Source organism: Pseudoxanthomonas sp. G3 (genome assembly GCF_057654715.1).
This window is the reverse complement of sequence record NZ_CM172805.1, coordinates 482600-943972: the sequence shown is the minus strand read 5'-3', so window position 1 is coordinate 943972 and position 461373 is coordinate 482600. Positions and strand designations below refer to the sequence as shown.

Here is a 461373-nt window from a genome sequence, read left to right as displayed (position 1 = left end):
TTCTTCTTCGGCGCGTACGGGACCGTCAGCGTTTCCACGGTCAGGAACACGTTGCGCTCATGCAGCACCTTGTTGTGCTTCAGGTTGTGCAGCAGCGCGTGCGGCACCACGCCCTTGTCGGCGGTCAGGAAGATCGCCGTGCCCGGCACGCGCACCGGCGGGGCCAGCATCAGGCCCGGCAGGAAGGTATCCAGGCGGATGCCTTCCTTCTGCACTTCGCCATGCAGCAACTCGCGGCCGCGGCGCCAGGTGCGCATCATGGTGAAGGCGGTGATGCCGATGAACAGCGGCACCCAGGCGCCGATGCCGGTGACCAGCTTGGCACCGTTGGCGAACAGGAACGCCAGGTCGATCACCAGGAACACGCCGCACAGCGGCAGCACCCAGTGGCGCGAATCCGGCCAGCGCGTGTACGCGACGATCGCCAGCAGCAGGGTGTCGATCAGCATCGTGCCGGTGACCGACAGACCGTACGCGGTGGCCAGCGCACCGGAGCTCTGGAAGCTCAGCACCAGCACGATCACCGCCAGGTACAGCATCATGTTGATCGACGGCACGTAGATCTGGCCGATCGTGTCCTTCGAGGTGTACTTGATGTGCAGGCGCGGCAGATAGCCCAGTTGGATCGCCTGGCGGGTCACCGAGAACGCGCCGGTGATGACGGCTTGCGAGGCCACCGCCGCGGCGGTCGTCGCCAGCACCAGCATCGGGATCTGCGCCCAGCCGGGAATCGACATGTAGAAGGGATTGGCGACCGCTTCCGGGTGCTTCAGCAGCACGGCACCTTGGCCGTAATAGTTCAGCACCAGCGCCGGCAGCACGAAGCCGAACCAGCCCCAGCGGATCGGTTGCTTGCCGAAGTGGCCCATGTCGGCATACAGCGCTTCGCCACCGGTCACCGTCAGCACCACCGCGCCCAGGATCAGCACGGCGTGCCAGTCGTGGGTGACGAAGAAGTGCCAGGCCCAATACGGGTTGAGCGCCGCCAGCACCGACGGGTTGTGGGCGATGTTGTAGGCGCCGAAACCGGCCAGCACGATGAACCAGACGATCATCACCGGCCCGAAGGCCTTGCCGACCTTGGCCGTGCCGAAGCGCTGGAACGCGAACAGGCCGGTCAGGATCACCAGGCTGATCGGCACGACCCATTGCTTGAACACGGGCGAGACCACTTCAAGGCCTTCGACGGCGCCAAGCACGGTGATGGGCGGCGTGATCATGCCGTCGCCGAAGAACAGCGCCGCGCCGAAGATGCCGAGGATGCCCACCGTGTAGCTCAGCCGCGAGCCCTTGGCCAGGCTGCGCTGCGCCAGCGCGGTCAGCGCCATGATGCCGCCCTCGCCATCGTTGTCGGCGCGCATGATGACGATGACGTACTTCAGCGTCACCACCAGCAGCAGCGACCAGAATCCCAGCGACAGCAGCCCGCGCACCGTGTCCGGATCCGGCGTCAGGCCGAAGTGCGGATGGAACATTTCCTTGATGGTGTACAGCGGGCTGGTGCCGATGTCGCCGAAGACCACGCCGACGGCACCGGCCACCAGGGCGAGCTTGCCGGCCTGCGAATGGCCGTGCTGTCCGGCGTCGTGGGAATGTGGGGGGGTGGACATGGCGGCCGGCAGGGTAGCGCTGCGAAAGTGAAGGGGTGCTCTAGAACCGCGGTCAGCGCAGGGCCGACTGCAGCGCCTTGCGGATGATGGCCGCGGCATCGTCGCCGGGTGCGGTGGCGTCGCGCGCCATGCGGGTCGCCTCGGCCGGCTTGTAGCCCAGTTGCTGCAGGGCGATGGTGGCCTCGGACTGCGGATCGGCCGGCAGCGCGCTGATACCGCCCACGCCGGTGCCCATCAGGTCGGCCGCGCGATCGCGCAGCTCCACCACCATGCGCTCGGCGGTTTTCTTGCCGATGCCGGGAATGCGGGTCAGCGCGGCGACGTCGCCGGCCTGCACCATGCGGGCGAACTCGTCGACGCTGGCGCCGGACAACACGGCCAGCGCGATCTTCGCGCCGATGCCGCTGACCTTCTGCACGTCGCGGAACAACCGGCGCTCGCCCTCGCGCAGGAAGCCGTACAACGACACGCTGTCTTCCTTCTGTGCGTAATGGGTGAACAGCAGCACCTCGCGACCCACGTCGGGCAGGTCGTAGTGCGTGCTCATCGGGGCTTCGAGCTCATAGCCCACGCCGCCCACATCGATCACCAGCCACGGGGGCGACTTGTACGCCAGGATGCCGCGCAGACGTCCGATCATGGTGTTGCCCTCCGGGCACGGGATTGGAAATTCGGAATTCGGGATTCGCCGAAAGCGGCGCCCACCCCGACGCTTCTGCGAATCCCGAATCCCGAACCACGACTCCCGGCTCTCATCATTTCCTGCTCCAGGCCAGCTGCGAACTCACGCCCAGCCGTTTGGCGGTGGCGCGTACGTGCGCGTGGGTGATGGCGACGGCCAGCGCGTCGGCGGCATCGGCCTGCAGCCTGCCGTGCAGGTTGAGCATGATGCCGACCATGTGCTGGATCTGGTTCTTCTCGGCGCTGCCGCGTCCGACGACGGCCAGCTTCACTTCCTTGGCTGCGTACTCGTGCACGGGCAGGTCGCGCAGCACCACCGCGCTGATCGCGGCGCCGCGCGCCTGCCCTAGCTTGAGGGCCGAATCGGGGTTGCGCGCCATGAACACCTTCTCGATGGCGACCTCGTCCGGCTGCCAGGTGGCGATGATGGCGGTCAACCCGTCCAGCAACACCCGCAGGCGCTGCGGGAAATCCTCCGCGCCCAGCAGCACCAGCGGCGCATGGTGGACATGGCTCACCTTGCCCGCCGCATCGACATCGATGATGCCGATGCCGGTGCGCTGGGAACCGGGGTCGATGCCGAGGATGCGGGTCATTGGAGCCGGGATTGGAGAGGCGGGATTCGGGATTCGAAACCGGCGAACGCAGGACGGGGTACCGAGTGAGCGGGAGAGCGCTGTTGCGAATCCCGAATCCCCAATCCCCTATCCCGGCCGTCAGGCATACGCATCCGCGCCCAGCTCGGCGTTGGAATAGACGTCCTGGACGTCGTCCAGGTCTTCCAGCATGTCCAGCAGCTTCTTCACCTGCAGCGCGGTCTCGCCCTGCACGCTGATGTCGTTGTCGGCGCGGAAGGTGATCTCGGCATGGCCCGGAGTCAGGCCCGCCGCCTCCATCGCGTCCTTCACGCCCTGGAAGGCGTCCGGTGCGGTGACCACGTCGATCGAGCCATCGTCGGGATAGACCACGATGTCGTCGGCGCCGGCCTCGATGGCGGCTTCGGTGATCTTCTCCTCGTCCGCGCCGGGCGCGTAGCTGAGTACGCCGAGGCGCTTGAACATGAAGGCCACCGAACCTTCGGTGCCCATGTTGCCGCCGCACTTGCTGAAGGCATGACGCACATCGGCCACGGTGCGCACGCGGTTGTCGGTCAGGCAGTCGACGATCACGGCCACGCCACCGGGCGCGTAGCCTTCGTAGCGGACTTCCTCGTAGACCACGCCCTCAAGCTCGCCGGTCGCCTTCTTGATGGCGCGCTCGATCACGTCCTTGGACATGTTCGCGGCCAGCCCCTTGTCCACCGCCACCCGCAGGCGCGGATTGTTGGCGGGATCGCCACCGCCGGCACGGGCCGCCACGCCGATCTCGCGGATGATCTTGGTGAAGATCTTGCCGCGCTTGGCGTCGGTGGCGTTCTTGCGGGCTTCGATGGACGGGCCTCTACCCATGGGGACTTCCGGAGTGCTCAGACAAGGGCGCGGATTATACGCGCCTGCATGCGGCCCCCGGTCAGCCGTCCCGGAAGCGGCCTTCGCGCAGGAAATGCGCGGCCTGCCGGGCCGCTTCGGCCGAGAACACCAGGCCGGTGTGGCTGGCCGGCACCACGCAGTGGGCGGCCAGTCCCGGCAACCGGGTTTCATCCAGCCCCACCGTGCCGTCGGAGGCGCCCTCGAACCGGGTGATCAGCCGGCCGATGCCGCGGGCCACGTTGCCCGCGACCATCCCGACCGGCACGTCGCCCTGCCAGGGTGCGCAGCCCGCCTGCAGCAGCGTGCCGCTACGGCCGAGCACCGGGGCGGTCCACGCGCGCCGGCCCAGGTCCCGCGCCGCGCCGCTGCCGCACAAGGGCGAACCGAGGCAGACCATCCGCTGCACCGGCAGACCGGGCGCACGGCGCAAGGCTTCGAGTCCGATCATGCCGCCCAGGCTGTGCCCCACCAGATGAGTGGGTGGCCCGCCCTGCAGGCGCTGGATCAGCGCGGCGATCGCCGGCTCGGGGCCGCCCAGGATGCTCGGATAGCCGAACACCTCCACCTCGAAGCCCTCATGCCGCAGGCGCCGCGCGAGCGGCGCCAACCAGGACTTCGCATTCCAGATGCCGTGTACCAGCACGACACGCGGCTTTGCTCCCGCTTCGACCTTCTCCATGCGTCCAGTCTGGCGTGGCCGCGGGCGGAACGCCACTGCGATCAGGACGACGCGGGCTTCTTCACCGTCACCCGTACGCCCGCCTGCAACAGCGCATTGGGCGACAGCACGACCTGGTCGCCGACGCCGAGGCCATCGAGCACTTCGACATCGCCGCCAAGGTCACGCCCCAGCAGCACCGGGCGGAATTCGAGCACCGAATCCGCGCCGACCCGCGCCACGCGCGCGCGTCCGGCCGGACCGGAAATCGCCGACAGCGGCACGATCACCGCCGGTGCCGTGCGTGGCACCTGCAGGCTGACCTGGCCGACCATGCCGGCCGGAATCCGGTTCTGCGGATTCGGCAGGCGCAGTTCCACCCGCATGCCGCCAGCCTCGTCGGAAATGCTCTGCGCGCTGCGCACGATCTCCGCGGCGAAGCGCTCGCCCGGCAGTTCGGGGAAGGTCACTTCCGCCTTCAGGCCCGGGCGCACCTGCAACGCCGCGCCCTGCGGCACGTCCACCAGGATCCGCAGCGGATCGAGCGCGTTGAGTTCGAACAGCGGCGCGGCGGTCGCGGCGTCTCCGACCACGCGGTCGCCGCGGTCCACGTTGCGCGCGGCGATCACGCCGGCGAACGGCGCGCGCACGCGCTGGAAGCCCTGGCGGTCGCGCGCACTGTCCAGCCGTGCCTGCGCGGCCGCCAGCGCGGCCTGCGCTGCATCGCGATTGGCACTGCGGTCGCTGTAGAGCTCGCGCGAGATCGCACCGGATTCGACCAGCGCGGCGGCGCGGTCGTAGTTCACCCGCGCCAACGCCAGTGCCGCGCGCAGGCGCACGACTTCGGCCTGCGCTTCGCGCACGGACTGGTCGGCTTCGGGGTTGGCGATCACCGCCAGCACTTGTCCTTCCGCGACGTGGTCGCCCAGATCCACGAGGCGCTCGCTGACGAAGCCGGTCGTACGCGGATAAAGCTGCGCGGTCTCGCCCGCCAGCGCGCGCGCCGGCAGGGTCATCGCGAAATCCGCGTCGGCGGCCCGGGCCTGCGCGGTCAGCACTTCCGGCACGGCCTGCGCGGTCGGCGCTTCGGCCGCCCCGCGGCTGCAGGCGGACAGCAGCACCAGCGCGACCGGCGCCAACGCGAGGGGGAGATGACGCAAGGCATGCATCGGCTTCATATCGCTACTCCTGCATCGGCGCCCGTGGCGCCGGCTTCGATTCGGGATTCGGAACGCCGCAGGCGGCGACCCAGCACCGCCAGGATGGACGGCACGATGATCAGCGTCGCCGGCGTGCCGAACAGCAGGCCGCCGATCACGGCGCGGCCCAGCGGCGCGTTCTGCTCGCCGCCCTCGCCCAGGCCCAGCGCCATCGGAATGATGCCGAGCACCATCGCGCTGGCCGTCATCAGCACCGGGCGCAGGCGCACGGCGGCGGCTTCGTACGCGGCCCGTTCGGGATCGTGGCCGTCGGCGATCAGGCCGCGGGCGAAGCTGGTGACCAGCACGCTGTTGGCGGTGGACACGCCGATCACCATCATCACGCCCATCAGCGCCGGCACGCTGAGCGGCGTGCCGGTGACCAGCAGGCCGACCGCGGCGCCGGCGATGGCGATCGGCAGCCCGGACATCGCGACCAGCGGCTGGATCCACGACTGGAAGTTCACTACCAGCACCAGGAACACCAGCACCGCCGACATCAGCAGGCCCGCGGCGAGTTCGCCATACGCGTTCTGCATCTCGCCGGCCTGGCCGACGATCTCGATGCGGTTGCCCGGCTTCAGGCGCGGCTCGAGGTCGGCGACGATGTCGCCCAGCGCCGCATGCACGGCGCCGAGGTCGGTGCCCTGCACGTTCGCCATCACGCTGACCGTGGGCGCCATCATGGTGCGTCCGATGCTGGCTGGCACGGTGCGCGGCGACACCTGCGCGATGTTGCGCAGGAGTACCGTCTGGCCGTCGTCGCCGATGCGCACCGGCGTGTTAAGCAGCGTCTCCAGCCCGGCCAGGTTCGCCGGCGGCGCCTGCACCTGCACGGTATACGAGGTGGCGTTGGCCTGGTCGACCCAGTACACCGGGCTGACCGTGCCGGCCGAGCCCAGCACCGCCAGCACCGCGCGGCTGGCGTCCTGCGCGCTGATGCCCAACTGCGCAGCACGCGTGCGGTCGATGGCGATGTAGTACTCCGGCAGGTCCAGCACCTGGCGCAGCATCACGTCGACCGCGCCCGGCACCTCGCGCAGGCGGGATTCCAGTTCGCGCGCCAGCGCCATGTTGCCGGCCGCATCGCGACCGTTGACGCGCACCTCCAGCGCACCGACGGCGGAGCCGGCCAACGTGCGGCTGGTCGCGTCCGGTGGGCGCTCGAACACCTTCACGTCGGGAAACTTCTGCGCCACGCGCTCACGGATCTTCGCCAGGTAGTCCGCGCTCGGCCCGTGCGGGCTGCGCAGCTGGAGCATCACTTCGGCCTCGAACGAACCGACCACCGCGCTGTCCACCCAGGCCAGGTTGACCGCATCAGGAATGCCGATCTGCTCGTAGACCGTCTGCAGTTCGCTCGCCGGGACGATCTCGCGGATTTCGCGCTGGATGTCGGCCAGGCGCTGGGCCGTTTCCTCGAGGCGCAGGCCGGTGGGCAGGCGAACCTGCAGACGGATCTGCCCCGCGTCCACGTGCGGAAAATATTCCCGTCCCAGCGAGAGCGCCGATACGGCGCCTGCACCGATCATCAGCAGCGCCACCGCCAGCAGCACGCCGCCGTGGTGGCCCAGCTTCACCAGCAGCGCGTGATGGCGGTCGCGCAGGCCGTCGAGCACATGCTCGACGCGATGGTTGACCGCCAGCAAGGCGCGCTCGGCCGCCCAGCGTGGCGCCTGTCGGCTGCGGATGTCGGCCGGCAGCAGCAGGTAGCACAGCACCGGGATCAGGGTGCGCGAGAGCAGAAACGAAGCGGCCATCGCGAAGATCACGGCCAATGCGAGCGGCGTGAACACCCACGCCGACAGGCCCGTCATCAACAGGATCGGCGTCAGCACGATGCAGATGGACACCGTGGAGACGAATTCCGGGAATACCACTTCCTTCGCGCTGGCGAGGATCGCGCTGCGCACATCCTTGCCCTCGGCGATGTGGCGATTGGTGTTCTCCACGTCCACCACCGCGTTGTCGACCAGGATGCCGATGGCCAGCGCCAGGCCGCCGAGCGTCATCACGTTGAAGGTGTAGCCCAGCAGGTGGAGCATCGCGACCGACGCCAGCAGCGCCAGCGGGATCGCCGACAGCACAATCAGGCTGGAGCGCCAGGAGCCGATGAACACGAGCACGACCAGCGCCACCAGCATGCCCACGAGGATGGCCTCGTGCCGGATCGAGCCGATCGCGTTGTCGACGAACACGGACTGGTCGAAGATCGGTTCGATCCGCATGCCCGGCGGCGCGGAGGCCTCGATCTCGGGCAGGCGCTCGCGCACCGAGCGCACGATCTCCACCGCCGAGGCGCCGCCCATCTTGATCAGCGCCACCGATACGGCGTTGGCGCCGTCCATGCGCGCGATGTTGGTCTGCAGGGCGCCGCCGTCGCGCACCGAGGCGACATCGCGCACGTAGATGACGTTGCCGCCGCGCGAGGCGATCGGCAGATCAAGAAAGCCCGCGGCATCGGCCGGGCTGGTTTCAAGCGCGATCTGCAGTTCGCGCGTGCCTTCGCGGATCGTGCCGGACGGCAAGGTGGGGCTGCCGCGCTCGAGCGCGCCGGTGACCTGCGCGGGCGTCAGTCCATAGGTCTGCAGCGCGCGCGGGTCCAGATCCACCATGATCTGCCGCGCGGCACCGCCGTACGGTAGGGTCATGCGGATGCCGGGGATGGACTGGATCTGCGAGCGCAGCTGCAGGCGCGCGTAGTCGAACAACTGCGCCTGGCTGAGCGCGTCCGACGACAGCACCAACTGCAGCACCGGCGTACTCGAGACGTTGTTGCGCACCACCAGCGGCGGCGACGTACCCGGCGGCATGCGCCGCAGGATCGTCTGCGAGACCGCGGTGATCTGCGCCAGCGCGCGCTCCAGGTTCACGCCCGGCTGGAAATCCACCCGCACGATGCCGATGCCGCTCAGGCTTTCCGAGCGGACCTCCTTGATGTCGTCGACGTTGTTGAGGACGGCGATCTCGGAGAACGACGTCAGCTTGGCCGCCATCTCCGCCGCGGGCAGGCCGCTGTACGTCCAGATGATGTTGACCGACGGGATGCCGACCTCCGGCAGGATGTCGGTGGGCATGCGGCGCGCGGACTGCACGCCGAACAACAGGATCAGGATGGCCACCACGCCGATGGTGTATCGGCGCGAGAGCGCGTATTCGACGATCCACATCGGGATGTTTTCCGTCTGCCTTGGGGGAGGAGATGCCACCGCATCGCGCGACGCGACGGCATGCGGTCACGTTACGCCCGCGCGCCGCTTGCCCGTTAGTGCATTGCTGCGTGAAACTTGCCCGATTCTGCAAATCACACCGACGCACCGATGCAGGCGCACGCTTCATCGCGCTAAAGTCACGCTTCGCCGCATGGACCCTCACGCCATGAACGACAACGGTTTCCCCGACAGCGTCGCGCACCTCCCGAACCACGCACCGCAGGCGGAGCTCGCCGACCGGATTGCCCGATTGGCGACCGAGGACGGCGTGCACGCCACCGCCATCCCGTCGCTGTTCCTGATGCGCTTCAGCGAGCCGCGACCGTGCAGCGCAGTGTTGTACGAACCGCGCCTGTGCATCGTGGCCCAGGGCCGCAAGATCGCCATCCTGGCCGGCGAGACCTACCACTACGACCCGCTGCATTACCTGGTGGTGTCGATGACGCTGCCCGCGCTCGGCCAGATCATCGAAGCCACGCCGGAGCACCCCTATCTCAGCCTGCGTCTGGACATCGACATGGACCAGTTGGGCGCGCTGATGCTGGAAACGCCGGCGGCGCGCGCGGCCCAGCCCGTGGATCGCGGCCTTTATTCGGCACGCGCCAGCGGCGCCTTGCTCGATGCGGTGTTGCGGCTGATGCGGCTGCTGGAGCAGCCCGAAGACGTGGCCGCCCTCGCCCCGCTGATCCAGCGCGAGATCTACTACCGTGCGCTCGTCGGCGACCTGGGCCACCGCCTGCGCGAACTGGTGACCGCCGGCAGTCGTTCCCATCGCATCGCCCGCGCGGTGCAGGCCCTGCGCGACCGCTTCCACGAGCCGCTGAGCATCGACGCGATGGCCGAGTCGCTGCACATGAGCGTGTCCTCGCTGCACCACCAGTTCAAGGCGGCCACCTCGATGTCGCCGCTGCAGTTCCAGAAGCACCTGCGCCTGCACGAGGCGCGCCGCCTGATGTTGGGCGAAGGCCTGGAAGCGAACGCCGCCGCGCGCCGCGTGGGCTACGAGAGCGCCTCGCAGTTCAGCCGCGAGTACAAGCGCCTGTTCGGCGCACCGCCGCGCTCGGAGATCGTGCAGTTGCGCGCGCAGCCGCCCGCGCGCCAGCAGGACGCCTGATCCGCCTCAGGCCGCGGCCGCGGCCTGGCGCTTCCATTCGCGTGGGGAAAGGCCGCTGTGCGCCTTGAAGGCGCGCGACAGCGCCGCCTCGCTGCCGTAACCGACTTCCGATGCCACCACCTTCAACGGCCTGCCGCGCCGCAGCCCCTGCTGCGCCAGCCCCACGCGCCACGCCTGCAGGTACTGGCCCGGCGTGCTGCCCAGCGCCTCGCGGAACTGGGTGGCGAACACGCTGCGCGACATGCCGGCCACGCGGGCCAGTTCCTCCAGCGTCCACTCCTTCGCCGGAGCCTCGTGCATCGCGACGATGGCGTTGCGCAGGCGCGGATGGGAAAGGCCGGCCAGCATGCCGCCCTTCACCTCGCCGGTCTCCATCAACTGGCGCAGCACCTGGATCATCACCACCTCGAACAGCCGGTTGACCAGGGCGGTGCGTCCGCAGCGCTGGGTGAAGGCCTCCTCGAACAGCAGCGGCAACACATCCTGCGCGCCATGCAGGCCATCTAGCGGCAGGCAGACCACGTCGGGCAGCGCGGCGCTGATCGGGTTCTGCGCGCCGCCTTCGAACACCACGTTCGCGCAGGCCATGTCGGCACCGCGTGCCTCATCGCTCACGAAGCGGTGCGTCATCGCACGCGGATAGAGCAACAGGCTGGGCCGGTCGATACGCAGGGAAGTATCGCCATGGAACACCTCCAGCGGTCCGCGCTGGATCAGGTGCAGTTGGCCAACGCCGGGCTCCGCCTCCAGGGTGTTAATGCCGCAGAGCGCGCCGGCGTGGAAGACCTCCGCCGACACCGAGAACCGCTCCAGCAGGACCGCAAGCCGGTCGACCATGACAGTACTCCAGATCAAGTTTTCAGGATTCTACATCACCATGAGTCCCGACAGACGGCACAAAGTACACCTCACCGGACGGCCACCCGCCCCGGACCACCCACCTTCCCAGGAGTACTGCCATGTCCATCGAAAAGATCCTCTACACCGCCACCGCCACCGCCACCGGCGGCCGCGAAGGCCAGGCCACCTCGTCCGACGGCGTGCTGGACGTCAAGCTGTCCACCCCGCGCGAGCTGGGCGGCGCCGGCGGCGACGGCACCAACCCGGAACAGCTGTTCGCGGCCGGCTATTCGGCCTGCTTCCTGGGCGCACTGAAGTTCGTCGCCGGCAAGCAGAAGGTCGCCCTGCCTGCCACCACCACCGTCACCGGCAAGGTCGGCATCGGCCAGATCCCCACCGGCTTCGGCATCCAGGCCGAACTGACCATCACCGCCCCGGGCGTTGCCCGCGAGCAGCTGCAGGCCCTGGTCGACGCCGCCCACATCGTCTGCCCGTACTCCAACGCCACGCGCGGCAACATCGACGTGACGCTGGTGATCGCCGACTGACCTCCCTTCCTGACCCACCACCCTTCGCAGGAACCCACACTATGAACGCCTTCACCCGCACGATCGCCGCCACGCTGCTGGCCGTCGCCACCCAGGCCAGCTTCGCCGGACAACCCGTACCCGCCACCGCCCCGGTCGCCGTCGAGCGCACAGCGAACTACATCAGCACCGCCGACGGCGTGCAGCTGTACTACAAGGACTGGGGCCCGAAGAACGGCCCGGTCGTCACCTTCAGCCACGGCTGGCCGCTGTCTTCGGACAGCTGGGAATCGCAGATGATCTTCCTGGCCTCCAAGGGCTACCGCGTCGTCGCCCACGACCGCCGCGGCCACGGTCGCTCCAGCCAGCCGTGGGACGGCAACGACATGGACCACTACGCCGACGACCTGGCCACCGTGATCAACACGCTGGACCTGAAGGACGTCACTTTGGTCGGCTTCTCCACCGGCGGCGGCGAAGTGGCGCGCTACATCGGCCGCCACGGCACCGGCCGGGTCAAGAAGGCCGCGCTGATCAGCGCCGTCCCGCCGCTGATGCTGAAGACCGCCGACAACCCAGGCGGCCTGCCGATCGAAGTCTTCGATGGCCTGCGCAATGGCTCGTTGGCCAACCGCTCGCAGCTGTATCTGGACATCGCCTCCGGCCCGTTCTACGGCTTCAACCGCCCCGGCGCGAAGGTGTCGCAGGGCCTGATCGACAGCTGGTGGGCGCAGGGCATGCAGGGTGGCCACAAGAACACCTACGACTCGATCGCCGCGTTCTCCGCCACCGACTTCCGCGCCGACCTGAAGAAGTTCGACATCCCCACCCTGGTGATCCACGGCGACGACGACCAGATCGTCCCCATCGACGCCTCCGGCAAGGCCTCCGCCGCGCTCATCAAGAACGCCAAGCTGATCGTCTACCCCGGCGCCCCGCACGGCCTGACGGACACCCACAAGGACCGCGTCAACCAGGACCTGCTCGACTTCCTGCAGAAGTAAGAGAAGCCCCGCAAACAGCAACGGCCGCTAACGCGGCCGTTTGCTTTTGATCGTTTCTATCCCGATGCGCCAGCGAGCCCGCCAGACCCGAAGGGCGGCGGACAAGGATGTCCGCCGTTTTCCGCCTCGCCAGGATGGCGAGTCGGAAAATCCCGATAGCAATGACGCGATGGGATTGCTTCGTCGAGGAATGGCCTTTCTTTTGGTGACTTTTCTTTGGCCAGACAAAGAAAAGTTACCCGCTAGACCGAAGGGCTAGCGGAGCTCCGCACCTCAACGCGAAAACGTCCGAACGCGCTGCGGCGTGCGACACGTCCGCTGCGCCGTCTTGTCGCGGGGCGCGGCGCGGCGCGGCGCGGCGCGGCGCGCAAGACTAGCGGGACACACCCGGCTCAACCATCGAAGGCAGCCCGATCCCCGGGTGCGGCCTTCGGCCTTACCAGGACTACGCCACTCAACGGCCGCGCACGCGGCCGTTTGCTTCTTATTCTTCAGATACCGCATTGCCGCCAGACCCAACGGGCGGCGGACAAGGATGTCCGCCGTTTTCCGCCTCGCCAGGAAGGCGAGTCGGAAAATCCCGATAGCACCCGAGTTATGGGATTGCTTCGTCGGGGAATGGCCTTTTTTTTGGTGACTTTTCTTTGGCCAGACAAAGAAAAGTTACCCGCTAGACCGAAGGGCTAGCGGAAGCTTCCCCATCAACCAACCGCAGAAGCATCCCGCCGCAGGATGAACTCATCATCCAGCGTCTTCCCCACGGGAAACTTGTACTCCCCCACCCGCACAAACCCCTGCCGCGCATAGAACCGCTGGGCACCGAAGTTCTCCGACCACACCCCGATCCACAGCGTCCGCGGCCCATCCCTCAACAACCACCGCTCCACCTCGGCGAACAGCTTCCCGCCCCACCCGCCATTCTGGTGCGACGCCAGCACGTACAACCGCTTCAGCTCGCCATCGCCCGCCCGCACTTCCGGATGCGGCAACCCGCACGGCCCGGCGGCGGCATGACCGACGGCCACGCCCTCGTCTTCCAGCAACCACACCGCGTAATCCGGGTGCGCGAGGATGATCCGCTGCTTGTCGACGGCGTACGCGTCGGTGAGGAATGCCGAAAGATCTTCGGCCGGATACAGATGCCCGAAGGTTTCCGTGAACGTACGCGACGCCAGGTCCGACAGGACCGCGGCGTCATCGACGGTGGCGCGACGGATCAGCACGCTTACGCGTCCTCTTCTTCCTCTTCCTCTTCGTCCGCCTCGTCTTCCTCGTCGGCGTCCTCGTCTTCTTCCTCTTCGTACTCTTCTTCGTCTTCTTCGTAATCGTCTTCGCCGAAGTCCTCACCGTCCCAGCGGCCCTGGCCGTCCGGCACGAACGTGACCGCCATTGCCGCCGGCGACGTGCCGACGCGCACCAGCCAGCCACCGAACACGCGCGCGCGTTCCGTCACCAGGCTCGCATCGGCACCTTCATTGCCCAGGCGTTCCCACTCCAGCGAAAAAGCAACTTCCGTCATCTCGGTTCTCTTGATGTTGAGCCCCCTTGAGTCAAGGGGGCGCGGCGTCAGCCGCGGGGTTGTGGCATGCAACGGCGTGGGGCCCGTCGTTTCGCCTTAGCGAAATGACGGGGGCTTGACCGCATTGCGGTCAAGTCCGCGGGCGAACCTGGATGTGCACTTCCGCCAGCTGCTCGTCCGGGATCGGCGACGGCGCACCGGTCATCAGGCACTGCGCGGTCGTGGTCTTCGGGAAGGGGATGACGTCGCGGATGGACTCCGTGCCGGCCATCAGCGCCGCGATGCGGTCGATGCCGAACGCGATGCCGCCATGCGGCGGCGCGCCGAAGCGCAGCGCATCCAGCAGGAAGCCGAACTTCGCTTCCGCTTCTTCCGCACCGATGCCGAGCAGCTCGAACACCGCGCTCTGCATTTCCGGACGATGGATACGGATGGAACCGCCGCCGATCTCATTGCCGTTCAGCACCATGTCGTAGCCGCGCGACACCGCCGTCTTCGCGTTCGCACGCAGATCCGCGATGTCGTCCACCGCGGGCGCGGTGAAGGGATGGTGGAGCGCGACATAGCGCTGCGCTTCCTCATCCCATTCGAACATCGGGAAGTCGGTGACCCACAACGGCTTCCAGCCCTCCTGGACCAGGCCGAAGTCCTTGCCGGCCTTCAGGCGCAGCGCGCCCATGAAGTCGCTGACCTTGTTGTAGCCGCCCGCACCGAAGAACACGATGTCGCCGTTGCCGGCACCGACGTGCTTCACCAGCGCCGCGAAGGTGTCTTCGGCGAAGAATTTCTGGATCGGTGAACTGACCGCGCCCGCTTCGTCGATCTTGATGTAGGCCAGGCCCTTGGCACCGTACTTGGCGGCATGGGCGGCATACTCGTCGATCTGCTTGCGGCTCAGCGATGCACCGCCGGGGATGCGCAGCGCGGCCACGCGACCGTCCGGGTCGCTGGCAGCAGCGGTGAACACCGCGAACTCGCTGGACTTTACCAGGTCGGCCACGTCCACCAGCTCCAGCGCGATGCGCAGGTCAGGCTTGTCCGAACCGTAGCGACGCATCGCCTCGGCCCAGGTCATGCGCGGGAACTGCGCGTCCAGCTGCACGTCCATCACTTCGGCGAAGATGTCGCGGATCATGCCTTCCACGGTGTCCTGCACGTCGCGCTCGCGCACGAACGCGAACTCCATGTCGAGCTGGGTGAATTCCAGCTGGCGGTCCGCGCGCAGCGCCTCGTCGCGGAAGCAGCGCGCGATCTGGTAGTAACGGTCGAAGCCGGCCACCATCAGGATCTGCTTGAACAGCTGCGGCGACTGCGGCAGTGCGTAGAACTCGCCCGGATGCATGCGCGCCGGCACCAGGAAGTCGCGCGCGCCCTCCGGCGTGGCCTTGGTCAGGATCGGCGTCTCGATGTCCTGAAAGCCGCGCGCGTCCAGCCAGCGGCGCAGCGCCTGCACCAGGCGGATACGGGTGCGCTGCTTGCGCTGCATGTCGGGGCTGCGCAGGTCCAGGTAGCGGTATTTCAGGCGGATGTCTTCGCCCGGGTTTTCGTGATGATGGAACGGCAGCGGCTCGGCCTTGTTGAGCACGGTGATCTTCGTCGCGATCACTTCCACCTTGCCGGTGCGGATCTTGGCATTCACGGCTTCGCGTGCGCGCACCACGCCTTCCACCTGCAGCACGTCCTCATACCCCAGCGACGCGGCCACCTTGAACACGTCGGCACTGGACGGGTCCACCGTCACCTGCACGATGCCCTCATGGTCGCGCAGGTCGATGAAACACACGCCACCGAGGTTGCGGGCGACATCGGTCCAGCCGCACAGGGTCACGGTCTGGCCGATCATGGCCTCGTCGACGAGGCCGCAGAAATGGGTACGCATGGGGGCTCCACTGGGGTTCGGACCGGGGCCGGGACGTTCCGCGGCCGGACAGGCCGGTCAAGCCGCGTAGTTTACCCGGTCCCCCGCCCGCCGGCCCCACCTCCGCCCCTGCACGGGCTTAACGGGCCCGGCGTATGCTGGCGCCTCCCTAGGAGGGTGCCACCATGAAGAAGCCGTTGTTGCAGTCCGTCCTCGTACTGTTGCTGGCCTTCGTGGCCGGCGGCGCCATCGCCCAGGTCAGTACGCGGGCCTACGCGCCGGAAAACCTGCGCCAGCTGTCCGTCCAAGACCAGACACGCGTCATCAGCCTGGAATATTCGGAGCAATCCCGCGGTCGCCGCATCCCCGACGACCAGCTCCGCTTCTACCTGGACCAAGTCAACCGCTCCAACTGGACCTTCAGCCGGATCAAGCAGGACATTGCCCAGTCGCTCGGTGGCAGCAACGGCGGCTGGAATCCCAACCCCCCGCCCACCGGCAACACCATCCTCTGCGAGAGCAAGAGCGGCGACGCCAGGCGCTGCACGCCGCCGTGGCGCGGGCAGTCGCGCCTGGTGCGGCAGCTCTCCAACAGCCGCTGCGAGGAAGGCGCCACCTGGAGCTCGCAGGACGGCTTGATCACCGTGTGGAAGGGCTGTCGCGGCGAATTCGCGCCGGGCCTGGCGGCCGGCGGCACGATCCGCTGCGAAAGCAACGATGGCCGCGGCCGCACCTGCCGCACGCCGTGGAGCGGCCATTCGCGGCTGACCCGGCAGCTGTCGAGCGCGGCCTGCGTCGAAGGCCGGAGCTGGCAGTCGCAGCAGGGCCAGGTCTACGTGGGCAACGGCTGCCGCGCCGAGTTCGGCCCGCGCGTGGGCAGCGGCGGCGGCTCCAGCGACTACTCCGTCACCTGCAGCAGCGAAGACAACCGCCGCAGGACCTGCGCCTACAACCCGCGCGAGGGGCGGCCGATCCTGCTGCAACAGATTTCCAATGCCAGCTGCCGCGAGGGTTACAGCTGGGGCTATACCGGCACGCAGGTGTGGGTGGACCGGGGTTGCCGCGGCCGCTTCGGACCGCGCTGACCCGTCGACCCAGACTCAGCCGTCGGCGCCCCAAGGTGCCGGCGGCGGTTCGACCGGCGCGGTCAGGTCGAATTCCACCCGGAACAGCCGGCCGTTCGGCCGGCTGAGTTCATAGACGAAGGTCTTTCCCGGCACCAGCTCCATCGCCCAGGTATTGGTCACCGAAGCCGCCAGGCCTTCGCGCTCGAACATCACGACCGAATCCGCATCCACCGGGAACGCCTGCCGTTGCGTCGTGCCCGCCTCCGCGGTGTCGCCGCCATACATCGTCACCGCATCCGGACTGCCGTCTTCATGGCGGTGATCGTGCTTCAGCCGCAGGCCCGTGTCGGTACGCCACAGCACCCAGGTACGCGAGCGATCTTCGCCCACGTGAAAGGGAATGCGTATCTCCCGCGTCGGATCGTCGCAACCCCGCACGTGCATGACCAACGGTTTGCCTTCGAAAGGATCAGGCGTGGTCGCTGCGGGCTGGTTGGCGGTAATGCGGCCGGCATAGGCCTTGCCGCAGTGCTCAGTCAGCGAGGCGAGGAACGCATCCGCCGGCGCGATGGCGGGCGACGAGGCGCACCCCACCAGACACAACGCGGCCAGCGCGACCAGACGATTCCTCATGGCATCCCCTTTTTGCTCAGAGGGATGCACCTTACACCGTGCTTGCTCAACGCGAGGGAGAACGCGCCGCCTGGGACTCCATCTTCGCGGGTGTCATCCAGGGCTTATCCCCTGAAGGTGCGACGGGTCGGGAAGAGGCCTCAGGCGGCGCCCTTTCATCCTCACGACTGTGGCGTCTTGGATGCTCTGCACGCCCACCGACATTCCGGGGCTCCTTCGACAGGGCGCTGGCGCCGGCAATCGTCCAGACATCCTCGGTTGCATCCCGACAGGCCGGGCAACTGTCATCGCGCTCCACCGTCTTTTCGTACCGCGGCCGAAGCAGCGGAATGCGTGCGACGATCCGACGAGGCTTCCCGACAACCGGCGCACGCCCGGCCCCTGACGCCACCGATGTAGTGCCCGCCAACGGAACGGACGTCTCCACCTTGGGGAAAACGTCGATGCATTCGACGCTCTCGCACATCTGGAAGCCCAGCCGCGAATAATCCCTGGTGATCGAAAAACGGTTCTGTTGGCCGGGAGCGGCCCCGAGATCGGGGTAACTGACCTGGTATCGTTCCTCGACCCCGTAGTAGCTGCCGCGCGCCAGCGTGATCGGGCGGAAGTATCGGACCAGTGCGCTGCAGGATGTCGCGCCCGCGGCAATGACGGATGCCGTGCAGCCGTCCACCTGCCGACTCGAGCCGTCGGGATAGCGCGCGCTCGCACGGATGTTGTAGATGCCGAAGCCTGTCATGCTCCAGCGATGATTCTCGGCACTGTTGCCGTTATCGCCCTGAACGGAATAGGCACTGCTGCCATCAGCGAGCCGAGTAAAGCTTACGGAGGTGTCCAGCCCGACATAGGACGGCGGTTGGGCGATCTGGTAACCGTTGCGCCAGCTCCCCAGCGGCTGAATCATCGACGGTTGATAGCTCTCGAACTGATACAGGAATGATGGAGTGAGTCCCAGCAAGGTCTCACCCAGCGTGCTTCCCTGCAGGGAACGGGAAAGGAAGACCGTCGGCACCACCGCCCTGCCAACGGTCCCCGATTGCAGCCGCCAGAAGTGGGTCTCGGTCTGGCCGTTATTGATCGTTAGACGGGTCCCGTTGTCGATCGCCGCGCCAAAGGGCGTGGAGCCCGTCGGCACGACCGGCTCTCCCTCTCCGCTGAGCGGCCTGCCCTGCTCAAGGGTGAGGCCTGTACCGGGGAACTCGAACCTGTGCAGCGGATGACCGCATGTCGCCAGCCGTTCGGCGAACCCCACTTCCGACTCGATACAGAGCCACGGAAGCGTGAATTGCAAACTGGAGAAGGACCAGGCGTTCGGCCTGACCCAACTGTCGAGATCGGTCGCCGAGAGCACGCGATATTCGGTGACCGGCACCGGAGGCGAAGACGGGGACGACATGTCCGTATCCAGCCAGTCGGACCGCACCGCCCATACGCTGATGCCCCCACTGCGCGCCACCCGCTGAAGGACGTGTCCTTGCGACGTCCGCTGGATGGAGGCGCTGACCGGTTCCGTTCGCTGGTACCGGTGAATAACGGAAGTGCGCGGCGTAAGGACGACCCGCCCCTCGCCGTCGAGGGTGATCGCATAGTTGGGACTTACGAGCGGACGGTCCTCGTGAAAATTGACCGATCCATCGGCGACCCGCTCGAGCAGGCGCGTGGTACCCGTGTAACCCGGATACTGCGTCACCGAAAGGCCGCCCAGCATCAGCATGCGCGAAGGCAGCTCCGAAAGATCCGTCACCCGCGAGCCTGCCGGCTGGTCGAACAGGGATCCGGACCATGTCGAATACGCGGGCAGGTACGGCCAAGCCTTGAATGCATTGCGATCCGCACTGAACGCATACCCGTCTTCATATCCGGCGGGCATCGGCAACTCGCCGGCGGCGATCTTGCGCAGCGCATAGGAAAGCGCGCTTAGCCCATCGTGCGCAACGGCGCGCGTCGTCTGATCCAGTTCGGCGTCTGTGCCCGGCCGCCTGCCCAGTGCGTATTCGATGTGCCGCATCAATGCCGTGCTCAGGGCGGAAACGCGAAGCCCGGTATGTTCCTGCAGATCGAGCCGGCCATCGCCGCCCGCCAGACCGGCCAGACGGGACGCGCTGCCCAGCAGGCTGGCTTGGCGGCCCCTTGTGGAGCGCACTTCGACAGACACCATGCGATCGGTGTCCATCAGGTAGAGAGTCGCCTCGAAGTACTGGCCCTGTACGGTGACCGGAAGCACCTCGTTGCCGACCCGTATTTCCACCGATTGCAACGCGTCGCCCGGAGCCAGCGGCATCACTTCGCCAGCCAGACGCAGCTGTGCCGGCGGTACCAGCGGATGCGACCCGTTCATTCGAAGCGCGCCGGCAGGCGGGGCCGCTTGGGCCGCAACCTGCAGGACCGGTATCGACCGCGTGGCAATGCCCGCAACGGCGGCCATCGCGCCCATGACGCACATGGCCAAAACGGCCATCCCTGCCTTCGACATCGCCCCCTCCTGTTGATCGACCCCGACACGCCAGACGCGTGTACCCCGGAGGGCCGTGCGAAGAGGCTACCGCGCAGGCGGTATCCGCGTCGAGCCGGGCCGTGTGGCCCGCGCCATCAGGATGCCGACGGCGTCGACGGCTTCGATTCCGTCTTCGCCGGCGTGCTTTCGGTTTTCGCCGGCGTGGCGTCAGCGGGCTTGGATTCGCTGGACGGCTTCGCGCCTTCGCCGCCGTCGGCCAGGTTGCGCTTCTTGTCGCCGTCCTTCTTGAAGTCGGTCTCGTACCAGCCGCTGCCGGCGAGGCGGAACGACGGCGCCGTCAGCTGCCGCTTCACCGCCTGCTTGCCGCAGGCCGGGCAGGAGTCGGGATCGGGGTCGGACAGCTTCTGCAGGCGGTCGAAACTGTGGCCGCACTGGGTGCATTCGAAGGCGTAGATGGGCATGGCAGTCGATCGGAGGTGGGACGAAAGAACGTGAGGCTTACTGGGGACGCAGTGCGGTCGAATCAAGCCTCGTCGTACAACGCGGACCAGGCTTCTTCCGCCCGGGCGAGTTGCTGCTGGAGTTCGTCGCGCTCGCGGCCCAGCCGGGCGGCGAGGTCGGTGTCCGCGTAGGTCTTCGGGTCGGCCAGGCGCGCGTCCACATCCGCCAGCTTTCCCTCGAGGTCGGCCACTTTCGCCTCGGCCGCGGCCAGCTTCACCGGATTGACCTTGCGCGCTGGTGCTGGCGTGGCCTTCGGCGGCGGTGCAGGCTCATTGCGCAGCGGCTTGCTGCCTTGTGCGGTCGAACGTGTCCGCAGCCAGGCCGCGTATTCGTCCAGATCGCCGGCGAACGGTTCGACCACGCCGTCGGCGACACGCCAGAACGTATCGCAGACCAGGCCGATCAGATGACGGTCGTGCGAGACCATGACGATGGCGCCGTCGAAGTCGCTGAGCGCTTCGGCCAGCGCTTCGCGCATCTCCAGGTCGAGGTGGTTGGTGGGTTCGTCGAGCAGCAGCACGTTGGGCTGCTGCCACGCGATCAGGGCCAACGCCAGGCGCGCGCGCTCGCCGCCGGAGAATCCGTCCACCGGCTCGAACGCGCGGTCGCCGGGGAAGTTCCACTTGCCGAGGAAATCGCGGAAGGACTGGTTGCTGCCGTCCGGCGACAGTTCGCGGAAATGATCCATCGGCGACTGGCCTTCATGCAGCGACTCCACCGTGTGCTGGGCGAAGTAGCCGATCCTCAGATCCGGATGCGCCATGCGGTCGCCAGCCAACGGCGGCAATTCGCCCACCAGCGTCTTCACCAGCGTGGTCTTGCCCGCGCCGTTGGGGCCGAGCAGGCCGATGCGCTGCCCTGCCTCCAGACCGAAGCCGACGTTGTGCAGGATCACCGCGTCCGGACCGTAGCCGGCCTCCACGTGGTTCAGGCGTATCAGCGAGAATGGCAGCCTCGCCGGTTCGGCGAACTCGATGCGGAACTCGCGCTCGGCGCGCACCGCCTCGGTGCCGGCCAGTTTGGCCAGGCGCTTCATGCGGCTCTGGGCCTGCGCCGCCTTCGAGGCCTTGGCCTTGAAGCGGTCGATGAAGCTCTGCAGGTGCGCTCGCTCGGCCTGTTCCTTCTCGTGCGCGATCTGCTGCTGACGCAGTTGTTCGGCGCGCTGTCGCTCGAAGTCGGTGTAGCCGCCGGTGTACAGCTTCGCGCCGCCGCCATGCAGGTGCAGCGTGTGGGTGGCGACGTTGTCGAGGAACTCGCGGTCGTGCGAGATCAGCAGCAGCGTGCCGGGATACTTCAGCAGCCACTGCTCCAGCCAGAGCACCGCGTCCATGTCGAGGTGGTTGGTGGGTTCGTCGAGCAGCAGCAGGTCGCTGGGCATCATCAGCGCTCGCGCCAGGTTCAGGCGCACGCGCCAGCCGCCGGAGAACGACGACACCGGGCGATGGTGCGTATCGGCCGGGAAGCCCAGGCCGTGCAGCAGCTTGCCGGCGCGCGCTTCGGCGTCGTAAGCGCCCATCTCGGCCATCTTCTGGTGCGCGTTGGCGACGGCTTCCCAGTCTTCGCGTGCGGAGGCGTCGGCTTCGGCCTTCAGCACGGCCGCCACCTCGGTGTCGCCGCCCAGGACGAACGACAGCGCCGGATCCGGCAGGGACGGGGTCTCCTGGGCCACGCTGGCGATGCGGACCTTGCCCGGCAGGTCGAGGTCGCCCTTGTCGGCTTCCAGCTCGCCCTGCACGGCGGCGAACAGGCTGGACTTGCCCGCGCCGTTGCGCCCCACGACGCCTACGCGATAGCCCGCGTGCAGGGTGAGGTCGACGTTGGACAGCAGCAGGCGCTCGCCGCGGCGGAGCGCGAAATTACGAAGGGAAATCAAGAAACAACCTACGGGGATTTGGGGGGAAGCGGCCGCGTAGTTTATCGGTAGCGGGCCGCATCACAGTTGTTAAGAATCCATTGACATCCATGTCATAGGGCGGTAACAAAGACATTGATGCACCGCACAAAAGTGATTTCAGCAGCAACTTTCCTGCCACCATCGACTTGCTGCGCCGTCCTTCCATCCCGTTGGAGCCACCATGACCCGCAAGCTTTCACCCCTCGCCTTCGCCGTCGCCCTGGCACTCGCCGCGCCCACCGCCCTCGCACAGGAATCGACTCCGTCCGAGGCGCAGACCCTCGACACCCTGATCGTGACCGGCACCCGCGTAGCCGACCGCACGGTGGCCGAGTCCACCGCGCCGATCGACATCATCACGCCCGACGTGCTGGAGTCCACGGGCACGGTGGAACTGGCGACCGCGCTGTCGCGGGCCGTGCCTTCGCTGAACTTCCCGCGCGCCGCGATCAACGACGGCACCGACGCGATGCGGCCGGCGCAGCTGCGCGGCCTGGCCCCTGACCACACGCTGGTGCTGGTGAACGGCAAGCGCTACCACCCCGGTGCCCTGGTCAACGTCAATGGCAGCCAGGGGCGCAGCTCCTCGCCGGTGGACCTCAACTCGATCCCGATCTCCGCCATCGAGCGCGTGGAAGTGCTGCGCGACGGTGCGTCCGCGCAGTACGGCTCCGATGCCATCGCGGGCGTGATCAACATCGTGTTGAAGGGCGCCGACAGCGGCGGCAGCGTCAGCGTGACCGGCGGCGGCTACAGCGCCGGCGACGGTCGCCAGTACCAAGCACTGGCCGATGCCGGCTTCAAGCTCGGCGAGAGCGGCAAGGTGCATTTCGCCGCGCAGGCCGGCCACCAGGACCAGACCGACCGCGCACGCCCCTTCCTAGGCACCGTGACGGCGACCAGCGCGCCCGCCGGCAAAGTGGTGCAGCGTTACGGTGATCCCGAAGTCGACAACGCCTCGTTCCTCTACAACGGCGAGGTCGCCGTCACCGACTATCTGACGTTCTATTCCTACGGTCTGTACACCAAGCGCGAAACGCTCTCCAACGGCTTCTTCCGCCCGGCGGGCGACTCGCGCAACATCCCGTCGATCTATCCGGACGGCTTCCTGCCGCAGATCTTCAACACGTCCACCGACGTCAGTTTCTCCAGCGGTATCAAGACCTTCACCGACGGCGGGACCAACATCGACATCAGCTATACCTATGGCAGCAACGAACTGGAGTTCGACATCCAGAACACGTTGAACCGCAGCCTGGGGCCGACCTCGCCGACCGCGTTCTACGCCGGCTCGCTGGAGCTCAAGCAGCACGTGCTGAATTTCGATTTCAACAAGCAACTGGACTGGGGCCTGGCCTACCCGATCACCCTGTCCTACGGCGCGGAGTGGCGTGGCGAGAAGTTCACCATCGGCGCAGGTGAGCCTGGGTCCTACATCAACGGCGGGGTGTTGATCGGCGGGGCACCCGCGCCGTCCGGCGCGCAGGTGTTCCCCGGCTTCCGGCCGAGCGACAGCGGCAGCTTCGACCGCAACAACATCTCGTTCTACGCCGGCCTGGAAGGCGACCTGACCGAGAAGCTGTCCGCCGGCGTAGCCGTACGCTACGAGGATTACAGCGACTTCGGCGACACCACCACCGGCAAGCTGACGGGACGCTACGCGTTCAATGACGCGGTGGCGCTGCGTGCGACCGCCTCGACCGGTTTCCATGCGCCCTCGCTACAGCAGCAGTACTACCAGACCACGTCGACCAACTTCATCGGCGGCCTGCCCTTCGACCTGGTGACGTTCCGCGTGACCAACCCGGCCGGCATCTCGCTAGGCGCCGAGCCGCTGAAGGCCGAGGAGTCCGAGAACCTCAGCCTGGGCCTGGTGCTCACGCCGATCGAGAACCTGTACGTGACCATCGATGGGTACCACATCAAGGTCAAGGACCGCATCACGCTGTCGGAGAACCTGACCAGCACGGCGGTGCGCACCTGGCTCAACGCGAACGGTTTCCCGGATGTCGCCGGCGGCCGTTACTTCACCAACGCGCTGGACACGACCACCAAGGGCGTCGACATCGTCGGCACCTACAAGTGGGCGTTGGCGAGCAGCACGCTCGACTTCACCACCGGCTACAACTACAACAAGACCGAGATCGACCGCGTGGCGCCGAATCCGGCCGCGCTGACGGCGATCGATCCCACCGCCTTGCGTTTCGGCCGCGTGGAGCTGGGCCGGTTCGAAGTAGGTGCGCCGCGCGACAAGTTCTTCCTCAACGGCATCTGGACCAAGGGCGGCTTCAGCGTCAGCACCACGGCCACCCGCTACGGCGAGTTCACCATCCTCAACGCCAACCCGGTTCTGGACCAGACCTTCGGTGCGAAGTGGCTGTTCGACCTGGCCTTCAGTTACAAGACCGGCGGTTGGGAGTTCACCGTCGGCGGCGACAACGTGCTGGACGAGTACCCGGACGAGAACATCTTCATCTCCCCGGCGTTGAACACCTCGACCACCGGCCAGCTGCCGTATCCGTCGCAGAGTCCGTTCGGCTTCAACGGCGCCTATGCATACGGGCGGATCAGCTACACCTGGTAGACCAGCGCTTCGTGCCTCATCGGAACGCCCCGCCCCGCGCGGGGCGTTTCGTTCGGGCGGGCGCGAAGGCGTGATGGAGCGGCGAAGCGCGTCACCGGTTTGCGGCCATGCGTGCGCATCGGCGACACTCGACCGATCACGCCGAGGAACTCCGCCATTCGATGCACCATGACGCCGACCTGATCAACATCATCGCGGTAGGGCTCGCCCTGGCTTTCGTGCTGGGCGCGCTCGCGCACAAGCTGCGCTTCTCCCCGCTGGTCGGTTACCTCATCGCAGGCATCTTCGTCGGCCCGTTCACCCCCGGCTTCGTGGCCGACCAGGCGCTGGCCAACCAGCTGTCGGAACTGGGCGTGATGCTGCTGATGTTCGGCGTGGGCCTGCACTTCTCGCTGGAAGATCTGCTGGAGGTCAAGGCGATCGCCATCCCCGGCGCCATCGCGCAGATCGTCGTCGCGACCGGCCTGGGCTGGGCGCTGGCCTGGGGCATGGGCTGGACACCGCTCAACGGTTTCGTGTTCGGCCTGGCCCTGTCGGTGGCCAGCACCGTGGTGCTGTTGCGCTCGATGGAAGAGCGTCGCCTGCTGGAGACGAAGCGCGGCCGGATCGCCGTGGGCTGGCTGATCGTCGAGGACCTGGTAATGGTGCTGGCGCTGGTGATGCTGCCGGTGCTGGCGTCCACCTTCGGTCCCGAGACAGGCGGTGAGGAAGCGACCTTCGGGCGTTTCGTGGTGGCGATCGCCTGGACCCTCTTCAAGCTCGGCGCCTTCGTCGCGTTCATGCTGCTGGTCGGGCGGCGGGTGATCCCGTGGACGCTGGAGAAAATCGCGGCCACCGGCTCGCGCGAACTGTTCACGCTGTCGGTGCTGGCGATCGCGCTGGGCGTGGCGTTCGGCTCCGCCACGCTGTTCGGCGTGTCGTTCGCGCTGGGCGCGTTCTTCGCCGGCATGCTGCTCAACGAATCGGAACTGAGCCACAAGGCCGCCAACGATTCGCTGCCGCTGCGCGATGCGTTCGCGGTGCTGTTCTTCGTCTCGGTGGGCATGCTGTTCAACCCCGCCATCCTCGTGGCGCATCCGTGGCAGGTGCTGGCCACGTTCGGCATCATCGTCGTCGGCAAGTCGCTGGCCGCGTTCTTCATCGTGCGCGCGTTCAAGCACCCTACCGGTACGGCACTCACCATCTCGGTCAGCCTGGCGCAGATCGGCGAGTTCTCCTTCATCCTCGCCGCGCTGGGCGTGTCGCTGAAGATCCTGCCGCCGGACGGCCGCGACCTGATCCTGGCCGGCTCGCTGCTGTCGATCATCGCCAACCCATTCCTGTTCTCCTGGCTGGACCGCTGGCAGAAGAAGCAGGAGGCGCTCGCACCCGTGGCTGCCCAACCGGAGGCGCCGCCGGGCCCCTCGCTGGACGTGACCGGTCACGCCATCATCATCGGCTACGGGCGGGTGGGCAGCGAACTGGCGCGCGTGCTGCGCGACCGCGGCGTGCCGCTGATCGTCATCGACGACAACGGCGACCACGTGGCCCGCGCGCACGATGCCGGGATCCCGGCGATCCGCGGCAGCGCGGCCGCAGACCGCGTCCTCGCCGAAGCGCATCCCGAGCGCGCGAAGATCGCCGTGCTGGCGATCCCCCAGCCGCTGGAAGCCGGCGAGGCGCTGGCGAAACTACGCGCGATCAATCCCTCTTTGACGCTGCTGGCCCGTGCGCACAGCGAGGGTGAAGTGAGGCACCTGCTCGAGCATGGCGCGGACGGTGCGGTGCTGGCCGAACGCGAACTGGCCTTCTCGCTGGCCGAGATGGTGATGGCCACCCCACCCTACCGCCCGCAGCGGACGGCCGGCTGAGCTTGCGGCTCACTCGCCCGGCGTGGCTTCGGTGACGGTCTCGGCCAGCACTTCGGCCAGCGGACGCGGTGCGCCATACAGATAGCCCTGCACGCGCTGCACGCCCAGCCGGCGCAGGCAGTATTCGGTGTCCTCGTTTTCGACGAACTCGGCGACCGTCACCGCACCGAAGGCCTTGGCCACCGCGACCGAGGCCTGCACCACCGCATAGTCCTTGCCGAGCTGCGCGACGTTGCGCACGAACGAGCCATCGATCTTGATGACGTCCACCGGCAGTTCGCGCAGGCGCGCGAAGCTCTGCATGCCGGTGCCGAAATCGTCGATGGCGATCCGGCACCCCAACGCGCGCAGGTCCGCCAGCAGGTGGCTGGCCGCGGCGGTGTTGGAGATGGCGGCGGTCTCGGTGACTTCGAAACAGAGGGCGCTCATCGGCAGCGGCGAACCGGCGAGCAGCGTGCGCAGTTCCACCTGGAAGCTCATCGACGCCAAGCTCTGGCCGGTGAGGTTGATCGCGATCTCCCGGCAGTGCGGCAGCGCGGCCGGCGACTTGCGCAACAGCCGGAACAGCGCGCGCACTACCGCCAGATCGAGCTCCGCGCCGCGGCCCGCGGCTTCCAGCGGCGCCATGAACCGCGCCGGGGACATGATCTCTCCTCGCTCGTCCAGCAGCCGGCAGAGCACCTCGCCGCTCAATGCATGCGGGTCGACACCGGGTGCGGGGGTGAGGTCGCGGATGGTCTGGAAGTAGAGCGCCACGCGCTCGTTGCGCAGGCTGGCCAGCGCCTCCGTGGCGTCATGCAGTTGCCGGCGGTGCGTTCGCCTGACTTGGGTATCGCCGGCGTCGTTGTAGCGCGGCCGCAGTTCGCCGTGGTGGCGCGCCTCGAAGGCCAGGTGCGAGGCCGTCACCACGGCCGCATCGATCACGCTGGCGCGGGTGCCGTTGAACGCGGCCACGCCCAGATACGGCAGCAGTCGGATCGGTTGGCCGCCGACGTCGATCTCCGCGTGCTCCACGCGCGCGACCACCCGCTCCCACAGGTCGGGATCGCCACCGGGCTTGGGCAGCAGGGCGAACTGGCCGGTACCGACGTAATAGGTTTCGACCAGGTCTTCCAATCGGCGCGCCGCCGCGTTCATCGCCTGCGCCTGCGTGTCCAGGCCGAAGCCCGCCACCAGCGTGTCGGTCTGGTCGAGCAGCAGATAGCCCAGCTCGGTACGCGACAACGGCTGGGTCACGCGCTCACGCAGCGCCTTGAGGTTCGGCAGGCCGGTGATCTGGTCGCGCAGGGTTTCCGCCGAGAGGCGTTCGGCCAGTTCGTGGCGGTCGCGGTGGGTCAGCCACAGGTACATCATCGCCAGCAGCAGGATGTTCACTTCCAGCGTGATGTGCAGCAGGTTGAAGAAACCCACCGCGCTGTTCGCGTATTCGGCCGTACCGGCCACCATGCCGACGAGCGACAGCAGCGTCAGCGACAGCGCCGCCATCGCCCAACGCGAAGAGAGGCGCAGCATGCCCCAGCCGAGCACCAGCAGCAGGGCGAAGCGGTAATCCATCAACACGAGATCCGGCGACGCCGCGCCGGTGTCGAAAGCGCGGCGCACCCGCACCGCGGCCCACACGCTGGCCGCCAGCCCGACGCCGAGCGCGACCGGCCACAGCCAGTGCGAGCCCGTATCCATCCGTGGGGCCGGGTAGCCTCGTTCACGCCACGCGACGACCAGCGGCAGGGTCACCACCGCCACCCCGAACTGCTTGGCGAAGAACATCTGGAAGACGGTGCTGACCGCCGCCGTCGACGTGGACACGGTGGCGATGCTGAACCCCACCAGCGCGAGCACCAGCGGATACAGCAGCAGGCCGAAGGCGGCGAAACGGAGCAGGTCGCGGCGCTGCACACGCTGGCCTTCCGCCCGCGGCCAGCCCATCCAGTGCGCGCTGAGCAGGCTCCAGCCGAAGGTGAAGAGGTAGCTCGCCGCTCCCCATGCCAGGACCACGCTGGGTTGCCAGGCATCGAAGTAAAGCTGGCGGACCGTCCATCCGGCGAACGTCAGCAGGAAGCACCCGGCCACCACGCGGCGGTCTCGCTCGAGCATAGCGATCGCCAGCAGCAGGCCGGCATGGAGGTGGATCAGCGAGGCATCGGCCAATTGGCCGAAGAAATCGATGCGGTAACTGACGGGCACTTGCTGCAGCACCAAACACAGGCCGCCGAGCAACACCACTTTCGTGCTGATGCCCGGGCCACGCGCGTGGCTGTCGGCGAGGTCGCCCATGCTTGCGGATCCCGTGTGTGCCTTCCCCCGGCGCCGTGCATCCTGACACGGAACACCACGCAGCGGCGAGTGCTGGGGCGCGACGCAGCACCTTCACGCATTACCCAACATAGGGGCGGACCGTTCGTCGGTCCGCCCATGACCGCGGCCTCAGCGCGGCGCGCGGTCGAACTGCAGGTGGCCGCCCGCGGCATGTACGCGCACCGTGTCACCGGTGCCGAATTCGCCGGACAGGATCTTCTGCGCCAGCGGATTCTCCAGCTGCGCCTGGATCGCGCGCTTCAGTGGCCGCGCGCCGTACACCGGGTCGAACCCGACATTGCCCAGCAGCGTCAGCGCCGAATCGTCGAGCTCGAGCACGATCTGGCGCTCGGCCAAACGCTTGGCCAGGTAGCGGGTCTGGATGCGGGCGATCTCGCGGATCTGCGCCTTGTCCAGCGGATGGAACACGACGATGTCGTCCAGCCGGTTGATGAACTCGGGACGGAAGTGCGCCTGCACCACGCCCATCACCGCGGCCTTCATTTGCGTGTAGCGCTCGGGCGTGTCCGCCGATCCATCACCCTCGGACATGTCCTGGATCAGGCTGGAACCGAGGTTGGACGTCATCACGATGACCGTGTTGCGGAAGTCCACCGTGCGGCCCTGGCCGTCGGTCAGGCGCCCGTCGTCCAGCACCTGCAGCAGGATGTTGAACACGTCCGGGTGCGCCTTCTCCACTTCGTCCAGCAGGATCACGCTGTACGGGCGACGACGCACGGCCTCGGTCAGGTAGCCGCCTTCCTCGTAGCCCACGTAGCCCGGGGGCGCGCCGACCAGCCGGCTGACCGCGTGCTTCTCCATGAACTCGCTCATGTCGATGCGCACCATCGCATCGCTGCTGTCGAATAGGAACTCCGCCAGCGCCTTGCACAGCTCGGTCTTGCCGACGCCGGTCGGGCCGAGGAACAGGAACGAGCCGCTCGGACGGTCCGGATCGGAAATGCCAGCACGCGAACGGCGCACCGCGTCGGACACGACCTTGATCGCCTCTTCCTGGCCGATCACGCGCCCGCGCAGCGACTGCTCCATCTGCAGCAGCTTCTCGCGCTCGCCTTCCAGCATCTTGCTGACCGGGATACCGGTCCAGCGGCTGACGACCTCGGCGATCTCCTCGTCGGTGACCTTGTCCTGCAGCAAGCGAAAGCCCTTCTGCTCGGCCTCCTGCGCAGCGGACAGCTGCTTCTCCAGCTCGGGCAACTGGCCGTACTGCAGCTCGCTCATGCGCGCGTAGTCCTGCTTGCGCTGCGCGGCTTCCAGCTCCAGCTTCACGCGCTCGATCTGCTCCTTGATCTTCGTCGCACCGGTCAGCGTGGCCTTCTCGGCCTTCCAGATCTCTTCCAGGTCGTTGAACTCGCGCTGCAGCGATTCGATCTCGGTCTCGAGATCGGCCAGGCGCTGCTTCGACTGCGCGTCCTTCTCCTTCTTCAGCGCCTCGCGCTGGATCTTGAGCTGGATCAACCGACGCTCCATCCGGTCCATCTCTTCCGGCTTGGAGTCGATCTCCATACGGATGCGGCTGGCGGCCTCATCCATCAGGTCGATGGCCTTGTCCGGCAACTGGCGGTCGGCGATATAGCGATGGCTCAGCGTCGCGGCGGCGACGATGGCGGGGTCGGTGATCTCCACGCCGTGGTGCACGGCGTACTTCTCCTTCAGCCCGCGCAGGATGGCGATGGTGTCCTCCACGCTGGGCTCGCCGACGAACACCTTCTGGAAGCGGCGCTCCAGCGCGGCGTCCTTCTCGACGTACTTGCGGTACTCGTCCAGCGTGGTCGCGCCGATACAGTGCAGTTCGCCGCGTGCCAGCGCGGGCTTGAGCATGTTGCCGGCGTCCATCGAACCCTCGGCCTTGCCGGCGCCGACCATGGTGTGCAACTCATCGATGAAGAGGATGATCTGGCCTTCGTTCTTGGCCAAGTCGTTGAGCACGCTCTTCAGGCGCTCCTCGAATTCGCCACGGAACTTCGCACCGGCGATCAGCGCGCCCATGTCCAGCGACAGCACGCGCTTGCCGCGCAGACCCTCGGGCACTTCGCCGTTGACGATGCGCTGGGCCAGGCCTTCGACGATGGCGGTCTTGCCCACGCCGGGCTCACCGATCAGCACCGGATTGTTCTTGGTACGGCGCTGCAGGACCTGGATGGTGCGGCGGATCTCTTCGTCGCGACCGATCACCGGATCCAGTTTGCCGGACTCGGCGCGCGCGGTCAGGTCGATGGTGTACTTCTCCAGCGCCTGACGCTGGTCTTCGGCGTTCTCGGATTGCACCTTCTCTCCTCCCCGCAGCCTTTCGATGGCAGCGCGCAGTTTCTGCTTGTCGGCCCCACTGGCTTTCAGTTCCTGCCCTGCAGCCCCGCTGTCGTCCAGCGCAGCCAGCAGGAACCACTCGCTGGCGATGTAGGTATCGCCGGCATCCTGCGCCAGCTTGTCGGTCACGTTGAGCAGGCGCGACAGATCGTTGCCGATCGACAGCTGGCCGGCCTGGCCGGTGACCTTCGGCAGCTTGTCCAGCGCCTCGCCCAGCCGCTCGCGCAGCACGGGCACGTTGACGCCGGCCTGCGCCAGCAACGGCCGCGTGCTGCCGCCCTGCTGCTCCAGCAGGGCGGTGAGCACGTGCACCGGTTCGATCATGGTGTGGTCGCGGCCCACGGCCAGCGACTGCGCGTCGGCCAGCGCCTGCTGGAAACGCGAGGTCAGTTTGTCCATCCGCATCGGGAGAACCTCTAGGAAGTCGGGGCCGGCGAACGCCAGCCGATGCTACCCAGATGCGGTTAAGCGCCGGTGTTTCAAGGCCCACTGAGACCCGGCTTCAACCGCCGGTCGGTCCCTCGGCCGGAGCAGACCCCTGCTTCTGCAGCGACAGCAGGCCCAGCAGCACCGCCAGCGCGGCGTAGGCGCCGGCAAACTGCCACAGGATCGTCGCGCGCAGGCCTTCGACGTCCCACGGCAGGTAGATGCCACCGCGCGGATCCACCGAATGGATGATGCCGAACAGCGTCAGCACCGCGCCGACGAGCAGCGCGACGACGGCACGGCCGTTGCGCCCGTCGATCATCGCCACCAGTGTGGTGGTCCAGATCATCGCGGTGATGATGAAGCCGTTGCCCAGGGTGACGATCGTGGCCAGGTCCGGCAGCCCGTGCCCGTCCACGCCTTCGTACAAGGCGGCGAAACGGTCTGGTGCGATCCACGCCGGGTTGCCGAACTTGATCGTCAGCAGGTACGCAACCGACGGCAGGAAGCCCAGCGCCACGGCGATGGCGTGCTTGCGCGGCGTTTCGGTGAAGGCTTGCACGGTGATGTCCAGGCCCACGTAGACGATGATCGGCGCCAGCACCGCGACCGGCAGCCACTGCACGAGCCCGGACACATAGCCGAGCACGCCGCCCAGGCCAATGAAGAGGCCGGTCAGCAGCGTATAGCCCTTGCGCGCGCCCATGTGCTTGTACGCGGGCTGGCCGATGTAGGGCGTGGTCTGCGCCACGCCGCCGCAGAAGCCGGCGACCAGCGTGGACACCGCTTCGGCCAGCAACACGTCGCGCGTGCGGTAGTCGTCGCCGGCCGCGCGCGCGCTTTCGCTGACGTTGATGCCACCCACCACCATCAGCAGGCCGAACGGCAACAGCAGCGGCAGGTAGGGCACGGTATAGGCCAGCCCCTCCAGCCAAGCCAGTGTGGGCAGCGGCAGGGTGAAGGCCAGCGGCACCGCGTCGGGCACTTTGAAGCCCGGTGCGCCCAGGCCGGCGAAACCGAGCCCGTAATACAGCGCCGTACCCACGATGAAGGCCAGCAGCACGCCGGGGATCTTCACCGGCAGCTTGCCCTTCGCCACCAGCACATACAGCAGCAGGCCGAAGGTGACGAACCCGACGATCGGCTGACGCAGCGTTTCGATCAGCGGCAGGAAGCCTAGCAGCGTCAGGGCGGCGCCGCCGATCGAGCCCAGCAGGCCAGCGCGCGGCACGGCACGCGTGACCGCATCGCCGAAGAACGACAGCACCAGCTTCAGCGCGCCCATCACCACCAGCGAGGCCATGCCGAGCTGCCAGGTGGCGGTGGCCGCCGCCTGTTCGTCCAGGCCCGCCTGCTTGAAGCCGACGAACGCCGGGCCCAGCACCAGCAGCGCCATGCCGATGCTGGTCGGCGCATCCAGGCCGAGCGGCATCGCGGTAACGTCGTCGCGCCCGGTCTTCGCCGCCAGCCGGTGCGCCATCCACGTATAGATCAGGTTGCCGACCAGCACGCCCAGCGCGGTGCCCGGGAACATGCGGGTGAACACCACCTCGGCCGGGAACTGGAAAATGCCGATCAGCGCGGCGGCGATGAAGCCGAGGATGGACAGGTTGTCCACCACGAGGCCGAAGAAACCGTTGAGGTCGCCGGGGACGAGCCACTTGCCGCTGCGGGTCTGGGAAGTCATGGGGAGAGGGCGAGGAATGAGTGGGGAGGAGTGAGGAGTGAGGAGTGAGCAAGGGCGAGGCATGGCGAGCGCGCGGCTTTCCGCTCACTCCTCACTCCTCTCCCCTCACTCCTGCGTCAAAAGGATACGTCGACCGCGTGCCGCGACCACAGCACCGATTGGTGGCCGGTGGCCTGCTTCCACGCCAGGCGGATCGCCTCGATGTCGGCTCGGCGCTGCGGGGTGTCCTCATGCAGCACCACCAGCACCTTGGTCTTCAGCCGATTGGGTTCCTTCGCGCCGCGGAACAGCCACTGGCCATAGGCATCGAAGACGGTCAGGCCGTCGGGGAAGCGCGCGGTCACTTCCTTGTCGAGGAAGGCACGCCAGGCCGCTTCGCTGATCGGCTCGGCCTGCGGACGGTCCGCGGGACCGGTCTCCTCACCCACGCCGAAATACAGTTCGCTGCGTACCCAGCCGGCCGCCTGCGCCGGTCGCGCGGCGTCGCCCTGAAGCGAAGCGGTGGTGGACGCCGGCGCATCCGCGGCGCCGAGGCTGGCGCAGCCGGACAGGGCCAGCGACGCGGCGAGGACAAGGCTTCTCAACAGCATGGGGAACTCCTGCGGGGGACGCGTACTGTCGATGGACATCATCGCGCATCGAAATAACCGCTGGGAATGACGACATGGTTTCCCGCCATGGCACGTAGCGGTCATCCGGCGGAACCGGCGGTGTAAGGTTTCGTCACCCCGGCGTCCACACAGACCGGGGATGACGACCCACACGACACCTCCTGTCCCGATGCCGACCGCACGACCCGTAGCCGCCCGCGTCCCTCCTGGTCTCTCCCCTCACGGGACCGGCGGCTGCGGCTGTCGTTGCCGCTGAGCGCATCCGTCGTCCGCACCTCTTCCCGTAAGCCAGCCCCCAGGAGTTCCCATGTCCCGCCTGACCGTAGCGCCGCTCGGCGCTGCCATCGCCTTTGCGCTCGCCCTGCCCGCTTTCGCCCAGCAGGCCCCGGCCGAGGGCGCCACCGATCTGGATGCGGTGATCGTCACCGGCACCCGCGCCACTGACCGCACCGCGCTGGAGTCCACCTCGCCCATCGACGTGCTGACCGCGGAGGACATCCGCAAGGCCGGCGTGCTCAACGGCGAACTCGGCAGCGCACTGCAGGCGCTGCTGCCCTCGCTGAACTTCCCGCGCCAGTCCAACTCCGGCGGCGCCGACCATATTCGCGCGGCGCAGCTGCGCGGCCTGAGCCCCAACCAGGTGCTGGTGCTGGTCAACGGCAAGCGCCGCCACACCAGCGCGCTGGTCAACACCGACAGCAAGATCGGCAAGGGCAACACGCCGGTGGATTTCAACGCCATTCCGGTCAGCGCGATCAAGCGCATCGAAGTGCTGCGCGACGGCGCCGGCGCCCAGTACGGTTCCGATGCCGTGGCCGGTGTCATCAACGTGATCCTCAACGACGCGCCGGAAGGCGGCGCCTTCGAAGCCAGTTACGGCGCGCACCACACCAAGGTGGAGCCGATCGACCAGACCGTCACCGACGGCCAGACCGGCTTCTTCAGCGCCCAGGTCGGCGACCGCATCGGCGACGGCGGCTTCTTCCGCGTCGGCCTGGAGTACAAGCAGCGCGAAGCGACCAACCGTGCCGGCTTTGACCAGATCCCGTTCTTCGAGGAGCAGACACCCGACAACCTGGCCTTGGCCGGCCAGCGCAACTACGTGCTGGGCGACGGCAGCTCGCGCGACCTCAACGCATGGCTCAACGCGGCCGTGCCGCTGGGCGAATCGGCCGAGCTGTACGCCTTCGGCACCTACCACCAGAGCGATACCGAAGGCGCCAACTACTTCCGCTACCCGGATGGCGTAGCCAACTGGAAGGAGGTCTACCCGAACGGCTACCGCCCGATCTCCGAAGGCGACAACCTGGACCTGGCCGGCGTGGCGGGCGTGCGCGGGCAATGGGGCAACTGGGATTACGACGCCAGCCTCAACCACGGCCGCAATGAATTCACCTACCGCCTGCGCAACTCGCTCAACGCCTCACTGGGCCCGACCAGCCCGACGCGCTTCAAGACCGGCGATTACGAGTCCGGCCAGACCCTGTTGAACGTCGACGTAAGCCGCGTGTTCGGCGCGCATACGTTCGCCACCGGCGTGGAACTCCGCCACGAGACTTTCGAGACCGGCGCCGGCGATCCTGCCTCGTACGCGGCCGGCCCCTACACCGACCGCCCGACCGGCTCGCAGGCCGGCGGCGGGCTGACGCCGCAGGACACCGCCGACCTCGACCGCGACGTGTCCAGCGTCTACGCCAGCCTCAGCAGCCAGTGGGGCGAGAAGTTCACCACCGACATCGCCGCGCGCTACGAGCACTACGACGACTTCGGCGGCGAGCTGACCGGCAAGCTGGCCGCCCGCTACGAATTCGCGCCCGCGTTCGCCCTGCGCGGCTCGGTGTCGAACAACTTCCGCGCGCCGTCGCTGAGCCAGATCGGCTTCGAATCCACATCCACCGGCTATGACGCGTCCGGCCAACTGACCCAGGGCCGCCTGCTGTCGGTCAACAACCCCATCGCCCGTGCGCTGGGCGCGCAGGACCTGGATCCGGAAAAGTCGCTGAACCTCAGTGTCGGCTTTACCAGCCGCATCGGTGAGCACTTCGATGTGTCGCTGGACGTGTTCCGCATCGACATCGACGACCGCGTGGCGCTTACCGAGCGCATCAGCGGCGACGCGCTGACCGACTTCGTGCTGGACAACTTTGGCGTGCCCGGCGTGCAGAGCGCCAACTTCTTCATCAACGCCGCCGACACCCGCACCGAAGGCGCCGAACTGGTGGCCAACTGGCGGCAGGCGCTGGGCGACGGCAACCTGCTGTTGACCGGCGCGTACAGCTACGCCAAGACCGAGCTGAAGAACATCGCGGCCACCCCGGCCGAACTGCTCGCCATCGATCCGAGCTATGTCCTGTTCGGCGTGGAAGAGAGCAATACGCTGACCGACGCCGCACCGCGCACGCGCGGCACCTTCACCGCCACCTGGGACACCACCCGATGGTCGCTGCTGGGTCGCGTGAGCCGCCACGGCAGCGCCAAGCGCGTGTTCAACTTCGGCGGCGGTTTCGAGCCCGAACAGACCTACGGTGCCGAGTGGCAGCTGGACGCGGAAGTCGAGTACCGCTTCTCGCCGAAGTGGAGCGTGGCCGTCGGCGGCCTGAACCTGACCGACGAGTACCCGGACCTGTCGAACGAGGACATCTACTACTTCGGCAACCTGCCCTACGACGTGCTGTCGCCCATCGGCAGCAACGGCGCGTACTACTACACCCGGGTGCGCTACACGTTCTGACACCCCTACGTCGCGCCGCTTCCGTAGCGGAGGCGGCCACCTACTGATCGGACGGGCGCCGCGTCACGGGAACGGACGGGCCACCGTCGCACGCGGCGGCTGGCTGGCCAGCTGCGCGCCGGCGCCCGGACGGTCAGACCGCGCAGCAAGAAACAGGCGGCCTGCAGGAAGAAGAACGCGTCGCCACGCGCCCGGATGGCGAACCACGCGGAAACCGCTTTGCGACTTGGCGCTGAGCGAAGACGTCGCAATGCGCGTGGACGGTGAACCACGGGGGCACCGCTTTCCAGCCCAGCATGAAGAACGCGTCGCCACGCGCCCGGGTGGCAAACCATGTGGAAACCGCTTTGCGACTTGGCGCTGAGCGAAGACGTCGCAATGCGCGTGGACGGTGAACCACGGGGGCACCGCTTTCCCGCCCAGCATGAAGAACGCGTCGCCACGCGCCTGGATGGCACCCCTGCGGAAACCGCCTTTGTGCTGGGCGAAGACATCGCAACGCGCGTGGACGGTAAACGACACGGTCGCGACTCACGTCGCTCCTACAGGAAGCGTGCCCGCTCTTCGTCCGTCGGCATGTGGCATGCGGTTGTCCCAAACCACGCGTATCGGTTGCGTGCCATCCAGCGGTAGAGCGGATTGCGCACGCAACGCGGCACCACCGCGATCACACCAGCGAGCCGCCACATGCCACCGAGGCCCGTCAGCACGCGACGGATCGCATCGCTATCCGCCCACGCACGCTCGCCCTCGACCAGCAGGAAGGACGCCGGATCGTCCGGATCCAGGCCATGTCCTGCGAGTAACGCACGACCGGCATCCGACTGCATCGCCGCGAAACGATAGCGACCCACGCGATCGTGCTTCAGCAGGAAGCGCACCCACCCGTTGCACAGCACGCAGATGCCATCGAAGACGATGACCGGCGCCTGCGGGCTGGATGGATCGTCTGTCGTCACGCAACGTCTCCGTCAAACAGGATGATGGCCCTCTCCCCGCATGCGGGGAGAGGGTGCCAACGGCGGGTGAGGGGCGAACGGAGCCTGCGCCCCATGTCGCCACCGCACGGGTGCAACGCGCGATGCATCGACGCGCGCTCCTTATGCCGGCAACGAGAAGCGCCCCTCATCCGCCCTCCGGGCACCTTCTCCCCGCGTGCGGGGAGAAGGATGGCCATTCACTCGTCGCGCACATCGAGCCACCCCCGGTAATGCACCAGTCGCCCGGCGAGCGGCAACGAAGCCCACACATCGAACGCGTAGCGCTCGCCGTCCGCAGACTCGCGCGCGCCAACGCCGGTGAACCAGCGCGACGGCAGCGACACGCCGAACACGCGGACCCACGCCACGCGCCAGGCGATCGCATCATCCGCGACGTCCAACCGGAAGCCGAACGTCGCCAGGCCCAGTTGTTCGCTCAGCACATCACCGTCGCGCCACAGTCGTGAGGGCATGGCGCGGCCGCCGATGAAACGGGTCCAGCCTTCCTGCTGCGGCGAGGCCTCGATCTCCACGCACAGCGGGCCCGATCCGGCCGGCGGCAGGTGCGTGGCGACGGCGAACAGCCGCGACAGCAGGCCCGGCCCGCGTTCGACATCGACTTCGCCCGCGTAACGGCGCCGGCCCTGCGCGACATGCAGCGCGCGCACCGGACCCGGCAGCGTGGCGAACGCCGGCCCCAGCAGCACGGCGAACAGCGGGCCTACGGCTGCATCCACGCCAGCGTGGCGATGCGGCCGCTGCGGCCGTCGCGGCGGTGGGAAAAGAAACGGTCGGGCTCGCTGATCGTGCAGAGATCGCCGCCATGGATGTCGTCTGCACGGATGCCATGCGCCACGAGGCGGCGGCGCGCGAGCGCGGGCAGGTCGGCCAGCCAGTGACCCGGACGCGTCGTCGCGAAGGCCGCGGCCGCGCCCGCATCCTGCGCGACGAAGGCATCGAAGACGTTCTCGCCGACTTCATAGCGCTGCGGCCCAGCGGCTGGGCCGATCCATGCGATCACGTCGGTCGCGAGCGTGCGCATCGCCGCCAGCGTCGCTTCCAGCATGCCCTTGGACAGGCCTGGCCAACCGGCATGCGCGGCGGCAATTTCGCTGCCGTCCTTCGCCGCGAATACCACCGGCAGGCAGTCCGCGGTGAGGATGGCCAGCACGACGCCGGGCACCGACGTCACCAGCGCATCGGCGACCGGTTCCGAGGCATCGGGATCGGCCGGCGCTTCCACGCGCAGCACGTCGATGCCATGCACCTGCTTCAGCCAGTGCGGCGCGGACGGCAGGCCGGCCAGCTCGGCCAGCTGCGCGCGGTTGCGCGCCACCACGGCCGGATCATCGCCATCGGCCGCGTACTTGTTGCCCAGGTTGAACGCGTCGAACGGCGCCTGCGACACGCCCGCGCCATGGCGCAGCGTGGTGAAGGCGTGCACGCCCACCGGTGCGGGCCAGCTGGCCGGCACGACAGGCGCACGGTTCACTTGCGCTGCGCCTGGGTATCCGCGCGCAGCGCCGCCAGCAGCGCGACCATGTCGGCCGGCACCGGCGCGGTGACCCGCACGGGCTCGCCGCTGACGGGGTGGGCGAATTCCAGCGTTTCCGCATGCAGGGCCTGTCGGCGGAAGCTGCGCAGCACCGCGACGAGGTCATCGCTGGCGCCCTTGGGCAGGCGCAGGGGGCCGCCGTACAGCGGGTCGCCGACGATCGGGTACTTGATGTGCGCCATGTGCACGCGGATCTGATGCGTGCGCCCCGTCTCCAGGCGGCACTCCAGCGCGGTGTGCGCACGGAAGCGTTCGCGCAGGCGGTAGTGCGTCACGGCGTCGCGCCCGTCCTCGCGCACCGCCATCTTCAGGCGATCACGCGGGTGGCGGTCGATCGGAGCGTCGGCGGTGCCGCCGGAGACCATCGCCCCGACCACCACGGCGAGGTACTGCCGGTGCACGTCGCGCGAAGCCAGCTGGGCCACCAGCGAGGTGTGCGCGGGCAATGTGCGCGCCACCACCATGACGCCGGAGGTGTCCTTGTCCAGGCGGTGCACGATGCCCGCGCGCGGCAGCGCCGACAGCGACGGGTCGCGGAACAGCAGCGCATTGACCAGCGTGCCGGTCGGATTGCCGGCGCCGGGGTGCACGACCAGACCGGCCGGCTTGTCCAGCACGAAGACGTGTTCGTCCTCGTACAGGATGTCCAGCGGGATGTCCTCCGGCTCGGCATGGGTCTGGGTGTCCAGGACCACGTCCAGGCTGGCGGTCTCGCCGCCGCGCACGGGGTCGCGGGGCCGGACCTGCTCGCCGTTGAGGCGCGCGTCGCCGGACTTGATCCATTCGGACAGGCGCGAGCGGGAGAACTCGGGAAAGAGCTCGGCGAGCACGGCGTCAAAGCGCCGGCCGGCCGCGTTGGCGGGCACGATGGCTTCGCGGGGGGTATCGGGGGAGTCGGTATCGGTCATGCGGAAGGCGTCCAGGGAGGCCTCGGCCTCGGTCCTATTGGCCGAATGTTCATGGCGAGGGCGGCGCCTAGGCTATCATCGACGGCCTGTTTCCCTGCCGCGGCCTGCCGCCAGCCCATGACCCAGCGTGCCCTTCCCCGCTCCGCCCGCCTCTCTGCGTCCGCCCGCCTCGCCCTGCTGGCGGTGGTGATTGCCTTCACCGGGACCGGCTGCGGCAAGATCTTCAAGAAGAAGGAAGCGCCCGAGAACCAGCCGGTCGAGGTCATGTACCAGGAGGCTCACCAGGCCATGCAGGTGAACAACTGGGACCGCGGCGTGACCCGCTTCCGCCAGTTGATCGCGCAGTACCCGTATGGCCCGTACACCGAGCAGGCGCTGATGGAAACGGCCTACGCCGAGTACAAGGCCGGCAAGCTCGACGACGCCGTCACCACCATCGACCGCTTCATCCGCACCTACCCGACCCACCGCAACATCCCCTACATGTACTACCTGCGCGGGTTGGCCAACTCCAACCGCGACACGGTGTTCCTGCAGAAGGTCTGGCGCCTGGACGCCAGCCGCCGCGACCTGGCCACGCCCATGCAGGGCTACAGCGACTTCAACAGCGTCGCCGAGCGCTACCCGAACAGCCGCTACGCGGCCGATGCGCGCAACCGCATGGTGGAACTGCGCAACCAGTTCGCCCTGCATGAGCTGGACACGGCGATCTACTACCTGCGCCGCGACGCGTGGGTCTCCGCCGCCAGCCGCGCCAAGTACCTGCTGGAAACCTACCCGCAGAGCGCTTACCAGAATGACGCCGTCGCCGTGCTGGCCGAGGCCTACACCCACCTGGGCAACGAGACGCTGGCCGCCGACGCCCGTCGCGTGCTGGAACTGAACGACCCGCAACACCCGTGGCTGACGGGCGATTTCCCGAAGTATCCCTGGATGATCCGTCGCCTGAACCCGTTCGCCGGCGAGAAGTCCAGCAACACCGTGGACCAGCGCAACAAGGACTGACCGCCTCGCGGCCGGTCACGAAAAAGGGCCGCAAGGCCCTTTTTCTTTGCGCGCGGACGCAATGCGCGCTACAGCGTGTAGCGGTTGGTGATCGGGTAGCGGCGCTCGCGGCCGAACGCGCGGCGCGAGACCTTCGGTCCCGGCGCGGCCTGGTGGCGCTTCCACTCGTTGATGCGCACCAGCCGCAGCATGCGGTCGACGGTGGCGGCATCGAAACCGGCGGCGACGATCTCGTCGCGCGACTGCTCCAGGTCCACGTAGCGGAACAGGATCGCGTCCAGAACGTCATACGGCGGCAGCGAATCCTGGTCCTTCTGGTTCTCGCGCAGTTCGGCCGACGGCGGGCGATCGATGACCGCCGGCGGAATCACCGGCGCACCGCCCACGGTGTTGCGCCAGCGTGCCAGCGCGAACACTTCGGTCTTGTACAGGTCCTTGATCGGCGCATAGCCGCCGCACATGTCGCCGTAGATGGTGGCGTAGCCCACCGCGTATTCGCTCTTGTTGCCGGTGGTCAGCAGCAGGCCGCCGAACTTGTTGCTCAGCGCCATCAGGATCACGCCGCGGCTGCGTGACTGCAGGTTCTCTTCCGTCGTGTCGGCCGGACGGTCGCCGAAGACCGGGCCCAGCGCGTCCAGGAAGCCCTTGAACGGTGCTTCGATCGAGATCGCTTCCAGCTTCACGCCCAGGGCGGCGCACTGCTCGGCGGCCAGGTCGTTGGACAGGCCTGCCGTGTAACGCGACGGCAGGCGCACGGCGGTGACGTTCTCCGCGCCCAGCGCGTCCACCGCCAACGCCAGCACCATCGCCGAATCGATGCCGCCGGACAGGCCCAGCCACACCTTCGAAAAACCGTTCTTGCCGCAGTAGTCGCGGATGCCGCGCACGATGGCGCGCCACGCCAGCGCATCGCGGCTCTCGTCGCCGTCGTCCATCCAGACCACCGGGCGGAACTTCCGCGTGGCCACGTCGAAGTCCACCACCAGCCACTGGTCGGTGAACGCCGCGGCCGCCGGATGCACGGTGGCATCGCCATCGGCGACCACCGAGGCACCGTCGAACACCACCGCGTCCTGCCCGCCCACCACGTTGAGGTAGGCCAGCGCCATGCCGGTCTCGCGCGTGCGCTCGGCGATCAGCGCATCGCGCTGGGCGTGCTTGTCACGGTCGAACGGTGAGGCGTTCGGCACCAGCGTCAGCACGGCGCCGGCTGCCGCGGTATCGGCGAGCGGCTCGGGGAACCACAGGTCTTCGCAGATCACCAGGCCCAGCGTCGCGCCCTTCACTTCAAACGTGCAGGCGCCCCCATCCGGATTCACGTCGAAGTAGCGGCGCTCGTCGAACACCGCGTAGTTGGGCAGCTCGCGCTTGCGGTAGGTCGCCTCGACGGCGCCATCGCGCAGCACGCTGGCCGCGTTGTAGACCACGCTGCCCGCACTCTGCGGCCACCCGACCACGGCAACGATGCCATGCGTGGTGGCGGCGATCTCGGTCAGCGCGGTTTCGCAATCGGCGAGGAAGCGCGGGCGCAGCAGCAGGTCTTCCGGCGGATAGCCGCTGACCGCCAACTCGGGGAACAGCACCACGTCGGCCCCGTATTCGTCGCGTGCTTCGGCGATCATGCGGCGGATGCTTTCGCTGTTCTGCGCCACTGCGCCGACCGGGAAATCGAACTGCGCCATCGCGATGCGGAGGGTCTGGGTCATGTCGGCCTGGGCTGGGAGCGAACCGGGGCATTATCCCAGACCGCGTGCACGCGGCGCGTGGACAAAAAAAGCCCCGCGGCGTCCGGGACGCGCGCGGGGCAGCGCAGGAAAGCGAATGCGCGAGGCGGGGAATCAGGGCGCCAGGCGGGCCGCGATGCGTTGCTGTTCGTCCTTCAGCGCCTGCGGGGTACGAGCACCGAATTCCTCGAGGTACTCGCCGATGCTGGCGAATTCGGCCTGCCAGCCGGCGCGTTCGAAGCCGAACAGCCGCTCGTGGGCTTCATCGCTCAGCGCCACGCCGTCGAGGTTCAGGTCCTCGGCACGCGGCAGGTAGCCGATCGGGGTTTCGACTGCGTCGGCGGTGCCTTCAACGCGCTGGATCATCCACTCCAGCACGCGCAGGTTCTCGCCGAAGCCGGGCCACAGGAATTTACCGTCGCCGCCCTTGCGGAACCAGTTCACGTGGAAGATCTTCGGCAGCTTCGCGCCAGCCTGGTCGAACGACAGCCAGTGCGCGAAGTAGTCGGCGAAGTTGTAGCCGCAGAACGGCTTCATCGCCATCGGGTCGCGGCGCATCACGCCGACCGCGCCGGTCGCGGCCGCGGTGGTTTCCGACCCCATCGCCGCGCCGACCAGCACGCCATGCGTCCAGTCGCGCGCTTCGAACACCAGCGGCACCAGCGAGGCGCGACGGCCGCCGAAGACGATGGCGCTGATCGGCACGCCCTGCGGGTCTTCGGCCTTGGCCGAGTAGCTCGGGCACTGACGCGCGGACACGGTGAAGCGCGAGTTGGGGTGCGCGGCCGGACCGTTGGCCGGATCGAACTTACGGCCCTGCCAGTCCAGCGCGGGCGTGCGCGTGTCCAGCCCTTCCCACCACGGTTCCTGGTCGTCGGTGACGGCAACGTTAGTGAAGATGGTGTGGTGGCTGATGGTGGCCAGCGCATTCGGATTGGAGCTGTCCGAGGTGCCCGGCGCCACGCCGAAGAAACCGGCTTCCGGATTGATCGCGTACAGGCGGCCGTCGGCGCCCGGGCGCATCCAGCAGATGTCGTCGCCGACCGTCCACACCTTCCAGCCGGCCTGGCGGTAGCCTTCCGGCGGGATCAGCATGGCCAGGTTGGTCTTGCCGCACGCCGACGGGAACGCGGCGGCGATGTAATGAGTCTCGCCCTGCGGGTTCTCGATGCCGACGATCAGCATGTGCTCGGCCAGCCAGCCTTCATGGCGCGCCTGGTGCGAGGCGATGCGCAGCGCATGGCACTTCTTGCCCAGCAGCGCGTTGCCGCCGTAACCGGAGCCGAAGCTCTTGATGGTCAGCTCGTCGGGGAAATGCATGATGAAGCGGCGGTCCGGGTCGAGTTCGCCGGTGGAATGCAGGCCCTTCACGAACGTGCCTTCGCGTTCGATGCGCGCCAGGGCCGCGGCGCCCATGCGGGTCATGATGCGCATGTTGGCGACCACGTACGGCGAATCGGTGATCTCCACGCCGCAGCGCGAGAGCGGCGAGTCGATCGGACCCATGCAGTAGGGGATCACGTACAGCGTGCGCCCGCGCATGCAGCCGGCGAACAGCGCATCCATCTTCGCGTGCGCCTCGGCCGGGGCCATCCAATGGTTGTTGGGGCCGGCGTCTTCCTGCTGAGCGGTGCAGACGAAGGTCAGGTGCTCCACGCGCGCCACGTCGTTCGGGCTGGACCGATGCAGCCAGCTGTGCGGGTGGGTTTCCGGGTTCAGCGGCAGCAGGGTGCCGTCGGCCAGCATCTGCTTGGTCAGCAGCGCGTTCTCCGCATCGCTGCCGTCGCACCAGTGGATGTGGTCGGGTTGGGTGAGCGCGGCGACCTCGGCAACCCAGGCGTTCAACGCATCCAGCGAACTGCCCGGAAATTCGTTGCGTTTGAAAACATCGACCGCTGCGTTCATGCCACACCCTCGAAAAGTGAGACCAAAATGATACCAATGTCTTGTCCTCCAGACGAGGAGAACGTCGACGGGCGGTCATCCGGGAGGGGAACAAGGATGATCCGTCTCACTAGCGCCAGAGAAAACCCGCCACACAAGGCCTAGGGCGCTGAGAACATAGCTTCGGGGGCCATCGATAGAGCACGGAGAGCGATCGATGCGGCTCCAAGGGCCGTCCAGATGGAGCTCAACGTGCCATCGACGAGGCTCAGAGGGCGATCGATGGAGCAAAAAGGGCCATCGATGGCTTTCCGAGCCCCATCGATGACATTCCGAGCCCGATCTCCGTCCCGGCGGCTACCCTTCCCGCGAGCGTCGATAGGGATTGAACAGTTGGAGCAGCCACGGCTTCTGCGCCAGCACCAAGCTGACGCCGACCCGGTCTTCCGCCGGGAGCGTGGCGTCGCGGGCGAGTAGCGCGTCGAACTCGCGCGCGACTTCCTCCAGCCGCTGACGCAGTTGCCTGACGCCGTCGATGCTCAGGCTGCCGCTGAGCAGCAGCAGCGCGTCCTGTTCGCCGTCGAAGGCGTCGGCGAAGTAGTCGGTCAGCAGCGTATGGCGGAAGTAGCGTTCCATCGGGCCATCCGCGCGCCAGCGGAAGTTGCGCGCCGTCAGCGCGCGGCCGCGGTTGCCCGGCATCAGCTCTATGATGCCCAGCCGGTCCAGCTTCACCAGCAGTCCGGTCCACTGCGCCGGCGTGAAACCGAAATGCCCCAGCACGTCCTCCTGACGCCAGCGGTTGAGGGTCAGGAACAGCGCCAGGAGCAACGTGGGCTCATCGACCAGCGCCTGTTCCTGCGCCTCGCTCAACAGCGCCATCGCCTTGCGCCCGCGCGAGGCCTCGGCACTGAGTTCGGCCAGGCCCACGTCGAGCACCTCGCAGATCTGCTCCAGTCGCTGCAGGCTCATCGCCCGGCGCGAGAACATGCGCTTCACCGCCGCCTCGCTCATGCGGATGCGGGCGGCGAGTTCGCGGTAGGTCATCGCCTGCGCGCGCAGGCAACGCTTCAAGGCATCGATCAGGTCGACCGAGACGGCCATCGGTAGCGCATTCCTATACCGGGTGTTGCGCGGGAGCTTACCTCGTCTATGCCGGTTGAACCGGCACGCCGGGCGCGGCAAGGCTGCGGTACCCCGGAGGTTCCCGCATGACCCGCCTGATCGCCCGCTCGCTGACCCTTGCCTTGGCCACCGCCCTGTCCGGCGGCCTGGCCCTTCCCGCCCAGGCCGCACCGCAATCCGACGGCGCCAGCCGGATGTCGCAGGCCAGCCTGGAGGCCTCCATCGAAGTGCCGGTGGCGGTGATCCACGCACTCGGCCATGGCGCCTCGGCCGTGGTCACCGGCGTGGCGGTGGTGGCCGGCAGCGTGGCGGTGACAGTGTCCGTCGCCGCGGCGGGCGCGGTGGCGGGCGCCTCGTTCGTGGTCTACCTGAGCGCGGAAGCGATCCGTCGCTTGGGCATCGCGGTGGGCACGGCGATCAGCGTCACCGTGATGGCCACGGGCTGGATCCTCAGCGCGGCCGGCGAAGCGCTGTGCTTCATCGCCAACGATGCCGCGCGCCCGCACATCCACAGCCATCGCTACGGCGGGTGATCGCGTGATGCGCGCGTTCGCCTCATTCCTCTTCGTCTTCGTCCTCGCGCTGCCAGGGATGGCACGCGCGGGCGATGCCTGCAAGCAGATGGAGATGCCGCCGCACAAGGTGGCCGAGGCGGCGCGCACCGCGCTGCTGGCGGCGCAACAGCTGGACGAGGTGGATGCGCCGGTCGCCCTGCTCGCCCGTGTCGGTACCGATCTCTCCAAGCAGGGCCTGGTCTACAGCCACGCGGGCTTCGCCGTGCGCGACCATGCGCACGGACGCTGGACGGTGGTGCACCTGCTCAACGAATGCGGCAGCGATCGCTCAGGCGTGTATGCGCAGGGGCTGGTGAACTTCTTCGCCGACGACCTGGTGAACCAGGACCTGCGCATCGTGTGGTTCACGCCCGAGGTCGCCGAGCGGCTCGCCACGCGCCTGCAACAGATGCCGCGCCACAGCCTGCACCACCCGCGCTACAACCTGATCGCCCGCCCGGGCAGCGAGGACTACCAGAACTCCACCGCCTGGATCGTGGAAGTGATGGCGGCCGCGTTGGCTGACCATGGCCTCTACGATCGCCGCAGCGCCTACGCCTACGCCCGCGGCGACGGCTTCGTGCCCGACACCGTGCACATCGCGTATTCCAAGCGCGTGTTGGGCGGCCTTTTCTCAGCGAACACCGACTTCACCGACCATTCCGTCGGCACCCGCCTCTCCGGCGACTATCCCGTCGTCACCGTGCGCGCGATCTTCCGCTGGCTGGAACGCAGCGGGCATGTGCGCGAGCAACGGGAATGGCGCGGTGGCATGCGGCAGCGGGCGATGGGGCCGGCGTGAGGACATCCCATGACTGACATGCTGGCGCTGTACGCGTTGTTCGCGATTCCTGCGCTGGTCGTCGGTGCGCTGCCTTGGGCCATCGTCTCCCGGCACGTGCGCTTGCAGGTCGGCGACGCACTGCAATTGCTCGCGCCCTACCTCGTCTGGGTCGGGCTGATCTTCGCCGACGGACGCGACAAGTCGCTCTCGAACCTGATCGAGCTGCCGATCCTGGGCGCGGCGACCGCCCTTGTCTTCACAGGTCGTGTCGCACTCAGCGTCATGCGGCCGCACTGCGCATCACGCGCACCCCTGCAGGCGTTGGCCTGCAGCTGCGTCGTGGCGACCGCGTTCTGGGGATTGTTCCCGGGGTTGCCTGAATAACCGCGCGCGGACGTCAGGTCGGGATCAACGTCGAGATGACGTGTTCGAGGTAGGTCTCGAATTCTTCCGAGGTCATGCGCGGCTGCTGCAGTTGCAGCGACAGCTGCAGGAAGCCCACGTAGGCCGCGTAGGTCAGGCGCGCGCGGTGCGTGGCGTCGGTGCGCTGCAGGCCCGCTTGGCGGAACATCGCCACCAGATACTCCAGGCGCCGCTGCGAGATGCGGTCGATCACGGGCTGCACGGACGGATGGTCCAGCGCTTTCAGCAGCTCGCTGTAGATGATGTGCGGCTTCACTTCGTGGCCGACCAGCTGGAACAGCGCGCGCAGGCGCTCGCGCGGATCGGCCACCTGTTCCAGGCTTCCGAAGATGCTTTCCTGCTCGACAGCTTCCCAGCGTTCCAGCGCGGCCTGCAGCAGCGCATCGCGCGACGGGAAGTGCCAATAGAAGCTGCCCTTGGTGACCCCCAGCCGGCGGGCCAGGGGCTCCACCGCGACCGACGACACCCCCTGCTCGGCGATCAGGTCGAGAGCGGCCTGCGCCCAGTCGTCGGCGCTCAGGCGCGCATTGCGGGAGGGCGACGACGGGCTGCTTTCGGGGTTGGGTGTGCTCATGGCCCGCATTTAACCATACGGCGCGGTGTGTAGCGGTATGTATGCCGCGCCGCACAACAAATAAAGACAAATCAATCGGTTGCAGGCGAAACGCCTTTCGCGAACCGATTGACTACTCTAAATGCGAGAGCCCATACTTGACCGTATGGTAAAGCGTACTTCTCCCGCCCACGACGACCCCACCGACATCTCCGTTGGTGCACCGGATCGCGTCTTCAGTGGACAGGACGATGTCGCGCTCGCCGTGCGCCGCTTCCCTTCGCCGCGCGCACTGCAGAGCCACCCCGCCCTGATCTATGCGCACGGCTTCGGCCAGACGCGTGGCGCGTGGAACCGCACCGGCCAGGCGATGGCCGCGCACGGATACGCCGGGCTCGCCTACGACGCGCGTGGGCATGGCGAATCGGACCGCAACGCGGCTGACGTGCCCTACACCGGAGAGCAGTTCGCCGACGATTTGATCGTGGTGGCCGGCGAACAACCGGAACCGCCGGTACTGGTCGGCGCCTCGATGGGCGGGCTGTTCGGGCTGATCGCCGAATCGCGCTGGCCCGGCCTGTTCCGCGCGATGGTGCTGGTGGATATCACCCCGCGCTGGGAACACGCCGGCCTGCAGCGCATCCTCGCCTTCATGACCGCGTTCCCCGACGGCTTCGATTCGCTCGAACACGCCGCCGACGCCATTGCCGCCTACCAGCCGCAACGGCGTACCCGCAAATCGCCCGACGACCTGCGCGAGCTGCTGCGCGAAGGTGCCGACGGCCGTTGGCGCTGGCACTGGGATCCGCGCCTGGTCGATGAACTGGCCCGCGACAGCGCGCAGCACCAGGACGCCATCGCCGAGGCGGCGCGCCGGGTGCAGTGCCCGGTGCTGCTGATCAGCGGCGGCCGCAGCGACCTGGTCTCCGAGAAGACCGTGGAAGAGTTCAAGACGCTGGTGCCGCATGCGCGCCACGTTCACCTGCCGCAGGCCACCCACATGGTGGCCGGCGACGACAACGACGCATTTACCGCCGTCGTGCTGGAATACCTGGCAAGCCTGTCGGCCTCGCCCGGTAATGCCGAATCCGATGTAACCGAATCCGTGTCCGGAGCAACCCCATGAGCATCGTCATCCCCTTCCTCGCCTTCCTGCTGGCGGGTGCGTTCGCCGCCTACCACCGGCTCCGGCTCGCCTATTGGGCGGCGATCACCGCCAGCCTGCTGGTCGCGTGCTGGCTGCTGGGCGCCAATCCCACCGCCACCGTCGTCGCCGCACTGGTCGTGGTGGCGATCGCGCTGCCGCTACTGATCCCGGCGATCCGCAAGCCGCTGATCACCGCACCGGCGCTGGGCTTCCTGCGCCGCGCGCTGCCGCCGCTGTCGCAGACCGAGCGCATCGCGCTGGAAACCGGCTCGGTGGGCTTCGAGGGCGACCTGTTCACCGGCGACCCGGACTGGAACAAGCTGCTCGCCTATCCGAAGCCGCAGCTCACCGCCGAAGAGCAGGCGTTCCTTGATGGTCCGGTGGAAGAGCTGTGCCGGATGACCAACGACTGGGAAATCACCCACATCCACGCCGACCTGCCGCCGGAACTGTGGGACTACATCAAGAAGAACAAGTTCTTCGGCATGATCATTCCCAAGCAGTACGGCGGCTTGGGCTTCTCGGCGCTGGCGCACCACAAGGTGATCCAGAAGATCGCCTCGGTCAGCAGCGTGGTCAGCTCCACCGTCGGCGTGCCCAACTCGCTGGGCCCGGGTGAGCTGCTCAACCATTACGGCACGCAGGAACAGAAGGACTACTACCTGCCGCGCCTGGCGATCGGCCAGGAAGTGCCCTGCTTCGGCCTGACCGGTCCGTTCGCCGGCTCCGACGCCACCTCGATCCCCGACTACGGCATCGTCTGCAAGGGCGAGTGGAACGGCGCCAACGTACTGGGCATCCGCCTGACCTTCGACAAGCGCTACATCACGCTGGCACCGGTCGCCACGATCATCGGCCTGGCGTTCCGCATGTACGACCCGGACGGCCTGATCGGCGACACCCGCGACATCGGCATCACCCTGGCGCTGCTGCCGCGCGACACGCCCGGCGTGGACGTCGGCCGCCGCCACTTCCCGCTCAACTCGCCATTCCAGAATGGCCCGATCCACGGCAAGGACGTGTTCATCCCGCTCAGCCAGCTGATCGGCGGCGTGGAGATGGCCGGCAAGGGCTGGAACATGCTCAACGAGTGCCTGGCCGTGGGCCGCTCCATCACCCTGCCCTCCACCGCGAGTGGTGGTGCCAAGGCGGGCGCGCGCGTCACCGGCGCGTACGCGCGCATCCGCAAGCAGTTCGGCCTGTCGGTCGGCCGCTTCGAGGGCGTGGAAGAGGCGCTGGCGCGCATCGGCGGCAAGGCCTACGCGATCAGCGCGCTGTCGCAGGCGACCGCCGCTGCCGTCGACCGCGGCGACGTGCCGTCGGTGCCGTCGGCCATCGCCAAGTACCACTGCACCAACATGGGCCGCGATGTTGCCAAGGACGTGATGGACATCGTCGGCGGCAAGGGCATCATCCTGGGCCCGCGCAACTTCGCCGGCCGCGCATGGCAGGCCTCGCCGATCGCCATCACGGTGGAAGGCGCGAACATCATGACGCGCAGCCTGCTGATCTTCGGCCAGGGCTCGATCCTGTGCCACCCGTACATCATCAAGGAAATGCGCGCGGCGCAGGATCCGGATACCAAGGCCGGCATCCAGCAGCTGGACGCGGTGCTGTATCCGCATATCGGCGGCGCGATCTCCAACGCGGTGCGCTCGTTCTGGTTCGGCATCACCGGCTCGAAGATCGGTGCGGCGCCGGGCGATGCGTACACGAAGAAGTTCTTCCGCAAGCTCGACCGCTACGCCGCCAACCTGGCGCTGCTGACCGACATCTCGCTGGGCGCGCTGGGCGGCAAGCTGAAGTTCAAGGAATCGCTGTCCGGCCGCCTGGGCGACGTGCTGAGCCACCTGTACATGATGAGCGCGGTGCTGAAGCGCCACCACGACGACGGCACGCCGGAAGCCGACAAGCCGCTGCTGGCGTGGGCCTTCCACAACAGCGCGTACGAGATCGAACTGGCGCTGTCGCAGGCACTGCGCAACTTCCCGATCAAGCCGCTGGGCTGGCTGCTGTGGCCGGTGGTGTTTCCGTTCGGCCGCCGCGCCGTGGCCCCGGGCGACCGCCTGAGCCACCGCGTCGCCATGCTGCTGATGGCGCCGAACGAAGCACGCGAACGCCTGGGCCAGGGCGTGTTCCTGACCCCGTGCGAGAACAACCCCGGCGGCCGCATCGACAGCTACCTGGCCGCGGCCGTCGCCGCCGAGCCGGTGGAGCGCAAGTTCCTGAAGGCGCTGAAGACCAAGGACATCGAGGCCCTGGACTACAGCGCGCAGCTGGACGAAGGCGTGCGCGAAGGCTGGATCACCGTCGAAGAACGCAAGCAGCTGGAAGAACTGCGTGCGATCACGCTGGACACGATCACCGTGGACGACTTCGACACCCACGAACTGCGCGCGGCCAGTTTCTACGACCTGCCGCAGCACAAGCGTCAGCCGCGCGAAGCGGCCTGACGCAGACCCCAGCAACGATCACGACGGCGGGCATGTCCCGCCGTCGTCGCGACAGGAGTTCCGATGAGCGCCGATGTCCTGAAGATCTACCGCAGCCTGAGCCGCAAGCCGTTCGGCCACTGGCTGTTCTCACGCCTGATCTGCTTCAAGGCGCCGTACTTCGGCAGCATCGGCCCGCGCATGACGCGGCTGGAACCGGGACGTGGCGAGGCGACGATCCGCCACCGGCGTTCGGTCACCAACCACCTGGGCACCGTGCACGCGATCGCGCTGTGCAACCTGGCCGAGTTCGTCGGCGGGCTGACCACCGACGTCAGCATCCCGCGCTCGATGCGCTGGATTCCCAAGGGCATGACGGTGGAATACCTGAAGAAGGCCGTCGGCACGATGCAGGCCGTCGCCACGCCGGCGTTCGAGCCCCGCGAATCCGAGGAAGGTTACGACCTGCCGATGGACGTGGTGGTCAGCGATGCCAAGGGTGAACCGGTGTTCCGTGCCCGCATCGGCATGTGGGTGTCGCCGAAGCCCGCGCGCGACACCCACTGAGTTCTGCGAGGCAGGTGTGGGAGCGACGTCAGTCGCGATCGCACTGCATCGGCCTGCATTGAGGCTGGCCATGCGCCTTGACGGCGCCATCGCGACTTACGTCGCTCCCACGTCGGTCCTGACGTCGCTCAGAGAAACCACACCGCCACCAGCGCCGCGATCGCCGGCAGGCCCTGCACGAAGAAGATGCGCTTGTTGACGCTCCACGCGCCGTACAGCGCGGCCACGACCACGCACAGCAGGAAGAAGATCACGACGTTCCCCTGCGCGGTGACCAGGCCCCACAGCAGGCCGGCAGCGAGGAAGCCGTTGTAGAGACCCTGGTTGGCCGCCAGCACGCGCGTGGTCTCTGCCTTCTCGGGCGTGTTGCGGAAGGTCTTCAGGCCCAGCGGCTTGGTCCACAGGAACATCTCCAGGACCAGGAAGTACGCGTGCAGCACTGCCACCAGCACCACCAGTACCGTCGCGATCGTTCCCATTCCCGCTTCCCCTGCCGTCGTATCGCGGCAGCATAGCGGCTGCGCGACCCGGCGTCTGCCGGCCCGCGTCAGGCCTTGGCGGCGGCCGGCGGCGTAGTGGCGACGGCGCGCTCGGAAGGCAGCTTCGATTCCTCGCGCAGCAACCGCCAGGCGCTGAAGGTCATGGCGCTCGCGACCAGCAGGCCGGCACCGAACACCACGTTCGACCCGAACGCGGACAGCAGTTTGTGCAGCCAGACGAAGCTGAGGTCGCCGCCGCGGTAGATCACGGTGTCGATGGCCGCGCCGGCCTTGTAGCGCCATTCGCGACCCACGCGTGTGTAGATGGTCTCGCGCGCCGGCTTGGCCAGCGAGAACTCGCTGGCGCGGGTGACCACCTGCACGATGGCGACCATCATCGGCAACGGCGACGCGGAAAGGATCGAGAACCCGAGGATGATCGCGCCGCCCGGGATCAGCAGCGCCGGCGCGATGCCGAAGCGGGACAGCAGCGTGCGGGTGAGCAGCAGTTGCACCACCAGCGTCAGCGAGTTGACCGCCAGGTCCAGCGTGGCGAAATAGTCTGCGCGGGCCTCGGCCGAGGTGAACATGGTGCGCGCGATGGCATTCTGTTCGTTGTAGAGCAGCGTGCCCACGCCGACCCCCATCACCACCATGACGGCAAGCCAGCGCAGCAGCGGCTCGCGCACGATCAGCTTCAGTCCCGCCAGCACCTCGCCCCCCATCGGGATCTCGCCGCTGGCCTGGCGCCGCTCGGCCTCGCGTGCCACGGCCCAGGTCCGCAGCCTGAAGATGCACAGCACGCAGACCGAGAACAGGAACGCCGACACCAGCATCATGTTGGGGATGCCCACGCGCACGACCAGCGCCTTGGTCAGCGCCGGGCCGAGGAACGCGCCCATCGTGCCGGCCGCGCCGATGTAGCCGTAGTACTTGCGCGCTTCGACATTGGTGAACACATCGGCCATGAAGCTCCAGAAAACGGCCACCGCGAACAGGTTGAACACCGTGATCCACAGGATGAAGGCCAGTCCGCGGCCGGCGATGCCACTGTCGAACATGGCGTAGAACATCAGCAGCGTGGCGATGAAGAAGCCGTAGATCACCGGCAGGAAGACCCGGCGCGGGAAGCGGCTCACCAGCCAGCCGTACACCGGTTGCAGCACCAGCATGATCAGGAACACGGCGCTGAAGATGAACTGCAGCGTGAACTCGCCCAGCGCGATGCCGCGGCCGGCGAAGAACGCGATCAGCGCAGGAGGAAACACCGCTTCGATGTCGCTGGACGCCGCCATCGCCTCGCGTACCGGCCGCAGCACGTAGTAGCCGCTGAGCAGGCAGAAGAAGTAGACGAAGGCCCACAGCAGCGGCGGCGACTCCGTGACCGCCGCGCGGAATCGGCCGAACCGGGAGATCGCTGGGGAAGACGGGTCCATGGGGCGCGGCCTGCGATCGCATCATCGGGACGCGGGCACCGCCCGCCTGTGGCGCGCAAGGTATCCGATGCACTGCAACATCGCCAGCGTTTCATGCTCGCCCGGCGACTGGAAACGCATGCAGGCCCTCTCTCCCGCCCACCGCTGCAATGGCCCGAGCATTTGCTCTATCCCCCGCCGCTAGGTTCGGCCGGACTTCGCTACAGGGCAGCATGTGTACGACTACATCATCGTGGGCGCCGGTTCCGCCGGCTGCGTCCTGGCCCACCGCCTGAGCGAAGACCCGGCCTGCCGCGTGCTGTTGCTGGAAGCCGGCCCGCGCGACTGGCACCCCTTCATCCATATGCCGGCCGGGCTTGCCAAGCTGGTCGGCCAGAAGGGCGTGAACTGGAACTACGACACCGCGCCGGAGCCGCACCTGGATAACCGCCGCCTGTGGTGGCCGCGCGGCAAGGTGCTCGGTGGCTCCAGTTCGATCAACGCGATGTGCTACATCCGCGGCGTGCCGCAGGACTACGACGACTGGGCCGCCGCCGGTGCCGAGGGCTGGGACTGGGACAGCGTGCTGCCGTACTTCCGTCGTTCGGAACGGAACAGCCGCGGCGGCGATGCCCTGCATGGCGCCGAGGGCCTGCTGTACGTCTCCGACCTGCGCTATACCAATCCGCTCTCGACGGCGTTCATCGAAGCCGGTGTGCAGGCGGGGCACGCGCGGAATGCGGACTTCAACGGGCCGGCGCAGGCGGGCTTCGGCCTCTACCAGGTCACGCAGAAGGACGGCGCGCGCTGTTCCTCCGCGGTGGCCTACCTGGACCCGGCGCGCGACCGGCAGAACCTGGACATCGTCACCGGTGCGCTGGTCCGCCGCGTGCTGCTGGAGAAGGGCCGCGCGATCGGCGTGGCGTACGCGCGCGGCGGCCACGAGGTGATCGTGCGCTGCGAGCGCGAGGTGCTGCTCAGCGGCGGCGCGATCAACTCGCCGCAGCTGCTGATGCTGTCGGGCATCGGCCCTGCAGACCATCTGGCCTCGCACGGCATCACCGCGCGCCACAGCCTGCCCGGCGTCGGCGCGAACCTGCAGGATCACCTGGACATCTGCACCCTGCAGCACAGTACACAGCGCATCACCTACGACCGCACCAGCGAACTCAAGACCGCGTTCGATTACTTCCTGCGCGGCCATCGCGGCCCGGGCAGCAGCAACATCGCCGAGGCCGGCGCCTTCGTCCGCTCGTCGCTGGCGCCGGACGAGCGCCCGGACATCCAGATGCATTTCGTCCCGGCGATGCTGGACGACCACGGCCGCAACCGTCTGCCGGGCGACGGCTACACGGCGCACGCCTGCTTCCTGCGCCCGCGCAGCCGCGGGCGCATCCGGTTGGCGAGCGCCGACCCGCGCGCGGACGCGCGCATCGAAGCGAATTACCTGAGCGACCCGGAAGGCTTCGACCTGAAGATGATGGTCGAATGCGCGAAGCTGTCGCGCGAACTGTTCGCGCAGCCGGCGTTCGACGCCTACCGCGGTGCGCCGATCCATCCGACGCGCAGCGACCTGTCCGACGCCGAGCTGGTGGCCTTCATCCGCGCCAAGGCCGAAACCGTGTACCACCCCGTCGGCACCTGCCGGATGGGCACCGACGGGAATGCGGTGGTGGATCCCTCGCTGCGCGTGCACGGGCTGGAAGGATTGCGAGTGATCGACGCCTCGGTGATGCCCACCCTGATCGGCGGCAACACCAACGCGCCGACCATCATGATCGCGGAAAAGGCGGCGGACATGATCCGCCACGCCTGACGCGCCGCACGCGGCCGCTCATTCCATCCACGGGTTTCGCATCGGGGCGATCTTCACCGGATCCTCGCCGGCCTCGATGCGCGCCAGCTGGTCGCGCAGCTGGCGCTCGACCTTCCGGTCCAACTTCACCCGCGTCTGCTCCAGCAGGCGACGATAGGCGCGTGACGCGGCGTCGCCCCGGCCCAGCCGCAGGTAGGCGTTGCCCAGCTCGACGCCCACGCCGACGTTCTGCGGGCGGATGGCGGCGACTTCTTCCAGCCGTCGGGCGACCAGGGCATAGTCCTGGCCGTTCTCCTCATACAGATACTCCATCACCTTCTGACCGATGCCCGATGCGCGCGTCTCCGGGCGCGTCAGGCGGCCATGCCAGACGCCGGCATAGCCCAGCTGGGCCACCTTCTCCATATCCTCGAACACCTCGGCCGGATCCCATTCGTACTGTGGCCAGGGCAACTCGTCGGCGACGGTGTAGACGAACCAGCCTTCCCATACGCCGGCCGTGTTGGTGTCGTCGAGGGTTTCGACGAAGCGGTGGTAGTCCAGGTGCGCGGCGCGCCACTGCCGCTCCATCACCCAGTAATCGGGATACACCCGCGCGCCGGAGCCGGCGATCACGCGGCGATGGAAGTCGCGGATCTCGCCGAAGCGCTGGCCCAGGTCCACGCCCTCGTTGCGGAACGCGCGATAGCCGCCCGCGGTGCCGCCGACCAGTTCGTTGTGGTATTCCCACAGGCGCGGCTCGCGGATCGTCATGCCGATGGTCATCACGAACAACGCAACGACCACGCCGGCCCAGGCGCGCGAGCGGCGCCTCCAGGCCTCTGCCACCGCACCGCCACCGAGCACCGCGGCACCCGCCAGCAGCGGCGTCGCATGACGCACGCCACCCCAGGCCTGCGGCGACACGACCAGCGCGGCGAAGTGGAGCGCGCACGCTGCCGCCAGCGCGGCGAGCATCCAGCGCGTGGCGGGCGCCAGCGGCGCACGCACCAGCAGCGCGAGCCCGAGCAGCGAGAGCGCGGCCAACGCGAGCGGGATCTTCGCCGCGAGGATCGCCGGCCACGTGAACCAGGGCATGCGGCCTTCGAACACGTGGCCCCAGATCAGGTGCAGGGCACCGCCGCGGCCTTCGATGCCGGTGCGGACCGTGTCGGCCAAGCCCCATAGATAAGCGCGTGGCAACAGATGGAGGTCATCCGCAGCACCGATCGCCACGCGAATCATCGGCTTGGTGACTTCCGCGACCTTGGCATCCATCGCCAGATTGAAGGCATCGCCGCCCGTGCCATCGGCGTGGAAGCGGAACCCGTACTGCGCCCACAACAGCGCAACCCCCAACAGGATCGCCGCTGCCAGCTGTGCGCATCGCCGCAGGACGTCGCGTCCGCCGCCCTTCCGGAAACCTGCAACAGCCGCCACTACGAGCACGCCACCGACGCCCACGAGCCCAGCCAATGCGGAGTGCTTCGCGCCCAATGCCAGGCCCACCGTGATGCCGAATACCGCGGCCCATCGCCACTGCCACGTCGCCGCCAGCACCCCTGCGGCCACGATGGCAAGCGAGAGCGTCAGCGCGAGCAGGCCGTCGGTCATCACGACCGGCAGGTGCGCACCGAGCGTGGGCTCCAGTGCCAGGAACGCGAGCGTACCGGCTGCCCACGCGACGCCGGCGGCACGCCACAGCAGCGCGCCCAGCGCGACCAGCAACAAGGCGTTCAAGCTCCACATCGCCGTCCGCGCGCGTTGCTGCGTACGCTCCGGATCGTTGTGTTCGAACATGGTCTGTTCGACCCACTCGCGCTCCTGCGCCTTCTCCCGCAGACTCGGCTCGGGACCGACCCGGAACGCTGCCGGCATCCAGGCGCCCACCCAGAGTTTCGCCAGCGGCGGATGCTCGGGATTGAGGTGCCGGTCGCCGCTCCGCACGTAGACCGTGCCGGCGACGATGTGCCACGGCTCATCGATGGTGAAGCTGTCCAGACGCGTGCCGTACCACGAACGCGCGACGGCCAGCGCCGCGAGCAGGACGAGCAGAGCGCCGGCCAGCCAACGCTGGATGGTCGGGGATGGGGCCGTGGGACGCATGGTAGGGCTCCCGGCATTCGGCACGACGACGAAAGAACGGCACACGACTCGATGACGCCCCGGCGTGGCCTGTCAGGCGATGCCCGGGACTTCACATCCAACGCCGACCCTCAGGGCGATCGGCCAGCTGACGGCGCATGCCAGGGCGGCCTCGAGGTAGTGCACGTTCACACCCGCGGACGCACGTCACCGAGGCTGAACACGAGAACATGGGCTGCCACACCCCCTGTTCATCGGCGTCATGCGTCACTCGCACGCTTACCAAGATCCGCAGCGCCCTGGCGGCGCAGAACTTGCACGTGCTTCATGCGACCGCATTCCTGAATGCGACGGCTTGTCGCGCACCGCGGCAGAGGCCCGTGCTGCAGGGAACTGCGACGCGCGCCACATACGGAATCAGAAGCAGGATGAACGACATGGGCACGAAACTTCTCCCTGTTTGTGCAATCGAAAAAACCGGCGTTATGATCCTCTCGACAGAGCTCACCCAGGCGTCACGCACCATGAAAGACAAGGCAGGCCGGCGGCCGCTGCGCTCCACCTTCCGGATCGGTCTGGTCGGCCTGATGCTGCCCCTGACGTTGTCTTCGACCGCACAGACGCCGTTGCGCTGGACTTCGCCCGCGCGCGACAGCGCATCGGCACCCACCACGGCGCCAACGGTGCCCCCCGCGCACTACGGCTCGCCCACCCAACCGCGTCCCTACCTCGCCTCGTTGTCGGACCGAAAGGTCCAGCCGTTGGCGGCGGGCTTCGATGTCGCCGCGTTCGAGACCATGGCCGAGCACCTGACGGTGGGCCAGCGCGTGCCCGGCCTGGCGATGGCGATCGTGCACAACGGCCGCGTGCTGAGCGCGCGCGGCTACGGCGTCACCGACGTCGCCGCGCCGCAGCCGGTCGATGCGCACACCGTGTTCCGCCTGGCCTCGCTGTCGAAGGCGTTTGCCAGCACACTCACCGGCCTGATGGTGCAGGACGGCTCGCTCCGCTGGGACAGCAAGGTCAGCCAGTACGTGCCGGGCTTCCAGCTCAGCGACGCCAACGCCACCGCGCACGTCACCGTGGCGGACGTGCTGAGCCACAGCGTCGGGCTGCAGGCGCACAACGCGTTTGATCGCGACATCGAAGCCAACGGCGAGTACTACGACGTCGCCCGCAAGCTGGCGTACGCGCCGCTGAAGTGCGCCCCAGGCGAGTGCTACGCCTACCAGAACGTGGCCTTCAGCGTGATCGGCGACGTGGTGTTCGCCGCCACCGGCACGTTCTACGACCAGGCGGTGGACCGCCGCATCTTCAAGCCGCTGGGCATGAACGACGCCAGCATGGGCCTGGCCGGCATCCAGGCCAGCACCCGTTGGGCGCGCCCGCACGTGCGCAGCCGTAACGGCTGGGTGTCCTCCACGCCGAAGCCGACCTATTACCGCCTCCCACCGGCGGCGGGCGTCAACGCCAGCGCCAGCGATCTGGCGCAGTGGTTGATCGCGCAGACGGGCCATCGCCCCGACGTGCTGCCGGCACCGCTGTTGGCCACGCTGCATGCGCCCGTGGTGACCACGCCCGGCGAGATGCGTGGCGGCTGGCGCCGTGAGCGCGTCCATTCGGCCAGCTACGCGCTGGGTTGGCGCGTATTCGATTACGCGGGCCACGAAGTCGTGTTCCATGCCGGCGCCGTGCAGGGCTATCGCGGCCTGGTCGCGCTGGTGCCAGGCCAGGACCTCGGCATCGCGCTGGTCTGGAACAGCGACAGCTCGCTGCCGTCGGGCCTGTTGCCGACCATCCTTGATCGCGCGATGGGCCTGCCCGGACAGCCGTGGGTGGAGACGCCGGCCGACTACGACCTGCTGCTGGCGGAGTCGCCCAGCACGACGCCGGCCGATGCGCCCAAGGACAGCGGCACGTCTTCCCAGCGCGGCACCGCGTCGCCCCATTGATCATGGCCGGTGGCCGCGACGCGGCCACCCGTGGGCTCAGGGCTGCGCGCCTTCTTCCATCGCCTTGAGCTTGGCGAGCCCTTTCTCGTAGTCCGCACCGATCATCCGGTCGAACAGCAGGCCCAGCCAGCGCTTGAACGGGTTCATGCCGTGCTCGGTGTCGAAGGCCCACGTCACCCGCGTGCCCTGCCCTTCCGGCGCCAGCAGATAGGTCGCATTCGCCTGGCTGCCATCGAAGTCGAGCGCGACCACGATGCGATGGTGCGGCTCGCTGGCAATGATCTCCTGGCTGCCGGACCCGACCGAGCGATTGCCGACCCAGCGCATGCGCGCGCCGACGCCGCGTGCCGGACCCTCGAAGGTGTACTTCGCCTGCGGGTCGTATTCCGCCCACGGCGACCAGGCATTGAAACGCTCGAACGAATCCAGGGTGGCGAACACCTGCTCCGGGCTGCGCGCGATGACGGTGCTGCGCTCGACATGCGTCGCCGACGGCAGCAGCAGGCCGCCCACGGTCAGGACCAAGCCGATGGCCACGATGATGGCCAACACCCATTTGATGAACTTCATGCCTGTCTCCCGGGAATGGCGGTGACCACAGCCTAGCCGGCCACCCATAAAAAAACTCTCCCCCCGCTGGGCACAGGGAGAGAGTCCATGGTGTTACGGCTAATCGGGGTTGGCTTAGATCAGCGGAGCCGGGGTGGCCGGCAGCGCGACCGGGGCCGCTTTCTTCTTGGACTTCTTGGCAGCCTTCTTGGCGGGCTTCTTGGCAGCCTTCTTCGCAGCCTTCTTGGCCGGCTTCTTGGCTACTTTCTTGGCGGCCTTCTTCGCGGTCTTCTTGGCAGCCTTCTTAGCAGGCTTCTTGGCGACCTTCTTGGCAGCCTTCTTCGCGGTCTTCTTGGCGGCCTTCTTCGCCGGCTTCTTGGCGACCTTCTTGGCGGCCTTCTTGGCGACCTTCTTCACCGCCTTCTTGGCCTTGGCGACCTTCTTGGCGACCTTCTTGGCGGCCTTCTTCACGGTCTTCTTGGCAGCCGACTTCTTGGTGGCCTTCTTGGCGGCCTTCTTGGCGGCCGGTTTCTTCTTCGCAGCTTTCTTCGTTGCCATGTGATGGCTCCTCGTCAGTGAACTATGGATTTTTACGTCTGGTTACAGCACATCTGCCCGAAGGCAGGCCCAGCTGCAAGAAACGCCGCGGGAGTCGGACCCGTCGGCAGCCGCCACCGCGACACGCGCGGCGAAGCGGATTCCCCAGGGGACCGGGCGTGCGAAACCCGGCTCCCTACAAATACGAAAACACCCGCGTCGCTTGGCGACGCGGGTGTCTTGGTTCGGATGCGTTGCGTTTTTCCGGGGGAAGCGAGGCCTGCGTCCACCCCGATACGGGTGACGATGGGCTGTGTTGTCTCTCGCGCTGTCGTGTTGATTCGACTCACTCGCTTCCGCAGCATGCTCTGCTTGGGGCGAAACCTAATCACGGTTTTTCAAGGTGTCAACACCTGACCGCAATTTTTTTTCGCCCCGCCGCCTGCTCGCACTGTCGCCGCTGGCGGCGATCGCAGTCCTCCCCGCATCACCCGTCGCGCCACACGCGACGCGCATGCAAAGCATCCATGAAAAAAACATCGGGAAAACGCGCATATTTTTTTCCGCTGCGGGTGGAGCGCGCGCGACGGAGGCGATGCGTGGCGCCGCCGGTGAGGCGCTGATCGGGCGGCGGAAGGGGTTGAACGCAGGGTAAAAAAACTTGTGCGAAGGCGTCCGGATTCCGTGTCGCACAAGCCCGATTGCGCCGATTTGCGCAAAAATTTTTCGCCTCGTTGGCGATCGCTTCGCCACGTCCGGCACAAGAAGTGCGCGCGTTCGGGCCTGCGATGGCGTCCCGCACCGACGTTCTCGACCACCGTGGCGGAGGCGTACCGCGCGTTCCGTTTTGCCGTTCGTCGGCCACGGCGCGATGCGTGCGTCGGGATTCCGGCGCGCAGTGCGCGGGTGTCGGAGGTTACCCATCGCGCCGTCGGCGATCCCGCGCACGGGGATGCGATGGCGGAAACGAAGCGGGGAGCCGGTGACGACGGATCCGCTCCGTCGCCACCGGCTCCCCGCAGGGAAACCGCCCGCCGGGCGGCTTCAGTGGTCTTCGTCTTCGATCAGCTCGGCGTAGTCGTCGGGCGAAAGCAGTTCGTTGAGCTGGTCCGGCTCCTCGGCTTCGATCACGAAGATCCAGCCGTCGCCATAGGCGTCCTCGTTGATGGTCTCGGGCTTGTCCGCCAGCGCGGCGTTGACCTCGACCACCTTGCCGGTCACCGGGCTGTAGACGTCAGACGCGGCTTTCACCGACTCAACCACGGCGCTGGCGTTGCCAGCCTCGATGCGGTCGCCGACGTTGGGCAGTTCGACGTACACGAGGTCGCCCAGCAGGCCCTGCGCGTGGTCGGAAATGCCGACGGTGACACGGCCACCGCCTTCCAGGCGGGCCCATTCGTGGGACTTGAGGAACTTCAGATCGCCAGGAATTTCACTCATGGGTTACTCCGGAGCATGCTGTGGGTCGGGGGAAGAGACGATAGTTTAGCGGAGGATGGCGCGGGTGAAGGAAGCGGTGCGCCCCTCACTCCAGTACACCCGGCTGCGCCTGGCCGTCGCGCACGAACGGGAACTTCACCACGCGCACCGGCACTTCGCGGCCGCGGATGTCGACGCGCACGTTGCCGGCGGCGCCCAGCGGAATGTCGCCCGCGGGGACGCGCGCGAAGGCGATCGCCTTGCCCAGCGTCGGCGAGAAGGTGCCCGACAGGATCTCGCCGTCGCCATGCGGGGTGAGCACCTTCTGGCCGTGGCGAAGCACGCCCTTCTCGTCCATCACCAGGCCGATCATCTGGCGCGGTGCGCCCGCGGCCTTCTGCGCTTCGAGCGTAGCGCGACCATTGAATGCGCGACCTTCGTCAAGGGCGACGGTCCAGGCGAGCGCGGCTTCGTAGGGGGAAACGCTTTCGTCCATGTCCTGGCCATAGAGGTTCATGCCGGCCTCCAGGCGCAGCGTGTCGCGCGCACCCAGGCCGGCCGGCTTCACGCCCGCCTCCAGCAAGGCGTTCCAGAACGCGACGGCCTGGTCCTGCGGCAGGACGATCTCGTAGCCGTCCTCGCCGGTGTAGCCGGTGCGCGCCACGAACAACGGCACGCCGGCCAGGCTGGTGGCCTCGGTCGCGGCGAAGCGCGTTAGCTTGCCGACCTTCGCGCGATCCTCTTCGCGCAGCAGCCCGTGCACGCGCTCTCGCGCGGTGGGGCCCTGCACGGCGACCATCGCGAAGTCGGGGCGCTCGGTGACGGCGACAGCGAACGGCGCGGCCTGCCGGCCGATCCACGCGAGATCCTTTTCCCGGGTGGCCGCGTTCACCACCAGGCGGAAGAAGTCTTCGGCCATGAAGTAGATGATCAGGTCGTCGATGACGCCGCCGGCTTCGTCCAGCATGGCGGTATAAAGCGCCTTGCCCGGCTTCTGAAGCTTGTCGACGGAATTGGCCACCAGGTGGCGCAGGAACTCGCGCGTCCGCGCGCCGCGCACGTCGACCACCGTCATGTGGCTCACGTCGAACATGCCGGCATCGCGGCGCACCTGGTGGTGCTCCTCGATCTGCGAGCCGTAGTGGATCGGCATGTCCCAGCCGCCGAAGTCGACCATCTTGGCGCCAAGCGCGCGATGGGTGTCGTTGAGGATGGTCTTCTGGGTCATGGCGGGTCCTGGGACAGGCAAAGAGGGCCATTATCCCAGAACGCACCAGCGGGGTGCGTCGACGTCAGAGACCTTCGTAGGCCGTGTTGATGCAGTCCACCGAGCCAGCATCCAGCGCGGTGAAGCGACCCGCGGGCAACTCGATCCGGCCCGCCCAGGCCACGTCGCGCAGCCATTCGCCATCGTCCGCGTGCTGGCGCACCAAGGCGGCCACGCGCGCATCGGGCTGGCGGTCGATCCGGCAGTTGCCGAACTGCAGGTAATAGTCCTGCCGACCCTGCGGATAGGGCCGGGCATCGGTGATCTGCCAGCGTGCGCGGTTGCCCTCGCGCCCGGCCATTTTCCCCGCCACCACGAAGCGTGGCACCGGGCTGGCATCAGGGTCGGTCGACGGCGCCGCGAGCACCGATACCGCGTAGTCGCATACGTGTTCGTACGCGGTGGAATCGGAGACGCAGCTGCCGCCCATGTCCTCCAGCGCGTCGGGATAGGGCGGCACGGTCAGGCCGACGAGTTGCTGCCCGCCGACCGGCGCGGCCGGCAACAGCATGCTCATCCACGCCGCCAGCGCCACGCCTTGTCCCATGTACTCAGGCCTCCTGGACCTTCAGGGTCATGCCATCCACGGCCACCACCCGCACGCGGGTACCGACCGGCAGGTCGGGGCCTTCCACCGTCCAGAACGCATCGTCGATCTTGACCCGGCCGCGACCGCCGGCGGTCGCCTGGTCGAGCACGGCCACCGTGCCGACCAATTGCTCGGCACGCCGGTTCAACAGCGGCTTGTCGCTCTGACGTCCCTTGCCGCGAAACCACTTGCGATAGACCGCCACGGAGATCAGCGCGAGCACGGAGAACAGCACGGCCTGCGCCAGCCAGCCCAGACCCGGCGCCACCAGCACCACGATGGCCATCGCCACCGCGGCAAAACCGAACCACAGCATGAAGGCGCCCGGCGCCATCGCCTCCGCGGCGAACAGCACCAGCGCCCCGATCGCCCAGAACGCGAACTTGAAGCTCATGTCAGCCTCCCGGAACGCGCGGCGGGCGCGCAGGTGCGGCCACCTGCTGCTTGGTCAGCGCTTCCTTGGCCAGTTCGGCGATGCCGGCGATGGAGCCGATCACGCCGCTGGCCTCCATCGGCATCAGCACGAACTTCTGGTTCGGCGCGGTGGCCAGTTCCTTGAAGGCCTCCACGTACTTCTGCGCGATGAAGTAGTTGATGGCCTGTACGTCGCCCTGGGCGATGGCATTGGACACCAGCTCGGTCGCCTTGGCTTCCGCTTCCGCGAGGCGCTCGCGGGCCTCGGCTTCGCGATACGCCGCCTCGCGCTTGCCCTCGGCTTCCAGGATCGCGCTCTGCTTCTCGCCTTCGGCGCGCAGGATGTCCGACGCGCGGGCGCCCTCGGCCTCGAGGATCGAGGCGCGCTTGTCGCGCTCGGCCTTCATCTGCCGCGCCATCGCATCGACCAGGTCGCGCGGCGGCTGGATGTCCTTGATCTCGATGCGGTTGACCTTCACGCCCCACGGACTCGTCGCATGGTCCACCACGCCAAGCAGCTTGGCGTTGATGGTCTCGCGCTGGCTGAGTGACTCGTCCAGGTCCATCGAGCCGATCACCGTGCGGATGTTGGTCTGCACCAGCGCGATCATGGCCTGGTCCAGGCTGGAGACTTCATAGGCGGCCTTGGCCGCGTCCAGCACCTGGAAGAACACCACGCCGTCCACCTTCACCACGGCGTTGTCCTTGGTGATCACGTCCTGCGACGGCACCTCGAACACCTGCTCCATCATGTTGACCTTGCGGCCGATGCTCTGCATGTACGGGATCAGGAAGTGCAGACCGGGGGACATGGTGTGGGTGTACTTGCCGAAATGCTCCACCGTGAACTCATAGCCCTGCGGTACCACGCGCACCCCCTTAAAGAAGGTGACCACGATGAACAGCAGCACCGCCGCAACCACCAGTGTCGAAAGACCGAACTCCATGCTGACCCCCTTCCCGTGATGTAGATCCGATTATAGGCACGCCCTGACCCGGCGACCGGCAGGAACTTTCCGGCCGTTGCGACGGTATTGCCCGCTGCGGCATCCCTACCTCCGACAGCCCGAAGAACCCACCCGCGTGAGCCGATCGCAGTTCGCCATCGACATCCCCGACAGCCTGGTCGCCCGCGCGCGGACCGGCTGCCGGGAGGCGTTCGGGCAGATCTACCGGCGCTTCGAACGTCCGGTGTTCACCCTCGCCCTGCGGATCTGCGGCGATCGGGAGGATGCAGGCGATGTGCTGCAGGACACCATGCTGAAACTCTTCCACCACCTGCCCGACTACCGTGGCGACTGCCCCTTCTGGGGTTGGCTGCGCCAGATCGCCGTCAACGAGGCGCTGCTGCGCCTGCGTCGGCAGAAGCGGTTGGTCGCCGAGATCTCGGTGGACGAAGACGACCTGCCGCAGGACCACGGCCTGCCGCCTGCCGCGGCCGCCGACGCGGCCTTGCTGCAGCGGGCCCTGGACGCGCTGCCCGCGGCGACCCGCAGCGTGTTGTGGCTGTACCACGCCGAGGGCTACACCCACGAGGAGATCGCCGCGCTGATGCAGCGCACGCCGAGCTTCTCCAAATCGCAGGTCTCCCGCGGCACCCGCCGGCTGCGGGTGCTGTTGAACATCGAGGACACCGTCCATGCCTGATTCCCGTGCCCGCGAACCCATGCCGCGCGACTGGAGCGATGCCTTCGGCGCGCTGCCGCTGGAAACCCCTCCCGATGGCGCATGGCAGCGTCTCGCTGCCGCGCTGCCGCCGGTGCAGGCACCCGCACGCCCGACGCGCTGGCACCGCCCTGCCCTGGCGCTGGCCGCCACCGCCTTCTTCGCCGCCGTGATCCCGCTCATGCAGTGGCGGAACGCCGAGGTCACCGCGCCACCACTGCAGCGTGCACCGGCCATCGCCACGACGTCACCGGCGCGTCCGGATGCGCCGGCGGGTCCGTCCGCAAGCGAACCCGTGATCGGCATTCCGACGGATATCGCCACGACCCCGTTGCTTGCCCCGGCATCAACGGTGCGCCCGGCCGTTGCGCGCGCCGCGCCTGTCCCGGTGGAGGCCGAGCCTGCGCGGCTGGACGCGCTCTACACCGAATCCGCCCGCCTCGAAGCCGTGCTCGCGCAGTTGCCCGACAGCCACACCGGCAACGTGGCTGCGCTCGCGGTCAGCGCCGACCTGCAGGACCAGGTCAGCCATATCGATCTCGCGCTTTCGCAACCCGCCTTGCCGGACGCCACCCGCACCGCGCTGTGGGAGCAGCGCGTGGACACGCTGCGCCAGCTCACGGGCGTGGAAGCCACCCAACGCTGGCAGGTCGCCCTGAACGACAACGCCGCCGACACCGCCATCTATTGATAAGCACACGCAACGAGGAGACTTACGATGCTCAAGTCCTTTCCCACGACACTGCTCGCCTTCGCATTGGTCGCACCCCTGCCGGCCTTCGCACAGCAGGAGGACGCCGCCAGGCAGAAGGAACTGGACGCCGCGCGCGCCGACCTGCAACGCGCCGCCAAGCGCGTGGCCGAACTCTCGAAGGATGCCGACCGCGTGGGCTCTCCCGTCGAGATCGATCATCTCATCGTCCGCCGCCCGCGCCTGGGCGTCCTGCTGTCGGGCGACGACGCGGCAGGCGTACGCATCACCGGGGTGACGCCGGATAGCGGCGCCGCCAAGGCCGGCCTGAAGGCGGGCGACCGCCTCCTGCGCGTGCAAGGCGAAACGGTCAACGGCAGTACCGGCGATGCGCGCGTGGCGCATGCGCGCAAGCTGCTCGCCGACCTCCAGGCGGAGACGCCCGTGCGGGTCACGTACCAGCGCGACGGCAAGACGCACGACGCCAGCGTCACGCCCACGCAAGTGTCGCCACGCGTCGCGTTCGCGAGCCAGGGGCCTGGCACGTTCTTCCTCCGTACCGGCGACGGCGGCATGCCATGGATCGACGGCGCGCCCATGCCGATGGGTGACATTGCCACTGTCATCGCGCCGGAAGTCCAACGCGAGCTGCGCCAGCTCGGCAGGCTGGGCGACTGCAAGGGCGAAGATTGCCGTCTGCCCGCGCTGGCCGAAGCCTTCCGCTGGAGCAACCTCAACCTGGCGACGGTGGATGCCTCGCTCGGTCGCTACTTCGGCACTGAAAACGGCGTGCTCGTCCTCTCCATCGGTGAAGAACTCGCGGGCCTGCAAGCCGGCGACGTGATCCGCAAGGTTGACGGCAAGCCGGTGACGACGCCGCGCGACGTCACCCAGGCGCTGCGCGACAAGCCCGAGGACGCCAAGGTCGCGGTCGAGTACCTGCGCGACCGGCAGACACGGACGAGCACCATCAGCGTGCCCAAGGCCGCCGCGTTCCGGTTCCCGTCGACCTCGCGCGTCGTGGTGAAGCCGCGCGTGGCCGAGGCGGCCGGCAAGGCGCCAACCGTCGTGGAGCGTCGGCGCGTGATGATCGTCGACCAGGACGGCAAGGTGCAGACCTTCGAAGACGACGACGGCGACGCACCGCTGCCGCCTCCGCCGCCGGCGCCGCCCGTGCCTCCTTCGGGCAAGGGCGGCACGCTGCTCTGACACGCATTATTAGAAGAGAAACCCGTGAATCCCCTGCCCCCGCTCCGCGGGGGTCTTTTTTTGGCGGGTGGCACGTCCCTGTGCCGGAGAGAACATCAGCGCGACAACCCGGGTGTGGCAGCCCGGTCCGCGGGCGCAGGTTCGACCCAGTCGGCAAACACCTTGGCGATGGCGGCGTCCGCCACGGTCCTGCCTTCCTGGATTTCGCCCGCCTGGGTGAACAGCGGAATGATCATCGCCATGCCGTCGACCTGGGTCTTCAGATGCACGCCCGGTGCTTTCGACAGGAAGCCGTTCCAGTGCGCGCGCACTTTGGCCCAGTAGCCGGCCGTCGCCTGCCAGTAGTCGCGCGCGGGCGTGAAGTCGACCTCGGTGGTCTTCAGGTAATCGTTGAAGCCGAACTCGCGCGCCAGCGCTACCTGCGTGCCGTCGGGCCTGCGCAGCACCTTGGTATTGAACTGCTCGTGGGTCCAGCCGTTCGGCGTCAACGTGTGGCGGTTCACCACGGAAAGCGCGTTGTAGTCGCTGCGCTTGGTGTATTCGCGGCGCGGCAACGGGCGCCAGCTCAGATCGCTGGTCCAGGTGGCGACGCCGTGGGTGTAGTCCCAGCGCCCGGTGCCGCAGTAGCGTGGCGCATCGCTGACTTCGTACACGCACTGCGTCCACGCGCCGTGCGTGGCATCGGCAGGAATCGCGCGCACGTGCCAGGTCTGGTCGGCGCTGAACTCGAAGCGCGTGGGCGCTTCGTACGTCCAGTCCTGCCGCCAGTGCTTGGTGACGTGCCCACTCTTGGCGTCGACCAGGATGTGCTGGAGGACGATCCGGGCCGGCGTGTCCTCGACCACGATGACGGTCTCGTCGCCGCCACTACGCATGGCCGCCTGGCGCTCGTAGCCGGACTGCAGCAGGACGGTTTCGTCGAAGGCGAAGTCGACGGTGTAATCGCCCTGCATCGCCAGGATCGACTGGCGATCGCGCGCAGGGTCGGCAAAGGCCTGTCCTGCGACCAGCAGCAAGGCGGTGGACAGCAAGTTGGCGACGGGTGTTTTCATGGCGGCTTCTCTCATATGGGTCTGATCAGCGGAACGACCTTGTCGCCCGCGTCGGTTAGGGTTTGTCTTTCCGCTCCCGGCGTCGGCGCGGTGTATCGGGCCGACGACGCGCAGCAGCAGTCGTGCAGTCCGCTTTCCAGCTCCGCGCCCTCCGCATGAGCGATGCGGCGGGCGGTGTTCACACCCAGCACCGACATCAGCGACAGGCTGGCCGCGAGCACAGGCAGCGCGGCGGGTTGGGGCACCGCATGCAGCTGCAGGGCGCACGCACGCCATTGCCCGCCGAGCAGGCGACCGGCGAGCCGTCGCCATAAGCGCTCGGCCAAGCCGGCGGCCTCGCCATCGGCGCCTTGCGGCAACGACGCGACCAGGCGATCCCAGGCGACGAAGTCGCTGTCCGGCAACAGGCACAGGCGCCAGCAGCAGCGACCCTGCGCATCGAAGAACAGCAGGCGTTCGTCCAGGCCATCGCTGCCCACGCCGGTGTGCGCCTCCACCCGCACCGCCTGCTGCCAGCCGGCGAGTTCGCTGCCGTGCTGCGTGCGGTACAGGCACAACACCGGACCCAGCGCCGCCAGTTGTGCGGCGCCCGGGAACGCATCCGCAGATGCGCCCGCGACCGAACCCGGAAGTGCCCGCAGCATCGGCATCGCGGTTACCAGCTCACCGCCAGACTCGCAGAGAGCGTGCGTCCCGGCGCGGTGTAGCGATCCAGCGTGGTGTTGCCGATGGCGACGAGCGCCATGTCCCCTGCGTCGATGTAGCGGCGATCGGCCAGGTTGAATACGCCGACATTGAACTTCGCGCCGGGCGCAAAATTCCAGTGCGCGTACAGGTCCAGCACGCCGTATCCCGCCTGGCGGTAGTAGTCCGGATCGGAGACGCGGCGCTTGCGGTCGACAAAGCGACCCGCCAGTTCCGCGCCCCAGACGTCGTGGTCGTACGCCAGGCCCAGCGTCGCGGTCAGCGGATCCACGCTGTCCAGCGGCATGTCGGTGCTGCGGTCCTTGCCGCGCGACCACGCCGCCGCGCCGCGCAGCGACCAACCCGACCACGCGTCGGACAACGCGCCGATATCCAGGCCGGCCTTCAGCTCCACGCCGTGGATCTGCGCTTCGGCGATGTTCTGCGACTGGTAGACCATCAACCCCGCATCGTTGTAGCCGATGAAGCGCATCGACTCGATGAAGTCGTCGTAGCGGTTGTAGTACCCCGACAGGCTTGCGTACGCCGCCTTGCCGGCGTACCGCACGCCGAACTCGACGCCGTCGCTGGTTTCGGGCTTCAGATCGGAATTCGCGATCGCCGTGTAGCCGAACTGCACGTTGGTGAAGCCGATATTGACGTCGTTGTAGGGCGGCGAACGGAAGCCGTGCGCGTATCCGCCGAACAGCGACCAGTTCGGCGCGAACGTCCACACCATGCCGAGCTTGGGCGACACGCTGGTCTCGCGGATGTCCGCCAACGCGACGCCGGGATTGTCGGCGTCGAAGATAGCGTCATGCTGCGGATCGAGCCGGTAGTGGTCCACGCGCAGGCCCGGCACCAGCCGGAAAGCGCCGTCGGCGAAGCTGATCTCGTCCTGCGCGTACAGCGCGGCGGTCGTGGTCTTGCTTATCGGAAAGTCGCGCACGGGGAACGCGTCGGGCGAAATCACCGGCGTGCTCACGCCGGTCAGCGGAAACGTGCGCTGGCCGTCGCGCTTCTGCCGCGTTTCGGTGCGCGCCACGTCCACGCCATAGATCAGGTCGTGCCGGACCGCGGTGCCGAACGCCTTGCGGAAGTCCGCCTGCAGACCGTACGTGCGCTGGTCGAAATTGAACTCGCGCTCGCGGATGTCGCGCAGCGTCGGCGCCGGCAGCGTGCGCTCCTCGCGCGTGTATTGGGTGGTCTCGCTGTCCTGGCGGTAGACCTGCCAGTCCAGGCTGTCGGCGAAACCGGCCGACAGGTCGTCCCACTCATGCGCGAAGGCGACGCGCGCACGCGTCTGGTGGTCGCGCGCGATCACGCGATCGTTCGTGGCGCGCGTCAGCGACTGGTACCCCTGCTGGGTCAGCAGGTCGGTGTCGGCGCTGTCCTCGTTACCTTCCACCGTCAGGCGGAACCGCTGCCCTTCGCTCGGTGCGAACACCAGTTTGGTCAGCAGGCTGCGGCCATCGCGCTCCTGAGGATTGGGCAAGGTGCGCGCGGCGCCGATGCCGGCGACGTCACCCTGGTTCTCGGTTTCCTGGCCCTGTCGATGACCCACGCTGACCAAGCCGCTCCAGCGCTCGCCACCGAACGCCGCGGTGGCGTTACCGAACAGGCCGTTCCAACTGCCGTCGTAGCCCAAGCGGAAACCGAAGTACGCATCCTTTCCATCGTCGAAATAGTCCGACGGGTCCTTGGTGATGAAGGCGACTACGCCACCGAGTGCGTCCGAGCCGTAGAGCGAACTGGACGGTCCGCGCACGATGTCGACCTGCTTGAGCGTGTCCAAGTCGACGAAGTTGCGGTTCGCGTTCGAGAAGCTGCCGATCGAGAACGCGTCCGACACCGGGATTCCGTCGGTCTGGATGCGCACGCGGTTGCCTTCCAGGCCGCGGATGCGGAAACCGCCCAGGCCGAAGCGGCCGAAGCTGGAGGTCACGGTCACGCCGGGCTCGTAGCGCACCAGGCCCTTGATGTCGCGGACCAGGCGGTCGTCCAGTTCCTCGCGGTCGATCACGCTGACCGTGTTCGGCACGTCGGCGACGGCACGCTCGCTGCGCGTGGCGGTGACCTGGATGCGCGCCAGTTCGTTCGCATCGGCGCTGGAAGAGGAGGACGAGGCCGCATCGGCGGCGGGAGCGGCGTGGGCATGGCCGGCAAGGGCCAACCACACGGCCGCGGTGAGCAGCGTGGGACGCATCATGGCGTACAGCATTCCTATGGGTGGTAAGAAGACCCGGAAGGCTGGCGGCCGGAAGTTCCTTGGCTGGCGCCCGGTGGAGAGAGAGTGGTTCGCCGCGGGGCACCGTGGCGACGCATCGTCGCGGGGACGGTGCGCGGGATTACTTGGTGAGGATCAGCTTGTCGTTGCTGGTGTGGCGCAGGCGGTACACGCGGTCGCCATGGCGGATCAGCACCTCGCGCTCTCCCTTCAGCAGGGCCGCGCTGTCCAGCACCTGCTCGGCGCGCGGTTCTGCATGCGGCAGGGAAAGGCGCTCGCGCAGCGCCAGCGTGTCGATCGTGGGCAATGCAGTGACGTTCGAGATCATCGGGAAGCTCCGGGGCGGAACGAGCTTTGATGATAATGATTCTTATTTGCGAGTCAAGGCCCGGTAAACACCCGGTTTTCAGTCGGCAGCGGCCGTGAGCCGGGCCCATATCGCCTCGTCGTAACGCGCAGCCAGATCCAGCGCGGTCAGGTTCTCCCGTAGCTGCTCGGGCCGGCTAGCGCCGAGGATCACGGTCGACACGTGCGGGTTCTGTAGGCACCACGCAATCGCCAACGGCGCCGGTTTCTCGCCCAGCTCGGCCGCGACGGCCGCGTAGCGGGTCGCACGCTCCTGCCGCTTCGCGCCGGCCGCGCCCAGGATCATCCGCCGCAAGTCCTCATGCCCGCTCCGTCCGAGCCGGGTGTCCTCGGCAATGTCCTTGCCGTATTTGCCGGTCAGCAGACCCGAGGCGAGCGGCGACCAGGTGGTCGTGCCCAGGCCCAGTTCGGCGTAGAGCGGCGCGTATTCCAGTTCCACCCGCTGGCGATGCAGCAGGTTGTACTGGGGCTGCTCCATGGTGGGCCCATGCAGGTGGTGCTTGCGCGCGATCGCGGCCGCCTCGCGGATGCGCGCGGCGGGCCATTCCGAGGTTCCCCAGTACAGCACCTTGCCCTGCCGGATCAGCGTATCCATCGCCCACACGGTTTCTTCGACTGGCGTGTCCGGATCGGGGCGATGGCAGAAGAAGAGGTCCAGATGCTCCACCTGCAGTCGGCGCAAGGCGTCGTGGCAGGCCACGGTGACGTGCTTGCGCGACAAGCCGCGCTGGGTCGGACGCGGATTGTCCACCGCACCGAAGCAGACCTTGCTGGACACGCAGTAGCTGTCCCGCGGCAACGCCAACGCGCGAAGCGCTGCGCCCATCACGCGCTCGGCCTCGCCATGGCCATAGACCTCGGCGTTGTCGAAGAAATTGACGCCGTGATCCCAGGCCAGGGCGATCAGTTCCCCCGCCTCGCGCGGCCCGACCTGCTGCCCGAACGTCAGCCACGCGCCAAAGGACAGCGCGGAAACCTGGAGTCCGGATGTGCCCAAGCGTCGGTACTGCATGGCTTGCTCCCATGGCGGCTCTGCGCATCGTAGCGCCCGGCCCGGTCGCCGGCGCGGCGGCAAATGAGAATGGCTCCGCCCCCGGCAAGACGAGCCCCGTACAATGCGCGCACTTTCCTCCTCCGGGGAGTAGCCCACCCGTCCAGACGGGGTCCGCGCGTCAACACACTTGGTCGACGACCATGGCGCACGGGACGAAGCGATTCGCTTCGCCGGGCAAGACCGAAGGCAGGCGTCGCGCTAACCCGGGCCGGGCAGTGCGTCGTTTGCCTTCGCGCTCGACGCGAATGCCTGGCCCCGGAGTCCTTGATGTTGTCCCTGCACGCCCTGCTGGTTTCCACCGGAACCGTCACCCTGGCCGAGATCGGCGACAAGACTCAGCTTCTCGCCCTGCTGCTGGCGGCACGCTATCGCAAGCCGTGGCCGATCGCGCTGGGCATCCTGGCCGCGACCCTCATCAACCACGCGATCTCCGCCTGGCTGGGCGCCGAGCTGACCGAATGGCTGTCGCCCGAGGCCCTGCGCTGGATCGTGGCGGCGAGCTTCCTGGCTGTGGCGCTGTGGACGCTCAAGCCCGACACCCTCGAGGACGAAGCCGACAACCTGCCGGCACATGGCGCCTTCCTGGCGACGACGGTGGCGTTCTTCCTGGCCGAAATCGGCGACAAGACACAGGTCGCCACGGTGCTGTTGGCGACCAAGTACGACCCGCTGTGGCAGGTCATCGCCGGGACCACGATCGGCATGCTGCTGGCCAACCTGCCCGTGGTTTGGCTGGGCCACCGCTTTGCCGACAAGCTGCCGCTGAAACTGGCCCGTGGGCTGGCATCCGCGGTGTTCCTTGCCTTGGCCCTGTGGGTGGGCTTCCGCGGCATCGGCTGAACGGCCTGGCCCGCCCCCGCCGGCTGCTAGACTGCCCGGTCAGAACAACATGCAAGGTCTGGGGGAGTACATGCTGGAAGTCTTGGGGCGGATCGGCTTCGGCCTGTTCGGCCTGGCGGTGCTGATCGGCATCGTCTGGCTGTTTTCCAACAATCGGAAGGCCATCGACTGGAAGCTGGTCGCCACGGGCGTCACCCTGCAGATCGCTTTCGCCGCGCTGGTGCTGCTCGTGCCGGGCGGTCGCGAGGTGTTCGACGCCCTCGGCCACGGCTTCGTGAAAATCCTGGAGTTCGTGAAGGCGGGCTCCGGCTTCATCTTCGGCAGCCTGATGGACACCGAGAAGTTCGGCTTCATCTTCGCCTTCCAGGTGCTGCCCACCATCATCTTCTTCGCCGCGCTGATGGGCGTGATGTACCACTTGGGCGTGATGCAGTTCATCGTGCGGATGATGGCCCTGGCCATCACCAAGGTGATGAAGGTGTCCGGTGCGGAGACCACCAGCGTTTGCGCCAGCGTCTTCATCGGCCAGACCGAAGCCCCGCTGACGGTGCGTCCGTACATCCCGAAGATGACCGAGTCCGAGCTCATCACCATGATGATCGGCGGCATGGCTCACATCGCCGGCGGCGTGCTGGCGGCCTACGTGGGCATGCTCGGCGGTGGCGATCCGGAGCAGCAGGCGTTCTACGCCAAGCACCTGCTGGCCGCGTCCATCATGGCGGCGCCCGCCACGCTGGTGGTCGCGAAGCTGCTGATCCCGGAAACCGGCACGCCGCTGACTCGCGGCACGGTGAAGATGGAAGTCGAGAAGACCTCCAGCAACATCATCGATGCCGCTGCGGCCGGCGCTGGCGACGGCCTGAAGCTCGCGCTGAACATCGGCGCGATGCTGCTGGCCTTCATCGCCCTGATCGCGCTGATCAACGCGCCGCTGACTTGGCTGGGCGAGGTCACCGGCCTGGCGTCCGCCATCGGCAAACCGACCGACCTGGCCACGATCTTCGGCTACCTGCTGGCACCCATCGCCTGGGTGATCGGCGTGCCGTGGCAGGACGCGACGACGGTGGGTTCGCTGATCGGCCAGAAGGTGGTCATCAACGAATTCGTCGCGTACCTGCAGCTGGCCGGCATCGTGAACGGCCAGACGCCCGGGGTGACGCTGACCGACGAGGGCCGCCTGATCGCGACCTATGCACTGTGCGGCTTCGCCAACTTCAGTTCGATCGCCATCCAGATCGGCGGCATCGGCGGCCTGGCGCCCGAGCGTCGCTCGGACCTGGCCCGGTTCGGCCTGCGCGCCGTGCTCGGCGGCACCATCGCCACGCTGATGACCGCCACCATCGCCGGGGTGCTGTCGCACTTCGGTTGATCGAGGACGCGGCCCACGGCCGTCCATCCCTATCTTTCTACGTTCCCCTCCCGTGACCGTGGCGCTGCCGCGGTCCGGACCGCAGGTATAGCACCATGATTACGTCCTCATCTTCTGCCGCCCGCGTCATCGTGCTGGGCTCCTTCAATGTCGACCACGTCTGGCGCTGCGACGCACTGCCGACGGCCGGTGCGACGATCACCGGCCGGTATGCCAGCGGTCCGGGCGGCAAAGGCTTCAATCAGGCCATCGCCGCCGTGCGGGCGGGCGCGGACACCACGTTCGTTTGTGCCTTGGGCGAGGATGCCGGGGGCGCGCTCGCGCGCGGCCTGGCGGCGTCGGATGGCTTGGACCTGCGCGCGCAGGCCAGCGATGAACCCACCGGGACCGCGGGCATCTACGTCGACGCGCATGGCCGCAACACCATCGTGATCGGCGCCGGCGCGAACGCCGCCCTGTCGGTGGACCATGTGGACGCCCAGTCCGACGTGACCGCTACGGCCGCCGTCCTGCTGGCGCAGCTCGAATCCCCGGCCGACACCGTACTCGCCGCCCTGCAGGGTGCGCGCCAGCGTGGCGCGACGACCCTGCTGAATCCCGCACCGGCCAACGCGGTCACCACGACCGAACTGCTGGCGCAGGCCGACATCATCACGCCCAACGAAACCGAGTTTGCCGCGCTGCTCGCCCGCCACCTGGGCGAACGCGTCGCGGCCGACGACGTCGCCACGCTCGACGGCGTGACGCTGCACCAGCACTGCCGCCAGTTGCTGCCGCACGGCACCGTGGTCGTGACGCTCGGCGCCACGGGCGTTTATGTGTCCCACCCGGAAGATGCACTGCGCGGCGACGCGCGACCGCACTACCGCGTGGCGGCCGAAACCGCGACCGTGGTGGACACCACCGGCGCCGGCGACGCCTTCAATGGCGCGCTGGCTGCGTCGCTCACGGACGCCTCGCAGGCGTCGTTCGCCGAGCATGTGCGCTTCGCCAACCGTTACGCCGCGTTGTCGACCGAGCGCGCCGGCGCCGCGCTCGCCATGCCTCTGCTGAGCGAAGTGCAGGCACGCTTCGGCGCCGAGGCGGGCTGAGCCGGCTGCTTAAAGTTTCCCGGGTTGACGTCACTGGAAACCCTAGCTACTGATAACCATTCTCATTTAGAATGATCGGGTCCGACACACCCGATCGTTCTCCATGACCTCTCCGCTCCGCCTGAGCCTGCTTTCGCTCGCCCTCTCGTCCGTCCTGAGCCCCCTCGCCGCGGCGCAGTCGAACGATGCCGTCCAGCTCGACCGCGTGACCGTATCGGCCAGCACCAGCCGCACGCCGGATTCCGCCGCTGCATTGCCGAACACCATCACCATCATCGATCGCCAGCAGTTGGATCAGCAGCTGGCGCTGACGCAGGACCTGTCCCAGGTCCTTGCCAACCTGATTCCCGCGTTCACGCCTTCCCGCCAGAAGCTGACCAACGCCGGCGAGAACCTGCGCGGACGCAAGCCGCTGTATCTGGTCGATGGCGTACCGCAGTCAACGCCCCTGCGCGAAGGTGGGCGCGACGGCCACACCATCGATCCGGCGATGATCGAGCGCATCGAGGTGATCCACGGCGCCAATGCGCTGCAGGGCCTGGGCGCTTCCGGCGGCATCATCAACATCATCACCAAGCGCGCGCCCCGCAAGGATGGCCAGACGTTCCACGACATCAGTGTCAGCGGAAGCGTTGCGGCCCCGCACGAGGACGATAGCGCGGGCTACAAGGCGTCCTACGTCTTCGGCACACGCCAAGGCGACGTCGACTTCGTAGGCGGTGCGTCCCTTGCCAGCGAGGGACTCTATTACGACGGCGATGGCCGGGCGATCGCGGTCAACGACGTGCAGGGCGACCTGATGGATGCGCGCAGCCAAAACCTGTTCGCCAAGGTCGGCTGGAATTTCGACGACCAGCGGCGGCTGCAGGTCAGCGCCAACCGCTACGAGCTGCAGGGCAACAACGATTACCGCACCGTGCCGGGCAACATCGCCACCGGCCAGTTGGCCACGTCCGCGCCCGGTGGCAGCGAAGGCGAAGGCGCCCGCAATCGCTCGACGTCGGTGGTGATGGATTACACCGATCGCGATCTTGCCGGCGGCTTCCTGCAGACGCAGCTGTACTGGGTGGATTTCAAGGCGCTCTACGGCGGCAGCTACTGGGGCGACTTCTGGGGCGACGGGCGCGATCCGGACTGGTACGACCAGTCGCAGAACGCATCCGAGAAACTGGGCGGCAAGTTCAGCTGGTCGCGCGGCGACCTGTTCGGGTTGAATCTGCGGGCCACCTTCGGGCTGGACTTGGCCCGCGACAGCACCTACCAGGAACTGGTTTACGCGCAGATCGACTGGGTGCCGGAAACGACCTACGAATCGGTCTCGCCCTTCGTGCAGGCGGAATGGCGGTTCGCCGATGCCTGGCTGTTGACGGGCGGGCTTCGCCATGAGCGCGGCGAACTGCAGGTGGACGACTACCTGACCATCCCCGACCAACGCACCGTGCCCGCCGGCGTGAAGGGGACGCGCTATCTGGTCACCGGCGGCACCAAGAAAACCACCGAGACGCTGCCGAACCTGGGCCTGGTGTGGGAGGCCACCGACGCGCTGAAGCTGTATGCGTCCTATGCCGAAGGCTACACCGTGGCCGATATCGGCCGCGTCCTGCGCGGCATCACCGCTGCCGGCCAGCGGGTGGACAGCCTGGTAGACCTGCAGCCGGTCATCGCCGACAACCAGGAGATCGGCCTGGACTACGACGACGGCCGCTGGCTGGTGCACTTGGCCTTGTATCGCTCCGACTCCGACCTGGGTTCGCGCCTGGCCTTCGATACGGCGACACAGACGTATGCGGTGGTCCGCGAGCGCACGGAGATCAAGGGCTTCGATGGCAGCCTGTCGTTCCGCTTCAGCGACGGCATGCGCGCGGGCCTGGCCTACGCGCGCAGCGAAGGGCGCTACGACAGCAATGCCGATGGCCGCGTCGACAGCGACCTGCCGGGCATCAATATCAGCCCAGACCGTATCACCGGGTTCTGGGAGGCATCGTTCACGCCCTCGGTGGACGTGCGCCTGCAGGCGAGCAAGGCGCTGGACCGCGAATTCGACCTGCGCGGCAACCCAGTGGCCGGCTTCGACGGCTACACCACGGTGGATCTGCTCACACGCGTCAAATTGCCCGTCGGCACGCTGAGCGTGGGCGTCGAGAACGTCTTCTCCGAGCAGTACGTCACCTACTACTCGCAGAGCACGCCACGCAACGACACCTACACCGCCGGACGCGGGCGGGTGCTGACGGTGGGCTGGTCGCACCGCTTCTGATCCACGCCGACAACGCCCCGCATGCTCCGCCGCCAGGCCATATCCACCCCGTCCGCATGGCGTATCCGCCCCGTGCTGAGGTGGCTGCACCTGTGGCTGGGACTGTCCGCGGGCCTGGTGTTCGCGGTCGTGTCGTTGACCGGCACGGTGTTGGCATTCCAATCCGAGCTGCTCCTGGCCGCGCATCCCGAGCTGGAGCGCGAACGGTTGCCGCCGCTCGCGCTTCAAGGACAGGCGTTGGCGCGGATCGTGGCAGGTGCGGAAGACGGCGGCATCCGTTCCGTTGACCTGCCCTCGCCGCGCCTGCCTGCCTGGCAGGCGTTCGCCGCCGATGGCGAACGCCATTACTTCAACCCCGCGACCGGGGAGCTCTTGCTGGTGCGCAACACCGGCAACGACGCAGTGCTGTGGCTGCGCGACCTGCACACGCACCTGCTTGCCGGTGATACCGGCGAGCAGGTGCTGGGCGCATTCGGCATCGTGGCGCTGTTCCTGCTGTTGTCCGGGCTTTACCTGTGGTGGCCGCGCTTGGCGGCAATGGCCGCAAGCCTGCGCTGGCACGCAGGACCGCCTGCCCGTCGCTGGCTCAGCTGGCATCGCAGCTTGGGGGTTCTTCTGCTGCCCCTGCTGCTGGTAGTGACCTTCACCGGCGTGGCGATGGTGTACAGCCAGCCGTTCCGGAGCGCGCTTCGCTGGACCTTCGCCGACGGGCCCGAGGTGGTGCCGCCATTGCCGATAGAACGGACGACCGCCCCCATCGATTGGCCCGCCGTGCTGCGGGTCGCGGCTGACGCGGTGCCGCATGGCAGCGAACTTCGTCGCATCAGCGTGCCAAGCGGCGACAACGCCCTGGTCTCGATCCGTTTCCGCGCGCCCGGCGAGTGGCATCCCAACGGCCGCAGCGTGGTCTGGCTGGATCCCTACCACGCACGCGCGGTGCAGGTCCACGACGCTACAGCGCAGGGTATCGGCGCGCGCATCAGCGAGACGATGTATCCGCTGCACGGCGGATTCGTGGGTGGACGCGCCTGGCAGTGGGCCATCGCCGCCGCGGGCCTGGTGCCGGCATTCCTCCTGTCGACCGGCTTCCTGTTCTGGCGCGCGCGGCGCCGCAGACGCTGACCCTGAGGGCCGGCGGTACAATGCCGGCATGCAGATAGGTCCCTACCGCATCGATCCACCGGTGATGTTGGCCCCCATGGCCGGCGTCACGGACAAGCCGTTCCGGCAGCTCTGCAAGCGCATGGGCGCCGGCCTGGCCGTCTCCGAAATGACGATCAGCGACCCGAGGTTCTGGAATACCGCCAAGTCGTTGCACCGCATGGACCACGCGGGCGAGCCCGCGCCGGTCAGCGTCCAGATCGCCGGCACCGAGCCGGAGCAATTGGCCCACGCCGCACGCTACAACGCCGACCACGGCGCGCAGATCATCGACATCAACATGGGCTGCCCGGCCAAGAAGGTCTGCAATGCGTGGGCGGGCTCGGCGCTGATGCGCGACGAAGCATTGGTGGGCCGCATCCTGGAGGCCGTGGTGAAGGCCGTCGACGTCCCCGTGACGCTGAAGATCCGTACCGGCTGGGACTGCGACCATCGCAATGGCCCGGTCGTCGCGCGTATCGCGGAGGAAAGCGGCATCGCATCGCTAGCCGTGCACGGCCGCACGCGCGACCAGCACTACACCGGCACGGCCGAGTACGAGACCATCGCAGCGATCAAGGCCGCGCTGCGCATTCCGGTTGTCGCCAACGGCGACATCGACTCGCCCGCCAAAGCCGAGCACGTGCTGGCGAAGACGGGCGCGGATGCCGTGATGATCGGTCGCGCCGCGCAGGGCCGGCCCTGGATCTTCCGCGAGGTCGCGCATTTCCTCGCCACCGGGGAGGTGCTGCCCCCGCCGTCGTTGGAAGACGTGCGCGACATCCTGCTCGGCCATCTGGAAGCGCTGCACGCGTTCTACGGTGAACCGCAGGGCGTGCGCATCGCCCGCAAGCACCTGGGCTGGTACGCGAAGGACCGGCCCGAGCACCTCGCCTTCCGCGCCGTCGTGAACCGCGCGGAGAGCGCCGACGAACAGCTGCGCCTGACCCGCGACTACTTCGACGCCCTCGTGGCCGGCGAACGCTTGCCGACGGCGGCATAACGCCCTTCCCGGGAGACCTCCATGACGGAATCCGACACCCCTTATCTGCACGGCTTCTCCTCGGTGGAACAGGCGCGCCTGGTCAAGCAGGCGCGGTTGCTGGAAAGCACGCTGTTCAATCACGTGGACTACACCGGCGTGCGCCGGCTGCTGGAAGTCGGCAGCGGCGTGGGCGCGCAGACCGAAATCCTGTTGCGCCGGTTCCCCGACCTGCACGTGACCTGCGTGGACCTCAACCAGGTGCAATTGGATGCCGCACGCGACAACCTGGCGAAGATGCCCTGGTGCAGCGACCGCTACATCCTGCAGCAGGCCGATGCGGGCCGGCTGCCCTACGGGGCGCGCGAGTTCGATGGCGCGTTCCTGTGCTGGATACTTGAACACGTGCCCAACCCGGCGCGCGTGTTGAGCGAAGTGCGGCGGGTGCTGTCGCCCGGTTCGCCGATCTACGTCACCGAGGTGATGAATTCCTCGTTCCTGCTGCACCCCTATTCGCCCAACACCTGGCGCTACTGGATGGCGTTCAACGACTTCCAGTACGACAGCGGCGGCGATCCGTTCATCGGCGCGAAGCTGGGCAACCTGCTGTTGGCAGGCGGTTTCCGCGACGTCGTCACCGAGATCAAGACCGTGCACTTCGACAACCGCGAACCGGCCCGCCGCAAGGACCTGATCGCCTTCTGGGAAGAGCTGCTGCTGTCGGCGGCCGATTCGCTGGTGCAGGCCGGGCGCGTCACCCAGGACGTGGTGGATGGCATGCGCCAGGAAATGCGCGACGTGCAGAACGATCCTGACGCCGTGTTTTTCTATGCCTTCGTGCAGGCACGCGCAACGGTTTACTGACGAAGGTAACCGCACGGTAAACATGACCCCAGTCACCGTGCGTTCCGGCACTGGGGCATGCGCGAACCAGCGGCGCACGATGGCCGCGCCGGTTCCCCCGCCGGCCTGCGGCCTCACCGCAGTCACTCGCGATACCAACCTCCCCCGGAGGACTCCATGAACGCACGAACCGCATCCCTGATCGCGGCTGTTCTGGCCATCGCTCCCCTCGCTGCCTACGCCGACGACACCGTCGCCCAGCTCTCGCGCGAGACCGGTCTTTCCGAACGCAACCTGCGGATGGTCCTGGGCGCCCGCACGCCTTACGTCGAGTACCGCACCCAGTTCGACCGGGTGACGTGGGACCTGAAGCGCGCGATCGGCAACGAAAACTATCGCCGCCTGATGAAGGGCGAAGAGATCGTGCTGGAACGCCGTGCCGCGCCCGACAGCGAAAAGCCAGCGGTGGCCGCCAAGGACCCTGAGGTCACCAAGAAGTCGGCCGGCGCCGGCTCGTAGTCAAGGCGCGGCGGGCGCTTCCGCATCGACGGCAGGCACCTGCAATGCCGTCGATGAGGGGTCGACGATCCGCCGCCACATAGCCGACATCAAGGCCTTCAGGCCTGCGTAGTCCGACACCGGCGGCGTCCAGTGCCGCTGGTAGGGAGGCATCGCCCGCCAGCCGCCTTCGCGAAGGGTCGCCACTTCGAAGGTGAAGGTGTAATCCGGTTCCAGCCCCATGCGCAGGTCCGACAACACCAGCCGGTCCTCGTGCACCTGTGCGCGCATGAAGCCGCGGTTGAACCAGGTCAACCGCGCGACCGCGGGAATGGCGCGCGCCTCCCTGAGCGCCTGCACGTTCGATGGGTAGCCACGGAACCGCATCGGACCTTCGTCGACGAGCACGGAGCGTTCGGCTTCGACGTAGCCCGAGGGGGTCATCGCGACCACCCGCCACAGCAGGGTGTTGAATGGCATCGGCACGGAGAAGTACGGTGCACCGCCAAGCCCCATCGAAGCCAGGCTGCGCTCGGCTTCGCGATCGACCTTCGCTTTCGCCAGTAACGACCAACCCAGATAGGCGCTGCTGAGCACCAGTCCTGCCACCAGAAAGCGCTGCGCGGTGACGCGTTCGCGCAACCACCACGCCGCCACGCACGCGACCAGCAGCCATACCGTGTACAGCGGGTCGATGATGAAGACACTGGACCACATCGTCGGTGGTGGGGTGAGTGGCCACCACAGCTGCGTGCCATAGACAGTGAAGGCGTCCAGCAGCGGATGCGTGATTAAGGCCAGTTGGATCGCCCAGAACCAGCGCGCGGGCGCGGCGGCGACGCGGCCGTGCCCGAAGCGCTTGAACAGCCACCACAGCAGCCAGCCGACCAGCGGCAGCACGAACAGCGAGTGGCTGAAGCTGCGATGCACCGTCATCAGCGTGACCGGGTCGTCCGAGAACAGTGCGATGGGCAGGCTGTCGAGGTCGGGCAACGTGCCAAGGGCAGCGCCGGCAAGCAGGGCGGCCCGGCGATGCGCAGCGGGGGCAATGGCGGCGGCGATGGCGCCACCGAGGACGATCTGACTGAGGGAATCCATGCGGCGATCGTAGCAGCCGCCAGCCGTCCTCACGCCGCGCGCGGCACGTCCTGCGGTACCAGGCGCAGGCGCGGCGCCACCTCGGCCAACACCTGGCCGGTATGCGACAGCAGGCACAGCGTGCCGTCGGCCTCTTCGCTGAGCGCGGTGAGGCTTTCCACCCAGTCGCCATCGTTGGCGTACAGCAGGCCGTCGCGCTGCAGCAGCGAGGCGCGATGGATATGGCCGCAGACGATGCCGTCCAGCCCGCGTCGCTGCGCATCGTCCAACCCCGCCTGCACGAAGCGGGCGATGTAGCGCTCGGCCGCGTCGCTTTGCCGCTTGAGGTATTCCGCCAACGACCAGTAGCGCAAGCCGAGCCGGCGACGCAGCTGATTGGTCAGCCGGTTGCCGGTGAGGATGCGGTAATAGAGCCAGTCGCCGAACTTCTCCTGTAGCCCACCGAAGTGGGTGATGCCGTCGTAATCGTCGCCGTGCGTGACGAGAAGCCGGCGACCATCCAGCGTGGTGTGGATCGCGCGGCGCCGGACCTGCATGGCGGGCAGCATCAGGCCGCAGAAGCGCCGGATCGGCCGGTCGTGGTTGCCTGGGACATAGACGAGCTCGGTGCCGTTGCGTGCCAGCGCATGCAGCGCTTCGATGACGCGATTGTGGGCCGCATCCCAGGACGCGCGCCGCTGCGCCATCCACCACAGGTCGACGATGTCGCCGACCAGGTACAGCCGCCTGCAGCGCAGGCCGCCGAGAAAATCCGCGAACTCGGCTGCATGGCAATGCTTGGAGCCCAGGTGCACGTCGGAGACGAAGACCGCGCGCCGCATCGGGGATGGCGCGGCCAGCGGACTCATGCCGCCGTCTCGAGCGGACGCCAGGCGTCACCGAGATACCGATCCCGCTTCTTCGGCCGGATGCGGTGCAGGTCCACTTCGATCAGGCCGTCGATCGAGTCGCTGAAGTCCGGGTCCACGCCGAAGGCGAGGAAGCGTGCACCGCCCGGCTCGCACAGTTCGGTGTACTGCTTGTAGAGCATCGGAATGGTCGCACCCAGCGTGTCGAGGTTGGTCTTCAGCACGCGGAAGGCGGTATCGGCCTCCAGCGCATCGAAACACGGTGGCGTGGCGGTATAGCGGAACGGATGGCGCGAGCGCGCCTCGCCGTTCGGATCGCCGTAATAGTGGGCGTAGTACGCCACGATCTGTTCGCGCGCACGCAGCGGCAGGGCAGCGCTCATCGACACCGCTCCGAACAGGTAGCGCACGCGCGGATGGCGGCGCAGGTAGGCCCCGATGCCCTGCCACAGGTAGTCGATGCTGCGGCTGCCCCAGTAGTCGGGCACCACGAAACTGCGGCCCAGCTCCATGCCGGCGGCGAGGCGCGGCAAGGCATCGTCCGTGTAGTCGAACAGCGAGGCGGTGTAGAGGCCCTTCAGCCCCTGCGCAGCCAGCACGGGCGCGCCGCGCGCGAGCCGGTAGGCGCCGGCGATCTTCTTCTGCGCGGCGTCCCACAACACGATATGTTCGTACCAGGTATCGAATGCATCCACGTCCAGGCGCTTGCCGGTGCCCTCGCCCACCGCTCGGAACGTCAGTTCGCGCAGTCGCCCGATCTCGCGCAGCAGCGGCGAACCGCCGGCCAACCGACCCACGCAGATCCGTTTACCGTCGGTGGTTTCACCGAGCACGTCGAGCGCATCGACGCAGGCCGCGAGTGCCTCCGGGGCGAGCGCATCGACCAGGGGTTCCTGCACCTCGACCGGGTGTTCCGCGCGCTTGGTGGCACGGCGGCCGAGCGCGTACAACGCCTCGCGCACCTGGTGGATGAGCGTGACGGTGTCGATGGCCGGATCCAGCCGCAACGGCTGGCCCACGTGCAGCTGCAGGCGACGCTGACTGCGACGAAACATCTCGCGCGCCAGCAAGGCCGTGCCCGCCGGCTTGAACAGTGCCGATGCGCCGTAGAAGAACGCGGAGTTGCGCGCCACCACGCGCACCGGCAGCACCGGCGCGCCAGTCGCGCGGGCGAAGCGCAGGAAGCCGCGGCGCCAGCGCGTATCGCGCACGCCGCGCGGGCCGAGGCGGGAGACTTCGCCCGCCGGGAACACGATCACGCACTGCTCGGCTTCCAGCGCCTGCTCCACCGCGCGCACGCTGTCGGCGCTGGGCTTGCCGCCCAGGATGCGCACGGGCAGCAACAGCGAGGCGATCGGGGTGATGCCGGCCAGCAGGTCGTTGGCGACGATGCGGACATCGCGCCGTACCCGGCCCACCATCTGCAGCAGCGCCAGCGCGTCCAGCGCACCGGAAGGATGGTTGGCCACGATCAGCAGCCGCCCCTGCGCCGGGATCCGGCGCGCGTCCTCGTCGGCGACGGCGGGCCGCAGGTTGAGGTGGTCGATGGCGGCGTCGATGAAGTCCAGGCCCTGCAGGTGGCCGTGGTCGGCCAGGAAGGCGTAGGCCTGGTCCAGCCGCGACCACCGGCCCAGCGTACGCAGTAACGGACCGGTCAGCCGCGCGCGGCGGCCGCGGAACCAGCGGGGATAACGTTCGGCGATCTGGCGTTCCAGCGGGTGCATGGGCAAGGGCTGGCGGCGGGGTTTCGCCGCGCAGCCTGCGCCTGGCCGGCGACAGCACGGTTTCCGTTTTCTGGCAGTCAGGTGACAGCGCGCCGCTTGATGCGTGCTTAACCCCCGGCAACCCTGAACGGCGCAGAATGCACGCACCGCCTTCGGCGTGTATCATTCGCGCCCATCTTTTCATCCGAATCAAAGGATATAAGCCTGATGTCCAGCTACCTGTTCACCTCCGAATCGGTCTCCGAAGGCCATCCGGACAAGATCGCCGACCAGATTTCCGATGCCGTACTGGACGCGATCCTGGCCCAGGACAAGCGCGCGCGCGTGGCCTGCGAGACGCTGGTGAAGACGGGCGCGGCCATCGTGGCCGGCGAAGTCACCACCACGGCGTGGGTCGACATCGAGTCGCTGGCGCGCAAGGTCATCAACGACATCGGCTACGACAATTCGGACGTCGGCTTCGACGGCCACACCTGCGCCATCATCAACATGCTTGGCAAGCAGTCGCCCGACATCAATCAGGGCGTGGACCGCAAGAAGCCGGAAGAACAGGGCGCGGGCGACCAGGGCCTGATGTTCGGCTATGCCTGCAACGAGGCCCCGGAATTCATGCCGGCCCCGCTGTACTACAGCCACCGTCTGGTGGAACAGCAGGCCAAGGTGCGCAAGAAGGGCAAGCTGAAGTGGCTGCGCCCCGACGCCAAGTCGCAGGTCACCCTGCGTTACGACGGCAACACCGTGCTGGGCCTGGATGCCGTGGTGCTGTCGACCCAGCACGACCCGGACATCAAGCAGAAGGACCTGATCGAGGCCGTGCGCGCCGAGATCCTGGTGCCGGTGCTGCCGAAGAAGTGGCTGGACGCGCTGCCGAAGAACAAGGTGCACATCAACCCGACCGGCAAGTTCGTCATCGGTGGCCCGGTGGGCGACTGCGGCCTGACCGGCCGCAAGATCATCGTCGACAGCTACGGCGGCATGGCCCGTCATGGCGGCGGCGCGTTCTCGGGCAAGGATCCGTCGAAGGTGGACCGTTCGGCCGCTTACGCCGCGCGCTACGTGGCCAAGAACATCGTGGCCGCCGGCCTGGCCGACAAGTGCGAAGTGCAGGTCTCCTACGCCATCGGCGTGGCCGAGCCGACCTCGATCTCGGTGACCACGTTCGGCACCGGCAAGGTCGGTGACGACGTGATCGAGAAGCTGATCCGCAAGCACTTCGACCTGCGCCCGTACGGCATCACCAAGATGCTGGACCTGGAGCACCCGATCTACCAGCCGACCGCCAGCTACGGCCACTTCGGCCGCAAGCCCCGCGAGATCAGCTACGTGGACGGCGCCGGCAAGAAGCAGACCGCGACCGCCTTCTCCTGGGAGAAGACCGACCGCGCCGAAGCCCTGCGCAAGGACGCCAAGCTGAAGTGACGGTTTGGCGCGCCTGCTTGGCAGGCGCCTGTGCCAAACCGTCACCCCTGCGAAGGCAGGGGTCCAGCGACTAGTGATGAAGAACGGGCCGCTCACGCGGCCCGTTTCCTTTCCGGTCGTAGAGCGGAGCTTGCTCCGCTGCTCTTTCCACCCGACCCCGATGGCGCCAGCCGAGCAAGCTCGGCTCTACGCAGGTCGGCGCAACGGCATGACAGGAATGCGTTAGCCTTCGCCCAGGTTCTCCCGTAGACGCAGGCCATGGAATCGCTCAAAAGCCACCAGCTCACCATGACCGTGCTGATGACGCCGGACATGGCCAACTTCTCGGGCAAGGTCCACGGCGGCGCCATCCTCAAGCTGCTCGACCAGGTGGCCTACGCCTGCGGCAGCCGCTACGCCGGCAAGTACGTGGTCACCCTGTCGGTGGACCAGGTGATGTTCCGCCAGGCGATCAATGTGGGCGAACTGGTGACCTTCCTGGCCTCGGTCAACCACACCGGCACGTCGTCGATGGAGATCGGCATCAAGGTGGTGGCCGAGGACATCCGCAAGCAGAGCGTGCGCCACGCCAACAGTTGCTTCTTCACGATGGTCGCGGTCGATGACGACGGCCGCACCACACCGGTCCCGCCGCTGGAGCCGGCCACGCCGGACGAAATCCGCCGCTTCGCTGCCGCGCGCCTGCGCCGCCAGTTGCGCGAGGAAATGGAACGGCGGCACGCCGAGCTGGGCAGCCGGGCAGCGGAAACGGCCTGATCGTCGCGACTGGCGGCACCCCTCGCCTGCCGGCTAGGATCGTGGCACACGTCAGGAAGACCGTATGTCACACGACAGCAACCGGCGTCCCATCGCCGCCCGCGCCAGCGGATGGGCGCGCTCGATCAGCGCCGCCCTGGCACGCTCGTCCGTCACCCCGAACCAGATCTCGGTGTTGAGCATCGCCTTCGCCGCCTTCGGCGCGTGGCTGCTGTGGGTTGCCACGCCACTCGCGCTGATCGCCGCGGCGGTGTGCATCCAACTGCGGCTGGTCTGCAACCTGCTGGACGGCATGGTCGCGATGGAAGGCGGCAAGAAGACGCCGACCGGGGCGCTGTATAACGAATTTCCTGACCGCGTGGCCGACTCGCTGCTGATCGTCGCCCTCGGCTACGCGTGCGGCGCGGCGTGGCTGGGATGGCTCGGTGCGCTGGCGGCTGCGCTCACGGCGTACGTGCGCCTGGCAGGCGGCAGCCTGGGCCTGCCCCAGGATTTCAGGGGACCCATGGCCAAGCAGCACCGCATGGCGGTACTGACCGCAGCCTGCCTGCTGGGCTCAGCGGAAGCGGCCTTCGCGCACACCGGGTGGACCTTGCGCATCGCGGCGTGGGTGATCGCGTTAGGCGCGTTGCTGACCTGCATCGCCCGCAGCCGTGCCATCGCGGCGGCGCTGCACGCACGGGACGGCGCATGATCAGCCGCCTGCTGGCCGCCGTCAGCAAAGCTCTGATCGGCGCGTACCCGCACTGGATCGGCAGCCAACCCGAACCCCGCCAGCGCATCTACTTCGCCAACCACGCCAGCCATCTCGATACCGTGGCCCTGTGGTCGGCGCTGCCACCCGCACTGCGTCGCACGACCCGGCCCGTGGCCGCGCGCGATTACTGGGGCGGCGGCGGACTCAAGGGCCTGATCGCGGGGCCCGGCCTCAACGTGGTGCTGATCGACCGACAGCGCGTGGACGCCGATGCCGATCCCCTGCAGCCGCTGTATGAAGCATTGGACACAGGTGCGTCGTTGATCCTGTTTCCGGAAGGCACGCGCAATCCCGACGCCACGCTGCTCCCGTTCAAATCCGGCCTGTACCACCTCGCCCAGCGCTATCCGCGGGTCGAATTGATCCCGGTCTATCTCGACAACGCCCGGCGCAGCATGCCCAAGGGCAGCCTGCTGCCGGTGCCGCTGATCTGCACGGTCCGCTTCGGCGCGCCATTGGCCTCGCAGCCGAGCGAAGACAAGGCCCACTTCCTGCAGCGCGCACGCGATGCCGTGCTGGCGCTCGCTCCCTGATCCGACGAAGGACCGCGACCATGGACTCCCTGCCCTTCAACGGCTTCATCCGCACCGCCATCGCGCAGGCGCCGGGCAAGTTCTGGTGGATGATCGGTGGCGTCATCGCGCTGCTGGTGCTGGCCTCGGCCATTGGCTGGGTGCTGGGCCGGCGCAAGCCGTCCGCGGTGGTAGACAACCTCAACGCGCGCATCAACGCCTGGTGGGTCATGGTCGGCGTGCTGCTAGTCTGCTTCCTGATCGGCAAAGTCGCCACCCTGGTGCTGTACGCGCTGCTATCGTTCTTCGCGCTGCGCGAGTTCCTTACCCTCACGCCGACACGGCGCGGCGATCATCTGGCGCTGTGCCTGTGCTTCTATGTCGCGATTCCGCTGCAGTACTGGCTGATCGGCGTGGACTGGTACGGCCTGTTCGTCATGTGCATTCCGGTTTACGGCTTCCTGCTGCTGCCCGCGATCACAGCACTACAGGGCGATACCGAGGATTTCCTGGAACGCAACACCAAGGTGCAGTGGGGCCTGATGCTCACCGTCTACTGCCTGAGCCATGCACCGGCGCTGATGTTGTTGAACATCCCCGGCTACGAAGGCCAGAACCTGATGCTGCTGTTCTACCTGCTGTTGGTGGTGCAGTTGAGCGACGTCCTCCAGTACGTGTTCGGCAAGCTGTTCGGCAAGCACCTGCTGGCGCCCAAGGTCAGCCCGTCCAAGACCGTCGAGGGCCTGGTCGGGGGCGGCCTGTCCGCGGCGCTCATCGGCGCGGCACTGTGGTGGGTGACGCCGTTCACGCCGGTGCAATCGGCGCTGCTGTCGCTACTGATCGTGCTGTGCGGCTTCCTGGGCGGGCTGGCGCTGTCGGCCACCAAGCGCAGCCTGGGCGCCAAGGACTGGGGGACGATGATCGAAGGCCATGGCGGCGCCCTGGACCGGTTGGATTCGGTGGTCTTCGCCGCGCCGGTGTTCTTCCACGTGGTGCGCTACAACTTCCAGTAGGGCCCGTCCGGCCGTAGCGCCCGCTGCGCCGGCTACAATAGACGGATGTCCCTGATGCAATTCCAGCGGGTCGACTTCAGCGTCGGCGGGCCGCTCCTCCTCGAACACGTCGACCTGTCCATCGAACCCGGCGAGCGCGTCTGCATCGTTGGCCGCAACGGCATGGGCAAGTCCACGCTGATGCGGCTGATGGCCGGCGAACTCAAACCCGATGACGGTGAGATCCGCGTGCAGAACGGCGTGATGGTCGCGCGCATGGCCCAGGAAGTGCCGCAGGACACGCAGGGCACGGTATTCGATGTGGTAGCCGAGGGCCTGGGCGACCTGGGTCAGTTGCTGGCGCGCTACCACCACGCGTTGCACGACGGCAACATGGACGCGATGGGCGATGCGCAGGCGCAGATCGAGGCCCGCAACGGCTGGGACCTGGACCGTCGCGTGCAGCAGGTGCTGGAACGGCTGGAACTGCCGGAAGAGACCGATTTTGCCGCGCTGTCCGGCGGCATGAAGCGCCGCGTGCTGCTGGCGCAGGCGCTGGTCCGCAACCCCGACATCCTGCTGCTGGACGAACCCACCAACCATCTCGACATCGAAGCGATCGCCTGGCTGGAAGGCTTCCTGAAGTCCTTCGGCGGCAGCATCGTGTTCGTCACCCACGACCGCAGCTTCCTGCGCTCGCTGGCCACGCGCATCCTCGAAATCGACCGCGGCCAACTGACCAGCTGGCCCGGGGATTACGACAACTACCTGCGCCGGCGCGAAGAACGCCTGCATGCCGAGGCGCAGGAGAACGCGCGCTTCGACAAGCTGCTGGCGCAGGAAGAGGTCTGGATCCGCCAGGGCATCAAGGCGCGCCGCACCCGCAACGAGGGCCGCGTCACGGCGCTAAAGGCGATGCGCCGCGAACGCGCGCAGCGCCGCGAGCTGTCCGGCAACGTCAAGATGGAAGCCGCGGCCGCGCAGGCCTCTGGCAAGAAGGTCATCGAAGCCACCCACGTCACCCAGGCCTACGACGGCCGCACGCTGCTGGACGACGTGTCGGCGACCATCATGCGCGGCGACCGCGTGGGCATCATCGGCCCCAACGGCGCCGGCAAGTCGACGCTACTGAAGATCCTGCTCGGCGAGCTTGCGCCGCAGCAAGGCGAAGTGAAGCTGGGCACCGGCCTGCAGATCGCCTACTTCGACCAGCACCGTAGCCAGCTGGACGAATCGCGCACCGCGCTGGAGAACGTCGCCGAAGGCAGCGACTTCGTCGAGATCAACGGCAGCCGCAAGCACATCATCGGCTACCTGCAGGATTTCCTGTTCTCGCCCGAACGCGCCCGTGCGCCGATCACCCGCCTCTCCGGCGGCGAGCGCAACCGCCTGCTGCTGGCCAAGCTGTTCGCGCAGCCGTCGAACCTGCTGGTGATGGACGAACCCACCAACGACCTGGACGTCGAGACGCTGGAACTGCTGGAAGAACTGCTGCTCGACTACAAGGGCACGCTGCTGCTGGTCAGCCACGACCGCGACTTCCTCGACAACGTGGTCACCAGCACGCTGGTCCTGGAAGGCGAAGGACGGCTGGGCGACTACATCGGTGGCTATTCGGACTGGCTTCGCCAGCGCCGTGCGCCGGCCGCGATCGCCACGGCATCCGCACCGGCCAAGCCCGCCCTGTCGAAGCAGCCCGAACCGGTGGCCGCCAAGCGCAAGCTGGGCTTCAAGGAAGCGCGCGAGCTGGAACAACTCCCGGCGCGCATCGAAGCGCTGGAAGCCGAGGTCGCCACGCGCACCGCCGCGATGAACGACCCGGCGTATTACCAACAGTCTCCGGCCGACCTGCAGCGTGCGAACGATGCGCTGGCTGCCAAGCAGGCTGAGCTGGACCATGCGTACCAGCGCTGGTCGGAGCTGGATGGTTGAGGCGGTGTGGGGCTGATGTGGGAGCGACGTAAGTCGCGATAGCACACCTGTAACGCCTCATCGCGACTTACGTCGCTCCCACACCACAGATTTCGCGCTCATCCAGTGTTCTGCACGCCCTGCGAGACACCATTGATGCTGGCGACCAACGCATGCAGCAGTGCGTCGTCCTCACGGTCGCTGGCGCGCCAGCGCTTGAGCAGATCGGCCTGCATCACGCTGATGGGGTCGATGTACGGGTTGCGCAGGCGGATCGACAGCGCGAGTCGCTGGTCGTGCTGCAGCAGCCACTCGTTGCCATTGAGCGCCAGCACCCAATGCACGGCGGCCGCATGTTCCTCCTGCACCTTCGGGAAGAATTCTTCGTGCAGGTCGCCCGCCATCTTCGAGTACATCTCGGCGATGCTCAGGTCGCCCTTCGCCAGCACCATCGAGACATCGTCGAGAAAGGTCTTGAAGAACGACCAGTCGCGCGCCATTTCGCGCAGCGCATCCTCGCCGTACGCGTCCGCAGCCGCCTGCAATCCGGTGCCCACGCCGTACCACCCGGGGATCACGGCGCGCGCCTGGCTCCACGCGAATACCCACGGGATCGCGCGAAGGTTGCCCAATGCCGCGTCCTGGCCCAGGCGCCGCGACGGACGCGAACCCAAGGTCATCCGTTCGATCACATCGATCGGCGTGGCGCTGCGGAAATAGTCCATGAAGCGCGGCGAGAGCACGAAGGCCCGATAGGCCTGCGTGCTCTCGCGCGCCACCAGCGCCATGATCTCGCGCCAGCCCGCCTCGCGCGGCTCTGGCGGGCGCGGCCGCAGGCTCGACAGCAGCACGGCGCCGACCGATTGCTCCAGCGAACGCAGTGCCAGCGCGCGGATGCCGTACTTGCGGTGGATCACTTCGCCCTGCTCGGTCACGCGCAGGCGCCCGTCGACGCTGCCACGCGGCGCCGCTTCCAGCGCCCGCGTGGTCTTGCCGCCGCCGCGGATGATCGAGCCGCCGCGACCATGGAAGAACGTCAGCTTGATGCCCAAGTCCTGCGCGGCATCCACCAGATCCACCTGCGCCCGCTGCAGGCCCCAGCGCGAGGCGGCGATCCCGCCGTCCTTGCCGCTGTCGGAATACCCCAGCATCACCATCTGCACGTTGCCCCGCGCGGCCAAGTGGGCGCGGTAGACCGGATCGGCCAGCAGGTCGCGCAGCACCTCGGTACCGTGGCCCAGGTCGTCGATGGTTTCGAACAGCGGCGCGATGTCGAGCGGCACCTGGCCGGCGTCGTCGACTAGGCCACCGCGGCGTGCCAGCGCCAGCACGGTCAGCACGTCGGCGCGGCTGTGCGCCATGCTGATGATGTAGGTGCCCAGTGCATCGGTGCCGTGGCGCAGGCGTGCATCGGCCAAGGCCTTGAACACCGCGTCCAGCCGCTCGTTGCCCTCCTGGTCCGACGCGGGCAGCAGGCTGTCGCCGCTCGCGTACGGTCCCAGCAGCGCGGCACGCTCGACGGCGTCGCGCTGTTCCCAGTCGCTGTCGCCCAACGCCGCAGCGACGGCGCGCCCATGCACACTGGACTCCTGGCGCACATCGAGCCGCGCGAGGTGGAAGCCGAACGTGCGCACGCGCCACGCCAGACGACGCACGGCGAACCAGCCCGCGTGGATGCCGCGGTTGGCCTCCAGGCTCTGCAGGAGGAGATCGACGTCCCGCGCGAGTTCCTCGGGCGAGGCGTAGCGCTCGGGGCGATCCTCGATCGTGGCCTGCAGGCGCGCGCGCATCAGGTCGTTGAGCAGGCGGTAAGGCATGTCGCCGTGGCGCGGCCGCGATTTCTTTGCGGCGTCGGGCATCAGGGCGCGATAGCGTTCGACCTGCGCGACGACGTCGTCCGAGACCCCGACGACCGACGTCGATTGGCTGAGCAGCGTGGTCAGCTGGCGCAGCTCCTTCAGGTAGCGCGTCAGGATGGACCGCCGCTGCGCATCCAGGGTGGCCGTGACGGTACGCGCATCGACGTTCGGATTGCCATCCATGTCGCCGCCGACCCAGGTGCCGAAGCGCAGCACGCGCGGGAGCCGTGCGGTGACCTCGGGCGCGGCCCCGTAGACCTCGGTGATCGCGCTTTCGAGCGTTTCGTACAGCACCGGGATGACCCGATACAGCACTTCGATCAGATAGAAACCGACATGTTCGCGCTCGTCTTCCACGCCCGGCCGCACCGGCGAGGAATCGGCCGTCTGCCAGGCCGACGTCAACGCCATCCGGAAGCGGGCGGTGTCGGTGGCCAGCTCGCCCGGCGTACGCGTGCCGTCCAGCCCGTTGATCAGGCTGGCGACCATCAGCTGCTCTTTTTCCAGCAGCGCGCGGCGCACGGCCTCGGTCGGGTGCGCGGTGAACACCGGTTCCACGTCGATGCGCGGCAGCCAGCCGGCGAGTTCATCGAGGGTGACGCCCTGCGCCTTGAGACGGGCGAGCGCATCGTGCAGGCCATCGGGTTGCGGCCGTTCGCTGCCGGCCCGCTGATAGTCGCGGCGGCGGCGGATGCGGTGCACGCGCTCGGCGATGTTCACCACCTGGAAGTAGGTGCTGAACGCGCGGATCAGCGACTCCGCCTGCGCCGGCGACTGCCCGTCGAGCAGCCCTGCCAGCGACTGCGGCGGCTCTCCCGCCTGTCGGCGCGCGATGGCGGTGGTCCGCACCCGCTCCACGTCGGCCAGGAAGGCCGGTGACACCTGTTCAGCCAGCATCTCGCCCACCAGGGCGCCCAGACGCCGGACGTCTTCACGCAACGGGACATCGGGCGGAGCGAACTCGAGGCTGCGAGGGCTGTTCATGCGTTTGGCGTGGTTCCCGTCGATCGTTTGGCCTGGATTGGTATTGTTCCGGCGGACCATTGGTCTGCTGCAGGGCAGCATTCCGAAGCCTACCCGATCAGGCCAGGGCGTGCGTCATCGTTTCATCCGGAACAAGCGATATAATGCTGGCCGCCGAGGGGCGCTGCGACCGTGATGTCTATCCAACAGGCAAGCACGGCCAGGCTCGGCAGGACTTTTGCAACGGCGCCCGGTCAAGCATGCGAGCACGCTCGCCACCTTTCCCGGAGCCACTACCGATGAACGCCGTACGCAAGTTTTCCACCGAGGGCGACTACAAGGTCGCCGACATTTCCTTGGCCGATTGGGGCCGCAAGGAACTGGACATCGCCGAGCACGAGATGCCGGGCCTGATGTCGATCCGTCGCAAGTACGCCGCCACCAAGCCGCTGAACGGCGTGCGCGTGACCGGCTCGCTGCACATGACGATCCAGACCGCCGTGCTGATCGAGACGCTGAAGGACATCGGCGCCGACGTGCGCTGGGCCTCGTGCAACATCTTCTCCACGCAGGACCACGCCGCCGCCGCGATCGCCGCCAGCGGCACGCCGGTGTTCGCCTGGAAGGGCGAGACGCTGGAAGAGTATTGGGACTGCACGCTGGACGCGCTGACCTTCACCCTGCCCAACGGCACCCTGACCGGCCCCGAGCTGGTGGTGGACGACGGCGGCGACGTCACCCTGCTGATCCACAAGGGCTATGAGCTCGAGAACGGCAGCGATTGGGTCAATACCGCCTCGGGCAACCATGAGGAGCAGGTGATCAAGGACCTGCTGAAGCGCGTCGCCAAGGAGCGCCCGGGCTACTGGACCCGCGTGGTCAAGGACTGGAAGGGCGTGTCCGAAGAGACCACCACCGGCGTGCACCGCCTCTACCAGATCGCCGAGCAGGGCAAGCTGCTGGTACCGGCGATCAATGTCAACGACTCGGTGACCAAGTCGAAGTTCGACAACCTGTACGGCTGCCGCGAGTCGCTGGCCGACGGCCTGAAGCGCGCGATGGACGTGATGCTGGCCGGCAAGGTCGCCGTGGTCTGCGGTTACGGTGACGTGGGCAAGGGCTCGGCGCACTCGCTTCGCGCTTACGGTGCCCGCGTCATCGTCACCGAGATCGATCCGATCTGCGCGCTGCAGGCGGCGATGGAAGGCTTCGAGGTCAACACCGTCGAAGACAGCCTAGGCCAGGCCGACATCTACGTCACCACGACCGGCAACAAGGACATCATCACCCTCGAGCACATGAAGGCGATGAAGGACCAGGCCATCGTCTGCAACATCGGCCACTTCGACAACGAGATCCAGGTGGACGCGCTGTACGCCTCGGACGCCAAGCGCATCAACATCAAGCCGCAGGTGGACAAGTTCGTGTTCCCGAACGGCAACGCGATCTTCCTGCTGGCCGAAGGCCGCCTGGTGAACCTGGGCTGCGCCACCGGCCACCCGAGCTTCGTCATGTCGAATTCCTTCGCCAACCAGACGCTGGCGCAGATCGACCTGTGGGCGAACAAGGACGTGTACGAGAAGACCGTCTACCGCCTGCCGAAGCAGCTGGACGAGGAAGTCGCGCGTTTGCACCTGGAGAAGATCGGCGTGAAGCTGACCACGCTCACGAAGGACCAGGCCGACTACCTCGGCGTGGCGGTCGAAGGCCCGTACAAGCCGGACCACTACCGCTACTGATCGCCGCGGTTCCGCTGCGATGAAAGAACGGGCGCCTCAGGGCGCCCGTTCTGCATTTCACGCAGCGAGTATCCGGCGCGCGCCTTCGTCCACAACCATTTCGATACCGCTGGGTGCTTGCCTCGCTCCGGCGATCATCGCAAGCTTGGCCGCCGTACGTTGCCCATGCCTGTACCCGGGCTGCGGCGCAATAACCCAGCACCGGGAGTGGACATGCAACGCGACCAGGGGAGCGACGGCGCCGCGCACCCCGCCGACAAGGCACTATCCTCGACGGAACCCCGGTTGGGCGAAAAGATCGGCTACGGCGTCGGCGATTTCGGCTTCAACCTGTACTGGGCGAACATCTCGGCGTTCCTGCTCATCTTCTACACCGACGTGATGGGCCTGGCCGCCGCGGCCGTCGGCACCATGATGCTGGTCACCAAGATCGTGGATGCCATCACCGACCCGCTGATGGGAGCGCTGGCCGATCGCACTCGCAGCCGGCTGGGCCGGTTCCGCCCCTATCTGCTGTATGGCGCGTTGCCGCTGGCGTTCACTGGGGTGCTGACGTGGACCGTGCCCGACCTGGGCGAAGGCGGGAAGCTGGTATGGGCCTATGCGACCTTCACGCTGATGATGCTGGCCTACACGGTGGTGAGCATTCCGTATTCCGCGCTGTCGGGCGTGATCACCGCTGACAGCCAGCACCGTACGCAGCTGATCAGTTTCCGCTTCATCGCCGCGTTCGCCGGCACCATGGCGGTGAACTGGCTGACGCTGGACCTGGTGCGCTGGCTGGGACGCGGCGATCCGGCGCTGGGCTGGCAGCTGACGCTCTCGCTGTACGGCGTGATCGCCACGGCAGCCTTCGTCACCGTGGCCCTGACCACGCGCGAACGCGTGTCTCCGCCGCCACAACAGGCCAGCAACGTCCGCCAGGATGTCGTCGACCTGCTGCACAACCGGCCGTGGATGGTGCTGTTCGCGCTGGCGCTGATCATCATGGTGACCATCGTGATGCGCGGTGGTTCATTGGCCTATTACCTGAAGTACCACCTGGGTCGGCCCGACCTGACCGGCCTGTTCCTGGGCACATACGCGCTCGCCCTTGCCGTGGGCGCGGGGCTGACCCCGCTGATGACGCGCTACGTGGACAAGCGGCGGCTCATGGCAGGACTGATGGCGGGCGTCGGCGTGGTGAGCTGCGCGATGTTCTTCATTCCGCCCGAATCCGTCTGGTGGATGTTCGCCCTCAACCTGCTGGTGGGACTGATGCTGGGACCGAAGTCGCCACTGGCCTTCTCCATGTACGCCGACTGCGCCGACTACACCGAGTGGAAGACGGGACGCCGCGCCACCGCGATGACGTTCGCGGCCGCGACGTTCTCGCAGAAGCTTGGCGGTGCGCTGGCATCGGCCACGATCGCATGGATCCTGGCCGGCATGGGCTACGTGGCGAACGCCGCGCAGTCGGATGCGTCCCGGCTCGGCATCGTGTTGCTGTTGACCGTGATTCCGGGCGCGGTGGCGCTGGTGGCGGCTTGGGTGATGCGGTTCTATCCGCTGGATGCGGCCACCCTGTCGCACATCCAGGTAGACCTTCGGTCGCGTCGGGAGGCCACGGCATGACAGAAGGCCTGTACCGGTTCGAGGACGAGGGCCGCCGCTTCGTCCTCACCAGCCCCAACGCCATGCCTGCGGCGTCGACGTTCCTGTGGAACCGGCGGATGCTGCTTCAGCTGAACTGCCGCGGCTTCGCCACCGCGCAGTTCATGCAGCCGGAACCGGCCAAGTACGCACACGCGCCGACGCTGGAAGCGAAAACTTTCATGCAACCGGAGCAGCCGTATTACGCGCACCATCCAGGCCGCTTCTTCTACGTGAAGGACGAAGACGATGGCGGCCTGTTCTCCGTGCCGCACGAGCCCGTGCGGCGCGCACCGGAGGCGTTCGCCTTCTCCGTCGGTCTCAACGACGTGGCATGGCGAGTGCAGTGCGCGGGCATCGACGTGGAAATGGGCGTGGTGCTGCCGGTCGATGACGTGGCCGAGTTGTGGACCGTGCGCGTGCGCAACCGGTCGGGCCGGCGACGACGACTGAGCCTGTATCCGTACTTCCCGGTCGGCTACATGTCGTGGATGAACCAGTCCGGACGCTATCGTCCCGACCTGGGGGCCATCGTCTGCGACAGCATCGCGCCGTACCAGAAGGTCGAGGACTACTTCCGCCAGCGCGACTTCAAGGACCGTACCGTGCTGCTGCACGCGCGCGCGCCGGACGCATGGGAAGCGAACCAGGCCGAGTTCGAGGGCGAAGGTGGGCTGCCTGCCCCGACCGGTATCGTCGGCAGCGAACGCCTGCGCGGCGGCGAGGCGGCGTACGAAATGCCGACGGCGGTGCTGCAGTACCGCGCGGTACTCGACGACGACGACGTGCAGGAGTACCGCTTCGTGTTCGCGCCCGCGCGCGATGACGACGAGATCCGCCAGTTGCGCGCACGGCATCTATCGCCGGACGGTTTCGCTGACGCCCGGGACGCCAGCGCCGCGTACCTCGAAACCGGCGCAGGTTGCCTGCGCATCGAAACGCCGGACCCCTGGCTGGACGCATTCGCCAACCACTGGCTGCCGCGGCAAGTGTTCTACCACGGCGACGTCAACCGCCTGACCACCGATCCGCAGACACGCAACTACTTGCAGGACCACATGGGCATGGGCTTCCTCCAGCCCACGATCGCGCGTGCCGCGTTCCTGCACGCGCTGTCGCAGCAGGAGCCGTCCGGCGCGATGCCCGACGGCATCCTGCTGGTCGAAGGCGCGGAGTTGAAATACATCAACCAGATTCCGCACACCGACCACTGCGTGTGGCTGCCGGTCTGCCTGCGGGCCTATCTGGATGAGACCGGCGACGATGCGCTGCTCGATGCGCAGGTGACCGACCGCGAAGGCCACGCCGCCCCGGTGGCCGAGCGCATCACGCGTGCCATGCGCTGGCTGCTGCAGGCCCGCGACGGGCGTGGCCTGAGCTACATCGCGCAGGGCGACTGGTGCGATCCGATGAACATGGTGGGCTGGCGTGGGCGCGGTGTGTCCGGTTGGCTGACCCTGGCCACGGCCTATGCACTGAAGCAGTGGGCGGCGATCTGCGAGCGCCGCGGCGATGGCGAGCTTGCCGATGAGTTCCGCCGGGGTGCGGAGGCCTGCAACGCGGCCATGAACGCACACCTGTGGGACGGTGACTGGTACGGCCGCGGCATCACCGACGATGGCGTCGCGTTCGGCGTCCGCACGGACGAGGAAGGCCGCATCTTCCTCAATCCGCAGAGCTGGGCGCTGCTCAGCGGCGCGGCGGACGCACCGCGGCGGACACGCATGCTGGACGCCATCGACACGGATCTGGTCTCGCCCTATGGCGTGACCATGTTCCACCCGCCTTACACACGGATGCGCGAGGATGTCGGACGGGTGACGCAGAAGTTTCCCGGCAGTGCCGAGAATGGCGCGGTCTACAACCACGCGGCGGCGTTCTACCTCTACAGCCTGTATCAGGTGGGCGACGCTGATCGCGCCTGGCAGGTGTTGCGCGCCATGCTGCCCATGCCCGAAGAGGCCGATTGCCTGCAACGCGGACAATTGCCCGTGTTCGTGCCCAACTACTACCGGGGTGCGTGGCGCCTGCATCCGCGCACGGCGGGCCGTTCCAGCCAGTTGTTCAATACCGGGACGGCCGCATGGTTGTATCGCTGCCTTGTGGAAGGCTTGTTTGGCCTGCGCGGCGAAGACGACGCGTTGCGCATCGCACCGCAATTGCCGTCGCACTGGCCGTCCGCGCGTGTGCAGCGGCGGTTCCGCGGCGCCACCTTCGATGTGCGCATCGCGCGCGTGGCAGGGCTTCCAGAGATCCGTGTCGCCCTGGACGGCCAATGGCAGGCGCAGGCGCTGATCCGAGGGTTCGAAGTGGGACGCAGCTACGACGTACAGGTGGACATTCCGGCATGAGCGGCCGCGTTGTCGTGGTGATGGGCGTGGCGGGGAGCGGCAAGACCACCCTGGCGCACGCCTTGGCCAATGCCTGGCAGGCGACGTTCCTGGACGCCGACGATTTCCACAGCCTGGCGGCGAAAGCCCGGATGGCAGGCGGCCATCCGCTCACCGATCGCATGCGGGCGCCGTGGGTGCGGCGCATCGCCCTGGACCTGCAGCGCCGCGAGGCGGCCGGGGAGCGCGTGGTGTTGGCGTTCTCCGGGCTTCGCCGCCGCCATCGCGACCAGTTGCGCGCCACCGGCGTGCCGCTGCAGTTTCTCTTCCTGCATGGCGACCGGACCGTGGTGGCCGCTCGCGTGCTCGCCCGACGTGATCACTACATGCCGGTGACCCTGGTGGACAGCCAGTTCGCCGCGTTGGAAGAACCCCGCGATGAGCCCGACGTCTTCCCGATCCGGATGGAAGACCCGCCTGCCGTGCAGCTGGAACGCGCACTGGCGATCACGGAGATTTTTCCGGAGCCGTAGTGCCACAGGACCCACGGACGGAAGTATTCACACGCATCCGGATGAAAAGATATAATCCCGGGCACCCGACTGGACGCTGCCATGCCCTCGATCAGCTTCGAGTTCTACCCACCCAAGACCGATGAGCAGCGCGCCCAGCTCGATCGCACGGCCGAGAAGCTGAAGGCGCACGCGCCGGAGTACGTGTCCTGCACGTTCGGCGCCGGCGGCTCCACGCTCAGCTACACCTCCGAGACGGTCCGCCACCTCAACCAGCACCACGGCTTCGACGCCGCACCGCACCTGTCCTGCGTGGGCGGCAGCCGCGAGGAAATCCGCGAACTGCTGCGGCTGTACCGCGCGCTGGGATGCAAGCGCATCGTCGCGCTGCGCGGCGATCTGCCCTCCGGCATGGGCCATCCGGGCGACCTGCGTTACGCCTCGGAACTGATCGAATTCATCCGCGCCGAACATGGCGACACCTTCCACATCGAAGTCGGTGCCTACCCGGAGACGCACCCGCAGGCCGAGGATGCGTTGACCGACCTGCGCCACTTCAAGGCCAAGGTGGACGCGGGCGCGAACGGCGCGATCACGCAATACTTCTACAATCCGGATGCGTATTTCCACTTCGTCGATGCCGCGCGCAAGCTCGGCGTGGAGATCCCGATCATCCCGGGCATCATGCCGATCTCCAATTTCGCCCAGCTGCGCCGCTTCTCCGAAGCCTGCGGCGCGGAGATCCCGCGCTGGATCGGCAAGCGCATGCAGGCGCTGGGTGACGACGCCGAAGCGATCCGCGATTTCGGCGCGGACGTGGTGGCGAACCTGTGCGAACGCCTGATCGCCGGTGGCGCGCCTTCGCTGCATTTCTACACGCTGAATCTCGCCAAGCCGACCCAGACCGTGCTTTCGCGCCTCGGCTGGGCGGACTGAGCCCGGGGTGCGCCATGCGCCCCACCCGCACGTGAACGAAGGTCGCACTCCGGCCACGTGCCCGGTGACCGGATGGCATGCGCGGATTACGCTGCGGGCATGCGCTTTCCGCTTCTCCTTCTCGCCAGCCTCTGCCTCTGGGCCGCATGCGATGCAGCCCCGGTGCGTGCCCAACAACAAGGCGTGCAACGCTGCACGGCCATGTCCGGCGACACCGTCTACACGGACAAGAACTGCGAAGACATCGGCGCGATGGATCGCCTGCCTTCCGGCAACAGCCCCGGGCCGTCGGCGAGCGGCGCGCTGTACCGCGGCGGCTGTTCACGCACGTTGAGCGATCTGGTGGCGCAAGTATCGATGGCGATCACGGCGGGCGACGTCAACCGGCTCGCCGGCGTCTACCACTGGAGTGGCGTGTCCGACGCCGCGGCCTTGCGCATCCTCAACCAACTCGATGCCGTCAGCCAGCGGCCGCTCGTGGACATCGTGCCCGTGCGCCCGGCACCCGCGCCGGTGCTCGACGCCGAAGGCGCCGTGATCGACGCGAACCAGGACGGCTACTACCCCACCACGGCATCGCATGCGCGTCCCGTCGGGCTGCGCGTGGTGCAGACGCTGAAGAACAGCGCCACGCCCTCCAACACGACGTTCGGGCTGCGACGCGCCTACAACTGTTTCTGGATCACCCTGTAACGAAGCGTCGGTGCGCTCACGCGCTCGTCGGGTTCTCACCCGACGCCTCGCGCGCAGGCGTGAAGCGCAGTGTCGCGACCACGCCTTTCGGCTCCCCCGGACGTACGCTGACCTGCCAGCCGTACAGCGCGCACAGGCGGCTGACGATGGACAGACCGATCCCGCCCCCCTGCGAATGACCCGCATGGGTGCCGCGATAGCCGCGCTCGAACAGGCGCGCGGCATCTTCCTTGCTCAGGCCGGGCCCGGAGTCCACGACTTCCACGGCATCCGGCAGCAGGCGGACGACAACCTCGCCCTCCTTCGTGTACTTCACCGCATTGCCGATCAGGTTGCCTAACGCCACGGACAGCGCCGCTTCGGGCGAATCCACCCGCGCACCCTCTTCGCCTTCCACGCGCAGCGCGAGCGGCTTGCCGCCGAGCGTGGCGCGGTGGGCGTCGAGCAGTTGGTCGACCACGCGGGCGACGTCCGTATTGCCATGGCCGCGCTCGTTGCGCGACAGCAGCAGCAGTGCGCTGATCAGGTCCGTGCACTGTTGCTCGGCGCGCTGGATGCGCTGGATGCGCGTGCGCGTCTTCTCGTCCATGTCCGGCCGCGACAGCATCAGCTCCACCGAGCCGCGGATGATGGCCAGCGGCGTGCGCAGCTCGTGGCTCACGTCGGCGTTGAACTCGCGGTCGCGCTGGACGACTTCGGTCAGGCGCTCGGAATAGTCGTCCAGTGCCTTGGCTAGCTCACCGACTTCATCCTGAGGAAAGTGCGGCGCCAAGGCGCGAGGATTGCTGCTGCCGCGATAAGCACGCAGACGCGACGCGAGTTCCGATACAGGGCTCATCACGCGGGAGGCCGACCACCAACCGATCACCAACGAGAACGCCGTGAATACGACGATCGAAGCGTAGACCGCTCGCTTGAACTGAACCTCAGCACGCGCCGTCTGCCCCATGTCATAGGCGAGGAAAAACCACACCTGCGGAGTCTTGCGCACCCCGAGCTTGAACGGATAGGGCTTGCCGTCTTCACCGATGTCGGTGATGTTGTGAATGCCGTCGGGCAATGCATACCACTCGGGCTTGTTGAGGCGGAGAATCTCGAACTTGTCGGGAAGGTAGTAATACGCCTTCACCTGCTCAAACGGTGCACCAATAACCTGACCGTTGCTTTGCGCGAAGCGACGCCACGACTCGTCGAGATTGCGGTTCATCACGTCTTCGACGAGCTGATTCTCGACGCGTTGCCGCGCGACGATGGTCGCATAGGCAAACAATACCGTCAGGCCAAAACCCAACAGCACGAACGAGAGGATGATGCGGGTGCGCAGCCGCCGCCGGAAGCGCCGGTGGCGGCGGGGTTTCGACGAATCAGCTGCTGGCATCGGGTGCGGCGATGCGGTATCCGATGCCATGGCGGGTCTGGATGTACGGTGCGTCGAACGGCTTGTCGACCACGGCGCGCAGGCCATGGATGTGCACGCGCAGGGAATCCGAATCAGGCAGCTCCTCGCCCCAGACGCGGGTTTCGAGTTCCTGGCGTGTCACCACCGCCGGCGAGGCTTCCATCAGGGCTTGCAGGATTTTCAGCGCCGTCGGATTGAGCTGCAGCAGCTTGCCCTGGCGGCGGACTTCCAGCGTGTCGAGGTTGTATTCCAGCTCACCGACTTCCAGTACGCGCGTCTGTACGCCCTTGCCGCGACGCGAGAGCGCGTTGAGGCGGACCTCGACCTCCTGCAACGCGAACGGCTTGATCAGGTAATCGTCCGCCCCGGAGTCGAAGCCGGCCAGCTTGTTGTCCAGCGAATCGCGTGCGGTCAGCATCAGTACCGGCGTCTGCTTGCGCGCTTCGTTGCGAAGCTTGCGGCAGACCTCCAGCCCGTCCATGCCCGGCAGGTTGAGGTCCAGGACGATGGCGTCGAACTCGTGCACCACCGCCAGGTGCAACCCGGTCACACCGTCGGCCGCGAAGTCGACGGTGTGGCCACGCTCCTCCAGGTAATCGCCGAGGTTGGCGGCGATATCGCTGTTGTCTTCGATGACGAGGATACGCATCAGGAGCCCTTAGTTATTGCCGCGAAGCGGGATCTTCTGCTGGCGCATCAAATCCTGCCCGGCCTCCGCCATGCGGCGGCGCTCCGCTACCGTGAGGCACTGGGTGGTGGGACGGTGCGAACCGACCTTCTTCTCGCGCGTGCAGACCAGCCGACTGTCCTCGCCTGCACGGGTCAGGATGCTGTTGACCAGTTCCTGGTCATTGAACACGCGGGCCTTTTCTTCATCGTTGAGGCCTTGGACACCGCTCGGCGCCTGCAGGGCGCCGGAAATGCGCGCCAGCGCATCCTTGACGTCGCCGCGCTCCTTGGGGGTGATCTCGGAATAGACCTTGCCGCCGTCGAGGTCCTTGAGGATGGCCGTGCGCTGCTCCTCGAACGAACCGCTGAGGTTCAACTTCGTGGGGCCGCCGTCGCTGCCGGAGTCGATCTTGGCGGATGCCGTCACAGCAGCCAACGCCAGCATGGAGCCGAGTACCACCTTGTACATTCAACACCTCGTTCGTCAGGAAGGAATGGCGTACCACGCCGACATGGGCCGGACCCGGACACCGCGATAATTCCGATTCTGTCATAGCACGCGGCGATGGCGGCGTGCAAAAAACAAAGGCCCAAGCGGGTGGAAGCCCGCTTGGGCCAAATAAAGCCCCGATTACCGTAATCCTGTGCTTTCCAGATGTATCACCGGGAGGAACGCAGAGCTGCGGTCCGGACAAGGCTACGCGGAAATCGATTAAACACCCGTTAAAGACGGCGTTAAATCCACGTGAAATCCAGGATTTCTGACCTCCGTCCTGGCACGACGCCTGTTCAGGCCTTGGCGGCCAGGTGTTCCACGATCTTGCCGGCCACGTCCACCCCGCACACGGCCTCGATCCCCTCCAGCCCAGGGGTGGAGTTGACCTCCAGGACCAGAGGCCCGCGGGCGGCCCGGATCAGGTCCACCCCCGCCACACCGAGGCCGAGCACCCGCGCCGCGCGAACCGCGACCGCGCGCTCCTCGTCGGTGGCCTCCATGCGGACGGCCGTGCCGCCCCGGTGCAGGTTGGATCGGAAGTCCCCTTCCGGCGCCTGCCGCCGCATCGAGGCAACCACCTCGTCGCCGACCACGAAACAGCGCAGATCCGCGCCCTCGGCTTCGGCGATGAACTCCTGGACCACGAAGCTGGCGTACAGGCCGCGCAGGGCCTCGACCACGCTCCGGGAGGCGGACGGCTTCTCGGTGAGCATGACGCCCGCGCCCTGTGCGCCTTCGTTCAACTTGATGACGTGCGGCGGCGGACCGAGCATCGAGAGCAGGTCGTGGGTGTCGTCGGGGTTGTCGCCGAATACGGTCACCGGCAGGTCGATGCCTTGCGCAGCGAGCAGTTGGTGGGCGCGCAGCTTGTCGCGCGCACGCAGGATGGCGTCGGACGGATTGGGGCTGTACGTGCCCATCAGTTCGAACTGCCGCAGCACCGCGGTGCCATAACGCGTGATGGACGCGCCGATGCGCGGGATCACCGCGTCGTAGTCGGCCAACGACCGGCCCTTGTAGTGGAGCTGGAACCCCGACGACGCGATGCGCATGTAGCAGCGCAGCGGATCGAGCACGCGCGCGGTGTGGCCGCGCTGGCGGGCCGCTTCGACGAGGCGGCGGGTCGAATACAGCTTGCTGTTGCGCGACAGGATGGCGAGCTTCATGGGCGCGGGATCACCGGGATCGCAGACAGCATCGCACGTCCGGAAGGCCGGACGATGACGTGAAGGAAGGGAGTGGAGCGGGTGATGGGAATCGAACCCACGCTAGCAGCTTGGGAAGCTGCAGTTCTACCATTGAACTACACCCGCGCGGATGGCCGCAGTCTATGCCGGCCTGGGCGGCAAGGCAATGCGGCGCCGGAGGCCGGCGCCGCATCGCACACGGGCATCAGAAATTGCCGCCCAGCGTCACGAATGCCGTGGTGTTGGTGCCGCCGCCCTGGTTGACCGTCGTGGTGACGCCCAGGTTGGCATCGAAGCCGAACAGCTTCGTGCGCGCGCCCATCAGCAGCGTGCCGTAACCGTCGTCGGTCTCCAGACCCGGCACGGCGTAAGGGTTGGTGCCGGGCAACGACAACGACTGCGCGAACACTTCCTCAGCCGGATCCTCGAACTCCTTGTCCACCGTCAGGCGCGCGTACGGCTGAAGGTGGTCGTTGATCGCATAGCTGAGCTCATAGCCCGCGCTGCCGATCAGCGAATCGAAATCCTGGTCCGGGTAGGCCAGCGCGCTGGAGTTGACGTTGCTCTCGCTGTAGCCGTCCATCTCGATCGTCTGGGATACCACGCTGATCACCGGACCGTGGCGGAACGCGCCCTCGCCCCATTGGTAACCCGCGCTCAGGCCCAGGCTCAGGTTGGTGCCATCGGGCGACCCGCTGTGGCGGCGGGTCACGTCGCCCAGCTGCACTTCGCGATCGACGTCGTAGGAGATCCAGCTGTAGCTGACCTGTGCGTTCGCCCACAGGCGGTCGCCGTACCAGCCCGCGAAGCCGCCCAGCGTGGCATCCGACTCGTCGAAGCTGCCGCTGCGCTGGCCGAAGTCGTACTGCGCACGGCCGTAGCCCGCGAAGGCACCGTAGACCAGCGAGCCCCGCGACCAGTCGACGCCGAAGGTGCCCATCGGCCCGGCACCGTCGTACAGGTCGCCATGGTCGTAGCGCAGGAAGTCGCCACGCAGGTCGCCCCACCAGCGCATGCCGTCCGCTTCCGGCTTGCCGGCGACGTGCGACGCCACGCGGTCGGCACGGGCGCGGCCATGCACGGACGCGGTATACGGCAGCAGCGCGATCTGGCGCGGGCCTTCCAGCATCGCCACCGCGTATTGCGACAGGATGCTGTGCGCCTTCGATGTCGGGTGCACACCGTCGGCGAAGGCGTACGTGTCGGGCGCATTCGGCGTGACGTACGAGGTCGGGTTGCAGGTCAGCGAGTTGGCGGTGATCTGAGGCTGGCACGCGGTGCCGGTGACGTTGGCGAAGCCGTAGTCGGCCGGACTGGCGACAATCTCGCGCAGCAGAGTGAAGGTATCCAGCGGGATGACCCGGAAGCCGGCCGCATCGATCGCATCAAACAGCGCGGTGTTGTAGGTCGCCGAGAGCTGCGTGCCTGCGGCAGCCGCGGCCGTGCCCTGGGCGCGGAAGCCCGGCGTCACGCCCAGGTCGGGGATCGTCGGCACCAGGATGTAGCGCGCGCCCGCCGTCTGCAAGGTGCCGATGATGCCCACCTGCGCCGTGACGGCGGCACCGATCGTCGTGGTCGGATTGGCGCCGCCACTGGTGATGGCGAACAGGTCGTTGGCGCCGCCCCACACGGTGTAGAGGGCGTTGGGATCGGCGCGGCCACCGGTCGAGGTCAGATAGGTGTTGACCTGGGTGGCGAGCGAGGGAATCGGACCCAGTGCGCCGGTGGTGTTGGTCCCCACGCGGGCGCCGCCGGCGGCATAGTTGGTGCCCACTTGGCCGTTGCCGTTCGGGTCAGCGCTGGTGCCGTAGTACTCGGCGAGATACTGCGACCAGACGAAGCCGGGATTGGTAGTGAACTGGCCGGTCACCGGCCTGACGGAGGCCGGCAACAACGGCCGGAAATAACCGGCGTCGGTCAGGCTGTCGCCGAAGAACACGGTCTGGGTGTAGGGGCCGTTCTGGGCCAGGGTGGGAACGGCCGCCATCGCCAGCGCGAGGGCCAGCAACGAACGGACGGGCGGAATGGAACGCTTCATGGACTCTCCCGGGGCATTGGATGATGGACTGCGTGCCGGCTCTGCCGTACGGCTGCGCATGGCGCGCATCCTTCCACCAAACGCGGCCGGGGCACACGCTGCAATGCGGCAATGGCGCCCGCCATCGGCGACAATGCGCAGATGGACATCCAGTTGAATGGGCAGCCGCACGTGCTGCCCGACCACAGCACCCTTCTCGCGCTGCTCGAACAGCAGGGCCTGGCCGAACGCCGCGTCGCCGTCGAGGTCAACGGCGAGATCGTTCCGCGCGGCCAGCATGCCCATGCGCAGCTCAAGGCCGGTGACCGCGTCGAGATCGTGCACGCGCTGGGCGGCGGCTGACCCGACCCGCGTAGCGACAACCCACGGCCGACATGGGCGATAATCGCGCCATGTCCAACACCGTCCCCCATGACCCGCTGGTGATCGCGGGCAAGTCCTACCGTTCCCGCCTGCTGACCGGCACCGGCAAGTTCAAGGATTTCGAGGAAACCCGCCTGGCCACCGAGGCCGCGGGCGCTGAGATCGTCACCGTCGCCATCCGGCGCACGAACCTGGGCCAGTCACCCAACGAGCCCAACCTGCTCGACGTGCTGCCGCCCGACCGCTACACCCTCCTGCCGAATACCGCTGGCTGCTACACCGCCGACGACGCCGTTCGCACTTGCCGGCTGGCCCGCGAACTGCTCGATGGCCACACGCTGGTGAAACTGGAAGTGCTGGGCGACCCGAAGACCCTGTATCCCGACGTGGTGCAGACGCTGACCGCGGCCGAGAAACTCGTGGCCGACGGCTTCCAGGTCATGGTCTACACCAGCGACGACCCGATCCTGGCCCGCCGTCTGGAAGAGATCGGCTGCGTGGCCGTGATGCCGCTCGCCGCGCCCATCGGCTCCGGCCTGGGCATCCAGAACAAGTACAACCTGCTGGAGATCATCGAGAACGCCAAGGTACCGGTGCTGGTCGACGCCGGCGTGGGCACCGCGTCCGATGCCGCCATTGCGATGGAGCTCGGTTGCGACGGCGTGCTGATGAACACCGCCATCGCCGGCGCGAAGCACCCGTTGCTGATGGCCAGCGCCATGAAGAAAGCCGTGGAAGCCGGTCGCGAGGCCTTCCTGGCCGGGCGTATCCCGCGCAAGCGCAACGCCTCGGCCTCCAGCCCGATCGACGGACTGATCGGCTGATGACGGACCCCTTCTCCAGTCCTGGCGCAAAGACACCGCCCAAGCCGTTCACCCTCACCGAAGGCCGACGCGAAGTCCGCAGCTTCGTGCTGCGGCAGGGGCGTTTCACCGAGGCCCAGCAGCGCGCCTTCGACACCCAGTGGCCGCGGTTCGGACTGGATTACACCGGCGCCCCGCGCGACTTCGATGCGGTGTTCGGCCGTCATGCGCCGCGCGTGCTGGAAATCGGCTTCGGCAATGGCGAGGCCCTGCGCTTCGCCGCAAATCACGACAAGGACCGCGATTACATCGGACTGGAAGTACATGCCCCCGGCGTGGGCCGCCTGTTGAACGCGCTGGCCGAGGACGGCAGCGACCACGTCCGCGTCTACCATCACGATGCGGTGGAAGTACTGCAGCACGAGGTGGCCGACGGCGCGCTGGACGAAGTACGCATCTACTTCCCCGACCCGTGGCACAAGAAGCGCCACAACAAGCGCCGGCTGGTACAGCCCGCATTCGCTGCGCTCATCGCGCGCAAGCTGCGCCCGGGCGGCCGCCTGCACTGCGCCACGGACTGGGAGGCCTATGCCGAGCACATGTGGGATGTGCTGGATGCGACCCCGGGTCTGGTGAACCGTGCCGGCCCGCGCGGCAGCGTGCCCCGCCCGGCGTGGCGCCCGCAGACCCATTTCGAGACCCGCGGCCAGAAGCTCGGCCACGGGGTGTGGGATCTTGTCTATGACCGGGATTAGGGATTCGGGATTGGGGATTCGCAGGAGCCCGAACTCCTGCCCCACGCGGCCACCGCGCGATACCCTGCATCCGCATGGACGCGTGGTTCCGTCGACTCGCCCATCCCGAATCCCGACTCTCGAATCCCGGCCCTGATGGAAAACGCGCTGACGCTGACCAACGACATGAAGCTCGTCCTCGGGCTGGTCGGCTTCACGATGGCGATGTTCCTGTTCGAGCGCATCCGCGCGGACCTGGTCGCCCTGGTCGTACTGGTGGTGCTGGGCATCACCGGCCTGATCGCGCCGGAGGAAATCTTCGGCGGCTTCTCCGGCAACGCGGTGATGAGCATCATCGCCACGATGATCCTCGGCGCAGGCCTGGACCGTACCGGCGCACTGAACCGGCTGGCGTCCTGGCTGTTGCGCCGCGGCCACGGCATCGAGCAGCGCCTGCTGCTGATGACCACGGCCATCGCCAGCCTCAATTCGTCCTTCATGCAGAACCCGTCGGTCATGGCGTTGTTCATGCCCGTAGCTTCGCGCCTGTCCGCCCGCACCGGCCTGTCGCTCCAGCGCCTGCTGCTACCGATCGCCGCGGCCATCGTCATGGGCGGCGCGTTCACGATGGTCGGCAATTCGCCGCTGATCCTGCTCAACGACCTGCTGGTCTCGGCCAACAACAACCTGCCCTCCGGCATGGCGACGCTCGAGCCGCTGCGGATGTTCGCGCCGTGGCCGATCGGGCTGGTGCTCGTCGCCGCCTCGCTGCTGTACTTCCGTTACTACGGCGACAAGAAGCTGCGGGACGAGACCGAAACCAACGTGACGCCGGCGCGCACGGAAAGCTACTTCGCCAATACGTATGGCATCGAAGGCGACGTGTTCGAGCTGGTGGTCACCGCCGAGAGCCCGCTGGTGGGTATGTCGCTGGGCGAAGCCGAGGCGCTACACGACGCGCCGTTGATGCTGGCGCTGCAGACCGGCAACGACACCCGCCTGGCACCGCCGGCCGACATGCGCATCTGGGTGGGCAGCGTGCTGGGCGTGATGGGCCCGCGGCAGGAAGTGGCAGACTTCGCGCAGAACCATTTCCTCCGCCTGTCCTCGCGCCTGCGCCACTTCGGCGACCTGTTCAATCCCAGCCGCGCCGGCATTTCCGAAGCGGTGGTGCCGCCGACCTCGCGCTTCATCGGCAAGACCGCGCGCGAGCTGCGCCTGCGCAAGCAGAACGGCATCAGCCTGCTGGCGATCAATCGCGACAAGAAGGTCATCCGCGACAACGTACGCGAGGAGAAGCTGCGCGCCGGCGACATGCTGGTGTTCCACAGTATCTGGCAGGACCTGGGCCTGGCAGCGGAGAGCCGCGACTTCGTCGTCGTTACCGACTACCCGAAGGGCGAGCAGCGCCCGCACAAGTTCAAGATCGCGATGACCATCTTCGCGATCACCATCATCATCGCGCTCACCTCCAAACTGCCGGTCGCGTTGACCCTAATGACCGGCGTGGCCGGCATGTTGCTGACCGGCGTGCTGCGCATGGACGAGGCCTACAGCGCGATCAACTGGAAGACGGTATTCCTGATGGCGGGACTGATCCCGCTCGGCTGGGCGATGGACAGCAGCGGCGCAGCGGCCTGGGTGGCCGGCCATACCGTGGAGCGATTGCCCGACGGCATCCCGATCTGGGTGCTGGAGATCGCCATCGCGCTGCTGACCACCGCGTTCTCGCTGGTCATCAGCCATGTGGGCGCCACCATCGTGATGGTGCCGATGGCGATCAACCTGGCACTGGCCGCCGGCGGCAATCCCACCGCGTTCGCGTTGATCGTGGCGCTGTCGGCGTCCAACAACCTGATGACCGCCTCGAACCCGGTGATCTCGATGGTGGTGGGCCCGGCCAACTACACCTCGCGCCAGCTGTGGCGCGTCGGCGGCCCGCTGTCGTTGATCTACACGGTGGTCGTCGTGCTCGCGGTCAATGTGCTGTTCTGGTGGAACGGTCGCGCCGGATGACCACTCCGTCGCTGACGCTCACGTTGCTTCCGTCGCGCTACGCGGTAGCCCAGCTGCCGGCCGATGCCGCCCTGCCCGCCTGGTGGCCGACGCTCGGCATGCGCCATGCCGGCTGGACCGATGACGAACTCTCGCTCGTCTGCGAAGAACATCATGTTCCCGAGGACCTGCGCTGCCAGCGCGGCTGGCGCATGTTCAAGCTGCAAGGCCCGTTCGACTTCGCGCTGACCGGCATCCTGAAAGCGGTGCTGGATCCGCTGGCCGTCGCCGGCGTGGGCATCTTCGCCCTCTCGACCTACGACACCGATTACGTGCTGGTGCAGGCCCACCAACTGGACGAGGCGCTCTCGTCCTTGCGTAGCGCCGGCCACCGCATCGCACCTTGATTCGGCGTGGCTAGCGGCGCTGCAGCAGCAGGCGCGCAAGGACCGCACCGAAGTGCAGCCAGATCGCACCGAATACGCCGAACCGGGTGAGGAAACCGCACTGCGCGGCCTCGAATTTCTGGAAGTAGCGCCAGAGGCCCCGGTGCTTGTGCCATTCCACGAACACCGGCCGCGATCGGCTCGACACCCCGCGGATGTGCAGCACGCGGATGTCGTTGGCGACGGCGACCAAGGCACCGGTCTGGCGCGCACGCCGGCACAGGTCCATGTCCTCGGCATGCAGGCGGTAGCCTTCGTCCAGGCCATCCAGCCGATCGAACAGCGTGCGCGGCAAGAGCATCAACGCGCCGGAGACCGCATCCACCGGTTGCAGCAGCAGTGTGTCGTCGGGCGGTACGCCAAGCCTGGAGGCGCGCGCGGGCGCACGCAGCATCTCGGCGAAAACGGGGTCGCGGCGTCGGGCCGCGACATCGCGCACGCCGTCCTCGTCGACCAGATCGACGCCGAGCAACGCGTCGCCGGTCACGTGGGCCGCGTGCGCACGCAACCGGGCGAGCGTATCGGCCTCCACCATCAGGTCCGGATTGACGAAGGCCAGCCAAGGCGCCCAGCTGTCTCGCGCGCCCTGGTTGCAACCGACAGCGAAGCCCGGGTTGTCGGGATTGGCGATGAAGCGCAGGCGCGCGTCCTGCAGCGCGTGCCGCTGCACGATCTCCATCGTGCCGTCGCTCGAGGCGTTGTCCACCACGCGGATCTCGTCCACGCCATGCGCCACGCGCAGGCGCATCAGACAGTCGTCGATCGTGCTTGCGCTGGCGTGGGTGACGACCACGACGGCGATGCCGCCCGGCTCAGCCAAAGAGGTCACGCTGGCGCTCCGGCAATCCGACATCGGCGTACAAGGCGGCCAGCCGCTCGCGCGGCTCGCGCAATGGATCGGCCATCAGGAAGGTCGCCAGTCGCGGCGTGAAAGCCGGCCAGCGCGCGTTCAACGCATCCATGTCGCCATCGGACGGCCCGCCCTCGCCACCACGCGCGACGAACGCCGTTTCGCACAGCACGTTGCGCCAGCCGAGGCCGGACAGGCGCAGCGAGAGATCCACCAGCGCCGCGTACCACGAGCCGTAGCTCGCGGCGTCTAGCCCGCCGACGCGCTTGCGCGCACTGCCACGCAGCGCGACCGCGTGAGCGACGGCGGCCGGCAGCTCCGGGTGCAGCGGCGGCATCGCCGCGCACGCCTGCGCGGTGCGCTCGACATCGGCGGGCGGATCGCTGACTTCGCCCAGCCGGGGCCAAGCGGTAGTCTCGCCGGCGTTGCACCAGGGCGTCGCGGTGGCGATGGCCGCATCACGGGCCAGGCAGGCCGCGAGTTGTTGCAACCATCCGGGCAAGGGCTGCGCATCCGGCGACAGCACGACCACATCGGCATCGCCGCAGGCCGCCAGCATCTGATCCATGTGCGCCACCTCTCCAAGCATGCGCGGGCGGCGCGTGTAGTCGGCCTGCAGGCGCGTGCGCGTCAGCCACCGCTCGATGATGGCCAGTCCGCGCGGACCGGCCTGCGCGTCGTCGGCCAGCCAGAGCCGCGCGCCGTCCGGCGTGCCGGCATCCAGCGCGCCCAGGCACGCATCGAGCGCGTCATCGTCGGTGCCGATCGGCAGCAGGACGATGGGGAGGGACGATGCGGCCGATGGCGTCACTTGGAGCGCGGCGTGTTCAGGGGTTCCAGCGCGCGGAAGCGCTTGCCGTACTCGTCGGTCAGGTCGTTCGCTTCCTGCGGGTTGCTGACGATGGTCGGGGTCAGCAGCACGATCACTTCGCTGCGCTCGGTGCCGGTGGTCTTCCTGCCGAACAGGCCGCCGATGATCGGCAGTCGGCTCAGGCCGGGGATGCCGGACGACCCCTGCGTTGCGGTATCGCTGATCAGGCCCGCCAGCATCACGGTGTTGCCGGCCTGCACGGCACCTTCGGTCTTGAAGCGGCGGGTATTGATGCGCACGTTGCCGTTGGCATCGGGTTCGCTGCCCGGCGAGCTCACTTCCTGCACGATGTCGAGGAACACCATGCCGTCCTTCGTCACCCGCGGGCGCACCTTCAGGATCACGCCGGTATCCAGGTACTGCACCTGGCTGTAGGTATTGTCGGTGCCCAGGCCCGGGTTGACCGTGACCGAGGAGATCGGGATGCGGCTGCCCACGTTGAGCGTAGCCTCGGCGTTGTTGCGCACGAAGATCGACGGCGTCTGGAGCAGGCGCACATCGGAGACTTCATCCAGCGCACTGATGACGGCGGCGGCGTCGTTCTTCACCAGCGTCCAGACCGCACCGGCCCCGCTCACGCCCCCGATGCTGCCGGCCAGCGTGCTCCAGCGGCTGGGGCCCCCGGCGCCGGGTTCGGCGAACGGGCCCAGCCCGTTGTCCGTCATCGCGCGTTCCAGGTACCAGTTCACGCCGTAACTGAGGTCGCCGGTCAGCGACACTTCGGCGATCTGCGCTTCGATGTGGACCTGCAGCGGCATCACGTCCAGCTTCTCGACCACTTCGCGGATCGATTGCCAGGCGCTGGCGCTGGCGCGTACCAGCAGCGTGTTGGTCTCTTCGACCGCCGCCACGCCCACGCGCGTGCCGTCGACTTCCAGGGTGACCGCGCCGTTGCCGTTGTCGCGCTGGTTGAGCGACAGCGAACCGCCGCCCAAGCCGCTGCTGCCGGAACTGTTCCCGCCGCTGCCACCGAAGTCGACCGAACCCCCGTTGCCGTTCATGCCGCCGTCGTTGATCTGCACCGGGTCGGTACCGGGCATCAGCGAGACGTTGCCGGTGCCCCCGGTCGAACGGCCATCGCTGGACGCATTGCCGCCGGACGCGCCGAAGACTTCGGCCAGACGCTGGGCGAGTTCGCGGGCCTTGATGTACTTCAGCTCGTAGGAGAACAGACGGCTGCCCTCGCCTGCGCCGTCGATGCGCTCCAGCCATTGCTGGATCTGGTCGAGGTAGGCGGGCTGCGGGGTGATCACCAGCACCGCGTTCGCGCCTTCCAGCGGCATGAAGCGGAACATCCCGGCACTGGGCGTCTTGCTGTCGTTGCCGAACACCTTTTCCAGGTCGGCGACCACGCGGGTGGCGCGGCCGGACTGCAGCGGGAACACGCCCACCGACATGCCGGACAGCCAGTCGACATCGAAGATCTCGACGGTGCGCAGGTAGTTCTCCAGTTCGCTGCGTGTCCCGGCCAGGGTGATCACGTTGCGTGTGCTGTCGACGTTGACGATGGCGTTGGGCCGGGCGTACGGCTCCAGCACCTTCTTCATCTCGCTGGCCGAGATGAAACGCAGCGGCACCACACGCGCCTCGTAGCCGCGCGCGTTGGCGGCCGGGCCCGTGCGCGGGGCCACGCTGCCGGCCAGGGCCTGGTCGGCGGGGATGATGTTGTAGCGGCCGCCGGTGTAGACCAGGCGCGCATTGTTCCAGCCCAGCACCATCTCCAGCAGGTTCAGCGCTTCAGCCGGCGACACCGGTTTGGGCGTGCCCAACGTCACCGTGCCCTGCACGCCCGGCGCGATGACGTAGTTCTGCCCCAGCATGTCGCCGAGGATGGCCTTCACCACCGCGTGCACGGATTCGCCCTCGAAATTGAAGGTGGCCGACCCGCTGCTGGCGCCGCCCAGCGACGGCAGCGGCGCACTGGCGGCGCTGCGGTTGATCATCTGCCCGTTACCGCGGCGGATCTGCGCCTGCGGACCGGCCGATGGCGGTTCCGCCTCCTGCAATGCCGAGGTCTGCGCCGTGCCGGGGGCTACGTCGCCCGCCGCCGTCGGCGCGGTGCGGCGAACGTCGGGCACGGGCGTGCTGGCGCAGCCGGCCAACAGGCCCAGGCAGAGGGAAAACAGGATCACGCGTGACGTCATGCCGGCACTCTACTGTGTCTTGCCGGGCGTTGCCGGCGGCGGATTGGGGTTGGCCTGCTGCTGACGCAGCTGCGCGCGGCGCTGTTCGATGCGCTGGCGGATCGCGTCCATCTGCTGCTCGGTCGTCGTGGCGGGCGCGCTGGGCGGCTGGGCCGTCGGACTCGCCACAGGTGCCGGAACGGGGCCGGCGGGCGGGGTAGAGGCCGGTGAGGGTACCGTCGGCATCACGGTCGCCCCCGCGTTCCCGCCGGTCGGTCGGGCCGCGGGCGGTACGCCCACCACCGCGGGTGCGGAGCCGCCCGCCGGCGGTGCCGCGATCGCCGTCGGTGGCTGGCCGCCGGCGCCGTTGAACACGCGCAGCTCCAACTCACGACGCCCTTCCGGACCCTCGAACACGGCGCGGCGCGGCGACAGTTCGGTGAGGTGCCAGCCCGGGAAGCCGTCCGGCGCGTCGCCCACCTTCACCCGCAGACCTTCGCCGCCTTGCGCGGGCTGGATGATCGCCAGTTTCAGCGCGGGGGTGATCAGCACGCTGCTCAGGACGAGATCGAAGGCCGGCGCCGCAGCTTCCTCGCCAGACAGGAAGAACGGCTTCGGCCGGCGGTCCTCGGAAAACAGCGGGCGCTCGCCGACTTCGGCGTATTGGGGCATGCCGCCCAGCCGCTCCGGCGGCGCGGGGGGCATCTTCGGCAGAGCCTGGACCAGCGAGGGGTCGGCGGGCAGCGGCGTGATGCGCCCGCCCAGGCCGAACACCGCCAGCCCCAGCACGAGCACCGACCAGCCGGCCACCGTAGCCAGGATCCACGTCCGCGCGGTCCAGGCGTCAGGGCGCATTAGTTGCCTCCTGCGGAGCCGCCGGGGCGGGCTTGAGATAGCCGTAGAGATCGAAGTTCACATCGAGCCCGCCGGCGCCGCTCTCGCTGGCCTGGAACGCGTAGCGCTGGGCCAGGATGTTGAGGTTCTCGACGAACAGCCGCGGACTGCCGGATTCGATCTGGTGCAACACGGAGGCGAGCTCCGGCGCGCCGCAGCGCAGGCGCACCTGCACCACGACGCGCGGGTACACCTCGCGTCCGGGCAGCGCCAGCGGCGACTGGTTGGCGATGGCGCAGCTGCGGTTGCCGGGGCTGGCCTGCTTGACGATGGCTTCCAGGCGCTGCACCAGGCCAGCGGTCGCCAGTTCCACCGTGGCCTCCGGCAGGAACCCCGGCCGCTGCGCTTGCTGCGCCAGGGCCGCGGCAAGTTCACGCTGCACCTGCGGCGCCTGCGCCAGTTGGGTACGGATACGCAGTTCGCGCTCGCGCAGCTCGCCGACGCGGGCGTTCACCTCCTGCATCGGCACCGTCCACCAGGGATGGACCAGTACGAAGTAGCCCAGCAGCAGCGCCGCCAGCAACAGCACGAGGGCCAGCGCGCGATCGCGGTCAGTCAAGGCCGGCACCATTCGGGCCTCCTGTCGCGCCGGCGTTGGCGGGTTCCTGCTTGCCCATCAGCTCTGCGGTCAGCGTGAAACGGTCCATGCGCGTGCGCGGATCCGGCTGCAGCGCGCCGCTCAGGGCGGGATTGCGCCACAGCTTCGAGCCCTGCAGCCGCGCGACCAGGCCGGAGGCTTCGGGGCTGAAGCCGATCAGCGTCAGCCGGTCGCCCTCGATCGAGAGCTTTTCCAGATAGGTGTTGTCAGGCAACCGCTGGGTCACGTCCGCCATGACCTCCAGCGCGGTGGGACGTCGCGCGCTCGTGGTGTTCAACGTGGTGATGCCTGCGACCAGGTCGACCAGCTGTTGCCGACTGGTCGCCACCCGGCGAGCCTCGTCGGCACGGCTTTCCACCTGGTCGGCGAAGGCGTCGGCAGCGGCGCGCCGGTTGTCCAGCACCAGCCACGCGCCCAGCACCAGGGCGACGAGCGCCACGGCGGCGAGCGCCAGATGCAGCCCGCGGTTCGGCGCCTGCCGGGCTGCGCGTGCGTTGTCCGGCAGCAGGTTCACGCCGACCGGCAGGCCCGCGGCGTCTTCGACATCGGCGCCGGCCAGCCCGGGCGCAAGCGCGCCCAGCTCGGCGAGTGCGGCTTCGAACGCCGGCTTGGGCACCACGGCGAGTTCGACATCCAGCTGCCCTTCCGCGCCCACGCCGACCACGCGCGCGTCGAAGCAGGCCTCCTGGGCGGTGAACGGCGTCTGCCGATCGAGTTCGAAGCGGACCACGTCGCGCAGGCGGTCCGCCGCGGCGGCAGGCAACGGCAGGCGGCGCCGGAGGGCCATGCCGCCCGGCACCAGCCACCAACGCGGCAACCCCGACAAGCGACTGCCCAGCACGGCGCCCAGTTCGACCGGCGTCACGGTCGAAGGCAGGCGCGCGAGTTCCCGACGCGTCGCGCCTTCCATCCAGCTCATGGCGATCTCGTCGCCCTGGCGCTGGAAGAACAGCCGCTCGCGGGTCAGGCCCAGCAGCACGCGCCAACGCGCGGGCAGGCAACTGGCCAGGGCCTGGCCCCACCAGGCCAGGAAGCTCTTCGGCCCCGGCCCCAGGCGTGCCCGGAACTGCTGCAAGGTGTCGCGTACGCCGCTCATTGTGGTGACGCTCCCTCCTCCCAGCGCAACAAGGTATAGGCCGATCCCGGTACGGGATTGGCGCCTGCGCGCACCACCGTCCTTAGTGACGCCTCGCGGCCATCGGTCAGCCGCGCACGGCTCTCGATACTATACGTGCCGCTGCCGGTGCCGACGAGTTGGGTGTCCCCGGTCACGCCCATGGCATTGCGTTGCGCCAGCCACGTGGCCGCATCCATGCCCATCGCCACCAGCACCGGCCCCTGCGCATATGTCGCATCCGGCTGGCCACGCCCCGAATACAGCGTGAGGAAGGGCGCCATCCGCGCGTATAACGCGGGCGTCATGCCCAGGACCTGTTCGACTTCGGCCACGGTTTCGAACGGAGCATCCTTCGCGCCATAGTCGCGGCCCTCCGAAGCGTAATCGTCATCCTCGGCGCCACCCGACGGCTGGCTGAGGTTGTCGGAATCGCGCCAGTCCACGATGGCACCGGCCAGCGCATCGCTGACGTCCGGCGCTTCGCCCAAGGCCTGCATGAGGCGCGACAGCAGGCCCGCGTCGGCTTGGTTGAGATCGACCTTGCCGGTTTCGTCGATGATGCGGACTTCGACCGCCTGGCCGTCGAAGCTCCACGCATACGGCCGGCCGTTGGGCTGCCAGTGTGTCTGCGGGTTGCGATCGGCCACGCGGACCAGGGCGTACTCCATGCCGGCGCGCGCCACTTCCTGCGCCACCGCGCCGCGACTTCCCACCTGCCCCTGCATCGCCTCCATCCGCGCCGTCAGGGCGAACGCACCGACCAGCGCGGTGAGCAAGGCCACCAGCCACAACACCAGCAGGAGCGCAGCGCCGCGTTGAGCCTTCATGGCAACACCGGATTCGAACCGCCCGGCAGCAGACCGCCACCTGCGCCGCCCTCGCTGCGCGCGAGCGTCACCACCAGGTCCGGCCAGCGTCCACCGCGGATGGCTTCCACTTCCACCCTCACCTGCAGCGGCAGCATCTCGGACGTTTCCCAACGGTCCTGCCAGGGACCCAGGCGGTTCTCTTCATCCAGCCCGCGGTAGCGGAAGCGGACCGCGCGCAGGCCGTCGGCGAGGCGCTCCGGACGCTGCATTTCCGCCCGCTGCTCGAGATCGTCCAGCGATGCATCGGGTTGCGCGACCGAGAACCCCACGAGCAGGCGACCGTCGCGATCGGCCACCACGTCGTGCAGGTACGGACCGCCGTGGCCGAGATAGTCCGGCAGGTCAGTCACGAAGCGCATGCGTTGTGGCGTGCCGATGAAACGCGCTTGGCGCAGCGTGCCGCGATCGGTGGCGAAGACGATGGGCTGCGCCGAGGTGAGTCGCGCGCGCAGGTAGCCATGCACAGCGCGCATGCGCTCGCTCGACTGCGCCATGTCTTCGCCGCGCGTCGCGACCGCTGTCGACGAGCGCAGCGTGGCGAAGGCCAACGCCAGGCCCGCCGCCATCAGCACCAGGGCAACGAGCACTTCGATCAGGGTGAAGCCTGCGGCCTGCCGTCGTGTCATGGAAGCGCCGTCTGGTTGATGTCGCGCGGCGCCAGGCGCAGCGTGTGCCATTCCAGCGATTGCCCACGCGCCGTGCCCCAGCGCATGACCAGGCGCACGTCGAGGAGTTGCGGCGCACTGGGATCGAGCTGCGCGCGTGCCGCCAGTGGATCGACGAACGGCGTCACGTCCAGGTGCCACTGGTAGCGGCCGCCTTCGAGCTCGCCATCGCGCTGGCCGGGCTGCAGCGGTTCGCCCGCACCCAGTTGCGCGAGCAGCGACTGCGCGTGCAGCGTGGCACGGCTGCTGTCGGCCGCGTGCCGCACCTGGCGCGCGGCGCCGGAGAGCGCGCCAAGGACCAACGTCAGCGCCAATGCCAACAGCGCGAACGCAACGAGGACTTCGAGCAGCGTGAAGCCGTGTTGGCGACGGCGGGAGAACCGACTCACGGCGCGGCCTCGACCGACTCGCGCGCGATCCGCACTTCACCGGTGAGCCAGGCCACGTCCACGCTCCATGCCGCACGTTCCGCGGCCAGCGTCACCCGTCCACCGGTCGCGCCACCGTCCGGGAAAAACAGGATGGCACCCTCACCCGCGCGCGCCTGCGCCTGCCGCGCCCCGGTGAAGCTCACCGACAGTCCGGGATGGATGCGACCCCGATGATCGCCCGCGGCTTCCCAGCGATGGCCGCGCGGATCGATGCGGAAACGCTGCGGCTCGCCGGTGGCGATCGCGCGTGCGCGGGTGTAGCGCAGCTGCGCGGCGATTTCCTTGGATTCGGCGCGCAGCCGGATGCCCTCCAGGCCGCCGGTGAATGCCATCGCCGCCAGCAGGGCCGCTGCCGCCATCAGCGCCAGCACCAGCAGCGTCTCCAACAGCGTGAAGCCCGTCAGCGAGGCACGCGTGGGGCGACGCGGCGGCGGGACGCGGGCGGCCATGGCGGCGGACGCGGACGCTTACTCGTTCTTGATGTCGGCGTTGACGCTGTCGCCGCCGGCCTTGCCATCGGCGCCCAGGCTGATCAGGTCGAAGCGCTGCGCTTCGCCGGGAATGCGGTATTCGATCGGATTCTTCCACGGATCCTGCAGCTCGCTTTCCTTCGCGTACGGGCCGAGCCAGCCGGTCGCGTTGCCCGGCTGGGTGACCAGGTCGGAAAGCTGCGCCGGGTAGCTGCCGGTGTCCAGCTGGTAGGTTTCGATCTTGCCGGAGAGCGTCTGCAGCTGCGACTGCGCCAGCTTCACCTTGCCGCTGTCCGCGCCGCCCATGACGCGGCTGCCGACGAGGACCAGGATGCCGCCGATCAGCACCAGAACGATGATGATCTCCAGCAGGCTGAAACCCTGCTGCGAGCGGGGGGAGCGGAAGACGGGATGGGGACGCGTGCGGGACATGGTCGCGGGCTCTCCGGTGTTCTCAGTTGATGGCGCCGGTCAGATCGTACAGGGGGACCAGCACGGCGATGATGACGACGCCCACCACCGCAGCCAGGATCAGGGTGATGGCGGGGACGAGGGCGGCCAGCATACGGTCCAGCACCTGAGCGGTTTCCTGCTCGAAGGTCTCGGCCGTCTTCAGCAACATGCTGTCCAGGGCGCCCGATTCCTCGCCTACCTGGATCATCTGCAGGGCCAGGCGGGGGAACCGCTTGCCCTTGCCCAGCGAGGACGACAGGCCATGCCCGTTCTTCACATCGTCGGCCGCGGCATCGACGTCCGCCGCCAGTGCGCGGTTACCCAGCACGTTGCGGGCGATGCCCAGCGCCGTCAGCAGCGGCACGCCGTTCTTCAGCAGCGTGCCGAGCGTGCGCGCCAGGCGGGCCGTCTCCAGGCGCGCCAGCAGCGGACCCGCCAGCGGACGCCCCAGCAGCCACGCATCGAGGCGGCCTCGGAATGCGGGGTCGCGGCGTCGACGGTCCAACCACAACACCGCCAGCGCCGGCACGGCGAGCAGCACGAACCAGAAATCGCGAACGAAACTGCCGATCCACAGCACGCCGCGGGTGAACCACGGTAGCGTCACGTCCAGGCTTTCGTACATCACCGCGAACTGCGGCACCACATAGCCGAGTAGGAACAGCAGCGCCAGGCCCACGACCACCAGCAGGATCGCGGGGTAGACCAGCGCATTGATAACGCGCCCCTTCAATGCCCGGCTGCGCTCCAGGTAATCGCCCAGGCGCTGCAGCGTATCGTGCAGGCTGCCGCCAGCTTCGCCGGCGCGCACCATGTTGACGTACAGCCGGGAAAAGAGACCGTGCTGGCGTTCCAGCGCCGTCGACAGCGGTGCGCCGCTGCGCACGCCGTCGCGGATGTCGGTGATGACCCGGCGCGCCTTCTCGTCTTCGGGCAGGTCCAACAGGATGCCCAGCGCGCGGTCGAGCGGCTGACCCGCGCTCAACAGCGTGGCTAGTTGCTGGGTGAACTGCACCAGCCGGTCGCCGGCGAAGGCGTTCGGACGCCACAGCTGGCTCCAGCTGCGCCCTACGCCGCCTACCGCCGGCGCGGCTTCGACCGGCAGGTGGCCCTGTTCCTGCAGGCGCGCCACCACCTCGGCGTCGCTGGCGGCTTCCATCTGGCCTTCCAGCATCTCGCCATGCGCGTTGAGGGCCTTGTAGCGGTAAAGCGGCATGCAGGACAGGCGACGGAGAATGCGCCAACTTACCGCATTCGCCGGGCCAGCGTCATGCGCACTGCCGCACGGAAACGGACGGCCCCGGTTTCCCCGGGGCCGCTGTACCTTGTCACCCGGTCCTCAAGGTGATGTGAAGCTGCCCCGCACGCTGACGTTGGCAAACTTCGTCTTGCCCACCAGCGACACGTAGTACGTGCCCGCTTGCGGGGTCGCGATGTTGATCACCTCGTTGTTCCCCGGACGCGCAGAGCGCAGGTCGTAGTTCGTCGCGGTCGCGGCGCTGCCGAACTTCACGTACACGTCGGCGTTGCCGGTACCACCGAAACTGATGAAGGACAGGTTCGTCGCACCCGCCGGTACGACCAGGGCGTACTGAACCACCGCATCCTTCGCCCCCGTGTTGCCGCCGACGGCCACGTTGTTGGTCAGCACGGTGGCCGTCGGCGGTTCGCCACCACCGATGACCGCCTGCACCGCCGCCGCCGCGTTGACGATACCCGCCCCGATGGGTCGGTTCCCGGGGGGCGCCACGGGGAACGGGCGCGCGGTCGACTTCAATGTAGCCAGCACCTGCGCCGGGGTCAGCGGCGTTTCCGCGACGCTCTGCATCAGCGCCACGACAGCCGCCACGTGCGGTGCCGACATCGACGTGCCGCCCATGCCGAAGTAGGTCTCGGTGGTCGGCACCGTGGTGCCCGCGTTGCCGGTCGACCAGACGTAGCCGCCGGGATTGCCATCCACGCCACCGCCGCCGCCCGGCGCCGAGATGTCGATCCGGTTGCCGTAGTTGGAGTACGACGCGATCCCACCGGTGATGCGCGTGGCGGCCACCGTGATCACGCCGGTGCAGTTGCCGGGCGAGTAGCCGCTGACATTGCCCGCATCGTTGCCGGCCGCCACCACCACGGTGCTGCCATTGGCGATGGCGATGTTGAACGCGTTCTGCTCCACCGCACTGCACGCGCCGGAACCGCCTAGGCTGAGATTGATCACTTCGGCGGGATTCGCATTGGCCGGCACACCGGCCACCGTGCCGCCGGACGCCCAGATCACGGCATCGGAGATGTCCGAGGTGTAACCACCGCAGCGGCCGAGCACGCGCGCGGGCACGACCTTTGCGTTGAACGCGCCGCCGGCCATGCCTTTCGCGTTGTTTGTCACTTCGGCGACCGTGCCGGCCACGTGCGTGCCGTGCCAACTGCTGTCCTGCACCGGCGAGCCGGTGTAGCACTCGCCCGCCACAGGATTCCAGTCGCCTTCGTCGCTCGGGTTCGCGTCGCGCCCGTCGCCGTCGCGCGAGACGAACGTGTCGCTGATGAAGTCGTAGCCGGGCAGGATGTTCGCATCGAGGTCGCTGTGCGTCGTGATGCCGGTGTCCAGCACCGCCACCACCACGCCCGCGCCGGTCGCACTATCCCAGGCCGCCGGCAGGTTGATGCCACCCACCGGATCCTTGAAATGCCACTGATACTGGTTGTAGTAGGTATCGTTGGGCACCAGGCGCGCGTAGCGGCGCGCGTCCACCTCGACGAACTCGACGTCCGGATCCGTGGCCAGCTGGCGAAGCAGGCTTTCCGCTTCCACGCGATCGAGCTTGCGCGAGGTCTGCACCAGTTCGGCGCCGATGCCGAGGCGACGCAACTTGGCAGCGCTCACTGCCCGGCCGTTCGCGGGACCCAGCGCGGCGCGCGACACCGCGCCCAGGAGTGAGCGCTGCAACGTGGCGCTACTGGCGCGCGCGGTGCTGCCATCGCGGTACTTCACGATGAAACGATCATAGGTTTCGCCATCGCGAAGGCCTGCTGTACTGACATCGCCTGCTGAAGCCGTGCCGGCAGCGGCCCCAAGCACCAGTACTGCGCCAAGCGCAGCGACGAGGGGACGACGACGCGAATTGCGGTAAGAGGAATTTGAATTCACTTGACCTGCTCCATGTCTACAAGAATGAACGAACGGGTTAACCCATTTACGACGTGTCTACTCAACGACTTGCGACTTCCCTTTCAAGCGGATCGTGCGCGTACCCCTGTTTACCTGCCACGACACTCTTCACGCGACGCATACACGCTCTGCACATCACTTACACATGGCGTTAACGCCTTGTTTTCAGCGGTTCCGTCGCGTTTTGTCGAACGTAGCAAACTCCTCGCAAATTGCACAACGCGGCTGTAGTGTTCGATCACACGGAGCTGTTGGATGTCATCTCGGGATGAGGGGATGGGGAATGCGGGACTCTTTCGCTGACGCGAAATCTTGTTTCACGGAAACACTTGCACGTCTCTTCGCGCGGCATCGCCGCGACGTTTCTCCCGCGCAGACAGCGGCGCATGCGCGTCCGCCTATCCATTCCTGCGCGCCCTTCGTTCTCATTGCTTCGTGCGCCGCGGCGACGCGTCTTCCCCGTCGCGTGCCGTGCCGTGTTTGCCTGACGTAGTCCGCCTTGACCCCCATGCCATGCGGGCACGGGTGCTGTCGTATTCCCCCGAAAACACAGATGAAGGACGTGATCCATGAACAGGATTTACAGCAAGGTGTGGAACCCCTCTCTCGGCGCGCTGGTGGTGGCCTCCGAGTTCGCGCGTCGTGCGCATGGCGTGATGTCGTCCGGTGCGCGCGTGCGTGCGCGACTGGGCGTCGCGCTGCTCGCGTCGGCCCTGCTGGCAGGCATGCCGCTCGCGCATGCAGGGTCCAATGACAAGCAGAAAGGCCCGCCTCAGAACGACAAGCCGCAGATCGGAACGGGACCCGCCTACTGTGTGGATGCGCGCGGGAATCCGATCAAGGACGGCCGCCCTGGCGAGAACGCGGTGTCGTGCGGCGACGGGGTCGACGCCTCGGGACGCCATGCGGTGGCCTTGGGCTACAAGAGCATCGCCAACAAGAGCGGTGCCACCGCAGTAGGCGGTCTTGCCGAAGCCACCGGCGTGCAGGCCACGGCGGTGGGATACGACAGCAGTGCCAGCGCGCAGGGCGCGACCGCGCTGGGCAGCCAGAGCACTGCGAGCGGCCAGAACGCGACGTCCGTGGGCACGCAGGCGAACGCGGCGGCCGCAGGCGCAACGGCCGTCGGCACGGGCAGCCAGACGACAGGCGCCTATGCGGGTGCCTTCGGCAGCGCCTCGAATGCATCGGGCGCGCAGGCACTGGCGGCGGGCCACACCAGCAGCGCGACCGGCATCGCCACGGTGGCGATCGGCGGTTTCGCGAACGCATCGGGCGCGTTCGACAGCGCGCTCGGCTATGGTGCCGAAGCCAGTGGCGGCGACAGCACCGCGCTGGGTTCCGGGTCGCTCGCTACGGGCTACAACAGCGTGGCGGTGGGCGCATCGCTGCTCGGCTTCCTGCCCACCGAGGCCTCGGGTGATTTCTCCACGGCCGTCGGTGGCGGCGCCTGGGCGGCGGGCACCAATGCCAGCGCATTCGGCAACCTCGCATCCGCCATCGCGGACAACAGCATCGCGCTAGGTGGTGATTCGGTGGCCGACCGCGAAGATTCCGTTTCCGTCGGCAGCGCCGGCAACGAACGGCAGATCACCAACGTGGCCGCGGGCACCGAGGGCACCGATGCGGTGAACCTGGACCAGCTCAACGCGGTGGCCGACGCGTCCGCGAACGCCACGCGCTACTTCAAGGCCAATGGCGCCGGCGACGGCACGGACGACGCGGTCGCGACCGGCGATTACGCCACGGCCTCCGGCTCCGCGGCGCTGGCGGAAGGCGTGGGCGCGACGGCGACCGGCTCGGGCGCCTTCGCTTTGGCGGACGGCGCAACCGCCACCGGCTTCAACGCCACGGCCACCGGCGTCAACAGCGTGGCGAACGGGACGAATGCGCAAGCGGCGGGCGATGGCGCCGTGGCCATCGGCGGGCAACGGCTGGTGCTCGACGAGAACGGCGATCCGGTGCTCGATGAAGACGGAAATCCCGTGTATGCCAGCACCGAAGCCACGGCCGAGGACGCCACCGCGATCGGTGCCGGCGCGGTCGCGGGTGAAGCCGGCGCGAGCGCGCTCGGCGCGGGTGCGAATGCTTCGGGCGCTTACTCGTCCGCGCTGGGCACCGAGGCCAGCGCATCGGGTATCCAGTCCACGGCCATCGGTTTCCGCAGCGATGCCTCCGATGATGCGGCCACGGCGGTCGGCAGCTACAGCACCGCCTCGAACTTCGGTGCGGCCGCCTTCGGATATGGCGCGGAAGCCAGCGGCAACAGCGCCACCGCGCTGGGCTTCGGTGCCGTCGCCAGCAACTGGGATGCCACCGCGTTGGGTTCGAATTCGATCGCCAGTGGCGACAACAGCGTGGCCGTCGGTGGCGCGTTCTTCGGCCTGATCCCGACCGAAGCCTCGGGCGACTATTCGGTCGCCGTCGGTGGCGGCGCGTACACGCCGGGCTTCAACGCGGTCGCGTTGGGCAACCTGGCCACGGCCGAAGCCGACAACAGCGTGGCCATCGGCGGCGATTCGATCGCCGATCGCGAAGACACCGTCTCCGTCGGTAGCGCCGGCAACGAACGCCAGATCACCAACGTCGCGGCCGGCACCGAAGGCACCGATGCGGTCAATCTGGACCAGTTGAATGCCGTCGCCGAGGCGGCGGAAGACGCGACCCGCTACTTCAAGGCCAATGGCGAGGGCGACGGCAGCGACGACGCGGTCGCCAGTGGCGATTACGCCACGGCCTCCGGTTCGGCCGCGTTGGCGGAAGGCATCGGTGCGACCGCGACCGGCTCGGGCGCCTTCGCGCTCGCCGACGGCGCGACCGCGACCGGCTTCAACGCCACCGCGACGGGCAGCAACAGCGTGGCCAATGGCAGCAGTGCCGAAGCGAGCGGCGAATCCAGCACCGCCATCGGCGGCCAGGTCGACGCCTTCGACGCCGACGGCAATCCGATCACCGTCAACACGGTCGCCTCCGGCCTGGGCGCGACGGCCGTCGGCTCCGGCAGCCTGGCGTCGGGCCTCGGCAGCGCGGCGTTCGGCGTGTTGAGCGAAGCCAGCGGCGAAGCCAGTGCCGCGTTCGGCTATGGCAGTACCGCGACGGGTGCGTACGCGTCGAGCTTCGGCCATGCCAGCGGCGCGACCGGCGACTACAGCGTCGCGGTCGGCGGTCCGGCGGACTTGATCCCGGGCTTCGGCCTCCTCGTGTACACGCAAGCCAGCGGCCTCAGTGCCGCAGCCTTCGGCTCCGGTGCGATCGCGGCCGGCGACTACAGCCTCGCCGCGGGCAGCCTGGCCGAGGCTTCGGGTCTGGAAAGCACCGCGGCGGGCTTCTTTTCCTACGCCCCCGGCGACTACGCCACCGCGCTGGGTGCCGAATCGTGGGCCAGCGGTGATAACAGCACCGCGGTCGGCTTCTACAGCACGGCGTGGGGCGACAACAGCGTGGCGTTGGGTGCCAATTCCACCGCCGACCGCGACAACACGGTCTCGGTGGGCGACGTGGGCAGTGAGCGGCAGATCACGAACGTCGCCGCCGGCACCGAGGGCACCGATGCGGTGAATCTGGACCAGCTCAATGCCGTCGCCGAAGCGTCCGGGAACGCCACGCGCTACTTCAAGGCCAACGGCGCGGGCGACGGCAGCGACGATGCGGTCGCGACCGGCGACTACGCCACGGCCTCGGGTTCGGCCGCATTGGCGGAAGGCATCGGCGCGACCGCGACCGGCTCGGGTGCCTTCGCCCTGGCGGACGGCGCGACGGCGACCGGCTTCAATGCCACCGCGACGGGCGCGAACAGCGTGGCCAACGGCACCGGCGCGCAAGCCGACGGTGCGGGCGCCGTCGCCATCGGCGGACAGCGCCAGTTGCTCGACGAGAACGGCGATCCGCTGCTGGATGAGGACGGCAACCCGGCCTATGCCAGCACCGAAGCCACGGCGGACGACGCCACGGCCGTCGGTGCCGGTGCCGTCGCAGGTGAAGTGGGTGCAAGCGCCGTCGGTGCAGGCGCGAACGCATCCGGTGCCTATGCCTCCGCGTTGGGCACCGAAGCCAGCGCATCGGGCGTCCAGGCCACCGCGGTCGGCTTCCGCAGCGACGCCTCCGAGAATGCGGCCACCGCCGTAGGCGGTTACAGCAGCGCGTCCGCCTTCGGTGCGGCGGCGTTCGGTTATGGCGCCGAAGCATCGCAGGAGAGCGCGACGGCGCTGGGCTTTGGCGCAGTGGCGAGCAACTACGACGCGACCGCGCTGGGATCGAATGCGGTGGCCAGCGGCGACAACAGCGTGGCCGTCGGCGGTGCGTTCTTCGGCTTCGTGCCGACCGAAGCGTCGGGCGATTACTCCGTCGCCGTCGGCGGCGGCGCCTACACGCCCGGCTTCAATGCCGTCGCCCTCGGCAATCTGGCCACGGCGGAAGCCGACAACAGTGTGGCCATCGGCGGCGACTCCGTCGCCGATCGCGAGGACACCGTCTCCGTCGGCAGCGTCGGCAGCGAACGCCAGATCACCAACGTCGCCGCCGGCACGGTCGCCACCGATGCCGTCAACCTGTCGCAGCTGAGTTCCGTGGCCAGCGCTTTGGGTGGCGGCGCCGGCTTTTCGGGCGGCATCTTCATCGCGCCCAGCTACACGATCCAGGGCACGTCCTACAACAACGTAGGCGCCGCGTTCACCGCGGTCGATGCGAAGCTCAACCAGTTGTTCGGCATGTACGACGAGTTGAGCGTCAATGCTGCCGCCACCTCCGCCACCTCCGCCAGCGGCACGGCGCCCACGCAGGGAAGCCAGGCGCGCGCGACGGATGCCAGTGAGACGGCATCTACCGGGAGTGCCTCGTCGGGCGGCACCGGCAGTGGATCCGCACGTGGCACGGCGACCGGCGCGAGCACCACCGGCGATGGCGCGGTCGCCAGCAGCCAACCGGCCGTGACCGCATCGGCCGATCCCGCCGACGCACCTGCGGCAGCGGCCGCGTACGCCGATGCCGGCGATGTCGCCACGCTGGAGAGCGCGCGCAGCTACACCGATGCCTCATCGGCCGATACGTTGGCCAGCGCGAAGGCCTACGCCGATTTCCAGGTCAAGGCGCTGGAGGACGACTTCAACGCCTTCCGCGGCGACGTCAACCGCCGGTTCTCTGAACAGGACCGCCGTCTCGACAGGATGGGGGCGATGAGCTCGGCCATGCTCAACATGGCGATCAACGCGGCCGGAAGCCGCAGTCCGCGCGGACGCATCGCCGTGGGTGCAGGCTGGCAGAACGGTGAGAACGCCCTGTCGCTCGGCTACTCGAAGCCGATCGGCGAGCGCGCATCGTTCAGTATCGGCGGTGCGTTCAGCGGCGACGAGAAGTCGGCTGGCGTAGGCTTCGGTATCGATCTGTAACCCGCAGCGGGGTCCGGCATCGGGCCGGACCCCGCATCTGTTCCCTCAGGGAATGGCGACCGTCGGACTGAGTGCGGACACGCCGTTCTCGTCGAACGCCTCCACGGCGACGTGATACCCCACGCCGCGACTGAGCGCGCGCAGCTCGAGTTGCGCAGGCTGGTCGGCGAAGACCTGGTAGGTCGAGTTCAGGCGATCGGCGGCGATGCCCCAGCGCACGTTGTAACCCACGGCGCCCTTGACCGGCTGCCACCGCACGAAGGCGTTGCGCGGATCCGCATCGCGTCGTGCCGTTACCTGGCGGGGCGCCTTCGGCGCGGGACCGTCCGCGTTGCCGAACACGCGCAGGTCGCTGATGGCCAAGTGCGCCGCGCCGACATGCCCGTGCACGTAACGTACATGGCGCGTACGCACCGGCACCGGCAGTTCGAGATAGGCATTGGGCCGATCGCGGCGCGGGGCCGGGGTGGACGCCAGGGGTTGCCAGCGCCGCCCGTCCAGCGAGTGTTCCAGAACGAACTCGGTATAGATGTCATCGGCGTCCCCGAAACGTCCGGAGTCGTAGTCGCCGAAGTTGACCTGCACCGCACGCACGGTCTTCAACGCGCCCAGATCCACGGTCAGCGTCTGGCCCGCCGCGGCGGTGCCGGCGACCCACAGCGTGCGCGGGTTCTCGTCGGTGACGTTGCCGGCATCGAAGCCGTCCCGCGTGCTGGAGGCCGATGCGCGCTTGCGGTAGGACAGCAGCATCCAGCCGGTGAACAGCGCCTCCGGATCCGCGTTCGGTCCGCCCGGCACGTAATGCGGGAAATCGCCGAAGCGCGTGCTGACCGACATCTGGCCGTCGCCACTGAAGGCCGCGGGGAACATGGCGATGCGGCGTTCGAATGTCCAGTTGCGGCCCAGCCACGGCGTGCCGGTGTTCCACCAGTTGCCGTGCACGTCCTGAAAGGTGGAACCGTGGCCTGCGCCCTGTACGAAACCACCGGGCTTGTAGCCCACCGGGTTGTACGGCGCGTACGTGAAGGGGCCGAGCGGACTGTCGCCGACGTACGTGCCGGTCGCGTAGGCGTTGTGCTCGGTGCCGGGCGCGCCGTACTGCAGGTAGTAGCGGCCACCCACCTTCGTCATCCACGCCCCTTCCATGAAGTTGCCCACCGGCTTGCCGTCCGCATAGAACGCGCCGCGATGGTCCTGGCCGAAGCGTTCCCAGCCGTGCTGGTCCGGGTCCAGTGCCAGCAATGCGCGCGGCGTGCCGAGGTAACGCATGCCCTTCGCCATGTCGAGTTCGATGCCGTACAGCGGGAACGTATCCGACGAACCCCAGTAGAGATACCAGCGTCCGTCGTCGTCCTTGAAGAAGGCGGGGTCCCACGGACCGGGCGGGATCTTGTCCGGCTGCGGATCGCCGTTGCGCCACCCCTTCAGGCCCACATCGCGTCCCGGCGCGACCGCATTCGGCAGTTCCGGCAGCATGCGGGTGAGGAAGTCGAAACGGCCCTTCGCCGGATCGCGCGACACCAGCACCGCGCCCGGCGTGAACAGCGAACGCATGACCAGCAGGCGATCGCCATCGGAAATCACGGCCGGCGCCACCATGCTGTCGAACGGCCACCGGCTGGGCGAGATGAACGTCCAGTCCACCAGATCGGTGGAACGCCAATAGCCATCGGCCAGCGTCTGGAACAGGTAGTACGCGTCGCCGTGACGGACCACCGCCGGATCGGCGCCGGTGCGATACGACACGCCCCGGCTCTCCTGTTCGAAGTTGTAGCGGTAGTCGATATCGATGGGATTGGCATAGGTGCGGCCTTCCGCCCCGTGCACACCGCCCGCCATCGCCAGCCACGTGACCGCCAGCCCCGCCGCCATGATCCTGCGCATCGACACCCCGCTCATGTAAGCGTTTACATCAGCGTAGTTTTCCTTACCGCCGCCCCGGCGGAAAGCCGCAGTGCAGCGAAGATCCCCAGAACGGCGAAGGCCCGGCATGCGCCGGGCCTTCCTGAGCAAATACGGGTGGGACGGATCAGTCGCAGCTCATGCGCCCGTTCGGCAACACCCGCGGGTTGCCCATCGCGAACGCGGTGATCGGCCGTTCCCACATCTCGAACGAGGACACGCCCGGCGTGACGCCGCAGGTACTGGCGTACTCGAAGCGCTCGCCATCGGTGGAGACGTAGAGGTCGAACTTGATCGCCTCCGGCAGCCCGCTGGAGACCATCAGCGTGGTCTGCGTGGCGTCGCCGCTGCGGGTGCCGCGCAGGTTGCCGCTGCCCGCGCCCGCCGGCGCCCAGGAGGCCACCTTGCCATCGACGACCTCCACCTGCAGCGCCAGCACCGGCGAACCGCTGCCGATCGCGAAACCCTGCGGCAGTTCAGCGCGCGCGAGCGTGCGCGGTGCCTTGTCCTTCGCCGCGGCCGGCAACACCGCCAGCACGGCCGCCATCAGGCACGCCTGCATCCAGGTCTTCGCCATGCTCAACCCTCCTCGGTGACGCGCAGCACTTCCTCGATCGTGGTCTCGCCGGCCAGCGCCTTCGCGATGCCGTCCTCGTACATCGTGCGCATGCCCGCCCCGCGTGCGAGCTGCTCGATCTCGCCCATGCCGGCATGACGCATCACCGCACGGCGGATCTCGTCGTTCATGACCAGGAATTCCATGATCGTCGTGCGGCCAAGATAACCCGTCGGCGCGATGGCCGAGGCGCGGGGCCGGAAGAGGAAGATCTCGCCCGCCGGCTGGAACCGGCGCAGGCCGAACTTCTCGATCTCCTCCGGCGACGCCGGATAGCGCTCGGCGCTGGACAACTCCAGCCGGCGCACCAGGCGCTGGGCGAGGATGCCGTTGACCGTGGAAGTCAGCAGGTAATCCTCAACACCCATGTCGAGCAGGCGGGTGATGCCACCGGACGCGTTGTTGGTGTGCAGCGTGGACAGCACCAGGTGGCCGGTCAGCGCGGACTGGATCGCGATGCGCGCGGTTTCCAGGTCGCGCATTTCGCCGATCATGATGATGTCCGGGTCCTGGCGCACGATGCTGCGCAGCGCGCTGGCGAAATCCAGCCCGATCTGCGGCTTGGCCTGGATCTGGTTGATACCTTCGATCTGATATTCGACCGGATCCTCGACGGTGATGATCTTCACGTCACTGGTGTTGAGCTTGCTCAGCGCGGTGTACAGCGTGGTCGTCTTGCCCGAACCGGTGGGGCCGGTGACCAGCAGGATGCCGTGCGGCTGCTCCAGCACTTTCTGAAACTGCGGGAGGAAGGCGTCGGTGAAGCCCAGTCGCTTGAAATCGAAGACCACGGTCTCACGGTCGAGCAGGCGCATCACTACGCTCTCGCCGTGCGCAGTGGGCACGGTGGACACGCGCAGATCCAGCTCCTTGCCCTGCACACGCAGCATGATGCGGCCGTCCTGCGGCAGGCGGCGCTCGGCGATGTTGAGCTTGGCCATGATCTTCACGCGGCTGATCACCGCCGCGGTGAGGTTGGCGGGCGGGCTCTCGCCCTCTTCCAGCACGCCGTCGATGCGATAGCGCACCTTCAAGCGGTTCTCGAACGGCTCGATGTGGATGTCCGACGCGCGCAGCTCGACGGCGCGCTGGATCACCAGGTTGACCAAGCGGATGACCGGCGCCTCGGACGCGAGGTCGCGCAGGTGCTCGACATCGTCCAGATCGGCGGTAGTCTCGCCATCCGCGTTCTCGACGATGGCGCCCATCGCGCTACGGCCCTGGCCGTAGTAGCGCTCGACCAGGTCGTCGATTTCGGACCGCAATGCGACCCGCGGCCTCACCGTACGGCCGGTGGCCAGACGCAATGCGTCGAGCACGTACGCATCCTGCGGATCGGCCATCAGCGCGTCCACATGGAACTCGCCCTCGCCCACCGGGCACACATGGAACTGCTTCATGAAGCGCTGCGAGAGCACCACCGATTCCGGCGGCGCATCCGGCGCGTCCTTGGCGCTGACCAACGGCAGATCGAGCACCTCGGCCGTCGTCTCGGCATAGTCGCGCTCGGAGACCAGCCCCAGGCGCGACAGCAGCGCGAGCAGGCTGCCGCCGGTCTCTTCCTGCAACCGGCGAGCCCGCGCGAGATCGGTTTCCTTCAGCCTTCCGCGCGCAAGCAGCGCGGCGACGATGCGCTCGTCGGCGGAAAGCGAGGGGTCGGACACGACTGCGTTCACGGAAACCTCCTGGACGCACCGACTTTATCAGGTGGCGCGTCCGACCGGCGTGGCCCGCGTCGCCGCGAGCCGCCGGTTCATCCGACCCACACCCGCGCGTTGCGGAACATGCGCAGCCACGGCGAATCGTCCGGCCAGCCGGCCGGATGCCAGCTGTGGTTGGCGCTGCGCGGCGTGCGTTCCGGGTGCGGCATCAGGATGGTCGCGCGGCCGTCGTCGCTGGTCAGGCCGGTGATGCCATCAGGCGAGCCGTTGGGGTTTTGCGGATACCGCGTGGCCACCTGGCCGTCGCCGTCCACATAACGCAAGGCCACGCGCGCGGCCGCCTGGTCGACGGCGCCGTCGAATGCCGCGCGACCTTCGCCATGCGCCACCGCGACCGGGATGCGCGAACCGGCCATGCCGCGGAAGAACACCGACGGCGACTCCTGCACCTCCAGCAACGCCACGCGTGCTTCGAACTGCTCGCTCTGGTTGCGCAGGAACGTGGGCCAGTGCTGCGCGCCGGGAATGATGTCCTTCAACTGGCTCATCATCTGGCAGCCGTTGCAGACACCCAGCGCGAACGTGGTGTCGCGGGCGAAGAAGGCCGCGAAGGCATCGCGCAGGGCGGGACGCTCAAGGATCGAGGTTGCCCAGCCGCGGCCCGCACCCAGCACGTCGCCGTAGCTGAAGCCGCCGCAGGCCGCGATGCCGCTGAAGTCGTCCAAGGCGATGCGGCCGCTGATCAGGTCGCTCATGTGCACGTCGAACGTATCGAAGCCGGCGCGGGAGAACGCGGACGCCATCTCGATCTGACCGTTGACGCCCTGCTCGCGCAGGATCGCGACCTTCGGGCGCTTGCCCGTGGCGATGAACGGCGCGGCCACGTCCTCGGCGGCATCGAAGGACAGCTTCGGCTTCAGGCCGGTGCGACCGAACTGGCGCGCGACCTCGCGCTCCTGGTCCGCGGCCTCCGGGTTGTCGCGCAGCTTCTGCATGGCATGGGTGACCGACCACCAGGCGTCGAACAGATCTTCCCAGCGCCAGTCGGCCAGCACCTCGCCGTCCTGCTGCACGCGAATCGCCGCCGCCGTGGTCGGGCGCGCGATGCGCTGTGCGCATTCGGTCAACGCATGGCGCTCGACCAGATCGGCGAACGCAGCGCGGTCTTCCGCGGCCACCTGCACGACAGCGCCGAGTTCTTCGGCGAACAACGTACGGAAGGGATCGTCGCCCCAACCATCGAGATTGATGTCCAAACCGACATGCGAGGCGAACGCCATTTCGCACAGCGCGGCGAACGCACCACCGTCGCTGCGGTCGTGATAGGCGAGCACCACGCCGGCCTCGCGCGCATCGGCGATCAGGTGGAAGAAATCACGCAGGCGCTGCGGATCGTCGAGGTCGGGCACGCCCTCACCGGCGAATGCCGGCCACGCGCCCTCGCCGCCCGACTGCGGATAGACCTGCGCCAGCACCGAACCGCCGAGGCGCTTCTTGCCCGCGCCCAGGCCGATCAGCCACAGGTCGCTGTCCTCCTCGCGGGCCAGCAACGGCGTCAGCTGTTGGCGCACATCGGTGACCGGCGCGAACGCGCTGATGATCAGCGAGACCGGCGATACGGACTTGTGCGCCTGGCCCTCGCTGTGCCACTGCGCCTGCATCGACAGCGAGTCCTTGCCCACCGGGATACTGATGTCCAGCTCCGGGCACAGCTCCATGCCCACGGCCTTCACCGCGTCGAACAGCAGCGCGTCCTCGCCGGGGTGGCCGCAGGCGGCCATCCAGTTGGCCGACAGCTTCACGCGGTGCAGCGATTCCACCGGCGCGGCGCACAGGTTGGTGATCGCTTCGCCCACCGCCATGCGCGCGGCGGCGGCGGCGTCAAGCAGGGCCAGCGGCGTGCGTTCGCCGATGGCCATCGCTTCGCCAACGTAGCCTTCGTAGCCGCTCAGCGTGATCGCGCAGTCGGCCACCGGCATCTGCCACGGGCCGACCAGCTGGTCGCGCGCGGTCAGGCCGCCGACGCTGCGGTCGCCGATGGTGATCAGGAACTGCTTGGCCGCCACCGTCGGGTGCGCGAGCACGCGCAGGCCTGCTTCATGCAGGTCCAGCGCCTCGGTCTGCAACGCAGGCCACTTCGGCGGTGCGGGATGCGCAGTATCGCGGTGCATCTTCGGCGGCTTGCCGAACAGCACGTCCATCGGCAGGTCGATAGGATAGGCCCCTCTCCCTGCGGGAGAGGGGTTGGGGTGAGGGGAACCGGAGCCGGTGATGCCGGAACCACCCTGACCTTCGTCGCCCCTCATCCGGCGTTGCGCGCCACCTTCTCCCGAAGGGAGAAGGGAAGCATCGTCCAAGGCGCCGTAGCCCACTACAAGTCGCTCTTCCTTCGTCGCCACACCGACCGCGGCGAACGGGCAGCGCTCGCGTTCGCAGATCGCCGCGAACTCGGCCAGCCGCGCCTGCGGCACGCCCAGCACGTAACGCTCCTGCGATTCGTTGCACCACAGTTGCATCGGCGACAGCGAGGGATCGTCGCTGGGCACCTTGCCCAGGTCGATCACGCCGCCTACGCCCGAATCGTGCAACAGCTCGGGAATCGCGTTGGACAGGCCGCCTGCGCCGACGTCGTGGAACCACAGGATGGGATTGTTTTCGCCCATCGCCACGCAGCGGTCGATGACCTCCTGGCAGCGGCGCTCCATCTCCGGGTTGTCGCGCTGCACGCTGGCGAAATCCAGGTCTTCGGCGCTCTCGCCGGAGGCCACCGAACTGGCGGCGCCGCCGCCCAGGCCGATCAGCATCGCCGGGCCACCAAGCACGATCACGGCGTCGCCGGGCGAGAGCGTCTTCTTTTCCACCTGGATGCGGTCGATCGCGCCCAGGCCGCCGGCCAGCATGATCGGCTTGTCGTAGGCGCGGGTCAGCGTCTCGCCTTCCGGCAGTTCGAAACTACGGAAGTAGCCCAACAGGTTCGGCCGGCCGAACTCGTTGTTGAACGCGGCGCCGCCCAGCGGGCCGTCGAGCATGATGTCCAGCGCCGGTGCCATGCGCGGGTTCAGCGCGCGCTGCGCCTCCCACGGCTGCGGCAGCGTGGGGATGCGCAGGTGCGAGACCGAGAAGCCAGTCAGGCCGGCCTTGGGCTTGCCGCCGCGACCGGTGGCGCCCTCGTCGCGGATCTCGCCGCCGGCGCCAGTGCTGGCACCCGGGAACGGCGCGATCGCGGTGGGATGGTTGTGGGTTTCGACCTTGATGCAGAACGCCGAATCGACGGTGGCCTCAAGGCGGTACTGACCGCTTCCGTCCGGACGGAAGCGCGCGGCCGGATAGCCTTCCAGCACCGCCGCGTTGTCGCTGTAGGCGCTCAGCGTGTGCTCGGGCGTCTGCGCGTGGGTGTGCTTGATCATCCGGAACAGGGAACGGTCCTGCTCCTTGCCGTCGATGGTCCAGCTGGCGTTGAAGATCTTGTGGCGGCAGTGCTCGGAATTGGCCTGCGCGAACATCATCAGCTCGACGTCGGACGGATCGCGGCCCAGCTCGGTGTAACGCGTGCGCAGGTAGTCGATCTCGTCCTCGGCCAGCGCCAGACCGAGGCGCGCATTGGCGGCTTCCAGCTGCGCCAGCGGGATGCGTTCCAGGTCGCCGCGTGCCGGCGCGGTGAACAGCGCCTGCGCCTGATCGCGGGTCGCGAGCAGCGATTGGGTCATCGGGTCATGCAACGCCTTGGCAAGCGCCGGCGAGGTGTCGTCCCAACCTTCCAGGTCGATGCGCAGGCCGCGCTCGACGCGCTTGACCGGCTGGCCGGCGCCGCGCAGCAACTCGGTGGCCTTGCTGGCCCACGGCGACAAGGTGCCCAGGCGCGGCGTGACGAAGCGGGAGATGGTACCGGCCGCCTGCGGAACATCGCCTTCGTTGGCCTGCAGCACGCGGCGCAGGGTGGCCACGTCCGGGGTCGCGCCCGGCTCGGCTTCGACGAAATAGACGTGCCAGGCGCCGCGGATGCGAACTTCGGGAACGAGGGACTGGAGCTTGGATTCGAGCCGCGCGCGGCGGAAATGCGACAAGGCCGATTGGCCTTCGAGGACGATCATGTCCGGGAACCGTGGGGGCGTGCCGTCAGGACGGGGCCGGCTATTGTAGCGAAGCCGGCGCGAGGCCGGCTTCCGGGGTTCACGGGGCGGCGCCGCCGGCGGCCGCCGGGGTCTTCTTGGCCGCCAGCTCGTCGAGCTTGGCCCGCAGGGCGGCCGGGGGCAGGTAGCCGCCCAGCTGGACGCCTTCGGCCGAGTAGATCGCCGGGGTGCCGCTGACGCCGATGCGCTGGCCCACGTCGAATTCCATCGTCACCGGGTTCTTGCAGTCGCGCGGGGTGACCGGTTTGCCGGCCTTGGCGTCGGTCAGCGCGCGCTTGCGGTCGGACGAGCACCACACCGAGATCATGTCCTTGTGGTCCTGGCTGCCCAGGCCCATGCGCGGGAAGGCCAGGTACTCCACGGCGATGCCCTGGCGGTTGAGTTCGCCGATTTCGCCATGCAGCTTGCGGCAGTAGCCGCACTCGATGTCGGTGAAGACGGTGACCGTGTACTTAGCGTTCGGCGGCGCGAACACGATGCGCTCGGACTTCGGGATGGTGGCGATCAGCTTGCTGCGGTAGTCGGCCAGCGCGGCGCTGTTCTGCATCAGGTCTTCTTGCTGCTCCAGGTCCAGCACGGCACCCTGCATCAGGTAGCGGCCGTCGTCGCTGACGTACAGCAGCTGCCCGCCCGCGATGACCTCGCGGAAGCCCGGCAGCGGCGCGGCGCCGACGTACTCCACCTTCGCGCGCGGATTGAGCTTGGCGATCGCGGCACGGGCGCGATCCTCCGCCGAGCCGCTGGCGGCCGTCGCGGCGGGCGCGGGCTTGGCGGCGGCCGGCTTCGCGGCGGCGGCGCCCGGCTGCGGCGCCTGCGCGCAGGCGGTCAGGCTGAGGGCACCCAGCAGGGCGGCGGTGATCAGGCGGGTCATCATGGGCATCCGGACAGCGGGCCACGTCATGCGGCGAGGACCGGGATTCTGGCACAGCGGGCGACGTGGGCGGCTTAACCGTCCGCAAGTGTGATCCGCTTCAAGCGCGCGGATGGTGCCGCCCGTGCAACTGCTTCAGGTGTTCGCGGGCGACCAGCGTGTAGATCTGCGTGGTCGACAGCGAGCTGTGGCCCAGCAGCAACTGCAGCGCACGCAGGTCGGCGCCATGGTTCAACAGATGCGTCGCGAAACTGTGCCGCAGGCCGTGCGGGCTTATCCGCACCGGATCGATGCCGGCCGTGGCGGCATGCCGCTTCACCAGCGACCAGAAGCGCTGGCGGGTGGGCGCCTCACCATCGGGTCCCAAGAACAGCGCCGGCACGCTGCGCTTGCCAGCCAGGACCGGTCGCGACCGAGCCAGGTAGGTCTCCAGCCAGTGCTGGGACTCCTCGCCGAGCGGTACCAGCCGTTCCTTGCTGCCCTTGCCGGTCACCCGCAACACGCCCTGGCGCAGGTTCACCGCGTTCGCCGGCAGGTTCACCAGCTCGCTGACGCGCAGGCCCGCGGCGTACATCAGCTCCAGCATCGCGCGGTCGCGCAGGCCCAGTGGCGAGTCCGTGTCCGCCGCGGCCAGCAGGGCGTCGATCTCGGTTTCCGACAGCGCCTTCGGTAGCGATCGCGGCAGGCGGGGTGGGTCGAGCAGCGCGGTGGGGTCGTCGCGGCGCTGGCCCAGGCGCAGCCGATGGGCGAAGAACGCGCGCAACGCCGACAGCAGGCGCGCATTGCTGCGCGGCGAGTAGCCCTCGCGCGTGCGCCAGGCCAGATAGTCGAACAGGCCTGCGCGATCGGCGGCAGACAGACCGCCCTCGCGGCCGTTGCGCCAGCGCGCGAACCCTTCCAGGTCGCGCCGGTAACTGTCCAGCGTGGGCCGCGCCAGTCCGCTTTCGGCCCAGATGGCATCGAGGAAGGCGGCGATCGCGGCAGCATCATCCGCCGGAACGGGCGGCAGCGCATGGGCCTGCTGGCGGCGCTCGGCGGGGGTGCGTGCACTCATGCCGCAAGCTTAGGCGATGCGCCCGCTGCATGGATGCACCGCTTGTTGTGGGAGCTACCTCAGTCGCGAAGCGGTATACGGGCGACCACACGATCTCGGAAGGGAAAGCAGACAGTGTTTCCCGGCGTAGGCCGCGAGGGACTGCATCACTGCCTCATGCAGCCGTCCCCGCGATCCCGTTCGTGGTGAGCCTGTCGAACCACGCCGTTCGAGCTGCGCCGTCAGGTCGCCACCGTCCTGCTGGGCCCTAACAAGTGGGGTTCGACAGGCTCACCACGAACGGAATCCTTGGTCTTCGGTCGGCCCAGGGACCTCGATCTTCGCGACTGACGTCGCTCCCACGGCAGGCTGCGCGGGGTTAGCCGGTATCCTGTCGCGATGACGGACCCCGCCTCCACGCCCGAAAAATCTCGCGCCCTGATCGGCTGGCGCCTGCTCGCCCTGCTCTACGATGTCTGGCCAGTACTGGCCATGTGGCTCGCCGTGGCGATTCCTTTCGTGCTCATCGACGTCGTGATCAGCGACAACGTCCGCCACAATATCGAGCCGTTCAGCGCGATGTGGTGGCTGCTGTGGACCTGCTGCTGGGCTGTCGCGGGGCTGTACGCCACTTTCAGCTGGCAACGTGGCGGCCAGACCCTCGGCATGCGTCCGTGGCGGATCAAAGTGGTCGCCGCCGATGGTGCACCGCCTTCGGTCGGCGCCCTGTGGCGCCGGTACGCGCTGGCGACCCTGTCCACGCTCGCCGGTGGGCTGGGCTTCTGGTGGGGCTGGGTCGACCGCGAGCGCCTGACCTTCCACGACCGCTTCAGCGGCACCCGGATGATCCGGCTGCCGAAGCGTCGCTGAGTCCATCGGCTACCGGCTTCGACGGCCGAACATCACCCACGAGATCGCCAGCAGCGCGAGCGGCGGGACCGCGTAGGCGATGCGGTAATCCAGGCGGAAGGCGCCGGCCAGGCGCACGAACATCGTCTGCAGCGCCCAGAAGCCGACCGCGAACACGATGCCGAGGAACAGCCGCTTGCCCATGCCGCCGCTGCGCAGGCTGCCGAAGGCGAACGGGATCGCGGCCAGGCACAACGCCAGCACGTTGAGCGGGTAGAACCACCGGCCCCAGTACTGGTCTTCGTAATCGCGCGCATCCAGGCCGTTGCGCTTGCGGTACTCGATGTTTTGGCTCAGTTCGCTGCTGGGCATGTTGCGCGCACGCACCAGACTGGAGGACAGCACGGACGCGTCCAGCTCCGATTCCCAGCGTTCGCCCAGCACCGTGGTCTGGGTAGCAGAGCGTTCGTTGAAGGTGGTGCGGCGCACGTTCTTCAACAGCCAGTAACCGTCCAGGTGTTCGGCGGTGGCGGCATGCGCGATCGACGCCAGCCTGCCGTCGTCGGCGAGTTCGTACATGCGCACGTCGCGCAGCTGCAGGGACACCTTGCCGCCGCCCTGGTCCTTCTCTTCGCCGCTCTGCGCGTACAGGAAGGTATTACCTTCGCGCGCCCAGAGCCCCGAATAGCGGTCCATCGCCACGTTGCCGGTGCGCGCCGCCATCTTCAGCACGTCAGCCTGGCGCTGGCCCCAAGGACCCAGGGTTTCACCGCTGAACACCATCAGCGCGGTCAGGATGGCCAGGGCCGCGGCCACGGAAATGCTCAGGCGCCGGCGCGACAGGCCCAGCGCGCGCAGCGCGGTCAATTCGGAGCTGGCAGCCAACTGGCCCAGGCCCATCAATGAGCCGATCACCGCCGCGGTGGGGAACATCGTGTAGGCACGGCGTGGCACCGTGTACAGCACCCAGGCCACGGCATGGCCAAAGGTGTAGTTGCCCTGCCCCAGGTCGCTGATCTCGCCGGACAGCGCCATCACGACATCCAGGCCTACCAGCACGGCCCAGGTCAGCAGCACGGTGACCAGGACGACCTGGCCGACGTAGGTGTCGTGGAGGCGCGGCGTGAACCTCATGCGCGCCTCCGTGGGCGGGACAGCTGGCCATCACGCAGGTAGAACCAGACCGCCAGCGCCAGCAGCGGCAACGTCAGCCACCACAAACCGACCAGGCCCGGCAGCTTGCCGTCGGCCAGCAGTTGGGTGCCGTTGAACATCAGGCTGACACCGACCAGATAAGCCAGGAAGCCCAGCATCACCCGCCCGTAGCGGGCCTGGCGCGGCGAGCTGCGCGACAGCGGCAGGGTCAGCAGGGCGAAGGCCAGCGCCAGCAACGGCGGAGTCAGGCGGGCATGGATCTGGGCGTTGGCCTCGGGCCGCGCGTCCGCCAGCAGCTGCGGGGTGGGGAGCAGTTCCGGGTCGTCCTTGTCGAGGGTGTCGGCGCGGTCCGGCAGGGCGACTTCGTTGGATTTGTAGCGGATCAGCCGGTAATCGAGACCGGCGCCGTCCGGCCCCTCGACCCGGAAGCCGTCGTCCAGGCGCAGGTAGCGGTTGCGCTCGCCCTCGAAGAACATCTGGCCGGCTTTGGCCGTCACCACGTCGATACGGCCGTCCTTCGACCGGTGCATGAAGACCTTGCTCAGCCCCGTGCCATCCGCCGACAGCGCGCTCACATAGACCACGGCGCCACTCGAAAGCACGGTGAACTTGCCGGCATCCAGCCCGGACACCACAAGACTGCGGTTGGCGTGGTCAAGCATCTCGTGAGCCGTGCGCAGCGCCCACGGACCCAGCCACAGCGAGCAGGCGCCCACCAGGGCCACGACGGGCACCACCAGCATCAGCAGCGGGCGCAGCAGCCGGCGCGGGCCGATCCCGGCCGCGGTCAGCACCGCCATCTCCGAATCCCGGTACAGGCGCGAGAACGCCAGCAGCAGGCCCAGCATCAGCGCCAGGGGGATGATGTAGGGCATGTAGTTCAGGAACTGCAGGCCCAGCTGCGACAGCAGCAGGCGCGCCGGCACCTTGCCGTCGGCCACGTCGCCCAGCAGGTCCGCCATCACGCCGCCCACGCTGACCATCAGCAGGATGATCAAGGTGGCCAGGAAGCTCTGGGTGAATTCCCGGAAGAGGTAGCGGTCCAGCTTCGGCATCAGGAGGGCTTGATTTACAATCTCGGGCTTGTGCGCCGCGCCTGCGGCGGCGGTCTCTGCGGTCCGGGATGGCGTCAGCCACCTTTCATCCGGCCCGCGATTGTACGTAACTGAACCGGGAATCTGATCAATGACGCTGGAATTCACCCTGAACCACGAAGCCCCCGCCCAGGCCGGCGTCGACTGCGTCGTGGTCGGCGCCTATGCCGACAAGAGCCTGACCCCGGCGGCGCAGGCCGTGGATGCGGCCAGCGGCGGCAAGCTGTCTGCACTCGTTCAGCGTGGCGATGTGGGCGGCAAGACCGGCAAGACCACTCTGCTGCACGACCTGCCCGGCGTCACCGCGCCGCGGGTGCTGGTGGTGGGCCTGGGCGAAACGGCCAAGTTCGGCGTGGCGCAGTACCTGAAGGCCGTGGGCGACGCCGCCCGCACGTTGAAGACCGGCCCGGCGAAGACCGCGCTGTTCACCCTGTCCGAAGTGGACGTGAAGGAGCGCGATGCCGCGTGGAAGATCCGCCAGGCCGTCATCGCCGCGGACCACGCCTGCTACCGCTACACCGCCACGCTGGGCAAGAAGAAGAACGACGACCCGGGCCTGACCCGGTTCGCTGTCAGCGGCGACGATGAGCAGGCCCTCGCGCAGGGCGTGGCGATCGCCGCCGGCGTGCAGACCACGCGCGAACTCGGCAACCTGCCGCCCAACATCTGCACCCCGGCCTACCTGGCCGAGCAGGCGCAGAAGTACGCCACCGAGAACGGTGCCGAAGCCGAGATCCTTGACGAGACGCAGATGGAAGCGCTCGGCATGGGCTCGCTGCTGGCGGTGGCCCGCGGCTCGGCCAACCGTCCGCGCCTGATCGTGCTGAAGTGGAACGGCGGCGGAGACGCCAAGCCCTACGTGCTGGTCGGCAAGGGCATCACCTTCGACACCGGCGGCGTCAACCTGAAGACGCAGGGCGGCATCGAGGAAATGAAGTACGACATGCTCGGCGCGGGCAGCGTCATCGGCACCTTCGTCGCCGCCGCGAAGATGAAGCTGCCGCTGAACCTGGTGGTCGTGGTGCCGGCGGTGGAGAACGCCATCGACGGCAACGCCTATCGCCCGTCCGACGTCATCACCAGCATGTCGGGCAAGACCATCGAGGTCGGCAACACCGATGCCGAGGGCCGCCTGATCCTGTGCGACGCGCTGACCTACGCCGAGCGCTTCAAGCCCGCCGCGCTGGTCGACGTCGCCACCCTCACCGGCGCGTGCATCGTAGCGCTGGGCCGCTACGCCAGCGGCCTGATGAGCAAGCACGACGACCTCAGCAACGAGCTGCAGGGCGCCGGTGAGACCGTGTTCGATCGCGCGTGGCGCCTGCCGCTGTGGGACGAATACCAGACCCAGCTCGAATCCAGCTTCGCCGACGTCTACAACATCGGCGGCCGCTGGGCCGGCGCGATCACCGCCGGCTGCTTCCTGGCCCGCTTCACCGAAGGCCAGCGCTGGGCGCACCTGGACATCGCCGGCGTGGCCAACGACGAAGGCAAGCGCGGCATGGCCACCGGTCGCCCGGTCGGCCTGCTGAGCCAGTGGCTGCTGGACCGCGTTGAGAAGTGAGCCCAGAGAAGTGAGGAGTGAGCAAAGCGTTGCTCCCTCACTTCTCACTCCTCCCCACTCACTCCTGCTTTCTATGTCCCGTGCCGACTTCTACCTGATCGCCAAGCCGCGTTTCCTCGAAGAACCGCTCAAGCTGGTTTGCGAGCTGGCCCGCAAGGCCTACGACAGCAACCAGTGGACGCTGGTGCTGGCTCGCGATGCCGCGCAGGCGGAGGAGCTGGACGAGTTGTTGTGGGAGTTCGATCCGGACGCCTACATCCCGCACCAGATCGCCGGTGACGAAGAGGACGAGCTGACGCCCGTGCTCATCGCCACGCCCGATGTCGACGTGCCCGCCCGCGCGCTGGTGATCAACCTGCGCGACGACGCCTTCGCCGGCGCCTGCGAGCGCGTGCTGGAAGTGGTGCCGGCCGACCCGTCCGCGCGCGAACCGCTGCGCGAGCGCTGGAAGCAGTACAAGGCGCGCGGCTTTGAAGTGAACAAGCACGATATGTAAGAGCGAGTGTGGAGCGGAGAGAAGTGAGGAGTGAGTAATACGCTTGCCCTTTCCGACACCGCCCTCACTCCTCACTCCTCAACACTCCCCACTCGCCTTATGTCTCTCGCCTCCAGCTACGACCCGAAATCCTTCGAATCCCGCCTGTACGCGCAGTGGGAAGCCGCCGGCTACTTCAAGCCCAGCGGCAAGGGCGAACCGTACACCGTGCTGTTGCCACCGCCGAACGTCACCGGCACGCTGCACATGGGCCATGCGTTCCAGCACACGCTGATGGACGCGCTGGTGCGCTACCACCGCATGCGCGGCTTCGACACGCTGTGGCAGATGGGCACGGACCATGCGGGCATCGCGACGGAAATGGTGGTCAGCCGCAACCTGGCACTGGAAGGCAAGGGCGAGACCCGTGATTCGCTGGGTCGCGACGGCTTCATCGCCAAGGTGTGGGAATGGAAGGCGCAGTCCGGCGACACCATCGAGCGGCAGATGCGCCGCATGGGCACATCGGGCGACTGGTCGCGCAGCACGTTCACGATGGACGAGCAGGCATCGACCGCCGTCATCGAAGCCTTCGTGCGCTGGCACGAGCAGGGCTTGATCTACCGTGGCCAGCGCCTGGTCAACTGGGACCCGGTGCTGAAGACCGCGATCTCCGACCTGGAAGTGGAGAACGTCGAGGAAGACGGCTTCCTGTGGTCGATCGAATATCCGCTGGCCGACGGCAGCGGCTCGCTGGTCGTGGCCACGACGCGCCCGGAAACCATGCTCGGCGACACCGCGGTGATGGTGCACCCGGAGGACGAGCGCTACGCGCACCTGATCGGCAGGACGGTGAAGCTGCCGCTGACCGACCGCGAGATCCCGGTGATCGCCGACGATTACGTCGACCGCGAGTTCGGCACCGGCGTGGTCAAGGTCACGCCTGCGCACGACTTCAACGACTACCAGGTGGGCCAGCGCCACAATCTGCCGCTGATCAACCTGCTGACGCCGACCGCGGCAATCAACGACAACGCGCCGGAAAAATATCGCGGCCTGGAACGCTATGAAGCACGCAAAGTCGTGCTCGCGGATCTCGAAGACCTCGGCCTGCTGGTCGAGACCAAGCCGCACAAGCTGCAGGTGCCGCGCGGCGACCGCACCAATCAGGTGATCGAGCCGTATCTCACTGACCAGTGGTTCGTGAAGATGGACGGGCTGGCCAAGCGCGGCCTGGAGCTGGTCGAATCCGGCGAGGTGAAGTTCGTGCCGCCGAACTGGATCAATACCTATCGCCACTGGATGGAGAACATCCAGGACTGGTGCATCAGCCGCCAGCTCTGGTGGGGACACCGCATCCCGGCGTGGTTCGACGACGCCGGCCACTGCTACGTCGGCCGCGACGAAGCCGAGGCACGCGCGAAGGCCGGCCTGTCCGCCGACGTGGCGCTGACCCAGGACAGCGACGTGCTGGAAACCTGGTTCTCCTCGCAGCTGTGGCCCTTCAGCACGATGGGCTGGCCGGACACGCAGGCGATGGCCGCGCGCGGCTTCGACCGTTACCTGCCGTCGTCGGTGCTGGTCACCGGCTTCGACATCATCTTCTTCTGGGTGGCGCGCATGGTGATGGCCACCGACAGCTTCGTCGGCCAGGTCCCGTTCCGCGACGTCTACATGACCGGTCTGATCCGCGATAAGGACGGCCAGAAGATGTCCAAGTCGAAGGGCAACGTGCTGGACCCGCTCGACATCATCGACGGCATCTCGCTCGATGATCTGGTCGCCAAGCGCACCGGCGGCCTGATGCAGCCGAAGATGGCCGAGAAGATCGAGAAGGCCACGCGCAAGGAATTCCCGGACGGCATCGTGCCGCACGGCGCCGACGCGCTGCGCTTCACCATCGCCGCGCTGGCGACGCACGGCCGCGACATCAAGTTCGACATGGGCCGCGCCGAGGGCTACAAGAACTTCTGCAACAAGCTGTGGAACGCCACCCGCTTCGTGCTGATGAACACCGACGGCTTCACCGCCATTGGCGCGCCCCAGCCCAAGACCGACGCCGAGAAATGGATCCTGTCGCGCCTGGCCAGGGTCGCCGCAGAGGCCGAAACGCAGTTCGCCGCCTACCGCTTCGACCTGCTGGCGCAGGCCCTGTACGAGTTCGCCTGGAACGAGTTCTGCGACTGGTTCGTCGAACTGGCCAAGCCCGCGCTCAACGGCGACGACAAGGAGGCGGCCGACAGCACCCGCCACACGCTGCTGCACGTGCTGGAGACGCTGTTGCGCCTGCTGCATCCGCTGACTCCGTTCGTCACCGAGGAGCTGTGGCAGCAGGTCGCGCCGAAGCTCGGCATCGACAGCGGCACCATTTCGCTGCGCCCCTACCCGGCCGCTGGCGATGTCGTCGGCCAGGACTATGCACAGGCCGAGGCCGACGTGGAGTGGCTGAAGACCATGGTCTCGGCGCTGCGCCGCGTGCGCAGCGAACTCAACGTGTCGCCGGGCAAAACCGTCCGCCTGCTGTTGCAGGGCGGCCACGACAAGGACCGCGCCCGCATCGCACGCTTCGCGCCGTCGCTGTCTTTCCTGCTGAAGCTGGAAGAGATCGCATGGCTCGATGGCAGTGCCGAAGCACCTGCCTCCGCCGCCGCCGTGGTTGGCGAAATGAAGCTGTTGGTCCCGCTGGAAGGCCTGGTCGACCTGGACGCCGAGCGCGCGCGCCTGGACAAGGAGATCGCGCGCGTGGCTGGCGAGAAGGACAAGAGCGAAGCCAAGCTCGCCAAGTTCACCGACAAGGTGCCGCCGGCGGTGGTCGAGCAGGAGCGCCAGCGCCTCGTGGACTGGAGCAACCAGCTCGCCGCGCTGCACGCACAACGCGCGAAGCTCTGACGCTCACATCATCCCGACCCCGTAGAGTCGAGCTTGCTCGACTCCACATGCGGCACCGTTGATCAACGATCAGAAAGCAGCGGAGCAAGCTCCGCTCTACAACGGCGGCATCGTGGCGATGTCGTCGGCGATGAGCTCGATCGCCATCACCAGGGCGTCCTCGCGACCGTCGCGCGCCGGGTAGTAGCGCGGGCGGCGGCCGATCTCGTTGAAGCCTTCGCTGTGGTACAGCGCGATCGCGCCCGGGTTGGAGGGGCGCACTTCCAGGAACACGCGCTGTGCCCGATGGTCGCGGGCAATCTTCACCAGCGCCCGCAGCAGGTAGCGCCCGAGTCCACGCCCCTGCCGCTCCGGCGCGATGCAGATGTTCAACACATGCGCCTCGTCGGCGGCGATGCTCAGCAGGCCGTAGCCGATCACCAGGCCATGTTCGGTCAGCACCCATGACGGGTAACCGGCCTTCAGGCAGTCGCGGAAGATGCCCCGCGTCCACGGAAACGGATAACCCCGCTGCTCGATCGCCAGCACGGCATCCAGGTCGGCCTCGCGCATCGGCCGCAGGCTGGGGGCGGACGCCGGTGAAGGCTCGACGCCCAGCGCACTCACGTTGGCGTACCCCGCCGCAGTCGGCGCAAGGTGGGCCACAGCGCGCGCTTGGCCTCGGGATTGCCGCGCAATTCCGCCGAACTGGGCCATTGGGCGAACAGGTCCGCCGCGCCGGGCGCATTCGGGTTGCAGCCCGAGGCGCGGATCAGCGCGAAATGCAGGCGGTCCGGCATGCGCGAGCCTGCGGCGCGCGGCACCGGAGCAGCGCGCGCGGGTGCCGGGCGCTCGATCGCCTCGCGCGCCGGCGGACGCGCGCGCGGCGGCGCAACGGAAGGTTCGCGTTCGACGCTCGCCGCGAGCGCTTCGACCGCCTGCGCGGGCGCACCGGCCTCGGTCGGCCAGTCCGCGGGCAGGTACACCGTATGGCCGAGCGCGCCGAGCCAGCCCTGCTGCTCAGCCGACCACAGCCGGTCCGCCGCCAGCGTCATGCGGCGCCTTCCCGTTCCCGGGTGCGGCGCGTCCGCTGCCACACCCAGTAGCCCGGCCCCGACAGCGCGTAGACCACGCCTACCGCGAAAAGCGTGCGCGGCAGGTCGATGAAGAGGATCGCCAGCACCAGCGGCACCAGCGCGAGCACCACGAACGGAATGCGGTCGGCCTTCGCCCCGCCCTCGCCCGTGCCCTTGAAGCTCCAGAAGCGGATCCGGCTGACCATCAGCAGCGCCGCGACCAGCGTGACCGCCAGCGCCACGTAGCGCAGTTCCTCGCCGGTCCAGCCCAGCTCGCCGTCGGCGAACGCCCAGACGAACGACATCATCAAGCCCGCCGCCGCCGGGCTGGCCAGGCCGATGAACCAGCGCTTGTCCACCGTGCCGACCTGCGTGTTGAACCGGGCCAGTCGCAGCGCCGCGCAGGCCGCGTACAGGAACGCCACCACCCAGCCGACCCTTCCCATCACGCCGCCGTCGAACTTCAGCGCGGACAGCGACCAGTGGTACATCACCAGCGCCGGGGCCAGACCGAAGCTGACCAGGTCGGCCAGCGAGTCGTACTGCACGCCGAAGTCGCTGCTGGTGCCGGTCAGGCGCGCCACCCGCCCGTCGATGCCATCCATCAGGCCCGCCACGAAGACGGCGATGGCCGCATTGACGAACTGGCCGTTGGCCGCGGCGATGATCGCGAAGAAGCCCGCGAACAGGCCCGCGGTGGTGAACAGGTTGGGCAACAGGTAGATCCCGCGGGAGCGCGGGGGCGGCTTGATTTCGTTCATGGGTCGCAGTTTAGCCCAACGATTCAGGCTGCCGGCTTGCCTGCGCGCGCCCGGGGTGCTGCAATCGCGGTTCCCCGGTCCCGGAGCCTGCCATGCGCCTCGCCCCCTGCCTCGCCGCGCTGGCGCTGTGCCTCACCGTCGCTGTCACCGCACAGGCCCAGCAGGTCTACCAGTGGAAGGACAAGAACGGCGTCACCCACTACTCGGACACCCCGCCCCCCAGCCAGACCGTCCAGAACCGCCGCATCAACCAGTACGGCGCGCCGGCCAACGAAACGCAGCCCGCGGGCAAGCCGGTGGAGAACCCGCAGTGCACCACGGCGCGGTCCAATCTTCAGATCCTGGCGACCAACACCGGGGTGATCCAGCAGGACACGGACGGCGACGGCAAGCCCGATGCGACGCTGGACGACACCTCGAAGGCCAACCAGCGCGCGCTGGCCGAAGCCGCAGTGAAGGCCTACTGCAAGCCTGCAGGCGCCTGAGCCCCGCATGCGCGCCTGGCTGGCCATCGTGGCGGGCCTGGCGGCGGGCGGTGGCGTGGCCTGGTGGCTCTCGCACGAGGATGCTGACCGCCCGGCAACCCGGCGCGAAGCAGCACGCCAGGGTGCCGCGCCCGTCGACACCCGGCCTTCGCTGTACCGCTGGCGCGATGAGGCCGGCGTCCTCCAGATCACCGACACGCCGCCCAAGCACCGGCCTTTCGAACGCATCGACCGCGACACGCCGTCCGCCATCCGCGTGAGCGGCGACCGCGCCGATACGCCACCCTAGCGCCCCTCGCGCGGCCAAGGCTGGCAAAATAGGCGATTCGTCCCCCTGAACGCCGATGCCGATGCGCCTGTCGCAGTTCCACCTCCGCACCACCAAGGAAACCCCGGCCGACGCCGAACTGGTCAGCCACCAGCTGATGCTGCGTGCCGGCATGATCCGCAAGCTGGCCGCCGGCCTGTATACCTGGTCGCCGCTGGGCCTGCGCGTGCTGCGCAAGGTGGAGACCATCGTGCGCGAAGAGATGGATCGCGCCGGCGCGATCGAAATGATCATGCCGACCATCCAGCCGCGCGAGTTGTGGGAGGAGACCGGGCGCTGGGAGAAATTCGGCGGCCAGTTGCTGAAGATCACCGACCGGAAGGAGCAGCACTTCTGCTACAGCCCGACGGCCGAAGAGGCGGTGACCGACTTCGCACGCCAGGAGCTGTCCAGCTACAAGCAGCTGCCGGTGAACTTCTATCAGATCCAGACCAAGTTCCGCGACGAGATCCGTCCGCGCTTCGGCGTGATGCGCGCGCGCGAGTTCGTGATGAAGGATGCCTACTCCTTCCACATCACCGACGAGGACCTGGTGCGCGAGTACCGCAACATGCATGCGGCCTACACGCGCATCTTTACTCGCCTGGGCCTCGACTTCCGCGCCGTGCAGGCGGACAGCGGCGCGATCGGCGGCGACGCCTCGCAGGAGTTCCACGTGCTGGCGGAATCGGGCGAGGATTCCATCGCCTTCTCCACCGGCTCGGACTACGCGGCCAACGTCGAGAAGGCACAGGCCGCCGCGCCGGGCCCGCGTGCCGCCGCATCGGAAACGATGAACAAGGTGGCCACGCCCACGCAGAAGACCTGCGAGGACGTCGCCGCGCTGCTGGGCATCCCGCTGCAGCGCACGGTGAAATCGATCGCGGTGATGACCGAGGGCGGCTTCGTGCTGGCGCTGGTGCGCGGCGACCACGCCGTCAACGAGATCAAGCTGGGCAAGGTGGCCGGCCTGGCCGACTACCGCATGGCCAGCGAAGCGGAGATCCTCGCCCACCTGGACAGCGAACCCGGTTTCCTCGGCCCGGTGAACCCGCGCCAGGCGATCCGCGTGGTGGCCGACCGGGACGTCGCGGCGATGGCGGACTTCGTCGTCGGCGCCAACGAGGCCGGCTTCCACCTCACCGGCGTCAACTGGGGCCGCGACCTGGCCGAGCCGGAGACCGTGGCCGACATCCGCAACGTGGTCGAAGGCGACAAGGCCGCCGATGGCGGCGAAATCCGCATCGTGCGCGGCATCGAGGTCGGCCATGTGTTCCAACTGGGCCGCAAGTACAGCGAAGCGATGAAGTTCACCGTGCTGGACGACGCCGGCAAGGCGGCCGCGCCTGCGATGGGTTGCTATGGCATAGGCGTGTCGCGCATCGTCGCTGCCGCCATCGAGCAGAACCACGATGCCAACGGCATCATCTGGCCCGTGCCGATGGCGCCGTGGGCGGTCGCGGTGTGCGTGATCAATCCGAAGAACGACGGCGCGGTGAATGCCGCGGCCGAACAGCTGCTCGCGGACCTGCAGGCGGCTGGCATCGAAGCCGTGCTCGACGACCGCGGCCTGCGTCCCGGCGCGATGTTCGCCGACATCGAACTGGTCGGCATCCCGCACCGCGTGGTGGTGTCCGAGCGTGGCCTCGCGGCCGGTACGTTCGAATACCGTGCGCGCCGTGCGACGGACGCGGAGAACCTGGACCGCGACGGCCTGTTCGCGCGCCTGACGGCCTGAGGCGGCACCCTGCGGGCGGGGGTCGCCTCACGCTCGCAGGCCGCGCCTCGCGGCGACCTGTCCCGTGATGGCGCCCTCGACTATCATCGGACCCCTGCCATGGACAGGCCTTCCCTTCCTGACTGGAGATAGTTGATGTCGATCGACCTGCGTAACCTGTCCGCCAAGGAACTTGGCGCCTTGATCGAAAAGGCCAAGCAACAACAGAGCAAGCTGGCCAAGCGCACGCCCATCGCCACGGTGCGCGGCAAGATCACCAAATTCGCCAAGGCCGAGGGCTACACGCTGGAGGAACTGTTCGGTACCGGCGGTACCCGCCCTGCCAAGGCAGCGACCAAGCCCAGCCCGCGTGCCGGCAAGAAGCTCGGCAAGGTCGCGCCGAAGTACCGCAACCCCGCCAATCCCAAGGAAACCTGGACCGGCCGCGGCAAGCATCCGCGCTGGATGGCCGCGCTGATCGCCAAGGGCAAGAAGGCCGAAGACTTCCTCATCAAGAAGAAGTAAGCCGCTTCGGAAGCGAACACGAACGGGAGGCCTGGCCTCCCGTCTTTCGTTTGCGCAGGCGGTGTCAGAGGTTCTTGCGCGAGGAGATCAGCAGGTTGCCGAACAGCAGGCCTGCGATCAGCGCCATCACCACGTTGGTGACGGCCAGCAGCGCGGATTGCCCGACGCCCACGTCCTGCTGCTGCACCAGCGTCAGCAGCCCGCGCAGGCTGGTGCTGCCCGGCACCAGCATCAGGATGCCCGGCACACGGATCAGCGCGCCCGGCCGGTTGGCCCAGCGTGCGAAGGCATTGCCGGCGGCGGTCAGCGTCAGGGCCGACAGGAAGATGCCCACCGGACTGCCCCAGGCCGCGCCCGCGTAGCGCGAGATGCTGTAACCGGCGATGGCGGCCGCCATCACCCAGAAGTAATCGCGCCGGTGCGCCTTGAACAACACCGCAAAGGCGTAGGCCGCCACCACCATCGACGCCCATTCCACCCATTCCGGCTGCGGCCGCGAGGCGCGCACCTCCGGATACATGCCCAGCAACTGGGCCAGGGTCACCGCGATCATGCTGCCGACGGTGAGCTTCAGCACCGTGGCCAATGCGCCGGCGAAACGCGCCACGCCGGACACCAGGTGCTGGCTGGTGAGTTCGTTCACCGCATTGGTCAGCGCCATGCCGGGCAACAACACGATCAGCGAGGCGATGATCACCGTGTTGAGGTTCAGCGGCGCGATGAAGTTGGCCACCAGGATCGCGACGAAACCCGCCACCAGCGCGGAGATCGCGTCGCTGGCTTCCTTCATCTGCGGCCGGCGCGCGATGATTTCGCCCAGCACGCCGATGATCACGCCGATCAGGCCCGCGGTGGCCATGTCCACCCACGGCAGACGCCACAGTCCGGCGACCGCGGCGGCGGCCAGGCCCGACGCGAAGATCTGCATCGCGCGCCAGCGCAGGCTCGGCGTGCGGTCCAGCGCACGCAGCGCGGTATGTCCCTGGGCGATGCTCATCTCGCCGGCCGATACGGCATCGGCGATCCGGTCGGCCTCGCTCAGCTTGTGCAGGTCGGTTTCGCCGGGCGCGAGCCGGATCACCCGCGTGCTGTCGCTAGCGCCGAGCGGCCGCGCGGGATCGCTGAAGCTCAGGATCAGGCCGGTGGGGTTGGACCAGGGTTCGCAATCCAGCCCCAGCCGCTGCGACAAGCCGACCACGGTGCCTTCCAGGCGCTGCGCGGTGGTGCCATAACTGTGCAGGCGGCCTGCGATCTCGCAGACGAAGGCAATGCGCTGGGCGTACGTGGCGGTGGTCAGCGTCTCGTCGGGCATCGCCACAGTATCGCCGAAGCCGCGTGCCCACGCCTTCATCCGGTGCCTGCTTAAACTACGCAGCGACACGAAAGGCAGGGGGATGGGTGGGCATCGGCGAGGCGATGGCGCTGGGCAGCGCAGCGACGTGGGCGGTGGGGGTGATCCTGGCGCGGCAGTTGGGCGCGCACCTGCCGCCGCTCGCGCTCAACCTGCTCAAGAATGGACTGGTGCTGGCCGTGCTGGCGCCGATCGCAGTGATCATCCATGCGGGTGCCTGGCCCTCGCTGACCGCTGTCGATCTGGCCATCGTCGTGGCCAGCGGCGTGATTGGCATCGCACTGGCCGACACACTCTACTTCCGTGCGCTCAACGAACTGGGCGCCGGGCGGATGGGCGTCATCGGCAATCTGTACAGCCCGCTGGTGCTGCTGCTCGGCTTCGTGTGCCTGGACGAACGGCTGGGCGCGGGGCAATGGGTGGGCTTCGCACTGGTGGGGCTGGGCGTGCTGCTGGTCAGCCGCCCGCCCGGCGAATGGAAGACGCACCCGCAACACACGGCGCGCGGCGTCGTGATCGGGCTGGCGGCGATCGCGCTGATGGCGATCGCCATCGTGATGGTCAAGCGCACGCTGGAAACCCAGCCGCTGCTGTGGGTGACCCTGTTGCGCCTCGGCGGCGCGGTGGTGGGCCTGCTTCTGCTGGCTGCACTGCCGGCGATGCGCGCACGCATGCGCTTCGTCCCCGCCGACGTGCCGTGGCATCGCCTGGTGCTGGCGGCCCTGGTGGGCCAGGGATTGTCGATGGTGCTGTGGCTGGGCGGCTACAAGTTCACCTCGGCCTCGGTCGCGGCGATCCTCAACGAATCCGCCTCGGTGTTCCTGGTGGTGCTCGCGGCCCTCTGGCTGCGCGAACCGCTGGGCAAGCGGGCGTTCATCGGCGTGGTCCTCACGTTCAGCGGTATAGCCTGTATGCTCCTTGGCCGAGCGACGCCATGACCCCCACCCTTGCCCGCCCGCAGTACGCATCCGACCCCGACGATCCGCAGCGCGCGAAGCTGGCGGGCGACTGGACGCTTGCCAGCGCGCTGACGGTGGCCGAACAGCTCAAGTCGCTCCCCGATGCCATCAACCGGCTTGATGCCACCGCGATCGGCCGCATCGATTCGGCCGGCGTGCTGCAGCTATTGCGGTTCGCCAAGCGCCGCGGCATGGACCCGTCGGCCATCGAATTCCGCCAGGATCACCAGGCACTGGTCAGCACCATCGAGGATGTCGCCGACGACCGCCCGCCGCGCAAGCGCGATTACGGCGTGCTGGCCGCGCTGTCACGCCTGGGCTACCGCGTCCTAGAGAACAAGCAGGAGATCATCGCGCTGCTGAGTTTCACCGGCGAGAACCTGGTCAAGCTGGTGCGCATGGTGAAGGAGCCGCGCCGCTTCCGCCCCACCGCCACTGTTGCCCATATGGAAGCGGTCGGCCTGGACGCGGTGCCGCTGGTGATCCTGCTGTCGTACATGGTGGGCGCGGTGATCGCCTTCCTCGGCTCCACCGTGCTGCGCGACTTCGGCGCGGAAATCTACGTGGTCGAACTGGTCAGCATCGCGTTCCTGCGCGAGTTCGCCGTGCTGATGACCGCGATCGTCCTCGCCGGGCGCACCGCCTCGGCGTTCACCGCGCAGATCGGCGCGATGAAGAGCCGCGAAGAGATCGATGCGATCCGCACGCTGGGCCTGGACCCGGTGGACCTGCTGGTCATCCCCCGCCTGATCGCGCTGCTTGTGATGCTGCCGCTGCTGACCTTCATCTCGATGATGGCCGGCCTGGCCGGCGGCGTCACGGTCGGCGCGTTCGACCTGGGCATTCCGCCACAGATGTACCTCGCGCGCATGCACGAAACCATCGAGGTGCGGCACTTCCTGGTCGGCCTGTCCAAGGCACCGGTGTTCGCCCTTGTCATCGGCCTGATCGGGTGCCTGGAAGGCCTGCGCGTGGAAGGCACCGCGCAGTCGGTGGGCGAACGCACCACGTCGAGCGTCGTGCAGACCATTTCGCTCGTCATCATCATCGACGCGCTGGCCGCGTTGTGGTTCATGCACATGGACTGGTGAGCCGATGAGCGAGGACAGCCCCATCATCCGCGTGCGCGGCCTGGTCAACCGTTTCGGCGAGCAGACCGTGCACGAGAACCTCGACCTGGACGTGCGCCGCGGCGAGATCCTCGGCGTGGTCGGAGGTTCGGGTACGGGCAAGTCGGTGCTGATGCGCTCGATCCTGGGCCTGCGCCAGCCCGATGCCGGGGAGATCTCGGTGCTCGACGTGGATGCGCGCTCGGAAGATCCCGCGAATCGCCAGCACATCGAACGCAACACCGGCGTGCTGTTCCAGGACGGCGCGCTGTTCTCGTCGCTGACGGTGGGCGAGAACGTGCAGGTACCGTTGAAGGAACACCACCCCGAACTGCCCGACAGCTGGCGCTACGAACTGGCGCTGCTCAAGGTCAAGCTGGCGGGCCTGCCCGCCGACGCGCTCAACAAGCTGCCATCGCAACTGTCCGGCGGCATGCGCAAGCGCGCCGGCCTGGCCCGCGCGCTGGCGCTCGACCCGCCCTTGCTCTTCCTCGACGAACCCACCGCGGGCCTGGACCCGATCGGTGCGGCCGCGTTCGACCGGCTCATCAAGACCCTGCAGGAAGCGCTCGGGCTGACCGTATTCCTGATCACCCACGACCTCGATACCCTGTACGCGATCTGCGACCGCGTGGCGGTGCTGGCGGACAAGCAGGTCGTTACGGTCGCGCCGCTCAGCGAGGTCGAGCGCTTCGACCATCCCTGGGTGCAGGAGTACTTCCATGGCCCGCGCGCGCGCGCCGCGCGGGGCCAAGACACGGCCTACGGGCCACCCCACACGCAAACGGCGGTCTGATCGATGGAAACCCGTGCCAATTACGTGCTCATCGGCGCCTTCACGCTGATCATCGCAGCTGCGCTGCTGCTGTTCGGCCTTTGGGCAGCCAAGTACTCCTCCGAACGCACCTGGCAGGAATACCAGGTGGTCTTCCGCGAAGCCGTTACCGGCCTGTCGGTCGGCAGCCCCGTGCAGTACAACGGCATCGCCGTAGGCTCGATCACGAAGCTCTCGCTGGCCCCCAATGATCCCCGGCAGGTGATCGCGCGCATCCGCGTGGAGTCCTACACGCCGGTGAAGACCGACACGCGCGCCAAGCTCGCCATCACCAGCCTGACCGGCCCGACCATCATCCAGCTGAGCGGCGGCACTCCGCAGGCGCCGGCGCTCACCACCGTGGACACGCGCGAAGCGCCGGTGATCCAGACCGCGCCGTCCGCACTGCAGAACATCACCGACACCGCCAACCGCATCGTCGAGCGGCTGGACCAAGTGCTCAGCGACAAGAACGTGGCCAGCATCACCACCACGCTGGAGAACCTGGAGGCGATGAGTACGTCGCTGGCCAGCCGCGAGGATGGGCTGGAGTCGCTGATCACCAGCGCGCGCGATGCCGCACAGAATCTCGACAAGACCCTGACCACCACCAACGGCACCATCGAACGCCTGGACCAGAACCTGGTGCGCGAACTGCCGGATATCCTGGCCAAGCTGGAAAGCACGCTGGGCAAGCTGGATTCCGCGGCCGGCAACGCCGATGCGATCATGGGCGAGAACCGCGCGGCGATTAACAGCTTCGCCAACGACGGCCTGGGCCAGCTCGGCCCGACCCTGACCGAACTGCGCGGCCTGGTGCGCGACCTGCGCCGCGTCAGCGACCGCCTCGAAGGCAATCCCGCGCGCTACCTGCTGGGCCGCGACGCACCCAAGGAGTTCGACCCGAAATGAAAGCGCTGCGTGTGTTCCTGTGTCTTTCCCTGATGGCGACCGCGCTGTCCGGCTGCTCGATCCTCGGCAGCGAACAACGCGACCCGGTGACGATCTACGCGCCCGATGTGCGCGTGCCTGCGCGCCCCGAATGGCCGACGGTCGCCTGGACGCTGGTCATCGCCAAACCCACCGCCGCCCGCGTCGTGGACAGCCCGCGCATCTCCGTGCGGCCCACGCCCGGCGAGCTGCAGGTGTATCGCGGCGTGTCATGGGCGCAGCCCGCCACGGAGCTGGTGCAGGACGCGGTGCAGCGCACGCTGGAGGATTCCGGGCGTATTCCCTCCGTGGCCAGCGCCGATGCCGGCATCCTGGGCGACTACAAGCTGGTAATGGACATCCGGCGTTTCGAGGCCGACTACGCCGGCGCGGCCGTGCCGTCGGCCGTCGTGGAGATCAGCGCGAAGCTGGTCAGCAGCCGCGACCAGCGCGTCGTGGCGTCGCGCACCTTCCTGCAGCAGCAACCGGCCGCATCGGCCGAGGTCGCCCAGGTGGCCCAGGCGTTCGACGGCGCCCTGGCCGCTGCCACGGGCGATCTGGTGGGCTGGCTGCTGGCCGCGGGCCAGGGCGACGCACCGCGGCGTCGCTGAGAGCGTCAGCGGCGCCGACCCGGATCGATCTGGCGGAACGTCAGGTTGATCCGCGCAGCCACCGGGCGGGCGGTACGCGGCAGCGCATGCCGGTAAAGCCGCTGGGTCTCGCCGGACATCACCAGCAGGCTGCCATGCGGCAAGGCCAGGGCAGTGCGCAGCGCCGGATGCGCACGATGCTTCAGCAGGAAACGTCGCTCCGCTCCCAGGCTGACCGAGGCGATCACCGGGTTCGGACCCAGTTCCGGCTCGTCATCGCTGTGCCAGCCCATCGCGTCCTGCCCATCGCGGTACAGATTGGCGAGCACGCTGTTGAACGGCACGCCCAATCCCTGCTGCAAGCGATCGCGCAATGAAGCCAGCGCCGCCGTCCAAGGGTGCGGCGTGAACACCGTGCCCGAGTAGCGGTACACCGCTGCGGGATCGCCTATCCACGCGCTGAGCCGGGGGGAATCCACCTCGCGCCCGAACAGGCGGATGCGATGCACGCTCCACGGCAGGCCATCGCGCAGGGCGTCGAACAGCCGATCCGCCGCGTCCACGTCCAACCAGTGGGGATGGAAGCGCAGCGTGGCGCCCGGCAACGTTGCCTCGAGGCCATCCGCAGGCAGCGGCAGGGGTAGGGTCATGCCGGCGATGCTCGCGGATTTGCCCCGCCCCGCGCAAACCCCGAAAATACCGGCAGCCTAATGCCATGCCGGAGTTCCACGATGTCCGATGTCGAACGCGATGTAATGGAGTACGACGTCGTGACCGTCGGCGCGGGCCCGGCGGGCCTGGCCTTCGCCATCCGGCTGAAGCAACTGAACCCGGACATTTCGGTCTGCGTGATCGAGAAGGCCAGCACGATTGGTGCGCAGATCCTGTCGGGCGCCGTGATCGAACCGGCACCGCTCGACGCGCTGCTGCCAGGCTGGCGCGACAACCCGCCGCCGGTCTGCGTGCCGGCGGCGGACGACGAGTTCTGGTTCTTCAGCAAGGACGGCGGCCGCAAGTTCCCGATCGTCCCGCCGGGCATGCGCAACCACGGCAACTTCATCGTGTCCCTCGGTGCCATGTGCGCCTGGCTGGCGCCACAGGCCGAAGCGCTGGGCGTGGAGATCTACCCGGGCTTCGCGGCATCGGAGACCCTGCACGACGACGCTGGCAAGGTGATCGGCGTACGCATCGGCGACATGGGCGTGGCGAAGGACGGCAGTCACAAGCCGGGCTATACCCAGGGCATCGACATCCACGCCAAGGTCACGGTGTTGGCCGAAGGCGCGCGCGGCCACCTGACGAAGCGGCTGGTGAAGCGCTTCGCGTTGGACAAGGACAGCGACCCGCAGGCGTATTCGATCGGCATCAAGGAGCTGTGGCAGGTGCCGGAAGGCTGCGTCACGCCCGGCAAGATCGTGCACACGCTGGGCTGGCCGGCCAGCAACGACATCTACGGCGGCAGCTTCCTGTATCACCTGGAGAACAACCAGATCGCGCTGGGCTACGTCAGCGGCCTGGACTACAAGGATCCGGAATACAAACCGTGGGAAGCCTTCCAACAGTGGAAGAACCACCCGCTGATCAAGCCCCTGCTCGAAGGCGGAAGCATTCTGTCGGCGGGTGCGCGCGCCATCGTCACCGGTGGCTGGCAGTCGCTGCCGAAGGTGGAGATGCCCGGCGCGTTGCTGATAGGGGACACCGCCGGCCTGCTCAACGTGCCGAAGATCAAGGGCACGCACCAGGCGATCCGCAGTGGCATGCTCGCCGCCGAGCACCTGGCGTCCTCGCAGCTCGCACCCGAGGGCTTCGATGCGAAGCTGCGTGCGTCCGATGCGATGGCAGAACTCAAGGCCGTGCGCAACATCAAGCCCGGTTTCAAGAAGGGCCTGTGGTTCGGCATGGCCAATGCTGCGTGGGAAACCGTCACCGGCGGCCTCTCACCGTGGACGTTGAAGGTGAAGCCGGACTGGTCCTCGCTCGAAAAAGTCGACGAGCACGAAGAACCCAAGCGCGACTACGTCGACCGCACCCTGGCCCCGCGCGACCGCCTGCAGGGCGTCTACTACGCGGCCACCGAACACGACGAAGACCAGCCCGTGCACCTGCGCGTGCTCGATACCTCCGTCTGCGTCAGCCGCTGCGCCGCAGAATACGACAACCCCTGCACGCGCTTCTGCCCGGCAGGGGTGTATGAAATAGTCGACGACGGCCAAGGCAAGCGCCTGCAGATCAACGCCGCCAACTGCGTGCACTGCAAGACCTGCGACATCAAGGACCCCTACCAGATCATCGACTGGGTGACGCCGGAAGGCGGCTCGGGGCCGAATTACCAGAATCTCTAGGAAGCCTGTGACGAATCCCCTGTCACGCCGTGTCCGCACCACCCTGTTCTACGCGCTCCGCACGGCATTTCGCCTGACGCCGATGCCGCAGGCCACGCGCGATCGCCTGCGGCAACGCTTCCTCGATACCCGCGGCGACTGGGTACCGGAAGGCCCACGCGGCAAGGCTCCCGACGGGACCCTGCCCCGCAGGCCCTACGTGCGCTCGGATGAACGTGCCATCGGCTATGTTCCCTACGAGAAAGGCGAGCTGCCCGACCCACTACCGGCCACGCTGGTCGCTTTTTACCTCCCGCAATTCCACACCATTCCCGAGAACGATGAATGGTGGGGCAAGGGATTCACCGAGTGGCGCAATGTCACCCGCGCCTTGCCCCAGTTCGAAGGCCATTATCAGCCTAAGCTCCCGGGCGACCTGGGCTTCTATGACCTGCGCAACGTCGAGGTCATGCACGAACAGGCTCGCCTGGCCCGCGAGTACGGCATCAGCGCGTTCTGCTTCTACTTCTACTGGTTCGGCGGCAAGACCTTGCTGGAAACGCCGCTGCGCAACTGGCTCAACGACAAGACCATCGACCTGAAGTTCTGCCTGTGCTGGGCGAATGAAAAATGGACCCGCACCTGGGACGGCCGCGGCGACGAGATCCTGATCGACCAGAAGCACTCCCCCGAAGACGATATTGCGTTCATCGAACACGTGGCGGAGTACATGCGGGACCCGCGGTATCTGCGAGTGGATGGGAAGCCTCTATTGTTGGTCTATAGACTAGGGCTGCTACCGGAAGCCACCGCGACCACAGACCGCTGGCGAGCATGGTGTCGCGAGCAGGGCGTTGGCGAAATCCATTTGGCCTATGTGCGCAGTTTCGAGACACCCGATCCGGCCGAGGCTGGATTCAATAGCGCCATCCAATTCCCTCCGAACGGCACTACACCTCGAAACGTGACGTCGGGGCTCCGGCTGACGAACCCAGATTATGCAGGTCAGGCATTGGACTGGCGGGATATCCCGGGCACCCTACTTGAGGAACTCCGGTCCGGTGACAACATTTTCGCCGGCGTGAATTGCGGGTGGGATAACGAAGCTAGGCGCTCGGGCCGCGGCAGAACACTTCTTCAAGCCACGCCTACGCGCTACGCGTCCTGGCTCAGGAGTGCCATGGAAGTGACGAGACGGAACTCCGGCGACCCACCCCCCGTCTTCGTGAATGCCTGGAACGAATGGGCCGAGGGCGCTTATCTCGAACCGGATGCTCGCGACGGTTACGCGCTGCTGAATGCCACGCGGCAAGCGATGATGGGTGACCTGAAGACAGCGGCAGCGGCACAGGTATCCGCAGTGGTCGTCGTGATTCACGCATGGCATTTGGATGCATTTGCTGAAATACTCGATGCGCTGTCGGCGTGCGATCGCCCTTTGCAACTTGAGATCACCACCGCCTACGAGAAAGAGCAAGCCGTAGCTGCGCTACTCGTCGAACGCGGAATGCGCTTCCGCATCCATGTGTTCGAGAACCGGGGTCGTGACATCCTGCCATTCCTCCGTGTCGCCGCACTGTTGGCGCGGGAGTCCGTTGACGTTGTACTCAAGCTCCACACAAAGCGATCGCTGCATCGGCGCGATGGCGACGAATGGCGGCGCGACATCATCGACAAGCTCATGGGGCGGACAGAGTGGCGTGCGGCCACCGAAGCCTTCCTCACAACGCCTGAGCTGGGGCTCATCGCACCTGATGGCCACGTACAGCCGATGAGTTACTACTGGGGCGCCAACGCTGACCATGTGCGCGCGTTGGCTCAGCGCGTCGGGCTGCCCGATTCGGCCCTCGACGCCGGCGAGTTCGTCTCCGGAAGCATGTATTGGGTGCGGCTGCGCGCACTGCACCCCATCCTCGAGGCCGGTTTGAGACCATCGGAATTCGAATCAGAAGATGGTCAGCTGGACGGCACCCTGGCGCACGCCGTCGAACGTCTTGTCTCAGCCGTCGTTCAATCCGCAGGGTACGGTTTACACGTTGCGGGGGGTACCGCAAGGAACGTGCGTCCGTCCGACAAGCCATATCCCTATGCGCGAAGAAGTTCTTGATCCAAGACGTCGAGGATGACAGCGCGCCTCGTCAGCTGCCTGCCAGAAACGGCACCCCTGTCTTGGCCTGCAGTTCGGCCTCCGTCACACCCTCGGCGGCTTCCACCAGCACCAGGCCTTCTGGGGTGACGTCAAACACCGCCAGGTCGGTGATGATCCGGTCCACCACGCCCACGCCGGTCAGGGGCAGGTCGCATTGCGGCAGGATCTTGTGGCTTCCGTCCTTGGCCACGTGCTCCATCAGCACGACGATGCGCTTGACGCCAGCCACCAGGTCCATGGCGCCGCCCATGCCCTTGACCATCTTCCCCGGGACCATCCAGTTGGCTAGATCGCCCTTGTCGGTGACCTGCATGGCGCCCAGCACGGCCAGGTCGATGTGGCCGCCACGGATCATGGCGAAAGAGTCGTGGCTGCCGAAGTAGCTGGCACCGGCACGGGCCGTCACGGTCTGCTTGCCGGCGTTGATCAGGTCGGCATCGACTTCGTCTTCGGTCGGGAACGGGCCGATGCCCAGCAGGCCGTTCTCGGACTGCAGCCATACGTCCACCCCGGCGGGAATGTGGTTGGCGACCAAGGTCGGCAGGCCGATACCCAGGTTCACGTAGGCGCCATCGGTCAGTTCGCGGGCGGCACGCTGCGCCATCTCATCGCGGGTCCAGGGCATCACTTGTCTCCTTGGCGGACGGTGCGCTGCTCGATGCGCTTCTCGGGGGTCGGGTTGTGGACGATGCGGTCCACGTAGATGCCAGGCAGGTGGACGTGGTCCGGATCGATCGCGCCGACTTCCACCACTTCCTCGACCTCGGCGATGCAGACCTTGCCGGCCATGGCGCAGGCCGGGTTGAAATTGCGCGCGGTCTTGCGGAACACCAGGTTGCCCGCCTTGTCGGCCTTCCACGCCTTGACCAGCGACACGTCGGCGCTGAGGGCGCTTTCCATGACATACCAGTGTTCGCCGAACTGCCGGGTCTCCTTGCCTTCGGCGACGACCGTGCCGTAGCCGGTACGGGTAAAGAACGCCGGGATGCCCGCGCCACCGGCGCGCAGACGCTCGGCCAGCGTGCCCTGTGGGTTGAATTCGAGCTCCAACTCGCCCGACAGGAACTGGCGCTCGAACTCCTTGTTCTCGCCCACGTAGGACGAAATCATCTTTTTGATCTGCCGGGTTTCCAGCAGCAGGCCCAGGCCGAAACCATCCACGCCCGCGTTGTTGGAGATCGCCGTCAGCCCCTTCGCGCCGCTGTCGCGCAATGCGCCGATCAGCGCCTCGGGAATGCCGCACAGGCCGAAGCCGCCGACGGCCAGCGTCTGCCCGTCTGCCACCACGCCTGCCAGCGCCGCCGCGGCGCTGGGATACAGCTTCTGCTTGCCTCCGGAGGCCGGGTTACCCGCCATGGCGCGATCCATTGATGAGGAAAGCCCGCATTCTACCCAGGCGCCCGAAGGCGACACAGGTACTTTCGGGCAATGGGAATCCGGTGAGGGACGTGCGCGTACACTTTGGGCATGAGAACCGTCGCCCTCGTTACTGCCATCGCTGCCACCGGGCATGACGATGACCTCGTTCCCCTGCTCGATGCCTGCGCCGACGCAGACCTGCATGCGCGCGCCGTGGCCTGGGACGACCCCACCGTGCATTGGGGACGTTTCGATGTCGTCCTGCTGCGATCACCTTGGGACTACACCGAGCGGCTGCCCGAATTCCTGGCCTGGGCCGAACAGGTCGACCGGGTGACCACACTGCTGAACCCGCTGAACGTCGTCCGCTGGAATACCGACAAGCACTACCTGGCCGACCTGGCCGCGGTCGGCATTCCTACCGTGCCGACCATGTTTGTGGAGCCGGACGCCGAACCCATGGACGCACTGACCCGCTTCCTTGAAGCCTTCCCGGCGAACGACGAATTCGTGGTCAAGCCAGCTGTCAGTGCGGGCGCGCGCAACACCCAGCGCTACCACCGCGACCAGCAGTTCGCCGCGGGCAATCACATTGCGCGGCTGCTGGACCAGGACCGCAGCGTGATGCTGCAGCCCTACGTAGCCACCGTGGACGCCGCCGGCGAGACCGCACTGGTCTACTTCGCCGGCCGGTTCAGCCATGCGCTTCGCAAGGGCGCGCAACTGCCTCCCGGCGAAGGGGCGAGACAGGCCCCCATGGCGGCGGGCGACATCACCGCACGGGATGCGCTGCCTTCCGAACTCGCCCTCGCCGACCGCCTCCTGGCCGCGACGGCCCGCCTGCGCCAGTTGGATGGGCCCCTGCCGTACGCACGGGTCGACCTGCTGCCCGGCCCGGATGGGCACCCCTGCCTGCTGGAACTGGAGCTTACCGAGCCCTCGCTGTTCTTCGACCAGGCGCCCGGAAGCGCATCACGGTTGGCCGCCCTGCTCGCCGCATGGCCTGCAGACGCCACCGTACGGGCTCGCATGGACCCGGCCTGACGGCTAAAATCGACGTTCTGCCCTCGGCCAGCCGCCGCGGCCGGGCCTCACCGTCGCATATAGGAATTCCCGCAGGATGAAGATTCTCGTCGCCTACAAGCGCGTGGTGGACTACAACGTCCGCATCCAGGTCAAGCCGGACGGCTCCGGCGTGGTCACCGACGGCGTCAAGCTGTCCCCCAATCCCTTCGACGAGATCGCGCTGGAAGAGGCGCTACGCCTGCGCGACAAGGGCATCGCCACCGAGGTCGTGGTCGCCACCATCGCGCCCGCCGACGCCCAGGCCCACCTGCGCAATGGCCTGGCCATGGGCGCCAACCGCGCCATCCACGTGGTCACCGACCAGGCCATCCAGCCGCTGACCGCCGCCCGCACCCTGCTCAAGCTCGTCGAGAAGGAGTCGCCAGACCTGGTGATCCTCGGCAAGCAAGCCATCGACGACGATGCCAACCAGACCGGCCAGATGCTGGCCACGCTGTGGGGCCGTCCGCAGGCGACCTTCGCCGGCAAGCTCGATATCGCCGACGGCAAGGCCACGGTCGTGCGCGAGGTCGATGCCGGCTTGGAAACGCTCGAGGTCGATCTGCCCGCGGTCGTCACCACCGACCTGCGCCTCAACGAACCGCGCTTCATCAAGCTGCCGGACATCATGAAGGCCAAGGGCAAACCGCTGGAAACGCTGCAGCTCGCCGACCTCGGCGTGGACGCCGCCGACACGCACAAGACTACCCACTACGCCCCGCCTGCCAAGCGCAGCAAGGGCGTGATGGTAAAGGACGCGGCCGAACTGGTCGCCGCACTCAAGCAGAAGGGGTTGCTCTGATGTCGAACAACATGCAGACCAAGGTTCTCGTCATCGCCGAACACCTGGACGGCAAGCTCAACGCCTCCACCGCCAAGACCGTCAGCGCCGCCGCCGCCGTGAAGGCCGACGCCATCGACGTGGTCGTGCTGGCCGCCGATCCGACGGCCGTCGCCGCCGACGCCGCGCAGATCGCTGGCGTCGCCAAGGTGCTGACCGTCGCCAACGCCGCCAACGCGAATGCCATCGCGCAAGTGCTGGCACCGCAGATCGCCAAGCTCGCGGCCGGCTACACGCACGTGTTCGCGCCGTCGACCACCTTTGGCAAGGACTTGCTGCCGTGCGTCGCCGCCCTGCTTGGCGTCAACCAGGTGTCCGACCTGATGGCCGTTGAAGGCCCGCATACCTTCAAACGCCCGATCTACGCTGGCAACGCGATCATCACCGTCGAAACCCCGGCCGATCAAACCGTCGTCGCTACCGTGCGCACGGCGTCATGGCCGGAGGCGGCGAAGGGCGGCAGCGCGGCCGTTGAAGCCGCGAACGTGGACGCGACGCTGCCGACGCATACTCGTTATGTCGGCCTCGCGGCCGGCAAGTCCGACCGCCCAGACCTGCAGAGTGCTAAGCGGGTCGTCTCCGGTGGCCGCGGCGTGGGCTCCGCCGACAACTTCAAGGTCATCTACGCCCTGGCCGACAAGCTGGGCGCCGCCGTCGGCGCCTCGCGCGCCGCCGTCGACGCCGGCTACGTGCCGAACGAGCTGCAGGTCGGCCAGACCGGCAAGATCATCGCCCCCGAGTTGTACGTCGCCGTCGGTATCTCCGGCGCCATCCAGCACCTGACCGGCATCAAGGACGCCGGCACGATCGTCGCCATCAACAAGGACGGCGAAGCGCCGATTTTCGAGATCGCGGATATCGGGTTGGTGGGGGATTTGTTCACGCTGCTGCCGGAACTAGAAGTAGCACTAGGTTGAGCTCACCGCCAGCCCCCCCTCTTTCGAACCTAAGTAACGCGCGCGGGGGAAAGCGACACGCGTGCTTTCTCGCTCCTCCCAAAAAAAGGAGGGGCCTCAGAGTGTTCGGATTTCTCCTCAGCACGCCCCCAAACTTCCTCAGAAGGTCGTGTTTCGCGCACTGCCGATCGGGACTAGCGCCGATAGGGGCTCTCGCCAGAAACGACAACGCCCCGGAAGATATCTTCCGGGGCGCCGCATCGAGCTAAGCCCAGATTTAGGCCTATTGGCGCAAATCACTTGTTATTGACGAGCCTCTGGCCAGCAGGCCGTGCAGTAGCAACCATCGCGGTCTCGAATGACGATCCGGTACTGCGCGAAACAGCGACCTGTGACGGATTGATCCAGACCAGATCCGCCATGCCATCACCCCCGGTATCGCCGACGTAGCCCAACTCCCAGACCGGACCAATCGACAAAGTTCTAGTCGAAGTCACCGCATTACCGTTCATCATCCAGATCAGCGTCGTGGTGTTGTCCGCGTTGCGCCAGACTAGGTCGTAGCGACCGTCGCCGTCGACGTCGCCGCCACCCACGATTCGATAACCCGCAGGCAGTGCCGTTGAGACGGCCAACGTGTTAAACCCCGTGCCCTGGCTGAGCGATACCGCAACCTGCGTGCCATTGACCCAAACGATGTCCGCGAGCCCATCAGCATTGAGATCACCGATGCTCGACAGCGTCCACCAAGGCCCGATGGAAATCGTTCCAGTACTGAGCACCGTAGTGCCGCTCATAGCCCAATACATCATCTGGGTGTTGTCGGCGTTGCGCCACACCAGATCCGACTTGCCATCACCATTAATGTCGCCACCACCCACCACCCTCCAACCGGCGGGGCGCGCATTACTGATCATCGCCGTTGAGAAACCGCTACCCGTGCTTCGCGAAACGGCAAGCTGGCCAGAGTTGATCCAGACCACATCTGCGAGCCCGTCTCCATCCGTATCGCCGACATGAGCGACATCCCAAACCGAGCCGATCGAGATCGATGCATTGCTGGTGACCGCATTGCCGTTCATCAACCAGTACTGAAGTGTCGTGTTATCGGCATTGCGCCAGAACAGATCAGACGTGCCGTTACCATTCATGTCGCTATGGCGGCCTGTGCCAGTGAATGGCACCACGGTCGCGCGGAAGGTCGCCACCACAGGAATCGTCTGGTTGAGACTCCTAGCGTTATCTTCGCTGTTCGCGACACCGCAGGCGCGATTGGCTGCGGGACCGCACGTGGTCTTCAGTGGAGTAGAGAAAATGCGATGAGAAAGCTGACCAGTATCGCCGTAGGCCATCACCGTGTAAAAGTTTCCATCGTTCGCGCCGGTCTTGTACCCAAACGAATACGGATAACGGCCGTACTGGAGCCCTCCGGACGACGTGGTCGAGTTGGCACGATCATGGGCGGAACCCATCAAATGGGCCGCCTCATGGACGAGGGTCTCATCGGCGCAGTAGTAGGTCTTACCATCGGTGCCTTGGTCGTAACCGTCACTGATGACGGCATATCCCCATGATGCATCCGCTGCCGTGATAGCTGTTTGTCCAGCACCGTTCAACCAGGCGATACCGCAACCTTCGTTTTCCGGGGTGTTGAATTTGCGGACAAGCACGGCAATGTCCGCACCGTACTGATCCCTCGCCGTCCGCAACGGCGCAAGAGCAGCAGGAACAGTGACTGCCGCTTGACCATTGCTTCCCGTAAGCTCGGACAGCGCCGTCTGGTTGGTATTCGTATTGGTGTAGCTGACCTGCGTCGCGTTGACGATGCGCAGATAGCCATTGATGTCGCTATTGACGAACGCCTGATTGCTCACTTGCAGCAGGTAAGTCAGACGCGTAACGGCGCCAGACGCACCACCGTTGGCGGTCGCGAACTCGGGCGTATAACCAATGGCGACGTCAATCGTGTTGGTAGCAGTCGCCGGCGCTGCTTGAGCCACGGCCGTCGCAGATACAGCGCCTTGAACGATCTTGGCTGGCTGATAGGTTGCTGAGGCCGCAACCAGGGACGACCGGAGCGCTGCGGCTTCCGGCACCATCATGTCGACGTGCCCATTGCCGCCCTTCACCAATCGAGAGGGATCGGATTCGACGACCCAAAGTGAGCCGTTACGCGTCTGGAGGTTGAGCGCCGGCCGACCAGCCAACTGAGGGATCGAACCGAAGACCGCCTTCTCACCGAAAGTGATGATCGCTTCCTGCCGCTGGTCTCCGCCCACGACACGACCGATCCACGTCCAATTCCCGTCAGTCTCCTCGATGTGGCGCTCGTATTTGAGCTTCACTTCGCTGCCGTCGGGCGCCGACACGCTGATGATGCCGCTAGCTATACCGTTGAGGGCATGGTCTTCGCTCAGATTAGCCGGATACCAAGTGTAGGCACCATCCTCAAAAACCGTCCGGCTATCCCGTTGGTACGAAACGAGCGCCCCGCGATCGGGCGCATGGGCGATGGCCTTAGAAACCCCTCGCGCTGCATGTACGCCGGCGGCCAAACGAACAGACTCCTTACGCGCAGCGGCTTGGACATCGGCCTGCGCGGAAGTGCCTGCCGGGTCTCCTCCACTGCACCCGGTAACAGCGATCAACAAGGCGCAAGCGCCCAGCCGGAATTTCATGAGAATCCTCGCAAATTGACAAACTGACTCAGCCCCTGAACTTCCACTATACCGGGATGTGAACAACCCCGAAGTGAATCATTTCAACCTTTTACAATCATCGGCTACGGTCGTACAGCCTGAAGTCATGATATTTTTTTCTTAAAAAACATATATTTACATACAAATGTCCCGACTTTGCCTTCAAGAGGGGGCGGCGAAGCTGGTGTTATTTGATATCAAGCGCTGGCAGCCCTTTGACCAGGTCGTCAATTGCCTTGATCTGGGACAGGAACGGCTCCAAAAGGCGTAAAGGCAAAGCACTGGGACCGTCACATTTGGCGGAGTCGGGGTCCGCGTGAGCCTCTAAAAATAGCCCAGCGATGCCTAGAGCCATTCCCGAACGAGCCAGTTCGGCCACTTGCTCCCGGCGACCGCCCGACGCTTCGGCCCCGGACTCGCGCATCTGCAGACTGTGGGTGACATCGAAAATAACGGGGCAACCTTGCGTAGCGTCGATCATTCGCCTGAAGCCCAGCATGTCAACCACCAGGTTGTCGTATCCGAACGACGTACCGCGCTCACACAAGATCGTCTTGTCGTTCCCCGCCTCACGGCACTTCGAAACGACATGTCCGATCTGCTGCGGACTCATGAATTGCGGCTTCTTGATGTTGATGACGCGGCCACTCTTCGCTACCGCTACTACGAGATCAGTTTGGCGGGCCAGGAACGCGGGGATCTGCAGCACATCCACGATCTCCGCAAGAGGGGCGACCTGATCGATCTCATGAACGTCCGTAATCACGGGCACGCCAAAATCCCTCTTCACTGCTTCAAAGATCCGAAGACCTTCAGTCAAGCCTACGCCTCGATAGGAATGGATTGATGATCGATTGGCCTTATCGAACGAAGCTTTGAAGACTAGCGGGATGCCCAGCCTGTCGGTGACCCGCTTGTAGTGAGCGCACGCCTCCAGTGTGGAGCCCCTATCTTCCAGTACGTTGATACCCCCGAAAAGAACGAACGGAAGTGAGTTGGAAATCTTACATGCGTCGGAAATTTCGATGACCACGATCCGTTTTTCTCCAAGCTGTGCTTGTAGTGACTGCCGCGTCAGCGCACCAGAAGTCTGCGTGCACTTATGGGGCAATAGTGAGTGCCTGCATTCGTGTGCTGTCGAATGAAAACAAGATATTCGCCCTCCGGGACACCGCTGAAATCGGTGCTGCTCGTGTAGCCCGCATTGGCCAATGCGGGTTTCCCGAGCGTCTGCGCCGCATTGAAGCGAACATCTGGCCCCAAGCTCGCCGGCAGCACATAGCCGCGCTCTCCGTTGGCGACCACAACCTCAACCTTTGATGGGATCTCAAGATCCGAGTCAGCTGTCCAGCCCTCCAAGGTGTACGCCTGTCCACGCTTAACTTCGACTTGTTCGCCCACCGGGTCCCCGTTCACCGCGCCAAGGAAACAAGCTGCCTTGCCATCCACCAGTGCGGCAATATCCACGTAGCCTACCTCCTCAAGCGGAGCCACCGTCGCGGGTGTGAGGGTGGGGGGCGTTGCTGGCGGCGGCGCACTTTCCACCGGAGCCACTGCAGGCTCCGTCTCAGGCGCTGGCGTGCAGGCCGCGAACATAAATGGGATCGAGGCAATCAAAGCATAAACACTGAGCTTCTTCATAATGGCGCCCTGGGAAAACGGTTGTCGATAGGCCCGTCGAGATATCAAACGACGAACCGGTTGATGAATGTCTCTGTTATGTGGGCGACGCACTGCGGCTGGATGTGCACCATATCGGGCCTCCATACCAATGCAGGATCGGAGAACATCGCGATCTCGTAGCTGGGGAAATAGATCGCCTCCTCGGCCTCCCGGCAAATCGCGTCGGCGGTTGCCCGTAAGGTTGCCTTGGCACGAAAATTAGCGAGCACTATATCGTCTTCACCGAACGTGCTTTGCAGCGGAACCGGCGATACGGTAACGATCAGTCGATAGCGCCCCGTGGCATGGTGACGACGCAGGCAAGCGACGATGGCACGAAGCGACGCCAGATTCTGTTCATAACTAACTTCGCGAAACTCAAAATCCTTCCTCTGTCGCGCTAACACATCCCCGGCGACTGCATTGCAGTACAACTCTGATGGCTTGTGGTACCACGCTTCACTCAAGCCAAGCGTGATGACAATGACGCTCGAGTGGCGAAAACCCGCCACCATATCGCGCACCATACGACGACGTTCAACGGCGCCCTCCAAGGACAGTCGCGGTAGGGTCAACCCATAGTTGAGGTCATGAACCTTGCCTCCGCCGGTCGCGACCAGAAGATGGCGATCCTCTGCGAATTCCATATCGCCAACCGCTTGCCTCAACTCCTGCTCCATCGACGGTACGTTATACCGATGGAAGAAACCCACGCTGACCTTGCCGTCTTCACCCTTGAAGTCGCCCGACTCCAAGTAAGGAATATCCATGCTGTCTATCGGAAATCCGCGCTTGCGTAGTGCGTGCTCTATCTCGCGCGCGAAGCATGACCCCATGGTGAATATTCCCTGCCCTTTCTTCAGGGCCAGGTCGCCTTTGATCAGCTGCGGAGCGAAGTATCCGGCGAGTATGCGGTTCGCTGCGTGCGCAGGGTCCTGACTCCGCTCTGCACTGGATGGGCTCTTGTTCCAGACTGCGTACATGTTCCTAGACATTGTCTATCCTTGGTGTTGCATAGGGTCGACAGCCTCGGAGGACCATCTTCCCAAAGGCTGAAGCCGGGTCGTGCCCAAATGTAGGCCCTCCACTTTGAATCTGATCGGCGTACTCAGGAACTGCTGCATTCCGTCATGGTCGAGGCCAACCACGACAAGCTGATAGAACCCGGGACTGAGCTCAGCGTTACCCAGCTCGAGGGTGAAGCGCTCCCCTGGGCCGACCTTGAAGTTTGATCGCAGAGAGTGCCAATCTGCAATGGTTGGTCCGTTGCCTTCGTGCAACACTATGCTGAGCGCCAAATCACCCGGAAATCCATGCTCCCCCACAACTTCAAGGCGATCTCCGTATCTTACTTTTCCGCCTGCGCCAACGATGCTGCCAGCGGCCTTAAGATCAAAAGCGATCCGATCTGGGTGGTGTGCTGAGTCTTTCACGGGACCTCTCCCGCCCGCGAACTCTTGATACTTGGCAATGGCGCCTTGCACCGAGCCGTTGTGGACGACGCGCCCCTTATGTAGCACGAGTCCGGAACTGGCCATGCGGGACACATGATTCATTCCGTGAGTAACGAGAATGACTGCCGATTGCCGCCTCATCTCATCGACGCGTTCGTAACACTTCATGCGGAAGCCCAGGTCGCCGACAGCCAGAACTTCATCAATCAACAGAATGTCTGGCTGCATCGCGACCGTCAATGCAAAGCCGAGTCGCGCTTTCATTCCCGAGCTGTAGTACTGCACTGGAGTGTCGATAAACTCCTCAAGCTCTGCGAAAGCCACGACTTCTTCCAACTTGCGCGGAACCTGCTTTCCGGAAAGTCCAAGCAGGCGACAACGCAGATTGACGTTCTCTCTGCCAGTGAGACTAGGCGCCATACCTGACGCGAGCTCGATCATCTTCTCCATGCGACCGTGCTTGTCTACCCGACCCCGGTCCGCCACAAGGATCCCAGAAAGCACTTTTAGTAGCGTTGACTTCCCTGCGCCATTCCCACCTAGGATCGCGAGGCACTCCCCTCGTTTCAGCTCAAAATTGACGTCTCGGACGGCCCAGAACTCGTCTTCGCGGAGCTGCGAAGATTCGCGCCGCCCCATCGTCTCAGACACGATATCTCGCATGCCGTACTGAATCGATCTACGCAACGATCTTGCGTACTTCTTACCAAGGTCAGTGGCCTGGATCAGAACGTCAGCCATGATTAATTCCCCAGCCTTTCAATAACGATGGGCAAGATGCGTCGCCCCAAGAAAGGTAGCGCAAGAGCGATCAGGCACGTGACGCCCAGCCACACGATGGATGCCGTGGCGCTAACGAGTTGTTCGCCGAAGAAGGGCGCGCGAGCGGCGTTCAACAAGGCCCCCATAGGATTAAGACAAAGCGCGACGGCGATCACGGCCGGAAGTTTCGCGGGAAGAGTGATGAAGACCGCGCCGCTGACCATGATCCCCAATGAAACGCTCTGCACAGCTTTTCCGAAATCCGTCGACAACGTCGCAAATGGCTGCAACATTGCGCCAATCACAGAACCATTCAGTACCACTCCCACGCCAAACAGCACCAGCATCCCCGCCGCTGCGGGATCCGCGCGCACCAGCAGAAGGGAAGCGAGCAACGATGCCACCAGACGAGGAGCAAAGTATGCGAGGTTAACTATCAGGGTTGCAACGAAGAGCGTCCCCGAACCAAGCTCCCCTCGACTGACAAGCGCCCTGTTCCGTCTCAACGCATCCATCTGCCCGCGCAGCGAGTCAAACCAACCCTGGTACAAGCTGAAGCCGATAAAGACGAAGCAGGCGAAAGACCAGGGGGACGCGGCTGGATGCCCCCCGCTCAACACCGGCCTTAGAATCACGAAAAGTGCTGTATATAGCAGCGGATGGAGCACCGGCCATATGACACTCATGCGGGACTGGCGGTAGTCGGACAGCAGTTCGCGGGCCGCCAGGACTCGCGCGGCAGACAGACCGGGCCAACGCTTGTGAGTCATGCTATTCAATCCTTGTGCCCTCGCGTGGCCTTGTTGAAACTCGACATCGCACTGGCGACTCGCTTGTCGAGCGTGGTTCCTGATCGATAGCGATGGGTGAGGTCCACGGCATGTCGACCCAGGAACCAGTCGACAAATCGTGAGTATCTCAGCAGTCGTCTATCATCATCTTCCGCTATCGCTCGTTTCCAGGCATCCGCGAGCGTCTCCGGCGATGCGGCGAACGAGACGCAGTCGTACTCCGCACGCGCCAGCGTCACCAGCGGCTTGCCCGCGAGAAGCGCCTCGAATCCGACCCCGCTATTCAATGTGACGACACCGACACAGTAGCGGAGGAGATCGTGAACATTTGCCTGGCTCCATAGGATGCCTTCTCCCGCGAATCGCTCTTGGAAAACTCGCATGCTCCCTGGATTGGCCGGGTGACCTTTCAACACCAAGGTGATGCCCTCAGAGCGCGCCAACTCGACCACGGCCTCTAACGCATCCATCTCGCTGATGCTGCTGAAATACTGCAAAGATTGGTCGTGCGGGATCTGAAGCGGAAAGAACATGAATGGGCCTACCGGCACATCTCCCGTAGCGACCAAAGAGGAGCGGTCTTTTGGCAGCGGTTGGCCGAACTTACTGTCGAGACTTCCGACTTCGAAATCGCGACGATAGGCTTCCCAAGCTCCGAGGACTGCTGGCGGCAGCTTGTTAGGATGTACGGGGTAGATCGAAGACGCTGCGCTCCAACCTCGCGGATCGAGGACGAACACCGAACGGAAGTATTCCTGCATGTAGAACCATACGGGCGTGCTCGATCCCTGAAAGTTCAGTACCGATCGATGCGGAATGAACGCAAACTTGCAGCCCTCAGCATCCACACGCTCTGGCGTAATTTCCCACGCGGGAATCTCCACGAGGTAAGCATCCTCGCCGTGCCGCTTCAAGGCTTCCAAAAGCGCCAATGCAAAAGCCCTCCACCATACGCGCAACTCCCGACTTTCCTCAGTGGTGGGCCCGCGGGGCACCTTGCCGGCGGGGGGGCGTTTCCACGGAAGGTCCAGTCTCGGGAGAAACACCGCCACCCGCTCTAGGTTCGCCGATCTAACGCTCAGAGCCAATGAGCCGGCAATTCCCAGAGTATTTCCTCCCATCCTTCCAGAAAGCAGCGTCGCGAGGCTGCTGGCAATCTTGCGCTGTTCTTCGTCTGCGCCAAGTGACTCGCGGACAAGCAGATACCGTACATCGAGGTATTTACGATCTCCCTTACCCATCCACAGGATCGCATCGTCCCGGAACTGCCAATCCACATACTTTGGTTTGATGTTCCTGACAGCCGCCTTGGCCGTTCCGAGGCGCACATGTCGCCCCAGAACCTTCTGATCGATGAACCACCCAGGTGAACCTTTGTCGAACACGCCAATCAAATCCTGGACAACTGCTTGCATAAACGCGACTGCTCGGGCGGTAGGCCGCACCCACACCGCGCCGGCAGCTACACGCAAATGGTCCTCCACCTCTTCCTGTCCTAGATCACGACGCCGAAGGCATATCTCCGCCTCCGGCTTGTCCGAAAAGTCCCAAGTGATGGGAGCGATGGCGATCGCATCAGCGTCCAACGCCAAGACAGGAACCGCGCTAGGATGGCGCAGCAACTCGTACATACGGATGAATCGAGCGCTGGCGTAGTACGCTGCCCAGGCGTCGGAAGGAAGCCTGGTCCGTTCTACCGATGTATGAACACTTGTCCCTGATAGTTCGCCTGCAACGGCATGTAACCGCTGCAGCGAACTCTCAGAAGGATTGACCATGTGCACCATCACATGGGTGCCAGGCGAATAGCGATCAAGACTTCTCAGAAACGCGATCGCGTGATCCAGGTATCCATCATCACAACAGACGAGCAACAAAGCGGTTGCATCACGCCACGCGTCACTTGGCGGATCGATATCGACAAGCCTGCAGAATCCTTGCGAGCCCTGCAATTCTGGCGTCAGTGTCATCAGCCGCCCTTCCGAACCAGAAACGCGAAATCCTTTCCGTTCGCGACGGCATGCATGAACAAACTGAGATGTTCCGGCTCCCCGATCGCGACCTCGATCATTTCGCGAAAGAACGTTGGCGTGTAGTAGTTGACGTGAATCGAATACTCCCTCGCGCGCAATGATGCTGGTGTGTTCTCTGGTGAAGTGTGCGTGCACCAGCGCAAATACATCTCCTCAGTTGGCTGATCCGCCGCCATCCCACGCTGTTCCTGCAGGCTCGCCAATTGCTGCAACGGTTGCTTCCAGTCGAACGTGAAACGCGCATCGGGGATAACGCCGGCAATTACGCCCCCCGGCTTTAACTTCTCCCACCATCGCCGAAAGACTCCAATGGGGTCTACCAGATGCTCGATGACATGACTCGAAAATATGAAATCCAAAGAACCCGAATCAAAACTATTCAGCTGGTCTGCGGAATCGACCACGTAGCGATCCCAGAGCCGCATCTCATCCTCCGACAGCTCCCGTTTGGCGTAGGTGCGGGCCCAATCAGCTGGGTGCTTGCGCTCTACGTAGCTCACATCCATGGACTGACTTGGCAGAACGGACGGATTGAGGCCAGGGCCGACCTCCACGCCCACACCCCGGATGTGCTCAAGTACCCGCCGACGCGAGTCAAAAAGGGGGCCGACCCCCAAGACTGCCCCTCCCCCCTTCGAGCGAACCACCAGATCAAAAGATGCGGGCACCGGCACTGGCCATAGGAGCCGCAATGGCTTATCGACGCCGGACTGGGGCTCCACACGCGCAAGGCATGCGACTCCGCCTTCCGAACGCATCTCTACGACCACGCCAGCAAGACTCTCCGAAAGCAGCGACCAGCCCAAATATTCGGGGAAATCGAACAGACAGGAGCCCCGGTGCGCTCCACGGACAACAAGTACGCTGCCATCGCGCAGAAACTCTACGCCACGAACGCTGCCGCCAGGGCGCTTCAGCTCAATTGCCTTAACATCGCCCCCTTCAATGATGGCGTCGCGATCCTTGCGCTTCAGCAGGTCATGCAGGTTCATATCGCGCCTTTCTGCGCCACTTTCGGCATCCCCGCGAATCGCTGATAGGGCGCCTTCCATGCCTTGCCCAGGGCATCCGCATTCGCGACAGGAGGCAGCCCCACCCACTCAGGGAAAAGGGGAGACACGTGCCCCAGCTCAACCTCGTGGTAAATCTCGTCCGCACTGAGGAAGCCCTCGGCAAGCGCTTCCCGGCAACCGGCATAGAAGAGATGGCCGTTCTTGTTGGCTTTCGATACCCATGGCTGGGTGGGCATGTCGGTGTAGTGGATCAGCTTCGTCCGGCCTTCCTCGTAGTGCTCGAGCGAATTCCACTCGAATGGCAGCCCGGGGCGCTTATCGTTCTCGGGCAGGATACATATCCGCTGCATCAGGTCGGCGTACGCGTACTTTCCTTCGTCGAAGCCCTGGACGATCTTTCTCACGTCCCAATCGAGCGATTCGCAATCGAGCAGCAACACGCTGAACTGCGGAATTCGACCTTGCGCTGCGGGCCCCTCGGCGTAAAGCACCTTGGCGCCATCGAACGGGCGATTCCAAAGATCCGCGATGTCGGTGAATACCTGCATGTCCGCATCCATGTAGATGCCCTTGCCGCGATAGCCGCACAGCTCGGGAATCTTGAAGCGCGAAAATGAAAAGCCGGTACGCGAGCGATTCGCCGGATCTGCGGGCACCGGGATTCCTGCGTCATCGATAGGTTCGACGGTGACGGACATGCTCGCGTACTTCTTAATGCTGTACTCGAGCAGCTTCACGCCGATCATCTGCGCACGATCAGTGCCCACGAACACCCGGACAGGCGCCTTAACCGTCAGCGGCGCATAGAAGATACCGGTTCGCCGTATTGTCCGCGCTATCCCTTCGAACTGACGATCGAAGGAGGCATGCCCATTGGCCAGCAACGTTACGTCATCCAAGTCACTGAAGCTGCTCGCGTACCGACTGCCGCCATCAATACCCAACGAACGGATCACTCGCGCACCACACTCCGCGAGCACGCCGATCGCAGCTTCGGCGCTGAAGAAGCGCACATCGATTATTGGCGAACCTGACTTCGGCTTCTTCCATGTCGAAGCGTTATACCAAGCCAGACGTCCGGCTTCCGCAAGACGCCTCAGAACAGGAACTTCATCAAGCAGCTCGGTGAGCGGACGAGAAGACGGTCTGCAATCCACATGCGGATGAAGCGGCATGACCAGGGTTTTCGCATTGCTCCAGATCTCATCGGCACAGCTGCTCACAACATCGAGATCAATCACGTGCGCAACATCGACAGGTCGCTCCCGCACCACATGATTCAGCGACATCAGAAAGAAGTCCGATGTCTGCACGTTCTTTATCTTCGAATAGCTTGGCCCTTTCCCTAAAACAAGCCAGGGCCGCGCATTGATGTCGAATTTCGAAGACCACTCTTGGATATCGGGGATACGACTCATCGTGTACTCCAACCCGGGATTTCTGATCAGTTCATGATTATGGAGGAAGGGCGCCGCGCAGCCGCGACGACCGGCGGCAATACTTCACGTTCCATTTCGAAAAGGCCGCGGACCGCGACCCACGGATGCACCTGTCGAAGCCTGATCTTCTGCGCGACCTCGTCCGCCTTCAAGCGGGACGCGCCCACATGGTGCGACACTTTGACGCAAGCGAGATTGATGTGGCGCCAACCAAGCGAACTCGCGCGCAAACAGTACTCGACATCATTGAAGCCAACAGGGAAGTGGATTTCGTCCAATCCACCCAACGCTTCGAACGCCCTGGCCGACACCGCCGCGCAAGCGAAGGTATTACCAACGGTGACCCGTGAAGTGGCAGAGAGTTGCCCCGCAGCCTCTTCCACAGGAGAATTGAACTCCGGACCCGGGGAGCGTCGAGCGCGAAACCCGCCGCCGACCCCACGTCCCTGATCGTCGACCATCTGGCCACCGACCGAGGCCACATTGGAGACATTGGCCCACCTCGCGAGACGATCCAGTCCGTCATAGGACAGTAACTCCGCATCGTTATTGAGAAACACGAGCACGTCTCCGGTGGCCGCCTCCGCTCCGATCCGGCATTGTTTGCTGTGATTGAAGGGATGCGGGTAATCGATGCTACGAACGTGCACTCCTACAGGCAGCTGCGCCAAGTAGGACGCCATTCGCGTGCGAGTAGCGTCGCTGGAACCGTTGTCCACCAAAACCAACTCTAGTTCGCTGCGCGTGGCTTGGCGTAGAATCGAATCAATTGCGCGAAGGGTAAGTTCGGCACGATCTCGGTACAGAATGATGACGGAGATTCGAGCGGGAACACTCGAAGGCAGGTACTCTCCGGCGATCCACTCCATCGCTGCGCCCCACTCCCGTTCCGCCCAATTCACGGGGCCCTCCACTGGCGCAGGAATCTCGCTCTCCGTGTAGATGGCGAGCGGTTCCGGGACGACCGTCCAATCTTCATCGTCCGTAAGCGTCATGCGATTCTGCCACGCATGTTCAACAGGATGCCCCGCCCAGTGCTCCGTCCTCACTGCGAAGGCGCGCCCCCGCAGATCACGATTCAATTCAGCGAGTGGGTCTCGCGCAGGACCCCTTACCCGATGAAGTAGCCGGATGCCCTCACGCACAATTTCTGCCTCCAACCGGTCCCAAGCGACGGCACGCCGACCCGACGTGGCGACCACACCTGCCAGAGAAGGATGCAAGAGGTCCCCCGCTCGCGCCGGAATCACCCAATCGCAACCTAGCGAAGCCAGTTCACCCTCGGAAACGCTGGCGAGACAAGCCAGCGGACGTTTCAACCCCAAGGCTTCGCGCGCCGCCGAACAGGGTTCGTCGGTACTGCCTACCACGACCCAGTCGCATAAAGGCCAAGTCTGCCCCGCCCACGTCGCCAGCGTATCGATCCATTCTTCGTCCGCGCCGCCGACGGCCATGATCAAACAGACGCGTCCATCGCTTTTTCCTTCATATGCTCCCGCCTCGATCTGCCATCGAGCGAGTACAGAGGCAGGCTCGCGTTTGCGAAGAACGTGCTCGAAAGGCAACGCCGACAGCCATTCAAACAGTGCTTCTCGCTTCATGCCCGCCACCGCTTCAGCCAATTTCCCGCCACCGCACAGACATCTCGCAGACGCGGCTGAGAATAGCTCCGCTCAAGTTCGACGACGCGCGCTTTCAGCCTATTGTTCTCGTTCAGCAACAAGGGTTTATGCGTCCAAGCCCCTCCGGGAGCGTCCTGGTTCCACTCTTGATGCCGGATGACATGGAAAGGGGCCACCGCCAGTTGGGTGATGTCGCCGCCAAGATCGACGACTCGTCGCGATACGCCGATCTCAGCGGCGATGCACTCGCCGTAGTTCGCCCCGATCGGGAAGCCACCCAACCTGTCCATCAACTCACCGCTGAGCGCCCACACGAGCGAACGCAAATGGGCCCCAGTCTCACCAGGGTTGATGCCGTTGCGGCCCATGAAATCCAGATAGCAATCGACTCGATTGGCCGGGATTCCGTTTACAAGGTGCTCGGGAAGTGCGTTTCTCCCGACGGTGTCCCGAAGCTGTGCCCATGGCTTGTCCCATCCACTATTCAAGGACTCGCCGACGATGCCGCCAACTTCTTCCAGCTTGTCCTGATACGACGACAGCCATCTGTCACGCGAAACAAAGCACTCGTCCTGAAGAAACAAGTAGAAGGGCCGGCCACGGGCATGGCGCCAACCACCATCCCAGGCACCGATGTTCATCCCACTGTTCGGCCTATAGATCACCTCGTGGACTCTTTTCGCAATGGCGCTCGGCAGCCTTCCTTCACCCGTGCTGTTGACCGCCAGCAGAACATCGTGATCGGTTCCCGCCGGATGCCGTTCCATGCTATCCAGCAGGGCGATCAACGGCTCCAAGGGCCGACGGTCGTAGAACGAAACGATCACCACTGGTTTCATGGCGCACTCACCTCGTTCGGCAGCCGGCGGAAAAGTGACTCCATGTCCTCACCAAGCCGCTGCAGCGAGAATCGGCGTTGGATCGTCTCTCTCGCGAGCTTCAGGTGTTTTCGACGCAGCGACGCGTTCCCCAGATACTCCCGTAAACCCTCCAACGGATCCCCAAGCCAGACCGCGCCATCCAATTCAGCGTATGCAGAAGTTCTGGTGGCGACGACAGGCACACCCGCTGCCAAGGCTTTCAGCGCACGATTCGCCGACTTCGTGATGGAGAACTCATCCAGGCTATTCGGCACGATGCAGACGTCCATATCCGGCAACAACTTGTCGACTTGTCGCTCGTTCCATTCGAGATAGCGGCTCTTCACGCCGATTGGGAGAACCACTTGCTCGTACTTTTCTCGCGAATTGCTGACCACCCACAATTCGATGTCAAAGTCGCGCGCCAACGCTTGCAATGCGTCGGCGAAAAGCAGGATGTCGGTAATACCGAAACTCGCATAGTCAGCGCCATGATTACCGAACCAGATCAGCTTTCTTGAAGGACTTCCACTTGGTGCGCGCTCCATGCGATCCCTCAGAACGTCCCTCCAATGATTGGCGCTGAACCATCGACTGCCGAGCGATGAGAGTCCTACTAGTGCCCGCTGCTGGCGGAGCAATGAATCCGTCTCGACGATATCGGGCATCACCAACATGGGTATCGTGTCTTTGACGGTCCGCTGCATCACCTCGGCTAGCGCCGGTGTTGGCACGATAAGCGCAGAAGCAAGCTTCAGCGTTTGATGGAATCGGTCCGCAATCTCGGCATTACGCCCGCCGTAACCCGGGACGAAGATGTTGTCGCAGATATCTACAATTACCGGGATGCCCTTTTGTCTAAGGTCGCGTATCCAGTTGGCATCGCGAGCCTGCAGGGGCTTGACGGCGACGCCTAGCGACGTTGCCTCTGGTGTAGCGTCGTTGCCACTGATGCAGGAAACGCTCCATCCGCGTTGCTGGAGCGCGACGCAAGGCGTGAGTCCTCGATAGCGCACACTCGCTAGCCTTAAACTGCGATCAGCGATCCTGAATGTAATCATTGGGCGCGAACAATCTCAGTTGAACGCCAAAGACAGGTCGGCCCTCAGATCCTCAAGGGCCTCCACTCCCACGCTCAACCGCACCAGCCCATCAGTGATCCCGAGCTTCTCCCGCCGCTCAACCGGCACCGACGCATGCGTCATCACCGCAGGATGATTCACCAGGCTTTCCACGCCACCGAGCGACTCGGCGAGGGTGAACAGTGTGGTGTTCTCGCAGAACTTGCGAGCGGTGTCGAAGCCGCCCTTGAGCACAATGGAGATGATGCCGCCGTAGCCCCGCATCTGGCGGGTGGCGAGCGCGTGCTGCGGGTGGGACGCCAGGCCGGGGTAGATGACCCTTTCGATCGCGGGATGCGTTTCCAGCCACTGCGCCAAGGACAGCGCGTTGTCGCAGTGCGCCTTCATGCGCAGATGCAGGGTCTTCAAGCCACGCAGGGCGAGGAAGCTGTCGAACGGGCCCTGTACGCCGCCGATGGAGTTCTGCAGGAAGGCCATCTGCTCGGCCAGTTCCGCGTCGTCCCCCACCACCACCATGCCACCGACCATGTCGGAGTGGCCGTTGAGGTACTTGGTGGCCGAATGCATCACGATGTCGGCGCCGAGCTGCAGCGGGCGCTGCAGGATCGGGGACGCGAAGGTGTTGTCGACGACCACGCGCAGGCCGCGCTTGTGCGCGATTTCGCAGATGGCGGCGATGTCGACGATCTTCAGCATCGGATTGGTCGGCGTTTCCACCCACACGAGTCGCGTTTCCGGACGGATCGAGGACTCGAACGCCGCCAGATCGGTCATGTCGACGAAGCTGAATTCCAGCCCGGCCGTGCGCCGGCGCACACGCTCGAACAGGCGGAAGCTGCCGCCGTAGAGGTCGTCCATGGCGACGACATGGCTGCCGCTGTCCAGCAGTTCCAGGATGGTCGACGTGGCGGCCATGCCGGACGCGAAGGCGAAGCCGCGGGTTCCCCCTTCAAGCGCAGCCACACAACGCTCATAGGCGAATCGGGTGGGATTGTGTGTGCGCGAGTACTCAAAACCCTGGTGCACGCCCGGGCTGCTCTGCGCGTACGTCGACGTAGCGTAGATCGGCGGCATGACCGCACCGGTGGTCGGGTCCGGAGCCTGGCCGCCGTGGATGGCCAGCGTGCCGAGTGCGAGCTCGCCGGCGGTCTCGCCGGATGGGGAAGAGTGATGCGCCATGGTGCAGGTTCCTTGAATCAGCCGGCCATATTACCAGCCGGTCCTTAACGTATCGTCCGTGTCCGGCCGCCCTCCCCTCTGGGACGACCGGGCGAAGCCGCGCCTATTGTGCGCGGCGTCGCAGATAGTTCAGCAGGTCGATGCGCGTGATCAGGCCCAGGAAGGCGTCACCGTCGGTGATGATGGCCACCTGTCCGCGATCGAACACCGGCAAGAGGGCCTCGATGGGCGAGCGCACGTCCAGGCGATCCAGCTTGCTGACCATCGCCGTGGAGACCGGGTCGCGGAAGCGCGTTTCGTCGCCATAGACATGCAGCAGCACGTCGCTTTCGTCGACGATGCCGACCAGCCTGTCGCCTTCCATCACCGGCAGCTGCGAGACGTCGTAGAGCTTCATGCGCTGGTAGGCGGTCGTCAGCAGGTCGGTGGGGCTGACCACGACCGTATCGCGCTGGCTGTAAGGACGCAGGATGAGGTCGCGCAGGTCGCCGTACTGGGGCCGGTCGATGAACCCGTTGTCCAGCATCCAGTAGTCGTTGTACATCTTGGACAGGTACTTGTTGCCGGTGTCGCAGACGAAGACCAGCACCTTCTTCGGCTCGGTCTGTTCGCGGCAATACTTCAGCGCCGCGGCCAGCAGCGTGCCCGTCGAGGAGCCGCCCAGGATGCCTTCCTTCGCCAACAGCTCGCGCGCGGTCAGGAAGCTCTCGCGGTCGCTGATCGCATAAGCCTTCTTGACCCGGGTGAAGTCCGAGATCTCCGGGAGGAAATCCTCGCCGATGCCCTCCACCAGCCAGCTGCCCGACTTGGTGCTGAGGGTGCCCTCGTTGATGTACTGGGTCAGGATGGAGCCGACCGGGTCGGCGAGCACCATCTCGGTCTGCGGCGAATGCTGGGCGAAGCAACGCGACAGGCCGGTCATGGTGCCCGAACTGCCGCAACCGAACACGATGGCGTCCAACTGGCCCTCCATCTGTCGCAGGATTTCCGGGCCGGTACCGAATTCGTGCGCGGCCGGATTATCCGGGTTGCCGAACTGGTTGATGAAATAGGCCCCCGGCGTTTCACGTGCGATGCGCTCGGCCAGGTCCTGGTAGTACTCGGGATGCCCCTTCGCCACGTCGGAGCGGGTCAGGATGACCTCGGCGCCCATGGCCTTCAGGTTGAAGATCTTCTCCCGACTCATCTTGTCCGGGACGACCAGCATCAGCTTGTAGCCCTTCTGCTGGGCGACCAAGGCCAATCCGATGCCGGTGTTGCCGGCCGTACCTTCCACGAGCGTGGCGCCGGGCTGCAGGTCGCCCCGCTTCTCGGCCGCCTCGATCATCGACATGCCGATGCGGTCCTTGATGGACCCGCCGGGGTTGGCGCTTTCGAGCTTGAGGTAGAGGGTGCAGAGCCCGGTGTCGAGGCGCTTGGCCTGGACGATCGGCGTATCGCCGATCAGCTCGAGTACGGAGGAGTGGATCGCCATGCGGCCGTGCATCCGGTGCGGAACGTGGCCCGGATTATCGCACTAGGGTGACGCGGACGGCGACGGCCGACGAGGAGGCCGTCGCCGCCCGCGACGAGAAAACTTCGGGGGAGGCGTCAGTGGGGCTTGGCGTCGTAGATCCGGAGCAATCGCTCCTTGGCGTGCAGTTTCTCGCGCTTCATCTGGCCCAGCAGAGTGTCGTCGATGGGCAGAACGCCGAGCTCGGCGTCCGTCACTTTCTTGTCGAGCTCGCGATGACGCTGGTAAAGCTGCTTGAACTCCGGATCGGCCTTGATGAGTGCATCGATTTCGGCCTGCGGTTGACCTTCGAACATGGTGCTACCTCCTTCAGCAGAAATACGAACGCCCCGGCCTTCACAGGCACGGGGCGTTGGCTTGGGAGCGGAGCGGCTGGTCGATCACGCGGGCACTCCCCACCGGAAGTCCCGCGACAGCTTGGCTGCCGGCGGCGGTTTCCTGCGAAATGGGAGCGGGCGTCATCGGGGCGATTCTCCGGTGAGCCAAGCGACAGGAGTCGCTTGGGTATACGACCCTACTCCTCACCCCCGGCCCCGGCAACCCCAATCGTAAGTGGTTGATTCAGCGTCTTTTGCGAGCCCCTATGATCTTCACACACACGCTTTCGCACGGCCCGGACCACCGTGCAAATATCTGATCCTGAAAGGAAAATCAGTGCGTGATGACGACCTCGATCGCACGGGCTTTGGTACCGGTGCCCTTGCCTGCGCTTTGCAGTCGATTCCGTTGCACGCCCCCCGCCACCAGCGCGTCCCGCAGGGCGTCCGCACGCCGCTGGCCGGGGGTCTGCTTGTCGCCGTAACCGTCGATGCGCGCACGCGCCTTAGGATTGGCCTGCAGGTAAGCGGCCAGCGCGCTCGCCGAGGCGGTGCCGCCGCTGGACAGCTTGGCCGACCCGCTCGCGAAGGCGTCAGCTCCCAGGGTGAAGACTTCACCCCGACTTTCGAACTTGGATGCCGGCAGTTTGGCGCCCGACACGAGCTCCGCCTCTTCCCGCGCCAGCTTCAGCTCACGCTGGCGGGCCGTGCTGAGGCGGTTGGCCTGCTGGCCCGCCACCGTATCCAGCGTAGTCTCCGCCTCCTGACGGGCCAACGCCTCAGCCTCGGCAGCCAAGCGCAGGCGCTCGGCTTCCTCGGCCTGGATCTGGGCCTGTACGCGCAAGCGCTCGGCCTCGCGACGCGCCCGCTCGGCTTCTCGCCGGCTGGCTTCCACCAGCAACTCGCTGCGGGTGCGGTCAAGGCGGTCGGCTTCGCGCCGAGCGGCCTGGGTGCGGGCGGCAATCTCGGCGATCTCGACGCGGCGCTCGGCGACGTACTGCAGGGTTTCGCGCTGGCTGCGGCGCGCCTTGTCGAAGGCCACGACGGCGTGCTGGGCCTGCAGCTTCTCGTAGGCGGCGAACTCGGCCAGGGCGGGATCGGACTGCAATCGCGCCAACCGCTGGTTCAGCTGCACCACCACCGGATTGTCGGCAGCCAGTGCCGTGGCCACCGTCAGACAGGCCAGCATCAGGCCAAGGACGAAGGGGGTGATCCGGCACGCGCTCATCGGCCACCCTCCGTGCCGAGTTGGCGCTGGAGATCGGCGATCTCCGCACGCCGCTGGCCTACTTCGGCCGTTGCCACGGCCTCCTCGCTGCGGGCACGGGCCAGGTCGGCATCGGCAGCTGCGCGCAGGGCGAAATCGAGCGCTTCTTTCTTGTTCCGCGTGGACTGGGCCTGTGCGAGGGCCTGCCGCGCGGCGGCCAGCGGCTCGGGCGCGTACTGGTCGGCATCGGCCCGGTCGGCACGTTGCACGGCCTGCACCGCGGCTTCCAGCTCCGGCGTGGACACGCTCTGGGCGAAGGCGGGCGCCGAAGCGAGTACCGCTACTGCGGCGGCCATCACATGCAGGGGCCTGCGGAAGTGTGCGAAGCTAACAGTCATTGGGGTGCCGTGACGTTGAGGGGTGCGCGCGGCCATTGTCTGTAGCCTTCGGCGCCGTTGCAACGTGGTGCCGCGCATCGTGGGGAGCTTTGCACATGGACATCGGCTATTTCCTGAAGCTGATGACCGAGAAGAACGCCTCGGACATGTTCCTAACGACCGGGGCGCCGGTCTACATCAAGATCGAGGGCAAGCTGTACCCCTTGGGCAACACCGGCCTGCCGCCCGGCATGGTCAAGAAGATCGCGTACTCCCTGATGGACGAGGGTCAGGTGCCCGTGTTCGAGCGCGAGCTTGAGCTGAACATGGCGATCGCCTTGCAGGACGCCGGGCGCTTCCGCGTCAACGTGTTCAAGCAACGCGGCGAGGTGGGCATGGTCATCCGCGCCATCCGCAGCGTGATCCCCAGCATCGAGGAACTCAATCTCCCGCCGGTGCTGAAGGACATCATCATGACGCCGCGCGGCCTGGTGCTGATCGTCGGATCCACCGGCTCGGGCAAGTCGACCTCGCTGGCCTCGATGATCGACTACCGCAACACGACCAGTACCGGCCACATCCTCACCATCGAGGATCCGATCGAGTACCTGCACCGGCACAAGCAGTCCATCGTCAACCAGCGCGAAGTCGGCCTCGATACGCACGCCTTCCACAATGCGCTGAAGAACGCGATGCGTGAGGCGCCGGACGTCATCCTGATCGGCGAAATCCTGGACGCCACCACGATGGAGGCGGCCATCGCCTTCGCCGAAACCGGCCACCTCTGCCTGGCCACCCTGCACTCGAACAACGCCGACCAGACCATCGAGCGCATCCTCAACTTCTTCCCTGAAAGCGCGCACAAGAACGTGCTGATGAACTTGGCGCTGAACCTGCGCGCGGTGGTCTCGCAACGCCTGGTGAAGGGCATCGACGGCCGCCGCCTGCCTGCCGCCGAGGTACTGATCAATACGCCGATGATCCGCGACCTGCTGCGCCGCGGGCAGGTGCATGAAATCAAGGCCGCCATGGAGGAGTCGCTGGAGGAAGGCATGGAGACCTTCGACCAGTGCCTGTTCCGCATGGTGAAGGAAGGCCAGATCGAACAGGAAGAGGCGCTGCGTGCGGCTGATTCGCGCGATGGCTTGGCGTTGAAATTCCGCTTGTCCGAAGGCAGCAAGGGTGAGCACGACCCCTACGCCGACTACGACAGCGGCAGCAGTTCGCCGCGCATCACCCACGGCTTCGGCTGAGCCCGGCAGTACATCGCGATATGCACGGCAAGGGCAGCGGACGCTGCCCTTCTCGTTTCAGGCGTTGGCGTCGGGCTGGTTCTCGGGACGTGCGCGGTCGAAGGCGGGCAAGGCCAGGCACGCCTCCTCGATGCGCAGGATCGTCGGGAAGGCGGCAAGGTCCACGCCGAAGCGCCGTGCGTTGAAGACCTGCGGCACCAGGCAGCAGTCGGCGAGGCCCGGCGTCTGTCCGTGGCAGTAAGGGCCGGTGGCCGCGTCTTCGGCGAGCAGCGATTCCATCGCGGTGAAGCCTTCCACGATCCAGTGCTTGATCCAGTCGTCGCGCTCGGCCTGGGGCACATTCCACGTATGCTCGAAATACTGGAGCACGCGCAGGTTGTTCAGTGGATGGATGTCGCACGCCACCACCTGCGCCAGCGCCCGCACGCGGGCGCGGTCGCGCGCCGTCATCGGCAACAGGCGCGGTGAGGGCCACGCCTCATCGAGGTATTCGAGGATGGCCAATGATTGGCGGATCACCCGGACCCCATGCTGCAGCGTCGGTACGAGCTGCTGGGGATTCTTGGCGATGTATTCGGGGGCGTGCTGCTGGCCGCCGTCGCGAACCAGGTGCACGGGTACGGTCTCGTATGTCAGGCCCTTCAGGTTCAGGCCGATACGCACGCGATAGGCGGCGCTGGAGCGCCAGTAGGAATACAGCTTCAGTTGCTCAGCCATGCAAGCCGCTCCCCGCGGTTTGCGCCTTCATGTCCCCGGAATCCACGTCCGTATCCACCCTGCTCCCTTGAACAGCCACACTGGGCCGGGCGCGTGCTCAAGGCAAGGGCTGGGCTTCGATCCGTTGTTCGATCGCACCAAAAATGGAACGGCCGTCACGGTCCTTCATTTCGATGTGGACCACGTCGCCGAAGCTCATGAACGGCGTACTGGGCTTGCCGTCGCGCAGCGTCTCAACCGTGCGCTTTTCGGCGAAGCACGAGGCGCCCTTGGACGTGTCTTCGTTAGCGATGGTGCCCGAGCCGACGATGGTGCCGGCCGACAGCGGGCGCGTCTTGGCCGCATGGGCGACCAGCTGCGCGAAATCGAATTGCATGTCGACGCCGGCCTCGGGCGCGCCGAACCAGGCACCGTTGATGTGGGTCACCAACGGCAGGTGCACCTTGTTGCCCTCCCACGCGGCGTCCAGCTCGTCCGGGGTCACGAACACCGGCGACAGCGCCGAGCGCGGCTTGGACTGCAGGAAGCCGAATCCCTTCGCCAGTTCGCCCGGGATCAGGTTGCGCAGCGAAACGTCGTTGACCAGACCGATCAGCTGGATGTGGCCAGCGGCCTGCGCCGGCGTCACGGCCATCGGCACGTCGTCGGTGATCACGACGAGCTCCGCTTCCAGATCGATGCCATAGTCCTCGCTGACCACCTTGACCGGATCGCGCGGCCCCAGGAAGCCGGCACTGGTCGCCTGGTACATCAGCGGATCGGTGTAGAAGCTGGTCGGCACTTCGGCATTGCGCGCGCGGCGCACGCGCTCCACGTGCGGCAGGTAGGCGCTGCCGTCGACGAACTCGTAGGCGCGCGGCAGCGGCGCGGCGAGCGCCTGCAGATCGATATCGAAAACGCCCTCGGCGCTGCCGGCGTTCAGAGCCTCGTACAAGGCGTTGAGACGGGGTGCGGTGTTGCTCCAATCCTCGAGCGCGCGCTGCAGCGTCGGCGCAATGTCGGTGGCGCGCACGCCGCGAGCCAAATCACGCGACACGACGATCAGGGTGCCGTCACGACCGCCTTCCTTCAGGGAACCCAGCTTCATCGGAACTCCAGATGCCGGCGCCCACGCGCCATGGTTTCAATTGTAACGAAATGCGTGCGCTCGTCAGCCCGTCACCGGGTCGCCCTGGAAACCGTCCTTGCGGAAGGTGAGTACCAGCGTATCGCGATGGCCCTGCCCGTCCAGCGGCTGGATCGGGGTGGATTCGTGGATGACCCGCTCGTCGTCCAGGAACAGCAGCGACCAGGGTGCCTCCAGCGTGAACCGTTGGCCATCCGGTCCGGCGGCGGCGAACACCCGGGTCTCGCCTCCCTTGATGCCCTGACGGCCCAGCAACAGCACCGCAACGAAGTCCACGCCATCACGATGCGCGCCCTCGGGCGTAGGCCGACCGATGCCGTCGGTGGTGTCGATGCGGAACTGGTGCGCTTCGACATACCAGGGACGCTCGCCCTTCAGTGTCGAACACCATCGCCCCAGTCCTTTCAGGAGCTGTCGCCACGCAGGAGCGTCGGCCACGTGCGGCTCGATCGGCTCGAACCAGCGCTGCATGCCGCCGTGCAGGGCGTTGTAGTCCAACGACTGCCAATGCGCCCGGTGAGGCACCGGCTGCACGCGTTCGGGGCCGACGACGAAACAGGAGTGCCGACGCCGCCGGTAGCGTCCGCCATCCTTGAGGTAACCGTCCACTTCCAACCGCTCCCAGCTGGGCGACAGTGCATCGAGCGCCTCCAGGTCCACACCGACCGCGTCGGCCATGGCCCTGGGTTCGAGCACGGCGTAACCGCGTTCCTGCATGCGGCGCACGGCCTCGTCGGCGGGACAGAACGGCGGTTGGAACATCGCGACCATCGGCATGAGCCCTCAACGCAAAAACCCGCCAGGGGCGGGCTTTTGCGGATGTCCAGTGGACCTCAAGTTGGCAGCCCCGGATGGATTCGAACCACCGAATGCCTGAGTCAGAGTCAGGTGCCTTACCGCTTGGCGACGGGGCTGTGTAACCAGTGACGCGTAGTGTAGCGCGTCTGTTAGCGCTTGGAGAACTGGGTGGCGCGACGCGCCTTGTGCAGACCGACCTTCTTACGCTCGACTTCGCGGGCGTCGCGGGTCATGAAGCCTGCCTTGCGCAGTTCCGACTTCAGGGTTTCATCGTACTCCACCAGCGCGCGGGCGATGCCCAGGCGGATGGCGCCGGCTTGGCCGGTGATGCCGCCACCGGTGGTGGTCACGGTGATGTCGAAGTTTTCGGTGTTCTTGGTCAGCTCCAGCGGCTGGCGCACGATCATGCGGCCGGTCTCGCGACCGAAGAACTCGTCCAGCGGACGACCATTGACCGTGATGTTGCCGGAACCCTTGCGCAGGAACACGCGGGCGGTGGAGGACTTGCGACGGCCGGTGCCGTAGTTCTGAGTGATAGCCATGATTAGATGTCCAGGACCTGCGGCTGCTGAGCGGCGTGCGGATGATTCGGGCCGGCGTAGACCTTGAGCTTGCGATACATGTCGCGGCCCAGCGGACCCTTCGGCAGCATGCCCTTCACGGCGGTCTCGATGACGCGCTCCGGATGGCGCTCCAGCGCCTGCGCCAGCGTCTCGGTCTTCAGGTTGCCGATGTAGCCGGTGAAGCGGTGGTACTTCTTGTCGGCCAGCTTGTTGCCGGTGACGTGGATCTTCTCGGCATTGATCACGACGAGGTAGTCGCCGGTATCAACGTGAGGGGTATAGACGGGCTTGTGCTTTCCGCGGAGGCGACGGGCCAGCTCGGTGGACAGGCGACCCAGGGTCTTGCCTGCTGCGTCGACGACGTACCAGTCACGCTGGACGGTCTCGGACTTGGCGGTAAAGGTGCTCATGTAACTCTCGTGTGTCTGGTCGGGCGGATTCCGCGGTTTCCCGGGCGGAACTTTGCCACGCGTTGTGAAGGGTGAAACGGAAGAGGCGGGATTGTAAGGGGCTGGGCGGGTTCGCGCAACCCGGCGGCCGGGGCCGAGACGGCGGGCCGGCCAGCCGGCACAATGGGCGCATGAGCACGCGGAACCTTTCCCCCCTAGACCGCTGGCTGGTGGAAGCCCAGCGCGGCCTGGATACCGTCTTCGGCAGTCCGCCCGCCCAGCGGCCGAATCCCGCGGGCGATACCCCGGACGTGGCCCTGGACGACGCCGAGCAGCGCCATGCCGCCGGCCTCATGCGGATCAATCACGTGGGCGAGGTCTGCGCCCAGGGCCTGTACTTCGGCCAGGCCGCCGTCGCCCGCGACCCGGAGACGCGAGCGCACCTACTGGACGCGGCCCAGGAAGAGACCGACCACCTGGCCTGGTGCGCCGATCGCCTGCGTGAACTCGACAGCCGACCCAGCTTCTTCAATCCTCTCTGGTATGCCGGCAGCTATACGCTGGGCGCGCTTGCCGGCCTGCGGGGCGATCGCTGGAGCCTGGGATTCGTGGTGGAAACCGAGCACCAGGTCGAGGCGCATCTGGACGAACATCTGGAATCCCTGCCGCCCGCCGACCTGCGCAGCCGCGAGATCCTGAGGGTGATGAAGTCCGACGAGGCGCGCCATGCCGAGCACGCCGAGCACGCCGGAGCCAAAGTTCTACCCCCACCAATCCCGACCCTGATGGCCGGAGCTTCGAAGCTGATGAAGACGGTCGCCTACCGGCTGTGATCCGTAGAGCGGAGCTTGCTCCGCCGCTTTGCGCGGGGTCTGGCTCACCGCACCGTGCGGAGCTGAGCAAGCTCGGCTCGACCTGCGGGATGCCCTGGAAACCAGGGGCGGTGATGGACTCATGCGGTCATGCGGTCGTGCGCAGAGCGCACGCTACGAGGCCAGCTTCAGCCCGATGATGCCGGCCACGATCAGCCCAATGCAGACCAGCCGCGCGGCCGTCGCCGGCTCTTCGAACAGCCACATGCCGACGCAGGCCGTGCCGACGGCACCGATACCTACCCAGATCGCGTAACCCGTTCCCAATGGGATGTGCTTCAGTGCGGCCGCCAGCAGCCAAAAGCTGGCGGCCGCAGCCACCGCCGTGACGACGCTGGGCACAAGACGCGTGAAGCCTTCGGAATACTTCAGACCCACCGCCCACACCACCTCCAGCACGCCCGCCATCACCAGATAGACCCACGCCATACGCCTTCTCCTCAGGGTTTTATGCCCGGGCCATAAAGCGAATCGGCCCGGAACTCACGTTCCGGACCGCCGTCGGTCCTGGTGCGCGGCTCGCGCCGCGGGCGGGTCGTCCCGCCTGTTGTAGGGGCAGACTAGCGCGGGCCACCCGAACCGGATGTAACCCGCGCCCGCCGACCACCCATCATTCTGACAGGTTGCGCCCGTGGTACAGCTCTTCGATCTCCCGCTTCAGGCGCGCCTCGATCTTCATGCGCTCCTTGAACGAGAGGTTTTTGGCCTTCTCCTCGAACAGGTAGTTGTCGAGGTCGAACTCCTTCAGGTGCATCTTCGTGTGGAAGATGTTTTCCTGGTAGACGTTCACGTCGAGCATCTCGTAACGCGACTTGATGTTCTTGGCCAGGAAGTCCTGGATCGAATTGATCTTGTGGTCGATGTAGTGCTTCTTGCCCTTCACGTCACGGGTGAAGCCGCGCACCCGGTAATCCATGATGACGATGTCGGATTCCAGGCTCTCGATCAGGTAGTTCAGCGCCTTCAGCGGCGAGATCACGCCGCAGGTCGCCACGTCGATGTCCGCGCGGAACGTCGCGATGCCGTTGTCCGGATGGGTTTCCGGGTACGTGTGCACCGTGATGTGCGACTTGTCCATGTGGGCCACCACCGCGTCGGAGATGATCTCCTTGCCCGCATCCTTCTTGTCGATCACCGGCTCTTCGGAAATGAGGATGGTCACCGACGCGCCCTGCGGGTCGTAGTCCTGGCGGGCCACGTTCAGGATGTTGGCACCGATGATCTCCGCCACATCCGTCAGGATCTGGGTCAGGCGGTCGGCGTTGTATTCCTCATCGATGTACTCGATGTACCGGCGGCGCTCGTCTTCGGACGAGGCATAGCACACGTCGTAGATGTTGAAGCTCAGCGCCTTGGTGAGGTTGTTGAAGCCTTGCAGCCGCAGGCGAGGCAGGGGTTTTACCACGGCGGTGGTCCCTCGTAGGGGGTATCGGATGGGGGGCGAATTATGCGCCATAAGGGGTGACAGCGAAATGTCCGCGGCCGCCCGTCGGCCAGCCGCCGCCGGACTGGCCCAGCCCTTGCATGGCCTGCGTTTGCCGTCGGCTACGTATTCGGACTAAGCTTCCGGAATTACAAGCCGCGACCACCATGAGCCCAGGCATCCCCCTTTCAGCCCCCGCTCGCCCCGCCGCCAGCCCCCTGACGCCGGACAACGCCACGCTTGAGCGTTTCCTGGCGCACAGCCACCGGCGACGCTATCCGGCCCGCGCCGACGTCTTCCGCCCGGGCGACCCGGCCGGCACCTTGTATTACGTGGTCAGCGGCTCGGTCAGCATCATCACCGAGGAAGACGACGACCGCGAACTGGTCCTCGGCTACTTCGGCAGCGGCGAATTCGTCGGCGAGATGGGCTTGTTCATCGAGTCCGACCGCCGGGAAGTGATCCTGCGGACCAGGACCCAGTGCGAACTGGCCGAGATCAGCTACGAGCGCCTGCACCAGTTGTTCCTGGGCACGCTCTCCGCGGACGCCCCCAAATTGCTCTACGCCATCGGTGCCCAGCTGTCCCGGCGCCTGCTGGACACCAGCCGCAAGGCCAGCCGCCTGGCGTTCCTGGACGTAACCGACCGCATCGTCCGCACCCTGCACGACCTCGCCCGCGAACCGGAGGCCATGAGCCATCCGCAAGGCACCCAACTGCGCGTTTCCCGTCAGGAGCTCGCCCGTCTGGTCGGTTGCTCGCGCGAGATGGCCGGTCGCGTGCTGAAGAAGCTGCAGGCCGATGGTGCCCTGCACGCACGCGGCAAGACCGTCGTCCTGTACGGCACCCGCTGAGGCACCCTTGGGTCGTGCCGGTCCACCTTTGCGACCGGCCGCAACGCCCGATACCCACCCATCCCTCGACATCCGTCCCGTCATGCCGGGGGACGCGGATGATGTCGCGCGTCTCTTGGCGGAGTTGGGCTACCCCTGCTCCACGCGCGAGGCGGCCGAGCGCATCCATGCCGTCGACCTCGATCGCCAGCAGGTGCTGCTGCTCGCCCGTCGCGACGGCGTTACCTGCGGCCTCCTCGGCCTGCACTTTCTCTACTACGTGCCGCTGGGCGCCCTGATCTGCCGCATCACCGCGTTAGTGGTCGCAACCGAAGCACGCGGCTGCGGTGCCGGACGCCAACTGATCGAGGAAGCCCACCGCCGAGCGCGCCGTGCGGACTGCGTTCGCCTTGAACTGACCACCGCCCTCCATCGCACGGAGGCCCATGCGTTCTATCGTGCGTGCGGATTCACCGAGAGCTCGCTGCGCTTCTCCCGCGCGCTCGGCGGAGCCTGATCGGCCGCAAGGGATCCTTGGAAAAACGATACCGGATCCCCCGCCAACGGGAGCCCGCGGATAGCGTTTGGCAGCCAGTTCTCTGATTTCTCCTCAGCCGTACGGCACCTATCGAGCGCGTCATGTCGACGGCGGCGGGCGTCCTCACGCGGACGATCAGCCGTGCCAGATCGGCCGCGCATGGCGCTTTGAGCTTTGATGTCCGGCGCCACGCACCGGCTCGCGGGCCAGTCGGGCCGGCCCGCGCCCCCGGCCGTCGCTTAGCGGGAAGGACCCGTCTGATCCCGTTGCTGCGTAATCTGCAGGTCCGCCACGCCCTGTTCCTTCTGCCAGTTCTGGCCCGAGGGGGTCTTCAGATAGTCGTCCATTGCCTGACACAGGGCGCGATCGTCGCCGCCATGCGACGCAGCGAACATGCGATCCACAAACGCGCGCTGCGATGCGGCCTCCGCAGGCATGGCATCGCGCACGGAGCTCGCCATCGCCTCACGCGACCGGTGGCCGTACTCACCATCGACTTTCAACCCGCGATCCGCCTGGAACGCGCGCAATGCATGTTCGGTCTGTGGGCCGAACTTGCCGCTCGATGTCTCCAGAGGCCGGCCGTCGGCACCGCGGTAGCCCAACTGGTTCAGCTGCTGCTGGAGCTCACGCACCGCCGCGCCCGAAGCCCCATCGCGCAGCACCTCCGGCGATGCGGATCGCGCGGGCGCCGCCGCGTCCCGGTGGGTGCCGCGCAAATACGGCAGCGGATCGACTTGCCGACCATCGCGCCACATCTCGAAATGCAGGTGTGTGTCGCCCTGCGCCGGCGTATTGCCGGTCCTGCCCATGGTGCCGATCTGCTGGCCGGCTTCGACGCGCTGCCCATTGCGCACGCTGAAGGCGTCGAGATGGAAGCACTTGGTCAGCGTGCCGTCGTCATGCCGCACGTGCACGGTATTGCCGGCTGCCTCGTTGTTCGGACGTACCACCACGGTACCTCCCGCAACGGCCACGACCGGATCGCCGACGCTGCCCTCGATGTCGATGCCGCCATGGCGCCGCCCACCGCTGCGTGGCGTACCGAACTCACCCCGGCCCTCGCGCGGCTTGTCGGCCTGGTTGATGTCATGGTTGCCCGGGGTCGGCCAAGCCAATCCGCCCTCGCGTTGCCGTACTTCAGCGGCGGGGGCACGATTGCGATCCTGCTCTGGCAGCGCAAGCTGCTGCGCGATCGCCTCGCGCGTACGCGCGTCAGCGTTGCCGGTGGCTTCAAGCTGGTTCGCCGCCTGGAACGCACGCACGGCTTCCTGCGTCCTGCCTCCGTAGATGCCCGAACGCGTCTCCAGTTCCGCACCCTGGCCGTCGCGGAAGCCCAGCTGGTTCAATGAGGTTTGCAGTGCGCGCACCTCCTCGCCGCGTTCGCCACGCTGCAGCACACCATCCGCCAGCGGCGACGTGCGCCCGCGGGCTGCCGCATCCGGCTGGCTCGCCTGGATGCCGCGGTCCGGAATGCTGATGGCGGCGTACTTGGTATTCCAGTACTCGCTCCGGCAAGGGCGTCGGCATCGTGATTCCCAACCTTCTCGACTATCGCGAATCCGCGGTGGTGCTCGATATCAAGCAGGAAAACTTCGACCTGACGTCCGGCTGGCGGCAATCGATCGGCCACGAGGTCTATCTGTTCAATCCTTTCGCGGAAGATCGCCGGACCCACCGCTGGAACCCGATGACCTATGTTTCGAATGATCCCGCGTTCCGGGTGTCGGACCTGCAGAGCATCGCCGCGATGCTTTATCCCGATGGCGACGACAAGGACAAGTTCTGGGTCAGCCAGGCCCGCAATGCGTTCCTGGCGTTCTCGCTCTACGTCTTCGAGCGGCACGAGCACGATCGCGCGACCGAGAAGCCTACGCTTGGCGCCATCCTGCGTCTGGCATCGGGAGATGGCGGCGAGCTGAAGCCCTACCTGCAGAAGCTTCTGGAGGCGCCCTTTCCTGGTGCACAGACACGCACGGCATTCTCCGGTCTGCTGTCCCAGGCCGATGTAACCTTCGCATCGATCATCGGCTCGTTCCGCGAGCCACTGAATCCCTGGCTCAACCCGGTGCTCGATGCCGCCACCAGCGGCGACGACTTCCGGCTCGACGATGTGCGGCGCCGGCGCATGACGATCTATGTCGGCATCCAGCCCAACAAGCTGGCGGAGAGCCGACTGATCGTGAACCTGTTCTTCAGCCAGCTGATCAACGTCAACACCAAGACGCTGCCGCAGAATGATGCGTCGCTCAAGCACCAGTGCCTGCTGCTGATGGACGAGTTCACCTCGATCGGTCGCGTGGACATCATTTCCAAGGCCGTCGCCTACATGGCCGGTTACAACCTGCGGCTGCTGCCCATCATCCAGTCGATGGCACAGCTGGATGCGGTCTATGGCAAGGAGCTCTCGCGCACCATCATCACCAACCATGCCTTGCAGATCATCTATGCACCGCGTGAGCAGCAGGACGCCAACGACTACTCCGAGATGCTGGGCTACACGACGATCCGGCGGCGGGCCCGCACGCGGTCGCATGGGCAGGGGCGGAATGTCTCCGACAACGAGGTGCTGGAGAAGCGGGCGCTGATGCTGCCCCAGGAGCTGAAGGCAATGGGGCCCAAGAAGGAAATCATCCTCTACGAGGGCCTCGCGCACCCGATCCTATGCCGCAAGATCCGCTACTTCGAGGACGGATACTTCACCAAACGGCTGCTGCCCAAGGCGCCCGTCGAGCCGCTGAGGGTATAGCACGCCGCGCCTCGGCCAATCGCGGCATCCGGGTTAGAATCCGCCGGAACAGCCTCTGCCGGGGGCGGGAGTCCTACCATGCAGTGCCCGAAATGTCATAGCGCGATGGAGCTGATCGTCGAACCGGAAGCTAGCGCGCATCGCTGCACGCGCTGCAAGGGACTGTGGTTCGAGATGATGGCGCACGAGACCCTCAAGCATCGCGCCGAAGAGATCGATACCGGCGACCCCGCCCAGGGCGAGGAATGCAACAAGGTGGACCGCATCAAGTGCCCGGTATGTATCGGCAACCGGGATCTGGTCCGCATGGTCGATCCGCAGCAACCCCATATCTGGTTCGAAAGCTGCAAGAACTGCTACGGGCGCTTCTACGATGCGGGCGAATACCAGGACTTCGCGGAGATCGGATTCGCCGACCTGATCAAGGACTGGAACGCGCCCGAGCGCCTCTGATACGACGCGCGGCTAGGAGATCGCCGTCCCGCCCCGTTCCCTGCAGCCCCAGTTGAGGATGGGCGTACCGGGCGGCAGCACGCGTTTGAACATGTCCACGCGGCTGGGCTTCGGATTGACCACCACCGGCGCCCGCGCGGCCTTCAGCAACGGCAGATCCGCGCTGCTGTCCGAGTAAGCCACGGCGATCTCGCCGTAGCCGCGCTCGCGCAGCATCCGCATCTTTTCTTCGTTGTGACAATGGCGCGTGGCCACCACTGCGCCCAGCCGCGGCCCCACCGCGGTACCGATCACCGGCACGTCCTCGTGGGCGACGAAACTGAGGATGGCGCGCGCCAGCTCGGGCGGCGCGCCCGTGGCGACGACGACACGGTCGCCGGTCGCACGATGTTCGCGGAAGACCTCCAGCGCCTGCGGCAGCAGACGCTGCTGCACCTCATCGCGATGCGAGTCCACGTACTGGTCGATCAGGGCGTCGAAGCTCCGGCGCCCATGCAGGCCGAACGTGCCGATCCAGATGTACCCGGAAATCCCGCGCCGACGCGTGGGCAGGAACGCCACCATGGGGCCGAGGACGACCGACGCGGCGATCGCCACCGCGGCCCTCAGCGGGTTGCGCTTGATCAACCAGCTGACCAGGTGCCCACCGGAGTCGCCGTCGTACAGCGTGTGGTCGAAATCGAAGACCACGACCGGGGCATCCGCGCGCGGCACGGGATAAGGCGCGTCCGTCATGCTGCGAAGAATAGCTGACGCAGCGCCTCGCCGGGTTCTTCCGCGCGCATGAAGGTCTCGCCGACCAGGAAGGCGTTCACGCCGGCATCGCGCATCTTCGCCACGTCATCCGGCACCAGGATGCCGCTTTCGGTCACCAGCAGGCGGTCCTTAGGTACCGCATCCTTCATCGCCAGCGTCGTCTCCAGGGTGACGTCGAACGTGCGCAGGTTACGGTTGTTGATGCCGACCAGCGGCACCGGCACCGGCAGCGCACGCTCAAGCTCGTCGATATCGTGCACTTCCACCAGCACGTCCATGCCCAGCTGCATCGCCAGGCCGGACAGGTCGACCAGCTGGCCGTCATCCAGCGCCGCCACGATCAGCAGGATGCAGTCGGCACCCAGCACGCGCGCCTCGTACACCTGGTACGGATCGACGGTGAAGTCCTTGCGCAGCACCGGCAACGTGCAGGCATCGCGCGCCTGGCGCAGGTAGTCGTCGGCGCCCTGGAAGAAATCGACATCCGTCAGCACCGACAGGCAAGCCGCGCCGCCGAACTCGTAACTGACCGCGATGTCGGCAGGCCGGAAGTCCGGGCGGATCACGCCCTTGGACGGGCTGGCCTTCTTCACTTCGGCGATCACCGCCGGTTCGCCCTGCGCGATCATTGCGTTAAGCGCGTCGGCGAAGCCGCGCGTCGGCGGCGCATCGTCAGCGCGTGCGCGCAGGTCGGCCAGCGGCACGCGGGCGCTGCGCTCGGCGATCTCGTCCGCCTTGCGGGCGAGGATGGTGGTCAGGATGTCGCTCATGCAGTCCTCAGGCGGGTACCCGCCTGTGCGGGACCCGTATTTTCGCACTATCCGCGCCGTCCGGCGGCCTCGCGATCCCAGCCATAGGCTCGCTCGACCTTGGCGACCCGCAGTTCGAAGTGGTCGTACCAGTCCCGTCGGCCCTGCTCGCGCGCCGCCGTGTGTTCGGCATGCTGGCGCCAGGCGAGGATGGCCGCCTCGCTCTCCCAGTAGGCCACGGTGATGCCGAAGCCGTCGGCGCCGCGGGTCGACTCCACGCCGAGGAAGCCGGGCTGCTGCTGGGCCAGTTCGACCATGCGGTCGGCCATGGCGCCGTAGCCGGCATCGTCCTGGCCGTTGCGCAGCGATGAGAAGATCACCGCGTAGTACGGGGGTTTGGGCAGACTGGCGAATCCGCTGGCGGCCACGTCAGTGCGTTCCCTGTTTTCCCAGGGACTGGGTGGTGGCGACGAAGTGCTGCAGCCGTTCCAGGGCCTTGCCGCTGGCAATCGCTTCGCGCGAGGCGGCGATGCCGGCTTCGATGCTGTCGGCCACGCCGGCCACGTAGAGCGCCGCGCCGGCGTTGAGCACGACGATCTCGCGCGCCGGGCCGGGCCGATTGTCCAGCACACCCAGCAGCATCGCCTTCGACTCGGTGGCATCACCCACACGCAGGTTGCGGCTGGCGGCCATCGCGATGCCGAAATCCTCCGGATGCAATTCGTACTCGCGCACCTGGCCGTCGCGCAGTTCGCCGACCAATGTCCCGGCGCCGAGCGAAAGTTCGTCCATGCCGTCGCGACCCCAGACCACCAGCGCGCGTTCGGCGCCCAGTTCCTGCAGCACGCGCGCCTGGATGCCGACGAGGTCGGGATGGAACACGCCCATCAGGATGCTGGGCGCACCGGCAGGGTTCGTCAGCGGCCCGAGGATGTTGAAGATGGTGCGCACGCCCATCTCGCGTCGCACTGGGGCGACGACCTTCATCGCGGGGTGGTGGACGGGCGCGAACATGAAGCCGATCCCCGACTGCGCAATGGATTGCGATACCTGTTCTGGCTGCAGTTCGATGTTCACGCCGAGCGCTTCCAGCACGTCGGCGCTACCCGACTTGGACGACACGCTGCGGTTGCCGTGCTTGGCGATTTTCGCGCCCGCCGCGGCCGCGACGAACATCGAACAGGTCGAGATGTTGAACGTATGCGATCCGTCGCCGCCCGTGCCTACGATGTCGACCAGATGCGTGCGATCCGCCACGTCCACGGTGCGCGAGAACTCGCGCATCACGGTGGCGGCACCGGCGATCTCGCCAACGGTCTCCTTCTTGACGCGCAGGCCGGTGAGGATGGCGGCCGTCATCGTCGGCGACACGTCGCCGCGCATGACCTGGCGCATCAGGTCGACCATCTCGTCGTGGAAGATCTCGCGATGCTCGATCGTTCGCTGCAGGGCTTCTTGAGGGGTCAGTGGCATAAGCAATTCCCGTGGGAGCGACGTGAGTCGCGACTTCAATTCCGCGGTTCCAGTGTTCGCGACTGACGTCGCTCCCACAAACGCAGGCCCTTATCGTTCGAGGAAGTTCTTCAGCAACGCATGGCCGTGCTCGGTGAGGATCGACTCGGGGTGGAACTGCACGCCTTCGACGGGGAACTCGCGGTGGCGCAGCCCCATGATCTCCTCGAAGCTGCCATCCTCGTTCTCGGTCCACGCTGTGACGTTCAGCACCTCCGGCAAGCTGCTGCGCTCGACCACCAACGAGTGGTAGCGCGTCGCCTCGTAGGCATCCGGCAATCCCGCGAACACGCCCCTGCCCTCATGGCGAATGCGCGACGTCTTGCCATGCATGATGCGGCCGGCGCGGATGACGTTGCCGCCGTAGGCCTGGCCGATGCTCTGGTGCCCCAGGCACACGCCCAGGATCGGCGTGTTCGCGCCGAGCCGCTCGATGATCTCCAACGAGACCCCGGCCTCGTTCGGCGTGCACGGGCCGGGCGAGATCACGATGCGCTCGGGGGCGAGCTTGGCGATCTCGTCCACCGTCATCGCATCGTTGCGCACCACCTTCACCTCGGCCCCCAGCGACTGCAGGTACTGCACGAGGTTGTAGGTGAAGCTGTCGTAGTTGTCGATCATCAACAGCATCGCTCAGGCTCCTTGTGCCTGCGAGGCGGCCGTCGCGGCACGATCCTCGTTGTAAAGCGCGGAAAAGGTCGCGGCGAACGCTTCGATGTCGGATTCCGGCGTCGCCCATGACGTCATCAGCCGGATCACTGTGCGGCCATGGTCGCGTCGTTCCCAGGTCTCGAATTCCACGTACTGTTGAAGGCGCTCGACCATCGCGTTCGGCAATATCGGGAACACCTGATTGCTGGGCGAATCGACCGCCAGCGGCACACCGGCCTGCTGCAGGATCTCCCGCAACCGGGCCGCCATGGCATTCGCATGCGTCGCGAGGACGAAATAGAGGCCGTCCTCGAACAGGGCTTCGAACTGCGCGCCGACCACCATGCCCTTGGCCAGCATCGCACCGCGCTGCTTGATGATGTGGCGGAAGTCGGTGCGCAGCACGGGATTCACGATCACCAGTGCTTCGCCCAGCAGGGCGCCGTTCTTGGTGCCGCCGATGTAGAGGGCGTCGGCCTCGGCCGACAGCAGCGCCAGGTCCACGTCGTTGCCAGCAGTGGTCAGCGCGGAGGCGAGACGCGCGCCATCCACATAAAGCAGCAGGTCGCGGCTTCGGCAGAACGCGCCCAGTGCCTGCAGTTCCGCGGCGCTGTAGACGGTGCCCCACTCGGTCGTGTTAGAAATGTAGACCAGCCGCGGCTTCACCATGTGCTCGCTGCTGTGGCCATCCAAGCATGGCCGGATCAGCGCCGGACTCAGCTTGCCGTCCGGCGTGGCGACCGTCAGCACCTTGTGGCCGCTGGCTTCGATGGCGCCGGTCTCGTGGGTGGCGATGTGGCCGCTGGCCGGCGCGATCGCGGCTTCGTGTGGGCGCAGGAACGCCGCCAGCGCCACGAGGTTGGTCTGCGTGCCGCCGGCCAGGAAATGCACATCGGCGTCGCGGGCGAGCCGGCCACGTATCAGCGCGGCGGCGCGGACGCTATGGACGTCCAGGCCGTAGCCACGATTGACCTCCGCACTCGCCACGGCCAGCGCCTGCAGCAGGCGCGGATGCGCGCCCTCGCTGTAGTCATTGCGAAGGTTGATCTTCGCGTTGTCGGTGGCGATCTCCATCACAGGCCCTTCGCCGCTTCCGCGACCGCGCGGAACAGCGCGCGGCCTTTGTTCATCGTCTCGTCCCACTCTTTCTCGGGGTCGGAGTCGTAGACGATGCCGGCGCCGGCCTGTACGTGCAGGCGGCCGTCCTTGATGACGGCGGTGCGGATGGCGATGGCGGTGTCGGCGTCGCCGTGCCAGCCGATGTAGCCGATACTGCCGGCGTAAACATTGCGCTTGATCGGTTCCAGTTCGCGGATCACTTCCAGCGCACGGATCTTCGGCGCGCCGCTGACCGTACCGGCGGGGAACGTCGCCCGCAACACGTCGGCGTAGCTCAGGCCCGGCAACAGCTTGCCGGTCACTTCGCTGACGATGTGCATGACGTGGCTGTAGCGCTCGATGACGAACTGCTCGCCCACCTGCACGGTGCCGGCTTCCGATACGCGGCCGGTGTCGTTGCGGCCGAGGTCGATCAGCATCAGGTGCTCGGCGCGCTCCTTGGGATCGGCCAGCAGCTCGGCTTCCAGCGCGACGTCCTCGTCATGCGTCTTGCCACGCGGACGGGTGCCGGCGATGGGACGCACGGTGACTTCGCCTTTCTCCAAGCGCACGAGAATCTCGGGCGAAGAGCCGACGACCTGCACGTCGCCGACGTCGAGGAAATACATGTAAGGCGACGGATTCAGCGCGCGCAACGCACGGTACACGTCCACTGGCCGCGCATTGAACGGCACGCTCAGGCGCTGGCTCAACACCACCTGGAAGATGTCGCCGGCGCGAATGTATTCCTTGGACCGCTCCACCGCCGCGATGAAGCCGTCGTGGGTGAAGCCGGAAACGAAGTGGCTTTCGTCCAGCACGTCGCGGGTGATCGGCGTGGGATACGAGCCGGGCTGGCGCAGCTTGGCGGTCAACGCATCCAGACGGGACTGTGCTGCTTCCCATGCGCCGGCCTCGCGCGGATCGGCATGCACGATCAGGTACAGGCGGCCCTTGAGATTGTCGAAGACGGCCACTTCTTCCGACAACATCAGCAGGATGTCGGGCGTCCCGAGTTCGTCTTGCTTCTCGCCACTCGCCAGGCGCGGCTCGATGTAGCCGATGCACTCGAAGCCGAACCAGCCGACCAGGCCTCCGGTGAACCCGGGCAGGCCCGGCAGACGCGGCACCGAATACGCGGCGCGCAGCGCCTCGACTTCGGCGAACGGATCATCGACCTCGCGCGCCTCGACCAACTGGCCGTGATCGCGGATTTCCAGGCGATGGCCATGGAAGGTGGCCACGCGCCGTACCGGCAGGCCGATGATGGAGTAGCGGCCGAAACGCTCGCCACCTTCCACCGATTCGAACAGGTAGGTGTGCGGCGCATCGGCGAGTTTCAGGTAGACCGAAAGCGGCGTATCCAGGTCGGACAGCACTTCACGGACAACGGGAACACGATTGTAGGAGCCGAGGGTGTGGCCTTCAGCAGCGAACTGCTGGAACTGGTCGTGCGAGATCAAGCGGGCTTTCCTTCCGGGACGCGTGGGCGGGACGGGCGACGGCTACGGGCCACCATCGCCAGCAACGGCGTGCGGAAAGTTTGGAAAGCGGGCGCGTGGGGTGGGACACACCCCTACTCTACCCGATGGTCGACCCCACCGGCCAGCCGGGCCGATCACGCCCGCAGGGGACACGCCGCGGGCAGGTGCATGCGGACGCGGCGCGGCACGCAGTCCACGCGGAACCGCCGCGACTGCACGGGTTCGCCATCCAGGTTGAGCGTGAAGGGCGCATCGGCCGTCAACTCGACCCACGCCAATCGGGCGCGCACGGCAACCCGGTCCAGCGCGGCATGCTTGCCGTCCTTGACCAGCGTGCCCACGGTCGCCGCGACCTCGCCCGAGAGCTCCGGGACGATGGTCAGATCGAGCAGGCCGTCGTCGATCCGGGCATCCGGACACAGCGCCTGCCCGCCCCCCGCCTGCCGTCCGTTGCCGAGGCCCAGTGCGATGAAATCGCCGTCCCAGGCGAAAGATTCGCCGCGCATGCGGGCACGGATCGGTTCGATGCGACCGAGCCGGGCGATGCCGGTGATCAGGTAGGCCAGGCCGCCGAGCATCTTCTTGAGCCCCTCATCCGTCTCCACCGTCACCTCGGTGCCGAAGCCGCCGCTGGCCAGGTTCGCGCACCAATGGGTGCCGTCGTCGGCGTCGATGCGGAGCAAATCGACCGGTGCGGCAGCCACCTTGTGGATCAGCTGCAACGCCGCCAGCGGCGCATCGGGGATGTCGGCGGCTGTCGCGAAATCATTCGCGGTGCCCATCGGTACCAGGCCGAGCGAGGGCAGCGCATCGGCAGACTCGTCGCGATGCGCCAGCGTGGTGGCCACTTCGCTCAGCGTACCGTCGCCACCGGCCGCGATCACCGTGTCCACGCCATCGGCGATGGCCTCGTCGACATAGCGCTCCGCATCGCCGTCTTCCCACGTGACGCGCACGTCCAGTGCGATGCCGCCCTCGCGCATCGTGCCCACGGCCTCGCGCAGCGCGTCGTCGCCGGCGGATTTTCCATTGAGGATCAGGCGCCAGCGGGGTGAGGGCATGGGGACTTCCTTGGGGGACAGTCGAGAATAGCCGCTCTCCTGTAGGAGCGACGTGAGTCGCGACCGTACGCCGTGAAGAAAGGGAACCTGTCGACCCGACAATCCTGATCCTGCTGATCTACGGTCGCGACTTACGTCGCTCCTACAACAGCGACAGCCGCCGTCATCTTCCCGTCACAGACCATCCGTAGTGTGGAAGGCCATAGCAGGGACGATGGGCGGAGGCAGGATCAGCCTCCAATTCTCCGGGGCGGTGGCGCAAGCCATCGCCTCTTTTAGCTTGTACGGCAAGCGGAGCAAGCTCCGCTCTACGCACCCGTCAGCTGCGCGCGTCGGCCACGGCCTGGCGCATGCGATCGATCACGTCCTTGTAGTCCGGTGCATTGAAGATCGCCGAGCCGGCGACGAAGGCATCCGCGCCGGCCGCCGCGATCTGGCCGATGTTGTCGGCCTTCACGCCACCGTCGATCTCCAGGCGGATGTCCTTGCCGGTCTTGTCGATCATCGCGCGCACAGCACGCAGCTTGTCCAGCGCCGACGGGATGAAGGCCTGGCCGCCGAAGCCCGGATTCACCGACATCAGCAGCACCAGGTCGAGCTCCGGCAACACCCAGTCCAGCACCTCCACCGGCGTGCCCGGGTTGAGTACCAGGCCAGCCTTGCAGCCCAGCGACTTGATCAGCTGGATCGTGCGATGCACGTGCTTCGAGGCTTCCGGGTGGAAGCTGATGATGCTGGCGCCTGCCTCGGCGAAGTCCGGCACGATCCGGTCCACCGGCTCCACCATCAGGTGCACGTCGATCGGTGCCGTGACGCCGTGCTTGCGCAGCGCGCTGCACACCATCGGACCGATGGTCAGGTTGGGCACGTAATGGTTGTCCATCACGTCGAAATGCACCCAGTCGGCGCCGGCCTTTAGCACGTTGTCGACTTCCTCGCCGAGGCGGGCGAAGTCGGCGGACAGGATGGACGGGGCGATGATGCAGTTCGACATGGAGAGGCTCACTTGCGCTTGCGCAGGGTCTTGATGCGGTCGTAGGCGGCGTTGATCTCGCCAGCCTTCTGTTCGGCCTGGCGGCGCAGGTCTTCCGCGGCGCCGGCCATCTTGTCGGGGTGATACTGGGACATCATCCGGCGATAGACCTGGTCGATTTCGGCATCACTGGCGTCGCTGGTCAGGTCGAACACGCGGTACGGGTTGTCGCGACTGAGCTTGAACCAGTCCTCGTCGAAGGCATGGCCGATGATCAGGCCCACCAGGCCGCCCAGCGGATGGCGCATCAGCAGCCAACCGGCCACGAATCCCAGCAGTTTTCCGTACCAGCGCTTCATTCGGTCCGCCTTCTCCGGCAATCGCGCCATTTTACGGCACACACGGGGCCCAAGCGCCGTACACTACGCGGCCCGGTCCGGTACCCGGCCCCGCCACGCGCGGGTAGGCGGCCGCCCCGGGGCACGGGCGCACGGCCTGCCGCACGCCCCCACGACGCTGTATGCCTCGCTGGTTTCCGGACTCCCGAAGGAGTGTTTGTGCCCACGACGTTGCTTCAATCCGATCTGCCCGGCCTCACCCTGCGCCATCGCGGCAAGGTCCGCGATGTGTTCGACCTGCCCCGCGACCGCCTGCCCGCCGATGCGCCGGAGGGCGACCATCTGCTGATGGTGGCCACCGACCGCCTGAGCGCGTTCGACGTGGTGCTGCCCGACCCGATTCCCGGCAAGGGCGAGATGCTCTGCCAGATCTCCAACTTCTGGTTCGCCAAGACGGCGCACCTGATGCCCAACCACCTGACCGGCATCGACGTCGCCTCGGTGCTGCCTTCCGGCGTGGACGCCTCGCTGTACGCAAAACGCGCCGTGGTGACGAAAAAGCTCAAGCCCGTGCCGGTGGAAGCCATCGCACGTGGCTACCTGATCGGCAGTGGCTGGAAGGATTACCAGCGCACCGGCAAGGTCAGCGGCATCGAGTTGCCCGACGGCCTGCGCCAGGCCGAGAAGCTGGCCGAACCGATCTTCACGCCGTCGACCAAGGCCGCCGTCGGCGACCACGACGAGAACATCGACTTCGACGCCATGGTCAAGACCGTCGGCGCCGAACTGGCCGAGCGCGTGCGCGACGCGACCCTGCGCATCTACCGCTTCGCCGCCGATTTCGCCGCCGAACGCGGCATCCTGCTGGCCGACACCAAGTTCGAGTTCGGCACCGACGAAGACGGCCGCCTCTACATCATGGACGAGATGCTGACGCCGGATTCCTCGCGCTACTGGCCCGCCGACCAGTACGAAGTCGGCACCAGCCCGCCCAGCTACGACAAGCAGTTCGTGCGCGACTACCTGGAAACGCTGGACTGGAACAAGACCGCGCCCGGTCCGTCGCTGCCCGCCGAGGTCATCGAGCGCACGCGCGCGAAGTACGCCGAAGCGCTGCAGAAGCTCGCCGGCATCCTCGTCGACTGACCTGCAATCCGGCCCTGCATCGTCCTGATGCGGGGCATGCCGGGATTCAGGGCTTCCTGCAGTAGGCTGGCCATCCCTTCATCGGGTGCCTGCGCATGAACGCCTACGTCTATCTCGCCGTGGCCATCGCGGCCGAGGTCATCGCCACCAGCGCCTTGAAGGCATCCCAGGGCTTCACCCGAGCAGGGCCCTCGCTGGTGGTCGCGGCCGGTTACGGCATCGCGTTCTACTTCCTGTCGCTGACGCTGAAGACCGTGCCCGTCGGCGTGGCGTACGCCATCTGGTCGGGTGCCGGCATCCTGCTGATCGCCCTGATCGGCTGGCTGGTGTTGAAGCAGCCGCTGGACCTGCCGGCGCTGCTGGGCATGGCGCTGATCGTGGCGGGCGTGGCCGTCATCCAGCTGTTTTCCAAGGCTGCCGCCCACTGATCCGAACACGGGTCGCGGTCCCGGCACGGCCTGCCGGGCTGGGGTATGCTCCATACCCTGCCGCATTGCCATCCTCGGGAGGGATGAATGAACGCAACCGCGCAACGTCCGGTAGACCGCTGGTTCGCCAGCTACTCCGGCGACCATGTCAACGAGACCAACCAGCTCATCCACGTGTTCGCCGTGCCGGCGATCCTGTGGACGGTGGTCGCCCTGCTGTGGTGCATCCCGGTATTTGGCACCTGGGTGAAGTCCGGTGCATGGGCCGCGCTGGCGATGTTCGGCGCGTGGATGTACTACTACAAGCTCTCGCGCCCGCTCGGCTTCGGCATGCTGGCGATCTTCATCGCGATGGCCTGGCTGACCCGCTGGCTGGAGAGCCTGCTGGGGCTGCAGAACCTGTTCTTCCTCGCGGTGACCGTGTTCGTGGTGGCGTGGATCGCCCAGTTCATCGGCCACAAGATCGAAGGCAAGAAGCCCAGCTTCCTGACCGACCTCACCTATCTGCTGATCGGCCCGGTGTGGGTGCTCAGCAAGTTCTACCGGAAGATGGGCTGGAAGTACTGAGCAGAGCCGAGCTCGCTCGGCTGATCCTCGATACAGCATCACGAGTGCAGCGGAGCAAGCTCCGCTCTACGAACCTATCGCACGCTTGTCGACGACGAACGCGCGCGGCGCATACCCGAAATCCCGTACCGCAGGCGTCGCATCGAACACCAGATCCTCGCGCATGCGGGCCACGGCATCGTCAGTGAGCCCGCGCATCATGCCTGCCGTGCGGGCAAGCGCCAGCACCACCTTGAACATCGGCATCGGCAGTTCACGCAGCCGCACCGGCGGCGACATTGCGGCCAGTGTGCGCGCCACCATCTCGCGATACGCCAGCGTTTCGCCGCCGGGCAACGCATACGCCCGTCCATGCGTGCCGGGCGCGTCCACCACTGCTATGGCGGCAGCCGCAAGATCATCGACGTGCACGGGCTGGCGCTTCCCCTCCGCGCCACGCGGCAGCACGAAGAAGCCCACGCGTCGCGCCATCGCCGCGATGCGCGCCAGCGTCTGGTCGCGCCCCGCGCCATAGACCAGCGTCGGCCGCAGCAGGGTCGCTGCCGCACCCGTCGCGCTCGCTGTATCGAACACCGTGCGTTCCGCTGACTGCAGCCGGGCGACGATAGCGCGCTCGTACGCATCGCCCGAGGCCTGCTTGGTCTCCAGGCTGGTGGAACCGAAGGCGACCACGCGCGATGCCGCGATCTGTCCGCGCGCATACCACTGCGCGAAGCCGTCCAGCGGCCCGGTGCTGAAGATCACGTCGACCGTTGCCGGCAGATCGTCGATACCGGCGAACTCGCCCCGCAGCCAACGTACGTTCGATGACGACGCGCGCGGTGCACGCGACACCGCGAACACCTGCCAGCCGGCCTTCGACAGTCGCGCCAGCAGCGCTTCACCGATCTGGCCACTGGCGCCGAAGACGAGAGCCGCGCGCATGCGGATCAGGGGCTCAACGATGCGTCGTCGTTGGAGGCGTCAACATCGCCCGGCATCGGCGGACGCTCGGCCATCTTCAGCGACAGCGCGGCCTTCGCCATCAGGTGCGCGCTGATCGGCGCGGTGATGAAGAGGAAGGCAGTGACTAGCAACTCGCGGGGCTGCGGGTCCGTGCCCGACAGCGCGTGGTAGCCGACCGACGCGATCAGCACGCAGCCCACGCCCAGCGTGCTGGCCTTGGTGGGGCCATGCAGGCGCTTGAAGAACTCAGACAGCTTCACCAGGCTGAAGGAGCCGACGAGGATGAAGAAGCTGCCCACGGCCAGCAGCAGGACCAGCAGGATGGCGAAGACCCAGCTCATTCGACGATGTCCCGTCGCAGCACGTACTTGCTCAGCACCACCGTGCCGACGAAGCCGAGCATGGCGATGATCAGCGCGGCCTCGAAGTACACCGCCGTGCCCAGGTACATGCCGAACAGCATCAATTGCGCGATCGCCGCGACGTAAAGCGTATCCAGCGCAAGGATGCGGTCCGGCACGCTGGGGCCGCGCACCAGGCGGTACAGCGCCAGCAGCATCGCCAGACCGACGATGTGCATCGAACCGATCACGGCGTAGGTCACCAGGGCCTGCGGGGTCATGGGAAGATCTCCATCAGCGGTGCCTCGTAGCGCGTCTTGATCTGCCGGATCACCTCATCGGCATCGTCCAGGTTCAGCACGTGGACCAGCAGGTGGCGGCGGTCGTCCGACAGCGCCGACGACACCGTGCCGGGCGTCAGCGTGATGATGCTGGTCAGCGCGGCGATGCCGTGGATGTTGCCGATGTCCAGCGGCACCCAGATGAAGCCGGGATTGATCTTGCGCTCCGGGCCCAGCACCTGCAGAGCCACGGTGACGTTGGCCTGCACGATGTCCAGCAGCAGCACGCCCAGCATGCGCGGCACACTGCGCAGGCGGCCGATGCGCGCGAACTCACGGTCCAGGCGCGCGGCGAACAATGGAATCAGAAGCGCCAGGATCAGGGCCATCAGGATCTGGCCGACGCTGATCGCGTCGTTCATCAGCAACCAGAAGCAGAATACCGTCGCGCTCAAGGGCAACGAGGGCAGCCAGCGCTTGCGCCATCTCGCGACCATGCTCAGGGCTCCCTCAAGACGGGCGTGGCCGCACGCATGTGGTCGACGTAGGCGCCCGGCACCAGCAATTGCGCCGCGGTGGCACGGGTGTAGTCGAGCACCGGCGCGGCGCCCAGCACCAGTGCCACGCCATACGCCAGCAGCAGCACGGTGGCCGCGGTTTCCAGCGGACGCGAGGGTGCGTGCGCGAGGTCGCTCGCCGGCGTGAACGCCGCGACTTTCTCGGCACTCGCGTCCGGCCACGGTTCGACACGCCAGAACAGCCGCGTGCCGGCGCGCGCCAAGCCCACGAGCATCAGGAAGCTGGTGCCGAGCACCAGCAACCAGACCCAGAAGGTGCGGGGGCCCTCCGGCACTGCGCCGAGCAGCAGCAGTTTGCCGATGAAGCCGGACAGCGGCGGCAGGCCGGCCAGCGAGACCGCCGCGACCAGGAACAGCAGGCCCGGCACGGTCTTGCCGGGCAGCGCGGCGATGACGTCCTTGCGATCGCCCGCACGGCCGCGGCGACGGCGGATCAGGTCCGCGAGCAGGAACAGCGCCGCACCGGCGAAACTGCTGTGCACCAGGTAGTAGAGTCCCGCGCTGACGGTGCCGGCGGTGTGCAGGGAGAACGCGACGAACAGCGTCGCCGCGGAGCCGAGCACGAGGTAGGCGGCCAGTGCGCGCAGGCGGTTCGCCGCGAGCACGCCGAGCGCGGCGAGCACCAGCGTGACCGCACCAAGCGCGAGCAGCGCCGGCCAGGCGAAGCCCGCCAGCGGGCCGGCGACTCCGAACGTCAGCGTGCCCAAGCGCAGCACGGCGTACAGGCCGATCTTGGTCATGATCGCGAACAGGCCGGCCACGGCCGCCGGCGCATGCGTGTAGGTTTCCGGCAACCAGAAGTACATCGGCAACAACGCGGCCTTCGCGCAGAAGACCACGAACAGCAGACCGGCCGCCGCTTGCACCAGCGCCACGTCGTCGGCTGGCAACTGCGCCACGCGCACCGACAACTCCGCCATGTTCAACGAACCCAGCAGGCCATACAGCAAGCCCAGGGCGATCAGGAACAGCGTGGACGCGGCGATGTTGAACGTCACGTAGTGCAGGCCGGCGCGCATGCGCTCGCCCCGCCCGCCGCTGAGCATCAGCCCGTACGACGAGATCAACAGCACTTCGAAGAAGACGAACAGGTTGAAGACGTCGCCGGTCAGGAAGGCACCATTCAAGCCCATCAGCTGGAACTGGAAGAACGCATGGAAGTGCGGCGCGCGCCGATCCCAGCCTGCGCAGGCATGCAGCAGGCACGCCGCGCCGAGCAGCAGGCCGACCAACACCATCAACGCGGACAGGCGGTCGACCATCAGCACGATGCCCAAACGGGCCGGCCAATCGCCCAGCAGATAGACCTGCACATCGCCGGTGGACGCCTGCGCGACCAGCACGCCCGCCACGGCGAGCATGGCCGCCAACGACAGCCCGGCGACGATCCGTTGCGGCACCATGCCGAAGCGGCGATGTTCGAAGAACAGCGCGATCGACGCGGCGAACAGCGGAATCAGGATCGGCAGGATGGGCAGGTGGCTCATGCGCCGTCCTCCGCCTCGTCGGCCTTCGCGGCTTCGCGCGCCTCGTCGTGCCGGCGCTGTTCGGCTGCCTGGAACTCGCGTTCGGCGCGGCGACCGTCGACATGGTCGCTGTCGTTGTCGCCGCGGCTGCGGATCGCCAGCACGACGGTCACCGCTGTCATCGCGAACGCGATCACAATGGCGGTGAGCACCAACGCCTGCGGCAGCGGATCGGTGTAGTGGGCCAGGTCGGTGGCCACGCCATCGCGCAGCACCGGCGGCTTACCCGCGACCAGCCGTCCGCCGGAAAAAATCAGCAGGTTGGTCGCGTACGACAGCAGCGTCAGCCCGAGGATGACGTCGAACGTGCGCGCGCGCAGCAGTAGGTAGACGCCCGCCGCCGTCAGGATGCCGATCGCGCTCGCGAGGGCCAGTTCCATTAGAGGGCAACCCCCATCAGCGCATCTCTCCGGTACGGGTGGATCGATCGCCGGGCTCCATCACGCCCAGATGCGAGATGCGCGTGCGCGAGGGTTTGATCGTGCCGAGCATCGACAGGATCAGCATGGCGCCGCCGAACACCACCAGGTACACGCCGGTGTCGAAACCGATCGCGCTGGCCAGCGGCACCGTGCCGATCAGCGGCAGCTCAAGGTCGAGGTGCCCGCTGGTGAGGAACGGCACGCCGAACCCCATCGAAGCCACGCCGCTCAGCCCCGCCACGATCAGGCCCACGCCGATGCAGCGCACGTAGTCGAAGCCGAAGCGCGATTCCACCGACGCCGCGCCCTGGATCACGTACTGCACCAGCAGCGGCACCGCCAGCACCAGGCCCGCGATGAAACCGCCACCGGGCGCGTTGTGCCCGCGCAGGAACAGGAAGACCGACACCGTCAAGGTCAGCGGGAACATGATCTGCGCGAGATCGGCGGGCACCGGCAGCTTCACCGGCGGACCCGACATGACCTTCTCCGGCGCCATCCGCGCGCGTCGCAGCAGCGCGTGCACGATCAGCGCGGCGATACCGAACACCGTGATCTCGCCGAAGGTATCGAAGCCGCGGAAATCCACCAGGATCACGTTCACCACGTTGCTGCCGTAGGCTTCGGGCAGCGAGCGCGCCAGCAGTTCGCCGCTGATCGTGCCGACGGGACGCGTCATCATCTGGTAGGCGAGCAGGCCGGTGCCGAGGCCCGCCGCCAACGCGACCACGATGTCGCGCACGCGACGGCGGGGCGTACGCTCCGGCGGCGAGCGCGCCGGCAGATAGTGCAGGCCGAGCAACAGCAGGACCAGGCTGACCATCTCCACCATCAACTGGGTCAACGCGAGGTCGGGGGCCGACAGGAACACGAAGGCCAGGCTCACCATCAGGCCGGCGCCGCCGAGCACGACGACGGCGAGCAGGCGCTGTCGGTAGAGGCGGATCGTCCACACCGTGCAGGCCACCAGCACCAGCCACAGCAGCCAGCCGAGCAGCGGCATCGGTTGCGGCGCGCGCCATGGCAACGGCGCGGCGCCGCCGGACAGGAATGGCCACGCGCCCGCGACGAGCGCCGCCAGCACCAAGTAAAGCAGGCTGCGTTGCAGGCTGCCATTGGCAACGCGCGCAGTGAACCGTCCCGCCAACGCGTACAGCGCATCCATGTTCCAGCGGAACAGGTGGCGGCCCAGCGAGCGGCGCATGATCGCATGCAGATCGAACAGGCGACGCAGGCCGAAATACAGCGCCACGCCGCCGGCGATGCCGGCCAGGCTCATCAGCAGCGGGGTATTGATGCCGTGCCACACGGCCAGGCTGTACTCGGGCGTCGCGGGCCCGAGGATTGCGCCGGCAGCGGCTTTCAGCACGGGCGCGATGGTCCAGGCCGGAAACATGCCCACCGCCACGCACAGCACCACCAGCACTTCGACCGGGATCTTCATCCAGCGCGGCGGTTCGTGCGGGGTGCTGTCCAGCGCGCGCGGCCCCTCGCCAAAGAACGTTTCGTAGACGAAGCGCAGGCTGTAGGCCACGCCGAAGATGCCGTACAGCAGCGCCGCCACCGCGATGGCATCGCGCATCGCGCGGTGCCCGGCGATATCGATCGCTTCGGCGAAGAACATCTCCTTCGACAGGAAGCCGTTGAGCAGCGGGATGCCGGCCATCGCCAGCGAGGCGATGATGGCCAGCGCGCTGGTCCAGGGCATGGAACGCCGCAGGTTGCCGAGCCGGCGCATGTCGCGGGTGCCGGTCTCGTGGTCGATGATGCCGGCCGCCATGAACAGCGAGGCCTTGAAGGTGGCGTGGTTGAGGATGTGGAACACACCGGCCACCACCGCCATCGGCGTGGAGAGGCCGAACAGCAGGGTGATCAGGCCCAGGTGCGAGATCGTGGAGTATGCCAACAGGCCTTTCAGGTCGTGCTGGAAGATCGCGTACCAGGCGCCGATCAACAGCGTCAGCGCGCCCACGCTGGTCACCACGTAGAAGAACAGGTCGGTGCCGGCGAGCGCCGGATGCAGGCGCGCCAGCAGGAACACGCCCGCCTTCACCATCGTCGCCGAATGCAGATAGGCCGACACCGGCGTCGGCGCCGCCATCGCATGCGGCAACCAGAAATGCAGGGGGAACTGCGCACTCTTGGTGAAGACGCCGGCCAGCACCAGCGCGAGCGCCCACGGATACAGCGCACTGCCGCGGATCAGGTCGCCCGAGGCCAACACCACGTCCAGGTCGTAGCTGCCGACGATGCGCCCGATCAGCAACACGCCGCCAAGCATCGCCAAGCCACCGGCGCCGGTGATCGCCAGCGCCATGCGCGCGCCTTCGCGCGCATCCTGGCGGTGCGACCAGAACCCGATCAGCAGGAACGAACTGATGCTGGTCAGTTCCCAGAACACCACCAGCAGCAACAAATTGCCCGCCAGCACCACGCCGAGCATCGAGCCCATGAAGAGCAGCAGGCTGGCGAAGAAGCGCGGCGCGCTGTCCTTCTCGCTGAGGTAGTAACGCGCGTAGATCACCACCAGCGCACCGATCGCGAGCACCAGGCCGGCGAACATCCAGGCCAGGCCATCCAGGCGCAGCGTGAAATCCAGGCCGATCTGCGGCAGCCACGCGTGTTCGGCGCGCAGGTTCCAGCCCTGCATCACGCTGGGTGTCAGCCATGCCAGCACGACCAGGCCCAGCAGCGGCGCGAGGCCGGCCAGCCACGCGGTCGCGCCGCGCGGTAGGCCGCGCGCCAGCGCCACCACCAGCGCGAGCACGAACGGCAGCGCCAGCAGGATTTCAAGAAAAGGGATCATCAACCGCCTTGCGTTGCAGGGAATGCGTCATTCACGAGCAATCCGCCCGAGTTTAACAAACCCGTCACGCCGTGCCTGACCCGGGGTTCAGGCGACCAGTGCGATCTCCAGCATCAGCCAACCGATGAAGGCCGCCAGCAGCAAGCCGCCTTCCACGCGGCTTATCCGCAGATCGCCGCGCAGCATCGGATAGAGCACGATGACGAAGGCGATGGCCGCCGGCAGTTCGAAACGCACGAAGGACTCGGGCAGCGGCAGCGGGCGGAAGGCCGCCATGCCGCCGACCACGACCAGCAGGTTGAACAGGCTGGAACCGATCACGTGCCCGGCCACCATGTCGCCCTGCCCGCGTCGTGCGGCCATCGCGGCGGCGGCGATCTCGGGCAGCGCCGTGCCGATGGCCACCGGCAGCAGGCCGGTCAGCAACGGCGACAAGCCCCAATGCGCGCCGATCACCGGCGCGCCCTGCACCACCCAGCGCGCGCCGTAGTACAGCAGCACGGCCGCCACGATGAAACGCAGCAGGTTCATCCACAGGTCGGTCCGCGTGCTCGCATAGGCCTCGATCTCGGCACGCACCGCGGCATCCTCGCGCGGCGCGCGCGCCAGCAGGAACGCCAACATCGCCACGAAACCCAGCAGCAACACCATGCCCTCCACACGGCTGACGAAGCCGTCCAGACCGAACACGATCAGCGCCAGCGTGGCGACCGCCAGCAGCACCAGCAGCGGCGACAGCAGGCGCATGCGGATCACCACCGGTGCGATCACGGCGGCCAGTCCCAGGGTCAGGCCGAGGTTTACGATGTTGCTGCCCACGGCGTTGCCGAGCGCGAGTTCCTGCGAACCCACCCACATGGCACGCGCGTTGACCGCCAGCTCCGGCAGCGAGGTGCCGAAGGCGATCAGCACCAGGCCGGCGACGAAGGGCGAGGCGCCGATGCGCTGCGCCAATCCCGAGGCGCCCTTGACGATGGAATCACCGCCCAGCGCCAGCAGCACCAGCCCCAGTGCGAAGTATCCCCAGGCTTCCATCATGGCCCCGCACTCCCCTCGTGGATTGCGGGGATTCTATGCCGCCGCGCTTCTTCAGGAACAGCCTTCCACGTACTCCACCTGCGGCGACAGGCCCACGCGCCAGGAAGTGACCTTGCCGGCCGCATCGGCTTCGAAGATGAGCTTGGTCGGCGCGACGTCGCCGGCACCGATGGACAGGTACTGGCCACCCTGCACGTACTTGTGCGGCGTCGCCTTCAGCGCACCGCCGTAGAGCTTCTGCAGTTCCTCCACGTTCATGCCTACCTTGCCGCCGCCCGGGGCCGTCTCCTTGTCGATGCCGACGTCGTAGCGGACGAACTTGCCTTCTTCCATCATGAAGGCGAAGTCGGCGGGCCGGCTGATCCACTTCGGCCACAGGTAATGGCAGCTGGTGCCCTCCATGGGCGCGCCGTTCAATTCACCGCCCCAGGCCGCACGCGCCTCCTCCACGGTGCTGCCCAGCTTCATGTCGCCGTAGCCCAGGAAGCTCGCCTGGCTGACCGGACCGGCAGGCGCCGCCGTGTCGTCGACCGCCGGCACCGGTGTAGGCGACTCGGCCATCGGCGTGCTAGCCGCCGTGGTCAACGGCTCCGCATCGGCCGGGGCCGGCGACTCCTCCCGCTGGCAGGCGGACAACAGGGCAGCGACCATCACGATCGGCAGCATCGACTTCATCGGCTCTCTCCGTATGCACAAACCTGAAGACTAACGTTGACGCGTTAAGTCACCGCGAACGCCGGACTGTCATCCGCACTTCATCGCAAGCCACTAGCCTGCGCGCCGATCCCCACCGGCTCCGTCATGCGTCCTTCCAAGACCGATCTCGCCCGCGACACGCTCCAGGCCCATGACGGCACCCTGGGCATGCGCGAGCGTCGGGCGCTGATCCTGTGCGATGGCCAGCGTGGGTTGGATGACCTTGTGCCACTGCTGGGGCCGGATGCACCGCTGCTGATCCAGCGCCTGGTGCGGGATGGCTACCTGACCGGATCGCCGTCACCGGCTGCCGTGGCAACCGCGCCCGCGACACCCCCTACGACTCCGTCCGCGGGACCGCGACGCTCGCGCGTGGCCGCCCGCGTCTATCTGTCCGGCATGCTCGAACTGCATCGCGATGGAGAGGCGCGCCAGCACCGCGATCGCCTGCAGTCGCGGCTCGACGACGACGCCATGCTGGAAGCGCTGGCGGATGCGCTCCGGTTCCTCGAAGGTCGCGTGGCGGCCTCGCTGGCCCTCCGCATCCGCGAACGCGTGTTCGAAGCGCTGCCGCTCGAGGACGTGCTACCCCTGCAGGCCCGGATCGCGCCGCAGACCGACGCCATCGCGCTGTCCTGACGCCGCTCAGCCCGGCGGCGGCGCGAAATGCTTGCGCAAGCCGGCCCAGCAGGCCTGGTAGTCGCGCTGGCGGTGCGGGGCTTCCATGGCCTGGCGGGTGGGACGGATCACCGCGCGCGTCTCGAACATGAAGGCCATCGTGCCCGTGATGACGTCAGGCTTGGACAGATCGGCGTTCGACGCTTTCTCGAACGTGGCCGCATCCGGGCCATGGCCGGTCATGCAGTTGTGCAGCGAGGCCCCACCCGGCGCGAAGCCTTCCGCCTTGGCGTCGTACACACCATGAATCAGGCCCATGAACTCGCTGGCGATGTTGCGGTGGAACCACGGCGGACGGAACGTGTCCTGCGCCACCAGCCAGCGCGGCGGGAAGATCACGAAATCCATGTTGCCCACGCCCGGCGTGTCGCTGGGCGAGGTGAGCACCAGGAAGATCGACGGGTCGGGATGGTCGAAGCTGATCGAGCCGATCGTGTTGAAGCGGCGCAAGTCGTAACGGTACGGCGCGTAATTGCCATGCCAGCCCACCACGTCCAGCGGCGAGTGGCCGATATCCGCGCGCCACAGGTGGCCCTGGAACTTGGCGATCAGCTCGAACCTGCCTTCCACGTCCTCGTAGGCGGCGACCGGGGTTTCGAAATCGCGCGGATTCGCCAGCCCGTTCGAGCCGATCGGCCCCAGGTCGGGCAGGCGGAGCGGAGCGCCGAAGTTCTCGCAGACATAGCCGCGCGCTTCACCGTCCGGTAGCTCGACCAGGAAACGCATCCCGCGCGGGATCACTGCGATCTGCTGCGGCTCGAGGTCGATCACGCCGAATTCGGTGGCCAGGCGCAGGCGCCCCTGCTGCGGCACGATCAGCAGTTCGCCATCGGCATCGTAGAAATAGCGGCCCTGCATGGAGCGGTTCGCCGCGTACAGGTGGATGCCCACCCCGTGCTGCGCCTCGGGCGCGCCATTGCCGGCCATGGTGTACAGGCCATCGACGAAGTCGGTGGGCGTCTCCGGCATCGGCAGCGGCGACCAGCGCATCTGGTCCGGCGACACCGGACCGGCGCTGAAATCGCTGTGCAGGCGGTGGTGCGCATACGGCGCGAAAGTGCCGTGCATGGCCGCCGGACGGATGCGGTACAGCCAGCTGCGGCGGTTCTCCGCCCGCGGCGCGGTGAACGCGGTGCCGCTGAGCTGCTCCGCGTACAACCCGTGGGCGACCCGCTGCGGCGAGTTGCGTCCCACCGGCAGCGTGCCCGGGATCGCCTCGCTGGCGAAGTGGTTGCCGAAGCCGGTCAGGTATCCGCAATCGCTGGAGGTATTCATCTCGATGCCTTTAAAGCCCCTCTCCCGACGGGAGAGGGGTTGGGGTGAGGGGCGATGGTGAGACGGTTCGGCAGATCGCCTCGACCACCGCTTCAATCTGCATCAGTACGTCGTTATCCCAGAACCTCAGGACGGTGAAACCTTTTGACTCGAGGAACTGCGTTCGCGCTCCATCGGACGTTTCCGTGTGCTGCGATCCGTCCACTTCAACCACCAATCTGATCGCTATGCATCAGAAGTCGACCGTGTAGGGCGGGATGGGATGTTGTCGCCGGAACTTCAATCCGTCGATACCACCTCCCCGCAGGACGGACCACAGCTTGCGCTCCGCATCTGTCGAACATGCCCGCAACTCCCTTGCCTGCTCCAAAGCGCGAGTCGCCATGGGAGGTCTGCGGTGGTTCGTCATCCTTGTCCTCCTGCCCCTCACCCCAACCCCTCTCCCGCAGGGAGAGGGGCTCAAAGTGCGAGCCTACAGCACCCCGCGCTTCATCTGATCGCGCTCGATGCTCTCGAACAGCGCCTGGAAGTTGCCTTCGCCGAAACCTTCGTTGCCCTTGCGCTGGATGATTTCGAAGAAGATCGGACCCAGCGCGTTCTGGGTGAATATCTGCAGCAGCTTGCGCTGCTTGGTCTCGGGGTCGGCGTCGATCAGGATCTTGTTACGGGTCAGGCGCGCGACATCTTCGCCGTGGTTGGGAATACGCTGGTCGATCACGTCGAAATAGGTATCCGGCGTGTCGAGGAATTCGACGCCCGCCTCGCGCATCTGTTCCACCGTGGTGTAGATGTCGTCGGTGAAGCAGGCGATGTGCTGGATGCCTTCGCCCTTGTAGGCGTCGAGGTATTCGTTGATTTGGCTCTTCGGGTCGCTGGACTCGTTGAGGGGGATGCGGACCATGCCGTCCGGCGCGGTCATCGCCTTGGACAGCAAACCGGTCTTGGCGCCCTTGATGTCGAAGTAGCGGATCTCGCGGAAGTTGAACAGCCGCTCGTAGTAGTCCGCCCACTTGGCCATGTTGCCGTGATAGAGGTTGTGGGTCAGGTGATCGATGAAGGTCAGCCCGAAGCCCTTCGGCATCAGCTCCACGCCGGGCAGGTATTCGTAATCGGGGTCGTGGATGGTGCCTTCGGTGTCGTAGCGGTCGACGATGTAGAGCATGCAGTCGCCGATGCCCTTGATCACCGGCGCGGCGACGGCCTTGGTGAGTTCGTCGGCGGCATCGAACGACTCGGCGCCGTTCTTCAGCGCCTGCACGCGTGCCCATTCGGCCAGCTTGTTGACGCGGATCGCGAAGCCGCATGCGCTGGGGCCGTGCTGGGCGGCGAAGCGGGCGGCGAAGGAATCCGGATCCTCGTTGATCAGGAAGGTGCAGTCGCCCTGGCGATAGGTGCTGATCGGGCGCGTCTTGTGGCGCGCGACCTGGACGAAGCCGAGCTTGCGGAAGTAGTCGTGCAGGTGGTGGGCCTGCCCGGCCGGCGCGGCGAACTCCACGAACTCGAACCCGTCAATGCCCATCGGGTTGTCGAAGGTGGTCGGCTTCATGCCGGTATTGGGTTGTGCGCTCATGGGGCACCTCGCTAGGCTTGCCGGGATATGCGTCAATATAGTTTCAGCTGAAACCACCCACAAGTAGCAGCGCAGCATGAGCCAGCCAGCCAGCCCCGTCATCCACGCCGATTTCGACCTCGACCGCCTGTTCTCCTACCGGCTGAGTGTGCTCTCCAACCGCATCAGCGGGGCGATCTCCCGCGAGTACCACCGCCGTTTCGGCCTGGCGATCACCGAATGGCGGGTCATGGCTGTGCTCGGACGCTTCCCAGGCCTGTCGGCCGGCGAAGTCGCCGCCCGGACCGCGATGGACAAGGTGGCGGTCAGCCGGGCAGTGGCCCGGCTGCTGGAACGGGCGCTGATCCAGCGCGAGACCCACGGCGACGACCGCCGCCGGTCGGTGCTGGCGCTCACGGACGAGGGGTTCCGGGTCTACGACGAAGTCGCGCCGATGGTCATCGAGTACCACCAGCGCATGCTCGAACCGCTGACCGCCGAGGAACGCACGCTGCTGGACCAACTGATCGACAAGCTGGCCGGGGAAGGCGTGAAGCGCATCGAAGGCTGAGGACTTTCTTCACGGATAAAAAAACGGCGGCCCGTGGCCGCCGTTTTTCGTCGGCACCCGGCGATTGCCGGGACGCCGATGCGTCACTTCACGCCGTGCATCAGCTTCTGGATCAGCGGTGCGATCAGGAACAGCAGCACGCCCGCACCCAACAGGATCCAAAAGCCCATCGTGTAACCCGCGTGGGCCGATTCGACGGTCATGCCGGTCTCGCCGCTGACATGACTGGCGAAGATGCCCGACAGGTTGTTGCCGATGGCGGTGGACAGGAACCAGCCGCCCATGCCGAAACCGACCAACCGCACCGGTGCCAGCTTGGTCACCATCGATAGGCCGATCGGCGACAGGCACAGCTCACCGACGGACTGGATCACGTACACCATGAACAACGTCCAGAACGGGATCTTCAGCGTCTGCGGATCCACCAGGCTGGACAGCGCGAACATCAGCAGCAGAAAGGCGAGACCGTTGAAGATCAGGCCCAGGCCGAACTTGCGCGGGATCGACGGATTGGCCTTGCCCATCTTCACCCACAGCCAGGCCAGCACCGGCGCCAGCGTGATGATGGCCAGCGAATTGACCGACTGGAACCAGCCCACCGGGAACACCCAGCCGCCGAAGTCGCGATTGACTATGTTCTGCGCGAGGAAGTTGAACGAGCTGCCCGCCTGCTCGAAGAAGCACCAGAACAGCACGTTGAACACGAAGATGATCAGCATGGCGATGGCCATGTCGCGCCGCACCGCGCCGTCCTTGAAGCCCTCCTTCAGGATCAGTGCGCACAGGCCGATGAACAGCACCGTCAGAATCCACTGCAATGCGCCCGCGCCGATCGACAGCAGGAAGTAGATCACCGGGATGGCGACGATGGCGCAGATCGCGGTGATCAGCACGCGTCCGGTGCCTTCCGCACCTTCCTGGGGTCGTCCGATGCCTTGCAACTGCGCCCGACCGAACCAGAACCACACCAAGCTGATCAACATGCCGATGCCCGAGACCAAGAACACGACCTTGTAGGCCGGCATTTCAGGCGTGCCACCCATGATTCGCTCGGCCAGCAATCCGGTCAGCCACGGCGCGATCATCGCGCCAAGGTTGATGCCCATGTAGAACAGGGTGAAGCCTGAATCGCGGCGCCCATCGCCCGTCGCGTAGAGCTTGCCGACCATCGTCGAGATGTTCGGCTTGAAGAGGCCGTTGCCGGCGATCACCGTGGCGAGGCCGAGCCGGAACAGCTGTTCGTTAGGCAGCATGATTAGGAACAGGCCGGCCGCCATGATGACGGCACCCAATAGGATCGAACGCTGGTAACCGATGACCCGGTCGGCCACATAGCCACCGAACAACGCTGCCGCGTAGACCAGCGCCAGGTACGCACCGTAGAGCCGACTGGCCGGCGCCTCGCCCGCACTGTCGCCGGCGTAAAACTGGGCGACGATGTACAAGGCCAGCGCCCAGCGCATGCCGTAGAACGCGAAGCGTTCCCAGAACTCGGTCATAAACAGCATCCACAGAGGGCGCGGATGCCCCAGCAGCTGCTTGAATTCCGGTATCCGTTCCGGCGTTGATGTGTCGACGGCTCCGCTCATGCGGGCTCCCCCTAGAAGTAGTTCAGGATTTCGGTTTCCCGTGCAACCAGCACGGGACGCGCGAGGATCACCGACCCGGCCGGGCCGCGTCAAATCGCTGAAATACCGGGAGCGTACGGGCATTTCGCCCTGTTCAGTGATTCAATACGCTGATTTCCAAGGGGATTTTGGCCGATTCTGCCCCCTCCTGAAGTTCAGCGACCCGGACCGATCGAGGTGCGCACATCGAACAGTTCGGGGAAGAAGGTCAGTTCCAGCGCCTGGCGCAGGAACCCCACGCCGCTGGAACCGCCGGTGCCGCGCTTGAAGCCGATGATGCGCATGACCGTGCGCATGTGGCGGAAGCGCCACAGCTGGAACTGGCTTTCCAGGTCCACCAGGTCCTCGCACAGCGAATACTCGCGCCAGTAGCGGTCGGTGTCCTCATAGATGGCCTCGAACACCGGCAGCAGCGCGGCGTCGGCGGCGTGCGACTGGCGCCAGTCGCGCTGCAGGTGCTGCGGCGGGATCGCGTGGCCCCAGCGGGCGAGGTACATCAGGAATTCGTCGTACAGGCTGGGCGCGTCGAGCACGGCTTCCAGCCCGGCATAGCCCTCGGGGTCGTGGGCGAACACCTTCAGCATCGCCGCGTTCTTGTTGCCCAGCAGGAATTCGATGGTGCGGTACTGCAGCGACTGGAAGCCCGACGACGGGCCCAGCAGGTCACGGAATCCCATGTACTCGGACGGGGTCAGCGTCTCCAGCACGGACCACTGCTCGGTCAGCTGGCGCAGCACCTGCTTGGCGCGCGCCATCACCTTGCGGGCCTGCCATACCTGGTCGCGCTGGAGGAAGCCGATCGCCGCGCGCAGCTCGTGGATCATCAGCTTCATCCACAGCTCCGAGACCTGGTGCTGGACGATGAAGAGCATCTCGTCGTGGTGCAGCGGGTCCGACACCGGGTGCTGTGCGGACAGCAGGCGGTCCAGCTGCAGGTAGCCGCCGTAGCTCATCCGGCCGGAGAGGTCGGTGTGGATGCCTGCTTCCAGCGGGCGCTCGTTCTTTTCTACGGCCATCCGTCGATCAACCGGGGGCCGCCCGGGGGGCGGCGGGGGCGCCAGCGTAACCGATGAGGGCGGACGACCCCGGCAAGGCGATGGAAAACCGGCACTTATGTCATGCCCATGCAATGCGCGTACCACAGGCTTGGGCTACATTGCGTCGGCCGGGGGCGGCATCGCTCCCGCGGGGGTCGGCGTCCAATCCACTGAGGGAGAACCCGTTACATGGAAATGCCACGGGGCCGCCTTGCGGCCGTGTTCGCGTCTTGCGCCTTGCTGTTGGCCGCCTCGTCGGCACAGGCACAGGTGGTCATCAGCCAGGTCTACGGCGGCGGCGGCAACAGCGGCGCCACGCTGAAGAACGACTTCATCGAGCTGCGCAACAACGGACCCACGGCGGTCGACCTGAGCGGCTGGAGCGTCCAGTACACCTCCTCTGCGGGCACCACCTGGAGCGGGCGCACCAACCTGACCGGCACCATCCCGGCCGGCGGCTTCTACCTGATCCAGCAGGCGCAGGGCGCCGGCGGCACGGTGGACCTGCCCACGCCCGATGCGACCGGCACCATCGCCATGAGCGGCACCGCCGGCAAGGTGGCGTTGAGCCGCAGCACCACTGCGCTGACGGGCGCCTGCCCGACCGCCGATGCGAACGTGGTCGACTTCGTCGGCTTCGGCAGCGCGGCCAACTGCTTCGAAGGCAGCGCGCCCACCGGCACGCTCAGCAACACCACCGCCGCCTTGCGTGGCGGCGATGGCAGCATCGACACCAACAACAACGGCGCCGACTTCGCCGTCGGTGCACCGAATCCGCGTAACAGCGGCGCCGAGCCGCCGGAACCGCCGGATCCGCCGCTCGCGCTGACCATCGCGCAGATCCAGGGCACCGGCCTGCTGTCGCCGCACAACGGCAAGCGCGTGGTCACCGAAGGCATCGTCACGGCGATCAAGTTCAACAACGGCTTCTTCCTGCAGGCCGCCAACGACGATGGCGACCCGGCCACGTCGGACGCCGTGTTCGTCTTCACCAGCAGCGCCCCGCCCGCCACCGCCGCGGTCGGCAACCGCGTGCGCGTGACCGGCACGGTCGAGGAATACACCCCGTCGTCCAACCCGCACCAGCTGGCGATCACCGAGATCGTCACCCCGACGCTCGACGTGCTGGAGACCGGCGTCGCCCTGCCTGCCGCGATCGAACTGACCGCGGCCGAGCTCGGCCCCGATGCCCTGCCCGGCACGCTGGAACGCCTGGAAGGCATGCGCGTCAGCGTGGCGCAGTCGGTGGTGATCGCGCCGTCCGGCGGCAGCATCGACGAGAACGATGCGCTGTCCTCCAGCGACGGCGTGTTCCACGTGGCCCTGCCCGGCGTGGCGCGCCCGTTCCGCGAGCCCGGCATCGCCGTGATGGATGCCATCACCCTGCCGGCCGGCAAGAACCCTCCGCGCTTCGACACCAACCAGGAACGCCTGATGGTGCGCAGCCGTGGCCAGGTCGGCGCGCTGCCACTGTCGGCCGACACCGGGGCGGACGTCACCGGCCTGCTCGGCGTGCTCGACTACTTCGCCGGCACCTGGGCGCTGCTGCCCGACGTGGCCACGCCGCCGACGGTCATCGGCGGCATGTCGCCGGAAGCCGTCAACGACGCCGCCTACGACGAAGTGACCGTCGGCAGCTTCAACCTGCTGCGGCTGTTCGACGAGGTCAACGACAGCAACGGCGCAGTGACGCTGACGCCGGAAGCGCTGGACAAGCGCCTGGCCAAGGCGGCGCTGGCGATCTGCGACTACCTGAAGACCCCGGACATCCTGGGCGCGGTGGAAGTGGAGAACCTGCGTGTGCTGCAACTGCTGTCCGAACGCATCGATGCGACCTGCGCCGCGCGTCCGGGTTACGTGCCGTACCTGCAGCCGGGCAACGACGTGGGCGGCATCAACGTCGGCTTCCTGGTCAGCTCGCGCCTGACCGCCGACGGCGTGGCCCGCGTCGAGGTGCTGGACGTGGCGCAGTTCGGCAAGGAGACGACCATCGCCAATCCGAACGGCACCACCAGCGTGCTCAACGACCGTCCGCCGCTGCGCCTGCGCGCCCGCGTGCACCAGGACGCGACGTCGAGCTATCCGCTGACGGTCATCGTCAACCACCTGCGTTCGCTCAACGACATCAACGACACCCTACCCGGCAGCGGCGGCTGGGTCACCGGCGGCGAGCGCGTGCGGGTGAAGCGCGGCGCGCAGGCCGTCTACCTGGCCCAGCTGGTCGAAGAGATGCAGCAGGCGAATCCGGACGAGAAGATCGTGCTGGTCGGCGACTTCAACGCGTTCGAGTTCAACGATGGCTACGTCGACGTGATGGGCATCATCAAGGGCGAAGCGGCGGCGGAAGACCAGGTGCTGACGTACATGCCCAGCCCGCTGACCGTGCCGCTCGTGGACGGCTCGCAGCTGATCGCCGATCCCGCGCACCGCTACTCGTACTCGTTCGAGGGCAATGCGCAGACGCTGGACCACGTGCTGGTCAACGAAGCCCTGGTCATGGACGCCGGCCTGCGCGTGGACCATGCGCGGATCAATGCGGACTTCGGCGTGGACAACTTCGGCGACGCCACGCTGGCCCTGCGCTCGTCCGATCACGATCCGGTGCGCCTGAGCATCCGCGTGCCGTCGTTCGCCCGCGCCGACCTGTCGGCGACGGTGTCGGCCGACCGCGCCACCGCCAACGTCGGCGAAACGGTGCGCTATACCGCCACCGTCCGCAACGCCGGCCCGGGTGCGGCATCGCCGGCGGCGTTCGCCTTCGTGTTCTCGGCCGAGCTGTCCCCGTCGCTGGCCACGCTGCCGGCCGGCTGGAGCTGCGCGGCACCGGAAGTCACCGCGGGCACCACCCGCGTGGCCTGCACCGTGCCGTCGCTGGCGGTCGGTGACGAAGCGACCTTCGCCCTCGACGCCGTCGTCCCGGCCAGCGCAGCGGGCGCCACGCTGGGCCTGGGCGTGTCGGCCAACTCGACCGTGCTCGACCCGGCCAACGGCGACAACACCGCGGCCGTCTCGGTGGCCGTGGCCGCGCTGCCGCAGACCCGCGCCGACCTGTCGGTGCAGCTGCTCGGCGCCGCCCTGCCGCTGCGTCGCGGCACCATCGCCACGCTGCTCGTGCCGGTGCGCAATGCCGGTCCGGATGCGGCCGAGCAGGTCTCCGTGCGTCTGACCAGCAACGTGGAAGCCCGCTACGCCGCCGTGGCCGCCCCCAGCGGCTGGAGCTGCACGCGCGTGGAGGACACCGCCGAAGGCGCCGCCGCCGACTGCACCCGCCGTGGCGCCATGCCACGCGGCGTGCAGACGCTCGCCTTCGCGCTGGTGGTGCCGGGCAAGCCCAAGCGCGGGACTGAACTGGAGTTCGAAGCCACCGTCAGCAGCACGACGACCGATCCGAACCCGGCCAATAACCACGATCGCCTGGTCCAGCGCATCCGCTGAACTTTCCCGCCATCGTGGGGTCGACAGGGGCGCGGGCAACCGCGCTCCTTGTCGTTTGCGCAGCCCGCGACGCGCATCACGTCCGGCCCGCGCCTACCAAGGGCGGACTGACACCGAACGACAGCCCGGCAAGCCCCTGTTTCCGCACCGGTTTCCCCCCGTATCGAGACGCCATGCGCCGTCGTCTTGCTGCATTGCACGACAGCTGTCCGGGCCGTCGCTCCTAAAATTACATTTGAAACCAATTCCGCCTATCGACGAGAACACCGTCCCGATGAGCATCGCCGCAAGCTTCGACATCGAATACCTCCAGTACCTGGGGCCCGACGGCACCCTGGTCCGTCCCGACCTGCCCGAGGCAGGACGCGACATCGCCCGCCTGCGCGAGCTGTTCAAGCAGATGCTGTTCGTGCGTACCTTCGACACCAAGGCCATCGCCCTGCAGCGCACCGGCAAGCTGGGCACCTACGCCGCCTGCCTGGGCCACGAGGCCACCCACGTCGGCATCGGCGCCTCGATGCGTGCCGGAGACGTCTATGCGCCCAGCTACCGCGAGTACGGGGCCATGTTCATGCGCGGGGTGAAGCCGCGCGATGTGCTGATGTACTGGGGCGGCGACGAGCGTGGCAGCGACTTCGACCGAGACAGCGACGCACGCAACGATTTTCCGTTCTGCGTGCCGATTTCCACGCAGTGCCTGCATGCGGCCGGCGCGGCGCTGTCCTTCAAGCTGCGCAAGCAGCCGCACATCGCGGTGGCGACCTGCGGCGACGGCGGCTCGTCGAAGACCGACTTCTACGCCGCGCTCAATTCCGCCGGTGCCTACGAGCTGCCGCTGGTGCTGGGCGTGATCAATAACGGCTGGGCGATCTCGGTACCGCGCAGCGCACAGACCGGCGCGCAGACGCTGGCGCAGAAGGGCCTGGCCGGCGGCCTGCACTGCCTGCAGGTCGACGGCAACGACCTGATCGCCGTGCTCGAAGGCATGCGCCGCGCCAGCGAACGCGCGCGCAAGGGCCAGGGCGGCACGGTGATCGAGTTCGTCACCTACCGCCTGTCCGACCACACCACCGCCGACGACGCGCGCCGCTACCGCGACGATGCCGAAGTGAAGGCCGGCTGGGAGCGCGAGCCGATTGCCCGCCTGCGCACCTGGCTGACCGCGCAGGGCGCCTGGAGCGAGGCCGATGAGGCCGCGTGGAAGGAAGAATGCAGCGCGCGCGTGGACGAGGAAGTCAACGCCTACCTCAACACGCCGGTGCAGCCGGTGGAGGCGATGTTCGATTACCTGTACGCCGATCCGCCACCGGAATTGCTGAAGCAACGCGCCGCCGCGATCGCCGCGGAGAACCGCCCATGAGCACCGTGATGAAGCCCGATAACAAGACTGTGGGAGCGACGTCAGTCGCGAAGCCGGACGCCGCACCGACCCCCACCGCCATCACCCTGATCGAAGCCATCACCCAGGCGCTGGCCTGGGAGATCGCGCACGATGAGTCCGTACTGGTGCTGGGCGAGGACGTGGGCGTGAACGGCGGCGTGTTCCGCGCCACCGCGGGCCTGCAGCAGAAGTTCGGCCCCGAGCGCGTGCTGGACACGCCGCTGGACGAGACCACGATCGCCGGCCTGACCATCGGCCTGGCCGCGCAGGGCATGAAGCCCGTCGCCGAAGCGCAGTTCGACGGCTTCGTCTATCCGATGGTCGACCACATCATCTGCCACGCCGCTCGCCTGCGCACCCGCACGCGCGGCCGCCTGCACTGCCCGATGGTGCTGCGCGTGCCGTGGGGCGGCGGCATCCGCGCGCCGGAGCACCACAGCGAGGCCAACGAGGCCATCTTCACCAACGTGCCCGGCCTGCGCGTGGTGATGCCGTCCTCGCCGCAGCGCGCCTACGGCCTGCTGTTGGCTGCGATCCGCGATCCGGACCCGGTCATCTACATGGAACCCAAGCGCATCTACCGCCAGTACAAGGAAGTGGTCGTCGACGACGGCGAAGCACTGCCGCTGGACGTGTGCTTCGTGCTGCGCGACGGCACCGACGTGACCCTGGTGACTTGGGGCGCGCAGGTCAAGGAAGCGCTGGAAGCCGCTGACACGCTGGCCGGCGAAGGCATCAGCGCCGAAGTCATCGACGTGGCGACGCTGCGTCCGCTCGACTTCGACACCATCGCCGAATCCGTGGCCAAGACCGGCCGCTGCGTGATCGTGCACGAAGCGCCGCGCACCGCGGGCTTCGGTGCCGAAATCGCCGCGCGCCTGGCCGAGCACTCGATGTACGACCTGCTGGCGCCGGTCGAGCGCGTCACCGGCTACGACACGCACATCCCGCTGTTCCGCCTGGAAATGAAGTACCTGCCCAGCGTCGACAAGATCGTCGCCGCGGCCAAGCGGGCGGTGGCAGCCGGCTGATGCACGCCCGCGCCGTCCGCGACTACCGCACGCAGTACGCGAACCCCATCCGGTTCGCGCGCGGCGACGTGGTCGCGCTCGGCGCGCGCGACACCGAATGGCCGGCCTTCGTCTGGGCCACCACGTCCGATGGCAATGCCGGCTGGGCGCCGGTGGACTGGCTGCAACCGCAGCGCGAGGGGTACGCCGTCGCCTTGCGCGATTACTCCGCACAGGAACTGGACGTGCGGGCGGGCGACGCCGTCGAACTCCATCATGAGCTCGGCGACTGGTGGTGGTGCACGCATGCGGATGGACGCAGCGGCTGGCTGCCGGCGCGAGACCTGGACCTGATCAACGACACGACTTCCGAAGAGACAACCGAATGAGCGAGAGCAAGACCTTCCACCTTCCCGACCTGGGCGAAGGCCTCCCGGACGCGACCATCGTGGAATGGTTCGTCAAGGAAGGCGACGTGATCCGGCTGGACGAACCGCTGGTCTCGATGGAGACCGCGAAGGCCGTGGTCGAAGTGCCCTCCCCGGTGTCCGGCAAGGTGGTGAAGCTGGCCGGCGCGGCGGGCGATGTCGTCGTCACCGGCAGCATGCTGGCCGTGTTCGAGCCCGACGCCACCCTCCCGCAGCGCGCGGAAGGCCAGGACACCGGCCACCACCACGGCCCGCCGAAGACGACGGCGGCTGCGGGAGCGACGTCAGTCGCGACGCCCGCCGCCGAAGCAGCCGAGGCCGCACCCGCCGACGCCGGCACCGTCGTCGGCGCCATGCAGTCTTCCAACGATGTGCACACCGAGCAGGCGATCGCCGTCGGCGGCGTCAAGGCGATGCCGGCCGTGCGCGCGATGGCGAAGAAGCTCGGTGTCGACCTGGCGCGCGTGCGCGCGACCGGCGCCGACGGCGCGGTCACGATGCAGGACGTGAAGCAGGCCGCCGCCGACGGGTCCGCGCGCGGCACCACGACCGACGCACCCGCACGCAGGCCAGCGCCCGTCGCCGCGGCGACGCCGGTCGCCAACCCACAGCGCACCGCCCTGTCGGCCAGCGGCAAACCGATGCGCACGCAGCCACCGGGCGTGTCCGTCAGCGGCCAGCCCGAGCAGCTCAAGGGCGTGCGCCGCAACATGGCGCGCGTCATGGCCGACGCCCACGCCAAAGTCGTGCCGACCACGCTGAGCGACGACGCTGACGTGCACGCCTGGACGCCCGGCAACGACATGACCGGCCGCCTGGTCCGCGCCATCGTGCGCGCCTGCAAGGCGGTGCCGGCGATGAACGCATGGTTCGATGGCGAGAAGCTGACCCGCACCCTGCACCCGCACGTCGACATCGGCATTGCCGTGGATACCGACGATGGCCTGTTCGTGCCGGCGCTGCGCAACGCCGACCTGCTCGAAGCCGGTGGCGTGCGCGAGAGCATCAACCGCCTGCGCGCACAGGTGGAAGACCGCAGCATCCCGCCATCCGAGCTGACCGGCTACACCATCTCGCTGAGCAACTTCGGCATGTTCGCCGGCCGCTACGCCACGCCCGTGGTGGTGCCGCCGTGCGTGGCCATCGTCGCCGCCGGTCGCGCACGCCACCAGGTCACGCCGGTGATGGGTGGGTTCGAATCGCACAAGGTGATTCCGTTGTCGGTGACGTTCGACCACCGCGCCTGCACCGGTGGCGAGGCCGCGCGTTTCCTGAAGGCGCTGATCGACGATCTAGCGCTGCCCCAGTAACGCGGCCGTCTTACAGGTGAGCGACGCAGCGCGCGTCGCTCACTCCGCACGCGCCGTTGGATGAGGACCACATGCGTCCGCGAAGCGTGGCAGGATGCCGCGGTGATCCCACCGCAGGAGTCGCCATGACCCACCGCAGCCGCCTCGCTGGTTTCATCATCGACAGCCAGGTTGACGACTTGCACGCCGCGTCGGCGTTCTGGAGCGCCGCGCTGGGACTGAAGGTCACGCACCCGGACGATGGGGGCCTCGGCCTTTACGACAAGTTCGAGCCCGGCCCGGGCGGCCTGCACATCGAAGTGCAGAAGGTGAAGCACGACGCCCGCGTGCACCTGGACATCGAGACCGACGACATCGAGGCCGAAGTCGCGCGGCTGGAGGCCCTCGGCGCCAAGCGCCTGCAGCATGTGCGCAATCGCTGGTGGGTGATGGAAGCGCCGACCGGACACCGCTTCTGCGTAGTGCCGATGGACGAGGACAGCGCACGGGATACACCGAACCGCTGGCCCTGACGCGTCAGCGGCTGAGCACGGCCTGCTCGCTCCAGAACGTCAGCAGGCGCAACAGCCCGGGCGAGGAGGCGACGTGATCCTCCAGCCACGGCGCGTCGCGCTGCCACTGCGCCTGGCTCAGCTGCTGCACCACGGTCTGCGGTGCGTCCGAGAACCCCATGTGCCAACGCTGGAACCGGCGGGTCTCGACCCTGCCCCGCTCCAGGATTTCCAACCGGTGGTGCTGGCTGGCGCGCATGATCCGCGCGTAGATCTGGTCCAGATCCGGACGCGCGCCCTCGAGGTACTGCACGAAGCGATGGTCGCCATAGAGCAGCACGCCGGTGACGTTCGCCAACTCGTTGTTGATCCGCGCATCGAGCAACAGCATGTCGAGGTCGGACGCATCCAGGGGACGCGTGGCCTGGCTCTGGTAGACCAAGGCATGGAGAGGCGTCATGGGAACCGTGGAGGCGAGAGGAGGTGCGCAGCATAGCGCGCGCCACCGCCTGGTGGTGAGCACGCGCGCTGCTATTTGCGCTCCACCTCGCTGCGCGCGCGCACGGACTTGAACTCCGAACCGTTCAGCCAATGCGGCCACGTATCACCATCGGCGATCTCGCGACCCAGCGCATAGAGGATTTTCACGTCCTGCGCCTGGCCGCGCGCATCCCAGCCGGTGGTCCACGCGTCGCATGGCTGGTGGTAGCACTTGGCGAAGTAGGCATCGCGCAGGGCCTTGCCGCCCGCTACCCCGCCCTCCACGCGATCCAGGCCCGCGCCGACGGTGATCGCCGGCACGCCGGCGCGCGCGAACGCGAAGTGGTCGGCGCGGTAGAAGAAGCCTGCTTCCAGATTGGGATCCGGCGAGTAGGCACGGCCTTGCGCCTCGGCCACGCGCTTCAGGTCCCCTTCCAGCGACACGCGACCGTTGCCCCACGAGGCGATGTCGCGCGTCGGGCCATCCGGACTGAGCATCTCGATGTTCAGCACCGCGGCCGTCTTGGCCAGCGGTGCGAGTGGATTGGCGGCGTAGTACGTGGCGCCCTGCAGGCCCTTCTCCTCGGCCGTCAGCGCCATGAACAGCAACGTGCGCTGCGGACGCGGGCCGGCGGCGAACACGCGGGCCAGTTCGATCACCGCGGCCACGCCCGTCGCATTATCGACCGCGCCGTGCCGCACGGTATCGCCGGCCGGGTCGGGCTCGCCTACGCCGAACGCGTCCCAATGGGCGGAATAAATGACCGTTTCGTCGGGGCGCTGCGTACCCTCCAGCCGGCCGATGACATTGCGCGTGACCACCTGGTCGCGCTTCACGGCGAACGTGGCGGACAACGTGGCATCCCCGAGCGGCACCGGCGTGAAGGCCTTCGTCTGCGCTCGGCGCTTCTCCGCGTCGAAATCCAGCCCCGCACGCTTGAACAGCAACACGGCGAGGTCGCGCTGCATCCAGCCCCGCAGCAGGGTGTGGTAGGTCGCTGCATCCGCACGCGGGATGTCGAACACTGCCGACAGACCGGAGGCGCGCACGGTCGCCCAGCCATAGGCCGCCGGCGCCGTCTCATGGACGATCAGCACGCCCGCGGCGCCCTGGCGCGCGAGCTCCTCGTACTTGTAGGTCCAGCGTCCGTAGTAGGTCACGGCGCGCCCGTCGAACGCGCCCGGCGCGTCGGCCTCGAAATCCGGATCGTTGACCAGCACCACGGCAACCTTCCCCGTGAGGTCGGCGCCCTTGAAGTCGTCCCAGCCGCGCTCCGGCGCATCGATGCCATAGCCGACGAAGACGAGCGGCGCGTCGGTGACGGCGACGGTGTCGACCGGACCGAGGCTCTGCAGCACCACGTCTTCGCCATTGGCGAGCACCTGGGTGGCGCCGCCGACATGCAGCGACGCGCGCACAGGCCCGTCCACCTGCGCACGCACCAGCGGCACTGCCTGCGTCCAGCCGCCTTGTTCGCCACCGGGTTGGACGCCCGCCTTCTTCAAGGCGTCGACGATGTAGGCGATCGTCTTGGTCTCGCCCGGTGTCGCCGGCGCGCGGCCTTCGAATTCATCCGAAGCGAGCACTTCCACGTGCTTCGACAGGTTGTCGGCGCTGATGCCGCCGCCGGGGATGTCCGCGGCGAGTGCGGGGGTCATGCACAGGCAAAGCAGCATCGGAAGCACGCGTTTCATGGAACCCCACCTCATTCGATCAGCGTCGCGAGTCTAAAGGATCCCTGTAGGAGCGACGTGAGTCGCGACCGCACGTCATGTACGTACGATCGGTCGGCTGGGCGAGACGTCGCCTCCTTCTTCGAAGACCAAGGCCACTTTGCCATCCGGTCGCGACTCACGTCGCTCCTACAGGGAGACACAGCGGCTTACGGCCGCCCTCGGTCCAGCCACACACCCAGGCCCTGCGCATTCAACTCGATGTCCATCGCCAGGATGCGTTCGACGTCCTCGTCCGCCAGCGGAACCTGCAGGGCATGGGCGCGCTCCAGGTAGAGCGCGGTGAGTCCGGCCGTCAGGCAGCGGTGCCGGTCCGCGCGGCCATCGCAACTGTCGGCTATCGCCACCATCGCGTCGATCTGTTCGTACAGCGACTGCGCCAGGCGTGGCACCTCGCCGACGCGGCCGTAGTGGGTCAGGTACATGGCCTCCGGCGCACGCGCGACCATGCGCGCGATGCTCGCCTTCAGGGCTTCGGGCTCGAACTGCACCGGTGTGGTCGTCGGCAGGATGAAGGCGCCCTGCGGTCCGTCCAGTTCGCGATACGAGAGCCCGAACGTGTCGCCGGTGAACCAGCTGCGGCTGCGCCCATCCCAGATGCAGTGATGGTGGCGCGCATGGCCCGGCGTGTCGATGCACTCCAGCGCGCGCCCCGCCAGCATCACTGTTTCGCCATCGGCGACGATGCGCACCCGGGCCTCGGGCACGGGTTGGAGGGTGCCGTAGCTGCGCTGCATTTCCTCTTCGCCATAGACGGCGGTGGCGCCGGCGATGAGCTTTTCCGGATCGATGAGGTGCGGCGCGGCGCGGGGATGCGCGATCAGGGTGGCGTGCGGCAGCTGCTGCATCAACAGGCCGGCCCCGCCGGCGTGGTCCAGATGCACGTGAGTGACGATAAGCAGGTCGATGTCTTCGGGCGTGATGCCAGCTCGCTGCACGGCCGACAGCAGATGGGGAACGGAATGGTTGGTGCCGCAGTCAACGAACGCACCACGGCCCTCCTCGACAATCAGATAGGCGGCGTCGAAGTGGTCGCGCTGGAACGTGGTGTCGATGGTGTGGATGCCGTGGAGGCTCATCCGCGGGCCTGTATGGGGACGGATGGACCGATTCTAGTCCCCGCGTCGCGCCGGCACGACCCGCCTTTGGTGGAACACGCGGTCCGCGCAGCTCAGCCGCGCGACAGCCACCAGCCGCGCAGCGGTACCGCCAGCGTCAGCACGAACAGGAAGGCGCCGTACGCCACCAGCGTGGCCAGCACCTGCTTCCAGATCGCACCCGTGCCGACATCGGACGCGCCCAGCGCATAGCCCCACTGCATGCCGATGAAGCTGAGCACGAAGGCCACCGCGAGCGCCGCCAGATCGAAGCCCTTGCGACGCGCCGTGCGCGGCTGCCGAGGAAACAACCAGAACAGCGAGCCCAGCAACAGGAACCAGGGCAGGAACAGGATCACCGCCAGGTACGGCATGGCTCAGGCCTCTGCGGCGCGCAGCGCGGCCAGCGCCGCCAGCACGTCGCTGGCGGGGACATGCAGCACGATCTCCGGCGTTTCCATCGCGTCCGCCTGCTCGGCCTGCTTCAACACGCCGATCAGCTTGCCGGCGTCCTTCGGCGAATCGAAGCCATTGCTCTGCACCAGCACGTTGCCGTCGGCATCGACCAGCTTGAAGTAGAAGCGGCTGTCGGTGTCGCGGTACTGCTTGAACACCGGCAACGCGGCCTTCGCGCCGACTTTGGCGTCCGCGACCGGCTGCTGCGACAGGTCGCGCAGGCCCACCGCATGCCGGAGTTCGGCCAGCAGCGGCGTGGCGTAGCGCTCGCGCAGGCGACGCGCGCCCTCGCGCAGGATGGCCTCGATGTCGGCCGGCTTCGCCATCAGCGCCTCGTACTTCTCGCGCAGCGGAGCGATTTCCGCATCGATGCGCTCGAACAGCTGCTGCTTGGCCTCGCCCCAGCTGATGCCGTCGGCGAACCTCTGCGCGAACGCGCGCGTTTCCTCGGCACTGCCGAAGGCCTGGTACAGCTGGAAAAGGGCCGAACCCTCGGTGTCCTTCGGCTCGCCGGGGCCACGCGAGTCGGTCAGGATCGAGAACACCAGCTTCTTCAGCTCCTCGCGCGGCGCGAACAGCGGGATGGTGTTGTTGTAGCTCTTACTCATCTTGCGACCGTCGAGCCCGGGCAGCGTGGCCACGTTGTCGTCGATCAGTGCTTCCGGCAGGGTGAAGTACTCCTTGCCGTACACGTGGTTGAAGCGCTGGCCGAAGTCGCGCGCCATCTCGATGTGCTGGATCTGGTCGCGGCCCACCGGCACCTGGTGCGCGTTGAAGATCAGGATGTCGGCGGCCATCAGCACCGGATACATGAAGAGGCCCGCGCTGATGCCGGCATCCGGGTCTTCGCCCTCGGCATTGTTCTTGTCCACCGCAGCCTTGTAGGCGTGCGCGCGGTTGAGGATGCCCTTGCCCGCCACGCAGGTCAGGAACCAGGTCAGCTCGGTGATTTCCGGCACGTCGCTCTGGCGGTAGAACCACACCTTGTCCGGCTCCAGCCCGCAGGCCAGCCAGGTCGCCGCGATCTCCAGCGTGGAGCGCTGGGTGCGCGCGGGATCCTGTGCCTTGATCAGGCTGTGCAGGTCGGCCAGGAAGTAAAAGCTCTCCGTGTCCGCGGCACGGCTGGCGGCGACAGCCGGGCGCACGGCGCCGACGTAGTTGCCCAAGTGCGGCGTGCCCGAGGTGGTGATACCGGTAAGGACGCGGGTGGTCATGTGCGAAGCGGGGGAATGCGGGAAAGCGGTCAGTTTACCGACTGGGGCCAGGCGATGCCGGGGCCGCGCCTGCGACATGGGGTCGCAGCCCACACCTGCTGCCGGCTTAACCGACGCCGGCCGTGGCCTCCGCGACAACCCCATTCCCGCCTGCGGCCCGTTTCCAGCATCGTCCCCACCTGGAGAACGGACATGCTGCATCGGATCTTCGCTTCCCTGGCCACGCTGGCGCTGCTGGCCGCGTGCGCCCCCACCCAGGCCCGTCCGCTGGTCGATGTCAGCGTTGTCGATCGCGACAGCGGCGAATGGTTGTCCCAGTATCCGCACCGCGGCGATGTCTGGGTCGCCGGCACCCCGGGCCATCGCTACAGCGTGCGCCTGACCAACACCACCGGCGAGCGCGTGCTGGTGGTGCTGTCGGTCGACGGCGTCAACGCGATCACCGGCCAGACCGCGAACCCGTCGCAGGCCGGTTACGTGCTCGAACCTTGGCAGACCACCGAGATCAACGGCTGGCGCAAGTCGATGCACGACGTGGCGCAGTTCGTCTTCACCGACCTCGGCGAAAGCTACGCCGCGCGCACCGGTCGGCCGCGCAACGTCGGTGTGATCGGCGTGGCGGCCTTCCGCGAAGCCCGTGCTTATTACCCGACGTACTCGCCGCCCCCGATCGCGCGGGAACGGATGGAGAAACGCGGTGACGCCAGCGACGCTGCCGCGGCGCCCGCCGCGGGCGCATCGCGCGCCATCGCCAACGAAGCGTCCGCGCGCCAGCAGAGCATCGGTACCGGCCACGGTGATCGCGAATGGGCACCAACCTCGCGCACCGGCTTCGAACGCGCGACACGGGTGCCCGAGCAGGTCAGCGAAGTGCGTTACGACGAACGCCGCCGTCTCGTCGCGCTGGGGATCCTGCCGCGCCGCCATGGCCCGATCTGGCGCGAGGACACGCCGAACGCCTTCCCCGGCGGCTTCGTCGCCGATCCGCCGCGCTGGCGCTGACACAGAAAACAGACGGGCCGCGCGAGGCGGCCCGTCCTGCTTGACGTGGCGTCCGACGGGTCAGTGGTCCATGGACTTGTCCGAGCGCAGGCTGCGCTGGAAATCCTCGACCTCGGTGTGCGCACGATCGCGATCGTAGCCGTAACGTTCCTGCAGCTTGCCTTCCAGGTATTCGGCGTTGCCCTCGGCCACCTTGAAATCGTCATCGGTCAGATCGCCCCACTTGGCCTGGATCTTGCCCTTCAGCTGCTTCCAGTTGCCGGCGATGATGTCCTGGTTCATGGCGTCTCCTTATTTGGAATTCGCGACAGGGATGCCGCATGCACAGCGTCGCAAGACGCGCGTTTCCATCCGATCAACCGCATGTCAACGCGGTATTAGGAGAGACTGAACAGTTAAGTCTGGCGCGATCACCGAAAACAAACGGGCCGCCTGAAGGCGGCCCGTCGATACCGCGGCGTCGCCGGCGATTACTTGCCGGACGAATCCTCGACCTTCTCGCCCACCTTCTGCACGTCCTTGCCGAACCCTTTGACGGTGTTGCAGCCGGACAGCACGGCGACGGAGAACAGGGACAACAGCATCAACGCAACGAAACGCTTCATAAGCGACTCCTGTGGACGGTATTCGTGATCGGGGGCTCGGGCGGCCGGTCGTGCCGGCGGTGCTGCCCGCCCGCGCAGTCTGATTCAACCACACTGGCTGCCGGCTGACCAAAAGCCCCTGAAACGCGGAAGGGCCGGGATCGACCCGGCCCTCCGTGGAAGGAACCCGCGGGCTCCCCGACATCACACATGGATCAGCACTTGCCGTCCTTGCAGTCCTGCGCCTTGTCTTCGACCTTCTCGCCGACCTTCTGTACGTCCTTGCCCGCGCCGGCCATGGTGTTGCAGCCGGACAGGACGGCCGTTGAGAACAGGGCCAGCATCAGCAGGGTCATCGCACGCTTCATGTGTCATCTCCTGGTGGAAAGGGGTGCCGCCGCAGGTGCGTCCCACGCCGCGGCGGCGTGTGCGACCACCTTCGACGCGCTGCCGTATAGGCCGCGTGAAGCTTCCCCTGCTCCGTTCAGTCGCAGTTTTCCCTGCAGCGACGGCATCAATCGCGCATCAGCGTGGACTTGCCGAACAGGCTTTCCACCAGGTCCACCGTGAGCTTGGCGGTGCGGTTGCGCCGGTCGAGCACGGGATTGAGTTCGACGATGTCCAGCGACCCCATCAGGCCGGTGTCGGCGATCATCTCCATCACCAACTGCGCTTCGCGATAGTTGGGGCCGCCGGGCACCGTGGTCCCCACGCCCGGCGCGATGCTGGGGTCGAGGAAGTCCACGTCGAAGCTCACGTGCAGGTGGGTGTCTGCATCCACGCCCTCGAGCGCCGCTTCGACGGTGCGCTTCATGCCGACCTCATCGATGTAGCGCATGTCGTACACATCGACCTTGTGGTCCTTGATCAGCTTCTTCTCCTCCGGATCGACCGAACGGATGCCGATCTGCCTGACCATCGCCGGCGTGATCGCAGGACCGTCACCACCGAGCCTGGTCAGCGCATCCGGGCCGATGCCGCACAGGCAGGCGACAGGCATGCCGTGGATGTTGCCCGACGGCGTGACCTCGCTGGTGTTGAAGTCCGAGTGCGCGTCGAGCCAGAGCACGCGCAGCTTCTTGCCGGCCTGGCGGCAGTGGCGCGCCACGGCGGTGATCGAGCCCATCGCCAGGCAATGGTCGCCGCCCATCATGATCGGCAGGCGTCCGCGCGCCAGTTCCGCTGCGGTGGCATCCATCACCGCGCGATTCCAGGCGACGACTTCCTCCAAGTGGCGATAACCGTCGACCGGCCCTGTCCACGGATTGGCCGGCCCCTGCACGTTGCCGGTGTCGACGACATCCACGCCGCGCGCCAGCAGCGCCTCGCCCAGGCCCGCGATACGCAACGCGTCGGGCCCCATGCGGGCACCGCGATGGCCGGCGCCGACGTCGGTGGGCACGCCGATCAGGGACACGGGGGGGAAGGCTCGACTCATGGGTACGTCCGGCGGAAAACAGACGCACAGTCTATGCCGGCGGCGATGACGGCCCTGTGGCATCGCAACACGCGGGGCGCGGCACAGGGCGGGAAAGTGGTGCCGCTTATCCGAATCGAACGGATGACCTACCGCTTACAAGGCGGTTGCTCTACCAGCTGAGCTAAAGCGGCGTGCGGCAATTCTAGCGCAGCGCCGTGCATTCGAGCGGCTGCGGTGCGGCACTGGACGCACGCCGCGCCAGCGCTGCCGGATCCGCACCCTCCGCCGCGCCGGCATCCAGCCACCACAGGCTGGGCCCGGCGCGCCCCACCGGCTGTAGTCGTGCAGCAAAGCCACCGGCCTGCAGATCGGCAAGCCGGCGTTCGGCCGCTTCGCGACTGCGGTAGCGGCCCAGCGCGATGCCGTTGGCCTGCTCGCCCTGGCGCACGACCAGGAAATCGTCGAAGCCCGCGGCGCCGATTCGTGCGGCGGTGGCCTGTGCCTCCTCCAGAGACGCGGCCGGCGGCATCACTACCTGGTAGCCGCTGGCGCTCGCGCCGGGCGCTTCGCGCAGCTGCACGCGCAGCAGTTCGCCGCCGAGTGCGTCGCGCGCCTGGGTGGCCGCGGCGTCACTGGTGAACGGCCCCAGGCTGAAGCAGACCACCGGAACACGGGGCGTGGCGGCCGGCGCGGGCGAAGGCATGGCGGACGCAGCGGGGGCGTCCTCATCGACCAATTGCAGGCGGGCCACACCCGCCGGCAGGTCGGCCGGCGGGGCAGGTTCGGGCGTGGGTCGGGTCAGCCACCAGGCGGCGGCGCCCAGGTTCAGCACCACCAGCAGGACGATCAGGGCACGAATCAGCATGGGTCGATTCTAGCCAGCCCCGCTCAATCGTCGATACCGGCACGTGCCCAACGCGCCAGGCCTTCCAGCACCAGCGCGGGGGCATGCACGGCGTCAGGCAACCAGGGCCGCAGCGCCTCGGCGCCGCCGCCATGCAGCAGCAGGGTCGGTCGGGTGCCCAGTCGCTCCGCGGACTGTGTAAGGCTGCGCTCGATCAGGCCCAGCGCGGCGCCGTCGCAGCCGGACGCCAGCGCGTCGGGCGTATCGCGGGCGAACTCCACGTACGCGCCGCCCTGCGCCGGCAACTGCGCGGCCGCTTGTTCCAGCGCGGCGCGCATCAACGTCGGCGACGGCGCGATGCGCCCCCCGTGGTGCACGCCCTGCGCATCCAGCAGGTCCACCGTCACCGCCGTTCCCACGCCGACCACCAGCCAGGCCTGCGCCCCGCGCGCACGTGCCGCGAGCAAGCCGAGGAACCGGTCGACGCCCAACCGCGTCGGCTCCGCATACGCGATGCGCACGCCTTGCAGCAGCGGCTGCGTGCGGGCGATCGAGATGCAGCCGAAGCGGCCCGCCAGCCAGTCGACCACGGCGGCCGTGCGCGTCGCAGACGCCACGCTGGCGATGAAGGCGCAATCCGAACGCGTCGTGGCCGGCAGTGCGGCGTCGAGCGCGGCCGCGATGTCCGCTTCATCGTGCGGAACCGCCACCACTTCGCCAAGCGTGCCGTCCGCATGAAGCGGCGCAGCCTTCAGGCGGCTGTTGCCAACGTCGAATACCCAGTGCGTCATGTCATCCTCACGCTGACATCGCCGGCATACACGCGCCGGTGTTCCATGCCCACCCTGACTTGCAAGGCGCCATCGTCGGCTAAGCCTTCGGCGATGCCGTGCGCGTCGCCCTGCGGGCCGTGCACGGTGACCGCGCGGCCGGCCAGCACATCTAGCACGGCGTAGCGTGCGAGGAACGGCGCAAGGCCATCGGCATCGAAGATATCCAGTGCGGGCAGCAGTGCGTCCAGCACGCCCGCAGCGGTCGCGTTGCGCGATGGCGTGCTGCCACCCAGCGTGGCCAGGTCGGTCCACGCCTGCTCGATGCCCTCGGCGGCCGCCTCGGGCATGCGCACGTTGAGCCCGATGCCGATCACCGCGCGCACCGGCCCGCCGTGCTCGCCGCCGCCCTCGACGAGGATGCCGCCGAGCTTGCGACCGTCGGCGAGCAGGTCATTGGGCCACTTCACGCCGACGCGTTCGTAACCCGCCTGCCGCAGCGCCTCGGCCACGGCCACGCCGACCACCAAGCTGAGGCCGCCCAAGCGCGCCAAGCCGCCGGAAAACTGCCGCGACACCGACACATAGAGGTTCGCCGCGATCGGCGATGCCCAGTGTCGTCCGCGCCGCCCTCGACCGCCTGTTTGCTGTTCGGCAAGCAGCACGTCGGCGCCTCGCTCCGGTGCTTTCCTTCGCAGCAGCTCGCTGTTGGTTGAATCCAGAGACCACGCGACGTCGAGCGCGGACACCGAAGAGGCGTATCGCATCTGCGTCCGGATCCGTTCGGCCTCCAGCAGCTCGACCGGCATGGCCAGTGCGTACCCGCGACCCGGCTGCGCATCGATGCGCAAGCTGCCCTCGCGCAGGGTTTCGATGCGTTTCCACACGGCCGCGCGCGTCTGTCCGACCGCACGCGCGAGCGCGTCGCCGGACACGGGACCTTGCGCGAGGCGCAGCAGCAGGTCTCGTTCGCCCGTCATGCGCGGCGCCGCCAGAAGCGCACCCGCTCGAACCGGGATTCCGTGCCCGCACGCAGGCGCTGCAGATTGACGCGATGAGTGAAGACCACGAGCAACGCGGCCACCGCGGCGAAGACCTGCGTGGGCGCATCCGCGCGCAGCCACATGGCGAGCGGCAACAGGCAGGCCGTGGCGATGATGGAGGCCAACCCCACATAGCCGCTGGCCACCAGTACGCACACCCAGACGAGGAACAACGGCAGCAGCGCGATCGGCCAGAGGACGGCGACACCGCCCAACAAGGTGCCGACGCCCTTGCCACCGCGGAACCCGTGCCAGAGCGGCCACACGTGACCGACGGCGGCAGCAAGGACCGCACCCCAGGCCACGGCGCGCACCGGCAGCGGGCCGTCCGCCGGCGCGAACCGGAGCGCGAGCCAGGCCGCCAGCGCGCCCTTGCCGATATCGACCAGTACGACGCCCAGCGCGAATTTCGCGCCCTGGGTGCGGAAGGCATTGGTGCCGCCGGCATTGCCGCTGCCCTGCGTGCGGATGTCGACGCCGCGCAGGCGGCCCAGCGTGAGGCTGCCGGACACCGACCCCAGCAGATAGGCGGAGACGATCAGGAGGAAGAGGACGAGCATGGCGCCATTATGGGCCACGGGGCGCTTGGCTCAGTCGGTCGGTGCCGGCTGCACCGCGACGATCAGTGCGCCCTGCCCCGCATGCGCGCCGATGGCCGCGCCGGTGTCCACCAGGCGATCTTCGGCGATGTCCAGGCGCTGACGCAGCGCCACCAGCAGGCGATCGGCCTCGGGTCGCGCATCGCAATGGCCCACGATCACCCGCCAGCGCGCAGCACGTGGCAGTGCGCGCGCGACACGCCGCGCGAACGCCTCGGGCGCCCTGGCACGCGTCAACAGCAGACCGGCCACGACCATGCGCCCGTCGGCGCTCATCTTCGCCATCGGCGTCAGCGCGGTCAGTCGCGCGATCGGTGCGGCCCAGCGCGGGATGCGTCCGCCGCGCACGGCGTGCGAGATATCCGGTGCGATCGCCCACATCCGCGTCAACGGACGAAGACGTTCCAGTTCCGCCACCATGTCGGCTTCGCCCTGTCCTCGCGCGGCAAGCTCGGCCGCGCGCCAGACCAGCAAGGCCTGGCCGCATGCCGCGTTGACGGTGTCGAACACGCGCACGCGCGCACCGGCATCGCGCGCCGCCGCATGCTCGCCCGACTGCAGCGTGCCGGACAGCGCGCGCGACAAGCCCACGTATAGCACGCGCGCGTGGTGGGCGAGCGAAAGGTCGAACTGCCGTCGGAAATCGCCTGGCGGCGGCTGGCTGGTGCGCGGCAACTGCCGCGATGCGGCCATGCGCCGATAGAACTCGGCCGTCGACAGTCCCACCTTGTCCAGATAGTCGCGCCCGTCCAGATCCACGCGCGCCGGCACCACGCCGATGGCATAGCGTTCGCCGATGTCCTCCGGCAGGTCGGCCGCGCTGTCGGTGACGATCACCAGCGATTGGGTCAGGCCGGCGGCGGCCTGTTGGCGGACCATGTCGTCCGCCTTCATCCCCTCCACCTGGCCTTGCGCTGCGCAAGCGTCGAACAGCGCTTGCGGCGATCCGGTGTGCGCATGCACGCGCAGGCGGGTGGAGCCACCGGCGATGACGATGGAATCTGCGCCCGCCGCTTCCAGTGCGGCACGCAGGCGTTGTCTATCCAGCGCTTCCCCCAGCAGCAGGCACTCGGTGCACCAGCGGCGCGTCGGGTCGATGTCGTGGTCGTGGCCGAGCGCATCGGCGGCATCGTTCGCTGCGGGCGGCGCCGCGCCGCGCATGCGGACCGCACGCGGTCCGCCTTCGACGAATTCGGCGATGCCTTCCAGCAGATCCACGAACCCCTGCGCGCCGGCATCGACCACGCCGGCCCGCTGGAGCAAGGCCATCTGCTTCGGCGTGTCGGCCAGCGCGCGGCGCGCACGGTCCAGCGCCCGCACGAAGCCGCTGCGGGCGTCAGCCGGGGTCTGGTCGTCGCCCGCAGCGGCGTCCAGTTCGTCCGCGAACGCGGTGATGACGCTCAGGATGGTGCCTTCCACCGGCTGGGCGAGGGCCTGCCGCGCACTCTGCGCGCCCTGGCGGACCGCCGCGGCGAGCGAGCGAGCGTCCAGCTCGGGCAGGCTGCGCACACGCTCGGCCACGCCGTACAGGAACTGGGCCAGGATCGCGCCCGAGTTGCCGCGCGCACCGTCGATAGCGTCGTTGCCGACCCGGCTGAGCAGATCGCCGGCGTGCTGGCTGGGCCGTGAAAGCGCCCCGTGCAGCACGCTGCCCAGGGTGGAGGCGAGGTTGTTGCCGGTATCGCCGTCGGCCACCGGGAACACGTTGATCCGGTTCAGCCCGTCGCGGGCCGCGATGACGCGCCGGGCGCCGGCGATCAGCGCCAGGCGCAGGGCGGGAGCGGTCAGCGGGCGGTCCGGCGGGGCGGGCATGGGGCGCCAGTCTGCCGCAACCGACGCCGGCGACCTGCTGCAACGCAACAGCCGGTCGGCGAGTTCCCTCGTTCCGTCGCCGTGTATCGGCGTTTCGTCGCACGGCGCGCCCGATCCGTGCCGGGAAAGGGGCTTTCCGGCTATAGTCGGCGACATCATCTGGCCGCCGTAACCGCCCGACAGGAGTCTTCCGATGCTTCGCGCCAGTCTTGCCCTGCTGCTCATCGGCGCCTCGGCCGCCGTATTCGCCCAGAACGGACGGGTAGCCCCCAGCGGCAACGCCACCGTCTGCCAGGATGTGGCCGACCGCGCCGTGGCCGACCGCCCGGGCGATACCCTGCCGACCGCGCCGGATGCGCGTCGCGCCCGCGCCACTGCCGTGCGCAGCAAGTACGCCGCCCCCGCCGCGTTGACCCCGCCCGCCTCGCGCGGCGGTGGCGACGACGACGAGACCCCGCTGCCGCGCAGCCGCGGCTCCAAGTGGCACAGCTTCCTGCCGGGCATGTTCCGCTGACGCGGACGGCGTCGCCCTGTGATCGGACTGCTGCGCCGCCTGCGGCGCCCCGCTCTCTACATCGAAGATGCACTGTGGCAGACCGTCCGGGCGGATACCGCCTGGGTCGCTGCGCTTGATGACGCACGCGCGGACCGCGTCCGCACGCTGGCGGCCCGCTTCCTGCACGAGAAGACCATTACCCCGCTCGCGGGCCTGTCGCTGGACGACACGCAGCGCGTGCAACTCGCTGCCCTGTGCAGCCTGCCACTGCTCGAATTCGGCGAGACCGGCCTGCGCGGCTGGTCGCAGCTGATCGTCTACCCGGATGCATTCCGCGTGCAGCGTACCCATACCGATGCCGCCGGCGTGCTGCACGAGTGGGAAGACGATCTGTCCGGCGAAGCCTGGGACCAGGGCCCGCTGATCCTGTCGTGGGCCGACGTGCAGGCGGACCTGGCCGAACCCGAGGCCGGCTTCTGCGTGGCCGTGCACGAGATGGCGCACAAGCTGGACGTGCTGGACGGTGAACTGGACGGCACCCCGCCCCTGCCCCGTGACTGGCACGCCCGCTGGGCACGCGATTTCCAGCGCGCTTACGACGACTTCTGCATGCAGGTGGACCTGGGCCGCGAGACCGCACTGGATCCCTACGCCGCGGAAGCGCCGGAGGAGTTCTTCGCTGTTGCCACCGAGTACCACTTCTCCGCGCCGTCGGTCCTGGCTGAGTCGGTGCCCACCGTGGCCGAGCACCTGCGCCGCTTCTACGGCCCGTCGCCGTTCGCGACCACGGGTTAAGCCTTACAGGCCCGGCGGCAGCCGGACTTCGAAACGCGCGCCGCCCAGTTCGTCCGAACGCAGCACCTGCAATTCGCCGCGATAGTCGCGGATCAAGTCCTGCACGATCGACAGACCGATGCCATGGCCCTGCACGCGTTCGTCGCCGCGCACGCCACGCTGCAGCACCTTGGCCACGTCGTCCTCGGCAATGCCGGGTCCATCGTCGTCCACCGCCAAGAACAGGCCCGGCCGACGCTGCGGCGCGGTCGCGCCGACCTTCACCGTCAGCAAGACGCGCGAACGCGCCCACTTGAACGCGTTCTCCAGCAGATTGCCCATCAGCTCCTGGAGGTCGCCGGTCTCGCCATGGAACCGCGCGCGCGGATCGATCTCGAATTCGCAGATGACACCCTTGCCCGCGTACACCTTCTCCAGGCCGCGCACGATCTCTTCCGCGTGCGGCTCGAGCGGCACCGGCGCCGAGAACAGCTTGTGGCCGCTCGATGCCGCACGCGCCAGCTGGTACGAAACCAGGTTGTTCATGCGCTTGAGCTGCACGTCCAGCTCCTCGCGCAGCGCGGCGGGGTCGGCGTTGTTGTCCATCTGCGTGCGCAGCACCGCGATGGGCGTCTTCAGGCTGTGCGCCAGGTCGGCCAGCGTGTTGCGCTGGCGCTCAAGGTTTTCGCGCTCGCTCTCGATGAAGGCGTTGATGCTGTCGGTCAACGGCTCCAGCTCGCGCGGATGGCTTTCGGTCATGCCCGACGCTTCGCCGCGCTGTACGCGGCTGAGTTCGAAGATCACGCGGCGCAGTGGGCGCAAGCTCCAGCGCAGCACCAGCATCTGCAACAGCAGCAGGATCACGCCGGCGCCGCCAAGGTAGACCCACAGCGAACCGCGGAACACGCGGATCTGCGCACTCAGCGCCTGCGCATCCTCGAGGATATAGATGCTGTACGGGATCTCGCCGTGCTGATGGGTGGCCGGCCATGCATAACCCACGCCGTACCGGTAGGCCTCGCTCTCGGTGCCGTCGGCGCGGCGGATCGGCAGAGGGCCTTCGAACGATTCGTCCAGCGCACCCAGCAGTTGCGGCACCGGCAGTTCCGGACCCAGTGTGGAGTTGGAACCCCAGGGCGGTGCGCCCTGCAGGACCACCTGTGCGTACATGCCGCTGTCGGGCATGTCGAAGCGTGGATCGGGGGTGTTGTAAGGCGGGATCAGCGTGCCGTTGCGGCCGAACTCCACCTTGTCGGTGTAGTAGAGCGCGTAGCTCTTCAGGCGCTGGCGCAGGTTGTCTTCGGCGGTATCGACGAAGGCGCGGTCCAACGCCCAGCCGGCCAACGCGAGAAAGGCGAGCAGCGCCAGACTGGCCGCCAGCAGCTGGCGCGCGCGCAGCGAGCGCGGGCGCCAGCCGTCGAACCGGTCACGGCCGGGCGCGGGCGGCGTACCGCCGGAAGGGGGCGCAGGCATTCAAGTGCAGGCGATGCCGGCGCGGCGCATCAGGCCTCGCCGGTGCGCGGGATGGCGAAACGGTAGCCGCGACCGCGCACGGTCTCGATCGGCTTCAGTTCGCCTTCCGGGTCCAACTTCTTGCGAAGGCGGCCGATGAAAACTTCGAGCACGTTCGAATCGCGGTCGAAATCCTGCTGATAGATGTGCTCGGTCAGGTCGGCCTTCGAGACCAGTTCGCCGGCGTGCATCATCAGGTACTCGAGCACTTTGTACTCGTAGCTGGTCAGGTCGACATTGCTACCGTTGACGCTCACCGTCTGCGCAGCGAGATCCAGCGCGACCGGACCACATTCCAGCGTTGGCTTGCTCCAGCCAGCAGCGCGGCGCAGCAGCGCGTTGACGCGCGCCAGCAGCTCCTCGACATGGAACGGCTTCACCAGATAGTCGTCGGCGCCCTGCTTCAAGCCCTCGACCTTGTCCTGCCAGCTGCTGCGCGCGGTCAGGATCAGCACCGGGAATTTCTTGCCTTCGTCGCGCAGCGCCTTGATGAGCTCCATGCCCGACATCTTCGGCAGGCCCAGGTCGATGATGCCCACGTCGAACGGCACTTCGCGTCCCATGTACAGGCCTTCTTCGCCGTCCTGGGCCGCGTCCACCGCAAAGCCTTCGCGCTTCAGGCGCGCGGCAAGGGTCTCACGCAGGGGGGCTTCGTCTTCGACCAGCAGGATACGCATGGACTCTCCTTGGGAATGCGGCACGGCATGTGGCCGCGCGGGACAGCTCGTGTTGAGCCGTGATTCTACGTAAGACTACGGGCGCGGGGGGTTATCGCCGCGTGCAGGCGGCTGGACGTCGCGCCGCGGACGCGAGGGCGCGTCACCACTGCGGCGCGCCGTACCCGCGTCGTCCATCGTGCGCACGCGACCGCGGTCGTCGACGTACTTGACGCGGTTGATGTCGCGGCCGTCGTACTGCATGCGCTCGACGCTCAACACCTGCCCGCCGGTTTCGTTGCGCACGCGGCGCACGGAATCGGACATCGAGCTGCGGTGGCCGCGGTCATCGGCACGCGATGCGCCACGCTCACGCGACGGCGGAGCGTCGCCACGGCCTTGCTCGTCCTGCGCCAGCACCACGGAGGTGCCCGCCAGGGCGATGAGTGCCGTCATGGCTACGGCGGCAAGGGTCGATGAACGGAAGCGCATAACGGAATCGTAACGGATACAGGGCCGCGAAACTGAACGGAACCCGAAACCGCCTCTGTGGAATGGAGGCAGAGTTTTGGCCGGCGGCGGTGAATCCGTTCTGAATTTATCCACAGCCCAACGGGCCGCATTCAGGCAGCTGAACAGTCAGAAAATCTCGGCCACACAACACCTTAGCGAGCCACCACCGGCCTCGATGGCGTCCAGCGGCACGCTGCGCACCGCGAAGCCCGCCCCCTCTTGCAGGTGCGCCAGGGTGTCCGCGCCCAGGGCCTCATGCGCCCGGCGGCTCATCCACACCGATCGGTCCGTCAGGGCGATCGCATTACCAGCGAAGGCCGCCTGCTCGGCCGGCGACAGCACCACCACGCGGGGGCCATACAAGGCGTGCAGCGCGCGGGTGATGTCGCCCTGCAACGCAGGCGGGCAGACCATCGCGGCGCGGCCGGCCAGCACCGCGAGCAACACGTTGGTGTGGTACTCGCCAGCGGCCAGGTCGAACATCAGGGTGGCGCGCAGTCCGAAGGCTTCGTGCATGCGGGCGGCGCCGGCTTCGTCGCAGCGCTCGGACAGCCCGCAGAAGCCGATGCCGCGCGCCCGGTCGATCACCAGCGCGCCGGTCAGTTCACAGGGGTGCGGCTGACGGGACAGGTCGGTCTCCGCGTAGCCGAGCAGGTCGCGGAAGTAGCCACGGATGTCCGGCCGCTCCGCTTCGCGCTGGCGTACGGGGTGGCGCATCCGGCCGATGATCAGGCGCGCCTCGCCACCGACCCGAGCAGTGGCGAAGACGTTGTTGGGGAACACCGCATCCGGCGTGGTCTCGCTGCCCGGGAAGCAGAACACGGGCAGTTCCTTCGACAGCGCGCGATGCAGCGCGTGGTGTTCGCGCAACGCGGCGTCCGCGTCGAACGCCCCGGCGTCGGCCATGTAGCGGTTGTCTTGCGCCGACTGCTCCGCCCGCACGAAGCCGTCCGGCGACACCAGGAACGCCGCGCGCGCCGTCGCCGGACCGAAGTCCGACTTCAACGTGCGCGCAACGGCGATGAAGGCATCAATGTCGCGCGTGATCATGGCTCAGGCCGCCGGTCGCAGTTCACGCCCGGTCGCGGCGAGCGCCTGTTCCACCAGCGACCAGTCCGCGCCAGGCTTGTGCGCGCCTTCGCTGAGAATCTGCCGGAATGCGCGTCCACCCGGCTGCGCATGGAACAGGCCCAGCACGTGGCGGGTCAGGTGCTTCAGCGCCACGCCTTTCGCGAGCTGCGTTTCGACATAGGGCCGCCAGGCACGCAGCAGGTCCGCGCGCGGCGCAACCTCACTCCCGAACAACGCCGCCTGCATCTCGTGCAACACGTAAGGCTCGTGGTAGGCGGCACGGCCGATCATCACGCCATCGCTGTGCTGCAGATGATCGTTGACCTGCGCCGTCGTGGTGATACCGCCGTTGATCGCCACCGTCAGTTCGGGCCGTTCGCGCTTGAGCCGGTAGGCCCAGTCGTAGCGCAGCGGCGGAATCTCGCGGTTCTCCTTCGGCGATAGCCCCTGCAGCCACGCCTTGCGCGCATGCACGAAGAACACGTGGCAGCCGGTCGTGGCCACCGTGTCGATGAAGGCGCGGAACAGGTCATAGTCCTCCTGCTCATCCACGCCCAGGCGGCACTTGACCGTCACCGGAATGCTCACGGCCTCGATCATCGCCGCCACGCACTCGGCCACCAGGGTGGGCTCCCTCATCAGGCAGGCACCGAAGCGCCCCGCCTGCACGCGGTCCGACGGGCAGCCGACGTTGAGATTCACCTCGTCGTAGCCCCACTCCTGCGCGATGCGCGCCGCCTGCGCCAGATGCGCGGGCTCGCTGCCGCCCAATTGCACGGCCACCGGATGCTCGCCGGCATCAAACCCCAGAAGACGGTCGCGATCGCCATGGATCACCGCCTGCGCGTGTACCATCTCGGTGTACAGGCGCGCATTCGGCGCCAGCAGCCGGTGGAACACGCGGCAATGCGTATCCGTCCAGTCCATCATCGGGGCGACGGACAGGCGCAGGGCGTCGTGGGGAATCGGGGGGGACGTCATGTGCGCATTGTAGCGTGGGGCTCTCGACCCCTACTCCCGCCCAATGGATCTCCATGCCATCCCTGGCTCGGTCAAATCAGATCCCGGGCGGCGCGGATGTCAATTCGCGGTTGCTCCACGGGGTGACACCGCTGATCCAGGCGGTGCGTTCGCGCAACCTGGACACGGTCGACGCCTTACTCAAGCTCGGTGCTGATCCCGACAGAGCATCCCTCGGCGAGGGGAATCCCCTGATCGTCGCGTCCCGGTTAGGGCTGCAGCCGGTAGTCGAACGGCTGGTCGAGGCCGGTGCGGACGTGAATCGCGTGGTGACCTACGACGAAACACCACTGATCAATGCCGCACGCGCCGGCCATCTGCCAACGGTCCGCTATCTCGTACAGCACGGCGCCAACGTCAATCTGGGTGTGGAAGCGGACGGCTGCCTGGGGCGGTGGCGCACGCCATTGAATCAGGCAATGGATCCGGCGGTACGCGCGTACTTGGTTGAACAGGGTGCTACCGCTGCGCGGGATTGAGCGTGGGCTGCCATTCGCCTCTTCGGGCGGCGTGATCAATGACCGATCCGATGCCCATACGCCGGCCATGCTTGTAGTCGATCGCCTCAGCCACTGTCAGCAAGACAGTCTGACCCCACGCTTCAAATGCAGGGTGCTGGCTACATGCCTCGCGATCGTCGGACGTGTCGGGGGTTGCGAGCTCACCCCAATTCTGGCTGTCTCAGCGCGTAGAAGTCCCTGCGACGGGCCTGAAATCCAGCCCCCTCAGTTTCTGGTCACGAACAAACTCAAAGACCGTAGATTTCGCAACCATTCCCATAAAAGCAGCTGAGCCACTGCCAAAGTACTGTTTCGTTCGAGCGATGCAATCCGACGGAGTCTCGAGCAATGTCGGAAACTCGCCGCGCTGAGGCGAATTGTACTTGATTCGGCCACAATTCTGACAATGCATGCCAACCAAATCCTTCACTTCGATATCGACGATATCTCGAAATTCTAGTTGAACCACGCCATCGAGAACATTTCGATGCATGTCTAGCACGGGAATGCTCTTAATTCCAAAGCGCTCATTAAGGTCAAGCCAGACCTCTGGAGGAACAAATATTTCATCCCAAACCCATATCAACTGGGCGAATGCGCGCCTTCCCCATTTGGGTACAGCCTTCATTTGAAACGGCGCCCGCTGCTGAAGACCGACCCCGCAAATTTTGCAATAACTAGACAAATCATATGTTGCATCTAGGTAACCAAACAAAAGTTCATCTGGCTGCGGGTAACCACAATGCCACGCGCCTTTCATCTCGAGCCAACCTGCTCGATTCAACTCCCCCTTTGCAAACTCAGTCCTTGCAATGTCGACCGCATTCATCCTAGTCGAGAATGATGAGATTTCCGCCCAAGAAGTGTGGTCCTCGTCCACCTCAAATGTGAGCAGCTTCGTAACGGGCTCAATCTTCCTATCTTTCACTCCGAGAGCATCGAGCACAGCAACCACACTGGGCGTAGCGCTCAAAGATATTCTGTGTATTACGCGCATTTCACAAACCTATAGCGGAACGAATGGCTGGGTAGTCGGCATATATTTGTCGGGCCGCATTCATCACTTGCTGTCGCGTAGCGGTCGCTGTGCCTGCACCATAAGGTATTGCTGCTCGCCAAGCATTTGTAAAAACTTGATGCTCAGCTGGCGTTACTGCAACTGATAGCATTTGCCTAGGGCTTTGCCCAAGAACCATCGCGAAGCGTTGCTCAATTATATGGTGAGCCTGTAGGCCCGTACCTTGCAGAGCAGATCGCAAACTAGAGTACGGCTGGACCCCAAATCTACCGGCATTGGACAGTGCACCGAACGCGACACCCTCTGCCGCCCCTATGCCTAACCTCGCGGCCAGACCACGAAGCCAGCCCCCGGGAATAGCGAACCCGACGGACGCGATTAACCCATTTTTAGCGTTCGTTCCATCTCGCCAACTGCTGCCGCAATAGTCGTCGAGTACATCACACCCCTCCATCTCATCCTGGGCTTTCCCTGATGAACCCGCTGGTGCTGCCTCTCCCCCTCGTCCGTTATGGAATTGGTGGTTTGTCGACGGTGGACCTGTACCGAGATCATCCATCTCGATAACTGCTTTGCAACGCTTAGCTTGGCTGCCCGAGCAAAGTGACTGTCGACCATCAGGATCGACGAACATATAAGGGCTGTTATTCGCGTATCGATAGCGATGAAACTGCGCGACAGGAGAACCAAACGACGTCACCGGATCCACGCTCAGGAATGCCCCCACCTGCGGATCGTAATACCGCTGCTGCATATACGTCAGGCCGGTAGCCCCATCCTGCACATGCCCCGTATAGCCGATGCCCTGATAGGTCGGCTTGCCGATGATGGCGCCGTAGGGCTCGTAATCGTTACGCTCGATGACCGCGCCGGCCTGGTTGGTCACCGCGACCGGGCTGCCTAGTGCATCCGTGTGCTGGAACTTGGCCGAATATGACTGTTCCGCGTGTGACCACTCGCGAATCGCAATGATGCTGCCGGCTAGATAGATATTCTCTTGGTTCTTGCCGTTCTTGTAGTCCTCCTGGTACATGACCTGACCAGCATTCGAATACATAGACAGAATGCTTTGCGTGGACGCGACGTCCCATGCCAAGACCCGCCGACCATGACCGTCGTACCGGTAGTTCTCCTTGTTGACGACCGAACGCAGGCGGTTGCCGTAATCGAACTGGTAGGTCTGGCCATTCTTGGTCGCTAGATTGCCCTGCGGCCCATACTCAAAGGCAACAATACTGGCGCCAGCACTATTCTTGATGTTGGCCAGGCGGTTCTGTGGGCTGTAGACGTACTCGGCGTAGTCCTTCACGCCTGCCAACTTCCAGGACGTCATGTTGTCCAGTGCGTTGTACGTGAACCGGTGCCAATGATCTCCTCCGAACATGGCAGAGCCTGCTGCCGTCAAGCGGTCCAGTCCGTCGTACTCCATGAGCCGGTACTTTGGAGAGCTTCCCGGGATCATGTCAGGAACGTGATCATAGATCTGATTCACGTTGCCGTTGGCGTCATAGCGATAACTGAAGTCCATCGCCAGACCGCTTGTCGTGACCCGGTCCGGGAGTTGCCGCGCATTCTGCGCCATCGAATGCGTCAGACCGTTCGCGTAAGTGAACTGCTTGAGCGCGCCATTCGGGTAGTACGTGGCACCGTGCGCATAGCTGTAGCCGGTCTGGTCACTCGCGCGAGTCGCCTGCCCCAATGCGTTCGGGCCGTAGCTGATCACGAGCCCCGTGGGATAGGTTTGTGTGGACAGGCTGCCGTTGCTGTCATAACCGTATCCAATACTCCACGTGTACCAACCCAATTGGGTCGAGCTCTCACCCGTCAGCAGCCGGCGCTTGTTGTATACGTAGTCGTTCTCGACCACGCCGGCGTTCAAAGCATCGTTGTGCGTCGTGATCTTGCGAGGCAAGCCGTCGGCCCAGTACTGCCAGGTCTGGTTTCCGCTGCCGGTCGGGAACGCTAGATCTTGCAGGCGATTCCTACTGTCGTAGGTGCGATCGCTCCGCCTGGCGGCTACCGCTGCCGTCGTCCCATTCGGCTCGCAGGCCTGACCTGTGGGGAGACCGGAGGATGACCATTTCAGGTTGCCCGCCGTGTCGTACCCCATCAGCGTGGTGCCGGTCTCAGGCTCTTCGGAACGGCACAGCTCCTGGTAGTCGTTGTAGCCATAGTGCCGATCCACGAACAGGCTGCCATCCGCGTTGCGCTTGCGGATGCGCTGCGGCTTTCCGAACACGTCGCGATGGATTTCCGTCGCGGCGGTATCCACTCCCGCGGACTGGGTGACGCCCGTGGGGCTGTCGTAGCTCGGCTGATCGTAGGCCTGGTACTCCGTGATCGTGGTGTAGTTGCGCGGATTGGTCACGTGGGTCTGGAAACCCGACGCATAGGTCGTGGTCGTCGTGAGCACGCCCAGTTCGCTGTCCTGCGACGACACCTTCACACGGCCCAGCGCGTCGTAGGTAGTCCAGGTTCCTGTGGTCAGTGCATCGGTCGTGCCCGGATATGAAGCGAACGTCACTCGCCCATCATGGTCGTAAGTGAACCGCTGGAAGCGCTTTGTCGCCGTTTCGTTGGCTGCGTCGTACTCACGCGTCACCAGCGGGCGCCACAGCCCGTCGTAGTAATTGATCTTGACGGCATTCCCGGTCGTAACCGTCTGCCTCCAGTGGCCAGCTGGGATGCCGTATTCGGTCACTCCTACATTGACGAACGTCAATACGGTTTGATTCCAGGCTGACGTGTCACAGACTCCGGGGGTTGTCTCCGACGTCTGAGTGATCAGGTTCACGCGACCCATAGCGTCGTAGCCGTAGCAGGTCTTGCTGCCCGCCGTATTGGTGACCGAAGTGATCCAACCCTGCGGATTGACGGTGGCGCTCTCGACCGCGCCGTCGGCGTACTGGATGGTCCGGGGGATGCCGCGGTACCAGTCCGTCAACGTGGTGACGTTGTTGTTGCCGTCCTTGACCGTCGCCAACGTACCGTCGGCGTAGTACGTCGCGGTCTGCACGAGCTTGCCCGGCGTCGCAGCGGTGCCTGGGCCGTATTTGCGCAGGGGCATGGCTGTTGTCGGGTCGTAATCGGTCCTGAACTCCACTACGCCCGTATTGACGTTTGTGCTGGAGACCTGTTGACCCAGAACCCACTTCGTCAGGTTGTCGTGGTAAACGATCTCGTCGGTACGGGTGTAGGTCTGCGCTTGCGCGAGCTGTGGCGCCCAGGCAACAAGGGCCAGCACGAGGGCATGGCCCAGCGCATTCGAGGCGCCAGTCCGCTTCTTGGCTTCGGGAAGACTCTTCACTTCATTCTCCTTGTGAAGGCAATTCATGGGCTGGGCTGGCTCTTGCGGGTGGTCTGTGTGGGGCGTACCAGCACGTCGAACGTATCCACCTGATAGATGAAATCGCGCGCCTGCTGGCGGATCACCGAGCGTTTCATGGGTCGGTTGTAGTCCGAGCGCCCACGGATGAACTCATACGCCAGGGGCTGACCCATCCAGTCCGGGAACGGCATGGACGCCATCTCGGAGGTCTGCACGTAGGTGTTGTCTACCCGACGCAGCACGGCATTCGACGTATCGCGTACTTCCTGGCTCAGCAACTGCGCCTCGTTGGCGAGCGCATCGGTGCCATAGACTTCCACGGTGCTGGTGCCATCGGGATCGGTCGTCGTCACCGCGCGGGTCCCGGCAACGGGCCAACCCGGGGTCACCGCATAGGAGTCCACGTGCTGATAGGTCCAGGTCTGGCTGGGTACGCCCGGCCCCACCATCGTCTTGGTTTTCAACGCCAGCACATCGGACCGGTTGGGGATGCGCGGCATATGCGACCAGAAGGTCGTCGGGGACGCCACGCCGTTGTTCTCGACGCCATTGAGGTAATCGCAATCCAGCGTGGATCCATCCAGGTTGGTCCGCATGTGCCGCTTGTACGCGAGCCTGAAGGTGCCCTGGATGCCGGCCGGGTGCGTCATGACGATGTCGGCTTCATCGCCCTTCAGTCGTCGCATCAACTGGCATGAAAACGGGTGGTCGAAGGGGTTCGCATCGGACAGCGGGACGAATCGCGCAATGTTCACGGCAGGTGCCGTGGAGAAAGCCCAGAAGCTGCTGTCCGGCAGTGTGACCGACGAAAGAAGCCCGTCGGCATAGGCGTACTGGAATACCTGCGACCCCGCGGTGACCGAGCTGACTCTTCCGTTGGTATATGCCAACGAGATGCTGCGCCCGTCGCTGGCGGTGATGGACGTCAGGTTGCCGCCACTCCATGCGTAGGTCACGTAGTTGCCGAATCTGTCTTCGACACGTGTCGCGTACAGGCGATAGACCTTGCGGGTCAGATCGGCGTGAACCCTTCGAGTTCCGGTCTGGAGCTCAATGACGCCAGTCCCGTGCAAAGGCCGCTCCGAATAGCTGACCATCCAGTTGAACCAGTACTTGCTCCCGTCCGGCGCCAGTCCCAAGAAGCCTTCGCCGGCGTGCCCACTCGCCAGTGGCGCGGCAAGGCAGGCGAAGTGCCATTGATTGCGCGTCGTCAGCGGGGTCCAGCTTCCGGTGGGCATCGGTAACGAGCCGCCCGCCGGGCGATGCAGCAATCCCTGTTCACCGGCACCGGGGACATTCAGGCTGATGCCGTTCCAGAAGCTGTAGCTGGTGAAGTAGACATCGCCGATCGCGACATCCTTCGGACGAACCTGGTTGAACGTTGTGGGGGAGGAACAGCGCGCATTCGGCGTCGCCGTGTCGACGACCCATCCCTGGGATTCGGAATACGTTCCGCTCAGATAGGGAAGGTCCAGCTCCCACTCGCCGAACATGTAGCCCCGCCACAGATTCTCGTCGTTCGGTTTGGTCGGTGACTTGTTGCCATCCACCACCAGCCGACGCCGTATGGCCACCTCCAGCGCGCTGTTGCCGGGTAGTGCCACGTCCGTCTGGCTGAAGGAGATGCCGCCCGTGTAAGCACTGATCTCCTCACCGAACGCATCGGGCCCCAGCGCACGCACATTGATGGCGTGCTTTTGCGGACCGATCACCTGCTCGCCATAGCTGATCGAATCGATGGCCCAAGCGAGGGGCGCCACCGCACCCAGCACCAATCCCACCAACGACAGCCCCCATGTCCTTGCGATCATTCCCACGCCCCCATCCTTGAATCTGCAGATAACCCTGGTTTCGAATCAGGCTACGGATCAAACCCGCCGCCGCCCGACCCACTGATGCTCACTACCTTCTCGGCCGAGTACGCACTGCAGACCTCGGGCGTGCAGGCGGCGATCCTGAAACGGTGCGTGCCCGCGGTGTGGGCGAGCACGTTCGTGCTCAGGTTTGGGCCGTTGTAGCTGATGTTGATCGATGCCGTGCCCCATCGACGCTCTAGCACGTAGTGGGTCGCGCCCGCGACAGCCGTCCAGCTCATCAAGAAGGAAGTTCCGGTCTGAGCGGTGGACGGGCCCGACAGGACGGGGATGGCGGGTGGCGTGGGCGGCACCGGCGGCGCGGGCGGTGTCGGAAACGCCGGCAGCGGTGTTTCCGGCCCGGTGAAGCGCGACACGTTGGTCGGCCGCGCGAAGACGTCGAACGTGTTGACCTGGTACGTGAACCGGGTCGTCTGCTGGTCGATGGTCTTCTTCACCAGGGGTCGATGGAATGCGCCCTGGAATCCGTCGTTGTTCATTTTCCGGCTCGCACCATGCCATGCCGGATACGCCTGGTCCGTCAGGCTGAGGTCGTAGGTATAGGCCACACGGCGCAGGACATTCTCGGCCGATGTGCCGGACTCTTCCCGCAGCAGCTTGCCTTCGTTGTAGAGGTAGGTGTTGCCGTAGTAGTAGCGGTTCCATTCTCCACCCGGCCCCGTCACCACCGTGATGCTGGGCGTGGCGCAGCTGTCGGAGGTGCACGGGGGCTGAGAACAGTCGTAGTTCGCCCAGTCGCATACCGGATACATCCGGGTGGTCCCGGGGTAGCGGTACACGTTGACGTTGGGCGCGTAAGAGTAGTTCCAGGTGGCCGTCTCGAGGCCGGGGCCGGTGACCTGTTTCTGGACCAGCGTCAAGCTGTTGGCCGAGATCGCGAAGAGGTTCAGGTCATCGTTGGTGTTGTTGCCACTGCCGGGCGGTGCGCCCACGGGCGTGGTCGTCACCCGCCCGCAGGCCACGGGCACTTGGCTGCGCCCGTGCTCCTGGATGTTGACGCTGAAGGTCCCGGTCGCGCCCGCCGGATGGGTGATGCTGCCGACGAAGGTCTGGGCGTAGTTGAGCGGCGTCTCCACCATCGTGCAGCTTCGCAACGGCTCGCCGAACGCCGCCTCGTTGTACTTGATTTCCGCATCGGTGAAGGGCGTGAACTGGATGCTCCACGCACTCCCATCCGGCAGCGCCACGGAGCTCAGCGACCGCCGCCCGCTCGGCGCCGTCACGTAGCCATACGTCCACGTCCGGGTGCCGTCGGTAATGCTGGAGATCGTGCCGCCGGCATAGTTGACGGTGATCTGGCGGCCGTCGCTTCCCTGGATGCCGGTGAGCTTGCCGGGTGCGTTCCAGGCATTGCTGTAGGTGTAGGTCACGTAGTTGCCGAAGCGGTCCTCGACACGCGTCGCGTACAACGCGTTCCGTCTACGTTGCTGGATCCAGTACATCGGGGTGCCGCCCGAGACATTGACCTGGTTGCCCTTCATCGAGGTTTCGAAGAACTGCGCCATCCAGTCGTACCAGACCTTCGTCCCATCGGGCAGCACCGCGAGGAATCCCTGCCCCGATCCGTTCTTGATGCTGGAAAGGCAGCTCAGGTGGACGGTGCCGCTCTCGGTGACCCAGGGGTAAGGGCCTCCCGTCGTCGGCTGGGTGATGCCATTGCGCGTTGCGAGCAGGTCGCCCCCTCCCCCGCCGGGAAGCGAAATGCTCAGGCCTTGCCAGTAGTCGGAGTAGATGTACCCATTGCCGGGAAGCGGCGGGAGCGAGGTGTCGGAACATCGGTTCCCGGGCGATGCCCCGGGCACGATCCAGTCGGTCGTGAAAACCCCGGAGATGTTCGGTAGCTCGACCACCCAATCCGCGAGCATCTCGTCCGTTGCGGTGTCTTTCCGGTTGCGGACGGCGTAGCTGCGGGAGAACGCCACCTCCAGGCTGCTGTTGCCGGGCAGGCTCACGTCGGTCGCACTGAAGGACAGTGCGCCATTGGACAGGCTGACGGCATCGCCCGCGAAGTTGGGGCCCAGGGCCGCGACGCTCTGTGAGGCCTTCAAACGGTCTTCGACCGTCTGCCAGGCGAACTTGCCCGCGGTCTGCGCCATTGCGATGGTCGGGAATGTGGCCAGGAACAGCGTCGTTGCCACGAAGATCCGTTTCATCGGTCGGTCCATACGTTGGGTTGAGCCACGATCCACACACGCCGACATCGCGCGCGCCCGGAATGCAGCGCGACGACGGGTTCGACGTTGTGTTTGCCTCCCGATTCCGACGTGGAACGGTCGGCGACCCCTGTTGCACGCCGACGTTACCCGCTTGATCGGACGGCGGGAAGTACCTGCGCGAAGTAAACGAATGAAGTTGCGAACATACTCATCGCACGCCGAGACGACGCGCGCGCTACGTCTCACTCCCTCGCAATAAACCTCAACCCCACCCCGGGCTCCGTCGCGATGTAGCGCGGAGCGGTGGCATCGTCATGCAGCTTCTGCCGCAACTTGCCGACGAGGATGCGCAGGTAATGGGTGTCGTCCTGGTGGGTCGGGCCCCAGAGTTCGCGCAGCAGTTGCGGTTGGGTGACCACGCGGCCGGCGTGTTGTAGCAGCAGGGCGAGCAGGGCGAATTCCTTGCGGCTCAGGACGACGGGTTCGCCGTCGAGCGTGACTTCGCGGCGGCCCAGGTCGACGTGCAGGTGGCCGTCGTCGAACAGCGGCATCGCGGCGTCGGCCGGGGCGATGCGCGCGCGCAGCAGGCTGCGGATGCGCGCCATCAGTTCCTGCACGCCGAACGGTTTGGTGACGTAGTCGTTGGCGCCACCATCGAGCGCGGCGACCTTCTCGGCTTCGCCGTCGCGCACGGTCAGCATGATCACCGGCACCGGCGACCACTGGCGTAACTCGCGCAGCACATCGTGACCATCCAAGTCCGGCAGGCCGATATCGAGCACGACGAGATCGGCGCCGTGCGCGGCCAGCTCCGCCAGCCCGGCGCGCCCGCTCTCGGCCAGCGCCACCACATAGCCCTGCGCGCGCAGGCTGATGTCGAGGAAGCGCCGGATCTGCGGCTCGTCGTCGATCACCAGGATGCGCGCCGGCGGCGCGGATGCGGGCGGTGGTGCGGTGTAGGTCAAGCCGGTTCCTGCGGCGTGGGCGTCAGCAGCGGCAGGGTAATCCGGATCACCGTGCCGCGGCCATCCGGTCCCGGCAACGCCTGCACGCTGCCGCCGTGCGCGCCCACCATGCCCTGGCAGATCGCCAGGCCCAAGCCGGTGCCGTGGCGGCCGCGGTCGCCGCGTTCCACGCTGTAGAACATGTCGAAGATGCGCGCGCGCTCGTCTTCCGGGATGCCGGGGCCGCGGTCGCGCACATCGATGCGCAGCGCGCCGTCGGCGAGCTTCGCGTCGATCTGCACCGGTTCGTCCGGCGGCGAGAACTTCGCGGCGTTCTCCAGCACGTTGAACACCGCCTGCTCGATCAGCGCTGGGTGCACCCAGATCGTCGGCACGTCCGGCGCCACCGTGGTCTGCACGCGTACGTCGGGCTGGTAGCGCTGCAGGCGCGATACGGCAGATCCGAGCAGTTCGTCGACGCCGATCCAGTCGCGGTTGAGGGTCAGTCCGCTGTGACCCAGCCGCGTCATGTCGAGCAGGTTCTGGATGTAGCGGTCCAGCCGCTCGCCTTCCTGCTGGATGGTGTCGAGCAGGCCGCGACGGTCGGCTTCGCCCATCGCATCCCAGTAGCTGGCCAGGCTGCTCGCCGAACCGATCATCGAGGCCAGCGGCGAACGCAGGTCGTGCGAGACCGACGACAGCAGCGCCGAGCGCAGGCGTTCGGTCTCGCCACTGACGCGCGCATCTTCCAGTTCGGCCACCAGCCGCGTGCGCACGACGGCCTGTGCGATGTCTTCGGCCATCGCCTCCGCCAGCCGTCGCTGTTCCGGCAGCAAGCGCGTCGCGCCATCGTCCAGCCGCAGGCCGAGCACACCCAAGGTGCCGCGGTCACCGCGCAGCGGCAGGAACCAGCGGCTCGCGCCGGCCAACGTGTCCGTGTGGCGCCCGGTCGCCTGTCCGTGCTGCTGCGCCCAGTCGGCGGCGGCACGGTCGATCTCGCTCAGCGTGGCGTCGACGGGTTCTTCGCGCCCCTGCACACGCAACCAGGCATCGGCGGCCAGCGCGCGCTCCAGCGCCTTGCGGCCGGCAGCCAGCACTTGGCCGAGATCGGCCGCGCCGGTCAGTTCGCGGCCCAGCGCTTGCAAGGCCGTGGCCTGCGCGTTTGACGCGCGCAGCGCCACCACCTGCATGCGCAGGCGCGACGCTAGGCGTCCGGCGACCAGCGCCGCGACCAGGAACAGGAACACCGTGGTCACGCCTTGGCGCGCGCCGATGTTGAATGTGAAGCGCGGCTCGATGAAGAAGAAGTTGTAGGCCAGGAAGCTCAACAGCGCTGCGACCACCGCGGCGGTCATGCGCGTGCGCGAGGCCACCAACACCACCGCCACGATGAAGACCATCGACAGGTCGTCCAGTCCTACCCAACGTTCGGCCAGCCAGGCCACGCCCACCGACAGGACCGACGCCATCGCGGCGAAGCCCAGCTCGTGGCGCGGCAGCCAGCCGCTCAGGCCGGGCGTGCCGCGGCGCGCGCGCGCCCGCGCTTCCGGCGTACTGATGATGACCAGCTCGTAGTGCGCGCCGCGTTGCAGGATCTGCTGCGTCAGCGTGCGGTTGATCATGCGCGCGAACGGCCGCTCGCGCGTGCGCCCCAGCACCAGCGTCGATGCGCCGCTCTGGGTGGCGTGATCGAGCAGCGCATCGGGAATGCGCGCGCCGCGCAGCACCTCGGTGTCCGCGCCCAGCCTGCGCGCCAGCGCGAAGGCCTGGTCGATCTCGCGCTGCTGCGCCTCGTCCACCGCGTCCGACACCTGCACGGTCACCACGCTCCACGGTGCATCGCGCCGTTCGGCGATGCGGCGTGCGGCCCGCACCAGGTACTCGGACTGGCCGCGGCCGTCGATGGCCACCAGCACGCGCCGCCGCAGCGGCATGCCCGGCAGGCCGCGCGCAGCCTGGTCTTCACGCAGGTCGGCGTCGACGCGGTCGGCCGCGGTCTGCATGGCCAGCTCGCGCAACGCGATCAGGTTGGACGGCGAGAAGAAGGCCTGCAGCGCCTGCGACGCCTGTTCCGGCAGATAGACCTTGCCTTGGTGCAGGCGTTCGATCAGCTCGCGCGGCGGCAGGTCCACCAGCACGATGTCGCGCAGGCGGTCGAACACGACGTCGGGCACGGTCTCGCTGACGCGCACGCCGGTGATCCGGTGGACGACGTCGTTGAGGCTTTCCAGGTGCTGGATGTTGATCGTGGTGTGGACGTCGATGCCGGCGTCCAGCAGCTCGATCACGTCCTGCCAGCGCCGCTCGTGGCGGCTGCCGGGGGCATTGCGGTGCGCCAGTTCGTCCACCAGCGCGATCTGCGGACGACGCGCCAGCAGCGCGTCCAGGTCCATCTCGTCCAGCCAACGGCCCTGGTAGGACACGCGGCGACGCGGCAGGATCTCAAGCCCCTCGGTCTGGGCGGCAGTCTCGCCCCGCCCGTGCGTCTCGACGATGCCGACCACCACGTCCTTGCCCTGCCGACGCAGTTCGCGCGCCCGCGACAGCATGGTGTAGGTCTTGCCGACCCCGGGCGCGGCCCCCAGGAAGATGGTCAGCCGCCCACCCTGCTCACGCTGCAGGTGGTCGATCAGGGCATCGGCCTGGCGATGTCGGGCGTCGGTCATGGGGATATTCTGCCTGTTGTCATGTCACGTCGAGGGCGACGAGGCGGGATGACGCCAGATGACATCGGGGTACGCAGGATATCCGGCGCCTTGCCGGCGCTCCCGTCCGACCGGGACGCGTGTCCGGGTCTGCCCGTGACGAGACAGGCAGGGTCGTCAAGGAAAATTTCTCCGGCAGCGAAGAAAAAAGGCTTCGTCTGCAAGGAAACTTTCTTCGACGGCGCACCTTGCTGGTTCGCCATCGAAGCAATAAGCCTCGTCGTCTCACCTGAAAGCCTCGCGCACGCACCATTATGGTTCGGCGTCGAAGAAACTTTCTTCGTCATCTCAGTTTTTAGCTCGGCAGCCGGAGAAATTTTCTCCGTCATCTCAGCTTTGAGCTCCGCTGCCGGAGAAAATTTCTTCGTCAGCTCACTTATGAGCTGCGTGCACAGAGAAAATTTCTCCGACAGCGCACCTTTTTGCTTCGTCGTCGGAGAAGGTTTCTTGGTCATCTCACTTGAACGCCTCGACAGCCGACGAATTTGGTTCGACGGCATTGAGAATTTGTCCGGCACCGCAAACACCATCCTCGACCGCGGCATTGTTTTGCCTTCTCCCCGTTCACGGGGAGAAGGTGCCCAGCGGGCGGATGAGGGGCGAGCGGAGGCAGTGCATGTTCGGAACACGGAACGTTTTTGAGGACGGCCGACCAACATCCCGACACTCGATGCAGGGTGGGACATCGAAGCCCGCGGCGCCGTCGCCCCTCACCCGCCTTCGGCACCCTCTCCCCGCACGCGGGGCGAGGGCCGCGCACCCACATCGCCTGATTGACTTCTTCTACCCGCGCCAGCAGCGCAACGGTCAGCCCGCAGGCGCGTTGTGGGCCAGGGCCACGATGACGACCGCGTAGCCGGCGGCGGCCGCGAACAGCAGGGCGCGAAACACCATCTCGCGACGCCAGGCGCAAAGGCGCCGTTTGTGGCCGGCCAGGCCCTTTGGACATCGATCGTGGTTCATGGTGGCTCACTCCGGCTTGCGAGGCTCATCCAAGGCCAGGTTGAGTTCCAGCACATTGATGCGCGGGGCGCCCAACAGGCCGAACTGCGGCGCCTCGGTGTGCTCGGCCACAACGCGTTGGACCTCGCTGACCGGCAGGCCGCGGGCGCGGGCGACACGGGCGATCTGGAGCTGGATGGCGGCCGGCGACAAGTGCGGATCGATGCCGCCGCCGGACTGGGTGACCAGATCGCTGGGGACCGCGTCGGCCGTCACGCCTTCGCGGGAGGCCACGGCGGCGCGTGCTTCGTCGATGCGCTTGCGCAGATCGGGGTTGGTGCGTGCCTGGTTGCTGCCGGCCAGCGCCATCACGTCATAGCCGGCGGCCGATGGACGCGACTGGAAGTAGCGGTCGTCGGCGAACGGCTGCGCGACCAGCGACGAGCCGATCACTTGGCCGTCGCGTTCGATCAGGCTGCCGCCGGCCTGGTGCGGGAACAACAACGAACCCAGGCCGGCACCCGCCAGCGAGTACAGCAGGCCGAAGCCGAGCAACGCCACGCCGGCCAGCACGAGAGCTGGACGCCAGACCGGCGCGGCGGCGGGAGAAGAAGCGGAAGCGGTGTTCATGGGAAGTCCTCAGGCGCCGGCGATGGCGGCCAGCAACAGGTCGATGAGCTTGATCGCGGCGAACGGCAGCAGCACGCCGCCCACGCCGTAGACCAGCATGTTCTGGCGCAGCAGCGCGGTGGCGCCGGCCGGGCGGAAGCGAACGCCGCGCAACGCCAGCGGGATCAGCAGCGGGATGATGATGGCGTTGAAGATCAGCGCCGCCAGCACCGCGTTGGTCGGGCTGGACAGCTGCATCACGTTCAATGCGCCCATCGAAGGAATCGCCGCGGCGAACAGCGCCGGCAGGATCGCGAAGTACTTCGACACGTCGTTGGCCAGCGAGAACGTGGTCAGCGCGCCGCGCGTGATCAGCTGCTGCTTGCCGACTTCGACGACCTCTAGCAACTTCGCCGGATCGGAATCGAGGTCGACCATGTTGCCGGCCTCCTTCGCCGCCTGCGTGCCGGAGTTCATCGCCAGGCCGACGTCGGCCTGCGCCAGCGCGGGGGCGTCGTTGGTGCCATCGCCGACCATGGCGACGAGACGGCCACCCGCCTGTTCCTGGCGGATGCGCGCCAGCTTGTCCTCAGGACGCGCCTCGGCGATGTAGTCGTCGACGCCGGCTTCGGCGGCGATGGCCGCGGCGGTCAGCGGGTTGTCGCCGGTGATCATCACCGTGCGGATGCCCATGGCGCGCATGTGGGCGAACTTTTCCTTGATGCCGTGCTTGACCACGTCGGAGAGTTCGACGACGCCGAGCACGTGGTTGCCGTCGCTGACCACCAGCGGGGTGGCGCCGTTGCGGGCGACCTGCTCGACGCGCGCGGTGAGTTCGGCCGGCGCATCGCCGCCGAGCGCCTTCACGTGCGCCAGGATTGCGTCCATCGCGCCTTTGCGGATCACGCGAGCGTGGCCGCGGCCGTCGTCCGGCAGGTCCACGCCGGACATGCGGGTCTGGGCGGTGAAGGCGACGAACTGCGCGCGCTCGGGATCGGCCAGCGTGGCGCCCTGCTCGCGCGCCAGCTTCACGATCGACTTGCCCTCCGGCGTGGGGTCGGCCAGCGAGGACAGCATGGCGGCATCGCGCAGCTGCTCGCGGTCGACGCCGGCCAGCGCATGGAACAGCGTGGCCTGGCGGTCGCCATGCGTAATCGTGCCGGTCTTGTCGAGCAGCAGGACGTCGACGTCGCCCGCCACTTCCACCGCCTTGCCCGACTTGGCCAGCACGTTGGCCGCCAGCGCGCGGTTCATGCCGGCGATGCCGATGGCCGGCAACAGGCCGCCGATGGTGGTCGGGATCAGGCAGACCAGCAGCGCGACCAGCAGCAGCGGATCGAGCTTCGCACCCACGAATCCCGCGATGAAGGGCAGCGAGATCACCACGATCAGGAAGGTCAGCGTCATCGTCAGCAGCAGCAGGCCCAGCGCGATCTCGTTCGGCGTCTTCTGGCGGTTGGCGCCTTCGACCAGCGAGATCATGCGGTCCAGGAAGCTGTGCCCAGGCTCTGCGGTGACCCTCACCACGATCGCGTCGGACAGCACCTTGGTGCCGCCGATCACGCCGCTGCGGTCGGTGCCGGCTTCGCGCAGCACGGGAGCCGACTCGCCGGTGACGGCGGACTCGTTGATGGTGGCCAGGCCCTTGACGATTTCGCCGTCGGCCGGGATCTGTTCGCCAGCGGACACGATGACGTAATCACCGGGCCTCAGGTCGGCCGCGGGAATCCGCCGCTCGGCACCGCCCAGCGGCGCATCGATGCGACGCGCGACGAGGTCCTTGCGGGCGCGGCGCAGCGACGCTGCCTGACCGCGGCCACGCGCTTCGGCGACCGCTTCGGCGAAGTTGGCGAACAGCACGGTGACGAACAACAGCAGGGTTACCGACCCGCCGATGCCCGGTGGGGTGGTGCCGGCCAGGGTGAGGCCGGCGGTCAGCAGCGTGCCCAGCCATACCACGGCCATGACCGGGTTCTTGAAGGCGTGCTGCGGGGCCAGCTTGGTGAAGGAGCCGATGACGGCAGCGCGGAACCCCGCGCTGTCGAGCAGGGCCGGCGCACGGCCGGCGGAACGGGAGGACGAAGTCATGTCGGTGTTCTCAGAGCGCGCTCAGGGCCAGGTGGTCGGCGACGGGGCCGAGGACCAGCACGGGCATGAACTGCAGCAGGGTCAGGATGACGACCACGGCGATCAGGGTGAGCGCGAAGGTCGGGGTTTCCACCTGGAGGGTGCCTGGGCCTTCGGGCGTGGCGCGCTTGCGCGCCAGCGATCCGGCGATGGCCAGCGGGATGATCAGTGCGGGGTAGCGGCCCAGCGCCAGCATCAACGACGTGCTGAGGTTCCACCAATACGTCGCATCGCCCAGGCCTTCGAAACCGGAACCGTTGTTGGCGAACGCCGAGGTGTACTCGTAGAACACCTGGCTGATGCCATGGAACGACGGGTTGGAATTGCCGGTGATCGACGGCACGGCCAAGGTCATCGCCGTGAAGGCCAACAGCGCCAGCGGCTGCAGCAGCACGAGCGCGGCCAGCAGCTTCACTTCATGCGCTTCGATCTTGCGACCGAACAGCTCGGGCGTGCGCCCGGTCATCAGACCGGCGAGGAATACGCTGAGCAGCAGGTAGACGAGGAACTGCTGCAGACCACAACCGATGCCACCCCAGATGCTGTTCACCAGCATGTTGCTGATCGTCACCAGGCCGGTCAGTGGCGCCAGCGAGTCGTGCATCGCGTTGACGGAGCCATTGGACGTCTGCGTGGTCACGGCGGCCCACAGCGCGGATGGAGTTGAGCCGAAGCGCACTTCCTTGCCTTCCATCAAGGCGATGTCGGTGGACGTGGCGGAGTAGCTTTCCGACCAGACCGCCGCGCCCGTGGAGATCACCGACATCGTCAGCATGGTGCCGAACACTAGGGCAGTGAACTTCTTGCGCCCGGTGAAGCCACCCACCATGAAGGCGATGCTGACCGGGATCAGGATGATGGCCAGCGTTTCCAGCAGATTGGAGAACGGCGTCGGGTTTTCCAGCGGCACCGCGCTGTTGGGGCCGTACCAGCCGCCGCCGTTAGTGCCCAGTTGCTTCACCGCGACCATCGGCGAGACGGGTCCCAGGGGGATCTTCTGCTCGGCCATCTCCGCGCTCGCGTCGATCGGGGTGGCGACCGGACCACCGCTCCACGTGGCCGGCACGCCCTGGCTCGTCAGCGCCAGCGACCACACCAGGCACAGCGGCAGCAGGAAGCGCACGGTCGGACGGATCACGTCGGCCCAGTAGTTGCCGACATCGGCATCACCGTTAGCGTTCGTTGTCGCGGTGTTCTTCTCGCGTCCGCCGAACAGGCCGCGCAAGGTGGCGGCAACAAGGGCCAAGCCCATCATCGGCGTGATCACCTGCAGGCCGACGATCGCGCTGGCGTGCGCCAGGTACGACAGCTGCGCCTGGCCGGAGTAGTGCTGCTGGTTGGTGTTGGTCAGGAACGACACCATCGTGTGCAGCGCCAGGTCCCAGCGCATGTTGGGGATGCCGTTCGGATTGAGCGGCAGCCAGGCCTGGGTCATCAGGACGACCCAGACGATCACGCCCAACACCAGGTTGCTGAGCAGGAAGGCCTTGGCATAGCCCTTCCAGCCCATGCCCTGCGCAGGATCGACGCCCAGCAGGCGGTATAGGGGGCGTTCGATGACGCCGAACAGGCGGTCGCCACGCATCGGGGCGCCGCGCATCACCGCGGCCAGGTAGCGGCCCAGCGGCCATCCCAGCGCGATCGCGAGCGCGAAAACAAGGAAGAATTCAGTCATGGGAGTCATCCATCGGCGCGCGTTCGCGCCGCGTGATCAACAGGAACATCAGACCGGCGCCGGCGAGGACGCCGACGAGCGACAACGACAGGTGGAGGAAGTCGGTGAACATGGCGGCGATCAGAACGAGGCTTGCAGCGCCGCTTCCACGCGCGAACCCGCCAGCCCCGGGAACAGCGTCTTGGCGCTGCTGTCGGTGGCGTGCGCGGTGACGCGCAACTCGAACGGGGCCTTGAACGCCCACACCGCACCGAGTTGCGCGTGTGCGTAGTTGTCGTCGTAGGCGTCCTCGAGCCAGTAGTAACCGGCGGCGGCTTCCAGGCGCACCTGCTCGCCCAAGGGGAACTTGGCGCCGAGCTGCGCGTAGGCGCCGGCTTCATCCGTCGCCAGCGCTTCGGTGGAGTAGCCCAGCTGTGCCCAGTAGTTCTGCTTCCAGGTCAGCGTGCCGATGGCCTCGGTCCAATCGAGGTCGACGGTGGTGGACGGGTAGCGGTAGTGGGTCAGGTTGACGTCGAGCGCCCAGTCGTCCGACAGCGCGCCACCCCAGCCCACGGTGACGTCCAGCTCGCTGCTGGCCTTGGTCTCCGGGGCGAACTCGACGTTAGAGCCCCAGATCGACCCGTACAGGCCGTTATCGGCCGTGGCCTTGAAGCCGGCCTGCACGGCGGGGTCGCCCTGGGTCTGGGTGGTGCCGCGCCAGACGTAGTCGGTGGTGATGGCGCCCGAGCCATTGAACGTGGCGGCACTCGCCGACGTCGCCATGGCCATCAGGAGGCCGGCGGTGAAGGAGGAAACGACGAACGCAGGCACGCGCCTGCGGGAAGCGGAGGAAGCGATAGACATGTAGGCGATCCAGGCGGAGGGAGTTCCGCCGACCGCGAAAGTCTGGTCCTGGGCCGCGTAAAGTCGCTATGCGCCGCGGCGGACGCCCCGTAAATTCGGCGTAAAAAGCCGCACTCAGGATCAGCCCGAGGCGCGCGTCTTCCCGCCGCTGCCCAGTACGTGCTCCGCATCCTGGTCGAACACGGGCGCCGCGAACGGCGCGGGTCCCGGCGTACGCCCGAAGGTGATCGGCCGGGTGACGCCACGATAGCTACCGACCACCGGGTGCGCGATCTCGGCCACCATGTCCTCGGCCAGCACCTGCGGATGCTCAAACATGTCTTCGACGCGGCGCGCGGCCGCGCAGGGCACCTCGTCGCCGAAGTGCGCTTCCCACTCCTGCGCGGTGCGTGCGAGCAGTGCATCGTGCAATTGCGGGACGATCTCGGCGGCCTGTGCCGCGCGCTTGCGCACGCTGTCGTAGCGCGGGTCGTCGGCCAGCGCATCGAGACCGGTCAGGCGGCACAGCGCCTTCCAGAAACGTGGCGTGTTGGCGGAGAGATACAGATAGCCTTCCCGCGCCGGATGAATGCCGGTGACGCCGCCGGAGCGCATGTCGCGGCCGATGTCGAGCGCTTCGCCTTCGGCCCAGATCATTCGCGCCGACTGCATGGTCAGCGCACTGCGCAACAACGATACGCCGACGAACTGGCCGCGCCCGCTGCGTTCGCGTTCGTACAGCGCCGACGACACGCCGGCGGCCAGCAACGCCGCCGCGTAGTAGTCCACTACCGAGCCGTAGATGATTTCCGGCGCACCGCCACGCTTGCCTTGCAGCGTGCACATGCCGGTCATGGTCTGCAGCACCTGGTCGTAACCGGCCTTGTCCTTCATCGGGCCGGTCTCGCCATAGCCGGTCACCGCGCAGTAGATCAGGCGCGGGTTGATCACCGTCAGACTGTCGAAATCGATGCCCAGCCGCCTCGGCACGCTGGGACGGAAGTTGTGCACCAGCACGTCGGCCTCGCGCACCAGGCGCAGCAGCGCGGCGTGATCGTTCGGCTGCTTCAGATCGAGCGCGATGCCCTGCTTGCTGCGGTTCACGCCGAGGAAGGCGCGGCTCTCGCGCTCCAGCGTGGAGGGGTACTGGCGCAGGTTGTCGCCATCGGGCGGCTCGACCTTGATCACGTCGGCGCCCTGGTCGGCTAGCAGCGTGCAGCCATACGGCCCGGCGATGTAGGCGCTGAGATCGAGCACCTTCACTCCGCTCAGCGGACCGGCGGGGCCCGTACGCAGGCGCGAACGGAAGGGAGACGGATTGTCCATGGAAGAAGGCTCCTTCAGCCGTCGCCGCAACGGCGACGGCCAGTCTGTGCCACGTGGCCGGCGCGATACAGCCAGCCGCCGTAGCTTCTGCGGCCACAAATTCTTGCGAGCGCGCGGGCGGTCATGGCGGCGGCAATGACAGCCAGGTCAGCCGCCACGCCCCGTCGCGCCGGCCGCCGGCGCGGTAATACGGCCAGAACAGCAGCGGTGACGACCGGCTCGCAGGCTGCAACGAGATGGCCGCGCCCTCTTCGCCATCGGTGACCGGCAGCACCTGCAGCCAGTCGTCCTGCGGGCCGTCGGGCAGACGGATGGTCTCCTCCGTCTTGAAACCATCGATCAGGTCGGTGGCGTAGGCCAGCGGGCCGCGCGTAAGCCCGACGTAATGCAGGTCCAGCACCTGCTGGTGGACCGCCGAGCCGTCCGGCGCGCGCGACTCCTGCACGTTGCGCAGCACCTGCCGGTGCAGGACCGGCCGTAGAGGGAACGCCAGCTGGACGTGGTCGTCGCGGCGCCACAGGCGTCGCAGGCTGAGGAAGGTGCCCGGCACCACCGCCGCATCGACCGGTTCGCCATTGACCGACACCGTGGCCCCTTCCGCCCAGGACGGGATGCGCAGGCGCAGCTCGAAGGTGGCTTCATGTTCGGGGCGCACGTCCAGCGACACCTCGCCGTCGAACGGATAGCTGGTCTGCTGGCGAAGCACGAGGGCGCCAGCCAGCGGGTGCGCCAAGCGCGCCTCGCCGGGACCGTAAAGCTGCACGCGCACGGTGTCGCCGTCCACGGCATAGGCCAGCGCCGGCAATTCCTCCACCGCCATCGCGCCGCTGGACTTGCAGCAGCGCCAGTAGGTGGTGTGCACGCGCTTCCCGTTGGGAAAGGAGTAGTAACACCAATCCTCGCCGTCCGGCGCCTGCGCACCGAGCAGGTCGTTGTAGGCGGTGCGTTCGATCTCCTCGGCGAAGCGCGCTTCGCCGGTGAGCTGCAGCAGCTCGCGGTTGAACTGGATCCACGACAGCAGCGAACAGGTTTCCACGTAGCCGTTCGGACTGAAACTGCCACGCGCGTTGAACACCTCGCGCGAGCGGTGCGCCACGCCGCCCCACGGACCACCGCCCAGGGTCAGGTGATGATCGCGGATGTTCTGCCAGATGCGCTCCAGCGCATCGCGCAGGCCGGCATCGTCGGTGACGCGGCAGAGCTTCACCAGCGCGACCAGGTTCCACAGCAGCTGGTAGGCCTTGCCGGTGGCGATCTCGGAGGCATCGGCGCCGGCCTCCAGCGCGGGCAGCAAGCGCAGCGCGGGATGCGCATTGGCCTGTTCGAGCACGCGTTGCGCGAGCGCGAGGAAACGCGGCGCCGCCGTTTCCGCATGCAGTTCCAATGCCGCGTCCATCAGCACCGTGGCCGACATGCCGTGATGGTTGCCGAGCGTGGTGATGTCGATGCCCGACGCCAGCGCCTGTGCGCACAGGTCGGCGATGCGTTCGGCCGCCTGCGTGTAGCGCGGATCCTGGAGCGCGCGCGCGGTTTCGACCAGGCCGAGGATCAGGTAGGCGTGCACCCAGATATCCCAGGTACGCAGCGCCGGCGCGCCGTCCCAGCTCGGTGGCTTCGGCGGCTGCGGATGGATGAAGCGGCGTTCTTCCGCGTACGTGCCGAGGTAGCCGTCGGCTTCCTGCACGGAGAGCAGGTAGTCGGCGACCTTGCGCAGGTGTTCGCCCAGCGTGGTGTCGCCGCTGCGCACGAAGGCACGCGCCGCGGCCGACAGCCATTTGCCGGCGTGCTCGCCGTACCAGTCGCCCTCGGTGTTGCGCGCACGATGCTCCGGCGAGAACAGCACGATGGCCGGACTGTCCGGTGCCGTGATGAAGTGCGACAGGCGGCCGCGCAGGTTGGCGTCGAGAGCGGCGCCGAGCACACCGCCAAGCACGACGGATGACGACGCAGTGGAGGCCGTCGTCGTCATGCGGCATCCACCACGCAGCGGAACCCGATGCGCCCGGAGCGGTCCTTGCCCGGCGCCATCAGCAGCAACTTGCCGTGCTGGTCCAGGCGCTTGGCCTGCGGGAAATACCAGTGCGAGGTACGCGGCTCGTAGTCGCTGCCGCCGCGCACGATGGCGGCGCGCGTGTGCTCATCGTGGAACTCGTCCGTCCACTGCCACACGTGGCCCACCAGATCCATCACACCGAACGGACTTGCACCGGCGGGATACGCGCCCACGTCGGCCGGCGGCGGCAACGTGCGTCCACGGAATACCGGCGGGGCCGCGTCATCGCGCCAGGCATCGCCCCACGGATACAGCCGGCCATCGGTGCCCTGCGCCGCGTACTGCCATTCCCAGCCGTGCGGCAGGCGCTTGCCCGCCCATGCCGCGTAGGCGCGCGCGTCCTCCAACGACACCCAGGTGACGGGCTTGTGCTCCCACCCCGCCTGCGGCGCGCCGTTGCGCCAGTCGCGCAGGAAATGCTGCGCATCCTGCGGGGCGTACGACGTCGCGTCGATGAAGGCCTTGAACTGCGCGTTCGTCACCGGGTGGCGGTCGACGTGGAAGGCGGCGACCTGCATGCGATGGCGATGGTGGCGGCGCGCCGTGGGTTCCCAGGGGTACTGCACGTCCACGCCTTCCCACACCTGCCCTTCGATCTCGATGCCCTGCACGGCGAACAGGAACTCGCCAGCAGGAATCGTCACCATGCCCTCGGGCGCCGTTGCCTGGGGCGCCGTCGGAGCGATCGCCTGCAGGGTCTGCGGCAATGCCGTCCACCGCGACGACAGCGAGGCCAGCGGCGTGGCGGCTTCGTTCTTCATCTGCGTGAGGAAGTCATCCAAACCGTCCTCTTGCGTGCCGTCGCGCAGCGTCAGCAGCGCGCCGAAACCACGACCTTCCAGCGCGGTCTCCAGGATCGCCTGGCCGTCGATGATGCGTGGTTGCAGCGGAGTACCGTTCCACAGATCGAAGTAGTGCGTACCTTCCACATGCGGCACGGCGAGCTGTTCGCCGGCGATCGCGTATTCATGGCGGTTGACCAGGGTCCACAGTGTGCGGCCTTCGCCCGGGAAGCGGCTGGCGAAGATGCCGGCCTGCAGCGTGCGCTCGTACGGGCGCCAGTCCAGGCTGACGAACAGCGAAGGAAACCGGCGGTAGATCGCGGCGATCCGGCGTAGCGACGCGGCGTCGCGCGGGGTCAGCTGGTTCCACAGGCCCCAGACGTTCTCCCACGCGTTGTAGCCCACGCCGTTGAAGAAGATGTACTGCAGGTCGTGGTTGCGGTCGCGGCCCCAGCGGTTCTCGTAGTTGATCATGTGGCGCGGTTCCAGCCACTTGAACTTCGCCACCGGCGGCACGACCTCGTTCGGCGCCTTCTTGCCCCAGCTCTGCACGTTCCAGATCAGGTGCTCCTCGGCGCTGATCGTGGATTCAGGCTGCACCACCACCGGATGGCCCAGCGCATCACAGGCATCGAAAAAGGCGCGCGGCACACCGTTGTAGGTGTCGCCATTGATGCCATCGGCACCGACCGCCTTGACGATCTTCGCGATGGCCTGCCAGTCCGGTTCGCCTTCATCACGCGTGCCGTTGTCCCACGGCATGGTGGTGAGGAAGACGCGCACGCCGCGGCGGTGGAAATCGCCAACGGCGCCGCGCAGGGCCTCCAATCCGCCCGGCAGGCTGCGCGCCAGGTCGAACTGGTTGCGGTCGTCCACGCCGATGTTGGGGTACACGCACCACAGCAGCACGCTGTCCAGGCCGCCGTAACGCGCTTCCAGGTCATCGAGATAGCGATCGACCGTATAGCGCCCGGCGACGGGATCGTAGAGGTAGCGGTCTTCGACCATCACCTGCGCATGCACGAAGTTGCGCTGGGCCCACTGCAGTTCCGGCCGGCGGTAGTTGGCATCGTCGTAGCCGATGCGGGTCAGGTGCTCGCGGCGCCAATCCTTCAGCTCGGCGACCCAGTCGTCGGCCGAGGCGTTGGCATCGATCTTCCATTGGCCGATGTCGGCGAACGGCCAGCCCGGCGCCTTGCCCGGCGTGGGGAGGTAGCGCTGGGTGGTGACGTGGGAAAACTTGTACTCGGTCTTCACCACGTGCGGCGCGTCGTCGGCATCGGGGGCATCGGGCGGGATAGGGGTATTCATGGGGGCGTCTTGAATCGGGATCAGGAAAGGCCGCAGTACGCCGCCAGGGCGTCCTGCTGCGAAGCGGCGCCAGCTTGGCCGGCGAGCCAGGCCTCCACGTCGGCACGTGCCGGGATGCTTGCCTGCGCACCCAGTCGGGTACAGGCCAGCGCCGAGGCCGCGCTGGCGAAGCGTAGCGCGTCCGCCAACCCGGCATGCTCAGCCAACCGCGCCGCGAGCGCACCGCAGAACGTGTCGCCGGCTGCGGTGGTGTCGACCGCATCGATCGGAAAGGCCGGTTGCAGGAAGATCTCGCCGCCACGGCGCGCGAAACACCCGCGTGCGCCGAGGGTGACGACGATGCAGGGCACCGCGAGCCGGGCCGCCTGCGCGGCGACCGCGCCCTCGCCGGCCAGCGTCGCCAGTTCGCCCTCGTTGACGACCAGCACGTCGACGTTGTCCAGCAGGCCCGCCGGCAGCGGCGTCGCCGGTGCGGCGTTCAGCACGACGCGTACGCCGGCCTCGCGGGCGAGCTGCGCGTAATGCGCCACGCTGTCCAGCGGCGTCTCTAGTTGCAGCAGCAGGTGGCTGATGCCGCGCAAGGACGGCAGGTGATGCGGGCGAAGGCCGGTGTTGGCGCCTGGCGCCACGGTGATCGCGTTTTCCGCATCGTCAGACAGGCAGATGAAGGCGGTGCCGCTGGCGGTCCCGGGCACGCGCACGATGTGCATCGCCACGCCGGCCTCGACCAGGGCGGCTTCGAGCACGCCGGCGTAGGGATCGTCACCGAGTGCAAGCAGCATGCGCGTCGCCACACCCCCGGCGCGCGCAATGGCCACCGCCTGGTTGGCGCCCTTTCCGCCGGGGAAGGTGGCGAAGTCACGACCGAGCACGGTCTCGCCGGGCGCCGGCACGTGGTGCGCCCGCACGACGAAGTCCAGGTTCGCCGACCCCGCGACCAGCACACCGCCGTGATGCCGACTCATGGCGACACCGCCGAATAGACCGCGCGATAGAACGGCGTGGCGAGCTTCGGCAGTGCCGGCGCGTCGTCCGACGGCAGGTGTTGCGACAACAGCAGGATCACCAAGCCGCGCTCGCGGTCGATGGTGAAATACGTGGACGCTGCGCCGGACCAACCGAACTGGCCGCGCGATCCGGGACGCTCAGCAACGGCCGGATCGATGACGACGTAGCCGCCCAGGCCGAAGCCCTCGCCCGGTTCGGGCGGCGGCACGGCCGGATCGAAGCGGCCCAACTGATCGGACATCATCATCGCCACGGTGTCATCGCGCAGCAGGCGCACGCCATCCAGCGCACCACCTTCGGCCAGCATCTGCGCGAAGCGCAGGTAATCGGCCGCGGTGGAATACAGACCACCGGCGCCACTGGTGTACGCACGCAGTCGGACGCCTGGCTCGCGTGCGGAGGATGTATCGGCCAGCACGCGCCGACCGTCCGCATCGCGCGTGGTGAGCGCCATGATGCGACCGCGCTGTGCGGCAGGCACATCGAATCCGGTATCGCGCATCCGTAACGGCTGCAAGATGCGCGAGCGCAGGAAGACATCGAAGGGTTGCCCGCTCGCCACTTCGATCACGCGGGCGAGGATTTCGGTGTTGACGCCGTCGTAGCGGAAGCGCGTGCCGGGTTCCATCGCCAGCGGCGCGCGTGCGACGCGGTCCGCATAGCCGGCCAGGTCCGCGTCATCCTCCGGTGCCTGCGCCTGCAGTAGGGCCGTCGCGACGCGGATGTCGTCGCCGCCGGTGGCGAACCCGGCCGTGTGCGTCAGCAGATGCCGCACCGTCAGGGGGCGCTGCACCGGGACCAACACAGGCGCCTCGACGCTGCCGCCGACGACACGCTGCAGGCCGGCGAACGCCGGCAGGTAGGTGGCGACGGGGGCATCCAGTTGCAACCTGCCCTCTTCCACCAGCATCAGCGCCGCCACAGACGTGATCGGCTTGGTCATCGAATAGATGCGGAAGATGGTGTCTTCCCGCAAGGGTTGCTGCGCCTGCAGGTCGGCGTGACCGTAGGCACCGCGGTAGACCACGGTGCCTTGGTCGGCGACCAGGGCGATGGCGCCCAGGTAGCCGGTCTCGCCGACGGCCTGCGTCAGCACGGCGTCCATCGGTGCACGCGGGAGCGCTGCCGGTGGCGGCGTGGCGGTCGCGCAGGCAGCAAGCGAGAGCATCAGGACCATCCAGAGCCCGCGCCGCCCTGGAGAGGGGGCGGCGCGGGAGGACGCAGCGTGGGGGAGTGCCGGCATCCGCGGATCGTGGATCAGAACGTGTACTCGTAGGTGAAGGAGTACATGCGGCCGCGGCCGGCCCAGTAGTTGCGGAAGCCGGGCACCTGCGACCAGGTCAGGATGTACTGCTTGTTCGCCAGGTTCTCGACACCGAGCGAGAAGCGGCCCCACTTCTCGACGCGGTAGTTCATGCCCAGGTCGAACAGCGTGTAGCCAGTGGTGTGTTCCTCGTAGGAGAAGGAGGCATTGTCGAACTCGCGTACGTCGCTGCCGCTCAGGTCGCGCGAGAGCAGCGTGGTCGAGCCGAGGGTGACGTCGCCCGCTTCATTGAACTTCCAACGCACCGACAGGCCGATCTTGTCGGGGTTGATGTCCAACGCACCCATTGGCTTGTTCAAGCCGCCCGCGTCCCAACGGCCTGCCGGATCTTCGGTCCAGAACGCCGTCTTGCCGCGGATCCGCGAGTACAAGCCGCTGATCTTCCAGTCCTCGTTGATGTTCCAGTCGCCGGAGAACTCGAAGCCCTTGATCCGGGTCGGCGCGCGGAACAGCACATAGTCGTTGGTGGCCGGATCGATCGCGAACGAGGTGCCGTAGTCGGAACGGGAGTCGTAGTACGAGGCGCTGAAGGAAGTACGGTCGCCCCGCCAGTTGACGCCGACCTCGCGATTGTCGACGACCACGGCGGACAGTTCGCGGAAGGTGGAATCGACCGAGACCGGCGGATCGCCCGGGCAGCCATCGGGCTTGGTGTCGTTGGGATCGTTCGGGCACGAGATGTTGCGTAGCGGGATGCCCACGTTGGGCAGGCCGAAGCCCTCGCCGTAGGCCGCGAACACGGACCACTGGTCGGTGATGCGCCAGATCGCGCCGAAATTGACCAGATTCTCCTTGTAGGAGAGCTTGCCTCCTTCGACGAATCGACGATCCCGGAACCACGTGGTGGTGTAATCGTCCACGCTCAGCTCGCCATCCTCGCGACGGATGCCGCCGCTCAAGGTCACCGGACCGATATCCCAGCTCAGCTGGGCATACGGCGCGATGCTTTCGTACTCCATCGGCGGCACCCACACGCGGTTGGTCAGCGCGAGGCGCTGGTCGGCCTTGTCGCGCACCCAATCCACGCCGGTGCGCAACTCGAGACCGGGGACCCCGAACAGTTCGCCACGTACCCACGACGGACGGAAACCCACCTTGTCGGAATTGATTTCCGACTGATCCCAGATCAGGCCGTCCGGTCCGTTGGGCGGGATGAGCGGGTCCTGGCGGTCGCTGCCGTTCTCCGGCGGATAGCGCATGGCCTGGTCGGCCCAGTAGGCGTTGAGGTTGAGCGTGCCGCCCAGGAAATCGCCGTCGGTGTATTGCAGGTTGACCTGCTTGAAATCGTTGAACTCCGCCTTGCTGCCGAAGATCTGGCCGCGCTCGGACGTGTTCGGGCGCGGATTCGGACAGTCTTCCGGGTCGTAGCGGCAGCCGTCGACCTGGATGTAGTCGCCATTGCCTTCGATCTTGAAATGGCTGTAGCTCAGCTGCAGGCGCTTTCCCAGGTCCTCGCCGAAGTTGAAGCCGCCCTTGACGAAGATGTTGCGCGCCACGGAGTCGTTGACCGAACCGCTGGTGTTCATGCCCAGACGCACGCCATCGGCGTCGTAACCCATGCCGCGATCGATTTGCGCCACGCCTGCGACCAGGTCGTAGTTGTCCTGCTTGTAGGCGTAGTTGAGGCCGAGCTTCCAACCCGCGCTATCGTCCTTGAACTGGGTGGAGTAGCGCGACAGGAAGCGGAACTCGCTGCCCTCCTTGGTCGGCACGGCGGAGATGTAGTTGATGATGCCGCCCGAGGCGCCGATACCTTCGGACGCGGACGGGCCGTTGATGACTTCGACGCGGCCCACGATGCCCATGTCGGTGAACGTCGCGTTGCGGCTGCCGTCGCGAAGCGGCGAACCCTGCGGCACACCGTCGAACAGACGCAGCGCCACGCGGCCGCGCAGCGTCTCGCCGCTATTGCTCATGGCCTGCGACGCTTCCGCATAGCCCGGCACGGTGCGCGCCAGCACGGCGGTGGCGTCTTCGGTGACCAGCAGCGTGTGGGCGATCTCTTCTTTCGTGACCAGCGACACCGCGCCGGGGATCTTGTCCACGGCCTTGGGCGCGCGCACGCCGGTCACGATCACCTGATCCAGGTCGACGGCGTCCTTGGCCTTGGCTTCTTCGGTCGCCGCGTCCTGCGGCGGCAGCGGCGTGTTCTGTTGGGCCTTGACGCTGGCGCTGACGGCGGCGGCGAGTAGGAAAACGCCGAACGCGGCGGGTACCTGTTTCATGGTCTGTTCTCGAAATGCGAAGTGGGCGGCGGCGCGATGCGCCTGCCGCATGGCAAGGGTGTGTGCGAGAAAGGCCGCGCCTGCGGCCGGCGTGCCCAGCGTTCCTCCCAGACGCTCGAACCCGACGATGCGGCAAGCGTAGGAGGACCCGTGTCACGAAAGAATCGCCCGTGGATATGTTCACAGGCTAGTTTTTGTAGCGTGCACTGCAACATGACGCGCGTGGCGCGGTCAGCCCTGCCCCGCGGTGGCGCGGCTCTCCTGCAGCAGCACGGTCACTAGGCGGATGCGCACCGTGGAGCGCGACCACACCATGCCGATTCGGCGCGGCTCACTGGGCATCGGCAGCGGAATACGCACCAGGTTCAGGCCTTCCGGCCACGGTTTCGCCCAGTCCGGCACCAATGACACGCCGAGGCCGCGATCGACCATCACCGCGATGGCGTTGAGCCCATTCAGTTCGAAACGCTCGTGCGGCACGATGCCGGCGCTGCGCAGGTAATCGTCCGCCACGCGCCCGCCCCACTGGTTGCGGTCGTAGCGGATCAGCGGCTCGGTGCGCAGCAGTTCGTGCGGATCGCGACCGGCCATGCGGGCCGGTGCGATCATCACCAGCGGCTCCTCGCGCAACAGCTGCCAGTCGCAGGTCTTGGGCAGGTTGTAAGGCGCCTGCAGCACCAACGCCGCGTCCAGTTCGCCATTCTCTACGGCGCGGTAGAGCTCGGCCGAGTAGCCGGGACGGATATAGACGTTGATCTGCGGGAACGCATCCACCATCCGCGCCAGGATGTCCGGCAGCATCCCGGCCAGCGCCGTGGGACAGGCGCCCAGGCGCAGTTCACCGGAAACTTCGCTGTCGTTGGCGACGCTGCGCATGTCGGCGACGTCGCGCAGCAGGTCGCGGGCGCGCTGCAGGATGCGCGAGCCCTCTTCGGTCAGGCTGACGGTGCGGCCGGCGCGTGCGATCAGCGGCGCACCCAGTTCGCGTTCCAGCGTGCGGATCTGCTGGGCCACCGCCGCCGGGGTGATGTTGAGCACGCGCGCCGCCGCGGCCATCGAACCGCGGTCGGCGACCACCACGAAGGTATTCAGGAACTGGGTGTCCACGCGCCTCCCCCTGCTGCCCTCAGGCTACACGAGGCGCGCGCCGGCGACGACGGGACCTATGGCCCATGCGCGTCAATCGGTGTCGGCCACGGCGTCCTGGCGATGGATCGTCAGGCCCTTCAGTGAGCGTGACGGCGCCGGGAAGCATAGGCTGGCCAGGTAACCCACCACCACGCAGACCAGGATGGAGATGGCCAGGTAGAAGTACGGATGGACCAGGTCGAACCACCAGGCCACGAAGGTGAGTACGATCGCGCTGACGATGCCGATCGCCACGCCCTGCGAGTTCGCCCGGCGTGTGAACATGCCCAGCGTGTACGCGCCGGCGAAACCCCCACCGAGCAGGCCAGCCAGTTCGATTGAGACGTCGAACAGCGAGCCGATGTCGAAGCGCGACAGCACCAGCGCGGCGCCGATGCCGACCAGTCCCACCACCACCGTCATGATCTCGGCGAAGAACACACCTTTCTTCTGCGACTTATCCTTAGCGAAGCGTTCGTAGAAGTCGACGGTGATCAGCGTGGCCACCGAGTTCATGATGCCGGACAAGGTCGCCATCGCCGCAGCGAAGATGCCGGCGATGATCAGGCCGGTCACGCCCATCGGCAGTTCCGCGGCGATGAACAGCGGGAACGTCGCATCGACGGGAAGCAGTGGATTCATCCGCTCCGGATTGTTCTTGTAGTAGACGAACAGCGCCGTGCCGATGCCGTAGAACACGAAGCCGCCCGGGATCATGATGGCGGCGAAGGCCCAGACCGAGCGGCCGGCCTCCTTGTCCGACTTGGTCGACAACACGCGCTGCATCAGCACCTGATCCTTCGGGAAGGTCAGCACGACCTCGAACAGCACCAGGAAGATGAAGCCCCAGACCGTCGCCTTGGTCAGGTCGAAGCTGAAATCGAACAGCTTGGTCTTGTCTTCGGCCATGGCGATCTGGGTGAACTCGCCGAAGCCGCCCTTCAACGTCCAGACGATGAAGAGGATCGCGAAGATCGCGCCGCCCATTTTCACGATGACCTGGACGACGTCCGTCCAGATGACCGCCTTCATGCCGCCCATCGCCGTGTAGATGATGGTGAAGCCGCCCATCAGCCACACGCTCCAGACCACATCGATGCCGGTGATCGTCGAGATGGCCAGCGCCGGCAGGAACAGGATGACGCTCATCCGGCTACCGATCTGCATGAGGATCGCCAGGGCGCTGGCCAGCATGCGGATGCTTGGATGGAAGCGCGTCTCCAGGTAGGAGAACGTCGACATCAGGTTGAGCCGACGCAACAGCGGCACGATCCAGATCGCCACGAACATCAGGCCGAGCACGGCGATCAGGTTGTTGGTCAGGTACTGCCAGTTGGTCTCGAAAGCCTTCGCTGGGATCGCGATGAAGCTGATCGAACTGGTGTTGACCGCATAGAGGCTAAGTCCCGCTGCCCAGAACGGGATCGTGCGGCTGCCGACGAAGAAGTTCTCGGTGGAGTTGCGCTTCTCGCGCAGGTAGAAGTACAGGCCGATGCCGATCATCGCGGCCAGGTAGACCACGATCACCAGCCAGTCGAGCCAGGTCAGCAGATGCTTGCCGGACTGCAGCTGCAAGGTCGTGAGCGCACCCTCTTCCCCGCCCATCACCAGGCCGTCGCCCCAGGGCGTGACGCTCTGGATGCCGGACGGCGGCGCCGCGGGCAAACTCGCCCACGCCTTGGTGATCGTATGGAAGGTTTCCAGGCGTGGCGCCGCGCCGTCCGACGCCAGGAGGTACAGCAGGTGCGCCTGGCCGAGCGCGCGCGCGGCCTGCGGTACCAGCCGGCCCGGCAGCGACGGCATCTGCGTCCAGCCCGTTTCCCGATGCCAGCGCCAGAGTGCATCGCCGTCGGCGCCCGGCACGGTGGCGAACAGATCGCCCCGCTGTGCGAGCAGGCTGCTGACGCCACCCGCGGGCCACGTGGCGAGCGCGGTCCATCCGCCGGCGGGCGTAGCGAGCGTCAGTTGATACAAGCGTGGCGCACCGCTTTCATCCAAGCCACTGACGTAAAGGCGGCCGTCGGCTTCGGCCAGCGACACGCCCTTCAGTGCCGTCGGCCAGGCGGGAAGCGGATGCAGGCTGAGGCGGTCACGTTCGAGCGTTGCGCCGGAAGCACTCGTATAGGTCTGGCCGTTGTCTGCGCTTACCAGCAGATAAAGCACACCCTTCGCGGCACTGGCCCAGGTCGCAGGAGCGGCGATGTCGTCAGCCAGCGATACCGGCTGCCAGGCCTTGCTGCCTGCAGGCAGCTGCCACGCACGTCCTTCATGCAGCGCGACCAGCGCGGTTCCCACCGCGTGCACGTCACTCGCCACCCCGGAGGGCGGCGCAGGCAACGCTTCCTGCTTCACCGTGGCCAGGCTCTCCGCGTGAGCCGGTACGACCGACGCCGCCACGACCAGCAAGGACCATGCGAACGCGTGCCGGACCACGCGCTGGATGCGGGCGGTCAAGGACCGCGTTGCCGGTTGACTCATGGGGTCCCCTTTTCCCGATCCACGAACGCCAGCACGGCGCGCGCGCGCGCCAGGAAAGGCGCGTCCACCATGCGGCCATCCACGGCGAAGGCACCCTCGCCGGCTTCGGCTGCCTTCTGCACGGTCCGACGGGCCGCTTCGATGTCCTCTTCAGACGGTGCGAACACCGCGTTCGCCCACGCGACCTGGCGCGGATGCACGCAACTCTTGCCCGCAAAGCCCAACGCCCGAGCCGAATCAGCCTCAGCCTTGAAACCGGCCTCGTCTTCCAGGCCGGGGAATGCCGCATCGTAGGCGAACGCACCGGCTTCCGCCGCGGCCATGCGCAGCGCGTACTGCGCGGCGTGCACGTTGCGCAGGTCGGTGCGGCGGATGCCATGCGGTTCGAACAGATCGCCCAGCCCCAGCTGCAGGCCGCGTACGCGCGGATGGGCGTTCGCGATCTTCGCGGCGTGCCGCAGCGCGCGCGGCGTCTCGATGTTGACCAGCAAGCCGACGGCGCGGCGCACGCCGAGGCGAGCCTCGATCGCATCGATCTCGCTCACGGCCTGGCGAAGCTGGTCCGCGGATTCGATCTTCGGCAGGTTGAGCAGGTCGATGTCGAGTGGCAGGATCGCACGCAGGTCGTCTTCCCAGGCCGAGGTGTTCCACGCATTCACGCGCACGACGACCTGCTTGCCCACGGCACGATGCGGCGCGCTGCGCAGGAACGCGGCCACCTCCGCCCGCGCGGACGCCTTGTCGTCGCCGGCGACGGCGTCTTCGAGGTCGAAGGACAGCAGATCGGCATCGCCGGCAAGCGCCTTGGCGAACATCGCGGGACGGCTGCCGGGCACGAACAGTTTGCTACGCATGGACGGCGCTCATCATGGCGCGCAGTCTGCGGGAATCGCGCCACGGGCAAAGCCCGCGGCGGCATCTTCAAACGATAGTTTTTCCTGCGTCCGGGAATGTCGCAACGCAACATTCCCTGTGGGTCGCGTGCACGGTCAGCGCTTCACGTCCAGGCTGTTGTCGCTGAGGAACGCATGCACGTCGGCCGCGCCGACCAGGTTGAAGTCGCCCGGCAGCGAATGCTTGAGGCAGGCGGCGGCGACGCCGAAGTGCAGCGCGTCGGCGACCGGCATGCCGGTCAATCCGCCATGCAGCACACCCGCGGCGAAGGCGTCACCGGTGCCGATCCGGTCCACGATCGGCGAGACCTCATGCGCGGGCGTGGTGTGCAGGGCGCCGTCGCGCAGCGCGGTGATGCCCGACAGCACATGGTGGTCCACGCTGCGCTGGACGCGCACGGTCGCCGCCATCTGCCGCAGATGCGGGAAGGCCTGGAACGCGGCGGCCGCGCCGGCGGCGAAGCGCTCCTGTGGCGTCGCCTGCGGGAAGTCCAGGCCCAGCACTACCTGTAGGTCGCGATGGCTGGCGAACAGGATGTCGGCCTCCGCCATCAGGCCGCGTAGGAGGCGCGGCGCATCGCCGCCCCAGGCCTCCCACAGCTTCGGGCGGAAGTTGCCATCAAAGGACACCTTCACCCCGGCGGCGCGCGCGGCTTTCACGGCCGTCAGCACACCGTCCGCGGCTCGCTGGCCGAGCGCCGGCGTGACGCCGGAAACATGCAGCCACTGCGCACCCGTCAGCAACACGGGCCAGTCGTGCTCACCGCCGCCCGCGCGGGCAAAGGCGGAGTCGGCGCGGTCGTAGAGCACTTCGCTCGGTCGCTGGATCGCGCCCGGCGTCAGGAAGTAGAGCCCCATGCGCCCGGAATGCGACTGCACCGCCGCGACATCGACGCGATGACGACGCAGTTCGCCGAGGGTGGCCTCACCCAGGACGTTGTCCGCGACCACGCCCACCATGCGGGCGTCATGGCCGAAGCGCGCGAGCGATACCGCCACGTTCGCTTCCGCCCCGCCGACATGCACGTCCAGCGTCGGCGACTGCAGCAACACCTGCCTGCCGGGCGCGCCAAGGCGCAGCAGCAGCTCTCCGAAACACACGATCTTCGCCATTGCGGTACTCCTCCCGTTGCGGTGTTGCGTCGATGCGCGCACGCCGTGCTGCATTGTCCCGAGGACAAGATAATCCGGCCCTGTCGGCAGTTGTTGTTGCAGCGCACACTCTGTTAGCGTTGTTTTTGACCAGCGGTGTCATTTTATCAGCTGGCACGATCTGGAAGGGAATAAACAGCGTTTTTTTGCTACCAAAACAGTCGCACACGCGGCCATGGTCCCTTGAGGAGGGGAGAACATGCCAGTCAGTCAACACCGCCGGAAGACACCGGTTACCTTGCTTGCCGTTTCGATCGGCCTGGCGCTGCAGATGAGCGCGGCCGCGCATGCCCAGGAGGCGGCAACCGATCAGGAACAAGCCACGCCGACCGGCGACGCCACCAACCTCGATACCATCAGCGTGACCGGCTATCGCGCCAGCCTGGAAAAGGCGCTGGACATCAAGCGTGGCGAGAAGGGCATCGTGGATGCCATCGTCGCGCAGGACATCGGCAAGTTCCCGGACCTCAACCTTGCCGAGTCGCTGCAGCGCATCCCCGGCGTGGTGATCACCCGCGATGCGGGCGAAGGCCGCAACATCACGGTGCGAGGCCTGGGTCCGCAGTTCACCCGCGTACGCCTGAATGGCCTGGAGGCGATGAGTTCGGTGGGCAGCAGCGATGGGCAGGGCGGCGCCAACCGCAGCCGCAATTTCGATTTCAACGTGTTTGCATCGGATTTGTTCTCGCAGTTGATCGCGCGCAAGACCGCGTCCGCCGATGTCGAAGAGGGCTCGCTCGGCGCCACCGTGGACCTGCGCACCGCCCGCCCCTTCGATTTCGACGGATTCACCGCGACGGCCAACCTGCAAGGCAGCTTCAACGACGCTGCGGAGACCACCAGCCCGCGCTTCGCCGGCCTGATCTCCAACAGTTGGGCGGACGGCCGCTTCGGTGCCTTGTTCTCCGTGGCCTATTCCGAGCGCGATACGGTGGAAGAAGGCTCCGGCACCGTGCGCTGGGCCGGCGGCAACACTAACGGCGGCTTCAATGCGGCATCGCCGTTCACGCCGGCGCTTGCCGCCAACGTCTATGCCCCGCGCTTCCCGCGCTACACGCTGATGGAGCACGACCAGAAGCGACTGGGTGTCACAGGTGCGCTGCAGTTCAAGCCCTCGTCCGACACCACCTTCAGCCTGGATGCGCTGTACTCGAAGATCGATGCGGTCCGCGACGAGCGCTACATCGAAGCCAACAGCCTGAGCAAGTCTAGCGGCGCCGGCAGGAAGAACGACATCCGGGTGATGGATGGCGTGATCGAGAACGGCGCGCTGGTGTACGCCGTCATGAACAACGTCGGCCTGCGCGCCGAAAACCGCCACGATGAATGGGAAACGACCTTCCGGCAGGTCAGCCTGGACGGCGAACACCGCTTCAGCGACAGCTTCCGCATCAGCGGCAAGGTCGGCACATCGAAATCCGAGCACAGCAACCCGATCCAGGCCACGGTGATGATGGACCGGTACGGTGTGAACGGCTACAGCTACGACTACCGCGGCAATCCGAACAAGCCGGTCTTCAATTACGGTATCGATCCCACCGACCCCAATGGCTGGAACCTGTCGGTGATCCGCCTGCGCGAGAACTACGTCACCAACGATTACGACACCGGCCAGCTGGATTTCGCCTGGATCGTGTCGCCGTCGTTCACCGTGAAGGGCGGCGTGCAAGCCAAGAACTTCGGCTTCACGTCCAGTGAGCGCCGTCGTGCCGCGACCGAGACCATCGTGCCGACCAATACCACGGGCGGCACGTCCACGACGCCCGTGCCCTTGCCGAGCGACCAGATCATCCAGGCCCGGCTGCGCGGCTTCAGCGGTTCCCCGGGAACCTGGGTCGTGCCGGACTTCGACGCCATCGCGGACATGTACGACATCTTCAGCGATAGCGGCACGTTCACGATGGCCAATTACATCCCGAGCGACCAGAGCGTCGGCGAGCAGGATCGTGGCGTCTACCTGATGGGCGAGTTCAATACCGATCTCGGCCCGGTGCCGGTGTCCGGCAACATCGGCGTGCGCTACGTGCGCACAAGCCAGAACTCGACGGGCGTCGGTACCATCAACGGCACGCCCACCGTCATCACGGTGGACCGCGAGTACAGCGATACGCTGCCCTCGCTGAACGTGGTGGCCGAGATCACGCCCGATTTCCTGATCCGCTTCGGCGCCGCCAAAGTGATGGCGCGCCCGCCGCTGGGCAACCTGAGCCCGGGCGTGACGGTCAGCGTCAGCGGTACGGCCAGGACCGTCTCGGCGGGCAATCCCCTGCTGGATCCGCAGCGGGCGAAGACCTACGACCTGGGCTTCGAGTGGTATTTCAACGAAGGCGCGATGCTGGGCGCGGTGCTGTTCTATAAGGACATCGACAGTTTTATCCAGAACACGCGCGAAACCCGCCCCTACAACACCAGCGGCCTGCCGGACAGCCTGCTGGAAGGCACCACGGCGCTGCCCACCGACGACTTCGTCTTCACTGTGCCGGTCAACACCCCGGGCGGCGCGCTGCGCGGTGTCGAGCTGAACTACACACAGCCGTTCACCTTCCTGCCCGGATTCCTGAAGGACTTCGGTGTGCAGTTGAACTACACCTACGTCGATTCCGAGGTGCAGTACGTGCTGTCGTCCGGCGCCCTGGCCCAGAAGGCGGCCCTCACCGGCACATCCAAGAACAGCTGGAATGCGTCGCTGTACTACGAGGGCGAGCGCCTGTCCGGCCGCATCTCCGCGACCAACCGCTCCGACTACCTGATCCAGGTTCCCGGCACGGAAGCGGGCTTCAACAGCGAGGCCAATGGCGTGCACGGACAGAGCGGCACCACCGTCCTCGACGCATCGATCCGCTACAAGATCAGCGACCGCATGGAAGTCAGTCTCGAAGGCAGCAACCTGACCAACGAGGCGCAAGAGTCCTGGGTGTCCAACCCGGCCGTGCAACTGCCGCTCGAGTACAGCGAAACCGGCCGCCAGTACCTGCTTGGACTGCGCTACAAGTTCTGACCGCTCCACGAACGCGCCCCGTTACTGGGCGCGACCCGGAGCCCGGCCGCCTCTCCCGGCCGGGCTTTTTTGTGCCGGGCGGCTGATTGCCACGATTCCGGAGCAATCGCCGGCCGTACCGCACGCGTCGATCACCCGCCCGGAACGGCAGGGCGCATGGATTCCCGATGACCACGCTGGCGCACGACGTGACCGCCGCCGCTTATTGCGCTCAATAAAAGAAAGCCCGCCATGTGGCGGGCCCTTTTCCTGAAACGCAGAACGTCAGCGCAGGGGTTCACCGCGAGGGTAGTCGCCGGATCTCGGCTCCATCGTGTCCATATTCCAGTCGCTCTCGACGAACGGCTTGCGCGCTTCCTTGTACTGCGGGTACCCGCCGACCTGCTCCTGGCTGTCGATGATCTCGCCCCGGCCCTCGATGACGTCGGCGACGATACGACGGTCGATCAAGTCGCGGTTCCACGGCGTGGCACCAACGTTCTCGATGACGGCATCCTGCACCTTCTCGGAGGGCAGCAGCGTGACGCCGGCCGGCAATGCGGGCGCGCCCTTCACCCGGTTGAGCTTCAACGGCGCAGTGGTGTAACTACCCGTGTCGGGGATGCTCTTGTTGCCGACACGATCGACGACGAGATTGTCCTGCAGGTAGAGATCCAGGTCGCCCGACCCGCCGATCATGAAAAAGGCGAGCGGCTCCGTGGAACGACCCGCGCGCATCACGTTGCCGCGGACGACCATCTCGCCCTTCGAGTACGGATGGCCCAGCCATTCCTCGGCAATCAGGTTGTAGTGGATGGCCCGCTGGCCCGGATTGTAGATCAGGTTATTGATCACCTGCCCGCGCGCGCCGCCCTTGAAGAGCGGGCTGCGCTCGTAGTTGTGCGCGTACAGATTGCCGACGATCAGCACGTCGTTGACGTGGTCGTGGATCAGCGAGCCCTTCGAATGCTCACCCTTGGGATGGGTGGCGTTGGCCAGGCCCTCGCCGACGATGTTGTTGCTATAGGTGATCCTGCGCGAAGCATTGGCCATCCACTCGGCTTCGGTTTCGCCGTTGAAGCGCGTACTGGAGGCCGACAGGTTCTCGTCCGTCGCCCAGGTGAGCGAACAATGGTCGACGATCACGTCATGCGCGCCGCGCACCGTGGTGATCGCATCGATGTCGCCCGACCGCTTCGCCATGCCACCGTCGCCGGGGCGGATACGGATATGCCGGATCACCACGTCGTGCGTGGCGATGGTCAGCCCGCCCTTGATGATCGTCACACCCGGGTGCGGCGCCGTCTGTCCGGCAATCGTGAGGAAGGGTTCGGTGATGCGGAGTTCCGTCATGCCGAGATCGATCACGCCGCCAACCTCGAACACCACGGTGCGTGGGCCCTTCGCCATCAGGGCGGCCTTGAACGAGCCGGGCCCGTCGGCCGCCAGCGTGGTCACGCGCAGCACAGCGCCGCCACGTCCACCCGGCGTCTGCGCCGCACTGCCTTGTGCGCCCGGGAAGGCCAGCGGTCGCGTGTCGGCCGCCCAGGCGGTGGCCATCGCGGCCACCAGCAGCATGAAGGCCAGCAGCCGCGTGACGGCCCGCCGGGGGATACGGATGTGAAGCATTGGCTCCCTCCCAGGAGTGGATCGATGCATCGTGACATCGGGTGGGGTTTTTGCGGCAGTGCACATTGTCAATGACACCGGTTTACCATATACAGGCCACAGCGGCGCTGTCACTCGGCAGTGCAACAAACGGAGCGGGGAGAACCCACTTGAGCAATGACAGCAGCGCCCTGGCCCGCGAACGTGCGCAGGCCCCGGACCTGGCGAGCATCGCCGACAGCTTCGTCGCTGCGCGCCGCCAGGGCCGCGCGCTTCCCGGCTTTCCTGGCGAGATTCCTGCCGATCTGGTGACCGCATACCGGGTTCAGGACTTCGCCATCGCCCAATGGCCGGACCGCGTGGTGGGATGGAAGGTCGGCTACATCGCGCCGGAGCGCCGCGACGCCTCCGAGGACGAGCGCCTGCTCGGCCCGATCTTCGCCCGCGCCTTTCAAATGACCACCGGTAGTCAGCAAGAATTCCAGGTGTTCGATGGCGGCTTCGGCGCCGTCGAGGCCGAATACGTGCTGCGCCTGGATGCTGACGCGCCGGCCAGCAAGACCGACTGGACGCCGGAGGAAGCGGCGGCGGTCCCGTCCACGCTCTTCATCGGCATGGAAGTCGCCAGCAGTCCCTTGGCCACCATCAACCAGTTGGGCCCGCGCGTCGTTGTGTCCGACTTCGGCAACAACAACGGCCTGGTGATGGGCGCGGAGATTCCCGACTGGGCCACGCGCAGCGACGCCTCGCTGACCTGCAGCACCTGGATCGATGGCACGCAGGTCGGCCAGGGCGGCGCCACGACCTTGCCCGGCGGCCTGCGCGCCGCATTCGCCTTCGCCTTGTCGCGCTCGGCGCGCCGCGGTCGTCCGCTGAAGGCGGGCGAGTACATCGCCACCGGCAACGCCACCGGCATCCACGACATCCGGCCGGGTCAGCTCGCGCGCATCGACTTCGACGGCCATGGCAGCATCACGTGCCGGGCCGTGGCCGCCACGGCCCAGGACGAGGGAGACTGGCGCGCATGATGAACCGTCGTCGTTTCCTGACCGCCGGTGTTGGCGCGGCGGCAACGCTGCCGCTGGCCGGCAGCCGCGTGCTGGCGGACGAGGGCCGGCACGTGCTGACCGCCACTGATGTCCACGTGAAGGACTACCCCACCGTCGAGGCGGTGCGCTGGATCGGCGAAACGATGGCACGCGAGACGGGCGGACGCGTGACACTGCGCCAGTACCACTCCGGCCAATTGGGACGCGAATCGGAAGCGATCGACATGGCGCGCTTCGGCGCCATCGACATGACCCGCGTGTATGCCGGCGCGCTCAACAATGCCTTCCCGCTGACTCAGGCACTGTGCCTGCCCTATGTCTTCGATTCGGTCCAGCACATGCGTCGGTCGATGGACCAAGGCGTCGGGCAGGCGGTGCTGGATGGCTTCGCGCGGCGCGGACTGGTCGGCTTGGCGATCTATGACTCGGGCGCACGCTGTTTCTACAACACCAAACATGCCATCCGCGTGCCGGCAGACCTGCATGGCCTGAAGGTCCGCGTGCCGGTATCGGACATCTTCATCCGCATGCTGCGCCTGTTCGGCGCCAATCCCACGCCCCTCTCGCTGGGCGAGGTGTTCTCCGGGCTGGAGACGCGCATGATCGACGGCGCGGAAAACAATATCCGCAGCTTCCATTCCAGCCGACATTTCGAAGCCGCCCGCTACTGGTCACAGACCAATCATTCGTATGCGCCGGACGTGCTGCTGGTGTCGCAGCGCACGCTGGATGGCCTGCAGGCGCGCGACCGCGAGCTGTTGATCGAGACCGCACGCCAGTCGGTTGGGGTGATGAGGACACTGTGGGATGCCTCGGAGGCCAAGGCGCGTGAAGCGGTGTCCGCCGCCGGCGTGCAGCACAACGAGGCCGACCTCACCGCGTTCGCCCACGCCTCCGCACCGTTGCTGTCCGAATACCGTCGCGACACGGCCATCGACGCCCTGTACCGCCGCATCCGCGACCTCGCCTGAGAGCCCGACGATGTCCGAAGACACGCCCCCTGTTCCCGCCACGCCGCTCCAGCGCGGCATGGATTTCATCTCGAACGCCGCCATCACGCTCGCCGTCGTCGCCCTGCTGGGCTTGGTGCTGGTGCAGGGCTGGCAGGTCATCGCGCGCTATGTGATCAACGATTCGCCCAGCTGGACCGAGCCACTCACCGTCCTGTTGCTGACCACCGCGATGAGCCTGGGCGCCGCCGCAGGCGTCCACACGAACCGGCACTTCGGCTTCTTCCTGCTCGCCGACGCCGTGGGGCCGCGCTTGCGAAAGGCGTTGCATGCCCTTTCGCCCTTGGTGATCGCGGCGATCGGCGCGGTCATGGCGTACTGGGGCACGGTGCTCTTGCTCGACGGCATCGACATCAAGATCGCGGGTGCGTCGATGCCGCAGAGCATCGGTTACCTCCCCCTGTCCCTCGGCGGCGCGCTGATGGTGGTGTTCGCCTTCAACCGCCTGTTCCTGGTGCTGAGCGCGCCGACGACCGACGAGGCCCGCTGAACGATGGCGATCACCCTGCTCTTCTCGCTGTTCGCGATCCTGCTGCTGATCGGCGTGCCGGTCGCCTACGCACTCGCCGCCGCATCGCTGGCCACCCTGCTCTACCTCGATCTGCCCAGCATCGTGCTCGTGCAGCAGATCTCGTCGGGAACAGGTTCGGCGTCGCTGATCGCGATCCCGCTCTTCATCTTCGCCGGCGAGATCATGTTGCGCGGCGGCATTTCCGAACGCCTGATCGGCCTGGCCGCCTCGCTGGTCGGCCGTCTGCGCGGCGGCCTGGGCCAGGTGAGCATCCTGTCCTCGCTGTTCTTCGGCGGCGTGTCGGGTTCGGCCATCGCCGACGTGTCCGCCGTGGGGGGCACCATGATCCCGCAGATGATCAAGCGCGGCTACGACCGCGACTTCGCCGTCAACGTGAGTATCACGGCGGCCCTGGTGGCCTTGCTCGTACCGCCTTCGCACAACCTGATCCTGTTCTCCGCTGCGGCGGGCGGCGGCTTGTCGATCGCGGACCTGTTCGCGGCCGGCATCGTGCCGGCCCTGTTGATGACGGTCGTGCTGATGTTCACCGGCTGGGCTGTGGCGCGCCGGCGCGGCTATGGCACCGAGCCGTTCCCGGGCATGCGTGCCGTGCTGCTGCGTCTGGTGGCCGCGCTGCCCGGCCTGGGCCTCGTCGGGTTGATCTTCTTCGGCATCCGCGCCGGCATCTTCACCGCGGTCGAGAGCGCCGCCATCGCGGTGGTGTACGCGCTGGTGGTCACCAGCGTGCTCTACCGGCAACTGTCGCTGAAGGAGTTCTTCGCCACCGTCACCCACGCCGCGCGCACCACGGGCGTGATCCTGTTCGTCATCGCCACGGCGGCGGTGTTCGGCTGGCTGCTGGCCTATCTCCAGGTACCCGCCGCCGCCGTCGACGCACTGCAATCGATCGCCCACAGCAAATACACGGTGCTGCTGCTGATCGTGCTGGTCCTGTTGCTGCTCGGCACGTTCATGGACTTGGCGCCGATGATCCTGATCTGCACGCCGATCTTCCTGCCGGTCGCCCGCGCCTACGGCATCGATCCGATCCACTTCGGGCTGGTGTTGGTCCTCACCGGCGGTATCGGCCTGGTCACGCCGCCGGTCGGCTCGGTGCTCTTCATCGGCACCGCCATCGGCAAGATCACGATCGCGCAGAGCATGCGCACCATCTGGCCATTCTGGTTGGCCGGACTGGCCGTGCTGCTGGTAGTCACGCTGTTCCCCGACCTGTCGCTGTGGCTGCCGCGGGCACTGAAGGGATGAGCGAAGCGGTGCGGCCGTTTGGCGCTTGCGGCGGGAGGACTCCGGCAGGCACGACAATGCCAGCGGGGGCGTCCCGGCCCTGAATCCTCGCGGTACCCGTCGGCCAAGGGAAAGGTGACTTCCGTAATTTCCGCTACCGCGCGCTGGACTGACCCCCAGCCGCTAGAATCCCACCGACCGACGAACGGATCTGCACCGCCCCATGCCCGCGCGCAAGAAGCCCGAAAGCCCCGCCGCCCTGCCCCCCGGTGGCAAGGCCGCGACCATCAACGACATCGCGCGGCTCTCCGGTGTCTCCAAGAAAACGGTTTCGCGCATCATCAATCACTCGCCGCTGGTCCGTAAGGACACGCGCGAAAAGGTCGAGGCGCTGATGCGGGACGTGGGCTACGTGCCCGATCCGATGGCACGCGGCCTGGCGTTCCGCCGCTCATTCCTGATCGGCATGGTCTACGACAATCCGACAGCGCAGTACATCGTGAACATGCAGTACGGCGCGCTGGACGCGCTGCGCGACTCCGGCTTCGAGCTGGTCGTGCATCCCTGCGACAGCCGCAGCCCCGGCTACATCGACGGCGTGCGCCGCTTCGTCCAGCAGCAGAAACTGCATGGCGTGATGCTGGTGCCGCGTGCCTCCGAAGATCAGGCGCTGGCCGACATGCTCGCCGAGATCGGCTGCCGCTATTCACGGATCGCGTCGGTCTCGATGGATACACCCGAGCGCATGGTCGTCACCCACGACCGCGACGGCGCGGCCGAGGCGGCCGAGTACCTGCTGTCGCTGGGCCATACCGATATCGCACTGATTACCGGCCCCAGCGCGTATCGCTCCTCGATCGAGCGCACGGACGGTTTCGTGCAGGCGCTCGCCAAGCGCGGCCTGGAACTGCCGAAGTCGCGCATCATCGAGGCGGGCTACACCTTCGAGTCCGGCGTGGTCGCGGCCGAGAAGCTGCTGTCCGGCAAGAACCGTCCCACCGCCATTTTCACCGGTAACGACGAGATGGCCGCCGGCGTCTACAAGGTGGCCATGCGCGCCGGCATCAGCATCCCGCGCCAGCTGTCGGTGGTCGGTTTCGACGACAGCCCGCTGGCGTCGCGCCTGTGGCCCTCGCTGACGTCGGTCCGTCGCAACACCCGCGATACCGGCCGCACCGCCGCCGCCATGCTGATCCAGCCCGAAGGCACGCCGGTGCTCGCGGCCGCCAGCATCCGCCCGCACCTGATCATCCGCGACTCCTCGCAACCGCCGGAGTAAGCCGCCTTGTACGGCCTCGAGTGCCGCACCGCAAAATGACACCGGTTACCAAAGGCCGTAGAATTCGCCCCACACCTCTTACCGACGCCGCCCCACGGCGCGTCCGCACCGACGGAGCTCCGCCCATGTTCTGCAAGACCTACCACGCCACCCACCCGGACATGATGGACGGCGCAAGCAACGACCAGCTGCGCGACCGCTACCTGATCGGCAACCTGTTCGTCGCCGACACGGTGCAGCTGAACTACTCGCACAACGAGCGCTTCGTGATCGGCGGTGCCGCGCCGGTGTCGAAGAAGGTCGACCTGCCGCGTCAGACCGAACCGGCGTCGGCCGCCGGCAAGCCCTTCCTGGAGCGCCGCGAACTGGGTGTGATCAACGTCGGCGGTGGCGCGGGCAAGGTCACCGTCGACGGCACCACGTATGTGCTGGGGCCGAAGGATGGCCTGTACGTGGCGATGGGCAGCGCCGACGTGGCGTTCGAATCCGACGATGCGGCCAACCCGGCCAAGTTCTACCTGACCTCGACGCCGGCGCACGCGCGCTTCGAGATCAAGCAGCTGTCGATCAAGGACGCCGTGGCGCTGGAGCGCGGCGCCCTGGAAACCAGCAACGAGCGCACGATCTACCAGTTCATCGTGCCGGCCACCTGCCAGTCGTCGCAGCTGCTGCTGGGCCTGACCGTGCTGAAGACCGGCAGCGTATGGAACACCATGCCGCCGCACCTGCACGACCGTCGCAGCGAGGTCTATTTCTACTTCGACCTGGCCGACAACGACCGCGTCTACCACTTCATGGGCGAGCCGGAAGCGCAGCGCCACATCGTCGTGCAGAACGACGAAGCCGTGGTCTCGCCGCCGTGGTCGATCCACATGGGTTCGGGCACCAGCAACTACGCCTTCATCTGGGCGATGGGCGGCGAGAACCTGGACTACACCGACATGCACGTGCTGGACATCTGCCAGCTCAAGTAACCGCGCCACCCAACATCCGAGGGGAACACACGATGGCACGCAATCCTTTCAGTCTCGAAGGCAAGGTCGCCTTGGTGACCGGCGCCAACACCGGCTTGGGCCAGGGCATCGCGCTGGCGCTGGCCGAAGCCGGCGCCGACATCGCCGCGGCGGGCATCGTCGAAGCCGCGGAAACCAGCGAGAAGGTGCGCGCGCTCGGACGCCGCTTCCTCAACCTGGAAGCGAACCTGATCAGCATCGATCCGGTCGAGCGGCTGGTGAAGGAAACCGTGGAAGGGCTTGGCGGGCTGGACATCCTGGTGAACAACGCGGGCCTGATCCGTCGCGCCGACGCCGTGGATTTCAGCGAGAAGGACTGGGACGACGTGATGAACGTCAACATCAAGTCCGCGTTCTTCATGTCGCAGGCCGCGGGCCGCCACTTCATCGCGCAGGGCAGCGGCAAGATCATCAACATCGCCTCGATGCTGTCGTTCCAGGGCGGCATCCGCGTGCCGTCGTACACGGCGAGCAAATCGGGCATCGCCGGCATCACCCGCCTGCTCGCCAACGAGTGGGGCGCCAAGGGCGTGAACATCAACGCCATCGCACCGGGTTACATGGCCACGGACAACACCGCGCAGTTGCGCGCGGACGCCGACCGCAACAAGGCGATCCTCGATCGCATCCCGGCCGGCCGTTGGGGCGAGCCCTCCGACCTGGGCGGCACGGCGGTGTTCCTCGCGTCGCGTGCATCGGACTACGTCAACGGCGCCATCATCCCCGTCGACGGCGGCTGGCTGGCGCGCTGAGGCGCGCCTTCACGCAGACTGTCGTGGGAGCGACGTCAGTCGCGAAGCCGACATGCAGGTGCGTCATCGCGACTGACGTCGCTCCCATAAGGAACAGGCTGAGATCCCCGATGTTGTACCGGCTTGCCCTCATGATGCTGTTCACCTGTTGCCTGCCCGCTTTTGCGGGCTCCCCGCGACAGGTCTTCATCGCCGGCGATTCCACCGCCAGCCACTACGGTCCGGAGCGCGCACCGCGCGAAGGCTGGGGCCAGCAGCTGCAGGGCTTCCTCGCCCTCGACGCCTACGTGGTCCGCAACCACGCGCAGAGTGGCCGCAGTTCGCGCAGCTTCATCGCCGAAGGCTGGTTCGATGGCATGGCCAAGGCGATGCGCAAAGGCGACGTGCTGCTGATCCAGTTCGGCCACAACGACGAGAAGATCGAGGACCCCACGCGCTACACCGAACCACAGCGCGCGTTTCCCGAGTGGCTGATGCGCTACGTGGTGCTCGCGCGCGAGAAGGGTGCGACCCCGATCCTCGTGGCGCCGGTGGCGCGACGGAAGTTCGACCGCGGGCAGTTGCTCGATACGCACGGGCTGTATGCACAGGCCGTGCGTGATCTGGCGCAGCGCGAGCAGCTCGGCCTGATCGACCTGACTGCGCTGAGCATGGACTGGCTACGCGCTGCCGGTGACGAGGCGAGCAAGGCGTACTACATGCACGTGCCGGAACAGGACCAGCAGGACGACACCCACTTCCAGCAACGCGGCGCCGTCATGGTGGCGTGCCTGGTGGTGGCGGGCTGGAAGCAGGCCGATCCGTCGCTCGCCCGCCACGTCACTCGCGACACCGATTGCGGTGCGCCTGCCACCGCGCTCACCGACCGCAAGGCGCAGCCGAACCCGTCCCTCGTCGTGCACGAGCGCGACATCGCTACGTCGCAGCCCGGTCCGCACGGCGGCGCCGGGGCGACCACGGCGTACCCGTTCTTCCGCGATGCACCCGCGCTCGGCTTCGAGTTCCGCAAGCGCGTGCTGCACACGGGCGCGGGCATCGGCCTGCACCAGCACCACAAGGACGAGATCTATTACGTGCTCAGCGGACGTGGCGTGTACGAGCTCGACGGCACGGCGCAGCCTGTGCAGGCGGGCGATGCGATGCTGACCCGCCCCGGCAGCACCCACGCCATCCGCCAGGACGGCGACGAAGATCTCGTACTGCTGATCATGTACGCGAAGAAGCCGCAGTAACGCCGGCGCGCGGGCGTCGTTACGGCTGCGGCCGATCCCAGCGGCGATAGGTCGCTTCCAGCGCACTACGCAGGCGTCGGTACTGCGGGCTGCCGGGCTCGGCCTGCAGGCGGCCGGCGACGGCTTTCCAGCCACCGGCATGATCGCGCGACCATTCGCGCACGACCGCGCGGCAGGGCTGGCCGACGATCTGCGCAAGTGCGCAGGCCATGAAGATGTCGCCCGCGGTCCAGTCCGGCTGCTGCTGCATTGCCTCGACATACGCGCGTGGCACGGCGTAGTAGCGCGACATCTCGTCGGCGAAGGCGGCCGGATAACGGGCAGCGTAATCGTTGATGTCGATGAGGTGCCGATCCACGGCGGCATCGCCGCTCGCCGGTGTATAGGTCGACGCGTCCTGCGCGCTTGCAGGCGCGACGACGGCCAGGCAGACCAGCAGCATCAGGATGGGCAGCGTGCGTTTCACGCGGGCATTGTGCCGCAGGACCGGCGCGGGTGCGTCATGCGCGCGGCGTGGCCTCGATCGCGGCGAGCGCGGCGGCCAGCTGGTCGGCGCCCTCCACCACCCGCAGGCGGGGAGCATCATGCGCGACGCCGTGCTCGGCCTCCAGCGCCCAGGTCACGTGATACGGCATGTGGATGCCCCAACCGCCCAGTCCGAGCACGGGCTCGATATCCGAACGCAGCGAGTTGCCGACCATCGCGAACGCCTCCGGTGCCACGTCGAGCTCGCGCAGCACGCGCGCGTACGTGGCCTCATCCTTCTCGGACACCACTTCGATGCGATGGAAGAGATCGGCGAGCCCGGACTGCGCGATCTTGGCTTCCTGGTGGAACAGATCGCCCTTGGTGATCAGCACGACCTCGTGGTCGGCCGCGATCTGCGCGACCGCCTCGCGGATGCCGGGCAGCAAGTCGACGGGATGCTGCAGGGTGGCACGCCCGATCTCGATCACCCGATGCAGGTCGCGCGCACTGATGCGTTCATCGGTCAGCTGGATGGCGGTTTCCAGCATCGATAGCGTCATGCCCTTCACGCCATAGCCGAAGATCTTCAGGTTCCGGCGCTCGACCTCCAGCAGGTGGCCATGGGTGCGCGGATCGGCAAGATCGACGTAGGCCCCGAGGATCGCCTCAAAGTCCGCTTCGGCCTGGCGGTAGTAATCCTCGCTCTTCCAGAGCGTGTCGTCGCCGTCGAAGCCGACCCATTGGATACGCGCCATATCGAGTGCCTGCAGTCTTGCTGGAGGGGCGCGCAGGATAACAGCCGACCTTTCCCGCCGAATGAAGATGGCCGCCCGGAGGCGGCCATCAACTCGTACGCGGCGATACGCAGGCCGCGCTTGGGCTCAACCGCCACTGGCCGGCTGCGTCGTGCTGCCGTCTGCGGGGGGCGGAGTGGTCTCAGGCGCGTTCGGGTTGGCCGGCGGCGGCAGGTTCGGATCGGTCGGCGGCGCGTTCGGATCGGTGGGCATGGTCGGATCGGCCGGCGTCGGGGCCGGCGGTGCGACATCGGCCGGCGGCGTAGTTTCGACCGGTTCCGGCGCCGCAGCGGCCGGCGTGTCTTCCGGCTTCGGGCCACAGGCCGTCAGCAGACCGGCACCGAGTACGGCGGTGCCCAGCAGCAACAGCGGTTTGTCGAGCAAACGATGGAGTCGGATGTTCATGGGTGTTCTCCAGAAGGGGAAGGGTCAGGATTGGCCGTGCGCGTAGACCGCGTATTCTTCAGGCGTCAGGCGACCGTCGGCATCGGTGTCCAGCGTGCCGAACGCCTGCGCGAGGGGCGGATCCACGGCGGCTTCGTCCTTGCTGATGGCGCCGTCGGCGTTCGCGTCGAGTTCTTCGAATGGCCTCGGCGATGAGGGGGCAGGCGTGCTGTGCGGCGGGTTCGACGGCGCGTCATCAGTGCGCGAAGCGTCCTGCGCGAATGCGGCGGGCACGGAGGCGGTGCTTGCGGCCCACGCAAGTGCAGCGATGAGGCCGGTGGTACGGAATGTCGTCTGCGTCATGGGACTTCCCTGGTCGCCCTGCCAACCGACTACCGCGGCAGGCGGGACGCATGAAGTGGAAAAGGCGGCACGCCGGCCGCCCTTCCGGTGATGCGTGCAACGCGCAGCGGCGCGGCGTCACGCGGTGCGTGGAGGCTTACTTCTGCTCGCCGTAGTTCTTGCTCACGAACGCCTTGTACTCGTCGGCCGTCAGCGAACCGTCGGTGTTGGCATCGGCCTGGTCGAAGACCTGGCTGAGGCCCGGGTTGGCCGCTGCTTCTTCCTTGCTGATGTTGCCGTCGGCGTTGGTGTCGACATCAGCCCAGCCCTGCTTGGCGCCCTGGGCCGACTGCGTGCTCTGGGTTGGGCTCTGCGTGGCGGAACCGGTGGCCTGGTCGGTCGTCGGCTCGGTCTGCTGCTCCTGCTGCGTGGCGGCGTCTTCGGTTTTTTCCTGAGCGAATGCCAGCGGCATCGCCAGTGCAGCGCTCAGGGCAGCGAGGGCGATCAGCGGCGTGCGGGTGTTCTTGGTCATGTCAGTGCTCCGTCTGTAGGAAGTGCGTCCGATTGCGCACGACCCCACCTTGCAACCGCGCGCGTGAACGGAAAATGCGCTTGGAAATGAACGTGCACGCACGCTTAACCACATGCGATATCGCATCGGCTAGCCAGGTGTTAGGCACCAGTGACGACGTCGTAACGTCGTCGTCGAATGCGTGACGTCGCGCAGAGATTGAAGTTACGCGTCCGTTTTTTCGACGCTTTTGGGCGGCGTCTCGTCCGCCGTTTTTTTGCTGAACCATTGCCAACCGAGGGTGACACCGATGAGTGCGCCGGCAATTTCGAGGACCACGCGGGAACCCAACGATTCGGCGTCATGGATGCCCTGCAACGCGAGGCGCGCGTACAACGGCGACTCCAGTCGGCTGATGCCCAGGTAGAACAGGTTCCACGTATCGATGCCTGCACCGATGAGCACGGCGGTGACGCAGGCCCAGCCCACCGCGTGCCCGATCGACCACCGCTGGCGATCGCAGAGCCAGTGCCAAAAGAGGAAGCTCAGCAGGCCGATGATGAAGGCGATCAGTCCGGCCTCGATCGCGCCCAGCACGCCGTAATGGAGCGGCAGATTCATCGGATGCGCTCCCGGATGCGCTCGAGGGCAGGCGCGATAACGCAGTGGGCAGGCATGGCGTGGCGCTCCGGGCGCCGGGTTCGTGGCCGACAGGGAAGCGTAACCGAAGCGTCAGTCACGGATGCGCCCGACTGGCATGATGGGTCCCCCGCGACATGGAATCTCCGCATGAGCCGTCTCCTGTTGGCAGGCGCCACCGGCCTCATCGGCCAGACCGCCCTGGCCCACGCGCTCGCTTCGCCGCGCGTGGCCCAGGTGATCGCGCCGACGCGCCGGCCGTTGCCCGCGCACCCGAAACTGCTCAACCCGGTGGTGGATTTCGAGGCGCTGCCCGGCGACGCCGCGTGGTGGCGCGTGGACGACGTTGCCTGCGCCCTGGGCACCACGATCCGCGATGCCGGATCGCAGGCGGCCTTCCACCGCGTGGACCACGACTACCCACTGGCGGTCGCGCGGCTGGCCCACGCCCATGGCGCACGTGCTTTCGCGCTGGTCTCGGCCTTGGGCGCGGATCCGGCGTCACGCGTGTTCTATTCGCGCACCAAGGGCGAACTGGAGCAGGCCCTGGAAGGGATCGGGTTCGATTCGCTCACCCTGCTGCGGCCTGGCTTGCTCGGCGGCGATCGCGCGCAGCATCGTGCGGGCGAACGGTGGGCGCAACGCGTCTTCGGCACCCTGGGCCCCCTCCTGCCGCGTCGCTACCGGGTGGTGCCGCCGGAGCGCGTCGCGTCAGTCCTGGTGGACGCGGCCCTGGATGCACGTCCGGGTCGGCACATCGTGCCGTCGGAACAGTTGCTCGGTTGAAAGGCGCTCAGGCCCCGGGATCGTCGGCCAGCACCTGCACCCCATCGGCGACGATGCGGTACTCGACCGTGGGCACCTGCGCGCCCGGCGAGGTTTCCTTCGCAGTGTGTTCTCGAGCCGCCGGCGACAGGGCCACCTTCGACAGCACGCCATGCACCTGGGCGGGGCCGCGCACGTCCTTGGGCACATAGAAGGCGTGATCACCGAGGAGCACGCGCGCACCCTGCCCCGCGTCCTCCAGCATCACCCAGCACCCTTTCTTCTGGCAGACATCCACCACGCGGCCACTGAAGACGCGCGCCTGGCCTTCGTGCGCGGCCGGATCGGCCAGCGCCTGCGCCAGCGGTATCACCGGGCCTGCAGGCACGTCGGCACCGAACTTTTCCCATTGCGCAGCGTCCGCTGCCCATGCACCACCGATGCACAAGGCCAACATGAATCCGATCGTCCGACGACGCATGAAGGGGCTCCTCTTTCAGGAGCCTCGATCATACGGTGGGGTCGCCGCTACTGCAGCAGCCCGTGGGGCAACACCTGCAGCCGATAGACGCCCGCCGTCTGCAGGACTGTGGCGCAGGCTCGCTCGAGCCGGTCCTCGTCCGGATCATCGATCACCAACAACACCCGCCCGGCCTCGATCTGCTGGCTGTAGTCGCGACGGACCTCACTCGGAACCGCCGACCCTGCGAGCGACGCCGCCCACATGCCGACGCAGCCGCCGATCACGACGCACACCACGACGCCCGCCGCGTGGATGCCGACGGCAGGCACCAGCATGGCCGCCACGCCCAGGACAAGCCCCAGCAAGGCACCGCCGATGAGGCCTCGCAGCGCCGCCGGCTTGAAGTCGGTGGGCGCGGCCTCTTTTTCACTGTCCGGGACCTGCTCGACTTCGATTTCCGACCGGCCCACGAGGGCCGCATGTTCGGGATCGATGCCCGCGCCGACGGCGCGGCGCATCGCCGCTTCGGCCACGGCCACCGAAGGCGCGCTGAATACGCGACGGTTCTTCATGATGCGCTCCTCCCGGAGTGGGGCGGTCCGGGCTTGGAGCAACGCTAGGCGCAGGTGCGCACACGTCGAGTGAAGGACCCGGATGCGGGCTGAACGTCTCCGGGAGCTGGCCTCAGAGCGCCGGGCGTTCGGGCGCCTGCTTGCGGCCCATGGCGCGCAGGTACAGCTCGTACAGCGCAGTCACCTTGGAGACGTACTCCTGGGTCTCCGCGTAGGGCGGCACGCCGCCATAGCGCGACACCGTGCCGATGCCGGCATTGTAGGCCGCAGCCACCAGCGTCAGATCGCCTTTGTAGCGCTTCATCAGCTGGCGCATGTGGCGCGCGCCGGCATTGATGGATTCGGACGACGAGAACGGATCGGCCACGCCGTATTCCTTGGCCACGTCCGGCATCAGCTGCATCACGCCCATCGCGCCCTTGGGCGATACCGCCTTGGCGTCGAAGTCGCTTTCCGCGTGCGCCACGGCACGCAGCCAGGCGTCGTCCACGCCGGTCTGACGGGCGGCGGCCTTGAATTCGGAGGGGTAGCGATCAAGGCGGGGCTTGCCGACCCGGCCCAGGCCCGGGTGCGCGGGCTCGCCGGGCGGCGTCTGCACGGTGAACTTCAGGTAGGGCGTGGACCCCGGCAGGTTGCGGGTGGAGTAGACCTTCTGCCCGTCCTGCTCGCGCTCGTAGAGCGTGCCGCTGAACACCCCCATCGAGCCCCACAGGTTCGGGGTGCTGACCGCGTTGTCGTCGATCTCCTTGGCCGTGCACTTGGAGCCGGGTTCCGGGGCCGTGGCCAGGCTCACGGTGCCCCCTCGCACGCACCGATAGACCGTGCGCGCGCCAACGTCGGCGCTGGCAAGGGCCAGCACCGTCAGCAGGAGGCCGGCGGCGGGTCGGAGGAGTTGCATGGGCGGCGGATTCTAGGGCGCGGACGCTGTAAGACAGGCTGAATCACGTGGCGCACACCGACAGCCGGTCACCCGGGTGCCGGGCCTGCTGCGCCGCAGCAGCCATGTGCGTAAAATGCGGGCCCTCTTTCACGTACCCCTCGGAGCACCCCATGGGCCTGGATCTGGTCAGCGCCGGCAAGAACCCGCCGGACGAAATCAACGTCATCATCGAGATCCCGAAGGATGCCGAGCCGGTGAAGTACGAAGTGGACAAGGCCAGCGGCGCGATCTTCGTCGACCGCATCCTCTCCACGCCCATGCGCTACCCCTGCAACTACGGCTATGTCCCGCACACCCTGTGCGGCGACGGCGACCCGGCCGACGTACTGGTCGTGCTGCCGCTGCCGCTGATCCCCGGCTCGGTGATCCGCTGCCGCCCGGTCGGCGTGCTGCGCATGAGCGACGAAGCCGGCAGCGACGAGAAGCTGCTCGCAGTGCCGGTAGACAAGGTGTTCGCCGGGTACAGCCACATCAGCGACATCGACCAGGTGAGCCCGCACTGGCTGGAGCGCATCGGCCACTTCTTCGAGCACTACAAGGACCTGGAGAAGGGCAAGTGGGTGAAGCTCGACGGCTGGGGCAACGCCGCCGAGGCCAAGGCCGTGCTGGTCGACGCCATCGCCCGCCAGGCCGCGCAGCCGGAAGACGAGAAGCACAAGTTCTGAGGCGTCATCCGCGATGCCGCGCGTGGGGAAGGCCGCCAAAGGCGGCCTTCTTCATTTCCAGGCCTACTCGTCAGCGGGCGCCGTTTTCCACCGCTTCCTTCGCGCGCCGGATGGTCGGTTCCAGCCCCGGCAACATCGGCTCGATCAGATCCGCATGCTTGCGCCACTTGTCAGGGGCCGGTCGGGTCAGCGTATAGCGGGACAGGGGCAACGCGGCGCCCAGCTCACGATCCCAGGGCAGGTCGAGCGCAGCGCAGATGCGCTTGACCTCGACGCCCGGCTGGCGCAGGAAGACGTCGTAGTCGAGCGTAGTGAGGCGCTCCGGCGGCACGTCCGCGATATCGTCGAGGATGGTGTTCAGCGTGCGCTCCCATTGCACACGCACGACCTCATGCAAAGGTCTACCCACCAATTCGCGCCATCCAGGCACGAGCAGCAACGACCAGGCGAACTCGCCCGGCCACCCGGGCAGGCCCGGATAGGTGCGGAAGCGACCCGACTGCCAAGCGTCGATCATGCTGGAGAGCGTTTGTCGGGCGTCGCGATACAGGAACACGAATCGGGCCTCGGGGAACACCCGCCGCAGGAAACGGATGCGCAGCGCATTCTTTGGTGTCTTTTCCAGCATCCGCACGCGCCCCGCCGGCGCACGCTGGCCCGACCGGTCGCGCAGGGCTGCATGGAAATGCCGCCGCAGCGAGGCGACGCGCTCTTCTGTCGCTTCGTCTTCGGTCAATACGTTCGAGTCGAACTGCCTATCGCGAGGGGCGAGTCCCGGCACCTGCTCGATCATCTGGTGACTCTCGCCGCCGATGGTGTAAAGCGCGGGCGCTTGCGAGATCGTCTCGAAAAGCAACGTCGAGCCCGACCGCGGCGAAGACAGGATGAAGATGGGGCGATCGAACAGGGGATCCGCGGCGGCGCGATCGGCCGAAGATCCCCACGTCACGCCATGGCTCCAAGCGCCATGCGTGGCCTGCCCGGCGCCTGCGCCCCAGGCGCGTCCATCACCGCCGGCCGCACGGCCATGAGCATGATGGCCGGCATCAATGGCAGTTCGTTGCGCAGCACGGCCGTGCCTACGGCGGGCCGCGCCTCCTGCACGAACTGCTGGATGCGGCGGCGGTAGTCGGGCAGCGCGGCGGTTTCAGCTCCGTGCGCTGCCCAGAGCGCGCGCCAGTCGCGGCACAGGCGCTCGACCATATGGCGCACGACATCCAGCTGCGGGAATGGCGCGGACTCGTCCAGCAGGAACTCGAGGTGGCGGCGCAATTCCCAAGGGGTCATGACGACGGGCACGTTGTAGTGCTCGAAGGCGATGGTTGGCGTGGCGCCGGGCTGGTAGTCGACCAGCGCAGGCATCCAACCCTCAGGCACCGCCGTCGCATCGGCCTGCACGCGCCGGCCTGCGCGCACCTGGGTCCAGAAGCGCTCGCCGCCGACCGTATCGCACACCAGATGGATGCGCTGCCGCTCGTCCTGGTTCAGCACGCGATGCTGCCGCCAGGTATCGAAAATCCAGCATTCGCCCGCCGCCATGTTCACCGCCGAGGTATCGCACTCGAAGCGCACCGTAGGCTGGGTGATGATCGGGACGTGCACGCGCACGCGCTCGGCCCAGTAGTAGCCCTGGTCCGCGTGACGCTTCACCTCCGCGCCGCCGGACAGGCGCATCAGCCGGGTCCGGCCCACCGTCGTGCCGATACTGGCCAGCACCTGCTGCAGATAGGGGCAACGCTCCAGTTCCGGGGTCGGACACATCTGGCCGGCGAACTCTTCGTTGGCCGGATCGCCATCCACAGCCACCAGCGGCAGCATGGAATTGCCGGCGAATTTCTGCGGGTGCTCGCGCCAGGCACTTTCGCCGATCGCGAGGACCTCTTGAGCCAGCCGGTCTGCGTCGTAGCGCATCGGCAGTTGGATGAAGGGGGCGTCTAGCTTCATGACCGGTCCCGTACAGGCTTCAGGCCGCGGATGGTACCGGAATAGGCGTTACGGCTCCCGTGCCGTCAGTCGGGTTTCCTGGGCAGGCGCAGCATCGTCAACCCGATCAGCCGCGACACCACGACGGCGATGTACATGACGCCTGCAAACTGCTCCAGCATCACTAACGCGCGCGCCTGCGGCAGGATCGGCACCACGTCGCTCAGGCCGACGCCCGAGAGCAGGCTGAAGCTCAGGAACAGCAGTTCCATCCAGCTGCGCGCCGAAGTGGGGTCCACGGCGGCGGTGAAACTGCCCGGATACCACTGCTGGCAGACCGAGAACGCGAACGCGAACGCCCACGCCAGCAGCGTGAAGGTGGCGCCAGCGGCGAACAACTCGTCACTGGTGACTGAGTGGTCCTGCAGCATGTAGGCGATCAGGCTGCCGGCCGTGTAGAAGTACAGGCCGCTTTCAAGCAAGTGGGCGTAGACGCCGAGCGACGGCTGGTCGAACAGCGCTGCCGACAGCGACAGCAAGACCGAGGGCACTGCCAGCGACCAGGCGATCCAGTTCACCGCCGTGCTCCGGTTGACGACCCAGAGCGCCAGCGCCAGCACCAGAATGCCGAACGCGCCGAACAAGGCGCGGCCGGCCTGCGTGTCCTCCATCACCGGATACAGCAGGATCCCGGCCAGTTGCACCACCAGCAGGAACGCCGAAGGGTGCTGCCTCGCGGTGGCCAGCCAGCGCAGCCAGCTCCTTGGCATCGTCATGGGGTCATTTGAAGTGGTAGACCAACGCGTAGTACACCACATAGATCCACGACAGCACGCCGTGGATCACGGCCCAGAGCAGCGACTTGTTGGCGCTCCAGGAGATCGTGATCGCCAGGGCCGTACCGAAGCCGATGCCCGCTTTGGCGATGCCGCTGCCGCCGCCCTTCACGGGGCCACCGCCGCGGCGCCGTTGCCGGCACGGTAGGGGTAGCGCATGAAGATTTCCGCGATCGCCGCGTCGATCTTGGCGCCGCGCTCTTCCGGCTTGGTCCGGCCGACCCGGCCGACGGCCACGCCCGTCCACACCAGGCGGTTCTGTTTCGCGTCCACCAGATCCACGTTGAGGGTCCCCTCGGTGTACTTGTAGACATCGGTGCGGTCGCGCCAATACGGCACCGCGAAGTAACGCCGCGCCCGGTAGCTGTAGTAGTAGTCGTAGTCCACTTCCGGCGTACTGATGACGTCGGTCTTTTCCTGCATGTAGGCGTTGAGATTCACCCACAGGTCCGGCGACTTTTCGTCGTACACGTAACCGCGCGCCTCCATCTGCCTGCGGGCTGCGTCCTTGGTGCGCCCGCTGGTGAGGGTGGCATAGCCCTGACTCTCGATCGCCAGCGGCGTGTAGAACGCGAAGCTGCGGTACTGGGCGAAGTTGGCGGACGGGTCCACGTCACTGGTGACGCGGGGACCCGTGGCGCAGGCGGCCAGCAGCAGCGTGGCAGCCAGCAACAGGCTTCGGCGGGTCAGGCGGATGATCGGGCTCATGGCAGGGTCTCCGGAGGTTCGGCACGGGCCGCCGCGATCGGCGGCCCCCTTTCCACCTTTACGCATCCCCGGGCCGATCCGTCGCAACGGACCTGCGCCGCGGTTCAGCCCTGACGATACACCTGCGCGCCCTGCGCCAGGAACTCCGCCGATTTCTCCGCCATGCCGTCGGCCAGCGCCTGCTGCTCGTCCACGCCGTGCTCCGACGCATAGTCGCGCACGTCCTGGGTGATCTTCATGCTGCAGAAGTGCGGACCGCACATGCTGCAGAAGTGCGCCAGCTTGTGTGCGTCCTTGGGCAGGGTCTCGTCGTGGAATTCCTTGGCCTTCTCCGGATCCAGGCCGAGGTGGAACTGGTCTTCCCAGCGGAACTCGAAGCGCGCCTTGCTGAGGGCGTTGTCGCGCACCTGTGCGCCCGGATGGCCCTTCGCCAGGTCCGCGGCGTGCGCGGCGATCTTGTAGGCCATGATGCCGTCGCGCACGTCCTGCCGGTTCGGCAGGCCCAGATGCTCCTTCGGCGTGACGTAGCAGAGCATCGCCGTGCCGTACCAGCCAATCATCGCCGCGCCGATCGCGCTGGTGATGTGGTCGTAGCCGGGCGCGATGTCGGTGGTCAGCGGGCCGAGCGTGTAGAACGGCGCTTCGCCGCATTCGCGCAGTTGCTTGTCCATGTTCTCCTTGATCAGCTGCATCGGCACATGGCCGGGGCCCTCGATCATGGTCTGCACGTCGTGCTTCCACGCGATCTTGGTCAGTTCGCCCAGCGTTTCCAGCTCGCCGAACTGCGCGGCGTCATTGGCGTCGGCGATACAGCCCGGACGCAGGCCATCGCCGAGACTGAAGGCGACATCATAGGCCTTCATGATCTCGCAGATGTCCTCGAAGTGCGTGTAGAGGAAGTTTTCCTTGTGGTGCGCCAGGCACCACTTGGCCATGATCGAACCGCCGCGCGACACGATGCCGGTCACGCGCTTGGCGGTCAGCGGCACATAGCGCAGCAGCACGCCGGCGTGGATGGTGAAGTAGTCCACGCCCTGCTCGGCCTGTTCGATCAACGTGTCGCGGAAGATCTCCCAGGTCAGCGCCTCGGCGCGGCCGTCCACCTTTTCGAGCGCCTGATAGATCGGCACGGTGCCGATCGGCACCGGCGAGTTGCGGATGATCCACTCGCGCGTCTCGTGGATGTGCTTGCCGGTGGACAGGTCCATGACGGTGTCGCCGCCCCAGCGGATCGACCACACCAGCTTCTCCACTTCTTCGGCGATGCCGGACGACACCGCGGAGTTGCCGATGTTGGCGTTGATCTTGGTCAGGAAGTTGCGGCCGATGATCATCGGCTCGCTTTCCGGGTGGTTGATGTTGTTCGGCAGGATGGCGCGGCCGCGCGCGATCTCGTCACGCACGAACTCCGGCGTGATGAGCTTCTGGATGCTCGCCCCGAAGCTCTCGCCCGGATGCTGTACCAACAGGTGCGCCTCGCGCACCGCCTCGAGCCGCTGGTTCTCGCGGATGGCGACGTATTCCATCTCGGGCGTGACGATGCCGCGCTTGGCGTAGTGCATCTGGCTGACGTTGGCGCCGGCCTTGGCGCGCCGCGGCAGCACGCGGTTGGGGAAGCGCACCGCATCGAGCTTCGCATCGTGTTCGCGCGCGCGACCGAAGGTCGAACTCAGTCCTTCCAACTGCTCCGTATCGCCGCGTTCCTCGATCCACTTCGCGCGCAGCGCGGGCAGGCCGGCGGCCAGGTCGATGGTCGCGGCCGGATCGGTGTAGGGACCGGACGTGTCGTACACGGTGACGGGCGGGTTTTCCTCGCCGCCGAAGATGGTCGGCGTCTGCGTCAGCGTGATCTCGCGCATCGGCACCCGGATGTCTGCCCGCGAGCCCTCGACGAAGATCTTCTGCGAACCCGGAATGGGCCGCGTCACGGACTCGGAAAGTTGTCCGGTCTGCTGCAGCAGGTCGGCGGCGGGCTTGGGAATGGCATTCATCGGCATCGTCCTTTTAATCCCCGCACGTGGATGTGCGGGCTCTTGCGAGGGATTCGCATCACGGGACGAAGCGGCGGCGCGGCGGCGGACGGAGGGCGGGCCCACGGGGGGGCGACACGGCAACGCGGCGCAGCCTGCGAAGCTTCCCTACGCCGGTCTCAACCGGATCAGGTTCGAAGGGTCTGTCTCAATCACCGGCCCGGCCGGCGATACCCCCGCTTCGGGGCGAATTAGAGCACAAACCGCCGGGGGACGACGTCATTCCAGGGTATAGCCCACCCGGAATCCGCCCCAGTGGCGCCCGGCCACGTACACCGGCACGGACAGGTCGAACATGATCTGGCCCGTATCCCGACGATAGACCTGCAGTCGGTAGGGGTCGGTGTGCGCGCCGACCGTGCGGCCCACCCGGTCGGTGAACAGGCGCTTGGTGCGGTTGCCGACCAGGTCCTGCGCCGGATCGCCGGTGAGGGGCTGGCTGAAGCGCAGGTTGTGGGTGGGCACGTAGCCATCGGGATTGGCGCAGATGGCGAACACGATCCAGGGATGCCGTGCGGCGACCGGCTCCTGCAGCGCGGGCAGCACGTCATCGCACAGCCCGTCGAAGGGCGTGGTGAACTTGGGCGGCGTCACGCCGGGGATCGGCGCGTAGTCGCGCGAGAACAGGGCGTCCTCGTGGATGCGTCCGTCGTGCAAGGCCTGCCCCAGCGCTTCGCCGACGCGCGCGGCCGCGGCCTGCGCCAGGTCGCGGACCCGCGCATGGCGACGATGGCCAAGCGGATCGGCCGGCAGGCGGAACAGGCCCACGCAGTCGCGTAGCGTATCCGTACCCTGCGCCAGGGCCTGGCCGCGCGCAGCGACATGGCCCGCGTGCTCCAGGTTGCTTCGGCTCAACGCGGCGACACGCTCGACGGCCGCATCGATGGAGGTGATCTCGCCGTCCTGGGCCGACACCCGTTCGACCACCGACTCCATCGCCTTGCTCGCACGCGCCAGCAGGTCGCCGATGCCGCTCAGTACCTGGCCGGTGGCCTCGGCCGAGGCAGCGCTTTCGCCCAGCGCACGGCCGCTTTCGTCGAGGATCACGCGCACGTCGCGCGCCGCCGTCGCCGCCTGCTCGGCCAATCGGCGGATTTCCGTCGCGACCACGGCGAAGCCGCGTCCGGCGGGGCCGGCGCGCGCCGCTTCGATGCTCGCGTTGATCGAGAGGATGTTGGTCTGGAAGGCGACGGCGTCGATCACTTCGATGACCTCGCCCGCCCGCGCGGAGCGCCGCTCGACTTCCCGCATGGCCTCGCCCAGTTGGCGTGCCGCGTCCATGCCGTGGCGCGCGCTGCTGTCGGCGCTGGCCGCAACCTGGATGACCGCCTGCAGTTCTTCGCCTGCGCCCTGCAACCCCGTCAGCAGGCGCCGCGTCGCGTCGAGCACAGTGTCGAGCGCGGCGACCTGTGCCTGGGACTGGTCCAGCAACTCGCTGTTTTCGCCTACCAGGTGCGGAACTTCCGCCGCCACCTGTACCGACAGCGAGACAGCCTGCCGGATCGCCTCGGCCAGGTTGCCGAAGCCGGCGGCGATCTGCCGCGACACGGCATGCGGGGCCTGGTCCGGCGGTAGCGCCAGATCGAGATCGCAGCTTCCCAGCAGTTCGCCGATGCGTTCGAGTAGCGCGCGCTCACGCGCCGCATCGGCCATGCGCTGCGCGAGCGTCTGCAATGCGGGCGATGCGACGACTGCGGGATTCTCGTCCTGCGCCAGCCGCGCGACATCGCGCAGCATCGCGGCTGTCTCGGGATGCGGCAGCGAGAGCAGCCAACCCTCCCCGTCGCGATCGGCCTGGTAGCGGATGCGCCGCGCGGGATCGCTCCCAGGCGCATGCCACGTGCCCTCTTCGTCGTGCAGGACCGACGGCGGCAATCCCCAGAGGATCTCGCAGGACTGGCCCAGTACCTGCTCCGGCGCCAGGGCCAACAGGTCCCAGGCCGCGCGGTTGGCGGCCACGACACGCGCGGCCGCGTCCAGCCGCATCAGCCCCACCGGCGCATCCGGCAGGGCGACGCCGCTCGCGGTGGTCGCCTGCATTTCTTCGGTCGCTGACATCACGCTCTCCTCCGTCCCTCGATAGCGGCCGGCGGAGGGACGGATTGAGACGCCTGTTCAGCTGTACTCGAAACTCAAAACTGATCCACCGCCACTTGGGAGAGGCCGACAGCATCCGCCACGACGAAGACCGTGGCATCGCCGAACTCCGGCCAGCCCGCTCGCAGCGCGGCCATCACGGCCGGGGCTTGGTCGTGCGCCTCGAGCAGCCAGGCCGTGAACTGCTGGCAGGGCACATCGGCCGCGGGGCGGCACAGCAGCGGGCCGGGCGGGATCGGGTCGGAGCGCCAGAGTTCGATCACACCCGTCGGGCGGCCGGCGTCGTAGACATCGGCCGCGAGCGCGGCCACATCGGCGCGCCCATTCGCTACGGCCTCCAGGGCCACCGCATGCGAGCCGGCGTAGGCGAGGTGGCCGAACGCGGTGCTCGGCTCCAGGCCACGCCGGCGCAGCTCGCGGACCGGCACGAAGCCGCCTGAGGCCGAATCGCGGCCGACCAGCGCCAGGCGCAGCGTCGGCGCCTGGCGTTCCAGTTCTCCCGGCGCCTCCAGTCCCTGCCGGGCGACCAGCACGGCCCGGTAGCGATCAGCCTGCAGCGCCGGCACCTGCGGCACGGGCAACGTGGTCAACGTTTCGTTCGCGCGCCGCGCCTGCAGATACCCATGCAGGTTGGGCACGGCCACATCGACGTCGCCACGCCGCAACGCATCGACGAGCGCGGTCGGCGAGTCGAACAGGCGGACCTGCACCGGATGCCGGGCACGCAGGCCGAGATAGCCCGCCAGCGGCTGGATCGCAGCGGCGCGGTCGCGTTGCGGATACGCGTAGGTGGCGATTACCCAGGCGCGCGGCGGCGCCTGCTGGGCCCACACAGGCATGACAGACAACAGCGATAGCAGGACAACGGAGAGGGCGCGGGTCATCCCGCTATCAGACACCATCCAGCAGTTGCTTGTCGCGTACGGCGCCCTTGTCGGCGCTGGTCGCGAGCAGGGCGTACGCCTTGAGCGCGGTGCTGACCTTGCGCGCACGCGGCTGCGCGGGTTTCCATCCCTTCGCATCCTGCGCGGCCCGGCGCGATGCCAGTTCATCGTCGGACACGAGCAGGCTGATCGAACGTTGCGGAATATCGATGCGGATGCGGTCGCCTTCCTGCACCAGGCCTATCGCGCCGCCGGCCGCCGCTTCCGGCGACGCGTGCCCGATCGACAGGCCGGAGGTGCCGCCGGAGAAGCGGCCATCGGTCAGCAGCGCGCACTGTTTGCCGAGCCCTTTCGATTTCAGGTAGCTGGTCGGGTAGAGCATTTCCTGCATGCCGGGCCCGCCCTTGGGGCCTTCGTAACGGATCACGACCACGTCGCCCGCCTTCACCTCATCGCCGAGGATGCCGGCCACCGCCGCGTCCTGGCTTTCGAAGACACGCGCCGTGCCTTCGAAGACATGGATCGACTCGTCCACGCCCGCCGTCTTCACCACGCAACCGTCGACCGCAATGTTGCCGTAGAGCACGGCCAGGCCGCCCTCCTGCGAGAAGGCGTGCTCGACACTACGGATGCAGCCTTCGGCACGGTCGGTGTCCAGCGACGGCCAGCGCGTGGCCTGACTGAAGGCGATCTGGGTGGGAATGCCGGCCGGTCCGGCCTTGTAGAACGTGGTGACAACGTCATCCTCGTTAGTGGCCACGTCCCACTTCGCGATCGCATCGCCCAGCGTCTTCGCATGCACGGTGGCGACATCGGTATGCAGCAGGCCGCCGCGCGCGAGCTCGCCCAGGATGGCCATGATGCCGCCAGCGCGGTGCACGTCCTCGATGTGGTACTTCTGTGTGTTCGGCGCCACCTTGCACAGCTGCGGCACGCGCCGCGACAGACGATCGATGTCGCGCATGTCGAACGGCACCTCGCCCTCCTGCGCGGCGGCGAGCAGATGCAGGATGGTGTTGGTGGAACCGCCCATCGCGATATCCAGCGTCATCGCATTCTCGAAGGCTTCGAACGTGGCGATGCCGCGCGGCAACGCCGTCGCGTCCTCGCCGCCGTACCAGCGATGGCATAGCTCGACGGCCAGTACGCCGGCGCGCTTGAACAACTGTTCGCGGTCCGCATGCGTGGCCACCACCGTGCCGTTGCCCGGCAGCGAGAGGCCCAGCGCCTCGGTCAGGCAGTTCATCGAATTGGCGGTGAACATGCCGCTGCATGACCCGCAGGTGGGGCAGGCGCTGCGCTCGACGGCGGCGACTTCGTCGTCGGAGACGTTCGGGTCGGCCGCCATCACCATCGCATCGACGAGGTCGAGCTTATGGTCGGCCAACCGCGTCTTGCCCGCTTCCATCGGCCCGCCGGACACGAAGACCGTGGGAATGTTGAGGCGCAAGGCGGCCATCAGCATGCCCGGGGTGATCTTGTCGCAGTTGGAGATGCATACCAGCGCGTCGGCGCAGTGCGCATTGACCATGTATTCGACCGAGTCGGCGATGACTTCGCGCGACGGCAGCGAATACAGCATGCCGTCGTGGCCCATCGCGATGCCGTCATCGACGGCGATCGTGTCGAACTCCTTGGCAACCCCGCCCACCCGTTCGATTTCACGTGCAACCAATTGCCCCAGGTCCTTGAGGTGCACGTGGCCCGGCACGAACTGGGTGAAGGAGTTGGCCACGGCGACGATGGGCTTGTGGAAGTCCTCGTCCTTCATGCCGGTGGCGCGCCAGAGCGCGCGGGCACCGGCCATGTTGCGGCCGTGGGTGGAGGTCTTGGAGCGGTATTCGGGCATGGAAACAGCCGGCGTTGCGACAGCGTGGGGAGCCTGATTCTGCGGCGTTTTCTCGGTTTCAGTCGAAACCATCTCGACTGAAATCATCCGATCGTCGAAAAGATTCTTAAACCGCTTGACACGCTTCGAAGCGGCGTGTTTTTCTTGCCGCATGCTGCAACGCCACACGCTCGCGACGAACGACCTCACCGCACCCGCTGCGGCGTCCTTCCTCGTACTCGTCCTTATTACCTCGCCCACAAGTGCGGGACGGACCGGCGTGTAAGCAGCAGAAACGCCAGATTCGCAAAACCCCGCACTGAGAAGTGCGGGGTTTTTTGTTTAAGCCCCTTCGATTCCCCATCAACCCTCAGGAAACCTTCGCAATGACCACCGCCAACGCTCTCCCGCATCCCAAGATCGCCGTCGTCGGCTACGGCAGCCAGGGTCGCGCGCACGCGCTCAACCTGCGCGACTCCGGTTTCGACGTGACCGTCGGCCTGCGTCCGGGTGGCCCGACCGAAGCGAAGGCCCAGGCCGACGGCTTCGTGGTGAAAGCGGTGGCTGATGCGGTGAAGGAGGCCGATCTGGTCGCGGTCCTGACGCCGGACATGGTGCAGAAGAAGCTCTACGCCGACGTGCTGGCACCGAACATGAAGCAGGGCGCGGTGCTGCTGTTCGCGCACGGCCTGAACGTCCACTTCGGCATGATCGAACCGCGCGCGGACCTGGACGTGGTGCTGGTCGCGCCCAAGGGCCCGGGCGCGCTGGTGCGCCGCGAGTACGAGATCGGGCGTGGCGTACCGTGCATCTACGCCGTCTACCAGGACAAGAGCGGCAAGGCGGAGCAGTTCGCGCTGGCCTACGCCGGTGGTCTGGGCGGCGCGCGCGCCAACATCATCAAGACCACGTTCAAGGAAGAGACCGAGACCGACCTGTTCGGCGAACAGGCCGTGCTGTGCGGCGGCGCTTCCTCGCTGGTACAGGCGGGCTTCGAGACGCTGGTGGAAGCCGGTTACCAGCCCGAAATCGCTTACTACGAAGTGCTGCACGAGCTGAAGCTGATCGTCGACCTGTTCTACGAAGGCGGCATCACCCGCATGCTGGAATTCATCTCCGAAACCGCGCAGTACGGCGACTTCGTCAGCGGCCCCCGCGTCATCGACGCATCGGTCAAGGCGCGCATGAAGGACGTGTTGACCGACATCCAGAACGGCACCTTCACCCGCAACTGGCAGGCCGAGTACGACGCGGGCCTGCCGAACTACAAGAAGTTCCAGCAGGCGGACAAGGACCACCCGATCGAGAAGGTCGGCAAGGAACTGCGCGCGAAGATGGTGTGGCTGCAGGCCAACGCCCCGCAAGCGAAGACAGACGAGCAGGCCGCCGCATGAACGCCGCCGCGGCCACTGCTCCACGCAATGGCGCCCGCTGGCTGGCCCACGCCCTGGAAGCCGAGGGCGTGGACACGCTGTTCGGTTACCCCGGCGGCACCATCATGCCGTTCTACGACGCGCTGGTGGATTCCAATCTCAAGCACATCCTGGTGCGGCATGAGCAGGGCGCCGCGCTGGCGGCGAACGGGTATGCGCGCGCCAGCGGCAAGGTGGGCGTGTGCGTGGCCACCTCCGGCCCCGGCGCATCCAACCTGGTGACCGGCATCGCCGACGCGATGCTGGACTCCGTGCCGATGGTCTGCCTGACCGGCCAGGTCGCCACCACGCTGATGGGCACCGACGCGTTCCAGGAACTGGACGTGTTCGGCCTGACCCTGCCGATCGTGAAGCACAGCTTCGTCGCCCGGCGCGTGGACGACCTGCCGGAGATGGTGCGAGAGGCCTTCCGCATCGCGCGCGAAGGCCGTCCGGGCCCGGTGTTGATCGATCTGCCCAAGGACGTGCAGATGTCCGACGCCTCGCACCTGCCCGACCACGTGCCGGCCAGCGTCGATCCGCTGCCGGCGCCGGACGATGCGAAGCTCGCCGATGCGCTGGCCGCCATCGCGGGGGCCGAGAAGCCCTTGATCTACGGCGGCGGCGGCATCGGTATCGCCGACGCGGTGGAGGCGTTCCGGCAGTTCGTCGACGCGACGAAGATCCCGACCGTGCTGACCCTGCGCGGCCTGGGTGCCCTGCCCGCGAACCATCCGTATTACCTGGGCATGCTGGGCATGCATGGCACGCGCGCGGCCAACATGGCCACGCAGGAGTGCGACCTGCTGATCGTGGTCGGTGCGCGCTTCGACGACCGCGCCACCGGCAAGCTGGCCGAGTTCGCGCCGTTCGCCCGCGTGCTGCACGTGGACGCCGATGCCTACGAAATCGGCAAGCTGCGGACCGCCGACATCGCGGTGCCGGGCGACATCGCCGCCAGCCTGAAGGCGCTGACGGCCGCGCGCAGCACGTCCGACGAATGGCGTAGGCATTGCCTGGGCAACCGCGAGCGCTTCGGCTTCCGCTACGACGCGCCGGGTACCGACATCTACGCGCCGGGCCTGCTGAAGCGGCTGAGCGAGGTGGCGCCGGCGGACGCGATCGTCGCGTGCGACGTGGGCCAGCACCAGATGTGGGTGGCGCAGCACTGCAGGTTCACCCACCCGCGCAACCACCTGACCAGCGGCGCGCTGGGCACGATGGGCTTCGGCCTGCCGGCCGCGATGGGCGCGCAGTTCGCCTGTCCCGACCGCACCGTCATCCTGGTCAACGGCGACGGCGGCTTCATGATGAACGTGCAGGAGCTGGCCACCATCGCGCGGTGCAAGCTGCCGGTGAAGATCGTGCTGATCGACAACAGCGCGCTGGGCATGGTGCGGCAGTGGCAGGAGCTGTTCTTCGCCGAGCGCTACAGCGAGATCGACCTGTCCGACAATCCGGATTTTGCCGCATTGGCGCGCGTATTCGGCATTCCCGCGCACCACATCAGCCTGCGCGACGAAGTCGAAGGCGCGCTGGCCGACCTGCTGGCCACGCCGGGTCCGGCGCTGCTGCACGTCACCATCGACATCAAGGCCAACGTCTGGCCGCTGGTGCCGCCGAACCACGCCAACAGCTCGATGCTGGACGCCAATCCCGCAAAGCAGTCCGCGCAGCCTGCCGACGCGGCCGACGGCCCGGAGAAGAAGAATGCGTTACCGGCTTGAACTGAAGCTCAAACCTGCCGAGGGCGCGCTGATCCGCGTGCTGGGCATGATCGAGCGCCGTGGCTTTCCGCCCCATGCAGTGCATGCCACCCACGACAGCGAAGGCTATTGGGCCCTGGCGCTGGTGATCGACAGTACGCGTGCGCCGGAGACGCTGCGCCAGCAACTGCTGAAGATCTACGACGTCGAGGAATTGTCCTTCAGCGCCGTGCAGGAGCTGAGCCGGGATCGTCGCCACCAGGACCGTGCCGCATGAAGACCGCATCCGCCAACGCGGAAGCCGCGGTCCGGAGGCGTCTTCTTCGACATCAGCCGTTCGCGTGCCGCGATGCCTGATGCCGGTCGCGCCCCCGCCAGCAACGAGCCGGACGTAGGCGACGTCGTCGTCACCGTGGCCGATGTGCTGGCGGCGCAGGCGCGGCTGCGCCGTTACCTGCCGACCACGCCACTGCACCTGGCGGAACGCTTCGGCGTGATGCTGAAGCTGGAGAACCTGCAGCGCACGGGTTCCTACAAGGTCCGCGGCGCGCTGAACGCGTTGCTTGCCGCGCGCGAGCGCGGCGACCGTCGCCCGGTGATCGCGGCGTCGGCCGGCAACCACGCACAGGGGTTGGCCTGGGCCGCCTATCGGCTGGGCGTGCAGGCGATCACGGTGATGCCGCATGGCGCGCCCGCCACCAAGATCGCCGGCGTCGCCCACTGGGGCGCGACCGTGCGCCAGCATGGCGACAGCTACGACGAGGCGTTCGCCTTCGCGAAGGAACTGGCCGAGCAGAACGGCTACCGGTTCCTGTCCGCCTTCGACGATCCGGACGTGATCGCCGGACAGGGCACCGTCGGCATCGAGATCGCGCCTTACACGCCCGACGTCGTCATCGTGCCGATCGGCGGCGGTGGCCTGGCCTCGGGCGTGGCGCTGGCGCTGAAGTCGCAGGGCGTGCGCGTGGTCGGCGCCCAGGTCGAGGGCGTGGACTCCATGATCCGTGCGATGAAGGGCGACACCGCGCCGAGGGACCCGGTCGCCTCGCTGGCCGATGGCGTGCGGGTGAAGGTGCCCGGCTTCATTACCCGACGCCTGTGCACCCAGCTGCTGGACGATGTGGTCACCGTGCGCGAAGCCGAGCTGCGCGAAACCCTGGTGCGGCTGGCGCTGGAAGAGCACGTGATTGCCGAAGGCGCCGGTGCGCTGGCCTTGGCCGCCGGTCGCCGCGTGGCCGGCAAGCGCAAGTGCGCCGTCGTCTCCGGCGGTAACATCGATGCGACCGTGCTGGCCCAGCTGCTGTCCGACGTGCGTCCGCGCCCGCCGCGCAAGCCGCGCCGCCGCACCGCCGAAGGCGATCCCTCGCTTGCCAAGGGCCGCGCCCCACGCGCGGCCAACCCCCATTTTCCCGCAACGTCCGGCGCGCGCCGTTTCGAGGTCGCCGCCATGGAAACAGAAGTACACGAGGAGCCCATCTGGTGAACACGCCCACCCATCCGACCCCGACGCAGATCCGCATTTTCGACACGACCCTGCGCGACGGCGAGCAATCTCCCGGCTGCAGCATGACGCCGCAACAGAAGGTGGTGATGGCGCGCGGTCTGGCCGACCTCGGCGTGGACGCCATCGAGACGGGCTTCCCGGCCAGCTCGCAGTCCGACCGCGAGGCGCACGCACAGATCGCGCGCGAACTGCGCGACACCACCCTGGTCGTGCTGTCGCGCTGCCTGGCCACGGACATCGAAACCTCGCTGCGCACGGTAACCGCCGCCGCGAAGCCGCGCCTGCACCTGTTCCTGTCCACGAGCCCGCTGCACCGCGAGCACAAGCTGCGCATGAGCCGCGAGCAGGTGCTGGAGTCCATCGACAAGCACGTGCGCCTGGCGCGCGGCCATATCGATGACATCGAGTTCTCCGCCGAGGACGCGACCCGTACCGAGGAGGATTTCCTGCACGAGGCGATCGCCACCGCCATCGCCGCCGGCGCGACCACCATCAACCTGCCGGACACGGTGGGCTTCACCACCCCGGAGGAAATCCGCGGCATGTTCGAGCGCGCGATCGCCAAGGTCCCGGGCGCCGACAAGGTGGTGTTCAGCGCCCACTGCCACAACGACCTGGGCCTGGCGGTAGCCAACTCGCTGGCGGCCATCGAGGGCGGTGCCCGCCAGGTGGAGGGCTCGATCAACGGCATCGGCGAGCGCGCGGGCAACTGCGCCATCGAAGAGTTGGTGATGGCGCTGAAGGTCCGCAACGCCTTCTACAACCTGGACACGCGCATCGACACGCGCCGCATCGTGCCGACCTCGCAGCTGCTGTCGCGCCTGGTTGGCATGCCGGTCCAGCGCAACAAGGCCATCGTCGGCGCGAACGCGTTCGCGCACGAATCCGGCATCCACCAGCACGGCATGCTGCGCCACCGTGGCACCTACGAGATCATGCAGCCCCAGGACGTGGGCTGGCCTTCGTCGCAGATGGTGCTGGGGCGCCACAGCGGCCGCGCCGCGGTCGAACAGCGTCTGCGCGCGCTGGGCTACTGGCTGGAAGAGGACGAACTGAAACTGGTATTCGAGCAGTTCAAGACCTTGTGCGAGAAGCAGCGCGTGGTTGGCGATGCCGATCTGCAGGCGCTGATGCAGGATGCCGCCGTCAGCGACGGCTACCGCCTGGCGTCTATGACGATCAGCGATGTCGGCAGCCGCGCCAACGCATTGGTCGAGCTGTCCGACCCGGATGGCAACCGCGTGTCCGAAACCGCACAGGGCAATGGACCGGTCGATGCACTGTTCAGCGCGCTGGCCGCCGCCACCGGCGTGCAGCTGCAACTCGAGAGCTACCAGGTGCACAGCGTCGGCATCGGCGCCGATGCGCGTGGCGAAGCCAGCCTGTCGGTCCGCTGCGAGGGCGAGGAATACCAAGGCACCGGCACCAGCAAGGACATCATCGAAGCCAGCGCGCTGGCCTGGCTGGATGTTGCCAACCGGCTGCTGCGCCAGCGCCGCATCGAGAAGCAGGAAGCGGCGGCGGCCTGAGGCGCCACCCTGTTTTCCACCCCGTCCAACGCACCACCGGAATCCGCATGACCGCGCCACGCACCCTGTTCGAAAAACTGTGGGACGCCCACGTCGTCGTTCCCGAGACCGACGCCGCCCCCGCCGTGCTGTACGTCGACCTGCACCTGATCCACGAGGTCACCTCGCCGCAGGCCTTCACCGAGCTCAAGGCGCGTGGCCTGTCGCCGCGCCGCCCGGATCGCACGAAGGCGACCATGGACCACTCCACGCCCACCCTGCCCGCCAGCGCCGACGGCAAGCTGCCGTACTACACCAAGGCGGCCGAAACGCAGGTGGAAACGCTGGCGCGCAACTGCGCCGAGTACGGTATCGAACTGTTCGACATGGCCTCGCCGAACCGCGGCATCGTCCACGTCATCGCGCCCGAGCAAGGCTTCACCCTGCCCGGCATGACCATCGTCTGCGGCGACAGCCACACCAGCACGCACGGCGCGTTCGGTTCGCTCGCGTTCGGCATCGGCACCAGCGAAGTCGGCCATGTGCTGGCCACGCAGTGCCTGCTGCAGCGCCGGCCGAAGACGATGGCGATCACCGTCGACGGCGCGCTGGCGCCCGGCGTCGGCGCCAAGGACATCGTGCTGCACGTGATCGGCGTGATCGGCGTCAACGGCGGTACCGGCCATGTGCTCGAGTTCCGTGGCAGCGCCATCGAGGCGCTGGACATGGAACAACGTATGACCCTGTGCAATATGTCGATCGAAGCCGGCGCGCGCGCCGGCATGGTGGCGCCGGACCAGACCACGTTCGACTGGGTAGCGCGGACGCCGCGCGGCCCGAAGGGCGACGCGTTCGACGCGGCCGTCGCTTACTGGAAGACGCTGCGCAGCGACGAGGGAGCCATGTTCGATGCCGAGGTACGCATCGACGCCGCCGATATCCGCCCCACTCTGACCTGGGGCACGCACCCGGGCACGGCGATCGCGGTGGATGCCCCGATCCCCCCGCCGGCCGACGCCGCCGACCAGAAGGGCCTGGACTACATGCGCTTTAGCCCGGGCCACGCGGTGGCCGGTACGCCGGTGGATGTCGTATTCGTCGGCTCGTGCACCAACGGCCGCCTGCGCGACATGCGCGAAGTGGCGCAGGTCTTGCGCGGCCGCAAGGTAGCGACGGGGGTGCGCATGCTGGTCGTGCCGGGTTCCGAGATCGTCAAGCGCGAGGCGGAGGCCGAAGGCATCGACCGCATCGTGCGCGAGGCCGGCGCCGAATGGCGCGAGCCCGGCTGCTCGATGTGCATCGCGATGAATGGCGACCTGGTCGCACCGGGCCAGCTGGCCGTGAGCACCAGCAACCGCAATTTCGAGGGCCGCCAGGGTCCTGGTGCGCGCACCCTGCTGGCGTCGCCACTGACGGCGGCATGGGCCGCGGTGAACGGACGCGTCAGCGATCCGCGCGAGCTGTTCGATGCGCACAAGGAGGTGGCGTGATGGCCGGTTTCCGTGAATTGCGCTCCAAGAGCGTGGTGTTGGCGCAGTCCAACATCGACACCGACCAGATCATCCCCGCACGGTTTCTCTCCACGACCGAGCGCGCGGGCCTGGGCAAGAACGCCTTCAACGACTGGCGCTGGCAGGCCGACGGGTCGCCGAACCCGGCGTTCCCGTTCAACCAGCCGGAGAACCAGGGCCGCAGCATCCTGCTGGCGGGCCGCAACTTCGGTTGCGGGTCCTCGCGCGAGCACGCGCCCTGGGCGCTGACGGACCTGGGCCTGCGCGCCATCGTCAGCAGCGAGATCGCCGATATCTTCCGCAACAACAGCCTGAAGAACGGCCTGCTTCCCATCGTGCTGCCCGAGGAGATCGTGCAGTCGCTGATGGAGCGGCCGGACGACGAACTGACCATCGACGTCGCCGCACGCGAACTGCGCGCGCCCGACGGCTCGGTCTTCAGCTTCCCGCTGGATGCCTTCGCGCAGACCTGCCTGCTGGAAGGCGTGGATGAGCTGGGCTACCTGCTGGCGCGCCATACCGACATCGAAACCTACGAGGCCACCCGTCATGCACGCTGACATCGCCGTATTGCCCGGGGACGGCATCGGCCCAGAAGTCACCGCCGCCGCCGTCACCGTGCTGCGCACGCTGGCGCGCCGCCACGGCCACAGCTTCGATTTCCACGAGTACGACATCGGCGGCGTCGCCATCGACCGCCACGGCGAACCGCTGCCGCAGGCCACGCTGCAGGGCTGCCAGCAGGCGAATGCCGTGCTGCTGGGTGCCGTCGGGGGGCCGAAGTGGTCCGACCCCAACGCGAAGGTGCGCCCGGAGCAAGGGCTGCTGGCGCTGCGCAAGGGCCTGGGCCTGTTCGCCAACCTGCGTCCGGTGCGCCCACATCCGGCCGCGCTGAACGCCTCGCCGATCAAGCCGCACCTGCTGACCGGCGTGGACATCGTGGTCGTGCGCGAGCTGACCGGCGGCATCTATTTCGGTGAGAAGACCCGCGATGCACGCGGCGCCAGCGATCTATGCAGTTATTCGGTCACCGAGATCGAGCGCGTGGTGCGCAGCGCGTTCAAGCTGGCCCGCCAGCGCCGCAGCCACCTGGTGTCGGTGGACAAGGCAAACGTGCTGGAAACCTCGCGCCTGTGGCGCGACGTGGCATCGCGGATCGGCCGCGAGGAATTCCCGGACGTGAAGCTGGAGCACCAGCTGGTCGATTCGATGGCGATGCACTTGCTGGCCAAGCCGCGCGAGTACGACGTCATCGTCACCGAGAACATGTTCGGCGACATCCTGACCGACGAGGCCTCGATGCTGGCCGGCTCGCTGGGCCTGCTGCCGTCCGCGTCGCTGGGCGACGGCAAGGTCGGCCTGTACGAGCCGATCCATGGCTCCGCGCCCGACATCGCCGGCAAGGGCATCGCCAATCCCTACGCCACCATCCTGAGTTGCGCGCTGCTGCTGCGGCATTCATTGGGCCTGCACGAAGAAGCCGACTGCATCGAACGCGCCGTGGACGCGGCGCTGAACGCCCAGGTGTTCACCAACGACCTCGCTACCGGCGGCCGCGGCGTCTCCACGCAGGTCGCCGCCCAGGCGGTCATCGAGCAGATGCAGGCGCACTGCTACGTCGCGGACCTGCGCGACTGAACGCGTCTCCCTCCCTTGGGAGGGAGAGACCGGACGGACGCACACGCACGCCTGGCGTCGGCGGAACGCGCCAGGCCGGATCAGCAGGGCGTTCGCCTACCCCGCTCGCTGCGGCTCGCTCGACGGCGCGGGTGCCGAGCCGTCGTCCGGGCGCGGCTTCACCTTGAACCATGCCGCGTACAGGGCCGGCAAGAAGAACAGCGTCAGCAACGTGGCCACGGTCAGGCCGCCCATGATCGCCACCGCCATCGGGCCGAAGAACGCGCTGCGCGAAAGCGGGATCATCGCCAGCACCGCGGCGAGCGCCGTCAGCACGATGGGACGGAACCGGCGCACGGTCGCATCGATGATCGCGTGCCAGCGATCATGGCCGGCGCTGATGTCCTGGTCGATCTGGTCCACCAGGATCACCGAGTTGCGCATGATCATGCCGGCCAGCGCGATCGTGCCGAGCATGGCCACGAAACCGAACGGCACGCGGAACACCAGCAGCGCGAGGGTCACGCCGATCAGGCCCAGCGGTGCCGTCAACAGCACCAGCGAGACGCGCGAAAAGCTGCGCAGCTGCAGCATCAGCAGCGTGGTGACCGCGAGCAGGAACAGCGGCATGCCGGCGGCGATGGACTTCTGTCCGCGCCCGGAATCCTCGACGGTGCCGCCGGTCTCCAGCAGGTAACCCTGCGGCAGCTGCGCCCGTACGTCGTCCAGCGTCGGCAGGATCTGCTGGACGACGGTCGGCGCGGTGATGTCGTCGCTGTTGAGGTCGGCGCGAACGGTGACGGTCGGCAGACGGTCACGGTGCCAGATGATGCCGTCCTCGAACGCGTACTCCAGGTTCGCCACCTGCGACAGCGGTACGCTGCCGCCGTTGCTGGTCGGCACCGCCAGACTGCCCAGCAGATCCAGCCGCGCGCGTTCGTCATCGGGCCCGCGCAACAGGATCTCGACCAGCTCGTTGCCTTCGCGGTAGGTGCTCACGCTCAAGCCCGACAGCGAGCCCGACAGGAAGTGCGAGACCTGCGAGGTGCTCACGCCCAGCGCGCGTGCGCGGTCCTGATCGATCTCCAGCCGCACGATCTTGCTCGGTTCGCTCCAGTCGAGGTTGACGTTGGTGACGTGCGGATTCGCGCGCACCTGCTCCGCCACCTGGCGTGCCAGCGCCTGTACCCGGTCGATGTGTTCGCCGGACACGCGGAACTGCACCGGATAGCCGACCGGCGGGCCGTTCTCCAAGCGCGTCACCCGGAACTGCAGCTCGGGGAACTGCGGTGCGACTTCGTCGATCAGCCAGTGGCGGGTGGCCTCGCGGGAGGTGATGTCCTCGGTCAGCACGACGAACTGGGAGAAGTTGGACTGCGGCAGCTGCTGGTCCAGCGGCAGGTAGAAACGCGGCGAGCCGGTGCCGATGTACGACACGTAGTTCAGCACGCCCTCGCGGGTGGCCAGCAGCTTCTCCAGCTTGCGGGCCTGCGCGTCGGTGGACTTCAGTGAACTGCCTTCGGCCAGCTCCAGGTCCACCATCAGTTCGGGGCGGACCGAATCCGGGAAAAACTGCTGCGGGACGAAGCGGAACAGCGCGATCGAGGCCACGAACGCCGCCACGGTCACGCCGATCACCAGCCAGCGATGGCGCAGGCAGAATTCCAGCCAGCCACGGAAGCGCTGGTAGAACGGCGTGTGGTACGGGTTGTGGTCGTGCGCATCGTGCGCCTTCGGCGCGAGCACCATCGCGTACTGCGGCCAGCGGTCGGCCAGGCGCGCGCGGAGGCCGTGCCAGCGCGCGGCCAGTGAACCCGGCTTGGGCGGCTGCGGGTTGCCCAGATCAGGCAGCATCTTGTCGCCCAGATACGGGATGAAGAGCACCGCGGCGATCCACGAGACGACCAGCGCGATCGTCACCACCTGGAACAACGAACGCGTGTACTCACCGGTGCTCGAGGCCGCGGTGGCGATCGGCAGGAAGCCGGCTGCCGTCACCAGCGTGCCGGTGAGCATCGGGAACGCGGTCGATTCATAGGCGAAACTGGCTGCCTTCAAGCGGTCGAAGCCCTGCTCCATCTTGATGGCCATCATCTCCACCGCGATGATCGCGTCGTCGACCAGCAGGCCCAGCGCCAGCACCAATGCACCCAGCGAAATCTTGTGCAGGCCGATGCCGAAGTAATGCATCACCGCGAATGTCATCGCCAGCACCAGCGGGATCGACACCGCCACCACCAGCCCGGTGCGCAGGCCCAGCGAGAAGAAGCTCACCAGCAGCACGATGATCACGGCCTCGGCCAGCACGCGCACGAATTCGCCGACCGAATCCTCCACGGCCGCCGGCTGGTCGGAGACCTTGCGCAGCTCCATGCCCAGCGGCAGCGTCTTCTGCAGGCGCTGGAACTCGGCCTCCAGCGTCGCGCCGAGCTTGAGAATGTCGCCGCCGTCCTTCATCGCCACCGCGATGCCGATGCCGGGCTGGCCCATGAAGCGCATCCGCGGCGCCGCCGGGTCGGCGAAGCCGCGCTTGATCTCGGCGATGTCACCCAGCTTGACGGTACGGCCACCGGCGCGGATCGGGAACTCGCGGATCTCGTCCACCGAATCGAACTCGCCGCTGACGCGCAGTTGCACGCGGTCGCTGGCGGTCTCGAAGAACCCCGCCGGCGTCATCGCGTTCTGTTCCTCCAGCGCCTGCTGGACGGCGCTGAGCGGGATGCCCAGCGTGGCCAGCTTGGTGTTGGACATCTCGATCCAGATCTTCTCGTCCTGCAGGCCGACCAGTTCGACCTTGCCGACGTCGTCCACGCGCTGCAGTTCCAGCTGGATGCGGTCGGCGTAGTCCTTCATCACCGCATAGTCGAAGCCTTCGCCGGTCAACGCATAGATGTTGCCGAAGGTGTCGCCGAATTCGTCGTTGAAGAACGGCCCGACCACGCCGCTTGGCAAGGTGGCCCGGATGTCACCGACTTTCTTGCGCACCTGGTACCAGAGCTCGGGGATCTCCTTGGACTTCATGGAGTCGCGCGCCATGAAGATCACCTGCGATTCGCCCGGCCGCGAGTACGAGCGGATGAACTCGTAGTTGCCGGTGGTCATCAGCGCCTTCTCGATGCGCTCGGTGACCTGCTGCGAGACTTCCTCGGCGGTGGCGCCCGGCCACACGGTGCGCACGACCATCGCCTTGAAGGTGAAGGGCGGATCTTCGGACTGGCCCAGGTGCCTGTACGACCACGCGCCGATGATGCCCAGCAGGATCATCGCGAACAGCACCAGGCTGCGGTTGGTCAGCGCCCACTCGGAAAGATTGAACCGGCGCATGCCCTTACTCCGAGCGCGTGGCGATGGCGGCCGCGCCGCCACCGGCCGCGAGCTTCAGCGGACGGTTGCTGCGGTCCACCGGGGCGACCACCTGGCCTTCGCGCAGCAGGTGGCCGCCGGCGGCGACCACCCAATCGGTGGCTTTCACGCCGCCGAGCACGGGCACGGAGGATTCGCCATAGCGACCGAGCTGCACCGCCTGTGCGCGCACCTTGCCGCTCGCCGGATCGACGATCCAGACGGAGGTCTTGCCGTCGTCGCCACGCTGCACGGCGGACAGCGGCAGCTTCAGCGCCGCCTGGGTACCGTTCTCCTGCACGTAGACCCGTGCGCTCTGGCCGAGCTCGACCTGCTGGATTGCCTCGCCCACCAAACTGACGCGCGCGGCATACGTGCGCGTCTGCGCATCAGCCGCCGGGGCGATCTCGCGAATCGTGCCCGGCAAGCGCTGGCCCGGCGCGTTCCACAGTTCGATCATCACCGGCTGGCCGACGCTGAAATCGCGGATGCGGTTTTCCGGCAGGCCGATCGCCACCTCGCGACCGCCGTCGGCGGCCAGCGTGAAGATGGTCTGGCCCGCCGCGACCACCTGCCCGGCTTCCGCTTGGCGGCTGGCGATCACCCCGTCGCGCGGTGCGCGCAGCTGCGAGTAACCTTCCTGGTTCTGCATGACGTCCATCTGCGCGCGCGCGGCGCGTGCCTGGCCTTCGGCGGCCTTGTAGGCCGCGACCTGCGCGTCGTAGGCGGACTGGCTGATCAGCTTGTCGCCCACCAACTTCGCGTAGCGATCGCGGTCACCGCGCGCACGGACCAGGTCAGCTTCGGCCGCGGCCAATTGCGCTTTCGCCGCCTGCGCTTGCAGGGCGAAGTCGCCTGCGTCCAGCAGTGCCAGCACTTCACCCTTCTGCACGCGCGCGCCGGCGTCCACGTTGCGGCGGACCAGGTTGCCGCCGACGCGGAAGGAAAGCGGGCTCTCCTCGCGGGCACGCACTTCACCGGCGTAGGCCGACAGCGCGGCCTCCGCGCCGCCGCCGGGCTGCACCACCAGCGCCGGCCGCACCGTTTCCGCCGGTTTCTCCGCGCTGCAGGCGGCCAGGCCGAGCAACAGGATTCCGAACACTCCGTTCCAGCGCGACTGGCGCATAAACCGCTCCGTGGGCATTCAATTAGTGGACTTGGCGGTATAGTATAAATATCGAACCGAGTAGTCTAGTATTACATCATGGTCAGCCCGCCTCCTTCCGCCAGCCGCCGCAAGCCCATCGCCAAGCCCGCCAGCGGGCCCGGCCGACCCAAGGACCTGGGCAAGCGCGCCGCCATCCTCGAAGCCGCCAAGCAACTGTTCGCGCGCGAGGGCTTCAACGGCGTGAGCATGGACCAGATCGCCGCCGAAGCCGGCGTCTCCAAGCTGACGGTCTATAGCCACTTCGGCGACAAGGACGCCCTGTTCGCCGCGGCCGTGCAGGCCAAGTGCGAGGAGATGCTGCCGGACGCGCTGTTCGAAATCGAACTCAAGGGCTCCCTGCGCGACCAGCTCAAGGCCATCGCCCAGGCGTTCTTCGCGCTGATCACCAGCGAGGAAGCCATCAGCACGCACCGCATGATGATGGTTCCCGGCAACATCGACGACAAACTCAAACAGACCTTCTGGGAAGCCGGCCCGCAGCGCACCCACGATGCGTTCGCCGCTCTGTTGCAGGCGCAGGTGGCTAAGGGCGAGCTGGATATCCCGGACGTGGCCACGGCCTCGGTGCAGTTCTTCACCCTGATCAAGGGCGAAGTCCATGCGCGCATGACTTGCGGCCTGTGCAGCCAGCCCCGCCCGGCCGATGTCGGCCGCCACATCGACGCCACCGTGGACATGTTCCTGAGGGCCTATGGCCGCCGCTGAAACTGAAGCCCAGCCCCGCACGCAGGAGGTCGCGGTGACTTCCGGCACTGCGCCGGCCGCGACGGCTGCCCCGATGCTTGCCCAGCGCGGACGAAGCCGGCCCGGTAAAATGCCCGGCCCAGCCCCCCGCGTCGGATGACCACCCCCATGACGATCGATTACACCCAGGCCCGCGAAAACATGGTCGAGCAGCAGGTACGTCCCTGGGACGTGCTGGATGCGCGCGTGCTGGACACGCTGGCCACGCTGCCGCGCGAGGCCTTCGTGGCCGAGTCGCACCGCGCGCTGGCGTACGCGGATCTGGAACTGCCGCTGGGGCATGGCCAGTCGATGATGAAGCCCGTCGTCGAAGGCCGCACCCTGCAGGCGTTGAAGCCGCAGGCCAGCGAAGACGTGCTGGAGATCGGCACCGGCAGCGGCTACCTCACCGCCTGCCTCGGCAATCTCGCACGCGATGTGGTCAGCCTGGAAATCCAGCCTGAACTCGCCGCCGCCGCGCGCGCGCGCCTGGACGCAACCGGCCTGGGCACCAACGTCCGTATCGAGAACGTGGATGCGCTCGCCTGGGACACCGACCGTCGCTTCGACGTGGTCTGCGTGACCGGTGCCGTCGCCACGGTCCCGGCCCGCTTCCTGCAGTGGCTGCGTCCCGGAGGCCGGCTGTTCGTCGTGCAGGGCACCTCGCCGGTGATGGAAGCCGTGCTGCACATCAACGATGTCAACGGTCCACGCATCGAATCGTTGTTCGAGACCGACCTCCCCTACCTGGTCGGCGCCACGCCGGCGCCCCAGTTCGTCTTCTGAAGCATTAAAAAAGGAACCCGCATGAGCCGTCGCCCCCTCGCACTAGCGCTCGCCCTGGCCCTGCCGTCTGCGGCCAACGCCACCGACCTGATGCAGACCTATGAGCTGGCGCGTGCCGGCGACACCACGCTGTCCATCGCCGAGTCCACCCGGCTGATCGACAAGGAGGGCGCCGTGCAGGCCCGCGCTGCGCTGTTGCCGCAGATCAGCGGCAGCGCCCGCTACGACCTGACCCACAACAGCCGTCCGGGCGACCCCACCGGCGACGGCAAGAGCCGCACCTACGGCGCTACCTTGGACCAGACGATCTTCGACTGGAGCCGCATCTCCAACCTGCGTGCCGAGAAGGCCATCAGCCAGGCCGCCGACTACGACCTGGCCTCGGCGAACAACGACCTGATCACCCGCACCTCGGCCGCCTACTTCAACGTGCTGATCGGCATCGAGTCGCTGGCCGCCGCCGAGACCAACGAAGCCGCGTCGAAGAAGCAGTTCGACTACGCGCAGAAGCGTCTCGACGTGGGCCTGGCGCCGATCACCGACGTGCACGAAGCCCGCGCGCAGTACGACAGCGCCCGCGCCAACACCATCCTCGCCCGCAATGCGCTGGACGACAGCTATCGCGCGCTCGCCGAGATCACCGGCCAGCCGATCAGCGGCCTGAAGGGCCTGCCGGATGATTTCCGTCCGGAGCTGCCGGCCGAACAGAATGCGCAAGCATGGGTCGATCGCGCCGTCGAGCAGAACCCGGACCTGAAGTCGGCCCAGTACCAGCTGGAATCCGCACAGCATGGCGTCTCCAGCGCGCGCGCCGGCCACTACCCCACGCTGAGCTTCCGCGGCAACTACTCCAACGGCACCGACTGGGACAGCATCCCCGGCACCCTGTCGCAGGATGGCGAAGGGTATTCCTGGGGCGTGACGCTGAGCGTGCCGATCTTCTCCGGCGGCGCCACCCAGTCGGGCGTGCGCCAGGCGCTGGCCCAGCGCGACCGCGCCTCGGACGGTCTGGAACAGACCCGCCGTGCGCTGATCCGCAACACCAGCAACGCGTACCAGGCGCTGGTCGCCGGTGTCAGCGAAGTGGAGGCCCGTCGCCTGGCCGTGGTGTCCGCGCAGAGCGCGCTGGATGCTTCGCAGGTCGGCTTGGAAGTCGGTACCCGCACCGTGCTGGACGTGCTGCAGAACCAGCGCACGCTGTTCCAAGCGCAGGTCGAGTACGCGCAGGCCCGCTACAACTTCCTGCAGAACCGCCTGCTGCTGGAACAGGCCGCCGGCACGCTGGACGGCACCGATGTGCAGGACGTCAACCGCCTGCTGACCGCCGACGCCGAAGCGCGCCTGTCGTCGCAGCCGGTTTCGCAGTAATCCCCGCGCACCGCGCGGGATCACAACGGCGGGCTTCGGCCCGCCGTTGTCGTTTCCGCACCCGGGATTCTGGTGGGAGCGACGTGAGTCGCGAGCTCTTCGGCTGTTATTGCACCAAAGCATCGCGACTCACGTCGCTCCCACAACACCCCTATCAGATCGCGCCACGCTCGCGCAGCAAGGCGATCTCGTCATCACCGAACCCGGCCTCACGCAGCACATCGACCGTGTGCTGCCCGAGCATCGGCGGCGCACGCGGCGGATCGACCGGCGTGGCCGACAGCTTCATCGGGTTGCCCACCATCGGCACCGTGCCCGCCAGCGGATGCGGGGTTTCGACGATCATGCCGCGCGAGCGCACGTGCGGATCGGCGAAGACATCGTCAAGATCGTTCACCGGCCCACAGGGAATGCCGGCGGCTTCCAGCGATGCCAGCCACGCGCTGCGCCCGCGCGTGCGAAACGCTTCCTGCAACACCGGGATCAACGCCTCGCGATGGCGCACGCGCGCGGCGTTGGTCGCGAAGCGCGTGTCCTGCGCGAGCGATGCGAGGCACAGCAGTTCGCACAGGCGGGCGAACTGGCGGTCGTTGCCCACCGCGACAATGATGTGTCCGTCGGCCACGGTGAAGACCTGGTACGGCACGATGTTGGCGTGCGCGTTGCCCTGCCGCCCCGGCGCCTCGCCGCCGACCAAGGCGTGGCTGCCCAGGTTGGCGAGCATCGCGACCTGCGCATCCAGCAGAGCCATGTCGATCGTCTGCCCCTCGCCGGTGGCGTCGCGATGGCGCAACGCGGCGAGGATGGCGACGGTGGCGTACATGCCGGTGAACAGATCCGCCACCGCCACGCCGACCTTCTGCGGCTCGCCGTCGGGCGCCCCGGTGAGGCTCATCAGACCACCCAGGCCCTGCACCGCGAAATCGTAGCCGGCCCGCTGCGCATAAGGCCCGTCCTGCCCGAAGCCGGTGATGGAGCAATACACCAGGCGCGGATTGAGTGCGCGCAGCGTCGCCGCATCCAGACCGCGGCGCGCCATGTCGCCGACCTTGAAGTTCTCCACCAGCACGTCGCACCGCGTCGCCAGGCGGCGGATCACGGCCTGCCCGTCGGCGGTCGACAGATCGACCGTCAGCGAACGCTTGTTGCGGTTCGCGCAGAGGTAATAGGCGGACTCGTCCGTTTCGTTGCCCGACGCATCGCGCAGGAACGGCGGTCCCCAGCCGCGCGTGTCGTCGCCGGTGCCGGGGCGCTCCACCTTGATGACGTCGGCGCCGAGATCGGCGAGCACCTGCGTGCACCACGGGCCCGCCAGCACGCGCGTGAGATCGAGCACGCGCACGCCGGCCAATGCCTGCGGCGTGGCCGCACCGCTCATGCCACCGGCGCCGGCAGGTGAGGCGCGATCATCACCAGGGTGCGGGCGAGCGCGCCGCGGCCGTGTTCGACCAGGGCGCGCCCATGCGCGGCCATCTCGCCGCGTCGCGCATCGTCGGCGAGCAGTACTTCCACCGCGCGTGCGACACCGGCGGCGTCGGGCGCGATGACGAGCGCATCGGCTTCCTTGAGGCGACGCGAAATCTCGCTGAAGTTATGCAAGTGCGGTCCGGTGACGGCGGGCGTGCCGACGGCGGCGGGTTCGAGCAGGTTGTGCCCACCGATCGCCTGCAGGCTGCCGCCGACGAAGGCGACGTCCGCGCAGGCATAGAACGCCATCAGTTCGCCCAGGGTGTCGAGCACGAACACGTCGTCGTCGCCGGCGGGCCACTGGTCCGCGCGACGCGTGCCGACCTTCCAGCCCGCTTCGCGCGCAGCGTCGGCCACGCGTGGGAAGCGCTCGGGGTGGCGTGGCGCCCACAGCAGCAGCAGGTTCGGCCAGCGCTGCCGCAGGCGCGCGTGGATGTCGCGCACTGGCGCTTCTTCGTCCTCATGCGTGCTCGCGGCGATCCACACCGGACGGCGATGCGCGAGGTGTCCACGGAAGCCGGCCACCACGTCCTTTACGTTCGGCGGCACCGGGATGTCGAACTTCAGGTTGCCCACGTCGCGTACTTGCTCAGGCGCTGCGCCAAGCTGCACAAAACGGGCGGCGTCGCCTTCGGATTGCGCGGCGACGCGGCGTACCGTGCGCAGCGTGCGGGCAATCAGCGGGCGCAGCACGCTGTAGCCGCGCAGCGAACGCGCCGACAGCCGCGCGTTGAGGATGTAGACCGGCACTTTGCGGTCGTGGCAGCCGAACAGCAGGCTGGGCCACAGCTCGGTTTCCATGATCAGCGCGAGCCGGGGCGGGAAGTGGTCGAGGAAGCGCGCCACCGCGCCCGGCAGGTCGTAGGGCGAGTACACGTGCAGCACGCGATCGCCCCACAGCGCGCGTACGCGCTCGGAACCGGTGGGCGTGATGGTGGTCACCAGCAGGCGAAGCCCGCGGTGGCGCTTCAGCAGGGCATCCACGACGGGCGCGGCGGCATTCACCTCGCCGACCGATACCGCGTGCAACCACACATCGACCGGCCGCGGTGCGGCGTCGTAACCGCCGTAGCGTTCGTTCCAGCGCTGGAAGTACTCGGGATAGCGGAAGCCGCGCCAGATCAGGTGGTAGACGGTGACCGGCGTCAGCATGTACAGCACCGCCGAATACAGGGCACGCAGCAGGCGTTCGGCGGTTCGGTTCGGCATCGTCGACAAGGATACCCGGGGCCGCCGCTACAATGGGTCATGGCCGAACCCGAGAAGCGACCCTCCGACGCCGATGCGCGGCCGCCCCTGGGCCTGCGCCAGTGGCCCGCCTGGGCCGGCATCGGCCTGGCCTGGCTGGCCGCGCGCCTGCCGTGGACCCTGCAACGTCCACTCGGGCGCGGCATCGGCGCCGTGCTGTTCGCGCTGATGCGCGACCGCCGCCACGTCGCTCGGCGCAACATCGCCCTGTGTTTCCCCGAATTGGACACGGCGCGCCAGGACGCACTGGCCCGCGCGAGTTTCGGCGAACTCGGCATCGGCTTGTTCGAATTCGCGCGCGCCTGGTGGGGCAGCGTCGCCCCCATGCGTGGTGGCGTGCGCGTCGAGGGCCTGGAGCACCTGGCGGCGGCGCGGGCTGGGGGGCGCGGCGTCATCGTCGTGTCCGGCCACTTCACGACGCTGGAGATCGCCGCGCGCCTGATGTGCGACTACGCACCGCTGGCCGGTATGTACCGGCCGCACGATCAGGGGGCGATGGAGTGGGCAGTGAAGCGCGGGCGCCTGCGCTATGCCTCCGCGATGTTCACCCGCGACGAGCTGCGTCCCGCCCTGAAGCACCTCAGGCAGGGTGGGCTGCTGTGGTTCGCGCCGGACCAGGATACGCGTCGCGGCGAGAGCGTCTTCGTGCCGTTCTTCGGCCATCCCGCCTATAGCCTGACGTCCACGCATCAACTGGCGCGGCTGTCCGGCGCAGCGGTCATCGCGTTCTCGCACGTGCGCCGCGAGGATGGCGGGTACACGCTGAAACTCTCACCCCCGTTCGAGGATTTCCCGTCCTCGGATGCCACTGCCGACACCGCACGCGTGATCGCCGCGATCGAAGGCATGGTGCGCGAGGCCCCGACCCAGTACCTGTGGATCCACCGACGCTTCAAGCGCCAGCCCGACGGCCGCGGCGAACTCTACCGGTAGAGATCCGGTTCGCCCGGCGGTCGCGTCTTGAAGCGCCGGTGCACCCACAGGTACTGCTCGGGATGCTGGCGCACGACCGCCTCGAGTTCGGCCATGTAGCGCGCCGCATCCTGCGCGGGATCGCCACTGGGCCAGCCCGCCCACGTGGGCTCGACCCGCAGCGCGTAGCGGCCATCCGGTTTGCGGTGGAACCAGAACGGCAACACCGCGGCGTTGCCGCGCCGGGCAAGGTCCGGCGTCGCGACGAGCGTGGCGGCGGGGATGCCGAAGAACGGCACGAAGGCATTCTGGTAGTTGAAGTCCTGGTCGGCGGAATACGCCACGATCCCGCCGCGCGACAACGTGCGCAGCAGGCCGCGGACGTCCTTCTTGCCGATCACGTCGGCAAAGGCGCGACGGCGCGCGCCGTCGAGCCAGCGTTCGATGCAGGGATCGTTGTTGTGGCGCGCGACGATCGTCACCCGTTCGCCCAGCGCTTCGCCCAGCAGGCGCGCGCACAGTTCCGAATGCGGGAAGTGCCCGCCGAACAACAGCACACCCTGCCCGCGCGCGCGCGCAGCACGCACATGCTCCAGTCCCTCCACGTCCGCCAGGCCGCGGAGTCGTTCGGAGGACGCGAACCATCCCCGCACCAGCTCCAGCACGCCCGTCACCGTGGCGCGCAGGTTGGCGCGCAGCAGGCGCGCCTGCGATGCCGACTCCAGCTCGGGAAAACACAGGGCGATGTTGGTGGCGGCGTAGCGGCGCCGCTTGCCCAGCGCAGGCCACAGCATCCAGGTCGCCAGCGCGCCGAGCGCGAGCAACATGCGTTGCGGCAAGGCCGCGATCGCCGTGGCGATCAGGTTCGCGGGTGCGACGAAGGCGCAGCGTCGCGCGCGCCCGGCCTCATTCGTCATCGCGCGCCAGCAGGCTGCCGGCGTACAGCGCCGCCAGCATCAGCGTCAGCCCGCCCCAGAACGTCGAATAGAACGCGAGATGCGTGTTGAACGGGAAGACCGTCACCGCCAGCGCCAGCATCGCCGGGCGTGCGCGTTCCTTCGCCTGCGGCGTGGCGTAACGCCACGCGCGCCAGGCCAGCGCGGCCCCCGCCAGCCACAGCAGCAGGCCGATGACGCCGGTCTCGCTGAGCACCTCCAGCACCAGCTGGTGCGCATGGAATGCCGGTCCCTGGCCCCACGCCGGACGCGAGCCAGGGCTGGCATCGCAGTCGGGGTACGCCTGGCGGAAGCCGCGTGCGCCGACGCCATTGATCGGATGCTCCACGAGCATGCAGCCGGCGGCGTACCAGATCTTCGCCCGCCCGGACAGCGCGGTATCCACGCCGGGTTCGTCAGCGGCCAATGCATGCGTGGTGCGCAAGATGCGATCGCGGAACTGCACCGACGATACCGCCAGCAGCGTCAGTACCAGCGCACCGGCAACGAACACGCCCAGCATCCGGCGCAGGCCCAGCAGCCGCCAGCCGGACCACAGCAGCACCAACGCATAGGTGATCCAGGCGGCCCGCGCGCCCGCCAGCAGGATGACCAGGCCGATCAGTCCGGCGGCCAGCATCCAGCCCGATGCACCCAGCCGCTTTGCGGCCGCGAACAGCAGGAAGGGCGACAGACTGGCCATGACCACACCGAGCTTGAGGTTGCACGGCCCCAGGAAGCCGCTCAGCCGGTCCAGCGTCGCGACCTCGTTCGGCGTGCACATCGGCCGCCCGCTGATCAGCTGCTTGAGCTGATCCAGGCCCCAGAACAGCGGACTGGTGCCGAATGCCACCTGCGCCAGCGCATCCAGCGTCCACACACCGACGATCACCGCCAGGCCGTTGAAGGTAGTGCGGCGCGCGCGCGCATTCGCCACCGCTGCCGCTACCAGCCACAGGAACGGCAGGTAACGCAGATCCACCGCCGCTTCCCGCAGCGCACGTCCGACATCGACCGCATCGATCGCCGAAATGGCCTGCGGCAACCAGTACGCGGCGAACAACGCACTGGTCAGCGCCCAGGCGGCGCCACTCAGCAATCGCGTGCCGCCCCTGAACCGTCCCAGCAGCAGGCGCACGATCGCGGCCAGTGCACCGAGCACCATCACGCCTTCGGCATAGCCCGGCGCCGGCCAGAGGGCGACGAAGGTCAGCACCCACGCAGGCGCCCAGCGCCAGCCGTGCCGATCGCGGGGTGCGGGTGCGTCAGGAGTCGATGGCGGGTCGGCGGTCATCGGCAAGATCGAGGTAGAGGGCGAGCGTGGCGTCCTGCATCGCGCGCAGGGTATAGGTTTCCATCGTAGCCAATCGCGATAGCGGATGGGCGAGCATCGCCATCACGGTATCGAACAGGCGCTGCGCGTCGAAAGCCGGCACCGCGCCCTGCGGTTGAAGTTCCGCGAGCAGTTCGCCCACGCCGCCATGCGCCCAGCCCACGACCGGTCGACCGACCGACAGGCTCTCCACCACCGTACGGCCGAATGCTTCGGGTTTGCGCGAAAGTTGCAGCACCACATCGCTGGCGGCGTAGGCACGCGCGATCTGGGACGTTGGCGCGGTGATCGCGAGCGCATCGGCGACACCGCTGCGCCGCGCCTCGGCGTCCAGTTCGGCCACGTACGAGGCTCGTCCCGCTTCACGCGCGCCCGGCATCCACAGCCGTGCATCCGCGCCGGCCTGCCGTAGATGCGCCAGCAACGACAACGCATCGCCATGCCCCTTCAGGCGCGTGCCACGCCCTGGCAGCAGCAGCAACGGGCCATCGCCGGCCAGCGCAGGATGCTGCGTCGCCGCCCACGCGCGCGCCTCGTGGTCGGGGTGGGTGGCACGCGGGAACTGCGCCGGATCGATGCCGCGCGGAATGACCACCAGCTTCCCGGGATCCGTCCGCGGATAGTGCTGCAGCAGGTAGCGGCGCACGGTGTCCGATACGCAAATCACCCGTTCGCCGCGCGTCATCACCGCGCTGTAGCGGCCGGGCGAATTCAACCCGTGCATGGTGGTGACGAAGCGCGGACGCGATGCCGCGGGCATGCCGCGCAGGGCCCACAGGCCGAGCCAGGCGGGCAGGCGGGAACGCGCATGCACGATGTCCGCGCCCACCTCGGCGAACACGCGGCGCAGCGCGCCGGCATGGCGCAGCGTCAGCAGCGACTTGCGGCCGATGTCGAGGGTGATGTGTTCAGCGCCGGAAGCCAGCAGCGTCGGCACGAGCCGGCCGCCAGCCGAAACCACGACGGCGCGATGGCCGGCGCGCACCAGCGCATCGGCGATCTCGAGGGTGGAGCGTTCGACGCCGCCGGATGCCAGCGCCGGCAGCAACTGGACGACGGTCAGGCGGCGCATCGACAACCGGGCGCGCGCGTGGCCCGCATCCGCGTATCAGTCGGCCAGGACGAAATGCGAACCGCAGTACGGGCACTGCACGTCGCCACCGGGCGCGTCCTCGATGGGCAGGTAGACGCGCGGGTGCGAGTTCCACAGCGCCATCGACGGCAGCGGGCAGCTCAGCGGCAGGTCGGCGCGGCTCACGGTGTAGCGCTTCTCGGCGTTGGCGGGCGCGTTGGCGATCTGGCTCATGGCGATGGGCGAAGGCGAAACAGGGGCCGCCAGTCTACCAGCCGCTCCGGGACGTCCCAAGGCGCCGCCCCGGCAACAAAAAACGCCGCCCGGGACGGGGCGGCGTTCTGGAGCGACTCGGCCGGCAGGATGGCCGAGGGACGCGGGTCACTTCTTGGCGTCGGCCGTTGCTTCGGTGGTGATCTTCAACGTCACCTCGTCGCTGACCATCGGGGCGTAGGCGCCCACGCCGAAGTCGCTGCGCTTGACCGTGGCGGTGGCGTCGAAGCCGATCGCCGGCACTTTCTTCATCGGATGCTCGCCGACCTTGTTGAGGGTCACGTCCAGCACGACCGGCTTGGTGATGCCCTTGATGGTCAGGTCGCCGGTGACCTTCAGCTTGCCCTCGCCCGCGGCCTCGACCTTGGTGCTCTTGAAGGTGGCGGTGGGGTACTTGGCGGCATCGAACCACTTGTCGCTGGTCAGGTGGTCGTAGAACTGGTCGGCCAGCGCGCTCAGGCCGGTGAGCGGCAGGGTGACCTGCACGCTGGAGGCGGAAACCTTGTCGGCGTCGTACACCAGGGTGCCGTCGGCCTGGCCGAAGTTGGCGCTCGGATTGGAGTAGCCGAAGTGGTTCCAGCTGGCCAGCACGTTGGTGTGGCCGGGGTCGATCTTGTAGGTGACCGGCGCGGCGAAAGCGGAACCGGCGAAAGCGAACAGGGCGGCAACGAGCAGGGTCTTGCGCATGGGGAATCTCCAGAGGGTGGGGTCAGAGGATGCGTGCGGCTTCATCGAAGCCCAGGCGCGGGGAACGGGGGAACAGGCTGGCGGGATCGCCGTGGCCCAGGTTGACCAGGATGTCGGACTTGATCGCCGTGCCGGCGAAGAACGCCTCGTCGACCTTGGCGCTGTCGAAGCCGGTCATCGGGCCGGCGTCCAGGCCGAGCGCGCGCGCGGCCAGGATCAGGTAGCCCGCCTGCAGGCTGGCGTTGCGAAGCGCGGGCTTGCCGCGGTTCTCGCGCGGGCCCTCGAACCAGGCCTTGGCGTCGGTATGCGGGAACAGGAACGGCAGCTTCTCGTGGAAGTCTTCGTCGCGGCCGATGATCACAGTGACCGGCGCCGCCATCGTCTTGGCGTAGTTGCCCTCGTCCAGCGCCGGGCCCAGCTTGGCCTTGGCCTCGGCCGACTTCACGAACACGAAGCGCGCCGGCGTGGTGTTGGCCTGGGTGGGACCGAATTTCAGCAGGTCGTACAACTGGCGCAGCGTCTCGTCGCTGACCTCACCGCCGAAGGCGTTGTAGGTGCGGGCGGTGCGGAACAACTGGTCCAGCGAAGCGGCATCGAGGGCTTGGGGCATGGGAAACCTGCGGCAGGAAAAGACGGAGCCCGATGTCCGGGCCAGCGAATGCGGGGGCAGTGTAGAGTGTCCTGACTATGGCAACATCCAACCGCTCCGGAACGGATTGTTTTAACCAGTGAAACGGAAAAGCGCCGTGACGGCCGATGCGACCCGCGCCTGCACGCTCACCGACGGCCATGCCGGCAACGTACGCCAGGCGCTGGCGCTGGCGCGTGCCCTGGGCCGGGTGGCGGACGAGATCGTGCTCACGCCGCGCGCACCGTGGCGCTGGCTGGCGCCGCGGACGTTGCCCGGCAGCACGCAGGCATTCGGTCCCGCGTTCCGCGCGGCATGCGAAGCACCGCCCGCCCTGGCCATCGGCTGCGGACGCCAGGCCGCGCTGGCGACCCGCCTGCTGCGCGCGCGCGGCAGCCTTGCCTTGCAGATCCTCGACCCGCGCATCGATCCGTCGCACTGGGACCTGGTCATCGCCCCAGAGCACGACGGCCTCACCGGATCGAACGTGCTCACCTTGCTCGGCAGCCTGAATCCCGTCGACGACGCATGGCTGGCCGATGCGCGCGCGGCCTTTCCGGCCTTCGCTGCCCTCCCCTCGCCACGCACGGCGGTCCTGGTCGGCGGCAGCAGCGCGCACTACGCCTTCGACGCCGCGGCCTTCGAGCGCCTCGCCGACCGCCTCGACCAGATCGCGACAGACGGCAGCCTGCTGGTGACGACCTCGCGCCGCACGCCGGCCGACGTCGTCGCCGCACTTCGTCGACGCGTTGCCTCGCGCGCCGACACCCTGCTCTGGTGCGATCCGTCCGACGGACCCAATCCTTATGCCGGCCTGCTGGCGTGGGCCGACCGCATCGTCTGCACGCCGGAGTCGGTCAACATGCTGTCCGAAGCCTGCGCCACGGCGGTACCCGTGCAGGTGTTCGAACCGGAGCGCGTCGACGGACGCCCGCGTCGCTTCCTGGAGGCCTTGCGACAGCGCGGGCGCATCCGCACGCTGGACGATGCGACCGCACCGTTCGCCGTCGAGCCGCTGCGCGAAACCGCGCGCATCGCCACCGACGTGCAGGCGCGACTGGCGCGCTGACCCGTCAGGTCGCTGCGTCGAAGTCCAAGCCGTGCGCGGCCGTCGTTCGCATCACCAGCGCGCGTGCCGCGGCCAGCGCGGCGTTCTCCACCACCAGACGCGGCCGCCGGTCCAAGGTGCAGGCCAGACCCTCGGCCACGAAGGTCGCATGCACGGTATCCAGCGCGGTCGCCTGTTCGGGCGACACGACCCCAGCGTCCGCCAGCGCTACCAGCAGGCCAGGCGTGTCGCGCGGCCGCTGCAGGCCAGGTCGCTGGGCCGCATCGCGGAGTACCAGGTATTGCAAGAGGAACTCGAGATCGACCAGTCCGCCGGATCCCTGCTTGAGGTCGAAGCGCGCGGCGTCGCTGCGGTCGAGTTCGGCGCGCATGCGCGCCCGCATCTTCACCACCTCGGCACGCAGGCTGTCCGCATCGCGCGTCGTCGCCAGGGTGACGCTGCGGATGGCTTCGAAGGCATCGCGCAGGGACAGGTCGCCGGCCATCGCACGGGCGCGCACCAGCGCCTGGTGTTCCCAGGTCCATGCGCGCTCGCGCTGGTATTCGGTGAAGCTCGCCAGTGACGACACCAGCAGCCCTTTCGCGCCGTCCGGACGCAGGCGTACGTCGACGTCGTACAACCGGCCCGCCGCGGTGACCGCGCCGAGCAGCGCGACGATCTTCTGCGCCAGCCGCGCATACCAGCGTCCGGCTTCGAGCGCACGCGTGCCGTTCGATTCCGCACCGGCAGGCGCATCGAACAGGAACACCAGGTCGAGGTCGGAACCGAAACCCAGCTCCTCACCGCCCAGGCTGCCGTAACCCACGATGGCGAAACGCCCTTCCGGCACCGTGCCGTGCGCGGCGGCGACATCGCGCGTCGCTACCTGCAGCACGACGCGGACGACCTCATCGGCCAGCCACGCCAGCTGGCGCACGCTGTCCCGCGCCGCCTGCCGTCCGTCGAGCGCCGCCAGCGCGACACGGAAGCTCAGCGCCAGGCGTCGCTCGTTCAACACGCGCAGGCAGGCTTCGGGGTCGTCCTCAAGCAATGCCGCCTCGCACTCCGCGCGCAGTTCGGCGCGATCGGGCATAGGGCCGGCGACGCGCGTATCCAGCAGCTCGTCCAACAGCAACGGGTACTGCGCCAGCCGCTCGGCCAGCAGTGCGCTGCGCGCGAGCACATCGACCAGGCGCGCGAGCGCACTGGGTTGCTCATCGAGCAGGGCCAGATAGCTGGCGCGGCGCAGGATCGCCTGCAACAGCGGCAACACGCGACGCAAGGCGGCATCCGGCTGGCGCGAGCGCACGCAGGCGTCGAGCAGCGCCGGCAACACGCGGTCCAGGCGCGCCCGCGCCGCATCGGACAGCGCGCGCACGCCGCTGGATTGGGCGAACTCGCGCAGCGCGTGGTCCGCGCTCCCCGGATCCGTGAATCCCGACGACGCCAGCGGCGCCGCGTCGCCGCCTTCGGGCAGCGCGCGCCAGTACAGCGCCAGCGCACCGGGCTCGGCATCGCGCTGGCGCGGCGCGAGCAGCTCGGCGAATTCCGCCGACACCCGCGTCCGCTGCACGTCCAGCGCCGCGCGCAGCGCCTCCCAGTCGGGGTAATCCAGCCCGCGCGCGATGCGGTGGCGGTCCAGCGCGGTGTCGGGCAACGCGTGCGTCTGCGCGTCGCGCAGCATCTGCAGGCGGTTCTCCAGGCGGCGCAGGAAGCGATAGGCCTGTGCCAGCATCTCGCCTTCCTCCGGCGATACCTGCCGCGTCGCCACCAGCGCCGGCAGCGCCACGCGCAGGCGCCGTTCGCGCAGCGCGGCCTCACGCCCGCCACGGGTCAGCTGCAGCGCCTGCACGAGGAATTCGATCTCGCGGATCCCGCCCGGGCCGCGCTTGATGTCGTCGGCCAGTTCGCGACGCGCCACTTCAGCGGCGATCGCCGCCTTCATTTCGCGCAGGCCATCGAGTGCGGTGTAGTCGAGATAGCGCCGGTAGACGAACGGGCGCAGCGACTCCAACCAACGCTCGCCCGCCTCGATGTCGCCGGCCACGGCGCGCGCCTTCAGCCACGCATAGCGTTCCCAGTCGCGGCCTTCGCGCTGGAAATACTGGTCCATGCCCGCGAACGAAAGCGCCACACGTCCTGCATTGCCGAACGGCCGCAGGCGCAGGTCGACGCGATGGCAGAAACCCTCCGCCGTCGGTTCGTCGAGCAGCTTGGCCAATCGCTGGCCCAGCCGCATGAAGTAATCCTCGGCGGCCAGCGAACGCGCGCCATCGGAGTCGCCACCTTGTGGATAGGCGTAGACCAGGTCGATGTCGGACGAGAAATTCAGTTCGCCACCGCCCAGCTTGCCCAGACCGAACACCACCAGCCGCTGCACGCTGCCATCGGCTGCGCGGACAACGCCGTGGCGTTGCGCGAATTCGGCTTCCAGCGCGTGCAGCGCCGTTTGCAGGCAAACCTCGGCCAGGCGCGTGGTGCCCGCCAGCGTGTCGTCGACGGTATCCAGGCCGAGCACGTCGCGCCACACCAAACGGGTGGATTCGGCAGCGCGGTAGCGGCGCAACAGATCGGACCACTGCGCGGTGTTGTCGGACGTCAATGCGGGGACCGGCCATGGCGCGGCACCCTCGTCGCGGAGCAAGGCGGCCAGCAGGTCGGGCTGCCGGCGCAAGGTTTCGAGTGCGAAGTCGCTGGTCGCGATCACCCGCGACAGCCGATCGACATGATGCGGATCGGTCAGGAGCGCTTCGGCATCGGCGGAGGCGGCGCGCAATCGCGCCAGGCCGCGTTCGATCAGTGCGTTGCGTTCGGACTCGAGGGAAGGGATCGCGTCGTTCATGGCGATCGATTGTGGCACGCATGCCGCCCGCCGGACGCGATCATCGACGTGGGAGCGACGTAAGTCGCGATGCAAACAGACGAAGGCATCCTTACCCCAAAACAGTCGTACCGGCTGGGTGGCGAAACCCCGGTAAAGCCGTCGCGACTTACGTCGCTCCCACAACACACCGATGCTTACGCGGCTTCGGAAAGATCCGGCAGAGCGGCCTCGTACTGCAGCTTCAGGCCGAACTGGTCCGCCATGTAGTTCAGCAGTACCGGTTTCACCTGATCCATCCCGCTCGGGCCGCCGAGGTCGGCCAGCGAGACGACCTGCAGCCCCTGGTAGCCGCAGGGATTGATGCGGTGGAACGGCTCCAGGTCCATCGCGATGTTGAAGGCCAGGCCGTGGAAGGTGCAGCCGCGGCGCACGCGGATGCCCAGCGCGCCGATCTTTGCGCCGGCGACGTACACGCCGGGCGCGCCGTCCTTGCGTTCGGCGTGGACGTTCCATTCGGCCAAGGTATCGATCATCGCCTGCTCGATCTTGCAGACATAATCGCGCACGCCGACCTTCAGCCGCTTCAGGTCGAAGAGCGGATAGGCCACGATCTGGCCGGGGCCGTGATAGGTCACCTGGCCACCACGGTCGACGTGCACCACCGGGATGTCACCCGGCGCGAGCACGTGTTCGTCTTTGCCAGCCTGGCCCAGGGTGAAGACGGGATCGTGCTCGACCAGCCACAGTTCATCGACGGTGGCATCGGTGCGCGCGTCGGTGAAGCGCTGCATGGCGCGCCACACCGGTTCGTACGGGTGGCGGCCGAGTTCGCGGACGATGCAGGGGGCGCTCACAGCGTCCACTTCACTTCCGGATGGTCGCGCAGTGCGGCATGCGCGCCGTCGTACTGCGCGCGATCCTCGGCGCGGAAGCGGATGCGCACGGACACGTACTTGCCATTGCTCGAATGCTTCCACGAAATATCTTCGTGCAGGACCTCCACGCCAGCCGATTCCAGCAGGTGCGGCAGTTCGGTCTCCAGGCCGGTGCCGGCGGTGCCCATCGCACTGAGCTCGAAGGTGCCGGGAAACTGGAAGCCGTGTTCGGGGTTGTCGGATTTGATTTCCATGCGGGAATTATTGGGATGCCGGGCGTGAAAGCCAAGCCGCCGGCCCGGAAACGCGGAGGGCCGCCATCAGGCGGCCCTCCGGAAACAGCCGTCGCGGCTCAGCGCGCCAGCTGCACCAGGCTGGAGGAAACCCAGCCCTTGTTGCCCAGTTCGTCCTCGACTTCCCACATGACGCCTTCCTTGTTGCCGGTGGGGTACAGCAGCATGCCCGGGTCAAGGTCGCGCACCGCCTTGCCGGTGCCCTTGGCGTTGGCGAACAGGCGGCCCGGCTTGGTCATCTCCACCGCCTGCTGGGCGTTGGACGCCGAGGCGTTGCCGGACAGGCCACCCAGCTCGCTGACCAGGTTGGTGTACGCCTGCAGGTAGGCCAGTGTGATGACCTGGCCGATTTCGGTGTTGGCGTAGCCGCTGGCACCGCCGCCGCCCCAATGGCTGCCGGTGAACAGGCTGCCGCCCGCGCCCCAGCCGATGTCGGTCTTCTTGGCGCTGCCCTCGGCCATGGCAACCTGTTCGGACGAGCGCACGTCGGTGACGGTCAGGACGACATCGGCCGTCTTTTTCTTGAAATCCAGTCCGCCGACCACGCGGCCGACGTTGCCGCCCACCAACCCGCCCAGCAGCCCGCTGATGGCGTTGCCGCCGGCGTTGCTGTTCTGCGAGATCAGGTCCGGCACCAGCACGTAGTCCGCCGCGCGGATCTGGCCCTTGCCGATGTTGGAGCGGTTGCGCAGCTCGCCGCTGGCCGCCAGGTCGCGCTCGGCCATCGCCGCGCCCATGCCCGCGCCGCGATCGACGAGGGTGAAGCAGCGCGACTTGTTGACGAAGACCTTGATCAGCTTGGACGGCGCCGGCAGCTGCTGGCCGCTCCACCAGTTCACGCCGTCTTCGGGCTCGATCACCGAGATCGTGCCCAGCGACTTGCTGCAGGTCGGGATTTCCGCAGTTTGCTGCTTGCGCTGGTCCTGCGCGCTCTGGCGCTGCGCGAAGGCAGGCGCCGTGGCGGCCGCCATCAACACGCACGCCGTCGCCAATACCGTGTTTCGTGTTCCCCTGTTCACTCGTGCATCTCCTTGAAAAATGGTGATCCGCGAAGGCGGTTCTGTTCCGTGGGTCGGGTCGACCGACGCCATCCGCGCCGCGTCCCCCGGCCCGATGATAGGCGATGGTGGCTGTCTTTCCCGATACGCACGCGAAGAGCGGGACGCGGCGGCCATCCGGTGGCCTGCGGCGCAGGGGTGCGTTCAGGCGCGATAATTCCGCGATCTCCCTCCGAGTACCGCCGTGGTCTATCTGCTCATCAGCGTCGCCTGCAGCGTACTGGTCTCCGTGCTGCTCAAGCTGATGCAGCGACGGGGCATCGATACCGCACAGGGCATCACCTGGAACTACCTGGCGGCCTCGCTGTTGTGTCTCGGCTTGCTGGACCCGCCATTGGCGGCCCTCGGCCATGCGGGCGCGCCCTGGGCCGAATTGGCCTTGCTCGCGCTGCTGCTGCCCGGCATCTTCCTGGCGCTGTCAGCGTCCGTGCGCGCGGCCGGCATCGTGCGCACCGACATCGCGCAGCGGATGTCGCTGGTGCTGTCGCTGCTGGCAGCCTTCCTCTGGTTCGGCGAACAGGCCAACACGCTGCGCATCGCCGGCCTCGTGCTGGGCGTGGTGGCGATCGCCTGCCTGGTGGCGCGGCCCGAGCGCGGCCCGCGCTACGACGGCTGGCAGGCCTGGGCCCTGCCGCTGCTGGTGCTGGTCGGCTATGCGAGCGTGGACGTGCTGCTCAAGCGGCTCGCCGCCGCGGGCACGCCGTTCGCGGCGTCGCTGCAGGTCGCGTTCGTCGCGGCGTTCGCGGTGATGCTGCTATTGCAGGGAGTGCGCGCCTGGCGCCGCAAGACGCTGCCGACACGTGCGGCGCTGACTGCCGGCCTGCTGCTGGGCGTGTTGAACTTCGCCAACATCCTGTTCTACGTGAAGGCGCACCGGGCGCTGCCGGATCATCCGGCGGTGGTGTTCTCGATGATGAACATCGGCGTGGTGGTACTCGGCACGCTCGTGGGCATGTTCGGCTTCGGCGAGCGGCTCAGTCGCCTCAACCTGCTGGCGATTCCGCTGGCGATCATCGCCATCGGCCTGATAGCCGCCGGCATCGGCTGACGCCGTAAACGAAGAAGCCGGCGTCAGCCGGCTTCTTCATCCTCAAGAGGCGGGACGGATCACTCCGACTCCCACCACATCCAGAACGCATCCCACAGGCGCTTGAAGAAGCCGGCCTCTTCGATCGCCGTGATAGCCACCAGCGGCGACTGTGCGACCACCTTGCCGTCCAGCGTGACCTTCACCGTGCCGATGGCCTGGCCCTGCGCGATCGGCGCCACCAGCGTCTTGGGAACATCCATCGTCGGCTTCAGGTCGCCGTAGCGGCCACGCGGCACGCTGACCAGCATCGGTTGGGCCACGCCCAGCTGCACCTCTTTGGTCTTGCCCTTCCACACGCGCTGCGTGGCGATGGCCTTGCCCGGCTCGTACAGGCGGTGCGTTTCGTAGAAGCGGAAGCCCCAGTTGAGCAGCGCCAGGCTGTCATCGGCGCGCTGCTTCTCGGACGTGGAACCCATGACCACCGCGACCAGGCGCTGGTCGCCGCGCTTGGCCGAGCTCATCAGGCAATAGCCGGCGGCCGAGTGGTGGCCGGTCTTGATGCCGTCGACGCTGGGGTCGCGCCACAGCAGCAGGTTGCGGTTCGGCTGGGTGATCGTGCCGACCGTGAATTCCTTGATCTTGTTGAACGCGTACTGCTCGGGATAGTCGCGGATGAACGCGCGGCCCAGCAGCGCCAGGTCGTACGCCGTCGAGTAGTGCTCCGGCGCGGACAGACCGTGCGCGTTGACGAAGTGCGACCCCTTCATGCCGATCTGCGCGGCGTAGTTGTTCATCAGCGAGGCGAAGGCTTCCTGGCTGCCGGCCGCGTGTTCGGCCAGCGCGATGGCGGCGTCGTTGCCCGACTGCACGGCCATGCCCTTTTCCATGTCCAGCAGCGGCGCGGTCTTGTTGACGGCGAAGCCGCTGTAGCTGCCATCGGTGCCGGCACCGCCCTCGCGCCAGGCGCGCTCGCTCATCATCACCTGATCGTCGGGCTTGATCTTGCCGTTCTTCTGCTCGGCCGCCAGCACGTACGAGGTCATGACCTTGGTGATGCTGGCCGGCTCGACGCGCTCGTTGTAGTTCTCGCCCGCCAGCACCTGGCCGGTGATGTAATCCACCAGCACCCACGCGGTGGCGACGGGCTTGGGCGGCGGCGGAATCTCGACAGGCGCGGCGGGCGCGGCAGCGGCGGGCGCCGGGGTCGGCGCGGGCGTCTGGGCGATGGCCAGGCCCATGGCGGTGGTCGCGAGCGCGGCGAGGGCGAAACGGAACTTCATCGGCGGAAAACTCCTGGCAAGGCCATGGGCCTACGATTCAAGGCGGACATTGTAGGGATGCCGGCCCGTTCGTGGGTTGGAAGAACGTAAAAAAACCAGTGGTTTCCCGCGATTATTCGCGCACCAGCTGGGGGCGGCCGAACCCGAGTCCGGCGATGCGGCCGGCCAGCGCTTCGGCCGTCGCGGCATCGGGCGCACCGACGCGCAACCGCCAGCGCGCGCCTCCGTTGCCCGGCACGTCGGTCAAGCGCGCATCGGCGATGCCGGCTGCCGCCAGACGGGCGAGCGCGCGGTCGGCGTTGTCGCGGCTGGAGAAGCTGGCCACCTGCAATTGCAGTGGCGACGACGGTACGGCGGCGACGGCAGGTACCGCAGGTGCAGCCACCGGGGCCGGTACCACCGGCGCCGCGGCGCCGCCGGGCTTGCCGGTCGCCACGCGCACACCATTGGCCTGCATCCATGCTTCGAAGCCCGCGGCACTGGACACATCACCGGGTTTGGCCGGCACCTGGTAGCGCGATGCGTCCTTCGGCAGCTGTCCCACCAACTGGTCCATCGCCGAGGCGACGGGCGCGGGCGCCGCGGCCATTGCGCTTCCATCCGGGGCCAGGCCACGCACTTCCACCCGGCCGGTGCCGCGCTGGGTGATGCCGAGCTTCACCGCGGCGGCGTAGCTCAGGTCGATCACGCGACCCTCATGGAAGGGGCCGCGATCGTTCACGCGGACGACCACCGACTTGCCGTTGTCCAGGTTGGTGACGCGCGCGAAGCTCGGCAGCGGCAGCGACTTGTGCGCCGCGCTGTAGGCGTACATGTCGTAGACCTCCTGATTGGAGGTGCGCCGACCATGGAACTTGTTACCGTAGTACGACGCGGTGCCCTGCTCCACGTAGTCATCGACGCGGTCGAGCACGCGGTACTGCTTGCCCAGCACCGTGTACGGCGATTTGTTGCCCACGCGCGAACGCGGTTCCGCGGTGACCTGCGGCTCGCGGATGCAGTCCAGGTCGGGGATGTGGTCGGGCGTGGTATCGGCCACGCCGGGCTTGTACAGGCCACCGGCCTGGTAGTCGCCGCGCGTGGAGAGGTCTTCCTGCGCGGGCGCGTAACGCGAGCAATCCTTGCCGGGCGTCGGGCGCGACGAGGCGGTCGGCGCCGGCGAGTTGCCGCCGGACGGCGGCGGCGGGGACTTCTTCGGTGCCGTGCTGCACGCGGCCAGGGCGACGGCCAGCATCGGCAGCGCGCACCACCTCATGCCGGCGGGATCTCGCGGCCGGCGATGGCCTGCGACAGCTGGTGCACCGCCATCGCATACATCTTGGAGTTGTTGTAGCGGGTGATCGCGTAGTAGTTCTGGAAGCCCAGCCAGTACTGCTTGCCGTCGGCGCCTTCCAGTTGCACCAGCGTGGCGGTGGCGTCGGGCGGCACCGGATCCAGCGGGCGATAGCCCTTCTCGGCCAACTGCGCCAGCGTGTAGTCCGGCGTCCACGTCTCCGGGTTGAACTCCGCGTAGCCGTCCTGCAATTGCGCGCGTGCCACCACCGCACCGCCTGGCACCCAGCCGCCGCGCTCGCCGCCCTTCTTGCGGAAGTAGTTGGCGATGGAGGCGAAGATGTCGGGATACGTCGTGAAAAGATCGCGGCGACCGTCGCCGTTGCCGTCCACCGCGAATTCGCGGTAGCTCGACGGCATGAACTGGCCCAGGCCCATCGCACCGGCGTAGCTGCCGGTCAGGGTGGCGATGTCCAGCTTCTCCTCGCGGCCCAGCGCGAACAGCTGCGCCAGTTCATCGCGGAAGAACTGCTCGCGGCGGTATTCGTAAGCGGCGCGCTCGGGATTGCCGCTGCGCGGATAGCGGAATGCCAGCGTGTACAGTGCATCCAGTACCTTGTGCCGGCCGGTGAACCCGCCGTAGTTGGTCTCCACGCCGATGATCGAGACGATCAGTTCGGGCGGCACGCCGTACTGCTGCTCGACGCGCGCGAGCTCCTCGCGGTGCTGGGCCAGGAAGGCCCGGCCGCCGTCGATGCGCGCCTGGGTGAGGAAACCCACGCGGTACTCGCTCCACGGCTTGACCCGCTCGGCAGGCCGAGACATGGCCGCGACCACACTGTCGAGGAACTGGGCCTTGCCCAACGTCGCCTCGATGTCGGCTGGCGCAATGCCGTACTTCGCCGCGGTGTCGCGCACGAACTGCGCGCGTGCGGTGGGGAAGTCGACTGGCGCGAGCGCCTCCGGCGGCACGTCCGCCACACGTTCCACCGAGGTCTCGGCGGGCGTCGTCGTCGCGGGAGGAGTCGCCGAAGCAGCCGGCGGCGGCGGTTGCGGAGTGGCGCAGGACGCAAGGGCCAGCACCAGAAGACAGGGAAGTACGCGTCGCATCATCGGCGCGAGGGTAGCACGCGATTTTCCGTGCAGGGTGAACAGAGCACTGTGCTGCGTGAGCTCAGTACCCGTGCACGGGCCGGTGCGCGCGCACCGCCATCACCAAGCCCAAGCCGGCCAGCAACGACACCGCCGACGTGCCGCCATAACTCAACAACGGCATCGGCACGCCCACCACTGGCAACAGGCCCGAGACCATGCCGCCGTTGACGATCACGTAGACGAACAGCGCCATGCCCAGCGTGCCGGCGAGGAGACGCGAGTACGTATCGCGCGCATCCATCGCGATCCACAGGCAGCGGCCGACGACGAACAGGTACAGCAGCAGCACCACGGCCACGCCCACCCAGCCGAACTCCTCCGACAGCACGGAGAAGATGAAGTCCGTGGTGTGTTCGGGCAGGTAATCCAGGTGCGACTGCGAACCCTGGCCCCAGCCCTTGCCGGTCCAGCCGCCGCCGCCGATGGCGATCTTGGACTGCAGGATGTTCCAGCCCGCGCCCAGCGGATCGTTCTCCGGATCGCGGAAGGTTAGGATTCGGTTCTGCTGGTACTCGCGCAGGAACGAGAACCACGAGATCGGCGCGAACATCACCAGCCCCACCGCCGTCCCGCCGAGCACGCCGGCGGTGATGAACCACCACCACGACAGGCCCGCGAGATAAAGGCCGAACACGCCGCTCGCCGCGACCAGCATGGCCGTGCCGAAGTCCGGCTGCAGCAGGATCAGGCCGGTGGGGAGGCCGATCAGCAGCGCGGACACGAGCGTCGTGCGCCAGCCCGGCGGCAGCGGCTCGCGGTGCAGGTACCAGGCCAGCATCATCGGCAACGCGATCTTCAGCAGCTCCGAAGGCTGCAGGTAGAAGAATTTCAGGTCGATCCAGTGCGCGCCGTGCTTGCCGGTGCCGATGAACAGCACCAGCACCAGCGGCACCAGCGCGACCGCGAATACGCCGGGTGTCCAGGCGCGCAAGCGCACCGGGGTGACGCGCGACAGCGCCCACATCGCCGCCAGGCCCACGCCGAAGCGTACGCCCTGCGCCAGCACGAGTCGCGCACCGAGGGCTTCGCCGCCTGCGCTGTACAGCACGGCCAAGCCGATCGCCATCAGCGCCACCAGCGCGCCCAGCAGCGGCCAGTCCAGCGTGCGCAACAGATAGCGCAGCAGGTCCAGTCCCCAGCGCAACAGGTCACTCATCGCCGTTCTCCCTGCAGTGCGGCGGGGAGCGTCGCCGAAGGCGGCGTCGTGGCCGGCACCGCGGCGGGTGCCGCCGGCGGCGCGACCGTGGCATCCGGCGTGAGGGGGACGCCTGCCGGATCCACCTTCTCCGGCATCTTGCCCAGCAGGTAGGCGTCGAAGATCTTGCGCGCCATCGGTCCGGCGGTGCTGCCGCCGTAGCCGCCGCCCTCCACCGCGATGGCGATGGCGATGGTCGGGTTGTCGGCCGGGGCGAAGCCGACGAACAGCGAACGATGGCGCAGGTGCATCGGCAGGCTGCGCGGATCGACCGCCGCGGTACCGCGACGGCTGATCACCTGCGCGGTGCCGGTCTTGCCCGCCATCAGGTAGGACGCGCCTTGGGCGACCCGCCAGCCCGTGCCACCGGGCTGCATGGTGTCTTGCATGCCGAGGCGCACGACGGCGACGTTCTGCGGATTCGGGCTGATCGGGATCGGCTGGGGTTGCGGCATCGATTCCCAGGGACGGTCGAAGCCGATGCGCGACTGCGCCACCAGGTGCGGGCGGCGCAGTTCGCCGCTGGCGATGCCGGCGGTGGCGCGCACCAGCTGCAACGGCGTCACCTTCCAGTCGCCCTGGCCGATGGCGACGTTGACGGTATCGCCGGGGTACCAGCGTTCCTTGCGCGCTTTCAACTTCGCTTGCGGCGACGGCAGGATGCCGCCGATCTCGCCGCGCAGGTCGATGCCCGTCGGTTGGCCGAAACCGTAATACGCCATGTACTCGTCGAACTGCTGGATGCCCAGGTCCAGCGCCAGGCGGTAGTAGTAGGTGTTGACCGATTGCGAGATCGACTTGCGCAGGTCGGTCACGCCATGGCCGCGCCGGCTGGCGTCGCCCCAGCCGCGGCTCGTGCCCGGCAGGTAGAACATGCCGGTCGACACCACGGTGTCCTCCGGCTTGCGCTTGCCGCTGTCCAGGCCGGCCAGGGCGATCAACGGCTTCAGCGTCGAGCCTGGCGCCACGCCACCCAGCACCAGCCGGTTGAACTGCGGCCGCGACGGATTGTCGTTCAACCGCTTGAAGTCCTTGCTGGAGATGCCGTTGACGAACAGGTTCGGGTCATAGCTGGGCAGGCTGACCATCGCCAGGATCTCGCCGGTGCGCGGATCCACGGCGATCGCCGAACCTTCCAATTCGCCGAAGGCATCGACGATGGCCTGTTGCAGCTTCGCATCGACGCTCAACCGCAGGTCCGTGCCAGCCTGCGCGGGCACGCGACCGACCACGCGCAGCGCGCGGCCCTCGACGTTGGTCTCGACCTTCTCGTAGCCGATCTTCCCGCGCAGCTGCTCGTCGTAATAGCGCTCCAGGCCGGTCTTGCCGATGTGGGTCAGCGCGCTGTTGATCTCGCCGAGTTGCTCGAGGTCCTTCTCGTCGACACGACCGACGTAGCCGACGACGTGCGCGAACAGGTCGCCGTACGGGTAACGCCGCGTCAGGTAGGGCACCAGTTCCACGCCGGGATAGCGCCAGCGATCCACCGCGAAGCGCGCCATCTCCTCCTCGGAAACGCGCAGTTTCAGGGTGATCGGTCGGAAGCCGCGCGACGCCTTGCGCGTGGCCTCGAAGCGTTCGATGTCCTCGGGCGAGAGCGCGATGATCTTGCCGAGCTGGGCGATGAGCTTCGCAGGCTCCTTCACCTTGTCGGGCGTGATGTCCAGACGGAAAGCCGGGACGTTCTCCGCCAGCAGCAGGCCGTTGCGGTCGTAGATCGTGCCACGGCCAGGGACCACCGGGCGCGGGCGGATGCGGTTGGCCTCCGAGCGCGTGGCGTATTCGTCGTGGTCCAGCACCTGCAGCTTGAAGTACCACGCCGCCAGCGCCACGAGGCAGGCGCCGACGACGGCGAAGCCGATCACTGCCCGGCGACGGAACTGGTCGGCCTCCGCATGGGGATTCTTGCTGCGCCGGCGCAGGCCCGCCATCGCTCAGCCCCGCTTGCGGCGGCCGAGCCGCAGCGCATCCATCAGCACGAACAGCGGCGGCCAGAACAGCATGCCCACCGCCGGTGCCCACCAGTACATCCACGGCAGCGTGGGTTCGCCGAGCGCCAGATGGACCACGGCGGTCACGATGCGGTCGTTGAGCAGCAAACCGCCGATGGCCAGGGCCTGCTGCGAGACCGGGAAGAAGCGCAGCCGTGCGCGGAAGCGCTGCAGGATGAAGGCCATGATCAGCAGGCGCAGCGCCTGCTCGCCCAGCAAGGTGCCGAACATCAGATCGGCGATGAGCCCGATGATGACGGCGAAGCCGAGGCCGGCGCTGTCCGGCGCTTCGATCACCCAGTAGGCCAGCACCAGCGCGAGCCAGTAAGGGCGTAGCGGCTGCAGCAGATCCGGCAGCGGCAGCAGGCCCAGCAGCAGGGCGACGACGATGCTCAGCGGCATCAGCCAACCGGTGCGTGCGCGGCTCATCGCTGCGGCTCCTGCGGCGGGGTTTCACTGCTTCGCGGGCGCGCGTCGAGCCCCTCTCCCGCCGGCGACCGAAGGAAGTCCCCGCGGGAGAGAGGGGTTGGGGTGAGGGTCGGGACGTTCGCGGGGCGGGGGGCTTGCGGGGAAACGGGCACGGGCGCGGTTCCCGTTCCCGGCGTTGCACTATTCCCACCTTCGTTGCCCCTCTCCCCAACCCCTCTCCCGCCGGGAGAGGGGCTCTGGGTTGCCGGCGCTGTTGGCGACTGCGCCGGCGCCGCCTCCGGCAGGAATCGCGACGGATCCGCCGGCGGCAGCGGCTGCGGCGGCGCCGATTTCAGCAGCAGGACGTCGCGACCGCGATCCAGGCGCGCGGCCGGGGTCACGTCGCCGACGAGGAAGGCATGGCTGTCGTCGGGCCGCAGCGCAGCCACCTTGCCGACCGGAAAGCCGGCCGGAAAACGCCCGCCCAGCCCCGAGGTCACCAACAGGTCGCCAACTTCCACGCCGCTGTTGAGCGGCACGTCGGCCAGTTCCAGCAGGTCGCTGCGGCCGCGTCCGTAGACGATCAGGCGCACGCCGTTGCGCGCGACCACCACCGGCACGGCGTGGTCGGGATCGGTCAGCAGCAGCACGGTGGCATGCGCCGGCGTGGTGTCGATGATCTGGCCCATCAGGCCGCCGGCATCGATCACCGCCTGGCCCAGGGTGGCGCCGTCGCGGCTCCCGGCATCCAGCACCAACCGCTGCCGTCCCGGCGCAAGGTCGATATCCAGCACCGGTGCCAGCTGCACGTCCAGGCCGCGCGAGGTCTTGACGCCGAGCAGCGCACGCAGCTGGGCGTTGTCCGCGGCCGCGGTCTGCAGGCGCGCCAGGCGCGCATTGGCCACCAGCATGTCGTTTCGCAGGCGGCGATTTTCTTCGATCAGGCCGCTGCGCGTCGCGGCATCGTCCTGCACGCGCGTGGTCACCCGTCCCGGCAGGCCGGCCAGCCACCACAGCGGCTGGGTAACCACGTTGGCCTGGGCACGCAACTGCGACAGCCAGCCGCCGCGGTGATCAAGGACGACCAGGACGATGGTCAGCGCCAGATAGGCGAGCAGCCGCAACGTGCCGGCGACTTCACCGGGGCGGGAGGCGACGGGGGGACCGGCGTAGGAAGGCACGGAGGGCTAGCAACGAGTGGAGAGAAACGAGGAGTGAGAAGTGAGGAGCGCAACGCAGGCCGGGGCGGGGGAGTGGCTTCCACTCACTTCTCACGCCTCTCCACTCGTTCCTGGCTTCATCATTCCGGCGCGAAGAACTCATTGCCGTGCATGTCGACCAGCTCCAGCGCGCGGCCACCGCCACGGGCCACGCAGGTCAGCGGATCGTCGGCCACCTGCACGTGCAGGCCGGTCTCCTCGCTGATCAGGCGGTCCAGGTCGCGCAGCAGGGCGCCGCCGCCGGTCAGGACGATGCCACGCTCGGCGACGTCGGCGCAGAGTTCCGGCGGGGTCTGTTCCAGCGCCAGCTTGACCGCGCTGACGATGCCGGACAGCGGTTCGTGCAGGGCCTCCAGCACTTCATTGGAGTTGATCTTGATCATCTTCGGCACGCCCTCGGCGAGGTTGCGGCCGGAGATCTCCATCTCCTGCACTTCGGGTTGCGGGTAGGCGCAACCGATTTCCAGCTTGATGCGCTCGGCGGTGGCTTCGCCGATCAGCATGCCGTGGTTGCGGCGCACGTAGTTGGTGATGGACTCGTCGAAGCGGTCGCCGCCGATGCGGACCGACTGCGAGTAGACGATGCCGTTCAGCGAGATCACGGCGACCTCGGTGGTGCCGCCGCCGATGTCGATGACCATCGAGCCGCGCGCCTCGGTCACCGGCATGCCGGCGCCGATCGCCGCCGCCATGGGCTCCTCGATCAGGTAGACGTCGCGCGCGCCGGCCTCCTCGGCCGACTCCTTGATGGCGCGTCGCTCGACCTGGGTGGAGCCGGCCGGCACGCAGACCAGCACGCGTGGGCTGGGACGCAGGAAGCGCGACTTGTGCACCTTCTTGATGAAGTACTTCAGCATCGCCTCGGTGTAGGTGAAGTCGGCGATCACGCCGTCCTTCATCGGGCGGATGGTGGTGATGTGGCCCGGGGTACGTCCGAGCATCTGCTTGGCCTCGGCGCCCACCGCCGCGACCGAACGCGATCCGCCGATCGCGCGGTCCTGGCGCACCGCCACGACCGAAGGTTCGTTCAGCACGATGCCCTGCCCGCGTACGTAGATCAGGGTATTGGCCGTGCCCAGGTCGATGGACAGGTCGTTGGAGAACATGCCGCGGAGCTTCTTGAACATCGGGGGACGGGTTCCTGCTGGAGGCCGAAATCGCGCGGAATGGCGATTTTTTGGGCAAAAAATAAGTCGGCTAGCCTAGCAATCCGGCATGGAGCGGGCAAGGAAAAATCTCGTGAATCCGCGGGGAAAACACCCTGCGCCGTCGCCGCGCCTGCGCGCGAGCGACGATGTCGGCATGCGTAGCGCCGCCGGCCGAGGCTGGTCGCCGCCGGCCCCAGCCGGTAACCTTCGCACCGGCGCGCCGGGAATGGGGCGCACGTCCCGCTTTTTCCGGGCGGCCCGGGACGGCCGCACCCTCTCCAGCCGAGTTCGCCGATGTCCGCACTGATCTGTGGTTCCCTTGCCTACGACACCATCATGGTGTTCCCGGACCAGTTCAAGAACCACATCCTGCCGGACAAGGTGCACATCCTGAACGTGTCGTTCCTGGTGCCGCGCATGCGCCGCGAGTTCGGCGGCTGCGCGGGCAACATCGCCTACAACCTGAAGCTGCTGGGCGGCGACCCGATCCCGATGGCCACGGTGGGCCAGGACTTCGGCCCGTATCGCGAGCATTTCGTCGAACAGGGCATCACCCTGTCCCAGGTGAAGGTGATCGACGAGCTGTTCACCCCGCAGGCGTTCATCACCACCGACCACGACAACAACCAGATCACCGCGTTCCACCCGGGCGCGATGATGCGTAGCTACGAGAACCACGTGAAGGACGTGGCCGGGGTGACCTTCGGCATCGTCAGCCCCGACGGGCGCGAGGGCATGCTGCAGAACGCGGCCGAGTTCGCCGACGCCGGCATCCCCTTCATCTTCGACCCGGGCCAGGCCATGCCGCTGTTCAACGGCGAAGAACTGCGCCAGTTCATCGAGCTGACCGACTACGTCACGGTCAACGACTACGAATCCAACCTGCTGCAGGAGCGTACGGGCTGGAGCGAGGCCGACATCGTCAAGCGCGTCAAGGCCTACATCACCACCCGCGGCCCGCACGGCTCGCAGATCCACACGCCCGAGAAGACCTACGACATCCCGCCGGCGCACGAGCGCCGCGTGACCGACCCCACCGGTTGCGGCGACGCGTTCCGCGCCGGCCTGATCTACGGCATCGAGAAGGGCTACGACTGGCTGACCATTGGCCGCATGGGCAACCTGATGGGCGCCCTGAAGGTCGAACACCCGGGTACGCAGAACCAGCGCTTCGACTTCGACGAGTTCAACGAACAGTTCAAGCAGCAGTTCGGCTACGCCCTGTAAGCCTGCTGCGACACCCGCCCTACCCCGCAGGCACTTGCCCGAGCGTCACGCGCCTGGCGTAAGGTAGTCCCCGGGGGAACCGGGGATGGTCTTACCCCCGCGCAGTCGGTTATCGGGCAGGGGCAACATGGTCGGGCAGGTTCGGCACTCCACTCCACGGGACCCCACGGCTCCCGAGTCGCCGTTCGCGACGTTCCGGCGCCTGGCCCTGCAGGCCCTGTGGGTGGCGGGCGTCGTCTTCGCCGCCAGCGGCCTCGGCATCCTGACCCGGCCGGAGCACCAACTGGCCTCGTTCTGGCCCACCAACGCCCTGCTGCTGGGCCTGTTCGCTCGCAAGCCCGGGCTGGCCTCGCCCGCGGGCTGGGCGGCCGCTGCGCTCGGCTACGTGGCGGCCGACCTGCTGACCGGCACGTCGCTGCCGACCACCCTTCGCCTGACCTCGGCCAACCTGGCCGGCGTGCTGGCGGGTTATCTGCTCTTCCGCCACGTCCGCCACGAGGACAGGCGCCTGCAGCACCCGCTATCGATGCTGTGGGTGCTCGCGGTGTCCGCCGTGGCGGCGCTGGCCGCCAGCCTGGTGGGCAGCCTGACCTCGCACGCGATGCTGCGGATGGGGTTCCTGACGGCGAGCGGTTTCTGGTTCTCCGCCGAACTGGTCAGCTACGTCGCCATCCTGCCCGTGGTGTTGCTGGCGCCGTCCCCGGCCGGCTTCGTGCGCACGCTGCGCGGACAGGCCGGGCGCGCCCGGCATCGTCCGGCGCTGGTGCTGCCGGTGGTCGCACTGGCGTTGGCGATCCTGCTGGGCGTGGCCATCGGGGGGCCCGGGGCCATTGCGTTCCCGGTCCCGGCGCTGCTGTGGTGCGCGCTGGCCTACCGGCTGTTCACCACCGCCCTGGTCACGATGCTGCTGTGCATGTGGACGCTGATCGCGATCGCCACCGGCCTCATCGACCTGCAGCTGCAGGAAGCCAGCGTGCAGCCGGTGATCTCGCTGCGGATGGGCATGGCCCTGCTCGCGGTGGCGCCGCTGACGGTGGCCAGCGTGAACGCCGCCCGCAACCACCTGCTCGCCACCTTGAACCATGCCGCCGACCACGATGCGCTGACCGGCGTGCTCAATCGCAGTGCGTTCCTGAGGCGCGGGCGGCAGCGGCTCGACCGGAGCCGCGAGGACGAGGCCCCGGTCGCGGCGATGATGCTGGACCTGGACCACTTCAAGTCGGTCAACGACCGACACGGCCACGCGGCCGGCGATGCGGTGCTGGCGGCCTTCGCGCAGCGCATGCAAACGCACCTGCGCGAGGACGGCCTGTTCGGCCGCTTCGGCGGCGAAGAATTCGCGGTGCTGCTGCCGGGCGTGGAGGCCGACGCCGCACTTGCGGTCGGCGAGCGGCTACGCTGATCGCCAGCGAACCCGTGCTGCTCGATGACGGCCGCACGCTGGATGTGACCGTCAGCGTCGGGGTCGCGGTGTCGTCGGGCGGTGACGCCGGCCGTCTCGAGGATCTGCTGCACCAGGCCGACAACGCGCTCTATCGCGCCAAGGCGATGGGACGGAACCGGGTCATCGCCGCGGCTTGACGCGGACCCTTCGCCGGATCAGTCCCAGCCGGGCATCTGGCTGCCATCCAGGCCGCCGGTCTCGAACACGGCCTTGCGGGTCCCGCCGTTCTTCACCGGAAACTCGATCTCCAGCACTTGCGTCTTGCGCGCGAGGCGCCACAGCGCCTTGTTGTCGTCGACGAACATCGCCGTCGCTTCGTCGGTATCGGGGCGGTTGGCCGACATCTTCCGCGCCGCGGCGCCGTCGGCGACCGCGCTGACGCTGCAGCGGCTGTAGCACGCCTTGGCGAAATCGCTGGCCTGCAGCACGAGGTAGCTGCTGCGCTTCCACTTCGGATGGTCACGGAACACCAGCTGCACCGGCTTGGCGCCGCTGCCGTCCACGTCGACCGGATCCTTGCTGAGGATGGCCGCGGAGCGCTGCGTGCCCCCGTCCGCGGCGACCTGCGAGTAGTCCCACAGCGATTCCATCCGGCGCTGCTCGCGCGCGCCCTCGGCCTTGGCCTTGATCTCCTCCAGCCCGGGGCCGATCCGCTTGGCGGCGGCGCTTTCCGGGTACTGGTCGAGCAGCGCAACGCCGTGGATGCGCGCCATGTCCCAGTCGCGCGAGGCCACCGCGCTGTCGTACTTCTTCGCCACCTCGTCGGCCTGCTGCTCCTGCGCCGCCGCCTGCGCGGCAGCGGCCGCGGCGCGCTCGGCCTCGCGGTCGCCACAGCCCGCCAAGGCGAGGATGCACGCCGCCAGCAGCAGTCCCTTCCCTACATGCTTGTTCATCTTGCCGTTCCTCGTTCAATCAACAGGGCGACCGAGGCCGCCACGTCATCGGGTCTTTCCATGATGGACATATGGCCGCAACCCTCGAGTGAAACCTGCAGCGCCTGCGGCATCTGCGCGGCGTACAGCGCCATCGCACTGGCGTCGATCACCTTGTCCTGCCGGCACCACAGCAGCAGCGCCGGCTGCCGGATCGAGGCCGCCGCCTCGCCCGGCAGGAAGCGCTCGCTGCTGCGGCCGATGCGATCCAGTACCTGCTGCTCGAACGGCGCCTGAGCAATGCGCCAGTCGATCACCGCCCGCGACACCGGCCACGGCAGCGGAGGTTGCGCGGCGCGATCGTTGAATACCGTGTCCAGGTAGCGCTGCAGCGACGCTTCGTCGTGGACCGCGAACGGATTGCCGCCAGCCAGAACTTCCTCGCCGAAGCGGTTGTCACGGAAGCGCACGCCGGCCGCGTCGATCAGGGCCACGCGCGCGACCCGTTCCGGATGTCGTGCGGCCACGAGGGCGACGATGCCGCCACCCATCGAGTGACCGACCAGCACGATGGGGCTGCCCTCGCGCTGGATCGCCTGCAGAAACGCCGCAAGGCGATCGGCCTGCGCGACGAAGCCATAGTCGGCACCGGCCACGCGCTGGCTTTCGCCCCAGCCGGGCAGATCCGGAATCACCAGCCGATAGTGCCCGCCCAGGCGCTCCGCCAGCGGATACCAGTTTTCCTTGCTGCCGGTGAAGCCGTGCACCAGCACCACCGTCGGCGCGCCGGGCGTTTCCGCTTCGCGCTCGTCGTAAGCCCAGCGATGGTCGCCGATGCGCACGCGCGCTTCGGTCAGGCCGATCCACCAGCCCTGCAACGCCATCGCGCCGCGCAGGGGCGCCATCGGATCGCGCCAGACCCAGGCGAGCAGCGCGCAAACGAGAACGGCCGCCACGAGGGCGACCGTCCTTGCACGGGCCAGGCGAACCGGCATGCCTTACTGGCCTGCCGAGGCCTTCGCCAGCACGGCCTCGACCGAACCGGTCGTGATCGGGTGGTAGCCCGGCTTGGCGCGTGCGAAGGTCTCCTGCGCGAACGCCAGGCCATCCGGCGTTTTCACCAGTTCCTCGTAGATCGGCATGATCAGCTTGCGACGACCGACACGCTCGATGAACTTGGCGATTTCCGGGCGCGCATCCACGTAGCCGCTGCGGATCGTCAGCGGGTACCAGCGCATGGCGATCTCGCCATTGGCGGTACTGGTGAAGTGGTAGGCGTCATCGAGCTGCTTCACCTGTTCGACGGTGAGCTTGTCGCCCATGCCCTCGATGAAGTGCACCCACTGCTGGGTGATCCAGGTGTTGGTGAGCTGCGGATTCGGCAGCTGGCCGCTGCCCTGCCACGCGATGCGCGCGGTATCGGTGTTGGAGAAGCCACGCGATTGCACCTGCGGGGCGCCCGCCGGGATGCCCGGCGCGTAGATCCACTCCTGGATCTCCGCATCGCTGACCAGGTTGGGGTGCTTGTCGAACAAGTGCTTCTTCGCGTAATCCAGGAACTGCTCGGTGGTGATGCTCTGGAAGGCGAAGTGGTCGAAGTAGCCGCGCAGGAAGGCGTCGAACTCCTGCCGGCCGAAACGCTCCTCCAGCATCTGCAGGAACCACGCGCCCTTGTCGTAGGACACGGCGCTGAGCGCGTCGTCGGCATCCAGCTTCGTGCCCGGCTTCACCGCCAGCGCCTGCGTGGCCTCCGGCATGGTGGCGATTTCCTTCTTCAGGCCATTGCGCGCGATCGCGTACTCCATGCTGGACTGTTCCTTGCCATACAGGGATTCGACGATGCGGTTCTCCACGTAGCTGGTGAAGCCCTCGTTGAGCCAACCGTGCTTGGCACTGGAGAAGGTCACCAGGTTACCCGACCAGCTGTGCGCCAGTTCATGCGCGATCAGCGAGACCAGCGTCTTGTCGCCGACGATCACGGTGGGCGTGATGAAGCTCAGGCGCGGGTTCTCCATGCCGCCGTACGGGAACGACGGCGGCAGCACCAGCATGTCGTAGCGATCCCAGCGGTAGGGGCCGTACAGCTGCTCGGTGGTGGCGATCATCTTCTCGGTGTCTTCGAACTCCTTCGTGGCCTTGTCGACCATCGCCGGCTCGGCCCACACACCGCTGCGCGCGGAGATCGGCTTGAAGACCAGGTCGCCTGCGGCGATCGCCATCAGGTACGACGGGATCTTCTGCGGCATCTTGAAGGTGTAGTCGCCATCGCGCGCCGCAGCCGGATCGTTGTCGGCGCTCATCAGCACCATCACGTCCGGGCGCGAGGTCACGTGCGCGCTGTAGGTGTAGCGCACCTGCGGCGTGTCCTGCAGCGGCACCCAGCTGCGCGCATGGATCTGCTGCGACTGGCTGAACATGAAGGGCAGCTGCTTGCCCTCGGTCATTTCCGGCGTCAGCCACTGCAGGCCCGAGGCCTCCGGCGAGCTCTTGTAGGTGACCCTGACCTTGGCGTTGCGCGCCGGCGTCTCGATGGTCAGCTTGCTGCCCAGCACCGGATCCTTGGCGGCCAGCGCGTACTGCAGCGGCGCCCAGGCGTTATTGGCCTCGCCCTCGACCTTTTCGATGTTCAGGTCGCGCGTATCCAGCACCAGCTGGGTGGCGGCCTTGTCCTTCCAGTCCAGGGTGTAGGTGGCGGTGCCGCCGATGGTCTTGGTGTCGAAGTCGACGGCGATGTCCAGGGCCAGGTCAGCGATGGCGACCTTCTGCGGTTCGGCGTAGGAGTGCTCGTCGTGGTCCGCGACCTGGGCGACGGCGGGTTTCTTGGGCGTGGCCACGGGCGTGGTCTCGGGTTCCTTGGAGCACCCGGCCGCCAGTACGGCAGCGCAGGACAACAGCAAAGCCAGTGAACGCATCAGGGGACTTCCAGCGATCGGGGGAAGCCGCCAGTTTACCGCGCCGTGCGACCCGTGGTCCCTGACCCCGCGCCCCTCAGACCTTGTAGCCGGTGTGGATGGCCACGATGCCGGCCGACAGGTTACGGAAGCGGGTCCGGGCGAAACCGGCCGCGTCCATCATGCCCTGCAGTTCCGCCTGCGGCGGGTGCTTGCGGATGCTCTCGGCCAGGTACTGGTAGCTGCCGGCATCCTGGGCGAACAGCTGCCCCAGCTTCGGCAGCACCTTGAACGAATGGAAATCGTAGACCGGCTTGAACCAGTCGACGGTCACTTCCGAGAACTCCAGCACGCGCGCCTGTCCGCCCACCTTCAGCACGCGATGCATTTCGCGCAACGCGGCGTCCTTGTCGGTGACATTGCGCAGCCCGAAGGCGATCGTGACCAGATCGAAGCTGGCATCCGGGAACGGCAAGGCCTCGGCGTTGCACTGCACGTACTCCAGACCCTGCACCAGGCCGCGGTCGGTCAGGCGGTCGCGACCCACCGACAGCATGCCGGCGTTGATGTCGCCCAGCACGATCTGCCCGGTATCGCCCACGCGGTCCTTCAGCAGCGCGGCGATATCGCCGGTACCGCCGGCGAGGTCAAGCACGCGATCGCCGCGCTTGACCTGGCATGTGCCCACGAAATAGCGCTTCCAGACCCGATGGATGCCCAGGCTCATCAGGTCGTTCATCAGGTCGTACTTGCCGGCGACCGAGGTGAAGACCTCGCCGACCAGCTTCTGCTTCTCGCGGGCGGCGACGTCGCGGAAGCCGAAATGGGTGGTGCCGCGCTCGTAGGGGGATTCGCTCATGCCCCGATTATCGCACTACGACGGGTGGGCCGGGTCGCCGCCTGTTTCACGGCTCCAGGAGCGTGCACAGGACCGGGTGCCGCAGCAGGCGGGGCAACGCGTTGCAGCGCCCCGCCGCCGTACCGGCGCGCGTCGTAGACACGGGCATCGTGGGCGTGCGGCTACCCACCGGCGGCTGCGATGAAGCCGTGGGCGTGGCGGGCTTCACCAGCGCCGGCGCAGGCGAGCTCATCGAGCGGGGCCGCGGGCCCACGCGCACGCGGAACCCCTCCGCCGTAGCGGCGACGACTTCGACCCAGTGGCGTTCGTCGGGCGTGTTCCAGCGCTCGCCGACCTTGAGCATCGAACCCTCGTTGTTGGACACGTCGGCGACCGGCGTGGCTGCATCGATGCTGTAGGCGATGCCGTAATCCTCCAGCGTGTGGATGATCACCGCATCGCCGGCGAGCTTGGATTCGTAGGTGCCGGTGCGCCGGCGCGCTTCCAGCGTGTAGATCACCGTCTTGTAGGGGTCCGCCTGCGTCGGCAGCGCGAGGATCACCAGTTGCGTATTGGACGAATCACGCAGGCTGCCGGCATCCAGGACGAACTCGTACGTCTCCTGGTTGTCGGCACCGATCGTGCGCTTGCGCGCGGCGGGCAACCAGCCCAGCCGCTCGCGCTGGTACATGGTGACGTGCTTGGGCAGCGTACCGAAGGTGGCATCGCTGGCGGCGTTGCGCCATGCATCGCTCATCAGGTCCCACGGGTTGTCGTAGGTATCGGCGTCGCCATCGGAGTTGTTGGAGTGCGGCAGGCCGTAACCGTGGCCCATTTCGTGGGCGAGCGGCGCCAGGTTCGCGAACGACCACGGCGGGCTCCACGTCACCCGCGTGCAGGTATAGGCGCCGTCCAGCGTGGCGCAGGCACCGCCGCCCCAGGCGTTGCCGTCCAGTTCGCCATTGAACATCAGGTTCACGCCCTGTACGCCCCGGAAGTCGACCTCGGCATCCGCTGCCGCGGCGCAGTCGATGAAAAGCTGCGACAGCTGCGCTTTCTGCTTGCCGTTGACGACGGTCAGATAGGCCTCGCGCGGATGCGGCAACGCATACCACCCGTGCGCGGAACTGCCGGCCAGATCGATCTGCCCGTACGACACTTCCGACCAGTAGTGGCCGAGTTGGCCCGGCGCATTGCCGTACTGGGACTGGAAGAACTCGCGCGGCTTCTGCTCGGTGGCGATGTCGGCGAACTTGCACATCAGCGTCACCCAGCGCGTGCTGCCCTGCACCGGCGCCGCGGCCATCACGCGCGCGTCCGCGCCTGCGACCGTGGCGCGCGCGGCGACGCGGCCCGTGGGAACGATCGCGTCGATGGTCGGCGCGAGGGATACGACGCGCTGCGTCTTCGCGGCCGGCGTCTGGTAAGACACGGCGACGTGGCGGTTGGCGAGCGCGTACAGGTCGCCCGCCGCGCGGCGCGCCTGCGCGGCATCGAGCGCGATACGCTGCCCCGGCGCAGTCTCGAGCCAGACGTCCAGGTGCGGTGCGGCCTGCGCACGGCCTGGCGCCGGGCGCGGAGGATCCGCCCACTGCAGCTGCAGGATGCCCTGCACGACGTTGTCCGCACGGGACGGTACCGCGACGAACATGCATGCCAGTGCCAACACGAATCCGACGGCCCACGCATGCGCGCACGACCGTCGCGCGTCGGCGAATCGTTGATGGACCACGCGCGACTCCACTCACGGCGAGCGGGCCGGAATGGCACCGCCATGCTGCGATGTCGGCCGCTACGTGGGCGGCTTGAGGGTTTCTGTTCGCGGATGTTCCGAACTGCGATGCGCGTCCGCAAACGCGATGCCGTCGCGTCGGGGATTCCCCTACGCGTCAGCGCTCGCGCGTCGAACAACCCCCACGGGGACCCGCGGGCTTCGCGCATGGCGCGGTCGTCGGCGCACGCGTACGCCCCACCTGGACCTGCGTGCCCGTGGTCGCCGGCATGGACGATGCCGAGGTGCCGCTCGGCTTCAGGCGCGGTGGATTGGGGCTGCTCATCACCCGCGGCGGCCCGACGGTCAACAGAAATCCCGTGGCGGTCTGCGCGGTGACGGTCACCGCATGCGTTCCTTCCGGCGTGAGCCAGCGCTCGCCGACCTTGAACATCGACCCCTCGTTGTTGGCGGTATCGGCCGGCGGGACGTCCGCATCCATGCTGTAGGCGGTGCCCGAAGCCTGGATCTTGTGGATGATCACCGCATCACCGGCCAGCGCCCCCTCGTATGCACCTTCGCGCTTGCGGGCCTCCAGCGTGTACACCACCGTGGCGTACGGATCGGCTTGCGGCGAGAGCGACAGCACGAGCATCTGCACGTTGGTGGATCCGGCGATGTGCGCGTAGTCGAGCGCGATCTGGCGCGTCGCGAGGTCGCCCAGCACCAACACCTGCTGGCGCGCGGCATCCACCCAGCTCAGGCGATGGCGCTGGAAGATGTTGATGTGCTTGGGCCGGGCGCCGTACGTGGCATCACGCACCACGTTGCTCCAGCCATCGCTCATCACGTCCCACGGGTTGTCGTAGGTATCGTCGTCGCCATCGGAGTTGTCCGAATGCGGCAGGCCGTAGCCGTGCCCCATTTCGTGCGCGAGCGGCGCCAGGTTGCTGAAGGACCACGGCGGGTTCCAGGTCACGCGCGTGCAGAAACTGGCGCGCCCCTCCAACGGGGCACAACTACCGCCGCCCCACGCGTAGCCGTCCAACTCCCCGTTGAACATCATGTTCACGCCCTGCACGCTGGCGAAGTCGACGGTCGCGTCGGCCGCCGCGCCACAGTCAGCAAAGAGTTTCCGCAGGTCCGCCTTGTCCTTGCCGTTCTCCTGGGTGACGTAGTAACTCCGCGGTTGCGGCAGGGTGAACCAGCCATAGGCGCTGCTGCCTGTCAGGCTGATCTTGTTGTAAGACACCTCGCGCCAGTAGTGGCCCAGTTGGCCGACCGACTCGCCGTACTGGGACTGGAAGAAAGGAAGTGCCTTCTGCTCGGTGGCGATGTCGCTGAACTTGCACATCAGCGTGACCCAGCGGGTGACCCCGCCGACCGGCGCAGCGGCCGCCACGCGCGCGACCGCACCGCTGGCCTGCGCCGATTGGGTGACGCGATCCGCCGGGACGATGGCCTCAATGGGCGGGGCCGACGGCATCAGCTTGCCCGGCACGCCGAACGCAATCGCCACGCGGCGGTTGGCCAGCACGTACAGATCGCCCGCCGCCTTGCGCGCCTGCGCAGGATCCAGCGCGAGCCGGCTGCCGTCGTCCTTCACCAGATGCGCGCGGAAACGTGTCGCCTCGCGGGGAGCGCCTGCGGGCGCCGGCGCCGGATCGCCCCACTCGAGTTGCAGCAACCCCTGCTCGATGGTCTGCGCACGCGCCTCCGCGCCCGCCAGCGCGGCCATGGCCACGCCGAAGACGAGCGCGAAACCGCGACCCATCGTGATGATGTCCTTGTCCATGATCCCCTGGCTCCTCCGGGCGGCCTGTCCCGCACCTGCCTGGATGCCAGACACGTCGCGGAGCGCGCTGCGAGTGGCGTCACACTAGGCGATATGTGAAGCTGGATTCCTAGAGCCGCGTCACGCTCCCCCGTCCGAGAACCCCATGATCGACTACCGCGCCCTGCTCGAAACCGCCGTCGCCGAAGCCCGCCAGGGCCTGGCCGAGGGCGGCATTCCCATCGGCGCGGCGCTCTACCACAACGACGGACGCCTGCTCGGCTGCGGCCACAACCGTCGGGTGCAGGAAGGCGACCCCTCCGTGCACGGCGAGACCGATGCCTTCCGCAAGGCCGGCCGTCAGCGCCGCTACCGCGACACGATCATGGTCACCACGCTGGCGCCGTGCTGGTACTGCAGCGGGCTGGTGCGCCAGTTCAACATCGGCACGGTCGTGGTGGGCGAATCGGTGACCTTCCAGGGCGGCATCGACTGGCTGCGCGACTCCGGCGTCGAGGTCATCGACCTGCAGAGCGAGGAATGCATCACGATGCTCGGCGACTACATCCGCGCCAATCCCGAGGTGTGGAACGAGGATATCGGCGAGGATTGAGGTCCCACTCAAGCCTTGCGGACGAACTCCGACTTGAGCTTCATCGCGCCGATGCCGTCGATCTTGCAATCGATGTCGTGGTCGCCGTCGACCAGGCGGATGTTCTTGACCTTGGTGCCCACCTTCACCACCAGCGACGAACCCTTGACCTTCAGGTCCTTGATGACGGTGACGGTGTCGCCGTCCTGCAGCAGGTTGCCGTTGGCGTCCTTGATCACGCGCGCGTCGTCGCTGGCGCCGGCAGCTTCGGCAGACCACTCGTGGCCGCACTCCGGACACACCAGCTGCACGCCGTCCTCGTAGGTATAGGCCGAGGCGCACTGGGGACAGGGAGGCAACGTGCTCATGGAAACGAAGGTGGGAGGAAGACGCATCGATTGTAACCGACGCGACGCGCCCGCCTCCCGACGCACCGCCGTAGAGTCGAGCTTGCTCGAACCCGCACTACTTGGTCGCTTTTTCGGAACACGCGCAGAAGCAGCGGAGCAAGCTCCGCTCTACGAGGTTCCGTTTACAGGATGTAGCGGCTGAGGTCCGGGTCCTGCACCAGCTCGCCCAGATGCGCGTCGACGTAGGCGCGGTCGATGGTGATGCTCTGGCCGTCGCGGTCAGGGGCTTCGTAGCTCAGCGCGTCCAGCAGGCGCTCGAGCACGGTGTGCAGGCGGCGTGCGCCGATGTTCTCCTGGCGCTCGTTGACCAGCGCGGCGATCTCGGCGAGACGGTCGATGGCGTCGTCGCTGAAACGCAACGCCACGCCTTCGGTCTTCATCAGCTCAACGTATTGCTTGCTGAGCGCCGCCTTGGGCTCGGTGAGGATGCGGATGAAGTCCTCCTTGCTCAGCGCCGACAGTTCGACGCGGATCGGGAAGCGGCCCTGCAGTTCCGGGATCAGGTCGCTGGGCTTGGCCAGGTGGAACGCGCCGGACGCGATGAACAGGATGTGGTCCGTCTTCACCGTGCCGTACTTGGTCGAGACGTTGCTGCCTTCCACCAGCGGCAACAGGTCGCGCTGCACGCCCTCGCGGCTGACATCGGCGCCGCCGACGTTGCCGCTGCGCTTGGCGACCTTGTCGATCTCGTCGATGAAGACGATGCCGTGCTGTTCGCAGGCTTCGATGGCGGCGGCGCGGATGTCGTCCTCGTTGACCAGCTTGCCGGCTTCCTCTTCGATCAGCTGCGGACGCGCGGCTTTGATCGTCACGGTGCGCTTGTGGGTTTTGCCACCGCCCAGGTTGGAGAACATCTGGCGCAGCTGCTGACCCATCTCCTCCATGCCGGGCGGCGTCATGATGTCGACGCCGACGTTGGCGGAGAGCTCGAGCTCGATCTCGCGCTCGTCCAGGTCGCCGTTGCGCAATTGGCGGCGAAGCTTCTGCCGCGTTTCGGATTCCTTCGACGATGGCTCCGCGCCGATGTCGACGGTGGTGGTGTTCGCACCGAAGCCGAAGCCGCCACCCGCGCCTTCGCGACGCGGCAGCAGGGCGTCGAGGATACGGTCTTCCGCACGCTCCTCGGCCTGCGTGCGCATGCGCGCCTTGGCCTGCTCGCGGTACATCTTCACCGCGGTGTCGGCCAAGTCGCGGACGATCTGCTCGACGTCCTTGCCCACGTAACCGACTTCGGTGAAGCGCGTGGCTTCGACCTTCACGAACGGCGCGTTGGCCAGCGTCGCCAGGCGGCGCGCGATCTCGGTCTTGCCGACGCCGGTCGGGCCGATCAGCAGGATGTTCTTCGGCATCACCTCATTGCGCAGGCTGGCGTCCAGCTGCATGCGGCGCCAGCGGTTGCGCAGCGCGATCGCCACCGCGCGCTTGGCGGCCTGCTGGCCGACGATGTGGCGGTCCAGTTCCTGCACGATCTCGCGCGGGGTCATCGTGGATGAGGAATTTTCGGTCATGGGGATGTATTCGATGGGCTGCGATCAGGGGCGGGAGCTCAGAGCTCCTCGACCACCACGTTGCGGTTGGTGTAGATGCAGATGTCGCCGGCGATGTTCAGCGACTCGACGGCAATGGACTTCGCATCGAGTTCGGTGTGGGCAAGCAGCGCGCGTGCAGCCGACAGCGCGTAGGAGCCCCCCGAGCCGATGGCGATGATGCCGTCCTCCGGCTCGATGACGTCGCCGGTGCCGCTGATGATCAGCGAGGTTTCCTTGTCGGCGACGGCCAGGAGCGCCTCGAGCTTGCCGAGGCGGCGCTCGGTGCGCCAATCCTTCGCCAGTTCGACGGCGGCCCGCGTCAGCTGGCCATGTTTCTCCAGCTTGGCTTCGAACAATTCGAAAAGCGTGAACGCATCGGCTGCGGCGCCGGCGAAACCGGCCAGCACCTGGCCATCGCGGCCGAGCCGGCGCACCTTGCGCGCATTGCCCTTCATCACGGTGTGGCCCAGCGTCACCTGGCCATCGCCGGCGACGGCGACGCGGCCGTTGCGCCGCACGGACAGGATCGTGGTGGCGTGGAAGACGTTTGGATTCTGGCTGGGGTCCATGGAGGCCTCCGGGGTGTTCCCCCAGAGGTGGGGACGCGAGACAGCGGTTCAAGCATGACCTTCGGGTCAGCGACATGGGCAGGGGAGCCGCCCGCCGTAGGCTGGGATGCAGCGCAGCGGAATCCCAGCATGCCACCGCCCGGCATCCCGATGCTGGGATTACGCGTTGCTTCATCCCAGCCTACGGCTCTACGGCTTCTTATTTCTTCCGCTTGGCCCTGGGATGCGCCGCGTCGTACACCTTGGCCAGGTGCTGGAAGTCCAGGTGCGTGTAGATCTGCGTCGTGGCGATATCGGCGTGGCCGAGTAATTCCTGCACGCCGCGCAGGTCGCCGGAGGATTCGAGGATATGGCTGGCGAAACTGTGGCGCAGCATATGCGGATGCACGTGCTTGAACAGCCCTTGCCGCTGCGCCAGCTGCTTGATGCGGATCTGCACGGCGCGCTGCGAGAGCGGCCCGTCGCCGCGCCCCGGAAAAACGAATGCCTCGTTGCCGGCAGGACGCTCCTGGCGCCATTCTTCCAGCGCACGGCGCGCATGCGATCCAACCGGCACGCGCCGCTCCTTGCTGCCCTTGCCGAGCACGTTGACCATGCCGCCGGCCATGTCGAGATCGCGCCAGCGCAGCGTGCACAGCTCGCTCAGGCGCAGGCCGGAGGAATAGAACAGCTCCAGCAGCGCGCGATCGCGCCTGCCGAGCGGCGCGTCGGTGGGCACTTCGACCAGGCGCACCGCTTCATCGGCGTCCAGCACTTGCGGCAGCTTGCGCGGCGCCTTGGGCGCCCGCAGCGCCGCGGCAGGACTGGCTGCGATACGGCCGTGCTTCAGCAGCCACTGGTAGAAGCTGCGACAGGCCGACAGACGCCGTTGCAGGCTCTTGGGCGACAGCCCACGGCGATGCTCGGCGGCGACGAAGCCGCGCAGCTGTTCGGCTTGCAGGTCGGCCACGTCGGCGGTCTGCTGTGCCTGCGCCCAGTCCGTCAGCGCGGCGAGATCGCGCCGGTAGGCATCCAGCGTGTGCGCGGAGACGCGGCGTTCGACCTCAAGATGGGCGAGAAAGTCGGCGACTGCGTACATTCCTGTGGTCCATCATTCCGGCGTTCGCCGGAATCCATGTGGCCTTTGCGTGTGTCTTGCGCGGCACATCGAAAGCGCAAGAGCGAAATGGATTCCGGCGTTCGCCGGAATGACGGAAGGAGAGGCCAGCGTCCGCTCAACCATCGAACCGCTTCAACGCCGTCGCCAGCGTCTCGCCCATCATGCGCAGGAACAGCGTGCCCATGCCCGGGTAGAAGCGGTTGCTGTCACGGCTGCCGACGGCGACCAGGCCGATGCCGGGCAACGGCAGTAGCGCCGACGAGGCGACTTCTTCGGCGCGCGAGCCGTACAGCAACACGTGCTTCTCGGGCTGCAGGCGGCCACAGATCGGCTCGCCATCGCGCAGGCAGTCGCGGAACGGTGCCATGTGCGGGTTGTCGGCCGGCACGACCTGCAGCCACTCGTTCTCCTCCAGGCCGGCGATGGGCTCGAGCAGGACGATGCTGACGCGATCGCCATTGAAATCCTCGGCCAGCGCCGCCGCCATCGCACGGACCGTGTCGGCGGCGCTGCCCTGCTTCATCAGCGTGAGCGCCAGCTGGTGCGTGCGCACGGCCAGGCGTTCATTCTCCTGCGCGTTGCCGAACAGGTCGTTGAGGCGCTTGGACAGTTCGCGGTTCTTGTCGCGCAGGACCTCCAGCTGGTAACTGGCCAGCGACGCGGTCGGACCGTCGTCGCGCGGCACCACCAGGCTCAGGGCCAGGTCGGGGAACTGCTTGAGGAACGTCGGGTGCCGGCGAAGCCAGGCCGCGACTTCGTGGGCGCCCAGCTTTTCGAGTGTCTCGCTCATGCTTTCCATTCCCCTTCGAATACGAATGCCGCTGGTCCGGACATGATGACCGGCGCATCGTCGGACGGCCAGCGGATGCGCAGCTCGCCACCCGGCAGCGCGATGGCCACGTCACGGTCCACGCGATCGCGGCGGATCAGCACCGCCGCGGCCGCGCAGGCGCCACTGCCGCAGGCCAGCGTCTCGCCGACCCCGCGCTCGTAGACGCGCAGGCGCACGCGGTCGCGCGCGACGACTTCGGCGAAACCGACGTTGACCGATTCCGGGAAATGCGGCGAGCGCTGCAGCAGCGGACCGTAGTGGCGCACGGGCGCGGCATCCGCGGACGGCACCTCGATCACGGCATGCGGATTGCCCATCGACACGGCGCCGAAGCGCAGCTTCACGCCTTCATCGACATCGGCGTCGTATTCGGCATGCGGCTGATCGAACCCCCGCAACGGGATGCGCGCCGGCGCGAATTCCGGCACCCCCATGGCGATCGCGTAGCGATCCTCGCCGATGCGCTCGACGCCATGCGTGGCCAACGGGCTGTCGACGAGGAACGTTTCGCCTCGCGCCGCGCCATCGCGCACCAGCCACGCCGCCACGCAGCGTGCGCCATTGCCGCATTGCTGCGACGGCGAACCGTCGGCGTTCCAGATGCCGTACGCCGCGACCGCGCCGGACGAACGCGGCGGCTCGATGGTCAGGATCTGATCGCAACCCACGCCGCGATGGCGATCGGCCAGGCGTGCGGCCAGCGCGGCATCCGGTGGCGGCAGCCCGTCGCGCAGGTCCAGCACGACGAAGTCGTTGCCCGCGCCGTGCATCTTGGTGAAACGCATGGACGTCCCCCGCGTGCGGGCCGGCTCAACCATTCCCGTCGGTGGCCGGCACGGTGGCCGGATCGATCGGCGGTTCGGCCGGCAGCGTCGGTGCGGGCGGGGTCTCGGGCGTCGTCACCGGGGTGACCGGGGGCTCTTCGGCCGGCTTTTCCGGCAGGAACAGCGGACCCTTGGCTCCGCAGGCGGACAGGGCCGCCATCAGGGCGGCGGCGGCGAAAAGACGGGCGTTCCGGTTCATGCCGCGAGTATAGCCACAGGGCGATGAACGCGGCAGCGCGCTCAGTGAGACGGTTCCGGTCGCATCCACAACCAGGTGGCGACGACCGCCATGCATGCGATCGGCAACGCGACCATCCACCACCGATGCGGCCCGACCCACACCATCAACGCGAGCAGCACCGCCGCGCACACGACCATCGCCGTGGTCGCGGCCCATTTGGCCTTGCGCGAGACCGCGCGATGCAGGTGCCAGTCGTGGATCATCGGCCCGAAGCGCGGATGCGCGACCAGATAGCGGTGCAGCCGGTCGGAACCGCGCGAGGCTGCATACGCCGCGATCAGGATGAAGACCGTCGTCGGCAGCCCCGGGACGAACACGCCGAGGATGCCCATCCCCAGGCTGGCATAGGCCAGCAACCACCAGGCCCAGCGCAAGCGGGTCGGCCGGGGCTTGGGAAGGTCACGCTCAGGCGGAGGAGACGTGTCGTGCACGGCGACCTTGTACCCCAAATCGGTGGCGGACGGCGCAAAGACGAGTTGCGCGGACCGGATGACCGCACCCCATCCTGCCATGACTCACTCCACTCACCCTCGATGTCTATGGCTATCGGCCACGGTCGCGGCGACCTGAGCGCCGCCGGTCGGCGCAGGCTTCGCCAAACGGAACGAGCCGGGTTTCCCCGGCTCGTTCGGTGGTCCTGCGTACATGCGACGGTTACTTCGACGCGACGCCCAGCTGGTCCAGCATGAAGGCGAACATCTCGGCGCGCTCGCGGTACTGGCGGAAGCGGCCCGACTTGCCGCCGTGGCCGGCTTCCATGTTGGTACGGAACACGACCGGGCCCTTGCCGGTGTTGAGGTCGCGCAGGCGGGCGACGTACTTGGCCGGCTCCCAGTACTGCACCTGCGAATCCCACAGGCCGGTGCCGACGAACATCGCCGGGTAGGCCTTGGCCTGCAGGTTGTCGTAGGGCGAATAGGTCAGGATGTAGTCGTAATACCCCTTCTCTTCCGGGTTGCCCCACTCGTCGTACTCGTTGGTGGTCAGCGGAATGGTCGGGTCCAGCATCGTGGTCGCCACGTCGACGAACGGCACCAGGGTCAGGATGACCTTGTACTTTTCCGGCGCCATGTTCGACACCGCGCCCATCAGCAGGCCGCCGGCGCTGCCGCCCATCGCCGCCACGCGATCCTTCGCCGCGTAGCCTTCCTTCACCAGGTAGTCGGTGACGTCGATGAAGTCGGTGAACGTGTTGACCTTGTGGTACAGCTTGCCGTCGTCGTACCAGGTGCGGCCCATTTCCTGGCCGCCGCGGATGTGGGCCAAGGCATACACCACGCCGCGGTCCAGCAGGCTGACGTTGGTGACGCTGAAGTTGGGATCCATCGACGCGCCGTAGCTGCCGTAGCCGTACTGCAGCAGCGGGGCGGTGCCGTCGCGCTTGAAGCCCTTCTTGTAGACCAGCGTCACCGGGATCTTCGTCTTGCCGTCGCGGGCGGGCACCCACACGCGCTCGGTCACGTACTGCGAGGCGTCGTAGCCCGGCACCGGCTGCTGCTTGAGCTGCCGGCGCTCGCCGGTCTTGACGTTGATCTCGTAGGTCGTGGCCGGCGTGGTCATCGACGTGTAGCCATAACGCAGCCAATCGGTGCCGGTCTCGGGATTGGCGGACAGGCCCATCGAATACGCGGGCTCGTCGGCCTTGACGTAGTCGCTGCTGCCGTCGGCCTTGATCACGCGCAGGCTTTCCAGCGCGTTGGCGCGCTCGGACACGACGCTGAAACCGTCGAACAGTTCGAAACCCTCGACGAACACATCGTCGCGGTGCGCGATCCAATCCTTCCAGTCCTTGCGCGACGTCGAATCGGTCGGCGCGGTGACCAGCTTGAAGTTGGTCGCGCCATCGGCATTCGTGCGGATCACCCAGCGGTCGCCGAGGTGGTCGGCCTGGTACTCGACGTCGCGCTCGCGCGGCGCCAGCACGGTGAACACGCCCGGACTGGCGGCGGGCGTGCAGCGCATCTCGGAAGAGACTGTGCTCTCGACGCTGATGCAGATGAACTTGTCGTCGCGGCTGCGGCCGATGCCCATGTAGAAGCTGTCGTCTTCCTCTTCGTAGACCAGCTTGTCCTGGCTGGACGGCGTGCCCAGCACGTGCGACTTCACGCGCTTGCTGAGCAGGGTTTCCGGATCCTTGTCGACGTAGAACAGCGTGCGGCCGTCGTCGGACCAGACCAGGTTCGGCTCGGCGTTGGTCACCGTGTCCGCCAGCACTTCACCGGTCTGCAGGTTCTTGAAGCGGATCGTGTACTGGCGGCGGCCGTTGGTGTCGTCGGCATAGGCCAGCAGGGTATTGTCCTGGCTGACTTCGTAGTCGCCGACGTTGTAGTAGTCCTTGCCGGCGCCCAGCGCGTTGACATCCAGCAGCACCTCTTCCCCGGCGAAGTCGCCGGCCTCGTTGGCCTTCTGGATGGACACCGCGTCCACGCCCGGGCCGTCCTTGCGACGCGCGTGCACCGGATAGTCCTTGCCGGCCACGAAGCGGGCGTAGTACCACCAGCCTCGCTCGCGGTACGGCACGCTGGCATCGTCCTGCTTGATGCGGGCGACGACCTCGTTGTAGAGCTTGTCCTCCAGCGGCTTCAGCGGCGCCAGCAGCGCATCGGTGTAGGCGTTCTCGGCGTTGAGGTACGCCAGCATCTCCTTGTTCTCGCGCTTGTCATCGCGCAGCCAGTAGTACTCGTCGTTGCGTTCGGCACCGTGCGGCGCCTTCACCACGTGCGGCTTCTTGGCCACGTCGGGCGGCGTGGCGGTGGCGGCGAGGGCGGAGGAGATCGGGGTGCTCATCAGGACGGTGGCGGCCAGCAGCAGGGAGGTCGGTTTCATGGATGGGGTCCGGTAACGCGGGATGCAATGGCGACGCCCCTCCGGAGAGGGGCGTCGGACGCTTACTTGGCCAGCTGCTGCCAGAGGAAGGTGTAGGCCAGCGCGCTCATGTGGGCGGCCTGCGCGTTGTTCGCCGCGCCGCCGTGGCCACCTTCGATGTTCTCGTAGTAGCGCACGTCCTTGCCGGCCTCCAGCATCTTGGCCGCCATCTTGCGGGCGTGGCCCGGGTGGACGCGGTCATCGCGGGTGGAGGTCATGAACAGCGTCGGCGGGTACTCCTTCTTCGCGTCGAACAGGTGGTACGGCGAGAAGGTCTTGATGAATTCCCAATCGGCGGTGTCGGGGTTGCCGTACTCGGCCATCCACGAGGCCCCGGCCAGCAGGTGGCTGTAGCGCTTCATGTCCAGCAGCGGCACCTGCACGACCACCGCACCGAACAGCTCCGGGTATTGGGTCAGCATGTTGCCGGTGAGCAGGCCGCCGTTGCTGCCGCCCTGGATGCCCAGGTGCTTGGGCGAGGTGATCTTGCGGGCGACCAGGTCCTGCGCGACCGCCGCGAAGTCCTCGTAGGCCTTGTGGCGGTTGGCCTTCAGCGCGGCCTGGTGCCAGCGCGGACCGTATTCGCCACCGCCGCGGATGTTCGCCACGGCATAGACGCCGCCCTTCTCCAGCCAGCCCTTGCCGACGCCGCCGGAGTAGCCGGGGGTCAGCGAGATCTCGAAGCCGCCGTAGCCGTACAGCAGGGTCGGCGTGCTGCCGTCGTACTTCAGGCCCTCCGGGCGGACCAGGAAGTACGGCACCTTGGTGCCGTCCTTGGACGTGGCGAAGTGCTGTTCGATCTTCTTGCCCGCGGCATCGAAGAAGGCCGGCATCGACTTCAGCTGCTCCGGCTGCTTGCCGATCTCGGCGAGCGACAGCGTGGTCGGGGTCAGGTAGTCGGTGACGGTCAGCCACACCGCGTCGCTGTCGTCGCTGTCGACGTCGCTGACGCCGACGGTGCCGAACGACGGCGCGCCGACGAAGGCACTGGTCTTCCAGCCCGATGCCGACGGCGTGAGCACGCTCAGGCGGTTCTTCACGTCCTCCAGCACGTTGAGCACCAGGTGGTTCTTGGTCCACGTGAAGCCGGCCAGCGAGGTCTTGTCGGTCGGGGCGAACAGCACGTCGAAGTCGCGCTTGCCGGCCATGAAGTCATCGAACTTCGTTGCCAGCAGGCTGCCCGCGGCGTAGGTCTTGCCGCCCACGGTCCACGGCTCGCGGAGTTCCAGCGTCAGCCATGCCTTGTGCACGCCCTTGTTGGCCGAATTCGGAGCGTCGATCTTGACCAGCTTGCCGTCGGCGCCGCGCAGGTACAGCTCATCGTTGTAGAAGGCGATGGTGCGACTGACGAAATCGCGCTGGAAGCCCGGCGTATCGTCGTGGAACGCGGCGATGTACATGTCTTCGGCGGTGCCTTCGTACACCACCGCGGCCGAGGCCAGCGGGGTGCCGCGCTTCCACTCCTTGACGATGCGCGGGTAACCCGAGCTGGTCAGGCTGCCGGCGCCGAAGTCGCTGTAGACGTAGACGGTGTCGGCATCCTTCCAGCCCAGCGCGCCCTTAGCTTCGGGACGGTAGAAGCCGTCCTTCAGGAAGACCTTGTTGACCAGGTCGAACTCGCGGGTCTCGTCGGCGTCGGCGCCGCCGCGCGACAGCGCGATCAGGCAGCGCGTGTAGTCCGGCTTGCGGCAGTCGGCGCCGTGCCAGACCCAGTTCTTGCCCTCGGCCTTGTTCAGCGCGTCCAGGTCCAGCACGGTCTCCCACTGCGGCTGCGCCTTGCGGTATTCGGCCAGCGTGGTCCGGCGCCAGACGCCGCGCTCGTGCTGCTTGTCCTTCCAGAAGTTGTAGTAGAAGTCGCCGATCTTCTGCACGCCGGGAATCTTGGCGTCGGAGTCGAGGATGGCGCGGATGTCCGCTTCCAGCTGCTTGAAGGCCGGGGTCGAGGCGATCTCGGCCTCGGCCTTGGCGTTGACGCCCTTCACCCAGTCGAGCTGTTTCTGGCCTTCGACGTCTTCCAGCCACGCGTACGGGTCGTTGGACACGTCAGCCTCCTTCGCATGGACAGGGGCGGACAGTGCGCCCGCAACGGCAAGGCCGGCGGCCAGGCAGGCATGGGTGAGTCTGGGCATCGAGGGTGGCTCCGGAGGTGCAGTTCATGAACATGTCACGCTAGCACAAGGCCCGGAGGCCACCCCATGCCGAAGGTCAGGCCACCCGGGCCAGGCCGGTGGCGCGCGCCCGCAGGCGACGGGCCTGCGGCGGGCGGCGGCGCCCATGGGACCGGATGCGCCGCACGGCCGCCGGCAGGCGGAAGCGGTGCAGTGCCCACCACGCCGCGGCCGGCATGCCCACCAGCCACAGCGGAAGCCAGCCCAGCGCCTCGGTGCTCACGCGCGCTAGCGGGACCAGCAGCACCAGCACCAGGCCCGTCAGCACCGCGCGCCGCAGCACGCGGTCCAGTGCAGCGTCGGGACGATCGGAAGCGAGCGGGCGGGACGACGAGAATGATGTGGTGAACATGGCGAGTGACTCCCGTGAGTTGATGTCGGCACCGCGTCACAGTCGCGCACGCGCATCTCACGGGTTGCGACATCCCCGGTTAACATCGCCGTCGCATCCTGATGACTAGCGTGTCCGTATGACGGGGAGGAAGGAGTCCCACATGCCCATGGCGTCGATTCACCGCGTGGTCCGTTTCGCCCTCTTCGCCTGCCTGCTGGCGGCCGCTGCCGGCTGCGCCAGCCGTGGCGAAGTGTCGCAGGGTCCCGCGGCGGTGGACCTGCCCCGCTTCATGGGCACGTGGCATGTGGTCGCGCATATCCCCTACTTCGCCGAGCGCGGCCATGTCGCGGCGCGTTACGAATACGCGTTCCGCGACAGCGACAAGGTCGGCGTGGCCTATCACTACCGCGAAGGCTTCGAGCAGCCCGAACAGGTGCGCGAAGCCCGTGCCTCGGTGAAGGAAGCCTCCGGCAACCGCGAATGGACGCTGTGGTTCGTCGGCGTCGTGCCGGCGAAGTGGCGCATCGTGGACGTGGCGCCGGACTATTCCTGGGCGCTGATCGACTACCCGGGCCGCGACATGGGCTGGATCCTCGCCCGCGACCCGGTGATGGACGACGCGCTGTACCAGGACCTGGTGAAGAAGGCGCGCGATCACGGCATCAACGCCCGCCAGCTGGTCCGTGTGCCGCAGGTGCCTGCCCAGGTGGGCGCGCCGGGATTCGGGGAACCGAAGGGGCCGTAAACGCCATCGGCATCGGCGAACTTGTGGGAGCGACGTCAGTCGCGACGGCAGACTGGGCCATGCCGGAACTTCGCGACTGACGTCGCTCCCACAAAGGCAACGGCGCTATTTCTTCTCGTAGTTCGACAGCGCCAGTTCCAGCAGCGCCTTCGCCTGCTCGCGCAGCACGGCCGGCTCGAGGATCTCGGCATCGGCGCCGTAGTGCAGGATGTCCATCAGCAGTTCGCGGGAGACGCTGTACGGGATCTTCAGCTCGTAGCGGCCGTCGGGCAGGTGGCGACCCTGCTGCTTGGAATGCCACTGCTCGTCGGCGACCCAGCGCGCGGCCTTGGCGCTGAACAGGATCGTCGCCCAGCCCTTCGGCTCGCCCGAGAAGATGCCGTAGCTCGACGCCAGGTGCTGGTTGAGCTCCTCATTGGGGAGGTCGCGCGCGGGCTCTTCGGCCAGCCGCGCGTTGCCCACGCGGTCGACGGCGAAGCTGCGCAACGCGTTACGTTCGTGGTCCCACGCGTCCAGGTACCAGTTGTCGCGGTAATGGGTGATGCGCTGCGGGGACACCGTGCGGCGCGTGCGCTCGTCGGTGGAACGCGCGCGGTATTCGAACTGCAGCTGCTTGCGTTCCAGCACCGCCGAGGCGACGGTGCGGAAGCTGGCTTCGTCCAGCTTGCGGCCGCGATGCGGGATGACGCGCACGCGGTCGACCGGCCACTGCGACACGCCGGCGTGGTCGGCCAGCAGGCCTTCGATGCGCTTCTGCAACGGCGCCAACGCGCCCGACAGCACGCCGCCACCGGTGCGCACGAGCAACTGCTGCGCCGCCAGCAGCGCGTACAGTTCTTCCGAACTCAGCCACAGGCCCGGCAGCTCGAAGCGCTCGCTCTCCGCGGCGTGGTAGCGGAAGCCGGCCTCGCCGTCGCCTTCGATCGGCGCCATCAGCGCGTCGCGCAGGTAGGCCAGGTCTCGGTAGACCGTGGCGCGCGAGCAACCGAGCTCTTCCTGCAGCCGCTTCACCGTGACCGGGTAGCGGGCCGCCTTGAGGATGCGGTGCAGGGCGGTGATGCGTTCGATCTTGTCCATGGGGGGCACGGCAGGGGGCGTGGTCGGATTATCGCCGACGGGTGGCCGTTTTCACCGCCCGCCTGCCGTTGGGCGGAATACAGGGGACGAGCGCCGGCGGCGTCTTGGGCTCGTGCGGTGCCAGGCGTCCCGGCGTGTACTCGCCGCCGGGCCGCCCTCAACGCACGGACCCAAGGCGTCGCCCCTTCTACAAGGTCCATCGCCATGCCTCCGCGCTCCGCTGCGTTGTCGCTGTCCTTCGTCCTGCTGCTCGCCGTGGCGGCCTGCCAGCGCCCGGCGCCGGTGGATACCGCGGCGGCGCCCGCGGCCAAGTCGGTCCCGGCACGGGGTGCGGCGTCCGACGCGGTGGCCGAGGTGAAGGCCTCGATGCATCGCTTCCTGGATGCGCGCAGCTTCCATGCCCGGATGGAACTCGAAGGCGCGCACCCGATGACCAGCGACATGGAGTACGTGGCGCCGGACCGATACCGCATCACCCTGCCGACCGGCACGCAGACCGTCATCGGCAACGTGCTTTACATGCAGGTCGATGGCCGCACCACACGGGTACCGCTGCCGCCCGAAACGCTGGCGCCATGGCGCGACCCGCTGAAACTCCAGCAAGCCCAGCAGGGGCTGGCGGCCGAGTTCCTCGGGGAAACGGAGATCGACGGCATGTCCGCCCGGCATTATCGGGTCCGCAACACTGTGCCGGACCCGGTGGCCTTCGAGTACTGGATCGGGCCCGGAGGCCTGCCGCTGCGGCTGCGTCACGAGGGCACCGACAACGAGGGGCGCGTCTACACCGTCGTGCAGACCTACTCGCGCTATGACGATCCGGCGATCACCATCGAGACGCCTCCGTGAACACCGCATGGAAAGCGCCGCCGGCGGGTGTTGCAAACGTGACGGGAGTCGCCGTCGGGCGCTGCATCCATGCCACAATCCATGTCGCAAACCTGAATCGGAACAAGCACTTGGCTTGTGACTCCGGCGGGTGGCGCCTACCATGTAACCGTTTACACCTCCCCCGAGGCCCCATGTCCCCGTCCGTGCCCTCCTCCCTGCTGACGCTTGCCTTGCTCGCCGCACTGGCCTCGCCGGCCCTGGCCGCCGATGTGCTGCTCCCGCGCAACGAGAAGGTCGACGCGAGCAAGACCTCCAAGACCTTCGGCAAGGAGGCCAGCACGCTCGTGCCGGTGGTGGCCATGGCGGTGCGGCCAATCCCGGAAACCCCGCCCGCGCCACCGCCGCCCGCGCCCACGCTGACCGGCGGCGGCGAACTGGGCTTCGCGGCCGCCAGCGGCAACAGCAATACCGAAAGCTTCAACGGCCGCCTGGACCTGACCTACACCGACGGCGGCGCCTGGCGCCACAGCGCCAGCCTGTTCGGGCTGCATTCGCGCTCGGAATACACCCGCACAAACGACGACGGCAGCGTCGTGCGCGACACCCGGACCACCGCGAACCGCTATACGGTCAACGCCAACAGCGCCTACCTGATGGAGGGACGCGGCACGCTCAACACCGCGCTGCGCCACGAGGAAGACGACTTCGGCACCTACAGCCGCCAGCAGTCGCTCAGTCTCAGCTACGGCAACCGGGTGATCGAAAACGAACGCGCCCACCTGGACCTGCAGGTCGGACCCGGCTATCGCCGCGCTTACGACACCGTGGACGGGCGCACCGAGGCCAGCGTCATCGGCCGTGGCCTGATCGACATGCGCTATGCGCTCACCGACAGCACCGAGATCGTCAACAAGCTGCTGGTGGAATCGGGCCAGTACAACACCTTCGCGCAGAACGACCTGGGCGTGTCGGTGACGATGAATTCGCATCTCGCCCTGAAGGCGGGCTGGCAGGCGCGCCACAACAGCGACGTGGCCACCGACATCAAGAAGACCGATACCCTGACCACGATGAACGTGGTCTACCGCTTCAAGTAAGGCCGCTCAGGCGAGGAACGCGCCCGCGCCCTGTTCCAGCAGTTGTGCGGCGACGCGGCGCCCGAGCGCCTCCACGTCACCAGGATCGCCACGACCTTCTGCACGGAGCACCTGCCCCTCGGCGGCAGAACCTACAAGGCCGGCCAGCACGAGAACATCGCCTTCGCGCTGCGCGAAAGCCGCGACCGGCACATGGCAGCTGCCATGCAGCGCCCGATTCATCGCCCGCTCCGCTTCCACGCACATGCGGGTGGCGGCATCGTCCAACGGCGCGAACAGCGCATGCACGGCAGGATCTTCGGCGCGGCATTCCACCGCGATCGCGCCCTGCGCCGGCGCGGGCAACCATTCCGGGGCTTGCAGGCGAACACGAATGCGCGCATCGAAGCCCAGGCGCTGCAAACCCGCGCACGCCAGCACGATGGCGTCGTAGTCGCCGGCATCGAGCTTGGCCAGGCGCGTGTTGACATTGCCGCGCAGGTCGAGCAGTTGCAGATCCGGCCGCAGCGCGCGCAACTGCGCCTGCCGGCGCAGCGACGACGTCCCCACGCGCGCGCCGTGCGGCAACGCGGCGATGCCGTCGTAGTGATTGGAGACGAAGGCGTCCGCCGGATCGGCGCGCGGCAGGATCGCCGGCAGCGCGAACGGACCTTCCAGCTCCATGGGCACGTCCTTCAACGAATGCACGGCGCAATCGGCTTCGCCGCGCAGCATCGCCAGTTCCAGTTCCTTGAGGAACAGGCCCTTGCCGCCGATGGCGGCCAGCGAGCGGTCCAGCACTTCGTCGCCCCGCGTGCTCATCGGCACGAGCTCGACGAGCAGACCCGGGTGGGTGGCGCGCAGGCGGTCGGCGACGTGTTCGCTCTGCCAGAGGGCGAGCGGGCTCTTGCGGGTGGCGATGCGCAGCGTGGTCATGCGGGCATTATCCCGCATGCGGAGCCGGGGGGCTCAGAGCGTCTTGACGGTTTCGCGCAGGCCGGCCACGCAGCGTCGGCTGACCTCGAGAGGAGCCTTGCCATGGCGCAGGATGGCCTGCACGTGGCCATCGCCGACGCGCTTGATTTCCACCAGTTCGTGCCGCGCGACCAGACAGTTGCGATGGATGCGCACGAAGCGCCCGCCAAATTCCTCCTCCAGCGACTTCAGCGACTCCTCGATCAGGTCCTCGCCGCGCGCGTGGTGCACCACCACGTACTTCTCCTCCGCCTGCAGGTAATGCACCTCGTCGACCGGGATCAGGCGCAGGCTGCCGCGCAGGCGCGCGCACAGGTGGGTGCGCGGCTGGCTGTTCGAGGCGACCGGCGCCTGGGTCTCGCGCCCGGCGATGAACGTGCGTGCGCGTTCCAGCGCGGCGGCGAGCCGTTCGGCGCGGATCGGCTTCATCAGGTAGTCGATCGCCGCGGCTTCGAAGGCCGAGAGTGCGTGTTCGTCGTAGGCCGTGCAAAACACCACCGCCGGCCGCGGATCGAAGGCGGCCAGGTGCCGCGCCGCTTCCAGTCCGTCCACGCCCGGCATGGCGATGTCGAGCAGCACCATGTCAGGCCGGTGCTGCGAGCAGGCCTGCAGCGCATCCAGGCCGTTCTCGGCCTCGGCGACCACGTCGACGCCGGCATGCTCGGCGAGCAACGCGCGCAGGCGTTCGCGGGCGAGGGGTTCGTCGTCGGCAATGACCACTTTCACGGCAAAGGCGTCCTCGATGAACGTTGGCGTGATCCCCCGTGGCCTAGGTTACCCATGGCGGCGCCATGCGTCACCCGGGTGGGGACGCATGCGGATTACAACGCAAACCGCTGCGCCATCCAGTCACCCAGGTCACGGATTTCCTCGGCGCATACTTGGTGCGCCATCGGATACCGGTGCCAGGCCACGTCGAAGCCCAGCTCCCCCAGCGTGCGGGCGCTCTGTTCGGCATGGACCAGCGGGATAACCGGGTCGCCGACGCCATGGGCCATGAAGACGGGCTGCGCGGTGGCTGCCGCGGCCAGGTGCGAGGCCGCCTGCGAGGCGCCCGGCAGGTAGGTGGACAGCGCGATCAGTCCGGCCAGGGGCACCTGCCGGCGCAGGCCGGCGGCCAGGGTGATGGCGCCCCCTTGCGAGAAGCCCGCCAGCAGCAGCCGCTCCGGTGGGATGCCGCGCGCGTGTTCGCGTTCGATCAGCGCATCCGCCTGCAGGAGCGACTCTTCGATGCCGGCGCTGTCGGCGCGGGTCGGGAAGTCCATGCCCACGATGTCGTACCAGGCGCGCATGCGCACGCCGTTGTTGATCGTCACCGCGCGTACCGGCGCATGCGGGAACACGAAGCGCAGCGCGGGCCAGCCTGGCCTCACCACTTCCGGCACGAGCGGGGCGAAGTCATGGCCGTCGGCACCCAGACCATGCAGCCACAGCACGGACCACTGGGGGGAAGGACCGGTGTCCTGTTCGACGGTTTCGAGAAGCGGGGCATGGGAGGTCGTCATGCCGCCATTCTCGCCGCAGGGCGGCGCGGATACCAATCAGTCCGTGCCGCCCTGCGACTCGGCCGGCAGGCGGAACCGCACCGTGCGCTGCGACGCATGGGCCTGTCCGCTGGTTCGAAGCGCCAGCGTTGCGCCACGGCCAGCGCGGAGGCGTCGAACAGCCCCGCCGGCGTCGACGACAGCAGGCGCACATCGCGCACGCGGCCGTCGGGCTGGATGGTGAAGGCGACTTCGGCCTGGCCTTCGATGCGCGCGCGCAATGCCGGCAGCGGATAGCGCGGCTGGGCGTCCTGCACCAGGCGGGGCGTGCGGATCACCGGCTCGGCACGGGCGGTGGTCGGTAAAGGTGACGGCGCCTCGACCACGGCCGGTGCGGGAGGTGGCGCAGCGCGGACGGTCGCGGACGCGATGACGGATGCAGGCGCAGGTTCGCTCGCCACCACGGGCGGTGGCGGAACGACCGTCGGGCGCGGCGCGACCGTCACCGAGGGCGGCGGTGTTTCGAGCGCTGCGATCGTCGCCTGCGCGGCCTGTTCGCGCTGGAGCGCCGCAATACCCGTGCGCAAGCGGGGCAACGCGGGCGCGCGCGCATCGATCCGCTCGATCAACCCCCGCAATCGCACCGCTTCGGCGGCATCGCCACGCGCGATGGCCTGCTCGGCGGCGATCAGGACATAGGGCTGCAGTTCGGCCAAGGCCGTCTGCGCACGCGTAGCCTCGGCCGCGTCTTCGCGGGCCGCCAAGTAGTGTTCGATCGCGTTGTCGCCGGCCGGCGACATCATCCGCTGCTCGGCCAACGCACGTGCCGCGCGTGCGTAAGGCGTTCCTGCATCGTCGATGCTGTCGGGCGACACCGCCTGCGCGGATGCCACGGACGCCCCCTCCCCCGACGCCGGTTCGGGCGCCTGCCCACACGCTGTCAGGGCCACCATCAATGCCAGCCCCGTGCCGATTTTCTTCATGCCTGGATCCCCCGTCATGCGGGCGGCAAGCCTAGGCGGGCTTCGTGACGCCGGTGCGTCAGCCCGATGCGTCGCCCAGTCCCGTTGTTGCGGGCACTGGACGCTCACACGCCAGCGGTACATCGGCAGCGCCTCGATCAGGCGGTTCGCATGGAACCGTTTGCATGCGCCGAACCCCGCGTGCGACGGGCAAGTTCGGGTAAAGTGCCGTGATCCGGGGCCGATACCGTTTCGTATGGCCCCACCCCGGGGCGGCTTAGCAGGGACTGCCGTGGCAAACCCGGACCATCCGACGGATAACGTTCTTGGGGAAGACGCGACCGTGAGGCCCACTGCCATCGCCATGCCTGCCTTTTCCGCGTCTGCCGAACCCGATGTGTCCTGGATCATCGACCACAGCGACAATGCCGTGGTGGTCTGCGACGACGACGCGCACATCACCTACATCAACCAGGGCTTCACCCGGATGCTCGGCTATAGCCTTGACGAAGTCGTGGGACGCCGACCCAGCGATTTCCTCGCCGGGCCGCATACCGATCCGGAGACCGTCGAATGGGTGCGCGGGCAGTTGAATGCGCAACAGGGCTACCGCACCGAACTGCTCGTCTACGCCAAGAACGGCGTGCCGCTGTGGATCTCGGCGGTGGTGAATCCGGTGTTCGACGGCGACCGCGGCACGCGTTACCTGCTGGGCGTCTACACCGACATCACGCACAGCAAGCTGCACGAAGAACTGCACCGCAAGGTGCTCGGCGCGATCGTCCGCGAACAGCCGTTGCAGGACGTATTGGCGCTGGTCTGCCGCGAAGTGGAGAAGGTCATGCCCGAGGCGGTGGCCTCGGTGATCGCGCTCGACGATTACGGCCACCTCCGCGTGCTCGCCGCGCCCAGCCTGCCCGACCACATCGCCCACGCCATCAATGGCGAGCGCGCCGGTCCGATGGTGGGCGCCTGCGGCTCCGCCGCGTGGAGCGGACAGCCGGTGGAATGCACCGACATCGAGCGCGACCCGCGTTGGCAGGCCTACAAGGCGCCGTTCCTCGCGCTCGGCATCCGCGCCTGCTGGTCCAGTCCGATCAAGGGCCACGACGGCCGCGTGCTAGGCACCTTCGCGCTGTACTACTGGGAGAACCGCGCGCCGGACGAGTTCCATCAGCGCGTGGTCGATGTCTGCCTGCATCTCTGTGCGTTGGCGATGGAGCGCGAGCGCGCGCGGGCGCGCATGCACCAGCTGTCGTTCTTCGACACCTTGACCGGCCTGCCCAATCGGGCGCTGTTCAACAACAAGGTCGAGCAGATGCTGCTGGACGCCGCGCGACGGGACAGCGCCGTGGCGCTGCTGTTCATCGACATCGACCGCTTCAAGATCGTCAACGATACGCAGGGCCACACCGCAGGCGACACCCTGCTGCGCGAATTGGCCCGGCGCCTGAGCGGCGAACTGCGCGAGGCCGACGTGGTCGCGCGCCTGGCGGGCGATGAATTCGTGCTCGCCGTGCCCGACTACGATGCCGAAGACGCCGCCAACCTCGCCGACCGGCTGATGGCGCGCCTGTCGCAACCGGTCAACGCCGGCCGCATGATGCTGGCGCCGCAAGCCAGCGTGGGCGTGGCGATGTTCCCGAGCGACGGCTGGGACGTGGACTCGCTGGTGCGCCACGCCGACATCGCGATGTATCGCGCCAAGTCCGAAGGCGGGGCGCGCATCGTCTTCTACAGCCTGGAGATGAACCAGGCCATGCAGGAAAGACTGGCCCTGGAGAATGCCCTGCGCGAAGCCGTGCGCAGCGGCCAGTTGCGCCTGCACTACCAGCCGCAGGTCGGGATGGACGACGACACATGCCTGCACGGGGTGGAAGCCCTGCTGCGCTGGCGGCACCCGGAAATCGGCGAGATCTCGCCCGGTACCTTCGTGCCGATGGCCGAGGAATGCGGGCTGATCGACGACCTCGGCCGGTGGACGCTGGAGGAAGCCTGCACGCAGATGGCGGACTGGCGTCGTCGCGGCGTGCCGGTGCCGCGCGTATCCGTGAACCTGTCGGCGATCAACTTCGAACAGCAGGACCTGCCCGTCTTCATCGGCAACGTGCTCGGCAAATGCGGCCTCTCGCCCGACGAGTTGATGGTGGAGGTGACCGAAAGCGTCATGCTGGCCCAGAAGCCCGAAGTGCTGGCCAACATCGACGCGATCCATCGCATGGGCGTGCGCCTGTCGATCGACGATTTCGGTACCGGCTACTCGAGCCTCAGCCACCTGCACCGTCTGCCCATCAGCGAACTCAAGCTCGACATGAGCTTCGTGCGCGACCTCGAGCACAGCGAATCGGCGCGCGCGCTGACGACCTCCATCCTGCGCATCGGCGAGAGCCTGTCGCTGAAGGTGGTGGCGGAAGGCGTGGAGAACCAGGCGCAGCGTGAGGTACTCGCCTCGCTGAACTGCGACATCCTGCAGGGCTACTACGTCTCGCGGCCGCTGTCGCCGCATTCGCTGGAGCGCTGGCTCAGCCTGCAATCGCCGGCGGGATGACGCTGCGGCGCGTGTCGTCCAGCAGGAACGCCAGCGCCTCGCCGCACGGTGCGGCCACCCGGAACCGCAGCAGATCGTCGGCCCGCGTGCGTCCCAGATTCACCGCCGCCACCGGCGTGTGGTCGCGCACCGCGGCATGCACGAAGCGCAGGCCCGAGTAGACCATCAGCGACGAGCCCACCACGAGCATCGCGTCGGCGCGCGCGAGCTGCGCCATTGCGGTCTGCACGCGCTCGCGCGGTACGTTCTCGCCGAAGAAGACGACATCGGGCTTCAACATGCCGCCGCACGCGTCGCACGCCGGGATGTCGAACGCGGTGAAGTCCCGCCCTTCAAGGTCGGCATCGCCGTCGGGCGCGGCGGCGGCCGCCAGCCCGGCCCATCCCGGATTGGCCTCCCTCAGGCGCTCCTGCAGGCGCGCACGCGACGACCGCCTCCCGCACCCCAGGCAGACGACCTCGTCCAGGCGGCCGTGCAGGTCGATCACCGCGCGGCTGCCCGCGGCCTGGTGCAGGCCATCGACGTTCTGGGTCAGCAACTGCTCGCAGCGGCCCTGTGCTTCCAGGGTCGCCAGCGCGCGATGCGCCGCATTCGGTCGCGCTTCCGCGATCCGCGGCCAGCCCAGCAGGCTACGGGCCCAGTAACGCTGGCGCGTGGCGACGTCGCCCACGAACGCCTGGTAGGTCACCGGCGGCGTGCGCTTCCACGCGCCCTGCTCGTCCCGGTAATCGGGAATGCCGGAACCGGTGCTGCACCCGGCGCCGGTCAGCACGAACAAGCGGCGATGGGCCGCGATGAAGTCTTCGAGACGGGGATCGCTCATGGCGGCAGCATAGGCCATGCGCCGGCACCGCGATCAAGGCTTGGGTGCGGGACAGTAGCTGCGCAGGTAGTCCATGTGCGCCGGGATCTGCTGTACCGATCCCAGCACCTGGCGCCGGATGTCGTCCAGGAAACGCCGCAGGTCCGCCTCCTCCATGACATCGGCGGTGCGGTGGTACTGCCGGGGCGACACGCCTTGGCCCATCATCACTTGGATCCACGAATTCTCGGCGAAGAGCTCGTCGGGCACGCGGAACACGTGTCCCGTCTCGCGGAAGAGTTTGATGCGATGGAGCAGCGTCTCGGGAATGGGCATGTGCGAGATCGCCTCCCAATAGGGCGTATCCCGGCGGTTGGTCAGGGTGTAGTGCAGCACCACGAAGTCGCGCACGTGCTGCAGCTCGGCATCGAGCTGCGCGTTGTACTGGTCGACCTCGGTTTGAGCAATCACGCGCGGGAACATGCGCAGCAGGTGGACGATGCCCCGCTGGATCAGGTGGATCGTCGTGGACTCGAGCGGCTCGATGAAGCTCCCGGCGAGGCCAAGCGCCACGCAGTTCTTGTACCAGCATTTCAAGCGCCTGCCGGGCCGGAAGCGGATGGGCCACGGATCCTTGATGACTTCGCCTTCCAGGCTGGACAGGAATTCGTGCTTGGCCTCGTCATCGCTGATGTAGCGGCTGGAGTACACGATGCCGTTGCCGACACGATGCTGCAGGGGAATGCGCCACTGCCATCCCGCCGTGCCCGCGATCGCGCGCGTGTAGGGCACCGCGTCGCGGACGGCCGTGGTCTGGGTGGCGAGTGCGCTGTCGTTGAACAACCAGTGCGACCAGTCCTCGTAACCGACGTTCAGCGTCTTCCCGATCAGGAGCGCGCGGAAGCCGGTGCAATCGATGAACAAGTCGCCTTCGATCACCGCGCCGTCCGCGAGCTTGAGCGCGGTGATGTTGCCGGACGCCGCATCGGTCTGGACCTCGACGATCTTGCCCTCGACCCGCCGCATGCCGTGGCGTTCGCTGAAGGAACGGAGGAAGCGGGCATAGAGACTCGCGTCCATGTGGTACGCGTAGTTGATCCCGCCGCGCGGCAAGTGCGCGAACCGGTCCTCGAGCGCCGCCTTGAGCTCGAAACAATAGTCCTCGTAGCCGCTGGCGATGCCGAGTTCCCGTCCGCGCATCCAGAAATGCTGGAACCCGGCAGACCAGTGATCCTTGCCGCTGATGCCGAACGAGTGGATGTACCGGTGGCCGATGTCGAGCCAGTTCTCGAACGAAATGCCGAGCTTGATGGTGCCCTGCACCGCCGCCATGAATTCCTGCTCCTTGATCTCGAGCAGGCGATGGAAGGTGACCAGCGTCGGGATGGTGGCTTCGCCGACGCCGACGGTGCCGATTTCCTCCGACTCGACCAGGGTGATGTCCAGTACCTTGCCGAAGGTCTTGGACAGCGCCGCGGCCGCCATCCATCCCGCCGTTCCCCCGCCGGCGATGACGACGCGCCGGATCTGCTTCTGGTGGCTGTCGGTGGTCTCGTTCATGCGGTCGGCGTCCTCAGCGGTTCAGTCGTTGCAGCAGGCGCGCACGCAGGCTGCGGGCGCGCTGGTCGTCGAGCGGGCCGAGCACGCGGCGGGCATCCTCGGGAATGTGGTCGATGGTGGCCTCGCCAGCCTCGAACACATAGTGGCGGAATACGTCCGCCCACACCGCGCGTTGCGCCGGCGGCAGGTCGCGCACGGTCATGATGGCCAGCATCAGCGCATTCATCGGCGTATCCATCCACGCCGGCGACTGGCGCCACCAGTAGTTCACCAGCACGTTGAACGGTTCCAGCGCCTCCATGTGGTGCCACCACATGCTGGGAATCAATACCGCGTCGCCCGGCCCGAGCTCGGCCACCTGCGCATGCGCGAGCGCCTGCTCGAAGCGGGGGAACCGGGTGAAATCGGGGGCGGCGAAGTCCACCAGGCTGATCGGCTGGCCCGCCGGCGTGTGGTCCAGCGGCCCGATGTAAAGATTGGACAACTGCTCCGGCGGGAACAGCGTCACCCGTCGGCGACCGGCCACCACGCATGCCAGATTGTCGGGCACATCCTGATGCGCGGCGATGCGCGTGCGGTTGCCGATCCAGATGCTGGCCAGCGGCTCGCGGCGGCTCATGGCGAGATCGTTCTCGGCACGGAAGCCGGGCAGCCAGGTGTCGATCGTGGTCGAACCGACATAGATCGCGGGCGCCCGCGGGTCGTTCGCGTACTTCAGCAACGTGCTCAGCGCGACGCCGAGGGGCACCTTTTCCTGGCGGAAATTGAAGCCGCTCATGTCCGCGTTGTAGAAGAAGCGGCCTTCGATCTCCGGCGGCCCCACGGTCGCCACGACCGGCGGTGCCTCGCGCGCCTCGAAACGGCGAAGGTAGGCGACGGCGTCCTCGGCCGACGCCCTGGCCGCCTGCGCCATCGGCCAGTGGCTCGCCACGCCTCTCAGCACGACGGGGACGCCACCCTCCAGCACGTCGTCCGACAGGGTCTCCGGTCCGGCGCTGACGATCTCGCGGATGGGCTTAGCGGCGAGCGGCATGCCGTCGGTTCATCCGCTCGATGAGGGCACGCAGCTGCGACAGCGAGGCGACCGCCATGTAGATCGCCTCGAGGTGCCCAGCCTGGTGCAGGGCCGCAAGCGCGGCGGGCTCCAGCGCGCGCAGGCGCTCCTCGTTGATGATGTAAAAGCCGACCAGGCGGTTCAGCGAGCCATCGTCCAGCTCGACGTCGAGCGCGAAGGATTCGAGAAGCTCGTGGCGCAGCAGCGCATCGACGAAGCGCGGCGTCGCCTCCAGTCCGTTGTGGAGCGTCAGCAGCACCGAACTGATGCGGTCGAGGTATTCGGTGGTCCCTCCATGATCGCGGAACAGGCGCTCGCCGTGTTCGCTGCCGATGCGCGGGTTGTCCAGGTCCACGTGCACCAGCAGTTCCTCACCGTCGCGTCCGATCAGGAAGGGCTGCCGTTCGATCGCCAGCGGTACGTACGTCGCCTCCCATCCGTCCTCACCCAGGAACAGGTTCTGCCCTTCCTTGAACCCGAGCAGTGCGATCGGCTGGAACGTGCCATCGGCCACCTTGCGGAACACGACGGGGTAGTGCGCCTGCAGGTCGCGGAACTCCGCCGGGAACGTCTGCGCGAACATCACATCGTCGCCCAGGGCGGCCGTGCGGCGGGTGTCGACGCGGAGAGCGCCGTGTTCGATGTTGTTGAGCAGCACGTGCTTCGGCATGTGGGATCCGGATTGGGGTGCCGTCAGCGCGGCACGGCAGGGTCATCGACGCGGCGGCGTGCCTGGCTCACAGGCGGGGCATCCCGCGCGTCATGACATGATCGAGCATCTCGCGGTGCCCGGGCAACGCCGCCAGCATCTTGCGCGTGAGGTCGGCCGCCTCCCGGAAATAGCCCTCCGCCTGGCGCGCGTCGTCCATCCGCCGGGAGCGCGGTCGCGGATCGGGCCGGAAGCCCATGCCGTAGAGGATGTACTGGTAGCTCGCCGACGGAAACACTTCCTCCACCCGAGGCAGGTCGTAGCGCGTGGGCGGCTGGTGGCGCCAGAGCGCCATCATCTCCTGCAGGCGGTCCGGGATGCTTTCGGGCCGGCAGTTGTCGCGCCAGTACGCTGTGTCGGTACGGCGGGTCAGGATGTAATGCAGTTTGAGAAAGTCCACCACGCGGTCCCAACGGTACGAGAACGCATCGTTGAAACGCTTCGCCACCGCGTCCATCGCCGAGCGCGTCGCCGGCATCTGGTCGCTCAACATGCCGGCTGCCAGTTCGACCAGCACCAGCGAGGATGCCTCCAGCGGCTCCATAAAGCCGCTCGACAGGCCGATCGCCACGCAATTGCGCGACCACGACTCGCGGCGAAAGCCAGGCCGGATGGTGATCGTGGGCAAGGTGCGTATGTCCTCCTCGCGCCCCCCGGTCGCCACGACGTAGCGGCGGAGCTCTTCGGCAGCCGCCTCGTCCGTGGTGTGGGTGCTGGAGTAGACATGGCCGACACCGCGCCGCGTCTGCAGGCCGATGTCCCAGATCCAGCCGCTGCTCTGCGCGGTGGAAATGGTCTGGCAGGCGATCTCGACCCGCGGATCGGCGTAAGGCACCTGCAATGCGATGGCGCGGTCGTTGAACAGCACGTCCTTCATCGACTCGATCGCGATCCCGCAGTGCTGCCCGATCAGCAGCGCCCGCATGCCGGTGCAGTCGACGAACAGATCGCCCTCGATGGCACCGGACTCGCGCGTCTGCAGGGATGCGATGTCGCCATTCTCGTGCGCATTGACGCCCGTCACGTGGTCCGACACATGGCGCACGCCCAAGCGCTCGATGCAATGCTTGCGCATGAACACGCCCAACTTGCCCGCATCGAGGTGATACGCGTAGTTGGCGACGGCCGCGTACTCCGGCGTGGAGAACTGCTTCGGCGCCTTGCCCGCTTCGCACAGGTGCGGCTGAAAGCTGACCAGCTTCCCGAACGGAATCTCCGGGTGCTGCATCCAGCCGGCGACCACGTTGGTCTCGAGGAACCCCTGCGGCAGCACGAAGGGATGGTAGTAATAGTCGCCGGCGTGGCCCTCGGCCCAGCCCACGAACTTCGAGCCCTGCTTGAAGGCGCCGTCGCATTCGCGGATGAAGTCGGTCTCCGTCACGCCTGTCCGGCGCAACGTGTCCCGCATCGTCGGCCACGTGCCCTCGCCTACGCCGATGATGGGCACGTCGGGCGACTCGATCAGGGTGATCTTCAGCCCCGCGCCCGATGCGGTGTTGTGCTCGGCCGCCAGCACCGCCGCGGTCAGCCAGCCCGCGGAGCCGCCACCGAGGATCACCACGTGTTCAATGGCATCAGTCAAACCGTATCTCCGCTACGCCGGCCGCTCCGCGCGATCCAAGTGGAAAAGGAGCCCTGGCGACCAGCGGCTCCTTCCCCACGCAGCCGGCTGTTTGCCGGCCACACCCTGGCTCATTTGAACTTGTACCTGAATCCCAGCATGTAGCGGGGTCCGTTCTGCGTGGCGTACAGCAGCTGGCGATCGTTGCGTCCGTGGATGCGGATCGTCTCGTCGGTCAGGTTGATGCCTTCGAATTGCACCGAGAAGCGGTCGTTGAACGCGTAACCGATGCTCAGGTCGAACTGTCCGTAAGCCTCGGTGTAGTTCGGATTCGCGATGCCGGAACCATCGAAGCGCCCGGACAGGAACTCGTCGCGCCAGTTGTAGGCCGCACGGATCTGCCAGTTGTACTTGTCGTAGAACGCCACCAGGTTGGCCGAATCGCTCAACCCCAGCAGGGCGAACTGGTCGCCGAGCTGGTAGTTGTTGTAGTTCAGATCCGGGCTGTCGACGATGGTGTAGTTGGCGGACACACCGAAGCCGCTATCCCCGAAGACGTGCTGGAGGTTGATTTCCCAACCATCCAGCGTCGAGGAGCCCGTGTTGGCGGGCGTGGTGATGCGGAAGTTCGCCAGCGGATCGCCGGGCTGCCCCACGATGGTGCCGGTGTAGTTGCCGTTGCTGTCCTGGCCCGTCGCGGTGACGCCGGGCTGGCCGTTGAAGTTGGTGAAGATGTAGTTCCGGATGCAGACCACATCGGAGGTCGGGCAGCCGTTGGCCAGGGCGGCGTTCCAGTACGCACCACCGACGGGGGTATGCAGGTTGAACGGCGTCTCGCCATCGCTGCCGCCCACATCGATGACCTGGGTGGTGCCGATGTAGTTCTCGATGTTCTTGCGGAAGTACCCCACGGAGAAGTAACTCGATTCGCCGTAGTACCACTCGAAGGACAGGTCGAAGTTGTCGGACAGCAGCGGCTCCAGCCCCGGATTGCCCACCGAGCCCGTACCGCCATCCACGCGTACGATCTGGTCCAGCGTCTGCCCGCCCTGGATGTCCGCCCAGCCCGGCCGGCCGATGGTGCGGCCGTAGCTGCCGCGCAGGATCATGCTGTCGCTGAGCTCCAGGCTCATGTCCAGGTTCGGCAGGAAGTAGTCGTACTCGCCCGTGCGCGTTGCGAACGTCGGATCGCCGAAGACGAGGTTGAGTTCGTTCGCCGCCCCCCACGACACGCTGGTCGCTGTCGGCACCAGCGCCGACGAGGTGATCTCCGTCTTCTCGTAGCGCACGCCGACGGCGAGGTTGAAGGGCATCGACCAATCCCAGCTGGTGCTCCACTGGACGTAGGCGCCCCGCGACTTCTCCTCGGTGCGCAGGTCGCGCGTGAACGCGTCCGGCGCCCGGTACCAGTCGTCACGGCCGGTCAGCTCGGCTGCGCGATCGCGCAGCCGGTCGAAGTCGAACAGCAGGAAGGTGTCGGTGAAGTTGGGGCTGCTGTGGCCGGAGAACGCGTCGAAGTAGCGGCCCATGTTGTCCGCGAACCAGATATCGTCCGGATAGTCCGCCGCGGTGCCCACGCCACCCCAGGTATCGCGCTGCATGAAGCCGTACGCCGTGCGGTTGTTGACCTCGGTCGAAGACACGCCGAAATCCAACCCCGAGTAGTCGCCGAACTTGAAGCGGCCGCTCGCCTGTACCTGCTCGATCTCGGACTTCGTGTACGCGTTCTGGAAGACCGAGCCGGTCACCAGCGCCTGCGAGGGCGATACCGCCGTGACCCCGGTCGGCAGCGCCACCGTGAGCACCGGGAAGTCGCCGCTGAAGTCCGCCGTGGTGGTGCCGCGCACGAAGGCCGCCACGCCGAGCACGCCTGCCGAGCCCCACGGGCTGTCGGGACGGGTTTCCGCCGAGGAGTCGTGGTAGTCGAGTTCGAGGCTGAGGGAATCGTTGACTTCCCACTCCACGTTGAAGCCGAGCGACTTGTTCTCGTTGACGTTGGCCAGGCGCATGCCACCCATCGACAGGTCGCTGTTCGCCGCCGGGATGGTTTCCGAGTAGATCAACGGCGCAGCCACCGGACCGTCGGTCCAGGAGCTGACGGAAGGGCCGTAGTTGAACCAGACCGACAGCTCGTTCCGCTGCTGCTGGATCTTGTTCTCGGAGTACGTGTAGTCCAGCGTCGTCGTAACGCGATCGGTCGGCGCCCACTGCAGGGTCACCTGCCCGTTGGTGCGCTGGCGTTGCACGCCGTTGACGCTGTAGTTGAGGTTCTGCGGGACCGAATAGATATCGGTCGGATCAGGCCGATTGGTGATGTTCTCCGAACCCGGCGTGCCCGGCTGCGGGATCGTGCCCCAGTTGTTCTCGTCGCCTCGGAACGGCCGCCAGCCGTTGGGCACGGACACCTGGCTGTAGCCGAAGTCGCGCTCCTGGTAGCTGCCGCTCAGCGCCACGCCGAACCGACCATCGGCGTAGGTCTGGCTGAAGATGCCGGACAGCTCGCCGGTGAAGTCGCTGCCCTGCAGGGAATCGGGTAGGTTGCCGTTGGACGTGTCGTGGACGCTCTTGAAGCCGACGTTCGCGATGGGGCCCGAATCCAGCGGCCGCGCCGTCTTGATGTTGATCGTCGCGCCGATGCCGCCCGGCGGTGTTTGCGCACGGCTGGTCTTGTAGACCTCCACGGCGGAAATCGATTCGGACGCCAGGTTGGCGAAATCGAACGCACGCGAATTCGATACGCCGGCTCCGCCCGCGTTGCTGGACGCCGGCATCTGCCGGCCGTTGAGCAACACCAGGTTGAAGTCAGGCCCCACGCCGCGGACGGTCACGCGCGCGCCTTCGCCGAGCGACCGGTCGATCGACACGCCGCTGATGCGCTGCAGCGACTCGGCGAGGTTCGTATCGGGGAACTTGCCGATGTCTTCGGCCACGATGCCGTCGACGACGCCCTGCGCATCGCGCTTGAGGTTCATCGACGACTGCAGGCTGGCGCGGATGCCCTTCACCACCACCGTGTCCAGGGTGGTCGGATCGGCTTCGGTCGCGGTGGTGGACGGTGGCGTGGTGCTTTGCGGATCGGCCTGCTGTGCCCAGGCGGGACCCGCCATGGCGATCAGCAACGCGGACGTGAGCACCCGCTTCCTTGGAACGGACTGCACTTGCTTCATGGACTTTCCCCTCTCCGGAAATTCACGAATGGCGTGTTGTTTTGCGAATGGCGTACGTGCTCGAGGCCCCCTGCCCTCTTGCTTGGGGCGCATTGGACGCGCGATTGACAGCGTTGTCAACTTTCAGTGATTCGGGCCAGACCGAGCAGAAAACCCCTTGTTTTCAGCTGTATTGCCAATGCTGCGACGCAGCTGAAATCGTTTTCCATTCGCGACTTGAAACAATCGAATGGAAGATTTTTTCTACCCAGCGCGCGGGAGGTTTTCGATTGGTATTTCCCCTCCCGGCACACCCTCGCGCGCGGCCCCGCCTTGCGAGGGCCACGACCGGCAACACGGAAGGAACGTGGCGTCAGCGCCGCGTGGGGGCCTGCGTCGACTCCCGGAAGACCACTTCGTGCTCGACGTGCACCATGCCGCCAGCGTCCGCCGCGCGAATGCGGGCCAGCAGCTGGAGCGTGGCCAGCCGCCCCATTTCGGAGGTTGGCTGGCGGATCGTGGTCAGCGCGGGATAGATGTGGCGTGCGATCGGCGTGTCGTCGAACCCGCATACCGAAATGTCGCGGGGTACCGCCAGGCCGCGCTCGCAGGCCGCACGGATGACGCCGGCGGCCATGTCGTCGTTGGCGGCGAAGATCGCCGTGGGCGGCCGCTTGAGGTCGAGCAGCCGGTTGCCGGCTTCGATGCCGGATTCATACGAGAAGGCGCCTTGCACCACGAGTTCCTCGTCGTAGTCCAGGCCCGCCCTCTGCAGTGCGTCGCGGTACCCCTTGAAGCGCCATTGGCACGCCCCGTGGGCAGGCGGCCCCTTGATGTGGGCGATGCGGCGGTGGCCTTGCGCGACCAGCCCCGCCATCAGTTCGAGCACGGCGGCGGTCTCGTCCATCGCCACCCCGATCCGGTCCTGCGGATGCTTGGGCGCGATGCAGGCGAAAGGCACGTCGTGCTGCTCGAGGAACGCGAGCACCGCCGGATCGTCGGTCAGCGGCGGGATCAGCACGACGCCGTCGGGCGCGAAATGCTCGAACACCACCTTGAGGTCTTCGGCCTTGCGCTGCTTGGCCGAGCCGACCGGGGCCAGCACCAGGTTGTAGTGGTTGTCGCGGCAGGCTTCCAGCATTCCGCTCTGGATCTCCATCAGGTAATTGCGCGACGGATTGTTGTAGACCAGCGCGATGACGTACGACCGCTGCCCGGCGAGGCTGCGCGCGGACAGGTTGGGACGGTATTGCAGCTTCTCCACTGCCTTCATGACCCGCTGGCGCATCTCATCGCGCACGTTGGGCTCATTGTTGAGCACGCGCGATACGGTCTTCATGGATACGCCGGCGGCGGCGGCCACGTCCTCGATCCGGCTACGCATTCGGCTGCTCCCGCTCCACTCCGCACATCCTCCTGATCAGACCCCGAATTCTGACAGCGACGCCACGTCCCTGGAAACCACGGCACGCGCCTGCGCAAGCGAAGGCTCTCCGATCCCCAACGTCCACGTGCGACGCGCGCAAATCGTTGTTGCAAAGCAACACATTCTTGAGATGGAGATACGATGCGATGCGCACTGCATCGCGCGTTCTGCCGCTTCACGCCGCTCGCGGTTGACACTCACATGTACCAACGGTATGACAGCGCTGTCAACTACCGCGCGTCTGGCCTCCCGAGGCCGGCGCCGGCCCCACCCTCGAGAGGCGCCACGATGAAATCCACCCGCATGTTCGCCGCCGTCGCGCTGGGCGCGACGATGGCCGCCGGCCTGACGCATGCCGATGCTGCGCAACCCCGGGAGACCCCCATGCCCTCGTCGACGACCGTCACCATTTACACCACTGCGCAGGACACCGGGCAGCGCCTGGCCAGGACGGGCACCGCGACGCTCCAGGCCGGACACAAGCTGACCGAAGTCGAGAACTCGGTCTTCGTCGCTCCCGCCAAGCGCTTCCAATCGGTGCTGGGCATCGGCGGCGCGATCACCGATTCGACCGCCGAGGTGTACGCCACGCTGTCGCCGGAGAAGCGCGCGGAGTTCATGAAGGCCTACTACGACAAGGACGCCGGCATCGGCTACTCGCTCGCGCGCACCACCATCCACAGTTCGGATTTCAGCTCCGCCAGCTACACCTACGTGAACGAGGGCGACAAGGCACTGGCATCGTTCTCGATCGACCACGACCGTCGGGCCCGCCTGCCGATGATCAAGCAGGCGATCGCGGCCGCGGGCGGCGACCTGCCCCTGTTCGCGAGCCCGTGGAGCGCGCCGGCCTTCATGAAGACTAACAAGCACATGCTGAAAGGCGGTGCCCTGCTGCCCGAATACCGCCAGGCGTGGGCGAACTACTTCGTCAAGTTCATCCAGGCCTATGAGAAGGAAGGCATCCCGATCTGGGGTATCACCGTGCAGAACGAGCCGATGGCCACCCAGACCTGGGAGTCGATGCTCTACACGGCGGAGGAAGAGCGCGACTTCCTCAAGGACTACCTGGGCCCGACGATGCACAAGGCCGGCTTCGCCGACAAGAAGATCATCGTGTGGGACCACAACCGCGACATGATGCTGTACCGCGCGCAGGTGATCCTCGGCGATCCGGAGGCGGCAAAGTACGCGTGGGGCCTGGGCTTCCACTGGTACGAGACCTGGGCGGGCTTCGACCCGATGTTCCGCAACGTGGCCGCGGTGACCGAGGCCTTTCCCGACAAGCCGGTACTGCTGACCGAGGCCGCGGTGGAGAAGTTCGACCCTGCGCGCTACCAGCACTGGCCGAACGCCGAACGCTACGGCACGTCGATGATCAACGACTTCAACAACGGTGCCGTGGGTTGGACCGACTGGAACATGCTGCTCGACGAGAAGGGCGGCCCCAACCACGTGGGCAACTACTGCTTCGCACCGCTGCATGCCGACACCCGCACCGGGGAGCTGATCTACACGCCCAGCTACTACTACATCGGCCACTTCTCGAAGTTCATCCGCCCCGAAGCGCGCCGCGTCAGTACCGTCACCAGCCGCAGCACGCTGCTGGCGACCTCTTTCGTCAATCCGGACGGACGCCTGGCCACGGTGGTGATGAATCCGACCGACAAGGAGATCGCGTACAACTTCTATGTCGGGCAGGCCTCGGCCGTGGTCAAGATCCCGGCGCGCGCGATCCAGACGCTGGTGAACTGAGCCGCGATGGCCCTGCATCGCATCCTCGCATGCGGATGGACGCTGGCGCTGCTGCTGGCGACCGGTCAGGCCGTGGCCGCGGAGCCATTCGCATGGCCCGGCGGCAGGCGCGCGGCGGTCAGCCTGGCCTACGACGATGCGCTGCCGTCGCAGTTGGACCATGCGATTCCCGCACTGGACCGCCACCGACTGAAGGGCAGCTTCTATCTGACGCTGGCATCGGACACGCTGCGCACGCGCCGGCAGGCATGGGTCGACGCCGCGCGGCGTGGCCATGAGCTCGGCAATCACAGCCTGTTCCATCAGTGCCGTTCTTCCCTGCCGGATCGGGCTTGGGTGCCGGCGCATCGCGATCTCGACACGACCACCGTCGCGCAGATGGCCGACCAGGTACGGCTGGCCAATGTCATGCTGGCGGCGCTGGACGGACGTACCGAGCGCACGATGACCGTACCCTGCGGCGACATGCAGGCGCAGGACGGCAACTATGTCGAAGCGGTGGCATCGGACTTCGTCGGCATCAAGCGGGGCCAGGGCGGCGTGGTGGCCGACATGGCGAGCCTCGACCCGGCCGCGGTGCCGGTCGACGTGCCGGTGGAGGTCACCGGCGAGCAGCTGATCGCGCGCGTCGAAGACGCCGCGCGACGCGGCACGCTGGTCAGCTTCACCTTCCACGGCATCGGCGGCGACTACCTGTCGGTATCGAACGAGGCGCACGAGGCCTTGCTGCGCCACCTGGCCGCCCATCCCGACGTGTACTGGGTGGCGCCGTTCGTGGACATCATGCAGCACGTCGCACGCGTGCGTTCCGGCCACCCTACGACGCCCTGACGCGCGTTCAACGATCGCAGGACGCCAGCTTCTTGCGGGCGTGCCACAAGGCGCGGCGCGCCAGGGTGTAGGCCATGTCCGCCTCGCGCGGCAACAGGTGTTCGGCGCGCACGGGATCGGCCCCATGCGCGAACGCGTACTCGATGCCCTCCAGCTGAGACAGGTGCAGGCGCACCGGCCGTGCGAACTCGGCGAATAACGACGCCTTGCAGTGGGCGAAGTCCTGGCCGAGCAGCACCAGTTGCCCGCGGATGGCACGACTCGCGGCACCTTCGAGTCCCGGCGCGGGTTCCTCGGCGATCGGCGCGGCCTTGTACGCATCGCCGGTGGCGTCGCTGCCCAGGTCAGCGGTCCGTTCGTGCAGGGCGGGATTGAAGCGCACCGGCGGCGGCGGTCGTGCACGCGCGGGTTGGTCGCCCGTGCCGAGCGGGATGCTCACCGCTCCGCCCGTCACCGTGCCGTGCGCATTCTCCAGCGCAACGTCGCCCGCCGTGCCCTTCCCACGCCACACGCGATCAAAGCGCGTCTCGCGGTACTCGACCGGATTGACGCGATCGAACGGCCCGCGCGCGTTGGCCTGACGCCCATCCGACGCGCTCCCGGGCGGGCGCCCGGCAACAGGGGGCGACGTACCGATGCCTTCGGGTACCTGCACGCGTCCGTCGCGACCATACAACCGCAGGTGGGCCTGTCGCGGCATAGACGGCACGACAGGCGGGATGGGCGCTGCCGTGGGCGGCGTACGCGTGGTGCCGCCGCGACGCGGGCCAGCGTCGACGCGTGCGGAGTCCGCTGGGACCTCCGGAGACGCGCGCTCGCGGAAGATGAAGCGCAGCCGCAGCGGCGACGCTTCCACGTCGCCCGGTTTTCCCATCGGGCGCTGGAACAGCAGCACCATCAGCGCGAGCGCCAGCACGGCCGCACTGGAGGCGCCCGCGATGAGGCGATCCAGCGCGTCCGACCTCAGCGCGCGGACGCGCAGCTCAGTCGGCACGCACAGCCGCGCGTGCCGACGAACGATGGCGATCCACTCCCGCCTGTACGGCTGTCAGGATCACACGGGCGCTTCGCTGTCGTCGGGTTCGCCTGGCGGAGGCGGATACCCCTGATCTTCCAGGCAGGCATCCAGCAATGCCCGCTGGTCATCGCTCAACGCAGGCGGAGGCGCATCACGATCACCGAAAGGTGGCGGCGGCAAATCGAGTTCGTCCGCACAGGCCGCGACCGCTTCGTCGATATCGGTTGGCGGAAACGGCATGTGGCCATAGTCCGGTGGCGGAGGCGGCGGCCCACCGGGCCCGAAGGCGAGTGGCGGCGGCGGGCGATGCGCGTGCGGGGACGTCGTGCAGCACGCCGCGAGGCCGAGGGTCAGCCCGGCAAGCGCCAGGCGACGCAGGAAAGGAAGGCAGGACAAGCGATCTCCTCGGTGGCTCATGGATGGCGCGTCGACGGTGGAGCAAAGCCGGCAGGGGGGACGGAACGGGGCGTGGGAGAGGGAGGCCACGGACCGTCCCACCATGCCGGGCGGAACACGGATGCAGCCTGAATCAGGTCTGTGGCACGCGGATGCCGCCGCGTGTCAGCGTGTGGAGGGCGAAGCCGCTCCGCATGCACGCGGGCGACATACGACGCCACAGACCGACACACCGGCGCCACACGCACCGGGCACGCTGCCGCGGTGTTGGCGCCAGACCAACCGTGTCCTCAATCCCCGGAAATCCTTGCCGCCGCATTGCGTGGCGGCTTTTTTTCCGCCATGAGGCCGGCCAGCGATGGCGCATACTTCCTCTGGACGCCGCCCCGACGCTGCACGATGGACCTCAGTTCCCACATCCTGGTCGTCGACGACGATCCCGAACTGCGCACGCTGATCGGCGATTTCCTGCGCGATCACGGCTATCGCGTCGAAGTGGCGGCCGATGCTGCGGCGATGCGCGAGGCGATTGCGCGCCGGCGGCCCGATCTGGTGGTGCTCGACGTGATGATGCCGGGCGAAGACGGTCTGTCGGCGGCGCGGCGCCTGGCCAGCGACGCCGGTCCGCCGGTAATCATGCTCAGCGCGCTGGGCACCGACACCGACCGCATCATTGGCTTGGAAGTCGGCGCCGACGACTACCTCGCCAAGCCCTGCAACCCGCGCGAACTGCTCGCGCGCGTGCGGGCGCTGCTGCGGCGCAACCCGCCGGGCGGCGAGGCGGAACCGGTACCGTCGGGCGGGCTGCAGTACCGCTTCGATGGCTGGAGCCTGGACGTGGCGCGGCGCGAGTTGCGCGACCCCGCCGGCTCCCACCTCGTCCTGTCGGACGGCGAGTTCACCCTGCTGCGTACCTTCGTGGAACACCCGCAGCGCGTCCTGAGCCGCGACCAGTTGCTGGACTACGCCCGCGGCCATAACGTCGACGTCTACGACCGCGCCATCGACAGCCAGGTCAGCCGCTTGCGCCGCAAGCTCAGCGAACGCGGTGGCACGGAGATGATCCGGACGATCCGCAACGAGGGCTACATGCTGCTGCCGTCCGTGGTGCGCCGGTGACCGCACGCCCGCGTCGCCTGTCGCTGTTCGCGCGGACGTTCCTGCTGTTGCTGGCGGCGCTGGTGGTCGCGTACGCGATCGGGATGGCGGTGCTGCTGTATCGCCCACCGGTGGACGGCATCGCCTTCAGCGAATTGACGGCGCTGCTGTCTTCACGCATGCCCGCCACCGGCCCCGACCTCAAGGTCTATGACGCCGAGCAGCCACCGGCACCTGATCCGGCGCGCTATCGCCCGTTGCCGTTCGTGCGCGATCTGCTCGCGCAGTGGCTCGGCAGCGACGCGCGCCACGTGCGCTTCTATCACCTGCAGGGACCGCAGCCGTTCCGCCCCTCCGCACGCGCACCGGCCGGGCCGCCGCCCATGGACGGGCTTGCGATTCCCCCGCAAGGCGCGGGTAGTCCGGACATGCAGCCTTTCCCGCCAGGTTGGCGTCCGGATGCGCCCCTGCGGGGCGACTTCGTGGCCGCGTTCCGGCAGGCCGACGGACGTTGGCGGGTCGTCGAGAACACGCGCAATCGCGCCAGCTTCACGTCCCGGCTCGCTACGTTGTTCCTCGCGGGCATGCTGGCGCTGCTGCCGCTGGCATGGTGGTTCTCGCGCGCGCTCGCCGCACCGATCCGCCAGTTCACCCGCGCGGCCGACCAAATGGGTCGCGAGACCGCCGCGCCTGCACTGCCGCTGAGCGGACCGAGCGAAATCGCCAGCGCGGCGGCGGCCTTCAACGCCATGCAGGCACGCCTGGATCGCCTGCTGCAGGAGCGGAGCGAGATGGCGGGCGCGATCGCGCACGACCTGCGCACGCCTCTCGCGCGCCTGGCGTTCCGTCTTGACGCCTTACCCGATGAAAGCCGGGCCAAGGCGAGCGCCGATATCGCCGAGATGTCGCAGATGATCGATGCCACGCTGGCCTTCATCCACGACCAGAACCGCCGTCCCGTGCGCGAACCGCTCGATTTGCGCCGGTTGGTGGAAGGCGTGGCCGACAGCCTGCGCGACATGGGCCATGACGTGCGCGTGGACACGGGACCGGCCGCCGCGATGGAGGGCGATCCGGTGTCGCTGCGCCGCATGGTGGGCAATCTGGTCGAAAACGCGCTCACGTACGGGCAGCGTGCGCGCATCACGTTGTCGGCGGAAGGCGACGGCTACCGCCTGCATGTGGACGACGATGGTCCCGGCATCGATCCGGCACAGGCGGAATCGTTGTTCATGGCGTTCGTGCGTGGCGAGGCGTCGCGTAACCGGAGCACCGGCGGGATCGGGCTGGGTCTGGCCTCGGTGAAGCACATCGTGCTGGCGCACGGCGGTGACGTGCGCCTGTCCAATCGCACCGAGGGCGGTCTGCGAGCCAGCGTCTACCTGCCGCGCAAACTCGACTGACGCGTCAGGGCGACGCCCAGTGCCAGCGGGCCCCGACGGTGAAGGTGCGTCCCGCGCCGGGCTCGTAGAACCGTCCGTTGCCTTCGTTGACGATCACCGAGCCGATGTGGAAACGGTCCAACGCGTTGTCGATGCGGGCAAACACCTGCAGACGACCGCTCGCCCACGACCAGTCGCGCCCCGCTTCCAGGTGCAGCAGGCCGTAACCCGGTGCATGTTCGCTGCCGGTGTCGTTGACCGTGACCTGATCCATGCCCACCAGTTGTGCCGCTGCCTGCCAGCGCTCGCCCTGCCAGCGCAGCCGCAGCGCCGCTCGCTGGCGCGCGATGCCGGGAATGCGCGTGCCGGCGGCGACCAGCACGCCCGGCGTGGTGCAGCCGGCCACGGTGCAGATCGGGAAGCGGTCGCGGAACGTCGCATCCAGCCACGTGTAGGCGAACTGCAACTGCCAGGCGTCGCCCAGCGGGAGTTCCGACTGCAGTTCCAGGCCCTGCCGACGCGCCGCGCCGACGTTGCGGTAACTGCTGCGCCCCCCCACGTTACGCGCCACGGCCAGTTCGTCGTCGGTGTCGGCACGGAACACGGCTGCCTCGAGCGTACCGCCGCCGGCCGCGCGCCACTTCGTTCCCAGTTCGACATTGCGGCTGACGGCCGGCCGGAGGTCGAAGGCCAGGCCGGCGCCACCATCGGCGCGATAACCCAGCTCGTTGAAGGTCGGCGTTTCGAAACCGCGGCCCACTGACGCGTACACACGCAGCGCATCGCGCGGCGCGAATACCAGACCCGCCACGGGCATCACACGCTCGTAGGTGACGCGCCCGCTGTCGTCGGGATTGGCGCCGGTGACGTACGCGTCTTCCGAGGTGAAGGTAATGCGGCTGCGACGCGCGCCCGCCAGCAACGACCAGCGCGGTGCGAAGCGCCACCACGCCTGCAGGTACTGGTCCGCGTTTTCCACTTCGTTGCGCTCATCGCGACGCACCACGCCGCGCACGCCCAATGCCGTGCCGACGAAGTTCTCGTAGCCGCGCCGATGCTGCCGCTGGCGATCGGCATTCGCGCCCGCCGTGACCTCAACGGGCCGGTCGGCGATGCGTCCTGCCCACGACCAGCGCAGGTCGGCACCGCCGTAAGTGCTGTCCAGATCGATCACGCCCCCGGAGTTCAGCGGATTGGCCTGCGCCGCGACCGGCAGGGCGAGGAACTGTTCGACGTCGCGCTGCCCGCCGTAGCCCATGATCCTCACGCGATGCCCGTCGCCGAAGGGCTGGCTGTACACCGCGCCCACCTGGTCCTGGCCGACCGACTTGCGCGTGTCGAACGTGATGGCCACCGGCGATGCCTGACGCGGCGACTGCCAGGCCTGGGCACGCGTCAGGCCGAGGGGATCCTGCGCATCGGGCGCATCGAAATGATTGGCGACCAGGTCCAACGTGCCGCCGATGCCGGGACGCAGGCGAAGCAGCACGTTCAACGACGCGCGGCGCGCTGCCGCGTGATCGCGGTAGCCCTGCGCGTCGAGCACCGAGGCCGCGACGTTGTAGCCCAGCGTGTCGCCCGTGCCGCGCAGGCGCGCGCCGAGCAGGTAAGTGTCGTGGCTCGCGGCGCTGGCCTGCAGCCGCGCATCGTGCCCGGCTTCGGGGAGATCGCTCCAGGCCTGGATCACGCCACCGGATGAGTTGCCGTGCAACGCCGAGAACGGACCGCGCAGCACCTCGACGCGATCCGCGCCGAGCATGCTGAAGTGCGAGACCTGGCCCTGCCCGTCCGGCATCGTCGCCGGCACGCCATCGGCATACAATCGCACGCCGCGCACACCGAAGGTCGAGCGCGCGCCGAACCCGCGGATCGACAACTGGGTGTCCTGCGCCAGGTTCTGCCGTTCGCGGGCCTGCACGCCCGGCACGCCGTCCAGCGTCTCCGACAAGGCGGCCTGCGTGCGCGTTCCGCCATCGCCCAACGCGATGACGTCGATCGAGGCGGGCGTATCGAACGCGTTGACGGTGTCGAGCCGCGTGGCGGTCACCACCACGCGGTCGAGGGTCTCCGCCGCGAGCGACGCGTCGTCCGTCGCCAGCGCAGCGGGCGACAGCGTCGCGCCACCCAACATCCACCAGAATCGCGATGTCGCACGCATGCAGGGAACCCGTCCAAGGCACGAAACGAAGTGCCCGATTGTCCCATACCCTTCCGCAAGACCACGCGCGCTATCTCGTTCCACGCGCCGTGGTGCGGTCGCCCCGCGATGGAGCATCAGGATTCGCCGCGTGCGCCTTTACTTGGCGGGCGGCACGGAAATGCCCGCCTCCGTCTGCACCACCGGCTGCATCGTGCCGTCGGGGTTGTAACGCAGGTGCTCGACCGTCACCGCACGGCGGCCGATGGCGCCGTTCTGGTCGCCGATGGCGAGGGCGGCGTTGTGCAGGAACAAGTACCAGGCGCCCTTGAACTCGACGATGCCGGGATGGATGGTGAAGCTGTACTTCCCCGAGCCCGTCAGTTCGCCGCGATAGGTCCACGGGCCCTGGAGGGAGGGTGCAGTGGCGTACGACACCTTTTCGTCGCGGTGGCTGGCGCGGTCGAGCGATGCGTAGGTGAGGTAGTAGAGATCGCCGCGTTTGTGCAGCCAGGGGCCTTCCTCGAAATGCGGCGGGGTGATTTCGGTGATCGGCCCGTCGATCTCGATCATGTTGGGTTTGAGCCGGGCGATGTAGCACTGGCGGTTGCCCCACGCGATCCACGTGGTGCCGTCGTCGTCGGTGAATACCGTGGGGTCGATGTCCTCCCAGCTGTGCGTGCCCTTGGGTGTCATCGCGTTGGTGATCAGGGCCGACCCCTTGGCATCACGGAACGGGCCCGTCGGGCTATCCGCTACGGCGACGGCGATCGCCTTGCCGGGCTGCGTGGCGTCGTGCTCCACGGCGGCGTAGAACCAGAACCGGCCATCCTTCTCGATCGCCTGCGACGCCCAAGCATCGGCTTTCGCCCAAGCGAAGTCGGCGACCTTCATGATCGGGCCATGGTCGACCCAAGTCGCCATGTCGGTGGTCGAGTACACCAGCCACTCGCGCATGTTGAACATCTCGTCGCGCTGCGCCTGGTCGTGCCCCACGTACAGATATAACCGGTCACCCACCACCAGCGGCGCCGGATCGGCGGTGAACTTGTCGCGGATCAGCGGGTTCGACCGCGGCGTGGGGGGCGACGGTTCCTGCGCTTTCACCTCGCATGCCCATGGCAGCATCAGCAGGGCGGCAAAGCATGCGGCGAACGCGATGCGGTACGGTGTCATGGTGCCTGCTCCTTTGTGCGGGTGCGGTTCCCCTTCCCTCGCTGTTCCAGCCAGCCGTGCATCTTCATCCATGCGGCGAAGGCGTCGAACCAGCCCGTGCTCGTGGTCGGCTTGGCATACATGCCGAAGCCGTGCCCGCCCTGCTCGTACAGATGGAATTCGACGGGCCGGCGCGCCGCACGCCAGCGTTCGATCAAGCCGAATCCGCCATCGGCGAACAGGCCATCGTCGGCGGCGATCGCGACGAACAGCGGCGGCGCGTCGGCCGGCACGTCGAGCGGCGCCAGGGGTCCATAGACGTTGCCGACGAACGCCGGCCTGGCGTCTTCGCCCGCGAGAACAGTGGCCAGCGTCAACATGGCCCCCGCAGAGAAGCCGACCATGCCGATGCGCTGCGGATCCACGCCCCATGCCTCTGCGCGGCGGCGCACCAGCGCGAACGCGGCGCGCGCATCGGCGATCTGCGGGCCAAGCTGCGCCACCGAGGCCGCCGGATCGAGACGATGCGCGGGGACCGGGCCGGAAAGCATCTCGCGCATGGAGCGGGCGAAACCGTCCAGGTCGGCAGGCGTCGGTTCCAGCCGGTACTTCAGCACGAAGGCGGCCACGCCGCGGTCGGCCAGCGCGCGCGCCACGTCCCAGCCCTCGTTCTGCATCGAGAGCGAACGGAAGCCGCCGCCGGGTGCGACGATCACGGCCGTGCCGGTGGCCTTGGCCGGATCCGGCAGGAATGGGGTCAGCGTGGCCACGCTGACGTTGCGCGCGAACACGCTGCCGTACTGGCGATGCCAGGCTTCGGCTGGCGATGCCGTCGGCACGGACCCGCCGTGAAGCACGATCGCCGTCGGCTGATCCGGCGTGGCGATGGCGGTCATCACATCGTCCTGCGCGTGGACCGGTGCAACACACATCACCGACAGGGCCGTCAGGGCGATGCGTTGAAGGGAAGTCATGCGGGTGCGACCGGGGCGCATCGTGATTCTCCAGCAATCAGGAAACAGCGTGGTCGTCTTCCTGCGACTCGTCGTCCGAGGACCATGCCAATTCGAAGGCGAGGCGGAGGTGCTGCCCCGGCTGCAACACGCGCGGCGCAAGCGTGAACGCGTCGGGTGGACCGGTCTGCGGTTCGACGCAGGTCGCATGGGCAGCGGCGTCGTACACCACCCAATGATCGGTATCGGCCTGCAAGCGGACACGTTGGCCAGCGCGTGCGAGTGCGATCTCGCCCCCCGCGACGAAACAGTCGTCCCAGGGACCGGGCACGGGCGATACGCGGGGCAGCGTGGCGATGCCTTCCGCGTCCCGCGGATACATCGCCGTAGGTGAGAAGGTCAGGCGGTCGGGCTTGCGGAACCAGGGATGCCAGCCCAGCACCGCGGGCATCGCGCAGTCGCCGGCCTGCACGTCCAGCTCGAGCTGCACGCGGTCTTCCATCAGCCGCACCGATTGCGTCGTGGTGCCGCCGAACGGCCAGTAGTCGTCGTGCGGAAGCGCCAGCGAGAGGGCGGCGCTGTCGGCCTCCAGCGCGTCGATCCGCCAGGGCCGCGAGAAGCCGATGCCATGGATGGCGTGCCCACCGAAGTTCACCTGCAAGGCATACGCACGCCCGTCCAGATCGAAACGTCCGCCGCGCACGCGTCCTGCCCAGGGCACCATCGGATAGCAGCCCCAGGCGATGGTGGCGGGAGCGACGTCGTCGGGCCCCACCAGCCAGTCCATGCCGTCGTAACGGATCTGTGCGATGCGCCCACCGGCCTCCGGCGCCAGCGCGACCTCCAGCCGTCCCGCACGCAACCAGTGAAGGGCGCCCGCGGGCATCGGCGCCAGCGCATCGTTCCAGGCGGCGCGAAGCGCATCAGCCGCCATAGGGATCGATCGTACGGATGCGTCCGTCCGCCTCATGGTGCAGCACCGTGCACTTGATGGTGCGCAGATGCGTGACGCCGCCGGAATGCAGGGCATCGTGGTAGAAGAGATACCACTGGCCGTCGAACGCGCAGATCGAATGATGGGTGGTCCAGCCGACCACCGGCTTCAGGATCACGCCGCCATACGTGAACGGTCCGTACGGACTGTCGCTCACCGCATAGCACAGCAGGTGCGTGTTGCCGGTGGAATAGGACAGGTAATAGCGGCCAGCGTACTTGTGCAGCCACGGCCCCTCGAAGAACCGTCGCGCATGGTCGTCGGCGCGGAGCGGCTGCCCCTGCTCGTCGAGGATCACCACTTCGCGCGCAGGTTCGGCCAGCTTGGTCATGCCGGCATCCAGCCGCGCCACGCGCGGGCCGAGCGCGGGGGCGTCGCCGGCTGGTTCCTCGTGCGAGGCGTCGTAGCGGTTGTCGCGATACTTCTGCAGCTGCCCGCCCCAGATGCCGCCGAAGTACAGATAGTGCTCGCCGTCGTCGTCTCCGAACACGGCCGGATCGATCGAATAGGCGCCGGCGATCGGTTCGGGCTCGGCCGTGAACGGACCTTCCGGACGGTCGCCGACCGCCACGCCGATGCGGAACAGTCCGCCGCCGTCCTTGGCGGGGAAATACAGGTAATAGCGGCCGTCGCGCGAGGCCGCGTCCGGTGCCCACATCTGGCGGTCGGCCCACGGCACGTCGCGCACGTGCAGCGCCATGCCGCAGTCGGTGACCTCGCCGTCGGGCGCGTCCATCCGCAGCACGTGGTAGTCCTCCATGCCGAAATGCCCGCCGTCATCGTCGAACGGCGTGCCGGCATCGATGTCGTGCGAGGGATAGATGTAGAGCCGCCCTTCGAACACGTGCGCGGAAGGATCGGCGGTGTAGATGTGGGTCACCAGCGGCTTGGAGATGGCGCGCGCGGCCAGGTGATCCAGGTGGGCGTCCTGGGAGGACGCGTCGTCGTGGATGATCGTGTCGGTCATGAGGGGGCGTCCGGAATCACGCTGCCGCGCCGGAGGCGCGGCGGCGCTGGTCGAGTTCGTCTTCGATGCGCGTTTCCATGCGCTTGTCGATTTCGTAGATGAAAAGCAGGGCCACGGCCACCAGGAACGGGATCGAGCAATAGAGGCTCACCGTCATGCGGATGCCGTCGACGACGGCCGCGGGCTGCTGGTCGGCGCCGGCCTGGTAGCCGTAATGCGCCAGGATGCCGGCGACCAGTGCGCCGCCGACGCTCAGGCCGATCTTCAGGCCGCACAGCATGGCGGAGAAGATGATGGCGGTGGCGCGACGGTTGTTCTTCCACTCCGAGTAATCCGCCACGTCGGCGATCATCGCCCACAGCAGGGGGATGGTGATGCCGTAGCAGAACCCGTGCAGCATGAAGGCGCCGAACACCATCGGCACCGCGGTCGGCGGGAACACGTAGAACGCCAGCAGGAACAGCGTGGAGACGAACAGCGCACCGCCGAACACATCGCGCTTGCCGAAACGGTCCGCCAGCCGGCGCGATACGCCGATCCCGAGGATCATGCAGACGATGCCGCTGCCGTTGAACAGGCTGAAGGCCGAGGTGGCCGGATCCTCCGGCCACTGGAACCCCGCCAGGCCTGCGCCGGTCAGCGCGGCGTTGAGGCCGGCGATGAACGCATTGAATCCCGACGCCTGCAGGAACGACGCCAGCGCCGCCTCGCTCATGTAGTACTGGAAATAGTAGATGTACGTACCGCCCTTCAGGGCGAGGTTCACGAAGACCAGCACCGTCAACACCAGCATCACCTGCCAGGGCCGGTTGCGCATCAGGTCGGCCAGGTCCTGCAGGACGCCGGAGGACTGCTCCTTCGTAGGCACCACGCGCTCGCGCGTCGTCAGGAAGGTGATGAGGAAGAACACCGTGCCCACGATCGCGAACACCGTCATGACCCGCTCGAAACCCACCACGCGGTCGCCATCGCCCAGGATGAGCACCAGCGGCATCAGCAGCACCTGGATGATGAACTGCGCGATCATCACCGCGACGAACCGGTACGCCGACAGACTGTTGCGCTGGGCCATGCTGCCGGTGAGCACGCCGCTCAGCGCGGAGTACGGCAGGTTGTTGGCCGCGTACACCAGCACCAGCAGGCTGTAGGTCGCCAGCGCATAGGCGATCTTGCCGCGTTCGCCGAAGTCCGGCGTGCTGAACGCCAGCAGCGACAGCACGCCGAACGGGATCGCCGTCCACAGGATCCACGGCCGGAACTTGCCCCAGCGCGTCGCGGTGCGGTCGGCCACGATGCCGATCAGCGGCGTGAAGACGAACGCCCCCAGCAGCCCGACCACGAAGATGATCGTCGCCGCCGTTGCCGGCGGCAGCCGGTAGACATCCGTGTAGAAGAACGCCAGGTAGGTGATCAGCGTCTGGAAGATCAGGTTCGCGGCGAGGTCGCCCAGGCTGTAGCCCAGCTTTTCGCGGATCGAGAGGCGGTGGTCAGCGCTGGCCATGCGGCGGTGTTCCCGGGGTTGGAGAAGATGGCGGGTCAAGCTTACGGAGGTGCGAGGGATCACTCACGGCGTGCTTCCACGTCGAAGGTGGCGCGGGCACGCACGTCGACGCTTGAGGCCCCGACGCGCAGTTCGTAACGCCCGGGCTTCACCCCATAGCCACCGGATGCCTCGTCATAGCGGCGCAGGGCACTGGCCGGCGCAAGGTCGAACGACAGGGTGCGCTGTTCGCCGGGCGCGAGATGGACGCGCTGGAAGCCACGCAAGTCCTGCTGCGCATCGCCCGCGCCGGCCTGCAATGGACGCACGTACAGCTGCACCACTTCCTCGCCCGCACGCCGGCCGGTGTTGGCCACCTCCACCTCGACGCGCAGGCGACCGTCGGCGGTGACCGTGCGCGCATCGGTGCGCAATCCGCGATAGTCGAAGCGCGTATACGAAAGACCATGCCCGAACGGATACAGCGGCGTGCCGCGGAAGTACCGGTAGGTGCGCCCTTCCATCGTGTAGTCGTCGAAGGCCGGCATCGCCTGGTCGGCCTTGTAGAACGTCACCGGCAGGCGGCCGGCCGGGTTGGTGTCGCCGAACAAGGCTTCACCCACCGCCGTGCCACCGCGCTGCCCCGGGTACCAGCTCATCAGGATGGCGGGCAGGTTCGCATCGGCCCACTCCACCGCCAGCGCGGAGCCGCCGGTCAACACCAGCACGACCGGCTTGCCGGTGGCGTGCAGCGCTTCGAGCAGGGCGCGCTGCGTGGCGGGCAGGCGCAGGTCGGTGCGGTCGCCACCGGCAAAACCCGGGTAATTGACCGTCATCTCCTCGCCTTCGACATCGCCGGTCAGGCCGCCGACGAAAACCACCGCATCGGCGTTGCGCGCAATCTCCAGCGCTTCCTCGAACGGCGGCTTCGCACCGGGCATGCGCCAGGCCAGGCGGACCGCCGCATCGCGCTGGGCATCGTAGTACTCCAGGCGTAGGTCGTAGGCGCGCCCGGCCTGCAGGTCGAGCTCCACGCCATCGCTGCGCAGGCGGTCGCTGCCGGTCCAGTGGTCGAGCACGCGCTTGCCATCCACGTACAGGCGGAAGCCATCGTCCGCGGCCGCTTCGATCCGGTAGCGGCCGGAGACGGGCGGCAGCAGCTGTCCGCTCCAGCGGATGCTGAAGCCATCGTTCGGCACGCCTTGTCCGGGCCCTGCCTCGCCGCGCGCCTGCAGGTTGTCGGTTGGCGAACCGCGATCCCAGCGGAACCCGATCTGCGCATCGGTGCGTACCAACGCAGGCGATCCGGACAGATCCTGCGTGCGGAAGTACTCGCCGCGCAGGCCGCGCTCGGGCGAGTCGGCCGAGGGCCGCAGGTAGGCGGCTTCGATCAGCGGCGTCGCCGCGGGATCGTCGCGCCCTTCCACCAGGTCCACGCCGCGGGCGTAAGCGACTTCGACGCCCTTGGCGGCATCGCGGATGCCCTGGAGGATGGTCACCGGTGCCGCCGGCGTGCCGTAGTAATTGCCCAGCAGCGCCATGGTGTCGTCGGCGGTGGGACCGATCACCGCGATGCGCTTCAGCTCGCGCGACAGCGGCAGGATGCCGTCGTTCTTCAGCAGCACCAGCGACGAACGCGCGGCCTTCAGTGCCAGCGCATCGTGCGCCGGCGCCTGGTTGACCGAGTACGGAATGCGCGCCCAGCGCACGCGGTCAGGCGGATCGAACATGCCCAGCCGCATGCGTGCGGCGAACAGGCGGGTGACGGCATCGTCGATCTCGGCTTCGCTGATCAGGCCCTGGCGCACGGCCGCGGGCAGCGTGGAATACTCCTCGCCGCATTCCAGTTCGGTGCCGTTCTTCACCGCCAGCGCGGCCGCCTCTTCACGGGTGGCGACGATCTTGTGGTTCTTCCAGATGTCGACGATGGCCCAGCAGTCGGAAACCACGTAGCCCTTGAAGCCCCAATCGCGACGCAGCACGTCGCGCAGCAGGAACTTGCTGGCGCTGGCCGATTCGCCGTACACCCGGTTGTAGGCACCCATCACCGCGTCCACGTCGCCTTCCTTCACCAGCGCCTCGAAGGCCGGCAGGTAGGTGTCGTACAGGTCGCGCTTGCTCGGCTTCGCGTCGAAGTGATGGCGGTCGGCCTCGGGCCCGCTGTGCACGGCAAAGTGCTTCGCGGTGGCGTCCAGCTTGCGGTACACGGGATCGTCGCCCTGCAGGCCACGCACGAACGCGACGCCCATGCGCGCGGAGAGGTACGGATCCTCGCCATAGGTTTCCTGGCCGCGGCCCCAGCGCGGATCGCGGAAGATGTTGATGTTCGGCGACCAGAACGTCAGGCCCTGGTAGCGGCCATGCTGTCCGTCGCGGACGAACTGATGGTGCTTGGCGCGCGCCTCGTCGCTGATCGTGGTGGCCACCTCGCCCATCAACGGGACATCGAAGGTCGCCGCCAGACCGATCGCCTGCGGGAACACCGTCGCCTGCCCCGCGCGCGCCACGCCATGCAGCGCCTCGTTCCACCAGTCGTAGGCCGGCACGCCCAGCCGCACGATGGCGGGGGCGGCGTTCTGCATCTGCGCCGCCTTCTCTTCCAGCGTCATCTCCGCGACGAGCGAAGCGGCGCGCGCCTCGAAGCTGCGCGACGTGTCGAGCCACGGCTTCTCATCGGCCGCGTGCGCGACGGCGGCCATCGCCGAGAGCGCCAGGGCGCCTGCCAGCATGCGCACGCTCGGAACCCAACGACGGTTGATCGAAACGGAAGGCATCGGGGTCTTCATCATTCGCTCCTGGAACTACGTTCATCGCGCGCGAAGGGGCCGAGCAGCGCACCGACGAAACCGCCCGCACGATCGGTGCTCAGCACGGTGCCATCGACCTTGCTGGCCACGTTCTGCCAGCCGCGGCCGTCGCCGACGTCGATGGAGAATCCATACTCGCCCTCGTCGCCATCGATCTTCAGACGCAGCGTGTCGGCGGCAGCGAGCTCGCGCGTGGCCAGCGTCCGCGTGGATCCGCTGCCGTCGCGGGCTTCGAGGAAGACCGCCATCCGGCCGCCATCGATGCGCCGCACGCCGAGGAAGTACCAGTAGGCTTCGCTTTGGAACGCAGCCAATCCCGCCGCCACGCCGGGCGCAGGCAGGGTCATCGCGGTGCTGGCCTCGAACCGCAGATGCTGCTGGCGGCGGCCGAGGAACGCCGGGTTGCGCAAGGTCTCCAGGCCTTCGGCGAGCGGATGCACCGCCAACGCCCCGGGCCGCGTGGCCAGGTCGGCCCATGCGGTCTTGGGCACACGCACGCGCAGCCATTCCGACGCCAGCGCCGGTCCGTCGAATTCGTCGCGATGCACGAAGTTGCCGGTGGACGGTGCCTGTGCGGCCTCGCCACGCATCCACGATGGCGCCTTCACGACGTAGGGGATGGTCTTTCCCGCCGGCAGGATCTCGGGCCAGCCGTCGCGCCACTGCACCGGCAGCAGGTAGGTTTCGCGCCCGGTGTTGTAATGCCGCAGCTGGTAGTTGCGGCTGGCGAGGAACACCGCCCACCACGTGCCGTCCGGCCCCTCCACCAGGTCGGCGTGGCCGGCATTGGTGATCGGCAGCGGCCGGTCCGCCGGCAGGTCGCGCTGGGTCAGGATGGGGTTGCCCGCGTACGGCACGTACGGACCCCAGACCTCGCGGCTGCGCAACACCACCTGCGAATGCTGGGGCCCGGTGCCGCCCTCCGCATCGGAGAGGTAGTACCAGCCCTCGCGCTTGTAGATGTGCGGGCCTTCGATCCAGATCGGATTCTTCTCCGGTTCCACGCCGCCGTCGATCAGCACCTTGCGCGGACCGACCGGCTGGAAGCGGGCCAGGTCGATCTCCTGCATCCAGATGGCGCGGTGGCCGTCATAGCGGGCCGGTCCCGGCGGCTCGTCGTTGTTGAGCAGGTAGACCTTTCCGTCGTCGTCGAAGAACAGCGAGGGATCGATGCCGCCGATGGTCGGCAACCAGTGCGGATCGGACCACGGCCCGGCCGGATCGCGGGCCGTGCTGATGAAGTTGCCGCCGCTGTCGGTCGCGGTGGTCACCAGGTAGAACGTGCCATCGTGGAACTCGATGGTCGGCGCGAAGATGCCGCGCGATACGCTCAGGCCGTCGAAGTCCAGCTGCGTGGGCCGGTCGATGACGTTGCCGATCTGCTTCCAGTGCACCAGGTCCGTGCTTTCGAACACGGGAATGCCCGGAAAGTAGGTGAAGCTGGAGTTGACCAGATAGAACTTGCCGTTCGCCGCGACGATGCTGGGGTCGGCGTGGAAGCCGGCCAGCACCGGGTTGCGGTAATGCCCGGCGGGCAGCGGCGTCTCGAAGGCGGCATCGCGACCGTTGTATTCGAACCAGTCGAAATAGACCGGCGGCGCGGCGGGCGCGGCGGCGGCCGGCAGCAGCGTAGCCGCCAGCACGGTGCCCGCGATGCCGGCGAGCGCTTTGCGGCGACAGGCATGGAGACGTTGCAGCAACGGATTCATCGGGGCACCTCGGCAGGGGTGAGAAGGAGTTCGAAGGGACCGGCGGGCAGTCCCGCGGTATCGCGCAGCGTGCACACGGGGCCATCAGCCCAGCAGTAGCGCACCCGGTCGGCGCGGCCATCGTGGCTGCCGCGCAGTACGACCGCGTGCCCGTCGATGACGGCATCGGCATACATGCAGTGACGCTCGGCGTCGCAAAGTTCGAAGCCGATCGGACCGTTCGCTCCCGTGGTCGCCAGCGCGCCGCTGACGTCGTCGAAGACGACCTTCACGCCATGCGGCGTGCGCGACGCGGTACGCGCGACCGGGCCGGACGGGGGCAATGTCCGCTCGCCATAGACGACATGGCGCGCGGCGCGCGCCAGGCGGCGGCCGAGTTCCTGTTTGTTGGGCGGATGGATGTCGTAGGCATCGCCGATGTCGATGGCGACCACCAGACCGGAGCGCGCATCTTCCCTGACCACGCGCCGCTGCGCCTCGCGCAGCGTCGCCCAGCCGCTTTCGACAGGGCCCGTGGGCGGCATGCCATAGCCCGCCAACTGGACCACCAGCATCGGCAGATCGCGTCCGAAGCGCTCGCGCCAGTCGCTGCGCAACGCGCGCAGGCGCGCGGCATAGGCCTCGCCCTCACCCGTGTTGGATTCGCCCTGGTACCAGAGCATGCCGCGCAGGCCATAGCGGCCCAGCGGCGCGATCATGCCGTTGTAGAGCGTCGACAGACCGGTGGCTGCCTGCCATGGCGCGCGTGGCGGTTCGTCGGCGTCGCGCGCGGGACGGTACTGCCATGCGGCGTCCAGCATCACGCGCGTTCCGTCGTCGAAACGCAGCGCCTGTGCTTCGGCGGGCCCGGCCAGGCCGCCATCGCGATAGGTGTCGAGTACGTTGACCACCACGGTGTTGACGCCGGCCTTGAGCAGTCCGGCCGGCAGCGCGTAGCGCCGCCCTTCGCCCGCACCGTATCCGCTGCCCACGACCGTCCCGTTCACCCAGGTCATGTCCATCTCGTCCGCCGCGCCGAGTTCCAGCGTGGCGCCGCGCGCGGCCTGCGCCGCCGTCAACGTCACCTCGGTGCGGTACCACATCATGCCGTTGTAGTCGGCCAGATCCGGTACGCCCCAATGCTCCCACGCGCCCAGCGCGGGCGGCGCCGCGCGCCACCCGGCGCGAGGCGCATCGGCGCGCCAGGGCCTCTCGTCCGGGTCGGCGCCGGGGCGGCGCGCCCACCATTGCTCCCAGTGGCGTCCCCAGCGCGCGACGGATGCGGACGTATCGGTGGCGTGGAGCGACAGCACGTCGAGGGCTTCATCCAGGTCGCCGCCGGACCGCAGCGCGGCGGCGCTCGTCCACGCCTCGATGCGCGAACCGCCCCACGCCGCCTGGATCAGTCCCATCGGCACGTCCACGGTCTTGCGCAGTTCGCGCGCGAAGTACAGGCACGCCGCCGAGAAATCACGGGCGCTATCGGGCGACGCGGCCTGCCAGCGCACCTCGCTGGCGAAGCGAGGCTGCGGTGTCACCGCGCTGGCTTGCGGAACGACGAACAGGCGGATGGCCGGGTCCGCGGCGGAGGCGATCTCGTTACTGGCGTCGAGCGCACGCCAGACGGGCAGTTCCATGTTGGACTGTCCGGAGCACAGCCACACGTCACCCACCTGGACATCCTGCACCACCTGAGTGGCCTGGCCGGCCTTCACCACCAGCGTATGCGGACCACCGGCGGGCCGCGCAGGCAGGACAATCTCCCACCGCCCATCCGTACCGGCGCGCGCGTTGGCAGTCTTGTCTGCGAACGTCACCGACACAGGGCTACCCGGCTGCGCCTGACCCCATAGCCGAATGGGCGCGCCGCGCTGCAACACCGCGTGGTCCTGGAACAACGGATGCAGCAGGGGCGCCTGCGTGGCTTCCTGCGCCTGCGCCCTGCCTGCGACGAGCAGGCACAGCGCAACGCCCGCCCAGCGCGTGATCGGTGTTCTCATCGACCGTCCCCCGGCGCGTACGGAAACTGCAGCGATTGGTAGTACGTCAGCGGATGCGGCGGCGGAGCTTCGCCTGCCGGCAGCGGCAGACCGTTGATCGACTGGAAGTACGCCACGCTCGCATCGCGCCACCACTGCGCCTCGTCGCGCTGGATGCGCAGGAACGCCGCGACGTGTGCGTGGCGTGGTGCGTCGATCTTCCCGCGCAGTCCTTCCCACGTCGCCTGCATGCGCTCCACGTAGGCCACGCCACGGGTGTAACGGTGCACCAGTTCGCCCCACAGCGGACGGCCGGAATGCAGGCGGTGTTGCCACGGCACGTGGTGGAACCAGAGCAGCAACGTGTCCGGCACCTGTGCAAGGTCATCGAGCGTGCGGGCTACCGCGGGCGCGTATTGGGACACCGCATCGCTGCCGCGCGTGCTGCGGTCGAAGCCGATGCCATTGCGGTCGGCCCGGTGGTAGTAAACCGAGGTCCAGTCCGCGCGGGGCCCACCGGCGACCCAGGGCCCGGGTCCGTAGTGGTGGCCGCGCGCCATCAGGTGATGCAATCCGAGCGGTGTCATGTAGTCCACCGCGGCCTCGCGCGAGCCCATCATCATCGCGACGATGGGCGCCACCACGTCGGGCGCAGGGGAGAACGTCATCGCCACCCAGTCGGCGGCGATGTCGCGCGCGGACTGGTACGGGTTCCAGGCCAGGCGGCCGAACGCGTACCAGTTGGCCTGATCGAAATGGGAGCCGCTCCACGTGCGGTCGTCGCCGATGTTCGCCACGCCGGCGATGCCGCTGAGCGCATGGGATTCCAGCGAGCCATCGACCACGCGCGCCACCGTGGAGCCGGGGCCGCGCGCGTGCGTGTCCGCGCGCAGGACCTCTTCGTACAGCGGCCCGAGGTAGACCAGGTGGGTCGCGAAACCCAGGTACTCCTTCGTGATCTGGAACTCCATCATCAGCGGCGTGCGCGGCATCGCGCCGAACAGCGGATGGAAGGGCTCGCGCGGCTGGAAGTCGATCGGGCCATTCTTGACCTGGACCACGACGTTGTCGCGGAAGGCGCCATCCAGGCCCACGAACTCGTTGTAGGCCTGCTTGGCCCGGTCCTCCGGCACGTCGTGCGCGTACACGAAGGCCCGCCACATCACCACGCCACCGTGGGGGGCCAACGCGTCGGCAAGCAGGTTCGCGCCGTCGGCGTGTGTGCGGCCATAGTCCTGCGGCCCGGGTTGCCCCTCCGAGTTCGCCTTCAACAGGAAGCCGCCGAAGTCCGGGATCAGCGCGTAGATGTCTTCGGCCTTGCTGCGCCACCACTGCCTGACGTCGGGATTCAGCGGATCCGCGGTGTCCAGTCCGCCCAGTTCCATCGGCGCGCTGAAGCGCGCGCTCAGGTAGACGCGGATCCCGTACGGCCGGAAGACGTCCGCCAGCGCCGCTGCCTTGCGCAGGTACGCGGGCGAGAGGCTGAGCGCGTTGGCGTTGACGTTGTTGAGGACGGTGCCGTTGATGCCCAGCGACGCGTTCGCGGCGGCATAGTCCGTGTAACGGGGGTCCCGCCATTCCGGCAGCGTATGCCAGTCCCACAGCGAGCCGCCGGCATAGCCGCGCTCGACGTAGCCATCCAGATTGTCCCAATGGTTGAGCACCCGGAGCTTCACCTTGGGGCTCTCGCGCACATCGAGATCGACCAGCGATGCACCGGTCTGCAGCAACCGCAGCAGGTGGAAAGCGCCGTACATCACGCCGATGTCGCCGCGTGCGGCGATCACCACCGCGTCGCGCCCATCCAGAAGCGTCCGACGGAGCAGATAGCCCTCGTCGCCGATGTCCTCGAGCTCCTGCCGGAACGGGGCCAGCCATGGCGATGACGCCGGGGTGCCGAGGACCAGCGCCGCGCCGTCGGCAGGCGCAACGCGAAACCGCGGCGCCGTGCCCAGTAGACCCGCCAGGCCGCGGTGCAGCGCGTCGCGGGTGACGCGCTGGGTGGGCGTGCGGTCCGGCGCCACGACATCGCCGAGCATCGCGCGATACGCCTCGGCCTTCGAGGCATCGGCGGGCGGATAGCGCATCCAGAGCCCGTAACCGTCTTCGGCACGGACGGTGGACACGCAGGCGCTCAGTGCGAGCATGACTACCAGCCACATGCTCCAGCGGTCGCCTGGGCGCGGGGTTGGCGTTACCATCGTCCCGCCCGGCCGCCGCGGGCCCCCGAGGATCCTGCTCATCCTCCCTCGCCCCCGCGCCGGGACGGGCGGCCGCCTGGCGGTGCCGCCACAGAGGAAGAAGGGAACGCGTGTTGGAAAAGCCCAAGAAGTCGATCCGGCGCAAGACCAGCGGCGTGACGATCGATGAAGTGGCCGCGCTGGCCGGCGTGTCGCCGATGACCGTCTCGCGGGTCATCAACAACCAGGGCAAGGTCCGCGATGTCACCCGCGAACGCGTGATGCGTGCGGTACGCGACCTGGACTACACCCCCAACCTGGCCGCCAGTTCGCTCGCGGCCGCCCAGCACACGCGCGTTGCCCTGATCTACACCAACCCCAGCGGCGCGTACCTGCGCGAGTTGCTGGTGGGGCTGCTGCGCGTGGCTTCCCGTACCGCGGTGCAGTTGGTCATCGATTACTGGGACGACCTGGATGCCGAAGCCGAGCGCAAGGCGGCGCGGGCGCTCGGCAGCCGCGTGGACGGCGTGATCCTGCCGCCCCCGCTGTGCGAATCCCGGGCGGCGGTGACCGAACTGATCAAGGCCGGCATCCCGGTGGTCGCGATCGCCTCCGGGCGTTTCAGCGACGATATCTCGTGCGTCCGCATCGACGACTTCCGCGCCGGAAGGGAGATGGCCGAACACCTGATCCAGCAGGGCCATACCCGGATCGGATTCATCCGCGGACGCAAGGATCTCAGCGCGAGCGCGCGACGCTACGACGGCTTCGTCACCGCGCTGCATGACGCCGGCGTTCGCGTGGAGAGCGAACTCGTCCAACAGGGCGACTACACCTACCGCTCCGGACTGGAGGCGGCGGAGGCGCTGTTGGCGCTGCGCAAGCCGCCGACCGCGATCTTCGCGAGCAACGACGACATGGGCGCGGCCGCGATCTCGGTGGCGCATCGCCGGGGACTCGATGTGCCACGCGATCTGTCGGTGGTCGGCTTCGACGACACCTCGGCCGCGACCACCGTGTGGCCCGAGCTGACCACCATCCACCAGCCCATCGCGTCGATGGCCGACGCCGCCATCGACATCCTGCTGCGCGGCATCCGCCGCAAGACCGACGGCACGCGCGTGCTGATGGACCATGTCGTCCCGCACCGGCTGGTCATCCGCGACTCCGTGGCCACCCCGTCCAAACGGCGCTAGCGCCGCGTGCCGGTTCACCATAAGGACGGGACGGGTGCCGGTCATCGCGCTCACCCTTCCATCTGCTCCAGTTCCTTGCCGCGCGTCTCGTGGACGAACCTGAGCACGAAGAAGACCGAGATGATCGCGGCCAGCGTGTAGAGACCATAGGCGCCGGCTAGACCGATGCTGCCCAGCAGGATCGGGAAGGTCACCGTGATGGCGAAGTTCGATGTCCACTGCGCTGCGCCCGCCACGGCCAGCGCCGAGCCCCGGATCTGGTTCGGGAACATCTCGCCCAGCATCACCCACATCACCGGGCCCCACGACATGTTGAAGAAGATGACGTAGATGTTCGCGGCCACCAGCGCCAGCGTGCCCATGCCTTCGGGCAGCTGCAGGTGGCCGTCGACCAGCGAACCGCTGGCGAACGCCCACACCACCAGCGCCAGCGATACCGCCATGCCGGCCGAGCCGATCCACAGCAGAGGTTTGCGGCCGATGCGATCGATCAGCAGCACCGTGACGAGGCATGCGCCAATGCTGAGTGCACCCGAGAGCACGTTGATCAACAGCGCATCGCTCTCGGAGAACCCGACCGCCTGCCACAGCACCGCGCCGTAGTAGAACACCACGTTGATGCCGACCAGCTGCTGGAACGTCGCCAGGCCGATGCCCACCCAGACGATGCGGCGGATCCTGCCGGTCGCCTTGTCCTTCAGGTCGGACAGTTGCGGGCGATGGTGATCCTGCGACAGCGATGCGTCGATCTCCGCGAGCTTGGCCTGGGCCTCGGCGCCGCCGAACAGCCGCTGGAGCACGCGCAGCGCTTCGTCCTTGCGCCGCTTGACGACCAGGTAGCGCGGGCTTTCAGGGATGACCAGCAGCAGCACTAGGAACAGCAACGACGGGACGGCCTGCATCCAGAACATCCAGCGCCAGGCCGCGTAGCCCCCCCACAACGCTTCCGTGGAAGCGCCTGCGGCCTTGGCCAGCAGGTAGTTGCTCAGGAAGGCCGCGAACAGGCCGCTGATGATGGCGATCTGCTGGACCGTGGCCAAGCGACCGCGATAGCGCGCCGGCGCGACCTCGGCGATGTAGGCCGGCGAGATCACGCTGGCGGCACCGACCGCGAATCCACCCAGCACGCGCGCGGCGATGAACAGCAGCGACGTATGGGCGGCGCCCGCACCGAGGGCGGACAACAGGAACAGCACCGCCGAGATGATCAGCACGGTGCGACGTCCCCACTGGTCGGCCAGGCGCCCGGCGATGAAGGCGCCGAGCGCGCATCCCAGCAGCATGGAAGCGACTTCGAAGCCGATGCCTGCGGAACTGGACTGGAAAGTCTGCTTCAGACCGTCGATCGTGCCGTTGATCACGCCGCTGTCGAAGCCGAACAGGAAGCCGCCGATGGTGGCCACGCAGCTGATCAGGATGATGAAACGGGTGTTCTCGCCACGGGCGATGCCGCCGCCTTCAAGCGTGGTGCTGTTCATTCGTTGCGCCCCTCCAGGCTCCGAATCGACCTGCTGCCGGTGCTTCCGCCCGCCACCGCGGGCGGAAGCCGTTTTCACGCGCTCAGCGCAGCAGGTACTGGTTGAGCAGGTTCTCGTAGCGTTCCTGCTTGCCGCTGATCTGCTTGGGTTCGCCCTGCTTGGCGGCCAGCGCCGCCAGTTCGGCCAGGCCCAGCGCGCCGTTCTCGAAGTCCTTGCCCGCACCGCTGTCGAAGCTGGCGTAGCGGTCCTTGCGCCACTGTTCCCACGGCGACTCGGTCAGCAGCGCGTGAGCCACTTCCAGGCCGCGCGCGAACGCGTCCATGCCACCGATGTGGGCGATGAACAGGTCTTCCAGGTCGGTCGATTCGCGGCGCACCTTGGCATCGAAGTTCAGGCCACCCTCCAGGCCGCCCTGGCGCAAGACCACCAGCATCGCCCCGACGGTGTCGTACAGGTCGGTGGGGAACTGGTCGGTATCCCAGCCGTTCTGCGCGTTGCCGCGGTTGGCGTCGATGCTGCCGAGCAGGCCATGATCGGAAGCCACCTGCAGATCGTGTTCGAACGTGTGGCCCGAGAGCGTGGCGTGGTTGGCCTCGATGTTGAGCTTGAAGTCCTTCTCCAGCCCGTGCTCTTTCAGGAAGCCGGCCACGGTGGCGCTGTCGAAGTCGTACTGGTGCTTCATCGGCTCCATCGGCTTGGGCTCGATCAGGAAGTTGCCCTTCAGCCCGATGCTGCGTCCGTAATCGCGCGCCACCGTCAGGAAGCGGGCGAAGTGCGCCACCTCGCGCTTCATGTCGGTGTTGACCAGCGAGGCGTAGCCTTCGCGGCCGCCCCAGAACACGTAGTGCTCACCGCCCAGTTCGACCGTGGCTTCGAGCGCGGCCTTGACCTGCACCGCCGCGCGGGCGACCACGGCGAAGTCGGGATTGGTCGAGGCGCCGTTCATGTAGCGCGGATGCGAGAACAGGTTGGCCGTACCCCACAGCAGCTTGATGCCGGTGGCGTCCTGGCGCGCCTTGGCCAGGCCGACCATGTGCTTGAGGTTCTTCTCGTACTGGCCGATGTCCTCGGCATCCGGGGCCAGGTCGATGTCGTGGAAGCACCAGTACGGCACGCCGAGCTTGGTGAAGAACTCGAACGCCGCATCGACCTTGGCCTCCGCCGTGGCCATGGGCGAACCGGCCTCCCACGGGAAGTGGCGCGTGCCCGGGCCGAACGGATCGTGGCCGGCGTTGCAGAAGGTGTGCCAATAGCAGACGGCGAAGCGCAGGTGCTCCTGCATCGTCTTGCCGCCGATCTTCTTGTTCGCGTCGTAGACCTTGAACGCGAGCGGATTGTCAGAACCGCGGCCCTCGAAGGGGATGCGGCCGATGCCGGGGAAGTATTCCTTGGCGCCGATGAAGGGCTGCGTGCTCATGATGCGGTGTTCCTGTGGTTGTGCGAGGTATCGCGTGAGGGGCGTCAGCCGCGTTGCAGCGGGGTGACGGCATCGAGGTATTGGAGGAAGCGCTGGTACGCCGCCGCGTAGGCCGGCACGCGGGTGGATTCGGGGGTGGCGGACAACGCCGGATCGAGGGCCACGTGCTGACGGGCGAGCTCGGCGATGGACGTTTGGCCACCCTGCGCCTTGTCCAACGCCCACAGGGCCTGCAGCGCCGCGCCGAAAGCCGCCCCTTCGGACTGCACCGGCACATCGACCGGCAGGCCGAACACATCGGCCACCAGCTGGCGCCACGCCGCGCTGTTGCTGCCGCCGCCGGTCAGCACGATGCGATCGAAGCGCATGCCGGCCCGCACGAAGGCATCGAAGCCGTACTTCAGGCTGTAGGTCGCCCCCTCCATCGCCGCGCGATACAGATGCGCCGGCGAGAAGTTCGTCGCATCCAGTCCGGCCAGCACACCCTTGCCCAACGGGAGGTCCGGCGTGCGCTCGCCGTTGAGGAAGGGCAGCATCACCAGCCCGTCCGCGCCGGGCGGCGTGGCCTGCAAGTGCGCGTCGCCGTCGCGTGTGCTGAAGCCGAAGGCCTTGGCCACCTGCTCGGTGGCCACGGTGCAGTTCATCGTGCAGATCAGCGGCAGCCATCCGCCGGTGGAAGAGCAGAACGCGGCCCAGGCACCGTCGGGATCGACCACCGGCGTGTCCGAGTAGGCGAACAGCGTGCCCGAGGTGCCCAGGCTCATCGCCAGCCGACCCTCTTCCACGCAACCGGTACCGATGGCCGCCATCATGTTGTCGCCACCACCGACGGCGACTTTCGCCGTGGCGGGCAGGCCCAGGCGTGCGGCGGCCGCCGCATCGATGTCGAACAGTGCGTCGTGCGCGGCGATCGGCGGCAGACAGGCGCTCAAGTCGCGCTCCGGATCGGTCGCGCGCAGCAGGTCCTTCGACCAGGTGCGCGTACGCACATCGAGCCAGCCGGTGCCGGAGGCATCGCCGTATTCGCAGAAGCGCTGCCCGGTCAGCACGAAGTTGAGGTAGTCGTGCGGCAGCAGGATCGTCGCCAGCTGCGCGTAGGCCTCGGGGCGATGCGTCTTCGTCCACGGCAGCTTCGAGGCGGTATAGCCGGCGAGGATGGGATTGCCGGCCAGCGCAATCGTGGCTGTCGAACCGCCCACGCCGTCCATGATCTGCGCGCACTCGGCGGTCGTGCTGGTGTCGCACCACAGCTTGGCCAGGGCCAACACGTCGCCATCGGCATCCACCGGCACGAAACCGTGCTGCTGCCCGGATACGGCGAGCGCGGCGATGCGTGCGCGCACGGCCGGGTCGATGCGGTCGAAGCAGGCCTGCATCGCGGCCACCCAATCAGCCGCGTGTTGCTCGCGGCTGCCGTCATCCCCGCTGATCAGGTCAAGCGCCGCACTGGCGGTGGCCACGAGCGTGCGCGCGGCGGGGTCGTAGACCACCACCTTCAGGCTCTGCGTACCCGCGTCGATTCCAGCGGTAAAAGCCATTGACCCGATGCCTCCCACACGAAAAGTTAGCGCTACCATTTTTTCCGGTAAAAAAAGGCGAACCCCTGAATCGCCTCTCCACCGCCACGATCGGGGTGCCCCGATCCAATGCGACGACACTCTAACCAGCACCAAAGAAAAAAGCGTGCTGCACCGCAGAATCCCATTGAAAACAGCAACTTGACCGCCGCTCAGGCCCTCTGTTCCGACGGGTTGCGGATCGCCCTTCAGTGCACGACGTCGATGAAGGCGTTGATGGACAAACGACCGGTAACGGGGTCGGCCGAGAGTGCCCGCGCATTTTCGATCCGTCCCGAATGCAGCGAGTTCCGGCGGTACACGATCAGTCGATTGAACACGCCTTCGACGCTCGCCACGCGCTCGAACATCGACGTATCGCCGTTGATGTACCCCGCGTGCGTTTCGCCTTCAAGACGACGCTCCTGCGCGAGGTATTCGAAGTACGTGCCATGACGTTGCTCATCGACGTACTCGAATCCGCTGCGCCGATGGCGGTAGAAGTCCGTTCCGCCCCAACCGCCGCGGAACAGGTAGTGCACGGTCGCCAGTCCGTTCCTGCTGACCGAATCGATATGCGGAATGCGCTGGAGGAAATGCAGGTGCGTCGCGGGTTGCGTGACCAACGAGAAGTGGCACATGGGGAACACGAAGCGGCCCGGCTCCATATCGAAGCACTCGCGCAGCAGGGGATTGAGCGTCGCTTGCAGGAAGGCTTCATAGGAAGCGGGCGCCGGTGCGCGAATACCGGGGAACATCGTGGCCATCTTGACGTACTGGCGCGTCGCGGCCTTGCGCACCATGCGCTCCGGATCCGCCAGCAGATTGTCGATGATCAGCAGCGGCGCACCCTCGCGTCCGATCGCCTGCCGCGCGACCCGGATATCAGGGTGCCTGTGCATCAGCATGAGACTAGCCCGTCCGCCCCATCAACGCGGGACAGGACGGTTTCCCCATACGTCGGGTCCGGCCTTGCAATAGCGATCGATGAACGCCTGTTGCGAAGGCATCGTCGCTACCGCGCTCTCGATGGGGCGGCGGATGGAAGCCAGGAGCGTACGCAGGTCGTCGTCGGCCAACGCGCGTGCCAGGGGATGGGGCGGTCCGGGCTGGATGCCTTGGCCCAGCAGCACGTGCGTCCACGAATCGACCCGGAAAAGCTCGTCCGGGTCCTGCCAGGCATGGGCACGCTCCCGCCACGCGCGCAGGCGTATTTCCAGCGATTCGGGCAGCGCCATTTCGCGGCACGCCTTCCACATCGGCTCGTCCCGTTGTGTGGCGTGGTAGTGCAGGATGATGAAATCGCGCACATGCTCCATCTCGGCGCGACTCACCTCGTTGTACAGCTCGACCAGCGAGGAAGCGATGCCGTCGAACGGGAACAGTTGCACCAGGCGTACCACGGCGCTGATGGCCAGATGGATGCTGGTCGACTCCAGGGGTTCGATGAAACCGCTGGCCAGTCCCAGCGCCACCACGTTTTTGTTCCAGGCCTTCAACCGGCGCCCGGTGCGGAAAGGCACCAGCCACGGCTCGCGGATCGCGGGCGCACCGACATCCCGCAACAGCTTGGCGCGCGCCTCGTCGTCGGACATGTGGCGGCTGGAGAACACCAGCCCGCATCCCACGCGATGCTGCAACGGGATGTGCCACCGCCATCCGGCCTCGTGCGCGATCGCGCGCGTGTACGGCACCGGCGGCCCGACGGATTCGGTCTGTACCGCCACGGCGCGGTCGCTGGGCAGCCATTCGTTCCAATCCTCATAGCCGGTCTGCAGCGTCTGTTCGATCAGCAAGCCACGGAATCCGGTGCAATCGATGAACAGATCGCCTTCGATGACCTGCCCGTCCTCGAGCACGATGGCGGCGACCGACCCGTCATGCGCATGCTGCGTGACTTCGCGGATCTTGCCTTCCACGCGCCGTAACCCGTAGCCCTCGGCGATGCGGCGAAGGAACTTCGCGTACAGCCCCGCGTCGAAATGGTATGCGTAGTTGACCTGCGGTTGCGTCTGCAGGGAAAACTGGTCGCCGCGCGAGGCGACCGTCTCCAGGCAGAAATCGCCGAGCTCCGATGGCATGCCACGGCGCAGGCTGTCCAGCCAGAAGTGATGGAAAGCCGCTGCCCACGTGCCCTGGCCGGTGATCCCGAACGGGTGGATGTAGCGCTCGCCCGGCCGCCGCCAGTTCTCGAACGAGATGGAGAGCTTGAACGTGCCCGCCACCGCCCGCAGGAATTCCTGCTCGTCGATCTGGAGAAAACGATGGAACGTGCGGATCGGCGGCACCGTCGATTCGCCGACACCCACGGTGCCGATCTGCTCCGATTCCACGAGGGTGATCCGCAGCCGGTCGCGGAACTGGTGCGACAGCGCGCAGGCGGCCAACCAGCCCGCCGTGCCGCCTCCGGCGATTACCACGTTGCGGATATGCCCTTCTGGCGCGTCTGGAAAATCCACTGCAGTCACTCCCGGGGTCAGCGGTTGAGGCGGTTGATGAGCATGGCGCGGATACGCCTGGCCCGCGGTTCGTCGATGGGCCCCAGCAGGTCGCGGCCGGGCTCCGGCAGATGCTCGCCCGCGCGCGGGGCCGGGCCGAACACGTAATAGTCGAAGATTTCCGCCCATGCGCGCTTTTCGCGTTCGGGCAGATCGCGCAACGTCCACAACGCGTGGTGCAGCGCCGGCAGCGGCGACGACAGGAACGCGGGCGAACGGCGCCACCAGTAGTTCACCAGCACGTTGAACGGCTCGAGGCTGCGCACGTGATGCCACCACATGCTGGGGATGAAAATCGCATCGCCCGGTTCGAGCGTCGCGGTCTGCGCGGTGGCGAGCGCATCCCGGAACCGGGGATGGCGCTCGAAGTCCGGCCGGTCGAAATCGACCACGCTGACCACCTGACCCCCGGGCGTCGGCTCGAGCGGGCCGGGATACAGGTTGCCGATCTGGTCCGGCGGGAACAGGGTGAACTGGCGCCGGCCAACGACGCAGCATGCGAGGTTGTCCGGAGCATCGAAATGGCAGGAGGCGACGACGCGGTTGCCGATCCAGATGCTCGGCGGCGCATCGATGCCGTAGCGCGCCAGAGGCAGTCCGTTCGCCGCCGCGAACCCCGGCAATGCACGGTCGACCAACAGCGAGGCCACGTAATACGTCGGCGGATGCGGATCCTCGAAATGGGCCGCAATGCCCTCCAACACCTCGGCAAGGCGCCCCCGCCGCACCTCGAAATTCAACCGGGTGAAGTCGTCGTTGTAGAACGGACGCCCCCGGATGTCCGCGTCACCGAACGAGTACTGGACCGGCACGCCTGCATCGAAGCTACGCAGATACGTCAAGGCGTCGTCGACGGAGCGCAGGCCTGCCTGGACCAGCCCCCAATCACGCGCGACCCCCTTCAATACGACGGGCTGGCCGGCGTCGAGCAGTGCGTCCAGCGGCAGCGACTCGGCACTGGCATCGTGCAGCACGCGCATGGCTTGGCCGTCCGCCATCGCGTCAATGCCCGCCGGATGCCGGGGCTTCCTGCGCGCGCAGGCGGCGCTGTTTCTCGGCCATCAGACGGCGCACGTTGTGCAGCGAAGCAAGCATCAGGTAGGCGCCCTCGAGATAGCCAGCGCGATGGAGCGCATGCAGCGTCGACGCATCGAGCGCGCCCAGCCGTTCCCGGTCGATGCCATACAGTCCATTGACTGCCACGCGGTGCTGTCCGTCGAGCTGGACGTCGAGACTGACCGGCTGGATCAGACCCGCGGCGTCCAGGGCCGCGAACATCCCGTTACCGAACGCGCTGCCGTCGCGGATGCCCCGCAGCACGTCCGCCACGTGATCGAGATACGGCGTGTTGCCGCCCTGCGGCAGGAACACCGGCTCACCGACCGCGAAGTTCACCCGCGGATGCTCCACATCCACATGCATCACCGCTTCCTGGCGCAGCTCGCCGTCGATCCGCTGCTCCTGGAAACCGATCAGGAAAGGACCCTTCGCGGCGGCGCCGGGGAGATAGCTCGCGTTCCAGCGGCCGTCGCGCAGAAACAGGTTTTCGCGCTGTTCGAAGCCCAGCAACGCGACCGACTGCCACGTGCCCTCGGCCGGGTCCTTGCGGAGGAAGATCGGATATTCCCGCTGCAACTCGGCGAACTCGCTGGGAAACGCCGGCACCATCCCGACATCGTCGCCATACTCGGGACCGAAACCGGTCGCGATGCGGAGGTCCTTGTGCGATACGTTGTTGAGCAACTCGTAGCGGGCCATCGTCAGTTCGTCTCGGGGGTCGAATACCGTCGGCCCATACTACCGCCGGCCGATCGCATCCGCGCCAGTCCCGGATCGGGCCGACCTCGTTAAAAAGGACCGCTGCTCGCGCAGCGGTCCCGCTCGGCGATATCCGGAGAGGGCGTCTATCGCCAAACTCAGAACTTGTAACGGACGCCCAGCATGTAGCGCGGATCCTGGTCGGCCAGCTTGACGATCATCTGGTCGGTGCGCGCACGCCAGCGCACGTCCTCACCGGTCAGGTTGATCGCTTCCAGCCCGAACGACCAGTGGTCGTTGAGCGTGTAGTTGACGCTCAGGTCCCACTGCTCGTACTCCTCCACGTAGTACGGATTGCGGCTGGCGCCCTGGTTGGCGAGGATCAGGTACTCGTCGCGCCAGTTCCACGCAAGGCGGACCGACCAGCCATACTTTTCGTACATCAGCATGGCGTTGGCCGTGTCGCTCAGGCCGGTGAGTGCGAACTGGTCGATGGACGGATCGCCGCCATCGTCGTAACCCACGTCGCCGTTGACCACAGTGTAGTTGGCCAGGACGCCGAAGCCGCTATCGCCGAAGAAGTACTGGCCACCGATTTCCCAGCCATGCAGCCGGGCGTCGTTCTGGTTGATCGGCCGGTTGACGTTGAACTGGTACAGCGGATCGTCGGCCTCGCCGTACAGGTTGTACGCCGCTTCGGTCGCCAGCTGCTGCGCACCGGTGCCGTTGAAAGCCGCCAAGCCCGCAGGGTCGTTCCGCAGCAACGCCAGCGCCGTGAACAGCGAGGTATCGTTCGCCGAACAGGCTGAGGCGTTGGCGGCACCGACCTGCGCCACGCACGCCGCGCTGGTGAGGAAGGCCAGCGCCGTCTGCGCATCGGGGCCGGAGGTGGGGTCGCGCAGTCCGTACAGCGATTCCTGGCCGACGGTATTGCCGATGAAGTTGGCGACCTGCTTGTTCCAGTAGGTCACCGACACGTAGCTCGCATCGGCGAAGTACCATTCCAGCGCCAGATCGAGATTGTCGGATTCCAGCGGCTTCAGGGCCGGGTTCTGCGCATTGCCGCTCGCGCGCACCGAGGGATCGATCAGCACCGAACCGAACGGCTGCTGCGCGCCCGGGCCGGCATACAGGTTGCCGTACGGCGCACGCGCGATGCTCCTGCCGAACGATGCACGGCCCTTCAGCTCATCGGTGAAATCGATGCTGAAGTCCAGGTTGGGCAGGATGTAGCTGTAGCTCGCACGCTCGCTGAAGGGCTGCTGCTCGTCGGAGAGGACGATCCGGAAGTCGTTGTTCGCCTGCCATTCGATGGCTTCGGGAATCGCGATCACCGACGTGGACACCACATCGGTGGTCTCGTAGCGCACCCCGAGCCGGGTGTTGGTGCGCATGCCACCCAGGTCGCCTTCCAGTTCGACCTGGAAGTAGGCCGAGTGCGTCTTCTCCTCTACCCGGTTGTCGGCCGCACGCTGCGGACTGACGCCCAGGCCCACCCCATACTGGTCCGCCGCCCATTGGGCGAGTTCGCCTGCGTCGCCACGCCAGCCCGGCCAGCTGGTCACGCTGTAGTCGTCGAACATGCTGCCGATGTTGACCGGCTGCAACAGGTCCATCAGGCCGGCTGCGGTATCGGCATCCACGTTGGCCACGCCCCAGTCGCCCAGGGTCGAGTAAGCCTCGGCCGCCTGGATGCGATGCGTGGTCGACTTGTTGGTGTCCACGCCGAACTGGAATCGGCCGCGGTCGAAGTTCCATTCGCCGTCGATGCGCGCCTGCTTGATCTCGCTGACCTGGGTCTGGGCGTTGATGCGCAGCACCTGCGAGCCGACTTCGCCTTCCACGAAACCGGGATTGACCACCCCGTTGGTGCCGGCGACGGCATCGGCCGTAGACGGGTACCAGGTCTGCGTGCCCACCGGCAAGCCGTTGTTGAAGACCAGCTCCTGCACCCACGAGCCGCCGCAGTGAGGTCCGGTCGTGCAGTTGTTGGTGCCGGCGATGCTCATGAAGATCGAGCCGCCGCCCGTGAGCGGATCGTTGGGCCGGCTTTCGTTCTTCGAGTTGTGGGCATCGAAGGTGAGCCGGAAGTTATCGCTGACGTCCCATGCTGCGTTGAGGCCCAGCGAACCCAGCTTGTACTTCTGCATGCTGCGCTGCTGCTCAAGGCCGAAATCCTTGGTGCCGGCGATCTCGCGGATGTAGATCGGGGTGGCCACGGCGCCGCTGGTGTCGAACTCGATGTCGGTGTAGTTGCTGTTCTGCAGCCACATCGCCTGCTCGCCACGATTCTCGGTGATCTCGTTGGTCGAGTAGGTGTAGTCGAGGGTCAGGGTCAGGCTGTCGGTCGGCGCGAACTGCACCACCGCCTGGCCGTTGACGCGCTCGCGCTCGAACTCCGAGAACGCATAGCGCAGGTCGTTCGGACGCGCGTACAGATCGCCGATGGCCGGCGCATTGACGACATTCGGATTGCCGGGCATGGTCCCGGTCCACGGCTGCACGTTCCAGTAGTTCTCCGTCGCCTGCACCGAACCGCCCTTGCGCTTCTGATGACTCGCGCTCAGGCTCACGCCGAAGGTCTTGTCAGGATTGGTGTAGCTGAAGATGCCCGAGAGTTCCGGGGTGATGCTGTTGTCGAACGGCTCGCTCTGGTCGGAGACGGCTTTCACGCCCGCATTCGCGACGACGCCTTCATAGTTGAAGGGCCGGGCGGTGAGGATGTTGATGGTCGCGCCGATGCCGCCGCTGGGCACCTGTGCCTGGCTGGTCTTGTAGACCTCGATGCCGTTGATCGCCTCTGCAGCAAGCTGCGCGAAGTTGAACGCGCGCGTGCCGCCATCCACACCGCCGATCGCGACCTGACCGGACGCGCCGAACGCGTCGGCACCCGGCATCTGGCGGCCGTTGAGGGTCACCATGTTGAACTGCGGACCGAAGCCGCGCGCCGTGACCTGCGCGCCTTCGCCGTCCCGGCGCTCGATCGAGATGCCGGTGATGCGCTGGAGCGATTCGGCGAGGTTCGTATCGGGGAACTTGCCGATGTCCTCGGCGCTGATGGCGTCCACGACGCCGGCCGAGTCGCGCTTGATGTCCATCGCCTGGCTGAGGCTGCCGCGGATGCCGGTCACGACCACCGAATCCAAGGTCGTGGCATCGGGCGCCGCCTGTGCCTGCGCCTGTTGCGGCGCCTGGGCTTGCGCCTGGGTTTGCGTTTCCTGGCCAAACGCGGGGTTGATTACCAGTACACCCCCGACGAAGGTGAACATGGCCTTCGATTTGAATTTTGCCAACTTCCGGCTCATGAACTTGCCCTCTGGTCTGGAGTTCTACGGAAACTGCACGCACTCATGGATGTCCCCTCTCGCTACGATCATGTGGATGTATCGCCCCCCCCTGGGGCGCCCACGGGCATGGCCCGTCTTCCAGACCGAACACCTGCCGGGCCTCATGGCCCTGCCTTGCATACCGGCCTTCCCGCGTATTCCGACGTCGACGCGGCAGGCAGCGGCTTCATATCGATCCCGGGTAGTCTCGAAATCGTGGTAGCGCTACCATCACGTTGGAGCGCAGACTAATCACGCACATTCCCGGTTGTCACCATGCAGCGCAGCAAAGTCACGGTCACCCCGGCCCTGACGCTGCCCGACGCGGCGGGTGCAAGTGCGAGAAAACGATTTCAGCGCGCGTCACGCGCAAGTAACCTCTGTTTCATCCACTGCTGGACCCGCCGAGAACCGCAAACGTGAACAAGACACCGAAGGCCGTGCGCCGCAGGGGGCGCGCCGTCACCATCGACGAGGTCGCGCAGCACGCAGGCGTGTCGCCGATGACGGTGTCGCGCGTGATCAATGGCCATGCAGGCGTGCGCGATGCCAACCGCGAACGCGTACGGCGCAGCGTGCGGGAGCTCGGATATCGTCCCAATGCAGCGGCGAGCGCGCTTGCCGCTGCGCAGAACACCTCCATCGCGCTCATCTACACCAACCCGAGTTCCAACTATCTTCGCGAGTTGCTCGTGGGTGCGTTGCGCGGCTCCGCCCGCGCGGCCGCGCAACTGGTGATCGCCGCCTGGGATGGGCTGGAACCGCAGGCCCGCCGCGATGCCGCCCGCCAGCTCGCGACCGGCGTTGCCGGCGTGATATTGCCACCGCCGTTGTGCGAATCGAAGACGATCGTGGCCGAGTTCGTGAAGGCCGGTATTCCCGTGGTCTCGGTGGCCTCGGGCAAGTTCAGCAGTTCGATTTCATGCGTGCGTATCGACGATCATCGTGCCAGCCATGACATGGTCGCCCACCTGATCGCACACGGGCACACGAGGATCGGCTACATCAAGGGCGATCCGAACCAGACGGCCAGTGCGCACCGATCGCAGGGCTACATGGATGCATTGGCCGAGGCCGGGATCGCCTACGACGAGAAGCTGGTACAGCCGGGCCACTTCACGTATCGCTCCGGACTGGAGGCGGCCGAGCGCCTCCTCTCCCTTCGGAACCCACCTACGGCCATTTTCGCGAGCAATGACGACATGGCGTCGGCGGTCATTTCCGTCGCGCATCGGCGGGGCCTCGATGTACCCCGCGATCTGTCGGTGGTCGGCTTCGACGACACTTCCGCCGCCACGATGGTGTGGCCCGAGCTGACGACGATCCATCAACCCATCGCCGCGATGGCGGATGCGGCCATCGACATCCTGCTTCGCCAATTGCGGAGTGCGTCGAAATCCACGCGCGTGGTCGTCAATCACGTGGTGCCGCACCAGCTTGTGAAGCGTGATTCCGTGGCCGATGCCGGGCATGGCAGCGGGACGATAGACGTACAAACGCCCGCGCGGTCGGGAAAAGGCCCGAAGTAGACCGCACGAGTTTCACGGCCACCTCGCGACGAGCCTCTCGTCGACGCCGCGCCAGGCCGGACGCCGATTCGAGATCGGCTGCGCTTACGCCGTGGGCACGGTGCCGCCGTCGATAACGTGTTCCGACCCCGAGATGGAAGCCCCGCGCGGCGAAACCAGGAACGCGATCAGATCCGCCACTTCGCTTGGCTTGGCCGGACGCCCCAGCGGAATTCCGCCCAGTGCATCCATGACCAGCTGCCTGGCACCTTCGTAGTCCGTTCCCGCATTGGCCGCGATGCCGCCGAGGAAATCGATCGACGCCTCCGTCTCGACCCAGCCCGGCGAGACGCGGACCACGCGCACGCCCTTGGGGGTCACTTCCTTGGAGAGCGCCTTGCTGTAGGTCGACAGCGCCGCCTTCGCTGCGGCATAGGCGATCGTGGCGTCGTGCAGCGGCAGCAGGCGCTGGATCGATGCCACATGCAGGATCACGCCGGATCCTTGCGCGAGCATGCCGGGAAGCAACGCGCGATCCATGCGCACGGCCGACATCAGGTTCACGTCGAGCGCCTTGGCCCACTCCGCATCGTCCAGCTTGGCGAAGCCTCCCGCGGGCGCCGAAGAACCGCCCACCACGTTGATCAGGATGTCGATGCCGCCCAGTTGCGCCGTCGCCGCTTCGACGCCTTCGCGAACACCCTCGGCCGTGGCGAGGTCAACGGCCACGTAGTGGACGCCGGCGACCGGCTTGGTCGGCGTCGAGCGCGCCGTCGCCACGACCCGCGCATCGAGCCGGGACAACAACTCGACCACCGCCGCCCCGATGCCGCGCGTGCCGCCGGTGACAAGCACGCGCTTGTCCGCCAGTTGGAGATCGAAGTTCATGGCACGACCTCCAGCGAGGCGATCTTGCCGCGCTCCAGTACGAAGGTGTACCGCAGATCCAGCGGGCTGCCCGGAAAATCACCCGACACCTGGCTGGTGACCACGTAGCGCCGCCCTTGCGTGTCCAGCGTGTGCGGCCTGGCGGTGTAGGCATACTTGGCAGACGCTTCGTTCTTCCAGGCCGCGATCGCGGCCGGACCCGCATGGGTCTTGCCCTCATCGAGGACGACACCCTCGCGGGTGAAACAACGGGCGACGGCTTGGCCATCCTGGCGGTCGGCGTCGAAATAAGCCGCGATCGGCTCCGGCAGGTCCAGCGTTTTCATGGCAAGGCTCCGGTTGGGGACGGAACCAGCTTGATGCGTTCTCCCGGATTAGAGAATCACCTACTATCCGATCAGGCTATGTAGGAATAAGTACACAATGCGCGGCTCCGAATTCGCGGAACTCAAGGCCTTCGTGGCTGTGGTCGACCGGGCCAGCTTCGCGCGGGCCGCCGATCACCTGGGCCTGTCACGGTCCGCCCTGAGCCAGATCATCCGCCAGCTGGAAGCGCGGCTCGGCGTTCGCCTGTTGAATCGCACCACCCGCAGCGTTTCACCGACCGAGCCCGGACGGCGACTGCATGAGCGCATGGCCCCAATGCTTCGCGACATGGACGACGCGGTGGCGCAGGCCGTGGGCACGCGTGCGCGCGCGGCGGGAACGCTGCGCATCAATACGCTGAGCATGGCGGCCAAGCGCGTGCTCGCGCCACGGCTGGGGCGCTTCGCGCGGGCGAACCCCGATGTCGTGCTCGACATCGTCATCGACGACGGCCTGAGCGATATCGCAGCGGAAGGGTTCGATGCCGGCATCCGGGTCGGCGGCCGACTACAGAAGGACATGGTGGCGGTCCGGCTGACACCGGACTTCGAGTTGCTCGCCGTGGCGTCGCCCGATTACCTCGCCCGGCACGGCGAACCCAGAACGCCTGCGGATCTGAGCCGCCATGCCTGCATCAACTGGCGCTTCCCCGGCAGCGGCAAGATCGCGGGCTGGCCGTTCAAGAAGAAGACCAAGGCGATCGAATTCTTCGGCGAAGGCAAGGTGATCTCGAACCACCAGGACATCATCGTGCCGGCCGCGCTGCAGGGGCTGGGCATCCTGTACGCCTACAACGACAGCGACATCGCGGAGGCCTTGCGCGACGGACGCCTCAAGCGCGTCCTGGCCGATTGGTCGCCGACGGTGCCGGGCCTGTTCCTCTACTACTCCAGCCGACGCTACATGCTGCCGGCGCTCCGTGCCTTCATCGACTGCCTGCTGGACCGCGACATCGGCGCGGACGCTCCTGCGACATCCGAAGGACATCGATGACCGACCTCGAGGCGCTGGTCAAACGTGCTGGACATTCGCTGTTCGGCGCCTGGCCTGGGATATCGAGGGCGGCGGGTTCGAAGTCTCCTCATGCGCCGATGGAGCGTTGTCTGGCGCAGCGATCATGTCCGATGCCCGCCTTGCTCGGGCATGCGCACGCCCCAGCCAGAGCGCCAACCCGGCCCAGACCAGCGCCAGCGCCAGCGGCACGACCACGCTGACCAGGCCACCCATGGCCAGACCCCACCGCCCGAGCACGCCCTCGGCCTGTGCGCCCGCCACATCGCCGGCACGGTACATGAAGGTATCGATGAAGGCCTTGGCCTTGTACTTGTCCTCCCGCGCGACCACGGTGAACAGCACCTCGCGCACCGGCCGGGTGATGCCGCGCTGCACGGCGCGGTTGGCCGCTTCCAGCAATACCAGCACCACGAATGAACCGTACACCGCCAACCCGAGAAAGCCCACGGCCGTGGCCAGCGGCAACACGGCCAGCGCCACGCCCAAGCCGAAGCGCTTGACGAAGCGGCCGGTCAGCGTCAGCTGCAGCACCAGCACCGCGATCTGCGTCCACATGTCGATGCTGCCGAGCAGGGCCGCGCGCGCGTCGGTGCCGGCGGCCACGTCGGCCACCATCTGCATGCGGGTGAAGTACACCAGCGTGGCCATCACCGCCATCAGCAGCACATAGCCGGCGATGCCCGCCAGGAAAGGCGAGCGCAGCACCGCACCGATACCCGCCCACATGCTGCCGCCGATGCGTTGGCTCTCGTCGGGGAAGGTGGCCGTGTCCGACGCACCGGCCGATGCACGATCCGGCGCGACCCGCACCAGCAACCATGCGGCACCGATGCCCAGCGCCAGGAAGCCGGCGGAGACCAACAACAGGCTCGGCGTACCCAGGGGCTCGGCCAGCAGCGAGGTCAACCATGGCCCGCAGATCGCGCCGAGCGTGCCGCCAATCGAAATCAACGCAAAGAACCGCGCGCCCTGGTCGCTGGTGAAGCGGTCGGACATCAGCGCCCAGAACACCATCGTGCCGAACAGATTGAATACGCTGAACCAGACGTAGAAGACCTGCCCGCTGCGTTGGCCGACCGCCTCCGGCGCGAACGCGAGCAACGCCCAGAAACCCACCAGGCTGACGGCGAAGAAACCGTAGGTGACGGCGATGAACTGCAGCCGCCGCAGCCGGCTGACCAGCCAGCCGAACACCGGATTCACGGCAAGCGTCACCAACGCCGTGCCGATGAACAGCCAGCGGATGCTGTCGATGCCGCGCTCCATGCCCAGCGCATCGCGTGCTGGCCGCAGCAGCATCAACGCCGTGAGCACGAAGAAGAAGAAGTTTGCCGCGATCACGACGGGCAGCACTTCCTCGCGACGCAGGTTGAACATCGTTCTCAGCCAGCGCCGGCGAGCGGGCGCCGGCGCTGGGGACACGGAGGGCATGGGCACGGGAGACTCCTGGCCGTGTAGGCGATCAGCGGAAGCGCACGCCGGTCAGCGCTTCGGTGGCATCCCACAGGCGCGCAGCCATCGCCGTGTCCTGCGCGGCGGTCGGTACCGTCGCGAAGCCCAGCGGCCCGCGCATTTCATTGGTGCCGGTCGGGCCGTAGTAGGCACCGCCCTGCGCTTCGGGCGCGGTCGCGGCGTACAGCGTGGGGATCGCGCCCTGGGCGGCCGTCTGCAGGTGGTCCTTCATCGCCGACCACTGCCGACCTTGCGCGCTGTCCAGTCCGGGCCCGCGTGCGACCAGTTCGGTGACGGCCACGCCCGGATGTGCGGCGATGCTGGTGATGCCCCACCCTGCGGCATCGCTGCGCCGTTGCAGTTCCTGGGCGAACATCAGGCAGGCGATCTTGGATTGCGCGTAGGCGGCAAAGGCGTCGTAGGTTTCGAACTGAAGGTTGTCCAGATCCAGGCGGCCGCGATGGACGGCGATGCTGGACAGGGTGACCACGCGCGGCGCGTCGCTCTTGCGCAACAGCGGCAGCAGGTCCGCGGTCAGGACGAAATGCCCCAGGTAATTGGTGGCCAGTTGCAGCTCGAAGCCGTCGGCCGACTCGCCGCGCTCGGGTGGCGCCATCACCGCGGCGTTGTTGATCAGGCCATCCAGTTTCGGCAGCGTACGGTTCAGGCGCTGCGCCAGCGCATGCACCGACGTCAGGCTGGCCAGATCGACCGCCTCGAACTGCACCTTGGCGTTCGGCACTTCCGACTCGATCTTCTCGATCGCTTCCTGGCCGCGCTCGGGATTGCGCGCCGCGATCACCACGTGCGCACCGGCCGCAGCCAGCGCCTTGGCGTCTTCAAAGCCCATGCCGCTGGTACCGCCAGTGACCACGAAGACGCGGCCGGCCTGCGACGGCATGTCATGCGGCGTCCAGTTGGGCTTGGGCGCGGTCTGCGCCAGCGTTGTACCGGATGCGAACAGCGCGCCGATCAGCAGCGCGGTCGTGGCGACGCGGCCGCGCCACGGGCGGGGCGAGGCGGAGGATGTCATCGGGAGGTTATCGGTCATCGTTCGATCACTCTTGTTGGGGGATATGGCATCGCAGTCATCGACCGTCGTGCAGCAGGCAGCCGCACGCCGCGTGATGGCTCGACGCAAAGGAAGGAACAGGCGTTGTGCCCATGCTCGCGAAGCGTGGGCGTCGTCAGGTGCGGCGTGATCCAGCCACCGGGCTGTCCTTACGCGTAAGCGAGGTCGTGCTTCCGCGCCGGTGTTGAGGCTCCTGGGCGTTACGGCAACGTCATGCGAGCGCGACGCGTTAGGGTCTTGTCTTCCGCACCGCCTCGCCAGGATGGTGGCGAGGTTCTTTTAAATTTGCTTTAAGTGTCCGCATGGATTCCGCGAACCCTGCGCATCGCAATGCGCGATAACGGTTGTCGCAGGGAAGCGCGCTGGCGGACCGATCCTCGAAGAACAGCCGGCATCACGCCATCAGGAACGATGAGGACTTTCTCAGCAGGACCTCAAGCTTGCGCAGACGTGGCGCCCGGAGACCAGAGCGACCGATCGTATCCTTTCATCAAGAAGCGACGTCAACGCAGGTTCCGCGTGCATGCCGATCATTGGTGCCTACTTCGCTCCCATTCCACCCATCAGATAGGCGGCCAGTTCTTCCGGTTGTCCCATGGGGAAGGCTTCCTTCAAGAACTCAAGGAATGCCGATACGCGCGCACTCAACAGGCGCCGCGAGGGATACAGCGCCCAGATTTCGATGGGCGGTCCTTTCACGTCGCCCCAGTGGACGAGCGCGCCTGAGCGAAGATCGTCGGCGACCAGCGACAACGGCAATATCGCAGCGCCGATCCCCGTCCGCACCGCGTCGCGCATCATGATCAGCGACGCCAGGCGCAGTACCGGATCCACCGGCATGCGCAGGTCTTGCCCGTGCATCGTCAGGTCCCAGACCGACGGAGTGCTCCCGGCACGCACCACCGCACGTGCGGCCACCTCCGGCTCCGGCTTCTCCAGTACCGGACTGGCGACGGCGACCAGGCGGTCGCGCAGCAGCACGCGTCCGATCAGGCGTTCGTCGGAATCGGGATTGACCCGGATCACCAGATCGTAGCCCTCCTCCACCATGTCGACCGCGCGGTCCTCCGTGGTGATTTCCAGGCGCACCTCGGGATAGCGCAGGGCGAAGCGAGCCGACAACGTGCCGAGCGCCATCTGCGAGAACAACAGCGGCGCACTGATGCGCAGCCTGCCTCGCGGCGCATCGCCTCCGGACGCGATCAAGGTCGCCGCTTCGCCGATCTCCGTCAGCAGGGTTTCCGTGCGCTCGAACAAGGCGCGTCCTTCCTGCGTCAGTTTCAGCGCGTGGGAGCCTCGCTCGAACAGGCGCACGCCCAGGCTCGCCTCCAGGTCCGCCACCCGCCGGGACAGCGTGGCTTTGGGACGCTCGGCGGCACGGGCCGCCCGTCCGAAGCCGCCGTGGCGGGCCACCAGGGTGAAGTCGGCCAGGGCGAGCAGGTCCATGTGTTCCACCAGCGAGACAGGAGGTCCAAGTATATGGGCTATCGGCCCGCATACGGATCAACAACCATGGAGCCTCCTCACCAACCCGGAGAACACCCATGACCATCCTCGTCACCGGCGCCACCGGCCTTGTCGGCCGCCACGTCGTCCAGCAGCTCGTGCAGCGCGGCGCCAAGGTGCGCGCGCTCGTCCGCGATCCCGCGAACGCGCACCTTCCCGAAGGAGTGGAAATCGCCCAGGGCGATCAGCTCGACGTCGATGCCTTGCGCCAGGCGTTTCAGGGCGTATCCACCCTGTTCCTGCTCAACGCCGTGGTGGCCGACGAGTTCACCCAGGCGCTGATCACCCTCAACGTGGCCCGCGAGGCCGGCGTAAAGCGCGTGGTCTACCTGTCGGTGATCCATAGCGACCGCTACGTCAACGTGCCGCACTTTGCCGGCAAGTTCGGCGTGGAGCGCATGATCGAACAGATGGGCTTCAACGCCACGATCCTGCGACCGGCCTACTTCATGGACAACGACCTGACGATCAAGGACGTCGTGCTGGGCTACGGCGTGTATCCGATGCCGATCGGCAGCAAGGGCCTGGCGATGATCGATGCGCGCGACATCGGCGAGATCGCCGCCCTCGAACTGCTGGCCCGCGACCGGTCAGCCGAGGGCAGCGCGCTGACCCGTCTCAATCTGGTCGGTCCGGATACGCTGACCGGCGCAGACGTCGCACGACTCTGGTCGGAGGCGTTGGGGCGCCCGATCGCCTATGGCGGCGACGACACGGCGGGCTTCGAACAGAACCTGCGCCAGTTCATGCCCGCGTGGATGGCCTATGACATGCGCCAGATGGCCGAGCGCTTCCTCACCGACGGCATGGTGCCGGACGCCGGGGATGTCGCCCGACTCACCGAACTGCTCGGACGCCCCTTGCGTACCTATCGCGACTTCGCTGCAAGCGCAGCGGCCGCCTGAACGCCTTTCCACCCCAATCCAGGAACTCGTCATGATCTATTCCTCCGCCACCGTCCCGGTCAACGCCCCCGGACAGACCCCCCTCACGCACGCCCAGGCATGGAAGGGCCTGGTCGAAAAGGCACGCAACGCCACGCTGTTCTTTCCGCCCGGCGAGTGCACGCGCAGCGAGGTGGTCGAAGAAAGCGCATCGCATCTGGTGCGCGAAGCCACCATCCTGGGCGACGACATCACCGAGATCATCACGTTCGAAGCGAACAGGAAGATCACCTTCTTCCAGGTGATCAGTCCGCGCGAAGGCGCGATCGTCAATGAACTTTTCGAAGACGAGAGCGGCGAACTGCAGCTCCGCTTCTATGCCTACCTCGGCCTGCGCGGCAAGACCCCCAACAGGCCCGAAGAACAGGCAGCGCAAGCCTGGATGGATAGCGATAAAGGCTTCAAGGCCGCGATCGACTCGACGCTCCTGCGCACGCGTGAGCTCGTTGCGCAGGGGCAGATCTGATCACGCTCAGACGATAGTGGCGTGAGTATCGCAATCGGACCGATGTCCGTTTCCGCCAGAAGCGGACATCGGCCAGCACCCGGGTGAAGCCAACCCGCGAAGCGGCGCCGGCTTGGACGATGTGCTCGCTACCCTCAGCGGGGCGCGACCGTTTCACCGGGCTTTGTTATCTGGCCGGAGGCGATACGCCACGTCGAATGGTCCTTGACCGCGACCAAGCGGATCCGGATGGAAGGCTTCATCATCCTGGACCACTATGCGCACCGCTACGCCGACTTCCGTAGCGACATGACGCAGTGGGTCGACGAAGGGCGGGTCGTGCTGGTCGAGGACGTCGTCGAAGGACTCGAACAGGCGCCCGCCGCGCTTGCCGGGCTTCTTCAAGGCCACAACTTCGGCAAGGTGGTGGTGAAAGTGGCGGATTAGGCGGCACGTCCGTCAGGCTGCGCCCCTGATGGTGGCATTTCGATCCCCGGCGAGCCGGCGAGACGTCTTCCGTCGCCGACGATCACGGGGATGAGGGCGTTGCCGAGATGACCGCGCCGGCATAGTGCGCCCGGATGAAGGCGCGAATCCCTTCGCCCTGCAGTACCGATGCCAGCGCAAGGACGCGCTGATCCGCCTTGTTGTCGTCCCGGGAGACGAGATAGTTCACGTATGGGCTGTCGGCAGTTTCGAGGGTCAATGCGTCCTTGCCGGGTTTGAGACCCGCGTCCAGGGCATAGTTGGTGTTGATCACCGCAAGATCGACCTGATCCAGCACGCGCGGGAGCGTGGCCGCCTCCAGCTCGCGGAATACGAACCCGCGAGGATTGCCGGAGACCTGGGCCACGGTCTGCAGCGGGTCCTGGCCGCGCTGCAGCGTGATCAAGCCGGCCTGCTGCAGCAACAACAGGGAGCGGCCGGTGTTGGAAGCATCATTGGGCAGGGCCACGGTGCCACCGGAAGGCAGCGCAGCCAGGGATGCGTGACGCTTGGAGTAGGCGCCCAGCGGTTCGACGTGGATCCCTTGGACCGGTACCAGTGACGTCTTGCGGGCAAGATTGAATTCATCCAGATAAGGCTTGGTCTGGAAGTAATTGGCATCCAGGCGCCCTTCGGCCAGTTGCACGTTGGGCTGCACATAGTCGTTGAAGACGATGACCTCAAGCTGGATACCCTGCTTCTCGAGCAGAGGCTTGGCCTGGGCGAGGATTTCCGCGTGAGGCACGGCGGTGGCGCCTACACGCAGCACGGCATTGTCCGGCGCAGAAGCCTTGTCACCGCATGCGGTCAGCGCCAGCGCCAGCGCCAGCGCCAGCGCGGATATCAGCAGGGATCGAAGCATGGAGCGTCCTCAAGTGATCAACGATGGGAGAGCCGGAGGACCCATCGGTCGCCCAGCCATTGAAGGAGTTGGACAATGATCAGCAGCATCGCAACGGTGACCACCATGACGTCGGTCTGGAAACGCTGGTAGCCGAAGCGGATCGCCAGATCGCCCAAGCCACCGGCCCCGACCACGCCCGCCATCGCCGTGTAGCCCACCAGCGCAATGGCCGTCACCGTCGCCCCGGCCACCAGGCCTGGCAGCGCCTCCGGCAGCAGGACCCGGGTGACGATCTGCCAGGTGGAGCCGCCCATGGCCTGCGTGGCCTCGATCACGCCGCGATCCACCTCGCGCAGTGCGGTTTCCACCAGACGGGCGTAGAAAGGAGCGGCGCCGACGACCAGCGGCGGAATGGCGCCGGCCACGCCCAGCGACGTGCCTGCCAGCACCACCGTCAGCGGCAGCATCACGATCAGCAGGATGATGAAGGGCAGCGAGCGCAGCACGTTGACGCCAAAGGAGACCGCCACGTTGACGCCGCGATGGGCCAGCAGTTGCCCCGGTGCGGTAACAAACAACACCAGGCCCAGCAGCAGCCCCAGCAGGACGGACAGGCCAAGCGAGGCGCCGAGCATCACCAGCGTATCGCCGGTGGCTTGGGCAATGACCCGAGGATCGATGTTCCCGATCATGCGGCTATCTCCACTGCCACGCCTGCCTGCCGGAGTGCCTGGATGCCTGCATGGGCCTGGGCTCCGAAGAAGGCGATCTCCAACTCGCCGTACGCCTCCCGACGCAGCCGGCCTACTCGCCCGGACAGGATGGCGAAATCGACCCCGGTCTCGCGCGCGACACGACTCAGCACCGGATGGAAGGCGTCATCGCCCAGGAACACCACACGGGCGCGGACGGCGCCCTCGACCGCATCGGCGGGGGGCAGCGCCTCACGCACCAGCGCGTGCGCCTCGGCGGAGCGGGGATGCAGGAAGACATCCGACACCGCGCCGGCCTCCACGACGACGCCGTGGTCCATCACCGCCACGCGATCGCAGATGCGGCGAACCACATCCATCTCGTGAGTGATCAGCACGATCGTCAGGCCCAGCTCGCGATTCAGACGATCTAGCAAGGCCAGGATGTCCTCGGTGGTTTCCGGATCCAGGGCACTGGTGGCTTCGTCGCACAGCAGTATCTGCGGCGCGCACGCCAACGCACGCGCGATGCCCACCCGCTGCTTCTGACCCCCCGAGAGCTGGGCGGGGTACTTGGCGGCATGTCCGCTCAGGCCGAGTTGGTCCAGCAGCTCGACCACGCGCGCGCGGATGTGCGGGCGTGCATGACCTTCCAACTGCAGGGGAAGCGCCACATTGGCGTCCACCGTGCGGTTATGCAGCAGATTGAAATGCTGGAAGATCATGCCGATCCGGCGGCGGACAGCACGCAGCGGGACGGGAGCCAGCGAGGTGATGTCTTGCCCTGCGATGATGACTCGTCCTGCGTCGGGGCGCTCGAGCAGGTTGATGGTCCTCACCAGCGTGGACTTGCCCGCACCCGACCGTCCGACCACCCCGAAGATCTCGCCTCGTCGCACCGTCAAATCCACGGCATTCAGCGCTATGCGGCCGCCGCTTCCATCCCGGAAGCGGCGTGATACCTGGTCCAGCCGGATGACCTCTTCCCCGCCCTGCTCTGTGGCCACGTTCACGGTGTCCGCAGGGAATTAAGGGGGCGAAGCGGCTGCACGGAGCAGAACGAAGGCCAGGAGAAATAGGTGGCCTGGTACGGAAACGGAAGGCAACGGGAGGTTTTCATCAAGCGGTCTTGCCGTCATCGATACGCCCCGGGCACGACAGGGGACGCCCATGACCCATGCATCAGGAGTGTTGCCTTCAGGCTAGCGAGGTCTCGGCTGGTCGGCCAATGAAGCTTCATACCCGGCTTATGCACATTTCTTATGTTTCTCCAGGGTGGATCACCGGCTTGCCTCGATGCCGCTTTCTTCGCCCGCACGACAGCGTCGTCCAGCCGCGCAATGTCAGCGCCTGCATGACAAGGCCGCGCATGGCTGCCAGTGCCGCGTTGAGGACGAATCTCCGCCCTCAACATTGGCCTCCATTCCAGCCGTGATCGTGCGTTCCATGGCGAGTGGAAAGTGAAGGCTGGCGAATAAGAGGGGCTGCGCCGCCTACCGCCTGGAGAGAAGGCAGTAAAACGGCGCAGCCGGGAGGTCTGTCAGTGGGCTACTGGCGCGGTTTGCCTTTCATTCGCCTCGTTGTTTTACCGGATTGAGGTGATTGCCGAAGAGCACAGCATTGAGGAGCAAGCGTTCCGTGCTGTGCCAGTACTTGCGATGCGCAGGATCATCGGCGAAAACCACCACGTTGCCTTGCTCAAACGGCGCGACCTGCAGGAAGGCACTATCAGCCACGCGCTTGCGGTTAGTCTCGGAGAGGTAACCGTTCACGCGTGGGGCGGCGTCGATACGTACGACGTTGAGATACGGGTTGTCTCCATTCTCGAAGACCAGCCCGGTTTCCTTGTTGACCAGAATCCGGCGATCCTGCAAGCCGAAGGCCAGCGGATGCGTCAGGTCGACGTCCGCGCTGAGGATGTTGCCGCTGACCCGCCGTAGCGCGAACACATCACGCTGGCTGCCGAAATCCAGCCGCTCTTTCGGGATGTCCTCGCCGCCTTCCCGCAGCTTGGCCTGTGCCAGGCCTTTCTCGATAGCCCAGCGGGCACCGCTGCCGTACGTCACCAGCGAGCCGCCCTGCGAGATCCAGCGCTTCAGCGCCGCGACACTGGCATCGGATACGTCCGAATAGTTGCCGCTGGCCAGCACGATGCTCGTGTAGCGCTCCAGCGGCACCGTGGCCAGTTGCGACGGCTCCAGCTTGGTCGACGGGATGCCCAGCGCCTTGTCGAAGGCATACCAGGCCGAGCCGATTTCCGGCGGCGACACGCCCGGCCCCAGCACCAGCGCGATGGACGGCTTGCGGATGGCCTTGATGCTGTCGCTGCCAAGATCGATGCCGGATCGATTCAGACCCGACGACAACGCACGTACACGCACACCACTGGCTTCGGCCAGGGCGTTCAGCCGTTCGCGCAAGGCATCGCCCTGCAGCGGCTGCCCGGCCACGGGAATGATCACCGTGCCATGGGGATGGTTCGCGTCCTCGGCCTCGGTACCCGCCACGAATGGCGCGAACGCCGCACGCAACCGGACGCCTTCCTGCAGCAGCGCACCCACCAAGCGATAGCTGCCGAAATCCCGCAGGTCCAAGGTGTAGGCGTACCCCGCGGTGCCACCCACGATGCCGCCGCGGGCGGTGGGTACCTGGCTTACCGGAGCACCCGCCGGGAGCGCACGCCGGCTGGCGGCATAGGCCACGCCGTACGCCGGCGCGATCGCATACGACGTGCCGCTGTAGAACACGTCGCCCTTCACCGGCGGGGTGAACTCGAAAATGGCATGCGCCAGACGGAACTGCGGCTGCCGCGCGGGCACCACCCAGGCCGATCCGGGCAGGAACCGCTTGCCGTCGACCTCGACCGGCTGCGCCAGCGCACCGACCTGGATGCGGTGACGCAAAAGCAGGGCCAACAGGCGATGACTCAACGTCGGATCGGTGGCATCGCCGAAGACCCAGTCGCGCACGGGGTACGCATTCGCCTGGTCCAGCGCGCTGCGGAAGAAGTCCTTCTGCAGTTTCAACAGATAGGCTTTCTGTTCGACCGCGCCACGCACGGTGGCCAAACCGACGTTGAGCTGGTTGCGGATGGTGAACGAAAACGTCAGCGGGCCATTGACGGTCTCCTGCACCCGCCCGCGCGAGCTGGCCTGCTCCACGGTCACGCCGACGGCGCCGTGGAAATCCGGATACGTCGAGCCGTAGATCGGAGAAAAATTGTCGAAGTTCTCGCCGGTGTAGTACAGCGAGCCGAGCGCATCCAGCGCTTGCGCGTGGTAGCGGGCCAACACCTTGTTGGCCTCGTACGAACTCTTGGGCAGGAGCGGGCTCTCCATGCTCTTCGGCGAAGGCTCGAAGTAGTACGTGCTGTCCTTGCCCATCTCGTGGAAATCGATCTGGACGTTCGGATACCAGCGATGGAAATGCTCCACCTTCGGCCAGCTGTCGGTCTGGGAGAGTGCCAGCCAATCGCGGTTGAGATCGGTCAGGTAGTGGTTGAAGCGCCCTCCCGGGAACGGCTCCACATGCTCGCGATCGGCGGGATCGGCGGAGGGTGGCGACGAGGACCACGCGTTGTGCCAGTTCGCGGTGCGGTCACGGCCATCAGGATTCTGGGCAGGATCCAGCAGCACGACGGCTTCGCGCAGCCAGCGCCGGGTGGACTCACTGCGGTCCGCTGCCAAGTACCAGGCGGTCAGCAACGCGGCCTCTGCGCTGGACGTCTCCGCCCCATGCACGCTGTAGGCCAGCCAGACCACGACGGGCGCATTGGCCGCCGCCGCATCCGGGCGCGCCGGGTCGACGAGCGTGGCGTGGGCCTGCCTCAGGTCTTCCAGCCGTCCCTGGTTGTCCGCGTCGGTGATGGTGAGCAGCAACAACGGGCGCCCTTCGTAGCTGCGACCGGTCTGCTCGACCTTCACCCGTGGCGAGGTCTTGGCCAGTTCGTTGAAGTAGGCCACCAGTTCGTCGTGTCGCGTGTACCGGCTGCCGATGGGATACCCGAGGAACTGCGCGGGCGTGGGCACGGCGGGATCGGCGTCGACGGGGCCGGGAAAGAAGTAGGACGTTTGCGCCAGCGCCGTAATGGATAGGGAGAACGAAGCGAACGTCACTACGGCCTTGAACAGCATGCGTGCAGCGGACAGCATCAGCCACTCCGATGGAGCGCGTCCGGCGCGCGGGCCGGACGCGACGAGGGAGGAAGGTAAGGCCGGGAGACGGCCGCCAGTGGGTCAGAATCGGTAGTCGAAGCCCACCGAGAAGTAGCGACCGCGCAAGTCGTATTGCGAGAAGTCGTATGGCGCGCGGATGCCGGGGAACGAAGCGTCGTACGGCGGCTCCTCGTCCAGCAGGTTCTGCACCTTGGCGTACAGCGTCAGCTTGTCCAAGCCGCTCCAGGCGAAGTACAGATCGAACTGGTCGTACCCGTCCACCCGTGATTGCGCCGTGCTGCGCGTCTGCGCGTAGCCGCCGGTGTGATACCAGGTCAGCGCCGTGGTGAAGTCGCGGAAGGTCCAGTCCGCGGTCGTGGTCGCTTTGTTGCGCGGAAGCGTGAAGCTGAGGTTGTTGCCGGCGTAGTCCACCAGCGGGCCGCCCACCGTGTTCTGCCGACGATACTCGAGCACGTGGGTGTACGCGCTGGAAAGACCGAATTCGCCTGCCGTGGCCGTGCGCCAGTGCTGGCGCAGTTCGACGTCGATGCCCGAGGTCTTCAGCTCGGTCAGGTTCTGATAGCGATTGTAGACGGCCAGCAACTTGCCGCGCGCATCGCGGATGACGTTGGCCGGGTCGTTCTCCTGCACGATGGTGGCGGTATTGCCCGTGCCGATCAGGTTGTCCAGCTCGATGCGGTACCAGTCCACGCTCAGGCTGGTGTCCGCCCAAGGCGAGAGCACGAAGCCGGCGTTGTAGCTGTGGGTGCGCTCCGGATCCAGGTCGGTGTTGCCGACGGTGAAGAAGGTCGGGTTCTGGCGCGAGCCAGGCACATCAGGATCGTGCGGATCGACCACCGAACCGTAGGAGATGTTGGTGCTGGCCGCGTTCTCCGACAGCGACGGCGCACGGAACCCGCGCGAGGCCGCCGCGCGCAGCAGCAGAGCGTCCAGGGGCTGCCAGCGGAGGCTCACCTTGGGCGAGAAGGCTTCGCCGAAGTCGCTGTAGTGATCGCCGCGGCCGGCAACCTGCAACTCGAGCGTGGAATGCAGCGGGATGTTGAACTCGGCGTACGCGGCGGCGACATCGCGGCTGCCATCGACGGCGGCGATGGCCGGACGGATCTGCAGGCCGGCATCGATCTGCCAGGGATTGCGCGACACCAGTTCCTCGCGGCGCCACTCCACGCCCGCGGCGAAGCCCACCCGGCCCGCGGGCAGTTCGAACAGTTGGCCGATGATCTTGGCATCGGCACCGGCCAGCTTTGAATCGGCAGGGCGCGTCGTGCTCAGCGCAATGGCGTCCAGCACCGACTGCGGCGTGGCAGAAGGATCGTGCAGGTTGTAAGTGCCGTTGTTGAGTGCGTCGTACAGGCCCCAGCGATTCGCGAAGCCCCCGGCCACGATCTCCTCTTCCTTGCTGCGCGCGGCGAAAGCAGCGGTCTCCCAGTCCCAGTCGCCAAGACGTCCTCGCAAACCGCCCACAACCCGGTACGCGTCGGAGCGGTTGGTCTTGATCGAGGCGCCCAGGTTAAAGAAGGTGTATTCGATGGGCGTGGCCACGCCATAAGGGTTGTAGGGATTGTTGGCGGGCAGGATCGCCGGCACGGGTTCGGCCAAACCGGTGTCCGCGTTCAAGGCGAACCGGCCGCTCTCCAGGGTAAAGAATGGACTCGACCCGAACCATGACGTGCCGCGGATATAGCTGTAGTGCGCCTCGCCGAACGCCTCCAGGTGTTCGTTGATGCGGAACGTGCCATTGACGTAGCCCTGCAGGCGTTCGGTCGCGGGAATCAGCGTGGTGTAGTCCGCCAGGTTGAAGGCGCAGGTGTTGCCGGCCAGGCCGTCGATAGGCGCACTGGCGGTCAGCACCGTGCCTTCGGGGCAGTTGCCATTGGCGTCCAGCAAAGGCACCGATACGCCATTGACCAGGAAGCGTGCGCCTTTGGCCGACCATCCGTTCCAACGCCCGCCCGGCTTGCCGGTGTAGATGCCAGAGCGGGTCAGCTTGCGCTCGCTCTGGTCCAACCGATCACGGTCGTAGTAGTCCACGCTGTACAGGATATTGAACCCATCGCGGTCGATATCGCCGAAGCCGCCGATCAGCTTGGCCTGGCGCTCATCCAAGCCGCCTTCGTCGGAGGTGCCGATGCGACCGCCAATGTCCAGACCTTCGAAGTTCTGCCGCGTGATGATGTTCACCACACCGGCCACCGCATCCGAGCCGTAAACCGCCGAAGCACCGTCCTTCAACACTTCGACCCGCTCCACCGCCACCAGCGGCAGGGCATTGAGGTTCACGAAGGTGTCGGACAGCCCATTGGCCGGGAAGCCGTAGTTCGCAAGCCGACGGCCGTTGAGCAGCACGAGCGTGTTCTTCTGCGAAAGACCGCGCAGGCCGATGCCGGCCGAACCCGAAGCCCAGCCGCTGTTGCTGGTTTCGTTGGCGGCATTGCCGGTATTGGCCGAGATCGAGCGCAGCAGGTCCGCCACGGTCGCCTTGCCCGAGGCTTCGATCTGCTGGCGATTGATGACCTGGACCGGGTTGGGTCCTTCCGCATCGGCGCGACCGATATTGGAACCCGTCACGACGACGGTCGAAAGGGTCTTGCTATCGGCGGAGGGCGCTGCTTCTTGCGCGTGGACGACAGTAGGGGCAAGCGAAAGCACGGCCGCAATGGCGGCCGTCAAAGGAACTGCACGGGGCATCAAGACATCCGGAGTAACGTGGGGGAGGCGAAGTGAGCCACGCAAGTTCCGTTAAACGAAATGAATATTCTTCATGCGCTTATGCATCGCGTCCGCGTCTCGATGCTGTCCAAGACGCGGTGCTTGCAGGCGCGACCAACGCTCATGATCGATCGCTACACGCTGATAACGCCCAGGATGGTCGGTTCGTATGGGATTTACCGCCACCTAACGCACGCCAGCGACGGCTTCCACTACGGTAGTCGCTCTGTTGGACAGCCGAGCAACCCATGGTTCTCACTCAATTCAAGTCTCCTGCCGAGCTCGACGTTCTGATCGATGAAATCGGCCAGCGCCTGGACATTCTCTACCAGACCTCGACCGCAGCTTCGCGGGCAGAGACGTGGGCGAACCTGACGACAGCCGTACTCAAGCTCGCCGCACCTGAGGATCACGAGCACGTGTATCGACGCTTGAATGCGTTGTTTACGGCCCATGCGTCTCGGCGGGATGCAGGGTCTGAGCAGAACTAGTTCAAGGAAACTGCCCGTCCAGTCCTGGCATGCCGACATGCACACCTGTCGACGCATCCAGACATCAGACGGCGCGCGCGGGTGCCGGGTTCCCGTATCCCGGCACATCACACTCAGGACTGGAGCGGGCCTGACATTTGTAGGGGGACACTCGCGGGATATGAAGTAGTGATTGGTGATCTGCTCATACGTTCGACGATATATGGCAGTTGCCGCTACGCGTAGTGGCGAATCAGCTCCGAGATGAATCTCATTGATGGCTGGCCCGAAAATAACGCGCTTGTCAGCCATGGCCCAGCCCAAGAGGATGGGCGCGACTAATCGCTTCGACCGGAGCAAGAGAATGGCAGAGCTGGTGGTGGGACTTGTGGATGTGTTCGCCCATCGTCCCTACGAGGGCAATCCCCTGGCGGTCGTAGAGGGCGGAGAATCACTATCCGACGAGCAAATGCGGCGCATTGCCGGCGAACTCAACCAGGCCGAAACAACCTACCTGTTGCATAGTGATCGCGCGGATTGGAAGCTGCGGTCGTTCACGGCGGCGGGCGCGGAGGTGTTTGGTGCCGGCCACAATGCCTTGGGGGCATGGCTGTGGTTGGGAGAACTGGGGCGACTCGGGCACCTGAATTCACCCGCCACATTCCTTCAAGAACTGGGGGATGACGTGTTACCCATCGTGGTGGCTCGACTGGAGGGCCGGGTGCATGGCCGCATGCGGCAGGCCCCCTTGCAACTACTGGCCTCCCTCCAGACATTTGCACCGTTAGCCGCATCATTGGGATTAGGGACAGGCGACCTTCTGACAACGCCCGCACCTCGCGTCGCCAGCACAGGGGCCCCGCACCTCTTGGTTAGAGCGATTGATAGGCATGCTGTAGATCGTGCAGAGCCTGATCATCGGACGCTCCTCGCGGTACTTCAGGGTGTAGGCGCGGAAGGCTGCTATTTGTACGCGCATGATGCCGAAGCGCCGTCTGCTGCGTATGCGCGCTTCTTCAACCCTACCGTCGGTCTATGGGAAGACGCCGCGACAGGCACCGCTGCTGGGCCGTTGGCCGGTTATCTCCGGCATGCCGGTGTACTCGATGGCACACGGCTCACGGTGGAGCAGGGCGTCAGGCTGGGGCGGCGTAGTCTGCTTGAACTCGAGTTGACGCCGGATTCGGAGTTGTCCGGCACAGGCATAGTCGTTCTACAGGGACATCTGGCGTCGCCGTAGTATCGTCGCGAGGCCATGGCGACATGTATCGTGAAGCGACGTCCGCGTCGGGTCTGAAGCAGACATCAGAGCGCTACTCCGCTAGCGACCTGCGAGTAGCGCTGCGTCTTGTTCGACAGCTGCCCTCAGCCAGTCTGCAGTGACCCTAAACCTCGCCACCTGCGATGCGTCCTTGTGGCTGAGCAACCAGAGCTCACGCTTCGACTCGATGCCCTCCTGCAGCCTTGTCAGCCCAAGGCTGTCACCTACTGCGCAAGGCAGCAGTGCGATACCCAAGCCTCGCTCGCATGCGCGAGCGAGCATCGCGATGCTGCTGAACCTCAAAAAGCGCTGTGGTCCAATCTTTGCCAGCCACTGCATCTCCGGCAACCAAGACATCTCGGCCGGGAACGACAGCCACGTCAGTGAAGCCCATTCCTTGCGCGTGGCACCGGCGAACGCGGCTGCTCCGTAAACCGCGAACCCCAGCTCGCCCACCTTCCGCATTCGCAAGGCGGCATCAGCGGTTGGCCTATTCAATCGCAACGCCAAGTCTGTTTCCTTGCGGGTGAACGAGTATTCCCGCATGTCACCCAACAGATTGATCTCCAGTCGCGGATGACGCTCCATCAGCGATGGAACGTGCTCAGCGAGCCAGTGGCTGAGGACGACGTCGATGCCGGTGATGTTGACCGGCCCTGAAATGTCGTCCTGCTCAGCACGGGCCTCCAAGAACATGGTCTCGACCCGGTCCACGATGCGGTCGGCATGCTCCAGGAATACGCGGCCGCTTTCGGTCGCCTTGTAGCCGCTCGGGTCGCGGATGAACAGGCGCACGCCCAGGGCTTCTTCCGCCGCCGCCAGTCGCCGGCTGACGGTAGAGGTCACCAGCCCCAGGGTGCGCGCGGTCTGGGCCATGGAGCCGGTCTGGGCCAATGCCCGAAGCAGCGGTATGTCGTTCCAGTCGAAGTCCACCGCACACCTCCCGACTCTCTGGGATCGCGTTGCATTTCTGCATTCATTGTTTGCCCGAATAGCTATTTTCGCAACGCCCAGGCAGGCGTAAAAAGTGCGCCACGGAGCAGGCAGACCACGCCGGTCTACCCCCGCCAATACCCACACAGGAACCGCAATCATGAAAGCCATGCTTCTTGCTTCCGTCCTGACCGCCGCCGTCGCTTCGGCCCCGGCCCTCGCCCAGGACACCGCCGCCACCGCCAGGACCCAGTTCGTCGACGTCGATGGCAACCGCGTCGCCTACCGCTCCATCGGTACCGGCAGCCCGATCGTGCTGGCCAACCGCATGCGCGGCACGTTGGACACCTGGGACCCCGCCTTCCTAGATACGCTCGCCAGGCACCACACCGTCATCACGTTCGACTATCCGGGCGTGGGTTACTCGACCGGCACGCTGCCGGATGACCTGGGCAAGGTCGCCACGTTCGTCGATCGCTTTGCCACCTCGATCAAGCTGGACAAGTTCGCCATGGCCGGCTGGTCCTGGGGCGGCTTCACCACCCAGACCCTGCTGCTGGACAAGCCCGAGCGCGTGACCCACGCCGTGCTGATCGGCACCAACCCCCCAGGCCCGGGCCAGATCCCGATCCAGCAGGTCTTCATCGAGCGCGCCCTGAAGCCGGTCAACGATCTGGAGGACGAGTACGTCCTGTTCTTCGAGCCCAAGTCCGAGTTCAGCCGCGCCGCGGCCAAGGCCTCGCGCGATCGCATCTATGCCCGTCCGGACGTGGTGTCGAAGATCCCCAGCCGTGTCGAACAGATCCAGGTCTACCTGACTGCCGCGCAGGCCTTCGGCGAAGACAAGCTGGGCCGTCGCCAGGCGCTGACCCAGACCCGCACGCCGATCCTGGTGATCAGCGGCGACAACGACACCAGCACCGCCGGTCAGAACTGGTTCCCGCTGGTCGGTCAGATGAAGAACGCGCAGTTCGTGTTCTATCCGGAGTCGGGTCATGGCCCGCAGCACCAGTATCCGGAACTGTCGGCCGAGTACATCACCGACTTCATCGCCCGCACCTCAAGGTGATTTCATTCGGCGGCGCCTCACCGCGCCGCCTCAGGAGAGCTGTCATGCGTTACCGCATTTTTGGCAACACCGGTCTTCGTGTCTCCACGCTGGCGCTGGGCGCCGGCAACTTCGGCAAGGGTTGGGGCTATGGCGCCGACCAGGACGAGGCCCAGCGCATCTACACCACCTACCGCGAGGCAGGTGGCAATTTCATCGACACCGCCGACCAGTACCAGTTCGGTCAATCCGAGACGATGCTGGGCCAGTTCATGGCCGGCCATCGCGACGAGATCGTGTTGGCTTCGAAGTTCTCGCTCGGTGACGCGCCCGACGCAGGCCTGCAGCGCAGCGGCAACAGCCGCAAGGCGATGCGCACTTCCGTGGAGGCAAGCCTCAAGCGCTTGAAGACGGATTATCTCGATCTGCTGTGGGTGCACATGCCCGATGGCATCACGCCGATCGATGAGCTGGCGCGCAGCCTGGATGACCTGGTTCGTAGCGGCAAGATCCTGCATGCCGGCCTGTCGGACTTCCCGGCATGGCGCATCGCCACGGCGGCGACGTTGGCCGAAGCGAAAGGCTGGGCGCCGGTGTCGGCCGTGCAGTTGGAATATAGCCTGGTCGAACGCTCAGCCGAGCGTGAACTGCTGCCGATGGCCAAGGGCTTCAACCTCGGCACGGTCGCTTGGTCGCCGCTGGGCGGCGGCCTGCTTACCGGCAAGTACCGTCGTGGCGAGACCGGCCGCGCCCAAGGTCTGGGTGTGGTCATCCATGGTGAAGACGACGCGCGCAAGACGGCGGTGGTGGACGAAGTCCTCGCGATCTCCGAAGAAGCGGGTGTCGCGCCAAGCCACGTCGCCATTGCCTGGGTGCTGGCCAAGGGCGTGCTGCCCATCATCGGACCCCGCACGCACGACCAACTCACCGACAACCTGAAAGCGTTGGAGTTCTCGCTGTCGACCGAGCAGTTGCAGCGGTTGGACCAAGCCAGCGCGTTCAAGCTTGGTTTCCCGCACGACGTGGTCGCCGAGACTGCGCCGGCGCTGGCTGGCGGCAAGCTGGAACTGATCGACTTCCCGGCCAGGCCAGTCCGCTGATCACCGGCAAGCGTCGACAATCGGAGGAAACCATGGCGACGAGATCGCGGCGCGCATGCTCGAACTCCCGGACCAGCATGTGCAGCGCTGTGACGCGATCAGAAGCACGCGCATCGCCCCTCAAATGCGCGGACCAAGGAGGTCCGCGTTGAGGTCTGTCCACGTCGCCCGACGCTACGAACGGACCTTCAAGCGATCCGTCGACAGCTGGGCGATCTGCCAGAACAACAACGCGTTGCCCGTGGCCCGGGCCGAGAGCATCGCTCCGTGGATCGAGGCCATGAACATCGCGGCTTC

At 67.3% G+C, this 461373-nt stretch carries 396 protein-coding genes, 3 tRNA genes, 5 pseudogenes and 2 riboswitches (2 of these 406 only partly in view); of the genes and pseudogenes, 131 read left to right on the top strand and 273 right to left on the bottom strand.

Translation table 11 applies throughout. From position 1 onward, the window contains the following. From AC23D6_RS04235 to AC23D6_RS04205, 7 genes are all read right to left on the bottom strand, one after another. Positions 1–1610, bottom strand: partial view of a potassium transporter Kup gene (locus tag AC23D6_RS04235; RefSeq protein ID WP_487751581.1) — the 5' portion only. Its footprint begins 307 nt before the window's first position; 1610 of the gene's 1917 nt are visible here — the first part of the coding sequence; the start codon lies at positions 1608–1610; its stop codon lies beyond the left edge, outside the window. A gap of 52 nt (positions 1611–1662) precedes the next feature. Then, positions 1663–2250, bottom strand: a complete 588-nt coding sequence (ruvA, locus tag AC23D6_RS04230; protein WP_487751580.1) for a Holliday junction branch migration protein RuvA — start codon at positions 2248–2250, stop codon at positions 1663–1665. Between the two features lie 115 nt (positions 2251–2365). Next, on the bottom strand, positions 2366–2887 hold the full coding sequence (gene ruvC, locus AC23D6_RS04225; protein WP_487751579.1) for a crossover junction endodeoxyribonuclease RuvC: 522 nt from the start codon (positions 2885–2887) through the stop codon (positions 2366–2368). Between the two features lie 120 nt (positions 2888–3007). Further along, positions 3008–3739: a YebC/PmpR family DNA-binding transcriptional regulator gene (locus AC23D6_RS04220; RefSeq protein WP_487751578.1), complete on the bottom strand. Its 732-nt coding sequence runs from the start codon at positions 3737–3739 to the stop codon at positions 3008–3010. A gap of 61 nt (positions 3740–3800) precedes the next feature. After that, positions 3801–4439 carry an esterase/lipase family protein gene (locus AC23D6_RS04215; protein WP_487751577.1) on the bottom strand — a complete coding sequence of 213 codons (639 nt, stop codon included), beginning with the start codon at positions 4437–4439 and terminating at the stop codon, positions 3801–3803. Positions 4440–4480: 41 nt separating this feature from the next. Beyond that, positions 4481–5596 carry an efflux RND transporter periplasmic adaptor subunit gene (locus AC23D6_RS04210; RefSeq protein ID WP_487751576.1) on the bottom strand — a complete coding sequence of 372 codons (1116 nt, stop codon included), beginning with the start codon at positions 5594–5596 and terminating at the stop codon, positions 4481–4483. Then, positions 5593–8787: an efflux RND transporter permease subunit gene (locus tag AC23D6_RS04205; RefSeq protein WP_487751575.1), complete on the bottom strand. Its 3195-nt coding sequence runs from the start codon at positions 8785–8787 to the stop codon at positions 5593–5595. The genes AC23D6_RS04210 and AC23D6_RS04205 overlap by 4 nt, the downstream gene beginning before the upstream one ends. A 208-nt stretch (positions 8788–8995) precedes the next feature. On the opposite strand from AC23D6_RS04205, the gene AC23D6_RS04200 reads away from it, so the two are divergent. Then, positions 8996–9943, top strand: a complete 948-nt coding sequence (locus AC23D6_RS04200; RefSeq protein WP_487751574.1) for an AraC family transcriptional regulator — start codon at positions 8996–8998, stop codon at positions 9941–9943. A 6-nt stretch (positions 9944–9949) separates the two neighbouring features. Here AC23D6_RS04200 and AC23D6_RS04195 read toward each other — a convergent pair whose 3' ends face one another. Further along, positions 9950–10780, bottom strand: a complete 831-nt coding sequence (locus AC23D6_RS04195; protein ID WP_487751573.1) for a cupin domain-containing protein — start codon at positions 10778–10780, stop codon at positions 9950–9952. 122 nt (positions 10781–10902) lie between these two features. Here AC23D6_RS04195 and AC23D6_RS04190 point away from each other — a divergent pair, with 122 nt between their 5' ends. Further along, on the top strand, positions 10903–11331 hold the full coding sequence (locus AC23D6_RS04190; protein ID WP_487751572.1) for an organic hydroperoxide resistance protein: 429 nt from the start codon (positions 10903–10905) through the stop codon (positions 11329–11331). Between the two features lie 41 nt (positions 11332–11372). Further along, on the top strand, positions 11373–12314 hold the full coding sequence (locus AC23D6_RS04185; protein WP_487751571.1) for an alpha/beta fold hydrolase: 942 nt from the start codon (positions 11373–11375) through the stop codon (positions 12312–12314). 701 nt (positions 12315–13015) lie between these two features. On the opposite strand, the gene AC23D6_RS04180 is transcribed toward AC23D6_RS04185, so the two are convergent. The 3 genes from AC23D6_RS04180 to aspS all read right to left on the bottom strand — a co-directional run bounded on the left by AC23D6_RS04180 (position 13016) and on the right by aspS (position 15712). After that, complete coding sequence (locus AC23D6_RS04180) at positions 13016–13537, bottom strand: N-acetyltransferase family protein (RefSeq protein ID WP_487751570.1); 522 nt, start codon at positions 13535–13537, stop codon at positions 13016–13018. A gap of 2 nt (positions 13538–13539) precedes the next feature. Then, positions 13540–13833 (bottom strand): DNA primase, encoded by a 294-nt coding sequence (locus AC23D6_RS04175; RefSeq protein WP_487751569.1) that lies wholly within the window; start codon positions 13831–13833, stop codon positions 13540–13542. A gap of 130 nt (positions 13834–13963) precedes the next feature. Further along, positions 13964–15712, bottom strand: a complete 1749-nt coding sequence (aspS, locus tag AC23D6_RS04170) for an aspartate--tRNA ligase (protein WP_487751568.1) — start codon at positions 15710–15712, stop codon at positions 13964–13966. Positions 15713–15876: 164 nt separating this feature from the next. On the opposite strand from aspS, the gene AC23D6_RS04165 reads away from it, so the two are divergent. Then, positions 15877–16776, top strand: a complete 900-nt coding sequence (locus AC23D6_RS04165; protein WP_487751567.1) for a DUF3011 domain-containing protein — start codon at positions 15877–15879, stop codon at positions 16774–16776. Positions 16777–16791: 15 nt separating this feature from the next. Here the strand turns inward: AC23D6_RS04165 and AC23D6_RS04160 are convergent, their stop codons facing one another. The 4 genes from AC23D6_RS04160 to AC23D6_RS04145 form a co-directional block, all read right to left on the bottom strand. Beyond that, a complete protein-coding gene (locus AC23D6_RS04160) occupies positions 16792–17391 on the bottom strand; it encodes a hypothetical protein (protein ID WP_487751566.1) in 600 nt (199 codons plus the stop codon). Positions 17392–17437: 46 nt separating this feature from the next. Then, positions 17438–19864 (bottom strand): hypothetical protein, encoded by a 2427-nt coding sequence (locus AC23D6_RS04155; RefSeq protein ID WP_487751565.1) that lies wholly within the window; start codon positions 19862–19864, stop codon positions 17438–17440. 116 nt (positions 19865–19980) lie between these two features. Next, on the bottom strand, positions 19981–20307 hold the full coding sequence (locus AC23D6_RS04150) for an FmdB family zinc ribbon protein (protein ID WP_487751564.1): 327 nt from the start codon (positions 20305–20307) through the stop codon (positions 19981–19983). Positions 20308–20369: 62 nt separating this feature from the next. Then, positions 20370–22220: an ABC-F family ATP-binding cassette domain-containing protein gene (locus AC23D6_RS04145; RefSeq protein ID WP_487751563.1), complete on the bottom strand. Its 1851-nt coding sequence runs from the start codon at positions 22218–22220 to the stop codon at positions 20370–20372. A gap of 202 nt (positions 22221–22422) precedes the next feature. Here AC23D6_RS04145 and AC23D6_RS04140 point away from each other — a divergent pair, with 202 nt between their 5' ends. Continuing rightward, positions 22423–24825 (top strand): TonB-dependent receptor plug domain-containing protein, encoded by a 2403-nt coding sequence (locus AC23D6_RS04140; protein ID WP_487751562.1) that lies wholly within the window; start codon positions 22423–22425, stop codon positions 24823–24825. A 161-nt stretch (positions 24826–24986) separates the two neighbouring features. Further along, the gene (gene ybaL, locus AC23D6_RS04135) at positions 24987–26675 is read left to right on the top strand and encodes a YbaL family putative K(+) efflux transporter (protein ID WP_487751561.1); all 1689 of its coding nucleotides are present in this window, start codon (positions 24987–24989) and stop codon (positions 26673–26675) included. A 9-nt stretch (positions 26676–26684) separates the two neighbouring features. On the opposite strand, the gene AC23D6_RS04130 is transcribed toward ybaL, so the two are convergent. From AC23D6_RS04130 to AC23D6_RS04115, 4 genes are all read right to left on the bottom strand, one after another. Next, positions 26685–28949 carry an EAL domain-containing protein gene (locus AC23D6_RS04130; protein ID WP_487751560.1) on the bottom strand — a complete coding sequence of 755 codons (2265 nt, stop codon included), beginning with the start codon at positions 28947–28949 and terminating at the stop codon, positions 26685–26687. A gap of 150 nt (positions 28950–29099) precedes the next feature. Beyond that, entirely contained in the window at positions 29100–31703 is a 2604-nt protein-coding gene (gene clpB / locus AC23D6_RS04125; RefSeq protein ID WP_487751559.1) for an ATP-dependent chaperone ClpB, read from the bottom strand. A gap of 97 nt (positions 31704–31800) precedes the next feature. Then, on the bottom strand, positions 31801–33411 hold the full coding sequence (locus tag AC23D6_RS04120) for a SulP family inorganic anion transporter (protein WP_487751558.1): 1611 nt from the start codon (positions 33409–33411) through the stop codon (positions 31801–31803). A gap of 116 nt (positions 33412–33527) precedes the next feature. Further along, on the bottom strand, positions 33528–34001 hold the full coding sequence (locus AC23D6_RS04115; RefSeq protein WP_487751557.1) for a DUF3574 domain-containing protein: 474 nt from the start codon (positions 33999–34001) through the stop codon (positions 33528–33530). 328 nt (positions 34002–34329) lie between these two features. Here AC23D6_RS04115 and AC23D6_RS04110 point away from each other — a divergent pair, with 328 nt between their 5' ends. Continuing rightward, positions 34330–36753 carry a TonB-dependent receptor plug domain-containing protein gene (locus AC23D6_RS04110; RefSeq protein ID WP_487751556.1) on the top strand — a complete coding sequence of 808 codons (2424 nt, stop codon included), beginning with the start codon at positions 34330–34332 and terminating at the stop codon, positions 36751–36753. Positions 36754–37295: 542 nt separating this feature from the next. Here AC23D6_RS04110 and AC23D6_RS04105 read toward each other — a convergent pair. The 4 genes from AC23D6_RS04105 to rluD all read right to left on the bottom strand — a co-directional run bounded on the left by AC23D6_RS04105 (position 37296) and on the right by rluD (position 40196). Then, positions 37296–37712: a thiol-disulfide oxidoreductase DCC family protein gene (locus tag AC23D6_RS04105; protein ID WP_487751555.1), complete on the bottom strand. Its 417-nt coding sequence runs from the start codon at positions 37710–37712 to the stop codon at positions 37296–37298. Positions 37713–37930: 218 nt separating this feature from the next. After that, positions 37931–38470, bottom strand: a complete 540-nt coding sequence (locus AC23D6_RS04100) for a DUF4166 domain-containing protein (protein ID WP_487751554.1) — start codon at positions 38468–38470, stop codon at positions 37931–37933. Beyond that, positions 38455–39225: a peptidoglycan editing factor PgeF gene (pgeF, locus tag AC23D6_RS04095; RefSeq protein ID WP_487751553.1), complete on the bottom strand. Its 771-nt coding sequence runs from the start codon at positions 39223–39225 to the stop codon at positions 38455–38457. The genes AC23D6_RS04100 and pgeF overlap by 16 nt, the downstream gene beginning before the upstream one ends. Next, positions 39222–40196, bottom strand: a complete 975-nt coding sequence (rluD, locus tag AC23D6_RS04090; RefSeq protein ID WP_487751552.1) for a 23S rRNA pseudouridine(1911/1915/1917) synthase RluD — start codon at positions 40194–40196, stop codon at positions 39222–39224. Before rluD ends, pgeF begins: the two co-directional genes overlap by 4 nt. A gap of 117 nt (positions 40197–40313) precedes the next feature. Between rluD and AC23D6_RS04085 the strand changes: the two genes are divergently transcribed. Next, entirely contained in the window at positions 40314–41201 is an 888-nt protein-coding gene (locus AC23D6_RS04085) for an outer membrane protein assembly factor BamD (RefSeq protein WP_487751551.1), read from the top strand. A 68-nt stretch (positions 41202–41269) separates the two neighbouring features. Here the strand turns inward: AC23D6_RS04085 and AC23D6_RS04080 are convergent, their stop codons facing one another. From AC23D6_RS04080 to AC23D6_RS04070, 3 genes are all read right to left on the bottom strand, one after another. Further along, positions 41270–42907 carry an NAD+ synthase gene (locus AC23D6_RS04080; RefSeq protein WP_487751550.1) on the bottom strand — a complete coding sequence of 546 codons (1638 nt, stop codon included), beginning with the start codon at positions 42905–42907 and terminating at the stop codon, positions 41270–41272. Between the two features lie 132 nt (positions 42908–43039). Then, entirely contained in the window at positions 43040–44830 is a 1791-nt protein-coding gene (locus tag AC23D6_RS04075; protein WP_487751549.1) for a phosphoenolpyruvate carboxykinase (GTP), read from the bottom strand. Positions 44831–45166: 336 nt separating this feature from the next. After that, complete coding sequence (locus AC23D6_RS04070) at positions 45167–45910, bottom strand: helix-turn-helix domain-containing protein (RefSeq protein ID WP_487751548.1); 744 nt, start codon at positions 45908–45910, stop codon at positions 45167–45169. A 107-nt stretch (positions 45911–46017) separates the two neighbouring features. Between AC23D6_RS04070 and AC23D6_RS04065 the strand changes: the two genes are divergently transcribed. From AC23D6_RS04065 to AC23D6_RS04055, 3 genes are read left to right on the top strand one after another with little or no spacing between them, the layout of a single operon-like run. After that, entirely contained in the window at positions 46018–46464 is a 447-nt protein-coding gene (locus AC23D6_RS04065; protein WP_487751547.1) for a hypothetical protein, read from the top strand. Positions 46465–46471: 7 nt separating this feature from the next. Then, the gene (locus AC23D6_RS04060) at positions 46472–47287 is read left to right on the top strand and encodes a DUF2145 domain-containing protein (RefSeq protein WP_487751546.1); all 816 of its coding nucleotides are present in this window, start codon (positions 46472–46474) and stop codon (positions 47285–47287) included. Positions 47288–47296: 9 nt separating this feature from the next. Beyond that, complete coding sequence (locus AC23D6_RS04055; RefSeq protein ID WP_487751545.1) at positions 47297–47653, top strand: hypothetical protein; 357 nt, start codon at positions 47297–47299, stop codon at positions 47651–47653. A gap of 13 nt (positions 47654–47666) precedes the next feature. Here AC23D6_RS04055 and AC23D6_RS04050 read toward each other — a convergent pair whose 3' ends face one another. Beyond that, positions 47667–48266, bottom strand: coding sequence for a TetR/AcrR family transcriptional regulator (locus AC23D6_RS04050; protein WP_487751544.1), 600 nt, complete (start codon positions 48264–48266; stop codon positions 47667–47669). A gap of 145 nt (positions 48267–48411) precedes the next feature. On the opposite strand from AC23D6_RS04050, the gene AC23D6_RS04045 reads away from it, so the two are divergent. From AC23D6_RS04045 to AC23D6_RS04035, 3 genes are all read left to right on the top strand, one after another. Next, positions 48412–49371 carry an alpha/beta fold hydrolase gene (locus AC23D6_RS04045; protein ID WP_487751543.1) on the top strand — a complete coding sequence of 320 codons (960 nt, stop codon included), beginning with the start codon at positions 48412–48414 and terminating at the stop codon, positions 49369–49371. Then, complete coding sequence (locus tag AC23D6_RS04040) at positions 49368–51845, top strand: acyl-CoA dehydrogenase (protein ID WP_487751542.1); 2478 nt, start codon at positions 49368–49370, stop codon at positions 51843–51845. The genes AC23D6_RS04045 and AC23D6_RS04040 overlap by 4 nt, the downstream gene beginning before the upstream one ends. Before the next feature lie 63 nt (positions 51846–51908). Next, positions 51909–52391, top strand: a complete 483-nt coding sequence (locus AC23D6_RS04035; RefSeq protein ID WP_487751541.1) for a hotdog fold domain-containing protein — start codon at positions 51909–51911, stop codon at positions 52389–52391. Positions 52392–52519: 128 nt separating this feature from the next. On the opposite strand, the gene AC23D6_RS04030 is transcribed toward AC23D6_RS04035, so the two are convergent. Next, complete coding sequence (locus AC23D6_RS04030) at positions 52520–52870, bottom strand: DUF1304 domain-containing protein (protein WP_487751540.1); 351 nt, start codon at positions 52868–52870, stop codon at positions 52520–52522. 68 nt (positions 52871–52938) lie between these two features. Continuing rightward, positions 52939–54306 carry an NTP/NDP exchange transporter gene (locus AC23D6_RS04025; protein WP_487751539.1) on the bottom strand — a complete coding sequence of 456 codons (1368 nt, stop codon included), beginning with the start codon at positions 54304–54306 and terminating at the stop codon, positions 52939–52941. Between the two features lie 214 nt (positions 54307–54520). On the opposite strand from AC23D6_RS04025, the gene AC23D6_RS04020 reads away from it, so the two are divergent. Next, positions 54521–56101: a GMC family oxidoreductase gene (locus AC23D6_RS04020; RefSeq protein ID WP_487751538.1), complete on the top strand. Its 1581-nt coding sequence runs from the start codon at positions 54521–54523 to the stop codon at positions 56099–56101. Positions 56102–56119: 18 nt separating this feature from the next. On the opposite strand, the gene AC23D6_RS04015 is transcribed toward AC23D6_RS04020, so the two are convergent. Then, positions 56120–58186 carry a tetratricopeptide repeat protein gene (locus AC23D6_RS04015; RefSeq protein ID WP_487751537.1) on the bottom strand — a complete coding sequence of 689 codons (2067 nt, stop codon included), beginning with the start codon at positions 58184–58186 and terminating at the stop codon, positions 56120–56122. A gap of 503 nt (positions 58187–58689) precedes the next feature. Between AC23D6_RS04015 and AC23D6_RS04010 the strand changes: the two genes are divergently transcribed. Beyond that, on the top strand, positions 58690–60117 hold the full coding sequence (locus AC23D6_RS04010; protein ID WP_487751536.1) for a serine hydrolase domain-containing protein: 1428 nt from the start codon (positions 58690–58692) through the stop codon (positions 60115–60117). Between the two features lie 36 nt (positions 60118–60153). Here the strand turns inward: AC23D6_RS04010 and AC23D6_RS04005 are convergent, their stop codons facing one another. The 7 genes from AC23D6_RS04005 to AC23D6_RS03975 form a co-directional block, all read right to left on the bottom strand. Continuing rightward, positions 60154–60687 carry an SRPBCC family protein gene (locus AC23D6_RS04005; RefSeq protein ID WP_487751535.1) on the bottom strand — a complete coding sequence of 178 codons (534 nt, stop codon included), beginning with the start codon at positions 60685–60687 and terminating at the stop codon, positions 60154–60156. A 114-nt stretch (positions 60688–60801) separates the two neighbouring features. Then, positions 60802–61224: a hypothetical protein gene (locus AC23D6_RS04000; protein ID WP_487751534.1), complete on the bottom strand. Its 423-nt coding sequence runs from the start codon at positions 61222–61224 to the stop codon at positions 60802–60804. Positions 61225–62247: 1023 nt separating this feature from the next. Continuing rightward, positions 62248–62643: a glycine cleavage system protein GcvH gene (gene gcvH, locus AC23D6_RS03995; protein WP_487751533.1), complete on the bottom strand. Its 396-nt coding sequence runs from the start codon at positions 62641–62643 to the stop codon at positions 62248–62250. Positions 62644–62728: 85 nt separating this feature from the next. Further along, positions 62729–63850 carry a glycine cleavage system aminomethyltransferase GcvT gene (gcvT, locus tag AC23D6_RS03990; protein ID WP_487751532.1) on the bottom strand — a complete coding sequence of 374 codons (1122 nt, stop codon included), beginning with the start codon at positions 63848–63850 and terminating at the stop codon, positions 62729–62731. Between the two features lie 64 nt (positions 63851–63914). Then, positions 63915–64436 carry a hypothetical protein gene (locus AC23D6_RS03985; RefSeq protein WP_487751531.1) on the bottom strand — a complete coding sequence of 174 codons (522 nt, stop codon included), beginning with the start codon at positions 64434–64436 and terminating at the stop codon, positions 63915–63917. 4 nt (positions 64437–64440) lie between these two features. Beyond that, on the bottom strand, positions 64441–64872 hold the full coding sequence (locus tag AC23D6_RS03980; protein WP_487751530.1) for an NfeD family protein: 432 nt from the start codon (positions 64870–64872) through the stop codon (positions 64441–64443). Position 64873: 1 nt separating this feature from the next. Further along, positions 64874–65839, bottom strand: a complete 966-nt coding sequence (locus AC23D6_RS03975; protein WP_487751529.1) for an SPFH domain-containing protein — start codon at positions 65837–65839, stop codon at positions 64874–64876. Positions 65840–65975: 136 nt separating this feature from the next. On the opposite strand from AC23D6_RS03975, the gene AC23D6_RS03970 reads away from it, so the two are divergent. From AC23D6_RS03970 to AC23D6_RS03960, 3 genes are read left to right on the top strand one after another with little or no spacing between them, the layout of a single operon-like run. Then, a complete protein-coding gene (locus tag AC23D6_RS03970) occupies positions 65976–66539 on the top strand; it encodes an RNA polymerase sigma factor (RefSeq protein ID WP_487751528.1) in 564 nt (187 codons plus the stop codon). Continuing rightward, the gene (locus tag AC23D6_RS03965; protein ID WP_487751527.1) at positions 66532–67248 is read left to right on the top strand and encodes a hypothetical protein; all 717 of its coding nucleotides are present in this window, start codon (positions 66532–66534) and stop codon (positions 67246–67248) included. Before AC23D6_RS03970 ends, AC23D6_RS03965 begins: the two co-directional genes overlap by 8 nt. 27 nt (positions 67249–67275) lie before the next feature. Beyond that, positions 67276–68457 (top strand): PDZ domain-containing protein, encoded by a 1182-nt coding sequence (locus AC23D6_RS03960; RefSeq protein ID WP_487751526.1) that lies wholly within the window; start codon positions 67276–67278, stop codon positions 68455–68457. Between the two features lie 95 nt (positions 68458–68552). Here the strand turns inward: AC23D6_RS03960 and AC23D6_RS03955 are convergent, their stop codons facing one another. The 5 genes from AC23D6_RS03955 to AC23D6_RS03935 form a co-directional block, all read right to left on the bottom strand. Continuing rightward, positions 68553–69509 carry a DUF6607 family protein gene (locus AC23D6_RS03955; protein ID WP_487751525.1) on the bottom strand — a complete coding sequence of 319 codons (957 nt, stop codon included), beginning with the start codon at positions 69507–69509 and terminating at the stop codon, positions 68553–68555. 11 nt (positions 69510–69520) lie between these two features. After that, positions 69521–70159 (bottom strand): Hemin transport protein, encoded by a 639-nt coding sequence (locus tag AC23D6_RS03950; RefSeq protein ID WP_487751524.1) that lies wholly within the window; start codon positions 70157–70159, stop codon positions 69521–69523. Positions 70160–70164: 5 nt separating this feature from the next. Then, positions 70165–72402, bottom strand: a complete 2238-nt coding sequence (locus AC23D6_RS03945; RefSeq protein ID WP_487751523.1) for a TonB-dependent hemoglobin/transferrin/lactoferrin family receptor — start codon at positions 72400–72402, stop codon at positions 70165–70167. Between the two features lie 139 nt (positions 72403–72541). Next, positions 72542–72748 (bottom strand): hemin uptake protein HemP, encoded by a 207-nt coding sequence (gene hemP / locus AC23D6_RS03940; protein ID WP_487751522.1) that lies wholly within the window; start codon positions 72746–72748, stop codon positions 72542–72544. 78 nt (positions 72749–72826) lie between these two features. Then, positions 72827–73798 carry an aldo/keto reductase gene (locus AC23D6_RS03935; RefSeq protein ID WP_487751521.1) on the bottom strand — a complete coding sequence of 324 codons (972 nt, stop codon included), beginning with the start codon at positions 73796–73798 and terminating at the stop codon, positions 72827–72829. A gap of 309 nt (positions 73799–74107) precedes the next feature. Here AC23D6_RS03935 and AC23D6_RS03930 point away from each other — a divergent pair, with 309 nt between their 5' ends. The 8 genes from AC23D6_RS03930 (at position 74108) to AC23D6_RS03895 (ending at position 82881) form a co-directional block, all read left to right on the top strand. Further along, positions 74108–74680, top strand: a complete 573-nt coding sequence (locus AC23D6_RS03930; RefSeq protein ID WP_487751520.1) for a TMEM165/GDT1 family protein — start codon at positions 74108–74110, stop codon at positions 74678–74680. Positions 74681–74750: 70 nt separating this feature from the next. Beyond that, positions 74751–76049: a NupC/NupG family nucleoside CNT transporter gene (locus AC23D6_RS03925; RefSeq protein ID WP_487752566.1), complete on the top strand. Its 1299-nt coding sequence runs from the start codon at positions 74751–74753 to the stop codon at positions 76047–76049. Positions 76050–76144: 95 nt separating this feature from the next. Further along, positions 76145–77140, top strand: a complete 996-nt coding sequence (locus AC23D6_RS03920) for a ribokinase (RefSeq protein WP_487751519.1) — start codon at positions 76145–76147, stop codon at positions 77138–77140. Between the two features lie 103 nt (positions 77141–77243). After that, positions 77244–79397: a TonB-dependent receptor gene (locus tag AC23D6_RS03915; protein WP_487751518.1), complete on the top strand. Its 2154-nt coding sequence runs from the start codon at positions 77244–77246 to the stop codon at positions 79395–79397. A gap of 72 nt (positions 79398–79469) precedes the next feature. After that, the gene (locus AC23D6_RS03910) at positions 79470–80519 is read left to right on the top strand and encodes a PepSY-associated TM helix domain-containing protein (RefSeq protein WP_487751517.1); all 1050 of its coding nucleotides are present in this window, start codon (positions 79470–79472) and stop codon (positions 80517–80519) included. A gap of 28 nt (positions 80520–80547) precedes the next feature. Beyond that, positions 80548–81540 carry a tRNA dihydrouridine synthase DusB gene (gene dusB, locus AC23D6_RS03905; protein ID WP_487751516.1) on the top strand — a complete coding sequence of 331 codons (993 nt, stop codon included), beginning with the start codon at positions 80548–80550 and terminating at the stop codon, positions 81538–81540. Between the two features lie 21 nt (positions 81541–81561). After that, positions 81562–82383 (top strand): class I SAM-dependent methyltransferase, encoded by an 822-nt coding sequence (locus AC23D6_RS03900; protein WP_487751515.1) that lies wholly within the window; start codon positions 81562–81564, stop codon positions 82381–82383. Between the two features lie 156 nt (positions 82384–82539). After that, the gene (locus AC23D6_RS03895; protein WP_487751514.1) at positions 82540–82881 is read left to right on the top strand and encodes a hypothetical protein; all 342 of its coding nucleotides are present in this window, start codon (positions 82540–82542) and stop codon (positions 82879–82881) included. On the opposite strand, the gene AC23D6_RS03890 is transcribed toward AC23D6_RS03895, so the two are convergent. From AC23D6_RS03890 to olsF, 3 genes are read right to left on the bottom strand one after another with little or no spacing between them, the layout of a single operon-like run. Next, positions 82882–83958 (bottom strand): metal-dependent hydrolase, encoded by a 1077-nt coding sequence (locus AC23D6_RS03890; RefSeq protein WP_487751513.1) that lies wholly within the window; start codon positions 83956–83958, stop codon positions 82882–82884. It lies immediately after the preceding gene. A gap of 29 nt (positions 83959–83987) precedes the next feature. Beyond that, complete coding sequence (locus AC23D6_RS03885) at positions 83988–84806, bottom strand: UDP-2,3-diacylglucosamine diphosphatase (protein ID WP_487751512.1); 819 nt, start codon at positions 84804–84806, stop codon at positions 83988–83990. Continuing rightward, positions 84803–86530 carry a bifunctional ornithine lipid synthase OlsF gene (olsF, locus tag AC23D6_RS03880; protein ID WP_487751511.1) on the bottom strand — a complete coding sequence of 576 codons (1728 nt, stop codon included), beginning with the start codon at positions 86528–86530 and terminating at the stop codon, positions 84803–84805. The genes AC23D6_RS03885 and olsF overlap by 4 nt, the downstream gene beginning before the upstream one ends. Positions 86531–86737: 207 nt before the next feature. Between olsF and metK the strand changes: the two genes are divergently transcribed. The 6 genes from metK (at position 86738) to AC23D6_RS03850 (ending at position 92898) form a co-directional block, all read left to right on the top strand. Then, the gene (metK, locus tag AC23D6_RS03875) at positions 86738–87949 is read left to right on the top strand and encodes a methionine adenosyltransferase (RefSeq protein ID WP_192200270.1); all 1212 of its coding nucleotides are present in this window, start codon (positions 86738–86740) and stop codon (positions 87947–87949) included. Between the two features lie 258 nt (positions 87950–88207). Continuing rightward, the gene (locus tag AC23D6_RS03870) at positions 88208–88705 is read left to right on the top strand and encodes an acyl-CoA thioesterase (RefSeq protein WP_487751510.1); all 498 of its coding nucleotides are present in this window, start codon (positions 88208–88210) and stop codon (positions 88703–88705) included. Between the two features lie 64 nt (positions 88706–88769). Continuing rightward, positions 88770–89399 carry a CDP-alcohol phosphatidyltransferase family protein gene (locus AC23D6_RS03865; protein WP_487751509.1) on the top strand — a complete coding sequence of 210 codons (630 nt, stop codon included), beginning with the start codon at positions 88770–88772 and terminating at the stop codon, positions 89397–89399. Then, the gene (locus tag AC23D6_RS03860) at positions 89396–89995 is read left to right on the top strand and encodes a lysophospholipid acyltransferase family protein (protein WP_487751508.1); all 600 of its coding nucleotides are present in this window, start codon (positions 89396–89398) and stop codon (positions 89993–89995) included. Before AC23D6_RS03865 ends, AC23D6_RS03860 begins: the two co-directional genes overlap by 4 nt. Positions 89996–90084: 89 nt before the next feature. After that, a complete protein-coding gene (locus AC23D6_RS03855) occupies positions 90085–90987 on the top strand; it encodes a phosphatidate cytidylyltransferase (RefSeq protein WP_487752565.1) in 903 nt (300 codons plus the stop codon). Between the two features lie 45 nt (positions 90988–91032). Continuing rightward, positions 91033–92898, top strand: coding sequence for an ATP-binding cassette domain-containing protein (locus AC23D6_RS03850; RefSeq protein ID WP_487751507.1), 1866 nt, complete (start codon positions 91033–91035; stop codon positions 92896–92898). Positions 92899–92996: 98 nt separating this feature from the next. Here AC23D6_RS03850 and ppc read toward each other — a convergent pair whose 3' ends face one another. Beyond that, on the bottom strand, positions 92997–95720 hold the full coding sequence (ppc, locus tag AC23D6_RS03845; protein ID WP_487751506.1) for a phosphoenolpyruvate carboxylase: 2724 nt from the start codon (positions 95718–95720) through the stop codon (positions 92997–92999). 149 nt (positions 95721–95869) lie between these two features. Next, a riboswitch (S-adenosyl-L-homocysteine riboswitch) is annotated at positions 95870–95958 on the top strand. Positions 95959–95998: 40 nt separating this feature from the next. On the opposite strand from ppc, the gene ahcY reads away from it, so the two are divergent. The 6 genes from ahcY (at position 95999) to AC23D6_RS03815 (ending at position 103541) form a co-directional block, all read left to right on the top strand. After that, the gene (gene ahcY / locus AC23D6_RS03840) at positions 95999–97438 is read left to right on the top strand and encodes an adenosylhomocysteinase (protein WP_487751505.1); all 1440 of its coding nucleotides are present in this window, start codon (positions 95999–96001) and stop codon (positions 97436–97438) included. A gap of 213 nt (positions 97439–97651) precedes the next feature. Continuing rightward, positions 97652–99052 (top strand): MFS transporter, encoded by a 1401-nt coding sequence (locus AC23D6_RS03835; RefSeq protein WP_487751504.1) that lies wholly within the window; start codon positions 97652–97654, stop codon positions 99050–99052. Then, complete coding sequence (locus AC23D6_RS03830) at positions 99049–101421, top strand: GH36-type glycosyl hydrolase domain-containing protein (protein WP_487751503.1); 2373 nt, start codon at positions 99049–99051, stop codon at positions 101419–101421. The genes AC23D6_RS03835 and AC23D6_RS03830 overlap by 4 nt, the downstream gene beginning before the upstream one ends. Next, positions 101418–101933, top strand: coding sequence for a gluconokinase (locus AC23D6_RS03825; RefSeq protein WP_487751502.1), 516 nt, complete (start codon positions 101418–101420; stop codon positions 101931–101933). The genes AC23D6_RS03830 and AC23D6_RS03825 overlap by 4 nt, the downstream gene beginning before the upstream one ends. Positions 101934–102014: 81 nt before the next feature. Beyond that, positions 102015–102848, top strand: coding sequence for a methylenetetrahydrofolate reductase [NAD(P)H] (gene metF, locus AC23D6_RS03820; RefSeq protein ID WP_487751501.1), 834 nt, complete (start codon positions 102015–102017; stop codon positions 102846–102848). Positions 102849–103049: 201 nt separating this feature from the next. Continuing rightward, on the top strand, positions 103050–103541 hold the full coding sequence (locus AC23D6_RS03815) for a hypothetical protein (RefSeq protein ID WP_487751500.1): 492 nt from the start codon (positions 103050–103052) through the stop codon (positions 103539–103541). Between the two features lie 16 nt (positions 103542–103557). Here AC23D6_RS03815 and AC23D6_RS03810 read toward each other — a convergent pair whose 3' ends face one another. The 6 genes from AC23D6_RS03810 to AC23D6_RS03785 form a co-directional block, all read right to left on the bottom strand. Continuing rightward, positions 103558–104949 (bottom strand): sensor histidine kinase, encoded by a 1392-nt coding sequence (locus AC23D6_RS03810; protein WP_487752564.1) that lies wholly within the window; start codon positions 104947–104949, stop codon positions 103558–103560. Further along, on the bottom strand, positions 104906–105589 hold the full coding sequence (locus tag AC23D6_RS03805; RefSeq protein WP_056879584.1) for a response regulator transcription factor: 684 nt from the start codon (positions 105587–105589) through the stop codon (positions 104906–104908). The genes AC23D6_RS03810 and AC23D6_RS03805 overlap by 44 nt, the downstream gene beginning before the upstream one ends. Before the next feature lie 9 nt (positions 105590–105598). Next, positions 105599–106078 (bottom strand): hypothetical protein, encoded by a 480-nt coding sequence (locus tag AC23D6_RS03800; protein ID WP_487751499.1) that lies wholly within the window; start codon positions 106076–106078, stop codon positions 105599–105601. Positions 106079–106398: 320 nt separating this feature from the next. Further along, the gene (rimK, locus tag AC23D6_RS03795) at positions 106399–107271 is read right to left on the bottom strand and encodes a 30S ribosomal protein S6--L-glutamate ligase (RefSeq protein WP_487751498.1); all 873 of its coding nucleotides are present in this window, start codon (positions 107269–107271) and stop codon (positions 106399–106401) included. Between the two features lie 73 nt (positions 107272–107344). Then, a tRNA-Gly gene (locus AC23D6_RS03790) sits at positions 107345–107418 on the bottom strand. Positions 107419–107497: 79 nt separating this feature from the next. Further along, on the bottom strand, positions 107498–109297 hold the full coding sequence (locus tag AC23D6_RS03785; RefSeq protein WP_487752563.1) for an autotransporter domain-containing protein: 1800 nt from the start codon (positions 109295–109297) through the stop codon (positions 107498–107500). Positions 109298–109471: 174 nt separating this feature from the next. Between AC23D6_RS03785 and thiS the strand changes: the two genes are divergently transcribed. The 5 genes from thiS (at position 109472) to AC23D6_RS03760 (ending at position 113632) form a co-directional block, all read left to right on the top strand. After that, positions 109472–109672: a sulfur carrier protein ThiS gene (gene thiS / locus AC23D6_RS03780; RefSeq protein ID WP_487752562.1), complete on the top strand. Its 201-nt coding sequence runs from the start codon at positions 109472–109474 to the stop codon at positions 109670–109672. A gap of 50 nt (positions 109673–109722) precedes the next feature. Continuing rightward, the gene (locus AC23D6_RS03775) at positions 109723–110517 is read left to right on the top strand and encodes a thiazole synthase (protein WP_487751497.1); all 795 of its coding nucleotides are present in this window, start codon (positions 109723–109725) and stop codon (positions 110515–110517) included. After that, positions 110517–111251, top strand: coding sequence for a tRNA (guanosine(46)-N7)-methyltransferase TrmB (gene trmB / locus AC23D6_RS03770; RefSeq protein ID WP_487751496.1), 735 nt, complete (start codon positions 110517–110519; stop codon positions 111249–111251). The genes AC23D6_RS03775 and trmB overlap by 1 nt, the downstream gene beginning before the upstream one ends. 135 nt (positions 111252–111386) lie before the next feature. Continuing rightward, positions 111387–113246 (top strand): SLC13 family permease, encoded by a 1860-nt coding sequence (locus tag AC23D6_RS03765; RefSeq protein WP_487751495.1) that lies wholly within the window; start codon positions 111387–111389, stop codon positions 113244–113246. Next, positions 113243–113632, top strand: coding sequence for an ACT domain-containing protein (locus AC23D6_RS03760; protein ID WP_487751494.1), 390 nt, complete (start codon positions 113243–113245; stop codon positions 113630–113632). The genes AC23D6_RS03765 and AC23D6_RS03760 overlap by 4 nt, the downstream gene beginning before the upstream one ends. Before the next feature lie 10 nt (positions 113633–113642). On the opposite strand, the gene AC23D6_RS03755 is transcribed toward AC23D6_RS03760, so the two are convergent. From AC23D6_RS03755 to AC23D6_RS03695, 13 genes are all read right to left on the bottom strand, one after another. After that, complete coding sequence (locus AC23D6_RS03755; protein ID WP_487751493.1) at positions 113643–114500, bottom strand: glycosyltransferase family 2 protein; 858 nt, start codon at positions 114498–114500, stop codon at positions 113643–113645. Continuing rightward, the gene (locus tag AC23D6_RS03750; protein ID WP_487751492.1) at positions 114484–115332 is read right to left on the bottom strand and encodes a glycosyltransferase family 2 protein; all 849 of its coding nucleotides are present in this window, start codon (positions 115330–115332) and stop codon (positions 114484–114486) included. The genes AC23D6_RS03755 and AC23D6_RS03750 overlap by 17 nt, the downstream gene beginning before the upstream one ends. After that, on the bottom strand, positions 115329–117536 hold the full coding sequence (gene gspD / locus AC23D6_RS03745) for a type II secretion system secretin GspD (protein WP_487751491.1): 2208 nt from the start codon (positions 117534–117536) through the stop codon (positions 115329–115331). The genes AC23D6_RS03750 and gspD overlap by 4 nt, the downstream gene beginning before the upstream one ends. A gap of 9 nt (positions 117537–117545) precedes the next feature. Then, a complete protein-coding gene (locus AC23D6_RS03740; protein ID WP_487751490.1) occupies positions 117546–118370 on the bottom strand; it encodes a type II secretion system protein XpsN in 825 nt (274 codons plus the stop codon). Then, positions 118360–118977, bottom strand: a complete 618-nt coding sequence (gspM, locus tag AC23D6_RS03735) for a type II secretion system protein GspM (RefSeq protein ID WP_487752561.1) — start codon at positions 118975–118977, stop codon at positions 118360–118362. The genes AC23D6_RS03740 and gspM overlap by 11 nt, the downstream gene beginning before the upstream one ends. Continuing rightward, the gene (locus tag AC23D6_RS03730) at positions 118961–120103 is read right to left on the bottom strand and encodes a PilN domain-containing protein (protein ID WP_487751489.1); all 1143 of its coding nucleotides are present in this window, start codon (positions 120101–120103) and stop codon (positions 118961–118963) included. The genes gspM and AC23D6_RS03730 overlap by 17 nt, the downstream gene beginning before the upstream one ends. Continuing rightward, positions 120100–120951: a type II secretion system minor pseudopilin gene (locus tag AC23D6_RS03725; RefSeq protein WP_487751488.1), complete on the bottom strand. Its 852-nt coding sequence runs from the start codon at positions 120949–120951 to the stop codon at positions 120100–120102. The genes AC23D6_RS03730 and AC23D6_RS03725 overlap by 4 nt, the downstream gene beginning before the upstream one ends. Further along, positions 120948–121619 carry a prepilin-type N-terminal cleavage/methylation domain-containing protein gene (locus tag AC23D6_RS03720; protein WP_487751487.1) on the bottom strand — a complete coding sequence of 224 codons (672 nt, stop codon included), beginning with the start codon at positions 121617–121619 and terminating at the stop codon, positions 120948–120950. The genes AC23D6_RS03725 and AC23D6_RS03720 overlap by 4 nt, the downstream gene beginning before the upstream one ends. Continuing rightward, positions 121616–122047: a type II secretion system protein XpsI gene (gene xpsI / locus AC23D6_RS03715; RefSeq protein WP_487751486.1), complete on the bottom strand. Its 432-nt coding sequence runs from the start codon at positions 122045–122047 to the stop codon at positions 121616–121618. The genes AC23D6_RS03720 and xpsI overlap by 4 nt, the downstream gene beginning before the upstream one ends. Next, entirely contained in the window at positions 122044–122538 is a 495-nt protein-coding gene (gene xpsH, locus AC23D6_RS03710; protein ID WP_487751485.1) for a type II secretion system protein XpsH, read from the bottom strand. Before xpsH ends, xpsI begins: the two co-directional genes overlap by 4 nt. Before the next feature lie 18 nt (positions 122539–122556). Further along, the gene (gene gspG / locus AC23D6_RS03705; protein WP_487751484.1) at positions 122557–122991 is read right to left on the bottom strand and encodes a type II secretion system major pseudopilin GspG; all 435 of its coding nucleotides are present in this window, start codon (positions 122989–122991) and stop codon (positions 122557–122559) included. A gap of 22 nt (positions 122992–123013) precedes the next feature. After that, entirely contained in the window at positions 123014–124228 is a 1215-nt protein-coding gene (xpsF, locus tag AC23D6_RS03700) for a type II secretion system protein XpsF (protein WP_487751483.1), read from the bottom strand. A gap of 123 nt (positions 124229–124351) precedes the next feature. Further along, positions 124352–126151, bottom strand: a complete 1800-nt coding sequence (locus AC23D6_RS03695) for a S8 family peptidase (protein ID WP_487751482.1) — start codon at positions 126149–126151, stop codon at positions 124352–124354. 590 nt (positions 126152–126741) lie between these two features. Between AC23D6_RS03695 and AC23D6_RS03690 the strand changes: the two genes are divergently transcribed. Continuing rightward, the gene (locus AC23D6_RS03690; RefSeq protein ID WP_487751481.1) at positions 126742–131556 is read left to right on the top strand and encodes an ESPR-type extended signal peptide-containing protein; all 4815 of its coding nucleotides are present in this window, start codon (positions 126742–126744) and stop codon (positions 131554–131556) included. 45 nt (positions 131557–131601) lie between these two features. On the opposite strand, the gene AC23D6_RS03685 is transcribed toward AC23D6_RS03690, so the two are convergent. The 6 genes from AC23D6_RS03685 to xerD form a co-directional block, all read right to left on the bottom strand. Next, on the bottom strand, positions 131602–133440 hold the full coding sequence (locus AC23D6_RS03685) for a family 43 glycosylhydrolase (RefSeq protein ID WP_487751480.1): 1839 nt from the start codon (positions 133438–133440) through the stop codon (positions 131602–131604). Positions 133441–133585: 145 nt separating this feature from the next. Further along, positions 133586–134035: a hypothetical protein gene (locus AC23D6_RS03680; protein WP_487751479.1), complete on the bottom strand. Its 450-nt coding sequence runs from the start codon at positions 134033–134035 to the stop codon at positions 133586–133588. 2 nt (positions 134036–134037) lie between these two features. Further along, positions 134038–135750, bottom strand: a complete 1713-nt coding sequence (gspE, locus tag AC23D6_RS03675; RefSeq protein WP_487751478.1) for a type II secretion system ATPase GspE — start codon at positions 135748–135750, stop codon at positions 134038–134040. A 77-nt stretch (positions 135751–135827) separates the two neighbouring features. Next, complete coding sequence (purL, locus tag AC23D6_RS03670; RefSeq protein WP_487751477.1) at positions 135828–139826, bottom strand: phosphoribosylformylglycinamidine synthase; 3999 nt, start codon at positions 139824–139826, stop codon at positions 135828–135830. A gap of 79 nt (positions 139827–139905) precedes the next feature. After that, positions 139906–140736 carry a DsbC family protein gene (locus tag AC23D6_RS03665; RefSeq protein ID WP_487751476.1) on the bottom strand — a complete coding sequence of 277 codons (831 nt, stop codon included), beginning with the start codon at positions 140734–140736 and terminating at the stop codon, positions 139906–139908. Between the two features lie 100 nt (positions 140737–140836). Further along, entirely contained in the window at positions 140837–141790 is a 954-nt protein-coding gene (gene xerD / locus AC23D6_RS03660; protein WP_487751475.1) for a site-specific tyrosine recombinase XerD, read from the bottom strand. Positions 141791–142168: 378 nt separating this feature from the next. On the opposite strand from xerD, the gene AC23D6_RS03655 reads away from it, so the two are divergent. Further along, positions 142169–142639 (top strand): RDD family protein, encoded by a 471-nt coding sequence (locus tag AC23D6_RS03655; protein WP_487751474.1) that lies wholly within the window; start codon positions 142169–142171, stop codon positions 142637–142639. Between the two features lie 9 nt (positions 142640–142648). Here AC23D6_RS03655 and lptG read toward each other — a convergent pair whose 3' ends face one another. Both lptG and lptF read right to left on the bottom strand, forming a co-directional pair. After that, positions 142649–143752, bottom strand: coding sequence for an LPS export ABC transporter permease LptG (lptG, locus tag AC23D6_RS03650; protein WP_487751473.1), 1104 nt, complete (start codon positions 143750–143752; stop codon positions 142649–142651). Beyond that, a complete protein-coding gene (gene lptF, locus AC23D6_RS03645) occupies positions 143749–144828 on the bottom strand; it encodes an LPS export ABC transporter permease LptF (RefSeq protein ID WP_487751472.1) in 1080 nt (359 codons plus the stop codon). The genes lptG and lptF overlap by 4 nt, the downstream gene beginning before the upstream one ends. A gap of 130 nt (positions 144829–144958) precedes the next feature. Here lptF and AC23D6_RS03640 point away from each other — a divergent pair, with 130 nt between their 5' ends. The 3 genes from AC23D6_RS03640 to AC23D6_RS03630 all read left to right on the top strand — a co-directional run bounded on the left by AC23D6_RS03640 (position 144959) and on the right by AC23D6_RS03630 (position 149795). Then, on the top strand, positions 144959–146431 hold the full coding sequence (locus AC23D6_RS03640) for a leucyl aminopeptidase (protein ID WP_487751471.1): 1473 nt from the start codon (positions 144959–144961) through the stop codon (positions 146429–146431). Between the two features lie 73 nt (positions 146432–146504). Further along, complete coding sequence (locus AC23D6_RS03635) at positions 146505–146927, top strand: DNA polymerase III subunit chi (RefSeq protein ID WP_487751470.1); 423 nt, start codon at positions 146505–146507, stop codon at positions 146925–146927. A 99-nt stretch (positions 146928–147026) separates the two neighbouring features. Beyond that, complete coding sequence (locus tag AC23D6_RS03630; protein WP_487751469.1) at positions 147027–149795, top strand: valine--tRNA ligase; 2769 nt, start codon at positions 147027–147029, stop codon at positions 149793–149795. 96 nt (positions 149796–149891) lie between these two features. Here AC23D6_RS03630 and rimI read toward each other — a convergent pair whose 3' ends face one another. From rimI to pssA, 3 genes are read right to left on the bottom strand one after another with little or no spacing between them, the layout of a single operon-like run. Further along, the gene (gene rimI, locus AC23D6_RS03625) at positions 149892–150401 is read right to left on the bottom strand and encodes a ribosomal protein S18-alanine N-acetyltransferase (protein WP_487751468.1); all 510 of its coding nucleotides are present in this window, start codon (positions 150399–150401) and stop codon (positions 149892–149894) included. Then, positions 150398–150829, bottom strand: a complete 432-nt coding sequence (locus tag AC23D6_RS03620) for an alanine acetyltransferase (protein ID WP_487751467.1) — start codon at positions 150827–150829, stop codon at positions 150398–150400. Before AC23D6_RS03620 ends, rimI begins: the two co-directional genes overlap by 4 nt. Further along, on the bottom strand, positions 150826–151611 hold the full coding sequence (pssA, locus tag AC23D6_RS03615) for a CDP-diacylglycerol--serine O-phosphatidyltransferase (RefSeq protein WP_487751466.1): 786 nt from the start codon (positions 151609–151611) through the stop codon (positions 150826–150828). Before pssA ends, AC23D6_RS03620 begins: the two co-directional genes overlap by 4 nt. Before the next feature lie 92 nt (positions 151612–151703). Here pssA and AC23D6_RS03610 point away from each other — a divergent pair, with 92 nt between their 5' ends. From AC23D6_RS03610 to AC23D6_RS03595, 4 genes and pseudogenes are all read left to right on the top strand, one after another. Further along, entirely contained in the window at positions 151704–152096 is a 393-nt protein-coding gene (locus tag AC23D6_RS03610; protein WP_487751465.1) for a DUF4124 domain-containing protein, read from the top strand. 7 nt (positions 152097–152103) lie between these two features. Further along, on the top strand, positions 152104–152385 hold the full coding sequence (locus AC23D6_RS03605; protein ID WP_487751464.1) for a DUF4124 domain-containing protein: 282 nt from the start codon (positions 152104–152106) through the stop codon (positions 152383–152385). A gap of 61 nt (positions 152386–152446) precedes the next feature. Then, on the top strand, positions 152447–154141 hold the full coding sequence (locus AC23D6_RS03600) for a proline--tRNA ligase (RefSeq protein WP_487752560.1): 1695 nt from the start codon (positions 152447–152449) through the stop codon (positions 154139–154141). 135 nt (positions 154142–154276) lie between these two features. Next, a pseudogene (locus AC23D6_RS03595) lies at positions 154277–154639 on the top strand (H-NS histone family protein); the annotation flags it as partial. A 70-nt stretch (positions 154640–154709) separates the two neighbouring features. On the opposite strand, the gene AC23D6_RS03590 reads toward AC23D6_RS03595, so the two are convergent. Then, on the bottom strand, positions 154710–155957 hold the full coding sequence (locus tag AC23D6_RS03590) for a threonine/serine exporter family protein (protein ID WP_487752559.1): 1248 nt from the start codon (positions 155955–155957) through the stop codon (positions 154710–154712). Between the two features lie 86 nt (positions 155958–156043). Here AC23D6_RS03590 and AC23D6_RS03585 point away from each other — a divergent pair, with 86 nt between their 5' ends. From AC23D6_RS03585 to AC23D6_RS03565, 5 genes are read left to right on the top strand one after another with little or no spacing between them, the layout of a single operon-like run. Further along, positions 156044–156934: a DMT family transporter gene (locus tag AC23D6_RS03585; RefSeq protein ID WP_487751463.1), complete on the top strand. Its 891-nt coding sequence runs from the start codon at positions 156044–156046 to the stop codon at positions 156932–156934. After that, complete coding sequence (locus AC23D6_RS03580; protein ID WP_487751462.1) at positions 156931–158046, top strand: MlaE family lipid ABC transporter permease subunit; 1116 nt, start codon at positions 156931–156933, stop codon at positions 158044–158046. The genes AC23D6_RS03585 and AC23D6_RS03580 overlap by 4 nt, the downstream gene beginning before the upstream one ends. 4 nt (positions 158047–158050) lie before the next feature. Next, a complete protein-coding gene (locus AC23D6_RS03575) occupies positions 158051–158860 on the top strand; it encodes an ABC transporter ATP-binding protein (protein ID WP_487751461.1) in 810 nt (269 codons plus the stop codon). Positions 158861–158863: 3 nt separating this feature from the next. Further along, positions 158864–159790: an MlaD family protein gene (locus AC23D6_RS03570; RefSeq protein WP_487751460.1), complete on the top strand. Its 927-nt coding sequence runs from the start codon at positions 158864–158866 to the stop codon at positions 159788–159790. Further along, positions 159787–160419: an ABC-type transport auxiliary lipoprotein family protein gene (locus AC23D6_RS03565; RefSeq protein ID WP_487751459.1), complete on the top strand. Its 633-nt coding sequence runs from the start codon at positions 159787–159789 to the stop codon at positions 160417–160419. Before AC23D6_RS03570 ends, AC23D6_RS03565 begins: the two co-directional genes overlap by 4 nt. Before the next feature lie 5 nt (positions 160420–160424). On the opposite strand, the gene AC23D6_RS03560 is transcribed toward AC23D6_RS03565, so the two are convergent. Further along, positions 160425–161048: an alpha-ketoglutarate-dependent dioxygenase AlkB family protein gene (locus AC23D6_RS03560; RefSeq protein ID WP_487751458.1), complete on the bottom strand. Its 624-nt coding sequence runs from the start codon at positions 161046–161048 to the stop codon at positions 160425–160427. An 81-nt stretch (positions 161049–161129) separates the two neighbouring features. Here AC23D6_RS03560 and AC23D6_RS03555 point away from each other — a divergent pair, with 81 nt between their 5' ends. Further along, entirely contained in the window at positions 161130–162740 is a 1611-nt protein-coding gene (locus AC23D6_RS03555; protein ID WP_487751457.1) for an electron transfer flavoprotein-ubiquinone oxidoreductase, read from the top strand. A 7-nt stretch (positions 162741–162747) separates the two neighbouring features. After that, positions 162748–164826 carry a glycoside hydrolase family 99-like domain-containing protein gene (locus AC23D6_RS03550; protein ID WP_487751456.1) on the top strand — a complete coding sequence of 693 codons (2079 nt, stop codon included), beginning with the start codon at positions 162748–162750 and terminating at the stop codon, positions 164824–164826. A gap of 31 nt (positions 164827–164857) precedes the next feature. Here the strand turns inward: AC23D6_RS03550 and AC23D6_RS03545 are convergent, their stop codons facing one another. Both AC23D6_RS03545 and AC23D6_RS03540 read right to left on the bottom strand, forming a co-directional pair. Next, positions 164858–165493: a CoA transferase subunit B gene (locus tag AC23D6_RS03545; protein ID WP_487751455.1), complete on the bottom strand. Its 636-nt coding sequence runs from the start codon at positions 165491–165493 to the stop codon at positions 164858–164860. Further along, positions 165493–166224 carry a CoA transferase subunit A gene (locus tag AC23D6_RS03540; protein WP_487751454.1) on the bottom strand — a complete coding sequence of 244 codons (732 nt, stop codon included), beginning with the start codon at positions 166222–166224 and terminating at the stop codon, positions 165493–165495. The genes AC23D6_RS03545 and AC23D6_RS03540 overlap by 1 nt, the downstream gene beginning before the upstream one ends. Before the next feature lie 111 nt (positions 166225–166335). Here AC23D6_RS03540 and AC23D6_RS03535 point away from each other — a divergent pair, with 111 nt between their 5' ends. The 3 genes from AC23D6_RS03535 (at position 166336) to AC23D6_RS03525 (ending at position 169050) form a co-directional block, all read left to right on the top strand. Continuing rightward, entirely contained in the window at positions 166336–167271 is a 936-nt protein-coding gene (locus AC23D6_RS03535; RefSeq protein WP_487751453.1) for an ATP-grasp domain-containing protein, read from the top strand. A gap of 76 nt (positions 167272–167347) precedes the next feature. Next, a complete protein-coding gene (locus tag AC23D6_RS03530) occupies positions 167348–168094 on the top strand; it encodes an electron transfer flavoprotein subunit beta/FixA family protein (RefSeq protein WP_487751452.1) in 747 nt (248 codons plus the stop codon). Further along, the gene (locus AC23D6_RS03525) at positions 168094–169050 is read left to right on the top strand and encodes an electron transfer flavoprotein subunit alpha/FixB family protein (RefSeq protein WP_487751451.1); all 957 of its coding nucleotides are present in this window, start codon (positions 168094–168096) and stop codon (positions 169048–169050) included. Before AC23D6_RS03530 ends, AC23D6_RS03525 begins: the two co-directional genes overlap by 1 nt. Before the next feature lie 275 nt (positions 169051–169325). Here the strand turns inward: AC23D6_RS03525 and AC23D6_RS03520 are convergent, their stop codons facing one another. From AC23D6_RS03520 to AC23D6_RS03440, 17 genes are all read right to left on the bottom strand, one after another. Next, entirely contained in the window at positions 169326–171707 is a 2382-nt protein-coding gene (locus AC23D6_RS03520) for an FG-GAP-like repeat-containing protein (RefSeq protein WP_487751450.1), read from the bottom strand. Positions 171708–171915: 208 nt separating this feature from the next. Next, complete coding sequence (gene kdsA / locus AC23D6_RS03515) at positions 171916–172761, bottom strand: 3-deoxy-8-phosphooctulonate synthase (protein WP_487751449.1); 846 nt, start codon at positions 172759–172761, stop codon at positions 171916–171918. Between the two features lie 41 nt (positions 172762–172802). Next, positions 172803–173369, bottom strand: coding sequence for a hypothetical protein (locus AC23D6_RS03510; RefSeq protein WP_487751448.1), 567 nt, complete (start codon positions 173367–173369; stop codon positions 172803–172805). A 44-nt stretch (positions 173370–173413) separates the two neighbouring features. Next, positions 173414–174373, bottom strand: a complete 960-nt coding sequence (locus AC23D6_RS03505; RefSeq protein WP_487751447.1) for a GSCFA domain-containing protein — start codon at positions 174371–174373, stop codon at positions 173414–173416. A gap of 15 nt (positions 174374–174388) precedes the next feature. Beyond that, positions 174389–175585, bottom strand: a complete 1197-nt coding sequence (locus AC23D6_RS03500; RefSeq protein WP_487751446.1) for an ABC transporter ATP-binding protein — start codon at positions 175583–175585, stop codon at positions 174389–174391. 2 nt (positions 175586–175587) lie between these two features. Next, positions 175588–176376: a hypothetical protein gene (locus AC23D6_RS03495; RefSeq protein ID WP_487751445.1), complete on the bottom strand. Its 789-nt coding sequence runs from the start codon at positions 176374–176376 to the stop codon at positions 175588–175590. 5 nt (positions 176377–176381) lie between these two features. Then, positions 176382–178367 (bottom strand): capsular polysaccharide export protein, LipB/KpsS family, encoded by a 1986-nt coding sequence (locus AC23D6_RS03490; RefSeq protein ID WP_487751444.1) that lies wholly within the window; start codon positions 178365–178367, stop codon positions 176382–176384. Beyond that, positions 178367–179422: a methyltransferase domain-containing protein gene (locus AC23D6_RS03485; protein WP_487751443.1), complete on the bottom strand. Its 1056-nt coding sequence runs from the start codon at positions 179420–179422 to the stop codon at positions 178367–178369. The genes AC23D6_RS03490 and AC23D6_RS03485 overlap by 1 nt, the downstream gene beginning before the upstream one ends. Continuing rightward, on the bottom strand, positions 179419–180861 hold the full coding sequence (locus tag AC23D6_RS03480; RefSeq protein WP_487751442.1) for a glycosyltransferase family protein: 1443 nt from the start codon (positions 180859–180861) through the stop codon (positions 179419–179421). The genes AC23D6_RS03485 and AC23D6_RS03480 overlap by 4 nt, the downstream gene beginning before the upstream one ends. A 26-nt stretch (positions 180862–180887) precedes the next feature. Then, on the bottom strand, positions 180888–182483 hold the full coding sequence (locus AC23D6_RS03475; RefSeq protein ID WP_487751441.1) for a glycosyltransferase family 2 protein: 1596 nt from the start codon (positions 182481–182483) through the stop codon (positions 180888–180890). Continuing rightward, positions 182480–183343, bottom strand: coding sequence for a hypothetical protein (locus tag AC23D6_RS03470; RefSeq protein WP_487751440.1), 864 nt, complete (start codon positions 183341–183343; stop codon positions 182480–182482). Before AC23D6_RS03470 ends, AC23D6_RS03475 begins: the two co-directional genes overlap by 4 nt. Beyond that, positions 183340–184380, bottom strand: coding sequence for a glycosyltransferase (locus AC23D6_RS03465; RefSeq protein ID WP_487751439.1), 1041 nt, complete (start codon positions 184378–184380; stop codon positions 183340–183342). The genes AC23D6_RS03470 and AC23D6_RS03465 overlap by 4 nt, the downstream gene beginning before the upstream one ends. Before the next feature lie 60 nt (positions 184381–184440). After that, a complete protein-coding gene (locus tag AC23D6_RS03460; protein ID WP_487751438.1) occupies positions 184441–185625 on the bottom strand; it encodes a cystathionine gamma-synthase in 1185 nt (394 codons plus the stop codon). A 103-nt stretch (positions 185626–185728) separates the two neighbouring features. Further along, a complete protein-coding gene (locus tag AC23D6_RS03455) occupies positions 185729–187099 on the bottom strand; it encodes a pyridoxal-phosphate dependent enzyme (RefSeq protein ID WP_487751437.1) in 1371 nt (456 codons plus the stop codon). A 116-nt stretch (positions 187100–187215) separates the two neighbouring features. Beyond that, positions 187216–187434, bottom strand: coding sequence for an HP1242/YdcH family protein (locus tag AC23D6_RS03450; protein ID WP_487751436.1), 219 nt, complete (start codon positions 187432–187434; stop codon positions 187216–187218). 355 nt (positions 187435–187789) lie between these two features. Beyond that, positions 187790–188683, bottom strand: coding sequence for an OmpA family protein (locus AC23D6_RS03445; protein ID WP_487751435.1), 894 nt, complete (start codon positions 188681–188683; stop codon positions 187790–187792). Next, positions 188680–189060, bottom strand: a complete 381-nt coding sequence (locus AC23D6_RS03440) for a DUF4398 domain-containing protein (RefSeq protein ID WP_487751434.1) — start codon at positions 189058–189060, stop codon at positions 188680–188682. The genes AC23D6_RS03445 and AC23D6_RS03440 overlap by 4 nt, the downstream gene beginning before the upstream one ends. Positions 189061–189155: 95 nt before the next feature. Here AC23D6_RS03440 and AC23D6_RS03435 point away from each other — a divergent pair, with 95 nt between their 5' ends. Beyond that, complete coding sequence (locus AC23D6_RS03435; RefSeq protein WP_487751433.1) at positions 189156–190292, top strand: PilT/PilU family type 4a pilus ATPase; 1137 nt, start codon at positions 189156–189158, stop codon at positions 190290–190292. A gap of 57 nt (positions 190293–190349) precedes the next feature. Here AC23D6_RS03435 and maiA read toward each other — a convergent pair whose 3' ends face one another. The 6 genes from maiA to rplM all read right to left on the bottom strand — a co-directional run bounded on the left by maiA (position 190350) and on the right by rplM (position 193906). Beyond that, entirely contained in the window at positions 190350–191009 is a 660-nt protein-coding gene (maiA, locus tag AC23D6_RS03430; RefSeq protein ID WP_487751432.1) for a maleylacetoacetate isomerase, read from the bottom strand. 97 nt (positions 191010–191106) lie between these two features. Further along, complete coding sequence (locus AC23D6_RS03425; protein ID WP_487751431.1) at positions 191107–192096, bottom strand: fumarylacetoacetate hydrolase family protein; 990 nt, start codon at positions 192094–192096, stop codon at positions 191107–191109. Between the two features lie 63 nt (positions 192097–192159). After that, the gene (locus AC23D6_RS03420) at positions 192160–192912 is read right to left on the bottom strand and encodes a 2OG-Fe dioxygenase family protein (protein WP_487751430.1); all 753 of its coding nucleotides are present in this window, start codon (positions 192910–192912) and stop codon (positions 192160–192162) included. A gap of 62 nt (positions 192913–192974) precedes the next feature. Further along, positions 192975–193049 (bottom strand) — tRNA-Gln (locus AC23D6_RS03415). A gap of 33 nt (positions 193050–193082) precedes the next feature. Further along, positions 193083–193475: a 30S ribosomal protein S9 gene (gene rpsI, locus AC23D6_RS03410; RefSeq protein ID WP_192311116.1), complete on the bottom strand. Its 393-nt coding sequence runs from the start codon at positions 193473–193475 to the stop codon at positions 193083–193085. A gap of 2 nt (positions 193476–193477) precedes the next feature. Then, positions 193478–193906: a 50S ribosomal protein L13 gene (rplM, locus tag AC23D6_RS03405; protein ID WP_055936916.1), complete on the bottom strand. Its 429-nt coding sequence runs from the start codon at positions 193904–193906 to the stop codon at positions 193478–193480. Between the two features lie 170 nt (positions 193907–194076). Between rplM and coq7 the strand changes: the two genes are divergently transcribed. Further along, positions 194077–194718 (top strand): 2-polyprenyl-3-methyl-6-methoxy-1,4-benzoquinone monooxygenase, encoded by a 642-nt coding sequence (gene coq7, locus AC23D6_RS03400; RefSeq protein ID WP_487751429.1) that lies wholly within the window; start codon positions 194077–194079, stop codon positions 194716–194718. 153 nt (positions 194719–194871) lie between these two features. On the opposite strand, the gene sugE is transcribed toward coq7, so the two are convergent. Together sugE and speD are read right to left on the bottom strand one after the other, a co-directional pair. Further along, on the bottom strand, positions 194872–195186 hold the full coding sequence (gene sugE, locus AC23D6_RS03395; protein ID WP_487751428.1) for a quaternary ammonium compound efflux SMR transporter SugE: 315 nt from the start codon (positions 195184–195186) through the stop codon (positions 194872–194874). Positions 195187–195367: 181 nt separating this feature from the next. Next, on the bottom strand, positions 195368–196162 hold the full coding sequence (gene speD, locus AC23D6_RS03390; RefSeq protein WP_056879496.1) for an adenosylmethionine decarboxylase: 795 nt from the start codon (positions 196160–196162) through the stop codon (positions 195368–195370). Positions 196163–196347: 185 nt separating this feature from the next. Here speD and crp point away from each other — a divergent pair, with 185 nt between their 5' ends. Both crp and AC23D6_RS03380 read left to right on the top strand, forming a co-directional pair. Next, complete coding sequence (crp, locus tag AC23D6_RS03385) at positions 196348–197034, top strand: cAMP-activated global transcriptional regulator CRP (protein WP_487751427.1); 687 nt, start codon at positions 196348–196350, stop codon at positions 197032–197034. Positions 197035–197116: 82 nt separating this feature from the next. Continuing rightward, entirely contained in the window at positions 197117–197530 is a 414-nt protein-coding gene (locus tag AC23D6_RS03380) for a GNAT family N-acetyltransferase (protein ID WP_487751426.1), read from the top strand. A 260-nt stretch (positions 197531–197790) separates the two neighbouring features. On the opposite strand, the gene AC23D6_RS03375 is transcribed toward AC23D6_RS03380, so the two are convergent. Continuing rightward, the gene (locus AC23D6_RS03375; protein ID WP_487751425.1) at positions 197791–198921 is read right to left on the bottom strand and encodes a peptidoglycan-binding protein; all 1131 of its coding nucleotides are present in this window, start codon (positions 198919–198921) and stop codon (positions 197791–197793) included. 134 nt (positions 198922–199055) lie between these two features. Here AC23D6_RS03375 and AC23D6_RS03370 point away from each other — a divergent pair. Continuing rightward, positions 199056–200300 (top strand): annotated as a pseudogene (locus tag AC23D6_RS03370) (type IV secretory system conjugative DNA transfer family protein); the annotation flags it as partial. 78 nt (positions 200301–200378) lie between these two features. Continuing rightward, complete coding sequence (locus AC23D6_RS03365; protein WP_487751424.1) at positions 200379–200753, top strand: zf-TFIIB domain-containing protein; 375 nt, start codon at positions 200379–200381, stop codon at positions 200751–200753. A 12-nt stretch (positions 200754–200765) separates the two neighbouring features. Here the strand turns inward: AC23D6_RS03365 and AC23D6_RS03360 are convergent, their stop codons facing one another. The 10 genes from AC23D6_RS03360 to AC23D6_RS03315 all read right to left on the bottom strand — a co-directional run bounded on the left by AC23D6_RS03360 (position 200766) and on the right by AC23D6_RS03315 (position 209396). Then, the gene (locus AC23D6_RS03360) at positions 200766–201488 is read right to left on the bottom strand and encodes an HAD-IB family phosphatase (protein WP_487751423.1); all 723 of its coding nucleotides are present in this window, start codon (positions 201486–201488) and stop codon (positions 200766–200768) included. After that, positions 201485–202279: an indole-3-glycerol phosphate synthase TrpC gene (trpC, locus tag AC23D6_RS03355; RefSeq protein ID WP_487751422.1), complete on the bottom strand. Its 795-nt coding sequence runs from the start codon at positions 202277–202279 to the stop codon at positions 201485–201487. The genes AC23D6_RS03360 and trpC overlap by 4 nt, the downstream gene beginning before the upstream one ends. 47 nt (positions 202280–202326) lie before the next feature. After that, complete coding sequence (locus AC23D6_RS03350) at positions 202327–202686, bottom strand: antibiotic biosynthesis monooxygenase family protein (RefSeq protein WP_487751421.1); 360 nt, start codon at positions 202684–202686, stop codon at positions 202327–202329. 1 nt (position 202687) lies between these two features. Further along, the gene (gene trpD / locus AC23D6_RS03345; protein ID WP_487751420.1) at positions 202688–203731 is read right to left on the bottom strand and encodes an anthranilate phosphoribosyltransferase; all 1044 of its coding nucleotides are present in this window, start codon (positions 203729–203731) and stop codon (positions 202688–202690) included. 90 nt (positions 203732–203821) lie between these two features. After that, positions 203822–204400 (bottom strand): anthranilate synthase component II, encoded by a 579-nt coding sequence (locus AC23D6_RS03340; protein WP_487751419.1) that lies wholly within the window; start codon positions 204398–204400, stop codon positions 203822–203824. A gap of 3 nt (positions 204401–204403) precedes the next feature. After that, on the bottom strand, positions 204404–205495 hold the full coding sequence (locus AC23D6_RS03335; protein ID WP_487751418.1) for a threonine aldolase family protein: 1092 nt from the start codon (positions 205493–205495) through the stop codon (positions 204404–204406). Beyond that, the gene (trpE, locus tag AC23D6_RS03330; RefSeq protein ID WP_487751417.1) at positions 205495–206982 is read right to left on the bottom strand and encodes an anthranilate synthase component I; all 1488 of its coding nucleotides are present in this window, start codon (positions 206980–206982) and stop codon (positions 205495–205497) included. Before trpE ends, AC23D6_RS03335 begins: the two co-directional genes overlap by 1 nt. A gap of 155 nt (positions 206983–207137) precedes the next feature. Then, positions 207138–208064: a lipid kinase YegS gene (gene yegS / locus AC23D6_RS03325; RefSeq protein WP_487751416.1), complete on the bottom strand. Its 927-nt coding sequence runs from the start codon at positions 208062–208064 to the stop codon at positions 207138–207140. A 319-nt stretch (positions 208065–208383) separates the two neighbouring features. Continuing rightward, positions 208384–209058: a ribulose-phosphate 3-epimerase gene (gene rpe, locus AC23D6_RS03320; protein WP_487751415.1), complete on the bottom strand. Its 675-nt coding sequence runs from the start codon at positions 209056–209058 to the stop codon at positions 208384–208386. An 8-nt stretch (positions 209059–209066) separates the two neighbouring features. Beyond that, the gene (locus tag AC23D6_RS03315; RefSeq protein ID WP_487751414.1) at positions 209067–209396 is read right to left on the bottom strand and encodes a J domain-containing protein; all 330 of its coding nucleotides are present in this window, start codon (positions 209394–209396) and stop codon (positions 209067–209069) included. A gap of 198 nt (positions 209397–209594) precedes the next feature. Between AC23D6_RS03315 and AC23D6_RS03310 the strand changes: the two genes are divergently transcribed. From AC23D6_RS03310 to AC23D6_RS03300, 3 genes are all read left to right on the top strand, one after another. After that, on the top strand, positions 209595–210521 hold the full coding sequence (locus tag AC23D6_RS03310) for a phosphoribosylaminoimidazolesuccinocarboxamide synthase (protein WP_487751413.1): 927 nt from the start codon (positions 209595–209597) through the stop codon (positions 210519–210521). A 95-nt stretch (positions 210522–210616) separates the two neighbouring features. Further along, positions 210617–210949, top strand: a complete 333-nt coding sequence (locus AC23D6_RS03305; protein WP_487751412.1) for an SMR family transporter — start codon at positions 210617–210619, stop codon at positions 210947–210949. Between the two features lie 87 nt (positions 210950–211036). Continuing rightward, positions 211037–211516 (top strand): Mpo1 family 2-hydroxy fatty acid dioxygenase, encoded by a 480-nt coding sequence (locus tag AC23D6_RS03300; RefSeq protein ID WP_487751411.1) that lies wholly within the window; start codon positions 211037–211039, stop codon positions 211514–211516. Positions 211517–211582: 66 nt separating this feature from the next. Here the strand turns inward: AC23D6_RS03300 and AC23D6_RS03295 are convergent, their stop codons facing one another. The 9 genes from AC23D6_RS03295 to AC23D6_RS03255 all read right to left on the bottom strand — a co-directional run bounded on the left by AC23D6_RS03295 (position 211583) and on the right by AC23D6_RS03255 (position 220128). Then, positions 211583–212440 carry an SDR family oxidoreductase gene (locus AC23D6_RS03295; protein WP_487751410.1) on the bottom strand — a complete coding sequence of 286 codons (858 nt, stop codon included), beginning with the start codon at positions 212438–212440 and terminating at the stop codon, positions 211583–211585. Positions 212441–212445: 5 nt separating this feature from the next. Beyond that, complete coding sequence (locus AC23D6_RS03290; RefSeq protein WP_487751409.1) at positions 212446–212802, bottom strand: Na+/H+ antiporter subunit G; 357 nt, start codon at positions 212800–212802, stop codon at positions 212446–212448. Beyond that, the gene (locus tag AC23D6_RS03285; RefSeq protein WP_487751408.1) at positions 212799–213083 is read right to left on the bottom strand and encodes a K+/H+ antiporter subunit F; all 285 of its coding nucleotides are present in this window, start codon (positions 213081–213083) and stop codon (positions 212799–212801) included. Before AC23D6_RS03285 ends, AC23D6_RS03290 begins: the two co-directional genes overlap by 4 nt. Continuing rightward, the gene (locus AC23D6_RS03280) at positions 213080–213580 is read right to left on the bottom strand and encodes a Na+/H+ antiporter subunit E (protein ID WP_487751407.1); all 501 of its coding nucleotides are present in this window, start codon (positions 213578–213580) and stop codon (positions 213080–213082) included. The genes AC23D6_RS03285 and AC23D6_RS03280 overlap by 4 nt, the downstream gene beginning before the upstream one ends. Before the next feature lie 2 nt (positions 213581–213582). Continuing rightward, the gene (locus AC23D6_RS03275) at positions 213583–215148 is read right to left on the bottom strand and encodes a monovalent cation/H+ antiporter subunit D (RefSeq protein ID WP_487751406.1); all 1566 of its coding nucleotides are present in this window, start codon (positions 215146–215148) and stop codon (positions 213583–213585) included. After that, a complete protein-coding gene (locus AC23D6_RS03270) occupies positions 215145–215567 on the bottom strand; it encodes a Na+/H+ antiporter subunit C (RefSeq protein WP_487751405.1) in 423 nt (140 codons plus the stop codon). The genes AC23D6_RS03275 and AC23D6_RS03270 overlap by 4 nt, the downstream gene beginning before the upstream one ends. A 16-nt stretch (positions 215568–215583) precedes the next feature. Beyond that, positions 215584–218415, bottom strand: a complete 2832-nt coding sequence (locus AC23D6_RS03265; RefSeq protein WP_487751404.1) for a monovalent cation/H+ antiporter subunit A — start codon at positions 218413–218415, stop codon at positions 215584–215586. Positions 218416–218502: 87 nt separating this feature from the next. Then, a complete protein-coding gene (locus AC23D6_RS03260) occupies positions 218503–219453 on the bottom strand; it encodes a calcium/sodium antiporter (protein ID WP_487751403.1) in 951 nt (316 codons plus the stop codon). 51 nt (positions 219454–219504) lie between these two features. Then, positions 219505–220128: a lectin gene (locus AC23D6_RS03255; RefSeq protein ID WP_487751402.1), complete on the bottom strand. Its 624-nt coding sequence runs from the start codon at positions 220126–220128 to the stop codon at positions 219505–219507. Positions 220129–220254: 126 nt separating this feature from the next. Between AC23D6_RS03255 and AC23D6_RS03250 the strand changes: the two genes are divergently transcribed. Then, positions 220255–220788 carry a hypothetical protein gene (locus AC23D6_RS03250; RefSeq protein ID WP_487751401.1) on the top strand — a complete coding sequence of 178 codons (534 nt, stop codon included), beginning with the start codon at positions 220255–220257 and terminating at the stop codon, positions 220786–220788. A 6-nt stretch (positions 220789–220794) separates the two neighbouring features. Here the strand turns inward: AC23D6_RS03250 and hmgA are convergent, their stop codons facing one another. From hmgA to hppD, 3 genes and pseudogenes are all read right to left on the bottom strand, one after another. Further along, positions 220795–222102 carry a homogentisate 1,2-dioxygenase gene (gene hmgA, locus AC23D6_RS03245; protein WP_487751400.1) on the bottom strand — a complete coding sequence of 436 codons (1308 nt, stop codon included), beginning with the start codon at positions 222100–222102 and terminating at the stop codon, positions 220795–220797. A 10-nt stretch (positions 222103–222112) separates the two neighbouring features. Next, a pseudogene (locus AC23D6_RS03240) lies at positions 222113–222487 on the bottom strand (endonuclease domain-containing protein). Positions 222488–222574: 87 nt separating this feature from the next. Beyond that, positions 222575–223672 carry a 4-hydroxyphenylpyruvate dioxygenase gene (gene hppD / locus AC23D6_RS03235; protein WP_487751399.1) on the bottom strand — a complete coding sequence of 366 codons (1098 nt, stop codon included), beginning with the start codon at positions 223670–223672 and terminating at the stop codon, positions 222575–222577. A 76-nt stretch (positions 223673–223748) separates the two neighbouring features. On the opposite strand from hppD, the gene AC23D6_RS03230 reads away from it, so the two are divergent. Then, complete coding sequence (locus AC23D6_RS03230) at positions 223749–224222, top strand: MarR family winged helix-turn-helix transcriptional regulator (protein ID WP_487751398.1); 474 nt, start codon at positions 223749–223751, stop codon at positions 224220–224222. An 83-nt stretch (positions 224223–224305) separates the two neighbouring features. On the opposite strand, the gene AC23D6_RS03225 is transcribed toward AC23D6_RS03230, so the two are convergent. Together AC23D6_RS03225 and AC23D6_RS03220 are read right to left on the bottom strand one after the other, a co-directional pair. After that, the gene (locus AC23D6_RS03225) at positions 224306–225811 is read right to left on the bottom strand and encodes a peptide MFS transporter (protein WP_487751397.1); all 1506 of its coding nucleotides are present in this window, start codon (positions 225809–225811) and stop codon (positions 224306–224308) included. A 194-nt stretch (positions 225812–226005) separates the two neighbouring features. After that, a complete protein-coding gene (locus tag AC23D6_RS03220) occupies positions 226006–226866 on the bottom strand; it encodes a tryptophan 2,3-dioxygenase (protein WP_487751396.1) in 861 nt (286 codons plus the stop codon). Between the two features lie 216 nt (positions 226867–227082). On the opposite strand from AC23D6_RS03220, the gene AC23D6_RS03215 reads away from it, so the two are divergent. The 6 genes from AC23D6_RS03215 to AC23D6_RS03190 all read left to right on the top strand — a co-directional run bounded on the left by AC23D6_RS03215 (position 227083) and on the right by AC23D6_RS03190 (position 234963). After that, complete coding sequence (locus AC23D6_RS03215) at positions 227083–230322, top strand: lamin tail domain-containing protein (protein WP_487752558.1); 3240 nt, start codon at positions 227083–227085, stop codon at positions 230320–230322. Positions 230323–230596: 274 nt separating this feature from the next. Then, positions 230597–231682: a pyruvate dehydrogenase (acetyl-transferring) E1 component subunit alpha gene (gene pdhA, locus AC23D6_RS03210; protein ID WP_487751395.1), complete on the top strand. Its 1086-nt coding sequence runs from the start codon at positions 230597–230599 to the stop codon at positions 231680–231682. An 8-nt stretch (positions 231683–231690) separates the two neighbouring features. Further along, complete coding sequence (locus AC23D6_RS03205; RefSeq protein ID WP_487752557.1) at positions 231691–232734, top strand: alpha-ketoacid dehydrogenase subunit beta; 1044 nt, start codon at positions 231691–231693, stop codon at positions 232732–232734. Further along, on the top strand, positions 232734–233102 hold the full coding sequence (locus AC23D6_RS03200; protein WP_487751394.1) for an SH3 domain-containing protein: 369 nt from the start codon (positions 232734–232736) through the stop codon (positions 233100–233102). The genes AC23D6_RS03205 and AC23D6_RS03200 overlap by 1 nt, the downstream gene beginning before the upstream one ends. Next, positions 233099–234451, top strand: a complete 1353-nt coding sequence (locus tag AC23D6_RS03195) for a dihydrolipoamide acetyltransferase family protein (protein ID WP_487751393.1) — start codon at positions 233099–233101, stop codon at positions 234449–234451. The genes AC23D6_RS03200 and AC23D6_RS03195 overlap by 4 nt, the downstream gene beginning before the upstream one ends. A 125-nt stretch (positions 234452–234576) precedes the next feature. Then, positions 234577–234963 (top strand): VOC family protein, encoded by a 387-nt coding sequence (locus AC23D6_RS03190; protein ID WP_487751392.1) that lies wholly within the window; start codon positions 234577–234579, stop codon positions 234961–234963. A gap of 4 nt (positions 234964–234967) precedes the next feature. Here AC23D6_RS03190 and AC23D6_RS03185 read toward each other — a convergent pair whose 3' ends face one another. From AC23D6_RS03185 to AC23D6_RS03165, 5 genes are all read right to left on the bottom strand, one after another. Further along, entirely contained in the window at positions 234968–235402 is a 435-nt protein-coding gene (locus AC23D6_RS03185) for a BLUF domain-containing protein (protein WP_487751391.1), read from the bottom strand. 71 nt (positions 235403–235473) lie between these two features. Continuing rightward, positions 235474–237117, bottom strand: a complete 1644-nt coding sequence (locus AC23D6_RS03180) for a M28 family metallopeptidase (RefSeq protein ID WP_487751390.1) — start codon at positions 237115–237117, stop codon at positions 235474–235476. 188 nt (positions 237118–237305) lie between these two features. After that, positions 237306–238235 carry an MBL fold metallo-hydrolase gene (locus AC23D6_RS03175; RefSeq protein ID WP_487751389.1) on the bottom strand — a complete coding sequence of 310 codons (930 nt, stop codon included), beginning with the start codon at positions 238233–238235 and terminating at the stop codon, positions 237306–237308. A gap of 92 nt (positions 238236–238327) precedes the next feature. After that, a complete protein-coding gene (locus tag AC23D6_RS03170) occupies positions 238328–238627 on the bottom strand; it encodes a hypothetical protein (RefSeq protein ID WP_487751388.1) in 300 nt (99 codons plus the stop codon). Positions 238628–238630: 3 nt separating this feature from the next. After that, entirely contained in the window at positions 238631–239923 is a 1293-nt protein-coding gene (locus AC23D6_RS03165) for a tryptophan--tRNA ligase (protein ID WP_487751387.1), read from the bottom strand. Positions 239924–240115: 192 nt separating this feature from the next. Between AC23D6_RS03165 and AC23D6_RS03160 the strand changes: the two genes are divergently transcribed. Continuing rightward, positions 240116–240925 (top strand): hypothetical protein, encoded by an 810-nt coding sequence (locus AC23D6_RS03160; RefSeq protein ID WP_487751386.1) that lies wholly within the window; start codon positions 240116–240118, stop codon positions 240923–240925. 60 nt (positions 240926–240985) lie between these two features. Here the strand turns inward: AC23D6_RS03160 and AC23D6_RS03155 are convergent, their stop codons facing one another. The 10 genes from AC23D6_RS03155 to AC23D6_RS03110 all read right to left on the bottom strand — a co-directional run bounded on the left by AC23D6_RS03155 (position 240986) and on the right by AC23D6_RS03110 (position 247997). Next, positions 240986–241207: a CsbD family protein gene (locus AC23D6_RS03155; RefSeq protein WP_487751385.1), complete on the bottom strand. Its 222-nt coding sequence runs from the start codon at positions 241205–241207 to the stop codon at positions 240986–240988. A gap of 188 nt (positions 241208–241395) precedes the next feature. Then, on the bottom strand, positions 241396–241530 hold the full coding sequence (locus tag AC23D6_RS03150; protein ID WP_056879414.1) for an entericidin A/B family lipoprotein: 135 nt from the start codon (positions 241528–241530) through the stop codon (positions 241396–241398). A 194-nt stretch (positions 241531–241724) separates the two neighbouring features. Further along, positions 241725–241877, bottom strand: coding sequence for an entericidin A/B family lipoprotein (locus AC23D6_RS03145; protein WP_056879413.1), 153 nt, complete (start codon positions 241875–241877; stop codon positions 241725–241727). 146 nt (positions 241878–242023) lie between these two features. Continuing rightward, complete coding sequence (gene rocF, locus AC23D6_RS03140; RefSeq protein WP_487751384.1) at positions 242024–242947, bottom strand: arginase; 924 nt, start codon at positions 242945–242947, stop codon at positions 242024–242026. 97 nt (positions 242948–243044) lie between these two features. Next, a tRNA-Thr gene (locus AC23D6_RS03135) sits at positions 243045–243120 on the bottom strand. A gap of 11 nt (positions 243121–243131) precedes the next feature. Continuing rightward, positions 243132–243794 (bottom strand): SPOR domain-containing protein, encoded by a 663-nt coding sequence (locus tag AC23D6_RS03130; protein ID WP_487751383.1) that lies wholly within the window; start codon positions 243792–243794, stop codon positions 243132–243134. A 23-nt stretch (positions 243795–243817) separates the two neighbouring features. Continuing rightward, positions 243818–244564 (bottom strand): type III pantothenate kinase, encoded by a 747-nt coding sequence (locus AC23D6_RS03125; protein ID WP_487751382.1) that lies wholly within the window; start codon positions 244562–244564, stop codon positions 243818–243820. Further along, positions 244561–245523 carry a bifunctional biotin--[acetyl-CoA-carboxylase] ligase/biotin operon repressor BirA gene (gene birA / locus AC23D6_RS03120; RefSeq protein WP_487751381.1) on the bottom strand — a complete coding sequence of 321 codons (963 nt, stop codon included), beginning with the start codon at positions 245521–245523 and terminating at the stop codon, positions 244561–244563. The genes AC23D6_RS03125 and birA overlap by 4 nt, the downstream gene beginning before the upstream one ends. Continuing rightward, on the bottom strand, positions 245520–246146 hold the full coding sequence (plsY, locus tag AC23D6_RS03115) for a glycerol-3-phosphate 1-O-acyltransferase PlsY (RefSeq protein WP_487751380.1): 627 nt from the start codon (positions 246144–246146) through the stop codon (positions 245520–245522). Before plsY ends, birA begins: the two co-directional genes overlap by 4 nt. 30 nt (positions 246147–246176) lie before the next feature. Then, positions 246177–247997 (bottom strand): DegV family protein, encoded by a 1821-nt coding sequence (locus AC23D6_RS03110; protein ID WP_487751379.1) that lies wholly within the window; start codon positions 247995–247997, stop codon positions 246177–246179. Between the two features lie 193 nt (positions 247998–248190). Here AC23D6_RS03110 and AC23D6_RS03105 point away from each other — a divergent pair, with 193 nt between their 5' ends. Both AC23D6_RS03105 and AC23D6_RS03100 read left to right on the top strand, forming a co-directional pair. After that, positions 248191–248511 (top strand): hypothetical protein, encoded by a 321-nt coding sequence (locus AC23D6_RS03105; protein WP_487751378.1) that lies wholly within the window; start codon positions 248191–248193, stop codon positions 248509–248511. A gap of 18 nt (positions 248512–248529) precedes the next feature. Then, complete coding sequence (locus AC23D6_RS03100) at positions 248530–249288, top strand: M90 family metallopeptidase (RefSeq protein ID WP_487751377.1); 759 nt, start codon at positions 248530–248532, stop codon at positions 249286–249288. Positions 249289–249291: 3 nt separating this feature from the next. Here AC23D6_RS03100 and AC23D6_RS03095 read toward each other — a convergent pair whose 3' ends face one another. The 5 genes from AC23D6_RS03095 to dusA form a co-directional block, all read right to left on the bottom strand. Then, positions 249292–250740, bottom strand: a complete 1449-nt coding sequence (locus AC23D6_RS03095) for an ATP-binding protein (RefSeq protein ID WP_487751376.1) — start codon at positions 250738–250740, stop codon at positions 249292–249294. 29 nt (positions 250741–250769) lie between these two features. Beyond that, a complete protein-coding gene (locus AC23D6_RS03090; protein WP_056879339.1) occupies positions 250770–251456 on the bottom strand; it encodes a response regulator transcription factor in 687 nt (228 codons plus the stop codon). A 75-nt stretch (positions 251457–251531) separates the two neighbouring features. Then, on the bottom strand, positions 251532–251891 hold the full coding sequence (locus AC23D6_RS03085; protein WP_487751375.1) for a PepSY domain-containing protein: 360 nt from the start codon (positions 251889–251891) through the stop codon (positions 251532–251534). Positions 251892–252074: 183 nt separating this feature from the next. Beyond that, positions 252075–252998: an arginine deiminase-related protein gene (locus AC23D6_RS03080; RefSeq protein WP_487751374.1), complete on the bottom strand. Its 924-nt coding sequence runs from the start codon at positions 252996–252998 to the stop codon at positions 252075–252077. A 3-nt stretch (positions 252999–253001) separates the two neighbouring features. Beyond that, positions 253002–254000, bottom strand: a complete 999-nt coding sequence (gene dusA / locus AC23D6_RS03075) for a tRNA dihydrouridine(20/20a) synthase DusA (protein WP_487751373.1) — start codon at positions 253998–254000, stop codon at positions 253002–253004. Positions 254001–254053: 53 nt separating this feature from the next. Here dusA and AC23D6_RS03070 point away from each other — a divergent pair, with 53 nt between their 5' ends. Continuing rightward, the gene (locus AC23D6_RS03070; RefSeq protein ID WP_487751372.1) at positions 254054–254518 is read left to right on the top strand and encodes an ankyrin repeat domain-containing protein; all 465 of its coding nucleotides are present in this window, start codon (positions 254054–254056) and stop codon (positions 254516–254518) included. Positions 254519–254720: 202 nt separating this feature from the next. Here AC23D6_RS03070 and AC23D6_RS03065 read toward each other — a convergent pair whose 3' ends face one another. The 6 genes from AC23D6_RS03065 to AC23D6_RS03040 all read right to left on the bottom strand — a co-directional run bounded on the left by AC23D6_RS03065 (position 254721) and on the right by AC23D6_RS03040 (position 266525). Continuing rightward, positions 254721–255368: a hypothetical protein gene (locus AC23D6_RS03065; protein WP_487751371.1), complete on the bottom strand. Its 648-nt coding sequence runs from the start codon at positions 255366–255368 to the stop codon at positions 254721–254723. A 169-nt stretch (positions 255369–255537) separates the two neighbouring features. Continuing rightward, the gene (locus AC23D6_RS03060) at positions 255538–258864 is read right to left on the bottom strand and encodes an RHS repeat domain-containing protein (protein ID WP_487751370.1); all 3327 of its coding nucleotides are present in this window, start codon (positions 258862–258864) and stop codon (positions 255538–255540) included. Between the two features lie 23 nt (positions 258865–258887). Continuing rightward, complete coding sequence (locus AC23D6_RS03055) at positions 258888–260702, bottom strand: hypothetical protein (protein ID WP_487751369.1); 1815 nt, start codon at positions 260700–260702, stop codon at positions 258888–258890. A 44-nt stretch (positions 260703–260746) separates the two neighbouring features. Next, positions 260747–262912 carry a hypothetical protein gene (locus AC23D6_RS03050; RefSeq protein ID WP_487751368.1) on the bottom strand — a complete coding sequence of 722 codons (2166 nt, stop codon included), beginning with the start codon at positions 262910–262912 and terminating at the stop codon, positions 260747–260749. A gap of 245 nt (positions 262913–263157) precedes the next feature. Beyond that, entirely contained in the window at positions 263158–263880 is a 723-nt protein-coding gene (locus AC23D6_RS03045) for a response regulator (protein ID WP_487751367.1), read from the bottom strand. Then, positions 263877–266525 carry an ATP-binding protein gene (locus tag AC23D6_RS03040; RefSeq protein WP_487751366.1) on the bottom strand — a complete coding sequence of 883 codons (2649 nt, stop codon included), beginning with the start codon at positions 266523–266525 and terminating at the stop codon, positions 263877–263879. The genes AC23D6_RS03045 and AC23D6_RS03040 overlap by 4 nt, the downstream gene beginning before the upstream one ends. Positions 266526–266573: 48 nt before the next feature. Here AC23D6_RS03040 and AC23D6_RS03035 point away from each other — a divergent pair, with 48 nt between their 5' ends. Then, entirely contained in the window at positions 266574–267206 is a 633-nt protein-coding gene (locus tag AC23D6_RS03035) for a hypothetical protein (RefSeq protein WP_487751365.1), read from the top strand. 165 nt (positions 267207–267371) lie between these two features. Here the strand turns inward: AC23D6_RS03035 and AC23D6_RS03030 are convergent, their stop codons facing one another. The 15 genes from AC23D6_RS03030 to AC23D6_RS02960 all read right to left on the bottom strand — a co-directional run bounded on the left by AC23D6_RS03030 (position 267372) and on the right by AC23D6_RS02960 (position 288380). Next, a complete protein-coding gene (locus AC23D6_RS03030) occupies positions 267372–267527 on the bottom strand; it encodes a hypothetical protein (RefSeq protein ID WP_487751364.1) in 156 nt (51 codons plus the stop codon). Positions 267528–267533: 6 nt separating this feature from the next. Further along, the gene (kdpC, locus tag AC23D6_RS03025; protein ID WP_487751363.1) at positions 267534–268136 is read right to left on the bottom strand and encodes a potassium-transporting ATPase subunit KdpC; all 603 of its coding nucleotides are present in this window, start codon (positions 268134–268136) and stop codon (positions 267534–267536) included. A 9-nt stretch (positions 268137–268145) separates the two neighbouring features. Then, on the bottom strand, positions 268146–270203 hold the full coding sequence (kdpB, locus tag AC23D6_RS03020) for a potassium-transporting ATPase subunit KdpB (protein WP_487751362.1): 2058 nt from the start codon (positions 270201–270203) through the stop codon (positions 268146–268148). Between the two features lie 10 nt (positions 270204–270213). Next, entirely contained in the window at positions 270214–271917 is a 1704-nt protein-coding gene (gene kdpA, locus AC23D6_RS03015; RefSeq protein WP_487751361.1) for a potassium-transporting ATPase subunit KdpA, read from the bottom strand. Between the two features lie 120 nt (positions 271918–272037). Beyond that, on the bottom strand, positions 272038–272760 hold the full coding sequence (locus tag AC23D6_RS03010) for a TorF family putative porin (RefSeq protein ID WP_487751360.1): 723 nt from the start codon (positions 272758–272760) through the stop codon (positions 272038–272040). 120 nt (positions 272761–272880) lie between these two features. Next, on the bottom strand, positions 272881–274065 hold the full coding sequence (locus AC23D6_RS03005; RefSeq protein ID WP_487751359.1) for a CaiB/BaiF CoA transferase family protein: 1185 nt from the start codon (positions 274063–274065) through the stop codon (positions 272881–272883). 121 nt (positions 274066–274186) lie between these two features. Next, positions 274187–276034 carry a glycoside hydrolase family 127 protein gene (locus AC23D6_RS03000; protein ID WP_487751358.1) on the bottom strand — a complete coding sequence of 616 codons (1848 nt, stop codon included), beginning with the start codon at positions 276032–276034 and terminating at the stop codon, positions 274187–274189. Beyond that, complete coding sequence (locus AC23D6_RS02995; protein ID WP_487751357.1) at positions 276031–278211, bottom strand: formylglycine-generating enzyme family protein; 2181 nt, start codon at positions 278209–278211, stop codon at positions 276031–276033. The genes AC23D6_RS03000 and AC23D6_RS02995 overlap by 4 nt, the downstream gene beginning before the upstream one ends. 20 nt (positions 278212–278231) lie before the next feature. Continuing rightward, the gene (locus AC23D6_RS02990) at positions 278232–279176 is read right to left on the bottom strand and encodes a ribokinase (protein ID WP_487751356.1); all 945 of its coding nucleotides are present in this window, start codon (positions 279174–279176) and stop codon (positions 278232–278234) included. Further along, positions 279173–280387, bottom strand: a complete 1215-nt coding sequence (locus AC23D6_RS02985; protein ID WP_487751355.1) for a serine hydrolase domain-containing protein — start codon at positions 280385–280387, stop codon at positions 279173–279175. Before AC23D6_RS02985 ends, AC23D6_RS02990 begins: the two co-directional genes overlap by 4 nt. An 89-nt stretch (positions 280388–280476) precedes the next feature. Then, positions 280477–282768 (bottom strand): TonB-dependent receptor, encoded by a 2292-nt coding sequence (locus AC23D6_RS02980; RefSeq protein ID WP_487751354.1) that lies wholly within the window; start codon positions 282766–282768, stop codon positions 280477–280479. A gap of 231 nt (positions 282769–282999) precedes the next feature. Continuing rightward, entirely contained in the window at positions 283000–283875 is an 876-nt protein-coding gene (locus tag AC23D6_RS02975) for a LysR family transcriptional regulator (RefSeq protein ID WP_487751353.1), read from the bottom strand. Positions 283876–283947: 72 nt separating this feature from the next. Next, the gene (locus AC23D6_RS02970; protein ID WP_487751352.1) at positions 283948–286350 is read right to left on the bottom strand and encodes a sodium:solute symporter family transporter; all 2403 of its coding nucleotides are present in this window, start codon (positions 286348–286350) and stop codon (positions 283948–283950) included. Positions 286351–286370: 20 nt separating this feature from the next. Beyond that, positions 286371–287228 carry an HpcH/HpaI aldolase/citrate lyase family protein gene (locus AC23D6_RS02965; protein ID WP_487751351.1) on the bottom strand — a complete coding sequence of 286 codons (858 nt, stop codon included), beginning with the start codon at positions 287226–287228 and terminating at the stop codon, positions 286371–286373. Positions 287229–287363: 135 nt separating this feature from the next. Beyond that, positions 287364–288380, bottom strand: coding sequence for a sugar kinase (locus AC23D6_RS02960; RefSeq protein ID WP_487751350.1), 1017 nt, complete (start codon positions 288378–288380; stop codon positions 287364–287366). Between the two features lie 238 nt (positions 288381–288618). Here AC23D6_RS02960 and AC23D6_RS02955 point away from each other — a divergent pair, with 238 nt between their 5' ends. Next, positions 288619–291417: a TonB-dependent receptor gene (locus AC23D6_RS02955; protein ID WP_487751349.1), complete on the top strand. Its 2799-nt coding sequence runs from the start codon at positions 288619–288621 to the stop codon at positions 291415–291417. Positions 291418–291681: 264 nt separating this feature from the next. On the opposite strand, the gene AC23D6_RS02950 is transcribed toward AC23D6_RS02955, so the two are convergent. Beyond that, positions 291682–293025, bottom strand: coding sequence for a pectate lyase family protein (locus AC23D6_RS02950; RefSeq protein ID WP_487751348.1), 1344 nt, complete (start codon positions 293023–293025; stop codon positions 291682–291684). 149 nt (positions 293026–293174) lie between these two features. Here AC23D6_RS02950 and AC23D6_RS02945 point away from each other — a divergent pair, with 149 nt between their 5' ends. From AC23D6_RS02945 to AC23D6_RS02910, 8 genes are all read left to right on the top strand, one after another. Then, positions 293175–294032 carry a 2-keto-4-pentenoate hydratase gene (locus tag AC23D6_RS02945; protein WP_487751347.1) on the top strand — a complete coding sequence of 286 codons (858 nt, stop codon included), beginning with the start codon at positions 293175–293177 and terminating at the stop codon, positions 294030–294032. Then, positions 294029–295024: a TRAP transporter substrate-binding protein gene (locus AC23D6_RS02940; RefSeq protein ID WP_487751346.1), complete on the top strand. Its 996-nt coding sequence runs from the start codon at positions 294029–294031 to the stop codon at positions 295022–295024. The genes AC23D6_RS02945 and AC23D6_RS02940 overlap by 4 nt, the downstream gene beginning before the upstream one ends. Before the next feature lie 10 nt (positions 295025–295034). Further along, a complete protein-coding gene (locus AC23D6_RS02935) occupies positions 295035–295553 on the top strand; it encodes a TRAP transporter small permease (protein ID WP_487751345.1) in 519 nt (172 codons plus the stop codon). Positions 295554–295556: 3 nt separating this feature from the next. After that, on the top strand, positions 295557–296840 hold the full coding sequence (locus tag AC23D6_RS02930; RefSeq protein WP_487751344.1) for a TRAP transporter large permease: 1284 nt from the start codon (positions 295557–295559) through the stop codon (positions 296838–296840). A gap of 202 nt (positions 296841–297042) precedes the next feature. After that, positions 297043–298098 carry a LacI family DNA-binding transcriptional regulator gene (locus AC23D6_RS02925; RefSeq protein ID WP_487751343.1) on the top strand — a complete coding sequence of 352 codons (1056 nt, stop codon included), beginning with the start codon at positions 297043–297045 and terminating at the stop codon, positions 298096–298098. 125 nt (positions 298099–298223) lie between these two features. Beyond that, entirely contained in the window at positions 298224–299072 is an 849-nt protein-coding gene (kduI, locus tag AC23D6_RS02920) for a 5-dehydro-4-deoxy-D-glucuronate isomerase (RefSeq protein ID WP_487751342.1), read from the top strand. Positions 299073–299104: 32 nt separating this feature from the next. Beyond that, a complete protein-coding gene (gene kduD, locus AC23D6_RS02915) occupies positions 299105–299863 on the top strand; it encodes a 2-dehydro-3-deoxy-D-gluconate 5-dehydrogenase KduD (protein WP_487751341.1) in 759 nt (252 codons plus the stop codon). A gap of 110 nt (positions 299864–299973) precedes the next feature. Further along, a complete protein-coding gene (locus AC23D6_RS02910; protein WP_487751340.1) occupies positions 299974–301095 on the top strand; it encodes a cupin domain-containing protein in 1122 nt (373 codons plus the stop codon). 19 nt (positions 301096–301114) lie between these two features. On the opposite strand, the gene AC23D6_RS02905 is transcribed toward AC23D6_RS02910, so the two are convergent. From AC23D6_RS02905 to AC23D6_RS02880, 6 genes are all read right to left on the bottom strand, one after another. Beyond that, complete coding sequence (locus AC23D6_RS02905; protein ID WP_487751339.1) at positions 301115–301561, bottom strand: hypothetical protein; 447 nt, start codon at positions 301559–301561, stop codon at positions 301115–301117. Between the two features lie 34 nt (positions 301562–301595). Next, positions 301596–302318: an HAD family hydrolase gene (locus tag AC23D6_RS02900; RefSeq protein WP_487751338.1), complete on the bottom strand. Its 723-nt coding sequence runs from the start codon at positions 302316–302318 to the stop codon at positions 301596–301598. A gap of 126 nt (positions 302319–302444) precedes the next feature. Next, the gene (locus AC23D6_RS02895; protein WP_487751337.1) at positions 302445–302762 is read right to left on the bottom strand and encodes a hypothetical protein; all 318 of its coding nucleotides are present in this window, start codon (positions 302760–302762) and stop codon (positions 302445–302447) included. A gap of 24 nt (positions 302763–302786) precedes the next feature. Continuing rightward, the gene (locus tag AC23D6_RS02890; RefSeq protein WP_487751336.1) at positions 302787–303104 is read right to left on the bottom strand and encodes a hypothetical protein; all 318 of its coding nucleotides are present in this window, start codon (positions 303102–303104) and stop codon (positions 302787–302789) included. 136 nt (positions 303105–303240) lie between these two features. Continuing rightward, positions 303241–303615: an EF-hand domain-containing protein gene (locus tag AC23D6_RS02885; protein ID WP_487751335.1), complete on the bottom strand. Its 375-nt coding sequence runs from the start codon at positions 303613–303615 to the stop codon at positions 303241–303243. 204 nt (positions 303616–303819) lie between these two features. Further along, complete coding sequence (locus tag AC23D6_RS02880; RefSeq protein WP_487751334.1) at positions 303820–304215, bottom strand: hypothetical protein; 396 nt, start codon at positions 304213–304215, stop codon at positions 303820–303822. Positions 304216–304383: 168 nt separating this feature from the next. On the opposite strand from AC23D6_RS02880, the gene AC23D6_RS02875 reads away from it, so the two are divergent. Beyond that, a complete protein-coding gene (locus AC23D6_RS02875; RefSeq protein WP_487751333.1) occupies positions 304384–305019 on the top strand; it encodes a Rossmann-fold NAD(P)-binding domain-containing protein in 636 nt (211 codons plus the stop codon). Positions 305020–305026: 7 nt separating this feature from the next. On the opposite strand, the gene AC23D6_RS02870 is transcribed toward AC23D6_RS02875, so the two are convergent. The 3 genes from AC23D6_RS02870 to AC23D6_RS02860 all read right to left on the bottom strand — a co-directional run bounded on the left by AC23D6_RS02870 (position 305027) and on the right by AC23D6_RS02860 (position 306931). Next, positions 305027–305479 carry a DUF4920 domain-containing protein gene (locus AC23D6_RS02870; protein WP_487751332.1) on the bottom strand — a complete coding sequence of 151 codons (453 nt, stop codon included), beginning with the start codon at positions 305477–305479 and terminating at the stop codon, positions 305027–305029. Between the two features lie 47 nt (positions 305480–305526). Further along, entirely contained in the window at positions 305527–306033 is a 507-nt protein-coding gene (locus AC23D6_RS02865) for a hypothetical protein (protein ID WP_487751331.1), read from the bottom strand. Positions 306034–306145: 112 nt separating this feature from the next. Further along, complete coding sequence (locus AC23D6_RS02860; RefSeq protein ID WP_487751330.1) at positions 306146–306931, bottom strand: lytic transglycosylase domain-containing protein; 786 nt, start codon at positions 306929–306931, stop codon at positions 306146–306148. Positions 306932–307083: 152 nt separating this feature from the next. Here AC23D6_RS02860 and ppa point away from each other — a divergent pair, with 152 nt between their 5' ends. Next, the gene (gene ppa, locus AC23D6_RS02855) at positions 307084–307638 is read left to right on the top strand and encodes an inorganic diphosphatase (RefSeq protein WP_055937232.1); all 555 of its coding nucleotides are present in this window, start codon (positions 307084–307086) and stop codon (positions 307636–307638) included. Positions 307639–307708: 70 nt separating this feature from the next. On the opposite strand, the gene AC23D6_RS02850 is transcribed toward ppa, so the two are convergent. The 9 genes from AC23D6_RS02850 to ilvD form a co-directional block, all read right to left on the bottom strand. Next, positions 307709–308587 (bottom strand): sulfotransferase family protein, encoded by an 879-nt coding sequence (locus AC23D6_RS02850; protein ID WP_487751329.1) that lies wholly within the window; start codon positions 308585–308587, stop codon positions 307709–307711. After that, positions 308584–309582 carry an aspartyl/asparaginyl beta-hydroxylase domain-containing protein gene (locus AC23D6_RS02845; RefSeq protein ID WP_487751328.1) on the bottom strand — a complete coding sequence of 333 codons (999 nt, stop codon included), beginning with the start codon at positions 309580–309582 and terminating at the stop codon, positions 308584–308586. Before AC23D6_RS02845 ends, AC23D6_RS02850 begins: the two co-directional genes overlap by 4 nt. Before the next feature lie 65 nt (positions 309583–309647). Continuing rightward, positions 309648–310337, bottom strand: a complete 690-nt coding sequence (locus AC23D6_RS02840; RefSeq protein WP_487751327.1) for an ion channel — start codon at positions 310335–310337, stop codon at positions 309648–309650. A gap of 4 nt (positions 310338–310341) precedes the next feature. Beyond that, a complete protein-coding gene (locus AC23D6_RS02835; protein WP_487751326.1) occupies positions 310342–310509 on the bottom strand; it encodes a hypothetical protein in 168 nt (55 codons plus the stop codon). Beyond that, positions 310506–311105 (bottom strand): DUF4136 domain-containing protein, encoded by a 600-nt coding sequence (locus AC23D6_RS02830; RefSeq protein ID WP_487751325.1) that lies wholly within the window; start codon positions 311103–311105, stop codon positions 310506–310508. Before AC23D6_RS02830 ends, AC23D6_RS02835 begins: the two co-directional genes overlap by 4 nt. A gap of 104 nt (positions 311106–311209) precedes the next feature. Further along, positions 311210–313096 (bottom strand): phosphomethylpyrimidine synthase ThiC, encoded by a 1887-nt coding sequence (gene thiC / locus AC23D6_RS02825; protein WP_487751324.1) that lies wholly within the window; start codon positions 313094–313096, stop codon positions 311210–311212. Between the two features lie 126 nt (positions 313097–313222). Next, positions 313223–313323: riboswitch (TPP riboswitch) on the bottom strand. A 31-nt stretch (positions 313324–313354) separates the two neighbouring features. Further along, positions 313355–315193: a methyl-accepting chemotaxis protein gene (locus AC23D6_RS02820; RefSeq protein WP_487751323.1), complete on the bottom strand. Its 1839-nt coding sequence runs from the start codon at positions 315191–315193 to the stop codon at positions 313355–313357. A gap of 74 nt (positions 315194–315267) precedes the next feature. Beyond that, positions 315268–316116 (bottom strand): phosphate/phosphite/phosphonate ABC transporter substrate-binding protein, encoded by an 849-nt coding sequence (locus tag AC23D6_RS02815; protein ID WP_487751322.1) that lies wholly within the window; start codon positions 316114–316116, stop codon positions 315268–315270. A gap of 7 nt (positions 316117–316123) precedes the next feature. Next, entirely contained in the window at positions 316124–317965 is a 1842-nt protein-coding gene (gene ilvD, locus AC23D6_RS02810) for a dihydroxy-acid dehydratase (protein ID WP_487751321.1), read from the bottom strand. 365 nt (positions 317966–318330) lie between these two features. Between ilvD and ilvC the strand changes: the two genes are divergently transcribed. From ilvC to leuB, 8 genes are all read left to right on the top strand, one after another. Further along, on the top strand, positions 318331–319338 hold the full coding sequence (gene ilvC / locus AC23D6_RS02805; protein WP_487751320.1) for a ketol-acid reductoisomerase: 1008 nt from the start codon (positions 318331–318333) through the stop codon (positions 319336–319338). Then, on the top strand, positions 319335–321083 hold the full coding sequence (gene ilvG / locus AC23D6_RS02800; RefSeq protein ID WP_487751319.1) for an acetolactate synthase 2 catalytic subunit: 1749 nt from the start codon (positions 319335–319337) through the stop codon (positions 321081–321083). Before ilvC ends, ilvG begins: the two co-directional genes overlap by 4 nt. Beyond that, positions 321067–321339, top strand: a complete 273-nt coding sequence (locus AC23D6_RS02795; RefSeq protein ID WP_487751318.1) for an ACT domain-containing protein — start codon at positions 321067–321069, stop codon at positions 321337–321339. The genes ilvG and AC23D6_RS02795 overlap by 17 nt, the downstream gene beginning before the upstream one ends. Positions 321340–321411: 72 nt before the next feature. After that, the gene (locus AC23D6_RS02790) at positions 321412–322545 is read left to right on the top strand and encodes a threonine dehydratase (RefSeq protein WP_487751317.1); all 1134 of its coding nucleotides are present in this window, start codon (positions 321412–321414) and stop codon (positions 322543–322545) included. Beyond that, positions 322542–324095 carry a 2-isopropylmalate synthase gene (locus AC23D6_RS02785; protein ID WP_487751316.1) on the top strand — a complete coding sequence of 518 codons (1554 nt, stop codon included), beginning with the start codon at positions 322542–322544 and terminating at the stop codon, positions 324093–324095. The genes AC23D6_RS02790 and AC23D6_RS02785 overlap by 4 nt, the downstream gene beginning before the upstream one ends. A 47-nt stretch (positions 324096–324142) precedes the next feature. Beyond that, positions 324143–325564: a 3-isopropylmalate dehydratase large subunit gene (leuC, locus tag AC23D6_RS02780; protein WP_487751315.1), complete on the top strand. Its 1422-nt coding sequence runs from the start codon at positions 324143–324145 to the stop codon at positions 325562–325564. Continuing rightward, complete coding sequence (gene leuD, locus AC23D6_RS02775; protein WP_487751314.1) at positions 325564–326145, top strand: 3-isopropylmalate dehydratase small subunit; 582 nt, start codon at positions 325564–325566, stop codon at positions 326143–326145. The genes leuC and leuD overlap by 1 nt, the downstream gene beginning before the upstream one ends. Further along, positions 326135–327223, top strand: coding sequence for a 3-isopropylmalate dehydrogenase (leuB, locus tag AC23D6_RS02770; RefSeq protein WP_487751313.1), 1089 nt, complete (start codon positions 326135–326137; stop codon positions 327221–327223). The genes leuD and leuB overlap by 11 nt, the downstream gene beginning before the upstream one ends. Positions 327224–327319: 96 nt before the next feature. On the opposite strand, the gene AC23D6_RS02765 is transcribed toward leuB, so the two are convergent. Both AC23D6_RS02765 and AC23D6_RS02760 read right to left on the bottom strand, forming a co-directional pair. Further along, complete coding sequence (locus AC23D6_RS02765; RefSeq protein WP_487751312.1) at positions 327320–330526, bottom strand: efflux RND transporter permease subunit; 3207 nt, start codon at positions 330524–330526, stop codon at positions 327320–327322. Between the two features lie 4 nt (positions 330527–330530). Beyond that, complete coding sequence (locus AC23D6_RS02760) at positions 330531–331670, bottom strand: efflux RND transporter periplasmic adaptor subunit (RefSeq protein WP_487751311.1); 1140 nt, start codon at positions 331668–331670, stop codon at positions 330531–330533. A gap of 78 nt (positions 331671–331748) precedes the next feature. Here AC23D6_RS02760 and AC23D6_RS02755 point away from each other — a divergent pair, with 78 nt between their 5' ends. From AC23D6_RS02755 to AC23D6_RS02745, 3 genes are all read left to right on the top strand, one after another. Then, a complete protein-coding gene (locus tag AC23D6_RS02755; protein ID WP_487751310.1) occupies positions 331749–332417 on the top strand; it encodes a TetR/AcrR family transcriptional regulator in 669 nt (222 codons plus the stop codon). 147 nt (positions 332418–332564) lie between these two features. Beyond that, a complete protein-coding gene (locus AC23D6_RS02750; RefSeq protein WP_487751309.1) occupies positions 332565–333221 on the top strand; it encodes a protein-L-isoaspartate O-methyltransferase family protein in 657 nt (218 codons plus the stop codon). Positions 333222–333242: 21 nt separating this feature from the next. Continuing rightward, positions 333243–334589, top strand: coding sequence for a TolC family outer membrane protein (locus AC23D6_RS02745; protein WP_487751308.1), 1347 nt, complete (start codon positions 333243–333245; stop codon positions 334587–334589). A gap of 154 nt (positions 334590–334743) precedes the next feature. Here the strand turns inward: AC23D6_RS02745 and AC23D6_RS02740 are convergent, their stop codons facing one another. Both AC23D6_RS02740 and waaA read right to left on the bottom strand, forming a co-directional pair. Further along, positions 334744–335967 carry a CaiB/BaiF CoA transferase family protein gene (locus AC23D6_RS02740; protein WP_487751307.1) on the bottom strand — a complete coding sequence of 408 codons (1224 nt, stop codon included), beginning with the start codon at positions 335965–335967 and terminating at the stop codon, positions 334744–334746. After that, positions 335964–337265, bottom strand: a complete 1302-nt coding sequence (gene waaA, locus AC23D6_RS02735) for a lipid IV(A) 3-deoxy-D-manno-octulosonic acid transferase (RefSeq protein WP_487751306.1) — start codon at positions 337263–337265, stop codon at positions 335964–335966. Before waaA ends, AC23D6_RS02740 begins: the two co-directional genes overlap by 4 nt. 39 nt (positions 337266–337304) lie before the next feature. Between waaA and lpxL the strand changes: the two genes are divergently transcribed. Next, positions 337305–338237: an LpxL/LpxP family Kdo(2)-lipid IV(A) lauroyl/palmitoleoyl acyltransferase gene (gene lpxL / locus AC23D6_RS02730; protein WP_487751305.1), complete on the top strand. Its 933-nt coding sequence runs from the start codon at positions 337305–337307 to the stop codon at positions 338235–338237. Here lpxL and AC23D6_RS02725 read toward each other — a convergent pair. From AC23D6_RS02725 to AC23D6_RS02700, 6 genes are all read right to left on the bottom strand, one after another. Next, positions 338228–339133 carry a lysophospholipid acyltransferase family protein gene (locus AC23D6_RS02725; protein ID WP_487751304.1) on the bottom strand — a complete coding sequence of 302 codons (906 nt, stop codon included), beginning with the start codon at positions 339131–339133 and terminating at the stop codon, positions 338228–338230. The two genes, lpxL and AC23D6_RS02725, sit on opposite strands and share 10 nt — an antisense overlap. Further along, entirely contained in the window at positions 339123–340445 is a 1323-nt protein-coding gene (locus AC23D6_RS02720) for an O-antigen ligase family protein (RefSeq protein WP_487751303.1), read from the bottom strand. Before AC23D6_RS02720 ends, AC23D6_RS02725 begins: the two co-directional genes overlap by 11 nt. Continuing rightward, positions 340417–341556, bottom strand: a complete 1140-nt coding sequence (locus AC23D6_RS02715) for a glycosyltransferase (protein ID WP_487751302.1) — start codon at positions 341554–341556, stop codon at positions 340417–340419. The genes AC23D6_RS02720 and AC23D6_RS02715 overlap by 29 nt, the downstream gene beginning before the upstream one ends. A gap of 36 nt (positions 341557–341592) precedes the next feature. Then, the gene (locus tag AC23D6_RS02710; protein WP_487751301.1) at positions 341593–341790 is read right to left on the bottom strand and encodes a zinc-finger domain-containing protein; all 198 of its coding nucleotides are present in this window, start codon (positions 341788–341790) and stop codon (positions 341593–341595) included. A 147-nt stretch (positions 341791–341937) separates the two neighbouring features. Next, positions 341938–342516 carry a YceI family protein gene (locus AC23D6_RS02705; RefSeq protein WP_487751300.1) on the bottom strand — a complete coding sequence of 193 codons (579 nt, stop codon included), beginning with the start codon at positions 342514–342516 and terminating at the stop codon, positions 341938–341940. 22 nt (positions 342517–342538) lie between these two features. Then, positions 342539–343126, bottom strand: coding sequence for a malonic semialdehyde reductase (locus AC23D6_RS02700; RefSeq protein ID WP_487751299.1), 588 nt, complete (start codon positions 343124–343126; stop codon positions 342539–342541). Between the two features lie 136 nt (positions 343127–343262). Between AC23D6_RS02700 and AC23D6_RS02695 the strand changes: the two genes are divergently transcribed. Continuing rightward, positions 343263–344213, top strand: coding sequence for a mitochondrial fission ELM1 family protein (locus AC23D6_RS02695; RefSeq protein WP_487751298.1), 951 nt, complete (start codon positions 343263–343265; stop codon positions 344211–344213). Positions 344214–344217: 4 nt separating this feature from the next. On the opposite strand, the gene glnE is transcribed toward AC23D6_RS02695, so the two are convergent. The 4 genes from glnE to AC23D6_RS02675 all read right to left on the bottom strand — a co-directional run bounded on the left by glnE (position 344218) and on the right by AC23D6_RS02675 (position 349155). After that, positions 344218–347034, bottom strand: a complete 2817-nt coding sequence (glnE, locus tag AC23D6_RS02690) for a bifunctional [glutamate--ammonia ligase]-adenylyl-L-tyrosine phosphorylase/[glutamate--ammonia-ligase] adenylyltransferase (RefSeq protein WP_487751297.1) — start codon at positions 347032–347034, stop codon at positions 344218–344220. A 176-nt stretch (positions 347035–347210) separates the two neighbouring features. Next, a complete protein-coding gene (lipB, locus tag AC23D6_RS02685; protein ID WP_487752556.1) occupies positions 347211–347807 on the bottom strand; it encodes a lipoyl(octanoyl) transferase LipB in 597 nt (198 codons plus the stop codon). Positions 347808–347866: 59 nt separating this feature from the next. Beyond that, entirely contained in the window at positions 347867–348145 is a 279-nt protein-coding gene (locus AC23D6_RS02680; protein ID WP_487751296.1) for a DUF493 family protein, read from the bottom strand. A gap of 98 nt (positions 348146–348243) precedes the next feature. After that, positions 348244–349155, bottom strand: a complete 912-nt coding sequence (locus AC23D6_RS02675) for a CsgG/HfaB family protein (RefSeq protein WP_487751295.1) — start codon at positions 349153–349155, stop codon at positions 348244–348246. Between the two features lie 271 nt (positions 349156–349426). Here AC23D6_RS02675 and AC23D6_RS02670 point away from each other — a divergent pair, with 271 nt between their 5' ends. Further along, a complete protein-coding gene (locus tag AC23D6_RS02670; protein ID WP_487751294.1) occupies positions 349427–350290 on the top strand; it encodes an EamA family transporter in 864 nt (287 codons plus the stop codon). 59 nt (positions 350291–350349) lie between these two features. Here AC23D6_RS02670 and AC23D6_RS02665 read toward each other — a convergent pair whose 3' ends face one another. From AC23D6_RS02665 to AC23D6_RS02630, 8 genes and pseudogenes are all read right to left on the bottom strand, one after another. Further along, the gene (locus AC23D6_RS02665; RefSeq protein WP_487751293.1) at positions 350350–351552 is read right to left on the bottom strand and encodes a D-alanyl-D-alanine carboxypeptidase family protein; all 1203 of its coding nucleotides are present in this window, start codon (positions 351550–351552) and stop codon (positions 350350–350352) included. A 112-nt stretch (positions 351553–351664) separates the two neighbouring features. Beyond that, complete coding sequence (locus AC23D6_RS02660) at positions 351665–352807, bottom strand: septal ring lytic transglycosylase RlpA family protein (protein WP_487751292.1); 1143 nt, start codon at positions 352805–352807, stop codon at positions 351665–351667. Continuing rightward, positions 352804–353937, bottom strand: coding sequence for a lytic murein transglycosylase B (gene mltB, locus AC23D6_RS02655; protein ID WP_487751291.1), 1134 nt, complete (start codon positions 353935–353937; stop codon positions 352804–352806). The genes AC23D6_RS02660 and mltB overlap by 4 nt, the downstream gene beginning before the upstream one ends. A gap of 61 nt (positions 353938–353998) precedes the next feature. Continuing rightward, positions 353999–355135: a rod shape-determining protein RodA gene (rodA, locus tag AC23D6_RS02650; protein ID WP_487751290.1), complete on the bottom strand. Its 1137-nt coding sequence runs from the start codon at positions 355133–355135 to the stop codon at positions 353999–354001. A 116-nt stretch (positions 355136–355251) separates the two neighbouring features. Then, positions 355252–357105 (bottom strand): annotated as a pseudogene (gene mrdA / locus AC23D6_RS02645) (penicillin-binding protein 2); the annotation flags it as partial. A gap of 3 nt (positions 357106–357108) precedes the next feature. Beyond that, the gene (gene mreD / locus AC23D6_RS02640; protein WP_487751289.1) at positions 357109–357594 is read right to left on the bottom strand and encodes a rod shape-determining protein MreD; all 486 of its coding nucleotides are present in this window, start codon (positions 357592–357594) and stop codon (positions 357109–357111) included. Beyond that, entirely contained in the window at positions 357591–358754 is a 1164-nt protein-coding gene (gene mreC, locus AC23D6_RS02635; RefSeq protein ID WP_487751288.1) for a rod shape-determining protein MreC, read from the bottom strand. Before mreC ends, mreD begins: the two co-directional genes overlap by 4 nt. Positions 358755–358873: 119 nt before the next feature. Then, a complete protein-coding gene (locus AC23D6_RS02630) occupies positions 358874–359920 on the bottom strand; it encodes a rod shape-determining protein (protein WP_341724161.1) in 1047 nt (348 codons plus the stop codon). Positions 359921–360235: 315 nt separating this feature from the next. On the opposite strand from AC23D6_RS02630, the gene AC23D6_RS02625 reads away from it, so the two are divergent. Next, a complete protein-coding gene (locus AC23D6_RS02625; RefSeq protein ID WP_487751287.1) occupies positions 360236–361168 on the top strand; it encodes a carbohydrate kinase family protein in 933 nt (310 codons plus the stop codon). Positions 361169–361253: 85 nt separating this feature from the next. Beyond that, a pseudogene (locus tag AC23D6_RS02620) lies at positions 361254–362749 on the top strand (GGDEF domain-containing protein). Between the two features lie 18 nt (positions 362750–362767). On the opposite strand, the gene AC23D6_RS02615 reads toward AC23D6_RS02620, so the two are convergent. The 6 genes from AC23D6_RS02615 to AC23D6_RS02590 all read right to left on the bottom strand — a co-directional run bounded on the left by AC23D6_RS02615 (position 362768) and on the right by AC23D6_RS02590 (position 370719). Then, on the bottom strand, positions 362768–363505 hold the full coding sequence (locus AC23D6_RS02615; RefSeq protein ID WP_487751286.1) for a hypothetical protein: 738 nt from the start codon (positions 363503–363505) through the stop codon (positions 362768–362770). Continuing rightward, positions 363502–364479: an alpha/beta fold hydrolase gene (locus tag AC23D6_RS02610; protein WP_487751285.1), complete on the bottom strand. Its 978-nt coding sequence runs from the start codon at positions 364477–364479 to the stop codon at positions 363502–363504. The genes AC23D6_RS02615 and AC23D6_RS02610 overlap by 4 nt, the downstream gene beginning before the upstream one ends. Positions 364480–364482: 3 nt before the next feature. Then, positions 364483–366396: a M1 family metallopeptidase gene (locus AC23D6_RS02605; RefSeq protein ID WP_487751284.1), complete on the bottom strand. Its 1914-nt coding sequence runs from the start codon at positions 366394–366396 to the stop codon at positions 364483–364485. Between the two features lie 76 nt (positions 366397–366472). Further along, positions 366473–367234, bottom strand: coding sequence for a bifunctional demethylmenaquinone methyltransferase/2-methoxy-6-polyprenyl-1,4-benzoquinol methylase UbiE (gene ubiE, locus AC23D6_RS02600; RefSeq protein ID WP_487751283.1), 762 nt, complete (start codon positions 367232–367234; stop codon positions 366473–366475). Positions 367235–367280: 46 nt separating this feature from the next. Further along, on the bottom strand, positions 367281–368879 hold the full coding sequence (locus AC23D6_RS02595) for a metallopeptidase domain-containing protein (protein ID WP_487751282.1): 1599 nt from the start codon (positions 368877–368879) through the stop codon (positions 367281–367283). A gap of 223 nt (positions 368880–369102) precedes the next feature. Then, complete coding sequence (locus AC23D6_RS02590; protein ID WP_487751281.1) at positions 369103–370719, bottom strand: metallopeptidase domain-containing protein; 1617 nt, start codon at positions 370717–370719, stop codon at positions 369103–369105. A 145-nt stretch (positions 370720–370864) separates the two neighbouring features. Here AC23D6_RS02590 and AC23D6_RS02585 point away from each other — a divergent pair, with 145 nt between their 5' ends. Then, the gene (locus AC23D6_RS02585) at positions 370865–371311 is read left to right on the top strand and encodes a nucleoside deaminase (RefSeq protein ID WP_487751280.1); all 447 of its coding nucleotides are present in this window, start codon (positions 370865–370867) and stop codon (positions 371309–371311) included. 8 nt (positions 371312–371319) lie between these two features. On the opposite strand, the gene AC23D6_RS02580 is transcribed toward AC23D6_RS02585, so the two are convergent. The 11 genes from AC23D6_RS02580 to AC23D6_RS02530 all read right to left on the bottom strand — a co-directional run bounded on the left by AC23D6_RS02580 (position 371320) and on the right by AC23D6_RS02530 (position 382179). After that, positions 371320–371658 carry a zinc ribbon domain-containing protein YjdM gene (locus tag AC23D6_RS02580; RefSeq protein ID WP_487751279.1) on the bottom strand — a complete coding sequence of 113 codons (339 nt, stop codon included), beginning with the start codon at positions 371656–371658 and terminating at the stop codon, positions 371320–371322. A 164-nt stretch (positions 371659–371822) separates the two neighbouring features. Further along, a complete protein-coding gene (gene hslU, locus AC23D6_RS02575) occupies positions 371823–373208 on the bottom strand; it encodes an ATP-dependent protease ATPase subunit HslU (protein ID WP_487751278.1) in 1386 nt (461 codons plus the stop codon). 38 nt (positions 373209–373246) lie between these two features. Beyond that, a complete protein-coding gene (hslV, locus tag AC23D6_RS02570) occupies positions 373247–373798 on the bottom strand; it encodes an ATP-dependent protease subunit HslV (RefSeq protein ID WP_336188267.1) in 552 nt (183 codons plus the stop codon). A gap of 199 nt (positions 373799–373997) precedes the next feature. Next, positions 373998–374876: a tyrosine recombinase XerC gene (gene xerC / locus AC23D6_RS02565; protein ID WP_487751277.1), complete on the bottom strand. Its 879-nt coding sequence runs from the start codon at positions 374874–374876 to the stop codon at positions 373998–374000. Positions 374877–375012: 136 nt separating this feature from the next. Further along, entirely contained in the window at positions 375013–375687 is a 675-nt protein-coding gene (locus AC23D6_RS02560) for a DUF484 family protein (protein ID WP_487751276.1), read from the bottom strand. Then, positions 375684–376547, bottom strand: a complete 864-nt coding sequence (gene dapF / locus AC23D6_RS02555; protein WP_487751275.1) for a diaminopimelate epimerase — start codon at positions 376545–376547, stop codon at positions 375684–375686. The genes AC23D6_RS02560 and dapF overlap by 4 nt, the downstream gene beginning before the upstream one ends. Next, on the bottom strand, positions 376540–376752 hold the full coding sequence (gene lptM, locus AC23D6_RS02550) for an LPS translocon maturation chaperone LptM (protein ID WP_487751274.1): 213 nt from the start codon (positions 376750–376752) through the stop codon (positions 376540–376542). Before lptM ends, dapF begins: the two co-directional genes overlap by 8 nt. A 41-nt stretch (positions 376753–376793) precedes the next feature. Next, entirely contained in the window at positions 376794–377126 is a 333-nt protein-coding gene (locus AC23D6_RS02545; protein WP_487752555.1) for a YbaN family protein, read from the bottom strand. Positions 377127–377448: 322 nt separating this feature from the next. Beyond that, a complete protein-coding gene (locus tag AC23D6_RS02540) occupies positions 377449–379620 on the bottom strand; it encodes a S9 family peptidase (protein ID WP_487751273.1) in 2172 nt (723 codons plus the stop codon). Between the two features lie 62 nt (positions 379621–379682). Then, positions 379683–381788 (bottom strand): prolyl oligopeptidase family serine peptidase, encoded by a 2106-nt coding sequence (locus AC23D6_RS02535; RefSeq protein WP_487751272.1) that lies wholly within the window; start codon positions 381786–381788, stop codon positions 379683–379685. A gap of 76 nt (positions 381789–381864) precedes the next feature. Then, on the bottom strand, positions 381865–382179 hold the full coding sequence (locus AC23D6_RS02530) for a hypothetical protein (protein ID WP_487751271.1): 315 nt from the start codon (positions 382177–382179) through the stop codon (positions 381865–381867). A 142-nt stretch (positions 382180–382321) separates the two neighbouring features. Here AC23D6_RS02530 and AC23D6_RS02525 point away from each other — a divergent pair, with 142 nt between their 5' ends. Next, positions 382322–382906, top strand: coding sequence for a lipocalin family protein (locus tag AC23D6_RS02525; protein WP_487751270.1), 585 nt, complete (start codon positions 382322–382324; stop codon positions 382904–382906). A 105-nt stretch (positions 382907–383011) separates the two neighbouring features. Here AC23D6_RS02525 and AC23D6_RS02520 read toward each other — a convergent pair whose 3' ends face one another. Continuing rightward, complete coding sequence (locus AC23D6_RS02520; RefSeq protein WP_487751269.1) at positions 383012–383983, bottom strand: helix-turn-helix transcriptional regulator; 972 nt, start codon at positions 383981–383983, stop codon at positions 383012–383014. 204 nt (positions 383984–384187) lie between these two features. Here AC23D6_RS02520 and AC23D6_RS02515 point away from each other — a divergent pair, with 204 nt between their 5' ends. Together AC23D6_RS02515 and AC23D6_RS02510 are read left to right on the top strand one after the other, a co-directional pair. Then, complete coding sequence (locus AC23D6_RS02515; RefSeq protein WP_487751268.1) at positions 384188–384829, top strand: hypothetical protein; 642 nt, start codon at positions 384188–384190, stop codon at positions 384827–384829. Positions 384830–385170: 341 nt separating this feature from the next. Next, a complete protein-coding gene (locus AC23D6_RS02510; RefSeq protein ID WP_487752554.1) occupies positions 385171–385908 on the top strand; it encodes a DUF481 domain-containing protein in 738 nt (245 codons plus the stop codon). 6 nt (positions 385909–385914) lie between these two features. Here AC23D6_RS02510 and hemC read toward each other — a convergent pair whose 3' ends face one another. The 4 genes from hemC to AC23D6_RS02490 all read right to left on the bottom strand — a co-directional run bounded on the left by hemC (position 385915) and on the right by AC23D6_RS02490 (position 389329). Continuing rightward, entirely contained in the window at positions 385915–386823 is a 909-nt protein-coding gene (hemC, locus tag AC23D6_RS02505; RefSeq protein WP_487751267.1) for a hydroxymethylbilane synthase, read from the bottom strand. Between the two features lie 33 nt (positions 386824–386856). Beyond that, entirely contained in the window at positions 386857–387588 is a 732-nt protein-coding gene (locus AC23D6_RS02500) for a LytR/AlgR family response regulator transcription factor (RefSeq protein WP_487751266.1), read from the bottom strand. Between the two features lie 95 nt (positions 387589–387683). Next, positions 387684–388367: an alpha/beta hydrolase gene (locus AC23D6_RS02495; protein ID WP_487751265.1), complete on the bottom strand. Its 684-nt coding sequence runs from the start codon at positions 388365–388367 to the stop codon at positions 387684–387686. Beyond that, complete coding sequence (locus tag AC23D6_RS02490; RefSeq protein ID WP_487751264.1) at positions 388364–389329, bottom strand: energy transducer TonB; 966 nt, start codon at positions 389327–389329, stop codon at positions 388364–388366. Before AC23D6_RS02490 ends, AC23D6_RS02495 begins: the two co-directional genes overlap by 4 nt. A gap of 343 nt (positions 389330–389672) precedes the next feature. On the opposite strand from AC23D6_RS02490, the gene AC23D6_RS02485 reads away from it, so the two are divergent. Then, a complete protein-coding gene (locus AC23D6_RS02485) occupies positions 389673–391856 on the top strand; it encodes a sensor domain-containing protein (protein WP_487751263.1) in 2184 nt (727 codons plus the stop codon). On the opposite strand, the gene AC23D6_RS02480 is transcribed toward AC23D6_RS02485, so the two are convergent. From AC23D6_RS02480 to AC23D6_RS02450, 7 genes are all read right to left on the bottom strand, one after another. Next, positions 391831–392679: an NAD-dependent protein deacetylase gene (locus tag AC23D6_RS02480; protein ID WP_487751262.1), complete on the bottom strand. Its 849-nt coding sequence runs from the start codon at positions 392677–392679 to the stop codon at positions 391831–391833. The two genes, AC23D6_RS02485 and AC23D6_RS02480, sit on opposite strands and share 26 nt — an antisense overlap. A 33-nt stretch (positions 392680–392712) precedes the next feature. Next, positions 392713–394218, bottom strand: a complete 1506-nt coding sequence (locus AC23D6_RS02475) for a tryptophan halogenase family protein (RefSeq protein WP_487751261.1) — start codon at positions 394216–394218, stop codon at positions 392713–392715. Positions 394219–394231: 13 nt separating this feature from the next. Next, complete coding sequence (locus AC23D6_RS02470) at positions 394232–395251, bottom strand: cupin-like domain-containing protein (protein ID WP_487751260.1); 1020 nt, start codon at positions 395249–395251, stop codon at positions 394232–394234. Further along, positions 395235–395942 carry a SapC family protein gene (locus AC23D6_RS02465; protein ID WP_487751259.1) on the bottom strand — a complete coding sequence of 236 codons (708 nt, stop codon included), beginning with the start codon at positions 395940–395942 and terminating at the stop codon, positions 395235–395237. The genes AC23D6_RS02470 and AC23D6_RS02465 overlap by 17 nt, the downstream gene beginning before the upstream one ends. Before the next feature lie 67 nt (positions 395943–396009). Then, the gene (locus AC23D6_RS02460; protein WP_487751258.1) at positions 396010–397563 is read right to left on the bottom strand and encodes a tryptophan halogenase family protein; all 1554 of its coding nucleotides are present in this window, start codon (positions 397561–397563) and stop codon (positions 396010–396012) included. Between the two features lie 110 nt (positions 397564–397673). Beyond that, entirely contained in the window at positions 397674–400709 is a 3036-nt protein-coding gene (locus AC23D6_RS02455) for a TonB-dependent receptor (protein WP_487751257.1), read from the bottom strand. 352 nt (positions 400710–401061) lie between these two features. Continuing rightward, positions 401062–402072, bottom strand: coding sequence for a LacI family DNA-binding transcriptional regulator (locus AC23D6_RS02450; protein ID WP_487751256.1), 1011 nt, complete (start codon positions 402070–402072; stop codon positions 401062–401064). A 330-nt stretch (positions 402073–402402) separates the two neighbouring features. Between AC23D6_RS02450 and AC23D6_RS02445 the strand changes: the two genes are divergently transcribed. Continuing rightward, positions 402403–403869, top strand: a complete 1467-nt coding sequence (locus AC23D6_RS02445) for a glycoside hydrolase family 30 protein (RefSeq protein WP_487751255.1) — start codon at positions 402403–402405, stop codon at positions 403867–403869. A gap of 6 nt (positions 403870–403875) precedes the next feature. Continuing rightward, positions 403876–404700, top strand: coding sequence for a polysaccharide deacetylase family protein (locus tag AC23D6_RS02440; RefSeq protein WP_487751254.1), 825 nt, complete (start codon positions 403876–403878; stop codon positions 404698–404700). A gap of 7 nt (positions 404701–404707) precedes the next feature. Here AC23D6_RS02440 and AC23D6_RS02435 read toward each other — a convergent pair whose 3' ends face one another. Both AC23D6_RS02435 and AC23D6_RS02430 read right to left on the bottom strand, forming a co-directional pair. Then, positions 404708–405694 carry a hypothetical protein gene (locus tag AC23D6_RS02435; protein WP_487751253.1) on the bottom strand — a complete coding sequence of 329 codons (987 nt, stop codon included), beginning with the start codon at positions 405692–405694 and terminating at the stop codon, positions 404708–404710. 60 nt (positions 405695–405754) lie between these two features. Further along, positions 405755–406114, bottom strand: coding sequence for a hypothetical protein (locus AC23D6_RS02430; protein ID WP_487751252.1), 360 nt, complete (start codon positions 406112–406114; stop codon positions 405755–405757). Between the two features lie 399 nt (positions 406115–406513). On the opposite strand from AC23D6_RS02430, the gene AC23D6_RS02425 reads away from it, so the two are divergent. Then, positions 406514–407233: a response regulator gene (locus AC23D6_RS02425; protein ID WP_487751251.1), complete on the top strand. Its 720-nt coding sequence runs from the start codon at positions 406514–406516 to the stop codon at positions 407231–407233. After that, positions 407230–408615 carry an ATP-binding protein gene (locus tag AC23D6_RS02420; protein WP_487751250.1) on the top strand — a complete coding sequence of 462 codons (1386 nt, stop codon included), beginning with the start codon at positions 407230–407232 and terminating at the stop codon, positions 408613–408615. Before AC23D6_RS02425 ends, AC23D6_RS02420 begins: the two co-directional genes overlap by 4 nt. 4 nt (positions 408616–408619) lie before the next feature. Here the strand turns inward: AC23D6_RS02420 and AC23D6_RS02415 are convergent, their stop codons facing one another. From AC23D6_RS02415 to AC23D6_RS02370, 10 genes are all read right to left on the bottom strand, one after another. Continuing rightward, positions 408620–410752, bottom strand: a complete 2133-nt coding sequence (locus AC23D6_RS02415; RefSeq protein WP_487751249.1) for a TonB-dependent receptor family protein — start codon at positions 410750–410752, stop codon at positions 408620–408622. Positions 410753–410890: 138 nt separating this feature from the next. Next, the gene (locus tag AC23D6_RS02410) at positions 410891–411907 is read right to left on the bottom strand and encodes a glycoside hydrolase family 43 protein (protein ID WP_487751248.1); all 1017 of its coding nucleotides are present in this window, start codon (positions 411905–411907) and stop codon (positions 410891–410893) included. Then, the gene (locus tag AC23D6_RS02405) at positions 411904–412860 is read right to left on the bottom strand and encodes an alpha/beta hydrolase (protein ID WP_487751247.1); all 957 of its coding nucleotides are present in this window, start codon (positions 412858–412860) and stop codon (positions 411904–411906) included. The genes AC23D6_RS02410 and AC23D6_RS02405 overlap by 4 nt, the downstream gene beginning before the upstream one ends. Positions 412861–412897: 37 nt before the next feature. Next, complete coding sequence (locus AC23D6_RS02400; protein WP_487751246.1) at positions 412898–413773, bottom strand: aldose epimerase family protein; 876 nt, start codon at positions 413771–413773, stop codon at positions 412898–412900. Beyond that, positions 413763–414800: a glycoside hydrolase family 43 protein gene (locus AC23D6_RS02395; RefSeq protein WP_487751245.1), complete on the bottom strand. Its 1038-nt coding sequence runs from the start codon at positions 414798–414800 to the stop codon at positions 413763–413765. Before AC23D6_RS02395 ends, AC23D6_RS02400 begins: the two co-directional genes overlap by 11 nt. A gap of 16 nt (positions 414801–414816) precedes the next feature. Next, positions 414817–416301, bottom strand: coding sequence for an MFS transporter (locus AC23D6_RS02390; RefSeq protein ID WP_487751244.1), 1485 nt, complete (start codon positions 416299–416301; stop codon positions 414817–414819). A gap of 59 nt (positions 416302–416360) precedes the next feature. Beyond that, positions 416361–418979, bottom strand: coding sequence for a glycoside hydrolase family 3 protein (locus AC23D6_RS02385; protein ID WP_487752553.1), 2619 nt, complete (start codon positions 418977–418979; stop codon positions 416361–416363). Between the two features lie 86 nt (positions 418980–419065). Beyond that, complete coding sequence (locus AC23D6_RS02380) at positions 419066–420796, bottom strand: glycoside hydrolase family 43 protein (RefSeq protein WP_487751243.1); 1731 nt, start codon at positions 420794–420796, stop codon at positions 419066–419068. After that, a complete protein-coding gene (locus AC23D6_RS02375) occupies positions 420793–422775 on the bottom strand; it encodes a sialate O-acetylesterase (protein ID WP_487751242.1) in 1983 nt (660 codons plus the stop codon). The genes AC23D6_RS02380 and AC23D6_RS02375 overlap by 4 nt, the downstream gene beginning before the upstream one ends. Beyond that, positions 422772–424955 carry an alpha-glucuronidase family glycosyl hydrolase gene (locus AC23D6_RS02370; protein ID WP_487751241.1) on the bottom strand — a complete coding sequence of 728 codons (2184 nt, stop codon included), beginning with the start codon at positions 424953–424955 and terminating at the stop codon, positions 422772–422774. Before AC23D6_RS02370 ends, AC23D6_RS02375 begins: the two co-directional genes overlap by 4 nt. Positions 424956–425068: 113 nt before the next feature. Here AC23D6_RS02370 and AC23D6_RS02365 point away from each other — a divergent pair, with 113 nt between their 5' ends. Further along, positions 425069–426130, top strand: a complete 1062-nt coding sequence (locus tag AC23D6_RS02365) for a LacI family DNA-binding transcriptional regulator (RefSeq protein ID WP_487752552.1) — start codon at positions 425069–425071, stop codon at positions 426128–426130. 50 nt (positions 426131–426180) lie between these two features. Here the strand turns inward: AC23D6_RS02365 and AC23D6_RS02360 are convergent, their stop codons facing one another. The 8 genes from AC23D6_RS02360 to AC23D6_RS02325 form a co-directional block, all read right to left on the bottom strand. Next, a complete protein-coding gene (locus AC23D6_RS02360) occupies positions 426181–427608 on the bottom strand; it encodes a sugar porter family MFS transporter (protein ID WP_487751240.1) in 1428 nt (475 codons plus the stop codon). An 82-nt stretch (positions 427609–427690) separates the two neighbouring features. After that, the gene (gene xylA, locus AC23D6_RS02355) at positions 427691–429025 is read right to left on the bottom strand and encodes a xylose isomerase (RefSeq protein WP_487751239.1); all 1335 of its coding nucleotides are present in this window, start codon (positions 429023–429025) and stop codon (positions 427691–427693) included. 44 nt (positions 429026–429069) lie between these two features. Next, on the bottom strand, positions 429070–430563 hold the full coding sequence (gene xylB / locus AC23D6_RS02350; RefSeq protein WP_487751238.1) for a xylulokinase: 1494 nt from the start codon (positions 430561–430563) through the stop codon (positions 429070–429072). Between the two features lie 227 nt (positions 430564–430790). Then, entirely contained in the window at positions 430791–431489 is a 699-nt protein-coding gene (locus AC23D6_RS02345; protein WP_487751237.1) for a DUF6445 family protein, read from the bottom strand. A 21-nt stretch (positions 431490–431510) separates the two neighbouring features. Beyond that, on the bottom strand, positions 431511–433001 hold the full coding sequence (locus AC23D6_RS02340; RefSeq protein WP_487752551.1) for a tryptophan halogenase family protein: 1491 nt from the start codon (positions 432999–433001) through the stop codon (positions 431511–431513). Positions 433002–433057: 56 nt separating this feature from the next. Beyond that, on the bottom strand, positions 433058–434077 hold the full coding sequence (locus AC23D6_RS02335; protein WP_487751236.1) for a cupin-like domain-containing protein: 1020 nt from the start codon (positions 434075–434077) through the stop codon (positions 433058–433060). Between the two features lie 4 nt (positions 434078–434081). After that, the gene (locus AC23D6_RS02330) at positions 434082–434837 is read right to left on the bottom strand and encodes a SapC family protein (RefSeq protein WP_487751235.1); all 756 of its coding nucleotides are present in this window, start codon (positions 434835–434837) and stop codon (positions 434082–434084) included. Positions 434838–434995: 158 nt separating this feature from the next. Continuing rightward, the gene (locus tag AC23D6_RS02325; RefSeq protein ID WP_487751234.1) at positions 434996–438142 is read right to left on the bottom strand and encodes a TonB-dependent receptor; all 3147 of its coding nucleotides are present in this window, start codon (positions 438140–438142) and stop codon (positions 434996–434998) included. Between the two features lie 440 nt (positions 438143–438582). Here AC23D6_RS02325 and AC23D6_RS02320 point away from each other — a divergent pair, with 440 nt between their 5' ends. Next, positions 438583–439692 (top strand): LacI family DNA-binding transcriptional regulator, encoded by a 1110-nt coding sequence (locus tag AC23D6_RS02320; protein ID WP_487751233.1) that lies wholly within the window; start codon positions 438583–438585, stop codon positions 439690–439692. Between the two features lie 84 nt (positions 439693–439776). On the opposite strand, the gene AC23D6_RS02315 is transcribed toward AC23D6_RS02320, so the two are convergent. Together AC23D6_RS02315 and AC23D6_RS02310 are read right to left on the bottom strand one after the other, a co-directional pair. After that, the gene (locus AC23D6_RS02315) at positions 439777–440559 is read right to left on the bottom strand and encodes an SDR family oxidoreductase (protein ID WP_487751232.1); all 783 of its coding nucleotides are present in this window, start codon (positions 440557–440559) and stop codon (positions 439777–439779) included. Next, entirely contained in the window at positions 440556–440885 is a 330-nt protein-coding gene (locus AC23D6_RS02310) for a nuclear transport factor 2 family protein (RefSeq protein WP_487751231.1), read from the bottom strand. Before AC23D6_RS02310 ends, AC23D6_RS02315 begins: the two co-directional genes overlap by 4 nt. Before the next feature lie 97 nt (positions 440886–440982). Here AC23D6_RS02310 and AC23D6_RS02305 point away from each other — a divergent pair, with 97 nt between their 5' ends. Further along, positions 440983–441918, top strand: a complete 936-nt coding sequence (locus AC23D6_RS02305; protein WP_487751230.1) for a LysR family transcriptional regulator — start codon at positions 440983–440985, stop codon at positions 441916–441918. Positions 441919–441936: 18 nt separating this feature from the next. On the opposite strand, the gene AC23D6_RS02300 is transcribed toward AC23D6_RS02305, so the two are convergent. The 3 genes from AC23D6_RS02300 to AC23D6_RS02290 form a co-directional block, all read right to left on the bottom strand. Beyond that, complete coding sequence (locus AC23D6_RS02300; RefSeq protein ID WP_487752550.1) at positions 441937–443370, bottom strand: NTP/NDP exchange transporter; 1434 nt, start codon at positions 443368–443370, stop codon at positions 441937–441939. A gap of 31 nt (positions 443371–443401) precedes the next feature. Continuing rightward, positions 443402–444442 carry an SDR family oxidoreductase gene (locus AC23D6_RS02295; RefSeq protein ID WP_487751229.1) on the bottom strand — a complete coding sequence of 347 codons (1041 nt, stop codon included), beginning with the start codon at positions 444440–444442 and terminating at the stop codon, positions 443402–443404. A 561-nt stretch (positions 444443–445003) separates the two neighbouring features. Further along, on the bottom strand, positions 445004–445909 hold the full coding sequence (locus tag AC23D6_RS02290) for a LysR family transcriptional regulator (RefSeq protein WP_487751228.1): 906 nt from the start codon (positions 445907–445909) through the stop codon (positions 445004–445006). A 98-nt stretch (positions 445910–446007) separates the two neighbouring features. Between AC23D6_RS02290 and AC23D6_RS02285 the strand changes: the two genes are divergently transcribed. The 3 genes from AC23D6_RS02285 (at position 446008) to AC23D6_RS02275 (ending at position 447805) form a co-directional block, all read left to right on the top strand. Continuing rightward, positions 446008–446874 carry an SDR family oxidoreductase gene (locus AC23D6_RS02285; protein ID WP_487751227.1) on the top strand — a complete coding sequence of 289 codons (867 nt, stop codon included), beginning with the start codon at positions 446008–446010 and terminating at the stop codon, positions 446872–446874. Positions 446875–446905: 31 nt separating this feature from the next. After that, positions 446906–447379 carry an AtaL-like protein gene (locus AC23D6_RS02280; RefSeq protein WP_487751226.1) on the top strand — a complete coding sequence of 158 codons (474 nt, stop codon included), beginning with the start codon at positions 446906–446908 and terminating at the stop codon, positions 447377–447379. A 168-nt stretch (positions 447380–447547) separates the two neighbouring features. Then, positions 447548–447805, top strand: coding sequence for a zinc-binding dehydrogenase (locus tag AC23D6_RS02275; RefSeq protein WP_487752549.1), 258 nt, complete (start codon positions 447548–447550; stop codon positions 447803–447805). A gap of 82 nt (positions 447806–447887) precedes the next feature. On the opposite strand, the gene AC23D6_RS02270 is transcribed toward AC23D6_RS02275, so the two are convergent. From AC23D6_RS02270 to AC23D6_RS02250, 5 genes are all read right to left on the bottom strand, one after another. Next, positions 447888–448706 carry a MetQ/NlpA family ABC transporter substrate-binding protein gene (locus AC23D6_RS02270; RefSeq protein ID WP_487751225.1) on the bottom strand — a complete coding sequence of 273 codons (819 nt, stop codon included), beginning with the start codon at positions 448704–448706 and terminating at the stop codon, positions 447888–447890. A gap of 17 nt (positions 448707–448723) precedes the next feature. Next, entirely contained in the window at positions 448724–449380 is a 657-nt protein-coding gene (locus AC23D6_RS02265) for a methionine ABC transporter permease (RefSeq protein ID WP_487751224.1), read from the bottom strand. Continuing rightward, positions 449377–450357 (bottom strand): methionine ABC transporter ATP-binding protein, encoded by a 981-nt coding sequence (locus tag AC23D6_RS02260; protein ID WP_487752548.1) that lies wholly within the window; start codon positions 450355–450357, stop codon positions 449377–449379. The genes AC23D6_RS02265 and AC23D6_RS02260 overlap by 4 nt, the downstream gene beginning before the upstream one ends. A 591-nt stretch (positions 450358–450948) precedes the next feature. After that, complete coding sequence (locus tag AC23D6_RS02255) at positions 450949–453531, bottom strand: M14 family zinc carboxypeptidase (protein WP_487751223.1); 2583 nt, start codon at positions 453529–453531, stop codon at positions 450949–450951. Between the two features lie 84 nt (positions 453532–453615). Continuing rightward, complete coding sequence (locus AC23D6_RS02250; RefSeq protein ID WP_487751222.1) at positions 453616–456243, bottom strand: TonB-dependent receptor plug domain-containing protein; 2628 nt, start codon at positions 456241–456243, stop codon at positions 453616–453618. Positions 456244–456512: 269 nt separating this feature from the next. Between AC23D6_RS02250 and AC23D6_RS02245 the strand changes: the two genes are divergently transcribed. Both AC23D6_RS02245 and AC23D6_RS02240 read left to right on the top strand, forming a co-directional pair. Then, a complete protein-coding gene (locus AC23D6_RS02245; RefSeq protein ID WP_487751221.1) occupies positions 456513–456755 on the top strand; it encodes a hypothetical protein in 243 nt (80 codons plus the stop codon). Positions 456756–457098: 343 nt separating this feature from the next. Next, on the top strand, positions 457099–457974 hold the full coding sequence (locus AC23D6_RS02240; protein WP_487751220.1) for a PhzF family phenazine biosynthesis protein: 876 nt from the start codon (positions 457099–457101) through the stop codon (positions 457972–457974). 81 nt (positions 457975–458055) lie between these two features. Here the strand turns inward: AC23D6_RS02240 and AC23D6_RS02235 are convergent, their stop codons facing one another. Beyond that, positions 458056–458928, bottom strand: a complete 873-nt coding sequence (locus tag AC23D6_RS02235) for a LysR family transcriptional regulator (protein WP_487751219.1) — start codon at positions 458926–458928, stop codon at positions 458056–458058. Positions 458929–459088: 160 nt separating this feature from the next. On the opposite strand from AC23D6_RS02235, the gene AC23D6_RS02230 reads away from it, so the two are divergent. Both AC23D6_RS02230 and AC23D6_RS02225 read left to right on the top strand, forming a co-directional pair. Further along, on the top strand, positions 459089–459997 hold the full coding sequence (locus AC23D6_RS02230; RefSeq protein WP_487751218.1) for an alpha/beta fold hydrolase: 909 nt from the start codon (positions 459089–459091) through the stop codon (positions 459995–459997). A gap of 44 nt (positions 459998–460041) precedes the next feature. After that, on the top strand, positions 460042–461076 hold the full coding sequence (locus AC23D6_RS02225; protein WP_487751217.1) for an aldo/keto reductase: 1035 nt from the start codon (positions 460042–460044) through the stop codon (positions 461074–461076). Between the two features lie 174 nt (positions 461077–461250). Here AC23D6_RS02225 and AC23D6_RS02220 read toward each other — a convergent pair whose 3' ends face one another. After that, positions 461251–461373 carry the 3' portion of a TetR/AcrR family transcriptional regulator gene (locus tag AC23D6_RS02220; RefSeq protein WP_487751216.1) on the bottom strand. The gene runs 480 nt beyond the window's last position, so only the last 123 of its 603 coding nucleotides appear in the window; the start codon falls outside the window, past its right edge; the stop codon is at positions 461251–461253.

Coding starts and splice junctions, on each gene's coding strand:
- ruvA (WP_487751580.1), bottom strand. CDS start 2,250: ATGATCGGACGTCTGCGCGGCATCCTGGCGTACAAGTCGCCCCCGTGG.
- ruvC (WP_487751579.1), bottom strand. CDS start 2,887: ATGACCCGCATCCTCGGCATCGACCCCGGTTCCCAGCGCACCGGCATC.
- AC23D6_RS04220 (WP_487751578.1), bottom strand. CDS start 3,739: ATGGGTAGAGGCCCGTCCATCGAAGCCCGCAAGAACGCCACCGACGCC.
- AC23D6_RS04215 (WP_487751577.1), bottom strand. CDS start 4,439: ATGGAGAAGGTCGAAGCGGGAGCAAAGCCGCGTGTCGTGCTGGTACAC.
- AC23D6_RS04210 (WP_487751576.1), bottom strand. CDS start 5,596: ATGAAGCCGATGCATGCCTTGCGTCATCTCCCCCTCGCGTTGGCGCCG.
- AC23D6_RS04205 (WP_487751575.1), bottom strand. CDS start 8,787: ATGTGGATCGTCGAATACGCGCTCTCGCGCCGATACACCATCGGCGTG.
- AC23D6_RS04200 (WP_487751574.1), top strand. CDS start 8,996: ATGAACGACAACGGTTTCCCCGACAGCGTCGCGCACCTCCCGAACCAC.
- AC23D6_RS04195 (WP_487751573.1), bottom strand. CDS start 10,780: ATGGTCGACCGGCTTGCGGTCCTGCTGGAGCGGTTCTCGGTGTCGGCG.
- AC23D6_RS04190 (WP_487751572.1), top strand. CDS start 10,903: ATGTCCATCGAAAAGATCCTCTACACCGCCACCGCCACCGCCACCGGC.
- AC23D6_RS04185 (WP_487751571.1), top strand. CDS start 11,373: ATGAACGCCTTCACCCGCACGATCGCCGCCACGCTGCTGGCCGTCGCC.
- AC23D6_RS04175 (WP_487751569.1), bottom strand. CDS start 13,833: ATGACGGAAGTTGCTTTTTCGCTGGAGTGGGAACGCCTGGGCAATGAA.
- aspS (WP_487751568.1), bottom strand. CDS start 15,712: ATGCGTACCCATTTCTGCGGCCTCGTCGACGAGGCCATGATCGGCCAG.
- AC23D6_RS04165 (WP_487751567.1), top strand. CDS start 15,877: ATGAAGAAGCCGTTGTTGCAGTCCGTCCTCGTACTGTTGCTGGCCTTC.
- AC23D6_RS04160 (WP_487751566.1), bottom strand. CDS start 17,391: ATGAGGAATCGTCTGGTCGCGCTGGCCGCGTTGTGTCTGGTGGGGTGC.
- AC23D6_RS04155 (WP_487751565.1), bottom strand. CDS start 19,864: ATGTCGAAGGCAGGGATGGCCGTTTTGGCCATGTGCGTCATGGGCGCG.
- AC23D6_RS04150 (WP_487751564.1), bottom strand. CDS start 20,307: ATGCCCATCTACGCCTTCGAATGCACCCAGTGCGGCCACAGTTTCGAC.
- AC23D6_RS04140 (WP_487751562.1), top strand. CDS start 22,423: ATGACCCGCAAGCTTTCACCCCTCGCCTTCGCCGTCGCCCTGGCACTC.
- ybaL (WP_487751561.1), top strand. CDS start 24,987: ATGCACCATGACGCCGACCTGATCAACATCATCGCGGTAGGGCTCGCC.
- AC23D6_RS04130 (WP_487751560.1), bottom strand. CDS start 28,949: ATGGGCGACCTCGCCGACAGCCACGCGCGTGGCCCGGGCATCAGCACG.
- clpB (WP_487751559.1), bottom strand. CDS start 31,703: ATGCGGATGGACAAACTGACCTCGCGTTTCCAGCAGGCGCTGGCCGAC.
- AC23D6_RS04120 (WP_487751558.1), bottom strand. CDS start 33,411: ATGACTTCCCAGACCCGCAGCGGCAAGTGGCTCGTCCCCGGCGACCTC.
- AC23D6_RS04115 (WP_487751557.1), bottom strand. CDS start 34,001: ATGCTGTTGAGAAGCCTTGTCCTCGCCGCGTCGCTGGCCCTGTCCGGC.
- AC23D6_RS04110 (WP_487751556.1), top strand. CDS start 34,330: ATGTCCCGCCTGACCGTAGCGCCGCTCGGCGCTGCCATCGCCTTTGCG.
- rluD (WP_487751552.1), bottom strand. CDS start 40,196: ATGACCGATACCGACTCCCCCGATACCCCCCGCGAAGCCATCGTGCCC.
- AC23D6_RS04085 (WP_487751551.1), top strand. CDS start 40,314: ATGACCCAGCGTGCCCTTCCCCGCTCCGCCCGCCTCTCTGCGTCCGCC.
- AC23D6_RS04080 (WP_487751550.1), bottom strand. CDS start 42,907: ATGACCCAGACCCTCCGCATCGCGATGGCGCAGTTCGATTTCCCGGTC.
- AC23D6_RS04075 (WP_487751549.1), bottom strand. CDS start 44,830: ATGAACGCAGCGGTCGATGTTTTCAAACGCAACGAATTTCCGGGCAGT.
- AC23D6_RS04070 (WP_487751548.1), bottom strand. CDS start 45,910: ATGGCCGTCTCGGTCGACCTGATCGATGCCTTGAAGCGTTGCCTGCGC.
- AC23D6_RS04065 (WP_487751547.1), top strand. CDS start 46,018: ATGACCCGCCTGATCGCCCGCTCGCTGACCCTTGCCTTGGCCACCGCC.
- AC23D6_RS04060 (WP_487751546.1), top strand. CDS start 46,472: ATGCGCGCGTTCGCCTCATTCCTCTTCGTCTTCGTCCTCGCGCTGCCA.
- AC23D6_RS04055 (WP_487751545.1), top strand. CDS start 47,297: ATGACTGACATGCTGGCGCTGTACGCGTTGTTCGCGATTCCTGCGCTG.
- AC23D6_RS04050 (WP_487751544.1), bottom strand. CDS start 48,266: ATGAGCACACCCAACCCCGAAAGCAGCCCGTCGTCGCCCTCCCGCAAT.
- AC23D6_RS04045 (WP_487751543.1), top strand. CDS start 48,412: ATGGTAAAGCGTACTTCTCCCGCCCACGACGACCCCACCGACATCTCC.
- AC23D6_RS04040 (WP_487751542.1), top strand. CDS start 49,368: ATGAGCATCGTCATCCCCTTCCTCGCCTTCCTGCTGGCGGGTGCGTTC.
- AC23D6_RS04035 (WP_487751541.1), top strand. CDS start 51,909: ATGAGCGCCGATGTCCTGAAGATCTACCGCAGCCTGAGCCGCAAGCCG.
- AC23D6_RS04030 (WP_487751540.1), bottom strand. CDS start 52,870: ATGGGAACGATCGCGACGGTACTGGTGGTGCTGGTGGCAGTGCTGCAC.
- AC23D6_RS04025 (WP_487751539.1), bottom strand. CDS start 54,306: ATGGACCCGTCTTCCCCAGCGATCTCCCGGTTCGGCCGATTCCGCGCG.
- AC23D6_RS04015 (WP_487751537.1), bottom strand. CDS start 58,186: ATGCGTCCCACGGCCCCATCCCCGACCATCCAGCGTTGGCTGGCCGGC.
- AC23D6_RS04010 (WP_487751536.1), top strand. CDS start 58,690: ATGAAAGACAAGGCAGGCCGGCGGCCGCTGCGCTCCACCTTCCGGATC.
- AC23D6_RS04005 (WP_487751535.1), bottom strand. CDS start 60,687: ATGAAGTTCATCAAATGGGTGTTGGCCATCATCGTGGCCATCGGCTTG.
- AC23D6_RS04000 (WP_487751534.1), bottom strand. CDS start 61,224: ATGGCAACGAAGAAAGCTGCGAAGAAGAAACCGGCCGCCAAGAAGGCC.
- gcvH (WP_487751533.1), bottom strand. CDS start 62,643: ATGAGTGAAATTCCTGGCGATCTGAAGTTCCTCAAGTCCCACGAATGG.
- gcvT (WP_487751532.1), bottom strand. CDS start 63,850: ATGACCCAGAAGACCATCCTCAACGACACCCATCGCGCGCTTGGCGCC.
- AC23D6_RS03985 (WP_487751531.1), bottom strand. CDS start 64,436: ATGGGACAAGGCGTGGCGCTGGCGGCGTGGATGAGCATGCTGTTGCCG.
- AC23D6_RS03980 (WP_487751530.1), bottom strand. CDS start 64,872: ATGAGCTTCAAGTTCGCGTTCTGGGCGATCGGGGCGCTGGTGCTGTTC.
- AC23D6_RS03975 (WP_487751529.1), bottom strand. CDS start 65,839: ATGGAGTTCGGTCTTTCGACACTGGTGGTTGCGGCGGTGCTGCTGTTC.
- AC23D6_RS03965 (WP_487751527.1), top strand. CDS start 66,532: ATGCCTGATTCCCGTGCCCGCGAACCCATGCCGCGCGACTGGAGCGAT.
- AC23D6_RS03960 (WP_487751526.1), top strand. CDS start 67,276: ATGCTCAAGTCCTTTCCCACGACACTGCTCGCCTTCGCATTGGTCGCA.
- AC23D6_RS03955 (WP_487751525.1), bottom strand. CDS start 69,509: ATGAAAACACCCGTCGCCAACTTGCTGTCCACCGCCTTGCTGCTGGTC.
- AC23D6_RS03950 (WP_487751524.1), bottom strand. CDS start 70,159: ATGCCGATGCTGCGGGCACTTCCGGGTTCGGTCGCGGGCGCATCTGCG.
- AC23D6_RS03945 (WP_487751523.1), bottom strand. CDS start 72,402: ATGATGCGTCCCACGCTGCTCACCGCGGCCGTGTGGTTGGCCCTTGCC.
- hemP (WP_487751522.1), bottom strand. CDS start 72,748: ATGATCTCGAACGTCACTGCATTGCCCACGATCGACACGCTGGCGCTG.
- AC23D6_RS03935 (WP_487751521.1), bottom strand. CDS start 73,798: ATGCAGTACCGACGCTTGGGCACATCCGGACTCCAGGTTTCCGCGCTG.
- AC23D6_RS03930 (WP_487751520.1), top strand. CDS start 74,108: ATGTTGTCCCTGCACGCCCTGCTGGTTTCCACCGGAACCGTCACCCTG.
- AC23D6_RS03925 (WP_487752566.1), top strand. CDS start 74,751: ATGCTGGAAGTCTTGGGGCGGATCGGCTTCGGCCTGTTCGGCCTGGCG.
- AC23D6_RS03920 (WP_487751519.1), top strand. CDS start 76,145: ATGATTACGTCCTCATCTTCTGCCGCCCGCGTCATCGTGCTGGGCTCC.
- AC23D6_RS03915 (WP_487751518.1), top strand. CDS start 77,244: ATGACCTCTCCGCTCCGCCTGAGCCTGCTTTCGCTCGCCCTCTCGTCC.
- dusB (WP_487751516.1), top strand. CDS start 80,548: ATGCAGATAGGTCCCTACCGCATCGATCCACCGGTGATGTTGGCCCCC.
- AC23D6_RS03900 (WP_487751515.1), top strand. CDS start 81,562: ATGACGGAATCCGACACCCCTTATCTGCACGGCTTCTCCTCGGTGGAA.
- AC23D6_RS03895 (WP_487751514.1), top strand. CDS start 82,540: ATGAACGCACGAACCGCATCCCTGATCGCGGCTGTTCTGGCCATCGCT.
- AC23D6_RS03890 (WP_487751513.1), bottom strand. CDS start 83,958: ATGGATTCCCTCAGTCAGATCGTCCTCGGTGGCGCCATCGCCGCCGCC.
- AC23D6_RS03885 (WP_487751512.1), bottom strand. CDS start 84,806: ATGAGTCCGCTGGCCGCGCCATCCCCGATGCGGCGCGCGGTCTTCGTC.
- olsF (WP_487751511.1), bottom strand. CDS start 86,530: ATGCACCCGCTGGAACGCCAGATCGCCGAACGTTATCCCCGCTGGTTC.
- metK (WP_192200270.1), top strand. CDS start 86,738: ATGTCCAGCTACCTGTTCACCTCCGAATCGGTCTCCGAAGGCCATCCG.
- AC23D6_RS03870 (WP_487751510.1), top strand. CDS start 88,208: ATGGAATCGCTCAAAAGCCACCAGCTCACCATGACCGTGCTGATGACG.
- AC23D6_RS03865 (WP_487751509.1), top strand. CDS start 88,770: ATGTCACACGACAGCAACCGGCGTCCCATCGCCGCCCGCGCCAGCGGA.
- AC23D6_RS03860 (WP_487751508.1), top strand. CDS start 89,396: ATGATCAGCCGCCTGCTGGCCGCCGTCAGCAAAGCTCTGATCGGCGCG.
- AC23D6_RS03855 (WP_487752565.1), top strand. CDS start 90,085: ATGATCGGTGGCGTCATCGCGCTGCTGGTGCTGGCCTCGGCCATTGGC.
- AC23D6_RS03850 (WP_487751507.1), top strand. CDS start 91,033: ATGTCCCTGATGCAATTCCAGCGGGTCGACTTCAGCGTCGGCGGGCCG.
- ppc (WP_487751506.1), bottom strand. CDS start 95,720: ATGAACAGCCCTCGCAGCCTCGAGTTCGCTCCGCCCGATGTCCCGTTG.
- ahcY (WP_487751505.1), top strand. CDS start 95,999: ATGAACGCCGTACGCAAGTTTTCCACCGAGGGCGACTACAAGGTCGCC.
- AC23D6_RS03835 (WP_487751504.1), top strand. CDS start 97,652: ATGCAACGCGACCAGGGGAGCGACGGCGCCGCGCACCCCGCCGACAAG.
- AC23D6_RS03830 (WP_487751503.1), top strand. CDS start 99,049: ATGACAGAAGGCCTGTACCGGTTCGAGGACGAGGGCCGCCGCTTCGTC.
- AC23D6_RS03825 (WP_487751502.1), top strand. CDS start 101,418: ATGAGCGGCCGCGTTGTCGTGGTGATGGGCGTGGCGGGGAGCGGCAAG.
- metF (WP_487751501.1), top strand. CDS start 102,015: ATGCCCTCGATCAGCTTCGAGTTCTACCCACCCAAGACCGATGAGCAG.
- AC23D6_RS03815 (WP_487751500.1), top strand. CDS start 103,050: ATGTCCGGCGACACCGTCTACACGGACAAGAACTGCGAAGACATCGGC.
- AC23D6_RS03810 (WP_487752564.1), bottom strand. CDS start 104,949: ATGGCATCGGATACCGCATCGCCGCACCCGATGCCAGCAGCTGATTCG.
- AC23D6_RS03805 (WP_056879584.1), bottom strand. CDS start 105,589: ATGCGTATCCTCGTCATCGAAGACAACAGCGATATCGCCGCCAACCTC.
- AC23D6_RS03800 (WP_487751499.1), bottom strand. CDS start 106,078: ATGTACAAGGTGGTACTCGGCTCCATGCTGGCGTTGGCTGCTGTGACG.
- rimK (WP_487751498.1), bottom strand. CDS start 107,271: ATGAAGCTCGCCATCCTGTCGCGCAACAGCAAGCTGTATTCGACCCGC.
- thiS (WP_487752562.1), top strand. CDS start 109,472: ATGGACATCCAGTTGAATGGGCAGCCGCACGTGCTGCCCGACCACAGC.
- AC23D6_RS03775 (WP_487751497.1), top strand. CDS start 109,723: ATGTCCAACACCGTCCCCCATGACCCGCTGGTGATCGCGGGCAAGTCC.
- trmB (WP_487751496.1), top strand. CDS start 110,517: ATGACGGACCCCTTCTCCAGTCCTGGCGCAAAGACACCGCCCAAGCCG.
- AC23D6_RS03765 (WP_487751495.1), top strand. CDS start 111,387: ATGGAAAACGCGCTGACGCTGACCAACGACATGAAGCTCGTCCTCGGG.
- AC23D6_RS03760 (WP_487751494.1), top strand. CDS start 113,243: ATGACCACTCCGTCGCTGACGCTCACGTTGCTTCCGTCGCGCTACGCG.
- gspD (WP_487751491.1), bottom strand. CDS start 117,536: ATGACGTCACGCGTGATCCTGTTTTCCCTCTGCCTGGGCCTGTTGGCC.
- AC23D6_RS03740 (WP_487751490.1), bottom strand. CDS start 118,370: ATGCGCCCTGACGCCTGGACCGCGCGGACGTGGATCCTGGCTACGGTG.
- AC23D6_RS03730 (WP_487751489.1), bottom strand. CDS start 120,103: ATGAGCGGCGTACGCGACACCTTGCAGCAGTTCCGGGCACGCCTGGGG.
- AC23D6_RS03725 (WP_487751488.1), bottom strand. CDS start 120,951: ATGAAGGCTCAACGCGGCGCTGCGCTCCTGCTGGTGTTGTGGCTGGTG.
- AC23D6_RS03720 (WP_487751487.1), bottom strand. CDS start 121,619: ATGACACGACGGCAGGCCGCAGGCTTCACCCTGATCGAAGTGCTCGTT.
- xpsH (WP_487751485.1), bottom strand. CDS start 122,538: ATGGCCGCCCGCGTCCCGCCGCCGCGTCGCCCCACGCGTGCCTCGCTG.
- gspG (WP_487751484.1), bottom strand. CDS start 122,991: ATGTCCCGCACGCGTCCCCATCCCGTCTTCCGCTCCCCCCGCTCGCAG.
- xpsF (WP_487751483.1), bottom strand. CDS start 124,228: ATGCCGCTTTACCGCTACAAGGCCCTCAACGCGCATGGCGAGATGCTG.
- AC23D6_RS03690 (WP_487751481.1), top strand. CDS start 126,742: ATGAACAGGATTTACAGCAAGGTGTGGAACCCCTCTCTCGGCGCGCTG.
- AC23D6_RS03685 (WP_487751480.1), bottom strand. CDS start 133,440: ATGCGCAGGATCATGGCGGCGGGGCTGGCGGTCACGTGGCTGGCGATG.
- AC23D6_RS03680 (WP_487751479.1), bottom strand. CDS start 134,035: ATGGCGAAGACCTGGATGCAGGCGTGCCTGATGGCGGCCGTGCTGGCG.
- purL (WP_487751477.1), bottom strand. CDS start 139,826: ATGATCGTCCTCGAAGGCCAATCGGCCTTGTCGCATTTCCGCCGCGCG.
- AC23D6_RS03665 (WP_487751476.1), bottom strand. CDS start 140,736: ATGACCCGCCTGATCACCGCCGCCCTGCTGGGTGCCCTCAGCCTGACC.
- xerD (WP_487751475.1), bottom strand. CDS start 141,790: ATGAGTGCACGCACCCCCGCCGAGCGCCGCCAGCAGGCCCATGCGCTG.
- AC23D6_RS03655 (WP_487751474.1), top strand. CDS start 142,169: ATGACGGACCCCGCCTCCACGCCCGAAAAATCTCGCGCCCTGATCGGC.
- lptG (WP_487751473.1), bottom strand. CDS start 143,752: ATGAGGTTCACGCCGCGCCTCCACGACACCTACGTCGGCCAGGTCGTC.
- lptF (WP_487751472.1), bottom strand. CDS start 144,828: ATGCCGAAGCTGGACCGCTACCTCTTCCGGGAATTCACCCAGAGCTTC.
- AC23D6_RS03640 (WP_487751471.1), top strand. CDS start 144,959: ATGACGCTGGAATTCACCCTGAACCACGAAGCCCCCGCCCAGGCCGGC.
- AC23D6_RS03635 (WP_487751470.1), top strand. CDS start 146,505: ATGTCCCGTGCCGACTTCTACCTGATCGCCAAGCCGCGTTTCCTCGAA.
- AC23D6_RS03630 (WP_487751469.1), top strand. CDS start 147,027: ATGTCTCTCGCCTCCAGCTACGACCCGAAATCCTTCGAATCCCGCCTG.
- AC23D6_RS03620 (WP_487751467.1), bottom strand. CDS start 150,829: ATGACGCTGGCGGCGGACCGGCTGTGGTCGGCTGAGCAGCAGGGCTGG.
- pssA (WP_487751466.1), bottom strand. CDS start 151,611: ATGAACGAAATCAAGCCGCCCCCGCGCTCCCGCGGGATCTACCTGTTG.
- AC23D6_RS03610 (WP_487751465.1), top strand. CDS start 151,704: ATGCGCCTCGCCCCCTGCCTCGCCGCGCTGGCGCTGTGCCTCACCGTC.
- AC23D6_RS03605 (WP_487751464.1), top strand. CDS start 152,104: ATGCGCGCCTGGCTGGCCATCGTGGCGGGCCTGGCGGCGGGCGGTGGC.
- AC23D6_RS03600 (WP_487752560.1), top strand. CDS start 152,447: ATGCGCCTGTCGCAGTTCCACCTCCGCACCACCAAGGAAACCCCGGCC.
- AC23D6_RS03590 (WP_487752559.1), bottom strand. CDS start 155,957: ATGCCCGACGAGACGCTGACCACCGCCACGTACGCCCAGCGCATTGCC.
- AC23D6_RS03580 (WP_487751462.1), top strand. CDS start 156,931: ATGACCCCCACCCTTGCCCGCCCGCAGTACGCATCCGACCCCGACGAT.
- AC23D6_RS03575 (WP_487751461.1), top strand. CDS start 158,051: ATGAGCGAGGACAGCCCCATCATCCGCGTGCGCGGCCTGGTCAACCGT.
- AC23D6_RS03570 (WP_487751460.1), top strand. CDS start 158,864: ATGGAAACCCGTGCCAATTACGTGCTCATCGGCGCCTTCACGCTGATC.
- AC23D6_RS03565 (WP_487751459.1), top strand. CDS start 159,787: ATGAAAGCGCTGCGTGTGTTCCTGTGTCTTTCCCTGATGGCGACCGCG.
- AC23D6_RS03560 (WP_487751458.1), bottom strand. CDS start 161,048: ATGACCCTACCCCTGCCGCTGCCTGCGGATGGCCTCGAGGCAACGTTG.
- AC23D6_RS03555 (WP_487751457.1), top strand. CDS start 161,130: ATGTCCGATGTCGAACGCGATGTAATGGAGTACGACGTCGTGACCGTC.
- AC23D6_RS03545 (WP_487751455.1), bottom strand. CDS start 165,493: ATGCCCTGGACCCGCGATGAGATGGCGCAGCGTGCCGCCCGCGAACTG.
- AC23D6_RS03540 (WP_487751454.1), bottom strand. CDS start 166,224: ATGGCGGGTAACCCGGCCTCCGGAGGCAAGCAGAAGCTGTATCCCAGC.
- AC23D6_RS03535 (WP_487751453.1), top strand. CDS start 166,336: ATGAGAACCGTCGCCCTCGTTACTGCCATCGCTGCCACCGGGCATGAC.
- AC23D6_RS03530 (WP_487751452.1), top strand. CDS start 167,348: ATGAAGATTCTCGTCGCCTACAAGCGCGTGGTGGACTACAACGTCCGC.
- AC23D6_RS03525 (WP_487751451.1), top strand. CDS start 168,094: ATGTCGAACAACATGCAGACCAAGGTTCTCGTCATCGCCGAACACCTG.
- AC23D6_RS03520 (WP_487751450.1), bottom strand. CDS start 171,707: ATGAAATTCCGGCTGGGCGCTTGCGCCTTGTTGATCGCTGTTACCGGG.
- AC23D6_RS03510 (WP_487751448.1), bottom strand. CDS start 173,369: ATGAAGAAGCTCAGTGTTTATGCTTTGATTGCCTCGATCCCATTTATG.
- AC23D6_RS03505 (WP_487751447.1), bottom strand. CDS start 174,373: ATGTACGCAGTCTGGAACAAGAGCCCATCCAGTGCAGAGCGGAGTCAG.
- AC23D6_RS03500 (WP_487751446.1), bottom strand. CDS start 175,585: ATGGCTGACGTTCTGATCCAGGCCACTGACCTTGGTAAGAAGTACGCA.
- AC23D6_RS03495 (WP_487751445.1), bottom strand. CDS start 176,376: ATGACTCACAAGCGTTGGCCCGGTCTGTCTGCCGCGCGAGTCCTGGCG.
- AC23D6_RS03490 (WP_487751444.1), bottom strand. CDS start 178,367: ATGACACTGACGCCAGAATTGCAGGGCTCGCAAGGATTCTGCAGGCTT.
- AC23D6_RS03485 (WP_487751443.1), bottom strand. CDS start 179,422: ATGAACCTGCATGACCTGCTGAAGCGCAAGGATCGCGACGCCATCATT.
- AC23D6_RS03480 (WP_487751442.1), bottom strand. CDS start 180,861: ATGAGTCGTATCCCCGATATCCAAGAGTGGTCTTCGAAATTCGACATC.
- AC23D6_RS03475 (WP_487751441.1), bottom strand. CDS start 182,483: ATGAAGCGAGAAGCACTGTTTGAATGGCTGTCGGCGTTGCCTTTCGAG.
- AC23D6_RS03470 (WP_487751440.1), bottom strand. CDS start 183,343: ATGAAACCAGTGGTGATCGTTTCGTTCTACGACCGTCGGCCCTTGGAG.
- AC23D6_RS03460 (WP_487751438.1), bottom strand. CDS start 185,625: ATGGCGCATCACTCTTCCCCATCCGGCGAGACCGCCGGCGAGCTCGCA.
- AC23D6_RS03455 (WP_487751437.1), bottom strand. CDS start 187,099: ATGGCGATCCACTCCTCCGTACTCGAGCTGATCGGCGATACGCCGATC.
- AC23D6_RS03450 (WP_487751436.1), bottom strand. CDS start 187,434: ATGTTCGAAGGTCAACCGCAGGCCGAAATCGATGCACTCATCAAGGCC.
- AC23D6_RS03445 (WP_487751435.1), bottom strand. CDS start 188,683: ATGAGCGCGTGCCGGATCACCCCCTTCGTCCTTGGCCTGATGCTGGCC.
- AC23D6_RS03440 (WP_487751434.1), bottom strand. CDS start 189,060: ATGACTGTTAGCTTCGCACACTTCCGCAGGCCCCTGCATGTGATGGCC.
- AC23D6_RS03435 (WP_487751433.1), top strand. CDS start 189,156: ATGGACATCGGCTATTTCCTGAAGCTGATGACCGAGAAGAACGCCTCG.
- maiA (WP_487751432.1), bottom strand. CDS start 191,009: ATGGCTGAGCAACTGAAGCTGTATTCCTACTGGCGCTCCAGCGCCGCC.
- AC23D6_RS03425 (WP_487751431.1), bottom strand. CDS start 192,096: ATGAAGCTGGGTTCCCTGAAGGAAGGCGGTCGTGACGGCACCCTGATC.
- AC23D6_RS03420 (WP_487751430.1), bottom strand. CDS start 192,912: ATGCCGATGGTCGCGATGTTCCAACCGCCGTTCTGTCCCGCCGACGAG.
- rpsI (WP_192311116.1), bottom strand. CDS start 193,475: ATGGCTATCACTCAGAACTACGGCACCGGCCGTCGCAAGTCCTCCACC.
- rplM (WP_055936916.1), bottom strand. CDS start 193,906: ATGAGCACCTTTACCGCCAAGTCCGAGACCGTCCAGCGTGACTGGTAC.
- coq7 (WP_487751429.1), top strand. CDS start 194,077: ATGAGCACGCGGAACCTTTCCCCCCTAGACCGCTGGCTGGTGGAAGCC.
- sugE (WP_487751428.1), bottom strand. CDS start 195,186: ATGGCGTGGGTCTATCTGGTGATGGCGGGCGTGCTGGAGGTGGTGTGG.
- crp (WP_487751427.1), top strand. CDS start 196,348: ATGAGCCCAGGCATCCCCCTTTCAGCCCCCGCTCGCCCCGCCGCCAGC.
- AC23D6_RS03380 (WP_487751426.1), top strand. CDS start 197,117: ATGCCGGGGGACGCGGATGATGTCGCGCGTCTCTTGGCGGAGTTGGGC.
- AC23D6_RS03365 (WP_487751424.1), top strand. CDS start 200,379: ATGCAGTGCCCGAAATGTCATAGCGCGATGGAGCTGATCGTCGAACCG.
- AC23D6_RS03360 (WP_487751423.1), bottom strand. CDS start 201,488: ATGACGGACGCGCCTTATCCCGTGCCGCGCGCGGATGCCCCGGTCGTG.
- trpC (WP_487751422.1), bottom strand. CDS start 202,279: ATGAGCGACATCCTGACCACCATCCTCGCCCGCAAGGCGGACGAGATC.
- trpD (WP_487751420.1), bottom strand. CDS start 203,731: ATGCCACTGACCCCTCAAGAAGCCCTGCAGCGAACGATCGAGCATCGC.
- AC23D6_RS03340 (WP_487751419.1), bottom strand. CDS start 204,400: ATGCTGTTGATGATCGACAACTACGACAGCTTCACCTACAACCTCGTG.
- AC23D6_RS03335 (WP_487751418.1), bottom strand. CDS start 205,495: ATGGAGATCGCCACCGACAACGCGAAGATCAACCTTCGCAATGACTAC.
- yegS (WP_487751416.1), bottom strand. CDS start 208,064: ATGCCCTCACCCCGCTGGCGCCTGATCCTCAATGGAAAATCCGCCGGC.
- rpe (WP_487751415.1), bottom strand. CDS start 209,058: ATGTCGAACTGCATCATCGCCCCGTCCATCCTGTCCGCCGACTTCGCC.
- AC23D6_RS03315 (WP_487751414.1), bottom strand. CDS start 209,396: ATGAAGCGCTGGTACGGAAAACTGCTGGGATTCGTGGCCGGTTGGCTG.
- AC23D6_RS03305 (WP_487751412.1), top strand. CDS start 210,617: ATGAACGCCTACGTCTATCTCGCCGTGGCCATCGCGGCCGAGGTCATC.
- AC23D6_RS03300 (WP_487751411.1), top strand. CDS start 211,037: ATGAACGCAACCGCGCAACGTCCGGTAGACCGCTGGTTCGCCAGCTAC.
- AC23D6_RS03295 (WP_487751410.1), bottom strand. CDS start 212,440: ATGCGCGCGGCTCTCGTCTTCGGCGCCAGTGGCCAGATCGGTGAAGCG.
- AC23D6_RS03290 (WP_487751409.1), bottom strand. CDS start 212,802: ATGAGCTGGGTCTTCGCCATCCTGCTGGTCCTGCTGCTGGCCGTGGGC.
- AC23D6_RS03285 (WP_487751408.1), bottom strand. CDS start 213,083: ATGACCCCGCAGGCCCTGGTGACCTACGCCGTGATCGGTTCGATGCAC.
- AC23D6_RS03280 (WP_487751407.1), bottom strand. CDS start 213,580: ATGGTCGCGAGATGGCGCAAGCGCTGGCTGCCCTCGTTGCCCTTGAGC.
- AC23D6_RS03275 (WP_487751406.1), bottom strand. CDS start 215,148: ATGAGCCACCTGCCCATCCTGCCGATCCTGATTCCGCTGTTCGCCGCG.
- AC23D6_RS03270 (WP_487751405.1), bottom strand. CDS start 215,567: ATGGAACTGGCCCTCGCGAGCGCGATCGGCATCCTGACGGCGGCGGGC.
- AC23D6_RS03265 (WP_487751404.1), bottom strand. CDS start 218,415: ATGATCCCTTTTCTTGAAATCCTGCTGGCGCTGCCGTTCGTGCTCGCG.
- AC23D6_RS03260 (WP_487751403.1), bottom strand. CDS start 219,453: ATGATGGAAGCCTGGGGATACTTCGCACTGGGGCTGGTGCTGCTGGCG.
- AC23D6_RS03255 (WP_487751402.1), bottom strand. CDS start 220,128: ATGAAGTCGATGCTGCCGATCGTGATGGTCGCTGCCCTGTTGTCCGCC.
- AC23D6_RS03250 (WP_487751401.1), top strand. CDS start 220,255: ATGCGTCCTTCCAAGACCGATCTCGCCCGCGACACGCTCCAGGCCCAT.
- hmgA (WP_487751400.1), bottom strand. CDS start 222,102: ATGAATACCTCCAGCGATTGCGGATACCTGACCGGCTTCGGCAACCAC.
- hppD (WP_487751399.1), bottom strand. CDS start 223,672: ATGAGCGCACAACCCAATACCGGCATGAAGCCGACCACCTTCGACAAC.
- AC23D6_RS03230 (WP_487751398.1), top strand. CDS start 223,749: ATGAGCCAGCCAGCCAGCCCCGTCATCCACGCCGATTTCGACCTCGAC.
- AC23D6_RS03225 (WP_487751397.1), bottom strand. CDS start 225,811: ATGAGCGGAGCCGTCGACACATCAACGCCGGAACGGATACCGGAATTC.
- AC23D6_RS03220 (WP_487751396.1), bottom strand. CDS start 226,866: ATGGCCGTAGAAAAGAACGAGCGCCCGCTGGAAGCAGGCATCCACACC.
- AC23D6_RS03215 (WP_487752558.1), top strand. CDS start 227,083: ATGCCACGGGGCCGCCTTGCGGCCGTGTTCGCGTCTTGCGCCTTGCTG.
- pdhA (WP_487751395.1), top strand. CDS start 230,597: ATGAGCATCGCCGCAAGCTTCGACATCGAATACCTCCAGTACCTGGGG.
- AC23D6_RS03205 (WP_487752557.1), top strand. CDS start 231,691: ATGAAGCCCGATAACAAGACTGTGGGAGCGACGTCAGTCGCGAAGCCG.
- AC23D6_RS03200 (WP_487751394.1), top strand. CDS start 232,734: ATGCACGCCCGCGCCGTCCGCGACTACCGCACGCAGTACGCGAACCCC.
- AC23D6_RS03195 (WP_487751393.1), top strand. CDS start 233,099: ATGAGCGAGAGCAAGACCTTCCACCTTCCCGACCTGGGCGAAGGCCTC.
- AC23D6_RS03190 (WP_487751392.1), top strand. CDS start 234,577: ATGACCCACCGCAGCCGCCTCGCTGGTTTCATCATCGACAGCCAGGTT.
- AC23D6_RS03185 (WP_487751391.1), bottom strand. CDS start 235,402: ATGACGCCTCTCCATGCCTTGGTCTACCAGAGCCAGGCCACGCGTCCC.
- AC23D6_RS03180 (WP_487751390.1), bottom strand. CDS start 237,117: ATGAAACGCGTGCTTCCGATGCTGCTTTGCCTGTGCATGACCCCCGCA.
- AC23D6_RS03175 (WP_487751389.1), bottom strand. CDS start 238,235: ATGAGCCTCCACGGCATCCACACCATCGACACCACGTTCCAGCGCGAC.
- AC23D6_RS03170 (WP_487751388.1), bottom strand. CDS start 238,627: ATGCCGTACCTGGCGGTGATCCTGTTCCTGCCCTGGTTCCTGTTGCTG.
- AC23D6_RS03165 (WP_487751387.1), bottom strand. CDS start 239,923: ATGACCACCCGCGTCCTTACCGGTATCACCACCTCGGGCACGCCGCAC.
- AC23D6_RS03160 (WP_487751386.1), top strand. CDS start 240,116: ATGCTGCATCGGATCTTCGCTTCCCTGGCCACGCTGGCGCTGCTGGCC.
- AC23D6_RS03155 (WP_487751385.1), bottom strand. CDS start 241,207: ATGAACCAGGACATCATCGCCGGCAACTGGAAGCAGCTGAAGGGCAAG.
- AC23D6_RS03150 (WP_056879414.1), bottom strand. CDS start 241,530: ATGAAGCGTTTCGTTGCGTTGATGCTGTTGTCCCTGTTCTCCGTCGCC.
- AC23D6_RS03145 (WP_056879413.1), bottom strand. CDS start 241,877: ATGAAGCGTGCGATGACCCTGCTGATGCTGGCCCTGTTCTCAACGGCC.
- rocF (WP_487751384.1), bottom strand. CDS start 242,947: ATGAGTCGAGCCTTCCCCCCCGTGTCCCTGATCGGCGTGCCCACCGAC.
- AC23D6_RS03130 (WP_487751383.1), bottom strand. CDS start 243,794: ATGCTGATTCGTGCCCTGATCGTCCTGCTGGTGGTGCTGAACCTGGGC.
- AC23D6_RS03125 (WP_487751382.1), bottom strand. CDS start 244,564: ATGACGCACTGGGTATTCGACGTTGGCAACAGCCGCCTGAAGGCTGCG.
- birA (WP_487751381.1), bottom strand. CDS start 245,523: ATGACGGGCGAACGAGACCTGCTGCTGCGCCTCGCGCAAGGTCCCGTG.
- plsY (WP_487751380.1), bottom strand. CDS start 246,146: ATGCTCGTCCTCTTCCTCCTGATCGTCTCCGCCTATCTGCTGGGGTCG.
- AC23D6_RS03110 (WP_487751379.1), bottom strand. CDS start 247,997: ATGCCCGCCCCGCCGGACCGCCCGCTGACCGCTCCCGCCCTGCGCCTG.
- AC23D6_RS03105 (WP_487751378.1), top strand. CDS start 248,191: ATGCTTCGCGCCAGTCTTGCCCTGCTGCTCATCGGCGCCTCGGCCGCC.
- AC23D6_RS03095 (WP_487751376.1), bottom strand. CDS start 250,740: ATGCCTGCGCCCCCTTCCGGCGGTACGCCGCCCGCGCCCGGCCGTGAC.
- AC23D6_RS03090 (WP_056879339.1), bottom strand. CDS start 251,456: ATGCGTATCCTGCTGGTCGAAGACGAAGCCCCCCTGCGTGAGACCCTT.
- AC23D6_RS03085 (WP_487751375.1), bottom strand. CDS start 251,891: ATGACGGCACTCATCGCCCTGGCGGGCACCTCCGTGGTGCTGGCGCAG.
- AC23D6_RS03080 (WP_487751374.1), bottom strand. CDS start 252,998: ATGATCACGCGCGACATTGATGCCTTCATCGCCGTTGCGCGCACGTTG.
- dusA (WP_487751373.1), bottom strand. CDS start 254,000: ATGACGTCCCCCCCGATTCCCCACGACGCCCTGCGCCTGTCCGTCGCC.
- AC23D6_RS03070 (WP_487751372.1), top strand. CDS start 254,054: ATGCCATCCCTGGCTCGGTCAAATCAGATCCCGGGCGGCGCGGATGTC.
- AC23D6_RS03065 (WP_487751371.1), bottom strand. CDS start 255,368: ATGAATGCGGTCGACATTGCAAGGACTGAGTTTGCAAAGGGGGAGTTG.
- AC23D6_RS03050 (WP_487751368.1), bottom strand. CDS start 262,912: ATGAAACGGATCTTCGTGGCAACGACGCTGTTCCTGGCCACATTCCCG.
- AC23D6_RS03040 (WP_487751366.1), bottom strand. CDS start 266,525: ATGACCGACGCCCGACATCGCCAGGCCGATGCCCTGATCGACCACCTG.
- AC23D6_RS03035 (WP_487751365.1), top strand. CDS start 266,574: ATGACGCCAGATGACATCGGGGTACGCAGGATATCCGGCGCCTTGCCG.
- AC23D6_RS03030 (WP_487751364.1), bottom strand. CDS start 267,527: ATGAACCACGATCGATGTCCAAAGGGCCTGGCCGGCCACAAACGGCGC.
- kdpC (WP_487751363.1), bottom strand. CDS start 268,136: ATGAACACCGCTTCCGCTTCTTCTCCCGCCGCCGCGCCGGTCTGGCGT.
- kdpB (WP_487751362.1), bottom strand. CDS start 270,203: ATGACTTCGTCCTCCCGTTCCGCCGGCCGTGCGCCGGCCCTGCTCGAC.
- kdpA (WP_487751361.1), bottom strand. CDS start 271,917: ATGACTGAATTCTTCCTTGTTTTCGCGCTCGCGATCGCGCTGGGATGG.
- AC23D6_RS03010 (WP_487751360.1), bottom strand. CDS start 272,760: ATGTCTATCGCTTCCTCCGCTTCCCGCAGGCGCGTGCCTGCGTTCGTC.
- AC23D6_RS03005 (WP_487751359.1), bottom strand. CDS start 274,065: ATGGACAATCCGTCTCCCTTCCGTTCGCGCCTGCGTACGGGCCCCGCC.
- AC23D6_RS03000 (WP_487751358.1), bottom strand. CDS start 276,034: ATGACGACGACGGCCTCCACTGCGTCGTCATCCGTCGTGCTTGGCGGT.
- AC23D6_RS02995 (WP_487751357.1), bottom strand. CDS start 278,211: ATGAATACCCCTATCCCGCCCGATGCCCCCGATGCCGACGACGCGCCG.
- AC23D6_RS02990 (WP_487751356.1), bottom strand. CDS start 279,176: ATGAGTCGGCATCACGGCGGTGTGCTGGTCGCGGGGTCGGCGAACCTG.
- AC23D6_RS02985 (WP_487751355.1), bottom strand. CDS start 280,387: ATGCTCTCGCTTGCTGCCTGCGCGACCGCCACGCCGCCACCGGCAGCG.
- AC23D6_RS02980 (WP_487751354.1), bottom strand. CDS start 282,768: ATGAAACAGGTACCCGCCGCGTTCGGCGTTTTCCTACTCGCCGCCGCC.
- AC23D6_RS02965 (WP_487751351.1), bottom strand. CDS start 287,228: ATGCGTAGCAAACTGTTCGTGCCCGGCAGCCGTCCCGCGATGTTCGCC.
- AC23D6_RS02960 (WP_487751350.1), bottom strand. CDS start 288,380: ATGGCGAAGATCGTGTGTTTCGGAGAGCTGCTGCTGCGCCTTGGCGCG.
- AC23D6_RS02955 (WP_487751349.1), top strand. CDS start 288,619: ATGCCAGTCAGTCAACACCGCCGGAAGACACCGGTTACCTTGCTTGCC.
- AC23D6_RS02950 (WP_487751348.1), bottom strand. CDS start 293,025: ATGCTTCACATCCGTATCCCCCGGCGGGCCGTCACGCGGCTGCTGGCC.
- AC23D6_RS02940 (WP_487751346.1), top strand. CDS start 294,029: ATGATGAACCGTCGTCGTTTCCTGACCGCCGGTGTTGGCGCGGCGGCA.
- AC23D6_RS02935 (WP_487751345.1), top strand. CDS start 295,035: ATGTCCGAAGACACGCCCCCTGTTCCCGCCACGCCGCTCCAGCGCGGC.
- AC23D6_RS02930 (WP_487751344.1), top strand. CDS start 295,557: ATGGCGATCACCCTGCTCTTCTCGCTGTTCGCGATCCTGCTGCTGATC.
- AC23D6_RS02925 (WP_487751343.1), top strand. CDS start 297,043: ATGCCCGCGCGCAAGAAGCCCGAAAGCCCCGCCGCCCTGCCCCCCGGT.
- kduI (WP_487751342.1), top strand. CDS start 298,224: ATGTTCTGCAAGACCTACCACGCCACCCACCCGGACATGATGGACGGC.
- kduD (WP_487751341.1), top strand. CDS start 299,105: ATGGCACGCAATCCTTTCAGTCTCGAAGGCAAGGTCGCCTTGGTGACC.
- AC23D6_RS02910 (WP_487751340.1), top strand. CDS start 299,974: ATGTTGTACCGGCTTGCCCTCATGATGCTGTTCACCTGTTGCCTGCCC.
- AC23D6_RS02900 (WP_487751338.1), bottom strand. CDS start 302,318: ATGGCGCGTATCCAATGGGTCGGCTTCGACGGCGACGACACGCTCTGG.
- AC23D6_RS02895 (WP_487751337.1), bottom strand. CDS start 302,762: ATGAACATCCGACTCCATCGTTTGCTCGACAAACCGCTGTTGCTGCTG.
- AC23D6_RS02890 (WP_487751336.1), bottom strand. CDS start 303,104: ATGACGCAGACGACATTCCGTACCACCGGCCTCATCGCTGCACTTGCG.
- AC23D6_RS02885 (WP_487751335.1), bottom strand. CDS start 303,615: ATGACCAAGAACACCCGCACGCCGCTGATCGCCCTCGCTGCCCTGAGC.
- AC23D6_RS02880 (WP_487751334.1), bottom strand. CDS start 304,215: ATGAATCTGCCGCTCCATTACGGCGTGCTGGGCGCGATCGAGGCCGGA.
- AC23D6_RS02875 (WP_487751333.1), top strand. CDS start 304,384: ATGAGCCGTCTCCTGTTGGCAGGCGCCACCGGCCTCATCGGCCAGACC.
- AC23D6_RS02870 (WP_487751332.1), bottom strand. CDS start 305,479: ATGCGTCGTCGGACGATCGGATTCATGTTGGCCTTGTGCATCGGTGGT.
- AC23D6_RS02865 (WP_487751331.1), bottom strand. CDS start 306,033: ATGAAGAACCGTCGCGTATTCAGCGCGCCTTCGGTGGCCGTGGCCGAA.
- AC23D6_RS02860 (WP_487751330.1), bottom strand. CDS start 306,931: ATGCAACTCCTCCGACCCGCCGCCGGCCTCCTGCTGACGGTGCTGGCC.
- ppa (WP_055937232.1), top strand. CDS start 307,084: ATGGGCCTGGATCTGGTCAGCGCCGGCAAGAACCCGCCGGACGAAATC.
- AC23D6_RS02845 (WP_487751328.1), bottom strand. CDS start 309,582: ATGAAGCTAGACGCCCCCTTCATCCAACTGCCGATGCGCTACGACGCA.
- AC23D6_RS02840 (WP_487751327.1), bottom strand. CDS start 310,337: ATGACGATGCCAAGGAGCTGGCTGCGCTGGCTGGCCACCGCGAGGCAG.
- AC23D6_RS02830 (WP_487751325.1), bottom strand. CDS start 311,105: ATGAGCCCGATCATCCGCCTGACCCGCCGAAGCCTGTTGCTGGCTGCC.
- thiC (WP_487751324.1), bottom strand. CDS start 313,096: ATGAATGCCATTCCCAAGCCCGCCGCCGACCTGCTGCAGCAGACCGGA.
- AC23D6_RS02820 (WP_487751323.1), bottom strand. CDS start 315,193: ATGTCAGCGACCGAAGAAATGCAGGCGACCACCGCGAGCGGCGTCGCC.
- AC23D6_RS02815 (WP_487751322.1), bottom strand. CDS start 316,116: ATGACCCGCGCCCTCTCCGTTGTCCTGCTATCGCTGTTGTCTGTCATG.
- ilvD (WP_487751321.1), bottom strand. CDS start 317,965: ATGCCCGAATACCGCTCCAAGACCTCCACCCACGGCCGCAACATGGCC.
- ilvC (WP_487751320.1), top strand. CDS start 318,331: ATGACCACCGCCAACGCTCTCCCGCATCCCAAGATCGCCGTCGTCGGC.
- ilvG (WP_487751319.1), top strand. CDS start 319,335: ATGAACGCCGCCGCGGCCACTGCTCCACGCAATGGCGCCCGCTGGCTG.
- AC23D6_RS02795 (WP_487751318.1), top strand. CDS start 321,067: ATGCGTTACCGGCTTGAACTGAAGCTCAAACCTGCCGAGGGCGCGCTG.
- AC23D6_RS02790 (WP_487751317.1), top strand. CDS start 321,412: ATGCCTGATGCCGGTCGCGCCCCCGCCAGCAACGAGCCGGACGTAGGC.
- leuC (WP_487751315.1), top strand. CDS start 324,143: ATGACCGCGCCACGCACCCTGTTCGAAAAACTGTGGGACGCCCACGTC.
- leuD (WP_487751314.1), top strand. CDS start 325,564: ATGGCCGGTTTCCGTGAATTGCGCTCCAAGAGCGTGGTGTTGGCGCAG.
- leuB (WP_487751313.1), top strand. CDS start 326,135: ATGCACGCTGACATCGCCGTATTGCCCGGGGACGGCATCGGCCCAGAA.
- AC23D6_RS02765 (WP_487751312.1), bottom strand. CDS start 330,526: ATGCGCCGGTTCAATCTTTCCGAGTGGGCGCTGACCAACCGCAGCCTG.
- AC23D6_RS02760 (WP_487751311.1), bottom strand. CDS start 331,670: ATGCGCCAGTCGCGCTGGAACGGAGTGTTCGGAATCCTGTTGCTCGGC.
- AC23D6_RS02755 (WP_487751310.1), top strand. CDS start 331,749: ATGGTCAGCCCGCCTCCTTCCGCCAGCCGCCGCAAGCCCATCGCCAAG.
- AC23D6_RS02750 (WP_487751309.1), top strand. CDS start 332,565: ATGACGATCGATTACACCCAGGCCCGCGAAAACATGGTCGAGCAGCAG.
- AC23D6_RS02745 (WP_487751308.1), top strand. CDS start 333,243: ATGAGCCGTCGCCCCCTCGCACTAGCGCTCGCCCTGGCCCTGCCGTCT.
- AC23D6_RS02740 (WP_487751307.1), bottom strand. CDS start 335,967: ATGAGCGGTGCGGCCACGCCGCAGGCATTGGCCGGCGTGCGCGTGCTC.
- waaA (WP_487751306.1), bottom strand. CDS start 337,265: ATGCCGAACCGAACCGCCGAACGCCTGCTGCGTGCCCTGTATTCGGCG.
- lpxL (WP_487751305.1), top strand. CDS start 337,305: ATGGCCGAACCCGAGAAGCGACCCTCCGACGCCGATGCGCGGCCGCCC.
- AC23D6_RS02725 (WP_487751304.1), bottom strand. CDS start 339,133: ATGACGAATGAGGCCGGGCGCGCGCGACGCTGCGCCTTCGTCGCACCC.
- AC23D6_RS02720 (WP_487751303.1), bottom strand. CDS start 340,445: ATGACCGCCGACCCGCCATCGACTCCTGACGCACCCGCACCCCGCGAT.
- AC23D6_RS02715 (WP_487751302.1), bottom strand. CDS start 341,556: ATGCGCCGCCTGACCGTCGTCCAGTTGCTGCCGGCGCTGGCATCCGGC.
- AC23D6_RS02710 (WP_487751301.1), bottom strand. CDS start 341,790: ATGAGCCAGATCGCCAACGCGCCCGCCAACGCCGAGAAGCGCTACACC.
- AC23D6_RS02705 (WP_487751300.1), bottom strand. CDS start 342,516: ATGCGCAAGACCCTGCTCGTTGCCGCCCTGTTCGCTTTCGCCGGTTCC.
- AC23D6_RS02700 (WP_487751299.1), bottom strand. CDS start 343,126: ATGCCCCAAGCCCTCGATGCCGCTTCGCTGGACCAGTTGTTCCGCACC.
- glnE (WP_487751297.1), bottom strand. CDS start 347,034: ATGAACGACGCGATCCCTTCCCTCGAGTCCGAACGCAACGCACTGATC.
- lipB (WP_487752556.1), bottom strand. CDS start 347,807: ATGCAGCGCTTCACCGACGCGCGCACCGATGCCACCGTCGATGAACTG.
- AC23D6_RS02680 (WP_487751296.1), bottom strand. CDS start 348,145: ATGGAAATCAAATCCGACAACCCCGAACACGGCTTCCAGTTTCCCGGC.
- AC23D6_RS02675 (WP_487751295.1), bottom strand. CDS start 349,155: ATGGCGGCCGCCACGGCGCCTGCCTTCGCGCAGCGCCAGAGCGCGCAG.
- AC23D6_RS02665 (WP_487751293.1), bottom strand. CDS start 351,552: ATGAAGTTCCGTTTCGCCCTCGCCGCGCTCGCGACCACCGCCATGGGC.
- AC23D6_RS02660 (WP_487751292.1), bottom strand. CDS start 352,807: ATGAGGTGGTGCGCGCTGCCGATGCTGGCCGTCGCCCTGGCCGCGTGC.
- mltB (WP_487751291.1), bottom strand. CDS start 353,937: ATGATGCGACGCGTACTTCCCTGTCTTCTGGTGCTGGCCCTTGCGTCC.
- rodA (WP_487751290.1), bottom strand. CDS start 355,135: ATGAGTGACCTGTTGCGCTGGGGACTGGACCTGCTGCGCTATCTGTTG.
- mreD (WP_487751289.1), bottom strand. CDS start 357,594: ATGAGCCGCGCACGCACCGGTTGGCTGATGCCGCTGAGCATCGTCGTC.
- AC23D6_RS02630 (WP_341724161.1), bottom strand. CDS start 359,920: ATGTTCAAGAAGCTCCGCGGCATGTTCTCCAACGACCTGTCCATCGAC.
- AC23D6_RS02625 (WP_487751287.1), top strand. CDS start 360,236: ATGTCCGCACTGATCTGTGGTTCCCTTGCCTACGACACCATCATGGTG.
- AC23D6_RS02615 (WP_487751286.1), bottom strand. CDS start 363,505: ATGAACAAGCATGTAGGGAAGGGACTGCTGCTGGCGGCGTGCATCCTC.
- AC23D6_RS02610 (WP_487751285.1), bottom strand. CDS start 364,479: ATGCCGGTTCGCCTGGCCCGTGCAAGGACGGTCGCCCTCGTGGCGGCC.
- AC23D6_RS02605 (WP_487751284.1), bottom strand. CDS start 366,396: ATGCGTTCACTGGCTTTGCTGTTGTCCTGCGCTGCCGTACTGGCGGCC.
- ubiE (WP_487751283.1), bottom strand. CDS start 367,234: ATGAGCGAATCCCCCTACGAGCGCGGCACCACCCATTTCGGCTTCCGC.
- AC23D6_RS02590 (WP_487751281.1), bottom strand. CDS start 370,719: ATGGACAAGGACATCATCACGATGGGTCGCGGTTTCGCGCTCGTCTTC.
- AC23D6_RS02585 (WP_487751280.1), top strand. CDS start 370,865: ATGATCGACTACCGCGCCCTGCTCGAAACCGCCGTCGCCGAAGCCCGC.
- AC23D6_RS02580 (WP_487751279.1), bottom strand. CDS start 371,658: ATGAGCACGTTGCCTCCCTGTCCCCAGTGCGCCTCGGCCTATACCTAC.
- hslU (WP_487751278.1), bottom strand. CDS start 373,208: ATGACCGAAAATTCCTCATCCACGATGACCCCGCGCGAGATCGTGCAG.
- hslV (WP_336188267.1), bottom strand. CDS start 373,798: ATGGACCCCAGCCAGAATCCAAACGTCTTCCACGCCACCACGATCCTG.
- xerC (WP_487751277.1), bottom strand. CDS start 374,876: ATGTACGCAGTCGCCGACTTTCTCGCCCATCTTGAGGTCGAACGCCGC.
- AC23D6_RS02560 (WP_487751276.1), bottom strand. CDS start 375,687: ATGAGCGAGACACTCGAAAAGCTGGGCGCCCACGAAGTCGCGGCCTGG.
- dapF (WP_487751275.1), bottom strand. CDS start 376,547: ATGGTTGAGCCGGCCCGCACGCGGGGGACGTCCATGCGTTTCACCAAG.
- lptM (WP_487751274.1), bottom strand. CDS start 376,752: ATGAACCGGAACGCCCGTCTTTTCGCCGCCGCCGCCCTGATGGCGGCC.
- AC23D6_RS02545 (WP_487752555.1), bottom strand. CDS start 377,126: ATGGGCATCCTCGGCGTGTTCGTCCCGGGGCTGCCGACGACGGTCTTC.
- AC23D6_RS02540 (WP_487751273.1), bottom strand. CDS start 379,620: ATGAAACCGACCTCCCTGCTGCTGGCCGCCACCGTCCTGATGAGCACC.
- AC23D6_RS02535 (WP_487751272.1), bottom strand. CDS start 381,788: ATGCCCAGACTCACCCATGCCTGCCTGGCCGCCGGCCTTGCCGTTGCG.
- AC23D6_RS02530 (WP_487751271.1), bottom strand. CDS start 382,179: ATGTTCACCACATCATTCTCGTCGTCCCGCCCGCTCGCTTCCGATCGT.
- AC23D6_RS02525 (WP_487751270.1), top strand. CDS start 382,322: ATGCCCATGGCGTCGATTCACCGCGTGGTCCGTTTCGCCCTCTTCGCC.
- AC23D6_RS02520 (WP_487751269.1), bottom strand. CDS start 383,983: ATGGACAAGATCGAACGCATCACCGCCCTGCACCGCATCCTCAAGGCG.
- AC23D6_RS02515 (WP_487751268.1), top strand. CDS start 384,188: ATGCCTCCGCGCTCCGCTGCGTTGTCGCTGTCCTTCGTCCTGCTGCTC.
- AC23D6_RS02510 (WP_487752554.1), top strand. CDS start 385,171: ATGGCGGTGCGGCCAATCCCGGAAACCCCGCCCGCGCCACCGCCGCCC.
- hemC (WP_487751267.1), bottom strand. CDS start 386,823: ATGACCACGCTGCGCATCGCCACCCGCAAGAGCCCGCTCGCCCTCTGG.
- AC23D6_RS02495 (WP_487751265.1), bottom strand. CDS start 388,367: ATGACGACCTCCCATGCCCCGCTTCTCGAAACCGTCGAACAGGACACC.
- AC23D6_RS02490 (WP_487751264.1), bottom strand. CDS start 389,329: ATGAAGAAAATCGGCACGGGGCTGGCATTGATGGTGGCCCTGACAGCG.
- AC23D6_RS02485 (WP_487751263.1), top strand. CDS start 389,673: ATGCCTGCCTTTTCCGCGTCTGCCGAACCCGATGTGTCCTGGATCATC.
- AC23D6_RS02480 (WP_487751262.1), bottom strand. CDS start 392,679: ATGAGCGATCCCCGTCTCGAAGACTTCATCGCGGCCCATCGCCGCTTG.
- AC23D6_RS02475 (WP_487751261.1), bottom strand. CDS start 394,218: ATGAACGAGACCACCGACAGCCACCAGAAGCAGATCCGGCGCGTCGTC.
- AC23D6_RS02470 (WP_487751260.1), bottom strand. CDS start 395,251: ATGCCGCTCGCCGCTAAGCCCATCCGCGAGATCGTCAGCGCCGGACCG.
- AC23D6_RS02465 (WP_487751259.1), bottom strand. CDS start 395,942: ATGCCGAAGCACGTGCTGCTCAACAACATCGAACACGGCGCTCTCCGC.
- AC23D6_RS02455 (WP_487751257.1), bottom strand. CDS start 400,709: ATGAAGCAAGTGCAGTCCGTTCCAAGGAAGCGGGTGCTCACGTCCGCG.
- AC23D6_RS02450 (WP_487751256.1), bottom strand. CDS start 402,072: ATGCGTAGCCGGATCGAGGACGTGGCCGCCGCCGCCGGCGTATCCATG.
- AC23D6_RS02445 (WP_487751255.1), top strand. CDS start 402,403: ATGAAATCCACCCGCATGTTCGCCGCCGTCGCGCTGGGCGCGACGATG.
- AC23D6_RS02440 (WP_487751254.1), top strand. CDS start 403,876: ATGGCCCTGCATCGCATCCTCGCATGCGGATGGACGCTGGCGCTGCTG.
- AC23D6_RS02425 (WP_487751251.1), top strand. CDS start 406,514: ATGGACCTCAGTTCCCACATCCTGGTCGTCGACGACGATCCCGAACTG.
- AC23D6_RS02415 (WP_487751249.1), bottom strand. CDS start 410,752: ATGCGTGCGACATCGCGATTCTGGTGGATGTTGGGTGGCGCGACGCTG.
- AC23D6_RS02410 (WP_487751248.1), bottom strand. CDS start 411,907: ATGACACCGTACCGCATCGCGTTCGCCGCATGCTTTGCCGCCCTGCTG.
- AC23D6_RS02405 (WP_487751247.1), bottom strand. CDS start 412,860: ATGACTTCCCTTCAACGCATCGCCCTGACGGCCCTGTCGGTGATGTGT.
- AC23D6_RS02400 (WP_487751246.1), bottom strand. CDS start 413,773: ATGGCGGCTGATGCGCTTCGCGCCGCCTGGAACGATGCGCTGGCGCCG.
- AC23D6_RS02395 (WP_487751245.1), bottom strand. CDS start 414,800: ATGACCGACACGATCATCCACGACGACGCGTCCTCCCAGGACGCCCAC.
- AC23D6_RS02390 (WP_487751244.1), bottom strand. CDS start 416,301: ATGGCCAGCGCTGACCACCGCCTCTCGATCCGCGAAAAGCTGGGCTAC.
- AC23D6_RS02385 (WP_487752553.1), bottom strand. CDS start 418,979: ATGGCCGCCGTCGCGCACGCGGCCGATGAGAAGCCGTGGCTCGACACG.
- AC23D6_RS02380 (WP_487751243.1), bottom strand. CDS start 420,796: ATGAATCCGTTGCTGCAACGTCTCCATGCCTGTCGCCGCAAAGCGCTC.
- AC23D6_RS02375 (WP_487751242.1), bottom strand. CDS start 422,775: ATGAGAACACCGATCACGCGCTGGGCGGGCGTTGCGCTGTGCCTGCTC.
- AC23D6_RS02370 (WP_487751241.1), bottom strand. CDS start 424,955: ATGGTAACGCCAACCCCGCGCCCAGGCGACCGCTGGAGCATGTGGCTG.
- AC23D6_RS02360 (WP_487751240.1), bottom strand. CDS start 427,608: ATGAACAGCACCACGCTTGAAGGCGGCGGCATCGCCCGTGGCGAGAAC.
- xylA (WP_487751239.1), bottom strand. CDS start 429,025: ATGAGCACGCAGCCCTTCATCGGCGCCAAGGAATACTTCCCCGGCATC.
- xylB (WP_487751238.1), bottom strand. CDS start 430,563: ATGGCTTTTACCGCTGGAATCGACGCGGGTACGCAGAGCCTGAAGGTG.
- AC23D6_RS02345 (WP_487751237.1), bottom strand. CDS start 431,489: ATGCTGATGCACAGGCACCCTGATATCCGGGTCGCGCGGCAGGCGATC.
- AC23D6_RS02335 (WP_487751236.1), bottom strand. CDS start 434,077: ATGGCGGACGGCCAAGCCATGCGCGTGCTGCACGATGCCAGTGCCGAG.
- AC23D6_RS02330 (WP_487751235.1), bottom strand. CDS start 434,837: ATGGCCCGCTACGAGTTGCTCAACAACGTATCGCACAAGGACCTCCGC.
- AC23D6_RS02325 (WP_487751234.1), bottom strand. CDS start 438,142: ATGAGCCGGAAGTTGGCAAAATTCAAATCGAAGGCCATGTTCACCTTC.
- AC23D6_RS02315 (WP_487751232.1), bottom strand. CDS start 440,559: ATGAACTTCGATCTCCAACTGGCGGACAAGCGCGTGCTTGTCACCGGC.
- AC23D6_RS02310 (WP_487751231.1), bottom strand. CDS start 440,885: ATGAAAACGCTGGACCTGCCGGAGCCGATCGCGGCTTATTTCGACGCC.
- AC23D6_RS02305 (WP_487751230.1), top strand. CDS start 440,983: ATGCGCGGCTCCGAATTCGCGGAACTCAAGGCCTTCGTGGCTGTGGTC.
- AC23D6_RS02300 (WP_487752550.1), bottom strand. CDS start 443,370: ATGCCCTCCGTGTCCCCAGCGCCGGCGCCCGCTCGCCGGCGCTGGCTG.
- AC23D6_RS02295 (WP_487751229.1), bottom strand. CDS start 444,442: ATGACCGATAACCTCCCGATGACATCCTCCGCCTCGCCCCGCCCGTGG.
- AC23D6_RS02290 (WP_487751228.1), bottom strand. CDS start 445,909: ATGGACCTGCTCGCCCTGGCCGACTTCACCCTGGTGGCCCGCCACGGC.
- AC23D6_RS02285 (WP_487751227.1), top strand. CDS start 446,008: ATGACCATCCTCGTCACCGGCGCCACCGGCCTTGTCGGCCGCCACGTC.
- AC23D6_RS02280 (WP_487751226.1), top strand. CDS start 446,906: ATGATCTATTCCTCCGCCACCGTCCCGGTCAACGCCCCCGGACAGACC.
- AC23D6_RS02270 (WP_487751225.1), bottom strand. CDS start 448,706: ATGCTTCGATCCCTGCTGATATCCGCGCTGGCGCTGGCGCTGGCGCTG.
- AC23D6_RS02265 (WP_487751224.1), bottom strand. CDS start 449,380: ATGATCGGGAACATCGATCCTCGGGTCATTGCCCAAGCCACCGGCGAT.
- AC23D6_RS02255 (WP_487751223.1), bottom strand. CDS start 453,531: ATGCTGTCCGCTGCACGCATGCTGTTCAAGGCCGTAGTGACGTTCGCT.
- AC23D6_RS02250 (WP_487751222.1), bottom strand. CDS start 456,243: ATGCCCCGTGCAGTTCCTTTGACGGCCGCCATTGCGGCCGTGCTTTCG.
- AC23D6_RS02245 (WP_487751221.1), top strand. CDS start 456,513: ATGGTTCTCACTCAATTCAAGTCTCCTGCCGAGCTCGACGTTCTGATC.
- AC23D6_RS02240 (WP_487751220.1), top strand. CDS start 457,099: ATGGCAGAGCTGGTGGTGGGACTTGTGGATGTGTTCGCCCATCGTCCC.
- AC23D6_RS02230 (WP_487751218.1), top strand. CDS start 459,089: ATGAAAGCCATGCTTCTTGCTTCCGTCCTGACCGCCGCCGTCGCTTCG.
- AC23D6_RS02225 (WP_487751217.1), top strand. CDS start 460,042: ATGCGTTACCGCATTTTTGGCAACACCGGTCTTCGTGTCTCCACGCTG.